The organism is Actinomadura sp. NAK00032 (assembly GCF_013364275.1).
Lineage (GTDB): Bacteria > Actinomycetota > Actinomycetes > Streptosporangiales > Streptosporangiaceae > Spirillospora.
In genome coordinates this window covers 388,387-840,798 of sequence record NZ_CP054932.1, presented here as the reverse complement: position 1 = coordinate 840,798, position 452,412 = coordinate 388,387, and the positions used below count along the sequence as shown (strand labels likewise).

Sequence of the window (452,412 nt, the reverse complement as noted above, 5' to 3'; positions counted from 1 at the left end):
TCGCGACACTGAGGACCGGACGTTAGAACCCGTTCTAGGAGCGAGTCAACGCCGGTCCCGGTCAATGGGAGGTGGTGAACTTCAGGCTCGGGGCGTCGTCCAGGGACACCATGTACTCGTACGTCCGCCGATGCCCGGTCTTCTCCACGAGCCACCGCCCGTCCTCGCGCCGGTAGGTGTCGTAGTAGAAGGCGGCGCCCCGGATGAGCAGCCGGTGCTCCGGGATGATGATCGTGTCGTCCAGCGACCAGATGCCGGTGGCCCGGTCCCCGTCCAGCTCGATCTCCGGGCACCCGGCCGTGTGGGCGCTGATCTTCCCGTCGTCCAGGTTCTCCCGCATGTACTGGACGATCGCGTCCCGCCCCTCCAGCCGGAGCGTCTTGCCGAGCACGGGGGTGTCGTACTCGGCGACGGCGTCCTCCGCGAACACGTCGGCGAACTCGTCCCACAACTTCAGGTCGACGCACCGCAGGTAGCGGTACTTGAGCCGCCGGATCTCTTCCAGAGCAACCAGGTCCATGCGCCCAAGACTGGCCCCTGCCGCCCCGGAAAACAAGAACTGGTTCTACCGCTCGTCGGCCCGCTATGACGCGGCGCTCGGGCAGTCCGCGATCGCCGGTCCGCCCGATTCCTTACAGGCGTCCCGCCGGTCGGCAAGCCGCGAGAGCGCCGCGTCAGCCGCCGCCCGACCGACGAACGCGAACTCCCCAGCCGTCACCTTGGCCGCGTCCGACCTGGGCAACTCGCTGACGCGAATGTCGCTGGCCACGACCATGGTCTGGCGGCAATCAGCCTGCCCGCGCCCCTTCACGATGACGACCTTGCCCACGTCCTCACCCAGGCCGTACTTGCAGACCCGTTTCGCCAGGTCGCGCAGCGCTTCCGGCCCCCGCACCGCGAAGGTCTCCTTCACCTGCCCCTGCACACTCCCGGGAAGGTCGGCGACCACGATCGGCGGATTCAACTGCTCCTTACTGGCCGCCTTGCGTGAGAGGCTGAGGCCCAGCACCGTGTCCTTCGTACCTCGATAGAGGACGACTTTGCCGTCCTCCTCCCCGACGTAGTAGCCGTTTCGCACGTTCTGCACGAATAGGAACCCAGCGACGACGAGCAAGGCCGCAACGGCCGAAAGCGTCGACCACCACAGCGAGGGCTTCCGGCCGAGCGAAGGACGCCGGATCAACAGTCGATCGGGAGCCACCGCAGGCGGCACCGGCTCCGGGTTCGTGTCCGGCGACAAAGTGGCGGGCTGAGTTTCGGGATCGGATTGGGTGACGTTGCGCGCGGGCCCCGGCTCCGGGTACGGGGCAGGCCCCTCGACCGGCGCCTGCACGCTCACGGGCGCCGCGACCAGGCGCATGAGCACCGCATGAGCCGTCGGCCGGCGCGCCGGGTCCTTCTCCAAACACGCCATGACCAGACCACGCATCGGCTCCGGAAGGTCACCGAGATCGGGGTCTTCATGGGCGAGGCGAACCATCACCGCAGCCATCGGCCCGCGCCCGAAGGGCGGCCGTCCCACTGCGGCGTACGTCATGACCCCGCCCCAGGCGAACACATCGGTCGCCGGCCCGACCCGCTCCCCGGCGGCCTGTTCAGGAGACATGTACGTGGGAGTGCCGACGACCTTGCCCGTCAACGTCGTCGTGTTCTCGAAGAGACGCGCGATCCCGAAGTCGATGACCCGCGGCCCGTCCGTCCCGATCAGAACGTTCGCCGGTTTGAAGTCCCGGTGGACGATCCCCGCCTCATGAATGGCGACCAATGCGGTAGCCGTCGCGACCGACAGCCGATGAAGCGCGTTGCCTTTCTGCGGCCCCTCCGACTCCACGACCTCCTCAAGGGACGCGCCATCGACGTACTCGCTCACCACATACGGCCGCTCGGCGTCCAAGTCGGCGGCAATGACCTGAGCCGTGGAGAAGGGCGCGACCCGACGGGCGGCCTCCAGCTCTCTCGCCAGCGCATTCCGGTTCGCACGGCTGGCGACCAGCTGCTCATGCAGCACCTTGACCGCGACGAGCGTCCCGTCCCGCCCGCGCCCCTGATACACCACTCCCTGGCCGCCCACACCAAGCCGACCGAGGATCTGGAACCCGCCGACCTGCCGAGGATCACGCGCTTCCAACGGAACGACACGCTGCATCAAGGCCCCCACCGCGCCCAGCCCACAGGCCAACTGCACCGATGCTAGAACGCCGCTCCCCGACCCGCCCGCACTCGCCACTTCCGGCCACCCTGCACGCGACGCCCGCCCTCGCGCAGCCCACGAGGGCGGACGCCACCAGCCCTCACAATCCGGCGCCACCGGTCACGTCAACGACTCTTCCCGTCATCCAACTGGCGTCATCGGACGCGAGGAAGGAGACGACACCGGCGATGTCCTCGGGCTGCCCGATCCGTCCCAGCGCGGACAGCGACTCGGCATGCGCAAGCGCCTCCGCATTGCCCCTCAGCCATGGAGCGTTCGTGTCGGTGTCCACAATGCCGGGGGCGACCGAGTTCACGGTGATCCCCCGCGGCCCCAACTGCTTGGCGAGGTTGAGCGTCAGGGTGTCGAGCGCTCCCTTGGTCGCCCCGTAGGCCATGATGTCCGGCAACGCGATCGAGGCCGCGCCGCTGGAGATGTTGATGATCCGGCCGCCGTCCCTCAGCCGCCCGAGCCCCTGCTGGACGAGAAAGAAGGGCGCCCGAACGTTCACGGCGAACAGCCGATCGAACTCGTCCTCGCTCATCGACTCCAGATCCCCACTGGTTCCGATGGCCGCGTTGTTCACGATGATGTCGACGCCGGGCCGCTCGACCACCGCGTCAAAGGCGTCCCACATCGCGTGGGCATCACCGTGCCGCCCGAACTCGGCCTGGATCGCGAAGGCTTGCCCGCCGTCCTTGCGAATGCGCTCAACGACCTCCTCGGCCGCCGCCCGCTCCCGCGCGTAGGTGACAACGACCACGGCCCCGTCACTCCCGAGCCGCTCGGCGATCCCCCGCCCGATCCCCCGGCTGCCACCGGTGACCAGCGCGACCTTGCCGTCCAACGTACCCATGCCGTCTCCTTTGTTGAGTGATCGCTCAACAAAAAGGTAGCACGACTTCTTGAGCGAGCGCTCTACAATGAACCCATGGCACGAGGACGCCCCCGCACCTTCGACCGAGACGCGGCCCTGACGGCAGCCATCCGCCTCTTCTGGGAGCGCGGCTACGAGGCGACGTCCGTCAGCGACCTGACGGACGCGATGGGCATCAGGCCGGCGAGCCTCTACGCGGCGTTCGGCGACAAGAAGGCTCTGTTCAAAGAGGCGGTAGAGGCGTACGGCCGCTCCCCAGAGGGCGCGTTCATGTCCAACGCCCTCACCGAAGAACCCACCGCCCGCGAGGCGTTCGCCCGCATCCTCAACGAGGCCGCAGCCATCTACCCGGACCCGTCCCACCCGGCCGGCTGCCTAACGATCAGCGCCGCCACCAACGTCACCCCGCAGGACGCTGAGATGGAGACGTTCCTACGCGACCTGCGCAACACCAACCTGAAGCACTTCGAGACCCGCCTACGGCAAGCCCAGTCAGACGGCGAACTCCCCGCCACGGCCAACCCCAAGGCCCTGGCCCACTACTTCGCCGCAGTAATCCAAGGCATGTCCCAACAAGCCCGAGACGGCGCCACCCACAAGACCCTCACCGACATAGCCACCCAAGCCCTACAAGCCTGGCCACTCCCTGACTAAGCCCAACGTCACCACAATCAGACCCTGGGCAAGGATCAAAGCAACAGTTGCTTGCTTGTAGTGGATAGATGACTCCGTCATCATCCTCGGCGACCAAGATGCTCTTTCGGTTCTGTCGGATCTCCTCACATATCAAGCTGGTCGATGCGCGGCTAGGTAGCCCTGAGGCCCGAACAAGTACCGCCGGTCGAGGAAGCGGTTGAAGTGATTGCAAGTAGGTTCACCGAGGTGCATGCAGGCGTGGCAGGCGCCCCCGTTCCGGCCGCATGCGGGGTCCAGCGCGCAACGGGACTCGGCGGAAACAAGAGTGTTCAGAAATTTATCGAGGTCATTTTCGAAGACAGCTTGAAGCCCCCCCAAAACGAAGTCACCGCGAGTGGCGGCGAAGACAAAAAATGTACAGTGTCGGGGCACGAGGTACTCGCCGAGTCCTTCGCGGTCGACGCCGGCGAAAACGGCGAGTTGCCTGATGGCTCGGTGGGCGTATGAATGAGTGAGATTCAGAAGGTCTTCGCCGAGAGATCGGCGGCCGGGAACGGGCTCAGTGAAGCGATTCGGGATGTCGGCGCTGGCGATGGCCGTTCGGGTGGCTCGCTCCCCATCCGCTGCGGGGAGTCGATGTCCCCTATAGACAAGCCAGTCGTAGACGCGGATCGGGTCGAGTTGAAACATCAGTGCTTCTGCCTTTTGCAGGTCAGCGTAGACCCGGTAACTGTTCCCCTTGCCGTGGAAGCGGCTCAGACGGGCTTCGCCTGGGTTCAGCCCTCCGCGAGTGAACCCGTAGACCGCCTTGAGTACGGGGAAACGGTCGACTAGATCAACGCTGGAGAACCCTGCCCGGTGAACTGACTCTGGGTACTCGCGCTCGAAGAGTCGCCGGGCCTCATGGCTGATATTGCTGGTGATGAGGTCGGGGACTCTGATACGGGACTCGCTGGTCGCGAGGGCGATGTCGACGGCGTCTCTTTCGGCGGCCTCGATCACGGGGCCTGCCGCGTCCGCCAGGTGTCCGAGGTCATCCTCGTCGGCGAGATGTCCAGCCTCCTTGACTGTCGCCGCTAGTTGCTCTGCTAGGTCGCGCGGAAGGCCTTTTGCCAACATCTCCTCGACAAAGGAAGATCCCGTAGTGCGTTGGACGTCTGGCGTCCCCTCGAACCCAGCGAGTGCCCAAGCGAGTGCGCGTCGCTGCCCACCGCCAGCGGTTAGTTTTCGCATCTGCTCCTTACTCGCGGGGTTGATGAGGACGAAAGTCTGGGGTGCGTAGACGCTAGTAGCGCGATGCACGTTGTAGGTGATTAGCTTGGCGCCACGGCGATCGGAGTATTGACGGCCGCACGGACACGCGCGCCTGCCGAGCCCACGCTGCAAGGTGCGCTCACATTGAGGGCAGTCAAAGACGATTCGCGCCGCTTCGATACTTGACTGATGCCGCATCCGCGTCTCCCGATGAACTGGGCAGCGTGGAATGATTGGCGGTTCTAGGCGACCGCACTCATGGTATCCAACGAAATGCAACTGCTGCCAATTATCGTGCCCGCCGCCGCATTTCTTAGGCCGTCCGATTTCCACGCGACGGCAGGCTCTACAGACCCACACTTCAGGGAATCGCTCAACACGAACCCCTTGATGTCGGTTGACGCTTACCACCTCGATAGGCGCCCGCGACCGGAGTGACTTGATAACGCTCGGATCGAGACCACCGGCATCAGTGGCCCAGCCTTCCATCTCCTCGATCAGCCGCCGCCGGATAAGGCTATCCTCAACATCGAGAGTGATCGGATCCTTCCACTCGACCGATTTCCAGACACCACGTCGGAGGTCACCAGTTTGCTCAGGCAGGAACCCATAGAGAATCTGCGTTCCACTACGCTGATCTCTCATTTTAACCTCCGGTGCTAGTCGTCACTAACGGGGACTTGAGCTTCGACATCGCGAAGCGACAGCATAGGCCGGCGGTCGCGATCGAAAAGCTCATTCGGGAATCTGGCTCCGAAACCGGTGTCCTCTAGGCGGGCGAAATAGGCTTCCAGATGCTCCATGACGTCGTTGAAAGCCAGGTGCTTGGCCTCATCAATACCAAGAGCGGCTGCGCAAGCCCGTGCCTCTTCCTCCGCTCCAGCCCCGGTCGTCGCGAAGTACTTGCGGAGCAAGTCCACGGTTGTTAGGCGTCGGCCGGGAGATCTTGGTTCGTGCACGAACAGGCGGCGTGATTCGATTGCCGCTGGTGCGGTCAACTCCAGGACACGACGGCTCGAACGGGTCACGGGTATCGGTTCGACGAATCGGTCACCTTGCCGAACGAACGGCCCGAAGTGGGAAAACACCGTGGCGTCCCGCTCTCGCCCGATCTTATGGATAACGTAAATAAGACCGGGGTGGGCACGACCGACACGCGCTGTGGCCTGGATAAACTCGGCCGTGGTCAAAGGTACACCCAGGACGGTCATGATATTTAGGCGGTTGACGTCGACACCGTGAGACATCATGGATGACGCCGTGACTACATGGATTCGCTTCTCGAACTCGGGCTCGGGGCGCTCAAGCCGCTCGAGCGCCTCCCGGACCTCGTCGAACTGCGTCTGTCCTGTCAGCGACACCACGTTGAGGGGAGCGACCGGAACCTGGGTACCTGTGGAACGCAGCGCGGCCTCAACATCCCGAACGGTGTTCCCGTAGATGACGTTTGTGCCATACAGATCCAACAGGGTTTCGGCGAACGCGGGATCGACTCCAACCTCGCTGCAAACCCTTTCCGGATGCTCGAGCAAGCGCCGGACAGATTGTTGGAGGATTGTGAGTGTACGGTCGTTGACCCATTCAAGCGTTACCCCACGAGGCCATACCGCCACAAACCTTCGCAGCAGCCGGTCGGTTTCGCGGCTCCAGAACGACTCGCCCGCCGACGGCCCGGGCACGGGGAACACACGTCCTTTTCGCTGGTAGAGGACGTCCACCTGCCGGTCGTATCCGGTGAGCGTCGCCGAAGAAGCGATGATCTTAGGACGAGCTCCCGTGAGCTGCTCTTGGAGAGAATCCATGAGTGACTCGTAATGCGAGTCGACGGCGCCCAGAGAGTCTCGAAGAAGGTGAAGTTCGTCTTGGAGTCGAAAGGATGGAGCGAAGCGGGGACGCTCGCTGTCCTTGATCCGCTCGATGTCGGCCTTACAGCCGGGTACCAGGCAGCCATTGGGCCGAGTGCTCCGCGGCGCGTAGGTGTAACCATGCATGGGCCGTGTGCACTTACCGGCGGGGCCCTCGAGAAAACCTCGCATGTTGGCCTGCATGGCAATGAGGGAGGCCTTGTCCAGAGTGCCAATCACTACCGTCGGGAGGAAGCGATATATCTCTTGGTCAACAATGTAAAATGGTAGAGGATTGCCACCGCTCGGACACTCATTGTTTCGACAAAGATGTCGAAGCGTCCAGTTCCCCCGATGGAATTTTGTGTAGATGCCCTTATCGCCACAGAATGGACATGACGTCAAGACGAGGTATCGCGCTGGCATCTCATCATCTTCGACGTCGATTGAGTTAAAGTCCGTCGGAGCGGGTGGGATGTCGTTTGGAGTCGCGTTCGCTCCTACGAAGTAGCCTAGGGAGATAGGCGCTCCGGGGACGTTATGGTCTTTGCGGACGAGTTCGGCCGCTCCTAGAGCGTCGGCGAATCGCTGGGTCTGCTGAAGCGACAGCATCCTCAGTGGGAATCGACTCCAGGCGGTGATGCCTGACTTCTTGCCGCGCAAGCGATCGAAAAAGGCGGCTAGAACGAGAAGCGCCAAATAGGTTTCGGTCTTGCCGCCGCCGGTGGTGAACCAGACGGTCTCGACATAATCCCAGCCGACGTCCGCCTTAGTAAAGCTGGGCAGGACTGAAAGTACGAAGCCGATTTGGAACGGCCGCCACTGATCATATTTTCCCTGCGAGGCTCGGGCCATGGCGAGGTTCATCAACGAAAACGCGCGGCGAAGACGTTCATCCCCGTTGAGGGCAATCAGTCCTCTCTCCAGCCGCTCAAGCTCCTCTTGGTAGTTGCCGGCGGCCTGCAGCGCTTGTTCGAGCATCTCGGGCTGCCATCCTTCGGCACGAGCGCGTTGATCGAGCCGGGCATCAGACCAATGCTCGCATCCCCAATCCCGGTACGCTTTGATTAGGTCGGCGAGACGGACCATGGGTTCGGAGGCAAGCCCGTGGAAGCTGAGATCAAGAACCGTCGGATCGGTACCGTCGAAGTTATACTCTGGTCGCTTTCGATCCACTACCACGGTGTCCGTCGTCACCAGCCCACCGCCAGGATGTGAGTCGACTCCGCAGTTGATCCCGATGGCTGGCATACGCCTGTCGTATCGGAAGCTGTCTGGAAGAGACTCCAGGACGAACGGCACAGTACGCAGTCCAGTGATCGCGAGCTCCACCTCGAAGAGGTGCCGTTCACCCCGCTTGCGCACGCCGTCGGCAGTAACATTGACCAACTCGACGACCAGTTCTGGCGTCCCCCGCCATGACTCATCGGTCACCCTCAACTCAGCCATCACACCGGGTGCTCCTACGGCCTCGAAGGCATCCGCGACAGCCTTACCACCAAAGGCTCGGTACTCATCGCCAGGCCGTACGCGAACAGGGACGCTGATCTGGACTGCGTCGGTCTTCTGCCAGTTGTCATCCCCAATCTGATTCCACGCGACGGCTCTTATCGTCGCGACGAACGACCAAGCGCTGTCCGCCGATGGCCTGACACGCATGCCGATCGCGCACGGATCCATCCGGCGTTCACGCCTAACCGACTTGGCGGCATCGCTCTCTGGGGCGAGGCGCCCGAGCCAAAAGACACCGGCTGGATTGGCATCAAGCGTGGTCCGCTCATCACCGCGGCCCTCGACTGTGACCCGACCGTTCAGCCACGTGACAAACCGCTCGGCCGCCTCATACGCCTTCATTCTAATCCTCCAAGTAGTCCCGGACGAGGGTAACGAGAACAGGATCCTTACGGATGATTTCGAAGATCTTCTTTTCGAGTTGACGCACGCGTTCTCGCGTGATGCCAAACTCCTTGCCCAACCCCTCCAGAGTCACCTGCTCGTGGCCGTGGAGACCGGCGCGCCCTTCGAGGATTCTAAGGAATCTTGGATCATAGTTCCTGGCGATATCTTCGATACGATGCTCGATCGCGCGGAGCACCGCAGTGTCGAGGACCTGGTTCTCGACCGAGGGCCCCGCTTGGTGCAAGACGAGGGTTCCCAAAGTAGAGCCATCGGGATCATCGGAAACCACCGCATCGAGGTGTACGATGTGCGCAGCGAAGTCGATGACTGCTTTGAGAGCCCCAGGGTCCTTTCCCAACGCCGCAGCAACCTCCTCAAAGGAGGGCAGTCGGCCATTTCGAATTTCAAAATCACGCTGATAACGCAAGACCTGCCGCCACTGGTCCCAGACATGAACGGGGAGTCGCACGGAGGTACTCGTGGAATCGATGGCTCGCGAGATGGCCTGTTTGATCCACCAGGTAGCGTAAGTGGAAAACTTGTACCCTCGATTGGGATCGAACTTTTCCGCAGCACGGTTAAGCCCGTGCATACCATCCTGTGTGAGATCTTCGAAGTCCAGATCGCCGCACTGGTGCATGAAGCCTTTGGCTATGTTAAAGACGAGCCTGCAGTTGTTAACAACCATCGCATGTCTCGCCAGGTCTCCATCCTCAGCCAGAGCCCTGAGCTCGGTGGAATCCTCGCCGCGCTTGATGGCCTCCTTGGCCTCCATACCCATCTGGATGCGACGCCCGAGAGCGACCTCTTGTTCTGCGGGCATAATCGGATGCCTGCCGATCTTTTCCGGCATAGACCATCTGACCTCGAAGCGAGATGATCCGCCTGTGCCTAGCGAGCCGTTCTGTTCGGCCGGTGGCGGAGTGCCCGTGCTCTCTGGAGGGGTGGCCGGCTGCGCGGCCCCCTCCAGGATCTCAGCGTCGAGCAACAACGTGATGAGTTGAGCGGTTTCCTCAGCGCTAAGTCCCCGTCGACTGGCTACACCTACGACGTGAGCGCGAGGCAACGGCCCGATACGCTCCGCGTCTTCGCACAACGCCGCATAAGCACGCTCTACCAGGTCGTTAATAACCACTGTGAGTTCCCTCCCGCAACCCACGCCCCCATCAACAGGCACGCCCAAGAAGCGGCCTCCCCTGGAACTGAAATCGCACGCTAACGCGCGCGCGTATAAGAGTCAAGCGGACAGTGTGGTCTTATGAGAGGTATGGCTATTGGACTGCATGAAAGAGCATCAAAAAGCGCCGATACACGATTCGTTGACGGACTAAATCTCGCTTGCTAAGCTCAAGCGCGAGCAGGGGACATGTCCAGATGACTCAACTGCAGTGGACACGAGTCCGCAGTCGCGACGTGGGCTGCTGGTGGGAGCCGCGTCGGTAGGACCCTCGAGTGTGCGGCTACGGGTAGTCGAGTACCTACTTCGCACACCTTCTGTCGCCGTGTATCCCATTGGGGAGTAGCACATGGGTTACCGGATACGGCGCCTATGGCCGTGGGCGCGGCGAAATCCCCTCCGGGAGGTTGGTGATCGGAGGCGCTTGAGCCTCCAGGAAGCACGTCACGCCCTGTCAGGCCCGCGATGCGGAGGACGCCCCTCGTCGCTGCGAGGTTACACGAGGCCGTCCCCGCATCGGTCGGACACGGTCCGATGAGTGGCAGGTGGAGCGCCTGAGGTGCCCTGGCGTAGGACACCCCGTTCCCACGGCTGGCCAGGCCTGTTGGTGCTCAAACCAGCGGGCCGTGAGTCCCCGTCGACGTCCAGCATCGCTGCCGCCACGTCCCGTTCGTCGAGTGCGGGGTTGGCCAGGTGCCCAGGTGATCGGCATACCCGCCAGAGCGCGGATCGGATTTCCGAGCGGCACCGCGAACCGGCGCGAACGCGAGCGGAGGGCAGCCATAGCTCACCTATCCGGCCAGTCGGAGCGCTGGGTGTCGCGTCGGGAGCGGCCGGACTCCACAACGGTGGTGTCAGTGATCCACACATCGTCGAGCCAGAAGTCGGTGTCGGCCACGAGCAGCGGGGTGACTCGTTCGCCCAGCCACGGCGCTGCACCACAGTCGCCTGTCGCAGACAAGGCACTAGCGGAGGTAGGGCAACATGCCGGCCAGGCGGGCAGGGCGGTCCGCGGCCACCGGCCTTAGGACGTGCAGTCCAGTAGGGCCCGGGCCACCGCCAGGCAGACCGGCTCGGAGCCCGACGGCAGCGGCGGCCCGCCCAGCCGTCACCGACTTCCGATCTCGTCTTCGATCTTCAGGTGAGTGTGGTCAAGAGGGTGTCCGGGTCTGTCGTCACTAAGCGATCCCGAACACCCTCACCGCGTCCGCTGGCCCGGACTTCGGCACTACTCTCCTGCTGGTCACGCGATCTCACCATCCCGCCCTTCGCCGGTCGCCGTCCCAGGGGCGAGCGGGAGCGTCGGGTTGGCCGCACGTTGTCGGACGACGTCGGCCACGCGCTGGGCCGCTTCTTGCGGATCCTCGTGTTCCCAAACGCGTACGGCGAGCCACCCGGTGTCGGCGAGAATCTCGTTGGTCTCCCTGTCCCGTCTCCGGTTGCCCTCTATCTTGCTCGTCCAGAACTCACCGTTGCGCTTGGCGGGGCGGTGGTGCTCAGGACATCCGTGCCAGAAGCACCCGTCCAAGAAGACCGCGACCTTGGCCCGGGTGAACACCATGTCCGCGGTACGGCGGACCCCTGGGATCGGACGGGATCCCACTCGATAACGGAGACCCAGCCGGTGCACCGCCGAGCGCAGCGCAAGCTCCGGTCGCGTGTCCTTGCCACGGTTGCCACGCATGACGGATCGGACGGCCGGCGAACTCGCCCAGGAGTCGACCCGCGGGGCATCGGCCTCCCCTGTCCCGACCAACTTCCTTTCGATCGCCGCCTTCCAGGCCTCGGTCAGGTTCTCGGCGCGAGTGCCGTTGTGTACCTCGCACACGTACTTCTCGCATGTCCGGCCCCGATCGGACCAGCGCAGGTACGCGCGAATGCGCCTGGTCTTGGGGAAGAACTTGAGAGCGATAGAAGCCGAAGCGAGCCGACCATCGCCAAGGTCGACGAGGCGACGGGATCGACCTCCGGCCGCGCGATCCTGTTCGGCGCTCAGAGCCGCCTGGCTTCGTCCAGGACGCCCCTTCCACGCCCGAGACGGCAGGGGGCGATCCTTCCACTGGGCCTGGGGGCGTCGCGGGACCGAGGACATCAGTGCCCCGCGTGGTCCAGAGCGTTGGCCACGGCCTTGGCGAAGGCCTCGCCGAGCAGCACGGGGACAGCGTTCCCGAGTTGGCGCATCTTCTCCCCGCGCGGCCCGTCAAGCTGGTGGTCGTCCGGGAAGGTCATGACACGCGCCGTCTCTCGCACGGTCATGTAGCGGTGACTGCCGTCGTCAAGCATCACCACGGACTCACCTCCAGGGACGCCGTGCACGCCCGCCTTCACCGTCTTGGCGGGTCGGTCTAGTTCGTTGGGGGTGTGGCCATCATAGATTCGAGCGTCCGGCCAGCCAATATGGTCCTTGATCCCCTTGATCTCGGTCTTTCGGTCCATGAGCTTCACTGGAACGGGTGGGAGTTCGGTCTGGTCCCCGATTCCCTTCAACGCGTCCCGAAGAGTACGCCAGGGCCGGGGGGCGTCCCCGTCCGGCTCGGGCAGCGTCTTGGGGATTCGCTCCATGACGCGGTCCCGGACGTGTTTAGGCACGTCATTGTGACGCTCCCAGTACCTTCCATCACGCATCGAGCGATAGAGCTCGGTCTCCGAGTACAGGGCGTATTCGGTCTCCACGAGCTTCTTGAACCTCTCCACATCGACCCGCAGGTCGGCCCGGAACGCCACGAGAATCACGCGATGTCTTATCTGTGGAACGCCGTAGTCCGCGGCGTTCACCGGGAACCTCTCGACGAGATACCGACGATGCGCGGCTATCCTCTTACTCCTCCCACGCTCCCTCAACAAGGCATCGTGGTCTCGCCAGGTCGCACCCTTCGCCCGGGTGGTGAAGGGCAACTCGAGTTCACGTTGGATGTAGTCGAAGTAAGGGGCAAACGATGGACGAAGAAGCCCCCTGACGTTCTCGCAGATCACGACCTTGGGGCGTATCTCCCGCACCGCGCGAAACATCTGCGGGAACATGTTCCGGTTGTCCTCATCGCCCTTGGCGACGCCGCCAAGGCTGAACGGCTGACACGGCGGTCCCCCCGCCAGGAGATCCACCCGTCCCTTGAGGTACTTGAAGGAGACGAGTCGTACATCGCCCTCCACGAGTGGAGGGGCCTGACCCTCCTCCGGGATGGGCGGATCCCCCAGGTCCCGATGTGGCTCGGCACCGTTGAGGCGCAGTGTCTCGCACGCCCGCCTGTCGAACTCGTTGAGGAGCAGCGGACGGAACCCCGCCGCCTCGACGCCGCAGGCCAGACCTCCGCCGCCGGCGAACAACTCCACCGACGCCCGCTTCCGCTGGCCTTCCTCGTCCTGTTCAAGCATTGCGAAAGCGTACCGCGGAGTCGATGGACCTGCCAGCTCTCCTCACGGATTCGGTACAGATGTGACGCACGCCCCCGGCACGCGGGGCACGCCCCAGCGACAGGCCCGGCAACGGATGGAAACCGCCAACACGCTCACGCCACCCGGGCGACACGTTCGGACGCAGACGGCTCCGCGCCCGTCGCGCCGCGGCGCCGCCGCCTCGACCGTAGACGACACCGCGCGGAGCCACCCGGCCTTCAAGAGCCGGCCCCCACCGCCGGGGCCTGCCGTAGCCTCTGCGAGTGACCTCCGAGCAAGAACAACCCGAACCCTACAACCCCCTCGACGACGAGAACCTGGCCCGCAACGTCGCCGACGCGCTCGAGGCCGAACCGGCCCGGGCGTTCCCGCACGCCGACACTAGGTGGGCGGAAAACCGCGTCCCCACGAGCGCCGGACTCTACGCCCTCTACTACGTGGGGTCGGCAGCGCCATACGCGCCTCTCGGCGAGTTGACCCGCCGCAGCGCGAGTGTCGAAGACAACGACGTCGGGCCACACGCGATCCCGATCTACGTCGGCCGGGCGCTGGCCGGCGCCACCCGTCGCGGTCACGCGCCCAACGAGGGCGGAATCCGCAGGCGCCTCCAGGAACACAGGAGTTCGATCAGGAAGGCGACCAGCACGCTCGACCTCGCGGACTTCAGGTATCGCTACCTCGTCGTGAAAGACATCTGGGTGCCCTTGGGAGAGTACGGTCTCCTCCGTCGCTACACCCCCCTATGGAACAACGTGCTCGACGGCTTTGGCATCCATGGCCCGGGAGGTGGACGAGGCAAACAGGCGCGCTCTCGATGGGACACCCTGCACCCTGGTCGTACCTTCGGCAACTATCTCCCACCCCACGTCGACTCGGTGGACCAGATCACGGCGCGCATCGCCCAAGCGCTCGACGCGACGCTCCACCACCAGGTCATACCGAGCGAACTCCTGGTCACCGAGCCTCCAGAGACCCCCACACTGCCCGAGGCCTAAGGGCCAATTCCCACGGCGGCGAGATGGCGCAGCCTCGGGTGAATCGCGCCCTCACCCGGACTAGGTCCCCGAACATCTTCGGACCCGAAGCTAACCTGGAGGACGAGCGCCAGAGAGACTCAGTCAGGCACCGTTCTCCTTCCCCTCGGTCCAGTCCAGACAGGAGACCCAATGACAGATCATGAGGTCAACGTCAAGCCTCACGGCCGCATCCTGTCCGTGCTGGGGGATATCGAATTCTCCCTGTGGCAGTGCCTGGCCGAACTGATCGACAACGCCTTCGACGACTTCTTGAGCCAAGGCGGACCGGGCGTCGACCGGCCAACCGTGGCCATCTCCCTCCCCGGGCGCGACAGCGACCTCAGGACCGCCGAGGTGTGGATCAGCGACAACGGCCGGGGGATGGACCTGGAGACACTCTCCAACGCGGTCCGAGCCGGCTGGACAAGCAATAGTCGCTACGGCTCACTCGGCCTGTACGGGATGGGCTTCAACGTCGCCACGGCGCGCCTGGGCAGGAAGACAACCATCAAGACCACGCGCGCGGGTGATCCCTCCTGGACGGTCCTCACCCTTGACTTGGTACAACTTGGTCGAGGCGACAAATATGACGTCCCAGTGCGATACGAACCAAAAGACACTCCAGACGAGCACGGCACGCATGTGATCATCAGTGACCTGAAGCGAGACAAGTGGGACGGCCTCTCGAAACAAGACGTCAAGATCCGTGAGCAGCTCGGCGACGTGTACTCCTACCTGCTGCGCGAGCGGGATTTCCTGATCACGGTCAATGGAAAGAAGGTCAAACCCCGTCTGCCCTGCGTCTGGGACGCCTCGAGGACCGTGACTCGGAGCGGCACGACTATCCCCGCCGTCATCGAGATCAATCGGACCCTGCCGCCAGCGAAGGCGTGCAAGGACTGTGGCCATTGGAACCCCGACTGGGTTCAGGAGTGCGAAGACTGCAAGGGAGACCAACTCCAACTGCGCGAACGTCGGATCTGGGGATGGATCGGCGTCCAGCGCTATCTTCACAAGAGCGACTACGGGATCGACTTCCTTCGCAACGGCCGGAAGATCTTGATCCGCGACAAGCGCTTCTTCCTCTGGGAAGACCCCAGCGAGATCGACGAGCCGGATCCGGAGTACCCCATCGACTCCCGTCGGGGCCGAGGTCGCTTCGTCGGCGAGATCCATTGTGATCATGTTCCCGTCAACTATCAGAAGAACGCCTTCGAGTACGACGGACCCGAATGGAGGACGGTCGTCCGGTACGTGCGAGGCGACAGCCCTCTACGCGAGAAGATCGCCGGGCGGCTCGGACTCCCAAGGAACACGAGCCCGCTCTCCCGGCTCTACGCGGGGTTTAGACGGGAGGATCCCGGGCTCAACTACCTCGTGCCCGGTGACGGCAAGCAGGCCCTGTTCGATCGAGCCATCGAATGGGCCAAGAAGTTTCGGGCCGGCGATCCCGAATACCAAACCGACGAAAAATGGTACGAGGCCGCCTACCAGCACGATCACCCGGTCGTGCCAGAACCGGAGGACGAGCCCGACGACATCTTCGACGAGATGGGGTTGGGTGACGAGACACCGAACGACGATGAGACGGGCTCCGACTCCAGAATCCCACTGGTCCCCCGTCCGGATCCAGATCCGACCGAGACGCTCGACCAGCGCATGGCGCGCTACCGGGCAAAGGCAACACAGGTCATCGACCTCTCCGGTCGCTACGAAGCCCCGGACCTCGGAAGTGTCGAGCTCTCCGTATGGGCGGTACGTGATCGCTCTCTGTTGGATCCTGCGGGCAACGTCGTGCCCCTCTTCACCCAGATGGTCAAGGCTCCACGAGTCGAGCTCTTCGTCGCCGTCAACCATCCTCTCTTCACCGACTTCGGCATCGAGATGAGAGACCTCGCGATGGTGGAACTCGCCGAGTTCATGCGGCTCCGCGCGGCCCCGATGAGCAGAGACCCCAAGCCCCTTTCGAGCGTCCTCGCGGACATCAAGAGCAGAGCGACCGATCAGAAGATCACCGCTGACGTGCTGGCAGGCCGGGCGATTCGGCTGCTCGACCGGATCCGTGAAGCCATGCAGCGTGAAGTGAAGGGCTCACCCTCGGGATACTGGGAGATGCTTCAGGAATCCGACCGAACCCTAACCCAACGTAGGTTCGCCATCGAGGGCGGTGACACCCCCTGGGATACCGTCCTCGAATCCGGCGACTTCGCACTGTTCCTGCCCGCGAGCGCGGTCGTCCGTCTTCTGGAGAAGCGTCCAGAGGCGTTCCTGGACGGCAAGGTCTTCAAACGCTCCTACTTGAGTCTCACCGACGACAGCTCCCGGGCCCTTGTCGTGTCTCGGCTGGTTGGCTTCGTAAGCGACCTCGCGCTCATGGAGGAACACCAGCCCAAGTTCGGCCTGACTGAACTTCACCGCGTCAAGCTGAGTTGTCTGCTGGTCGAATCCGACCTGGCCGACACGGAATAGGTGAGTGAGCTGACCAGTGGTTTCGTCGATCCTGCCTTTCTCCTCGGGATCGGCCCCAACCAGTTCCCCAGGCAGATCGAACGGCTTCTGTGGCATCTTGGCTTCTCCAATGTCGCCAACATCGATGGGTCAGGAGACGAGGGCGGTGACCTTCTTGGGCATCGCAAGGGTCACGACTGGGTGCTCCAATGCAAGTGGAAGAAGCAAGGAGCGGTGAGTCTGGCGGCGATCGATGAAGTAGCCCACGCCCGGGACCACTACCGGGCGACACGTGCGGCTGTGGTGACCAATACCCGGATGAGCGCGGACGCCATTCGCCGGACCGAGCAGCTCACCCTATTGGCACCTCGAATCCATCTCTGGCAAGGCCGAACTCTCAACCAAGTTTTCGAAAATATCCCCGATCGATTCGCCGGGATCGAACTGCGGCCCTACCAGCTAGAAGCCCGCTCATCGATCAACATCTCGCTGGACGACAGCGAGCGGGCGCTACTCATCCTCGCCACAGGACTGGGCAAGACGATCGTCAGTGGCGAGATCATCGCCGACCATCTCCGGCGATACCCCGACGACCAGGTCCTCGTCGTCGCACACACCAAGGACCTCGTCGATCAACTCGAACGAGCCCTATGGCGGCACTTGGATAAGCACACCAAAACGCGCCTACTCACGGGCGAAGAACGGCCAGATGACCTCGACGGCGTCACCTGCGCCACACTGGCGAGCGCTCTGTACGCCGCGCGGCAGGGCTACCAGCCCCGTCTTGTGGTCGTCGACGAAGCCCACCATGTCGGAGAGAACGGGCAGTATGGCGAGCTCCTCAATCTACTCCATAACTCCCGCCAGTTGGGCGTCACCGCGACTCCATGGCGGGGGGACGAGTACGACATCAGCCACCGCTTCGGCCCGGCCTCGTTCACGTTGGGCATCGAGGAAGGGATGAGGCGGGGCTATCTAGCGCAGGTGGACTACCGCCTGTTCGTGGACAACATCGACTGGGACATCGTCAGACACGCCAGCGAACACTCCTACAGTCTGGGCGAGCTGAACTCCAAGCTCTTCCTCCCACAGCGCGACGAGGCCATCCGCGACGAGCTCGCATCAATCTGGGGGCATGTCGCACACCCGCGAGCCATCGTCTTCTGCCGGACGGTGGAACACGCCGAACGCCTGGCGGATCTGCTACGCCGTAACCCGCGTTGGTCCGACGCCCTCGCCGTCCACGCCAGCCTGTCCAAACGCGAGCGCCAGTCTAGGCTCCTCGCCTTCAGGTCCGGGCGAGTGCCGATCCTGACCTCCGTGGACATCCTCAACGAGGGCGTGGACGTCCCCGACGTCAACATTCTCTGTTTCGCACGTGTAACCCACAGCCGACGCATCTTCGTGCAGCAACTCGGCCGCGGACTCCGCCTCCGGGATGGCAAGGACCGGGTGGTGGTGCTGGACTTCGTCAGCGATCTCCGACGTATCGCGGCGGCACTGAACATCAAGCGGGAACTGGAAGCCGGCGAGACCGAGACCCTCACGCGGTTCGCACCATCCAGCATCGAGTTCTCCGACCAGCGAGTCGACTCGCTCATGAACGAGTGGATCAAGGACGCCGCGAGCCTGGAGACCGCATACGATGAGGCACGCCTGCAATTCCCCGATCCCTCCGCGACCTCCGGTTGGTGAGACTTGTCCGAGCTTCCTGAAGAGATCCGCGCCGAAGTCATCAAAGAGCTCTACCGCCAGGCCGAAGAGCTCGATTGGGAACTCCTTTCCAGCACGGAGAAAAAGCTCCAGTACCGTAGGTGGATCGATGATCCGCGCATCGGGGGCGCCCTCCGCCCCTTCTTCGACGATCACCGCATAGGCACCTGGATCAAGGACACCCCGATGAAGGAGTACGCGCGGGCGCAAGAGGGTTTCGGGGCCATGGCCCGGTACGTCCGAAGCCGGTTCCCAAGTCCGGAACAACTGATCGCGCGAACCCTAGGAGAGCGTTGGTCAGTAGTGCCCGATAGCGTCGACGACAAGCCCATGCACTGCTTGGCATCCGACGGGCAGACACAGCGTTACGTCTGTTGGGGTCGACCGAAGACCTTCCGAGACCTCACCTGGGCCGCACTCAACCAGGCGGTCGATACGGGTACCAAACCGCTGATTGTAGTCACTCTTCAGGATGGTCTAGTGGTTTCCGACGCAGAAAAAGAGCGACAGACCTCGATCGCTGAGCATTGTGGCATCGACATCAGGTACGTCCACCGGCATCTGCGTCCCAAAGCCGCCGTCGATGGCCGGTAAGTCTCCGAAGACTGCCACATGACGACTACTGCAGCCCGCTCGCTGCTAGCACCGTGCCGATCCCGATCGCCTCCTGCAGCGCCCAGCCGCCCGCGCGTGCCAACATTGCACCTGGCACCCTCCTGGTCACATCTCGGAGCAGTTTAATTCGTTATCTGTTCAAAACAAATAAGTTATATGCGACAAGTGAGTCAGCCAAGCCTCTCTAGCATTGAGAAGCTGATTCGGAGGGACTGAGCCGAGCGGTATCGCTTCCGATTGCTTGGGAGCTCAGTTGCCGATCACATCCCTGCTCGATTCAGCCCTCAGCGAACCGAACCCCACACCCTGGCTCTCTTTGCCTATGTCCGGCAGTATGTGCGCATGGCGAGGATCAGGGAGTTTTTGGCTACCAATAACTCTGCGAAGCCACATCCTACCGAGGTTGAGTGTGGTTACCAGAAGGTACATACGCCCAGCGGGGCGACTCTCCTTCAGTTGAGCACCTACGGGTCGGACTCTCGGCAGTCCGAGAAGAAGGTTAGCCAGACGTTGCAGTTGGACGAGCAAGGTGCCGCCGACCTCCTGCGCATCATTCGGGAGACGTTTCCTGCACTGTCCTAGCCTGCCCAGGCAGGTGTGACCCACCTATGCGGGCGCCCTGGGGCAGGGTTCCGGCAGTTCCCGGGTGATACGACGTGCGTTCAGGGTCGAAGGCAGGCGGCGGGCACGGGCGGGGGTGACGCCGTGCGGGTCAAGCCTGTGGCGACAGAGGGTTTGCGCTCCGCGCGGTTGGGAGGGGGCCGAGGAGTGGGCAGAGAAGGCCAACAAGATCGCGCCCACCATCGTCGGCAGGTCCAAGAAGCATGGCGGCGCAGACCTGGGACCAACACGGGCCAAGCGCGCCTGGGCGCGACTCGGCGTAGATGCTCTTGGGGTCGCGAATCACGCGCCGGAGCCTGGCGACACGTTCGAGGTTGCCCCCAAGCTGACCTGCGAGATGGTGGCCCGCATCCAGGGATGGAGGGACGAGTGGGGCTGGGAGTTCACAGGGCGCAAGACCTCGCGGTACCGGCAGATTGGGAACGCGTTCCCGCCCCCTGTCGCCCGTGCGGTCGGAGAAGCGATCGCCCGCGCCCTTCAGAAGAAGGGCACTCCTCGCGAGCGTGAGGTCGACCGCCATCATGATCCGCTCTACCCTGCGCTTCGTGATCACGATGACTACATGACCGTCGCTCAACCGTTGCGTGCGTCGGGACTAGATCTTGATGTTCCTGAGCTGGAGCACCGGATGGCTCTGCTCAGCCGAGATTTTGAGATCGCCAAGCGCGTCACCAAGACGACGACTGCCTACAAGCTCGGACAGTTCAAGGCGTTTATGGGCCAAGAGGACCACGACCGCCACGATCGTTTCCTTCAGCACAGAGCCAGAAGGTGCCTTGTCTTCGTGTGCGTCAGCCCCGGCGAAGACAGGCTGTCCGAAGAAAGCGGCGGAAGACCCTGGCCCAGGTATTAGATCACGGTCTTATCGCTCGGTCACCCGTCGAAGGACTTGGCGGAGGGCTGCTGGGGCGACGATGAGGAGGCTACCCTCGGGGTCTTTAGAGTCGCGGATGCCGATGCCTGTGGAGAGTTTGGCCAGTTCAACGCAGGTTGCGTCGTTGGCGCCTCCGCTGTGGGAGCTCTTGCGCCACTGCACGGTCATGGGTATGTCTCCAGGTAGCGTCGGATCAGCGAGCGTGAGTCGTCCTCGGACGCGGCTTTCGCGCCGATACGGTCGAATATAAAGCTCAGCTCCCTGGCCTCGCTCGGACCTTCGATCAACCGGCCGCCCTTCTGCGCCCCCGCGTACCCGATGTCCCTGTTCTCGAGGCCGATGACCTGGAAGTATCCGTCGGCGCCGCGGTGCGCGCCGGCCGTGAAGGGGACGACGCGGACGCTTGCGTGCGCGAGGCCAGTCATCCTGTGGAGGTGCTCCAGCTGCGCCTTCATGACGCTGGGGCCGCCGACCTGGGTGGCGAGTGCAGCCTCTCCTAGGAGGAGCCAGATGAATGCGGGCTCGGGGCGTCCCAGCATGGCCTGCTTGCGGCGGAGGCGTGCGGCAAGTTCCGCCTCCTGGTCCTGGCTGTCACTGACGTGGACATACGCCTCGGTGTAGGCGTCCGTCTGGAAGAACAGCGGGATCAGGTTCCCGTGGTAGATCTTGGTGAACGCCGCCTGCTTCTCGTACTCGGTGTACTGGCGGAACCAGTCGGGGTTGTGGGCCGTCCGGGCGAACCAGAGGAGGAGCTCGAACAGGCGGCCGGTGCCGAAGTGGCGGTCGATGAGCTTGGCGTGGTCCTCGTGGATGCGGTGCCGGCCGGCCTCCATGTTCGAAACAGTGGACCGAGCCGCGCCGATGATCTTCCCTCACTGTGTGAGGGAGAGCCCTTCCTTCTCGCGGAAGAACCGCAGGTAGTACGAGAGTAGATGCCACTGGGAGAGCTTGGGGTCGAGCGGATCGCGGACGTTCGGCATGTCCCCTCCAGTGTTTTGCGTTCTCGGAAGTAAAGCCGAGACTAAGCACAGCGCCTCATTCTTGGGAAGCGGAAACGCCAAGCAAAGCCCCAGGAAGGAGGAGGTTACCTTGATCGCCGCATTTAATTGTCCGCTTATGTCCATGGTTGCGGCATGGGCGGCATGCAGTGTTTCGACGGCTCGTTGCGATCGACGCGGACTTGCGGAGTCGCAAATCCGTCCATTGCGGCTTACGTCTGATTATCGCCGAACGGCGGTAGATGCGACGTGGCACGTCGGTGGTGTCGGCCGCTTTCAGAGGCGCGCATACAGTATCGGGCTCCTCGCCATCGCCTGGGCAGCCATCCCTGCCACGAGCGGAGGCGTGATCATGCCGTCCGACGCGACCGTCCCCATCGACACCGGACCGATTGTCCGCGCCGAGATCCGGGAGCTGGAGTGCCGCTACGGCGTTGTGGCGTGGTTCGGGTTCCACACGCGCCGGTGGTGGGCACTGGTCGAAGGCCGTCTTGTCGAGGCCGCCACCCCGGCCGATCTCGCCAACGCGGTCGTGGCGGTACGGGGCGCCGCGTGCCGTCCTCCCCAGCACGTCCGTCCTTGCGGGGAATCGCGGCGCGCGGGGCAGATGAGGCCGGGCCGTCATCAGCGTTTTCGTCGCCGCATTCGGTCGCCGCGCCGAGGCCGTCACGGTCTCGGATGGCTGGATGCGCCTGGCGCCATATCGGGAACGGAAGGTGTGCGTTGAGCGGCCACATAGAGGACGAGGAGATGATCGTCCAAGTAGGTGACCTGGAGCTGCTCGTCCGGGACGCGGATAAGCAGGCACCCGCGGCGGCACGGCAGTTCGTCGGTGAGTGGTTCCAGGGTCGGGGCATCGAATACGCCTACACGGCGCAGCTCATCGTGTCCGAGTTGGTCACGAACGCGCTTCTGCACGGGCAGCCGCCGATTGTCGTCCGCATGGTGCGGGACGAGTCGGACGGGCGGCCCGTCATCGAGGTCGAGGACAGCGGCGACAAGGTGCCCTGCGTCCAACCGGGGAGTGACACCGCGATCAGCGGGCGCGGGTTGCTCCTGGTCGCCGCGCTCGCGGAGGAGTGGGGCACTGATCCGCTGGCTGAGGGAGGGAAGGTCACATGGGCGAAGTGCGCTCTCTGAGCGTCCGAGCCGAGCGTCAGGTGCTTCGCTTGCGGACGCGTCTGAGCAGGCGAACAACGATTGGCTACCTGGACGCGCTAGCCGTCGCGCTTCAGCCGCAGGGGTGGCGCTTCGTCAAGTTCTACAGGCCCGAGGAGTTCCCGACGCCGCTGCCCATGCTGTGGGTGCACGCCGGTTTCTCGAAGGAGGTCGGGATCGTGGTCTCCGTCCGGGCCACTCCCGGTGGGACGTGGGGCTACTACGAGACGCTGCGCGGGAGGCAGGGGTACTTGTGCCCATGCGGAGACGCGAAGTCGGCGGCCGAGCAGATCGACCTCTTCCTCAAGCACCAGATGTTCCCGAGCACCTGGTAGGGGGCTAGTTGAAGAGGGTTGGGTCTAGGTGGGTTAGGTGGGTTGGGTCGGCGTAGATATCGAGTTCGGCGATTTTGTCGTTGACGACGGTGAAGGCCATGACGGCGATTGGTTCGTCCTCTGTGGCCACTACCAGGCCGGCGGTGCCGTTGATCAGGGCTGGGCGGGCGAACTCGGCGCGGAAGGAGAAGGCGATCGCGCGTTGGGCGATCTTCCTGGCGCCGCGGAGGTGGATGTACTCGCCGTCGGCCTCGGCGTGCAGGACGATGTCTGGGGCGAGGGTCTCGACCAGGGCTTCCAGGTCGCCGGTCTTGGCGGCCGTGAGGAACGCGTCCACTACGGCGCGTTGGCGGGTCATGTCGGGGTCTGGGACGGGGGCCGAGCGGACGCGGCGGCGGGCGCGGCTGGCGAGTTGGCGGGTCGCCGTCGGGGTGCGGTCGAGGATGGCGGCGATCTCGTCGAACGGCATCTGGAACAGGTCGTGCAGAACGAACGCCAGGCGCTCGGCGGGCGTCAGGGTGTCGAGGACGACGAGCATGGCGACGCCCACGGCGTCGGCGAGCAGTGCCTGTTCTTCGGGGTCGGTGCCGTCCTGGGTGATCACCGGTTCGGGGAGGCGCTCGTCGTACGGGTCCTCGCGGCGGGACGTGCGGGTGCGCAGCATGTCGATGCAGATGTGGGCGACGATCGTCGTCAGCCAGCCGTTGAGGTTCTCGATGCGGTCGGCGTTGGCCTTGCTCAGCCGCAGCCACGCTTCCTGGACGGCATCGTTCGCCTCTGTTGGCGAGCCCAGCATCCGGTACGCGAGTGCCGCCAGGCGGGGCCGGTTCGCCTCGAAACGTTCCGCGAGCTGCTCGTCGTCCACCGTCACATCCTTCCCCTGGCCTCCGTCATAGATACGACGAAGTACGAAGGACGGATGTGACTGCTTCGGGAGGAGAGATGGCCGGCTTCGTGAACAGCGTCGAGATCGAACGGCCCGCCGGGCTGGTGTTCGCCTACGTGGTCGATCCTGCGAAGTTCCCCGAGTGGCAGCGGGACGTGACGGACGTGCAGGTCGAAGGTGACCAGGTGGGGTCGCGGTTCACCACTGTCCGGAGGATTGGCGGTGCCGAGCGGTCGATGACTCAGGAGATCACCGAGTGTGTGCCGCCGCGCAGTTGGGCGGCGAAGGGGGTGGACGGGCCGATCCGGCCGAACGCCACGGTCAGCGTCGAGCCGCTCGGGGCTGAAAGGTGCCGGGTGACTTTCGGTCTCGACTTTGGCGGACGCGGGATGGCCGCGGCCGTGGTGCCCATGGTGCGGCGTATGGCGGCGAAGGCCGCGCCTGCGAGCCATCGGCGTTTGAAAGAACTGCTTGAGGGCGACGGATAGGAGGCGCGTCTAACATCGTGCGCGCACGGATGGAGGTGGGGCGCGGTGTTGACGCCTGAGGAGGTGCAGGGGCTTTCCGCCGAGCAGCGCGCCGAATTGCTTCGGGCGCTCATCACGGCGGACGACCTCGATCCGTTGGACGAGCCCCGGAACCGGCGGCATCGTGTGTTCGCGCTGGTGCTGCTGGTCGGCTGTTGTGCCTGGCTCATTCCGTGGACGGTCGTGCTGGGCTTCACGCTCCCGCAGCACTTCACGGCCGAGCGGTGGGCGGTCGCCTGGATCGGCTTCGATGTCGGCTTGACGCTGGCGATCGCGGGCACCGCGTTCGCGATCTGGAAACGGCTGCAGATCGCCATCTTCGGGCAGGTCGTCAGCGGGACGCTGCTCGTCTGCGACGCCTGGTTCGACGTCTGGCTCTCCTGGGGATCGGGTGAGTTCGCGCTGAGTCTCGCCACGGCGTTGTTCGGCGAACTGCCGCTGGCCGCGTTGTTCTTCTTCGGGGCTCGTCAGCTCGTGCTGCTGACCGTCCATGCCCTGTGGGTGCGGGAAGGACGGAAGGGCCCCGAGCCCCGGCTTCGGCAGGTTCGGCTCTTCGCCACTTACCGGCCTTTGGGACGCCGATAGGGCCATCCGCTGGCAGCGGTTCCGTCTTGTTGTGTTCATTTCCTGGTCGAGTCGCGCCGATAGCCATGGGCTGTGCGCCACATGCTGATGAGTTTGGCCCTGGTCTTCGTTCTCGCCGGGTGCGCTACGGCGAGCGCCTCCATTCCCGGCAAGGACGTCATCGTCGTGGGCGTCAAGGCTGACCAGCCGGGACTCGGACGCAAGGAGAACGGCGTCTTCCGCGGTTTCGAGGTGGACGTCGGCTACTACATCGCCCGCCGGCTCGGGGCCTCGCGCGTGACGTTCAAGGAAGTCAGGTCGGACAATCGCGAGGAGAAGCTCAACGAGCATTCGGTCGACCTCGTCCTCGCCTCCTACTCGATCACGCCGGACCGGGCCAAGCTCGTCACGTTCGCCGGGCCCTACTACGTCGCTCATCAGGACGTCATGGTGCGGCGGGGCGAGACGAGGATTCGCGGTGTCCGTGACCTAGCCGGGCGGAAGATGTGCCAGGCGAGTGGTTCTGTGTCTACCGAACGGGTGGTCAGCGGGCTCGGTGTTCGTACGAAGCTGGTTCCGGGGTCGTCCTATAGCGACTGCGTGGCGAAACTGCGCAGCGGTGCCGTGGACGCCGTTTCCACTGGCGATCTGGTGCTGGCGGGGTTCGCGGCTCCGGATTTGAGGATCGTCAACGCACCGTTCACCGATGAGCGTTACGGCATCGGGATGCGGAAAGGCGACGTCGACGCGTGCGAGGCGGTGAACCGGGCCGTGACCACGATGTACCAGGACGGGACGGCCAGCTGGCTGCTGCGCAAGTGGTTCGGGTCCAGCGGGCTGAAGCTCGTCGAGGAAGTGCCGCAGTTCGAGGGCTGCTTGTAGCGAGCCATCGGCAGCGCTGCGGGGCTCAATGTCAGTGCCTCTGCTTACAGTGGACGGGTGGCTGAAGACCGGGTTGCTTGGGACGAGCTCTTGGCCGTGGGCTTCCTGCATGCGGTGCGGGAGGCCCACCGAGATGCGACGGTTGCGCTGTTCAACGCGTTGAGCCGGACGGCGGGGTTCAAGGAGCGGACGTACGGCGTCGGCGCGTTCGAAACGCTGGCGAGTGCCCTCGACAGCGTCTTCGGACGTGGCGAGCTGGGGAAGTACGTCGTCCGGGATGATCTGAACGGCTCGCCGGGGTGGCGGTACGGCCGCTACCGCGTCCTGCTCAAGCGGCACGAGTTCGGCCACGTCCGGGCGATCCGGTGGGACCGGGCCAGCCCCACCAAGCAGGCCGTCGCACGGCAGGGATATGTCGAAGACCCCCAGTTGGCGCTGCCACTCGGGCTCGACGTTCACGACACGCCCGGCGTCGTGACATTGGTACTCGCGCACAGTGCGAGCGAGGAACCCCTCGAAATGGAGCTCTTCCTGGGCCGCCCCAGGTGGAACGCCGACGGCGGCACGGCCTGGCACTGGGTGAAGCAGGTGGACGACACCCTCGGGCCCGATCCACGTCGTAAGCTCGTCGAGCGAACGTTGCCGCTCTGGGACGATCGGGACGATCAGGAAGACGTCCCCATGCGGCTTCGCGGGGAGACGAAGACGGCTTAGCAAAGGGTGGCGCAGGGTGCTGTTCGACTGCGAGCGGCTGACGCTGGCCCGGCGGCTCAGGGGACTGCGCAAGAACCAGCTCGCGGACGCCGTGGGGACGACGCCGAAAGCGATCGGGCGGTACGAGGCGGGAGTCCAGCGGCCGGACGAGATGACGCTGAAACGGCTCGCCATCGCGCTCGGCGTCCCGGTCGCGTTCTTCCATGGCGGGCGCAGTCCCGTCTCTTTGGACGGCGCGCATTTCCGGTCGCTCCGGTCGACCAGCCAGATCGAGCGCGACCAGGCCCTCGCCTACGGGCGCATCGCGACGGACGTCGTCGCCGCTCTCGAAGACCTCGTCGACTTCCCCGAAGTCGACCTGCCCGAATACCCGGTGTCGCCGGACGAGATCGCCGGGCCGGGTCCCGTCGAGGCGGCGCGGCTGACCCGCAAGGCCCTGCTGGAGCAGGCGGGGCCGGTGCCGCACGTCGTCCGGCTCCTGGAGAAGCACGGTGTGATCGTCCTCGTCCTGCCGCGGGCGGCGGAGCGCGTCGACGCGTTCAGTGTGGGCGTGCACCCGAGGCCGATGGTCTTCTTCAACCCGGCCAAGGGCGACTACTGGCGCAACCGGTTCGACGCCGCCCACGAGCTGGGGCACCTGGTGATGCACGCCGACGCCGAACCCGGGGAGAAGGTCGTCGAAGACCAGGCGCACCGGTTCGCCGCCGAGTTCCTCATGCCGGAGCAGGACATCGCGGGCCAACTGCCCGGCACCGCCGACTGGGACCGCCTCGGCCGCCTGAAGGCGACGTGGGGCGTCAGCCTGGCGGCGCTCCTCTACCGGGCCCGCACGCTCGGCATCATGCAGGAGACCGCGTACCGCAACGCGATGAGCGCGATGAGCTCGCGGGGCTGGCGGCGGCACGAGCCCGGGCCGGCGCGGCCGCTCGAACAGCCCACGATGCTGACCCGCGCGATCGAGATCGTCGGGCAGGCCGGCACCGACCGCGACCGGGTCGCCGAGCGGGCGCGGGTGCCGCGCGGCGACCTTGACCTGCTGGTTCCGACGCGATGACGTTGCACCGGAAATGGTCCTGTATGCCCAGGCCATGGGCCCCCTGAGTTACATACCTCTGTCCGCAGGTTTCCTGCACGCCCGTCGGCGCCTGTGAGACCCTCCGAGGGTTGTCAGGACGTACGAGACCTCTGGAGATCTTGTGCTGGACAATCGGCAGGCGGGACCGACCGCCCTGCGCATGCAGATCGGGGCGCGGCTCCGGCGGATGCGGGAGGACAAGGGCATCGGACGGGCCGAGGCGGGGGACGCGATCCGCTCGTCGGCGTCCAAGATGAGCCGGCTCGAACTGGGACGCCACGGCTTCAAGGTCCGGGACGTCCTCGACCTGCTCGACCTGTACGGCGTCCACGACGAGGACGAGCGCGCGGGCTTCGTCCACCTCGTCCGGGAGGCGAAGAAGCCCGGCTGGTGGCAGAGCTACGGCGACGTCCTGCCGAGCTGGTTCGAGCAGTACCTCGGGCTGGAGCAGTCGGCGGCGACGATCCGCAGCTACGAGGTGCAGTACATCCCCGGACTCTTACAGACCCCGGACTACGCGCGCGCCATCATCGGCCTCGAACACCACGACGCCCCGTACGACGGTCTCGAACGGCGGCTCAGCATGCGGATTGCCAGGCAGGAGATCCTGCACCGCCCGCTCAGCGCGACGACGCTGTGGGCGATCCTCGACGAGGCCGCGCTGCGCAGACCCATCGGCGGGCCGGACACCATGCGCGCCCAGATCGAGCACCTGATCACCGTGTCGGAGGCCATGCCCAACGTGCGGCTGCAGGTGCTGCCGTTCTCCGCCGGCGGGCACCTCGCCCTCGGCGGACCCATCACGATCGTCCGGTTCGCCGAATACGACCTGGACGACGTCGTCTACCTGGAGCAGCTGACCGGCGCCCGCTACCCCGAAGGCGGCGAGGCCGCCCAATACCAGAAGATCATGGACCTGCTCGCCATCCGCGCCGCCCGCCCCGCCCGCACCACCACCTTCCTCAAAGACCTCCTCAACGACTTCTGAGCCCTTTCACTCCCCTCTCCCCCTTCCCCTCGGCTCATCCCCGTTCGTCTGCAGGTTGGGTTCGCCAAGGGCGCCTAGGTCAGGGTGTTCAGTTGGCTGCGGCGGCGGGGTCTCTCGCGTGGGGGTCGATCGAGCCGCGGCGGCCAGGTCGGCGCAGGAAGGCGGGGGTCAGCAGGAACGCGGCCGCACCGACCGGCATCGCCGCGCCCACCAGCGCCACCAGGCCCGGGACGGCCGATTGCGCCACCGCCCACGACGAGCCGAAGAACGCGAACCAGCGCGGCCGTTCCGGCTCGGGCGCGATGTCGGCGATCATCGCCTGCCAGCGCCCCTGCAGCACGCTGTCGGTGACCGCCCACGCCAGATACGCCGCCACCGTGAGCAGCACGGACCGCCCGGCGGCCGCGAGCACGACCGCGAGGACGCCGAGCACCGCGCACCCGGCGGCGAGGACGTGCTCATGATCGAAGGCGTCCAAGCGGCGGCGCCCGAGAAAACCGGTCAGCGGTGCGAGCAGGGCGGCTCCGGTCAGCGTCAGCCCGGGCAGCCACGCCGGCGCACCGCGCTGGAGCAGAACGAGCGGCATGAACATCAGCACGGCCAGATAGCCGCACCCGAACGCCGTGCTCGCCGCGGTCAGCCGGAGCAGCCGCCGAGGCGGCCGCCATCGGACGTCCCGCGCCGCCCTCACCACCGGCGGCTCCCGGGCCATGAAGAACGCCGCCACACCGGCCGCGAGCAGGCATGTCATCCCGTCCACGACCGCCAGCCAGCGTGCGCCCAGCGGCAGCAGCACGGCGGCGAGCAGACCGCCGATCGCCCCCGCCGCCACCGCGAACGTGCCGAGCAGGCCGTAGAGGTCGTCGCGCCGTCCGCCGACCCGGGCGAGCGACTCCTGGGTGGCGGGCTCGTAGAGCTCGAACGCGAGCCCGACCAGCGCGACCGCCGCCAGGACCTGAGCGGCGCCCTGCGCGGCGGCGAGGAGCAGCAGGGCCGACCCCGTCGAGGCCAGGCCGAGAACGATGAGCGTACGCGGCGCGAACCTGTCGAGCAGGACGCCGCCGAGCCAGCGCGAGACCAGCGCGGCGACCCCGAAGACCGCCAGCGCCGCCGCCGCGAGACCGGGGCCCGCGAGCACGGCGAGGAACGACATCACGTAGGCGCCGAGTTGGTTGATCACTCGGACCCACACGAGCGCCTTCGCCGACCGCGGTAAGTCTCTCATCACGAGCGAAGGCTACGGTCCGCCACTGACAGAACACGCAATCCAATCATGATCGAACACATGTTTGAGTGAAAAGGGTACAGTGGCGACATGTTCCAAGGCTCGCTGCTGGACTGCACCGACGAGAGCGGCCCGCACCCGCTGGAGTCGGCGCGGCGGACACGGCTGTCGCACGGCGCCTGGGTGGACGTCCTGCCAGGCTGGATTCCCGGAGCGGACGCCCTGTTCGAACGGCTGCTGACGTCCGTCCCGTGGCGCGCGGAGAGGCGGCGCATGTACGAGCGCGTCGTGGACGTCCCGCGCCTGCTGTCCTTCTACGACGAGGGTGCGCCGCTCCCCGACCCCGTCCTGGACGAGGCGAAAGCGGCACTCGACGAGCACTACGCCGACGAGCTGGGTGAGCCGTTCCGCACCGCCGGTCTCTGCTTGTACAGGGACGGCCGCGACAGTGTGGCGTGGCACGGCGACACCATCGGACGTGGCTCCACGCACGACACGATGGTGGCGATCCTGTCAGTCGGCACCCCGCGAAGCCTGCTGCTCCGCCCGCGCGGTGGCGGCGGCCAGACGATCCGCCATGAACTGGGCCACGGCGACCTCATCGTGATGGGCGGGAGCTGCCAGCGGACATGGGAGCACGCCATCCCTAAGAGCGCCCGCGTGACCGGCCCCCGCATCAGCATCCAGTTCCGCCCACGCGGCGTCCGCTAGACACCGGCCGGGTCACACGCCGGACACCGGCCAGGTCACGCGCCGGCGGTGTGCAGGAGGTCCCGGATGACGTTCCGGTGGTCGTCGGCACGCCATGCCAAGGCCAGCTTGGACGGCGACAAGCCCACCACCGGCACCGCCACAATCCCCGGGCGCCGGTAGATGGCGGCGTTGCCGGAGGCCAGCAGCACCACGCCGCTGCCATCCTCGATGGCCGCGAACGTCTCGTCGGCGTTGGAGACGGTCGCGCCCACCTTGACGGGCCTCCCGCCACGGTCCTCCACACCGAGCCAGAAGTCGCGCAAGGGGCCGGCCTCTTCGGGCAGCGCCAGGAACGGTTCGTCTAGGAGTTCGTCGAACGCGATGGTGTCCCGTCCGGCCAATGGGTGGTCGTCCCTGAGTGCCACGTAGCGCGGCTCCTCAGCTACCACGTGAACGTTGAACGCGTCCTGGCTCGGGATGGGCAGCCACACGAACGCGGCGTCCACGTCCCCATCCGCCAGCCCGGCCGTGGGGTCGTCCCAGTTGACCTGCCGGAACCGGATCCTCCACGCGGGACGGCGTTCTGCGAACCGTTCCCGCATGTCCGCGAGGAGGCCGCGTCCGACGCTCGTGGACAGACCCACGGTCAGGACGGACGCCTCGTCCGCCGCCGCGTCGCTCACCGTGCGCTGCGCCTCGTCCCATGCGCACAGCATGTCGCGCGCCGCGGGGAGCAGGGCCCGGCCCGCCGCGGTGAGGGCGACGCTCCGCCGGTCGCGGTCGAACAAGCGCAGCCGCAGATGCTCCTCAAGCTGCTTGATCTGCTTGCTCAGGGCGGGCTGCGACACGAACAGCCGCTCGGCGGCGCGGGTGAACGAGAGCTCCTCGGCGACCGCCACGAAGTACCGCAGATCCCGCAAATGGACGTCCATAGCCACAGGTAATCACGGCAGGTATTGGACGCACCGCCGCTCAGCACCTGATCATTTCCCCGAAGGGGGACACCATGACGACCACACTGGTCACCGGGGGCAACCGGGGCATCGGACGCGAGGTGTGCAGGCAGCTCGCCGAGCGCGGCCACGAGGTGCTGCTGGCCGCCCGGTCATTTGACGCCGCCGAACGCGCCGCCAAGGAGGTGGGCGCCACGCCCGTCCGCCTCGACGTCACCTCGGCCGAGGACATCGCCCGCGCCGCCGCCGGAATCGACCGGCTGGACGTCCTCGTCAACAACGCGGCCATCACCTACGACACCTGGCAGCGGGCATCGGACGCCGATCTGTCCGTCGTCCGCGAGGCGGCCGAGACCAACCTCTACGGGCCGTGGCGCCTGACGCAGGCGCTGCTCCCGGCGCTCCGCCGCAGCCCCCACGGCCGGATCGTCAACGTCTCCAGCGAGGTCGCCTCGCTGACCAACATGGGCGGCGGCACCCCCGCCTACACCGCGTCCAAGGTCGCTCTCAACGCGCTGACCCGGATGCTCTCCGCCGAACTCCGCGCGAACGGCGTCCTCGTCAACGCGGTCTGCCCCGGCTGGGTCGCGACGGACATGGGCGGGCCCGGCGGACGTCCCGTCGCCGACGGCGCGGCGAGCGTAGTGTGGGCCGCGACCTTGCCCGACAACGGCCCGACCGGCGGCTTCTTCCGCGACGGCCGCCCCCTCCCCTGGTGAAAGGGACCCCCGATGAGTACCCGACCGGCCCGGAATCGCTCCTACCGTCAGAGCAGGTCGCCATACTGGGTGAGGTCCTGGAGCGCGAACTGCGCTTCGAGGCCCAGCCCGACGACGAGGCCCGCACCGAGATGAGCGAGCAGATGCCGATCGAGTACGTCGACGCCTTCTTCGACTTCTATGTGGACGGCTCGCTGGACGAATCGGTCGTCCGCCCCACCGTCCAGGACGTCACCGGCGCGCCACCGCGCACGTTCCGGCAGTGGACCGAGGCCCACGCCGCCGCCTTCGCATGATCGCCCTCGCCGAGATCACCGCCGCGACCCGCGACCTCCTGGCGACCGCGGCGCGGCTCGGTGACGCGGACGTCCGCGCGCCGTCCCTGCTTCCCGGCTGGACGCGCGGGCACGTCCTCACCCATGTCGCCCGCAACGCCGACGGCGGCACCCGCCTGCTCACCTGGGCGCGCACCGGCGTGGAGTCGCATGAGTACCCGAGCCTGGACGCCCGCGCCGCCGAGATCGAGGCCGGCGCCGGCCGCCCGGCCGCGACCCTCCTGGCGGACGTCCGGCAGAGCGCCGACCGGTTCGCCGACGCCTTCGCCCGCATGCCGGACGACGCATGGGCCCGGACCGTCCAATGGACGACCGGCGCCCGCCACCCCGCCGCCCGCGCCGCCGACGCACGCCTCACCGAGGTCCTGATCCACCACGTCGACCTGGACGCGGGCTTCACCCCCGACGACTGGCCCGCCGACTTCACCTCCCGCTACCTGACCGACATCACCGCATCCTTCGCCCGCCGCCCCGACGGCCCGGACCTGCGCCTTCACGCCACCGACACCGGCCAGGAGGACGGCACAGGCGAGCACCTGGTCACCGGCCCCGCCGCATCCCTCCTTGCCTGGCTCCTAGGCCGCTCCCCCGGCACCGCCCTGACCGGCGCCAACGGCATCAAGATCCCCTTCCTCTACTGACCCGGCACTGCACTCGGAGCAGGCGCCGCGTTGGCGCGGCCACCCCGGCCGCCTCCCCCTGCGCCGCCCATGGGAGCGATTGAGCGTGCGGGGTCAGGGGCGGCGGCGGGTTCGTTTCCGCCCCGCATCAACCGGGGCGTTGTCAAAGATCGCCAGTAAAGGGGGCGGGGGGACGCAATGGTCAACAATTTTCGCGGGCGCGGGGGAAATGAGTCTCGTGACTCAGTTGCGGTCCGCGGCTCCGTCCCGGAGCGCGTCCATGAACGCATTCCACTGTGCGCGGCCGAGGACGATGACACCGGCGGAGTGGTCGCGCGAATCGCGAACCAGTACCGACGGGCCGAACGTCGCCACCTCCACGCACTGGCTATCGTTCGCACTCGCACTGCTCTTTCGCCAGTTCAGCGCAGCTTCGCGATTCGACCCGTAGACCATCCAGCAACCTCCGTCCGTTGCCGGCGGGTGCCGTCTCGCCAACCGATCGGCCGAGGACACCCACCGGAGAGCACCGAGCAGGGCACGACAAACCACGACCTTGTGGATAATTTCCCGATCACGAGTGTAAACGGTTCTAGTTATCCCGCCTACAAGGGAACACAAGATCACGCTGCGTGTTATGACGGCCACTCGCCTTGTCGGATGTTCGCCGCGGCCTTCACCTCCGGTCGGGTCGAGTTGCGATTCGCTTGTCAGGCCGGCCGCCGCGCGGGCGGCCGGCCGTCGGGGCGGGCTGCGGTCAGGAGGGCATGATGCGGTCAGGACATCGGGCGGTCAGGACATGAGCGCGTCGGCGGCCTGGCGGATCATCGTCACCGACTGGTCGGCCGGGAGCGCCTGCTCCACGAGCAGCTCGAAGGTGTCGCGGTACTCGGTGATCTTGTCGTCCTCGCCGCTGACCATCATGCTGGCGCCCGACCGCCCCTCCAGGTAGAGGACGTCGTCGAGGTCGCCGTCGAACTCCAGAATGGTGAAGGGACCCTCCAGCCCCAGGTGCGCACCGGTGCTGAACGGGATGACGCGCACCCGCAGCAGGTCGTCGCGCTCGGCGGTGTCGGCGATGTGGTTGAGCTGCGCCGGCATGATCGCCGGGTCGGTCCTGATGCCGACATGGCGGCGGATCACGGCCTCGTCGATGATGTAGTCCTGGCGCGGAGGGTTCTCGCGCTTGGCGAACTCCTGCTGCCGCTGGATGCGCAGCTTCGCCGCGAGCACCCGGGCCGTCTCGGACGCCTTTCCGGTGGAGAGCACCTCGGCGTATTCGGGCGTCTGCAGCAGGCCGGGAATGACCGTCCCGTGGAACTGGCGGATGAACGCCGCGCCCGCGGAGTAGCCGACATAGTTGAGGAAGGTGGGGTCGAGGTCGCCGCGGTAGGCGTTCCACCAGGCGGGCTCGCGGGCGCCGCGGGCGAGTGCCTGCAGCCGCTCCTGGCGCGACTCGGAGGTGACGTCGTAGACGCGGAGCAGGGCCTGCAGGTCCGTCCGGGTGATGGCGTTCTTGCCGCCCTCGACCCTGATGAGCTTCGACGGGGACCATTCGAGCTGCCGCGCCACCTGCTCCTGCGTCAGCTTCTTCCCCTTGCGCAGGCGGACGAGTTCCCCCCGAAGCAGCGCACTCTGGACGATCGGCCCCTGGTCACTGGACATCCTGCTCGCTCACTCTAAGTAGTGGGTGCTACCAGCCTGGATGCTACATGGCATTCCGGGACTTGACACCCCGCTTGCCGCCACTCCGCCACCTGTCCGGGCCCTTGCGACCTTCGCTCCGCGCGCAGATGCCGCCATAACGCCCAGAACTCGCATTGGAAGCCGCCAGACTGCTGCATACCGCTCGACTATGTTGTAATGTGCTACATGGCAGACTAGCAGACGCCAACTTGCGACGGGACTCACCGCCACCTTCACGCGGTCGACGATTCTGACGCAGGGTGAGGGATCCGGACGGGTCACGCGTGTCCTCCGGCCGGGAACCTCACGACGGCGGGCACCACACGGGCAGGAACGGGCGGCAACGGGGCAGCACGGCCCGCCAGAAGGGTTGGACGCGCGAACGGGGAGGTCAGCCACCACACGTGACTTCGGCATCGCCGACGAGAAACGACCACGACCGGCCACAAGAACAGAGTCGCCCGCCACTTTCCACTGATCACCGGTTGGCAGCCAGGAGGATCGGCGGAAAGTGGAGAGCGACTCCCTGAGCCGCGCGAAACGCGCCGGCGGGCCTGCGCGGAAACCCTGCGAAAACGCAGAAAGATCCGGGCTGACCTGCCAAAACGTTTTCTGCGGACTCACCCAGTCTAACCGCGATCACGCGGTACGGGCTATAGGTGATGTGACTTCGGCCACGGCGATCGGGGCCGGACGATCCCGGGCACCGCGCACCGGGCCGGAGTCGCGAATCGAGGCATGGGGTCCCTGACATGGCAAGACGGCAGTTCCATCCCCCGACCTTCGACGTCCACCCGACGACCCATCCCACGTCCCCGAACCACCCCACGATCTGCGTCCCCTCGGTCGCGGGCCGGGTGAGCTGATGGACGCACACGCGCGCCGGCATGACCCGGACCAGATCGTCCACCCGGAGGCGCTCGCCGTCGTCCGCCCCCGGCAGGCCGACGGCGAGCGCCCGGCCGCGAGCACCGACCTGGAGACCACCGCCGGGCCACCGGCCGTCCGGCCGGGCGCACCGTCCCGTGGGCCCGGGTTCTGGGCGGCCCTGACGACCATCGAGAGGGCCGCGTTCCTGGCGACCGCGAAGGAGGTCGGCTATCCCGCCGGCGCGGTGCTATGGGAGGAGGACGAGCCCGCCGACCAGACCATCGTGATCAAGACCGGCTCGGTGCGGATCAGCCTGCGGCGGGACGGGGCCGAGCGGATCATCGCCTTCCGCGGCCCCGGCGACATCATCGGCGAGCGCGCCGCCCTGCTGCTGCGGCGCCGCTCGGCGACCGTCGTCGCGATGGAGCCGCTGAGCGCGCTGCTCCTGACCACCCAGCAGTTCGTCAAGTACCTCAGCGACCATCAGCGCGTGGTCGCCGTCCTGGAACGCGAGATGTACGAGCGGCTCACCGAACAGGCCGCGGCGGGGCCCACGCAAGATCCCCGTATGGGACGCCCGTACGGGGAGGGAGCCAGCGCTGGGGGCGTGGGCAGGCCGCCGTCCTATGGGGCTGGGGGCGCCCTGCCCTACAGGGTCGCCGCGCTGGCGTACGAGGCCGCCGCCCAGTACGGCTTGCGCCGCCCCTACGCGACCGCGTTCATCCCGCTACCTCTGCCGGGGCCCACTGGCGCCCCCCACACCGTGATGGACCCGTACGACCCGTACGACCCGTACAGCGAGTTCGACCTGTACCCCGAGGTCTACGCGTCCGGCCCGGCCGACCGGCCGCAGCGTTCCTCCTGGCGGCAGCCCCCGGCCGCGACTGTGCGCGTCCAGGCCCATGGACGGGCGATGCAGCCCGCGCAACTTGCCCCGCCCGAGTCGGCCACGGTTCCATCCTGGACGGGCAGGAACTGCACTGTGGTCTACACCGATATCGCCGGTTTCAGCTCGCGCGCCCGCGACGAGAACGACCGCATAGATGTGCGCCGCGCCATGTACGCCGCCCTGCGGGAGTCCTTCCAGGGGGCCGGCATGCCGTGGGACGCCTGCTACAGCGAGGACCGCGGCGACGGCGTGCTGATCGTCGTCCCGCCGGAGATGCCGACCGCCGCCGTCATCGACCCGATGATCGCCCTGCTCGGGGCGCGGCTGCGGCGGCACAACCACCGGTCGAGCGAGGCGCTGCGCATCCAGCTCCGGGTCGCGGTCGACGTCGGGCCGGTGACGGCCGACCCGTTCGGGCTGGCCGGCTGGACGATCATCAACGCGGCGCGCCTCCTCGACGCCGCGCCGCTGAAGGAGCGGCTCGCCGCGACGCGGGCCGACCTCGGCGTGATCGTGTCGAGGTTCGTCCACGACTCCGCCATCGCCCACGGCCCCCGCCACGGGAACGCCGGCGAGTACGAGCCGGTCAGCTGCCGGGTGAAGGAGACGGACATCGAGGGCTGGATGCATATGCGCGGCCTCGCCGCGCGCTCCGCCGCCTGACCCGCATTCCGCCGCCCGACGCGCCCCGGACCGCCCTCTCAGGAAGGGTGGTCGGGGCGTTCTGGAACGTTCCGAGGAATGCGCAGGACGAACCGGGCCCCCCGCGTGCTGTCCTCGATGGTGAGGCTCCCGCCGTGCAGCCGGGCGATCTCCCGCGCGATGGGCAGGCCGAGACCGGTGCCGGACGGGTCGCGGGCCTTGCTGGCCTGCAGCCGCGCGAACCGCTGGAAGACCAGGTCCCGGTGCTCCTCGGCGACCCCCGCCCCGTCGTCCAGCACCTCCAGGACGGCCTCGCCGTCGGTGCGCCGGACCGTGACGTCCACCCGCGACTCGGCATGCCGTTCGGCGTTGTCCAGCAGGTTCGTGAGGAGCCGGACGAGCCGGAGCCGGTCCCCGCGCACCGTGACCCCCTCCTGGAGGTGCGGGACGACCCGCTTCGTCCGGCTCGACCGCGCCATCTCGATGGTGACCAGCGCGCCGAGGTCGATCGTCTCGACGTCCTTCCAGGCGGCGGCGTCCAGGCGGGCCAGTTGCAGCAGGTCCGTGACGATCGCCTGGAGCCGCTCCAGGCTCTGCAGGACGCCCCGTCCCACCTGCGGCCAGTCGACGTCGTCGGGGAAGAGCAGCGCCTCCTCCAGCTGGGTGCGGGCGGCGGCGATCGGGCTGCGCAGGTCGTGGGACGCGTCGGAGGTGAAGCTGCGCTGCCGCTCCAGGGCGCTGTCGAGGCGGTCGAGCGTCGCGTTCGCGGCCTCCGCGAGCCGCCTGATCTCGTCCCGGTTCTCCGGCACCGTCACCCGGCGACCCGACTGCAGCGCGGTGATCTCCGCCAGCTCGGCGCGGATCGCGTCCACCGGGGCGAGGGTCTGGTCGACCGTCCCCCAGGCGCGCAGGCAGGCCAGCAGGATCACCAGCAGCGAGACGCTGACCAGCAGCATCATGAGGCCCGGATTGACGTACCAGGGGACGCTGGGGGCGGCGGCGTAGACGAGCCAGTCCCCGGCCGGCTGGTAGACGCGGAAGCCGATCACCCACGCGCAGCCGGGCAGTTCCCCGAGCGAGCACACGTCCCGGGTCGAGTACACCTTGGCCTGGGAGGGGAGGAAGTGGGCGATCGGCGGTCCGTCCAGCGACGGGCCCCGGGTGCCCGCGATCACCGTCCGGTTCTCGTCCATGACCTGGATGACCACGCCGTCCGGCGCGTCGAGGTCGCCCCGGACGGGGCCGCGCCGCATCTCGTAGGAGATCCGGAGCGCGGCGGCCGTCGCCTCGCTGCGCTTGGAGTCGGTCTCGGAGCCGCGCACCTCCACCAGCACCAGCGTGGTCACGATGACACAGATCATGGCGGTGACCATTCCGGCAATTACGGTCATCCGCACCCGTATGGACCATGTGCGTCGTCCGTACACCCGACCTCCCGCAGGTGATGTCTTCACCGTCCAGACCGGATTCAGTCCTCTGAACAGCCGCGACGCACCCAAGAAGGCACAAAGAAATGGTTGCCGACCGGCCCCGGCCCCGTCCGCCCCCGCCGTCTCGGCCGTCTCCGCCGTCCCTCCCGCCCGGTCTCGCGGCCCCGCGCCAACGGGGGTTTCGGCAGAAGCCGGGGCGCTGAACGGGTGCGCGGCTAGCATGGCTGCTTATGGAGCTGCGCCAGCTGGAGTACTTCGTCGCGGTGACCGAAGAGGCCAGCTTCACCAGGGCCGCCGCCCGGCTGCACGTCGCCCAGCCGGGCGTCAGCGCCCAGATCCGGCAGTTGGAGCGCGAGCTGGGCCAGCCGCTGCTGGACCGCTCCGGCCGGACGGTCCGGCTGACCGAGGCCGGCGCCGCCGTCCTCCCCTACGCGCGGGCGGCGCTCGCGGCCGTCAGCGGCGCGCGGTTCGCGGTGGACGAGCTGACCGGCCTGCTCCGCGGGCATGTCACGGTCGGCACCATCGACTGGATCAGGTCGCTCGACCTGCCCGGCCTGATCGCCGAGTTCCACCGCGACCATCCGGACGTGGAGATCACGGTCATCCAGGAGGACACCGACACGCTGACCGAGGGGCTCCGCTCCGGACGCGTCGACCTCGCCTTCCTCAGCCTCGGCGCCGAAGCGCCCGCGGGCATCGCCACCCGGGTCGTCATCGAGCAGGACCTCTACGCCGCCGTCGGCCACGACCACCCGCTGGCGCGGCGCTCCACGATCACGCTGCGGGCGCTCGCCGACGAGGCGCTGATCAGCCTGCCTAAGGGCACCGGCGTGCGCGCCGTGCTGGACCGGGCCTTCGCGGACGCCGGGCTCCGCCCGCGGATCGCGTTCGAGGCCGGCGAGCCGCCCGTGGTGGCGCAGATCGCGGCGCACGGGCTCGGCGTCGGCGTCCTCCCCGAGTCCGCCGCCCGGGGCGTGCCGGACGCGCTGCACGCGATGCCGATCGTCCGGCCCCGGCTGAGCGGGCGGATAGCGCTGGCATGGCGCGCGGAGGGCCCGCGCAGTCCGGCGGCGCGCGCGCTCACCGCCCGCGCACGCCGCCTACTCCCCTGATCAGGCCGCAGGCCGCATCGGCTGCCCGGCGGGAGAGGCCCCTCGCGCCGTGCGGGACGCCTGTAGGACATGCCGCAAGACGTCCGGCTTGTTGGTGATGATCCCGTCCACGCCGAGCTCGATGGCCTTCCGCATGTCGCCGCCGTCGTTGATCGTCCAGGTCAGGACGTTCATGCGGGACGCGTGCACCTTCTTCACATACGCCTTGGTCAGCCCATTGAACGTCGGGTTGATCTGGTCCGCGTACTTGGCGAGCTTCGGGAGCTCCGCCGTCTTCGGGCTGCCGATCAGCCCGGTCGGGACCTTGGGCAGGACGGCGTGGAACTTGCGCACGGACCCCCAGTCGAACGACTGCACCACGAGGCGCCGCTCGCTCGGGTCGTAGCGGAGCCAGGACGGCGAGCGGCGCAGCGCCGCGGCGATGCGCTTCTCGATGCCCGGGTAGAGGTCGGGGCTCTTGATCTCCAGCAGCAGGCCGAGCCCCTGGCCGCGCATCGCGGTCAGCACCCGGGGCAGCGTCGGGACGCGCTCGCCCGCGTACCTCTTCGCGAACCAGGACCCCGCGTCCAGCCTCTCGATCTCGGCGAGCGTGAAGTCGGCGACCTTCCACGGCTTGCGGTCCGGGTAGACCTGCTCGGCGTTCGTCGTCCGGGCGAGCGTGGTGTCGTGCATGATCACGAGCTTGTGGTCCTTGGTCTCCTGGACGTCCAGCTCGAACATGTCCGCGTTCTGGGCCTTGGCCAGCGTGAACGCGGCGAGCGTGTTCTCCGGCGCGGCGGCCGACGCGCCCCGGTGCGCGACGTCCAGGATCCGGGCCTGCGCCGCGGTCCGGGCGCGCGGCGCGGCCCCGGCGTCCGGGAGGCCCGGCGCGGGCGGGGCCGGCGGCGCGGGCGGGGCGGCCATGGCGCGCGGGCGCGGGTCCGGTGCGCCCTGCTGCGCCGCCTCCCCCGGCTGCGGAGCGTCCTGGTGCGGGGTGGCGGGGCGGGGCGCGTCGGGACGCGGGGCGCCGGGCCGCGGTGCGTCCGGCGGGAGCACGTCCGGATGCCGGGGACGGGGCTGCGGAGCGGCGGGCACGGGGTCCGCCGGGCCCGGGGCGGCGGAGGCCGCGGCCGGGGCGGCGAGCGCCGCGGTGGCGGTGACGGCGATGAGCGCGAGACGAGTCCGTCGGTACATCTGTCAGCCTCTCGGGAGCCGGAGCTGTCCGCCCCAACCCTCGGACCGTCCGGTGACACCCTCGTTACGGGCAGGTAGCAGACTGTGTACAGTCAGTGACGATACGCAGCCGAGCCCTCCGCGATGCGGACGACACGGCGCTCACCGCGGAACCGCGCCGCCCGCTAGTCGGACTCTTCGGATTTGTCAGGCGGACGAGCGCTCTTGGCCGCCTTCGAAAGGACCATGGCCCCCAGCACCAGCCGCCGGCTCCGCCGCAGCGGGCGCGGGAACCGGACACGCCGCCGAGCCCTCTCCCCGACCTCGGGCGCCGCCGCGGGCGCGAGCGCGGGCAGCCCGGCGCGCGGCCTGCCGAGCCGGGTCGGACGGCTCCGGCCGCGCAGCGTCACCGCTCCCTCGACGTCCCACTCCTGCGACTCGGCCAGATGCGCCAGGTCCAGGACGGCGGCCGAGGCGAGCACCCGCCCGTCCTCCCCCTTCGCCAGGTCGCTGAGCCGCGCCGCCTCGTTCACCGGGTCGCCGATCACCGTGTACTCGAACCGCTCCTCCGCGCCGATGTAGCCGGCGACGACCGGGCCCGCCGACACGCCGATCCCCGCGTCCAGCATCGGGACCTCGGCGCGCAGCCGCGCCGCCAGCTCGCGGGCCGCGCCGAGCACCGCACCCGCCGAGTCCGCCAGCTGCGTCGGCGCCCCGAAGATCGCCAGCGCCGCGTCGCCCTCGAACTTGTTGATCCAGCCGCCGTGCTTCGCCACCACCGTGACCACCACGCCGAAGAACCGGTTGAGCAGCCCGACGACCTCGTCCGGGCCCCGCGTGTCGGCGAGCCTGGTGGAGCCGGTCAGGTCGACGAACAGCACCGCCACCTCGCGCGTCTCCCCGCCGAGCGTGATGTCGCCGCGCTCCAGCGCCAGGTCGGCGACCTCCTCGCCGACATGCCGTCCGAACAGGTCGCGCAGCCGCTCGTTCTCCCGCAGCCCCGCCACCATGTGGTTGAAGCCGGCCTGCAGCTGCCCGACCTCGCTCGCGTCGTACACCGGGACCTGGGCGCCGAGGTCGCCCCGCTCGACCTGCGCCATCCCCTTCCGCAGGGACTTGATCGGGTCCGCGATCGCCTGCGTGGCCATGTAGATCACGCAGACGCCGGCCAGCAGCGCCACGCCGCCGAGCCCGAGGATCGTGATCGCGAGCTGCGTGACGTTGATGTCCGGCGCGGCCAGCGCGGCGATCGCGACGCAGATCAGCCCGAACACCGGGATCGCCGTCCCGAGCGCCCACGCCAGCATCATCCGCGTCGTCACCCCGGGCAGCCGGAACTTCTTCGGCCGCTCCGCGCCCAGCACCAGCGCCGCCGCCGGCCGCAGCAGCCGCTCCGACAGCAGGTACACGATCGTGCACGTCGTCGCCGCGCCGAGCAGGCACGTCAGGCTCGTCTTCACGGCCAGCCGCCCGGTGAACAGGGCCAGGTCGAGCACCGCCCAGCCGAGCGCGCCGACCGCCCACATGGCGCCCATGAGCAGCGTCAGCCGGAGCGGCCCCAGCAGGACGGCCCGCCGCTGCAGCCGGTCGGGGTCTCCCCCGTCCCGGACGAACGTCACGACGGGCCGCCACAGCCACAACCCCAGGAGCAGCGCCACCGGAACGGCAACGAACGGATAGCCGAAGAACGCCAGCGCGTTCACATGGTGGGCGTAGTCGCGGTCCTCAAGCGGGGGATCGGGCACCACGAACGTCGCGAACAGCAGCACGACCAGCGCGCCGACGACGTTCGCGACGCCCACCACCACCAGCAGAACCCAGCGCACGCGGATCTCTAGCATGCTGGTCACGCGCGCCTCCGGAGGGATGGAACCGCCTGGGGGGATCATCCCATGAGGTCAGGCGCTCGTGGTCTCCACCGCGACCTTCATCTCCGCCTCCTGCGAGCTCCGCCGGACGAACGGCCAGCCGATCACGATCAGCGCCACCCAGGCCGCCATCACGTACAGCGCCACCCGCGTATCCGCCTCCCACGCGATCGTCACCGTGACGAACGCGAAGAACGCCAGCACGGCCCAGCTGCTGTAGGGCGCCCACGGCATCCGGTATGTCGACTTCGCCAGCTTCCCGGCCGTCGCGCGCCGCCGGTAGACCATGTGCGCCGCGAGGATGACCGTCCACACCAGCAGGGCACCGCCGGTCGACACCGAGGTGATGTACCCGAACGCCTTCTCCGGCACGATCGCGTTGACGACGACCCCGATGCCCATGACGAGGGCCGAGATGACGACCGTCAGGACGGGCACACCGCGCCCGTTCAGCCGTCCGAGGATCTTCGGGCCGTCACCGTTCACGCCGGCAGTCCGCAGCATCCGGGACGTCGAGTACAGCCCGCCCGCGTTGCAGGACGACAGCGCCGCCGTCAGCACCACGAAGTTGACGATGTCCCCGCCGCCCGGAATGCCGATCTTGTCGAACGCCAGCACGAACGGGCTCGCCCCGCCCTTGAACGCCGTCCACGGCACCACCGCCAGGATGACCAGCAGCGACCCGAGGTAGAACAGCGCGAACCGCAGCGGCAGCGCGTTGATCGCCCGCGGGATGTTCTTCTCCGGGTCCTTGGCCTCGCTCGCCGTGACACCGACCAGCTCGACGCCCAGGTAGGCGAACATGACCATCTGCAACGTCATGATCGTGGCGCTGTAGCCCTCGGGGAACACGCCGCCGTGGTCCCACAGGTTGCCGACCCGCGCGGTCTCCCCCGCGTCGCTGAACCCGAAGACCAGCACCCCGATCCCGACCAGGATCATCATCACGATCGCCGCGACCTTGATCATCGCGAACCAGAACTCCAGCTCGCCGAAGAGCTTCACCGAGATCAGGTTCACCGTGAACAGCACCAGCAGCGCCACCAGGGCCGTCTGCCACTGCTCGACCCCCGGCCACCACTTCTGGATGTACTTGCCGGCGGCGGTGAGCTCCGCCATGCCGGTCGTCACCCAGATGATCCAGTACGTCCAGGTCGTGGCGTATCCCCAGAACGGACCGAGGAACTCCCGGGCATACCCGGCGAACCCGCCCTCCGCCCTCCGGTACGTCAGCAGCTCGCCGAGCGCCCGCATGACGAAGAACAGCGCCAGCCCCGCCACGGCGTACGTCAGGATCAGGCTCGGCCCCGCCTTGGCGATGTTCTCCCCGGCGCCCAGGAACAGCCCGGTTCCGATCGTCCCGCCGATCGCCAGCATCTGGATCTGGCGGGTGCCCAGTCCCCGTTGGTAGCCCTCGGCGCTCTGGTCTGGGAGCTTCGCGACCACGCCGACCTCCTTCGCGTCCACGGCCGTCCCCGTCGGAACGGCGCAACCCTCTGGTCACGCACCGTCGCGCAACCCGGACAGACTAGGACCCCGAGCCTCAAACTCACAGCACCCGCCACCAACCCGCATTCACCCGGTACCTCTCCGTTACCGCTCTATCCCCCGCAGCCTCCCCCGTTAACGAGTTGGCGCTGTACTCGGCCATCGCGTATGCTCTCGGACGTGCCAAACGCCGGGTCACACCGGCCGAGACACCCCTCCCGAGCCGCTAAGCTCGGATCAGCAAGGTCCTGTGGAGCAGTTAGGAGTGCTCGCCACCCTGTCAAGGTGGAGGCCGCGGGTTCAAATCCCGTCAGGACCGCCAGACGCGCCGACGCGCGTCCTGGGCAGGTAGCTCAGTCGGTACGAGCGTCCGCCTGAAAAGCGGAAGGTCGGCGGTTCGACCCCGCCCCTGCCCACCTCAACAACCAACAGAAACGCCCCGGAGCCAACAGGCCCGGGGCATCTTCTTTATAGCAAGCGGCACAGACAGCACGTCGCGCGGTCCCATCAATATGAGTTAGAAGTTATATTGGCTCTGTGGCCTGGGATGTCATCCTCCTCGAACCGGTCGAGAGCTGGTTCCTCAAGCTGTGTGAATCCGAAACGGACACCGCAGCATTGATCGAGCAAGCCATCGACAGGCTGGCCGAGATCGGGCCGACACTAGGACGGCCGCTCGTCGACACCCTGGAACACAGCGAGCTGCGCAACCTCAAGGAGCTGCGGCCCGGCAGCCGAGGACGATCAGAGATCCGCATGCTGTTCGTCTTCGACCCAGACCGTGCCGCGATCTTCCTGGTGGCCGGAGACAAAGCCGGGCAGTGGTCACGCTGGTACGACGAAGCGATCCCACTGGCCGAAGGCCGCTACGCCGAATACCGCGCAGCGAAGGACAAGGAGGCGGGACGATGAGCACCGGACGCCGTTGGCAGGACATCAAGGCCGAAGCACACCGCCTCAACCCTGAACTGGCCGACCCCGAGCGCCAGGCTCGGGCTCGCGCCGAACTGGACGCCTACGTCGCCGGCCACCACCTCAAGGAGCTCCGCAAGGCGGTCGGCAAGACGCAGGCCGAGGTCGCCCAGATCCTGAGGGTCTCCCAGTCCCGCGTCTCCCAGATCGAGAACGGCAACCTTGAAGCCATGGAACTGGAGACACTCCGCGCCTACGCCGCCGCCCTCGGCGGGCACCTGGACATCACCGTCAGCGTCGGCCCCCACTCGATCAAGGTCGCCTGACAACACCGACCAGTGACGGCAGCCCTGACGGCAACGACGGCCACCAACCGGCACCAGAGGCGTACGTCGAGCACCGTCTGACCTCGGTGGACGACACCGCCGCAGGGTGGTTGCCACTTCTGAAAAGCGGAAGGTCGGCGGTTCGACCCCGCCCCTGCCCACACTCGCCGGCAGCACGAACACACCGGAGCCAGGCGGCTCGGGGTCTTTGTCCTGATCGCGGTGGCGGCCGGTCCGGCCGCGGAGCGAGATCGAGGACGGTCTGCACGAATTCTCGCGTGGTGGCGGGGGGCTCAGGTGTATGGGGGGAAGAAGGTGTTGATGGTGTCGGCTTGGCCGCGGGTGAAGACTCCTCGTTGGTTGGAGAACTCGCGGAAGCCTTCGATGCCTCGGTGCCGGCCGTAGCCGCTCATGCCGGTGCCGCCGAAGCCCAGGGACGGGAGGACGCCCTGGACGGCGCAGGTGTTGACGCAGGCTCCCCCGGAGATCGTGCGGTCCAGGACGTGGCGGGCTACGGCGGCGTCGGGGGTGAAGACGTAGAGGCCGAGGGGGCGGTCGCCCGCGTTGACGTAGGCGATGGCCTCGTCGAGGGTGCGGTAGGTCTTGACGGGGAGGATGGGGCCGAAGATCTCCTCGCGCATGATCTGCAGCTCGTCGTCGGGGTCGATGACCAGGGTGAGGGGGATGCGGCGGGTGGCGCGGTCGGTTTCGGCGCCGGGTTCGAGGGTGATGACCCGGTGGCCGTGGTCCCTCGCCTCGTCGAGCATGGCGAGCAGGCGGTCCAGGTGGCGGCCGGTGATGATGCCCGTGCAGTCCGGGGACGCGGTGTAGCCGGCGGCGACGTGGGCGCGGGCCAGGTCGATGAAGTCGGCGGCCTGGGTCGCCGGGACGAGGCAGTAGTCCGGGGCGATGCAGACCTGGCCGCTCTTGACGGCCTTGTTGCCGATGATCTGGGCGACGCTCTCGGCGTCCACGGTGGGGACGATGGCCGGGTTCTTGCCGCCGAGTTCCAGGGTGAGGGGCGTCAGGTTGCGGGCCGCGGCCATGGCGACCTCGCGGCCCACGGCGGAGTTGCCGGTGTAGAGGAGGTGGTCCCAGGGCAGCGTCGCGAACTCCTTGGCCAGGTCGACACCGCCGCAGACGACGGCCACGTGGTCGGGGGCGAAGGTGTCGGCGACCAGTTCCCGCAGGAGCTCGGCGCAGGCGGGGGCGACCTCGGACGGTTTGATGATGACGCGGTTGCCGGCGGCGAGCATGTCGGCCAGGGGGCCGAGGGAGAGCAGGAACGGGAAGTTCCAGGGGGCCATGATGCCGAGGACGCCCTTGGGCTGGTACTCGATGGCCGCGGTGGCGGTGCCGGCGAAGGCCGGGTCGGCGAAGCGCTGCTGCGGGGCCGTCCAGGCGGGGAGTTGCTCGGCGGCGTAGGCGGCCTGGCCGGCGACGCCGAACACCTCGGTCATGGCGGTGAGCTGTGCGGGGTGGACGGTGAAGTCCGCCGCCATGGCCTGCTCGATGCGTGGGCGGGCCCGCACGACCATCGCCGCCAGCCGGCCGAGGTGTTCACGGCGTTCGTCCAGGGTGGGCGTGCGGAACGCGCGGCGCTGGTCGTCGAAGACGGCGCGCAGGTCAGCCATGGTGGTCTCCTTTCGGGAGGAAGCGGGCCGTCATCGCGCGCTCCTGATCATTTCGGCTCCCCGCCACGCGATCATCAGCGTGGCGGCGTTGGTGTTCGCCGACGGGATCTCCGGGATGACCGAGGCGTCGATCACCCGGAGGTTGGCCGTGCCGCGCACGCGCAGGGACGGGTCCACGACCGCCGAGGAGTCCGTGCCCATCCGGCAGGTGCCGACGGGGTGGAACCAGGTGTTGGCCGTCCGTGCCACGTACGACCGCAGGTCGGTGTCCGGGCCGGGGAGGATCTCCGCGCCGGTCCACTCCCGCAGGCCCTCGCCCCGCGCCAGGCCGCGCGAGACCTCGACGGCCCGGACGAGCGCGTCCCGGTCGTCCGGTGACTCCAGGTAGTTCGGATCGATCAGCGGCTCGTCCGCCGGGTCCGCGGACCGGAGCCGGAGGCTGCCCCGGCTGCGCGGCCGGAGCAGGCACGGGTAGAGGCTGTAGGCCGGGTCCGGGGACACCGCGCCGTCGGCGGTGAGCGCCACGCTCAGCACGCCGAACTGCAGGTCGGGCGCGTCGAGCCCCGGGTCGGAGCGGCAGAACAGGCCGGCCTCGCTGTGCTGGTGGCGGCTCAGCGGGACGGGCCGGCGGGACGCCCAGGTCAGCGGGACGCCGGGGTGGTCGTGCAGGTTGCGTCCGACGCCGGGCAGGTCGAGCAGGCAGTCGACGCCCACCGCGGCGAGGTCCGCCGCGGGACCGACGCCGGACAGCAGCAGGAGTTTGGGCGACTCGATCGTCCCGGCAGACACCACGGCCTCGGTGCCGACGCCGGCGGTCAGGACGCGGCCGTCGCGCTCGTACTCGACGGCCGTGACCCGGCCCTGTGCGTCGATGACGAGGCGGCGGGCCCGGGCACGTGTCTCCACCGTCAGGTTGGGCCGCTCCAGCGCCGGGCGCAGGAACGCGTCGCCGCTGCTGCACCGGCGTCCGTTGACGGCCGTGAGCTGGTTCCAGCCCGCCCCCTCCGGCGACGCGCCGTTGAAGTCGTCGTTGTACGGGTGGCCCGCCGCCAGCGCCGACTCCAGGAAGCCCTCGGCGTGCGGGCTGTGCTCGTCGGGGATCCTGACCTTCAGCGGCCCGCCGGTTCCCCGGTAGCGGGGGTCGCCGCCGGGGAAGTCCTCCAGGGCGCGGAAGGCCGGCAGCACGTCCTCGTAGGACCAGCCCGTGCCGCCCTGCCGCGCCCACCCGTCGTAGTCGCTCCGCGCGCCGCGCATGTAGACCATCGAGTTGATCGAGCTCGAACCGCCGAGCACCCGGCCGCGCGGCCAGGCGATCCGCCTGTCTCCGGCGTGGCGCTGCGGCGCCGTGCGGTAGTTCCAGTCCGCGTCGCCGCCGAGGTTCTCGGCCCAGCGGGCGCTCTCCCGGATCTGCGGCCGGTCGTCGGGGCCGCCCGCCTCCAGCAGCAGCACCGTGGCGTCGGCGTCGGCGGACAGCTGGCCGGCCAGCACGCAGCCGGCCGAGCCCGCCCCGACGATCACGTAGTCGTAGGAGTCACTCATGGCCGTTCCGCAGCCTGGCCGTCGCCGCCGCGTCCAGCGTGACATCGTCGCCGGTACCGGTGACGGCGACGCCGTAGTCGGTCTGCGCGCGCGCCGCCGACACGTACCCGGCGCGCACGTCGGCCAGCACCTTCTCGACGGGACGCTGCCGCGGGTCGCCGTGGCCGCCGCCCCCGCCGAGCTCGATGACGTGGGCGTCGCCGGCGGCGAGGTCGAGCGCGCCGACCTTCCCGTTGGGGAAGGCGACCACCTCGCCTCCGGCCCGTTCGACATGGACGTGGTTCCGCGCCGCGGCGTGGCCGCCGTCCAGACCCCAGGGCGCGCAGGAGGTGCGCTCGATCCAGGTGTCCAGCTTGGCGGCGGTGTGCACGCGGATCCGCAGCCGGGTGCCGAGGCCGCCGCGGTGCGCGCCGGCGCCGCCGGAGTCCTGCACCAGGGCGTACTCCTCGACGGTGACCATCGGATACTTGGCCTCCACCACCTCGACGGGCGCGTTGTGGGTGTCGCCGTCGTTGACGCACATCGTCGCGCTCTGCCCGTCGGCCAGGGAGGTGGCGCCCCAGCCGCCGCCCTGCGGCCCGCCGTAGAACTGGAAGAACCGGCCGGTCGCCTCGTCCACGCCGTAGGTGTGCGACATGCCGAGGTCGGCGTGGTGGCCGGCGATGCTGGTGCCGGGCACGACGTCCGCCATCGCCCGGAAGACGCAGTCGACGACCGTCATCGGGTACGTCATCCACAGGCGCATCGCGGCGGGCTTGACCGCGCTGACGACCGTGCCCGGCGGCAGCACCACCCGCAGCGGGCGCAGCGAGCCGTGGTTGATCGGGTACTCGTCCGGCGAGGTGAGGCATTTGAACGCGACCTGGGCGGCCGACCGCCCGGCCGTGGCGCCGGAGTTGAAGTACCCGGCGACCTGCGGGCTCATCTCGCTCAGGTCGACGGTCAGCACGTCGTCCTCGACCACGACGCGGACGCGGACGGGGATCCGCTCGCCGACCTTCACCGCGTCGTCGTCCATGTACGCCTCGGCGCGGTACTCGCCGTCCGGGATCCGCCGGACGGCCTGCCTGCTCAGTTCCTCGCCGCGGCGGAACACGTCGGCGATGCCCGCCCGGACGGCGCCGGCGCCGTAGCGTTCGAGCATCGCGCGCATCCGGGTCTCGCCGGTGCGCACGGCGGCCACCTGCGCTCGGAAGTCGCCCATCGCCAGGTCCTCGAACCGGACGTTCATCGCGATCAGCCGGGTCAGCTCGTCGTCCTGGACGCCCTCCTTGAAGATCTTCACGACCGGGACCTGGAGCCCCTCGGAGTAGATGTCGGTGGTGGTGCCGCCGAGCACGCCGCCGACGTCGATCCAGTGCGCCATCGACGCGGCGAAGGCGATCAGCTCGCCGTCGTGGAAGATCGGCAGCGTGAAGATCATGTGGTTGAGGTGGCTGCCCATGATGTAGGCGTCGTTGGTGAGCAGGATGTCGCCGGGGCTGATGCCGTCGCGCCCGTAGAACTCCAGTTTCGCCTTGACGGCGTCGGACAGGCCGCCGACGAACATCGGCAGGCCGAGCCCGACCGAGATCGTCTCGCCGTCGGCGTCGAAGAGCCCGACCGTGAAGTCCTGGGCCTCGTAGATGATGAGGTTGTACGCCGTGCGCATCAGGTTCGTCTTCATCTCCTCGGTGATCGCGACGAACCCGGCGCGGATGATCTCGGCGGTGATCGGGTCGATGTCGGTCACGGTCGGGCTCCGATCTCCAGCAGCAGGTTCCCGTACCCGTCGACGTCGGCGCGGTCGCCGGGGTGCAGCAGGGTGGTGGCGGTCGGCTCCTCGATGGCGGCGGGGCCGGTGATCCGGTTGCCGGCCAGCAGCGCCGCCCGCGCGAACACCGGCGTCACGACCGCGCCCTCGCCGGGGTCGAAGACGATGCCGCGGGTTCCGGTGCGGGCCCCGGCGGGTGGGTCCGCGGTCCCCTCGTCGATCTTGGTGAGGTCGGGCTTGCGCAGCCGGCCGACCGCCGAGACCCGCAGGCTGACGATCTGCGCGGGCTCGCCGGGTGCGCTGTGGCCGTAGCGCCGGCCGTGCGCCTCGTCGAAGATCCGCTTGAGGTCGTCGACGGTACGGGTCCCGGGCGGCACGTCGACCGTGACGGTGTGCTCCTGGCCGACGTAGCGCATGTCGGCCGCGCGCGGGAACTCCAGCCCGCCGAACCGCAGCGAGCCGGCGTCGAGGGCCCGCTCGCACTCGCCCTCCAGCGTCCGGTACGCCTCCTCGAGGTCCTCGGCGGTCGTGTCGCCCAGCGTCCGCACGCCCGTCTGCACGACGTCGAGGCGCTGGTCGGCCATGAGCATCCCGAGCGCCGAGAACAGGGCCGGGATCGGCGGCACCACCACGCGCCGGACCGCCAGTTCGCGGGCGACCCGCCCGACGTGCAGCGGGCCGTTGCCGCCGTAGGCGACGAGGGTGAAGTCCCGCGGATCGAGCCCCCGCTCGGTGGTCACCGCGCGGACGGAGTTGGCCATCGACGCCGCCCCGATCGCGATGATCCCGGCGGCGGTGGCTTCAAGGTCCATGCCGAGCCGGCCGGCCAGCGCGCCGACCGCGCGGCGGGCCGCGCCGTCGTCCAGGCGCAGCCCGCCGGCCAGTTCGCCGCTCGGCGCCAGGTGCCCGAGGACGACCGACGCGTCGGTGATCGTGGGCTCCGTGCCGCCGCGGCCGTAGCAGGCCGGGCCGGGATCGGCGCCCGCGCTGCGCGGCCCGACGTGGACGCCGCCGGCCTCGTCGAGCCAGGCGACGCTGCCGCCGCCGGTGCCGACCTCCACGATGTCCAGGCAGGGGACGCGGATCGGCAGCCCGGTGTCGTAGCCGCCGAGGAAGTAGTCGCTCGCCATCGGGAACGTCAGGTCGCGGATCACCGCCGACTTCGCCGTGGTGCCGCCCATGTCGAACGCGATCGCCTCGCGCCGGCCGAGCGCCTCGCACAGCGCGATCGTGCCGACCACGCCGCCGGCCGGGCCGGACTCGAGCATCCGCACGCACTGGCGGGAGGCCGCGGCCACGTCGGTCACGCCGCCGTTGGACTGCATGACCGCGAGCGCGGGCCCGGACCCGGCCCCGGAGCCGGACCCGGAGCCGGAGCCGGAGCCACCCGTCCGCAGCCGGTCTGCGAGACGTCCGAGGTAGTCGCTGACCAGCGGCCCCACGAACGCGTTCGCCACCACCGTCGAGGTCCGCTCGAACTCGCGGTACTCGCGGCTGATCTCGTGCGACAGCGTGACGTACGCGCCGGGCAGTTCCTCCCGGAGGATCTCGCCGACCCGGATCTCGTGCGCCGGGGCGCGGTAGGCGTGCAGCAGCACCACGGCCACCGACTCGACGCCGAGCGCGGCCAGCCGGCGGGCGACCGCGCGGGTCCGGTGCTCGTCCAGCGCGCGGGCGATCCCGCCGTCGGCGCGCGTCCGCTCCGGGACCTCGAAGATCATCTCGCGCGGGATCAGGGGCCGGTGCTTGGTGAAGGCGAGGTTGAACGCGTCCGGGCGGTTGATGCGGCCGATCTCGTACACGTCCCGGAATCCCGCCGTGGTGAGCAGCGCGGTCCGCGCGCCCTTGCGCTCGATCAGCGCGTTCACGACGACGGTGCTGCCGTGGACGGCCAGGTCGAGTTCCGGCACCGGGACGTCCGCCGCCCGCAGGCCGCCGAACACGCCGTCGATGAGGTCATGGGGCGTGCTGAGCGTCTTGCCCAGCATGAGCGTCCCCGTGACGTCGTCGTAGCCGACGACGTCGGTGAAGGTCCCGCCGATGTCGATGGCGGCCCTGATCGGCATGTGGTTCCCCTTCGGCGCGATGGGACTCGTCATGGATGGTCATGGATGGTCACGGATGCCTGCGCAGCGCGAGGCGTTCGAGGAGGTCGACGGCGGCGAAGGTGAGGGCCCCCAGCACGGCCAGGGTGATGACGCAGGCGAACAGCAGCGGCACGTTCTGGTTGCCGCTCGCCGAGATCGTCAGGTAGCCGAGGCCGGACCCGCCGACGATGAACTCGCCGACGACCACGCCGATCACCGCGAAGGTGATGGCGACCTTGAGGCCGGCCAGCACGCTCGGCAGCGCGTTCGGCAGCCGGACGAGGCGGAACAGCCGCCAGCGGGACGCGCCCATCGAGCGGCCCAGCCTGACCAGGTCCGGGTCGATCGAGGTGAGGCCCAGCGCGGTGTTGACGATGATCGGGAAGATCGCGACGGACACGGCGATCAGCACGTTGGTCATCAGGCCGAAGCCGAGCCACACGATGAACAGCGGGCCGAGCGCCACCTTCGGCACGGCCTGGCTCATCACCAGCAGCGGGTAGCCCAGCCGCTCGACCGCGCGCGAGAACGCCATCGGGACGGCGATCGCCACGCCGAGCACGGCCGAGATCCCGAAGGCCAGCAGGATCCCGCGCAGGGTGACCCAGCTCTCCCGCAGCAGCGGCTCGCGGTAGGTCGACAGCGCCTCGGCCACCTGGACGGGGGTGGGCAGCAGGTAGTCCGGCGTCCCGCCGAACAGCACGACGGCCTGCCACACCGCCACGACCAGCGCGATCGCCAGCAGGTACCAGAACGCGGTCAGCCCGCCGACCCGCCGGAGGACGCTAGGCATCGGCCCCGACCTCCCCGGTCGCGGCGGGCCGCCCCTCTTGGGCGAGCATGCGGCGGAGGCGGCCGGTGTGCGCGACGAACTCCGGGTCCTCGCGGACGTCGACCGGCCGGGGCCGCGGCAGCCCGATCCGGACCTCGCCGGCGATCCGGCCCGGCCGCGGCGACATCACGACCACCCGGTCGGCGAGGAACGCGGCCTCGTCGATCCCGTGCGTCACGAACAGCACCGAGGTGCCCGCCCGCGCGGCCAGCCCGCCGAGCTCGGCGTTGAGGTTCTCCCTGGTGAGCGCGTCCAGCGCGCCGAACGGCTCGTCCATGAACAGCAGCGGCGGCCGATGCACCAGCGCGCGGCAGAGCGCCACCCGCTGCCGCATGCCGCCGGACAGCTCGCGCGGGAACCGCCGAGCGAAACGCGACATCCCGACCATCTCCAGCAGTTCCCGGGCCCGCTCCCGGTGGGGGGCGGTGGGCAGCCCGCGCATCTGGAACTGGAGCAGGACGTTGTCCTCGCAGGTGCGCCAGTCCAGGAGCAGGTCGCGCTGGAACATCACCCCCGCCTCCAGCAGCGGCCCGGTGACCGGCCGGTCCCCGATCGTGACCTCGCCCCCGGTCGGGGCGTCGAGGCCGGCCATGATCGTCAGCATCGTGCTCTTGCCGCAGCCGCTGGGCCCGAGCACGCTGACGAACTCGCCGGGCGCGATGGCCAGGTCGACTCCGTCCAGCGCGACGATCGTCCCGTCGCCGGAGGGGAACTCCTTCGTCAGGCCCGCGGCCCGCAGGGTCCGGGCCGTCCCGTCCTCGCCGCTCGTCCGGCGGCGCAGGTCAGCACGTGCCGGTGCCAAGGCCGCCTCCGTTCTCGAACAGGCCGTTGTCGAAGTAGCGGCGGGCGTCGGCCGGCCCGCGCAGGCCGGCCGTCCGCTTCAGGGCCGTGACGGTGCTCGTCCAGTCGGCCGGCGCGTTCTCCCCGTACGGGCGGCCGGACTGCGCGGGCGCGCACCTGAAGCGGAGGACGGCCTCCAGCACTCCGCGCGACTGCTTCGGGTCGAGTTCGGGATGCTCGGCGGTGAGCGCCTCGACCGCCGCGCCGGGGTCCTTCGCCGCGGCCTGGAACCCGCGCAGGGTGGCGCGGGCGAAGGCCCGCACGAGCTGCGGCCGGTCCCGGAGGGTCTTCTTGGCGACCACCAGGACGTAGTCGGGCGGGTTGAAGCCGGCGGCCGACTGGAGCAGGACCTCCGACGGCCGCCGGCTCGTCCGCGGCAGGAAGTACTGGACGGTGTACATGGCGTCGGCCTTGCCGCTCACATAGGTCGTGACCAGCGCGTTCGCGTCCGCGACGACCGCCTTGACATCGGACTTCGCCAGGCCCGCGGCCGCCAGCGCGGCGTACATGTTCTGCTCGACCAGCGCGGACACCGCGATGGAGCGGCCGCGCAGGTCCTTGATCGACGTGATGCCCGCGTCCTTCGGGACGAAGAACCCGAAGCTGCTCCGGCCGAGGTAGGTGGCGGCGCCGACGACCGGCTGCCCCCGGCCGATCGACATGATCAGGTTGGTGGCGGCGGCCATGCCGAAGTCCGATCCGCCGTTGGCCACGTCGGTGACGGTCTGCGCGGAGCCCTTGCTGTCGCGGATCTCGACGTCCAGGCCCTCCTCCTCGAAGTAGCCGAGCTCGTCGGCGTAGTACAGCGGCGCGTCACCGCCGCCGGCCACGAACGGACCGCGGTAGGTGACCTTCGTCAGCGACCTCCCGTCGGCCCCGGCGTCACCGCCGCAGCCGGCGCTCGCCGCCAGCAACGCGCCCAGCACGGCCCCGGCCACGGCGCCGCGACCGGTCCTACCGGAGGGGACCACCGCCACCACCACCCTTTCCGTTCAAGATTGGACGCACTTGATGGGTAGTTGTATCCAACTCATAGGTTTGAATGTACAGTTGCTTCGCAACGATGTACAGGACTCGTTCCGAGTCGCTGCGACGAGAGGACTGGGCGTGCGACTGACCACAATCCGGCTGGACGACGGCGCGACGGCGGCGGGGCGGCTCGACGGGGACCGGATCACGCTGCTGCCGTACGAGGACGTGGGGGCGCTGCTCGCCTCCGGGCCGGGCTGGCGAGAACGGGCCCGGCGGGCGGACGGCCGCACCGTCCCGGCGGCCGGGGCCGACCTCGCGCCGCCCACGCCCCGCCCGGAGAAGATCCTCTGCGTCGGCGTCAACTACCGCGACCACATCGCCGAGGTCGGGGCCGAGCCGCCGGAGCACCCGACGATCTTCGCCAAGTACGCCCGCAGCCTCATCGGCCCCTACGACGACATCGTCCTGCCCGCCGGGTCCGACGCCGTGGACTGGGAGGTCGAGCTGGGCGTGGTGATCGGCGAGACCGCCCGGGACGTGAGCGCCGCCGAAGCCTGGGACGCGATCGCCGGCTACACCGTCGTCAACGACATCAGCATGCGCGACTGGCAGTTCCGCACGTCGCAGTTCCTGCAGGGCAAGACGTTCGAGGCCAGCACCCCGGTCGGCCCCCACCTCGTCACGCCCGACGAGGTGGACCACGCGCGGGCGTGCACCCTCACCTGCGCGGTCGACGACGACGTGATGCAGAAGTCGGTCACCAGCGAGCTGGTCTTCTCGGCCGCCGAGATCATCTCCTACATCAGCTCCTTCATCACACTGGTGCCCGGCGACCTGATCGCTACCGGGACGCCCGGCGGTGTGGGCGGGGCGCGCAAGCCCCCCGTCTACCTCGCACCCGGCCAGACGGTCACCTCGCGGATCGACGGCCTCGGCGAGCTGGTCAACCGCTGCGTCGCGCCCGCGCCCGCGTCCGCGTCCGCCGCCGTGCCCGCCCCCGCGGCCCGGTGAGGAGGAGGCGCCGATGCAGGTGATCGAGTTCTTCGACCGGGGCGCCCTGATCAACCCCGGCGGCGTCGCCTTCGTCCGCCCGGACGGCACCGAGCCGCTGACGTACGCCGAGGCCGGCGACATCACCCACCGGGTCGCGGCGGCGCTGCACCGCGACGGCGCCGGGCCCGGCACGCCGGTCGCCGTGCTCAGCGCCAACACGCCCCGGCTGTTCCCGGTCGTCCTCGGGGTACTGCGCGCCGGCTGCGCCTGGGTGGCGCTCAACGCGCGGGCCACGCCGCAGGACATGACCGCGCTGCTGCGGCTCGTCGGAGCGCGGGCGCTGCTGCACTCCGGCGAACTGGCCGGGGTCGCCGGACGGATCCGCGATGAGGTCGACACGCTCGACCTCGCCGTCTCCATCGACCGGCCGGAGCACTGGCTCGCCCCGCCCGGGACGCGGGTACCGCTACCGCCGCTGGACCCCGAGGCGGTCGCCGGCTACTTCGGCACCGGCGGCACCACGGGACGTCCCAAGGCCGTCGAGGTCCCGAACCGGGCCTTCGAGACGATGATCCACGCCTTCAACGCGCACCTGCCCGAAGACGACCCCGTCCACCTCGTCGCCGCCCCCATGACCCACGCCGCCGGGACGCTCGTCTTCCCCGTCCTCGCCGCCGGCGGGCGCAACATCGTGCACGACGGGGTCGCGTCCGGCGAGATCCTCGCATCGATCGAGCGGAACTCGGTGACGCGGCTCTTCCTGCCGCCGACCGCGGTCTACGCCCTGCTGGACCATCCGGACGCGGCGCGCCGCGACCTGTCGAGCCTGCGCTACTTCCTGTACGGGGCGGCTCCCATGTCGGTCGCCAAGCTGGAAGAGGCGATGGACGTCTTCGGGCCGGTGATGGCCCAGTTCTACGGGCAGACCGAACTGCCCATGATGTGCGCGTTCCTCAGCCCCGGCGAGCACGCGGCGGCGCTGGCCGAGCCGCGGCTGCGCGGCCGGCTGGCCAGCTGTGGCAGGCCCACCCTCGTCGCCGATGTCGCCGTCGTGGACGACGGGCACGCGCCCCTGCCGCCGGGCGAGAAGGGCGAGATCGTCGTCCGCAGCTCACTGCGCATGAAGGGCTACCACCGGGCCGCCGACCAGACCGCCGCCGTCCGCCTCCCCGGAGACTGGCTGGCCACCGGCGATGTCGGGCACTTCGACGCCGACGGCTACCTCTACATCGTCGACCGCAAACGCGACCTCATCATCTCCGGCGGCTTCAACGTCTTCCCCAGCGAGGTCGAGCAGGTACTCCTCCGCCACCCGGCCGTGCGGGACTGCGCGGTCATCGGCCTCCCCGACGCCAAGTGGGGCGAACGGGTGACGGCCGTCGTGGAGCTCAAGACCGGCGCGGACGCCGACCCGGCCGAGCTCGTCGCGGTGTGCAGGGACGGCCTCGGCGGCGTCAAGGCGCCCAAGGAGATCATCTTCCGCGAGCTGCCGAGGTCGCCGGTCGGCAAGGTACTGAAGCGCGAGCTGCGCGACGAGTACTGGCACGGCCGAGAGCGCAAGGTGTGACCGCGTTGTCCACACTGCCCGCGACACTGCATACAATGAGCTTCGCTCTCAGCAACCCAGCCAGTGTCGGATCCGAACGAGGTACGAACCCGTGAGCACCAGCTCCGCGGAACCCAGGATCGGCGCGGGGACACGCAATGTGCATGACACCCTGCGGCAACTCATCCTGGAGTGCGAGCTCCCGCCCGGCGCGGAGATCTCCCAGCTCGAACTCAGCCGCAGGCTCTCCGTCAGCCGCACCCCGCTGCGCGAGGCGCTGCGCCTCCTGGAGAGCGAGGGCCTGGTGGAGGACAGCGGCCCGCACCGCTCGGTCAGGATCAGCTCGCTGAGCATGAACGACCTCGACGACCTCTACTCGCTCCGCGTCATGGGCGAGGGGCTGGCCGTCTGGCTCACCGTCCCGATGCTCCGCGGCGCGGACTTCGAGCGGCTGGAATGGGAGCTCGAACACGCCGCCCCCGGCGGCGACACCGACGCGCACCGGCGGTTCCACGCCATTCTGCGCGCCGGCGCCGGGCCGCGGCTGCGCGCCCATCTGGAGCGGCTCTTCGACCACGCCGAGCGCTACCACCGTGCCTACATGGTCCAGGAGCGGGACAGCGACGAGTTCGAGGCCAAGCTGGAGGAGCACCGGAACCTGCTGGAGGCGTGCCGCAGCCGCGACCGGCACCGCGCCCGCGACCTGCTGGTCGACCACATCGCCGGCACCGCCATCGCCCTGATGACCGCCGAGCGGCACGCCCCCTTCTCCCTTCCCATCGCCGTGGCGATGGCCAAGGCCGGCGGAACCTCGGCCGCGCCGTGATCACGGGCTGAGCGGAGCGCCGTCCCATCCGAGCGGTACCGGCACCGGCATCGGAAATAGGGATGCTACATATAGGACATTTTGCGCATCACCGGTGCGAATGAATCGCGGTAGTTATACTTCCGCATTGTGCTCCCGGAGTTGGCGGCGCTTCTCAACAGCGCGATGATATTGGTCATCGGGCTGGCCAGAATGGGGAACGCCGGATTCATCAGCCCGAAGGCCGGTCGAATGATGGTGGCCGCGTTCGGCGCGTTCGTCATCCAGTGGGACCTCACCCATCCCGATGACTCCGTCCATTCGTGGGTCAAGCCGGCCGTGCACACGCTGCTGGTTTTCGGGGGGCTGGCGAATCTCCTGGCGGAGAACCAGCTCTCCCGCAGGCAGCGCCGGTATCCTTCGCTCGACCCCGACCGGGCCGTGGACTCCCATGGTCAAGGGCTCCAACTGCTGCGGCGATTCGACCGGAGCGGCGATGTGGCGGCGCTGTCGCGGGGGATCGACTCGCTGCGGACGGCCCTGGAGGCCAGTCCGGGAGAGACGACGCGAACCCAGTACGCCGCCAATCTCGTCATGGCGCTGCGCGGCAGGTACCAGCGGCTTCGCAACGTCGCCGATTTGGACGAGGCCGTCGACGTCGGGCGGCGGACGGCGCGCGGCGAGCCGGCGGACGATGTGCGCCGCGCGGCGCTGCTCTCCCAACTCGGCAGCGCCCTCCGGGTGCGATACGACCATTTCGGCGACCGTGCGGATCTGGAAGAGGCGCTGGCGACCGCGCGGAAGGCGGTGGAGATCGTCCCCGTTCGATTCGGTGCCGATCGTCTTCTGTGCCTCAGGGAATTGAGCGCCGTCCTGCGGAGCCGGTACGAGCGCACGCGGGGGTCGGCGGATCTCGATGAGGCGATCGAGACGCTGGGCACGGTGCTGCTCATCACCGAGTCGGGAGACCGCCCCTTCGTACGGGTCATGGACCTGACGACCGTGTGCTTCCTGCTGGTGCAGCGGTTCGAGCGGACGAGGCGGCCGTCCGACCTCGATCGTGCGCTCGACCTGGGCCGGCAGGCCGCTGAGCGAGTGCCGCGGAACTCCCGCCTTTACACGACCTGCCAGAACAATTTCGCTCTGGCGCTGCGCACCCGGTACGAGCACACGCAGGACGCCGCGACCCTCGAAGAGGCCATCGATCTGGCCCGGCGGGCGGTCGGCGCAACGGCCGAGGACGATCCCGAACGGGCCGTCCATCTGGTCAATCTCGCGCGTGCACTGCACCATCGGTATCGGCGCACCGGCGACCATGCCGAACTGGCGCAGGCGTGCGCGCTGGCCCGGGAGGCGACGGCCGATCCGGCGACCGACCTTCCCACCCGGGTGGTGGCCGGGCTGGTGTGGAGTGACCTCGCCGCCGCGGCCGAGCGGTACGCGGACGCGGTGCGGGCGTTCGAGGGCGTCATCGAACTGCTTCCCCAGCTGGCGTCGCGGGAGTTGCGCCGTGCCGACCAGGAGTACCGGCTCGGTCAGTGGACCGGGATCGCCGTGACGGCCGCCGCCTGCGCCATTGCCGCGGGGCAGCCCGAGAAGGCGGTGACGCTGCTGGAACGGGGGCGCGGCGTGCTGCTGTCGCGAGCGCTCGGTGTCCGTCCCGACCTTTCGGCTCTGCGCGGCCGGAATCCAGCCCTGGCGGACGAATTCACGGAACTGCGCACCATGCTGGAGGGTTTCCACGAACCTCTGGAACTCGAAACCGACACCCCCGGGATCAGACGGGAGCAGGAGCGCAAGGAACGGCGCGCATTGATCGCGCGCTGGGATTCCCTGCTGGACCGCATCCGCCAGGAAAAGGGGCTTGCGGATTTCGCCCGGGAGCCGACTCTTCGCGAGATGCTCGCCCAGACCCGGGAGGGGCCGCTGGTGTTCCTCAACGTCAGCGAGCAGCGGTCGGACGCCGTCATCCTGGACGCCGAAGGGGTGCGGACACTCGAACTGACCGGCGTCACACCGGGTCTCGTGACCGAGCAGACCGCCGTCATGCTGGACGCGGTGCGTCCGGAGGCGATGCTCGACCAGGGCGAGCAGGAGCGCTTCGCCGGCGTTCTGGCCTGGTTGTGGGACGCGCTGGTCGAGCCGGTCGTGAACGTCCTGGACCTGTCTCGGCGGGGAGACGACTGGCCGCGGGTGTGGTGGGTCCCGACCGGGCCGCTGGCCATGATGCCGATCCACGCCGCCGGGCACCACGGGGCGGGAGATCGGACCGATCCCCCGGCCCTGCTGGATCGCGCGATCTCCTCGTACGCGCCCACCTTGCGCACGCTCGTGGACGCGCGCGCACGGCGCCGTCCGGCCGGAAAGCCGCGCCCTCTGGCCGTGGCCATGTCGACGACGGCCGGCGAGGCGCCGCTGAAGCATGCGCGTGCCGAAGCCGATGAGCTTCGTCGCCTTTTCCCCACCACTCGTGTTCTGGCCGACCATAAGGCCGACTCCACAACCGTGCTCGCCGAGCTTCCTCGCCGGACGTGGGCGCATTTCGCCTGCCACGCGGTAACGGACGTGGAATCGCCGTCCCGTGGGCACTTGCTGCTGCACGACCACCGGCGGCGACCGTTGTCCGTGGCCGACGTGTCCCGGCTGGACCTCCGCAGGGCGGACCTGGCCTATCTGTCGTGCTGCGACACCGCCCGTCCTGACACGCGGCTGAACGACGAGGCGATACATCTCGCGTCGTCGTTCCAGATCGCCGGTTTCGCGCATGTCATCGCCGCGCTGTGGCCCCTGCGCGACCGGGTCGCGCTCGAATTCGCCGTGCAGATCTACCAGGGACTCCACGGGTCAGCCCGGAATGGGCGCCGGACGGACGCGGCGGCCGCCGTTCACCATGCGACACGCAGAGCGCGCGAGATGTATCCGAACTTCCCGGCCCTATGGGCGGGACACATTCACGTCGGGCCCTGAGCCCCTCCCGCCGGGTTCCCTGAACCACCGGAGGCGGTCGGCGCCTGGTTCGGTGGCGACGCGGCGGCGGGGCCTTCCGGCGCCTCGGCCGGCTCGCCGACGCCATCGCGAGGCGCATGCCCGCGCACCAGGTCGGGGTTCGCCAGCAGTTCCTTCTCGTGCGGCGTCAGTTCGGGCATGCCCTCTCCTTCACGATGCCGGTGCGGGCGGGTCGATCAGCTCGAACACATCGACGTCGGCCGCGCGGACGTGAAGGCCCGCGGTGCCGGCGACGCGGTCGGCGAAGCTGCCGTCGGACTTCATTCGCCACGCCGATTCCAAATACACTTCCGCAGGTTCCGGATACGACGTCGCATAGGACTTCGAGCCGTACCATCCGCCCACCCAGGAACCGTCTTTCAAGCGTGCGCGCACAAAGCAGGAACCGCGGTGGCGGAACATGTGGTCCCATGCGGTGGCCCCGGCGTCGTATCGGGCCGGCAGCCGGCGCCGCTGCCACGCCGAGACCGCGAATGCCGCGACCGCCGGAACGACGACGAAGAGCAGCAGCGCCAACAGGCCGATGAGGCGCGGATGCTGGACCAGGCCGTCCCAGCCCTTCCCCTTGCCGCCGCGCGCCAGGCGAATCAGGGCCGGGCCCGCCACGATCGCATAGAGCGCGTCCAGCACGATCGACGCGAGCAGGGCACGAAGTATCCGCTCCCCCATGTTGCGCTCGCCTGCGACGGGACCGCGCATGCGTTCCCGCAGGAACTGGTAAGTGACCCCGGGTACGACGAAAAGCACGAGCAGTACCGCTTGGACCACGGTGGAAGGTGCCTGCCCCATCAGGAGAGGCCCGTCATGTCGTCCGTCTTATAGGCAGGCCGCTTGGCGCGCCGCCAGCCGCGCACGGCCAGCGCGATGAGCACGGCCGTGCCGGCAAGCCCGGCGGACGCCACCTCCGTCCGCTCCTCAGCGACCCACTCGGCGATGTCCTCGTGCTTCCAGAGCCCGATACCGCCGCAGAGGATCCAGAGCAGCGAGACCGTCTGGTTCTCGCTGCCGGTGGCGATCTCGGCCAGTATCAGCAGCCCTCCGATGAGGCACAGCAGCGCGGCCTCCAGTGGCCTGGACACCACGCCCCCCAGCAGCAGCCCTTCGCCGACCGCCACGAACACGACGGCGACCGACATCCGCAGACCGTACTTTCCCGTCCTGGGCAGGAACAACGCGACTGGAATGATCATCCAAATCGCGATGTACGCCACCCTGTCCGCGGACATCGAAACCTCGCCTCCATGAAGCCGCCAACACCGAGCATAGCGAGTTCATGAAGATCATCACGGTGCTTTGTTTGCTCCCTTGCACCTTTGACAAGCACATAAGCCCACCGCACGGGGCAGATGTGGCACGCTTGCGCGCGTGTCCCAGATTGATCGACCAGCGGTGAAGCTGCTCCAAGACATGGCGTCCTCGTTGGACATCGTCGTCGATCTCGATGTCGAAGAACTGGGTCCTGGGTTCTTCGCCGTTGAGGTAAGTGACGCCCGCGGGGAAGGCGCTCCCATCACCATGCACACCTGTGGCGACGGCAGTGTCATGTTGATAGTGGGAGACGGCGGGGGTTCCGGCCCGGAGTATGGATCCGATGGCAAATCCGTGGAGCGGTTTCGGGTAGCGCTTCATGGATTGTTCACGGGCAGGACGCTGGTGGAGAACTACGGACGAGGCAAGAGCGTCCGGGTTTGGGACGATGACGGGCAACAGGTCTTGGCTTACGACGAGCGGCGGGCTTTCGGCAGGCGGGGCCGGTTGCTGCAGCGCGCCGTTTACCCGGGCTATTCGCAGGTCGAGGGATCGTGACCGAGGACAAGGTGGCCGACGCCGAACGCAGAGCCCGGACACACGCCGTGCGGTTCGGCCGGCCGGCCGGGCGCGCCGGCGGGGGCTCGAGCGGAACGAGCGGAACGACATGCCGATCGGTCGGGAGGGCAGAATGGCGGGCATGACGCGGACTGTGAACCTGCCCGGTGGGGCCGCACTGCCGTTGATCGGCTTCGGGACCTGGGAGCTCGACCACAAGACGGCGTACGAGTCGGTACGGGCGGCGCTCGACATCGGCTACCGGCACATCGACACCGCGACGCTCTACCGGAACGAGGCGGACGTCGGCAAGGCCGTGAAGGACGGCGGTGTCGACCGCGAGCAGGTCTTCATCACCACCAAGCTGCGGCCGAAGGACGCGCGGCAGGCCCGCGCCACGCTGGAGTCGAGCCTCCGGCTGCTCGGCACCGACTACGTCGATCTGTGGCTGATCCACTGGCCGACCGGGCCGGACCAGCTCGTCCCGACATGGCGGGAGCTGCTGGCGGCCAGGGACGCGGGGCTCGTCCGCACCGTCGGGGTGAGCAACTACAGCCCGGCGCAGATCGACGAGCTGGCCGAGGCCACCGGGGAGCAGCCGGCGGTCAACCAGATCCCGTGGAGCCCGGGGCAGCACGACCGGGCCCTGCTGGACGAGCACCGGCGCCGGGGCGTCGTCGTCGAGGGCTACAGCGGCCTGAAGAACACCGATCTGCGCGACCCCGTCCTCACCGGGATCGCGGAGCGGTACGGGGTCACCGCCGCCCAGGTCGTCCTGCGGTGGCATCTGGAGCACGAGATCGTGGTCCTTCCCAGGTCGTCGCGCCGGGAGCGCATCGCCGCCAACTTCGACCTGGAGGGCTTCGACCTCACCGCGGAGGACGTCGCCGCGATCGACGCCCTCACCCGGGCCGGCTGACGGGCAGCCGGTGTTCTCGCCCCAAGGCCCGTCTCCGCGCGAGCTGGTCGTCCAGGCCCTGTCCTCGGTGGAGCACGGCTACGACCTGCTCGCCCCGAAGTTCGACCGCACGCCGTTCCGGACGCCCGGCGGCATCCTCGACGCGACCGCCGAGGCGCTGCGTCCGCTCGGGCCGTTCGGCGACGGGCTGGACGTGTGCTGCGGCACGGGCGCGGGCATGCAGGTGCTCCGGCCCCTGTGCCGGGAACGCGTCACCGGTGTCGATTTCAGCTCCGGCATGCTCGCGGAGGCGCGGAAGGCGCACCCGGACGCCGAGTGGGTGCGGGCGGACGCGCGGGCGCTGCCCTTCGCCGGGGGCTTCGACCTCGCGGTGACCTTCGGGGCGCTCGGGCACCTGCTGCCCGCCGAACGGCCCGCCGTCTTCGCCGGGGTGCACCGCGCGCTGCGGCCCGGCGGCCTCTTCGCCTTCCCGATCGGCGCGCCGCCGCCGTTCACGTCGGGCTGGTACTGGGCGCTGCTCGGGTTCGACGCGGCCATGCGGGTGCGGAACGCCGTGTGGCGGCCGCCGTTCGTCATGTACTACCGCACCTGCCCGCTGGGCGCGGTGAGCGCCGACCTGGCGGCGGCCGGGTTCTCCGTCACGACGGCGCCGCTGGCGTCCCTGGGCCGGCGGAAGGACGGCAGCCCGCGCTACCGGCTCGTCCTCGCCCGCAAAACCGACTGAACGGCGGCGCGGCAGCGCCGGTCAGGCGCCGCTTCGGATGGTGCGGCGCCTGATCGGGCGGCTGCGCGGCCAGATCGCGGCGGCGGCGTCTCAGGTGGCGCCGGCGGCCTCGGCGATCATGGCGGCCACGGCGTCCGGCTGGGAGACCGCGAGCGCGTGGGACGCGCCGGTGATCTCCTCGGTGCTGCGCGCGTCCGCGCGGTCGGCCATGAAGTGCATCAGGGCCGCCGGGATGTTGCGGTCGTCGGAGCCGAACACGAACCAGGACGGGATGGTGCGCCAGGCCGGCTGGTCCACCGAGAGGCCCTCGGTCAGCGCGCGCTCCGTCACCGGACGCTGCGTCGCCCCCATCAGGGCGGCCTCGGCCGGGTCGACGTCGGCGCAGAACTGCTGGTGGAACTTCTCGTCGGTGATGCGCAGCTCGTTGCCGCCGCCGGAGAGCGGGTAGGCGGCCAGCGCGTCACCGAGGGTGCTGCCCTCGAACTTGCCGGACAGCAGGAACGCGGTCTCCCCCGGCTCGGGCGCGAAGCCCGCCACGTAGACGAGGGCGCGGACGGCCGGGTTCCCCGCCGCCGCCTCGGTGATGACCATGCCCCCGTAGGAGTGGCCGACGAGGATGACCGGGCGGTCCAGGCTCGCGATCACGTCGCGGACGTAGGCGCCGTCGCTCGGAATGCCGCGCAGCGGGTTGCCGGCGGCGACGGCGTCCAGGCCGCGGTCGCGCAGCCGGCTGATGACGCCGTTCCAGCTGGCCGACTCCGCGAACGCGCCGTGGACAAGGACGACGATGGGACGGTCGGTGCTCATGAGTCCGCCTTTCCGAGAACGGTCTTGAGGACGTCGATCGCCTGGGCCGTGGCGGCCCGGGCGGCGCGGGTGTCGCGCACGGGGTTGAGCATCATGAAGTCGTGCAGCGTGCCGTTGTAGCGGACGCTGGTGGTCGGGACGCCGGCCTCGGTGAGGCGGCGCGCGTACGCCTCGCCCTCGTCCCGCAGCACGTCGTTCTCGTCGACGATCACGAATGCGGGCGGCAGCCCGCGCAGGTCGTCCAGGGTGGCGCGCAGCGGGGACGCGGTGACCTGCGTCCGCTGGACGGGGTCGGGGCAGTAGGCGTCCCAGAACCACGCCATGGCCTTGGCGGTCAGGTGCGGGCCGTCGGCGAACTCGCGGTAGCTGGCGGTGTCCTGCCCGGCGTCCGTCACCGGGTAGTACATCGACTGGTGGACGAACGTCACGTCGCCGCGCCGCTTCGCCATGATCGCCAGCGCGGCGGTCATGTCGCCGCCGACCGAGTCGCCGGCGACGGCCAGCCGGGAGGCGTCCAGCCCCTCGTCGGCGCCGTGCTCGGTGATCCAGCGGGCGGTGGCGTACGCCTGCTCGATCGCGACCGGGTAGCGCGCCTCGGGCGAGCGGTCGTACTCGACGAAGACGATCGCCGCGCCGGTGCCGGCGGCGAGTTCGCGGACGAGCCGGTCGTGCGTGCCCGCGTTGCCCAGCACCCAGCCCCCGCCGTGCACGTAGAGGACGGCGGGCAGCATCCCGGACGCGCCGGCGGGCCTGACGATCCGCACCCGCACGTCGCCGACCTCGGCCGGCACCGTGATCCACTTGTCGTCCACGTCGGGCTTGCGCACCGGCGCGGCCTGGACGTCGTCCAGGACCTTGCGAGCGGCGTCGACGTCCAGTTCGTACACGAACGGCGGCTTGGACACCGCCTCGGCGAACTCCTGAGCCGCCGGTTCCAGTATCGGGTTGCTCATTCTTCCCTCGCTCCCACAGTGTTCGATCCCTTGGTGACCACTGTCTCCGTGAGAGGGGCCCCCGGGACCAGGGTGAGCCACGGGCCCCCACCCTGGGGCTATGCCTTGCCGCTGGTGGGGGTGCGCTGGAGCTGCCTGCGCGAGGTGATGCCGAGCTTGCCGAAGGTTTTACGCAGGTGCCATTCGACGGTGCGGGGGCTGATGAACAGCCGGGCGCCGATCTCGGGGTTGGTCAGCCCCTCCCGGACGAGCCGGACGATCTGCGCCTCCTGCGGCGTCAGCTCCCCGGCGGCCTCGGCGGCGCGCCTGCGGACGTGCTCGCCGGTGGCCTGCAGCTCGCTCGCGGCCCGTCCGGCGAAGCCCGCCATGCCCATCGCGGTGAACGACTCGTGGGCGGTGCGCAGCTGCTCCCGGGCGGCCCGCTGCCGCCGCACGCGGCGCAGCCACTCGCCGTACAGCAGGCGGGCGCGGGCCAGTTCGCCGCGGACGCCGGCGCGGCCGAGCCGGTCGATCGCCTCGCGGTAGCGGTCCTCGGCGGCGGTGTCCTCGCTGAGCAGCGCCAGGGAGCGGGCGTGGACGCCGAGCGCCCAGTCGGTACCGGCCGGCAGGGTCGCCTCGGCGAGCCGGCGGAGGGCGACCGCGGCGTCCGCGAACCGGTCGGCGCGGGCGGCCGCCTCGATGAACTCCGCCAGCGCCCACGGCCCGGCGCCGACGGGGGCCGGGCGGTCCTCGGCGGCTTCGGGGACGGCGGCGAGCGCGTCGTCGTAGCGGCCGAGGCTGTTGCAGAGCAGGGCCTTCGCCCAGGCGCCGACGGTCAGCGCGTTGCCCTCGCCCCGGCGCCGCGCCTCCACCCCGGCCGTCGTCATCAGCTCGGTGAACGCGGCCTCCCGGCCCTGCCAGGCGGTGACCAGCAGGCCCCCGTAGGACGGGACGGGTATCCCGATCGCCTCGGACACGGTGGCGACCTCCTCGTCCAGCGCGGCGGCCGCGGTCAGCTCGCCGGCGAACACGTCCACGGCGATGTGCCCGGTCAGCGCGAGCGGGAGCGCGGCGGTCTGGCCGGACTCCCGGGCGAGGCGGACGTGCCGGGCCGCGAGCACCGCCCACGCCTCGTGGTCCCACAGCGTCGCGGCGGTCACGCCGCCCAGCCAGAGCCAGCGCAGGCCGTCCGCCGCGGCGAGGCCCGGGCCGCGGAAGACCTCCAGCGCGGGCCGCAGCACCGGCACCGCGGCGGCGAGGCCCTCGCCGATCCGCAGCGCCAGGCCGTCCAGCAGCAGGTCGGCCGGGCGGGGGTCGCCGGGCGGCGGCGGGGCGGACCGGGCCGCCGCGGCCGCCTCCGGCTGCCCGATCCCGGCGGCGAGCGGCCCGGCGAACAGCGCCGCGCTGATCGCCTCCAGGTAGGTGTCGCGCGCCATGGCCGCCGTGTACGGGGTGAGCCGCCGGGCGGCGCGCAGCAGCAGGCGGGGCGCGTCGCGGCCCCGGTCGACGGCGAAGGCGATCTCGGCGCGCAGCAGGTCGACCTCGCCGCGCAGCCGCCGGTCCGGGGTACGCGCCTCGGCCACCGACAGCAGCCGCAGCGCGGCGTCGGGCGTGCCCGCGTGATGCGCGGCCCACGCGGCGGCGAGGGCCCGCTCCTGCCGCCGGACGGGGTCGGGCGTCAGCTCCACCGCCCGGGCGAGGAACGCCGCCGCGGCCGCCAGCCCGCCGCGGTCCCGCGCGCGGCCCGCGGAGCTCTCCAGCTCGGCCGCGACGCCCTCCTCGGGGGCGTCCGCGCCCTGCGCCGCGTGCCAGGCGCGGCGGTCGGGGTCGATCTCCGCGTCGGTGACCTCCGCGAGGACGCGGTGCACGCGGCGCCGGTCCTCCGCCGTCGCGGCCCAGTACACGGCGGAGCGGACGAGCGGATGGTGGAACCGGACCCGGTCCGCGATCTCGACCAGCCCGGCCGCGACGGCGGGCGTGGCGGCCTCCAGGCCGGCGCCGAGCCGGTCCGCGGCCCGCCACAGCAGCACCGGCTCGCCGCCGGGCTCGGCAGCCGCGACGAGCAGCAGCAGCCGCGCCGCCGGCGGGAGCCCGGCGACGCGCCGCTCGTAGATCTCCTGGATGCGGCCGGCGAGGCCCGCCGCGCTCGGCACGCCGAACCCGCCCGCCAGCTCGGCCGGGGCGAACTCCTTCGGCAGCTCCAGCAGCGCCAGCGGGTTGCCGCGCGCCTCGGCGACGACCCGGTCCAGCACCTGCTCGTCCCAGGGGCCGGTGACGGCGGAGCGCAGCAGCGCCCGCGCGTCCTCGTCGGGCAGCCCGCCGACCGCCAGCTCCGGCACGCCGGCCAGCTCCGGCATGCCGTCCGGCTCGCGGGCCGCGAAGGCGATCGCGACGGACTCCGCCTGGAGCCGGCGGGCGGCGAACGCCAGCGCCTGCACCGAGGCCCGGTCCAGCCACTGCGCGTCGTCGACCGCGCAGAGCAGCGGCTGCTCGCGGGCGGCGTCGGCGAGCAGGCCGAGGACGGCGAGGCCGACGAGGAACCGGTCGGGCGCCCGCCCGGAGCTCAGCCCGAGCGCGGCGCGCAGCGCGTCGGACTGCGGGTCGGGGAGCCGCTCGAACCGCTCCGCCATCGGCGCGCACAGCTGGTGCAGGCCGGCGAAGGCCAGCTCCATCTCGGACTGGACGCCGGTGATGCGCACGATCCGGAAGCCGGGCGCGCGGTCGACCAGGTAGTCGAGCAGCGCGGTCTTGCCCACGCCGGCCTCGCCCAGCATCGCCAGGGCGCGGCTCTCCCCGCCCCGGACGGACTCCAGGAGCTCGTCGAGCGTCGCGCATTCGGCACGCCGGCCTCGCAACACGTGTCACCACCGCCACCCGATCAGCCGGCCGCCTCCCGCGCGGGGCGGCGTCACCGGATCATGCGCCTGCCGTCAAACTACACTTACCTCGTGCACAAGGAAATAGTGCCATAGTCAATCGCCTGCTAGGCTCTGGACGTGAACCGTTCACCGGCCGAGGGGGACGACGCCGTCCGCCTCAACGAGATGGTGTGCTTCAACCTGCACGCGGCGTCCCGGGCCATGACGGCCGTGTACCGCCCCCTGCTCGAACCACTCGGGCTGACCTATCCCCAATACCTGGTCATGGCGACTTTGTGGGAATACGGTGACCTTCCCGTCCGCGAGCTCGTGGCGCGGCTCCAGCTCGACTACGGCACCATGACGCCGCTGCTGAAGCGGCTGGAGAAGAGGGACCTGCTGCGCCGGACGCGCAACACCGACGACGAGCGCACGGTCACCGTCAGCCTGACACCCGAGGGCGACGCGATGCGCGAGCACGCGCCCCGCATCTACCAGGCGATCTGCGACATCTTCGGCTTCACCCCGAGCCGGGCACGGGCCGCGCTGGATCTCCTCCAGTCCATCGTCGCCCGCGCCGACCGGGCCCCGGGCGCTCCCCCGGCGCCCTAGGCCGTGCCGGACGGTCCGTCCCGCCGGGTCGCCCCAGTTGGGCGCGGGTAGGACGCGACATACCCCGACGGTGCAGGGGCAGTAGTGGTTGGTGACATCGGCGCGAACCCCGCGGCCGTGGAAAAGGGCCGTCAGCGCCCTCGCGGACCGGCTCGGCGGGAGACGGCGGGCCCGCATCGTGGTGCTGCTGGCGTGCGTGCTCGCGCTGAACACGGCCGACACGGGGGTCGTCGGGGCGATCGTCCAGGAACTGCGCCACTCCCTGCACATCGGCAACACGCAGGTCGGGATCCTCACCGCCGCGCCGGCGGCGGTCGGCGCGATCGCGACGCTGCCGGTGGGGCAGCTGACCGACCGGGTGCCGCGGGTGCCGCTGCTCGCGGGCAGCATCGCGCTGTGGAGCCTCGCGATGATCGTCGGCGGGCTGGCGAGCTCGTACGAGTGGCTGCTGGCGTCGCGGGTGGCGCTCGGCGCGGTGACGGCGACGGCGGGGCCCACGGTCGCGTCGCTGATCGGCGACCTGTTCCCGCCCGCGGAGCGGGCCGGGACGTGGGGGCGCATCCTGGCCGGCGAACTGGTCGGCGTCGGGTTCGGGCTGATCGCGGGCGGCAACATCGCCGCGCTGCTGAACTGGCGGGTCGCGTTCTGGTTCGTCGCGGTGCTCGGGTTCGCGCTGGCCGTGCTGCTGTGGCGGATGCTGCCGGAGCCGCCGCGGGGCGCGCAGGCGTCCGCCGCCGGCCGGGGCGACGCGGAGCCCGCCCAGCGGCAGGTGGACCGGTCGGACGTCGAGCCGGACCCGCGCAGCGTCCTGGACGCCGCCCCGGAGACCATGTCGCTGCTCCAGGCGGCACGGCACGTCCTGCGGATCCGGACGAACGTGACCATCATCGTGGCGTCCGCCATCGGCTACTTCTTCTTCGCGGGGCTGCGCACGTTCGCGATGGTGTTCGTCCAGGAGCGGTACTCGCTGAGCCGCGGTGAGCTGTCCGCGTTCATCCCGGTCATCGGACTGGCCGCGCTCGGCGGGGTGCTGTTCGGCGGGCGGCTCGCCGACCGGCTGGTGCGCCGGGGCGTGGTCAGCGCGCGCGTCAACGTCCCCGGGGTGGCCTTCACCGTGTCGGCGCTGCTGTTCCTGCCCGGCCTGCTGACCGGCGAGGCGCTGATCGCGCTGCCGCTGTTCACGCTCGCGGGCGCGGCGCTCGCCGCCGCGAACCCGCCGCTGGACGCGGTGCGGCTGGACGTCGTCCACTTCCGGCTGTGGGGGCGGGCGGAGGCGATCCGGACGATCGTGCGGATGTCGGCGGAGGCGGTGGCGCCCGTGCTGTTCGGCTGGCTGTCGGGCCGGCTGGACGGCGGCCGGGAGTCGGCGACCGGCCTGGACCGCGCGTTCCTGCTGGCGCTGCTCCCACTGCTGGTAAACGGGCTGCTGCTGGTGCGGGCGCGGCGCACCTACCCGCGGGACGTGGCGTCCGCGCTGGAGTCCGAGCGCCGCTTCGCCGACGGCCCGGCGTGATTCTCATCGAGTTCTCAGAAAGCGGAGGTAGACCAGGGCGCATGAGCGTGACACGTCGCGGTTTCCTTGCAACGGCGCTGGTCGGAGGGGCCGCGCTCCTCAGCGGCGCCGGGGCGGGACGCCCGCCGAAGGCGGCGGAGCCCGCGGCGCAGGACCGCTACCTCACCCTCCCCGACGTCCCGCCGCCCGGCCTGAAGGCGCGGCGCCTCGGGCGCACCGCGGCCGGGCTGCTGTTCCTCGCCCCGTTCCGCGGCACCGACACCGCCGACGCGCTCATCGTCGACGACGCGGGCGAACCGGTCTGGATCTACCAGTCCGAGCAGTTGGTCACCGATGTCCGCGTGCAGGAGTACGAGGGCGCGCCCGTCCTCACCTTCTGGGAGGGCGAGCGCCGGACGGGCGGCCACGGCGCCGGCACCGGGGTGGTCCTCGGCGCCGACTACCGGCGGGTCGCCGAGGTCCGGGCGGGCGACGGGGTCTCCGGCGACCTGCACGAGTTCGCGCTCACCGACCGCGGGACGGCGCTGGTCATCGCCTATCCGGAGGTCACCGCCGACCTGCGCCCGATCGGCGGCCCGCGCCGGGGCCGCGTCCTGGACGGGCGGGTCCAGGAGATCGACGTCCGCACGGGCGAGGTGCTGCTCGACTGGAGCGCGCTCGACCACATCGGCATCGCCGAGACCCGGACGCCGCTGACCAGGGACACGAACGGCACCCCGGGCAAGGTGTTCGACCCGATCCACGTCAACTCCGTGCAGGACGACGGCGAGGCCCTGCTGATCTCGGCCCGCAACACCTGCGCGGTCTACTCGATCGACCGGCGCACCGGCGCCGTCCGGTGGCGGCTCGGCGGCCGGCGCGGCGACTTCGCGTTCGGGGCCGGCGCGGCCTTCGCCTGGCAGCACGACGCCCGCCGGCAGCCGGACGGGACGATCACGCTGTTCGACAACCACATCACCGATGTCGGCGACGGCCCGTCGCGCGGCATCGTGCTCCGGGTGGACGAGGCGGGCCGGCGGGCGTCGCTCGTCCGCGAGTACGCCGACGGCACGACCTACGGGCAGTACATGGGCAACCTGCAGACGCTTCCGGACGGGAACGCGCTGGTCGGCTGGGGGTCGACGCCCGCGATGACGGAGTTCGCCGCCGACGGGACGCCCGTCCTGGAGATCACCGGGATCGGCGACGGCTCGTACCGCGCCTACCGCGCCGCCTGGGAGGGCCGGCCCGCGGACCGGCCCGCCGTCGCGGTGGCGCCGCTGCCGGGCGACCGGATGCGGGTCCACGCGAGCTGGAACGGCGCGACCGCCGTGGCCGCGTGGCGCTTCCGCACCGGCTCCGACGCCCGTCCCGTCGTGTCGCGGACGGTCAAGCGCACCGGCTTCGAGACCGCCGTGACGCTCGCGCGCTCCCCCAACGTCACCGCCGAGGCGCTGGACGCCCGCGGCACCGTCCTCGCCCGCTCCGAGCCGCGCGTCGTCTGACCGGACGGCACGCGCGTCAGTCGTCGTCGCGGGGCGGCGGGCTGTTCAGCGTGCGGTAGCGGTCGAGGACGCGCTCCAGCTCGCGCCGGTCGCGCTTGGTCGGACGGCCCGCGCCGCGCTCGCGGCGGCCGACCGGGATGAGCGCCTCGCGCGGCGGCGGAGGCGGGCTCTGGTCGATCAGGCACTCCGCCGCGGCGGGCGCACCGACCCGCTTGCGGACGATCTTCTGCACCACGACGACGCGCTCCCGCCCGTCATGGCGGAGCCGCACCGTGTCGCCGGCCTTCACCGTCGTGGACGGCTTGGCGCGCTCGTCGTTCACGCGGACATGGCCCGCCCTGCACGCCGTCGTCGCCATCGAGCGGGTCTTCAGCAGCCGCACGGACCAGATCCACAGATCGACCCGCACGGACCCCTCTTCGCCCATGCGTCCATGATGTCACCCGGGCGCGGGTGCCCGGTTCTCGCCGATCCAGGCGTCGGCGCGCTCCCACTCCCGGTACAGCCAGTCGACGCGGGCGTCCCGGCCGTCCGGGACGTCCTCGGCGGGGATCCGCCACCAGCGGGCGTGGACGGGGGCGGTGAGCGGGATGCGCCGCCAGATGTCGCCGACCGTGGCCATGTCGTCGAGGCCGGTGTGCGCGACGAACACCACGTCGGCGTCCGGTGCGGCGTCGAGCGCGGCCAGCACGCCGCCGGGCCGGGGCGGCATCAGGTTGGGCATCGCGGCGGCGCGGGCGGCCTCGTCCGTGCGGTGGAGCCGGGCCAGCCGCCGGATCGCGCGGCGCCGCCGCGCCGGGGAGAAGTTGCCGCCCTCCGGGAAGATCAGCAGCGCGTCGCGCGGGCCGAGCCCGGCGGCGAGCCGGCCGATGTCGTCGACGGCGCCGCCGCCGGGGGTGACGAACACGTTCGGCATGCGGTTCGCGGCGATGTCGATGCACGGGTCGAGCTGGAGCTGCGCCTTCATGACCACGCGGGGCCGCCGCCGGTAGTCGGTCAGCAGGTGGTGGACGAGCAGCAGCGCGTCACCGGGCCCGGCGTGCCGGCTGAGCACGATCAGCGGCCGGTCGCCGGGCGGCTCCGCCCCCTCGCCGGTGATCTCCACGCGCAGGCCGAGGTGCCGCTGGGCCGTCCCGTACAGGCCCGCGACGTAGCGGCGGATGACGTCGTAGTGCCGGTCGTCGCGGGTCCGGCGGCGGAGCCACAGCAGGCCGCACGCCAGCACGGCGGCCGACTCGCGGGTGCCCCAGGCGAGCGCGAACCACAGCAGCCGGCGCGCCCGCCACCGGCCCCGTCCGGTCAGCGAGGTCACCGCGAAGGCGACCGGGAACAGGACGACGACCAGCAGGGTCAAGGCGAACAGCAGCGGCGTGAAGAGGAGGCGGCGGAGGGGGACGGGAGGCATGTCACGCTCGTTCTTTGAGGTACTCCAAGGATGCCTGGTAGGCGCGTTCGATGTGAGCCCGTATCCCGGACACGTTCCTGTAGCGCATCTGGGCGAGGTCGACACCGGCCTTCTTCGGTGTCCCGCCCGCCGGCAGCACGTGCACCGCCAGCCCGTCCGGCAGGGTCGCCATCTCCTCGAAGAACCGGTGCCGGCGCGCGATCTCGAACGCGACCAGGCCGACCTCCCACGGGCGGCGCGGCGGCGGCAGGTCCCGCTCGATGCGCCCGACGTGCAGGACGTAGACCGTGGTCGCGCCGAGCATCACGGCCCGGCCGACCGGGATGCTGTGGACGAGCCCGCCGTCGAAGTAGTGCCGGTCCTCGATCCGGACGGGCGGCAGCAGGCCGGGCGCGGCGCAGGAGGCCAGCACGGCGGGCGGCAGCGGCCCGGACGTGAACCAGTGCGCCATCGCCGTCTCGATCCCCGCGGCGACGCACTGGAACGGGATCTCCAGTTCCTCGAACGTCCGGGCGGGGAGCAGTTCGTCCAGCATGCGGCGCAGCGGCTCGTTGGAGTGCAGGTGGGTGCCGGAGCGGGCGAGCGTCCACAGCCGCGACCACACCCGCGAGCCGAACACCTCGCGGACGGAGTCGTCCGACCACAGGGCGGTGAGGCGTTCGACGGCCGTGTCCGGCTCCGCCGCGACGAACACGCCGTTCAGCGCGCCGATGGACGTCCCGACGACGAGGTCCGGCCGGACGCCGCTCTCCGCGAGCGCCCGCAGCATGCCGACCTCGTGCGCGCCGAGGACGCCGCCGCCGCCGAGCACGAACGCCGTCCGCGGCTCCCCGTCCACTCGGGCCTCCCTTCCACGGAGGCAGCCTCTCCCGGCCCGTGCGCGATAAACGGCGCACGGCGAACAAAACGCGGCGAACAAAACGGGACGAACGCAACAGGACGAGCAGGGCCGGCCACCCAAGGGGTGGTGGGCGGCCGGCCCTCGGCGGGGATGCCGGTCAGTGGTGGTGGACGCGGATCAGTGGTGGTGCCCCGTACGGGTGCGGAGGCCGTAGCCGTAGGGGAACAGCGGCCGGTACGCGCGGTCGCCGATGTTGATCGGCTCCTGGGCCTCGCTGCGCGGCCACGTCACCGGCAGGCGGCCGGTGAAGGGACGCTTGCCGAACAGGACGTCCGCGACCCCCGCGCCCTCGCTGCCCGGCAGCCAGGACATGACGAACGCGTCCATCGCGGACAACTGGTCGGTGACGATCTGCGGCCGTCCCGCGACGTCGAGGACGACGCAGGTCCGGATCGCGGCGCACACCTTGTCGATGTTGGCCTTGTCGGCGTCCGACAGGTTCAGCGTGTGCCCGTTGCCGACGTCGCCGACGCCCTCCGCGTACGGGGTCTCGCCCACCACGACGATGCCGACGTCATTGCCGGACATCGGCGCCGACGCGTCCGCGCTGTAGGTGACGTGGGACGAGTTCTGCTTGATGCCCTCCAGGATCGTGGTGCCGGGGATGATGTCACCGGACGACCCCTGCCAGGTGACCGTCCAGCCGCCCGCCTGGTTGCCCATGTCGTCGGCGTTCACGCCCGCCACGTAGATCCGCTCGTTCCCGCGCAGCGGCAGCGCGCGCCGCGAGTTCTTCAGCAGGACCTGCGACTTCGCGACGGCCTCCCGCGCGACCGCCCGGTGCCGCGGCGAGCCGATCGACGGGGCCAGGCCGCGGTCGGTGTAGGGGTGCTCGAACAGCCCCATCTCGAACTTCGCGGTGAGGATGCGCCGGACGGCGTCGTCGATGCGCGCCATCGGCACGCGTCCCGCCTTCACCTCGGCGATCAGCGTCTGGACGAACTGCGGGGCGCTGTAGGGCTCCATGAACATGTCCATGCCGGCGTTGACCGACGTCCGGACCTGCGTCGCGTAGTCGCCCGGGATCTGGTGGATGGCCTCCCAGTCGCTGATCAGGAACCCGTCGAAGCCGATCTTCTTCTTGAGGACGTCGGTGAGCAGCTCCTTGTGCGCGCTCATCTTGACCGGGTTGCCGACGCCGTCCTCCGTCCAGTCGACGCTGGAGAACGACGGCATGATGCTGCCGACGCCGTACCTGTGGACGGCGGTGACGTAAGGCGACAGGTCGATCTTCGCGAACGTCTTCCGGTCGGTGACGGTGACGCCCTGGTCGATCGTGTACGTCCCGCTGGTGGACGAGCCGAACACCGTGTCGCCGTCGCCCGCGAAGTGCTTCGCCGTCGCCAGGACGTGCCGGTTCGTGGCCATGTCGCGCTTATGGCGGCCCTGGAAGCCCTCGATGGCGACCGCCATCTCCTTCACCAGCCGCGGGTCCTCGCCGAAGGACTCGTACGTCCGGCCCCAGCGGAGGTCGCGGCTGACGCAGACGCACGGCGCGAACACCCACTGCGGGCCGGTCGCCTTGGTCTCGACGGCCGTGATCTGCTCCGCCTCCTTGACGAGCCGGGGATCGCGGGTCGCGCCCAGCCCGATGTTGTGCGGGAAGACCGTCGCGCCGACGAGGTTGTTGTGGCCGTGCACCGAGTCGACCCCGTACAGCAGCGGGATCTTCAGCCGGGTGGCGAGCGCCTTCGACTGGTAGGCGTCCACCATGTCCGCCCAGCCGGACGGGGTGTTGTCGGCCGGCACCGACCCGCCGCCCGAGAGCACCGAGCCCAGTGCCAGCGCGGTGATCTGGTCGCGGTCGCCGTCGATGGCGCCGCGCTCGGCCTGGGTCATCTGGCCGACCTTCTCCTCCAGCGTCATCCGGCCGAGCAGGTCGCTCACCCGGGCGGAGGTGGAGAGGCGGGCGTTGAGGTAGGCCGGGGGCCCGTCGGCCTGCGCGGGCTGCGCCGCGATGGCGGACGGGAGGGCGGCGATGGTCGCGAGCGCGACCAGTGATCGCCCGATCCGGGTGGCGATGACGCGGCTGTGGGGGTGTCGCAAGTCGTCCCTCCTGGGTCGCTCCGAGGACGCCGCGCGGCCCGGCGGACCGCGCGCGGCCGGGCGCGGAGGTCGCGGCACGCCCGGATCGGCCACGACCTCCGCGCGCGGCGACGTCGTCTCCCAGGAACCTCCCCCGGCTCCCCGCAGCTGTCAACAAACCTGCCCATTGGTCACCGGAGGCCCGTGAAAACCGGGGAAGGGGGGTTGACGGGCACTGAATCCACACGTTGAACCGCACCGAACGAAGCCGGTCGGACGGGCAGCGGGCATGATCGCCACCGCCACGCCGCCCGGCCGGCGCGAGCGCATCCGCACCACGGTCACCCTGGCCACGTCCGGCCACCCGAGCCGCACGCCGCCGCCTCGCGAGCACGCCGGTCGCCGGACGCGCGAGCGCCCGGGCGGCTGGCGGGTGATCAGCCGGCCCGGACGCTCGCCATCCGGTGTGGCGCGTGCCCTGCTCGGGACCGAGTCGTCGCCGCCGGCGGGGCGCGGCGGCGCGCCGCCGTGCCCGCCGCCGGCGGAGGGCTCACGTGGACGGGCGGCCGCGCTCCCCGCGGCCGGTCCCCCGCTCGCCCTTGCCGCCCTCGGAGCGCATGCCCTCGTCGCGGGTGACCTCGATGCGCTCCTTGCGGAGCTCGCCGCGCACCGTCTGCTCGTCCTGCACCCGCTCGGTGCGGACGTGCACGCGCTCGACCGGGACGGTCTCCTTGGCGATGACCGGGCGCTCCTCGTAGAGGATGATCTCGTGGTCGCCCTCGGCGATGGTGATCTTCGGGTCCGCCTCGCCGCCCACGATCGGCTCGCGGTCGATCCTGACCTCCTCGTGCGAGACCGGGATCGTGCGCTCGACCATCTCCGTGTCCACGTACTTGTGCACGTGGACGCGGCCGGCCTCGTGCCGCTCGGTGGCGATGCGCATCTGCTCCTCCGACCGGGTGATCTCGGTCATCGGGGCCTCGGCGCCCTCGCGCGCCGACTGCGGCGGCATGGTGGTCTGCCCGCGCGCCTCCTTGTCCCGGTCCTTGTCCCGGTCCTTGTCCTTGTCGGGCCGGACGGCCATGCCGGCGGCGCCCGCCGTGCCCGCGGCCCCGGCGGTGCCCGCCGCGGCGGCCGGCCCGCCGGACCCGGTCGTGCCGGACGTGCCGGTCCTGCCCTCGCTGGTCAGCCCGCGCTCACCGGCCGTCCTGGCCGCGTCCTCGCCCTCGCGGCCCTCGCGGCGCCCGCCCGGGGGACGTACGCCGTAGTGGCGGTAGAGGTCCACGATCTGCGCGTGCGACAGGTGCTCGTCCGCGTCGACGTTCGGAGCGCCCTTGATGGTCTCCTTGTCGTACGGGACCTGCAGCATGTCCTGGTTCTTCCGCGCGCCGGACAGCGGGACGAAGCTCTCCCGCATGCCGAACCATCCGGTGTGCACGGTCACCCACTCCGGGGAGCCGGAGTCGTCGTTGAGGTAGACCTGTTTGATCGTGCCGACCTTGGTCCCGTGGGTGTCGGTCACGCTCATGCCCATCAGTTCCCGCACCTGTGTCTGCGTCTGCACGTTGAACACCTCTGCTTCCTGAACGCTGCCGGGCGGACGGGGGACTGCGGGGGGAGCCGGTACGGCACCCGCCTCGCGGCAACGGTGTTCTGTTTGATCCCGAGTTGCCGGATTACTCACGGCTTTTCCGTATGGGGGCGCAATAAACACGTTTACGGGATTATGGGGGATGATTTACCCACAGGTGGCAGACCACTTCGGGGAGCCGCGTCGGCCTTTTCTCCATAAATGTCGATCGGGGCCACCATCGCGGAACACACACAGCCTCATTATGGTGATCATTTTAGAATGCGCCCGTTTCCCTTTCCCGCGCCCAAGAAAGACTGCCAGAGCACGCTCTCGAACATCGGAGAAACTGCCATGCGCGACTTTCCACGGGCGGCCCTGAGGGCGGGGGCCGCAGCGGCCGCCGCCGCGCTCGCCGGCACGGGCTTCACCGGCACGTTGCTCACCGGCACGGCCCTCGCCGAACCGCGGCGGGCGCCCGCGTGGTGCAAGCCCGGCGGGACACTGTCCGCCCGCACGATGCCGCAGCGGGTGAAGATCGCCGACTGCGATCTGCGCGGCCGTGCGGTGCGCGGCGCGAACGGGCTCACCGCGGTCGTCCCGTCCGACGGGACCTCGCTGGTCGCGCACGCGCTGCGCACCGACGGCGGCGCCGAGCTGCGCATCCGGGTGGACGAGCGGGCCGGCCTGGTCACCATCGGGACGCGCGGCGGGCGGGCGCCGCACGGCCGGCCGCGCGCCTTCCGGGCGCCGGCGTCGGCCTGCGCGGACGGCGCCCACCGCGCCGGGCCGAGCAAGTGGCGGAAGGGCACCGCCGTCCAGTGGCACTACTACGCGGGCACGGCCGGGCTGCCCAGGGGGCCCATAGCGACGGGCGTGTCCAACATGGTGAACGCCCATACCGACTGCAACGGCGGCCGCTTCGCGCCCCTGCCGGACGTGGGTGCGCGCTACGCCGGGCAGGGGAACCGGCCGCCGAACGTGACCAGCGCCGCCGCCTGCGCGAAACGGGACCGCGTCAACACCTTCGGCTGGCTGTCCTTGCAGAGCGCGGAGAACGACGTCCTCGCCGCCACCTGCACCTGGCACCTCGGGTCGACGACGGTCGAGACCGACATGGCGCTGCAGGTGCGCGGCAAGAAGTGGTGGACGAGCGGGACGTGCCCGGCGGGCGCCTACTCCGCCGAGGCGGTCGCCACGCACGAGGCGGGCCATGTCTTCGGCCTGACCCACGTCGAGGGCATCGAGCACGAGAACCTCACCATGGCGCCGGCCCTCGCCTCCTGCGACACCAGTCCCACCACCCTCGGCAAGGGCGACTACGACGGCCTGATCGCCCTCTACGGCGGACGGTGAACGACGCGGAGCCGCACCACGTCGTCCACCGTCCGGCCTGGGTACTGCGTTTCGGGGCCCCGGTCAGCGCTTCGACTGGAGCGTGCCCACGACGACGAGCCGGCGGGCGTCCGAGCCCTTGGGCGTGCAGGTGATGAGCGTGAGGTACTGCCCGTTCGGGGCGCTGGCCCGCTTGAACGGCACCGGCTCCAGGACGCGCCGGTCGCGCGGCTTGATGACGCGCTTGGTGCGCACCTTGTACACGTAGGTCACGCGGCCCACGCGCAGGACGATCCGGTCGCCGCGCCGCATCCGGTCGAGCTTGTTGAACGGGTGCCGCCAGGTCGTCCGGTGGCCGAGCAGCACCGTGTTGCCGTCGCGGCCCGGAAGGCCGGTCCCCGGGTAGTGCCCGACGGCGCGGCGCAGGACCGCCTGGCCGACGCCCTCCCGGACCGGCGCCTTCAGCCGCATCCGCTTGATCCGGATCTGCCCGATCAGCGCGCCCCGCTTCGGGCGCGCACGGGCCACCGCCGACGCGGCGCGCGCGGGCGCCGCCTGGGCGGTCGCCTGCGCCTGCACCTGGGCCCGGGCCTGCGCGGGCATCTGGGAGACGCCCAGCACGGACGCGCCGCAGCACACGGCGACGGCCACCGCGCCGAACGATTCTCGGTCGAGCATGGTTTCGCCCCAATCGGTCTGGAGTGCTCTGCCGTGGGGAAGGGACGGCACGTCTGCCGCCCCCTCACCGCGGTTCACCGGCCGCGGATCGTCATCCGCGCCGGTTCCGGCTCAGTGCAGGACCGGCGTGCCGACCCGGACCGGCATCTCGCCGTCGGTCGGCAGCTTCGGCCCGACCTCGCCCGGCGAGACGTCCACTCCCGGCAGCGGGACGAACTTCTTCAGCGTGTTGATGGCCCTCTTCACCGGGCCCAGGCTGTCCCCGCCCTCCGAGCCGGGGATCGGTCCCGCCATGCGGGAGTTGGCCGGACGCAGCGTCGAGGGCAGCTTCTTGTGCTTGGCCGCCGGACGGTGCTTGGACGGCTTGTACGGCTTCTTGTGCTTCTTCTTCACGGGCGGCGTCCGCAGCGTGGGCGGCAGCTCCTCGCCGCCGTCCCCGACGAACGCGCCGCCCTTGCACTGCGCCTGGGAGATCCCGATGACCGCGATGGAGTTCCCGCAGACGCTGATCGGCGCGGTGATCGGCGCGAACACCTGGTTGCCGCCGAGGATGCTGAAGTTGCCCGAGGTCCGCATCTTCGGGGGCTTGCCGCCGCGCTCGACGGACGCGCCGCCCTTGCACTGCGCCTCCGAGATCCCGACGATCGCGACCGAGTTCCCGCACACGCTCACCGGAGCGGTGATCGGCGCGTAGACCTGGTTGCCGCCGAGGATGCTGAAGTTGCCGGAGGTCTCCATGCCCCCGTGGCCGCCTCCGCCGTCCCAGCCGCCGCCGCCCCAGGCGGGCTCGGCCGTCCGGTAGCCGTGGTGCCCGTGGCCCCCGGACGAGACGCTCGCGCCGCCCTTGCACTGCGCCCGGCTCAGCCCGACGATCGCGATCGAGTTGCCGCAGACGTCGATCGGAAGGGTGATCGGCGCGAAGACCTGGTTGCCACCGCCGATCGAGAAGGTGCCCGAGGTCTTCATGTCACCGCCCCCGCCGCCGTACCGGGCCGCGGCGGCGCGCTCGGCCGGGGCCTGCCACGCGCCCGCGGCGGCGGGGCCGCCGTCCGGCGCGGTCGTGTCGGCGATGGCCGCGCCGGAGCCGAAGGCGGCCCCGATCGCGACGGCGCCCGCGGCCACCAGGGCCGCGCGGCTCGTGTTGCGTGCCCACATGCGCATGTGTTGCTCCTGTCTGTTGCATCGGTGGTGATCGCTGCGCGACCCGCTGGGGTGGCGCAGCCCGGCGGCGGCCATGCGCGGCCGTCGCTCATCGAGGAAAGATCATTGGGAACCCGGCTCAGCGGCCGGTGCGGGCCCGGGTGCCGGGCCGGGGAGCGCTCGTCGCGGGAGCGCTCGCCTGGGGACTGCTAGTCCGGGACGACGGACGGGCCGCCGGGCGCGGCCACGTCGGTCAGCGCCGTGCGGTGGAACGTGCTCGCGTCCACGGCCGGCGGTGCCGCGGGACCGCGGCGGTGCGGCAGGTCGGCGACCGGGACGAGCGGGTGCCCGCTCGTCGAGCCGCCGCCCGAGGGGGCGTCGGGCGCGGGCGTCACGGGCGCGTGCGCGGGTGACTCCTGGTCACCGAGGCAGCCCATGCAGTCGTCCGTCACCCGGTGCGCGGGCGCCCCGGAGGCGGCGGCGGTGTGCCCGGCCGCGCTGGGCGCCTTGCGCGCCGCGGCGTGCGGGGAGGCGGCGTGCCCGTCCGGCCGCTCGGCCGGCCGCGGCGGCGCGTCGGCCGCCGGCCGGGGTGCGGGCCGCGGGTCCGTCACCCGGTGCACGAGCCCCTTGACGACGGGCCGCTTCGGCCGCACGTCCGGTATCCGGACGCGCGGTACCCCGGCGTCGTCGGCGAGGCGGCGCACCTGCCGGACGGCCCTGTCCTTGTCGTCGAACAGGTCGTGCCGCCGCGACTGGACGTACCGCATCGGGTGGTCGCCGACCTCGCGCGCGTCCTCGGCCATCGCGTCCCAGCCGGGCCGGGACGTGAAGTGCCGGACCGTCGCGTAACCCGGATCGCCGGCCTGCGCGGGGGCCTGCCGCGCCGGCCGCTCGGCCGCGTCGGCGCTGCCGTACAGCGCGGAGAGCACGATCCAGCCGGCGATCGCGAGGCCGGCGATGGCGGCGAGGCGCAGGAGAGCGGGTACGAGCGCATGCCGCGGCCGATCCTGCGGGCGGATCGCCCCGCGCCGGATCGGTACGGAAAGCACTGCCGGTTCCCCTTTGCCGTCGAATCGAGGTCCGCTCGAACGTAACACCGGAACCGGCGGCCGCACGGAGACGCCGTCCTTTTCCACGGCGTGTCCCGCGATCATTTACCGGCCCATGAATTCGCCTTTTACCGGGCTCGCCTTTCCGGCCGGTCGACGCCCGCTTTGCCGGTTCTTGCCGGGGCTCGCCGGGACGGCGGCACTCCTCCTCCGACAGCCGGGGAGAAGTATGGGACCCGGTATCGAGTGCGCTACAGTCGGTGAACGGTCGGTTACCGGACCGCTCCCCGAGGAGTTCCCATGTTCGACCCCTCGCGCACGACCAGCCGCCTCCGCCCGCCGCGGCGGCGCCGCCCGCCGCGCCGCGAGGCGCACCGCTTCATCACCCGCGCCGACTTCGACCGCATGGTGCTCGCCGCCGTCCCCGCCGCTCAGAGCCCCCGCACCCACCGCGTGCGATCGCTCGCATGGACCCTCTACTGGCGCTGCCAATGGGCCGTCGCGACCGCCCGAGCCGACCGCTCCCGCCGCCGCGCCCGCCCGGCGGGCCACTGACGCCGCCGTCCCGCGGGGCTGGTGCGGAAAGGCACCACCACCGGGGGAAAATCCTTATCCCGGCCCGGCAGGCCGCGGAGAAGCGCCCGCCTCCAGGAGGGTGGTGGCGCTCCTGGAGGCGGACGGGTCGACGGGGGTCAGCGGTGGGACGTGTCCGATTCGAGGACGTCCGGCCGGCGGGACGCGGGCGGGAGCACGCGCGGGGCCCGGCGGACGATGTGCCGCGAGATGCGGCCCGCGGTGAAGGCGGCGCCGTGCACGAAGCGCATGACGGGCCCGAACGTCGGGGCCGCGGCCAGGCCGGCGAAGTACAGGCCCGGGGTGGACGCCTCGAAGTCCCGGCTGAGGACGGGGGCGCCGTAGCGGGTGGCGACGGCGCCGCGCAGCGCCGGGGCGAGCATGCCGAGGCGGCCGACGTCGGGCACGAACCCGGTGGCGGCGAGGACGTGCTCGACCTCGGTGACCTGGCGGCGGCCGCGGCGGTCGACGGTGGTGAGCGCGATGCCGTCCTCCTGCTCCACCGCCTTCGCCAGGCGGCGGCCCGTCGAGACGCGGACCCGGTCGTCCAGCCGGTCGCGCAGCCACCAGGACCCGGCCGGCGGCAGCGTCTCGCGGACGATCCGGCGCCGCGTCCCCTCCGGCAGGTAGCGCACGAGGCCGGGCCGCTCGGCCCACAGCCAGGTGCGGTAGCCGGTGCCGAGGCCGGAGCGGGGGCCGCCGAGCAGCCGGTCGCGCGCCGACCGGTGCTCCTCGGGGACGGTGTTCCAGTCGAGCCGGGGCCGCCGGGCGATGACGTGCGGGTGCGCGCCGGCGTCGGCCAGCAGCACCGCCGTCTCCAGGGCCGACTGCCCGGCGCCGATGACGGCGACCTCCTTGCCGGCGAACAGGGCGAGGTCGCGGTGGGCGCTGCTGTGCGAGACGAGCCAGGACGGCATGCCCGCCAGCTCGTCCGGCAGGTGCGCGAACGGGCCGACGCCGACCGCGAGCACCACGGCCCGCGCCGCGATCGTCTCGCCGGTGGACAGCGTGACGGCGTAGCCGCCCGCGCCGCCCCGCTCGACGTTCACGACCTGCGCGTCCCGGTCGTCGGGGCGCTGCGGGACGGCCGCCGCGGCGAACCAGCGGCCGTACTCGATGAAGGTGTCCAGCGGGATCGGCTGGCCGAGCCGCCAGTCCGGATGGCGGTCGGTGAACCGCAGGCCCGGCTGCGGCGCCCCCAGGTTGGACGCGAACGGCTCCGATTTCAGGAACATGCCCTCGGGCATGCCCGCCTCCCAGAACCGCATCGGCTCGCCGACGATCCGGACGTCGAGCCCGAGGTTCTGCAGGTGCGCGGCGGTCGACAGGCCGTAGGGCCCGGCGCCGGCGATCACGACGTCGCTGACCGAGTCGCTCATGTCTCTCTCCCCCGTGTGTTCGTTGTGTTACCTGGCGCGGAACCGCTCGACCGCCCGCAGCGCGCCGCGCCTGCCCAGCGCGAGGAAGGGCTGCAGGTCGTCGCGGGCGTACCAGGCGAACTCGTCGGCCGCGCGCAGCGGGCGCAGGGTCCCGGCGCGCAGCAGCGCCCGTCCGGCGGACTGCTGGAGGTAGTGGTTCTCCACCAGCAGGGTGCGGCCGAGCGCCGGGCGCGCGTCCGGGACGCTGCGGCCCGACTGGTCGAGGTGCAGGACGCGGGCCAGGTCGAGCCCGTTGCGGTCGGTGAACAGGCGGAACTGCGCCCCGATCCGGGGGTTGAAGTCGAGCAGGTGGTAGCCGCCGCTGCCCGCGTCGAGGCGGAAGTCGAGGTCGACGAGGCCGCGGCAGCCGAGCAGCCGGACGATCCGCACGGCGAGCCGCTCCAGCTCGGCGTTGGCGACCCACTCGCCGGACACGGTGTGCCCGGCCTGCGGCGGGTGCGCGAGGTGCTTGCGGCCGGTGGCGCCGTACAGGCAGTCGAGGTTCGCGTCGAAGTAGCCCTGGAAGAACCAGTCGCCGCCGGCCGGCGGGACGCGGCGCTGCAGGATCAGCGGGCCGGCGTCCCCGTCCGGGTCGCGGTCGCGGGTGGCGGCGAACAGCCGGTGCAGCTCGCCGAGCGTGCCGGCGAGCGTGGTGCTGCGCATCCCCGGGCCGAGCCGCCACGGCCGCGCCCACTTGGCGATCAGCGGCAGGCCGAGCGCGGCGGCGGCGTCCTCCACGTCCGCGGCGGACTCGGGCGTGTGGCTCGGCGGGCAGGTGATGCCGTACTTCTCGCACGCCTCCAGCAGCCGGGCCTTGTCGGCGACGCGGCGGGGGACGTCCGGGTCCTGGCGGGGGAGGACGAAGCGGGGCCGCAGCTCGTCGGCGTGCTCGGCGGCGAAGATCGCGCCGGCGTCGTCCATCGGGACCAGGAGGGTGCCGCGGCCGATCCGGTCGCCGATCGCGCGCAGGTGGTCCACCAGCGCGGCGGGGTGCGCGGCGGGCGGCGCCCACGGCTCCCCGCGGTGCAGGTAGCGGGACCGGGACGCGGGGTTGGCCGGCCCCTCCATGATCGCGTGGACGGGCACCCCGGCGCGGCCGAGGCTGCGGATCGCCGCGAGCGTCCCGTGGTGGAAGAAGTTGCGGTCGGTGCGCAGCAGCAGGACGGGCAGGCCGGGGTCGAGGCGCGTGCGCGGCGGGGTCCGCGTGTCGAAGAACATGCGGTCAGCCGCATTCCCAGGGATTGATGCGCACGACACCCTTCCTAACGTAAATTCTTTGCTCTTTCCGTCCGGACGGCTTTTCCGCGGCGGACCTCCACGGGCATACAATACGCATGCGAGCTGCCGATATCCATTCAGCGGGGCGGCCATTCGAGCCGCGCCGGAAAAGGCCGCTTCCCTTCTGTCCGCTCCCGCCGGTTCTGGCGGTTTTCGCCTTCCTGGCGCTGCTGGCGACCTCCGCCGCGGTGCCGTGGGCGCGTTCGCAGTCGGTCCAGAAGGCGCCGTCCTACGTGCCGCTCGGGGCCTTCCTCGGCTCCGGGCCGGAGGGGGTGGCGCGGGTCGGCCGGTTCCAGCGGTGGCTCGGCTCGACGGTGACGGTCGGGCGCACCTACCTGCCGGGCGACGACTGGCGCGGGATCGAGGGCCCGTGGGGGCTGCTGGCGCCGTGGGCGCACTGGAAGTCCGCCGATCCGCGGCGGAAACTGGTGGTCAACGTGCCGATGATGGCCCCGAACGAGGGGTGGCTCCCGGTGCCGGTGCTGCGCTCGCTGCTGCGCGGCGGCGCGGCCGGCGCGTTCGACGGCCACTACCGGGTGCTGGCCCGGCGGCTGGTGTCGCTCGGCGCCGGCGACACGGTCATCGTGCTCGGCTGGGAGATGAACGGGGAGTCCTACGGCGGCCGGTGCGCGCCCGACCCCGGCGCGTGGAAGGCGTACTGGCGGCGGATCGTCGCGGTCATGCGCGCGGTGCCGGGCCAGCGTTTCCGGTTCGATTTCGCGCCAACGCGCGGCCGGGACGCGATCCCGTGGACGGAGTGCTATCCGGGTGACGACGCGGTCGACATCATCGGGTCCGACAGCTACGACCAGCCGGCCGGGAAGTCGTTCGCCGAATTCGTGGAAGAACCGTACGGGCTGCGGGCGCAGGCCGAATTCGCCGCCGCGCACGGCAAGCCGCTGTCGTTCCCCGAATGGGGCTTGTTCCGCAATTCAGACAACCCCGATTATGTACGGGGAATGCACGACTGGATCATGTCGCACGACGTCGTGTACCAGTCGATCACCGACTACTGCCCGCACGGGGTGTGGTCGTGCGGCGGCAACCCCCGCTCGTCCGCCGCCTACCGGGAGCTGTTCGGCGGGGTGACGGCACCGCCGCCGTCGCCGTCGAACGCGCCGTTCACCCCGCCGGCCGCGCCCGCGGGGCCGACCGGCGCGGCGAAGCCCACGACCTCGGTCCCGGCGAGGCCGGTGCGGCCGAGCGCGCCCGCCACCGCGCGCGTGTCGCCGGAGGCGTCCTCGCGCGCCTCGTCGGGGGCGCCGCCGCGTCCGGCCGCCACCTCGCGGGTGACGGCGGCGAGCGAGGCCAGCGTCCCCGCGAGGTCGTAGCCGGCCGATGCCTCGGCGCCCGCGCGGCCCTCCCGTTCGGCGGCCTCCGGGCACTGGAGCCGGACCGCGAGCTGCGCGGCGAGCGCGCCGGGGTCCTCCGCGGGCACCAGCGCGCCGAGGCCCGGCCGGACGATCTCCGTGATGCCCGGGATGTCCGTCCCGACGACGGGCCGTCCCATGGCGAGGGCCTCCAGCGCGATCAGCGGCAGCCCCTCCCACCGGGACGGCATCGCGACGACGTTCGCCGCGGCCAGCCAGTCGCGCGGGTCCTCCACCGCCGGGACGAACCGGATGCCGGACGACCGGTCCCGGCGCGTCCACACCGGGTCGCCGCCGGCCCCGACGATCGCGAGCAGCGCGGCGGGGCACCGCTCGACGACGGACGGCCACGCCTCGACCAGGACGTCCTGCCCCTTCTGCCGGGTCACCCGGCCGACGCAGACGGCGAGCGGCGCGCCGGTCGGCAGGCCCAGCCGGATCCGCGCGGCCAGCCGCGCCGCCGCGTCCGCCGGGACGAACCGGCGCAAATCGACACCGTTGCGGACGAGCCGGTACGGGCCGCGCACACCGGCGTCCATGCCGTGGCTCAGCTCGCCCGCGCCGACGCAGACGAGCGCATCGCTCCAGCGGGCGGCGAGCCGCTCCCAGCGGCGGCTCGCGGCGGCCTGCCGCCCGGTCGCGGCGAGCCACGACCAGCCGTGCGGCTGGAACATCGTCGGCGTGCCGCCCGGCCGGCGCAGCAGCCGCCCCGCCAGGCCCGCCTTCGAGGAGTGCAGGTGGACGACGTCGGGCGCGAACGTCCGGACGAGCCCGCGCAGGCGCAGCGCCTCCCGCAGCACCCCGGGGCCGGGGCCGCGCCCCGCGTCCCAGTGCAGCCACGGCACGCCGGCCGCCATGCAGCGCTCGGGCAGGTCGCCGCCCGCCGGGCAGGCCACCGCCACGTCCCATCCGCGCCTGCGCTGGTCGCACGCCGCCTGCCCGACATAGACGGCGACGCCGCCGGCGTTGGGCTGGCTGACGTGCAGGACGCGCGGCGGCACCGGCTCAGTCATGGGATCCCCGCCCGCTCCCCGGCAGCCTGCCCGCGTGCCGCCGGTCCGCCAGGCGCGCGCGGGCCCGGACGACCCCGGCGAACGCGGCGGCCGAGGCCGTCCGCGCCAGGATGATCTGCTCGTTCCGCACCGGCGTCGGCCGCCATTTCAGCTTGTACGGTTCGTCGCCGCGCAGCAGGCTGACGCCCTGCCGGTGCCGGTCGCGGGCGAGGGCGAGGTCCTCGCGCAGCATCATCAGCGAGACGTCCACGCGGTCGCGCAGCTCGGGGATCGCGCCGTACAGGTAGGCGCCGACGTGCCGGTGCCCGATGAGGACGAGGTCGCCGGCGACGAGCCGGCCGTCCCACCGGTACCGCAGCACGGCGGCGCGCCCGTCCCGGACCATCCCGCTCGCGGCCTCGGCCAGGTGCCGGCGGAACCGCTCCCGGGTGTGCTCGGGGTTGATCGGGCGGCCCTGCCACTGCAGGGCGTGCAGGTCCAGCAGGGCGTGCACGGCCTCCGCGGCCTGCTCGGCCGGGACGCTCTCGGCCGAGATGCCGCGCACGTCGATCTTGCGGAGCTTCGCGCGCATCTTCCCGGCGGTGCGGCCCGGCAGCCGGGCGAGGACGTCGTCCATGCCGGCGGCCGGGAGCTCCAGGCACACCGAGGACGGCGCCCGCCACGTCCGGCGCGGCCACCGCGCGGCGACCGCGTGCGCCGCCGACCCGGGGCGGACCTCGCGCAGGTCGATCGCGCACCAGCCCCGCTCGTCCAGCAGCGCCCGGGTGAGGTGCCGGACGGCGCCGTCGCCGTACACGGGGTCGAGGAGGAAGTCCGTGAAGTCGCTCTGCTCGGCGGCCAGCGGGACCAGCACCGGGAACCCGTAGCGGGTGCCCGCCATCAGCGGCGCCGCCGCGACGAGCCGGCCCCGGCAGCGGACGAGGACGAGCCGCAGCCGCCCCCGCGTCCCGTACCAGCCCCACCACGACTTCAGCCACTCGTAGGTCTGGAACGGCGTCGCGGCGGGGCTGCGGTCGTACAGGTCGCGCAGTTCGTCCGCGAACGTGACGAGCGCCTGCTCGTTCCGGTGCACCTCCGCCGACCACTCGACGGCCGGGGTGGCGGACCGGACGGCTGCGACGGCGGTCATGACCTCACCTCCATCCGGTCGGCGGCGGGCGGGGCGGGGACGGCGGCGGACGCGGGCGCCGCGCCGCGCCGGGCACCGCGCCGCCCGGCCATCACGGCGGCGACGAGCCCGGCGAGCAGCACCCCGGTCGCGGTCCCGGCGGCGACGCCCAGCGGCAGGTTCGGCGAGGACGGCGCCGCCGGCGGCTCTGCGAGCGTCATCAGCGCGACGCGGACGCCGGTGTCGGAGCGGTGCGACGTCCCGTACCGGACGAGCGCGTCGGCGGCGGCGTTGGCGAACGCGGCCGCGTCGCCGGCCGTGCGGGCGCTGCCGGCGAGCCGGATCAGCGGCGTGTCCGGCGACGTGGACGCCTGGATGTGCTCGCGGGTGCCGCCCGGCGCGTGCCGCGGCAGCGGGAGCGTGGAGTACTCGAGGGTCTCCGGCAGCGGCGCGAGCCGGCCGTACGCCTGCGCGAAGCTGACCGCCGCCGGGCCGGACCCGCCGTCCCCGGCGTCCACGACGAGGACGAACGCCGTCGCGGTGTAGGTGGTCGGCGCGAGCAGCGCGTAGCCGAGCCCGCCGAGGAACCCGGCGAGCACGAGCGCGAGCGACAGGCCGAACCGCCGCAGGCAGGCGGTGAGCGGCCGGCGCAGCCGCCGGGCGGCGGCCCGGAGCGGGCCGCTCCGGACGGTCCGCGTCTCCCTGCGGCCGATGGGCCGTCTCCTGGCGTCACGTGGCGGCATCATGAGCCCTTTCTCGAATCGGAACGACCCCGCGGGCGGGCGGCTCGGGCAGGTACAGCCGGGCGATCTCGGCGGCCTGCTCGGCGATGGCGTAGCGGGCGACGGCGGGCGGCACGCGCGTCCGGTCCGGGTGCGCGTTCAGGTGCGCGTTCAGGGCGCGGCGCAGTTCCGCGCTCCAGGTCCCGGCGCGGGCGACGGCGGGCACGCGGCGCGCGCCGGGGGCCCCGCCGGGCGGGAGGTCGTCGAGGGCGGGGCAGGCGGTGTAGCGGACGGGCAGCCCGGCGGCGAGGGCCTCCAGGACGCCGAGCCCGAAGGTCTCCTGGGCGGACGGCGCGGCGAGCACGTCCATCGCGGCGAGTGCGCCCGCCACGTCCGACGTCCCGCCGGTGAAGACGACGGGGACGCGCAGGTCGCGGGCGCGGCGCTCCAGGGCGGCCCGCTCGGGCCCGGCGCCGACGAGCAGCAGCCGGACGCCGTCCAGCCGGGCGACCGCGTCGATCAGCAGGTCGAACCGCTTGGTCGGGACGAGCCGTCCGACGGCGCCGACGACGGGCTCGGCCGGGAGGATGCCGAGGCGGCGGCGGGTCGCGGCGCGGCGGGCCGCGTCGAACGCGAACGCGGCGGCGTCGATGCCGTTCGGGATCACCACGATGCGGCCGGGCCGCACGCCCCAGCCGCGCAGCCGGCCGGCGACGGTCGGCGACACCGCGACGGTCAGCGACCCGAGCCGCTCGGTCGCCCGGTACAGGGCCCGGACGCCGCGCGTCGTCGCGCGTCCCTCGATGTGGCCGTCGCCGAGCGAGTGCTCGGTGGCGATGACGCGGGGCGTCCCGGCGAGGCGCGCCGCGATCCGGCCGTAGACGCACGCCCGGTACAGGTGCGTGTGGACGACGTCGTACCGGCCGCGCCGGATCAGCCGCGCGAGCCGGGGCAGCGCCGCGAGGTCCCGGTTGCCGCGCATCCCGATCTCGTGGACGGGCACGCCGGTGCGGCGGATCTCCGCGCCGAGCGTCCCGGTCCGGGTGAGGGTCGCGACCTCGCTGGCGACCGGCAGGTGCCGCAGCAGCAGCGCGAGTTGGCGTTCCGCGCCGCCGTGCTCCAGCCCGGTGATGACGTGCAGGACCCGGGTCACACGTGGCTCCGGCGGCGCAGCTCGTGCCGGACGACCTTGGCGCGCAGCCGCAGCGGCCCGTCCCGGTCGCCGATGTAGGTGCGGGGCAGCGCGTGCCGCGACGGCTCCTCGGGCCGGATGTCGCACGCGTGGTCGTACCCGGCGGCGCGCACCGCCTCGACCTCGCGGGCGGTGGCGTGCCCGTAGGGGTAGGCGAAGCCGGTGACCGGCGCCTCGACGATCTCCTCCAGGGCGGCGCGGCTCTCCTCCAGTTCCTCGCGCAGCTCGGTGTCGTCCGTCCCGGGGAGGGAGACGTGGTGGCGGCCGTGCGAGGCGACCTCCATGCCGGCGCCCGCGACGGTGCGGATCTGGTCGGCCGTCATCAGCGGCTTGCGCGGGCCGTCGTCCCACGCGTTGTAGGTGCCGATCCGGCCGGACACGACGTACACCGTCGCGCCGAACCCGTACCGCAGCAGCGCCGGGACGGCCCGCGTCGCGAAGTCGGCGTAGCCGTCGTCGAAGGTCAGCCCGACGAGGCCGCGGGACCGCCCGGCGGCGTGCGCGTCCAGCAGCTCCGCCATCGCGACGCCGCGCAGGCCGCGGGCGCGCAGCCAGGCGAGCTGCCGCTCGAACCGGGCCGGCGACACCGTGACCAGGTGCGGATCCTCATCGAAGTGGTCGACCGAGTGGTACATCAGCACCAGCGGAACCGGCCGGATCACCTCCGGCGGCCGCTCCGGCCCGGTCACTCTCGCCGGTTCGGTCACTCCGGCTGGTTCGGTCGGCTGGCTCACTGGTCTCCCCCGATTCGGTCCGGCCGCGCACACCGCCGCGCGACCGCAAAGCGATCCATGGAGCAACGAGGTCGGGTCCCGCCAGGGCGGTCAGGACCGCGAACGCGGCGGTGACCACGGCACCGCCGGCGACGAGCTGGACGAGCGCCGGCGCCCCGGCGAGGCCGCGGGCGGCGAGCGCCCCCGCCGCGCACGCCCCGGCGGCGGCGAGCATCAGCCGGGACACGTCGGCGGCGATCCGGCGCGGCGCGAGCGGCGCGATGCCGCGCCGCAGCCCGCCGAGCAGCAGGACGGCGGCGAGCGTGATCCCGGTGGCGTTGGCGGCGGCGAGCGCGAGCGTCCCGCCGGACGCCGCGAACCCGCTCCCGACGGCGGCGGTGACGGCGAGGCCCAGCGCGAGGACGCGGGCGGGCCGCCAGGTCGGCCGCCGCTGCGCGAAGAACGCGCGGGCCGCGAGGCCGACCGCCGACTGCCCCCACAGGCCGAGCGCGTACACCCGCATGATCGACGCGGTGCCCGCCGTGTCGTCGGAGGTGAACTCGCCGTGCTCGAACAGCACCCGGATGACCGTGGGCGCGAACGCCACCAGGAACGCGGTCGCCGCCAGCACCATCGCGCTCGCGACCACGAGGTCCTGCCGGATGCGGCGGGCGACGCGCCGGGTGTCGCCGTCCGCGGAGGCCCGCGCCAGCCTCGGGAACGTCACCGTCACGATCAGCAGCGACAGCACCATCGGCACCTGCGCGACCTTCTGCGCGTAGTTCAGCTGGGAGATCGACCCGGCGGATAGCTCCGAGCCGAGGAACCGCTCGACGAACACCTGCGCCTGCCGCGTCACCGTGTAGACGACGACCGGCGCCACCGCCGCGGCCCCGAGCCGCCACTCGACACCGCCCATCGGGGACGCGGGCACGGCGGGGCTGTCGCGGAGGCAGCGGGCGAAGGCCGGTGCCTGGACCGCGACCATCAGCAGGCTGCCGCAGGCGACGCCGACGGCCGCGCTGGTGATCCCGACGAGGCCGGACAGGCCCGCGATCAGCGCGAGGATGCCGATGTTGTAGGCCGCGTAGATCGCGGCGGGCGGACCGAACCGGTGGTGGGCGCGCAGCGTGGCGCTCATGAAGCCCGCCACGCCGAACGTCACGACGGTGACGGCCGTCAGCCGCACGCACATCACGGCGGATCCGTCCTCGGCCAGGCCGGGCGCCAGGACGTCCACCACGACCGGGGCCGCGGCCACGAGCGTCAGCGTGACCAGCGCCAGGCAGAACACCATGCGCGGCAGCGCCGAGCCGACGAGCGGGCGCAGCCCGTCGCCGCGCGCCAGCAGGCGGGTGACGACCGGGACCATCAGCAGCGCCATCGCGTCCTCGATGAGCAGCGGCGACACCGTCTCCGGGATCGTCCACGCGACGAGGAACGCGTCGGTGCTGCCGCTCGCGCCGAACATGTGCGCCATCACCAGGTCGCGCGCGAACCCGAGCGCGGTGCCCGCGGCGATGAGCACGCCCGACAGCGCGGCGGCGCGCCCGACGGAGCCGGCCCCCGCCGTCATGCCCGGACCGTCCCGAAGGAGCGCACCGCGACGGCGCCGATCACGATGGCGGTGAGCGCGCACGTCGGCCCGCCCATGTCCGCGTACAGGAAGTTGATCAGGAGGAACGCCAGCAGCGCGGTGCCCGCGAGCCAGCACGGGTCGCGGACGTCGCGGCGCCTCCACAGCCCGGCGACGAGCACGGCGAGCAGCGCGCCGAACCCGGCGAGGCCCAGCGCGCCCTGTTCGGACAGGAACAGCAGGTACTGGTTGTGCGGCGACAGCAGCGGCTGCCGCACGTAGCCGTTCACGGGGTCGTCGGTCTCGCTGCCGGACGACAGCTCGATGCCGGCGTAGGTGTCGCGGTAGGCCGGGAAGTTCTTCACGCCGACGCCGGTGACCGGGTGGTCCTCCCAGATCCGGACGGCGGCGGCCCACAGGTTGTACCGGTCGTCCACGGACTGGTCGGGCTGGGTGATCGACGCGGCCATCGACTTGGACCGCTCGACGACGGCCTGCCCGCCGCCGCCCGCCAGGGCGAGCACGACCATCAGGGCGCCGCAGCAGGTCAGCACCTTGACCGCCGTCCACCGGTCGAAGACCACCAGGATGAGGACGGCGGCGGCGCCGAGCGCGAGCCACGTGCCGCGGCTCAGCGCGAACGCGAGCGCGGCGGCCAGCACGCCGAGCCCCGCCAGCGCCGCCGGGACGGCGAGGCCGCGCGCCCGCGCGGCGGCGCGGCCGGGCGCGGTCAGCGCGAACGCGGTCAGGATGAGGAACGCGAACCCGGCGACGATCGACATCGCCATCACGTCGAGGGCGCCGAACGTGCCGACGGCCCGGATGTTGCGGCCGTCCATCGACGCGCCGTTGCCGGTGGCCGACTGCCAGATCCCGTACCCGGCCTCCGCCAGCCCCAGCCCGAGCAGCGCGGACAGGACGATCACGAGGTCGCGGCGGTCCCGGACGAGCAGCACCACCGCCAGCGGCACCAGCACGAACACCTGGAGGTCGCGGACGAAGCCGACCACGCTGGTCTCGATGTCCGCCGAGTGGACGGTGCTGATCCCGAGCGCCGCCACCAGCGGCGCGAACGCGGGCAACGCCGCACGCGGCAGCGCCACCTGGCCCGTGACCAGCAGGAACACGGCGACGAGCACCAGCGCGCCGCTCGCCACATCGCCGGCGGTGACCTGGACGCCGGGCCCGAACGCCCGCGCGCCCGGCGGGATCCCGACGCACGCCACCGCCGCCGCGATCAGCCAGCTCGGCCGGCGCGGCGGCCACGTCGCCGGGAACGGCGCGGCGAGGACGGTCATCCGGAGTCCCGGCAGAGCATCGCGTGGGCGGTCAGCAGCAGGATCTTCAGGTCGCCGGCGAACGACCAGTGGTCGATGTAGTGGTTGTCCAGCCGCGCCCGCAGCTCGATGGAGGTGTCGCCGCGGAACCCGTGCACCTGCGCCCAGCCCGTCATCCCCACCGGGACGCGGTGCCGCAGCATGTAGCCGGGGCAGGTGCGGGAGAACTGCTCCACGAAATGGGGGCGCTCCGGGCGCGGCCCGACGAGGCTCATGTCGCCGCGCACCACGTTCCACAGCTGCGGCAGTTCGTCCAGCGACGTGTTGCGCAGGAACCGGCCGACCCGCCCCATCCGCGCGTCGTTCTTGACCGTCCAGCGGGTGTCGGACTCCGTCTCGTCCACCGGCTTCAGCGTCCGGAACTTCAGCAGCACGAACTCCTCGCCGCCGAGCCCGATCCGGCGCTGCCGGAACAGCACCCCGGGACCGCCCTCGACCCGCACCGCGACCGCGCACACCGCGAGCACCGGCGCCGCGACGACCAGCAGCAGCGACCCCAGCACGGCGTCCAGCGCCCGCTTCGCGCGCCGCGCCGCCGGGTCGCGCAGCCGCCAGTCGACCCGCGCGCACGGCAGCCCGGCGAGGTACTCGCACCGCCCCGCCGCCACCGGCACCACGTCCGACGACGGCCGGACGAGCAGGGTCTCGCACGGCAGCCCGAACGAGACGCGCAGCACCGCGCCGAGATGGTCGGGGTGGACGTCCTCGGCGACGACGACCAGCGTCCCGACCCCGTGCTCCTGGACGAGCGCCGGCAGGTCGGCGGTCTCCCCGAGCACCGGCGCCGCCGCGGGCCGTCCCGCCGCGACCTGCCCGACCGCCGCCAGCCCCAGCTCGCCGCGCTCCCGCAGGATGTCGACCAGGTGCGCGGCCGTCGCGCCCGTCCCGACGACGAGCGCCGGCCGCGGCCGCGCCCTGCGGCACCGGTACGTCCGGACGGCGGCGTTCACGAACGCGCGGAACCCGAGCGACATCGTCGCCGCCACCGCCACCGCCCACAGCAGCGCCGCCGCCGGATGCGGCAGCAGCACCGCCACGACGGCGCCGACGGCGAGGATCCGGGCGAGCAGCGGCGGGCCGTCGGCCAGCAGCGACGGGCTGCGGCGCGTCCGGTACAGCCCGCCGGAGGCGTTCGCCCCGACGACGGCCAGCGCGGCGAGCGCCGCCACGACGCCGCCCCGGGTCATGGAGACGCCGACCGCCATCGCCCATCCGTCCACCACGGCGACGCACGCGGGCCCCATTCCGGACAGCGTCCGGCCGCCGCGCCCCGACGGGACGAAGGCGGCGAGGTCCGCCGGCGCGAGATCCGCGGGGCCGGCGCCCGAGTCGATGGACGGACTCAGCCCCTGGGCTCTCATCGCACGTCCCTTCACCAGACAAGAACTCACCGGGAGGTGACTCTGCGGGGGCCGTCACGTGCGGCCACGCTCAGCATCGCAGCTGGTCAGGGCGCGGATCGCCGCCTTTAACCGGCCGCACCACAGTCTTGAGGAGAAGATCGACCGAGCGTCCCGAGCGTCAGCGAACACGAAAGATCCGCCGAATGGTCCCCCGAACGCGAACCTTCGGGGGACCATGGACGTCCTAAGTGATCGGACGCCGCCACCTGGCCGCCGCGCCCTCCGGACGAGGCGGGAATAAGGGCCGTTCCGTAAGCGATCTTGTTGCCGTCCCGCGGCGCGCGGGCGGGCTGGATGAAGGAGCACGGTGCGAGGTAAGGCCTTGGTGTTGGCGCTGGTCCTGGGACTGGCGACCGCGTGCGGCGGTGGAGACGGGCAGACCGGCGCCGCGACCGCGAAGGGCGGCGACGACGGTTCGCCGCAGGTGACGATCAGCCCGGCGAACGGCAGCGGCAAGGCCCGCCCCGACCAGGGCGTCACGGTGAAGGCCGCCGGCGGCACGCTCGGCACGGTCTCGGTCAAGCTGAAGGGCGCCGACGTCCCCGGCAAGCTCTCCCCCGACAAGACGACCTGGCACTCCACCTGGACGCTCCAGCCCGGCGGCCGCTACCAGGTGTCGGCGACGGCGACGTCCACCAAGGGCAAGTCCACCACCGCGACCAGTGCCTTCCGCGCCAGCCGCGCCACCGCCGCCACCCGCGTCAACAACGTCGTGCCCAGCGAGAACGAGACCGTCGGCACCGGCATGCCGGTCTTCGTCCAGTTCAACAAGGCCGTCCCGGAGAAGGCCAAGCCCGCCATCGAGCGCGCCACCGAGATCTCCTCGACCACCCCCACCGAGGGCGCCTGGCGCTGGCTCAGCGCCGGCGAGTCCTTCAACGGCCTCCCCTCGATGGTGTTCCGCCCGAAGCACCCGTGGAAGCCCCACCAGCGCGTCACCGTCAAGGTCCACTACGCCGGCCTGAAGATCGGCGCCGACGTGTTCGGCGACAAGGACGTCACCCGCACCTTCAAGGTCGGCGACTCCCACGTCATCAGCATCAACGCCAAGACGCACCGGCTCAACGTGAAGAAGAACGGCCGCACCGTCCGCACCTGGGGCGTCAGCCTCGGCGCCGGCGGCGACGTCCAGCGCGACGGCGTCGACCACCTGCTCACCACCAGCGGCATCCACCTCACCATGGACCACGTCCGCCTGGAGCGCATGCGCCCGCCGGGCAAGAAGAAGGGCGACCCCGGCTGGTACGACGAGAAGGTCCCGTGGGCGACGCGCATCTCCAACAGCGGCGAGTACATCCACCAGAACATGGACGACCCGACCTGCCTCGGCAAGCGCAACTGCAGCCACGGCTGCGTCCGCTCCCCCGCCGCCGACGCCCAGTGGTTCTTCCACTGGTCCTACCGCGGCGACATCGTCAAGATCACCGGCACCAAGCGCAGCCTCCAGTGGCCGAACGGCTGGGGCTACTGGCAACTCTCCTTCCCCGAGTGGGCCAAAGGCAGCGCCCTCAACAAGCCCATAACCACCACCCAGGCCTGACCCACGCGCCGGTCCTGACCGTCTGCGGGATGGCGAGATAGCGGCCGACCCTGCCTGAACAACGCCACCGACCGTATCGTTCGACTCCCTTACCGATGCTTCAGCAGGGTTGTGGCGATGGCGATCTGGGCGGGTTCCAGGGCTGTCTTGCCGTCCTCGATGTCCCAGAGGGCGTTCTGTAGGACGCGTCCGAGCGTCCAGCCCGTCGCTCGACGGCGGTCGAGATCGAGGACCTCGGTCAGCAGGTCGAAGCGCCGGAGGACCGCCCGGGCCACGTCGCCGGCGGCCTCCACCTCGTCCCACCTGTTGTCCAGGGCGGGCAGCAGCTCGAACCCCGGGTCGCCCGCGAGCGGTTCCGGGTCGATCGCCAGCCACGGCTCCCGCTCTCCGGCGAGGACGTTGTCGTAGTGGAGGTCCCAGTGCAGCAGCCGGTCGCCGGCCTCACCGACCAGTTCGGCGACGGCGCCCGCACATGTGCGCACCAGCCGCCGGTCGTCAGGGTCGCGCAGTAGCGGCACCGCACGCGGCACTTGGTCGAGCATCGCCGAAGCGATGTCGGACAGCTGCCGCAGCCCCTTTGGAGCGGGCACCGAGGTCAGCCGCGCCATCAGCTCGGCGAGGATCTGCACCGCCGCAGCATCGTCGGCCACCTTGGAGAGGGGACGAGCTGCGTCCAGCCGCTCCAGCAACTGCGTGGCGCTGCCGTCGTCATGGGCGAGCAGGCGCACGGCCCCATCGCCGTCCCATGCGCGAAGCCCGGCGGCAGTACCGGCGGTCTCTTCCCGAAGCTGCTGGAGTTTGAGCACAGCCGGAGTCCCATCGGACCCGACCACCGGCAATACCAATGAGGCCATGCCATATGCGGCCGGGCCATCGAGCCGCAGTTCCCAGCGCTCCAGGAACTCGCCGCCCAGACGCGGCAGCTCGCCGACCCACGCGCGCTCCTCGGCGCCGTGCGCGCCATAGGACGCCGCGAACGCGTCCGGAACGTCAATCGACCTGGTCACGGAAATCTCCTTCGTCATTTGAGAGCCAGAGGCGATGAACGAAGGAGACAACGGAGGTGCCCGGACATCGGGCAGGCGTCAACGCATGAACTCACCCTACCCGAGCAAGATCGTCCTTTCCTCTACTGCCGAAGCCGCTTGTCAGGGAGACGTGAGCACCAGGGGCGAATTGATTCGCGTGTTCCCCGTCACCCAGATCCGTCCGCTCGGTGCGACGGAGACGTCATGCGCCCAGGCTTCGATCGGAGTGGTGAACGTCTGCCAGGCACCGTCCGCGTAACGCAGTAGCGGCGCAGGGCCGTACAGGAACGCGCGACTGAGGACGACGAGCGGATTGCCATCTCCGTCCAGCCGCACCTTCTTGCCATAGCCGTCAAAGGCGCTGGCAGGGGCCGCAGCAGTCCACGTCTGGCCGTTCCAGCGGTAGAGGGAGTTCCAGGTGAGCGCCCAGACCGTCCCGTCGGCGGTGGGCGCAACGCTGGTTACGCACTGCTCTGTGGGGAGCGGGGGCAGCGTTGTCCAGGCAGTGCCGTTCCAGCGCAGAGCCACCGATTCCTGACGTTGGACGGCGGCGTCGTAGCGGCAGCCACCGGCCCATGCCTCGGTGGCGCTGCGCGCTTGGAAATCTGCCATTCCCTCCGGCAATGAACTGGCAACGGGGTCGGCCTGCCAGACGTTGCCGACGCGGCGGTACAGCGCGCGCAGGAAACGGTCGTCGCTCGGGCCGCGCACGTCGATCTGAAGCCACACTCCGGCCGGGCCGGCCCACAGACGGGTGTCGTATGCGTAGGTCGCCTTCGCCGGTAGAGCAATGGGTTGGAACGCAGCGCCGTCGAACCGCGCCAGGTAGACCTCTTCCCCGCCCTGGACGCCCCAGACCCAAACCTCCCCGCCGTACGCGACAACCTCTGAAATGCCGCCATTGCCGGACCAGCCGTTGAGCGGATACTCCTTCCATTGCGAGCCCACCCAGCGACGCACCACAGGGTTGCCGACACTGTCCCCGACCTGCCCCTGGCGGCCGGCGACCCATGCCTCGTCGTCAGAGACGGCGGCGACGCTGTACACGCCTGCCCTGGGCCACAGGAACGGCAGCGGGACGTCCTTCAGCTCAGCGGGCAGGGCATCGGCATGGACAACGCTCACAGGAGCCAACGCGACGACCCCAACGGCCAGGGCGGCCAGCCGGACACGAAATGACCTCATGCCCGACATCATCCGGTCTAATTCAAAAAGATGCCAGTGTTCACTGGATAGATCGCCGATCAAGAAGACCAGCGATGCGCGCCCGCCGCCCTCGCCTTGGACGGCACCGCCTCAGCCCTTCCTCACCGCGTCACCGACCTGATCGGGCGAAGTGCGCCAGGGGGCGCCATGGCCCGGGAGCACCCAGGACGCCGAAAGGCCCGCGATCCGGTCGAGTGAGGCGAGCGCTTCGGCCGGGTCGTCGGTGAAGGGCGCGGGCTGCGGTCCGCTGCGTCCGGTCAGAACATGCCGCGTGGTCAGCGCGTCACCCACGAAGACGGCGTCGGCGAGCGGGACGTGCACGGCCACGCTTCCCGGAGAGTGCCCCGGCATGCCCACGATGACCGGGCTGCCCGGCAGGTCCAGAACATCACCGTCGGCGATCTCGGTGACCTCACCGACATAGCGAGGGCGCAGGCCGTTCTTGCGGATGGAATAGCCGAAGAAGCCGAGCGTCGGGCCGAGACGCATCGGGCCGAACGCGACCTTGGGCTTCTCTCCCGTCCGCGCGCGGACCGCGTCGGCGGCGTGCACGAACACCGGCACGCCGTGCTCGCCGCGCAGGCGCTCGGCGAAGCCGATATGGTCGGAGTCGCCGTGGGTCAGCACGAGCCCGCGAATGTCGTCGACGCTCTTGCCGAGAAGGCGGAGTTCGCTCTGCAGGTCCCGCCAGTGGCCGGGCAGCCCCGCGTCGATGAGCGTGATGCCCTCGGGTGCGTCGACGAGGTAGCACGCCACAATGTCGTTACCGAGACGGTGCAGGTGGGGAGCGAGTTTCATCGGACTTCTCCAGAGCGCGGACGAAGGTCGTCATAGCTAATATAAATAGCTATGATGGCTATGGTCAATAGCCTTCGCGGGAGGACGAGCGATGCCGACGCCTGAGAAGACCTCGTTCAACGAGATCGTCGCGGCAGGACGCGACCTGCTGGAAGTGGGCGGCCGGCAGCAGTTGACGATGCAGAGCGTCGCAGCACGGGTGGGCGTGCGCGCCCCGTCGCTGTACAAGCACGTCAGCAACCGCGCGGCCCTGCTGACCGCCGTCGCCGAGGCCACCATCGACGACCTGGGCACCCTGTTGGAGTCGACCGACGGGTCGATCGAGGGGCTGATACGGGGCTACCGGCAGTTCGCCCAGACCTGGCCAGAGGGATTCCGGCTGATGCTCTCCCCGGAAGCACCGCCCGAAGCCCTCGCCCGAGTGGCCGCCCCCGTGCTGCACGCATCACGGGAACTCGTCGGCGATCAGGAGGCCCTCGAAGCAGCGCGCCTGGTGACCGCCTGGGCGACCGGCTTCATCGAGATGGAACTCAACGGCAGCTTCCGCCTCGGAGGCGACGTCAACAACGCCTTCGAATACGGCCTCACCGGCATACACCGCGCCTTGGCGAATAGCCGCTGACCCCGGAAAGAGAACCCGAGACCCGTGACGGCTCCGCGAAATCGCACATCGCGAGAAGCCCGCGTGTCGTCACGCGCCCTCCGGTCTGACAGATCTTCCCGAACGGGCGCCCAGCCGCAGCAGCTCGGCGGCTCCAGCCTCTCGGTACCGCCGCACGAGGGCTTCGATCAGCAGGGTGGTGTCCTGGTCGTCGGGCGTATAGATCCACAGCTTCGTGTCCGGCGCCGCGGCGACCGCGAAGCCGCTCGCGACCAGGTGCAACTCGTCCCCGTCCACACTCCAGAAGGACTTGCGCCGCGCCTCCGACGAGGCGACCTCGTGCCTGCCCCACAGCGCCGCGAACCGCGAACTGGCGGCGGAGAGAGAATCGATGAACCGTGCCCACTCCCGGTCGCCCAGCCGCCGCCCGAACGCGGCCCGCAACTGGGCGACCATGAAGGACACTTCACGCTCCCACTCGACGAGCGGCTGCACGTGTTCCGGAGCCGTGAAGAGGTGGTGCAGTACGTTCCGTTCCTCCGGTGGCAGCAGCACGAGGCCCGGATCGAGCGCGGCGTAGGCGTCGTTGAAGGCGAGCACGTCGTACCGGGCCGTCACGATGGTCGCCGGCAGCGGCGCCAGCGCCTCCAGGATGGTCTGGTACTCCGCCGGCTGCGACCCGTCCACCGTTGCTTTCTCGGGCACGCTGGGGACCGCCGCGAGCCGGTAGAGGTGGTTGCGCTCCGTCTCGTCGAGCAGCAGCGTACGGGCGACCGCGTCGAGCACCTGGACGCTGGGATTGATCCGCCGCCCTTGCTCCAGCCAGGTGTACCAGGCGACGCCGATCCCGGAGAGCTCCGCGACCTCCTCCCGGCGCAGCCCGGGAGTGCGCCGCCGGGGGCCCCGAGCGATGCCCACGGTCTCCGGAGCGATCCGCTCGCGGCGACGTCGCAGGAACTCCCCCAGTTCGGTACGCCGTTGGGCCCCGCCGTCCGGGGAAGCGCCGTCGTGTACAGGATCGCTCCGCGCCATCGTTCCAGTGTGCAGGACGCTCCCGTGCCGTAGGCAGATACCGGCAGTACCGGGATAACTGGGTACCTGGTACCCGGATGCGGACACCTGGACCCTCGTCGTCATGAGCGAGACGACAACCACTCGGGCCGCTTCGGCTCCGTCCCCAGAACGGCACCGCAGCAACCTCATGCTGGCCGTGCTGTTGGGCTCGGTCTTCATGGCGCTGCTCGACTCGACGATCGTCAACGTCGCGACACCCACGATCCGCGTCGACCTCGACACCACAGGCTCGGCGCTGCAGCTGATCGTCTCCGGCTACACCATCGCTTACGCCACACTGCTGGTCACAGGCGCCCGGCTCGGCGCCCGCAACGGCTACCGTGCCGCGTTCCTGTTCGGCCTCGTCACCTTCACCGTGGCCTCGCTCGCCTGCGGACTCTCCCCCACCGCCGGGCTCCTGATCGGCGCACGCGTTGTCCAGGGCATCGGTGCGGCGTTGATGATGCCGCAGGTCTACAGCCTGATCCAGCTGAAGTTCGAGGGTGCCGCACGCGGCCGCGCGCTGAGCCTGTACGCCGCCGTCATCGGCCTCGGAGTCGTCGTCGGCCAGGTGATCGGCGGCGTGCTCGTCAGTGCGGACCTCTTCGGCACCGGCTGGCGACCGGTGTTCCTTCTCAACGTGCCGATCGGCGCGGTACTGCTGATCGCCGGCCTGAGGCTGCTGCCCCAGGGCAGACCCGCACAGCCCAAGTCCCTGGACATCCCCGGCCTGTTCACCCTGACCACGGCCCTTCTGCTTCTGGTCATTCCGCTGGTGATCGGCCACGACCAGGACTGGCCGCTGTGGACGACGATCTCCCTGGCCGCCTCCGTGCCCATGTTCGCCGTCTTCGCACTCACCGAACGCGCGGTCGCGCGCCACGGCGGTGATCCGCTGCTCCCCGGCAAGGTCCTGAAGACTCCCGGACTCGTCCCGGCCGCTTGCGCGAACTTCTTCACGATGGCCGGGTACGCGGGCTTCCTCTTCGCTTTCTCCCAGCACATGCAGACGGCGCTCGGCGAGTCGGCCACGCGCACCGGCCTGACGTTCGCACCGCTCGCCATCGGCGTGGCAGGCGGCAGCCTCACCTGGCAGAAGGTCCCCGCACGGCTGCACCGGCCAATGATCGCCATGGCCTGCCTGGTCGCCGCCGTGGGCTATTTCGGCATCGGCTTCGCCATGCGCTCCGGCGGCCACGGCGGCATCGGCCTCCTGGGACTGCAGTTGGTCGTCGGAGTCGGCATGGGCTACATCACCAGCCCCTTGCTGACCGTGGCCCTGGCCCATGTGAACCCCACCGACGCCGCGGACGCCAGCGGTGTGATGACGACCGGAGCCCAGATCGCCCAGGTCCTCGGCGTCGCCACGTACGGCACCATCTACCTGAGCACCGCCGACACCGCAGCCGCGGACGCCATCTTCACCACCTCATTGATCGTCACCACCGGCGCCCTCCTCAGCTCCCTGACAGCCCTAAAACTCCCCCGCAACCACTGAAACCTCAACGGCGCGCCCAGCGAGTGCACCTTGCCCACCCCACCTCTACTCACCGACACATCGCGTCGATCAGATCCGAAAAGTTCGGGAACTCCGCGCCCGCCGCCGCCACGATCTCCGCCACAGAACGGCGCCCACCCGGCGCGTACCGCTCCGCGATCGCACGAAACGCCTCGTTCGGCTGCGTTTCACGACCTGGATCCGTGATCGCCTCATGCGGCCCAAAGCCGGCCGCGAACAACCAGAGCAGGTCGCCGAGGTCGCGGGCGATCACGCCACGCTCCCCCTCGGAACCGAGGTAGACGACGGGCTGCTCGACGATGGGCGCTCCGGGCCGAGCCAGCCAGAAGCCGACATAGTCGCCGGCCCCAGTGGCGCCGAAGAAGCGGAACTCGCTCCCGTCGACCTCTTCGTTGCCGGTCCACAGGCGAAACCACCACGCGGTCTCCGCCGACGCCTCGAACCGTTCGTACGGCTCGAAATCGCAACCGCGAGCCTCGTCGGCTTCTTCGTCCCACTCCCACTCGAAGCCGACCTCGACCACGTCGACCAGAGCGCTGGGCAGGGCCAGATCTCCCAAGGCCTCCGTCACCCTGAGATGCTAACCATTCCGCGTCTGACCGTGGCCCTCTAAAGACCACGAACCTGTACATGGTCCTGAGCGGACGCAAGCAGCCATGGACCCAGGGGGCGTAGGCCGTTAACACAACAGCCCCTCCCGAGAACGGAAGGGGCCTCTGAGCTGGGAGCCGCCTATCGGAATCGAACCGATGACCTATTCATTACGAGTGAATCGCTCTGCCGACTGAGCTAAGGCGGCGTGCCGTGCGGGCACGGCGGGATGAAGTCTACCGGGTTTCGGGGGGTGGGTGTGCACGGGTTTCAGCCGCAGGTGGTGCCGGACTTGGGAGGGTCGGCGGTGATCAGGTAGTTGTCGGTGGCCTTGGTGATGCAGGGGTTGCCTTGCAGGTAGGCGGTGTGGCCGTCGCCGTTGAAGGTGAGGAGGACGCCGCTGGAGAGCTGGCTTGAGAGGTTCTGGGCCCACTTGTAGGGCGTGGCGGGGTCGCGGACGGTGCCGATGACGACGATGGGGGGCGCGCCCTTGGCGGTGACGGGTTTCGGCTGCTGGTTGGTCTGGGAGGGCCAGTAGACGCAGGGGAGGCCGCCCCAGACGACGAAGGGGCCGAAGCGGGGGGCGACCTTCTTGGCCTCGTCGGCGGACTTCTTGTAGGCGGCGAGGTTGCTGGGGTTGGGCTTGTCGACGCAGTTGACGGCCATGTTGGCGTCGGTCTGGTTGCTGTAGGTGCCGTTGGGCTTGCGCTCGACCATCTCGTCCGCGAGGGCCAGGAGGACGGTGCCGTCGCCGCTCATCGCCTGGACGAGCGCCTGGCGCAGGACGGGCCAGTACTCCTTGACGTAGAGCGCCCTGGCTATGCCCATCACGGCCAGGGACTCGGTGACCTTGCGGGAGTCGCGGGTGGTGCTGAGCGGCTTCTTGTCGGTGGCGGAGAGGAAGGACTCGATCTTCGCGATGACGGCGTCGGGCGTGTTGCCGAGCGGGCAGTTGCCGGACTTGACGCAGTTGTCGGCGAAGGCGCGGAGGGCCGTCTCGAAGCCCTTGGCCTGCTCGATCAGGAGGTCGGTCGAGGAGAGCTGGGGGTCGACGGCGCCGTCCAGGACGAGGGCTCGGACGTTCTTCGGGAACTGCTCGGCGTAGAAGGCGCCCAGGTAGGTGCCGTAGGAGGCGCCGTAGTAGGTGAGCTTCTCGTCGCCCAGGGCGGCGCGGAGGACGTCCATGTCGCGGGCGGCGTTGACGGTGCCGACGTAGGGCAGCTCCGCGGCGTTCTTGGTCTTGCAGCGCTGGGCGAACTGCTCGCTCTGGGCGCCGAGGGCGTTCGTCTCCTGCTGGTCGTCCGGGGACGCGTCGGTGGCGAAGAACTTGTCGAGTTCGGGGCCCGTGTTGCAGCGGACGGGGTCGCTGGCGGCGACGCCTCGGGGGTCGAAGCCGACGATGTCGAAGCGTTGGCGCAGGTCGTCGCCGAAGGTGCGGGCCGCCTGGCGGACGAAGTCGACCCCGGAACCGCCCGGCCCGCCCGGGTTGGTGAGCAGGGAGCCGATCCGTTCAGATTTGTCCTCAGCCGGGAGCCGGATCACGGAGATGCCGACCTTCTCGCCCGTCGGGTCGGAGTAGTTCAGCGGCACCTGGACGGTCGCGCACTCGAAGCCCTTGTCGCAGGCCTTCCAGGACGGTTTCTGCCCGTAGAACGACTGGAGGTTCGCGGGGACGCTCGCCGGCGTCGACGTCTTCTTCTCCCCATCGGCGTCGCTGCTGCTGCATCCGGTGGCCATCGCCAGTGCCAGCACGGTGGCCGCACTGATGAACCTCGCTGCCTGCACCCTGGTCCCCGTCTCGTCATAGCGGCACGTACGCCGCCGCCTACGCTACGTCGGGGCGGCGGCCGAGGGCCACCATTGGGCCGAGACGGGGTCCGCGTGGCGCGAGCCCCGTCCCTGCGTCGTGCCCTGCGGGGTAGGGCACGACGCGTCCAGGCGGCTTGGTCGGGCCGGACGGCCGCCCGGACGTCTCTAGCGTGGGCCGCCGCCGGGTGGGCCGCCCCGGCCCTCGCCGCGTTGCGGGGCCAGGGACGCGCATGCCTGCATGGCCTTCTGCTCCTCGGCCGATCGGCTCGGACGGTTGGAAGGCGCCCCGCTCGGACGGTTGGTCGGTGCGTCGCTCGGGCGGGTGCGCGGCGCGCCGGACGGGCGGCCTCCTTCGGGGAGTTTGACGCCCTGTTTCTCCAGGCAGGCGCGGAACGAGGCCATCGGGTCGGCGGCGCCTGGGTTGTCCGATCCGCCGCCTCCGCAGGCGGCGGTGAGCAGCAGCAGGGCGGCGCCCAGCACGCCCAGCGCGTAGTTCGGTCTCATCGGCCCCCGCCCTGGTTCACGGTGGTGGCGGTGACCGTGCCGTCCGCGGTCTTCGTCCCTCGGACGGTGACGTTCGTGCCCGAGGCTAGGTCCTTCAGGTCGCCCTTCTCGGTGATCCGGATGCTGGTCGTTCCGCTGGTCGCGACCTTGACCGTCTGGCCGGACGTCGTGCGCAGGTAGAGCGTGTCGCCGGTGACCTTCACGACCGTGCCGGTGGTGGTGTCGCCGCCGCCTCCTGCGAAGCCTCCGGAGCCCGGCGGGCCGCCGTAGCCGCCTTGGGGGCGGCCGGTGGGGAAGCCTCCGGCCGGGCGGGTGCCGGACGGGCCGGAGCCGTCCGATGACCACTTCTGCGCCTGGACGCCGCCCAGGAAGCCCGCGACCAGGATGATCCCGGCGGCGAGGTAGAGCGTCGGCCCCGGCTGGGAGCGGCGCTGCGGGCGCGCCGCGAGCGTGGCGTCGAGGTCGTCGGCGAACGGGGAGCTGGACAGCAGTTCCGCGTCGTCCGCCGGTGCGCGCGTGCCGGGCGGTTCGGGGCTCACGGTTCTCCTTCGGTCGTCAGTCATGGCGGAGCGCCTCGATGGGACGGAGCCGGGCGGCGCGGGAGGCGGGGTAGCCGCCGAAGAACAGGCCGATCGCGACGGACACGCCCAGGGCGAGGACGATCGACGACGGCACCAGGACGGGTTCGACGCCGGCGATCGTGAAGCGGCTGCCGGCGACGCCGGCGAGGACGCCGAGCAGGCCGCCGAGCAGGCTGAGGACGGTGGCCTCCGCGACGAACTGGCCGAGGATCGCGCCGCGCGGCGCGCCGATGGCCTTGCGGATGCCGATCTCGCGGGTCCGCTCGGTGACGGTGACCAGCATGATGTTGGTGATGCCGATGCCGCCGACGAGCAGGCTGATCGCGGCGACGGCGCCGAGCAGGACGGTGAACGTGCGGCTCGACTCGCTGACCGCCGACTGGACGCTGGCCTGGCTCGACACGGTGAAGTCGGCGCTGCCGGAGGCCGTGCCGTGCCGCTGGGCGAGCAGCGCCGTGACCTCGGCCTGGGCGATGTCGACGGCGTCACTGCCCGTGGCCTGGACGATGATCTGGTCGAGGCCGCCGTAGCCGGTGAGGGTCTCCTGGACGGCGGGCAGCGGCGCGACGGCGATGCTGTCCGGGTCGGAGAAGGAGGACGAGGACGAGCCCGTCGCCTTGAGGACGCCGGCGACCGTGAACCGGATCCCGCCGACGTCGATCTTCTTGCCGAGCGGGTCCACCCGTCCGAACAGGTCGGACGCGACCGTGCTGCCGAGCACGACGGTCTTGCGCCCGGCGGTCGCGTCGGCGTCGGTGAACAGGGCGCCGGACGCGACGGTCTTGTTCGCGGCGCCGAAGTAGGACGGGGTGGTGCCGACGAACTGGCCGATGGTCACGCTCGTCCCCGCGTAGCCGGCGGTGACCGACTGGCTGGTCACGACCGGGGAGGCGCTCTTCACCGACGACGCCTCGGCGAGGGCCTTCGCGTCGGCCGTGGTCAGGTCGTGGGCCTGGGTGCGGGGGCCGGTGTCCGCAGCCTGGCCGGGACCGCCGCCGAAGCCGCCGCCCCGGCCCGTGGTGGACGGGCTGACGGTCAGCGAGTCGGCGCCGAGCCGCTGGATGCTCTTCTTGATCTGCTCGGACGAGCCGTTGCCGACCGCGACGAGCAGGATCACCGCGGCGACGCCGATCAGGATGCCCAGCGTGGTCAGCGAGCTGCGCAGCTTGTTGGCCGACAGTCCGCGCACGGCGAACCGCAGGATGTCGAGGACGCTCAACGCGCGCCTCCCGCGGCCGTCGTCCACGCGGCGCCGGGCGGCGGGCCGGTGACGGGGGCGCGGCGCGCGTCCTCGACAATCCGGCCGTCCACGAGGCGGACGACGCGTTTGGCGTGCGCGGCGACGTCGTCCTCGTGGGTGATCACGATGATGGTGCGGCCGGCGAGCGCGAGCCGGTCGAAGACGCCGAGGACGTCGGCGGTGGAGCCGCTGTCGAGCGCGCCGGTCGGCTCGTCGGCGAGCAGCAGCGCGGGCGCGGTGACGAGGGCGCGGGCGACGGCGACGCGCTGCTGCTGGCCGCCGGACAGCTCGTTGGGCTCGTGCCGGGTCCGGTCGGCGAGCCCGACCTCGCGCAGCGCGGCGAGGGCCCGGCGCCGCCGGTCGGGACCCTTGACGCCGCCGTAGGCGAGCGGCAGTTCGACGTTGGCCTGCGCGGTCATCCGCGGGATGAGGTTGAAGGACTGGAAGACGAACCCGATGCGGCGGTTGCGCAGGATCGCCAGGCTCCGCTCGTCCAGCCCGGCGACGTCCCGGCCGTCGAGGAGGTAGCGGCCGCCGCTCGGCGCGTCCAGGCAGCCGATGATGTTCATCAGCGTGGACTTGCCGGAGCCGGACGCGCCCATGACCGCCACGTAGTCGCCGCGCTCCACGGTCAGCGAGACGCCTTGCAGGGCGTGGACGGTCGTTTCGCCCGTCCCGTACACCTTCGTCACGTCGCGGAGGTCGAGCACGGGAGCCGCGGGCGTCACCGGCGGCCTCCCCCGGCCGGACCGCCCCCGCCGGGTCCGCCCCCGCCGCCCATGCCGGGTCCGCCGCCGCCCGGGAACCCCTGCCGCCCGGTGGTGCCGGACGTCCCGGAGCCGCTCGTGGACGACGTGACGACGACCTGGTCGCCCTCCTCCAGCCCGGATTCGATCTCGGTGCCCTGGTCGCCCTTGACGCCGGTCTTCACCGTGACGGTGCTCTGCGCGCCGTCGCGGACGACCGTCACCGTGCTCTGCCCGCCGGCCGTCCGGACCGCCGCGCTCGGCACGTAGAGGACGTCCTCCGCCTTCGCGACGGTGATCTCGACGGTCGCGGTCTGCCCGAGCCGGACCCCGGACGGGACGTCCCCGAGCGAGATCGTGGCGGGGAACTTCACGACGTTGTCGGTCGTCGTCGGCGACACCCCGATCGCGGTGATCTTCCCGGTGGCGGTCGTGCCGGTCAGCGCGTCGAACGAGATGGTCGCGGCCTGGCCGACCTTGAGCTTGGTGGTGTCCGCCTCGGTGAAGTTCCCCTCGATCTGCAGGTGCTCGGTGTCGGCCATCTCGATGAAGCCGGACCCGGAGGAGGACGACGAAGACGAGGACGTGGACGAGCTCCCAGGTGAGGATCCGCCCGAACTCGACCCGGTGCCCGTGCTCCCGCCGGAGCCGCCGGAACCGCTTGAGCCGCCGGAACCGCTTGAGCTGCCGCCGACGGTCCCGTTGACGGCGGTGACCGTCCCGGCGAACGGGGCCTTCAAGACAGTGCCCTGATAGGCGCGCAAAGCGGAGTTGTAGGCGTTCTTCGCCTGGACGTAACCGGCGTAGCCCTTCTCCGACGACGTGTCGCCCCCGGCGGCGACGGCCAGGTTCGCCTTGGCGGCGTTGACGTTCTCCAGCGCCTGGGTCTGGTCGAGGCGGGCGAGGACCTCGCCTCCCGAGACCTTCTCGCCCGCCTTGACGTAGATCTTGGCGACCGTGCCGGACGCGCCGAACGACAGGGAGCGGCTCCGGGCGCTCTCCACGGAGCCGGCCGCCGACACCGACGACTCCACGGTCCCCCGGGCCACCCGCGAGACCCGGGTGGACGCGGCGGCGCCGTCGCCTCCGTCGCCGAGCGTGAGGTATGCGGTGCCGGCGCCCGCGACGAGCAGCACGCCGAGCGCGCCGTTGACGAGCAGCGTCCGGCGCTGAAACGGCCGATTCATGGAGGTGATGCTCTGGGGCGCGCATGTGGCTCTCGTGAGCCGTGAGTGAGAAACGGATGAGAGAGGCGCCGGGGTTCGCGGCGTTGGCGGGCGGCGACAACCTCTGCCGCCGTCTTTATCACCTGTCGTTACACCAATGAATGAAACATCCTGCGATGGTGTGATGCCCGTCGCTCTGGCGCTGGACGTCTTGAAAGACGCCTCGTCCCTACGCGACCGTAGGTTACGCGAACGTAAGTTACCGGTCGGCAGGGAGGCAACGTGGTCAAGGCGGCGCGGACGCTCGCGGAGGCGGCCCGGGTCCTCACGACCCCGCTGCTGCCGGAGGACTACCTCGGCCTGGTCAACCCGCTGTGGTCGGCCACCGGCCCGCGCGGACGCGTCGAGGCCGTCCGCCATGAGGCGCCGTCCGCCGCGACGCTCATGATCAGGCCCGGCCGGGCATGGCGGGGGCACCGGCCGGGCCAGTGGGTCAGGATCGGCGCGGACATCGGCGGCGTCCGGCACTGGCGGACGTTCTCGCTGTCGTCCCCGCCCCGGCCGGACGGGCGGATCACCGTCACCGTCAAGGCCGCCCGCGACGGGTTCGTCTCCGCGTACCTCGTCAACGGGATCCGTCCCGGCGCGCTCGTCCACCTGGCCCCGGCGGACGGCGAGTTCACGCTCCCCTCGCCGCTCCCCCGCAAGCTGCTCTTCATCACGGCCGGCAGCGGGATCACCCCGGTCATGGCCATGCTCCGCGCCCTGACCGGAGACGGCGGCGGCAAAGGCGGCGGCGCCGACATCGTCGTCCTGCACTCCGACCGGACGGCCGGGGACGTCATCTTCGGCACCGAACTCCGCGCGATGACCGGCATCACCCTGCACGAACGGCACACGTCCACCGAGGGCAGGCTCAAGGCGTCCGAGCTACCGGACGTCTGCCCCGACTGGGCGGAGCGCGACACCTGGGCCTGCGGGCCCGGCGCGATGCTGGACGACCTCGCCGCGCACTGGCACGCCGCCGGGGTCGCCGGCCGGCTCCGCGCCGAGCGCTTCCGGACCGTCCTGCGGGGCGGCGGCGAAGGCGGGCGCGTCACCTTCACCAGGAGCGGCGTCGAGGCGGACGCCGACGGGAGCACGCCGCTCCTGGTCGCCGGCGAGGAGGCGGGCGCGCTGCTGCCGAGCGGCTGCCGGATGGGCATCTGCCACGGCTGCGTCGGCCCGCTGCGCTCCGGCAGGGTCCGCGACCTGCGCACCGGCCGGGTGCACGGCGAGGAGGGCGAGATCGTCCAGACCTGCGTCTCGGCCGCCGCCGGCCCCGTGGAAATCGACCTCTGAGGCTCTGGGGGACCCATGACCGACCACCTGACGACAGCGGACTACGACACGATCGCCGCCGAGCTGGACGCCCTCCGCGAGGAGATCATGCCGGCGCTGGGCGAGCGCGACGCGGCCTACATCCACCGGGTGATCCGCTGGCAGCGCGGCCTGGAGATCACCGGCCGGGCGCTGCTGCTGGCGTCCGCGCTGCCGCCCGCCTGGGCCGCCGGGACCGCGACGCTCGCCGTCGCGAAGATCCTGGAGAACATGGAGATCGGGCACAACGTCATGCACGGCCAGTGGGACTGGATGCGCGACCCGAAGATCCACTCGACGACCTGGGAGTGGGACAACGTCTCGCCCGCCGAGCAGTGGAAGCACTCGCACAACTTCGTCCACCACACGTTCACGAACGTCCTCGGCAAGGACAACGACGTCGGCTACGGCATCCTGCGCGTCGCGCCCGAGCAGGAGTGGAGCCCCGCCCACCTCCCGCAACCCCTCTACAACCTGCTGCTCGCGATGTTCTTCGAGTACGGGGTGGCGATGCACGACCTGGAGCTCGACAGGATCCGCGCGGGGACGGCCGACCCGGCGGCCACCAAGGAGAAGCTGCGCCAGATCGGCCGCAAGATCGCCCGCCAGTGGGGCAAGGACTACCTGGCGTTCCCCCTGCTCAGCGGCCCGCAGTTCCTCTCCACGCTGGCCGCGAACTTCACCGCGAACGTGGCTCGCAACGTCTGGGCCCACATGATCATCTTCTGCGGCCACTTTCCCGGCGACGTCGACGTCTTCGAGGAGGAGCGCCTCGACGGCGAGACGAAGGGGGAGTGGTACGTCCGGCAGCTGTGCGGCTCGGCCAACATCACCGGCGGGCCCCTGTTCCACCTGATGACGGGGAACCTCAGCCACCAGATCGAGCACCACCTGTTCCCCGACATGCCGAGCAACCGCTACGCCGAGATCGCTCCGCGCGTCCGCGCCCTGTGCGCGAAGTACGACCTGCCGTACCACACGGGACCGCTGTCGAAGCAGGTCACGAGCACCTGGAAGAAGATCTTCCGCTACGCCCTCCCCGGCGGGCGCCCCGCCCCGGCCAAGGTCTGAACACGGGCAAGGTCTGAACACGGGCAAGGTCTGAACACGGCCGGAGGCCCGGCATCAGGGATGCGGGGCCTCCGGGGTCGGGTCAGGAGCGGCCGGGGAGGCGGTCCTCCACCGTGACCCGCAGGATGGTGACCTTCTCCTCGCCCGCCTCGCTGTCGGGCTCACCGGTCGGGTCCATGCCCTGCGGCCGGGGCGTCAGGTCGACATAGTGGCTGCCCAGGTACCGGTAGGTGGAGCGGTCGAAGAGCAGCGCCAGCCGGGCGCCTTCGGACTTCAGGGACAGGGCGACGGCGGGACGGCCGAGGGCGTCGGTCGCGTGCTCGTCCACCTTGACCGCCGGGACGTCGCTGAGGAACTCGAAGACCTGGGCGCGCAGCTTCGGCGGAAGGTAGCCCTCCAGCATTTCGGCCGTTCCGTACCAGCTCCATTCACCGAACGGCCTGCCGGTGGTCGGCGGGGTGGCGGCGGCGCCGGGGGTGTGCGTGGTGCCGGGGGTGTGCGTGGTGCCGGGGGTGAAGGGGCCGGACTGCGTCCTCCAGTGCCGCATCAGCCCGGGCAGTTCGCGCACCATCCACTGGTGGCTACCCGGTCGCGGGACGGCCGCGCTCTCGTCCTCGACGGGGATCGGGGTCGAGCAGATCCTCGCCTGCCGTGGACGGCATGGGGCGCGCAGGAGCCCGGGCTTGGAGCCGTCCACCGACACCCAGGTGTCCCGGGTCTCCTTGCCCGCGGGACGGCCCTTGCCGACCTTGCCCGGCCCCCACGCGACGGCGGACCTGACGTGGAGGTACTGGCCGGGACGCGGGCTCAGCTCGGGTTGGCTGCGAGCGTCGGCGGCGGCCTTCGTGAGCACCTCGCGGGCGCTCACCGTCTGGATCTGCGCGGAACCGCCGCTTGGGCCCTGGACCGCCACCGCCACGGCGACGCCCGCGGCCACCGCGCCGGCCAGCCCGGCCGCCAGCAGGCCGGGGAACGGCGGGCGGCGCCGGCGGCGGCCGCCGTCCCGGGCGAGGGCCGTCAGCCGCGACCGCCCCTCGGCCAGGACGACCGGGCTGGGCGGGGGCACCTCGTCGTACATCCGCTGGAGCTCACCCATCGTGCCGTTCCTCTCTCAGGTCCAAGGGGTCGATCCCGCCCAGCGCCGCGCGCATCTTGGCGCGGGCCCGGCTGAGGCGGGAGTGGACGGTGCCGGTGGCGATGCCGAGGGCCGCGCCGATCTCGGCCGGGGACAGGTCGCCGGACGCGGTCAGCAGCAGGACGTCCCGCTGCCCGCGGTCCAGGCGGCTCAGCGCGTCCGCCAGCCTCGGCCGGACGCCCTCGGCGGCGACCCGGTCCGGCACGCCCTCGTCGGCGGAGTGCGCGGCCGGATCGGCTCCGGTACGGGCGACGGCCCGCCAGAACCGCACCTCGCGGCGCCGGTGCCGGTGGATCAGGTTGGTGGCGATCCCGTACAGCCAGGGCAGCGCGTTCAGCCGTTCGGGGTCGTACCGGTCGCGCTGCCTGAACGCGTGCAGGAACGTCTCGGCCATCAGGTCGTCGGCCAGGTCGCGGCCGAGCCGCCGGGCGAGGTACCGGTGGATCGCCGGAGCGTGCCGGTCGTACAGGGCGGCGAACTCCTCCGGGTCCCGGCGGGACCTCTCGATGATCGCCCGGTCGCTGTGCTGGTGCACCTCCGCGGTCACCGCGGTCTCATCCACGTCATCTCGGACCCTTCGCAGCGTCGGTGTCGGTCATCGGTCTTTGACCGCACCGCCGCTTTCGCTTCCCCGCAGGTCACACGGCCGGGGACGGAGTCCGGGCGTCAGCCCAGCGCTTGGGCGACCGGCAGGTGGAGGCGGGACGGGTCGTTTGCGATCGGGGCGCCGTACTCCATGATCGTGGTGGTGAACGCGGGGCGGAGGCCGTGGGTCTCCGCCCACGCGATCAGCTCGGGATGCCGATGGTCGATGTCGAGCCGTATCGGGCCCCTGGGAGCGACCTCCTCCACCAGCGCGAGCGCGGTGCCGGCGTCCCGCGCGATGACTGGGCCGACGACGGCCTGGTCGTCGTTCCGCCACGCACCGCCGTAGCCCACCACACCGGTCTCGTCCCGGACGACCCGTAGCGTCTCGCAGAACTCCGGCAGGCCCTCGACCAACTGCGACCGGTCGGCACCGAACACCTCGGTGTCGAGCTTGTGCACACCAGGCAGGTCGCCTGCCTCAACTGGCACGGACACACCTCGCCCGGACGGCCCGCCCCACTCGCCCTTGTACGTCGTGCACACGCCCACCGAACGGAATCCAAGACGCTCATAGAGAGGACGCCCATACTCCGTAGCGGTCAGGCACAGGCTCGCCGTGGCTGAGTTGTCCATCGCATGGCGCATCAGCCGCCCGCCCAGGCCGCGCCGCTCGAAGCGCTTGGCGACCAGCACCATGCTGATGGCGGCGACGTCCCTGCCGTAGGGAGTCGACACCACCGTCCCGGCGAGCCCTCCGTCGCCGTCGTCGATCCCGTAGACGTCCCCCACCGAGAACAGGAACCGCCACTTGCGCTCCTCCGGCCCCCACTCGCGATCGGCCGCGAGCCGCTGGCAGGCCCCGAGCTCATCGATCCCTAGCAACCGCACAACCCCGTCCATGGGCGGACGCTAGATCGCCCCCAGCGCCCCCCACAACCGAATTACCGGCGCCACGGGCCTTCAGTACACGGAGACGCCGTAGGCGGAGAGGATCGGGCTGATCGGCTGGAAGAAGGACGTGCCGCCGCTGGCGCAGTCGCCGATGCCGCCGATGCCCAGGCCGACCGCGGTGGTGCCCGAGAAGTACGGTGCGCCCGGGGCGTCGCCCGGTTCGGTGCAGATGGTCGTCCTGGCCAGGCCGGTGATCGTCCCCTCGGGGAACCGGACGGTGATGTTGATCGCCGTCACGGTGCCGCACCGGACGCCGGTGGTGGGGCCGCTGCGGCACACGCTCTGGCCCACGACCGGGCTGCCCGCGGACGTGATGTCCTGGGAGCCGGGGTAGAGGCGCACGCTGCCGGGGCGCTCCACCTGCGGCTCGACGTACCGGACGAGCGCGACGGCGATGTCGCTGACCGCGACGACGGTCCCGAGTTCCGTGGTCAGTGCCGGGTCGGCGTACAGGGTCAGCCCGACCTGCGCGCAGCCGCCCGCCGTGAGGAAGTAGTAGGTGCCGTTCCGGCGGACGTTGAAGCCGAGCGTGCAGCGGACGCCGTTGGCCCCGTACACCGCCTGCCCGCCTTCACCGCTCGGCGCGGCTGCGGGCGTGGCGGGTGCGGCGTGGGCAGCGGGTGCGGCGTGGGCGGCGGCGGGTGCGAAGACGGCCAGAACGGCGGATACCAAGGCCATCGTGAAGATGCGGCGCATCACGTACCTCCTGTGGGAGCCCAGGATGGTGACTCTCCGGAATGGTGCGTAGGACGGGCCGATCCGGCAAGGGGACGAAGGTGCCAAGGTTCGCGGGGGCCGTCTATCAGAATCACGATCAGCCCAGGTGGGAGGGCGGTCTTGGAATGCCCGTGACCCCGCGAGGGTTCTCCAGACCGTTCCATGGGACGGACGGGAACCAGGGCGGGTGAGAATTTCAGGATGACCGAAAGTCGGGACGGGTCCGGGCCGTTCGCCGGACGGACCGCCTGGGCGCGGAGCCTGCGGACCCCGCTGCGGGAGTTCCTGCGCACCGAGACCGGCGGCGCGATGGTGCTGCTCGCCGCGACGCTCGCCGCGCTCGTCTGGGCGAACGCGGACGCCGGCTCCTACGAGCGGCTGTGGGGCACGGAGGCGTCCGTCACCTTCGGCGGCACCGGCATCACCCAGGACCTGCGCGACTGGGTCAACGGCGGCCTGATGACGGTGTTCTTCTTCGTCGTCGGGCTGGAGGCGCGCCGCGAGTTCGACGTGGGCGAGCTGCGCGACCGGCGGCGGCTCGCGCTGCCGCTCGCCGCCGGGCTCGGCGGCATGATGGCACCGGTCGCGATCTACCTGGCGTTCAACGCGGGGCAGCCGACCGCGCACGGCTGGGGCATCGCGATGTCGACCGACACGGCGTTCGCGCTCGGCGTGCTGGCGCTGGTCGGGCGGCGGTTCCCGGCCCGGCTGCGCGCCTACCTGCTGACGGCGACCGTGGTGGACGACGTCGTCGCGCTGGCGGTCATCGGAATCTTCTACAGCGAGGAAGTCCACGCCCTGGAGCTGCTGGCGGCGCTCGGCGTGTTCGCGGTCATCGTCGCGATCCGCGCCGCCGGCGTCCGGCAGTTCGGCCTGTACGTGCTGCTGGGCGTGGCCGCGTGGGCGGCGCTGGAGTCGTCCGGGGTGGAGCCGGTCGTCATCGGGCTGGCCATGGGCCTGCTGACGTACGCGCATCCGGCCGCGCGCAGCGACCTGGAGCGCGCGTCGGAGGTCTTCCGGCTGTTCCGGGAGCAGCCGACGCCGGAGTACGCGCGGTCCGCGCAGACGAACGTCGCGGCGGCGATCTCGCCGAACGACCGGCTGCAACTGCTGATCCACCCGTGGACGAGCTACGTGATCGTCCCGCTGTTCGCGCTCGCCAACGCGGGGATCGCCATCAGCGGCGACTTCCTCGGCCGCGCGTTCACCTCCCCGGTCACGCTGGGCATCCTGGTCGGCTACGTCGCCGGGAAGCCGGTCGGCATCCTCGGCTTCTCCTGGCTGGTGACGCGGCTCAGCCGGGGCCGGCTGCGCCCTCCGGTCGGCTGGGCGGCGGTCGGCGGCGGCGGCACCGTCGCCGGCATCGGGTTCACCGTGGCGCTGCTGATCGCGGCGCTCACCTTCACCGGGCCGCGACTGGAGGAGGCGAAGATCGGCATCCTGTCCGCCGCGCTGGTCGCCACGGTCGTCACCTGGATCGTCGTCCGCGCGACCGGCCTGCTGCCGCCGCCGCGGCGGCTGCGCGCCCTGCTCGGGACGGCGGAGACGATCATCGACCTGGCCGCGCCCGTCGACTCCGAGCGCGACCACATCCGGGGCCCCGCCCGCGCCCCGGTCACCGTCGTCGAGTACGGCGACTTCGAATGCCCGTACTGCGGGCAGGCCGAGGACGTCATCCGGGAGCTGCTCGCCGACTACGGGGACGTCCGGTACGTGTGGCGGCACCTGCCGCTCACCGACGTCCACCCGCAGGCGCAACTGGCGGCGCAGGCGGCGGAGGCCGCGGCCGAGCAGGGCGCGTTCTGGGAGATGCACGACCTGCTCCTGGACCGCCAGGACGCGCTGCAGCCGAAGGACCTCGTCCGCTACGCCGCCGAGCTGGGCCTCGACGTCGACCGGTTCCGCGCCGACCTGCGCGCGAACCTGGGCGCCGACCGCATCGCCGAGGACGTCGACTCCGCCGACCTGAGCGGCGTCTCCGGCACCCCGACGTTCTTCGTCAACGGCCGCCGCCACACCGGCGCCTACGACATCACGGCCCTGTCCGCGGCCGTCAAGACGGCCCGCAAGTCCATCGCCCTACGACGCTCCTGACTCCTCTTCGGAGTTGTACAGGGCGTCGTGCTGCTGGCGCGGCGAGCACACCGAGGCGGACGGGCACGAGCACCGCCGCGACCCCACCTTCACCGTCACCCGGTCGCCGGGAACGTTGTACCCGATGACCTGCCCCTCGCCCTCAGGCGTGCTGACGCGCGACCCCAGCCGCGGCGCCTTCTCCTTGAACTCCATGTAGAGCGGGTGCTCGTACTTGAGGCAGCACATGAGGCGGCCGCAGGCGCCGGCTATGCGGAGCGGGTTGACGGGGAGGTCCTGCTCCTTGGCCATGCGGACGGAGACGGGTTCGAAGTCCTTGAGGAAGGTGGCGCAGCACAGGTCGCGGCCGCAGGGGCCGATGCCGCCCTGGAGGCGCGCCTCGTCGCGGGGGCCGACCTGGCGGAGCTCGACGCGGGCCTTGATGCCGCGGGCCAGGTCGCGGACGAGCGCGCGGAAGTCGACGCGGTGCGGCGCGGTGAAGTAGATCTTGAAGACGTTGTCGTGGTCGAGGTAGTCGACGCCGATGACCTTCATCGGCAGCTCGTGCTTGCGGATCAGGCGCTTGGCGATCGAGCGGCCCTCGGCGCGGCGGCGGCGGTTGGTCTCGTCGCGGGCGAGGTGCTCGTCGGTGGCGGGGCCCGCGCACACGGGCAGGCCGTCGATGTCGTCGGAGACCCACTGCGGCGCCCACACGCACTCGGCGACCTCCGGGCCCGAGTCGGTCGGGACGAGCACCTTGTCGCCGACCTTCGGGGTGTGCGGGCCCGGGTCGAGGTAGTACAGGCGGCCGTAACGGGTGAAGCTGACGGCCATCACCATGCCCACGGTTTCGCTCCGTTCGCCCGGTTCCGTTGCTCCACGTTAGCCGTCCGGGCGCGTGCGTCACCAGATGGCGCCACCGGGTGGCGCCGGCTCACCAGGTGGCGTCGGCCAGGTCCTTGCCCGGGACGGCGGGGCTGCCCAGCGCGTACAGGTCGCCGGCGGTGATCATGATGGTGCCGCCCGGGACGGCCGGGTCGATGTCGGTCAGCGGGCCCGTCACCCGCTGCCGCCACAGGAGCTTCACCGGCTTGCCCGCCAGGGTGAACGACTGGACGGTCAGCTGCGACTTCGCGACCGTCCCGGTGACGATGGTCTTGCCGTGGACGACGGCGTTGGAGCTGCCCTTGGGCAGCGTCATGACGCCCTTGCTGACCTTCAGGTTGCCGCCGGTGCCCTTGGTGTCGAGCATGCGGAGCTGGCTCTTGGCAGAGCCGACCGGGGTCCAGACAAAGGACAGTGTGGCGCCGGACCAGGAGAGGCTGTCGACGCGCCCCGGCGACTTCGTCGTCCAGGTCTTGCGGATGCCCTTGCTCAGGGAGAGCACCGTCACGCGGCTGCGCCTGCCCTTGTAGGTGACGTAGGCGAGGTGGTCGCCGGCGACGGCGATGTCCGACCAGGAGGTGGAGGCGCCGGGGATGGACGCCTTGGGCATGTCCTTCAGGTCGTGCGGGTGCCCGTCGTCGTTCAGGTGCAGGCGCTGGAAGGTGACGGTGCGGTCACCGTAGGACGCGACGATGTACGAGCCGTCCTTCGCGGCGGCGACGCGGTGGAAGACGCGGCCCGGCGGCGGCGCCACCGGCAGGCCCACGTTCGCGCCGGTACGCACGTCGCGGACGATCAGCGCCGTCCCCTTCGCGGTGATGCCGACGACGAAGCGGGGGTCGCTCCGGTCGGCCTTCGCGGCGGCGGCCGGCTTGGCCTCGCGCTCGTCGTCCGGGGCGTCCTGGCGGTTGTGCACCAGGTCGACGCCGCCGCCGATGAACAGCGCCGCGGCCGCGGCCGCGGCGAGCGGAGCCAGGCTCTTCCATGAGCCGAGCCGCATCCCCGAGTCGTCGCGCCTGCCGTCGTCCATGGGTACGCCGTGCACCTGCCTCTCCACGCATGGGTTACCGCGTCGTTTCTATCTCATCTACGGGCCTACAAAAACCCATGAAGCGGGAGTTACCACATCGACGCAGAACGGCGGGCGCCCGGCGGCGCGGGAGCGCGGGGCGTTGCGGCGCGACGGCGCGGGCGCTACAGCGCGACGGCGCAGGCGCGGCGCACCTCCCCGACGGTGGCGGGCGCGTCCATCCGGAACAGCCCGTCCAGGCCCCGCTCCAGCCGGGACGCGCGGACCGCCGCCTTCACCGCGAGGAACACGCTGGTCGCGAGGACGAGCGGCGGCTCCCCGACCTCCTTCGCCGACAGCAGGTCGTGCGGGTTCTCCGGCACGGACGCGGCCCGGTCGCGCGGGAACAGGTAGGTGTTCATCTCGCGCGGGATCGTGCTGACGGCGGGCGGCTTGTACCGCCAGGTGTTGACGGTGTTGAGGCGGCCCGCCTCGGCGCCGTGCGGCTCGTGCACGAGCCGCTCGGTCAGCACGTAGCCGACGCCCTGGACGAACGCGCCCTCGATCTGGCCGACGTCCAGTGCCGGGTTGATGCTCCAGCCGATGTCGTACACCAGGTCGGAGCTGCGGATGTCGGTCTCGCCGGTGAGGACGTCGATCTCCACGACGGAGCACGCGGCCGAGTAGGTGAAGCCGGTGAAGGAGTCGACGCCGCCGCCGGGCGCGGCGTTCGGGTCCACCGTGATGCCGGGCAGGCCGGGCTGGCCGCCCTTCTTGAACGTGAGCGCGGGGATGGGGTCCTCACCGCCGCGGATCGGCGCGGTGAACGCCTCGACGAGGCTGACGCGCTGCTGGTAGGCGAGCTGGACGAGGTTCTGCCAGATCAGGCGCTTGGTGGCCGGGTCCTTCGCGGCCCAGCCGGCCTTGCCGTGGTTCCAGTAGTCGATGCCCTTCCTGCGGCACCACTCCTCGCCGTTGTCGCGCAGCATCCGCTGCCCGAAGTCGGCGAGGCGCGCCCTCATGCGCTCGCAGACCTGCTTGACGGCCTCGCCGTTGTAGGCGGTGCCGGTGGACGCCCCCGAACTCGTCGGGTTCGGGATGACGCTCGTCCGGGGGTGCTCGATGTGGATGAGGTCGAACGGCACGTTCAGGATGTAGGACGCGATCTGCTCGATCTTCGTCATCATCCCCTGGCCCATGTCGACGCCGCCCTGGTGGACGACGATGCTCCCGTCCCCGGAGTGGATCGCCAGGTGCGCGACGGCCTGTTCGAGCTGCGTGAAGTTGTATCCGGCGCCGTACTTCACCGGCACCATGGCGATGCCGCGCTTGCGCCAGGTGTTGGCCGCGTTGAACTTCTCGACCTCCTGGCGCTTCTCCGCGTATTTCGACACCTCCTTCAGGTAGTCCCAGACCTCCCGCATGTAGCAGTAGGTGAGGGCCTGCCCGTACGGGGTGACGTCGCCGCGCTCGTACATGTTCTTCTCGCGGACGTCCTCGGCGGTCATGCCGATCGCGTACGCGGCGTCGTCGATCGCGTTCTCGGTGATGAGCTTGCCCTGGACGTCGCCGAACGCGCGGAACGCCGTGTTCGGCGCGGTGTTGGTGCGGCACACGTCGATCTGGTTCTCGAAGTTGCGCACCCGGTAGGCGTTGTCGGCGCGTAGCTGGATGCAGTTCGACACGATGAACGAGCAGTCGTAGAACGCGCCGCCGTCGCCCCACATGCGGGTCTGGGAGCCCCGGATGATCCCCTTGTCGGCGTCGCGCTTCGCGCCGGTGTCGATCGCGATCTGGTACTGCCCGTAGTACGGGTGCCGCTTGCCGATCATGGCGGTGTCCTCGTCGCGCGGCAGGACGAGCCGGATCGGCCGCCCGGTGGCGTGCGCGGCGACGACCGCCGGGCCGGTGACGAACCGCGCCGACTCGGTCTTGCCGCCGTACCCGCCGCCGAGCTGCCGGACGTCCACCTCGATCCGGTTGTGCTCGACGCCGATCGCCATCGCGGACGTCTGGTGCATCTCCATCGGGCTCTGCGACGCCGGCCGGACGATGTACCGGTCGCCGTCGGCCGGTTCGACGACGCACGCCTGCGTCTCCATGTAGAAGTGGGCCTGGCCGCCGGTGAGCTGGTCGCTCTCGACGATCGCGCAGGGCGCGCCGTTGACCTCGGCCGTCCGTTTGACGATGGACGGGTCGAACGGGCGGCGGTCCCTGGTGGTCCAGCCGAATTCGCTGCCGGGGCGGGTCACCTTCCAGATGTGCGACACGTACGGGGCGGCGGACGGGCAGTCCGGGAAGACGCTGCCGGCGGTCACGGCGTCCTTCAGCGACAGGATGGGGTCGGTCCAGGGCTTTTTGTCCCAGGGCGCCTTGTTCCAGGGCTCCGGCCAGACCACCTTCTTATAGGTGACGCACGTGCGCGTCACGTAGTCGGCGATGTCGACGGCGTCCTGCTCGGTGGAGGCGAGGACGAGCGCGATGGCCTGGCCGACGTACTCGACCCGGCGGTCGGCGAACAGCGGCTGGTCGCCGCCCATGCCCTGGAGGTTGATGCCCGTCTTCGGGACGTCCGCGCAGGTGATGAGCCGCTCGAAGGCGTCGAACCGCTCGCGCAGGTGCGCGCTGAGGGCCTCCACGCCGCTTTCGGCGGCCTTGCCGGGGACGGTGAGGGTGAAGCCGGCGAGGGCGCGGCGGCTCTGCACGAACGCCGCGTTGAGCGTCGTCGGCGGCACCGGGATCTCGTGCGTGTAGTGGACCTGGCCCGCGGCCTGGAACATGGCCATGAGCTTGACGTAGGGCTGGGAGACCGGCTTCTTCCAGTCCTGGATCTTGTAGTGCTGGCGGCCGTCGGTGACGCCCCGGTGCCCCCAGGTGATCGTCCCGGCGCTGCGGTCCTTCGCCGGGACGGTGCCCGGCGACCGCTGCTCCAGCGCCTGCACGACCGCCTTGTAGAGGAACGACTCCACGAGCTGCACCCGGTACTCGGCGGTGATGCCCTCGTCCGGGACGCCCTTCATGCGCTCGCTCCACACCTTGAGCTCGTTCTGCGTCTCCTTGCGGAGGGTCGCGGCGAGGTCCTTGAAGGCGGTGAGCGAGAGGGGGCGGCCGGTCATGGCCTCTTCGGTCTTCTTGGGGCGCCACGGGTAGGGCGCGATGCCGCCGAAGACGAGCACGGCCTTGCTGACGCGGAGGTCGGAACCCAGTGTGAGGCTCGTGGTGGCGTTCACGAGCGAGTGCGCGTTGACCTCCCGGAGGGCGACCTTCTGCGCGAGCACGATCTCGCCGTCGCCGCCGCCGCCGAAGGGCAGCCGGTACGACAGGATCACGATGTCGCGCCGCAGCTTCGGGTCCTTCTTCACCCGGGCGACCAGGTCGTCCGGGGCCACCCACTCGGACCCGCCGGTGGACGCCCGCCACACTCTGATCGTCGCGCCGGTGGCGGCCAGCGCGGTGAACAGGTCGGACGGGAACGGCTCCCCCGCCTGGACGTGGTCGAGCACCAGCATCGTGTTCCCGCCGAGGGACGCCGCGTTCCGGACGATCATCCCGGCCGTGCGGCGCGCCATGAAGTCCAGGGCGCCGAGCCGGGTCGTCTCCCCGGCGCCATGCTGCTCCCGGAGCTGCTTCAGGATCCCGAGGAGGTCGCGGTAGGTCCTGCCCGCGCCCACGTCCACGTGTCCGGCGGCGATGTCGACGGCGTTCAGTTCGGGGATGTGGCGGATGTCGACGAGCGGGTCCGCGGCCTTGACCTCGTCCGGGTAGACGCCGAACGAGGTGTTCCCGTGGACGAGCCGCAGCTTCTCCCTCCCCGCGCCCGTCATGCGCGACCGCAGTTCGGCCAGCGTGGCGGCGGTGACCCACGACCGGTCGTCGCCGGTCGTCGCGACGTCCGCCGGGGACGCGGTGCGGGCCGCGTCCGGGAACGGCACCTCCGGCGCGCCGGCCGGGGGGTCGGCGCGCCCGTCGACCAGGCACGGCATGCGGGCGTCCTCGTCCGCCGCGGTCCAGTCGGCGGCGAACGTCTTCATGCCGGTGAGGATCGGCCGGTAGCCGGTGCAGCGGCACAGGTTGCCGTCGAACGCCTCCTCGACGCGGGCCTTGGTGGGCTTCGGCTCGTCCGCGAGCAGCGCGGTCATGTTCATGACGAAGCCGGGGGTGCAGTAGCCGCACTGGGTCCCGTTGTTGGCCGCCAGCCGGTACGCGACGGGGTTGATCCGCGCGGCCTCCGTCGCGGGGTCGGCGCCCTCGGCGTCCGGCGCCCCGGCCGCGTAGGACTCCACCTGCGCGGTGGCCTCCTCGTACGCCGCCGCGGCGGCCTCGGCGGCGGGGGCGACGGCGGCCGGCTCGTCGAGGTTCGGGCTGACGCCGCGGGAGAACGACGGCTGGTGCGTCAGATGCGGCGGCGCCTTCCGGCCGGCGCCGCCGGTGCCCTCGATCGTGGTGACGGCGAGCCCGTCCAGGGCGCACACGGGGCGCAGGCACGCGTTGATCGCGCGGTGCTCGGGCGTCTGCTTCTCGGCGTCCCAGCGCGACAGGATGACCGTGCACGCGCCGCAGCCGCCCTGGCCGCAGCCCTTCTTGGCGCCGGTCAGCGCGACGTCCGGGGAGCGCAGGTAGTCGATCAGCAGCAGGTCGGGCGGCGGGTTGTCGAGGACGACCCGCTCGCCGTTGAGATAGAACGTCACGCTGCCCGTCACGAACCGCCCCTTTGCCTTCGGATGAGAGCCACCGGGGGTCCGCCTCCCCGGGACGACGCCATCACGAAGCGTAACTTACGGGGAGCATATGGTTACAGAGAGTTCTGTGTTACTCAACCGAGAGACGCGCGTGCGGCATCGACGAGCGACGCCCGGTACGAGCCGCCGAACAGCGCCACATGGACGAGCAGCGGATGCAGCTGGTGCAGCGGGACGCGGCCGCGCCAGCCGTCCGCCAGCGGCGCCGCCTCGTCGTAGGCGGCCAGGACCGTGTCGAGATGCGGCGTCCCGAAGAGCGCCATCATCGCGAGGTCGGTCTCCCGGTGCCCGCCGTGGGCGGCCGGGTCGATGAGCAGCGCCCGGTCGTCCGTCCACTGGACGTTCCCGGACCACAGGTCGCCGTGGATCCGGCTCGGCGGCTCCGGCGGCCCGGCCAGCTCCTCGATCTCCGCCATCACGCGCTCGATCAGGCGCACGTCGTCCTGCGACAGGTGCCGGGCGCCGATGCGGAGGAACGGTTCGAGGCGGCGCTCGGCGTACCAGCGCGGCCAGCCGCCGTCATCAAGGGTGTTGTCGAGCGGGAGGTCGGCGATGAAGCCGTCCCAGGGCGCGCCGTAGGCGTCCGGCCGGTTCCCGGTGTGCAGGGCGGCCAGCTCGCGGCCGAGCCGCTCGGCGGCGTCGCGGGACGGCGCCGCCGACGGCAGCCACGGCAGGAGGAGCAGGCGGTCGTCCGCCCCGAGCACCTCCGGAACGGGCGTCCCCGGCCCCGCCTCGCCCAGCCAGCGCAGCCCCGCCGCCTCCGCCGCGAACACCCCGGCCTGGTCGGCGGCGGCCTTCACGAACACCTCGCGGCCGTCGTCGAGGGACGCCCGGTGCAGCGTCCAGGAGTGGCTGGAGCCGAGGTCGCGCACGTCCGCGACGCCGATACCGAGGAGGCGCTCCAGCCGGGCGCGCACTCAGTCCTCCTTGAGCGCGGCGCGGATCTCCTCCAGCAGGCCGGGCATCGCCGCCTCGACCTGATCGAGCACCAGGTCGAAGTCGGCGCGCCCGCCGTAGTACGGGTCGGGGACGTCCAGGTCGCCGGCCGCGTCCGGGTCGAACTCGCGCAGCAGCCTCACCTTGCCGCGCGCCTCCTCGCCGGGCGCCATCGAGCGCAGCGCCCGCAGATGCCCCTCGTCTAGCGCCAGGATCAGGTCGTACCGGCCGAACCATGACGGTTCGAACTGCCGCGCGATGTGCGCCGACCGGTAGCCGGCCCGCTCCAGCGCCGCGACCGTCCGATCGTCGGCCCCGTCGCCGACGTGCCAGCCGCCGGTGCCGGAGCTGTCGACCTCGACGTCCAGGCCCTCCTCCTCGGCGTGGTGGCGCAGGACCCACTCGGCCATCGGGGAGCGGCAGATGTTGCCCGTGCAGACGAATGTGACGCGGTACGGCATGACCCCATCATGCCCGAGGTCAGCGCCCTTCAACGATGACGGTGTCCACCCCGGGCGACCCCAGCACGGACTTCTGTACGAAGGCCGCTTCCGCGCGGGTGCCCACGACGACCCTGAAGGAATCGGGGACGTCGCCGACCTCCGCCGACCGGCGGAACAGCTCCGAGTCCGGGAAGCGCCGCTTGAAGCGCTCGTACGCCTGCCCGTCGCTCTCGTACTCCACGCCGCTCACCCCGGGCAGCGCCTCCAGCGCCTGCCGGAGCGCCCGCTTCTGCGGCTCGGTCGCCTTCTCGTGGAGGCAGGACGCGTTGGGCGACGCCTTCGTGCAGAGGAACACCGTGACCGAGGTCGTCGGCGCGGTGGACGGCGAGGCCGACATCGACGTCAGCGGGCGCACCTTCCCGCCGGACGAGAAGGCACCGCCGACCACCGCGCCTCCCGCGACCACCGCCGCGCACGCGGCGACGGCGACCACCGCCGGCGCGATGCGCCGCGCTCTCCGGCGCCCCGCGGCGAACCGCGGCTCCGGCATGTCCTCCGGGCCGATCGTGTCGCCGACGGTCTTCAGCGCGTCCCTCAGACGCTCTTCGGTCGCGTTCACTGCTCGCTCCCCAGGATCCGGCCCAGCGCGGCGACCGCCCGGGACGTGGTCGACTTGACGGTGCCGGGGCCGACCCCCATGGCGGCGGCGATCTCTTCCACGGACAGGTCGCAGAAGTAGCGCAGCACCAGCGCCTCCCGCTGCCGGGCGGGGAGCCGGTGCAGGGCCTCCATGACCTCGCGCCGGTCCTCCCCGACCATCGCCTCCGCCTCGGCGGACCACACGGGCGCCTCATGGACGGCCCGGAACGGCCTCCTGCGCCGCCGCAGCGCCGTCCGCGCCCCGTTGATGACGGCGGAGCGCACGTACGTGAGCGCGCGCTCGCGGTCGCGCAACCGCGGCCACCGCCGGTACAGGCCCGCGAACGCGTCCTGGACGACGTCCTCCGCCGTCCCGCGATCGCCGACCATGAGGAGGGCGAGGCGCGTCAGCCCGAGCGCGTGCCCTCGGTACAGGTCGGTGACCGCCGCCGTCGCGTCGTCCGGCACCGCGTCGCCCGGCACCGCGTCGTCCGGTGGGAGCTCCCTTTCGGCGAGCACCTTCTCAGCTGTCATGTCCCAGAGACGCCGCCGCGCGTCCGAGGTTGCTCCGGCGCGCGAGATTTCTCACCGGTGGACGCGTCGCGGCGCCGCTCACGCCTTGCCGAGGGGCTGGATGACGATGGTGTCCACGCCGGGAGTGCCGTCGAACTTCGTCTTCACGGCGTTGGCCGCCCCGATGTCGGCGACGCGCAGGCGGAAGGAATCGGGGATGTCGCCGGCGGAGACGCCGCTGAGCATGTCCTTGCGGTCCGCGAACACCTTCTTGAAGTTCTCGTACGCCTGTTCCTTCGACTCGTACTTGATGCGCAGGACCCCGTTCATCTCCTGGAGGCGCCGCTTGAGCGCGTCCTTCTCGGCCTGCTCGGCGTCCTGGTGGCCGCAGGTCGGGTTGCTGGAGGTCACGACGCAGAAGAACACCGCCACGTCGCGCTCCTGCCCGGCGGGCGCGGCGTCCTTCGCGGGGTCGTCCCGCATCATGAACCACCCGCCGATGCCCGCGCCGACGAGCAGGAGAAGCGCCGCCGCGGCCGCCGCCACGACCAGGCCCGGCCGCGCGGCGGCTCCGCTCGGCCTTGGCGGGACCGGCGGGGAGCCGTGCCCGCCCCCGTCGCCGGGCGGTGCGTCGGGGGGGCGTTCGCCGGGTTCGCTCACCGTTCGTCCTCCAGTCCGGGACGGCGAAGATCGTGGGGGCCGGGTTCCATCTTCGGGCATTAGCGGCGCCTACGCACCGTCCTTGAACGTGCACGTTCCGGACAGAACACGACCCCCGGCCGGGTGGCCGGGGGTCGCGTCCTGGGGTGGGTCGAGCGGCGGCGTCAGCGGCGGACGGCGTTCAGCGCGTCCACGATGCCGTTGCCGAAGAACCCGTTCTGCTCCTTCGAGCCCTCACAGGTCTGCGTCGAGGTCTGCTTGCCCGCCGAGGTGTACCAGACGTACTCGACGGTCCGCGGGCTCGGGCATTCCTTGGCGGTCGCCGTGCCGCGCAGCACGCGCTCGACCGTGTTCGGGCTCAGCGTCAGGCCGCCGTTGCGGTGGTCGCGGTGCCCGTACCGGCTGACGATGAGCGCGGCGACGCCGACGGCGTGCGGCGAGGCCATCGAGGTGCCCTGGATCGACTGGTAGTAGGCGCAGTCGTCGCCCTTGCAGCTGCGGATGAGGTACGGCACCTTCGGCGTGCCGTCCGCGTTCAGCTCGCCGCGCGCCTTGGCGAGGCGCTCGGGGTAGGCCGCCCAGATGCCGCCCTTGTCGTCCGGACGCTGGTCGGCGTTGTCGACCTTGTCGCCGCCGGGCGCCGCCACCGCGACGTACCCGTTGCCGAAGCTGCTGTAGTACGACTTGCGGGTGGACGGGCCGGTCGCCGAGACCGGGATGACGTGCTCGCCCTCGGACGGCATCGACACGCAGCTCGCCGGGACCGTCCGGTCGTGCGGCTCCTCGCCCGGCGTGGACGGGAAGTCGGGGCTGGAGGCGTCCTGGTTCGTCTTCGTGTAGTCGACGAGGTCGTTGCCCGCCGCCGAGATCAGCGTGACGCCGCGGTCGTGCGCGAAGTCCAGGGCGCGCTGCGCGGCCTTGATGATGGTGCGCTGCTCGAGCTGGTCCTCGGGGCTGTCGGCGGGGTTGTTGCCGCAGTTCCACAGCCACGGGTCGATGTAGTACGACATGTTGACGACGTCGATGCCGTGCTTGGCCGCGTAGGTGAGGCCGTCGACGGTCGGCTGCAGGAAGAAGTAGCCGGAGTCCTGGCCGACGCGCAGGTTAACGATCGACACGTTCGGCGCGACGCCCGCCATGCCGAGCCCGTTGCGGGGCGAGGCGATCGTGGACGCGACGTGCGTACCGTGGTCGTTGTCGTCCCAGTCGTTGGGGTCGACGCAGGACTTGAACTCGCAGGGGCCGTCGACCTCGTTGCCGTTGGCGTCCACCGGGATGTCGGTGGTGAAGTTGCGGCTGAGCTTGCGGTTGAAGTTCGGCTTGATGTCCGGGTGGTCGCCGTCCACGCCGGTGTCGAGGACGCCGACCAGCACGCGCTTGTCGCCCGGCTCCTTCTTGTACGAGCCGTCCGCCGTCGCGTGGATCTGCTTCATGTCCCACTGCAGATCCGCGAGCGGCTCGGTGTCCTTGGACGGGGCGCCCTTGAGCGACACCGTGCTCTTGGTGCCGGTCATCTGCTCGACCTTCTCGGCCGCCTTCTTGGCCTTCGGGGCCTGCCCGATGATCCGGTTGTGCGCGACGCCCTCCAGCGCCCGCTGCCGCATCACCGCGCGGATGAACTCGGGGTTGTCGGACCGGACCGTCGCGACGCCCACATCGCGGTTCTCGTGGACGATCTTGCCGCCGGCCGCCCGGACCGCGTGGTGGGCCTGTCCGGGAGACACGCGTTCCTTGTAGAGGACGACGTACTCCGACACCTCACCCTTCGCCTGCGCTGGTCTCGGTTCCGCTGACGCTGGGACCGCGAGAGCCGCCATGGTGGCGACGGCGCACGCGGCGGAAATCAAGGCTCGCCGCAAAGCTGACCTCCTGGCCGTGGGGAGCTAACCCGGGTGTTCGGGGGTAAACCAGGCGAAGGTACGCGTGCGGCTGTTGAGAGTTGCGTACGTTTATGTAACGAAAAGGGAGATCTCTTGTAAGGGAGACTCTGGTGAGCCCGCATCAACCGGTGCGCAGCGCCAGCGTCAGCGCCTCCACGGCCAGCAGCGGGTTGACGTTCGCCTCCAGCCGCTCCCGGCACGCCATGATCGCGTCGAGCCGCTTCAGCGTGTCCTCGGGCCGGCCCCGCCCCGCGGCCGTCCGCAGCTCCGGCCCGAGCTCGGTATTGACCAGCTCGCTGCCCGCACCGAGCTGGAGCGTCAGGACGTCCCGGTAGTAGGACGCGAGGTCGAGCAGCGTCCGGTCGAGGGCGTCGCGCTCCAGCCGGGTCGCGCGCGACTTCTGCCGGGCCTCCAGCTCCTTCAGCGCCCCGGCCGTGCCCCGCGGCATCCGGCCCTTCGCGCTCTCCCCGAGGGCCTGCCGCAGCGCGGACGTCTCCGACTCGTTCAGCTCCTCCGTCCGCGTCTTCGCCTCCGCCTTCGCCGCCGCGACCAGCGACTCCGCCGCCGCCACGGCCGGGCCCACCGACGACAGCCGGCGCGGCACCGCCAGCACCTCGGCCCGCCGCCGCCGCGCCTCCGGGTCGGTCGCCAGGCGCCGCGCCCGGCTGATGTGCCCCTGCGCGGCTCGCGCCACGACGTCCGCGGTCTCCCGGTCGACCCCGTCGCGCAGGGCGAGGACGTCCGCGACGGCGCTGATCGGCGGCGTCCGCAACGTCACCAGCCGGCACCGCGACCTGATCGTCACCAGCAGGTCGTCCGGGGACGGCGTGCACAGCAGCCACACCGTCCGGGCCGGGGGCTCCTCGATCGCCTTCAGCAGCGCGTTCGCCGCCGCCTCCGTCGCCCGGTCGGCGTCCTCGAACAGCACGACCTGCCAGCGCCCCCCGGTCGGGGACGACGACGCCCGCAGCACCAGCGCGCGCGCCTCCTTCACCCCGTACGACAGGCCCTGCGGGCGGACGACCTCCACGTCCGCGTGCGTGCCCTGGAGCACCTGGTGGCAGGACGCGCAGTGCCCGCAGCCGCGCGGCGTCTCCTCGCACTGCAGCGCCGCCGCGAACGCCCGCGCCGCCGCCGACCGCCCCGCCCCGGGAGGCCCGGTGAACAGCCACGCGTGCGCCAGGCCGCTCGCGCCCTCCGCGGCCGACGACAGCTGCGCGACGACGGGTTCCTGCCCGACCAGGTCATCCCACACGCTCATGGGATAGAGGCTAACCGGCCGGACGGATCAGAAGTCGCGGATGGCCGGGAAGGTGCTCGTGGCGTCCTCGGTGCCGGCCGGAACGGGGTCGGGGAGGATCTCCCGGATGCGGTACTGGATCTCCCGGCTCAGCTCGCCCTGCGGGCGGCTCGCGTCCAGGATCAGGTACCGGTCGGGGTCGGCCTCGGCGAGCGCGCGGAACCCGGCGCGGACGCGCTCGTGGAAGTCCTGCGGCTCGGACTCGATGCGGTCGGCGGGGGCGGGCAGCCGGCGCAGGCCCGCCTCCGGCGGGATCTCCAGCAGGACGGTCAGGTCCGGGGCGAGGCCGCCGGTCGCCCACGCGTTGACGCGGACGATGTCCTCGACCGGCTGCTCCCGCCCGAACCCCTGGTAGGCGAGGGACGAGTCGACGTAGCGGTCGGTGACGACGATCGCGCCGCGCTCCATCGCCGGCCTGATCACGTTGGCCACGTGGTCGGCGCGGTCGGCCGCGTACAGCAGCGTCTCGGCGCGGTCGGACAGGCCAGTCGTGTCGCGGTCGAGCAGCATCGCGCGCAGCCGCATGCCGATCTTCGTCGCGCCGGGCTCGTGCGTGGTGACCACGTCGTAGCCGTGGTCGCGGAGCCAGATCGCTGCGAGCCGCGACTGGGTGGTCTTGCCGGCGCCCTCGCCGCCCTCGAACGCGATGAACACGCCGCGCTCGCGGTGCGCGGGCTGCGGCGCGTCCGGGGCCTGCCGCGGGGGCGTGTAGATCTCGCCGCGCAGGGCAGCGCGCAGGTCGGGGACGAGCGGGATGCCGCGCCGGTCGTCCAGCCGCCGGTACGCCGGGAGCGCGGCGACCAGCGCCACGACGGCCGCGATCAGCAGGCCGCCGCCGGAGCCGGTGAAGTCGTACACGCCGCCGCCGAGGTCGATCCGGTGCGCGCCGAGCGCCCCCGCGATCAGCGGGACCGCGACGAACGCGACCAGCGCGGCGACGAGCGCTACCGAGCGCAGGTAGGCGGTGGGGCGAGCGTCGTCCGGGGCGTCGGGGTCGGTCACCGCGGCCGCGGCCGTCGACCACGCGGCCCCGGCGAACACGCCGAGGAACGCCGCCAGGAACACCACGACGACGAGGTTCTGGACGAGCGCGAGCACCACCAGCGTGAGCGCGGCGGCGATCAGCGCGAGGCCGAGGAGCCGGCGGCGGCTGAACGGCACCAGCACGCGCGGCCCGAGGAACGCCCCGAACCCGAGCCCGAACGCCAGCCCGGCGAGGACGGTGCCGTACCCGGCGTCGCCTCCGCCGAGGGTGGCCGTGTGGACGCGGGCGACGGCGACGACCGCGCCCGCCGTGAGGGACGCCCCGGCGACCGCGAGCCCGAGCCCGCGCGCGGCGGCCGTCCCGGGGCCCTGGAACAGCAGCTTCAGCGGTGCCGGGACCGGGTGCATCGCCGTGACCGGGATCTCCCGGATCAGCGCGACGGCGGCGGTCGCGACGACGAACACGCCGGCCGTCACGTAGAGCGCGAGGTCGGCGCGTGAGTCGCGGCCGAGCGTCCCGTCCGCGATGAGGGCGAGGACGGCGAACAGCACGGCGGCGACCGGGGCCGGGCCGTAGTTCACGCGGGTCGCGGCGCGGGCGGCGCGCGGCTGCTCCTCGTCCGGCAGCGCGGCCGACAGCGACGCGCGGGCCGCCGCCGTCCACAGCAGGCTCAGGCACGACACGAGGAAGGCCGCGGCGAGCGTCCAGGCCAGCATGCCGACCAGCGGCACCGTCACGACGACGACCAGCCGCAGCACGTCCGCGATCAGCAGCATGAGGCGGCGGTCGACGCGGGCGGCGAGCATCCCGCCGAGCGGCGCGAGCACCACCACCGGCAGCAGCATCAGCACCAGCGTGCCGCCGACCGCCTGCGCCTGGGCGGACACGTCGTCGTCGCGGGTCAGCAGCGCGGCCATCGCGGTCAGTGCGGGGACACTGAGCCACTGCGCGAGGCTGGACAGCGACAGCGCGGTCCGGAGCCGCCGGAACGGCCCGTACGGCGGAAGCGACGAAACGCCCGGCGGCTGTGACGCGGCGGGGTGCGGCCGGGGTGCGCCCGTTCTGGTCATGTCGGTCAGGGTATCGGCGTAGATGTCCCTAGGAGCCGGACTTCGCGGAGGTTCGGCGGCGGGGCGCGGGCTTCTTCTTGCCGCCGCCCGCCGCGACCTTCTCGCGACGCTCCGCGAGCAGTTCCGCGGCCCGCTGGATCGTGATCGACTCCACCTCGTCCCCCTTGCGGAGGCTCGCGTTGGTCTCGCCGTCGGTCACGTACGGGCCGAACCGCCCCTCCTTCACGACCACCGGCTTCTCACTCGCCGGGTCCTTGCCCAGCTCGCGCAGCGGCGCCGCGGCGGCGGCCCGGCGGCCGCGCTGCTTCGGCTGCGCGAACAGCTCCTTGGCCTTCTCCAGCGTGACGGTGAACAGCTCGTCCTCGGAGCCGAGCGAGCGGCTGTCGGTCCCCCTCTTGATGTAGGGGCCGAACCGGCCGTTCTGCGCGGTCACCGGCTCGCCGTCCAGCTCGCCGAGCGTGCGGGGCAGCGAGAGCAGCTTCAGCGCGTCGTCCAGGGTGATCGTGTCCAGCGACATCGACTTGAACAGCGACCCGGTGCGCGGCTTGGGGGCGTCCGCCTTCTTCGTCCGCTTCTTCTTCTCGCCCTCGGCGGGCGGCGCCGGCTCCGGCAGGATCTCGGTGACGTACGGGCCGAACCGGCCCGACTTCGCGACGATCGTGTGCCCGGTCGCCGGGTCGGTGCCGAGCTCCCGGTCGCCGGACGGCTGCGCGAGCAGCTCCTCCGCCTTCTCGGCGGTCAGCTCGTCCGGCGCGATGTCGTCGGGGATGTTGACCCGCTCGCCGTCCCGGTCCAGGTAGGAGCCGTACCGGCCGACCCGCACCACGATGTCGGTGCCCTTGATCGGGAACGAGCTGATGCCCTTGGCGTCGATGTCGCCGATGTCGCCGACCAGCTCCCGCAGGCCCTCCTCGCCGTTGTCGCCGTAGTAGAACCGGTTCAGCCACGGGACGCGCTCGGCGTCGCCGCGCGCGATCTCGTCGAGGCCGTCCTCCATGTGGGCGGTGAAGTCGTAGTCGACGAGGTTGCCGAAGTGCTGCTCCAGCAGGTTCGTCACGGCGAACGCCAGGAACGACGGGACCAGCGCCGTGCCCTTCTTGAACACGTACTCGCGCGCCAGGATCGTCCCGATGATCGAGGCGTACGTCGACGGCCGCCCGATCTCCCGCTCCTCCAGCTCCTTGACCAGGCTGGCCTCGGTGTAGCGGGCCGGCGGGCGGGTCGAGTGGCCCTCGGCGTCCACCGCGTTCGCGGTCAGCGCGTCGCCCTCGGCCAGGTTCGGCAGCCGCCGCTCCTGGTCGTCCCGGTCGGTGGACGGGTCGTCCGCGCTCTCCACGTACGCCTTCAGGAATCCGTGGAACGTGATCGTCTTGCCGGTCGCGCCGAACTCGGCCCGCTCGTTCCGGGTCGACAGCCCGGTCACCCGGATCGACACCGACTGGCCCGCCGCGTCCTTCATCTGGGACGCGATCGTCCGCTTCCAGATCAGCTCGTACAGCCGGAACTGGTCGCCGCTCAGCCCCGTCTCCGCCGGGGTGCGGAACGTGTCGCCCGCCGGGCGGATCGCCTCGTGCGCCTCCTGCGCGTTCTTGACCTTGGACGCGTAGACGCGCGGCTTGTCCGGGACGTACTCGCCGCCGAACAGCGACGCGGCCTGCCGCCGGGCCGCCGTGATCGCCGTCTCCGACAGGGTGATCGAGTCGGTTCGCATGTAGGTGATGAAGCCGTTCTCGTACAGCTTCTGGGCGACCGACATCGTGTACTTCGCGGAGTAGTTCAGCTTGCGGCTGGCCTCCTGCTGGAGGGTCGTCGTCCGGAACGGGGGGTACGGCTTGCGCGTGTACGGCTTGCGCTCGACCGACTTGACCTCGTACGGACGGCCGCGCAGCCGCTCGGCCAGCGCGCGCGCCGCGGCCTCGTCCAGGTGCAGCGCGTCCCTCGTCTTCAGGGTGCCGTCGGACGCGAAGTCGCGGCCCTGCGCGACGCGCTTGCCGTCCACGCTGACGAGCCCGGCCTTGAAGACCTTCGGCTCCTCGTCCTTACCCGTGTCGAACTGGCCTGCGATGTCCCAGTAGTGGGCGGGGACGAACGCGATCCGCTCCCGCTCCCGCTCGACCACCAGCCGCGTCGCCACCGACTGCACCCGGCCCGCCGACAGCTTCGGCATGACCTTCTTCCACAGGACGGGGCTGACCTCGTACCCGTAGAGCCGGTCCAGGACGCGGCGCGTCTCCTGCGCGTCCACCAGCGGCATGTTCAGCTCGCGCGGGTTCGCGGCGGCGCGCTGGATCGCGTCCTTGGTGATCTCGTTGAAGACCATCCGGTGCACCGGCACCTTCGGCTTCAGGACCTCCTGGAGGTGCCAGGCGATCGCCTCGCCCTCACGGTCCTCGTCCGTCGCGAGGTAGAGCTCGTCGGCCTCGGCCAGCAGCTTCTTCAGCTTCTGGACCTGCTGCCGCTTGTCGGAGTTGACCACGTACAGCGGCTCGAACTCGCGCTCGACGTTCACGCCGAGCTTCGCCCACGGCTCGCCCTTGTACTTGGCCGGCACCTCCGAGGCGCTCCCGGGCAGGTCCCGGATGTGGCCGATACTGGACTCCACGATGTAGCCGCGGCCCAGGTACCCCGCGATCGTCTTCGCCTTCGCGGGCGACTCGACGATCACCAGGCGCGTCCCCGCGCCGTTCCCCCGGCCACTGTTCGCGGTGCCGTTCTTGGCTGGCACAGTCGCTCCAACCTCGCTGTCTTGGTCCTCTAACACAGGCTCTTTCTTACCGGCTTCGTACAACGTCGCAGGACGGCGCGTTCATGCCCGCGCGCTCCCCGACCATCGTGCCGCCCCTGCGGTGCAGTAGCCCCGCGCCTCCGACAGGATGACATGCCGCCGGACGCCGCGCGGACCGGGACGCCCACCGTAGGGTGCCGGACGCACGGTAGACCAAGTAATAATGGTCGCAATGGCGGAGTACACCTACCTCGTCCTCTCACTGCCGCGCGGCACCACGCGGGATACCGCCCGGCAGATCCTGACCGAGCACGCGGAACGCGGCGGCTGGGAAATCGATCGGTTGCGCCTCTACCCGGACGGCCGCCGCCGTATTCAACTTCGCCGCAAGGTCATCCGCGCCGTCCGCACCTTCTGACCCACCGCCCTCGGCGGAGCGTAGCACTCTGTTGACGCACCGTTGCCCGAAAACATGGCTTCGCCCGCCCCGGACCGCGCCTCCGGGACGGGCGAAGATCTGTGCGGGCCGGGTCAGCGGCGCCCGCCCGGCAGCAACCGGCGCGCCAGCGCCAGCACCCCGGCGACGGCGCCCAGCACCGCGCTCGCGCCGAGCGCCCACAGCGACCCGGCGCCGTCCTCGACGATCGGCCCGTCCGCCGCGACGTTCCGCACCGGGCCGAGCTCCTTGACGCCGCCGTCCACGGCGTCCATCAGCGGGTTACCGGTGGTCGGCGGCGGGTTCTCGGTGGTCGGCAGCGGGTTTCCGGTGCCCGGAAGGGCCCGCGTGTCGAGGGCGGACACCGCCACCGGCACCTCCTGCCCCTTCACCAGCCCGCCCGGAAGGGGGAGGGGCTGGGCCGCGGCGTCCCGCTGCTGGACGGCGCCGCTCTGCCCGGCGGGCAGCGTCAGCGGGTCGACGGTCACGATGCCGTTCACCGCGGCCAGCGGGTCCTTGCCGAGGACGAAGCCGAGCAGGCCCGGCCGCGCGACATCCGCGCGCTCGCCCACCGGCTTGACCATCTTGGAGAGACCCGTGCCGGGCAGGCCGCCGCCCGGCATGGGCCGCCCCGGCGTCCCGAGCGAAAGGGCGTCCGCGACGGGCACCCCGGCCTGCCGCGTGCCCGCCGCCGGCCGCAGGTTCAGCAGCTCGTTCAGGCCACCCGAACGCACCACGCCCTCCAAGTCGGGCAGACCGCCCTGCACGGCACCCGTCTTGACGAGGCCGTTCGCCGCCGGGAGACCGTCCGTGCCGGGGATGCCGCCCTTGGCGCGCCGGCCGTCCGCGACCGGACGTCCCGGCACCTGGGGCACCTCGCCGGGCTTGAGCAGGTTGTTGACGCTCGGCACGGTCGGGGAGGGGACGCCGCCGTTCTGGGCGCGGCTGTTGGAAACCGGAACGTTCACCGGCCTCGGCAGGTCGGTCACGGAGGGAAGGCCGCTCGCGACTCCGGGGAGGCCGGTCTGGGGCAGGAGGTCAAGCACCCGCGGCGACGAGGAGTAGTCGTCATAACCGGGGTTGCCGGGGTAGGTGGGGTAGTCGGGGTAGGTGGGGTAGGTGGGGTACCCGTCGCCGTCCTGGCATCGGGCGGAGGCGATGCCGACGAGCGCGGCGGTGTTGCCGCAGACGTCCACCGGGGCCTTGGTCGGGGCGTGCGCCTGGTTTCCGGCGAGGACGCCGCCCACCCCGGACGTGTGCTGGTGGCCGCCGCCGACCTCGGTCACCTGGGCGCCGCCCTCGCAGAACGCCCAGGCGTGGCCGACCACGGCCGCCGCGTTGCCGCACACGTTCACCGGGACGCTGATCGGGGAGTCCGCCTGGTTCCCGGACAGGACGCCGAAGGCGCCGCCGGTGATCTGGTGCCCCGACCCGTAGTGCCCGCCGTCGTGGACGGACGCGCCGCCAGCGCAGGACGCCGCCGCGTTGCCGACCAGGGTGCCGACCGCATTGCCGCAGACGTCCACGGGCGCGCTGATCGGAACGTTGCCCTGGTTTCCGCTGCCGACCCCGAAGACGCCGGACGTCTCCTGCCCGGAGCCCGCGTGCCCGCCGTTCTTGACGTGTGCACCGCCCTCGCACCCGGCCACCGCGTTGCCGACGACCGCGACCGCGTTGCCGCACACGTTGACGGGCGCGGAGATCGGCGCGTTGAGCTGGTTGCCTCCGAGGACGCTGCCCGACCCGTCGGTGTTCTGCCCGCCGCGGCCGCCGCCGATGACCTTGGCGCCGCCCTCGCACCCGGCGTCCGAGACGCCGACGACGGCGACGCTGTTGCCGCAGACGTTCACCGGCGCCGAAATGGGGGCGTTGAGCTGGTTGCCGGACGCGACGCCGTGCGCGCCGGACGTCCGCTGCCCGTCCGCCCGCCGCTGGTGGACCTTGGCGCCGCCGTGGGACGTGGCGTCGCCGATGCCGAGCACGGCGGCGTTGTTGCCGCTGACGTCGACCGGCGCCGAGATCGGCGCGTCGATCTGGTTGCCGCTCAGGACTCCGCCGTCGCCGCTCGTGACGTCGGCGAAGGCGTTGGCCGGGAGGACGGTGACGCCGAGAGCGACAAAGCCCGCGGCGAGCACCGCGGCACGCGATGTGCCTTTTGCCCGCGTTCGCATGATGCTCCGTTCAGGGGGATGTGTGGAGACGCACGTGTGCCGTGGGTCTCGTGGGGGATGACATGCCGCGCCGGGGGGCACGGCGAGTGACCGGACCGGCGCGCCCGAGCCGCACGGGCACGCGTCCGGAGCCTGGGGAAAGGGATCAGTCGGGCGCGAAGGACGGCTCGTCCGCGGCGGTGCGGACGGCCGGGGGAAGCGCGCCGGAGGCACGCGCGAGCGACGCGCGCGGCGGGGGCGGAGCCCAGGTGACGCCGTCGGGCATTCCGGCGGTCACGCCGCCGCCGATGCCGGCCGCGGCCGAGTGATCGCCGTGCCGCTCGGGAGCGGGCGGCGCCGGATGCTGGACGACATGCCCGGCAGCGGGCCGGGTGGTGTGCACATCCTTTTTCGCGACGACCGGCGCACGGTGCCCCCGCAGGTGCACCTCAGGCCGCGAGCGCGTCACCGCTCGGGCCGCCGCCGTGCTCGCCCGCTCCACCGCCGGACGCCGTACATCCGGCCGGACCGGTGCCTGCCGCACCGGAGGCGGGGCGGCCACCGGCGGCGGCACATCCGCCGCCACGGGCGCCACGGCCCGTTTCACCGGTTCGTGCTCATAGACGATCGCGGCCGCCCGCTCCAGCACGGGGGCCTTGGCGACGAGGTGCGCCGCCGGCGGCGGGAGCTCGTCGGCGTGCGCGGACTGCGCCGCGCAGCCGAGCAGCCAGCCCGCGATCAGCAGCCCGCCGAGGACGAGCAGCCGTTGGACGGCCCGTCCGGCGGGGACGCGGCGCAGCCGGACGGAGACCGTCCCGAACCGCGCCGCGTCGCCTGCCACCGAACACCCTCCGTTGCGGCCGAACCACCCTCAACGAAGAGTGACGTTAGCACCACGGAACGCATTGGCGTTGGCAAATTCAGGAGCGATCAAGGAATTTGTCGAGGACCCTGGCGCCGAACCGCAGCCCGTCCACTGGAACGCGCTCGTCGACCCCATGGAACATTCCGGAAAAGTCCAACTCTGGGGGCAATTTCAGCGGCGCGAAACCGAAGCAGCGCATGCCCAGCCGCGCGAACGACTTGGCGTCCGTCCCGCCGCTCAGGCAGTACGGCACCGGCAGGGCGCCCGGGTCCTCCGAGGTCAGGGCCGCCTCCATGGCCGCGACGAGCGCCCCCTCGTAGTCCGTCTCGACGGCCTGGTCATGGTGGACGAAATCGCGCCGCACGTCCGGCCCGAGAAGTTCGTCCACGACCGCGAAGAACTCTGCCTCATGCCCGGGAAGAAAGCGCCCATCGACCTGAGCCGTGGCGCTCTGCGGAATGACATTCGTCTTGTACCCGGCGTCCAGCCGCGTCGGATTGAGCGTGTTCCTGAGCGTGGCGCCGATCATCCGCGCCAGCGGCCCGATCTCATCCAGGCACTTTTCGGGACGTTCCGGATCGAATTCCACCCCGTACGCCATGCACGCCCGCTCCAGGAAGGCCCGCACCGACTTCGTGAGCCGCACCGGGAACTCATGCGACCCCAGCCGCGCGACCGCCGCCGCCACCGCCGTGACCGCGTTGTCCGGATGCACCATCGACCCGTGCCCGGCCGTGCCCCGCGCGGTCAGGTTCATCCACGCGATACCCTTCTCCGCGGTCTCGATCAGGTACATCCGCCTGTCCCCGGGCACGGTCAGGCTGAACCCGCCGACCTCCCCCACGGCCTCGGTGCACCCCTCGAACAACTCCGGATGCTCCCGCACCAGCCACTGCGCACCCCACGTCCCACCGGCCTCCTCGTCGGCCAGGAAGGCGAGCACGACGTCCCGCGGCGGCCGACGCCCCTCCCGCAGCCGCTGCCGCACCACCGCGAGGATCATCGCGTCCATGTCCTTCATGTCGACGGCGCCGCGCCCCCAGACGCACCCGTCGGCGATCTCCCCGCCGAACGGATCGCGCGTCCAGTCCTCCCGGCGCGCCGGCACGACGTCGAGATGCCCGTGCAGCAGCAGCGCGTCCCGCCCGGGATCCTCCCCCTCGATCCGCGCCACCACGCTCGCCCGCCCGGGATGCGACTCGAAGATCCGCGCCTCCAGCCCGACCTCCCCAAGCTGCTCCGCGACGTACTCCGCCGCCACCCGCTCCCCCGGCCCCGAATGATCGCCCGGGTTGCTGGTGTCGATCCGGATCAGCTCCTGGCAGAGCCGGACGACCTCGTCCTCAGCGGTCGGCTGCCGAACCACAGTGATCACCTCGTGTCCTCGCGTACCCGTCCCATGGTGCCCGCCGATCGACTTCGCCGCGACTCGTCTCCTTTGGTACAGTGAAGCCCGCCGCAGCCCCGCTGCGGCCTGCGACCAGGTCCGGGTGGCGGAATAGGCAGACGCGCTAGCTTGAGGTGCTAGTGCCCTTTACGGGGCATGGGGGTTCAAGTCCCCCCTCGGACACGTACCGTTTCCCCAAATTCGGGGCATTGGACGTCACGACACGATCCGGGTCGAGGTCAGCCTCGATCCGGATTTCTTGTTTGTCCGGTCGGTAGACGAGCCGGACGCCGAGCGTCTGATAGACGGCCTGACGGGCCTGCGGAGTCGCGTCCTTGAGCACCCGGACGAGATCGCCCAGGCCGGCGATCAGCGCGTCGATCTCCTGGGCGGTTAAGATTCGGCGGCGCTGGGCACCGGCCGTGCGGAGTTCAGCCTGAGCTGCGACGAGTTGGGCTTCGGTCTCGGCCATCCACTGGGCGATGGTCGCCGGATTAGCCCCGGCCTCGAGCGCGGCACGGTGGCGCGCGAGCTTGGACTCGCAGTCGGCGATCTGGGCCTTGGCGCGAATCGCCGCGCTGTTGGTCGGAGGCTCCTGGGCACGCTGGATGTCGGCGATGGTCTGCTTGATGCGGTGCGGCGCCAGGACCTTGGCGAGCCAGGGGTCTACGGGCGCGGTGACCTGCTGTTCTCGGACGAAGATGTTGCGCGGGTGCGCGACCTTGTTGGCCAGCGCGTACTCCTCGGGGTAGCGGCACCGGAAGTACACGTAGTCCTTGTAGGTGTGGGCCTGCATCTTGCGGTCGCACAGCCCGCAGTAGATGACGCCCCGCAGCGAGTAGGCACGTTTGGTCTGCGCGCGGGCCTTGGTGCCGCCGGTCTGGCAACGCCGAACGGCGAGCTTGCCCTCGATGCGGTCGAAGATGTTCTTGTCGATGATGACCGGGTGGACGATCTTCTGGGAGTAGACCCACTGGTCGCGGTCGTTCCAGCGGAGTTTGGTGATGTGGCCGAGGGAGACGTCGTTGACGTCGATGAGGACCTCGTCCTTGCGCTGCCGGTTCCAGACCTGGTGGCCGGTGTAACGGGGGTTGGTGAGGATGGTCTTCACGGCGCTCTTGGCCCAGGCCAGCCCCTCCCGGTGCCGGTTGCGTGGCCGGTCGTGGGCCGATGGACAGGGGATGCCGTCTCGTGTCAGCCCCTCGGCGATGGCGAACAGTCCCTTCTCGGGTGAGCCGTCGAGGCCGAGGTACTCGCAGTAGATGCGCTGGACGACCGGTGCCGAGTCAGGGTCGATGTCCAGCTTGTACAGACGCTTGCCGTCGGCCGCCTTTCCCGGGTGCGGGTGCGGCCCGCCGTCCACGAGTTTGTAGCCGTAAGGAGGACGGCCGCCGAGGTAGCGGCCTTCGGTGGCGGCGATGGCGGCCATACTGCTGCGGACTCGGGTCCGGACGCGGTTGCGTTCTCCCTTGGACAGGCCCCCGAACATCGACATGATCATGTCGTGGGCTTCGTTGACGGGGTCGATCGCCCCGCCGATCTCCGGAACCCACAGCGAGACGCCGTAGTGGTCGAACAAGGGGAAGGTCAGACCGTACTGCCCTCCGTAGAAGGCGCGATGCGGCTCCCCGATGACAACCGCGTCAAAGCCCCGGTTCGGGTTCTTCAGCGCATCCAGTACCCGACTGGCCTCCGGACGCCGTACCCAGGGGATCGAGCGAGAGCGATCGACGTCGAAGTACTCGACGTCGATGCGGCCGCCGTTGCTCTCGATCAACGTCTCCGCGCGCCGGAGCTGCCATGCCTTGGATGCGGTCGGGTCCTGCTTGTCCTCGGTGGACACCCGCCCGTAGAAGGCGAACCGCAGGGGCATCGGTGCCCCGGAACGTTGCTGGATCATCGGCCGGTCTCCTCGTCGCTGTGATCGGCGGCGCGGCGAGCACTGACTTCGAGCATGAGGCTCAGAAGCGCGGGCTGCGTCCACGGAGGTGGTGTATGAGTTTGACCTGGTCAGAGGGTGTGGCGTCGTGACGTGAGACGGCCATCGCGTGATCCTTCGAATCGACCAAGACCGAAGGAGAACAGAACGCGATGGCCGTGGACAACAGTGTGGACCCTGCGGGCTGGCTGGCCGAGCAGATCGGTGCGTGTGAGCCCGATGTGTTGCGGTCGATGGTCAAGACGATGGCCGAGGCGCTCATGAGCGCGGAGGCCGACGCGGTGTGCGGCGCCGGCTACGGGACCCGCTCGGATGAGCGGGTCAATCGCCGCAATGGCTACCGGGTCCGGGACTGGGACACCCGCGCCGGCACCGTGGAGTTGGCGATCCCCAAGCTGCGGTCGGGGTCCTACTTCCCCGAGTGGCTGCTGGAGCGGCGTCGCCGGGCCGAGCAGGCCCTGGTCAGCGTAGTGGCCACTTCCTATCTGCTGGGCGTCAGCACTCGGCGGGTGGACAAACTGGTGGAGCAGATGGGGATCAAGGGCATCTCCAAGAGCCGGGTCAGCGAGATGTCCAAGGTGCTGGACGCCCAGGTCGCCGCGTTCCGCAACCGGCCTTTGGAGGGCGGTCCGTATGCGTTCGTGTGGGTCGATGCGCTGACCCAGAAGGTCCGTGAGGGCGGCCGGATCGTGAACGTGCATGTGCTGGTGGCCACCGGCGTGAACGCCGACGGGCACCGCGAGATCCTGGGGGTCGAGGTCTCCTCGGCAGAGGACGGCGCCGGGTGGCTGGCGTTCCTGCGCGGGCTGGTCGCCCGCGGCCTGTCGGGGGTGCAGTTGGTGATCTCCGACGCCCGCGCCGGCCTGGTCGAGGCGATCGGCTCCACCTTGCCCGGGGCGTGCTGGCAGCGGTGCCGGACGCACTACCTGCGCAACCTGCTGACCCGGGTGCCCAAGTCGGTGCAGCCGTGGGTGGCCACGCTGGTGCGGACCATCTTCGACCAGCCCGCCGCCGAGGAGGTCCGCGCCCAGCACGCCCGGGTCGTCGCCTCGCTGGAGGCCAAGCATCCCGAGGCGGCCGAGCACCTGGACGCCGCTCGCGAGGACCTGCTGGCCTTCACCGGCTTCCCGCGCCGGCTCTGGCGGCAGATCTGGTCGCATAATCCCCAGGAGCGGCTGAACAAGGAGATTCGCCGGCGCACTGATGTGGTCGGGATCTTTCCCGACCGTGCCGCGATCGTCCGCCTCGTCGGCGCCGTGCTGATGGAGCAGACCGATGAGTGGACCGAGGCCCGCCGCTACATGGGCCTGGAGTTCCTGGCCAAAGCCCGCCTTCGAGTAGTCGAGGGCAACACACCCGACCCCGGCATCGACCAGCGAGAACTCACCGCTTAACCTGCAGAAACAGGATCACGCGAAGATCAACTCATACACCACTCCGCTGGACGTGACCCGTTGATCAGCGCAAGAACTGCAGGCGCGAAGACTCCGTGTTCCGTCTTCTGCCTCGGCCAGGTCAGTGCGAAGCTGCTCGACCTTCCCGCGGGCTACCGCCAACGTCTCTTCGACCGTGCCTCTGAAAAACCGCCCGGTCAGCGCTTCACGGATCGCTTCCTCGACCAATGCTCCGCAGACTTCGAGCGGCACGCACCCGCCAGGCTTCACCGCCATGGCCGGCCCAGCGCCCGCAGGATCTCCTCGGACAGTTGCTCCGGGCCGCCCGCCTCGATCAGCCTGCCGACGCCCGGCACGTACGCCCACCAACGCCGCGTATGCGACCCCCACCAGCACTGCACCCAGGGGAATCGTTCGCGCAGCCCCTCGGCAGCACGCTGCATCGAAACAGCCGAGTGGGCGGGTGATCTGTCGCCGTAACCTGGGAGCGAAAGTCCGCAATGCCCGCCCATCACCCTTACGGCCCGTTCGTCATCTTTCATCGGGAACGGCTCCTAAAGGTGGCGGTCAGCGATCGAAGCGCCGATAACGCAGTGCGTTCGCTCGGCTACCTGATCGTCACGTTCGGCAGATAATCGGGGAAGGCGCTACCACTACCCCGACTAGGAACGAGAGCCCGCCCATTCCAAACAGGACTCTCCGCCGCTCAGAGGCGATGCGTAGCCTAGATTCCATGAACGAGCCGCTCGGTTTCTGGTCGACTCCGGCCGTGAGTCAGGCCCTCGCCACCTGCGACGTGCCGACCTTGATGGACGAGATCCGGAAGGCGAGAGGCTGGAGCCAGACCGACCTCGCTGACGCGGTCGGCTACACACAGAGCTGGGCATCCAAGGTGCTCCGCGGGGAGACCTCGCTCACGCTCGCTCAGGTCCGCATCATCATCCGCCGACTCGGCATCCCCCCAGAACTCCTCCGGTTCGGCGATCACCAGATAGACGAGGAAGATCCCACGAATCGCAGGCAATTCGGCAAGCTCGCCGCCTTGGCCCTCTGCCGTCACCCCGTACCGCGCTCACCACCGGTGAGAACACGGCCGCCGATCTGACGGCCATCACCGGCTCGCAGCGCCGGTTGGACGCGTCCTTCTGCTCCCGCGACCTCATCGACGGCGTCCGCTCGCACCTGGAGCTGGCCGTCCGAGCCCACCGCGCCGCAGGCCCACACGCCCCCGCCGTCGCGGCCGCCGTCAGCGAAGCCGCCGGTTTCGCGGCCTGGCTGTCGATGGACATGCTCGACCTCGGCAGCGCCCGTACCTACTACCGCCAGGCGATCACCGCGGCCGAGCTCGCCAAGAACGACGTCCTCGCCGTCTACATGACCGGAAGCCTTGCCGCCTTCGAGATCGACGCCGCCGGCGACCCGCTGCTCGGCCTCGCCATGATCGACAAAGCCCGTAAAACGTTGCCGCTCTCCGTCGGAAGCACACCCACCGCCTGGCTCGCCTCCCTCGAAGCGCTCGCACACGCCTCCAAACCCCACCCCGACGAGCACGCCGCGACCCAGGCGATCAGTACCGCCGAGCACGCCATCGCCCGCATCGACGGCCCACCGCCTTGGCCCTGGGTCTACCCCTTCGACCTGACCAAGCTCGCACGCATCCGAGCCTCCGTCGCTGTCCGCCTAGGCCAACCCTCCGAAGCGGCCCGCGCATTCGCCGAGTCGCTTCCGACCGCCCAACCGGCACCCAAGCAGGCCGCGCTGACCACCCTGGAAGTAGCGACCGCAGCCTGCCAACGCGGCGAAACCGACGAGGCGTTCACCCTCGCCCTCGACGCCCTCAACACCGGCATCACCTACGGCTCCGAACGCATCATCAGACAAGCCCGCCAGTTCCGCTACAGCAACGCCCCCGCGACCACACTCACCGTCGCCCGCTTCGACGACCGGCTCAGAACAACCCTGCTCTAGGAGAACCCGTTGCGCATCGCCATCTCCGGCCACCGCTCCCTACCACCCGCTACCGAAACCCTGGTCGCCGAAGCGCTCGACGAGACCCTCTCCCCCATCACCGACGACATCACCGGCCTGACCTGCCTCGCCGACGGCGCCGACACCCTGTTCGCCCGCGCCGTCCTTGCCCACGGCGGCCAAATCGAGGTCATCGTCCCCGCAGAGCAATACCTCGCCGGCCTACCCGAAGAGCACCACCCCGAGTACCGCAAACTCCTCGCCCAAGCCGCCCAGGTCCACCGCATGGCCTTCACCGAATCCACCAGCGAAGCCCACATGGCCGCCAGCCAGCACATGCTGACCCTCGCCGACGAACTCTGGGCCGTCTGGGACGGCCAACCCGCGCGCGGCTACGGCGGCACCGCCGACGTAGTCCAAGCCGCCCACGCCCTCAACAAGCCCGTCAAAGTCATCTGGCCGAACGGCGCCAGAAGAGACTGACCCTCCCGCCCCACAGGCGCCATGGCCTCATACCCGTGCCCGGGCAGCAGCCCGGCTCGCGGATCGTCCCCGCGCTGCAAGGGCGGCTTGAACCGCGACGTCGTCGGATCCGACGGCACATGCCCGAACAGCGCCGACTCTGAACACGGATCGTGATGTCGGACAGGCAGTCCCAGTTCATCGCCAAGAACGCGATGACCGTGCCCGGCTCGTGGATCGCCCGCAGCCTGTGCCGCCGAAGGTCATCTAGCTAAGCGGTCGACACAAGCCGTAGCCGCTTCAGTCGTCGAGAATCTTTACCAGCAGAGTAACGACGGCGACACCGACCCCCACGGGGAGAGCGACGGCGGGCTTCAGCGCGACAGCGACTGCGGCCAGGACCGCCGTGAGGATGATCAGTAAGGCCCGCGACGTCAGGAGCGGGCGCGCTTCCGGCGGGGCGGAACGAGACTGCGGTCCGTTCTGATTATCCATGATGACCTCGGCTTCCAGGGGGATGACGGACGGCTCATCGTTCACCGCCGCGCAACGCATCCTCTCGAAAGTACCGTGCACATGCAAGTGCATCGAGATGCATATGCATCTGTCCTGGTCGTCTCGGGATCGTAGGATGACGGTGCTGGCTACGGATGGCGGGGAAGTTGATGAGCGAACCGACGGGCCGGCTCGGACTAGAGCTGGGAGCAAGCAGGCGCGCGCCGGGAGGGTCGACGGTGCAGCGCATCGTCATCGGCGCTCAACTTCGGCGGCTCCGCGAGGCCCACGGGATCAGCGCAGAGGAGGCCGGGTACGCCATCCGAGGCAGCCAATCGAAGATCAGCCGCCTGGAACTTGGCCGAATTGGATTCAAGGAGCGGGATGTCGCGGACCTACTCACCCTCTACGGAGTAACCGACGAGGGCGAACGTGAGGCATTGCTGGAGTTGGCTCGACAGGCCAACGCGCCTGCATGGTGGCACCAGTACTCCGACGTCATGCCCGCGTGGCTCGAGACTTATATCGGACTAGAAGAAGCTTCCAACTTTGTTCGCAGCGTGGAGTCTCGATACATCCCTGACATTCTTCAGACGGGGACTTACGCTCGCTCACTGGCTGTACTCGAGCCAACAGATTTCTCGCTTGATGATGCCCAACGGCAGACAGAATTTACACTCAGGCGCCAACAACTATTGCAAGGTGGCTCACCGCCGCTCATGTGGTTCTTGTTGGATGAGGCTGTTTTGTGTCGGCTAGTGGGTGGGCTCGATGTCATGCGCGATCAGCTCCAGCATTTGACTGAAGCCTGCGCCCTACCTAACATAACGATCCAAATAATTCCTACCAGTACTCCGCGACACGAGAACGGACCGTTCACCCTCCTGCGCTTCTCGGACCAATCATTGTCAGACATCGTTTTCATCGAGCACTCCAACTCTGGACTCTACCTTGACAGGCCTTCAGACGTCGACTGGTACGTCCGGCAATTTAACAGTCTCGCCATTAAAGCCTTGAAACCCACAGCCTCCCTAGAACTGATCGCCGACCGGGCAGAACACCTCGACACTCGGTAACAGCCAACTTCAGGCACAGCATGGAAAGCAACCTGACGACAGGGCCCGAAACTAGCAGGATAGGCACCGAGGCCGTTTTTGAACGAGCGAATTCAAAAGCCTCACAAACCGGCGAAATTCCTAGGACGCTACGAAAGTCGGCAGGGTCGCACGCAGCCGGATCATTTGGGAGGACGGGCTTGATCCGTCCTCGGACACAGGATTACCCCATGGGTGACGTGAAGAGCTCGATCTGGGAGGTCACTCCTGGAGCGGGCTCTTTTTCGTTGCTGCTTACCACGGTGCAGGATGACCCGTGGCAGACGATGGCGAGACCGTTGCGCTTGAGATGTGCGACGAGTTCATGTGGCGAGCGAGCTTCGCCTAGTGTTCTGCGCCTGCAATCCGTTGTGTAAATCTATGCTGGGCCGATGGCGAGGACAGGACGGCCGAAGACGCCGTTTCGGTGACCGCGGCCGAGCGGGCGGAGTTGGAGCGCGGGGCGCGGGCGGCGACCTCGACGCAGGCGTATGCGTTGCGGTGCCGGATCGTGCTGGCATGCGCCCAGCCCGGTGCGTTCCACACGCATGTGGCCGCCGAGCTGGGCGTCTCACCGCCGACGGTGGCCAAGTGGCGTCGCCGGTTCATCGAGCACGGCCTGGCCGGGCTGGCCGATGAGCCCCGCCCCGGGCGTCCGCCCTCGATCCTGCTGGACAAGGTCCAGGAAGTGGTCACGCTCACGCTGGAGCAGACCCCGCCGGGCGCCACGCACTGGTCGAGGGCCTCGATGGCCGAACGCACCGGCCTGAGCAAATCCACGATCGGGCGGATCTGGCGCCGGTTCGACCTCAAACCGCACCGGGCCGACACCTTCAAGATCTCCACCGACCCGCTGTTCGTGGAAAAGGTCGTGGACGTGGTCGGGCTCTACCACCATCCGCCCGAGCGGGCCGTGGTCCTGTGCGTGGACGAGAAATCGCAGATGCAGGCCCTGGACCGGTCACAGCCGGTACTGCCGATGATGCCGGGCATGCCCGAACGGCGCACCCACGACTACGCCCGGCACGGAACCACCAGCCTGTTCGCCGCGTTCAACATCGCCGACGGCACCGTCATCACCGAACTGCACCGCCGGCACCGCGCGACCGAGTTCAAAAAGTTCCTGGTCGCGATCGACAAGGCCGTGCCCGCCGAGTTGGAGGTGCACCTGGTCTGCGACAACCTCGCCACCCACAAGACACCCCTCATCCACGAGTGGCTGGCGCGCCACCCCCGCTTCCACGTTCACTTCACCCCGACCGGGTCGTCCTGGCTCAACCAGGTCGAACGCTGGTTCGCCTACCTCACCACCCAGCTCACCCAACGCGGCGTCCACAAAAGCGTGCAAGCCCTCGAAGCCGACGTCCGCGCCTGGGTCCAGCAATGGAACACCAACCCCAAACCGTTTGTGTGGACCAAGACCGCCGAAGAGATCCTCGACTCTCTCGCCCGATATCTACAACGGATTTCAGGCGCAGAACACTAGTCGTGTTGACAGCTGCCGCATCAACTCGTCGAGCAGGTGGTCTTCTCGGAGGTAGAGGTTCTTCGGCGCGTCGCGAGAGCGCGGCTTGGTGCTGTTGTAGCCGTGGCGGCAGCGATAGCCGCTGCGTCCGTTGACCCAATGGGAGTCCATCCGCCGCCGGCAGAGGCCGCATAGGAGCAGGCCGGCCGGGAGGTATACGCGGACGCTCCCATCGCGGGTGGGTCTGGCGGCGCGGATCGCCTGCGCGGCGACGAAGTCGGCGTCGGAGACCAGTGCCGGATGGGCGGGCTTCTTGGAGATCGCCCATCCCGTGGTCGTGTCGTCGAACCTGGCTTGCCGGTCCCAGACTTGACGGCCGGTGTAGCGGGGGTTCCCCAGGATCGTGGCGACCGTGTTCAGCGTCCAGCCCTGCCCCGACCGGTGGGGATTTCGCTTTCGATCGACACGGGACGGGCAAGGGATGCCGCGTTCATTGAGTTCGCGGGCGATTCCCGCCACGCTCACGCCGGAGAGGCGGCGCGCGAAGATCCATCTCACGTGCGGAGCGGTCAGCGGGTCGGGATCGAGACGCCGCAGGCGACGTCCCCACTGGGCGTGCACCTGGTTCGGGTGCGGAACCGCGTCCACGACGCCGGTACCCGTAAGGGGGCCGACCGCCGAGGTAGCGGCCCTGCTCGCAGACTTGGACGCGCATCGCGGCCAGGACACGATGCCGAGCACGCAGCACCTCGCGCCGCGACTGCGCGCCCAGCATCATCATGAGCGCACGATGCGCCGGCTCGTCCATGTCGACGGGACCGAACGCCTCCGGCAGCCACAGCCGGATGCCGTGGGCGTCCAGGAGGGGAGCGAGCGCGGCGAACTGGTTTCCGGAGAACGCGCGTTCGTACTCCCCGACCACGATGGCATCGAAGATGCGGTCCATCAGGGCTTGGAGCAGTGCCGCCGCCTGTGGACGCCGTGACCACGGCACCTCGCGTGAGCATCCGGCGTCGAAGTAGTCGGCCACGATCGCGCCTTCGCCGGCGATAAGGGAGTCGGCGGCTTCGCGCTGCCACCCGTACGACGTCCGCCGATCCTGGTGACCGGTGGTCGAGGTCCGCCCATAGAAGGCGAAGCGCAGGCCGTTCCCGGCCGGTCGGGCACCGCTGGTGACCTTCCGGCGGCCGGTCCGCCCCTTGTGCTTCGTCCACTCGCCGAACGGGTCATGAGACGACTGTTCTCCGATCGCCATCGCGGAGGCCTCCCGGGGATGAGGTGACACACCGATCTGACGACATGAGCCGTCGGCTGTGACGCCGAAACATCGACGTCGTCCCGGACCGCGGCGCCTTCCGCCTTGCTCGCCTGCTCCGACCCCTGATCGCCTCAACGTTCCGCCCTTGCGCGGCGGCTGCCGTTGTCGTCCTCCCCCACTCCCGCCCGGCGGCTGCGCGAGTCAACGGACGAAGGGCGCAGGCAAGTTCCGGCGTTTACGATCGACGGTCGTGGCGACGAAGCGGATGAACAGGGACGCCTGCTTCTGCTCGAACGCCTGGAAGGCACCGACACCGACCATCTGCTCGACCGGCTCGTCACCCATCCCCAGCTCGCCGGTCCCGAACTCACCTACCTCCAAGCCCGCTGCGCAGTCCAGACCGACGCTCCAGATAGAGCTCGTGCCCTGATGCGCAACTGTCTGAAGGAGTTGCCCAGCCATGAGGGCTTCCTCGCGTTCGCGAAAAGGATCAGCACCCAGTGAAGCTCACCAACGTCGTCGGCGCGCAGCTGAGCAGACCACCCCCAAATGCAACTGAATCAGCGGCAAATGTAACCGCAACTCTGTTACATTTGGCGCGTGAGCATGAATCTGGACGACCTGGTGGAACGTCTGCGCACCGCAGGCGGCGACTCGTCGGACGTGGAGGTCAAGTCGGCCGCCGGCGGGCTGCCGCAGTCGCTGACCTCCACACTCAGCGCCCTGGCGAACCTTCCGGGCGGTGGCACGATCATCTTGGGGCTCGATGAGGCGACAGGCTTCCGACCCGTACCGCTCACCGACCCGCAGAAACTCAAGCAAGGCATCGCCGGAAAGGCGCGCTCGTTCACCCCGCCCGTCCGGATCACCGTGGAGGACGGGGTTGTCGAGGGAATGCCGGTCGTCGTCGCGCACGTCCACGAGTGCGATCCCTCGGCGAAACCGTGCCGCGTGACCGGATCCGGCACGGCCTACCTGCGCGGGTACGACGGGGACTTCGAACTGTCGGCCCTTGAGGAGCAGGCATTCCTCGCCGCACGGCAGCCGCCCCTGTTCGACCGGGCCCCGGTCGACGGCGCCACCCGCGATGACCTCGACCGTGATCTCGTTGAGGGCTTTCTGCGGTCGGTGCGCGAACGGGACCCCTACGGGCTGGGCCGTTTCGACGACAGCGCGGAACTCCTCCGCCGCGCGGGAGTGACGACGCCCGACGGGACGCCTACGGTCGCCGGCCTGCTGTCTCTGGGCGTCCACCCGCAGGAATGGTTCCCGCGGTTCGTCATCCAGGCGTCGGCCGAACCACTGCCGAACGACCCGGCGGGATCACGCGCCCGCAACCAGGCCACCATCACAGGCCCGATCCCCCGCATACTCGACGAGGCACTCGCTTGGGCACGACGCACCTTCGACACTGCGATCGTCTCGGCACCCGACGGCACCGTCCACGACGAACCGGCCTTCCCCCTCCTCGCCTTCCGCGAGATCATCGCCAACGCGCTTGTCCACCGCGACCTCGACCACTGGTCGGCGGGCATGGCCGTCGAGGTACGCCTGCGGCGTGACCGCCTCATCGTCTCCAATCCCGGTGGTCTCTACGGCATCACCGTCGAGAGACTCGGCCGCGAGGCCGTGACCTCGGCCCGCAACGCCCGGCTCGTCGCCATCTGCCAGCATGTCCGCACCCCCGACGGCGGGGCCCGCGTCATCGAAGCCCTCGCCTCCGGCATCCCCATCGTGACCAGCACCCTCGCCGAAGCGGAACTCCCACCCGCGCACTACATCGACGCCGGTATCCGCTTCACCGTCCTCCTCCGGAGGTCCGCCTCCACAACACGCCCCGGCGACGACCTCAACCAGACAGAGCTACGCGTCTACGACGCACTGGCGACCGGCGCGCGCACCGTGGCGGAACTCCAGGGTCAGCTGAACCTGACCGCCCCCAACATCCGCAAGGCCCTCCGCGAGCTACGCCGCCGCGGACTCATCGAACAACACGGAGGAAGAGGCCGAACGACCACCTACCACCGGCCGACGGACTAGCAGCCCAAACCTCCCGACCGCGATCCGGCACGGACCACCGATCGCGCACCTGCGAGGCCATGTGCTCGGACACATATCCCCATAAGACTGGGCGAGTGAGGAGTTGTTCGGGCATATGCGGACCGCATCATGCGGCTCCGGCTTCGCCTGAGCCCAGACCCGGCCACTCGTCCGGGAACGTCCACCCCATGCGCTGGCGCACCTCCTCACGCACTCGCGCCTGTCCCCAACGCAGGATCGGGTTCAGGCAATACTCGCGGACGGCCGGATGCTCACTCGGGTCCTTGCACATCAGGCACGCGAGCACACGCGTCGGCCAGATCAACTCGAACACGTCCTCGGTGGCGGGCAATCCGGCCGCGCGCGGCAGCAACTCGAAGACCAGATCCACCGCCCAGTGCACCATGTGCTGGTAGGGCAGGATGCTCGCCCAGAGCGGCGAGTGCGGCGCGTTCCCCGCAGTGAGGGCGTCGACGACAAACCGCTTGGCCCTCTCGTATAGTCCCCGGTACTCATCCAGCGCCCGGACGGTCTGCGCGAACAACTCGCACCAAAAATGCGCCTCGACTGCCCGGGCTTGGAACTCCGCCACCCGGGACGTACCGAACTCCTTGACCAGCCGCGGAAGAACGTGCGCCTCGACGAACTCGCGTTCCTCCTCCGGCGTGCGGGGGCGACGGCGAGGTCTGCGTCCGCCACCATCGCGGCGTTCATCCTGCGGCTTGCGGTGCAGCGGTTCCCCTATGGCCTCCAGTTGCCCACGCAGATCACCGTCGCGGTGAAGCCATGCGGTGACAGCGGCCAACGCACCTTTGATCGCCGCCCTGCGCGCCTTGCCGGTCGGCTCGCCACCAGCGTCCCGGATACGTGCGAGTTCTTCCCACTGCTTGTCCGCCGCCCGCACGAGCTCGGTCAGTTTCCGGCCGGACGGATCGGAGGCGATCCGGACTGCGCCCGGCCAGCCGTGTTCGGCTCCACCGCAGCCCTTGCACACGCATTTGGGCTGGGTGGCATTCTCGCAGTTAACGGAATGCCGTCCTTCTCCCACCGGCCCTCCATCGCCGCACGTTTCTGGAAAGTCAAGTTTCCAGCGGAGCGCGCATTCAGTAAAGGATGGCGTTAGCCAGGCGGAAGTTCGGGGTGTCCGGAAGGTGATGTGGTGATCGCTCTTGGTTTCACCGAAGTCCTGGGATTGGGTACGGCCCAATCGGCCGATTTGGCGCGCCCTTTGGGCCATAAGTACCGTCCCACTTGCACAGACGGCATGCGCCTCGTCCGACCCGGCTAAACCGGCGCTGACGGGTGGCCTGCTCCGGCCACAGCCCCCCACTCGGTGCATGCTCTCTTCGAGCACCGCGCCTGAGCGTCCGGCCAGGCGCGTACGCTCGCACGACGCCCCGGCACCCTGACCCCGATCCGGGATCCGCAGCCCGCGCTCGACCACCGTCCTGAACGCCTTGGACCCGCACTGATCGCCAACCAGAACAAGCGCAGCGCGACCGGCATGATCGTCACCAATCTCCCGGTCTCACAGTTCAGGCCTGTCACCCCGCAGGCTCGGCCCGGCTCCTCCTTGCCCGCCAAGACCACCAGCGCCTGCCCGCAAATGAGCGCGCTGACCTAGTCCGGCCGACCGGTGGGGCGGAACGACCTGGCGTGACCAACCCGCGCCGTACTCAACTTTCGCAAGGGCCAGGCTCGGGTGCGCAGCAGATTGCGGCAGTACGTGGTCAGGTGTCCCGTTATCGCTGTTCCCGAGACGGGCACCGTAGTCCGCCCGGGCCAGACATACCTCGGTGAGCCCATCCTTTCACCTGCTTGAGGAACCCCGGGTCCCGTGACGTCCGATCTACCTGGTGCCGGTTGGCGCTGGCGTGTTGGTCGAAAGGTAGCGGATTGCCTCGTATTCGACAGGTGGCACGTTGCCGAATAGTTGAGCCCGCACGCAGGCGTCTGAATCTGCACGGCAGGGCTACGCGCCGACCAGAATTCGGTAGGGTGCGCCGAGCGGCGAATGGGCGGGCCATGTGCTGTCAGGGCGTGTCGCCCCTCGGACACGTACCGACCGCACATGTGGGGGCTCTGGAATCACTCGGGCCTCCACTTCGTGTTTCCGGGGGTAGTAGGTCATCGTCAGGCCCAGCTTCCGATAGAGGCCGGCCTTGTCTTCGCGATCGGCGTTGATGGTCAGCCGCGCCAGGTCTCCCGTTCGCTGGAGCAGGTCAGCGATCTCGTCCCGGGAGATGCGTGAGCCGCGCGGAGCGGCCTTCACCTCGCGTTCCAGGCGGGCGCGTTCCTGCTTGACGTCGTTGATCCAGCCGGTGACCTCCGCCGGATCGGCCTCCAACCGCTTGCCGTCAGCGGCCTTGGCCGGGTCGGGGTGCGGGCCGGCGTCCACCAACTGGTAGTTAGGCTGGGGCGCGAGTGCGGTCGCCTGCCCGCAGTAGTCCGCTGGGGAGGGGAACGTCCAGGACCTCCTGTGTTCGGTGTGCTGCTGCGAGCAACTCCTCGAGTTCGAATCCCGTCTCCAGGCCGAGATCGTGCGCCATGTAGACGAGTTCCTCGGTTGCGATGTTCCCGCTCGCACCCGGTGCGAACGGACATCCGCCGAGGCCGCCGATCGACGAGTCGAGCCAGCTGACATCGGCCAGCAGGGCCGCGTAGGCTGACGCGAGGCCCGTGCCGCGGGTGTTGTGCAGGTGGACGCCGATGTCCACGCCAGGTGCGATACGACGCGTCGCCTCCAGCAGCGCCGTCAGCCGGCCCGGTGTCACGGTGCCGATGGTGTCGGCGAGGCAGAGGCGTTCGGCACCGCCGTCGATCGCGCGCGCGACGACGTCGCGTGTGCGGGCCGGCGGCGTCTCGCCGTCGAAGGGACAGTCCCAGGCCGTCGCGACGATCACCTCGAGCACTCCGCCGGCCTGCCGGACCACGTCCGCCACCTGGGGGATGAGCTGCAGCGACTGCTCGGTCGTGCGCCCGACGTTGGCCTTGTTGTGCCCGTCCGCCGCGGAGACGACGTACTCGATCTCGACGATGCCGGCCGCGACGGCCCTCTCCGCTCCCCTCATGCTGGCGACCAGGGCGGACCACTGGACGTCGGGCCACTGCGGCAGGGCCGCGGCCACGTCCGCCGCGTCCGCGAGAGCGGGGACCGCGCGCGGCGAGACGAACGACGTCGCCTCGATACGGCGGGCGCCCGCTCGGACGAGGTGCTCGATGATGTCGAGTTTGGCCTCGGTGGAGATGGGCGGTTCGTTTTGCAGCCCGTCACGCGGGCCCACTTCGCGGATGTCGAGACGAGATCGGGGCGGAGTCGTCATCGGCGGTGCCGCCGGTTCCCGCGGCGGACGCGACCCGTGGTCTCAGATGACGCCTTCATCGGCCAACTCCTCAAGGTCGGTCGCTGTCAGACCGAGTAGTTCGGGATACACGTCGGCGTTGTGCGCCCCCGGTACCGCGGGGCCGGCCCACCGCACCGAACCGGGCGTGGCCGAGAACCGGGGGACCACTCCCGGCCCGAGCACCTCCTCACCGAGCCGCTCGTCGAAATGCGGAGTGAGCATGCCCCGGGCCAGGAACTGGGGGTCGCTGACGACCTGGTCCACCGTGTACACGGGGCCGGCGGCGACACCGCTCCCGGCCAGCACCTCCTGGATATGGAGGGCGTCGTGCCGCCCGGCCCATTCGGCGACGATGCCCTCGATGGCGTCCTGGTTGGCGGCACGGGCCTCGTGATCGCGGTAGCGCGGGTCGGTGGCGAGTTCGCGCCTGTCCATCACCTCGCACAGCCGCTTGAACAGGGTGTCCTGATTCGCGGCGATGACGACCCAGATCCCGTCCTTGGAGCGGAAGAGGTTCGAGGGGGCTATCCCGTCAAGGCGAGTCCCGCCGGGTTCGCGGATCCGGCCCAGGCGATCGAATTCGGGGATGACCGACTCCAGCAGCGCAATGCATGATTCGGTGAGCGCCACGTCGACGACCTGACCCTCGCCCGTGCGGTCGCGGTGCAGGAGCGCGGCGAGGACGCCCTGGACCGCGAACATGCCCGCGAGCGAGTCTCCGAGCGAGATGCCCATGCGCGGCGGGGCCTGCCCCGGGTATCCGTTCAGGGCCCGGAGACCGCTCATGGCCTCGGCCACGGAGGCGTAGCCGGCACGCTGGCTGTAGGGTCCGGTCTGCCCGAAGCCGGAGATCTGGCAGAGGACGATCCCGGGGTTGGCGCGCCGCATGTGCGGATAGTCGATGTTCCAGCGTGCGAGCGTGCCCGGACGGAAGTTCTCCACCACCACGTCCGCGGTGGCGACCATGGCCAGGAGCAGCTGCTGCGCCCGCTCGGTGCGGAGGTCGAGCGTGACGCAGCGCTTGTTCCTGGCGTGCACGGTCCACCAGAGCTTGTGCCCGCGGTACGACTCCTGCCCCCAGTGGCGCAGGGGATCGGGACGTCCCGGGGCCTCAACCTTGATCACGTCGGCGCCGAGGTCCGCGAGCAGGCGACCCGCGAAGGGGCCGGCCACGACGGAACCCAACTCGATGACGCGCACTCCGGCCAGTGGTCCGGACGCGCCTCGCCCGGCGGGCCGGTCTTCATCTCGATCCTCGGGCGGAACTGTGCCGGTCATGACTCTCCTGAATCGTGGAAGCGGCAGGTCAGAACGGAGGCGGTGTCCATAGGCCCGGGTCGGGGTCCCCGACCGCGACCGGGATGAACTCGTCGATGGGACCCGCCGTCCCCCACTGGTCGGCCTCCTCGCCGCCGCCGTCCCACCGGCAGGGCACCCAGGTGCTCTCGTCGACCTGCAGGAGCGCGGTGGTGTACTCGACCACGTTGCCGTCCGGCGAGCGGAAGTAGGAGAAGGTGTTATCGCCGGGCCCGTGCCGCCCGGGACCCCAGAGCACGGGGAACCCGGCCCTGGTCAGCCGTCCGGTCCCCCGCATGTACTCCTCGATGCCGCGCATCTCGAACGAGACATGGTTGAGGGAGGCGTGGGCGGCGGCCGCGAACCCCAGCGTGTGGTGGTCGCGCCCGCAGCGCATGAAGACCATCCGGTCCTCCACCCAGTCGGAGATCCGGAAGCCCAGATGGCGTTCGTAGAAGGCGATCGTCCGCGCCAGGTCCCCGGTGTTGAACACCACATGGCTGAGCTTGCTCGGGATGTCCTCGCGCTCCTCGATCACCCGTGCCTCGCGGGTCGCGACCTCGCAGGAGATCTCGACGAGGCGGCCGTCAGGGTCGAAGAACCGGAACCCGTAACCCCCGCCCGGAGCCGTCAGCGACGCCGGCGTGAGGTCGAGCCGCACTCCGGCCCGCGCGAGGGACTCGGCCAGCCGGTCGACCTCGGCCGGTGTGGAGACGGCGAGCGCCATCAGGTCGAGGCGCCGCTGCTCGGCCGCGCGCACACGGAGCACGAACTGCTCCTCGCTGCCCTCGGCGGCGAAGAAGGTCACCCCGGTGTCGTCCACGACGGGCCGCAGACCCCAGGTCGAGCCGTAGAAGTCGACGGACTTGTGGTAGTCGGGGACGCCGATGGCGAGGTATCTCGTGTGCGTGATCGGCGACACGCGGGGGGTGGACCGCTGTTCGAGCGGCAGCGGAGTGGGCACTAGGACTCCTGGGTGTCATGGTCGTTCGGATGGAAGCCGCCCGCCGGGCCGTTCTCGCTCACCCTGATGAGCGTGCGCCCGATGGTCTTCCGGGCGGCGATCAGGCGGTGCACGTCCGGAAGGTCGTCGAGCGTGAACTCCTCGACGAGCGGGGGCGCCGGCAGCCGTCCCCGCTCGATGTTCCGCCAGACCGCGGTCACGACGTCCCGGCCGGGGATGTTCACCCCGATGATCGACTGGCGGTTGAGGTACAGCCGGCGGATGTCGACGCTGACGACTCCCCCGCCGTGCGCCCCGCAGGTGACGAGGCGGCCGCCGGCCGCCAGCAGCCGCAGCGTGTCCTCGAACAGCGCGGGGTCGGAGATGTTGTCCGCGACGAGGTCGACTCCGGCCCTCCCGGTGATCCGGTGTACGTCTTCGGTCCAGTCCGGCCGCGAGTAGTCGACGACCGAGTCGATGCCGAGGAGTTCCCGGAGCCGATCGGCCTTCCACCGCGCGCCGACCGCCGCGACGACGTGCGCGCCCAGTGAGCGGGCGACTTGGACGCAGGCCAGGCCGAGACCGCCGGCCGCGGCCATGACCAGTACGCGGTCGCCGGGGCGGACCTCTCCGTTGACGCTGATCAGGTTCCAGGCGACCGGGTAGGTGATGGCCATGATGGACGCCTCGGCGAACCCGATGCCGTCCGGAATGGGCACCACGAGGTCTTCGGGCACCGTGACGTACTCGGCCTGGCCGCCGTCGCGCTGTATGCCGAGCACTTCGTGCCGGTCGCAGAACGGACGTCCTTCGCGGCAGGGCTCGCACGAACCGCACGGCTGGAAGCCGCCGACGGTGACGCGGTCGCCGACGCGGAAACGGGTCGCCCCGCCCCCGGTCTCTGCGACCACCCCGGCGGGGTCCTGCCCGAGGATCCTCGGCAGTTCCGTGATCGGCCGCCTGCGCGCCTGCACGTCGAAGGACGCCGTGGTGACGGTGCGGACCGCGACCAGCACTTCGCCGGGGCCCGGCACCGGCCGCGGCCAAGAGCGGACGTACGACCCGTCCGGCTCGCCGTGCCTTTCCAGGACGGCCGCCCGCATCATCTCCCGACCCGTCACGGCCGGCCGTCCGGCACGGCGGTCCCGGTGAGCGCGGCGGACCCGGTGAGCGCGGCGGACGGAGCGCCGTCCTGCCCGACCAGCGTCGTCTCCACCCGCCCCAGCGACTCGACCTCGACGGCGACGTGGTCGCCGGCGGTGAGGTACTCGGGCGGGCGGCGGCCATGACCGACGCCCGCCGGAGTGCCGGTGGCGATGACGTCGCCCGGCTCCAGAGTCAGAATGCGGGACAGGTGCTCGATGATCTGCCAGAAGTCGAACAGCATGTCGCTGGTGGAGCCGTCCTGCTTCAGCCGGCCGTTCACCCACGACCGCACCCACAACTTCTCCGGTGCGGCGATGAAGCGTGCCGGCGTGACGAACGGCGCCATCGGCTTGAACCCGTCGTGCGCCTTGGTCATGACCCAGTCGATACCGACCGCGGGCGCGTTCGGCCCGCTCCAGTCCCGCGCGGACAGGTCGTTGAGCACCGCGAACCCCGCCACGTATCCGGGGGCGTCGGCGGCCGTCACATTGCGGGCGGGGCGTCCGATGACGAGGGCGACCTCGGCCTCCCAGTCGATCCGTTCGGCGATCGCGGGGACGGCGACCTGCTGTCCCGTCCCCACCAGCGTCGTGGTCGGCGGGGCCAGGAAGCTGTAGGGATGGGCGGACAGCGCCTCGAGGCTGAACCCCATCTCCCGGATGTGGTCCTTGTAGTTGGTGCCGATGCAGATCAGCTTCCGCGGGTGCATCACCGGCGCCTGCCAGCGCAGCGAGCCTTCGTCCAGCGGTCTCGCCGCCGTACCGCCGGCCAGGACCTCGGCGATCCCGTCCAGGACGGCGTCCCAGCCGCTTTCGATCAGATCCAGGACGGAACTCGCGGGCGGGGCCGCCGGCACCAGTTCCGCCAGGTCGTACAGCGAGCCCCGCGACTCCACGACCACCGTCCGCCCGCCGCCGTGGATCGCCGTCCCGAGACGGAACGCCGGCCCGTCCGAGGACTGGATGTCCGCACTCATAGAATTCTCCCTTTGCCGTTCAGCATGAGATCGACCCGCACGTCAGCGGACTTTCGTCCCGGTCCGGCCGCCCGCCGGTTCTTCGGAGCCGAACAGATCGGCTATGCGCTCGCGGTGCTCTCCGAACTCGGCGGTCGTGGGGTCCCGGGGATAGGGCATGTCCACGTCGATGTCCGCGAGGATCCCCGTCGGCTTGGGGGAGCAGACGACGACGCGGCTGCCCACGACGAGGGCCTCCTCGATGTCGTGGGTGACCAGCACGATGGTGAGCGAGGTGCGCTGCCAGAGCGACACGATCTCCTGCCGGAGGCGCCGCCGCGTCTGCACGTCGAGCGCGCTGAACGGCTCGTCCATCATCAGCACGCTCGGTTCCACCGACAGCGCCCGGGCGATCGAGACCCGTTGCTGCTCCCCGCCGGAGAGCGCGTGCGCGGGGCGGTCCGCCAGGGCGCCGATGCCCACCGTTTCCAGGAAGCCGCGGGCGCGTTCCCGGATCTCGCGCCTCGAGCCTTCGACTCCTCGCAGCTTCATGCCGAGGACCACGTTGTCCAGCGCGGTTCGCCACGGCGCCAGGCGAGCGGCCTGGAACACGTACGCGAGCCGGTCCCATGACTGCGCCGCCGGACGGCCGTCCACAGTGACACTGCCGCCGTGGTGGCCAGCCAGTCCGCCGAGAATGCGCAGCATCGTCGACTTGCCGCAGCCGCTCGGCCCGAGCAGCGTGACCAGTTCACCGTCGCGGATCCCGAGATCGATGCCGTCGATGACCACCTCGTCACCGAACCGGACCTCCAGGTTCCGGATGTCCATGGAGCTCACCGTGCCACCGCCGTCCCGGTCCGCTTGGCGAACCAATGTGCCAGGGGGTCGAAGAGGAGCCGTTCCACCACGCTGACGATCACGAGGACCACGACGATCGTGGCGAAGACCGTCGGCGAGTCGAAGGACTGCCGTGCCCGGTTCATGACGAGTCCCAGCCCGGTCTGCGAGCCGAAGAACTCGGCGATGAGCGCGACCTTCCACCCCACCGAGAAGGAGAGGCGGGCCGCGGCGAAGATGTAGGGCACCAGCAGCGGCAGTTCGATCGAGAAGAGGATACGGACCCGCGACCGGGTGAAGCTGCGGCCCATCTCCAGCAGTCCGGGATCGAGCGCGCGTTTGCCCTCCCACAGGTTGACCAGGCAGAAGGGGATCGTGATCGCGGTCACCACGAAGACCACCGAGAAGTCCCCGACACCGAACCAGATGACGCCGAGGATCGCCCAGCCGAGGGCCGGGACGCTGTTGAAGAACGGCAGTACACGCTTGCCGATCAGCAGTTCGGTGACCGGTGCGACGCCGGCCAGGAAGACGAGCAGGCTGCCGATGCACGTCGCCAGCAGCACCGCCAGCACGATCCGGCCCATCGAGGTCCAGGTGTGCACCGCGCCCTCGCCGATCAGCAGGTCGATGCTCTCCCGGCCGACATCGACGGGGTTCGGCAGTTCGGCCGCGGAGACGTTCGCCGAATACCAGAACCACGCCGCGAGCAGCAGTAGCGGCACACCGTCGGCCAGCAGGCGGGCGAGGATCCTGCCGCGGCCGTGCCGCGCCGTTCCGACGCCGGGGCCGGGATCGCGGTCCCGCGTTGCGCGTCCGGTGCCGCCCTGCTCGTCCAGGACCATGGCGCCCGTTCCGTGCTCACTCACCGGTGCCGCCCTTGACCACGATCTCGCCGAGATCCGGGTTCTTCGGCAGGTACCCGCCCTCGTGCGCGAGCCGGTAGAACTTGCCCGCCCAGTCGATCCACTCAGGGTCGGTGCCGCCCCCGAACCGATAGGACTTCTGGTCCCACCAGTACTCGATGAACTTGACCTCGACGCCGGTCTGCTTGCTGATCTCCGGCGCCAGTTCGCTCACGTTCTTCTCCGCGTAGGCGACCGACTCGCCGATCATGCGCTGGAACTCGGCGACGCACTTCGCCTTCTTCTTGAGCAGGTCACCGGGCACGACATAGGCGGCGCCCACCAGCCATGCCCCGCTGACCTCGCGGAAGTCGTTGTCGATGTCGGCCACGACGCGGAGGCCGGGGTCGTTGCTCGCCCGCCAGCCCGTCTGGTGGAACATGACGGCGGCGTCGATGTCGCCCTTCTTGAGGGCGCTGTACATCGTCTGCGGATCCAGTTCGACGTACTTGATGTCACCGCCCTCGGCCTTGGCGTCCAGGCCGTACTTCTTCGTGTAGACGATCTGTGTCGACATCATCACGCTCGACCCGAATCCGCTGACGCCGACCGTCTTCCCCTTCAGGTCGCGTCCGCTCCGGATGCCGGATCCGGCGGGGACGAAGGTCTTGGTCCCACCGCCGGTCTGCGCCTGGATGAGGCCGACGATGCGCAGGTCGACGCCGCCCTTCTCGCGCGCGTTGACCACCCCCGGCAGCGAGGTGCCGACCACGTCGTACTGCCCCGAGGCGGTCGCCTGGATGAGCGCCGGGATCTGCAGGTAGTCGATCTTCAGCTTGCCGATCACCTCGGACTGCACGCGGCCCTTCTCGATCGCGTAGTAGGCCGCGCGGTGCGAGTCGTCGTCGAGCGCGCCGAGGGTGAAGGTGCCGCAGCGTCCGTCGGCGTCCGTCGCGCCCTGCCCGATGCCGCACGCCGAGATCGTCAGCAGCATGGCCGCCATCGTGGATGTGGTCTTCAGAGAAACCATGTGAACTGAACCCCTTCCATGGGGTGACTGCCGCTTCGGGAGCCCGTTTGACCGGCCGCAGCGGATCAACCGGCGGCCGGGATGCCCGTCAGGTAGGCGAGCGCTTCGGCGAGGGTGATGACGTCGGCGTACTTCTGGTCCATGTCGAACAGGCTCGCCTCGTGCGGCCCCCGGGCCCGGTCCGCCACGCACTCCCGCGGCACGAGGACCGGGTACCCGAGCTGCACGGCGTCGACGACGGTCGCGCGCACGCACCCGCTCGTGGTCGCCCCGCACACGATCACCGTGTCGGCGCGGTCGCGGGTGAGGCGGCCTGCCAGGTCCGTGCCGTGGAACGCCGACGGCCCCCTCTTGACCACGAGGGCCTCGTCGGCCCGCCGGCCCAGGCGTCCGTCCAGCCGGACGGCCGGGGACCCCGCCGTGAACGCGCGCAGACCGGGCGCCTTGTCCCACCACGCGGTGGCGTCCTGCGGGCCGTCGTAGGCGATCGTGGTGAAGACGCGGGGGAGCCCCCGTTCCCGCGCCGAGGCCATCAGCACGGCGCACGCCTCGACCTCGGCCGACATGTCGGCCCCGGTGGGGAACGACGGATCGGTGAATCCCTCGCTGAAGTCGACGACGACTACGGCCGGGCGGCGGCCGCGGCGCACGGGCCGCCCGAACCCGGCCTCGCTGTAGGTGGCTTCCAGCATGTTCCGCTCTCCTCACTCCGACGGAACGTGGGGCAAGGTGAACACACTTTGCTCAGCCAAGTCAATAGTCGATCCGTCAAACTGGATCCACTTACAGGTCGCCTTGACCTGGCGAAGTGCCCAGCACCATGCGCAGCGCCGTCCGGACGCCGACCGGCTCGTACTCGGGCGCGGTGTGCGCCATGGTCGTCAGGACGGTCCTCGCGAGATGCCTGGCTATCGACTCGACGGCCGCGGACTGGTCGCCGCTCTCCAGCGCCTCCAGCAGCCTCGTGTGCTCGTTGTGCGCGACGTCCAGGGTCTGCGCCTCGAGGACCCGGTTCTGCGTGATGTACCGCTGGCAGTGCTCCGCCAGGCTCGACATGATCTGCCGCACCTGACCGCCGACGCGCGCGCTGTGCACCGCATGGAAGTCATGGTGCGCCTCCCGCCACGACCTCCAGTCGCCGGCCTCGGCCAGCGTCCCCATCCGCTCCAGGTGCGCCCTCATCTCCGAGAGGCGCTCCGCGTCCAGCTCGGGCATGGTGAGCGCGATGCCGAGGGACTCCAGGAGGATCCGCGCGCCGTAGACCTGATCGACGTAGGCGACGTCGATGTCGCTGACGCGCGCGCGCTGGTTGGGCGCGGTCTCGATTAGCCCCTCCTCTTGCAGCATCCGGAAGGCCTCCCGCAGCGGCGTGCGGCTGACTCCGAGCGTCCTCGCCAGTTCGGCCTGGGCCAGGGTCGACCCCGGCGGCAGCGTCCCGTCGAGGATCAGCCGGCGGACGTGGGCGTGGATGTCGACGACCAGCCGGCGGCCGTCGGCCCGCTGCGGCAACCCGATTTCAGCGCTCATCACCATGTCTTCCCGGTCGGTGGACGCACGCCCGTGCAGGGCGAGTCAGGGCGTGTCGCTCCGATCCTCAACTGTATTCACCTCTCGCACGTTCTGGGGTGACACTTGACTTTCCACTTCGAAAGTGGATCCACTTCTCCCATGGCATCGGATGAAGAGCCCGGCCGGTACCGACCGGCGGATCCCGCGGTGACGCGGGAGGGAGCCGCCGTGCGGGAGCCGAGCGGGGACAGCCTGCCGGTGGACGCCGGCGGCCTCCGGCTGCGGGTGCTCCGCTACGGCGGCGGAGGCGCCCCTCCGCTGCTGGTGCTGCCTGGGATCACCACCACGGCGCACGCGGCGGAGTTCATCGCCCTCGCTCTCACCGACCGGTACACGGTCCACGTACCGGACCTGCGCGGCCGCGGCAGATCGGGGCGAGCCCGTGCGGGCCACTACACGCTCGGCCACCACGTGGACGACGTCGCCGCCATCGTCGCATCCCTGGAGCTGGACGCGCCGACGCTCCTCGGCCATTCGTTCGGCGCGCGCATAGCGGCGGCGTACGCGGTACGCCACCCCGGGCGGCACGGCCGGATCGTCCTGGTCGACCCGCCGCTGTCGGGCCCGGGCCGGCGGCCCTACCCGACCACCCGGGAGGACTTCCTCGCACAGCTCGGCGAGGCCCGCCGGGGAACGCGCCCCGCCGAGCTGATCCAGGCGCGCTACCCCCGCTGGCCGCGGCGCGAGGTCGCCATCAGGGCACGGGAACTGCCGACCTGCGACCCCGCGGCCGTCCTGGAAACGCTCGAGGGCTTCCACCGCGACGACTTCCACGATCTCTGGCGCCGACTGCCCCCACCGGCCGTCCTGGTGCGCGGCGAGGCGAGCCCGGTCGTCACCGCGGCCGACGCCGCCGAGCTCGCACGCGCCAACCCCGCACTCCCGGTGATCTCCGTTCCGGACGCGGGCCACATGGTGCCGTGGGACAACCCGGACGGGTTCTGGGCCGCCCTCCGGGACCACCTCTGAGAGGAATGACGATGTACGACCAGAGTCTGATCCACGGACTGTTCCGTGACCAGCTGACACTGTGCGGCGTCCGCGAAGGCGAGCGGGTGACCGTACTGTCGCGGGGGCGTGAACGTCTCGACTACGCCGACGCCTTCATGTACGCGGCCAGGAGCCTCGGCGCCACCGCCTTCCACCTGCGCCTGCCGCACCCCCTCCCGGACACGGGAACCTGGTCGGTGGGAGCCACCGAACTCGCCGCGAGCCCGCAGGCGGTCGAGGCGCTGAAGCAGTCGGACATGCTCGTCGACCTGGCGTTCCTGCTCTTCTCACCCGAGCAGTTCGCCATCCAGGCGGCCGGCACCCGGATCCTCACGGTCGTCGAGCCGATCGAACTGCTCGCGCGCCTGGCCCCCAGCCCGGCACTGCGCGAGCGGGTCGAGGCCGCCGCCGGGCTGCTGGAGAAGGCGTCGACGCTGCGCTTCACCAACGAGCACGGCACCGACGTGACCTACCGGCTCGGCGCGTACCCGACCGTCCCCGAATACGGCTACACCGACACTCCGGGACGGTGGGACCACTGGCCGGCGGGCTTCGTGTTCACCGGGGCCGCGGACGACGGCGTCGACGGCCGGATCGTGCTCGGCCCCGGTGACGTGCTCCTCCCGCAGAACCAGTACGTGACCAGCCGCGTCGAGTTCACGATCGAGAAGGGCTTCATCACCGACATACGCGGAGGGTTCGACGCGGACCTGATCCGCTCCTACATCACCTCGTTCGACGATCCGCGCGGCTACGGCATGTCCCACATCGGGTGGGGGCTCGACGAACGCGCGCACTGGCACGGGCTCGCGCAGCCGTCGTTCCCCGGCGGGATAGGGATGGAGCTGCGCTCCGTCTACGGCAACGTCATGTTCTCGATCGGCCCGAACAGCGAGCTGGGCGGTCCCAACGACACCGCCTGCCACCTCGACATCCCCATGCGCGGGTGCAGCCTGTTCCTCGATGAGGAGCCGGTCGTCGTCGACGGCGACATCGCGGTCCCGGACCTGCGGGCGCCGTCCCGCCGGTGATCCGGGCGTCCGCTTCCCGTCCCGCCCCGGGACTCCCACCGACACCGACGGAGGCCAGGCATGACCGTGGTCGACAGCCAGTGGCACTGGTACCCCACCGCGTTCCTCGACGCGCACATCGGAAGGATGCACGGCCCCCGCGCGGTACGGACCGCCGAGGGGTACGTCTATGAAGTCTCGCCCGACGAGGTCTGGAAGTACGACCGGCGGTTCACCGACCTCGACCACCAGGTCGAGGTGCTGGACGGGGCCGGGATCGACATGGCCGTCGTCAGCGTGGCGGCGGCGGGCGACGTCAACGACCGGGAGCGCGCGGAGGCGCGCGACCTGTGCCAGCTCCTCAATGAGGAACTGTCCCGGGCCCAGGCGGCCCATCCCGGGCGCTTCGCAGGGCTGGCGCACCTCCCGCTCAAGCATCCCGACCTGGCGCTCGACATGCTGGAGGACGCCGTCGGCCGGCTCGGCCTGCGCGGGATCTACCTGCCGGGCAGCATCGACGGGATGTCGGTCGCGGACGAGCGGCTGTGGCCGGTCTACGCGCGGGCGGAGGAACTCGGGCTCCCCCTGTTCCTGCATCCGACCCGCTCCTTCCGGGAACCGAGGGTCACGCCGTACAAGATGGAAGTGACGATCGGCTACATGTTCGACACGAGCTTCGCGTCGATGTCCCTCATCGTCGGCGGCGTACTCGACCGCCATCCACGGCTCAAGATCGTTCATCCGCACCTCGGGGGGGCGCTGCCGTATCTGCACGGCCGGATCGACGTCTACCGGGGCAAGGGATGGTGGCCCGGCCTGGACCGGCCGTTCGCGGACTACCTGCGCCGGATGTGGTTCGACACGGTCTGCAACCAGCCCGAGTCCCTCAGCCTGCTGGCGGATCTGGTGGGGCCTTCACGGCTGCTGTTCTCCAGCGACTACCCGTACTGGTCGACCCGGCACGGAATCGACCTGGTGCGGAAGGTCATACCGGACGACCAGGTAGCGGGGGTCCTCGGTGGCAACGCCATCGACCTGCTGTCTCCGGCGGTGGGGGCGGAGTGCACCCCCGCCTCGCCGCCGGTACCGGACTAGGGCGCCCTCCCGTGCCGCAGCCGGCCGGCCCGTGGAGGTCCGGCCGGCCGTGCCGCCGGGCGCCTGGTCTGGTCCGTTGCTCGCGCGGCGGCCCCGAGCGGTCAGCCGATGTCGGCCTTGAGACACTGCTCGTCCGTCGCCGGGCGCGGGTTGCACTTGGCGGAGCACCCGTGCCGAGTCCGAGAGCGCCAGGACGTTCAGGAGACCCGTTGCGAGCCTTCGGGTGGGACGTCCAGCGCGCGGGCGAGGGCGGCGGCGAGTGGGGCGGCGCGGTCGGGAACGTACCGCTCGGCCCACGAAGCGGCCAGCCGGTGGAAGGCGATCAGGTCGCGTTCAACGCCGGCCAGCAGACGCCGCAGGTCGGCGGTGGGCAACACGATCATCGGACTGTCATCGCGCTCGGCGTCGACGATCATGCGAACCGTGTCGCCGTGAAGTTCAGCGCGTGAATTGGGCTCGTGTCCGAGGAAGCCGCTCGGAGCATGGCCGTCGAGGACGCTCCACCATTCGCGCCAGTCTTCGATCCCGCTGCAGCAACCGGGCAGCAGGGTGGTGCCCGCCGCGGTGTCGACGACTCGCAACCCGCCGGGTGCGAAGAGCGGCTCCATGGTGAGAAGGCCATGCAGGAAGGCCCCGAGCGGATCGGCCGGTCGCCGCGGACGACCGTCCTCGGGATCGATGTCGTTGGCTTCGGCGATCCCCATCACCGCCGTGCCGACCTCGATCGGAAGGAGCGTGCCGCTGAGCGGCAGGTAGCTGAACGGCTCCGTCCGGGCGACCGGCCAGAGCGTGAAGCCCTCTGACCGGTACACCTCCAAGACCGGCTGCATCTCGATCACCCTTGAAGTCTGTCTCACAACCCTCAGGGAGACCTCACGTTTTCCGTGGACGCGATCCCGCGGCTCACCCGCCGAGCGACACGATCAGGCTGCCGCAAAAGCCCATGTGGACCGAGACTCCCCTGGCCCGCCTACCTGAGCGCCGTTCCGTGTAGCTACCGCCCGCACTCAAATGGCAGCCACAGGCCGGGCGTTGGGGTTAGGACGCCCGGTTCAGGACGTATTCGGCGATCTGGGCGTGGGTGGCGTACCAGACGCCCTGCTGGGCGTCGATGTGCTCCAGGAGTTCGCGCAGGACGGTCATGCGGGAGCGGTGGCCGATGACCTGCGGGTGCATGGTGAGCTGGAACAGGCCGCCCTCCTCCAGCGCGGCGTCGAACTCGTCGCGCCAGATCCCGGCCACGTCGCGGGGCGCCGGGCACGGGCGCAGCATGCCGCCGAACTCCAGCAGCAGGTACGGCACGTCGTCGCGGATCCACTCGACCGGGATCTCCACGACGCCGGTCGGCTCGCCGTCGGCCAGGAGTTCGTACGGCTCGTCGTCGGCCATGAGGGAGGAGTCGTAGCGCAGGCCCAGCTCGCGCGTGATGGCCAGGGTGTGGTCGGAGAAGTCCCACGCCGGGGTGCGGATGCCGACGGGGCGGGTGCCCGACAGCTTCTCCAGGGTGTCGGCGGCGCGCAGGGCCAGCTCGCGCTCGTCCGCCGGGTCCAGCATCGCGTTGCTCTCGTGGATCCAGCCGTGCATGCCGATCTCGTGGCCGGCGGCGACGTAGTCGCGGACCTCCTCCGGGTGCAGCAGTCCCGAGACCGCCGGCATGAAGAACGAGGCCGGGACGCCGAAGCGCTCCAGCAGGCCGAGCACCCGGCGGGAGCCGACGCGGGAGCCGTACTCGCCCTGCGCGAGCGGGCCCGGCCCGGTCTGGCCGACGCGCAGGAAGCTCGTCTCGTGGTCGCAGTCGAAGGAGAGCGCGACCGCGACGCGGGCGCCCCCCGGCCAGGAGGCGGGGTGCAGGGAACGGCCGGCGCGGACCCGCGCCACATGGCCGCGCCAGGTCTGCTCGTCCCATTGCCAGGGCTGCTGTTCGGTCATGTGATGTGCTCCGTTCTGGAGGCTCACGCGCGGTCGTGGTCGAGGTCCGGCAGCGCGTCCGCGAGCTGCTGGCGGGAGCTGATGGCGAGCTTGGTGAACACCTTGCTCAGGTGGTACTCGACGGTGCGGGGGCTGAGGAAGAGCCGGGCGCCGATCTCCGGGTTCGACAGGCCCGTCCGGGCGAGGCGGGCGATCTGCCCCTCCTGAGCCGTGAGGGTGCCGCCGGGCGCGGCGGCGGCGGTGCGCTTGCGGACGGTCTCGCCGGTGGCCAGGAGTTCGCGCTGGGCGCGGCTCGCGAAGGCCCCCGCGCTCATTTCCTGGAGCATCTCGTAGGCGGTGCGCAGGTGCTCGCGCGCGTCGATGCGCCGTTTCTCGCGGCGCAGCCACTCGCCGTACACCAGATGGGTGCGGGCGAGGTACACCGCGGCCCGGGTGCGCTGGAGGTGCTCGATGGCCTCGCGGTACAGACGGTCGGCTTCGTCGCCTTCGGACAGCAGCGCCTTGGATCGGGCGTACATGCCGAGGGCCCAGTCGGTGCCGGCGGCGGTGGCGCGTTCCTCGAGTTGGCGCAGCGCGGTCGCGGCGGCTTCGGGGGCCTTGCTGTACGCGGCCGCCTCGACCAGTTCGATGAGGGCGAACCCGGTGACCCCGAGGATCTCGTGCGCGCACGCCTGTTCCGCGTAGTCCAGGGCCTCCTGGTACCGGCCGAGAGCGTTGTGGACCAGAGCGGCCATGTAGATGCTCTGGCTCATCGCTCGGCCCTCCCCCCAGGCGCTCGCCGATTCGGCGGCGGCGACCATCTGCGCCGGTGCCTCGTCCCCGCCGCGCCAGGCGCGGAGCAGGGTGATGGCGAAGCCGAAGTAGGAGTTGCCGGTCACCTTCAGGATCGCGTCGGACTCCTCGACCATCGTGGCGGCCGCATCGAACTGGCCTGCGTAAACGTGGACGGCGGCGCGGTAGGTGAGGGCCTGGGGAAGGAAGTGGAGCGCTCCCATCTCGCGAGCCGCCTGGAGCACGGACTCGGCCAGGTCGTGCAGGGCCTCGTCGTCCCACAGTTCCGCGGCGACCAGGAAGGTCAGCCAGAGCCAGCGCATGTTGTCGTCCAGGTCGCTGCGGGCCTCCTGCCGGAACGCCTGGAGGACGTGCTTCAACTGCGGCGCTCCCTGCGCGAGGCCCTCGGTGAACCGTGTCACCAGCGCGTCGAGCAGCGCGTCGGCGGGCCTCTCCGGCAGTGGTCCCGGCGGCGCGGTGCGGGCGGCCTCCGCCACCGACCGCAGCAGGCCGGGCCGGCCCAGCTTGCCGGCGAAGACCGCCGACCCCATGGCATCGATGTACGCTTCGCGCGCCAGTCCGGCATCGACGCGGGCCAGCCGGCCGGCCGCCTCCAGCAGTGCCTCCAGCGCTTCGCCGCCGCGCTTGCGCGCGAAGATGACCTGGGCCCGCAGCCACGCCACCCGTCCGCTCTGGAGTTCGGTCAGCGGGCCCCTTTCCGCGGAGCGAAGCAGCTCCAGCGCCATGTCGGGGGCGCCGGCGTCGAAGGCGGTCTGCGCCGCGGCCAGCGCCCGCGTCCCGCGCCTGGCCGGATCGGGCGTCAGTTCGGTCGCGCGCCTCAGGAACGCCGCCGCCGCCGCGATGCCGCCGCGCACCTGGGCCCGGTCGGCCAGCCGCTCCAGCTCGCCGGCCACCGACTCATCGAAGCCCAGCGCGGCGTGCGCGCGGTGCCAGGCCCGGCGCTCGGGGTCGGACGCGGGATCGGTCGCCTCGGCCAGCGCGCCGTGCGCCGTGCGCCGCTCCGCCGGCGACGCGGCCGAGTACACCGCCGACCGCACCAGCGGATGCCGGAACCGCAGCCACGTCCCGATCTCCAGCAGCCCGTCGGCCTCCGCCGGCTCCACCGCGGAGCCCGGCACGCCGAGCCGCCCGGCCGCGCGCCGGATCAGCACCGGGTCGCCGGTCGGCTCCGCCGCCGCGACCAGCATGAACGACCGGCACTCGGCCGGCAGCTCCGCCAGCCGCCGCCGAAACCCCTCTTCCACCCGCGCCGGGACGGCCTGGGCCTCCACCAACCCGAACCCGCCCGCCAGCTGCGCGGGACTCAGCCCGCGCGGCAGCTCCATCAGCGCCAGCGGGTTGCCGTTCGTCTCGGCCAGGATCCGGTCCCTGATCCGCTCGTCCAGCGGGAAGCGGACCACCGAGCGAAGCAGCGCCTGCGCATCGCGCTTCTCCAGGCCGCGCACCTCGAGGTCGCCCAGGCCGTGGAACTGCGCGCCCGGCTCGCGGGCCGCGAAGATCAGCCCCACCGGCTCGGCCAGCAGCCGCCGGGCCACGAACGCCAAGACCTGGGCGGACGACTGGTCCAGCCACTGCGCGTCGTCGATCACGCAGAGCAGGGCGCGCTCCTCGGCCGCCTCCGCGAGCAGGGTCAGCACCGCAAGCCCGACCATGAACCGGTCGGGTGCGTCGCCCTTGCGCATCCCGAACGCGACCGCGAGCGCGTCGCGCTGAGGGCCGGGCAGCTTCTCGATCCGGTCCAGCAGCGGTGCGAGCAGCAGATGCAGGCCGGCGAAGGCCAGCTCCATCTCCGACTCGGCCCCTACGGTGCGGACCACCCGCATATCGGCCGCCCGTCCCACCGTGTGCCGGAGCAGGGCCGACTTGCCCACACCCGCCTCACCGCGCAGCACCAGGGCCCGCCCGCGTCCGGAGCGCACGTCCCCCAGCAGACCATCCAGCTCAGCACGCTCGCGATGCCGATCCAGCAGCGGCGTGCGCCCAGATAGCGTCGTCATGCCCGTCCATGCTCCCGCCGTTCAGCGCCAACCCATCGGCGCGGCCGAGTCAGCGGCCATCGGGCTCTCCGGCGGGATGCCGCTTCCATCTGACCTCGATCAATTCCCACCCGTAACGCCCCAACTGTATCGATCCCCTTGTCAACGCGCCTTGATCGGTCGTAAGGTCGCGCCATTCTCCGTAGTGATCACTACAGAGATTCCCGCGAGCGAAGGGGTCGTCATCATGTGCGAGGAGTCACGTCCGCAACTGTCCCGCAGGGGGCTGCTGCGCACCGCCGGCGCGGCGGCCGGTGCGGTGACCGTGTCCGGTGTGCTGGGCGGCACCGCGTCGGCGGCGGGGCCGTCCTCCCCTGCGGCCGCGCAGGGGTACCGGACGCGGCTCGTCATCCTCGGCACCTCCGGAGGACCCATCTGGTGGCAGGGGTCGGACCGCGCCGGCGTGTCGTCCGCACTCGTCGTCGGCGACGCCCTCTACCTGGTCGACTGCGGGAACTCCTCCGTCCACAACCTGCGCGGCGCGGGGCTGCTCGGGCCGCGCGAGGGCATGAACGACCTCGGCCACCTGCGCGCCGTCTTCCTCACCCACCTGCACTCCGACCACATCGCCGACTACCCCGGGCTGCTGCTCTACGGCATCTGCGGCGGCGGGCTCGGGCAGGACGACCGGCCCGTCCAGGTGTTCGGCCCGGGCAGGCGCGGCGCGCTCCCGGCGGTCTTCCCGGCGGGGCGCCCCGTCCCGGACCCGGTCCACCCGGACAACCCGGGGGCCGGGACGGTCGACATGACCGCGTCCCTGGTCTCCGCGTTCGCCACCGACTTCAACGACAGGCTCTTCGACACCGGGTCCCCGGCGGTCACCGCCCGCGTGAACGCCCACGACATCGCGCTACCGGACGGTGCCGCGCCGGGCAAGGGCATCCCGCGCCTGCACCGGCCCATCCGCGTCTACGAGGACGACCGGGTGCGCGTGACGGCCACGCTCGTCGACCACGGGCAGATGTTCCCCGCGTTCGGGTTCCGGTTCGACACCGACGACGGCTCGGTGGTGTTCTCCGGCGACACCACCGTCTCCGACAACCTGGTCGACCTGGCCGGGGACTGCGACGTCCTCGTCCACGAGGTGATCGACCAGGCGTGGGTGGAGCAGAGCATCTCGGCACTGCCCGTCCCGCAGGAGACCAAGGACGGCTACATCAACCACATGATCGGCGCCCACACCACCACCGAGCAGGTCGGCAAGGTGGCGCGGCGGGCGGGGGCGCGCAAGCTCGTCCTGAACCACTTCTCGCCCGGCCATCTGCCGGACGGGCGGTGGCGCCGCGCCGGCCGCGACTTCGATGGGCCGGTCGTCCCGGGGCGCGACCTCATGCAGATCGGCGTCGGGCGCAAGCGGCGCTAGTCCGTAGTGGTCATTCCAGGGCTGGAGGGGTAGCCGCGCAGGGCCGGGAGGTCGCGGAGCCGGCGGCGCTCGCCTTCGCGGCGGCTCGCCTTCGCGGCGCGGCCACTCGCCGAACAGCAGGTGGGCCCTGGCCACGCGGGTGGAGGCCCCCGCCTCCGCCCGCGTGCGCCGTCGCTAGTCTCCGTAGCGCAGGTGCCGGGCGAGGTAGGTCCCGGTGATGGACGCGGGGTCGCGGGCGATCTCACCCGGGGTGCCGGTGGCGACGATCTCGCCGCCCTCCTCGCCGCCGCCGGGGCCGAGGTCGATCACGTAGTCGGCGTTGGCGATCAGGTCGAGGTCGTGTTCGATCACGATGACGGTGGCGCCGCGGTCGGACAGCCGCTGCAGGACGTCCAGGAGGGTGCGCACGTCCAGCGGGTGCAGGCCCACGCTCGGTTCGTCGAGCACGAACACGGCGTCGGTCTGGTCGCGGTGCATCTGGCTGACCAGCTTCAGCCGCTGGGCCTCGCCGCCGGACAGGGCCGGGGTGGCCTCGCCGAGGGTGAGGTATCCGAGGCCCAGCTCGTCCAAGGCGGCCAGGCGCTTGTGGACCCGCCGCAGGTCGGCGGTGGCGTTGAGGGCTTCGCGGATCGTGCACCCGAGCAGGCCGGGCAGCGAGACGCCGTCGCGCCGGTAGGTGTCCGCGCGGGGCGCGAAGCGGCTGCCGCCGCACTCGGGGCAGACGATGTCCACATCGGGCAGGAACTGGACGTCGAGGGAGATCTCTCCGGTGCCCCCACAACGCGGACAGGCCAGCGAGCCGGTGTTGTAGGAGAAGTCGGAGGCCGTCAACCCGTCGCGCCGGGCCTCCGAGGTCGCGGCGTAGGCCTTGCGCAGCTCGTCCATGACGCCCGAATAGGTGGCCACGGTGGAGCGGACGTTGATGCCGATCGGCGTCGCGTCGACGACCTGCACCTTGATGCCGTCTGGCGCCTCCAGGTCGCGCACATGAGCCGGGACGGCCGCCGATCGCGACCGCGCGTCCAGGCCCGGGACCAGGCATTCGAGGACGAGCGTGGTCTTGCCCGACCCGGAGACGCCGGTGACGGCGGTCAGCCGCCCGACGGGGAACTCGACCTCCAGCGGGTGGACGGTGTGGACGGCCTCCGTCTTGAGACGGATCGCCCCCTTCTCGAACACGGCGGCCGGCTCGGCGCAGGCACGGACGATCACCGGCTCGGCACTGCTGAGGAAGCCGGCGAGCCGCGAGCCCGGCGCGGCGGCGAGGGCGTCGGGGCCGCCCTCGGCGATGACGGTGCCGCCGTCGTCCCCCGAGCCGGGGCCGATCTCGATCAGCCAGTCGGCCTCGCGCAGGATCTGCACGTCGTGGTCGACGAAGACGACCGAGTTGCCATCGGCCAGCAGGTCGCGCATCACGCCGAGCAGCCCCTCGACGTTGGCCGGGTGCATCCCGATGGACGGCTCGTCGAGAACGTAGAGGACGCCGGTGGTGCGGTTGCGCACGGCCCGCGCGAGCTGCGCCCGCTGCCGCTCGCCGGTGGACAGCGTCGACCCGGCCCGGTCAAGCGCCAGATATCCGAGGCCCAGCTCGACGAGGCGCCGCCCCATGTCGATCAGGGTGTCGGCCAGCGACCGTCCCATCTCGCGCATGTCGGCGGGGAGCGCGTCCACGACGCCGGGCGCCCACGCCAGCACCTCGTCCAGGGTCATCGCGGTGACCTCGGCCAGGTTCCGCTCACCGATCCGGGGCGCCCGCGCGGCGGGGCTGAGGCGGGTGCCCCGGCAGTCCGGGCAGGTGCCCTCGCACAGGAAGCGGCTGACCCTGGCCAGCCGCTTGTCGGTGTCGGCGCGCTTCAGCTCCTCGGTCACCGTCAGCCGCGCGTTCCGGAAGGTGAAGTCGAGTTCGTGGACGCCCTTCTTGCTGGTGACGGTGATGTGCTTCTTCTCCTCCGGCCCGTCCAGCACGATGTCCCGCTCGCGGTCGGTCAGCTCGCTCCAGGGCACGTCGGTGCGCACGCCGAACTCGCGCGCGATGTCGGGCTGCACGTTGAACCCGAACATCTGCCAGGGGGCGACCGCCCCGCCCTCCAGCGTCTTGGACGGGTCCGGGACGAGCGCCGCGTCGTCCACCGTGCGCACCACGCCGGTGCCCTGGCAGCGGGGGCAGGCGCCGGTGGAGTTGAACGACAGGTCCTCCGCGCCCGGCGGATGCACCTGCTCACCGCAGACGGGACACGTGAACGGCACCTCGGCCGCCACATCGATCGTCGGCGGGACCCGATGGCCGTTGGGGCACAGGTGGGAGGCCAGCCGCGAGAACATCAGCCGCAGGACGTTCAGCAACTCGCTGGACGTGCCGAAGGTGGACCGCACCCCGGGCACACCGGGACGCTGGTGCAGCGCCAGCGCGGCGGGGACGTGCTCCACCGAATCGACCGCCGCCCGCGGCGCCTGCGCCATCCGGCGGCGGGTGTAGGTCGACAGCGCCTCGATGTAGCGGCGGGACCCCTCGGCGTACAGCACCCCGAGCGCCAGTGACGACTTCCCCGACCCGGACACGCCGGCGACCCCGACCAGGGCGCGCAGCGGCACATCGACGTCGACGCTCCGCAGGTTGTGCACGCGGGCACCGCGCACCCTGAGCTGGTCGGGCTGAGTGGACCTCATTCGCCGCACGCTCCCCCCGGACGGTGCCCAGACGAACGACCCGGACCGGACGCCTCATACCCCCCGACCCCGACCGGTATCCCTCCCGGGCGGCGGGCGGGCGGATCGGCCGGGGTTCGATGCGGCGCTTGATCGAACTTCTCGGCACGATTCCGAGTCGTACCTGCAGCCGAGCAAAAACGACTTCATATCGGGACGAGGGACCACATGAATGCAGATGCACTGATCATCGCCGCGATGCTGGGCGGCTCCGCCGTATTCGCCGGGGCCGTGACCTATGCGATCACCGGTCGCGATCTGCGGGGATGGAGCCGAGCGGCGACCGCGCTGGGCGTCGCCCTTCTCGTGGGAGCGGCGGCGGTGTTCGTGCTCTACCTCTCGGTGATCGCCTTCCTGGCCTGCGCGGCGGCCTACCTGGTGATACGCCGCCTCGTCCGGCCGACGCTCGCTCTCGCGGCGTCCGGCCTCGTCCTCTTCGGCGGCCTCTCCGGCGCGGCGATGCTCATGTGGGTCGCGCTGAGTGAAATGTGACCTGCGGCGCGAATGACGATTGGCCTCAATTGATTCAGGGGGCCTGGCCGAGTGCTTTGTCGATACGGTCGCGCAGGGAGCGCAGGGCCTGCCTGAGTTCTGCCGGTCGGATGTCCGCCATATCGGCGTCGAAGGTCAGCAGGAGTCCTGCCACTCCGGCCCATGACCAGGCGCCGAGCGTGAGCCGGCAACTGGAGTCCGTCTCGTGCTCGACCGTCGATCCGCCCGGGGCGAACCTGGCGACGACGGGGGCGGGCAGCGCGACGAGCGCGGAGCCGCGGCACGGCCATTCCGCCGGGGTGTCGCCGCGGTCGTGCGTGCTCATGACGAAGGCGGCCGGATCGCCGTGCGGGACGTCGCGCCGCTCGAAGGGCGTCCCGGTGGGCATGCGCAGGTCGAGGCGGTCGACGCGCATCGCGCGCCACCGGCCGGCGTCCGGTTCGAACGCGACGAGGTACCAGCGGGCCGCCCACACGACGAGGTCGTGCGGTTCCAGCGTGAGCGTCACCGTTCCGTCCTCGCCGGTGCAGTCGGCGCGGACGACGTGCCGCCGGTTGATCGCGCCGCCGATGGCGCGGACGGCCTCCGCGTCGATGGGCGCCGCGGGGAACTCCCAGTAGTTGCGCGCCGCGGAGACGGTGAACGCTTCGGCGTGGACGCGGCTGCGGGCGGGCATCGCCTGGCGCAGCGTGGCGAGGGCGCGGGCGGCGTTCTCCCGGACGCCGGACAGGATCGCCGGGACGGTCTGGAGCGCGACGGCCGCCGCGACGGCCTGGTCCTCGTCGAAGACGACCGGCGGCAGCCGGGTGGCGCGGCCGAGCCGGTAGCCGCCGCCCGCACCGCGCACGGCCTCGATCTCGTACCCGAGTTCCCGGAGCGTGTCGATGTCGCGCCGGACGGTCCGCACCGACGTCCCGAGCCGGGCGGCGAGGTCGGCGGCGGTCAGCGTCGCGCCGGTCCCGAAGACCGACAGCAGCTTGAGCGTCCGGGCGGAGGTGGCGGCCATGGCTCCCGTTCCTCACGACAAAGCGGTCACTCGGCGGCAACTATAGCCGCGATGGTTGCCGCCATGACCGCTTCACAACTCCCTCACGAGGGCACTCGTCCGCCCGGCACTGCGCCGGCGCTCGTCTCGGGCGCGGGCGCGAGCGCGGCGCTCCTGGTGGTGCTCTTCGGCTCCTTCCTGGACCTCCTCGACGGGACGATCGTCACCGTCGCGGCCCCGGCGATCGCCCGGGACCTCGGGGCCGGCGACGCCCAGATCCAGTGGACGATCGCCGCCTACCTCCTCGCCCTGGGCGCGGGCCTGATCACCGGCGGACGGCTCGGCGACCGGTACGGCCGCAAGCGCCTGTTCATGATCGGGCTGACCGGGTTCACGCTCACCTCGGCGCTCTGCGCGCTGGCCGCCGGGCCGGGAATGCTCATCGGCACCCGCGCCGCGCAGGGGCTGACCGCGGGGATCATGGTCCCGCAGGTGTTCGGGATCATCCGGGCGTCGTTCGCCCCGGGCGAGCGCGCCAGGGCGTTCGGCGCCTACGGGGCGGTCCAGGGGCTCGCGTCGGTCGCGGGGCCGCTGCTCGGCGGGCTGCTCGTCGACGCCGACCTGTTCGGCCTGGGCTGGCGGACCATCTTCTGGATCAACGTGCCCGTCTCGGTCCTGGCGCTCGTCATGGGCGCGAAGGTGCTGCCGGAGTCCCGCTCGGCCTCGACCGCGCGGCTCGACCTGCCGGGCGCGCTGCTCGCGGCGGCGGGCGTCCTGCTCCTGCTGCTGCCGATCATCCAGACCGAGTCCCGGGGATGGACCTGGACCAGCTGTGCCCTGCTCACCGCCGGGATCGCCGTGCTGGCGGTCCTCCTCGTCCACGAGCGCCGCCTCGCCGGACGCGGGAGCGAGCCCGTCTTCGACCCGGCCCTGCTCCGGATCCGCGCGTTCGCGATCGGCCTGTGCGCGTCCGTGCTCTTCTTCGGCGGCATCGGGTCGTTCTTCCTCACCCTGTCGGTCTACCTCCAGAACGGCACCGGCCGCACGGCGTGGGAGACCGGCCTGGTGATCCTGCCCTACGCGCTCGGCTCGATCGTCACCTCGGGGCTCGGCGTCGCGCTGGCCGCCAGGGCCGGGAGGGCACTGCTGATCACCGGGTCGCTCACCATCGCGGCATCGCAGCTCCTCCTGTGGACGGTCGTCAGGGACGGCGGCGACCCCGGATACCCGCTGCTCGCCCTCGCCCTCTTCATCGGCGGCCTCGGGCTCGGGCTGTGCGCCCCCATCCTCGTCAACGTCGTCCTCGCGGGAATCCCCGCGCGCGACGCCGGCGCCGGGGGCGGCGTGCTCTCCACCGTCAACCAGATCGGCGGCGCCGTCGGCATCGCCGTTCTCGGCACGCTCTTCTTCACCACCGCCACCGAGTCGGCGACCGGCGCACCGGACCAGGCCGACTACGGAGACGCGCTCAGCATCGTGCTCGTCGTCTCCGCCGTGCTCTACGCCGTGGCGGCCCTTGTGATGTTCGCGCTCCCGAAGAACGCGGCCGAGCACGTCGACCAGTGACGCGTACGCGGGCGAACCGCACCGCTCAACTCGCCTTGGGTTCTCGCGCTGCGCGGGTGTCGGCGTAGTGGTTCGCTCGCATTTCGATGCGCGCCTGGGACGGCCAGTGGACGTCGTAAGCGCAGCCCAGTTTCTCCAGGAGGCGGATCAGGGCGGCGCTGGGGTCGGTCTGGCCCTTGAGGACGCCGTGGCGGGCGCTGGTCGGCTCGATGTGGTGCCAGTTGTGCCAGCCCTCGCCGAAGGTCAACATCGCCACCCAGCGGACGTTCGAGGAATGGTCGCGGGTGGTGAAGGCCTGGTCTCCGTAGCAGTGCGCGATCGAGTTCACCGACCAGGTGACGTGGTGGACGACCGCGTAGCGCACCAGGCCCGCCCAGAAGAGGGCCGTCCAGAAGCCCGTCCACGACCAGGTGATCAGGCCGCCGGCCGCGGCGGGCAGCAGGAAGGACGCGGCGGCGATCGCCGGGTAGGCCGCGTCCACCCGGCGGATGTCGCGGTCGGCGAGCAGGTCGGGCACCCAGTGCGCGCGGTTGGAGCGCCTGCGGGCGCTGTAGAACCAGCCGACCTGGGCGTGCAGCAGGCCGCGCACCAGCGCGAAGCCGCTGTCGCCGTAGGCCCAGGGCGAGTGCGGGTCGCCGGGCTTGTCGGAGTACTTGTGGTGCCTGCGGTGTTCGGCGGCCCACAGCGAGGGCGGCCCCTCAAGGGCCAGCGCACCGGCGAGGGCGAACGCCACCCGGACGGGACGGGGGCACTTGAAGGAGCGGTGGGTCAGCAGGCGGTGGTAGCCGACGCTGATGCCGAAGATGTTGACGGTGTACATGACCAGGGCGAGCGCGATGTCGACGGGCCCGACCATGCGCCCCCAGGCGGCGGCCACCGCCGCGACCACGGCTAACGGCGGAATGACGACCAGGACCATCAAGTAGGCGTGCCGGCGGGTTACGGAGACCGGGAGCGTCTCGCCCATCGCCCGATCCGCCTCCGCCATCCGATCCTCCCGCCATCGGTTCCACCCACAGGTCGGGCCCATTGAACTGCGGAGACGCAGCGGACGGCAGTCGCCTGACAGATAGGCAACCATCACCGACTGAAGTTACTTAACTACTCAAAGTGCCAAATCTCTTGGCGGTGACGGTTTCGACTCTTACTCTCTGGATCCGGCCGGTCACGACTTGGGAGCTGATGCCATGCAGCCAGAGGGGTACCTCGCCGCCTACGACGCCCTCGTCCGGGCCGATCCGGCCGCCGCCCAGGCCCGGCTGGCCGGGTGGCTGCGCACCGACTGGCGGGAGCTGTTCGCCGAGCTGCGCGCGGACCGTCCCGTCCTCGCGGCGCCGGCCTTCACCCTGGTCACCCGGCACGCCGACGTCACCGAGGTGCTGTCGCGGCCGGCCGCGTTCACGGTCAGCGCCTACCGTCCGTCGATGGAGGCCGCGCTCGGCGCCCCGATCATGCTGACCCGCGACGGGACCCCGATGAACTGGCGGGAGAAGGGCCTGATGCGGGTCATGCTCGCGCCCGAGGACGTGCCCGCCGTGCGCGCGCTCGCGGGAGAGCTCGCCGACGAGGCACTGGACGGGGCGCTCGACGGCGCCGGCGGGGGCCTCGACGCGGTCGCGGAGGTGTTCCGGGGCGTCCCGCTGAGGGTCTGCGCCCGCTACTTCGGCTTCCCCGGGCCGGACGAGGCGACGCTGTCGCGCTGGTCGCGGGCCATCATGACCGACGTGACCGCCAACTTCGCCGGTGATCCGGGGGTGCACGCGGCGTCGGTCGCGGCGGGCGCGGAGATGATGGCGTACCTGCGCGGCCTGGTCGCCGAGCGGCGCGCGGCGCCCGACGGCGCCGACGTGCTCGGCCGGCTGGTCCGCACCCGGCTGCCCGCCGAACTCGGCTTCGACGACGAGCGCGTCGCGGTCAACATCGCCGGCACGTTGCTCGGGTTCGTGGAGAACGCCGCCGGGTCCATGACGAACGTGGTGTCGCTGCTGCTCGGCCGGCCCGACCTGCACGCCGCCGCCGCTGCGGCCGCCGGCGACCCCGAGCGCTTCGACGGCCATGTGTGGGAGGCGCTGCGCTTCGACCCCTTCCTCAAGATGATCGCCCGCTACTCCGTGCGCGACCACGTCCTGCCCAGCGGCGAGACCGTCCCGGCCGGACGGCTGGTCCTGGCCGCGGTCGCCTCCGCCATGTTCGACGACGACGCCGTGGACGACCCTGCCGCCTTCCGGGCCGACCGGTCCGAGGACGCCTGGATGCACTTCGGGCACGGCCCGCACGCCTGCCTGGGCGTGCACCCGGGCCGGGTCGTGATCGCCGAGACCGTCCGCCGGGTCATGCTGAGACCGGGGCTGCGCGCGGGCGGGGACGTGCGCCGCGACCGGGACGTCTTCCCCGACGGCTTCCCGCTGCGGTTCGACGCTCCGGCGCGGGAGGGGGCGTGAACGTGCGCAAGCCCCGCCCGAGCGCCCGCGGCTTCGCCTCCGACGGCGTCAGCAACCGGTTGCGGTTCCTCGCGCTCACCCACGGCCGGCCGCTGTGGCGGCTCGCCGAGTCGTCCACCGCGCTGCGCCGCCGCATCAACGCCGCCGTGATCGACCAGGCCTGCCGGGAGATGCCGCCCCGGCCCGAACCGCTGAGCACGATGGCGCCGTACACGTCCTGGTCGTCGCTGACCGACCGGACCTACAGCGGCCGGCACCTGCCGCCCGTCCCCGATCAGGAGACCGGCCGCCCGACGGTCGAGCAGGCCGCCGACCTGTTCGCCCGCGACGGCGAGATGACGCCCTGCCCCCGCTCCACCGTCCTGTTCGCCTACTTCGCCCAGTGGTTCACCGACGGGTTCCTGCGCGGCGAGTCCGAGGAGCCCCGCGACCCGCGGCGCAGCACGTCCAACCACGAGATCGACCTCAACCCGCTGTACGGGCTGACCGCCGAGGCCACCGACGCCGTGCGCGCCCGCGAGGGCGGGCTGCTCAAGAGCCAGCTGATCAACGGTGGCGAGTTCCCGCCCTACCTCTGCGAGAACGGCAAGATCAAGCCGGAGTTCTGGGCGCTGACGGCGGTCCGGATGGACATGCTGACCGACGCGCAGCGCGACACCCTGTTCGCGACCGGCGGCGACCGCGGCAACGTCCAGGTCGGCTTCACGATGATGACGGTGCTGTTCCTGCGCGAGCACAACCGGGTCGCGCGGACGCTCGCGGCGGAGAACCCCGGCTGGGACGACGAGCGGCTCTTCCAGACCGCCCGCAACATCGTCATCGTCGAGGTCATCCGGCTGGTCGTCGAGGAGTACATCAACCACATCACGCCGTACCACTTCCGGTTCCTGCTCGACCCCCGCCTCACCCGGATGCTGCAGCACGCGCCCTGGCACCGGCAGAACTGGGCGTCGGTCGAGTTCAACCTCGTCTACCGCTGGCACAGCCTCATCCCGTCCAGCCTGGTCGTCGGCGACACCGAACTGCCCGCCGCCCGGACGCTGTTCGGCGGCGCCCTGATCCCCGGCCCCGGGCTCGGCAGGCTCTTCGAGGACGCCTCCGAGCAGCGCGCCGGACGCATCGGCCTGTTCAACACCGACCCGATCCTGCGCGAGGTCGAGATCTCCTCGATCGCCGACGCCCGCGCCTTGCAACTGGCGTCCTACAACGACTACCGCGCCCACTGCCGCTTCCCCAGGGCGCGCGGCTTCGCCCAGGTCTCCGGCGACCCGCGCGTGCGGGAGGCCCTCGCCGACCGGTACCGCAGCGTGGACGACCTGGAGCTGTACGTCGGGCTGTTCGCCGAGGAGCCCGGGTCGCCCGCCGCCGTCCTGCCGCCGCTGCTCACCAAGATCATCGCGATCGACGCGTTCTCGCAGGCGCTCACCAACCCGCTGCTGGCCCCCCGGGTGCTGACCGCCGCGACCTTCACCCCCGGCGGCCTGCGGACGATCGCCGAGACCCGCACGCTCGGCGACGTGCTCGCCCGCAACACCCCCGAGGACCCGCGGCCCCGGTTCGTGAGCATGACGTGGCGAGGAGCCGCGCGATGACCGCCCCCGCCGGCCCCGCCGGCGGGAACCCGGGCGCGCTGCTGCCGGCCGCCGCCCGCGAGCTCGCCGAGATCGCGCACACGCTGCGCGAGGCGTCCGTGCACGCCACGGCGGCGCTGTCCGATCCGCAGGTCGCCGGGGCCGCGTGCCGCGCGCCGCGCGAGGGGTGGCGGGCGCAGCGGGCGCTGGCCCGCGCCGTCACCGACCCCGCCGGGCTCGGCTGGGCCCCGGCGGGCGGCGTGCTCGGCGTCCTCGGCGCCAAGCTCGGCGGGTTCGCCGGGACGCCGAGCCTGCCCGTCGCGGTCATGACCACGTCGCTGCGGCTGCGCATCGCCGCGGTCGCCCTCGCCGAGCCCGCGCTCACCGAGGACCCGCTGGTGCGCCGGCTGGTCGAGGCGGCCGGCGAGGGCCGGTCCGGCGTGCTCGCCGCACTGCGCGACCTGATCGCCGATCGCGGCGCGGCGGGCGCGCTGAGCGCGGTGTCCCCCGTCTTCAGCGAGGTCCTCGCGCTGCGGGCGCTGCTCGACCGCAACCCGCTGAACGACCACACCGCCTGGCTCATCGCCACCGGCTCGGGCGCCGCGACCGCCGATCCGCTGACCGGGCTGAGCAACCGCGCGATCGCGCGGCTGGACCGGGGCCGCGGCGCCGCCCTGCGCGCCGAGCCGACCGCTGCGGAGGCCGCGCGGTTCTGCTCGGAGGCGTCCCTGCTCGGCCTGCTCGGCGACCTGCTCGCGGTCGGGCCGACCGGGCGCGCGCTGCTGCTCACCGTGCGCGGCCCCGACGGCGCCGAGCGGTACGTCGTGCTGGCGCCCGGGATGCGGCTCGGCGCACCGGACGGCGCGTCGCCCGCCGACCTGCTCGGCGCGTTCAGCAGCACCGTCCAGGACAGCGGCCCCTACAGCCGCGCCCTCGCCAAGGCCATCGACGACTACCGGATCCCCGCCGGCGCCGACCTCGCCCTGGTCGGCCACAGCGCGGGCGGCGCGGCGGTCATGAGCCTCAGCCAGGACGCCGCGCTCAACGCCCGGTACCGGCTCACCCACGTCATCGCGATCGGCTCGCCGATCGACTTCAAGAGCCCGGCGGACCCGGCGACCTGGGTCGCCAGCGTCACCAACCGGCACGACATCATCCCGAGCCTCGACGGGCAGGGCGCCGGGAACTGCTTCACCGAGGGGCCCGGCCGGTACGTCGTGGACTACACCGACCCGACGCACATGTTCCCCGCCTGCCACCGGCTGGAGCACTACGCCGCCAACATCGAGCACGACCTTCCGGAGGCGCGCGCGCACATCGAACAGCGGCTCGCGCCCTACAACGGCCCTGTCGTCCACCGGCGGCTCTACCAGCTCTACGACGACGCGCGCCGTCCGGAGGGCTTCCCGTTCCTCACGGTCGCCGCCCGCGCCGAGCCCACTCCCGACGGCCCGGTGGAGTTGCCCGCGCGGACGTCGGACGCGGCGGCGCTCACGGCCTGGTTCGCGGTCGACGCCGCTTCGGCCGCCGCCGTCCTGGAGGAGTCCGTTGGAGCCGTCGCGGTGCGGGCCGGTGCGCGGGCGCTGGTCGCGTTGTCCGTCCACGACCATCGGGTGAGCACGCTCGGGCCGCACCAGGAGGTGGCTCTCGGGGTCCTGGTCCACGATCCGTGGTGCCCGCGTCCCGTCGGCGTCTGGCTGGACCTGCTGCGCCGCCCGCACCTGCGCGGCGCCGGCCTGTGGACGCTCGCCACCGCACTGAGCACTCCCGCCGCCGGGGCCGCCCACCGCAACCTGTGGAGCGAGCACGCCTTCACCGCGCCGATCCGCGCCCGGCTGGACGGCCGTACCGCCGCGCTCACCGTCGGCACCCCGGATGACCGCGTTCTGACCTTCGCCGGGCCGCTCGGCCCGAGCAGCCCGGCGCGCTCCGGCGACCTGGTCGTCTACTCGGCGCTCGCGGGCGCGACGCTGCGCACGCTCGTCCACACCCATGGGCAGGCCAGGCTGCACCCCGCGCCCCGGGCCCGACTCCATGTCGGAGCAGGCGACGACCCCCTGGCCGCCCGGCTGCGCGCCCTCGGCCTCGACGGCGCCCGTCCGATCCTCTGCCTCGGCAACCCGCATCGGATGCTCCGGCGCGATGCGGGCACCCTCGTCTTCCCTGCTTAGGAGGCCGTTTTGCCCGTCCGCCGCTCGGTCGCCGACTCCGCCGCCCTGCTGCGCTCCGACGCGGAGGCCGTCGAACACGCCGCGGCCCGCCTCCGCGCCCTGATAGACCGCCTGCGGGACGATCCGGCGACGCCGCCGTGGTTCATCTCCATCGCCGAAGCCCACATCACGGCCGCCTCGACCGCCGCCACCGATCTGGCAACCGCCGCCGCCCACCTGAACACCCTGTCCGGGGCGGAGTCATAGCTGGTCGGTGTCCGTCAGTGGAGGCAGTTCGATGGTCGGGGTGAGGCGGCGGCCTTGGCGGGCGTCGATCGCGTCCGGCCGTGTGTCGTCGGCCGTGGCGGCGAGGTGACGGAGGGCTTGGTCGCGCATGGCCGCCGCGCCGGGGTCTCCCAGGCGGCGAAGGTCGGTGGACAGGTTGACGGCACCGGCCAGGGTGAGCGGGTGCGTCTCGCCGAGACGTGTGCGGAGTGCGGTGAGGGTCGTCCGCCCGAGGGCGGCGGCTGCTTCGAGATCGCCCTGGGCGGCGTGATCGCCGGCCATGTTGACGGCGCAGGTGAGCGTGTAGGGATGGTCGGGGCCGAGGCTCTGCGACAGCCCTTGGTGGGCGGCGTGGTTCATGGACGCAGAGCCCGAGCCGGCGCCTTCCAGCCTGCATGCCGCGGCGAGATTGCTCTGGGCGGCGTAGGTGAAGGGGTGCTGATCGCCGAGCACCTCGGTGATCTTGCGCAGGGTGGTGCCGAGCTGGTCGGTCGCTTCGTCCGGCCGTCCTGCGGCGAGCAGGGTGTTTCCGAGGCTCAGCTGGAAGACGAGATCGTCCACGCCGCTGGGGTCGTGCCGGGTGCCGATATCGGTCAGTATCTCCAGCGCCCGCTCTGGTCCTGAAGTGGGGGCGCCCGGATCGGAGCCCATCAGTCGCAGGATCACGGCTGCGTCCCTGCCCACCATGGCCTTTACCGTGTTGCCGACCGTGGAGGAGAGGGACACCGCCCGTGCCTCCCCCGAGAGAAGCCGTCCGGCGCCGTAATCGCCTGCGAGGGTGGACGCCCTCGCGGCACCGCTGAGCGCCATGGCGGCGAGCGCCCATCGCCGCGCCGACCTCCGGCTTAGCAGGGCCTGGGCCGCCTGTGCGTAGGTTCGGCAGGCGGAGTCGTAGTCGCCCGCGAGCTCATGATCGAGAGCGAGGAGGAGAGCTGCGCCGAGGGCCTCTTCGCCGGTGTCGCCGAAGAGTTCCACGGCGGACGCGGCCGCGCGGCGGTCGAGGTCGCGGGCCCTGGCGAAATCGCCCGTGAGTCTGAGGTCGACGCCGAGGGACCGAGCCGCGGACGACTTCGCTTCGGCCTGCGTTTCGGGGATCGCCTCCCACGCGTTCTGAGCGATCTGCAGGGCCGAGGCGAAGTCGCCGAGTGCGCGGTGGGCGCGGGCGCGCAGCAGTTGGGCCTGCCGCATCAGCGGCTCGGCCGCGTCGAGGTCCTCCTCCCACGCGGACACCGCCCGGTCCATGAGGGTCTGGCAAGACGCGTGGTCGCCGGTGAGGGCGAAGAACCGCGCGCACTTGAGGACGAATGAGCGGACGTCCGGATGCGAGCACTCCAGCGTCGCCGTGAGGTAGATGTGTCCGGCGAGGTCAGAGTACTGGTCCCGCGCCTCGGGGGCGTCGGGGTCGCTCGCGCCGGCGGCGAGCATCAGATGCACATGGTGCAGGAGGCGTTCCCGCTCGGCCGGGGGGACGTCGTCCCGGACGAGGGCGGCGACCAGGCGGGTGACCTGGATCTTTCGGCCCGGCGTGTCGACCGTGACGAGACCGTAGCGGCGCAGGCGGCTCACCGTCTCCAGGAACCTCAGCGGGTCGGCGAGCGACTCCATGCCGGCGACTACGCGATGCGCGGTGTACAGCACGTCGAACGGGATGGGTTCGGGGCCGAAGTGCGCGCAGTGCCTCAGCAGGATCGCGGCGAGCACGTCCTCCTCGAAGACCTGCTTGAGGGCCGACTCCATGGCTGCCATAAGGCTCACCGGGTATTCGGTCGGGCGGCCGTTCCGCAGTCTGGCATCCGCCTGGTTCTCCAGTTCAGCCAGGTAGTCCTCGGCGGATCGTCCGGTCTCGGCGAGCAGCCCGGCGGCGTTCTCCAGTGACGTGGCCAGATCACCGAGGTAGTCCGCCAGCGCGTCGCCGGTGGTCTCGTCCAGTCCGGGGATCCTGTGTCGCAGGAAGGCCAGGCTTTCCCGCCTTCTGAAGACGTCGATGGCCAGCCCCGCCGCCCTGGACGACCATCTGTGGTTTCTGGAGGTCACAAGGACATGGCCGGGACCTGACGGCAGCAGGTGATGCAGCTCGTCCGGCTCGTCGCAGTTGTCGAAGATGAGCAGCCACCGGTCGTAGGGGCTGCCGGTCTGGAGCGCGTGCAGCACCGAGGTGATCGCGGCGTCGGTGCCCACGTCCGCGGCCTGCCGCGCGCCGATGTAGGCGCCGAGTCTCGCCAGGTTCCCCCGGACCAGGGAGGGCTGGTCCGAGGGGATCCACCAGACCAGGTCGTAGTCGTCTCTGAAGCGGTAGGCGTACTCGATCGCGAGCTGGGTCTTGCCGACACCGCCCAACCCGTGGAGCGCCTGCGTCGTGTCGCCGCCGGCAAGGCGGCGCCTCAGCTCCGCCAGTTCATCGTCGCGGCCGGAGAAGTACGGGTTGCGCGGTGGGATCCGTCCCCAGACGTGCGGGTTCCGGCCGGCCTGCCGTTCGGTGCTGCGCATGCCGCTCGTCTCCGACCACAGGGCCAGGGACGGGAACCGGGCGGCGAACTCCTCGCCTCCGGCGGACGACAGCGCGTCCAGCAGCCCGCGCGCCTCCGTGTCGCCGCCGGCGGCCAGCGCCGCCAGGACGGGGACGCGGACGTCGAGGTCCCGGTCCTCACCGCCGGCGACGCGGCGCAGCACCTCCGGCACACCGGCGAGGCCCGCCTGGAGGATGGCCCGTGCGGCGTCCAACCGGGCCTCGGCCGTCAGCGCCGGCAGGACGATGACGTCCTCCAGGCAGCGGACGGTCTCGGCGTGGCCGCCGTCGGCGAGGGCCAGCAGCGCGCGCAGCCGCTGCCCCGGGTCGGCGTCGGCGTCCTCGGTGATCTGCCGGTACCACTGGGCGGCCATGGCGCCGCCGGCGGCCCCGGAGATGGTCGCCGGGGCCAGGGACGCGAGCGTCTCCCGTTCCTGGTCGGTGGCCGCACCGCGCAGGACGAGCCGTTCGAGGAGCCATCGCCGGACCTCGTCCTCGCCGGACTCTCTCAGCGCGGTCCGCAGGATCGCGCTGCCGTCCGGGAGCACCGCACACAGTGCCTCGGCCGTGAACGCCCGCACCCAGGGCGACCCCTCATCCCCCGTCGCCAGGGTGGTGAGCCGACCGGTGACCTGGTCGTCGGAGGTCAGCTTGACCAGGACGTCCAGCGCCTCGGGCGCGCTGCGGTCGTCTCTGATCAGCTGGTCGAACAGCCGGTCGACGACCTCGGCGCGCAGGTAGGCGCCGACCGGGATCCCGTCCGCGACGATCTCGCCCGCGACGCAGGTGTCCGCCCCGCCGCGCTCCATCAGCAGCGTGACCATCGGGTCGGCCGAATGGGCGCTCCGCGCGAGGGTGAACAGGGCCAGGTTGCGGCCGTCCGGGCTGCGCGCGTCCGCCAGCCAGCTGGCGCGGTCGAACTCGCGCCCCCGGGGGCCGGCCGCGAGGTACTCGGCGATGCTCGGATGGGCGAACTGCAGGCCGCCCGTGCGGGGGACGATCAGGCTGGTGCTCGTCAGGAGCCCGCGCACGGACGCCTCCCAGCCCGGCAGGCCGTCGAACAGGTCCGGCGGCGCGTGACCGCGCACCCACGCCGCGGCCGAGGCCGCCACCTGGGTCCCGCCCTGCGACAGGCACAGGTCCGCGGCGCCTTCCAGCAGGTCGCGCAGGTTGTCCGACAGCCAGTCCCACGCCTGCCTGCCCCGCGCGCCCTGCCGGCCGAGGTCGGCGGCCGCGCCCTCGTCCTCGTCTTCCCTGGCGCGGCGCGAGTTCAGCAGGTGCTGGATGAACCGCTCGTACAGGCCGGCGCGGCTGGTGGGCAGGGCGTCGTCCTGGTCGGTCTCCAGGATGAGCGCGGTGATGGTCGCGATGAGCGGAACCCTGGCGATCGCCGATAACCGGGACGACGACACCGCCGCCACGAACCGCTCCAGCGTGATCGGCGGCGCCTCCAGCCCCGGGCTGTGCGTCCGGTCGCGGTGCGCGACCCAGCGCTCGGCGAACGCGTACAGATCCCGCTGCTCGAATCCGCGGAGCGCGAACCGCGTGATGTGCTCGCCGGAGAGGTTGCCCAGTTCCCCGAGCATCAGCGGACGTGTCGTGATCATGAATCGGCGGTGCCCGGCGTTCGCCGTCACCGCGTCGCCCAGCCTGGCCAGGACCCGGGCCCGGCGCCGCGAGCTGAGCACCTGGTCGAGCCCGTCGACGATCACCAGCCAGGACTCCGCGTTCGGCGGCCGGTCGTCGAACAGCTCCGCCCCGACCGACCGCCCGGTCACCCGGCGGCAGTGCGCCGCGAGCGCCTCCGAGACGCTCCGGTCCGCCAGGAGCTCGGCGGGCACCGACACCGGGAGGACGCTGCCGTAGGGGGCGCCGCTCGCGTCGTCGGACCGGGAGGCGTCCAGCCACCAGCGGCACTGATCCCTGAGGACCAGTGCCACGGCGGTCGACTTCCCGACGCCGGGCTCGGCCACGACGACCGTGCTCCGGTGGGCGAGGAGCATCTCCCGGATCGTGAACAGCTGCGACTCGGCCCGTCCCGGCTGCGGGACGGCCTCGGTCTTCTGCTCGACGTAGATCTCCGGAAGCGGAGGCGCCTCCCCGACGAAGTACTCGTACTGGTGCCCGCGGGCGTCCTGCCACTGCTCGGTGAGCAGCAGCCGGACGGCCGCCAGCAGCGGCATGCTCTGCCGGCGGAACGACAGCCAGGCCATGACCGCGGCGGCGCAGGCGAGCACGCTCACCGCCACGGCGATGGCCGACACGGGCCACTCCCAGGAGCCCGACGTCAGGCCCAGCGCGCGCACCGTCAAGACGATCAGAGAGCAGGCCCCGAACACGGCGGCCGTGCGGAGCCAGACGGCCCAGGTCGACGCCGGCCTGCGCGGCCCGTCCTCGGCGTCCTCGCCCCGCCGCCGCTGCGAGGACGCGATCACCAGCCCCAGGATCCCGGCGGTGGCCCCGATGACCGACGCGAACTTGTCCGCGAAGTCCAGCCACACCGGCATCCCCATGCCCACACCCTAATCCGCGCCCTCGCCCCCATTCCGCAAAAGAACGGGACCGGGAAATGGCTCCGCCATCAGTCGAGGTTGATGGTGATGTCCACGGCGTCCGTCTCCCTATCGCGGTGGATCACCAGAACCGCAGACTTTGCCTGGTACCTCTTCTCCAGAGTCCGGCCCCACTTTTCACCGTTGGGCAGCCGGTACGTCTCGACGAGACGCCATCCTCTGTCCCGCAGATGGCCGGTGGCCTGCTCGGGCCGGATCGAGGACTTCAGGTCGGTGATCAGGTAAGGCGGATCGCCCGAATCGCAGACGGCAACGATGTCGAGAGAAGTGTTGTGCAGCGGTTCCAGGTCTGCCGCGACCGCGCCGCGCACGCTGTTCAGCTCTCTCGTCTTGCCCTTGCACCAGTTCTCTTCCAAGGCGGTGAGTCCGATGATCGCTGCGATGGGGACGGCCACGGCGACGGTGACTCCCGAAGCCACACCCACCAACAGGCGATTCATGCGCCTCTCTTCCGGTCGGAACAGGCCCGCGATCGCGGTCGCGGAAATATACCGTGATCAGTTTCGGAGGCGCGCGGACAAGCCGTTCGGTGGCGGGCGCGCCCGAATGGCGGCCGGGGCTACTCGGTCGAGGCGATGGCGCGTAGGACGTCCATCGTCGAGGCGCGGCGGGCGGGCCAGACCGCCGCGACCACCCCGATGAGAGCCGAAGCCAGCACGTACAGCGCCAGTTGCCCGACCGGGACCGACAGGACGTCCATCCCCTCGTCGGCCGCCGCGTTCTGGATGCTCACGGCGATCACGACGCCCACCGCGAGGCCGAGCAGCGCGCCGAAGGTGGAGATGACCACGGCCTCGAACCGGATCATCCGGCGGACCTGCCCGCGCTGCATGCCGATCGCGCGCAGCAGACCGATCTCGCGGGTCCGCTCCACCACCGACAGCGCCAGCGTGTTCACGATGCCGAGCGCGGCGATGAGGATCGACAGCGCGAGCAGCACCAGCACCACGCGCAGCAGCAGGTCGATGCTCGCGGTGTACTGCTCCTTGATCTGCTCCCGGTTCTTCAGGTCGAGGTTCGGCCAGCGGTCCAGGGTGCCGCGCAGCGCGCGCTCGACCGTCGCGGCGTCGGTGCCGGGCGCCTTGATGATGTCGATCCGGTCGATCTGCGCGTCCGAGTAGTGCTCGGCGTAGCTCGCCGCGCCGAGGATGATCGTAGGCGCGGTCTCCAGCACCGACTTGACGTCCGCGTAGATCCCGGCGATCCGGAAGGTCGTCCGGGAGCCGTCCTGGTACTGGCCCGGCACGGCGGAACCGACCTTCCAGCCGTTGTCGTCGGCCGTCTCGCGGTTGACGAGCAGCTGGTCGGGCCCGAGCGAGGGCGAACCCGCCTGGACGCGCAGCCGGTACAGGCGCACGAGCCCAGTGGCGTCGCCGGCGGTGGCGCGGCTGGCCTTGCCGTCCAGTTCGAAGGGGGCGGTGGCGACGCCGATCGCGTCCCGCACGCCGGGCGTCTTCGCGACCGCGTCCCGCACCTCGGTGCTGAGCGGGGTGAGCGAGCTGGGCGCGTCGATCCGGTAGTCCGTGGTCAGGCCCTCGTCCACCTGCCGGTCGGTGGAGGCGGCCATCGACGCGGAGATCACCGACACGCCGCTGACCAGGGTCAGCCCGATCATCAGCGCGGACGCGGTGGCGGCGGTGCGGCGCGGGTTGCGCTGCGCGTTCTCGCGGCTCAGCCGGCCGGTCGTGCCGGCGATCCGGGCGAACGGCCAGCCGAGCAGCCGGGTCGCGGGCCGGGCGACGATCGGGCTGAGCGTGGTGATGCCGATGAACAGCGCGGCGGCGCCGCCGCCCGCGATGGCCAGGGCCGCGTCGCCGGACCCGCCGAACCCGACCGCCATCACGACCGCGCCGGCGGCCGTCTCGGCCGTCCCGGCGATCGCGCGCGGCCGCAGCGACCGGCCGCTCGCGGCCGCCGCGTCGTCGCGCATCGCCGCGACCGGCGGGATGCGCGCCGCCCGCGACGCGGGCAGGTAGGCGCCGACCAGCGTGACCAGCATGCCCACCGCGTACGACAACAGCACCGCCATCGGCGGCAGGGTCAGGTCGCCGGCGGGGACGCCGAAGTCGAGCGCCCCGAACAGCGCGATCAGCCCGAGGCCCAGCCCGCCGCCGGCGAGCAGGCCGGCCGTCGAGCCGAGGAACCCGACGCCGAGCGCCTCGCCCATCACCATCAGCGTGACCTGGCGGCGGGACGCCCCGATCGCGCGCAGCAGCGCCAGCTCCCGGGTCCGCTGCGAGACCAGCATCGAGAACGTGTTGAAGATGATGAACGAGCCGACGAACACGGCCACGAACGCGAAGACCAGCACGAACGTCCGCAGCATCTTCAGCACGTCCTTGACGGACGCGGTCTGCTCGTCGATCGCCTTCTCGCCGGTGACGGCCTCGTAGCCGGGCGGCAGCACGCGCGCGATCGCGTCGCGCAGCTCGGTCTGCGACACCCCCGGCGCGGCGTGCACGGAGATCTGCCGGTAGGTGCCGGGGTGCTCCATCAGCAGCCTCTCGGCGGCCTGCGGCTGGAACGCGGTCACGACCAGGGCGCTGAGCGCGTCCGACGAGCCGTACTGGAAGATCCCGGAGACGGTGAAGGTCCGCACGCCGGACGCCAGCACCACCTTGACCCGGTCGCCGGCCTTGTAGCCGGTCGCGTCCGCGGTGTTCTGGTCGAGGGCGATCTCGTCGGCGGCGCGCGGGCCCGTCCCGGATGTCAGCCGCATCGGCGACAGGTCCGGGTCGGCGTTCCAGTCCCGGCCGGTCTGCGGCGGCGACCCGTGGACCTCGCCCTTCTTGTCGATGACGCCGGCGAAGCCCGTGACCTCGCCGTGCACCTTCGCCACCCCGGGCGCGGACTGGACGGACGCCAGCAGCGAGGCGGGCACGGGCCGGTCGGGCGCGTCGGTGCCGAGTTCGGTGCTGACCGCGCGGTGGGTGCGCACGACCGCGTCGGTGCCCTGGCCGAGGTCGGAGAAGGCGCTGCCGATCGACCTGTCCAGGGTGGCCGAGAGGATCATCGTGCCGGACACGAACCCGACGCTGAGGATGACCGCGAGCGCGGTGAGCGCCAGCCGCAGCCTGTGCGCGAGGAGGCCCCGCAGGGCCAGGCGTGCCATCACGACCGCTCGCCCCCCGGCAGCTCGAAGCCCTTCATGCGCTCCAGGACGCGGTCGGCGGTCGGCGCGGCCATTCGGTCCACGATCGTCCCGTCGGACAGGAACAGCACCTCGTCGGCGTGGCCGGCGGCGGCCGGGTCGTGGGTGACCATCACGATCGTCTGCTCCTTGTCGCGCACCGAGTCGCGCAGGAACGCCGGCAACTCGCGGTTGCGCTGCTGCTCATATCCGTTTCCTTCACCAGGGGTCCGGCCTCGCCTCGATTCCACCCGCCGGGCGCGGGCGCGGACAGCGGGCAAGGTACGGAGCCCGCCGTACGAAGGTGCGGGCCCCGGAGGCAGGACGGCACTTCCGTAGGTCCCGGGCGGGTTCACCCCGGGTGCCGGGGTGCGTACTGTTGTCGGATGTGATCACGCGAACTTCGCGGGTCTTCCGGGCGGCCGGTCCGCGCCGTGCGCGCGGCCGCGGGGGGACGACCCGATTCCCGGATGCGGAGAGCCGGTGGCATGGGCGCTAGCACGATCAGGGTCGTCGTGGTGGACGACGAGCCGATGGTCTGCGCGCACCTGCGCACGATCCTCGGCGCCGCCGACGACATCGAGGTGGTGGACGAGGCCTACGACGGCGCCGCCGCGGTCGAGACCGTCGTCCGGCACCGTCCGGACGTGGTCCTGATGGACCTGCGGATGCCGGGCGTGGACGGGCTGACCGCCATCCGCCGGCTGGCCGAGTTCCGGGAGCCGCCCGTCACGGTCGCGCTGACCACCTTCGACGCCGACGAGTACGTGATCAAGGCGCTGCGGGCCGGCGCCGCGGGCTTCCTGCTGAAGTCGACGCCGCCCGGCGACCTGGTGAACCTGGTGCGGGTCGCCGCCGACGGGCACACCGTCCTGTCGCCGGTGGCCGCGCAGCGGCTGCTGGCGGGCGCCGCCGGCCGCGAGTCCGACCGGGCCCGGCGGACGGCCCTGTTCGAGCAGCTCACCGAGCGCGAACTCCAGGTGCTCGCCTGCCTGGGCGAGGGCATGTCGAACGCCCAGATCGCGCGGCGGCTGCACCTCACCGAGTCCACGGTGAAGGGCTACGTCTCCCGCATGCTGGTCAAGCTGGGCTGCGACAACCGCACCCAGGCCGGGCTGCTGGCCTACGAGGCCGGGCTGGGCACGTCCTGACCGGCGCCGATACGGCGACTGACACAGGTCTCACGCACGCACGACTTTCGTAGGCTGCCGACGCGCTCACCCGTTCCGTACCGTGGTCGTGTGCGAAGCCTCCCGCGACTTCGGTCCGGACACGCCCGCGACGTGACGCTCGATGTCCTGGTGGTGCTGACGGCGGTCGGCGCGTCCCTGAGCGCGGCCCTGGACGGCCAGTCGGTCCTGCGCCCGTTCGGCGGCGCGACCGCCGGCGTGCTGGTGCTGGCCGCCCTGCCCCTGGCCGTCCGGCGGCGGGCGCCCGTCACCGTCGCCTGGATCAGCGTCGCCCTGGCGGGCGTGCTCCTGGCCGTCGAGTACGCCGCGCCGGGCACCCTGCTGCACACCGGCGGCCGCATCGACGCCGGGCGGATCCCCTGGTGGACGCCGACCGCGCCGTTCGCCGCCTATGCGGTGATGGCCTTCCCCACGTCCGGCCGACCGGTGTGGACGCGCTGGCCACCGGTGGTCGCGCTGGTCGTGCTCGTGTCGCTCACCCCGGAGGTGCTGCCGCGCGAGTCGCTGCACGAGATCGCGGGCCAGGACACCGGCACCGGCGGCGTGATGATCTCGCGCAGCCTGTTCGCGCTCGTCGCCGGCACCCTGCTCGGCATGTACGCCCGGCAGCGGCGGCATGTCGTGCAGGGGCTGAAGGAGCGGGCCGAGCGCGCCGAGCACGAGCGGTTCCTGCTCGCCGAGCAGGCCCGCGCCGAGGAGCGGGCCCGGCTGGCCGCCGAGATGCACGACGTGGTCGCGCACCGGGTGACGCTCATGGTGCTCCAGGCGGGGGTGCTGCGCGTGCACGCCCCGGACGAGGCCACCCGCGAGTCCGCCGAGGAGCTGCGCGCCACCGGCTGCCAGGCCCTGGAGGAGCTGCGCGACGTCATCGGGCTGCTGCGCCGCGCCATGGACGGCGACGACGCCGATGACGACGACCACGCGCCGCTGCCGGACCTGTCCGCGCTGATCGGCGAGTCGAACTCGGTGGGGGTCGCGACGGAGCTGGTCGAGGTCGGCGACGCGCCGCTCGCCTCCCCGGTCGTCGGCCGCACCGCCTACCGGATCGTCCAGGAGGCGCTGACCAACGTGCGCAAGCACGCGCCGGGCGCGCAGGCGCGGGTCGAGGTCCGGTACCGGCCCGACGGCGTGCGGCTGTTGGTCCGCAACGGCCCGCCCACGGCCCCGCCCGACGCCGACCTGGTGAACAGCGGCTCCGGCTCCGGGCTGGAGGGCCTGCGGCAGCGCGTCGAGCTGATCGGCGGCGCCTTCGCGTCGGGCGGGGAGCCGGGCGGCGGGTTCGCGGTCGAGGTGTCGCTGCCCGCCTACATCCCCACCACCGACCCGTCGCCCCTGCCCCGCTGAAGCCTGGCTCCCGGCAGGTCTCGCCCGCTTTGGGACGGGCGGTCAGGACCGGTGGGCCCAGGGGACGCCTTCGAGCAGGCGCTCCAGCCGCAGTTCGCCGTCCCGTGTCTGCCCGCCGTGGTCCATCACCACGCGGAGCCGGTCGACGACGTCGTCCGGGGCGGGGTAGACCTTCGCGTGCGCCGCCGCCTCCTCCGCGAGGTTCGGGACGGGGCCGCTCGCCTCGGCCGCGTCCAGCGCCTCCTTCGCCGCTGCGGCGACCCCGGCGGGCAGGGCCGCGACGCGCCGGGCGAGGGCGTCGACGAAGGCGTCCAGGTGCTCGTCCGGCACCGCGCGGTTGATCCAGCCGTAGCGCTCGGCGAGGTCGGTGCCGAACGGCTCCGCGCCGAGCACGATCTCCAGGGCGCGGGCGCGCCCGACCAGCCGGTTGAGGTACTGGGTGCCGCCCCCGCCGGGGAAGATGCCCATCAGCGACTCCGGCTGGGACAGCCAGGTCCGGCCGGCGGCGGCGAACCGCATGTCGGCGGCCATCGCCAGCTCGGCGCCGCCGGCGCGCGCGTGGCCGCGCAGCTTCGCGATCGTCACCTGCGGCAGCGCGCGGAGCCGCTCGTTGAGCTGCTGCAGGGGGTTGAGGGACGGGTCGCCGTCGGGGTCGGCCAGCGCCATCAGGGTGCTCGGGTCGAAGGACCACTCGAAGTCGGCGTGGGCGGAGAAGAACTCCGCGTTGGCCGACTGGAACACGATCACCGCGAGGTCCTCGTCGGCGGCCGCCCGCTCGGCGAACGCCTTGAGGTCGCCGGCCAGCACGGCGTCGAGGGTGTTGACCGGCGGGTTGTCGATCGTCACCCAGGCGATCCGGTCCTCGGTGCGGACGACCAGGGACGTGTAGCCGTTGTAGCTCATCACGGTTCTCCGTTCGGCCGGACGGCGCGCCGCCGCCCCGCATTGTTTAACGGGCGTTACAGATGCACCGTAGCACTTTCTTTAGCGTGCGTTACACTTTGGGTATGGCGGGCAGACGCAGGACGTTCGACCGGGACGCGGTGCTCCGGATGGCGATGCGCGCGTTCTGGGAGCGCGGGTACGACGGGGTGAGCGTCGCGCAGGTGTGCGCGGAGGCGGGGATCGCCGCGCCGAGCCTGTACGCGGCCTTCGGCGACAAGAACGCCCTGTTCGAGGAGGCGTGCGCGCTCTACACCGCGCACCTCGACGAGGACCTGGAGCGCGACCTGGCGGCGCCGACCGCGCGGGAGGCGGTCGAGCGGCTGCTGCGGTCGTCGGCCGAGCACTTCACGGCCCCCGGGCAGCCGCCCGGCTGCCTCGTCATGGGCGAGCCGCGGCTCGCCGAGCGGCGCGAGAAGACCCGCGCGGCAATCCGGGCGCGGCTGCGCCGCGCCGCCGGCGAGGGGGAGTTCGCCTCGGCCGGCGAGGCCGACGCGGTCGCGGCGTTCGTCGACACCGTGCTGACCGGCATGGCGGCTCAGGCCCGCGACGGCGCCGACCGCGCCCGGCTCCTGGACGCCGCCCGGTACGCCGCCCTGGCCTGGCCCGCGGCCGCTGCCTAAGCCGCGCCGGTCATTCGCGGCGTCCGTAGACCGCCACCGAGGGCGGGCAGAAGAGCAGGAAGATCACGGCGCACCAGATCAGCGTGGTGGTGACGGCGCCGTCGGCCGGGGTTCCGTTGAGCAGGGCGCGACAGGCGTCCATGGCGGCGGTCACCGGGTTGACGTCCACCCAGGCCCGCAGCCATCCGGGGAGGGTGTCGGTGCGGGCGGCGAGGCTGGTGCCGAGCTGGAGCGGCAGGAAGGTCAAGAAGCTGAAGGCCATGACCGCCTCCGTGCTCTTCACCAGGACGCCGATGAGCACGGTCACCCAGCTGACGCAGAACCCGAACAGGACGGCGAGACCGACGGCGGCGAGCGCGGACGGCGCACCGCCCTCGATGCGGAAGCCCAGCACCGTCCCGAGGACGAACAACAGGACGACCGCGACCAGGCAGCGGACGATGTCGGCCAGCACAGAGCCGAGCAGGGGCGCCAGGCGGCTGATGGGCAGGCTCCGGAAACGGTCGGTGACGCCGTTCTTGAGGTCGGCGTTGATGCTCGCGCCGGTCGAGATGAGCCCGGTCAGCCCGGCGCCCATGACGATGATGCCCGGGAACAGGTACTGCAAGTAGGCGCCGGTCGATCCGGCCACCTCGCCGCCGAAGAGGTAGAGGAACAGGACCAGGAACAGCGCGGGCGTGACCACGCCGTTGACGATGGTGGCCGGGTTGCGGGACGTCTTGGCCAGGCTGCGGCGCGCGAGGACGAGGCTGTGCCGGAGCCAGCGCGGCGACCAGGCCGCGCGCGGGCCTGCGGTGGGGGCGGTGGTGGTCATCATCAGGGCCTTTGCTGGGTGCGGACGGCTTCGGCGGGGTCGGCGGGGTCGGCGGGGTCGGCGTCCTGCGGGGCGGTCAGGGCGAGGAAGGCCTCGTCCAGGCTGGGCAGGCGCAGTGAGAGCTCGCTGACGTCGACGGCCTCCCCGCGCAACCGGGCGACGATCTCGAAGAAGTCGTCGTCCCCGGCCACCGGGACGGAGAGTTCGTGCCGGTTGGCGCGCAGCGCGGGCCGGTCGGTGACGGCGGCGAGGACGGCGGCGGCGCGCTCCGCGTCGCCGGGATCGGCGACCCGCAGGCTGACGGTGTGGCCGCCGACCCGCTGCTTGAGCTGCTCCGGCGTCCCGGCGGCGATGACCCGCCCGTGGTCGATGACGGCGACCGCGTCGGCGAGGGCGTCCGCCTCCTCCAGGTACTGGGTGGTCAGCAGGATCGTGACCCCGTCCGCGCTGAGGCCGTGGATCATCTGCCACAGCTCGCCGCGCTTGCCGGGGTCGAGGCCGACCGAGGGCTCGTCCAGGAACACCACCTCGGGGCGGCCCACCAGGCTCGCCGCGAGATCGAGGCGGCGGCGCATGCCGCCGGAGTAGGCGGCGACGCGCTGGTCGGACGCCTCGACCAGGCCGAACCGGTCCAGCAGTTCGTCGGCCCGGCGGACGGCGTCGCGGCGCGTCAGGTCGAGGAGCCGGCCGATCATGACGAGGTTCGCCCGGCCGCCGAGCTCCTCGTCGACGCTCGTGTGCTGGCCGGACAGCGCGATGCGCCGGCGCACCTCTCCCGGCTGCCGCGCCACGTCGTGCCCGGCGACGCGGGCGCTGCCGCCGTCCGGCCTGAGCAGGGTGGCGAGGACGCGGATCAGCGTCGTCTTCCCTGCTCCGTTGGGCCCGAGCAGGCCGAGTATCCGCCCTCGGGGGAGGGCGAGGTCGACGCCGTCGAGTGCGGTGGTGCGACCGAAGCGCTTGGTGAGACCGGACGCTTCGAGGCCGTGGTCGGTCACGGCGGTCCCTTCATTTGAGATATGGCGAACATTCAGATGTTCTTATCATCTGGATGCCGAGAGTATGCTGATCGCCGTGAGGAACGCAAAGGAGGCCCGATGGTCCGGCTGACCAGGGCGCAGCAGCAGGCCCGGACGCGCGCCGCCGTGCTGGCGGCGGCGGTGGAGGAGTTCACCGAGCACGGCTTCGCCGCCGCCAAGGTCGACCGCATCGCCGCCCGCGCCGAACTGACGCGCGGCGCCGTGTACTCGAACTTTCCGAGCAAGCGGTCGCTGTATCTGGCGGTGCTGCTCGACTCCGTCCAGCACGAGACGGCGTCCAGCGTCCCGGGCGAGCGCCTCGACCTTCCGGACGGCGCGGAGGCGTTCGCCCGCGCGTGGCTCGAACGGCTGCCCCTGGCGGGCGACACGCCCGACGCGGGCAAGGTGCGGTCGCGGTCGCTGACCGGGGTTTTCGAGGACGAGCCCGGCCGCGCCGCCATGGCCGGCCTCGCCAGGCTGGACGGCCTGCTGCTCGCGCTCGCCCTGGAGTCGTGCCGCACACCGCGCGCGGGCCGGCGGGTGCGCCTGGCGGAGCTGATCCTGACGCTGCTGCACGGAGCGGGTCACCTCGCCGAGACGGCGCCCGGCTTCGGCGACCCGTTCGACGTGGCCCGCGCCTGCCGCCGGCTCGCCGACCACGCGGCGGACGACGCCTGGGACCCGCCGCACCTCCCGTACATCGCCGCACCGCGCCTGTGCCGCGACGCCTGGACGCCGCCCGCCGACCTCACGGACGCGCTCACCGGCCAGACCATGGGCTTCGACGACGGTGTCATCGTGGTCCTCGGCACGGACCGCCTCGGCGCGGCCGAGGAAGCGGTGCGCGCGGCCCGGCCGGGAGAAGCCGTCACCATCGCCCTCGTGACGGACGACCCGGCCGAGATCGGGGCGCTCGTCCGGCTGCGGATCACCGACCTCGCCGGGTGCCTGCGGGGGGCGTTCGGGCCGGACGCCGGTCTGCCGCTGCCCATCGTCCTCGACGACCGGGCCGAGCTCGCGGCCGCCGTCGGCGCCGGAACAGCCGCCGACACCGAGACCGCCGTACGCGTCCAGGACGGGACGATCATCGCGCGCGCCGCCGGGAGGGGCGCCGCGCACGCCGCAGCGACCGCACCCTCCCTGGCCGAACGACACACCGGAACGGAAGAGGCATGACAAGCTCCGACGAATCGGCCGTGCTGCACGTCCTGCGCTGCATCGGATACGCCGAGTTGCCCCGGGTCGCCGACGCCGCCGGCCTCCCCGACCTCGACGCGGAGTCGTACCTGATCGACCTCGCCACGGCGGGGCTGGTGACGCGGACGTCCGGGGCATGGGGGCTCACCGAGTCCGGCCGCGCCGAGGACGCCCGGCGCATCACCCGCGAACTCGGCACCGCCGGCGCCCGAGACGCGCTGACCGCCGCGTACGAGAAGTTCATGGTGCTCAATCCGGAACTGCTGGACCTGTGCTCGGCCTGGCAACTGCGCACCGTGGACGGCATGGCGACGCCGAACGACCACTCCGACCCGTCCTACGACGCCCGCGTCCTGGAAAGGTTCGCCGACCTGGACCGGCGCGCCGAGGCCGTCATCGCCGATCTGGCCGCCGCACTCCCCCGGTTCGGACGGTACCGGGGCCGGCTCACTGCGGCGCTCGACCGCGTCCGGGCCGGCGCGCTGGAGCATCTGACGGACAGCATGACCTCGTACCACACCGTGTGGTTCCAGCTCCACGAGGACCTGCTCGCCACCCTGGGCATCCCCCGCGCGTGGACCGCCGCCCGATGACCTGGATCTACCCGCTCACCCCCGGGACCGGGGAGTCCGCGGACATCCTCGGCGGCAAGGGCCACGGCCTCATCACGCTGCGACGCCTCGGCCTGCCCGTCCCGCCGGGGTTCGTCATCGGCACCCCGGCCTGCCGCGCCTTCCTCCGCGACGGACGCTTCCCGGACGGCCTGGAGACCGAACTCGCCGCCGCCGTCCGCACCCTGGAGAACACCACCGGCCGGCGCTTCGGCTCTGGCGGCGGGCGACGCTTCGGCTCTGGCGGCGGGCGACCCCTGGCAGTGTCGGTCCGCTCGGGCGCCGCCGTATCGATGCCCGGCATGATGGACACGGTGCTCAACCTCGGGCTCACCACCGAGGCGACCGCCACCGTCCCCGATGACGCGATGGGCCGGTTGCACGCGGCCGTGCGCACGGTGTTCACCTCCTGGCACAGCCCACGCGCCACCACGTACCGCGAGCTGAACGGCATCCCGCACGACCTGGGCACGGCGGTCGTCGTCCAGGCGATGGTGTTCGGCGACCGCGACGAGCACAGCGGGACCGGCGTCGCCTTCAGCCGCGACCCGAACACCGGCGACAAGGCCCCCTTCGGTGACGTCCTGTTCGGACGGCAGGGCGACGACGTCGTCTCCGGCCGCTCCACCCCCGACCCACTATCCGAACTGGCCGCCCGCGAGCCCGCGGTATGGGAACAACTCGTCGCCGCCCTCCACCAGCTCGAACGGCATTACCGCGACGCCTGCCACGTCGAGTTCACCTTCGAGACGGGCGCCCTGTGGTTCCTGCAAGTGCGCCCCGGCGGCCTGACCGGCCGCGCCGCCCTCCGCACCGCCGTGGACCTCGCGGACGAGCACCTCATCGACCGTCGCACCGCCGTCCGCCGAGTCTCCGCACGGCACCTGCAAGCCGCCCGTACACCGCGCATCGACACCGGCGACGAGACCGACCTCCTCACCCGCGGCCGGGGCGCGTGCCCCGGCGTCGTGTCCGGCCGCATCGCCGTCACCGCCGATCAAGCCGCCCACATGGCCGCCGACGGACCGGTGATCCTCGTCCGCCCGGACACCTCACCGCTCGACATGCACGGCCTGGCCGCAGCCGCCGGGGTGGCCACAAGCCGCGGCGGCCCCACCAGCCACGCCGCCGTCGTCGCCCGCGCCATGGGCAAGCCCGCCGTGGTGGACGCGGCGGCCCTCACCGTCGACACCGCAGCAGACCACGTACGCATCGGCGAACGCCTCCTCCCCGCAGGCACGCTCATCACCATCGACGGCACCGGCGGAGAGATCGCCCTCGGCAAACCGAGCATCACCACCGAAACCGCCGACACTCACCTAGACCGCCTGCTCACCTGGGCAGACGAACTCTCCGGTGACCACTCCCAACGCCCCGCCGAGGCCCGCCTAAGCGCAGCCCACGCCCGGCTATGAATCGACCGTCCGCGCTCTAGGTGAGACGCAGGGTGTAGGGGAGTCGTCCGCCTGCCCAGACCATGCGGCTGTGCGGAATGCGTGTGAGGGTGTGGATCTGGTTGGCGCCCTGCATTGGGACGTCGGCGACAGTCCACGTTGTGCCGTCGAAGTGGCGCAGCGTTCGGTACATGCCGTCTCCGACCCATGCGCCGCCGTGGCCGTCCGTCGTGAGGGAGCCCAGGAAGCCGATCGCCGACCGGGTACCCACATCGCTGGACGGTCTGGGGAGGCGGTGCGCGGTGAAGCCGGTTCCGTCCCAGCGGACCAGGCGCGCGGTCATGTCGAGTGGATGCGTCAGCACGGTGAGGAACCAGGCTTCACTGGCCGAGACGTGCTCGATCTGGAGCACCCAGTGCGCGTAGCCCGACGGGTCGGGGATCGTCCGTTCCGTCCAGGTCTGCCCGTCGAAGTGGCGGAGACTGCCGTAGCCGCCGACCCACACGTCGGACGACGTCCGCACGGAGATCGCGGTGAACGCCTCTGCGAGCGGTCCGTGGAGCAGGCGCGTCCAGCCGGTCCGGTCCCGCCGGTAGACGGCGGCGCGGGGGCCGAGGTGGTCGTCGACCTCGCCGCCGATCATCCAGGGGCGGCCGGAGCGGTCGAGGTCCAGCGCGACCCACTCCCCGACGGGAGCCTCGGCGGCCGCCCAAGCGCCGCCCTTCCAGCGCAGGACCAGCGGGTCGTCCGTCCAGGCCGAGGACTGGGCGATCGCCCAGGCGCGGGCGGGCGTGCGCGCGGCGACGTCCACCAGGTCGGGCACGACCCCGGCGGGGACGGGCACGCGCCGCCATGCCCCGTCCTCCCAGTGCAGCGCGACGGGGGCGCGCCCGGCGGCCCCGCTCTCGACGCCGACCGCGAAGGCGCTCCGCCGCGTCGGGGCGGCGATCGCGTTGATCATCGTGTCCGGCTGCGCGCCGGGGACCGGCTGCGTCGTCCAGCCACCGGTCCGGGCGCCGGCGCGCGCGGCCCCCGGCAGTGCCGGGACGGCCGCGGCGCCGAGCAGCGCGGCGGCGCCGAACGTGAACGCGCGGCGGGACGGGTGCGGGGGCGGAACGGAACGGCGCACGGTGCCTCCCTGGCCGGACGGAACATCTACGCCAGTATTTGGTGGCAGTGTCGCCGGGATCCACCCCCGTGGCCTGTTACGGCCAGCCCCGCCCGCTAAGGGGTGTTGCGTACGAAGTCCGTCACGAGGCGGTTGAACTCGTCGGCGTGCTCGATCATCGCCCAGTGCCCGCAGCGGTTGATCAGGACGAGGCGGCTGTCCGGGATGTTCGCCAGCAGGTACAGGGAGTTCTCGAACGGCACCACGCGATCGTCCCGGCCGTGGATCAGGAGCGTGGGGACCTTGATGCCGGGCAGCAGTTCGGGCTTGACCCAGACGGGCAGCGGCGCGCCCTTCGGCAAGCCGTCGACGTAGTTGCGCAGGTGCTCGGGACGGGCGAGCGCCGCGTCCGAGCGGGCCTGGCACAGTTCCGGCGTCGCGAACGCGGCCTTGTCGAAGCACATGATCTCGACGAGGCGGCGCATGTTCTCCGGGCTCGGCTCCCGATAGGTCTCGATGAGGACCTTCAGCCCCTCCGACGGGCCGCCGCCGGGCGCGAACAGCGCGGGTACCCGGCCCACCGGCGGGCCCATGGTGACCAGGTGGGTGATCCGGTCCGGGTGCTCGGTGGCGAGCCGGAGCGAGGTCTGCCCGCCCATCGAGTTGCCGACGAACGCGGCCTTCGCGATGCCGAGGGCGTCCAGGAACTGGACGGCCGCCTCGACGTGGTCGAGCCGGTCGACGGTCGCCGCGTCCGAGTCGCCCCAGCCGGGCATGTCCACCGCGTACACGTGGAAGTGCTCGGCCAGCGCCTCGATGTTGGCGGCGAAGTTGCTCCAGCCCGTGGCGCCGGGGCCGCTGCCGTGCAGCAGGACGACCGGGTGCCCGGCGCCCGCCTCGTAGTAGCGCAGCTTCCAGTCCCTGGTCTGGACCGTGCGGGCCGCGTCGGCCTGGGTGAGCGGCATCAGTGCGCGTCCTTTCCGGAGAGCAGGCCGGCGACGACCTCCGGCGGGCGGTGGCCCCAGCTGTGCAGCCGGTCCAGCGTCTCGACCTGCCAGGTCTCGTCGTCGACGAGCAGGCCGCCCCAGCCGTACTCCAGGCTGAAGCCGGACGGCGTCTGGACGTAGAAGCTGAACATGTGGTCGTTCGGGTGCATGCCCAGCGTCATCTCGAACGGCTGCCCGGCGTCCATGCAGCGGTCGTAGGCGGTGCCGACGTCGCGGATGTCGGTGACCTCGACCATGAAGTGGTGCGTCCGCTTCGGGTGCGGCATGTCCCCGAACGCCACGGAGTGGTGGCGCGGGTTGCAGCGCAGGAAGATCAGGTCGGCGACGGCGCCCGGCGCGAGCTCCTCGACGATGGTGTCGGAGATCCGGAAGCCGAGGAGGCCCTCGTAGAAGGCCAGGTAGGTCTCCCGCGCGACGCCCTTGGACAGCAGCACCTGGTGTCCCGCGCCGCCGCTACCGGTGACGAACCCGCCGAGCAGCACGTCCGAGCGGAACGGGGTCTCGGCGTCGGCGAACCCGGTGACGAGCTCAAGGCGGTTGCCCATCGGGTCGGCGGTGACCAGGATGCGCTCGACCTTGCGGGACGCGGCGAGCGCGGCGTCGCCCTCCTCGGCCGCGACGCCCGCCTCCGCCAGCCGGGCGGCGATCTCGTCCAGCGCCGCGTCGCTCTCGACCTCGTAGCCGCTGGCCGCCAGGTCGTCGGCGGGGCCCTGCTGGACGAGCCAGCGGTAGGCCTTCTCGTCGGTCCGGAACGCGATGGCGCCGGCGCTCTTGTCCGCCGGCTGCATGCCCAGCAGCTCGACGGCGAAATGCTCCCAGTCGGCGAGGCTGCTCGCCTCGTAGACGACGTACGCCAGTTCCTTGACTCCCGTCACAGGGATCAGCTCCTTATTGTCGGCGGTCAGGCGGTCAGGCGGTCAGGCGGTCAGGCGGACACGGCCGGGGCCGGCGGGCTCGGCAGGTCCGGGACGGCGAGGCCGGAGACGTCGGCGGCGGCGACGAACCTGTCCGGACGCAGCGCCACGGCACGCACGCCGTACCGGGCCAGCCACGGCAGCAGGACCTCGTCCAGGTCGACCAGCTCGTCCGGCCCCTGCGTGTAGGCCGTCCTGGGACGGATCGCCAGGTAGCGGGCGCCGAGCGCGTCCCATTCCGCCTTCTCCTCGGGCGCGAGCAGCGCAGCCGGGTCGGTGTCCGCGCCGAGCAGGACGAAGCCGTCGCCGAGCAGGTCGTCGAGGCGCGCCATCCGCCCGGTGGTGTCGCCCGCGATGGGCTGCGGGATCATGCGGCCGACGATGCTCGCGTCGCCGACCGGGCCGCGGATCCAGCCCGCGTCCAGGACCGGCGGCGCGATCAGCGGCGGCTCGAACGGGGTGACCGTGTTCACCGGGACCCGGTTCATCTCCTCGATCTCCGCCGGGGACGCCTCCTGCTTGATGACCCGGCCGAGCTGGACGGCGAGCCCGGTGTAGAAGGCGGCGTTCGGGCGGCGCTCGGCCTCGTAGGTGGCCAGCCAGCCCTCGCCCAGCTCGCCCTTGAGGACGCGGGCGAGCTTCCAGCCCAGGTTGTGGACGTCCCGCATGCCGGTCTGCATGCCGGCGCCGGCCCACGGCGGCATGAGGTGGGCGGCGTCGCCGGCGAGGAAGACCCGTCCCGCCCGCCAGGTCTCGGCCATCCGCGTGTGGTGGCGGTAGAAGGCCCACTGGTGGATGGACACGTCCTCGGTGCTGACGCCCATCGCTTTGAGCAGCGGCCAGACGTCGTCCTCGGACGCGAAGTCCGCCTCGGTCTCATGCGGTTTGAGCGGGATCTCCCAGCGGTGGTTGCCGGCGGACAGCGCGATGTCGACGACCGGGCGCTCCTTGTCCGACCAGAAGGTGAGGAAGTCGCGGTCGGGCCACCAGCGTTTGGCCCGGCAGTCGATGACGATCCACTGCGCGTCGAGGGTGTCGCCGAGCAGCCGGCACCCGATCATGTCCCGGGCCGCGCTGCTGCCGCCGTCGGCGGCGATCACGTAGCGGGCGCGCACGGTGCGCGCCTCGCCCGTCGCGGCGTCCGTGCCCGTCACCGTGACGCCGTCCGCGTCCTGCTCCAGCCCGGTCGCCTCGACGCCGTACCGGACGTCGATCAGATCGCCGTACTCCGCCGCGCAGGCGCGGAGCTCGTTCTCCATGAGCGGCTGGTAGATGTTGTAGAAGCGCGGCTCGGCGCCCAGCACCGACGGCGGGTGCTCGACCCGCATGATCTCCGTGCCGTCGTAGGTCACCCAGCGCAGCGCGCGCTGCGGCTCGACCACCCGGGTGATCCGCTCGTCGATGCCGAGGCTCTGGAAGATCCGCATCGTCCAGTCGTTGACGGTGACGGCGCGGGCGCGCGGGTAGATGTCGCGGTCCCGCTCGAACGCGATGACCGACGCTCCGTGTTTCGCCAGGGTGAGCGCAGCGGTCACACCGGTGGGGCCGTATCCGACAATCGCGACATCCACGTCGAAATGCTGGGTCATGCGGGCTCCGAGAGGGCGCAGTTTTGTACCGATCGTTCGGTACAAGCATGACCACTGTCACATGGGGACGCCGACGCGTCCAAACTTTTCCGCAGTGCAGAACCGGACATACCGGGCAGCCGCCGCGCGGCTCTATGCTTCAACCCGTGGCGGACGAGAAGAACAACAACCGTCGTGGCCGCAGGTCACGGGAGGAGATCCTGGACGCCGCCTCCCGGATCATGGCGGAGCGCGGCTACGCCGCCACCTCGCTCTCGGTGCTGAGCCGGGAGACCGGCCTCCCGAAGAGCGCGGTCTACCACCACTTCCAGTCGAAGGCCGGGCTGCTGTCCGCGGTCATGGCGCGCGGCGCCTACGACTTCTACTCGGCGATGCGCGACGCGCAGGCGGGCGGCCCTGAGGGAGACACCGCCCGCGAGCGGCTCACCTGGTACCTCCTGCGCACCGGCGAGGCCTTCGCGGCCCGTCCCGACTTCCTGCGCCTGCACCTGATCCTGATCATGAGCGCGGAGGCCGCCGAGGCCGAGGTGGACGCCATCATCGAGCAGGTGCGGCGCGACGGCCGCGCCCACATGAACATGATGATCGCCGCGTCCTTCGCCGCCGAGGGCCCGGAGATCGCCCAGGCCGTCGCGGACGAACTGGACTACTTCGGCATCGCCGGATTCGACGGCGCCTTCGTCGCCTCACAGGCCGACCCCGCCCGCGACCTCGCCGGCCAGATGGCCCTGCTCGCCGAGGCCATGGCCGCCCTGGGCGAGGCAAGAGCGGCCACCTTGCGGCTCAGGCCCGCATCCCCTGCTCAAGAGCAGACGCCGCACCCTTGAGCGTCGCCACCAGCCGCGGCAGCTCCTCCTTGCCGTAGCGGACGCTGGGCATGGAGACCGAAAGCCCCGCGACGGCCGCCCCGTCTGGACCGCGCACCGGCACACCGACCGCGACGAGCCCGCGTTCCGAACGCCCGTTGTTGAGCGCGAACCCATTACGCCGCACGCGCTCCAGCTCAGCCGGATCCGGCCGGTCGCCGTCCTGCTCGCCGGCGTAGAGGGCCGCCAGCTCGTCCGGCCGCAGCTCGGCGAGCAGCAAGAGGCCGCCGGTGGTGCGATGCGCGGGGAAGACCATGCCCTCGCGCGAACCGACCCGCAGCGCCTGCGACGACTCGACACTCGCGATGAACCGCGCCGTCCGTCCAGTCCGCACAGTCAGGTTGGCGGACTCGTCGAGCACGTCGACCAGCCTCCGCAGATGCGGCAACCCGGCGGCCCGCAGCCGCGACGCGGCCGACTGGGAGTGGGCCGCCAGCTCCAGCACGGGCCCGACCCGGTAGGACCGATCCGCGTCCTGCACGGCGAAGTCCCGGTAGACGAGCATCGCCAGCAACCGATGCGCGGTGGACACCGCGACCCCGAGCCGCCCCGCCACCTCGGTGACGGTCATGGGCCCTTCCAACTGAAGCATCGCCGCGATCCGCAACGCGTTGTCCACACTCGCCACGGCATACGGAGGCGGGGTCTTCAACGGCTTGTCCACGGGCCCCCTCCCGCATCCGGAATCCCGTCAAACTCCCAAGTCAACCGCCATGCTACGACCCCAAACCCCCTGCAATCCCCCACCCCAACCAGGCAGCCCGGAGGCTGACATGGCCCCAACATGCCAAGAGACGGCCGGAGCAAACGACGCCCACCAGAACCTCGCCAACGGCGCAGGGTGGAGTGGGATGCCCACCAGAACCTTGCCTAGGGAGAGAGGGAACTGACGACGTCCACCAAGACCTTGCCTAGGGGTGGGTGGACTGGGGGACGTCTACCAGGATCTTGCCGACGGCGCGGTTTTCCAGCGCTCGGTGGGCTTCGGCAGTGCGGGCGAGGGGGAAACGCAGCAGCGGCAGGCCGTGCTCCTCACCTACCGGCAGGGCGTTGTCGCGGACGGCGGCGGCGACGTCTTCGGCGGCTGCGGCGCGCACATCCTGGCCGGCCGTGTAGAGCACCAGGAATTGGAAGCGCGTGTTCAGCACCATGTTCTGCACCACGTCGACATTCACCGGCTGGCCACCGTCGTTGGCGTACGTCGAGATCGTGCCGCGCGTGCGCAGGACGGCCAAGTCCAGAGCGAGGTTCGCGCCGAGCGCCACCTCGGCGACGATGTCGACGCCATCCGGGGCGATCTCGCGGATCGCGGCGGCCGGATCGCCCTCGCGGTAGTTGACCACGTGGTGCGCACCGGCGGCGGTGGCGAGCCGGGCCTTCTCCGGGCCGCTGACCGTGCTGACCACGGTGGCGCCCGCCCAGCGGGCGAGCTGGATCACCGCGTGCCCGACCGCCCCGGCACCGCCCGCGGCGAGCACCACCCGGCCGTCCAGCGCACCGGGCCGCAGGCGGCGCGGGCCGTCCTCGGCCACGGTGAGCGCGCGGTGCGCCGTGAGCGCGGGGACGCCGAGCGCCGCGCCGGCGTCGAACGCGACCCCGCCGGGCAGGGGGACGGCCTGCTCGGCGGGCACGACAGTGAACTCGGCGGCGGTGCCGGTGGGCCGCCCAGCGGCGGCCATGAACAGCCAGACCCGCTGCCCGACCCGGCTCCCGTCGACTTCGGCGCCGACGGCGTCGATCACACCGGCTCCATCCAGATGGGGTGTGACCTCGGGGAACTTCATGGGGGCACCGGAGCGGGCCTGCCAGTCGGCCGGGTTGACCCCGGACACGGCGACCCGGACACGCACCTCGCCGGGTCCGGGCACGGGCACATCGCGGTCAACGAGGTGGAGGACGTCCGGGCCACCGTTGGCGCGATAGACGATCGCCTTCACGCCTCCTCCATGGCATCGGAGCCGCCGTTGGCGCGGCAGATGATCGCTCCCATGGTCATCCGGCCTGGCCGATCGGGACTTCGCTGGAGCGGGATTCGATGGCGTCGAGAGCGGCGCGGGTGGCCTGGTCGAAGGCGATCTGACCGACCGCCATGTTGGCCTCCAGATGGGCGGGGTCGGCGGTGCCGGGGATGAGCAGCACGTTGGGGGCGTGGTGCAGCAGCCAGGCGAGGCCGACCTGCGACGGCGTGACGCCCAGCGACACGGCCGCGGCGTGGACGGCCGGCTCCTCGGTGACCTTGGGAAGGCCGGGGAAGGCCCCGCCGAGCGGGAAGAACGGCACCCACGCGATGCCCTCGGACGTGCAGAGACTCAGCATGGCCTCGTCGTCACGGGAGACGACGCTGTAGGCGTTCTGCACGCAGACGATGCCCGCCGGCAGGGCGCGGCGCAGGTTGGCGAGGCTGACACTGCTCAGGCCGATCGCGCCGATCTTGCCTTCGTCGCGGAGAGCGGTCATGACCGCGAGCTGGTCGTCGAGGTCGACCACCTGGTCCCCGGTGGGACGCAGCCCGGGGCCGGTGTCGAGGCGCCGGAGGTTGACCACGGGGAGCCGCTCGACGCCGAGGCCGCGCAGGTTCTCCTCCACGCTCGCCCGCAGTTGCTCGGGCCGCTGCGCGAGCCGCAGCGGCAGGCGTCCGTCGGGGTCGGGAGCGGCGCCGACCTTGGTGACGACCAGCACGCCGTCCTCCGGGCGCAGGGCTTCGCGGATCACGGCGTTGGCGAAGCCGAAGCCGTAGAAGTCGGCGGTGTCCACGTGGTCCACGCCCAGCTCGACCGCGCGGCGCAGCAGCGCGACGGCGTCGCCGGGGCTGCTGCGCAGGCGGTCGAGCTGGGCCGCGCCGTAACCGACGCGGGACACGGTGCGTCCCGCGAACGACGCGGTCGCAGTGCTGAGCGCACGTCCATCCGGTGTCTCCATGCCCTGCACCGTACGAACATCAAATGACAGATGTCAATATCTGTCACTCGAACTATCAGTGACAGACTGACAGACTTTGACATCCGTCAGCGCGTTGCCGTACGTTCGCGCCCGTAGAGGCACGGGGAGATCTGATGCGCGGAGGCCCGCTCAACGCGGAGACGATCGTGTCGGCCACCGAAGAGGTGCTGCGCCGCCACGGTCCGGAGAAGACGACCGTGCTCGACGTCGCGCGGCTCCTAGGGGTGAGCCACGGCAGCGTGTACCGGCACTTCCCGTCCAAGGCAGCACTGCGCGAGGCCGTGATACGGCGCTGGCTCGATCGGGTGCGCGACCAGCTCACCGCGACGGTCCGAGCCTCGGGCCTGGCCCCGCCCGACCGGCTGCACCTCTTGCTCACCACCATGTTCGCCATGAAGTGGACGAAGGCACGGGAAGACCCGGAACTCTTCGCCACCTTCCGGGTGCTGGCGGCGGATCACAGCGCCGTCTCCTCCGCCCACGTCGACTTCCTCCTCGCCGAGGTCCGCGCCATCGTCGCCGACGGCATGACCACCGGCACCTTCACACCCGGCGACCCGGAAGCACTCGCGCGAGCCGTCCTCGACGCGACCACCCGCTTCCACGACCCGACCCACGCCGCAGAGTGGAACTCCCCCGAAACCGAAGCGCAGTCCGAGGCCGTCATCTCCCTGATCCTCACCGGCCTTCAATCCCACTAGCCCGCCGCAAGACTCAACTGCCCGGCACCAGAACCCCTGCCGGTCGCAGGTGACCGCGATCAACCGGCCCGCGTAACGGTCGGCCCCGCGCCCCGCCGGCGGCCGCCCCGAGGCCGCCCCCGGAGGCCGCCCCCGGAGGCCGTCCCGGAGACCGAATCGGCGGCCGACCCGCCGAACCGATCCGGCGGCCGATGCGCTCAGGACCAGGCGAACGACGATGACGCGCGCATCAGCCGGTCCCGGGCATGCGGGCTTGATGACCGTTTCTCAGGGCTGTTCTGGTGGTTGGGGGGTTGGTGTTTCTGGTTCGGACGCGGTTCGGGGGTTACATGGTGAAGGCTTCGATCAGGGTCCAGATGGCCAGGGCCGCCATGCACAGGCCGCCGATGCGCTGGACGGTCTTCAGCGGGACTCTGTTGGCGATGAAGCGGCCCGCCAGGAGGGCCAGGGCCGAGACCGACATCAGGGCGGCCGCCGAGCCGATCGCCGTGGGCAGCCATCCGTTGGTGGCGGCCAGGTTGGCGGTGGTGATCTGGGTCAGATCGCCCCATTCGCTGATGAACACGGCCGTGAAGGCGGCGACGTAGGACGGCCAGAACCGCGTGATGGCCTGGCCCGCCTTGTCGTCATCGTCGTCGTCGCCTCCGCCGCGCATCAGCATGATGGCGCCGAAGGCGAACAGGGCGGCCGACACGAGCTTGACGGCCATGCCCGGCAGCAGGCTGAGCAGGCTGCCGGCGCCCACGGCGATCGCGACGTGCACGATGAACGCCGTGGACGTGCCGAACCACACGTAGAGCGGACGCATGCGCGTGCCCATGGCCAGCGAGGCGAACATCGTCTTGTCGGGCAGCTCGGCGAGGAAGATCAAGCCGAAGGCGGTGAGGATCGCGAGCGGGTCCAGGGTCATGGGCGGTGCCTTCTGCCGGGGCCGGGCCGCGGACTTCGGCCGGCACCCTGGGCGGGCGACGGGAGGACCACTCGGCCCGGCACGATCGGACGGCCCGCACGGTCGTACGGGCCACGTCATGCCGTGGCCGAAGGTCTCGTCCACCCCGGTGCGGGGCCCGGTGGCCGGGACGTCCAAGGACGTCCAGCGTGTCGACCAGCGGTGTTACAGGACTACTCCCCTTCGCCGGGCCCAGTGTAGCCAAAACGTCCGGCAGGGCAATCGACCCGGTTCGGACGGCGGCGTCCCCGCCGCCCCGGGGACGCCGGTCCGCGGAGAGCGCGTCAGGCGACGCGGACGCCGCCGGCGAAGGACCGTCCGGCGATCGGGCTGATCTTGACGACGTCGCCGGTCTGCGGGGCGTGGACCATCTTGCCGCCGCCGATGTAGAGCCCCATGTGGTGCAGGTCGCTGTGGAAGAACACCAGGTCGCCGGGCCTGAGCTGGGACTCGGACACGTGCGTGCCCGCGTTGTACTGGGCGCCGGTGTAGTGCGGGAGGTTGATCCCGACCTGGGCGTAGGCGTACAGGGTCAGGCCGGAGCAGTCGAAGCCCTTGATGTTGGCGCCCTGCGCGGTGCCGTAGGACGGGCCGGACGCGGTGCCGCCGCCCCAGGAGTAGGGCACGCCGAGCTGGTTCAGCGCGGCCCGGACGGCGGTCATCGCCTTGGCCGAGGCGCCGGCGGGGTCCACGTCGGGGATGGGACCGCCGTTGCCGCGGATGGGGGTGCCGACACCGAGCTTGGCTTCGACCTTCTTGAGCCTGGTCTGGAGCTCCCGGCGCTTCTTCTTGGCCTCGTCGGTGAGTTCGCGCACCTGCTTCGCGCGCGCTTCGGCCGATTTGCGGGAGCGTTCGGCGGCCTGCATCGTCTGCAGCAGGTGGGCGACGCGGTCGCCGTCCTGGCGGGCGAAGTAGTTGAGCGTCGCCGATCGGTCCAGGACGCTCTGCGGGTCCTTAGCGGAGGCGAAGGCGACGGCAGGGTCGGCCGGGCCGTTCTTGTAGCTGTCCGCTGCGAGCTTGACGATCCTGGTGCGGGCGTCGTCCAGTGCCTTCTTCTGGCGGACGGCGTTGCCCTCGGCCACCTTGGCGGCGCGCTGGGCCTGCTTCAGCCGCTCCCGCAGCCCGTTGTACTGCTCGCTGAGCTTCTCGGCGTCGTCCGCGAGCTTCTTCTGCTGCGCGGTGAGTTCCCGGCGGGACGGCTCGGGCGCGGCGGACGCGGGCGCCGGTGCGAGGAGCGCCGCGGCCACGGCGGCCGATACCGCCCATGCCGTGACGGTTCGGGGGGTGCGGGTGCGGCGTTTCGGCGTGCCGATGACGGCAGCGCGTCGCTGCATGCGGTCGTCCTCCTCTGTGCCGCCTACCGGGTCAGCTGACGGGTTCGGGCCAGAGTCGCCCTACCGCCCCGCAGAGGGAGCGGATTCACCCCGGTGGAGATCGGGTCCCCGGTTCCGCGGCCGGTGGGCCGCAGGATTCGGCGTCGCCATCGCCGCCCCCGGCGGGGGCTCGTCACCATGGCTCCTACGCAGCGTAGGAGATAGCCGCTTCATTCGCCACTCAAGGCGCGGATTACGGCAAACACCCCAGCCGCATCAGCAGAGCACCGCCAGCCGGCCGACCGCAAGGGCGGCGCCAGTGAGCGGGCCCGCGACCGCCGCGCCCACGAACAGCGGCGCCACCACCCGGAACAGTCCACGCGGCTGCGCCGGTTCGCCGGATTCCAACCGCCGCAGGCGCGCCGCCAGTCCGTCCGCCCCCGAGCCCCCTACCGCGCCCAAGCCGCCGCCCCCGCCGAGTCCCACCCCCGAGGTGCCGAGCGGCCCGGGGGCGGGGAGGGGGCCGGTGGCCGATAGGGAGCCGGGGGTTGCGAGTGCGTTCGGGGTGAGTCTGCATAGGGCCTGGACGAGCGTTTGTGGTCCGTGGGTGCGCGCCGCTGTGTCGTCCGCTGCCATTTCCAGGAGCAGCGGTAGTCGTGCTCTGGCGCGGCGGACGGTCGGCAGCCACGGGAGCAGGGCATGTGCCACGTCCAAGACGAGCAGCAGTGCGTGGTGGCGCTGGCGGAGGTGGGCTCGCTCGTGGGCGAGGACGGCTCCGAGTTCGGCGGCGCTCAACACGTCCTGGGCTCTCGTACTGAGCACGATCGCGCGGCGGCGCGCGGACAGCGAGTAGGCCACGGGCGCCGGGTGGTCGAGTACGAGGACGTCCGCGTGGCCGGCGTGCTGCCGGGCGACCAGGTGCAGCATCTCCCAGTGCCGGCGGCGGTGCCGCAGGGCGCGGACCAGGCGCGACGCCCCGCGCGCCAGCCTCGCTCCGCAGGCGGTCAGCAGCACCAGGCTGGCACCGGCCGCCATGATCATCGCCTCGCTCCCGTGGTGGGGCAGGCAGTCGCGCAGCATCGTCAGCAGTCCGTGGGCGGGCCCCGGCGGCGAGATCAGCGCGACCGCGACGACTCCGGAACTGGCGATGACGGTGCCCGCGAGCGCGGCCGTCCAGCAGGCCACCGCCGTCCGGGGGCCGAGGGCGCCGCCCCGGATCCGGTCGAGGACCGGCCCGGCCAGGCACCCCAGCAGGGCCGCCGAGGCGATGAGCGCGCCGACCAGGAAGATCACGGGGTCATGCCTCGTCACCGTCGGACGTCCGGCGCCGCAGGGCGTCCAGCAGGTGGCGGGCGTCCTCGGCGGGGACGCTCTCGGCGAAGCGGGCGAGGATCGCGCCGTGGTCGGGGGCGTCGGTCAGCGCGTCCAGCATCAGCTCGACGGCGTACTCCTCCCGCGCGCGGGTCGGGCCGTAGCGGAAGGCCGTCCCGTCCTGGGTGCGCCGCAGGAGCCCCTTCTGTGCCAGGCGTTCGGCAACGGTCTGCACGGTGTTGTAGGCGAGCCCCTTGTCGGAGTCTTCGTTCAGCTTCGCCAGTAGTTCCCGTACCCGCAGTGGTTCGGGCGCCCTCCACAGGACGTCCATGATGGAGCGTTCGAGCGACCCGCCCAGTCCGGCCACGCGCTCACCTCCGTCCTGCCCACATTGTGCCGGAGCGACCGTGCGCCGGGTCAGTGGTGGTACTGGTGCACGACGGCGTGGCCCTTGCCGCGGCCGATCATCCACCGGTTGACCGGCGTGGTGACAATGAACGCGAGCAAGAAGGCCATGGCGAGCGCGCCCCAGAACAGGGGGTCCGCCAGGCCGGCCTCCATCGCGCCTGGGATCGCCACCATGGCCGCGTTGTCCAGCACCTCCATGACCGCGATCGAGACGGTGTCGGCGGCCAGTGCCACGCCGAACGCCGCGCGCAGCGTCAACCCCGCCTTGAGGACGCCGCGCATGGTCAGCGCGTAGCCGAAGACGAACGCGAGGAAGACCGCCAGGACGATCGTGGCCGCGTTCGACCACCCCAGCGCCGTCCCGATCACCATGCCGAGCACCTCGCCGATGGCGCAGCCGGTCAGGCAGTGCAGCGTCGCCTGAGCCGCCATCCCCCACGACACCGCCCCCGCCGCGCCGCCATGCCCGTCCCCGTGACCGCCTACATGTCCGCCGTGGCCGCCCGCATGGCCGCCTGAGGGACGGCCCTGCTCGTCTGCAGCGTGGTGGGTGTGGCCGGGTGGGTGCTGGTCGCTGTGGTGGGCGGGTCCTTCTCGGTCTTGGGCGGTCATTTCGGGGGTCTCCTTCGAGGGGTTCGGGAATTGGCGCGGGGCGCCGGGGGTTGCGTCGGGAACTATACCCCCCTAGGGTAAGCGCTCGCCGAATAGATACCCCCTAGGGGTAGGAGGAGGAGAGTCATGTCCGGACGTTCCGCACCGCCCGCCGCGCGCCGCTGGTGGGCGCTGGCACTGATCGCGACCGCTCAGTTCATGGTGATCATGGACACTTCGATCATCGGCGTGGCGCTGCCCCGCATCCAGGCTGACCTCGGCTTCTCGCAGGAGAACCTGTCCTGGGTGTTCAACGCCTACGTCGTCGGGTTCGGCGGCCTGCTGCTCCTCGGCGGCCGGCTGTCGGACCTGTTCGGCGCCCGCCGGCTGTTCTCCGCCGGATGGGTCGTCCTGCTCGCGGGGTCCGCCATGGCGGGCGCCGCCGGAAACGTCGGTGTGGAGCTGGCCGGACGGGCCGTCCAGGGCGTCGGCGCCGCGTTCATCGCGCCCGCCGCGCTGACCCTGCTGATGATGCTGTTCGGCTCCGAGCCGCGCGAGCTGACCAGGGCGCTGTCCCTGTACGGTGCGGCGGCACCGGCCGGCGGTACCGCGGGCGTGTTCCTCGGCGGCGTCATCACCGAGTACCTGTCCTGGCCCTGGGTCTTCTACATCAACATCCCCATCGCCCTCATCGCGCTGGCCGCCGCGCCCGCGCTGATGCCCGGCGGCGGGGGCGGCGCCCGCGGCAAGGTGGACGTGCTCGGCGCGCTGACCGTCACCGCGGGGCTGGGCGGCCTGGTCTTCGCCGTCGTCCGCGCGCCCGAGGTCGGCTGGGACGCACTGGAGACCTGGGCCGTCATGGCCGGCGGGCTGGTGCTGCTGGGGGTGTTCCTGGCGCTGCAGGCCTACCGCCGGGCGCCGCTGATGCCGCTGTCGATCTTCCGTGCGCCGAACCTGGCCGCCGCCAACCTCGCGCAGCTGCTGCTCGGCGGCGCGTGGATCCCGATGTGGTTCTTCCTGAACCTGTACCTGCAGCAGGTGCTCGGCTACAGCGCCTTCCCGTCGGGCGCGGCGCTGGTGCCGATGACCGCGCTGATCATGCTCGGGATGATCGTCCTGGCGCCGCGCGTCATGGGCCGGCTCGGCGCCAAGGCCGCCGTCGTCGCCGGGCTGCTGGTGCTGGCCGCCGGGTTGGGCTGGCTGTCGCTGATCCGCCCGGACGGCAACTACTGGGTGGACGTGCTCCCGGCCTCGCTGGTCGCCGCGCTCGGGATGTCGCTGGCGTTCATCCCCTCGCTCGGCACCGCGCTGTCAGCGGCCCGTCCGGAGGAGGGCGGCCTCGCGTCCGGCATCGTCAACACCGGCTACCAGGTCGGCTCGGCGCTCGGCCTGGCGGCCATGACCGCCATCGCCGCCGCTTCTGGAGCGGACCAGCTCGGCGACCTGCCCGCGCTCACCGACGGGTTCTCCGCCGCCTTCACCGGCGCCGCGCTCATCGCGCTCGCCGGCGCGGGACTCGCCGCCGTCACCCTGCGGACTCCCCGCCCCGGATGCGGTGAACGTGCCGTCGTTCTGGCGGTGGACGATCAGCTGTAGAAGTAGCGAGACGAGCGCGTCACGGTCGTCCCCCGCTCGCCCCAGTAGGTCTTGATGTCGGCGCGGTAGTAGGTGTCCTCGTAGGCGGTGGCGAGGCTGCGGCAGGTGCTGCCCGAGTTGCCGTAGTAGTTGTTGTAGTCCTTCCAGGACGGGCTCGGGCCCGACCGGCTGATCGGGACGAGCGTCACCTGCACCCAGCGGGCGCCGTCGGTGTTGTACGCCTGGGCGCAGAACTGGTCGCCACCGTCGTTGTAGGAGACGGTGCCGTCGCCGACCGAGACCGGCCCGAAGGAGTTGGCCAGCGCCGGCTGCGCGACCGCGATGCTCGCCGCCGCGATGCCGAGGCCCACCACGGCCGTCTTCATCAGTGCCTTCATCGTGCCCCTTCCACCGGGCGCGAGATGATCGCGCCGCTCGGTGTTGATCTTCGGTCGGCGGATCCGCCGGCGGAAGGGCCCGCGCCATTGTTCGCCGGGCCGTCACACCAAGTTCGATCTTGGTCGTGGCGGGGAGGCGCGCCGGGCCGATGCGCAAGGAACACCCGGGTAACGCAGTGCCAACAATGGGTCGGGCGCTGGAGGGGTCAAGCGGCCAGGCCGGCCGCGTGGCGCATGGCGGCGCGGGCGCGGGCCGGCGCCGAGGCGTCCTCCAGCAGCTGGATCTCCTGGTTGGCCGCCATGGCCAGGCCGGCGATCACCGTGGCGACCTCCTCGGCGGGGCGGTGCGGGCCGGGCAGTCCGGCCTGGGCGGCGGCGATCTCGGCCGTCAGCGCCCGGCGCTGGGACGCGACGATCTCGCGCAGCCGGTCGCGCAGCGGTCCCGGCCGCCCGTCCAGTTCGGCCGACGCGGCGGTGAGGAAGCAGCCGCCGGGGAACGGGCAGTCGGCCAGGTAGCCGACCCAGCCGTCGATCAGCCGGCCCAGGCGCTCGGGGCCGGGCGGCAGGTCCGCCAGGGGGGCGACGACCGCCGCGCGGAAGACCTCGCCGGCCTGGTCGAGCGCGGCCATCTGCAGGCGGTCGCGGGAGCCGAACGGGCCGACCAGGCCCGCCTTGCTCATGCCGAGCCGCCCCGCGAGCGTGCCGAGGGTCAGCCCCTCCAGCCCCAGCCGAGAGGCGTCCCGCATCGCGGCCCGCACGATCCGGTCGCGGGTCCGGGCCGCTTCGGCCGCCGAGTGACGAGGAGACATGGCCCCACACTAGCGAACGGCCGTACGCTATTTTGGCGTACGACCGTTCGCCAAATGAGGAGCGTCCGACATGACCGATCTGCTCCGGCTCGACGCCATCGCGCTCGCCCTGCTGGGCCACGATGTCGCCCTTGTCCCCGACTCCGCGATGGACGGCCCGACACCCTGCGAGGGGTGGACGGTCGCCGACCTGCTCCGCCACATGAACGAGCGGCACGAGGCCATCGCCCGGACGGCGCTGCCGCCCGTCGAAGCGAGCGCGGACCCTCGCGACGACTTCGCCCGCATCGCCGCCCGCTGCCTCGCCGTGCTGGAGCAGGCCGGTGAGACCGTGAACCTGCCGCAGCGCGGCCCGACACCGACCGAACTGGTGCTCGGCGTCCACACCGTCGACATGCTGGTCCACCGCTGGGATCTGGCGCGCGCGCTGCGGACCACGCCCGTCGTGCCGTCCCGCCTGGCCGAAGCAGCACTGCCGCTGGCCCGCGCCAACACCGCTCCGGGCAGTCCCCTCAACGGGCCCGGCGGCGTCTACAGCCCGCCGCTAGCCGAGGATCCGGACCGTCCCGCGATCGACAACCTCGCCGCCCTCCTGGGCCGCGACCCGGAGTGGACGGCGGCGGGTGGGGTCAGTGGGTGATGGTGGCCGCGCGCAGGTGGCCATCACCGGCGCTGAAGTAGACCACTCCGCCGGACACCAGCGCGGTGGGGTCGCGGTCGTCCGCCAACTGGACCTTCCCCAGGGAGGTGCCGTCACCGGCGTTCAGGAGGTGCAGTTCGCCGGTCTTCGTGGCGACATAGACCGTCCCGGACGAGAGGGTGGGTGAGGAGCTCACCTGGGGAAGCTCACGGCGCCACAACACCGCGCCGGTCTTCGCGTTGAACGCGACCGCCTGCCCCTTGTTTCCCTGGGTATCGGCGTTACCGCTGACGTAGACGACCCCACCGGACACCACGGGGAGCCCCGAATCCGAGAAGTCGCGAAGGCCCGTTGGGGTGTTCCAGAGGGGCGCACCGTTGCCTGGGTCGCGGGCCGAGACGGTGCCGTCCTCACCGATCCCGTACAGGACGCCGCCGATCACGTTCAGCGACTCCGGCCGGCCAGCGAGGTCGTTCGCGAAGGGAGCCTTCCACAGCCGCTTGCCGGTGTCGGCGTTCAGCGCGTGGAGTTGCGGGCCCGGCTCGTCGTAACTGCTCGCGACGTAGTAGACGACGTTCCCGTGGGCGGTCATCTCCCAGACGATCCCGGCTTCGTGGCTCCAGGCCCTCTTGCCGGTGCCGGTGTTCAGCGCGTACACCAGCGACTTCCTGCTATCGGACCGGTGGAAGAGGTACATGTGCCGACCTGACTGCGCTTCGCCGAGCAGCAGCGTGCCGTCGGGGTGCTCCCACAGCCGACGGCCGGAACCGGTGTCCAGGGCGAACACGCGGCTGCTGTCGCTGTCGCGGGAGGAGTCCGCGTAACCGCCGACGTAGACGCGCCTCCCGGCGATGATCATGGAGTTGCCGCCGCCCCAGGCCCGGTCGCGCGTCCAGCGGGCGTCGCCGGTCCGGGCGTCCACGGCGTGGATGACTCCGTCGCCGTCGCCGAAGTACAGCGTCCCGTCCTTGATCTGCGGCGGCCAGGCCGGGTCGCCGGGGTAGGTCCACAGCTGCTTCAGGACGGGCGGGCTGGGCTCGGCGGCGCGGTCGGTGCGGCCTTTCCGGTCGGCGTCCGGCTCTCCGCCGGTGAGGAGCAGCGTGGTGGCGACGGTGACGAGAACGGTCACGGCGGCGAGGCCGGTCAGGGCACGGCCCCGTGTGAGCAACCGCCGGGGAGCAGGCCCTGGAGGCGGGCCCTGGTACGGCGCCGTCACGACGACGGCGGTGGGGGCGGGCGGCGGCGCGGGGACCGTTCGGGTGATCTCGGTCGTCAGCGGTTCGGGCAGCCAGCCGGCTCCGACCGGCGGCCACGCGAGCGATGCCCGGCCCAGTTCCTCGACCAGGGCGGGGACGCTGGGACGACGGCCGGGGTCCTTGTCCAGGCAGCGGGCCACGACGTCCGCCAGGCCGGGCGGGACGCCGGTGAGGTCGGGAGCCCCGTGGACGACCCGGTAGTTCAGCGCGTGGACGGAGCCCCCACCGAACGGTCCGGCCCCGGTCGCCGCGTACGCCAGGACGGCGCCGAGGGCGAAGACGTCGCTCGGCGGGCCGACCGCGCCGCCCCGCAACTGCTCCGGGGACATGAAGCCGGGCGTGCCGACCATCGCCCCGGTCACCGTCAGCCGGGTGCCCTCGGACGCCAGCGCGATCCCGAAGTCGATCAGGCGCGGGCCGTCCGCGCCCAGCAGCACGTTCGACGGCTTGAGGTCGCGGTGCACCACACCGGCGGCGTGCACACTCTCCAGCGCCTCCGCGAGCGCCGCGCCCAGGGACCGGACCGTCCCGTCCGGCAGGGCGCCGTGCGCGTCGATCGCGGCCTTCAGCGACAGGCCGGGCACGTACTCGGTGGCCAGCCAGGGCGGCGTCCCGTCCGGGTCGGCGTCCACCACGGCGGCGGTGAAGGGGCCGCTCACGCGGCGGGCCGCCTCGACCTCCCGGACGAACCGGCGCCGGAACCCGGCGTCCTCCGCCAGCTCGGCCCGCACCACCTTCACCGCGACCGCGCGCCCGCCCGGCGACGACGCCAGGAACACCTGGCCCATCCCGCCGCCGCCGAGCCGCCCGGCGATCCGGTACGGCCCGAGCTGCTCCGGGTCGCCCGCCTCCAGGGGCGCGCACGGCTCCACTCCGCTTTCCTCCCGCATCAGCCAGCGTCCGAGTACACGCGCAGAGCCTCGTCTCCCTCGACGTAGAGCCGGCCCTCGATGAGGCTCAGGCTCCCGCCCACGTGCTCCTTCCACAGGCGGGTGCCGTTGCGGGCGTCGAGTGCGTAGATGTTGCCGGCCCCCTCGTCGCTACCGTCGCTGAACAGCACCGTCCCGTTCTTGACGGACAGCAGATCGGCCTCGTCCACACCCGGCTTGTGCCTCCACAGGGGCTTGCCGGTGGCGGCGTCGAAGGCGCACACGTAGCCGTCGTTCTCGAAGTAGACGACGCCGTCCTCGACGATCGGGGCACCGGCTCCGCCGACGATGGCGGGGTCCCAGGAGGCGCCCTCGAAGCCCTGCTTCCATGCGTACCGGCCCGTCGCGGCGTTCACCGCGTGCAGGGAACCGTCCCGGACGCCGTAGTAGACGGTTCCGTTCACGGCGATGGGGGACGTCTCCATCTGGTCCCCGACCTTCAGGCGCCAGAGGTCCGCGCCGTTCTCCGCGTCGACCGCGCGCAGGGTGCCGTCACTGACCACCGCGAAGACGACTCCTCCGGAGGCGGCCGGCCGTCTCTTCGAGAAGCCGTCATAGGCGTTGCGCCAGATCTCCCGCCCGGTGCGGGCGTCGCGCGCGATCAGCCGGACCTCCGACACATAGGCCCTCTCCCCGACCGTCTCGACCGACGGATGGATGCCGTGGTCCTTCCACTTCCACAGTTCCGCGCCGCTGCCGGCATCTCTGGCATAGGTGTATTCGCCGGCGCCGTAGTACACGATCGATTCGGTGGCGCCGAGGAACAGCGGGCCCGTCGGGACGTCCTCGTCCAGCGGGTGCGCGTACTTCCAGCGCACCCGGCCGTTCTCGGTGTCCAGGGCGTACAGGCCGCCCTTCTGGTCGTCGACGTACGCCGTCCCGCCGATCACCTGCACCAGGTGCATGCCCTCCTCCAAGGGGAAGGTCCACAGCTCCTTGCGCTGCGGTGGCCCGGACGCCTCGGCCTCGCCATCGTCGGACAGCCGGACGGCCAGGACGACCGCCGCGATGACGAGCACGACCGCCGCTGCGGCGGCCGCAGCGGCCAGGATCCGGAGCCGGGCGGGGCCGGGCGCCCGCGTCCGTCCCACCGGAACGGGCGGGACGAAGCCGCCGAGCGGCGCGGACCGGACGCGGAGCACCTCCGCCGCCACCGGAGCGGGCAGCCAGCCCGCCTCCGTGAAGAAGCCGGCGGCCTCCCCGGCCCCCGCCAGGCGGCTCAGCTCGCCGACCAGGTCGGGGACGGTGGGGCGCCGGGCGGGGTCCCTGGCCAGGCAGCGGGCGGCGACGTCCGCCAGCGCGGGCGGCACACCGGTCAGGTCCGGTTCCTCGTGGACGACCCGGTAGTTCAGGGCGTGCGCGTGCCCGGCCCCGAACGGGCCGGTGCCGGTCGCCGCGAACACCAGCACGGCGCCGAGGGCGAAGACGTCGCCGGCGGCGGTGACCTCGTCGGCCACGAGCTGCTCGGGCGCGATGAAGCCGGGCGTGCCGACGACCATGCCCGTCTCGGTGAGCTCGGTGGTCTCGGCGGCCCGCGCGATCCCGAAGTCGATGACGCGCGGGCCGTCCGCCGCCAGCAGCACGTTCGACGGCTTCAGGTCGCGGTGCACCACACCCGCCGCGTGGACGCTCTCCAGCGCCTCCGCCAGCGCGGCGCCCAGCGCGAGCACCGTGCCCTCCGGCCAGGCGCCGTGCGCGGCCACCGCCGCCTCCAGCGAGATCCCGGGCACGTACTCGGTGGCCAGCCACGGCGGCGTCCCCTCGGAGTCGGCGTCGACCACGGCGGCGGTGAAGAAGCCGCTCACCTGGCGGGCCGCCTCGACCTCCCGGACGAACCGGCGCCGGAATCCGGGGTCGTCCGCCAGCTCGACCCGCACGACCTTCACCGCGACCGCGCGCCCGCCCGGCGACAGGGCGAGGAACACCGTGCCCATCCCGCCGCCGCCGAGCCGTCCGGTGACGCGGTACCGGCCGAGCCGCTCCGGGTCGCCCGCCCGTACCGGCGCGACACCGCTCACGCGGCTCCCTCCCCGGCCGCGATGCCGGGATCCGGTACGGCCGTGCCCGGTGTGAGGCGCATGGTCATGGTGGTGAGTCTCCAACGTGGCGGGGCATGGGGCGGTTCGCCTACAAATAGACGCTACTGTTCTACAGAGAGTTCGCCCGTCTTGGGACGCGGTTCGCGGGCCCGCCCCCTTCCGCCGGCCGGCCTTCGGCGCCGCAATGCCGCCCCGGTGCCCGTCAGCGCAGGTCATGCACGCTTCCCGGGCCACCATGTCCGGTCGCCGAGCCAGCTGACCAGAGCGGGCACTTGGAGCGACCGGACGAGGAGGGTGTCGATCAGGACGCCGATCGCGACGGCCAGCCCGACCTCGGCGACCGTCACGTCCGGGATCTGGGTGAGGGCCAGGAACGTGCCCGCCAGGACGAGCCCGGCGGCGGAGATCACGCCGCCGGTCGCGGTCAGGCCCCGGCGCACCGCCTCCGCCGTCGTGGCGCGGCGCCGCTCCTCGCGGACGCGCTCCATCAGGAAGATGTTGTAGTCGACGCCGAGCGCGACGAGGAACACGAAGATGTAGACGAACAGGTCGGCGGCGACGCCCCCGTGGCCCAGCGCGTGCGTGAACAGCAGCGCGGAGACGCCGAGCGCGGCGGCGAACGACAGCACGACGGTCGCGAGCAGCACCAGCGGCGCGACGACCGACCGGAGCAGCAGCCCGAGGATCACGGTGATCGCCAGCAGCACGAGCGGGACGATCCGCGCGGTGTCGCCGAGGGCGGCGTCCCGGTAGTCGGCCTGCACCGCCGGCATCCCGCCGACGAGCGACCCGGGCGCCGCGCCGCCGAGCCGGTCGCGGAGCCGGTCGATGGCGCCGGCGGCACCGTCCCCGTAGGCCGGGACGGCGAGGTCGACGCGCAGCGTGCTCCGGCCGGCGATCGGCGGCGCCTGCTCGGCCTTCGCGACGCCGTCCGTCGCCCCCGCGGCCCGCTCGGCGGCGGCCACCGTCGCGGGCGCGGCTCCGGCGGGCAGCACGACGGTGAGCGGGTCGGACGCGCCGTCCGGGAAATGGTCCGCGAGCACCTGCCGGCCGGTGACCGACTCGCTGTGCGGCGGCACCTTGTCGACGGGGTCGGCGCTGACGTGCAGGCCGGTCAGCCCGAACGCGGCGAAGCCCAGCGCGCCGGTGACGACGACGGCCACGAGCCGGGGGCGGCGCCCGACGAGGCCCGCGACGGCGCCCCACAGCCGGTGCTGCCCCGCGCCATGGTCCCGCCCAGGGGACGGGACGCGCGGCCACAGTACCCACCGTCCGGTGCAGGCGAGCAGCGCGGGCAGCAGGGTCAGCATCGCCGCCAGCGCCACCGCGATCCCGGACGCGGCGACGGGCCCGAGCCCGCGCAGCCCGGCGAGGTCGGCGACCAGCAGGCACAGCATCCCGGCGGTGACGGTCGCGGCGCTCGCGGCGATGGCGGGCGCGGTGCGGCGCAGCGCCTCGGCGAGCGCCTCGTGCCGGTCGGCGTGCCGGGCCAGCTCCTCGCGGTACCGGTCGAGCAGCAGCAGCGCGTAGTCGGTGGCGGCGCCGAACACCAGCACGATGAGGATGGCGGACGACAGGTCGGTGACCGCCAGCCCGGCCCGCGCCAGGCCGTAGGCGCCGCCACGGGCCACCATCACCGCCAGTCCGGCGGCGAACAGCGGGACCAGCCACAAAATGGGGCTGCGGTAGGTCAGCAGCAGGAGGACGGCGACGATCGCCATGCTGGTCAGCAGGAGCGGGCCGTCCACGTCGCCGCCGTCGTTGTCGACGTCGAGCGCGGCCTCTCCGGTCACCAGGGCGCGCAGCCCGGCGGAGTCCGGGTCGGGCATCGCGGTGCGCAGCCGCTCCACGGCCGTGGCGACGGTGTCCTCATCGGCCTGGCGCGGCTGGATGCCGACGCTGAACAGCGCCGCCGCGCCGTCCTGCGACGTCTGCACCGGTCCCGGCGCCCGCACGCCGGGCACACCGAGCGCGGCGGCCTCCTCGCGAGCGTCCGCGATCGCCACGCGGTCGGCGGCGGTCAGCGTCCCGCCGGACGCGCGGTGGAAGACGACGACGGCGGTCTCGGCGCCCGGGTGCGCGGGGTCGGGCTCGCTGAGCCGGGCCACTTCGCTCGACTCGAACCCGGCGGGCAGGTAGGCGGCGGAGTCGTCGCGCTGCACGTCGCCCAGCCGGGACGCGAAGGCCGTCGCCGCGATCGCGAGCGCGATCCAGGCGAGCAGGACGGGCCATTTCGCGGCCTTGATCGTCCGGCCGAGGCGGGTGGCCGGGGGCGGTGCGGGACGGGCGGCGCGGGGCGGGTTCTCCGGTTCGGTCTGCGACATGGCGTCCAGTCCAGCCGCCGCGACCGGGCCGCCGCATCGCCGGAACGAGTGCACCCGGCCGGTGCGGTAGGGCCGGAGAGCCAGCGCCCGGTTCGCTCTTTCGAGTGATGCCGCCGGGGCGAGCCGCTTCCTATGATCAAGGCGATGACCAGCATGGACGCGCCGGGCCTGCGGCAGGCCGGGGCCGAGGCGGCGCTCGCTGCCGCTGCGGTCGCCCCGGCGTTGATCGACCAGGCGACCACCGACACCTCCGCGGCGGCGTGGACGGCGCTGGCCGGCTACGGCACCGTAGCGCTCGGCTGCCTCGCGCTGCGGCGGCACCGGCCGCTGACCGCGTTCGGGGTGCTGCTTGCCGTCCTCGCGGCGGTGCAGGTCGCCACCGCGTCCGCCGAGGTGAAGCTGAGCGGGCTGACCGTCCTGCCGGTGGCGTTCGCGCTGTACGCGGCCGGGGCGTACAGCGCGCCGCGACGGTCGGCGGCGGCGCTGCTGCTCGGCGGCGCGCTCGTCGCCGGGGGCCTGGCCGCCAACCACCTCACCGCGCCCGAGGGCTGGCGCGGCGGCTCCGACGTGCTCGCCTACGTCGCCGCGCTCCCGGTCGCGTGGGCGCTGGGCGTCGCCGCGCGCGGCCACCGGGGCATGCTGCTCGCGGCTGAGCGGCGCGCCGCCGACGCCCGCCGCGAGCAGCACCTCCTTGCCGAACAGGCCGCCGCCGCAGAGCGCGTGCGCATCGCCCGCGACATGCACGATGTCGTCGCGCATTCGCTGACGCTCCTCGTCGTCCACGCCGAGACCGTCCGCGCCCGGTCCGGGGAGCTGCCGCCCTGGGCGCGCGAACGCGTCGACGCGATGGCCGCCGCCGGACGCCAGGCCACCAGCGAGATGCGCGAACTCCTCCAGGTGCTCCGCGACGGGGGCACCGCCGCCGCGCCCCGCGCACCCGCGCCCACCCTCGCCGGGCTGCCCGCTCTCGTGGACGCGGCCCGCACCGCCGGGAACCCGACCAGCCTCACCGTCACCGGCGACATGGCGCAGCTGCCCAGGAACGTCCAGCTCACCGGTTTCCGCGTCGTCCAGGAGGGGCTCACCAATGCCCGCCGCCACGCGCCCGGCGCCGAGGTGGCGGTCCGGGTCGACGCGGGCGGGCACGACATCCGCATCGAGGTCGACAGCGGGGCGCCGGACGGGGAGGTCATACCGGCGCCCGGCGCGGGCATCGGGCTGCCCGGCCTCGAAGAGCGCCTCGCCGCGCTCGGCGGCGCGCTCGACGCGGGCGCCACGCCCGGCGGCGGCTTCCGGGTCGCGGCCACGATCCCGCTGGGAGTCCGCGATGCCGTCCGGTGACCGCCGCATCACGGTCGCGATCGCCGATGACGAGCGCGTCGTCCGCGACGGGCTCCAAGCCATCCTGGAGACCCAGGCGGACATCGCGGTCGTCGGCACCGCCGGGGACGGTGACGCCGCGCTGCGGCTGGCCACCGGCACCGGCCCCGACGTGCTGCTGCTGGACGTGCGGATGCCAGGCCGCGACGGCCTGTGGGTCCTCGACCGGCTCGCCCGGCAGGGCCTGCTCGGCCGCACCCGCGTGCTGATGCTCACCACCTTCGACCTGGACGAGTACATCGACGAGGCGCTCGCGGCCGGCGCCGCCGGGTTCCTGCTCAAGAGCTCCTCCTACGAGGAACTGCTCGCCGCCGTCCGCGCCGCCGCGTCCGGCGACGCCGCGCTCAGCCCCGGCGTCGCGCGCCGCGTCATCGACGGCTACCTCGCCCACCGCCGCGCGGCCCGTCCCGCCCCCGCCGACCTGGCCCGCGTCGAGGCGCTGACGCCGCGCGAGCGGGACGTCCTGGCCCTCATCGGCGACGGCCTCAGCAACGCGGAGATCGCGGAGCGCCTCGTCCTGTCCGAGCACACCGTGAAGTCGCACGTCAGCCGGCTGCTCACCAAGACCGGCTGCCGCAGCCGGGGGCAGGCCGCGGCGCTCGCGCACCGCGTTTGCGTCTCCGGGGACGAAAGGGAGCCGGGCACGTTGTCACCGGAGCCATAGCCGCGCCATCCTCATATAGATACCGTTGTTCATATGAGAGGACAGCGAATCCGGCGCGGCCTCGCCGCGACCGCGGCGGCGGCCTGCGCGGCACTCGCCACGGCGACGCCCGCGACGGCCGGGACCGCCTACCCCGTGGGCGACCTCGGGACGGCGGTCGGCAACTACCTCTTCAGCCCGGGCGCGGTCGCCGGGGCCAACGACTGGTCATGCCGGCCGTCCGGCGAGCACCCCGTCCCGGTGGTGCTGGTGCACGGCACGACGTCCAACCTCGGCTTCTCCGGTGCCCGGCTCGCGCCGATCCTGGCCAACGCCGGGTACTGCGTCTACGCGTTCAACTACGGCGAGACGTCGTCCAGCCTGGGCCGCGTCTACGGGCTCGGCGACATCACCGAGTCGGCGCGCACGATGAGCGCGTTCGTCGACAGAGTGCTCGCCGCCACGGGCACCACCCGTGTCGATGTGATCGGCAACTCCCAGGGCGGGATGATGCCGAACTACTACATCAAGCGCCTGGGCGGCGCGGCCAAGGTGCGCACCATGGTCGGCCTCGCGCCGACCAACCACGGCACCACCATGGGCGGCCTGGTCGACATCGCCCGCTCGCTGAACGTCCTCGGGCTGGTCAACGACGCGTTCCGCTTCATCGGCGCGCCCGCTTACCCGCAGCAGGAAGAGGGGTCGGACTTCCAGACCGCCCTGTTCGCCGACGGTGACACCGTTCCGGGCGTGCGGTACCTGACCATCGCGACGACGCACGACAACACGGTGACCCCGCTGACGAACTCGTTCCTGCACGGCGGCGACTCCACCAACGTGCTGCTCCAGGACCTGTGCCCGGACGATCCGGTCGGCCACTCCGGCCTGTGGTTCGACGGCCCGGTGACGCAGATCGTCCTCAACGCCCTCGGCCCCGACGAGCCCGGCTTCCAGCCCGAGTGCACCGACTACGGCCCCACGATCTAGCCGCGAAGCGAGACTGATAGAGAGTTACGGGAAGCCCCCTCTCCTGGTGAGTTCTCGACCGCTGCTGCTACAAATGTAGTAGCAGCGGCCGGGCCGTCGGCCGCTGCGCGATGACGGCGGAAGAGAGAGGGGCCCATGGTCTTCAAGCGGTTGCTCGGCGCCTTCGGGGTGGGAGGGCCGTCGGTCGAGACCGTTCTCGGCACGGCGCAGGCCCGCCCCGGGGATCACCTGTCCGGCGAGGTCCGGATCCAGGGCGGCGACCACGACGCGCACGTCCACCAGGTGACGGTGAGCCTGGTCACCCAGGCCGAGTACGAGCACGGCGACCACGAGGGCGCCGGAACCCGCGAGTTCTACCGGGGCGCGGTCGCCGGACCGCTCCATGTCGGGGCCGGGCAGTACCAGTCGGTGCCGTTCCGGCTGCCGCTGCCGTGGGAGCTGCCCGTGACCGAGGTCAACGGGCAGCACCTGCACGGCATGGCCATGGGCGTCCGCACCGAGCTGGAGATCGCCGGGGCGGTCGACGCCGGGGACCTGGATCCCATCACGGTGACTCCGCTGCCGTCCCAGCAGCGCGTCCTGTACGCGTTCGGGACGCTCGGCTTCACGTTCAAGAGCGCCGACGTGGAGGAGGGGCACATCGCCGGCCTCCACCATGAGCTGCCGTTCTATCAGGAGATCGAGTTCTACGCGCCGTCCGAGTACGCCGGGCAGATCAACGAGGTGGAGCTGACGTTCGTGGCCGACCCGTACGGGCTGGCGGTGGTCCTGGAGGCCGACCGGCGCGGCACCGCGTTCACCGAGGGCGACGACGTCTTCGGCCGCTACCACGTCTCCCACGAGGACGCCCTGCACATGTCCTGGGAGCACGAGCTGGAGAACTGGCTGCGGGCCGTCGCCGGGCACGGGCACGCCGGCCACGGTTTCCCGCACGCCTCGCACCACCACGGCGAGCAGCACGGTCACGGTCCCGGCTGGGGAGGCGTCGCCGCGGGCGCGGCGGGCGGCCTGGCGGCCGGGCTCGTGGCGGGCGCCGTCGTCAACGAGATGCTGGACGACGACGAGGACGAGCAGGACGAGCCGTCGGTCGGCGACGCCTTCGCCCAGGTGAGCGAGCAGGCCGTGCAGGAGGCGGTGTTCGAGCAGGCCGTCCAGAACGCCTACGAGGACGCGTATGAGGACGCCTACGAGGAGGCTTACGAAGAGGCCTACGAGGACGCCGCCGAAGACTTCGAGGGCGAGGACTGACCCGCGGAACCTGCTACTACACTTGTAGCAGCAGGGTGAGACGAACAGCGAGTGGAGGAGGATCCGATGGCCTTCTGGGACAAGCTGCGGGAGTCGACCCAGACCATGCAGACGCAGCTGCTCAGTAAGAAGAACGAACTGAAGAGCGGAGCGTTCCGGGACGCGAGCATGGCGATGTGCGCGCTCGTCGCGGCGGCCGACGGCAGCGTCGACCCGTCCGAGCGGCAGCGCACCGCGTCCCTGATCGCCTCCAACGAGGTGCTGCAGAACTTCCCGGCGGACGACCTGCAGCGCCGCTTCAACGACTACGTGTCCAAGCTGACGGCCGACTTCGACTTCGGGAAGGTCTCGGTCCTGCAGGACATCGGCAAGACCAAGAAGAAGCCCGCCGAGGCGCGCGCCGTCATCCAGATCGGCATCATCATCGGCGGCGCGGACGGCCACTTCGACGACCAGGAGAAGTCCATCGTCCGCGAGGCGTGCTTCGCCGTCGGCCTGGATCCCGCCGAGTTCGAGCTCTGAGCCGGCCGGGGCCCGCCGTCAGCCGAGCCGGCCGGGCCCCTGAGCCCGCCGGGCCCGCCGTCACCGGAACGCGAGCAGCGACAGCAGCGCGGACGCGATCACGTGGTCGAGCTGGAGGGTCGCGGCGGTCAGCGAGCCGGTGACGACCCCGTTGCCGAGGAGCAGCAGCGGGCCGGTGACCGCGTTCTTGGCCGGGGGCGTGCCCATCAGCGCCTCGACGCGCTGCACGACCCCCGAGTCGGCGAACGCGGTGACCGGTCCGGCGGCGCGGGGCTGGGCGAGCGCGACCTTCGCGAGCGTCCGGGCGACCAGGGCGCGGTCGCCGGCCGCCTCGGCGGCGTCCTCGTCCGCCCACCGCTCCACCGCGAGCCGCAGCGCGCCGTCCAGCACCCGGACCGGCGGCAGCACCGCCGCGGCGAGCGCGCCGGCCGCCAGGTAGCGGTGGTGGCGGTGCCTGAGATGCGACGTCTCGTGCTCCAGGACGACGTGCAGCTCCGCGGCGGTCAGGTCGCGCAGCAGGCCCCGCGACAGCAGCACCCCGCCGTGGCGGCCCGGGACCGCGACGGCGATCGGGGTGTCGGTCTCCAGCGGCGCGCCCGTGTCGCGCCGCGCGTCGCGCAGCTCCCGCGTCCAGCCCGCGACCGTCCGGCCCGCCACCGCGAACCCGGCGGCGGTCAGCACGGCCGCCGGGATCCCGACCGCGTGCGGGACGGGGCTGTCGTCGCCGAACAGCGCCCATTCGGGGACGTGCGCCGCGGCGGCCGGGGCCAGCGTCGCCGCGTAGTTGATCGCCACGAAGACGCCGGTACCGAGCGCCGCCACGACGGTCATCGCCCCGGTCGTCGCCAGCAGCCGCGCCGACCAGGACGGATGCAGCCGTAACGGGGCGGCGAGCCCGAGCGCGAGGCTCAGCGTGACCATGATGGCCAGCGGCAGGAAGGTGAACCAGTTCACCTGCCGCCGTCCGGACCGTCGAGGACCTCGCGCAGCTTCCGCGCCTCCTCGGCGCTGAGCGAGCGCGCGAACCGGCTGAGCACGGTGCCCGGGTCGCTGGCGTGCCGCAGGTGGTCGTGCATGCGCCCGGCGACCAGCTCGGACTCGTCCACCGCGAGCCGGTACCGGTAGTGCCGCCCCGCGCGGGTGCGCGAGACGAGCCGCTTCTCGTGGAGCCGGTGCAGGATCGTGTTCACCGTCGTGTACGCCGGCTCGCCGTCGAGGCGCGCCACCAGCTCGGCGGTGCTGGCCGAGCCGCCGAGCCCGGCCAGCGCGGCGAGCACCTCCGCCTCCAGCTGCCCGAGCGGCCTGCGCGTCATCTCCGTCAGCCCCCCTTCCGCAGCACGTCCGGCTCCAGGTAGATGAGCCGGGCGATGGGCACGGCCGCGCGGATGCGGGCCTCGGCGTCGTTGATGGCGTCGGCGACCTCGCGGGCGTCGTCCTGGAGGTCCACGGCGATCTTGGCGGCGACGAGCAGCTCCTCCGGCCCGAGATGCATGGTGCGCATGTGGATCAGCTGCGGGACGTCGGGGCTCGCCACGATCGCCCGGCGGATCTCCCGGACCTGCTCGGCGGTCGCGGACTCGCCGATGAGCAGGCTCTTCACCTCGGTGCCCAGCACGATCGCGATGGCCGCGAGCAGCACGCCGATCGCCGCGGTGCCGATGCCGTCCCAGACGCCGTCGCCGGTGGCGAGGGTCAGGCTGACGCCCGCGAGCGCGAAGACCAGGCCGGCCAGCGCGCCGGTGTCCTCCAGCAGGATCACCGGCAGCTCCGGCGACTTCGACCGCCGGACGAACTGCACCCAGTTCGCCCGCCCCCGGCTGCGGTTGGACTCCTTGACCGCCGTGCGCAGCGCCGTCCCCTCCAGGACGATCGCGATCAGCAGCACCACGATCGGCACCCACTGCCATTCCTCGATCGGGTGCGGGTCGGAGATCTTGTGCCACGCCTCGTAGAGCGCGAACAGGCCGCCCAGGCTGAACAGCACGATCGCGACCAGGAACGCGTAGATGTAGCGCTCGCGCCCGTACCCGAACGGGTGCTCCTCGGTCGCGCGGCGCTCCGCCCGCTTGCCGCCGATCAGCAGCAGCGCCTGGTTGCTGGAGTCGGCCACCGAGTGGATGCCCTCGGCCAGCATCGAGGACGACCCCGTCAGCGCGAACGCCACGAACTTCGTCACCGCGATCCCCAGGTTCGCGCCCAGCGCGGTGACGACCGCCTTCGTACTTCCCTCGGCGCTCACGTGCTTGCCTCGGCGCTCACGAGCTCCCCTGTTCCCTCCGGCCGGCTTCCCCTGATGGACGTCCGGTCAAGCGTAGGCAGTGATGGCCGGGAGCACGTCCAACAGGGCCCGGTCCCGGCGCGCGTCATAAAACTACATGTGTAGCAGCCCGTGTCGCCCTCACCTTGACCCTGGAGCCCCCAGGCGCCTAGATTGAAACGAAACGATATTCCGATTGGCGGAACAACAGCCGTGATCAGTGAGCTGCGGGCGGCGACGGTCGCCGTCTCCGACCTGGAGCGTTCGCGCGCCTTCTACGCGGAGACGTTCGGGTACGTCGTCCACGGCGAGGAGGCCGTGCTCTGCGGTCCCGAGGCCGAGCGGGCGTGGCAGATGCCGCGCGGGCTGACCGGACGGACGGTCGTGCTCGGCCCCGAGGGCGCCACGACGGGGCTGGTGCGGCTCGTGTCCTTCGACGTGCCCGGCGAGCGCATCTGGGGCGACTACTCCCGCGCCCAGGACCACGGCCACTACGCGCTCAACATCAGGGTGAACGACCTCGGGCAGGCCCTGGAGCGGCTGGCGCGGACGGGCGGGGGCGTCCGCTCGAAGCCCACGCACTGGACGGTCACCCCTGAACTGTCCGCATGGGACTCGCTCTCCTTCGACCCGGACGGCGTCGTCCTCGACGTGTTCCAGCTCGAACCGGCCCCGGGCAGCGCGTTCGCCGAATACGACGGCCGGTCCAGCGAGTTGCAGACGGTCGCCGTGCACGTCGCCGACGCCGCCGCGTCCGCCGCCTTCTACGAGGCGCTGGGCTTCGTGAAGCTGTACGACAAGGTCGTCGAGGGGATGGAGTCGTTCTTCCGGTTCCCCGAGGGCACCGGGCTGCACAACATCAACATGTACGTGCCCGGCGACACGATGAACGGGCGCGTAGAGATCGCGCAGTACGTCGGGCTCGCCGGCCGGACGCAGCGGGAGCGCGCAGTCCCGCCGAACCTCGGGATCCTGTCGGTCTCGCTGGAGACCGACGACCTGGCCGCCACCGCCGCCCTCCTCGCCGCGCAGTCGGCCGAGCCGGTGTGCGCGCCGGTCGAACTCGACCTCCCACCCCACGGGCCCGCGCTGGTGCAGCCGTTCTTCGGCCCGGACGGCGAGGTCCTGGAGTTCTACCAGCGCCGTTGACCCCCGGCCCGCCTCAGCGGTTCGGCTGCCACAGTTCGACGCCGACCCCGTTCGGGCTGTCGACCACGGCCAGCCGAGCGTCCCCGTGCAGGGGCGTGGTGGCGGCGAAGGGGCGGCACTGGACGCGTCCTCCCGCGCTCTCGGCGGCGGCCACGGCGGCGTCGAGGTCGCGGGTGACCGCGGACCAGCCGGTGTGGCCGAGCCCGCGTCCGGGACGCTGCACCGCGCGCCGGTCGACGCCGCCGGGGTTGTCGGGCACCTGAAGCAGCTCGACGCGCGCGGTGCCGCCGCCCGCGCCGGCGACGAAGGCCATCCGCGCCCGCGTGCCGGACGGGAGGTCGGCCATCTTCTCGAATCCCGGCGAGCCGAAGTGGACGTCGTATCCGGCCGCCATGCCGAGCGCCGCCCAGAAGCCGAGTTCGGCCTCGAAGTCGGGGGCATGGCACACGACCGACGAGACCTCCGTGTAGGGCCGCTCCGGGTCGGCGTCCCAGGCTGCGGTGGCGCGCGCGCTGGCCGGCTGGACGAAGACGAGGTCGGTCCCGTCCGGCCCGAAGCAGAAGCCCTCCGTGACCGACACCGTGATGTCGCCCACCGGCACCTCGAACGTGGACGGCGTGCCGCACGGGTACCCGGCCTCGGTCAACTGGGCGTGGGTCGCGTGCAGGTCCTTGGTGTAGATGTCGATGGCGGCCAGGCCGATGTCCAGGGTGTGGGGGTGCTCGGCGGGCGCCACCGGGTCGTCGACCTTCACCAGGTGGATGCGGCCCGTGGACGCCCCGGCGGCGGTCAGCATCATGGCCTCGACGTCGCGGCGGCCCGCCTCGGCACCCCAGAGGCGGGCCGCGTCCGCCGCCTTGACGACGCCTTCGGCCGCCACCTCGAAGCCCAGTTCCCCGCAGAGCAGGTCCAGGTGGGGGCGGAACTCGGTGACGCCGATCAGCGCGGCGGTGATGCCGGTGACGAGGGGGGCGGGGTCGGTGCTCACGTGGCCTCTTCTCTCGTCGGCGGACGTTCGGTGCCTTCCGGGTCGGCGGCCTCCCGGGCCTGCGCGGCGAGGCGCGTGCCCAGCATGCGGCCGAGCGTCAGCGCGGGGCCCACGCTCATGCCGCCGACGTAGTTGTCCCCGGCGAACACGTCGTTGCCGAGCACCTCGCCCACCGCGTACAGGCCGGGGATGGTGCCGCCCTCGCGGTTGCGCACGGCGAGGTCGGTGCCGACCCGGAGGCCGTCCCGGCTGAGGATCGAGGCGCCGACGGACGTCATCCCGTAGAACGGCGGCGTCTGGATGGGCATCGGGAGCGTCGTCCTGCCGTGCTCGGCGTCGTGCCCGGCGGCGACGGCGGAGTTGTAGCGCTCGACGGTGGCGGTGAGGCCGGCGGCGTCCACGCCGAGCCGGGCGGCGAGTTCCGCCAGGGTGGGCGCCGCGACGATCCACCGGCCGCGCCGCAGCTCGGCGGCCATCCGCTCGCGGGTCCAGTCGCCCGCCCCGTTCCTGAGGAGCGGGTCCGCGACGCGGGCGACGGCGTCGTCCCAGACGATGTGCATCGCGAGCCCGGCCTGCCCGGTCAGGGCGCGCTCGCGCAGTTCGGGGCTCGTCACGTCCTCCGCGACGAACCGCTGCCCGGCGCGGTTCACCCAGATCTCGTGGGGCGTCCGGTAGGCGGGCGCCACCTCGACGAACGCCTCGCGGTAGTCGACCGCGAAGCCGGGGCGGGCGGGGTCGGGGATCAGCCCCATGACCGGCAGGAACGTCCCATTGCCGGTGACATCGGCGCCCAGCTCGGCGGCCAGGGCCAGGCCGTCGCCGGTGGCGTGGTCGAGGCAGCCGATCAGCGCGTCCTCGCAGCCGGGCGGCAGGAACCGGTTGCGCAGCTCGCGGTTCGCGTCGTAGCCGCCGGTGGCCAGCACGACCGCGCCGCCGTGCGCGCTGAAGTCGCCCTCGCCCTCGCGGGACGCGGTGACGCCGACCACGCGCCCGTCCTCGACGAGCGCGCCGGTCACCCGGGCGCCGGTGACCAGCCGGACCGCGCCGTCCCGCACCCATCGGCGCAGCTCCCGCTCCAGGACGCGCAGCATCGACCGCCCCTGCTCGACGCCCCAGTAGGTGCGGGGCGCGGCGTAGACCTCGTGGCCGTGCACCAGGGCGGGGGTGTCGGGGTGGAAGTCGAAGCCGAGCCCCTCCAGCCAGTCGACCGTGCCGCCCTGCCTGCTCACGGTCTCCCAGGACAGTTCGGGGTCGGCCTTGCCGTGGGAGAGGCGCATCACGTCCTGCCAGTGCGCGCGCGGGTCGTCCTCGATGCCGCGCGCGGCCTGCCGCCGGGTGCCCGCGCCGCTGATCTCGCCGTTGGCGATGTGCAGCATGCCGCCGAGGACCGGCCGCTTCTCGATCACGAGCACGCTCGCGCCGCCCGCGGCGGCCTCGATGGCCGCGCACAGCCCGGCACCGCCGCCGCCGACCACGACGACGCCGAACCGCCCCAGCCGCTCCACCGCCCCGCCTCCTGTTTCAGTACACGGAATGCCGTTTCAGAAACTAGGAGGACGGTCGAGGCCTTGTCAACGCTCGCAGTTCCTAAGATCAGCCGTTATGGGGACAGGGGACGGCGATCGGAACGAATCGCCCGAGGCGGCGCTGGCGACGGCCCGGCGGTATCTGCGCACGCCCGGAGCGGAGCCGTGGCCGCAGTGGAGGACGGCCGATCTGCCGGTGCCGGTCCAGATCGCCTGGCTGCGGGCCGAGATCGCCCGCGATCCCCGGACCGTGGCCGGCGAACCCGTCGGCGAGCTGCTCTACCAGGCCGTGCACGGCCTGGACGCCGCCGCCGCCCGCGATCCGGAGCGGCTGGCCGGGGAACTGGCCGGGCAGGACGATCCGGTGCTGCGCACGGAGGCACTGCGCTTGACGCGCGAGGCCGTGCGGGCGGGCCTGCTCGCACCGGTCCGCGCCCGCTCGCTCCTGCTCGGACTCCTTGACGGGGAAAGCCGCCGCGCCGGCGCAGGCGGGAACGCGTCCGGTCTCGCGGCGGCCCTGCTGCGCGAACTCGCCGAGCCGTGGGCGGCGCTCGTCCCGGTGCCCGGTGAGCTGTTCGACCGGTTCCTTACCGACCCCTCGGCCGCCGACGCGGCGATCGAGGCCGCCGCGCGGCACGGCCACCGGGACGTGCTGCGCGCGGCGGCCGCCGACCCGGACGGCCCGCCCCGCACCCGGCGCCGGGCGCTGGAGCTGCTCGGCGGGCTCGCGACGCGCGAGGACATCGGCGACCTCGTGCGCCTGGCCGGTACCGATCCGCTGCTGCTCGCCGCACCGTGCGTCCGCTGCCTGAGGGAGATGCACCAGCGCGGGCACTTCCCGGTCGACGAGCACGTGCCCGCGATCGTGGCCCTGGCCCTCGCCGACCACTCGGTCGACGCCGACGATGTCGCCACCGTGCTGTACACGTCCCGGAACGCGCTGCTTCGCGAGGCGGCCGGCGGCGAGGCGGACGAGCCGACCTGGCCACGGCGACTGGAGCTGCTGGTCGCCCTGGCCGCGCAGGGGACGGGGACCCTGCCCATCGGCGAGACCGTCACCCGGCTGCTGTCCTCCGCGCCGGACCCCGTCCCCTTCCTGGAGGCCGTCCGGGCCCTGGAGCACACCGCCGCCGAGGAGGCCGTCCTGGCGGTGCTGCCCAGCGCACCGGCGGCGGCCTTGGACGCCCTGGAGGCCGTGGGCGGCGACCGAACCGCCGATGCGCTGCGCGAGCACCTGACGGGCGACATCCCGTCCCACCTGCTTCCCGTCCGGCGGCGCGCCCTCGAAATCCTGTGGCACCTCACCGCGGATCCCGAGGGGCGGCGCTCGCTGCTGGACAGGCTCGACCCGCGCGACCTGCCCGCGCGGATCGCATCCGACCTGGGCACCCCCGACGCGCGGGAGCTGGCGCTGCTGCGCTCGGGCCTCGATCCGGAACGTCCGGTGGACGCGCTGTGCACGCTGGCCCGCAACGGCGACGCCGCCACGATCCCGGCCATCGCCGACCTGCTCATGAGGGTCGTGTCCGACGTCCAGGACGCCGAGCCGCCGCAGGTCCCGGCGGAGGCCGTCGCGGCCCTCCGGGAGCTGGGCGGGCGGCTGTACCGGCGCGGCAAGATCAGGCCCCGCTGCCTGCTCGGCGCGGTGGACGCGGACGAGGCCGGCGACGCGCTGGCCGCCGTGATCGCGCTGGACCTCCTGGACGGGGCCGACCCGTCGCCGACCGAGCGGGCCGTCCTGCTCCGCATGCTCCTGGAGATCCCGTACCGGGGCACCCGCGCGCGGATCCACCCGCTCCTGCGCGACCGCGACCCCCATGTGCGCAAGCACGCCATCGCCCTGCTCGCCCGCGACACCGACGGACGCGACGCGCGGGCGCTGTCGGCCGGCCTGATCCCCCTGACCACTGCGGCGGACGTGCAGACCGTGCGCCAAGCGCTGCTGGCGCTCGGCCATGCCGGGGCGGACGGCGCGGCGGAGGCGATCGCGGCGTGCCTCGACCACCCGAACATGAACGTCAAGAAGACCGCCGCCGCAGCACTGGCGCACGCGGGCACGCCCGCTACGGCGCCGAAGCCGCTGGACTGGCTCGGCCGGCACGACAACCCCGGCCTGCGCGCGGAGCTGATCGCGGCGCTGCAAGCGGTGCTCGGCGACGGGTACGCCGCCACCGTGATCGCGGCGGCCGACCGCGCCGAGGACGCGCGGACGCGCCGGCTGCTGGTCGACGCCCTCGCCAGTGCGCTCCCCGAACGCGCGGTCCGCGCGCTGGCCGCCCAGGGGTCACCGGCCGGAACGGCCCTGCTCGCCCGCCTCGCCGGCCCCGAGCCGTCCCGCAGCCCGGTGGACGAGCTGGCCGAGCACGGCTGGGCCCCGGACGTCGCGCGCCAGGCCGTGGACCTGCACGAGAAGGATCCGGACGCGCCCGATTTCCGGCGCGCGACCAAGCTGCGTCCGATGCTGGCGCATTGGCTGGACCTGGCCGCCGCGACCCGGCGGGACGCGGTCCTGCGGCTGACGATGCGGCTGTGCCCGCCGCCCTGGAGCCCCGGCGAGCTGGAGACGTTCGCACGCTCCGCCGGGACGCTCGCCGCGGGCATCGCCGGGATCGGGGCGGCCCACCGTCCGCGGCTCCTCGCGGTGATCGGCGAGGCCGCCGCCCACCTGCCCGGCGGCCGGGCGCCCGAGGTCGCCGAGCGGATCCGCGCACTGCCGGTGCTGGGCCCGGCGGAGCTGGCGCTGCTGCGCCGCTGCGGCGGGATACCGGCCCGCCGCGACCTCGAACGGGCCCTGGCGGCGGCGCCGACCGGCGAGGAGGCCGTGCTGCGGGAGGCGTTCGGGCTCGGCCCGCGCCCCGAGGGCGGGCACCGGCTCGACTCGCGCGCACGGCTCGACGAGCTGATCGCCGCGTACCCCACCGCCGCCGCCGAGGCGCGCGGCGGGCTGCTGGACCGGATGCTCGACCTGCAACCCCTCGGCGCCCCGCCGTGGACCCTCGCCGAGCAGGCGCAGCGCACCGAGCGTGACGTCCGCACCCCCCGTTCCGGCGATCTGGACCAGCCGCGTTCGGCCGCGCAGCGCGAGCGCCTGCTGGCGATGCTGGACGATCCCGCACGGTCGGCGGCCGCCGCGCGGACCCTGCTCGGCTGGCCCGAACCCGAGATCCGCCTCGCCGTCCTCCGCGCCCTTCTGGACGGCAAGGCGGACATCCCGGTCACCGACCGGCTCGCCCTGACCTTGCTCTCGCTGGAGGAGGCGGAGCTGGACACCGCGCGCGACGACGTCCGGGAACGCGTCGCACGCGTCGCGGCGCACCTGGACCCCGCGTCCCGAGCGCCCCTCCTGCCGAGGCTCGTGACGTGGTGGCTCGACGGCGCGCCCGCCACCCGCGCCGCAGCCGAGCGTGCCCTTCGCGGCGCCCATCCCGACCGGCTGGCCGAAGCGCTGACCGCCCACCTCGACGCCGGTGCCTGGGGCGTCCTCGACCTGCTCGCGGGCGCCCGGCTGCGGAGCACCCCCGCCCTGGCCAGGGCATGGCGGCGGCTGCACGCCGAGGGACACCGAGACCCGGTCGAGCGGATCACGCTGGTGGACGGCCCCCTCCGCGAACCGCACGCGGCGGCCGACGACGCCGCCGCGCTGGCCGCGCTCCGCGAACGCACGCGCGAACCGTCGGGCCGCCGGGAGCCTTCCGCACGCGGCGACCTCCTCCGCGCCGCCCGCACCGGCACGCCCGGTCAGATCCGCCGCGCCCTCGACCTGCTCGCCGAGGACCACGACCGCACCGGCGGGGCGGAGAGCCGCGAACTGCGGGAACTCCTGATCGAGCTGATCGGCCACCCGTCACCGGCGGTCCGCACCCGCGCCCACCGGCTCTCCCGCCGGGTCCTGGACCGGCCCGCCTACCTGGAGCAGACCGAGCGGCTCCTGGGCGACCGACGGTCCGACGTCGTCGTGTCCGCCGTCAAGACGCTCTCCCACGCGGGCTGGGAACCGGGCATCAAGGCCCTGGTCGGCCTCCTCACCGACGCGCGCCCGACGGTGCGCGGGGCCGCCGCCGACGGCCTCGTGCTGATCGGCGCGCCGGCCGTCCCCCATCTCAGGAACGCCACCGGCCGCGCCCGCCCCGACCGCAGGCCCGCCTACACCGCCGTCCTCGACCGGATCACCGCGCGGTGATCTCACCCGGCGAAGCGGGCGCGCAGGGTCTTGCGGTCGAGCTTGCCGACGGCGGTCTTCGGGATGGCGTCCGCGAAGATGATCTTGCGTGGCTTCTTGTAGGAGGCGACCCGCTCGGTCACGTGCTCGACCAGCCGATCGCTCAGCCCGTCCTCCGGAGCGACCCCCTCGGCGAGGACGACGACGGCCGTGACCGCCTCCACCCACCGCTCGTCAGGCGTCCCCACGACCGCCGCCTCGCGCACCGCCGGGTGCTCCAGCAGGACGTCCTCCACCTCGCGCGGGTAGACGTTGTAACCGCCGCTGATGATCATGTCGGACGTCCGGTCCTTGAGGAACAGGAAGCCGTCGCCGTCGAGGACGCCGACGTCGCGGGTGTGCACCCAGCCGTCGCGGAAGGTCTGCCCGGTCAGCTCCGGAGCGTCGAAGTACCCGGCGGTGGCGGACGGCCCGCGCACCACGATCTCGCCCGGCTCGCCCGGGGCGGCCTCGCGGCCGTCCTCGTCCAGCAGCCGCAGCTCGATGTCGGCGGCGATCTGCCCGCAGGCGGCGAGCCGGTCGCCGGTGTGGTCCTCGGGGCGCAGCACCGCGATGCACAGCGGGATCTCGGTCTGCCCGTAGTACTGCCAGAACCGGTCCCGGCCCCACGCGCGCATGGCGCGCTCGATGACGGGGCGCGGCATCGGCGAGGCGCCGTAGATGACGCGGCGCAGCGTGGCGACGTCCGCCGCCGCGAAGGCCGGGTGCTTGACGAGCATCTGGATCATGGTCGGCACCAGGTTGACCGCCGTGGCCCCGTAGCGTCCGATCGCGTCCAGGAACGGCTCGGGCGCGAAGCCCGGCAGGATGACGGTGCGGCCGCCGCGCAGCCACAGCGGCAGCACGAACACCCCGCTGGCGTGGATGAGGCTCGCCGCGTGCAGCATGACGTCGTCGGCCGTGGCCGGGAACAGGTTGAGCAGCACGTTCCGGCAGATCCCCGCGTAGGACGCCTGGGTGTGCTGCGCCGCCTTCAGCGTGCCGGTCGTCCCGGACGTGAACAGCGTGAGGATGACGTCGCCGGCGTCCACCTCGACCTCGGGCAGGGTCGCGGGGGCGCTCTCGGCGCGCTCCATGAGCGGGGGCTCGCCGTCCAGCGCGGTCTCCAGGCCGAGGAACCGCACGTCCGGCAGCGCGGCGGCCAGGTCGCGGGCGCGGTCGGTCAGGTCGGCGCCGAACACGACCAGCTCGCAGCGGGTCTCGGTGAGCATCGTGACGTGCTCGGCCACCGACAGCCGCGCGTTGAGCGGGACGCGGTTGATCCCGGCCTTCACGCAGGCGAAGTCGAGCGGCACGCTGAGCAGGCCGTTGTTCACCAGGAGGCCGACGCGCCGGCGGTGCCCGGCGCCCTCCCGCGCCAGCGCGTGCGCGAGCCGGTTGCTCAGCTCGTCGACCTGGCCGAACGTCAGCTCCCGGTCGCCGAACACGACGGCGGTCCGGCCGGTGTGCTGCCGCGCGCCGCGGACGATCAGTTCACGGGTGGTGGGGCTCACGGGGTGGTCTCCTCTCCGGCGAAGCGCCCGTGCCGGCCGGCGCCGGCGACGAACCGGGCGGCGCCGTTCATGCCCTCGCGCACCACGACGGGGACGCCGGCGGCGCCCTCGTTGCGCAGTGCCTCGGCGAGGGGCAGGTCGAGGCCGGCGTAGGTCGAGGCGCGGTCGGCCAGCACGCATTCGAACGGGAACGCCGCGATCCGCTGGGCGAGTTCGCGGGCCGCGTCGACCGCCTCCCCCGGTTCGACGACCCGGTTGGCCAGGCCGATCGCGAGGGCCTCGTCCGCCTCGACGGGGCGTCCCGTCATGATCAGGTCGAGCGCGCGGCCGAGGCCGACGACGCGGGGCAGCCGGACGGTGCCGCCGTCGATGAGCGGCACGCCCCAGCGGCGGCAGAAGACACCGAACACCGCGTCGCGCTCGACGATCCGCAGGTCGGCGAGGAGGGCGAGCTCCAGCCCGCCCGCCACCGCGTACCCGCTGACGGCCGCGATGAGCGGCTTGCTCAGCGCCATCCGGGTCGGCCCCATCGGGCCGCTGCCGCCGCCCTCGGGATCGACCTCGTGGTGGCGGGCGGGGTCGCTCAGCGCGGTCAGGTCGGCGCCGGCGCAGAACGTCCCGCCGCTGCCGGCGAGCACCGCGACGCGCTGCCCCGGATCGGCCTCGAACGCCTCGAACGCCTCCCGCAGCTCGGCGGCCATCGGCCCGTCGACGGCGTTGCGCCGCTCGGGCCGGTCCATCCAGATCGTGGTGGTGGTCCCCGCCACCTCGACACGCACGTCCGCCATCGCCACCTCCGGGTCCTACAGTGAAACGACCGCTCCACTTATAACGCACGTTGGCAAATTCAGTCTAGAAGGTGTTTCAAATGCTCGAGCCGACCGCTCGCAAGCTCGTCCTGGACCTGGTGACGGCCAGCCCGCGCACCCGGTTCACGATCGCGGCGCTGTGCCGGGCCGGGGAGATCGTCGGGCTGAGCGCGCCGAGCGTCCGGATGGCGGCGAAGCGGCTGAACGAGGAGGGCGTGCTGGAGCGCGCCGGCCGCGGCGTCTACCTCCCGCGCCCCGAGCGGCTGCGCACCTACCCGCACGTCGAGCACTGGACGGCCCGCGAAGGCATCCGCGTGCCCTGGACGGGACGCTGGGCCGCGGTCGAGAACTCCGCCACCGCCCGCAGCGACCGCGCCGCCCTCCGCCACCACGACCGCGCCCTGCAACTCCTCGGCTTCCACGCCTGGCGCGGCGCGCTGCACGTCCGTCCCGACAACCTTCGCGGCGGCATCCCGGGGTTGCGCGAGACGCTCACCGGCACCGGCATGGCCCCCGGCGCGACCGTCTTCGCGATCGACGACCTCGCCCCCGACGCCGACCGGGAACTGCGCGCCCTCTGGGACACCGGCGCCCTCACCGAGGCCCTGACCCGCACCGCCGACGAGCTGACCCGCAGCCGCGACCGCCTGACCACCCTCAGCCCCGAGGAGTTCGCCCGCGAGTCCCTGCTGCTCGGCAGCCGCGCGATCGCGACGATCCTGCACGACCCGCTGCTCCCCGAGGAACTCTGCGACCCGTCCCCGCACCACCGGCTGGTCGCACTGACCAAGACCTACCAGGACACCGCCCAAGCGGTCTGGGCCCGCCTCCTCGACCTCGACGGCTGACCCCGCTCAGCAGAGGAAGGCCGCCAGGCGCTCCGCTTCCTCATCGACGTCAACCTGGTCGCTCTTGGCCAGGGGATACAGCGGAGAGACGACCACAGCACCCCCCTCGACGTTCCACGTCGCGGCCACCCGCCCGTCCACCAGAACAACGCGCTCACCGGCGACCGACAGGCCCCGGTGAGCGTCGTCGATGATCCGGCTTCGGTCCTGGTAGCCGAGGATGGCGTTGTCGAACGCCGGCAGGAAGCGGACCGGGGCGGGCGTGTCCGGGTCGGGGCGCGGGGCGTGCGGGAGGTCAAGCAGCTTGCGGCCCCGCTCGTCGCGGAAGACGACCAGCTCGTCCCGCAGCGCGGCGACCGCGGCGGGCAGCCCGGCGAGACCGCACCAGGCCCGCAGGTCGGACGACGTCGCGGGGCCGAACGCGGCGAGGTAGCGCCGCACCAGCACCTGCCCGACCGGGTCGGTCTCGTCCGAGGGAAGCGGGTCGATCTCCCGTCCAAGCCAGGACGAGAGAAGCGCGTTGCGGACACCGCCCTTGGCGCGCCACACCCCGCGCGGCGGCGTCTGCACCATCGGCAGAAGCGCCGAGACCAGCATCTCCCCAAGCGCCCGCCGCCCCGGCGCGGGCCAGCGCTCGGCGACCGCGTCGACCAGTTCGGCCATGGTGCGGGGCTGCCCGTCGTCCATCACCGCCCGCCCCGCCGCCGCAAGCTCCTCAAGGTCCACCCCGTCGAGTTCTTGCCGGTAGACGCCGAGCACCCGCTGACGCAGCATGGCGTCGTGCCGCGCCCGCCAGGCCACGGCATCGTCCGCGCTGACGAGATGGATGGTGCGCCGCATCAGCGGCAAGCGCACCACACGGCGCCCGCTCAACAAATCGGACAGCTCCGCCGGATCGAACCCGCGCAATCGCGACCAGAGCCCAACAAACGGCTCCTGCGGCTCCTGAGCCTGCAACCCGCCCAACCGCGCGACGGCATCGAGCACCGGCACGTCCACACGATCGAGCAGCATCTGCCGAGCGAGAGCGGCCCGATTGAGCGCCCGATCATCCAGAGTCTTCACTGCCGCATCACTCCCGCGTGGTGGACGTCCCATCCATCCACACTGGCAGCAATTGCGGCCACTTCCCGACCGCTACTCCACACCGGGGCAGACCGGCGTCAGGCCTGACTATTCGCCGTCGTCGGGCTTTCGGAGGACGTAGACACCCCTGCCCGCGATGCCACGGAGGACGCCGTCCTCGCGAAGCGTCTTGACCGCCTCGGCAACGGTGCGCTCGCTCACGTCGCACTCCTGGGAGAGCTGCCGGGTCGTGGGGATCTTCGAGCCGACGGGATAGGTGCCGTCCGCGATGCGGCGCGAGATCAGGGTCGTGATCTGCTCCCGCAACGGGCGCGGATCGGACAGATCAACCATGCCTGCAACGCTAGCGACGCACGCATGGTGCTTCATGAAGCGCATGTATTGCATAGCAAGCGCAGCTTGCATAGATTGCGTATGGTGATGGACTGAACACAGAAACGCCCCGCCCAGCGTTGCGACCGCCGGACGGGGCTAGGACCGCACGCCGCTAGGAGGCGAACGACCCATGACTCCAGATGCTAGGGCGCGGCTGGGCGCGCTAGGGACCGTTCTTCGCGCGCACGGGCTTCAGGCCTGGATGGCGCCGGACGGGCTCCATGTCGAGAACCCGGACGCGGCCGGGTGCTGCACCGAGCACCCGTGCACCGTCCTGACCGTGGAGGCACGCGGCACCGACGATGGGCGGGCGTGGTTCTGGACGGCGCACCGGGCCCCCATCGCAGACGTGCACCATGTCGCGGATGCCGTGACGGCGGTGAAGACGCTGCTGGCCGGACGTCCGGAGGCCGGGCTTTGATCGCGATCGCCGCCGCGATGCTCATCGTCTGCCTGATGCTGCTCGGGGCGAGCGCGACGGCGTTCGCCGCGTCGCGGCGTCCGGCCTACCGGGGGCGACACCGGGCCACCTGGTGACGTGGCCGTGTGCGGACGGTCGCGGGTGTTCTTCTCCAATTGTTGTGGGCGCGTTCCCCGTGAATCTGGGAGCATCACGACATCCCAAGGACGAAACAACCGAATCGCTCACCATTGCCGGACGGTCTCGTCGCCGGCGATCGGCAGGCCGGTATCGCCCTCCCCCACATGCAAGGAGAACAATGTCCACTTCCGTCAAGCTCCAGGTGAACGGCACGCCCGACCAGGTTCGCGCCGTCGTGGAGCAGGCCCTTCAGGCCGATGGCTTCCGCTTCACCTGGGAGGACCCGGCGCAGGCCATCATCGAGAAGGGCACCCGCACGAAGGCGCTGCTGCTCGGGGCGTTCGCGACGCACTACAAGTACCGCGTGATGCTCGTCCAGCAGCAGGACGGCACCGTGGTCGTCGACCTCGGCCCCGCGACGACCGGCATGTCCGGCGGCGCCATCGGCGTCGCCAAGGTGCGCAAGAAGCTCGACGAGGTCGGCCAGATCCTGGCCGGGGCGTTCCAGCAGGGCGGCACCTTCATCCGGGCGATATGACCCGCGCCCGCGCCGGGACGGCCCCGCTGCGGGGCGTCCCGGCGCGGCCCGGCCGGTTCCGACGCGCCTCCGCGGCGGGCTGACCACCAGGAATATTTGTCCGGAGCATTGACATTAATCTGCGGTGTCGTCCATGCTGCCGGACATGGAACGACGGGCGGACGCGCTGCAGCGGCTGCGGCAGGCCCATGAGGAGGTCGTGCTCGCGGCGCTGCGCAGCGAGGGGCCGATGAGCCGCACGCAGCTCACCGCGCGCACCGGGCTGTCCCGCACCACGCTGTTCGCGATCATCTCCGAGCTGATGGCGCGGGGCGCGGTGATCGAGTCCGGGGCCGAGGACGACGGCCGGCCGCGCGGGCGCGGGCGCCCCGCGACGCGGGTGTCGCTGAACCCGGACGCGGGCCTGCTGATCGGCGTCGACCTCGGGCGCCGCCGCATCCGGGTCGCGATCGCCAACGTCGCCCGGCAGGTCATCGCGACCGCCGTGGACGACTCGGCCTCCGACGCCGACGAGGGCGAGCAGGCCGACCTGGCCGTCGCGCTCATCCACAAGGTGTGCGAGGACCGGCACATCGGGCTGCGCGCCCTGGAGGCCGTCGGCGTCGGGCTGGTCGGCGTGATGGACGCGTCCAACCGGCGGTGGCGGGCGGCGGAGCGGCTGGCGGCGGCGTTCGACACCCGCGTCGAGGCCGACAACAACGCCCGGCTGGCGGCGCTGGCCGAGCAGACCTGGGGGGCCGCGCGCTCGACCGAGGACGTCGTGTACGTCCGGTGGTCGGTCGGCGTCGGCGGCGGCTTCATCTCCGGCGGGCGGCTGCTGCGCGGCGCGCACGGCGCGTCCGGCGAGCTGGGGCACGTGTCGGTCGACCCGGCGGGGCCGCGCTGCCACTGCGGCGGGCGCGGCTGCCTGGAGGAGCTGATCGGCGTGCCGGCGCTGCTGCGGTCGGCGGCCGCGCGCGGCGTGCGGCTGACCGGCACCGACGACCTGATGGAGGCCGCGCAGGCGCGGACGCCCGCGGTGACCGAACTCGTCGTGGAGGCGGCCCGGACGCTCGGCCGCGTGCTCGCCGGGTCGGTCGCCCAGCTCGACCCCGAACGCGTCGTGGTGGGCGGCGACCTCGCCCAGCTCGGCGGCCTCGTCCTCGACCCGATCAGGGCGGCGATCGCCGAGTACGCCCTGCCCGGGACGCAGCGCACGCTCGACATCGTCCCGGCCGACCTCGGGCCCGCCGCCTCCGCGATGGGCGCGATCGCCCTCGTGCTGCGCGACCAGGACCCCCGATCCCCCGACCCCACCACCGCAGACGTGTAGGACCACCAGCACCTCAAGACTGCCACCGGCAAATAGCGCCTATTTCTGTAAACCCTTGGGAATTAATGAACGGAGCGTCGTGTCCTCTCGCAACGTCCTGATCCTCATGACCGACCAGCACCGGGTCGACACGCTGGGCTGCTACGGCAACCCCGTGGTCAGCACCCCGGCGCTGGACGGGGTGGCGGCCGAGGGCACCAGGTTCGACCGGTTCTACACGCCGACCGCGATCTGCACCCCGGCCCGCGCCTCCCTGTTCACCGGCACGCACCCGTTCCGGCACGGCCTGCTCGTCAACCCCGAGCGCAACGGCGGCGCCAAGGACGAGGTGGACGACGACTTCCCCAACTTCGTCCAGCCGCTGCTCAAGGCCGGCTACAGCGTCGGCCATGTCGGCAAGTGGCACATCGGGCGCGAGCGCGGCCCCGAGTACTACGGCATGGACGGCGAGCACCTGCCGGGTGCGCTGAACCCGTTCCACCACCCGTCCTACCAGGCGTGGCTCGCGGAGAACGGGCACCCGCCGTTCAAGGTCCGCGACGCGGTCTTCGGCAAGGCGCCCAACGACTCCGGGCGCGGCCACCTGATCGCCGGGCGGCTGGAGCAGCCGGCCGAGGCGACCATCGAGGCGTTCCTCGCGGACCGGACGATCGAGCTGATCGACCGCTACGCCGCCGAGGACAAGCCGTTCGTCCTGACGTGCAGCTGGTACGGCCCGCACCTGCCCTACCTGCTGCCCGACGCCTACTACGACCTGTACGACCCGGCGGACGTCCCGCTGCCCGCGTCCATGGCCGAGACCTTCGACGGCAAGCCCGACGTCCAGCGCCGCTACGCCGAGTACTGGTCGGCCGACCACTTCGACGCCGATGCCTGGCGCAAGCTCATCGCCGTCTACTGGGGCTACGTCACGATGATCGACGAGCAGGCCGGGCGGATCCTCGACCGGCTCCGCGAGCACGGCCTCTGGGACGACACCGCGATCGTGTTCACCGCCGACCACGGCGAGTTCACCGGCTCGCACCGGCTGAACGACAAGGGCCCGGCGATGTACGAGGACATCTACCGGATCCCCGGGATCATCCGGGTGCCGGGCGCCCCGGTCCGGACGGTCGACGAGTTCGCCACGCTCATCGACCTGCACGCGACGATCCTCGACCTCGCCGGGCTGCCCACCGGGGAGCCGTGCGACGGCCGCAGCGTGCTGCCGCTCATCAACGGCGAGGACGACCCGCGCCCCGAGGTGGTCGCCGAATTCCACGGCCACCACTTCCCGTACTCGCAGCGCATGATCCGGGACCGCCGGTACAAGTTCGTGTTCAACCCCGAGAGCGTCCACGAGCTGTACGACCTGGAGAAGGACCCGCACGAGCTGCAGAACGTCTACACGGCGCCCGCCTACGCGGACGTGCGCCGGGACATGACCGTCCGGCTGTACCGGGAGCTGGTGCGCCGGGGCGACCCCGCCTACACCTGGATGAGCTACATGGCCGACATCGGCGCGGGCCGCGCGCCCGACGTCGACGGCGTCGCGGACGAGGTCGCGTGATGGCCGCCGCCGAGAAGACCGCCGCCGAGAAGGCCGCCGTGGAAAAGACCAAGGCGCCCGCCGCCGTGAAGGCGCCCGAGACCGCCAAGGCGAAGGCCCGCAAGGCGCGGGTGCGCGCCGCCGCGCTGAGCGCCGCGTCCGCCGTGCTCGGCATCGGCGTGTGGATCGGGCTGTCCAAGAGCGGCATCGACGGGTTCCCCGGCCCGGTCTCGGTCGTCAAGCGCGCCGGGGAGCTGATCGAGCAGGGGACGCTGTTCAGCGACCTGTTCGACAGCCTCCGCCGGGTGCTGATCGGGTTCGTGCTGGGCGTCCTGCTCGCGATCCCGGTCGGGTTCGCGATGGGCTGGTACCCGGTGGTGCGCGGCCTGTTCGAGCCGTGGCTGCAGTTCTTCCGGATGATCCCGCCGCTGGCGATCATCCCGCTGGCGGTCGTGCTGATGGGCATCGACGAGACCCCGAAGATCTTCGTGATCTTCCTGGCGTCGTTCCTGTCGTCGGTCGTGTCGACGTACCAGGGCGTCATCTCTGTCGACAAGACGCTGATCAACGCCGCGCGGGTGCTCGGCGCCCGGGACCGGACGCTGTTCACCGACGTCGTGGTGCCGGCCTCGACCCCGTTCATCCTCGTCGGCATGCGGATCGGGCTCGGCGCGTCCTGGGCGACGGTCGTGGCCGCCGAGCTGATCGCCGCGCAGGGCGGGCTCGGCTACCGGATGCAGCAGGCGCAGCTCTACTACGAGCTGCCCACCATCTTCGTCTCGCTGATCGTGATCGGGCTCGTCGGGCTCGTGATGGACCGGCTGCTGCTCCTCGCCGAGCGGCGGCTCACCGGATGGCAGGAGCGCCGATGACCAAGATCGCATTCCGGGACGTCACCCACCGGTTCGAGACGTTCACCGCGCTCGACGACGTCTCGCTCGACATCGCCGACGGCGAGTTCGTGACGGTCGTCGGGCCGTCCGGCTGCGGGAAGAGCACCCTGCTCAACCTGGCCGCCGGCCTGCTCGAACCCGGCGCCGGCACCGTCGAGGTGGACGGCAGGCGGGTCAAGGGCCCCGGCCCCGAACGCGGCGTGATCTTCCAGCAGTACGCGCTGTTCCCCTGGATGAGCACCCGCAAGAACGTCGAGTTCGGGCTGAAGATCGCCGGGGTGGCGAAGAAGGAGCGCCGCGCCACCGCCGAGCACTACCTCGACCTGGTCGGGCTCGCCGACTTCGCCGACGCGCTCCCGAAGACGCTGTCGGGCGGGATGAAGCAGCGCTGCGCGATCGCCCGCGCCTACGCGGTGAACCCGTCGGTGCTGCTGATGGACGAGCCGTTCGGCGCGCTCGACGCGCTCACCCGCGTCCAGCTGCAGGACGGCCTGCTCGACACCTGGACCCGCGAGCGGCGCACCGTCATGTTCATCACCCACGACGTGGACGAGGCCGTCTACCTGGCCGGACGGGTGGTCGTGATGGCCGCCCGCCCCGGCCGCGTGCACCGCGTCATCGACGTCGACCTGCCCTACCCCCGCACCGAGGAGATCCGGCTGTCGCCGGAGTTCGACGAACTCCGCCGCGAGGTCTGGAAGGCCGTCTACCACCAGCCCCCCGCCCCGACCCCCGAAGGGACCATCCGATGAGATCACTGCGACTGCTGGCCGTGTCGCTGCTGCTGGTGCCGCTCGCCGCCGCGTGCGGCGGGGACGACGGCGGCGACGGCGGGACGTCCGTCAAGTTCGGCTACACCGCCGACTTCGCCGGCGCGGCGACGCTCGCCGCCGCCGACAAGCTCGGCCTGTGGAAGAAGGCCGGGCTGAAGCCGGACCTGAAGGTCTTCACCAACGGCCCGCTGCAGATCCAGGCGCTCGGCGCGGGCGACCTCGACTTCGGCTACATCGGCCCCGGCGCGACGTGGCTCCCCGCGTCCGGCAAGGCCAAGATCGTCGCGGTGAACATGCTCGGCCAGGCCGACCGGATCATCACCACCCCGAAGTCGGGCATCAAGGACATCGCCGGGCTGCGCGGCAAGAAGGTCGCGGTGCCCGAGGGCACGTCCGGCGACATGCTGCTCCAGCTCGCGCTGAAGAAGGCGGGCATGGGGCCGAAGGACGTCGAGCGCGTGCCGATGGACCCGAGCACCGTGGTCACCGCGTTCTCGTCCGGCAAGGTGGACGCCGCCGCGATCTGGTACCCGCTGATCGACACGATCAAGAAGCGCACCCCGGACCTGGTCGAGCTGTCGAAGAACGCCGACTTCTTCCCTGCCATGTCGTTCCCCAGCTCGTTCGTCGCCCGCAACGAGATCGTGAAGGACGACTCGGCGACCGCCCGCAAGGTCGTGCAGGTGCTCCAGGAGGCCAACGACTGGGTGAACGGGCACACCACCGAGGCGGAGGAGACCGCCGCGAAGTTCCTCAAGGTGCCGCCCGCGCAGTTCAAGGGCTCGTCCGCCGTCACCAAGACGTTCACCTCCGCCGAGCTGGCCAAGTTCTCCGGCGACGGGACGGTGAACGGCTGGTTCAAGGGCCTGTCGGACATCTTCGTCGCGATGGGCAAGCTGCCGTCCTCCCCCGACCCGAAGACCTACTACACCGCCGACCTCTACACGAACGCCGCCGCCGGGAAGTGACCCGGTCCCCGGTCGGCGCGCGCCGGCCGGACCGCCGATGAGGAGGCACCACCCCCATGCCCCGTCCCCCCATCCGACGCAAGCGCAGCTTGGCGACCGCCGCCGCGGCCGCCCTCACCCTCACCCTCACCTCCCCGCTCGCGGCCTCGGCCGAGACGCCGGCCGCCGACCCCGTCAACCTGGCACTGGCCGGGACGGCGACCGCGTCCAGCGTCGAACTCGACCGGGACTCGTTCGCGGCGTCGCAGGTCAACGACGGCGACACCGGCACCCGGTGGTCGTCGAAGTACGCCGACGACAACTGGGTGCAGGTCGAGCTGGCCGCCGCCGCGAACATCGACCACGTCACCCTCGTCTGGCCGAACGCCTGCGCCCGCGACTTCGCGCTGCAGACGTCGGCGGACGGCGTCACCTGGACGACCGTGACCCGGTCGCGGCGTGACACCTGCCCCCGCACCGACACGATCGACGTCGGGGCGACCGCGAAGTTCGTCCGGATGCAGGGCTTCCAGCGCTGGGCGTCGTACGGCTACTCGATCTCGGAGTTCCAGATCTGGGACCGGCCCGCTCCGAAGTCGCTCGGGCTCGTGCCGAAGCCCGTCTCGGTCGCCGAGGCCGACGGCCCCGGCTACCGGCTCGCCCCGTCCGCGTCCATCGCCGCGATCGGGGACGGCGCGCAGGCGCCCGCCGCCTACCTGGCGAAGGTGCTGCGGCCGTCCACCGGCTACAAGCTGCCGGTCGTGACCGCGCGGAAGGGCCGGGGGCAGATCGTCGTCAGGGTCGGCTCCGGGCTCGGGCCGTCCGGGCGGCCGGAGGGCTACGCGCTCAAGGCGAACCCGGCGAAGGTCACCATCGAGGCGTCCACCGCGAACGGCGCGCTCAACGGCGTCCAGACCCTGCGGCAGCTGTTTCCGCAGTGGGTCGAGTCGCCCGCGAAGGTCCGCGCGGACTGGACGGTGCCGCAGGTCGAGATCAGCGACTACCCGAGGTTCGCGCACCGCGGCATGATGCTCGACGTCGCCCGCAGCTTCTACCCGGTGGACGAGGTCAAGAAGTACATCGACGCCGCCGCCCAGTTCAAGATCAACCGGCTGCACCTGCACCTGAGCGACGACCAGGGCTGGCGGATCGCGCTCGACGATCCGGCGGAGAACCCGTCCGGGATCGACTATCCGAAGCTGACCTCCGTGTCCGGCCGCACCGCGATGACGTACAACGACAGCGGCCAGCAGATGGGCACCGAACTCGGCGTGACGGGCTTCTACACGAAGGCCGACTACCGCGAGATCGTCCGGTACGCGGGGGCGAGCGGCATGACCGTCGTGCCCGAGATCGACATGCCCGGCCACACCAACGCCGCGCTGCACGCGATCCCGCAGCTGAACAGCGCCGGGTCCAAGCCCGCGCTGAAGCCCGGCGAGACGACCGTCCCGGCGAACGGCACCCCGAACGTCGGCTACTCGTCCTTCGACGCCGCGAACCCGGCGACGTACGAGTTCACGAAGCAGGTCCTCACCCAGATCGCCGAGCTGACGCCCGGCCCGTACCTGCACATCGGCGGGGACGAGTCGCACAGCACGAGCCACGCCGACTACACGAAGATGGTGGACGCCTTCACCGGCCAGGTGAACGCGCTCGGCAAGACGGTCGTCGGCTGGAACGAGACCGCCGGGACGTCGCTGCCGCAGGGCAACGCGGTCGTCCAGTTCTGGAACGGCAACCGGAACGCCGTCGCCAACGCGGTCACGTCCCGGGGCGCCAAGGTGATCCTGTCCCCGGCGGGCAACACCTACGTCCCGCAGAAGCAGGACTCGCGGCAGCCGCAGGGCGGCACCTGGGCGTGCGGCGGGCCGTGCGGCCTCGACCGGCACTACGGCTGGGACCCCGGCACCTACATCCCCGGCATCTCCGAGGAGAGCGTGCTCGGCGTCGAGTCGGCGCTGTGGGGCGAGTTCATCCGGCGGCTGCCGCAGGCGCAGTACTACAGCTACCCGCGCCTCGTCGCCACCGCCGAGGTCGGCTGGACGCCGCAGTCCAAGCGGAACTACACCGACTTCACCGGACGGCTCGCGGCGGTCGGCGGGCGGCTGACGCTCCAGGGCGTCAACTTCTTCCCGACCTCCGACGTGCCGTGGCCGGCGGCCGCGCTCGGCACCGACCGGACCGTCCCGGCGGGCACCCCGGCCGGTGCGACCTGGACGGTCACCGCACCCGCCGCCGGCGCGCTCACCGGCACCGTCCGCTGGAGCGACGGTGTCGAGGAGGACGTCACGCTCACCACGTCCCGCGCCGCCAGCATCCCTGACATGCGGGGCAACGCCGCGTTCACCGCAGTCTCCAACCGGACGTTCGACGCGCCCGGGACCTACAAGGCGACCCTCACGATCCGGCCGCCGTCCGGCCAGGCGCCCGTGGAAGCGCCGCTGACCCTGACCGTCTCCTAGACCAGTGCGCGGGGACGGGGGTCCGTCGCCCGGCCCCGTCCCCGCGCACGCTAGACATGGAGCCATGACCTCGCACGACCTCCCGGCCTGCTGCGCCGCCTCCCGCGATGCCTCTCCCGAGGCCGCGCGGGGGGCGGCGGCGCTGCCGCAGCTCGTCGTCCCGCGCCCGTCCGCCCCGGCGCTCACGCAGATGATCGCCCTCCCGGGCGGCACCTTCCGGATGGGCAACGAGGACGCCAACGCCAACCCCTACGACGGGGAGGGACCCGTCCGGGACGTGCACGTCGGCCCCTTCCGGATCGACCCGCACACCGTCACCAACGCCGAGTTCGCCCGGTTCGTCGACGCCACCGGGTACCGGACGGAGGCCGAGCACTTCGGCTGGTCCTACGTCTTCAAGGGCCTGCTGAGCCCCGAGGCGGCGGACGCGGCCCCGTCACCCGCCGGGACGCCCTGGTGGCGCGCCATCGAAGGCGCCACCTGGAACCGTCCCGAAGGGCCCGGCAGCGGCGTAGACGACCGCCCGGCGCACCCGGTCGTCCACGTCTCCTGGAACGACGCGGCCGCGTACGCGGCCTGGGCCGGGAAGCGCCTGCCGACCGAGGCCGAATGGGAGTACGCCGCGCGCGGCGGTCTCGACCAGGCCACCTACCCGTGGGGTAACGAACTCGACCCGGACGGCGAGATCCGGTGCAACATCTGGCGCGGCGCCTTCCCCGACCAGCACGACGGGCGCCCCGGGCCCGTCGCCGCCGACTCCTTCGAGCCGAACGCCTACGGGCTCTACAACACCGTCGGCAACGTGTGGGAATGGTGCGCCGACCCGTTCACCCCGGCCGGTGACGCGCGCGCGATGCGCGGCGGCTCGTACCTGTGCCACGACTCCTACTGCAACCGGTACCGCGTCGCCGCCCGCACCGCCAACACCCCCGACTCCAGCACCGGCAACACCGGCTTCCGCTGCGCCGCCGACGCCTGACACCTCGTCCTAGAGGAACGCGCTGCTCTGGGACTCCCAGTGGGCGAGGCCGAGGCGCCGGTGCACCCGCTGGGCCGCGCGGGCGGCGTCGGGGAGCAGGCCGTCCAGGAGTTCCTCGATGGCGGTGACCACCGCCGAGCGCGCGCCTGCACGAAGTGGAACGTTCCGCAGCAACTCCCCCGTCCTCGACTGACCCGGCGCGACCGGACAAATAACGCCAAACACCGCCGGAGCCGGAACACATGATCGCCGCGCGACGTCGAACCGGTGTGTTGAGGACGAGGCCGCGGCTCCGGCGCGGCGTTCACATCGGCTTCGCGTTCGGTGCCGTGATGATGGGGCTGATCGCGGTGACCTGGGGCGGCGGCGCGGTCGCCGCCGCCCTGGACCAGTGGGGCAAGCACAAGGTGACCGCGCGGGTCGTGTCCGTCCACGCGCACGAGTACCCGAAGTTCCTCGGCCTCCGGTACACCACCCGCGACGGCCGGAAGATCCTGACCGTCATGGACCATCGGCACGCCGAGGACGTGAAGAAGGGCTCGGAGATCGAGGTCCTCTACGACCCCGACGACCCCGAGGAGGCGCAGCGCTACCAGCGGCTCGGTTCCGCACCGGTCGTGGTGGCCGCCTTCGCGGCCGGCGCGGCGGTCCTCGGCACCGCCGCCTACCGGACGCGCGGCAAGGCCCCCGCCGCCCGCTAGCCGATCTTGGTGTCGCGGGACGCCCAGTACGGATCGCGGAGGCGCCGCTTCAACGTCTTCCCGGACGAGCGGACGGTGGACGAGCTGGCCGGACTGGTCATCGGCCACATCCGCGGCTGGTCCCCCGCCATGGGCGGCGCCGATCGGGGCACGTCCATGATGGGGTGACGAAGATCGGGAGGGCGGACGTGGGCGAGTGGTTGTCTCCGGAGACGCTCAACACGGTCACGCGCTACCTCGACCTGGCCGGGGTGCTCACGTGCGGGCTGCTGGGCGGCGTGGTCGCGCGCGCCGAGGGCCTCGACCTGTTCGGCTACCTCGTCGTCGGCACCATCTCCGGGCTCGGCGGCGGCATCATCCGCGACACGCTGCTGCAGCACGGCACACCGGTGGCCCTGACGGACGCCGCCTACCTGCCGACCGCGTTCGCGGGCGCGTTCCTCGCGTTCCTGATCAGCCTCAGCGAGGAGCAGTGGGACCGGCTCTTCACCCCGCTGGACGCCGCCGTCATCAGCTTCTGGGCGGTGGCCGGCGCGCAGAAGACCCTCGCCGCCGGGCTCGGATGGTTGCCCGCCGTGCTGCTGGGCACCATCACCGCCGTCGGCGGCGGCGCGGTCCGCGACCTGCTGCGCGGCCGGGTGCCGAGCGTGCTCGGCGGCAACGCGCTCTACGCGACGGTGGCCGTGGCCGTCGCCGCCGTGTACACCGTCTGCTTTTACCTGAATGCGCCGACGATCGGGATCATCGCCGGGATCCCGCTGGGGCTGGCCTTCCGCATGATCGCCCACCGCCGGGGCTGGCAGCTTCCCGGCGGGCTGGCGCTGGAGCCGTCCACCGCGCTGCGGAGCGTCCGGAGCCGGACGCGGCGCGGCACGCGAAGGGGGAAGAGGCCATGACGACCGCCGACACCGTCCTCGCCGGGCTGGACGACGCCCGCCCGCACCTGGAGGACTTCTACACCGACCTGCACGCGCACCCTGAACTCGGTCTGGCCGAGCACCGCACGGCCGGACGGGTGGCAGAGCGGCTCCGCGCGTGGGGGTACGACGTCACCGACGGCGTGGGCGGCACCGGCGTGGTGGGCGTCCTCGCCAACGGCGACGGCCCGACCGTGCTGCTGCGCGCCGACATGGACGCGCTCCCGGTCAAGGAGGACACCGGCCTCCCCTACGCCTCGACGGCGACCGTCACCGGCGAGGACGGGCGGCCACAGCCCGTGATGCACGCCTGCGGGCACGACGTCCACGTCACCTGCCTGCTCGGCTTCGCCCGCCTCATGGCGGACGCGCGGGACGCCTGGCGGGGCACGATCGTCCCGCTGTTCCAGCCGTCCGAGGAGGACTCGGCCGGTGCGAGCGCCATGGTGCAGGACGGCCTGGCCGACCGGATCCCGCGTCCCGACGTGGCGTTCGCGCAGCACGTCCTGGCCTATCCGGCCGGATACGTCGGCGTGCGGCCCGGCCCGTTCTTCTCCGCCGCCGACAGCCTGCGCGTCACCCTGTACGGGCGCGGCGGCCACGGCTCCATGCCGCAGGCGACCGTCGACCCCGTCGTCATGGCGGCGATGTGCGTGCTGCGGCTGCAGACGATCGTGTCCCGCGAGCTGGCCCCCACCAACCCGGCCGTGGTGACCGTGGGCGCCGTCCAGGCCGGGTCGAGCCCCAACGTCATCCCGGGCACGGCCGAGCTGCTCGTGAACATCCGCACCTACGACGACGCCACCCGGCGGCACGTCCTCGACGCGGTGAAACGCCACGTCAACGCGGAGGCCGCGGCCTCCGGCGCGCCGCGCGGGCCGGACATCGAACGCTTCGGCACCTTCCCGCCGACCGTCAACGACGCCGATGTCGCCGGCCGCCTCGCGCAGGCGTTCGCCGCGCGTTTCGGCGACGACTTCCACAAGATCGAGATGCAGACGGCCAGCGAGGACTTCAGCGAGATCCCCAAGGCGCTGGACGTTCCGTTCGCCTACTGGGGCATCGGCGGCATCGACCCCGCGCTCTACGCCAAGGCCGAGGAGCGGGGCACCGTCCAGCGGGACGTGCCCGTGAACCACTCGCCGCAGTTCGCCCCCGTCGTCCAGCCCACGCTGGACACCGGCGTCACCGCGCTCACGGTCGCCGCCCTCGAATGGCTCGGCACACCCTGACACGCAGGCCGGACGGCCCGCGTCCGGGGGTGCCGGGCGCGGGCCGTCCGTCCGTCCGCGGGCGTCAGCAGGTCAGGTTGCCGCCGGCCGGGACGCCGAGGATCTGCGTGAACCGCTGGTAGGCGTTCACTCGGCTCTGGACCTGCGCCGGGTTCCTGCCGTCGCACTCCAGGGCGCCGTTGATGCTGCGGATCGTCTCGCCGAAGCCGCGTCCGTTGACCATGGCGCTGTGCCCGGTCATGGTCCCGGGACCGTTCTGGGTCATCCAGTACCAGAGCCCGGTCTTCCAGGCCACGGCCGCGTCCCGCTCGACGAGCCACGGGTTGTTCAGCAGGTCGATGCCGAGGGCGTCGCCCGCCGCCTTGTAGTTGAAGTTCCAGCTCAGCTGGATCGGACCGCGGCCGTAGTAGGCCGCCTGACCGGCCGGGCACCCGTACGGCCGGCTCGCGTCGCAGTAGTGCGGGTAGTTGCCGGTGTTCTGCTCGACGATGTGGACGAGACCGCCGGTCTCATGGTTGACGTTGGCCAGGAAGGCCGCCGCCTCCTGCTTCTTCACCGTGTCGCCGCCCGTGTTGGCGAAGGCGGGGAACGACGCCATCGCCGCCGTCAGGCCGCGGTAGGTGTAGAAGGAGTTGCGGCTCGGGAACATCTGGTTGAACTGGGCCTCGCTGACCACGAAGCCGGAGGGATCGGGCGGGTCGGGCGGCTCGGTGGAGCCGCCGCAGGTCCCCTGGTCCGTCCAGACGTAGGCGCTGCCGGGGGTCTCGTTCTGCGTCCACCATCGCGCCGCCCAGTTGTGCCCGTTGTAGGACACGGTCGCCCCGCCGGTGTAGGCGGTCGAGGCGTTCCACGCCGCCGCGCAGTCCGCGGCGGCGGCGGGCGAGGCCGGCAGGACGGCCGGCAGCACCCCGGCCGCGAGCAGCACGGCGGCGAGCGCCGTCAGTAAGCGGTGCACCTGGTCACTCCCCCGTCACTGGACCTGGAGGTCGACGCAGGCGTAGAAGGCGTTGGCGGTGTCGGCGATGTTCCAGACCGCGAGCACCTTCTGCCGCCCGCTGACGCCGCCGAGGTTGACGGTGTGGGAGACGCTGGACGGCGGCTGCTGGTCGTGGCCGTCGACGACCGCGACGCGCCGGCCCCCGACGTAGTACTCGTAGTCGGCGGTCCTGTGCCGGGCGGTGAACGTCCAGGTGAAGGTCACCGTGTTGCCGACGGTCGTGGCGCGCCACGGCAGGCTGTCGTCGTCGAGCTCGCGGAAGCGGGCGTTGCCGCCGCTGCAGCTCTGCAGGCCCTTCGGCCCTTCGACGCTCTGCGGCTCCCACTGGATGGAACCGCACTGGACGATGCGCTGCGCGCACTGGGCCTGCCGGCTCATCGGGGCCGAGACGTAGCCGTGGGCGAGGGCGGCGGTCGCCGGGAGGACGACCGCGACGAGGGGGGCGACTCCGAGGCCCGCCGCGACGGCGGCGAACCTGCGTGCTGACTTCTTCATGGCGGGGGGTCCTTGCGTGAGCGGGGTGGTCATGGACGCGCGGCTGCCACCCGGCGATGGAGGGGAGCGGGGCATGGGAGACTCCATCGGATAGGAAACTTTCCTATCGGTTAGGCGCACGGTAACCCGCCGTCCGCGTCCGTTCAACCCTCCGTCGGGACGGCCGCTCAGGGCGCGGCATGACCAGCCCAGGCGGGGAACTGAACCAGCCCGGCGCCGTCGTGAAGATTGGCGGGATCTGCCGACGGACGGGCCGGGATTCGGCACTTTTCACGCGCGCACGAGGAAGCCGGCCGTCTTTCCGACGGCCGGCTCGGCGAAAGGGGAGGCCTCCTCGTCAGCGCACGTAGATCTGCGGCTGCGCCGGAGCGGACATCCGGTCCCCGAGGAAGAAGCTCGGGTGCGGCGGCTGGTTGTAGGCGGTGTTCTGCCAGGCCAGCCCGGTCCGGTACTGGGTGTCGTGCAGCAGCGTGTAGATCTTGCGGTCGGTGACGTCCCGGGCCGTGTAGATCCGGAGCCGGGTGTTGTCGCCGGACGGCCAGACGACCTCCTCGCGCCAGTCGCCGAGGATGTCGCCGCTCAGCGACGGGACGGCCTTAGTGCCGTTGTTGGAGTGCACGCCCGATGCGGTCAGCAGCCGGGTGTCGCCGGACGGCCCGTACTTGTCGATGTGCGTGCCGTCCAGCAGCTCGCGCACCGGATCCGCGTCCCACCAGGCGAGGAAGTTGGCGGACGACGGCTTGCGCCCCGCGTTGTTGCCGGTGACGCTGCGCAGCTCCGACACCGAGGACGACCAGAACTCGGCGCCGATGCGTCCCGTCCAGATGTCCCCGGCGACGCCCCGGCCGTTGTCGCAGCAGGCGGACGTCCGCCACAGCACCTGGCCGTCGTGCGGGTCGATGTAGAGCGACGACGGCTGGCTCGACGACTCGCTGACCTTGAAGTACTCCAGCCCCGGCCGCGCCGGGTCGAAGTCGCCGAGGTGCTGGGCGTCGCCGTGGCCGGTGCGGGTCGTCCACAGGCCGTAGCCGTTGTCGTCCACCGCCATCGCGCCGTAGACGATCTCGTCGCGGCCGTCCTGGTCGATGTCGCCGACGGACAGGCTGTGCGAGCCCTGGCCGTCGTAGCCGCGCCCGGTGTTGGTGGAGCTGTCGGTGTCGAACGTCCAGCGGCGGGTGAAGTGCCCGTCCCGCCAGTCCCACGCGGCGATCACGCTGCGGGTGTAGTAGCCGCGCGCCATGATCAGGCTGGGCCGGGAGCCGTCCAGGTAGGCGGTGCCGGCGAGGAACCGATCGACGCGGTTGCCGTACGAGTCGCCCCAGGACGAGACGTTGCCGCGCGCGGGCACGTAGTCGACGGTCTGCAGCGCGGCGCCCGTCCGCCCGTCGAACATCGTGAGGAACTCGGGGCCGCTCAGGATGTAGCCGCCGGAGTTCCGGTAGTCGGCGGAGGCGTTCCCGATGACCCTGCCGGTGCCGTCGACCGTGCCGTCCGCCGTCTTCATGGCGATCTCGGCGCGGCCGTCGCCGTCGTAGTCGTACACCTGGAACTGGGTGTAGTGCTGGCCGGCGCGGATGTTGCGGCCGAGGTCGATCCGCCACAGGCGGGTGCCGTCCAGCCGGTACGCGTCGATGTAGACGTCGCTGGTGTAGCCGCTCTGGGAGTTGTCCTTGGAGTTGGACGGGTCCCACTTGAGCACGATCTCCAGGCGTCCGTCGCCGTCGAGGTCGCCCACGCTCGCGTCGTTGGCGCTGTACTCGGAGCCCGGCCGCTGGATCGGCACGTCCAGGTACCCGTCGCCTAAGCGCAGCGACGCCTCCGACGCGGCGCCCTCGTTCCCGTCCACGATCGGCCGGACGGTGTAGGAGGCGTCCGCGGGCGCGCCCTGGTCCCAGTAGTTCGTCGAGCCCGTGACAGTGGCGATCCGGGACGACCCCCGGTACAGGGCGAACGCGGTGCCGGACGGGTCGGTGCCGAGCAGCCGCCATCCGACGTAGTTGCCGCCGCCGGAGCGGGCGCTGATCAGCCCGCGGTCGAGGTCCTCGACCTGGCGGGCGGCGGCGGCGAGCGACGCGGGCGCGGTGGCGACCGCGCCCGGCACGGCGGCGGCGACCGCGCCGGCGAGGACGGCGGGCAGCAGGAGCAGGCGGCCGGTGACTCTCACGGCGACTCCCTCGGGGAGGTGGCGGGGGGCTTTCCAGCAGTTCAGAAAGCGCTTTCTATCGACCGTAGGAACCCCCCTCGCGCCCCGTCAACGCCCCTTCCACAGTCACCACCCCGCCCATGTACTACGGTTTGTAGTACATGGGTCCGGACACCGCGAGCGAGAGGGAGCGCGCCGACGGCGGCATGCGGCTGCTGAGGTCGGCGGCGTTCGCCGGCGTGTGCACGGCCGTGTCGGCGTCCGCGCACGCCGCCGCCTCCGGGACCGGGCTCCCATGGTGGACGCTCGCGGCCGGCTGGGCGGGCACGCTCTGCCTGACGGCTCCGCTGGCGGGACGGGAGCGGTCGCGGCCCGCCATCATCGCGATGCTGCTGTGCGGGCAGATGGTCCTGCACACGCTCTTCTGCGCGGGCCAGCAGCGCGCCATGCCGGACGCCCCGGCGATGCCCGGCCACCACACCACGGGCGTGGAGCTGATGCCCGGCCCGGACATGTTCGCCCTGCACCTGGCCGCCGCGTTCCTGCTCGGCTGGGTCCTGCACCGCGGTGAGCGCGCCGCCTGGCGGATGGTGCGGCTCTCGCGGCGGACGGCCGGCGCCCTCGCCGGCCCGCTGGCCGCGCTCCTGACCGCGCTCTTCGCACGGCTCCCCCTGCTCCGCCCCCTGGACGCGCGCGTCACGGCGCGCCGCCGCACCGAGGACGAGACCGGACGGGGCGAGACCCCGCTGCTGGACCACGCCGTGGTCCGGCGCGGCCCGCCCGTCCCGGCGATGGCCTGAGCCACCCCTGACACGCCGCGCCTGGAGGCGCGGCGTGCTCGCCCATGCGTCGCCGACGCTCCTCACTCGTTCTCCTTTGGAGGCTTCATGCGTGCCCTTCTGCACGCCTCTCCCCGGACGGCCGCGCCCGTCCGGCTGGCCGCCGCGGTCGCGGTGGTCTCGCTCGCCGTGTCCGCGTGCGGCGGTTCCCCGGCCGGGAGCCGGCCGGCCGCCGCGACGACCGCGTCCCCGCCCTCGTCCTCGTCCTCGTCCGGGACGGCGGTCAAGCTCGACCGGCCACTCGCGAAGCCCGCGCTGGCGCTGACCGACGATCGGGGCCGCCCCTTCGACCTGGTGAAGGCGACGGCCGGCAAGCCGGTGCTGCTGTACTTCGGCTACACCCACTGCCCCGACGTCTGCCCGACGACGATGGCCGACATCGCCAACGCGGTGAAGGGCCTGCCGGCGGCCGACCAGCGCAAGCTCCAGGTCGTCTTCGTGACCAGCGACCCGGCCCGCGACACCCCGAAGCGGCTGCACTCCTGGCTCGCCGCGTTCGACGCGCGCTTCATCGGGCTGAGCGGCGACTTCACCGCGATCCAGCGGGCGGCGCGGTCCCTCGGCGTCGCCCTGGAGAAGCCGGTGCCGACCGCCGACGGGAACTACGAGGTCACCCACGGCGCGCAGGTCATCGCGTTCTCTCCGGCCGACGACAGGGCCCATCTCGTCTACACGTCCGGGACGACGACGCGGCAGTACGCCGCCGACCTCCCGAAGATCATCGGGGGGACGGTGTGAGGCGCTCGGCCGCCGCGCTCGCGGCCCTCGCCCTCGCCGCCACCGCGACCGCCTGCTCCTCGGGCGCCGAGGAGGCCCCGGACGGCCCGCGCCTCGCGGTGAGCGGCGCCTACGTGAAGGAGCCGCCGATGAGCGACATGGCGGCGGGCTACTTCACGATCACCAACACCGGACGGGACGACGACACGCTGACCGGCGTCACCAGCGACCTCGCGAAGCACGTCACCGTGCACACCACGAAGCCGAACGGGGCGATGGCCGAGGCCGGTCCGCTGACCGTCCCGGCGGGCGGGCGGCTGGTGCTGAGCACCGGCGGCTACCACGTGATGTTCATCGGGCTGAAGCGCAAGCCGGTGACCGGCGAGACGGTCGCGATGACGCTGCGGTTCGCGACATCGTCCCCCGTCGCCGTGCAGGCACCGGTGCGGCCCGCGTCCTACCGGCCCGCACAATGACCGCGCCGAAGGGGATCACCCGGCGGCGGCTCCTCGGCACGGCGGGCGGCGCCGGGGCCGCCGGGCTCGCCGCCGGCGGTCTCGCCGGGTACCGGCGCCCAGGTGACGCCGAAAAGCCGCTCACCACCGTCGGCGCCACGGCAGTCCCGTTCCACGGGCGCCACCAGGCCGGGATCACCACCCCGCTCCAGGCGTGCGGGCATCTCGCCGCGTTCGACCTGCGGCCCGGCGCGGGCCGGGCCGCCGCGGCGGCGCTGCTGCGCCGCTGGTCGGCGGCGGCGGAGGCGATGGCGGCGGGACGGCCGCCCGCCGGTGACGACCAGGTCGCCCGCGACGCGGGACCGTCCTCGCTGACCGTGACGTTCGGGTTCGGCCGCTCGTTCTTCGGCAAGACCGGCCTGGCCGGCCGCATGCCGGACGCCCTGGTGGAGATGCCGCCCTTCTCCGCCGACGCGCTCGACCCGGCGCGCGGGGGCGGCGACCTGTGGGTGCAGGTCGGCGCGGACGATCCCCTGGTCGCCGTGCACGCGCTGCGCATGCTGGAGAAGGGCGCGGCGGGGACGGCGGAGGTTCGCTGGATGATGAGCGGTTTCGGCCGGGCGCGGGGAGCGACCGGGCGGCCGATGACGATCCGCAACCTGATGGGCCAGCTCGACGGCACCGGCAACCCGGACCCGTCCGACCCCGGCTTCGACCGGGCGGTCTTCGTCGCGGACGCCGAAGGCCCGCACGCGTGGATGAACGGCGGCTCGTACGCGGTCGTCCGGCGCATCCGGATGCTGCTGGACGCGTGGGAGCGGCTGCCCGCCGCCTGGCAGGAGCGGGTCATCGGCCGCCGCAAGTCCGACGGAGCCCCGCTCTCCGGCGGGACGGAGGAGACCCCGGTGGACCTGGCCGCGTTCGGGCCGGACGGGGCGCTCGCCATCGCCGGCGACGCCCACGTCCGGGTGGCCGCCCCGGCGTCCAACGGCGGCGCGACCATGCTGCGGCGCAGCTTCTCCTACCACGACGGCCGCCGCCCGGACGGCGCCCCGGACGCCGGGCTGCTGTTCGTCGCCTGGCAGGCGGACCCGACGGCCGGCTTCATCCAGGTGCAGCGCAAGCTGGACGGCGCGGACGGCCTCACCCGCTTCCTGCGGCACGAGTCCAGCGCGATCTTCGCCGTGCCGGGCGGGGCCCGTCCGGACGGCTATGTCGGGCAGGCGCTGCTGGAGGCTTGACCTTCGAGCCGGGTCGAAGGTCTAGCGTCGAGGCATGGCGACGATGTGGATCTCACAGCTGGCCGAGCGCAGCGGCGTCCCGGCGACGACGCTGCGGTTCTACGAGGACGCGGGCCTGCTGACCGCCGGCCGCAGCCCGGCCGGCTACCGGATGTACGGGGAGGACGCGGTCACCCGCCTGGCGTTCATCGGCTCGGCCAAGCACCTCGGCCTCCCGCTGGCGGAGATCTGGGAGCTGCTCGGGGTGTGGGAGGACGGTGCGTGCGCGGACGTGAAGGCCGACCTGCGTCCGCGCATCGCCGCCCGCCTGGCCGAGGCCGAGCACCGGCTTGCCGAGCTGTCCGCGTTCACCGATTCGCTGCACGGCGTGCTCCGGAACCTCGACACCCTGCCCGACCGGGCGGTCCCGTGCGACGCCGAATGCGGCTTCCCGGACGGCCCCCTGCCGGCCGGCACACCCGTCGACGCGCCCGTCGACACGCCCGTCGACACGCACGCCGACCAGCCGATCGCGTGCTCGCTGACCGGCGAGGGCATGACTGACCGCGTGGCCGCCTGGCGGACGGTCACCGAAGGTGCCGCGCGGACGCCGTTCCCCGGCGGGCTGCGGCTGGCGCTGCCCGCCGGCCGGGCCGCCGCCGTCGCGGAGCTGGCGGCGGCCGAGCAGCGCTGCTGCCCGTTCTTCGATTTCCGGCTCCGCTTCGCGGGCGAGATGATCGAGCTGGAGGTACGGGCCCCGGCGGACGCCGCGCCCCTGCTCACCGACCTGTTCAGCTGAAGCCCGCGCTGAAAGCCGCTCCGGAGGAGGCCCGTGCTCGTCGCCCGCTCGATCGCGCTGTTCGTCCTCGCCGCCGTCCTGGAGATCGGGGGCGCGTGGCTGGTCTGGCAGGGCGTGCGCGAGCACCGCGGCTGGGCCTGGATCGGCGCGGGCGTCATCGCGCTCGGCCTGTACGGCTTCGCCGCCACCTTCCAGCCCGACGCCCACTTCGGCCGCGTCCTCGCCGCGTACGGCGGGATCTTCGTCGCCGGGTCGATCGTGTGGGGCGCGGTCGCGGACGGCTACCGCCCGGACCGCTACGACATCGCCGGCGCCCTCATCTGCCTCGCCGGCATGGCCGTGATCATGTACGCCCCGCGCGGCGACTGACCCGCGCCCGCGCCTCCGCGCGGCGACTAGGAACCGCCCAGGTAGTCGGCCTTCAGCTGGGCCTTGTGGATCTTGCCGACGGGCGTCAGCGGCACCTCGGCGGTGATGGCGAACTGGCGGGGCACCTTGTAGTCGGCGAGGTGCTCGCGGCAGTGGGCGGCGAGTTCGTCGGCGGTGGGCGGCTCGGCGTCCGGGTGCGGGACGACGTAGAACCGGCCGACCTCGCCGAGCACCGCGTCCGGGACGCCGATCCCGGCGGCCATCGCGACCTTCGGGTGCGCGGTGAGGACGTTCTCGATCTCGACCGGGTACACGTTGAAGCCGCCCTGGATGTACATCTCCTTCTTGCGGCCGCGCAGGACGAGGTGGCCGTCCGGCTCCATCTCGACCATGTCGCCGGTGGCGAGCCAGCCGTCCGGCAGGAACACCTCTGCGGTCTCGTCCGGCATGTTCCAGTAGCCGGCGGTCACGCAGCCGCCGCGGACCTGGAGCTCGCCGGCCTCGCCCGCCGGGAGGGCGGTGCCGTCCGGGCCGGTGACGCGGCCCTCGAAGTCGCCGATGATCACGCCGAGGGTGCGGGCGACGGTCTCGGGCTCGTCGTCCGGCCGGGACAGCACGCACGCGCCGGAGGTCTCCGACAGCCCGTACAGGCCGTAGAGGGGCACGCCGGGGAACCCGCGCCGGATCGACTCGGCGAGCGCCGGCTCCACGTTCGACCCGCCCGCCATGCACAGCCGGACGGACGAGACGTCGTGGTCGGCGAAGTCGGGCCGGCCGAGCATCAGCACGTACATGGTCGGGACGGCGCCGAGGAACGTCACCCGGTGGCGCTCGATGGCGCGGAGCGCTCCGTCCGGGGAGAAGGCGGGCAGCAGCGCCACCGACCCGCCGCTGACCAGCGCGGCCATGAGGGTGCAGGTGATGCCGCCGACGTGGTTGAACGGCAGGTGCCCGAGCAGGACGTCGGTGTCGTCCATCGCGAAGTGCTCGGCCTGCGCGCGCGCCGAGGCCAGCATGCTCCCGTGCGTGATCACCGCGCCCTTGGGCCGGCCGGTCGTGCCCGAGGTGTAGAGGATCATCAGCGGGTCGGACGGCTCGACCGCGCCGCGCGCCGCCGCCAGCCCGGCCGGGTCGGCGGGCGTCGCGGCCAGCTCGTCGAACTCCGCGCCGAAGTAGACGTAGTCGGTGACGCCGGGCACCTGCGGCCGGAACTCCTCGAAGAACGCCGCGAAGTCGAAGCCGGGGACGGCGGGCTCGCTGACGACCATGCGCGCGCCGCTCTGGCCGAGCATGTACGACAGCTCCTGGTCGCGGTAGCGCACGTTGAGCGGGGCGACGACGGCGCCGATGCGCGCCGCGCCGAAGAACACCGCCAGCCACTGCGGGGTGTTGAGGCCGAGGAGGCCGATCCGGTCGCCGCGCTGGACGCCGCGGGCCAGCAGCCCGGCCGCCACCCGGTCGGTCAGCTCGTCGAACTCGGCGTAGGTGATGGTCTCGTCGCCGTCGTGCAGGAACGCCTTGCCCCGCGCCGCCGCCTCTTCCAGCGCGGCCCCGACCGTGCTCGCCCGCATGCTGCCGCCTCCCCTTCGGCGCGCCGCCTGCGACGCGTCCGATCCCGTCCCGTCTTCAACGATCACGTACTGGGAGCTTTCAGCCGACACCCGGACACCCCTCAGGCTTTGCGGCCTACCCCCGCATAGAACCAGATCGGGAGGGCCTCTTCCAGGGTGATGGACCGTTCCGGGCGCCACAGCGGCGCCCAGACGATGCCCGGGTCGAGGATCTCGAAGTCGCCGAACAGCCCGGTCACCTGCTCTTTGGTGCGGGCGGTGCCGGGCGCGGACGTCCGCTTGTAGACCTCGACGACCTTGGCGACCACGTCGGGGACGCCGTCGGCGGAGGCGTGGGTCAGCGCCAGGTGGCTGCCGGGGGCGAGCGCGTCGCGCAGTTCGGCCATGATGCCCTGCGGGTCGTCCTCGTCCGGGATGAAGTGCAGGGTCGCGACGAGCAGCAGCGCGATCGGCTTGTCGAAGTCGAGCAGCCGCCGGATCTCGGCGTTCTCCAGGATCGCGCGCGGGTCGCGGGCGTCGGCCTGGATCATCCGCGTGCCGGGGGAGTCGGCGAGGATCGCCCGCCCGTGCGCGACGACCTGCCCGTCGTAGTCGACGTAGGCGACGCGCGCGGCGGGGTTCACCGACTGCGCGATCTGGTGGACGTTCTGCTGCGTCGGCAGTCCGGTGCCGATGTCGAGGAACTGGTCGATGCCCTGCTCGGCCAGGTACCGGACGGCGCGGCCGAGGAAGGCCCGGTTCTCCCGGAGCAGGGTCAGCAGCGTCGGATCGGCGGCGATCGCCTCGTCGGCGGCGGCGCGGTCGGCGCCGTAATGATCCTTGCCGCCGAGGTAATAGTCGTACATCCGCGCGATGTTCGGGACGTTCGGGTCGAAACCGCTCGGCTGCGGGCGCTGACCTGCCACCAGTTCTCCTCACAGCCGCGGACGCGGGCCCGCGGCCCTACCAGGCTACGCGATCTTGACGCCCTCCCCCGCCTGAAGGCGGGGGATTCCAACCCGTCCCCTATACGGAGAGGAGAGCGGGTTGAGGTTCGCGGTTCACCGGCCCACCCAACGGCGTGCCTCCCCGCGCGGCCACCGTGCGCCCCACGGCGGTGTCCTTGATGTTGCGGGCGACGTTGACGTCGGCGTTGGCCAGGTGCCCGCAGGCAACGCACCGGAACACCGCTTGGCTCTCGCGGTTGTCCCGGGCGCGGTGCCCGCAACTGTTGCAGGTCTGCGACGTGTACGCCGGGTCGACCTTGACGACCCGTCCTGGCGCCTTGTGCTCCAACCGGGCCACCAGTTGCCCCCACCCGGCGGCCAGGATGCCCCGATTGAGCCCGGCCTTCTGCCGGACGCCAGGCATGCTGTTCCACGGCCAGGTTCCAGACGTACCGGGCGTGCGAGCAATGCTCCGGCAGCCCCGCCTCCTGGGCAGGGGGCGGGCACAGCCGGTACCGGGACACGCTCCGCAACCTACCGACCACCACCGACAAAACCAGGAGACCACAGCACCGCATCGTGCCGCGTCCCCTCCCCGCCCTGAAAGACGGGGTCTCCACGCTCAGGTATCAGATGAACGCTCTTCACGCCGGATCGGTTCCGCCGGATTCTCGTCAAAGATCAGCCAGGTGCGGGTGGAGCGGACCCCTTCCACGGCGTGGATGCGGGCCAGGACGACGTCGCGCAGCGAGGCGTTGTCAGGTGTGCGGACGAGCATGACCAGGTCGACGTCCCCGCCGACGAACGCGAGGTGCTCGATGTGCGGGACGTCGCGGAGCTGGGCCGAGACCTTCCGCCAGGAGTTCTGCTCGATGTTGACCAGCACGTAGGCCGCCGTGCCGAGCCCCGCGCGGACGGGATCGACCCGTGCGGTGAACCCGGTGATGACGCCGTCGGCAACGAGCCGCTCCACCCGCGTGTAGGCGTTGGAGCGGGAGACGCTGACCCGCTCGGCGAGGGCGCGCATCGACATCCGGCCGTCCGCGCGCAGCTCCCGGATGATCGCCTGGTCGAGGGCGTCGAGCGGGGCCGCCGAATGTCCGGTTTGCCGGTGGCCGGGTACGGGTTCGGGAGACAGTTGGTCCATCAGAGCTCCGCTGGTTGGCCGAATGTCCTGGATTTGGGCCGTCTATTGAGACTTATGGCTGACCTGGTTCATATTCCTAGCACCGATCGAGTGCGGAGGTGGAGGCGGATGACGGGTCGGGTTGAGGCGCTGCTCCCCTCGGCGGAGCCCGTGCGGTTCCTGACCGACGGCGGCGCGGCGGTGCGCGGGAAGCGGCCCTACCCGGTGCCGGACCCGGAGCTGCTGCGCCGGGCGCACCGGGCGATGGTCGTCGGGCGGCGGTTCGACGCGCAGGCGACCGCGCTGACCAAGCAGGGCCGGCTGGCGGTGTACCCGTCCAGCCACGGGCAGGAGGCGTGCCAGGTCGGCTCCGTCCTCGCCCTGGAGGACGGCGACTGGTACTTCCCCACCTACCGCGAGTCGATGGCGCTGGTGACGCGCGGAATCGACCCGGTCGAGGTGCTCTCGCTGCTGCGGGGCGACGCCCACTGCGGCTACGACCCCGTCCGCCACCACACCGCGCCGCAGTGCACGCCGCTCGCGACGCAGACCGTCCACGCGGCGGGCGTCGCGTACGCGGAGCGGCGCAAGGGGACGGGTCGGGTCGCGCTCGCCTGCGTCGGCGACGGCGCCACCAGCGAGGGCGACTTCCACGAGGCGCTGAACTTCGCCGCCGTGTTCAAGGCGCCGGTGGTGTTCCTCGTCCAGAACAACCAGTACGCCATCTCGGTGCCGCTGGAGCGGCAGACCGCCGCGCCCTCCCTCGCCCACAAGGGCATCGGGTACGGGGTGCGGTCCGAGCGGGTGGACGGCAACGACCCGGTCGCGGTGCTCGCCGTGCTGGCGGCGGCCGTCGAGCACGCCCGCGCCGGGCATGGACCGTTCCTGGTCGAGGCGCTCACCTACCGGCTCGAATCGCACACCAACGCCGACGACGCGTCCCGCTACCGGACGGACGCCGAGGCGGACGAATGGCGCGGACGCGACCCGATCGCCCGGCTGGAGCGCTACCTGCGCCGCCGCGGGCACCTCACCGACGCGGACGTGGCCGCGGCGTCGGCGGAGGCCGAGGAGTTCGCCGCGCGGCTCCGGGACCGGATGAACGCCGACCCCGAACTCGTCCCGCTGGGGATGTTCGAGCACGTCTACGGCACCCCGACCCCGCAGCTGGACGAGCAGCGGGCGCAGCTCCGCGCCGAGATCGAGGCCGAGGAGGCGCTGTCATGATCACGATGGCCCAGGCGCTGAACACGGCGCTGGCGGACGCCCTGGACGAGGACGAGCGCGTCCTGGTGTTCGGCGAGGACGTCGGCACGCTCGGCGGCGTCTTCCGCGTCACCGACGGCCTCGCCGCCAAGTTCGGCGACGACCGCTGCTTCGACACCCCGCTCGCCGAGTCCGGCATCGTCGGGTTCGCCGTCGGCATGGCGATGGGCGGGTTCCGGCCCGTCGTGGAGATGCAGTTCGACGCGTTCGCCTACCCCGCGTTCGAGCAGATCGCGTCGCACGTGGCGAAGATGCGCAACCGCACGCGCGGGCGGGTCACGCTGCCGATCGTCATCCGCATCCCCTACGCGGGCGGGATCGGCGGCGTCGAGCACCACTGCGACTCCAGCGAGGCGTACTACGCGCACACGCCCGGCCTGAAGGTCGTCACCCCGGCCACCGTGGAGGACGCGTACTCCCTGCTGCGCGAGGCGATCGACGACCCGGACCCCGTCGTGTTCATGGAGCCGAAGAAGCTGTACTGGTCGAAGGCCGACCTCGGGCGGCTGGACCGGACGGAGCCGTTCGGCCGCGCCGCCGTCCGCCGCTCCGGCCGGGACGCGACGCTCGTCGCGTACGGGCCGAGCGTGCCGGTCGCGCTGGAGGCGGCGGCCGCCGCGAAGGACGAGGGCTGGGACCTGGAGGTCGTCGACCTGCGGACGATCGTCCCGTTCGACGACGCGACCGTGGCCGCGTCCGTGCGGAAGACGGGCCGCTGCGTCGTGGTCGGCGAGGCCGCCGGGTTCGCGGGCGTGGGGGCGGAGATCGCGGCCCGCGTCCAGGAGCGCTGCTTCCACAGCCTGGAGGCGCCGGTGCTGCGGGTGACCGGGTTCGACATCCCGTACCCGCCGCCGATGCTGGAGCACCACCACCTGCCGAGCGTCGACCGCATCCTCGACGCGCTGGACCGCCTCCAGCGCGACGACCGCCCCGACACCCGTTACCTGGGTGGTGTGGCATGAGCGAAGCGAACCGGGGGGCGCGGGGGGTCGTCCCCCCGCAGGGGACACGCGTGAGCACGACGGTCTTCAAGCTCCCGGACCTCGGTGAGGGGCTCACCGAGGCGGAGATCCTGGAGTGGAAGGTGTCGGTCGGCGACACCGTGGCGACCGACCAGATCATCGTCGAGGTCGAGACGGCGAAGGCGGCGGTGGACGTCCCGGTCCCGATCGCCGGCACGGTCGCGGAACTGTTCGCCGAGGCGGGCACGGTCGTGGACGTGGGCTCCCCGCTGATCGCGATCTCGACCGAGGACGGCGCCGCCTCCGACGACGCCGCATCCTCCTCCGACGATGCCGCCGCCGAGCGGTACCGGGAGGAGGAGCGGGCCGGTTCGGGCAACGTCCTGGTCGGCTACGGGACGACCGAGACCCGCCGCTCCCGCCGCCGCGTCGCGCAGCCGCCCCCGGCCCCCGCCCGTCCTGCGGCGGCGAAGGACGAGGCCCCGCGCGTGATCTCCCCGGTGGTGCGCCGCCTCGCCAAGGACAACGGCGTCGACGTCGCCGCCCTTACCCCGACCGGCCCCGGCGGCGTCATCCTCCGCCGCGACGTCGAGCAGGCCATCACGGGCACCGCCCCGCCCGCCGAGGAGCACCGCGAAACGGCCGATGTCGTGCGCGTCCCGCTGAAGGGCGTCCGGCGGACGATGGCGGAGAAGCTGTCCCGCAGCCGCCGCGAGATCCCGGACGCGACGACCTGGGTGGACGTGGACGCGACCCGCCTGGTCAAGTTCAGGAAGAAGCTCGCGATGGCCGACCCGGACGCCGGCGTCGGCATGCTGGCCCTGTTCGCCGCGATCTGCGTCGCGGGGCTCCGCCGCTTCCCCGAGCTGAACGCCTTCGTGGACACCGAGCGCGAGGAGATCGTCCGGCTGCCGCACGTCCACCTCGGGTTCGCGGCGCAGACCGAGCGCGGCCTGGTCGTGCCGGTCGTCCGGGACGCGCACCTGCTCTCGCTCGCCGACCTGGCCGCCGCGCTGCGCGCCCGGACGGAGGAGGCCCGCGACGGCCGCCTCTCCCCGAGCGACCTGACCGGCGGCACGTTCACCCTCAACAACTACGGCGTGTTCGGCGTGGACGGCTCGACGCCGATCATCAACCATCCGGAGGCGGCGATGCTCGGCGTCGGCCGGATCGCCGAGAGGCCCTGGGCGCACAAGGGGGAGGTGCGGCTGCGCCAGGTGACGCAGCTGTCGTTCACGTTCGACCACCGGGTCTGCGACGGCGGCGTCGCGGGCGGCTTCCTGCGGTTCGTCGCCGACTGTGTGGAACGCCCCGAGATGCTGGTCAGTCGCCGGTAGCCGCCGCGCGGCGGCGCAGCCCGTCGAACGCGACCTTGCAGAGCGCGTCGGCGATCTCCCCCCCACTCGCGCCGCCGCGCGGCCTGTACCACTCGATCAGCGAGTTGACGAGGCCGAACAGCAGCCGGGCGGTGATCGCCGGGTCGATGTCGGCGCGGATGTCGCCCTCCGCCTCGGCCTGCGCGACCAGCGCGGCGACCAGGTGGTCGAATTCGCGGCGGCGGGCCAGCGCCCGCTTCTCGACGGCGGTGTTGCCGCGCACCCGCAGCAGCAGGGTGACGAACGGCTGCCGCTCGACGAGGACGGCGACGCTCGCGCGCACGAGGTGCTCCAGCCGGTCGATGGCGCGGCCCTCCACGGCGGCGGTCTCCGCGGCGGCGGCGAACAGCCCGTCGAGCGCCCGGTCGACGGCGAGCTGGAGCAGTTCGTCCTTGCCGGCGACGTGGTGGTAGATCGCGGACTTGCCGATGCCGAGCCGCTTGGCGAGGTCGTCCATGCTGGTGCCGTCGTAGCCGCGCTCGTTGAACACCTTGACGGCGACCAGCAGCAGCGACTCCTTGTCGTAGCCCGGCCGCCCCCGCCGGTTCGCCCGCGCGCCGCCCGTGTTGCTCACGCGGCCATTATCGCAGCACCGAACGCCGTTCAGCTCTTCTCCCGGGGCCCGTTCCGGGGTTAATATCTGACTGAACGGACGGTCAGTAATTCGAGGGAGGCCCGATGGCTCCGCTGCCCAGTTACGTGTCCGGTGCGTGGCACGTACCGCCGGACGAGGGCGCGCCGCTCACCGACGCCGTGACCGGGGCGGAGGTCGCCCGGATCTCCTCGTCCGGCATCGACATGGGGGCCGCGCTGGAGCACGGCCGCCAGGCGGGCGGCCCGGCCCTGCGGGAGCTGACCTTCCACCAGCGCGCCGCCCTGCTGAAGAAGCTCGGCCTGCACCTGCGCGAGCACCGCGACGAGCTGTACGCGCTGTCGGCCCGCACGGGCGCGACCCTCGCCGACTCGCGCATCGACGTGGACGGCGGCATCGGCGTCCTGCTGGCGTACGCGAGCAAGGGCAAGCGCGAGCTGCCGAACGACACGGTCCTGGTCGACGGGGACGTGGAGCCGCTCAGCAAGGGCGGCACCTTCGCCGGACGGCACGTCTGCACGCCGCTGCAGGGCGTCGCCGTGCAGATCAACGCGTTCAACTTCCCCGTCTGGGGCCCGCTGGAGAAGCTCGCGCCCGCCTTCCTCGCGGGGATGCCCAGCCTGGTGAAGCCCGCGCCGCAGACGGCGTACCTGTCCGCGCGGCTGGTCGAGCTGATCATCGAGTCGGGCATCCTGCCGGAGGGCACGCTCCAGCTCGTCTGCGGCGACCCCGGCGACCTGCTCGACCACCTGACCGAGCAGGACGTCCTGGCGTTCACCGGGTCCGCCTCGACCGGGCGGCTGCTGCGCGCGCACCCGGTCGTGACCGGGCGGTCGGTGCGGTTCAACGCGGAGGCCGACTCGCTGAACTGCGCGATCCTCGGCCCGGACGCGCGTCCCGGCACGGCCGAGTTCGACCTGTTCGTCAAGCAGCTCGTCACCGAGATGACGGTGAAGGCCGGCCAGAAGTGCACGGCCATCCGGCGGGCGCTCGTGCCGTCCGACCTGATGGACGACGTGGCGCAGGCGGCGAGCGAGCGGCTCGCGCGGGTGAAGGTCGGCGACCCGTCCGACCCGGACGTGCGGATGGGCGCGCTCGCGACCCTCGAACAGCGCGACGAGGTCCGCCGGCAGCTCAAGAAGCTCCTCGACGCGGGCCGGATCGTGTTCGGCGACCCCGAGAACGTCGAGGTCATCGGCGCCGACGCCGAGCGCGGCGCGTTCATGTCCCCGGTCCTGCTGCGCGTGGACGACACCGACCGCGCCGAGCCGCACGAGGTCGAGGCCTTCGGCCCGGTCAGCACCCTGCTCCCCTACGACGGCGCCGAGCAGGCCGTCGCGCTCGCCGCGCGCGGCCTCGGCAGCCTGGTCGGCTCGGTCGTCACCGCCGACCCCGTGTTCGCGCGCCGCGTCGTCCTCGGCGCCGCGCCGTGGCACGGGCGGCTGCTCGTCCTGAACGAGGAGGACGCGAAGGAGTCCACCGGCCACGGGTCCCCGATGCCGGGCCTCGTGCACGGCGGCCCCGGGCGCGCGGGCGGCGGCGAGGAGATGGGCGGCATCCGCGGCGTCCTGCACCACATGCAGCGCACCGCCGTCCAGGCCGGGCCGTCGATGCTGTCCGCGATCACCGGCCGCTGGACGCCGGGCGCGCCCCGCACCGAGACCGGCGAGCACCCGTTCCGCAGGCACCTCGAAGACCTGAAGGTCGGCGACACCGTCGTGGCCGGGCCCCGCACCGTCACGCTCGCCGACATCGAGCACTTCGCCGAGTTCACCGGCGACACCTTCTACGCCCACATGGACGAGGAGGCCGCGAAGGCCAACCCGTTCTTCGGCGGCCGGGTCGCGCACGGCTACCTCGTCGTGTCGTTCGCGGCGGGCCTGTTCGTCTCGCCCGAGCCCGGCCCGGTCCTCGCGAACTACGGGCTGGAGAACCTGCGGTTCCTCGCCCCGACGTTCCCCGGCGACGAGCTGACGGTCAAGCTCACCGCCAAGCAGATCACCCCGCGCGAGAACGCCGAGTACGGGGAGGTCCGCTGGGACACCGAGGTCACCCGGCAGGACGGCGCCGTCGTCGCGCAGTACGACGTCCTGACCCTGGTCGCCAAGCGCCCGGAGGAGACGGCATGACGCAGGAGCACTTCGAGCGGACGATCGAGCGCGACCAGCGGATCGAGCCGCGCGACTGGATGCCCGACAAGTACCGGGCGACGATGATCCGGCAGATCGCGCAGCACGCCCACTCGGAGATCATCGGCATGCAGCCGGAGGGCCTCTGGATCACCCGCGCGCCGTCGCTGCGCCGCAAGGCGATCCTGCTGGCCAAGGTGCAGGACGAGGCGGGCCACGGCCTCTACCTGTACTCGGCGGCGGAGACGCTCGGCGCCGACCGGTCCGACCTGACCGCCAAGCTGATCTCCGGAAAGCAGAAGTACTCGTCGATCTTCAACTACCCGACGCTGACGTTCGCGGACGTCGGCGTGATCGGCTGGCTGGTGGACGGCGCCGCGATCTGCAACCAGGTGCCGCTGTGCCGCAGTTCCTACGGCCCGTACGCGCGGGCGATGATCCGGATCTGCAAGGAGGAGTCGTTCCACCAGCGGCAGGGCTACGAGCTGCTGATGACGCTCATGCGCGGCACGCGGGCCCAGCGGGAGATGGTGCAGGACGCCGTGGACCGCTGGTGGTGGCCGTCGCTGATGATGTTCGGCCCGCCGGACGCCGACTCCACGCACACCGCGCAGTCGATGGCCTGGCGGATCAAGCGGCACACCAACGACGAGCTGCGGCAGCGGTTCGTCGACATGACCGTCCCGCAGGCGGAGGCGCTCGGCGTCACGCTGCCCGACCCCGACCTGCGCTGGAACGAGGAGCGCGGCCGCCACGACTTCGGCGAGATCGACTGGTCGGAGCTGAAGCGCGTCATCAGCGGCGACGGCCCCTGCAACGCCGAGCGGATCGAGCGGCGCCGCCAGGCCCACGAGGACGGCGCCTGGGTACGCGAGGCCGCCGCCGCGTACGCCGCGAAACACGCTGAGAGGGAGGTGGCGTGATGGAGAAGGACTGGCCGCTCTACGAGGTGTTCGTCCGCGGCAAGCGCGGCCTGAACCACGTCCACGTCGGCTCGCTGCGCGCCCCCGACGCCGAGATGGCCCTGCGCAACGCCCGCGACGTCTACACGCGGCGGAACGAGGGCGTCAGCATCTGGGTAGTGAGGTCGGAGGACGTCACCGCGTCCAGCCCCGACGAGAAGGACCCGTTCTTCGCACCCAGCGGCGACAAGGTCTACCGCCACCCGACGTTCTACGACATCCCCGAGAACGTCCCCCATATGTGAGGCTTCTGATGTCGTCCGACAATCCGTTCGAGGCGCTCTCCGAGCAGAGCGACGACAGCCGCTGGGCGTTCGGCACCGGGTTCGACGACCCGCTCGCCGGCATCGACCCGTCCCTGCCGGACGGGGTCGACCGCGACGCGCTGGCCGCGTACTGCCTGATGCTGGGCGACGACGCGCTCGTCATGTCGCACCGCCTCCAGGAGTGGTGCACGCACGCGCCCGAGCTGGAGGAGGAGGTCGCGCTCGCCAACATCGCGCTCGACCTGCTCGGCCAGGCCCGGCTGCTGCTGGCCCGCGCCGGCGTCGCCGAGGACAAGGGCCGCGGCGAGGACGACCTCGCCTACTTCCGGGACGCGTCCGACTTCCGCAACGTCGGCCTCGCCGAGGCGGAGAACGGCGACTTCGCGTACTCGACCGTCCGGCTGCTGCTGTTCGCGACGTGGCGGCTCGCGCTGCTCGACCGGCTGACCGCGTCCGCGGACCCGGTCCTCGCCGCGATCGCCGCCAAGAGCGTCAAGGAGGTCGCCTACCACCGCGACCACGCCGCGCTGTGGACGGTCAGGCTCGGCGACGGCACCGACCTCTCCCACGACCGCGCGCAGACCGCCCTGGACGACCTGTGGCCGCTGACCGGTGAGCTGTTCGCCACGCACGAGACCGAACGCCTGCTGTCCGGCGCCGGGATCGGCGTCGACCCGGCCGACGTCCGCGACGAGTGCGACGCGGTCATCGGCGAGGTGCTGGCCAGGGCGACCCTGCGGCGCCCCGAGCCCGTCCCGCCCCACCTGGCCGGCCGGGACGGCGCGCACTCCCCCGCCCTGGCCGCCCTGCTCGCCGAGATGCAGGGCCTCGCCCGCGAGCATCCGGAGGCGGAATGGTGAGCGCCCGCGCGGTCGCCGAGACCGTCACCGACCCCGAGCTGCCGATGCTGACGCTCGCGGAACTCGGCGTGCTGCGCGACGTCCGGGAGGAGCCCGGCCGCGTCGAGGTGACGATCACCCCGACCTACACGGGCTGCCCGGCCCTGGACGCGATGCGCGCCGACCTGCGCCGCAGGCTCGCCGACGCCGGGTACGCCGACGTGGACGTCCGGACCGTCCTCGACCCGCCGTGGACGACCGACTGGATCACCGAGCCCGGCCGCCGCAAGCTCCGCGAGGCCGGGATCGCACCGCCCGGCGCGGCGCCCCGCCGCGCGCCCGGCCCGATCCCGCTCACGCTCGGCCCGACCCGGCACGTCCCATGCCCGCGCTGCGGCTCGTCCGACACGGTCGAGCTGTCCCGGTTCGGCGCGACCGCCTGCAAGTCGCTGCGGCGCTGCGAGTCCTGCCGCGAGCCGTTCGAGCACTTCAAGGAGATCTGAGTGACGCTCACCGAGGTCGTACCCCGCCGCACCGGCTTCCACGCGCTGCGCGTCGCCGGCGTGGAGCGGCTGTGCGACGACGCGGTCGCGGTCACCTTCGAGGTGCCGCCGGACCTCGCCGACGCCTACGCCTTCCGCCCCGGCCAGTTCCTCACGCTCCGCCGCACGATCGACGGCCGCGAGGAGCGCCGCTCCTACTCGATCTGCGCGCCCGCCGGGGCCGCGCCGCGCATCGGCGTCCGCGAGATCCCGGACGGCCTGTTCTCCGCGTGGCTGGTGCACGACGTCCGCCCGGGCGACACTGTCGAGGTCCTGCCGCCGTCCGGCACGTTCACGCTCGGCACCGGAGCCGGGCACCATGTGCTGATCGCCGCCGGGTCCGGGATCACGCCGGTGCTGTCGATCGCCGCGTCCGCGCTCGCCGACCCGTCGAGCCGCGTCACCGTCCTGTACGGCAACCGGACCAGCGGCACCGTCATGTTCGCCGACGAACTGGCCGACCTGAAGGACGCGCACCCCGACCGCTTCGAACTGGTGCACGTCCTGTCCCAGGAACCGCGCGAGGCGGAACTGTTCAGCGGCCGCCTGGACGCCGACCGCCTGCGCGCCCTCCTCCCCCTCCTGGTTCCCGTCTCCGACGTGGACCACTGGTGGCTGTGCGGCCCCCTGGGCATGGTCACCGACGCCCGAGACGTCCTCCAGGGCTTCGGCGTGCCGCGCGAACGCGTCCACCAGGAACTCTTCTACGTGGACGAGCCGCCCCCCGAACCGAACCGCAAGCAGAGCGCCCCCACGGGCCCGGCCTGCGAGGTGACGGTCGTTCTGGACGGCCGCTCGACCACCCTCACCCAGCCCCAGGACGCAACCGTCCTCGACTCCGCCCAGCGCGTCCGCCCGGACCTGCCGTTCGCATGCAAGGGCGGCGTGTGCGGCACCTGCCGAGCCAGGGTCGTCGAAGGCGAGGTCGACATGCGCCGCAACTTCGCCCTCGACCCGGCCGAGGTAGAGGCGGGCTACGTCCTGACCTGCCAGTCGATCCCGGCGACCCCGCAGCTCACCGTCGACTACGACGCCTGACACCGGCCGATCGAATCACCTTCATGCCGCTTCGCCGCACAGGGCGGTCTGGACGAGTTCCAGCTCGTCGTTGATCGCTTCCCTGTTGGGCGGGCTCTGGTTGAAGGCGACGGCGACGCGGCGACCGGACGGCGCCGCCACGCCCGAGATCGTCGTGTAGCCCTCGCTGCCGCCCACGTGGCCCCACCAGGCGCCGCCACAGCGCAGCTCCGTCCGGGCCAGGCCGAGGCCGTACCGCGCGTTCTCCCAGAGGCGGTCGGGGTCGGCGGCGACGGTCCGCTTCATCTCCGCGAGCATCGCCGGGGGCAGCAGCCGTCCGCCCATCAGTGCCCCGAAGAACGTGCTGACGTCACGCGGGTTGGAGATGAGCGCCCCGCCCGCCCCCGCGGCCGACACGTTGAACGCGGTGTAGTCGGTGTAGGTGCCGTCAGTCTCGCGGACGTAGCCGCGCGCGTGGGGGCCCCGGATCCAGGTCTCGTCACCGGGCCAGTAGGTGTCGCGCAGCCGCAGCGGCCTGATGATCCGCTTCGAGACCTCGTCCTCCACCGCGTGGCCCGTGACCTTCTCCACGATGAGCCCGGCGATCACGTAGTTGGTGGTGGAGTAGTACCAGTCGGGCTCGGGAGCCGACAGCGTCAGCGCCCGCGCGACCAGCTCCTCCGGCTCGAAATGCCGGAAACGGAAGTCGTCGATGGTCTTGAAGGTGTCCATATGGTCGGGCAGGCCGCTGGTGTGCCGCAGCAGACTCCGGACGGTGATCTTCCGTCCGTCGTAGCCGTTGCCGTCGAGCAGGCCGGGGAGGTAGCGCTCGACGGGCGCGTCCAGCCGGACGCGGCCCTCCGCCGCCAGCGCGAGGACGGTGGTCGCCGTGAACGTCTTGGTGATGCTGCCGATCCGTCCCCGCAGGCCGGCGCTCATCGGGCGGCCCGTCCGCCGGTCGGCGACGCCGCTCGCGTGCGTCCACGTCCCGCAGCGGGGGTCGTCGACCCGCACGGCCGCACCCGTCAGGCCGTGGACGCCCGTCATGCGCTCCAGGGCCGCTCGCAGGTCCTCGTGGTCGCCGCAGCGCGCGCGGTCGGCCCGTGCCGGCGGCGCAGCGGCCGTGGCCGCGATCGCGGCGGCTCCCAGTAGCAGCGCGATGATCCGGTGCGTTCTGGTCATGTCTCAGACGCTAGGCAGGCGCGCTCCCCGGCACACTGGTGTGCTCTCCCTTCCCCGGGGTGGGGCCAGCCCCCGTCCGGTAGTACGCGCGGGGATTCCGGTCATTGGGACAGGGGTTGGCGTCGCATTCCGGTCCTTCTACGATCGGCGCACCCATTAGTCGCCCTCACGGCGGCGCCGACCGGGCCAGGCGCGGGCCCTCGACTGGGGTCGTCCGCGCGTGCGCGGGCGCCGCTGAGAGGAAGACATGGACCAGACCGCTGACTACGTCGTGGTGGGGGCCGGGAGCGCCGGGTGCGTGCTGGCGCGGCGACTGGCCGACTCGGGGGCGAGCGTCGTCCTGGTGGAGGCGGGCGGCCCGGACCGGACGCCGCTGGTCCGCAAGCCGGGGCTGATCGCCGTCTTCCACAACGTCCCGCAGCTGAAGAAGAAGCTGGACTGGGGCTTCTACAGCACCCCGCAGGGGAGCGCGCTCGACCGGAAGATCCCGCAGACGCGCGGGAAGGTCCTCGGCGGCTCCGGGTCGATCAACGGGATGCTGTTCGTGCGGGGGCACCGCAAGAACTACGACGACTGGGCGGCGGACGGCTGCCCCGGCTGGGGTTACGAGGACGTCCTCGCCAGCTACAAGCGCATGGAGAACTGGGAGGACGGCGCCAGCGAGCTGCGCGGCGCCGGCGGCCCGATCCAGGTGACCCGGCAGCGCGACCTGACGCCCGCGTCGGAGGCGTTCATCGAGTCGCTGATCGAGACGGCCGGGGTGAAGCGGAACGACGACTACAACGGCGAGGAGCAGGAAGGCGCCGGCATCTTCCAGCAGAGCGTCGACAAGGGCCTGCGCTACAGCTCGTCCGTCGGCTACCTGGACGACCACGGCCTGTCGAACCTGACCGTCCTGACCGGCGCGACCGTCGGCCGCGTGACGATCGACAAGGGCCGCGCGACGGGCGTCGAGGTCGTCACCAAGAAGGGCAAGGGGACGATCCGGGCGTCCAAGGAGGTCATCCTGGCGGCGGGCGCGTTCGGGTCACCGCACCTGCTGATGCTGTCCGGCGTCGGGCCCGCCGCGCACCTGCGGGAGCACGGCATCGAGGTCCACGCGGACCTGCCCGTCGGCGACAACCTGCACGACCACATGTTCGTGCCGATGACGTTCATCATGGACACGGCCCGGCACAAGGGCACCGCGCCCTACTTCGCCAAGGGCGTCGCCAAGGAGTGGACGAAGGGCGGGACGTGGGTGGCCCGCAGCGTGTTCGAGGCGGTCGGGTTCGTCCGCAGCGGGCAGGCCGGGGACGTCCCCGACATCCAGATCCACGCGCTGCCGTGGTCGTACCCGTTCCCGAACCAGGACGCCCCGGTGCGGCACAAGGTCGACAAGCGGCCCGCGCTCACGATCATGCCGACGCTGATCTACCCGAAGAGCCGCGGCACGGTCCGGCTGGCCTCCGCGGACCCGGCCGCCGCGCCGGTGATCGACCCCGGCTACCTGTCCGACCCCGACGACGCCCGGCTGCTGCTGGACGGCATCGAGCTGGTCCGCGAGGTGATGAACAACAAGATCATCGCCGGGGACGTCAAGGCGGAGCTGTCGCCCGGCCCGTCCTACCCCGACCGCGCCGCGCTGGCGAAGGAGCTGCCGAACCGCGCCACGACCGTCTACCACCCGGTGGGCAGCTGCCGGATGGGCTCTGACGAGCGCGCCGTCGTCGACCCGGCGCTGAAGGTGCGCGGCGTCGAGGGGCTCCGGGTCGCGGACGCGTCGATCATGCCGAGCATCATCGGCGGCAACACCAACGCCCCCAGCATGATGATCGGCGAGCACGCCGCGACCCTGATCCTCGGCGCCTAGCCGCCGGCCGGGAAGCGGCCGACCCAGCGGCGCTGCCAGGGCGTCTCCACGGCGCGCGGGTGATGGTGCTCGCGCGCCCAGGCGACCGCCCCGGACGGCTCCACCCCGGCGAGGACGGCCAGGCAGGCGACGACGGTGCCGGTGCGGCCGATGCCGCCGCCGCAGGCGACCTCCACCGCCTCGCCGGCCCTGGCCCGCTCGTGCAGGGCGCGGATCTGCCGGACGGCCTCGTCCCGGTCGCGCGGCAGCCGGAAGTCGGGCCAGTCGAGCCAGGCGGCCTCCCAGCGCAGCTCCGCCTCGTGCCGCTGCCGCAGCTTCGCGGTGCCCAGGTAGAGGCCGAACGCGGGCTCGGGCCCGCCCGGCGCCGGGTTGCGGAGCCCGCGCCCCCGGACCCAGGCGCCGTCCGGCAGCCGGATCGCGCCGTCGAGCGGGGCGGTCACGTCGTCGCGAGCGGTCATGAGGTCACCGCCTGGCGGCGGGCGCGGTGGTTGGCGACGTTCAGCCGGTTCCCGCACCGTTCGGGCATGCAGTAGCGGCGGCGCCCGGCGCGGCTGGCGTCGGCGAACACGCCCGCGCAGCCGGGGGCCTCGCAGGCCCGGAACCGCTCGTGGCCGAGCGCCCGGACGAGGCCGAGCAGCGCGACGCCCGCGACGGCGGCCACCTCCCCGACGAGCGAGGCGTCCCGGACCGTCGGCACGTACCACTGCCAGCGGCCGGACGGGTCGCGGCGCAGCACCGGCGCGAGCCCGGCGTGCCCGGCGAGCAGCGCCGCGCCCTCCACCGCCCGCTCCTCGGTCTCGGCCTCCAGCACGGCACGCACCTCGCGCCGCAGGAAGCGGACCTTCTCCACATCTCCGGCCTCGGGCGCCCGGAATCCAAGCGACGGCGGAAGGAGCGGGGCCAGCGCGCCCACGTCCGCCAGCACCTCGCTCCCCCGCACCTCGGGCGAGGTCGCCACCAGCGCGTTCGCGACCTCGGCACCCTTCGCGTAATCAGCGATCGGGATGAGCATCAGACGTCCTCCTGTAAGGCTTACAGGAGGACAATAACCCTTACTCGGTCGTCACGTCGAACTGGAGACCGCCGTTCACCGCGGACACCTCCACATGCCGCCCGTGCTCCAGGTCGCCGGACAGCAGCAGGTCGGCGAGCTGGTCGTCCACCTCCCGCTGGATCGTGCGGCGCAGCGGCCGGGCGCCGAACTCGGGCTGGTAGCCGCGCTCGGCGAGCCAGTCGACGGCCTCCCGGGTGAAGTCGACGTCGACGTCCTGCGCGCGCAGGCGGCGGCGCGTCTCGTCCAGCAGCAGGTCGGTGATCTGCCGCAGCTGCCCCGCCTCCAGCCGCCGGAACACGATGATCTCGTCGATCCGGTTGAGGAACTCGGGCCGGAACGACTCGCGCAGCCGCCGCATGATCCGGTCGCTGAGCGCGCTGCCCTCCCCGCTCGCCGTGCCGAACCCGATCTCGGTGGTGCCGGTGATCAGCTCCGACCCCAGGTTGCTCGTCATGATCACCACGGTGTTGCGGAAGTCGACCGTACGGCCCTGCGCGTCCGTCAGCCGCCCGTCGTCGAGAAGCTGCAACAGCACGTTGAACACGTCCTGGTGCGCCTTCTCGATCTCGTCCAGCAGGACCACCGAGTAGGGCTGCCGCCGGACGGCGTCCGTCAGCTGCCCCGCCTCCTCGTACCCGACATATCCGGGCGGGGCGCCCATCAGCCGGCTGACGGTGTGCCGCTCCTGGAACTCGCTCATGTCGAACCGGATCATCCGGTCCCGGCTGCCGAACAGCGCCTCCGCGAGCGCCTTCGCCAGCTCGGTCTTGCCGACGCCGGTCGGCCCGAGGAACAGGAACCCGCCGATCGGACGGTCCGGGTCGCCCATGCCCGCACGCGACCGCCGGACGGCCCGCGCCACCGCCGCCACCGCGTCCTCCTGCCCGACGACGCGCTGGTGCAGATGCTCCTCCAGCCGCGTCAGCCGCTCCCGCTCGACCTCGGTGAGCTGCGTGACCGGCACCCCGGAGATGCGGGACACGACCTCGGCGATGTCCTCCGTCGTCACCTCGGGGACGGTCACGGGGGCGTTGTCGTCGCGCGCCGTCTCCAGGTCCTTCTCCAGCCGGGCGATCTCGTCGCGCAGCTCCGACGCCTTCTCGTAGTCCTCGTCGGAGACGGCCTGGTCCTTCTCCCGGCGCCGCCGGTCGAGCCGCTGCTCCAGCTCCCGCCGGCTGCCGTCCCGCGTCCCCGAGCGCAGCCGCACCCGCGCGCCCGCCTGGTCGATCAGGTCGATCGCCTTGTCCGGCAGGAACCGGTCGGGCAGGTACCGGCTGGACAGGTCCACGGCCGCGACCAGCGCCTCGTCGGTGAACCGCACCGCGTGGTGCGCCTCGTACCGGTCCCGCAGCCCGCGCAAAATCTCGATGCTGTCGTCGACGCTCGGCTCGCTCACCAGGATCGGCTGGAACCGCCGCTCCAGCGCCGCGTCCTTCTCGATGTTGCGGCGGTACTCGTCGATCGTCGTCGCGCCCACCACGTGCAGCTCGCCGCGCGCCAGCGGCGGCTTCAGCATGTTGCCGGCGGACACCGCGCCCTCCGCGCCGCCCGCGCCCACGATCGTGTGGATCTCGTCGATGAACACGACCAGCTCGTCGGCGTGCTCGCGGATCTCGTCCACGACCTTCTTCAGCCGCTCCTCGAAGTCGCCCCGGTACCGGGTGCCCGCGACCACGCCGCTCAGGTCCAGCTGGACGATCCGCTTGCCGCGCAGCGTCTCCGGCACATCGTCGTCGACGATCCGCTGGGCGAGCCCCTCGGCGATCGCGGTCTTCCCGACCCCCGGGTCGCCGATCAGCACCGGGTTGTTCTTGGTGCGCCGCGACAGGACCTCGACGGTCTCCTCGATCTCCTCGTGCCGCCCGATCACCGGGTCGATCCGCCCCTCCCGCGCCAGCGCGGTCAGATCGCGGCCGAACTCGTCCAGCGTCGGCGTCTCGGACGGCTGCCCGCCGCCGCCCCCGCCGGGCGGCTGCCCCGTCCCGCCCCCGGTCGCCGCCTGCTGCAGCGAGTCGGGCGTCACATGCTCATGATCAAGGATCCGCCCAGCACTCGACCCGCGATCGAGCGCCAGCGCGAAGAGCACATGCTCAGGCCCGATATAGGACGACCCGAGCGCCCGCGACACCTGATGCGAATCCAGCAGCGCCCGCTTGGCGGACGGAGTCAGCTCCGGCGGCACGTCCCGCGGCTCGCCCCGCCGCGCGTGCCCCTCGATCTCCTCCTTGATCTTGTCCGGGTCGGCGCCGGCCCGCGCGATCCACTGCCGCGTCCCCTGCTGCCGCGTCGCCGCCCACAGCAGATGGTCGGTATCCAGATCGACGCTGCCCCACTGCGCCGCCTGCGCCGCCGCGTCCCGCACCAACTCCCGCGCCGGCTCGCTCATCAGCCGCGCGATGCTGATCCGCTCCTGCGGCCGCCGGTGCGCCCGCGCCCCGAAGAAGCGGGCGAGCATCTCCTCGAACGGATCCATCCCACTGGGCCCGTACCATCCCGAGGTCATCTCGGAACCCCCCGGTCATCGAATGACACGTCCTGGCAACGGTCAAACACGTGCCCGTGGCACGCTCCCGGAAACCCCTGGTCACCGGCCTTCCCGCCGCTCGACGCCCCGGCGCATCGCCTCCAGGAACACCTTCGCGGCGAGACCGAGGAACACCAGGTCCCCGACCATCTGCACGGTCGTCAGCACCCGCGCCGCCTGCGACACCGGAACGATGTCGCCGAAACCGACCGACGAGAAGACCGTCATGGTGAAGTACAGAGCGTCCACATGCGTGAGCCGCTCGGAGAACTCGGACGATACCCCGTTCCCCATCAGGCAGTAGCTGGTGGAGAACGCGACGAGAAAGAGCGCAGCCGACGTCATGAGCGCCTCGACGGCACGCAATCGCGGCGCCGGATGCCGCACGATCGCCCGCGCCTGCCACCAGACGACCACGGCGAGGACGGCCAGGACCGCCCCCAGCACCACACCGCTGAGCACCGTGAAAGCCCTGTTCAGCGGCGCCACGAAGTAGGCCGCCAGCAGGAACGCCGTGGTCAGCGCCGTGCGCAGGACCGTCCAGAGCGCGAGCCGGCGGCCTTCCCGCCGCGAAGGGTCGTCCACCCCACCGTCATGCCCGCACCCGAGCCCTCCGCACAAGCTCCCGGGCGGCGTCGGACCACTCGCCGTGCTCGAACTCGAACCCGGCACCGACCAGCCGCCCCGGCACGACCCGCCGGCTCTTCAGCAGCAACTCGGTGTCCGACCGCATCACGAGCGCCCCGATCTCCGCCATCCACGCGGTGGCGGGCAACCCGACCGGCACACCCCAGGCCGTCCGCAGCGCCCGCATGAACGCCCGCTGCGGCAACGGCCCCGGCGAGGCGAGGTTCACCGCCCCCGAAAGATCGTCCCGCTCGATCAGGAACTCGACCGCCCGGACAAAGTCCAGGTCATGGATCCAGGACACGAACTGCGCACCCCCGGCGACCGGCCCCCCGAGCCCGAGCCGGGCCATCCACGACAGGACGTCGAACACCCCGCCCCGATCCGGACTCATCACCATGGCCGCCCGCAAAGCGACCTTCCGAGCCTCCGGAGTCTCAGCCGCCTCCTGCGCCCGCTCCCAGTGACGAGCGATCTTGACGCTGTAACCCCAGTACTTCGGCACCCCCGCCTCGCCCCCGCCGATGACCCCGCCGACCTCGTCATTGGCAGCGTCGAACCGGTGCGCGTAGATGGTGGCCGTACTCATCTGCAACCACACCTTGGGCGGACGAGCCGCACCTGCGATCGCCTCCCCCACAACCTGGGCGGAGTGGACGCGCGAGTCCATCATTTCCTGCAGATTGGCGGGCGTGTAGCGACAACTCACACTTCGCCCGGCCAGGTTGATCACCACATCGCTGCCATCGACCACCCGCGCCCAGGAACCGAGCGTCCGCCCGTCCCACCCGACCTGACGAGGCCCCGCAGGCGCCCTGGTCAGAACGACGACCTCATGCCCCGCCGCAGTCAGGGCCCGCTCCAGAACCGTCCCGACCTGCCCGGTCCCCCCGGGAATCACAACCCGCATCCCACTCCCCCTCCACCGACTGCGACGACCCTAACCCGCAGAACTGAACACGTTCAAATATCCCAGCTCACCACGACGTCCGCCCCACCAAGAGGACCGCCAAGACAGCATGACCAGACACGTCCGCCCCGAGTACGGCGGCAAGGCCGCACACTCGCCGACGACGCGAAACCCAAGCACGAACCAGGGCCCAAAACTCACGGCACCGGACGCACCCGTGATGAGGCCGGAGCGCCACTAGCGAGGACTCGCCCGCCCAGCGCGGACGCCACTGCGGACAACACGCTCCAGCAAGGCGGCAGGGACGACCCGGCCCTGATGGTTGTCGCCGTCGCTGGTGCTGGCCAGGTTGACGATGCCGCGGTCCACCCCGACCCAGTCGGCGGGCTCGTGGACGTCCGGTTCGGGGACGTCGCAGGTGGCGAGCAAGAACCATGTGGCGTCCCGGTGGCCCAGGTCCAATTCGCCCTTACGGTGCGCGGTCAATGTCTTGGCCTGGTCGGGGGAGCAGGCGAACTTGAGGCTCTCGGACTGCGCGGCCACCGCCCAGATGCTTACGGTCCCGACGTCCAGCTGCCAAGAAAGGTTGCGGTCGTCGAAGGGGGCGCGGCATCAAGGCGTAAGGCGATGGGTTTGGACTCAGCCTTGCGGCCCGCTTCGATACCGGGCCGCCGAGGCGGCCGTTGCGGATGGTGCCGCGCAGGGTGTTATAGGCGTCCACGACCCGTTTGATCACGTGCTGGGCGGCCTGGACGCCGAGCCGGCGACTTTGAGCTCGCCGTAGCACAGCCTCCGCAAGGGCAGTTCACGGCCGCGAAGCCCGAACTCCTCGAAGGCCACGGCCGCCACGTGGTTGGCGGCGGTGTTGACCCGGCACAGGGATGTCAACCAGTGCCGCCCCCTGCTCGGACGTCGGCAGCAGCTTGACCCGCACCACCAGTTTCACAGTCCGTGGCCATATCATCACATTTCCCGGCGCGTGCGGTTATGCGGCTCGGCTTGTCGGAGGTGGGTGACCCGCCGGTGCGTTGCCCCACGGCGATGGGCCCGGGGCACGGTACGGCCAGCCAGAGGTGGACAGTCCCCACCCACACTGGTTCGGCGGGCCGGGCGCGTGCGGTTATGCGGCTCGGCTTGTCGGAGGTGGGTGACCCGCCGGTGCGTTGCCCCACGGTGGTGGGCCTGGGGCCAGTGGGGCGGGCGACCAGCCGGGGTGGACGGCCAGCCGAGGTGGACGGTCTCCACCCGCACTGGTTGGTCGGCCCGGGACGGGCCGGGGCGTGCGGTTATGCGGTTCGGCTTGTTGGGGGTGGGCAGCTGACGGGGATGGTGGTCCACGGCGGTGGGCCTGGGGCCAGCTGGGCCAGCGGGGCTGGCGGCACACGTGGCGGGCGTGGCGGGCGTGACGGGCGTGGCGGGCGCCGGGTTGGAGGGCCTTCGCCCACAAGGGTTGGTCGGCCCGGGACGGGCCGGGGCGTGCGGTTATGCGGCTTGGCTGGTTGGGGGTGGGTGGCTGGCCGGTGTGTTGCCCCAGGGTGGTGGGCCTGTGGCCCGACCTGCACCGGTGCCGGTGCGGGGTGGGTGGAGGCGGTAGGTGTAGCGGCCGTCGAGTGCTTTAGTGATGTGGAGCCGGTCGGGGTGGGTGTGTTTGTAGCGGTTGTGCCAGCCGCAGGTGAGGGCGAGCTTGTCGATGTCGGTGGGGCTGCGGCCGAGGGCCCAGCCGTGGACGTGGTCGACCTCGCACAGCGTCCCGGGCACCTCGCACCCCGCGACGGCGCAGGTGGCGTACAGGGTTTCCAGGACCTGGCGTTGGGGAGCGGTGGCGAACCGGACCTTGTGGCCGAGGTAGAGGGGCAGGTTTCCGCGTCCCAGGAGGAGGGGTGAGACTCCGGCGTTGAGCGCGATGCGGCGGGCTTGGGCGGCCGGGATGGGGGTGCCGTCGGTGAGACGGGCGGGGGTGGTGGCGCCGGTGAGGGTGTCCAGGTCGCAGATGACGGTGACGCGGGTGGCCCTGTGCCCGCCCGACAGGACTGTGGTGAGTGCGGCGGCGGTGCGTTCGGACAGGTCGCGGTGGTCGTCGGTTCCGGCGGGTTTGGCCAAGGGCGCGAGGGTGCCGTCGAAGATCGCGGCGTCTTCGGCGTTGAGCCAGCCCTTGATGTAGCGGCCGCCGTCCAGGGAGCGGGTCGAGTCGATCCACGACCGCTCATACCCGCGCGTCACGTCTTCGGGGGCCTGCTCGGTGCCGTCGCGTTCGGCGATGACCTCGCGGATCCGCTTGCCGAAGCCGGCGATCTTCCCGGCGGAGAAGCCCTGGTCGACCATGCCCAGCAGGATCGTCTCGGCCCGGCCGCAGTCGTGGTCGTCGAGGCGGGTGACTGCGTCGGCGATGGTGGCGGCGTACCCGGCCGACAGTTCGCCGGTGGCCCACCGCTCGGTCATCTCCGGCAGACGGTGGGCCTGGCGGGCCAGCGTGAGGCGCTCCTTGGCGCGGGCTTCGCGCATACCGAGGCGGGACCGCAGCCAGGACCGGGTGGAGGGGAAACCCCACCGCTGCACTTCGCGAGTCCGGTCGACGGTGCCGATCAATCGCGACAGGGCGGCTTCATGCAGATCGGTGGCGGCGGCGAGGGTTTCGGTGAGGTCAATGCACACCGCCGCCGAGTCGGGTGCGGTACGGGAGGCGAGTTCGGCGGCGATCGCCGATGCCGCGTGCACCAATTCCATGGTGGACGCGGCATCGAGGTCGACCGCGATTGAACTCATACCCCCCATGATATCCGGCCGGGCACCCTTTCACCCTTTCGGGCCGGAATTCTTCCATGATTCTTTTCGAGTCTTGTTGATCAACGGGTATCCCGTTATTCACAAAGGCCCATTTCGGGCATTTCGATTTCGTTGTCCTGCCGGGTGTTGTCGTTGTGTGTTTCTGGTTGGTGGTTCTGGTTGGGGTGGGGGCGGCGCGTCGGGCAGAGGGCAGGCGGAGCCTGCCCGACGAAAGCTGCGCTCAGGGGCCGCAGAGGCTCCGAAGTCAAGGGTGGGACGGAGTCCCATCGCGAAGCGACGCCGAAGGCGCCCTTGACTTTGGAGGGGCGGCCCCGTACGCAGCGCCGCCCCCACCACGATTCCCGGCATGAGAGGGTACCGGGACGCCCAGACTTCGATCGAGCAACCCAATACGGGCTTCCAAGGACGCAATCCGAAATGATCCTGCATCAGCGGGAACGACTTTCGGAGATCAGCCCGGCGGCGGGCACCGTCCAACCATCCACCTACCGTCCAGTCAATGGACGACTAGCACGCTGCTCGGCAGCACCAGTATCAAAGGACGGCGAAATTGCAGCCCACCACCGGCTATCCGACCGGAAGGGTGAGGGTGCCGGGAGTCTTCGGGGTGGTTTGAACGGTGACCGGTAGGACGGCCCGGTTCCCCAGATAATTCAGGTCGCTCGACGCGATCACCACCCGGAGACGGTGGCCAGCCGGGAACCGGTGGACGATGCCAGGGAGCGCGACCTTCAACGGTTTCCGCACATCGGTGACGCGCACCGGCGAGACGAGTCGGCGCGCCAGCGTGGCGGTGCCGTCCGGGGCCACGTCGTAGAGCTTTGCGAACAAGACCAAGCGGCCGTCTGCGCCCCGGCTCTGCGACCAGGCAGCGGCGGGCGACGAGAGCCGGACCGAAAGAGTGGGCGAGCCGACGACGTCCAGGTTTCGGGGCAGGGGCGTCGAAGTCCAGGCGGCGAAGGTGCCCGGTGCGTCGGCCGGCGGGATGTCGTTGAGCGCGTCCTGGAACAACGACAACTCGGAGAAGGACGTCGGCCATGCGCCGAGCGGGTTGCTATAGGACGTCCGACCGCTCCTCACCTTGGATCGGGACGAGACTAGGCGGTCCTTACCGGAGAGGTAGAACCGCTGCGTACGAACGGGCGCGCTCGTGTAGGCAGGAGCCGCATCACCGTCATACGAAACCCATGGACGGAAGTAGGCGAACGCCGGGCCGGTCCCCGTAGGCGAGTCCTTGAGGTAGTGCGCGAACCACGCTAGAGCCCGGCGGCCAACGTAGTTCGCGGTCGGGTTCTCCAGATCCAGGTCGCCGGCGGCGTTCGGTCCGCTGTGGCCGCCGGAGTGCCAGATCATCTTGACCGGCGTGCCCTGCGCCTTGAGGTCCCGGTACGTCGCGGCGGCCTCCTGCAAGTTGAACAGGGTGTCGGTCTGGCCCTGGACGAGCAGCGTCGGCGCCTTGATCCGCGAGACGTACGACGTGACCGAGGCCGCGCGCAGGTAGGCCAGACTGTTCGAGCGCGGCGTGCCGAAGATGAGGCTTTCCGCGACGGCCTGGCAGAGGGCGGTCGGGAAGTTGGGGCAGCCCATGAGACGGGACGGGTCCGTCTTCGCCTCGCTCACGCCCCGATAGGCGCCCAGGGCGAAGAAACCGAGGCCCCACAGCAGTTTCGTCGCGCCGGGCCCGGCGGAAGCCAGCCGCCCTGACGACGACGCCAGCTCATTGTTGGGAGCCAGGGCGTAGCGCAGGTCATGCCAGGTGTCGATGGGGACGAGCGCATCGATCCGGTCGTCCATGCCGGCGGCGGCGAACTGGGCGCCGCCGCCGTACGAGCCGCCGATCATGCCCACTCGGGGATCGCCGGGACCGTCCAACCGGACGGACGTTACGCGCGTTCCGTCCGATGCCGCGATCGCACCGGCGAGGAAGCTCACCAGGTGGCGGGCGGCGACACCGTCGTAGTCGGGATGGTCGAGCGTGATGCGGCACGTGCTCCCGCCCGCTCCCAGGCCGGAGTAGGCGAGCACGACGTATCCCTGCCGAACGAACGCCTTCGCCGTCCCGGCCAGGTCGTCCTTGGAGCCGCCGAAGCCGTTCGTGGTCAGCACCGCCGGGGCCCGGCCGGTGCCGGCGGGTTCGTACAGGTCGGCGACGACCCTGCACGGCTGATCACGGCCAGGCCCGACCTTCACGTCAAGGCTGACGGATCGCATCGAGTATCCGGCCTCCGCCGAAGCGGCAGAGACGGCAGGGACGGCAGGGACGGCAGGGACGGCAGGGACGGCAGGGACGGCAGGGACGGCGACCAAGGTCGTGGCCAGCATCGGAATGGGCAAGGCTGCGGCGAAGCACGAACGCGAACGCAGACGCAGATGCAGACGCAGGCGCAGACTCGGGCTCAGACGCGGACGCGGACGCGGACGCAGGCGTTGACGCATACGGCGGCTCCAGGGGGAGAAGGGAAGCGGCGAAACCTTACCAAGTGGTAAGTTTTGACGCCAGAGCCACAGAGGAGGCAGCGTGCGCACTTTCCCGGACGGATTTCTCTGGGGTGCGGCCACCAGCGCCCACCAGACCGAGGGCAACAACACGGGCAGCGACTTCTGGGCCCTGGAGAACAGGCCCGGCGGGTTCCTCCCCGACCGCAGCGGGGACGCCTGCGATTCCTACCACCGCTGGCCGGAGGACCTCGACATCGTCCGAAGCCTCGGCCTCAACGCCTACCGCTTCAGCATCGAGTGGGCGCGCATCGAGCCCGTGGAAGGCCATATCTCACGAGCCGAACTGGCGCACTACCGCCGAATCATCGAGGGCTGTCTAGAGCGTGGCCTCACACCCGTAGTGACGCTCCACCACTTCACCACTCCCCTCTGGTTCCAAAAGACCGGCGGTTGGACGTCCCCAGAGGCGACCGACCGATTCCGGCGCTACGTGCGAGCCGTCCTGCCGATCCTGGACGGCGTCGAATGGATCTGCACCATCAACGAGCCGAACATGCTCGCGATGATGGCGAACATGGTGAAGGCGGAGAAGCGCGAAGAGAACGTCGCCGGCGCGATGCCCCCGCCCGACCAGGCCGTGGCGGACGCGCTGATCGCCGCGCACCGCGCCGCCCGCGAAGAACTCACCGGCTTCAAGACGGGCTGGACGATCGCCAACCAGAACTTCGAGCCGGTCGACGGCGCCGACGCCGAATGCGACGACTGGGCCTGGTCCCGCGAGGACCAGTTCCTCGACGTCGCGGCGGACGACGCCTTCGTCGGCGTCCAGGCGTACACCCGCGTCCTGATCGGCCGGGACGGCGCGCTGCCCGTCCCGGCCGACGCCCGGCGCACCCTCATCGGCTGGGAGTTCTATCCGGCGGCGCTCGGCAACGCCGTCCGGCACACGGCGGACCGCATCCCCGGCGTACCGATCCTGATCACTGAGAACGGCATCGCCACCACCGACGACGCGGAGCGCGCCGAGTACACCGACGCCGCCCTGACCGGCCTGCACGAGGCGATCGAGGACGGCATCGACGTACGCGGCTACCTGCACTGGTCCCTGCTCGACAACTACGAGTGGGGCACCTACGCGCCGACGTTCGGTCTGGTGGCCGTCGACCGGACGACGTTCGCCCGGACGGTCAAGCCCAGCGCCCGCCACCTGGGCGACATCGCCACCGGCCACACCACCCTCTAATCGGCCACGCGCTCTAACCGGCAAGGCCTCTAACCGGCACCACCCTCTAACCGGCAACGCCCCCGGAGACGGCGGCGACGAGTTCGTCCACGACGTCCGGAGTCAGGCCGATCCCGAAGGTGCTGAACTTCGCCAGCGGAATGCCCCGCACCAGCGTGAACAGCGCCGGCGGCAGATCGGCCGACTCCGACAGCCTCGTCCCGATCCGCTCCCTGAGCACCGGCCCGCCCACCGGGTGATCGAGCCATTCACCGAGCGTCGACATCCGGCCGAGCGCGTCCACATGCCCGTCCCCGGCGGCGGTCACCGCCTCCCGCAGCCGGATGTCGCGGGACGAGGCTCCGACCTCCACCGTGAACGAACCCGCGTCGATCCGCCAGCAGCCGCGCGACACCGACCACCACGCGATGTCGCGGCCGGTCAGCGTGAACGACACCCGCGTCCCGGCGCCGGGCTCCAGCTCGACCTTGGCGAAGCCGCGCAGTTCGTGCCGCGGACGGGTCGGGTGTTCCTCGTCGAAGGCCACGTACAGCTGGACGACCTCGGCGGCGGCCCGCTCACCGACGTTCGTGACGGTGCACTCGACCTCCCACGCATGCGAACCCGTCTCGGTGACGGCCAGGTCGGAGTACGCGAAGCGCGTGTACGTCAGGCCGTGGCCGAAGGGGTAGGCGACGTCCACGTCGAGCGTGTCGTAGTACCGGTAGCCGACGTACCGCCCCTCGCCGTACGCGACGTGGCCGTCCCCGCCCGGGAAGTGCAGGTGGGACGGGACGTCCGCGAGCCGGTGCGGGATCGTCTCGGTCAGCCGCCCGGACGGGCTGCACGCGCCGAGCAGCAGGTCGGCGATCGCCGAGCCGCCCGCCTGGCCCGGCAGCCACGCCTCCAGGATCGCGTCCGCGTCGGACTCCCACTCCGCGACCGCCACGACGCCCCCGTTGGCGAGCACCACCGCGACCCGCGAGCACGCCCGCGCGACGGCCCGCAGCAGCCCGACCTGCACCTCGGGCAGGTCGATGGACGTCCGGTCGAAGCCCTCCGACTCCGCCGCCCCCGGCAGCCCGAGGAACAGCACCGCGACGTCGGCCTCGGCGGCGAGTTCGACGGCCTCCCGCTTCAACGACTCGTCCGGCGCACCGTCCAGCCGGTACCCGGCGGCGAACTCGAAACCAGCCCCGCCCTCCCGCAGGGCGTCCCAGGCCGAGTCGAGGCGGGTCGGGACGACGTGTGAGCTGCCGTAGCCCTGGTAGCGCGGGGTCCGCGCGAGCTCTCCGATCACCGCGACGCGCGCGGACGGCGACAGCGGCAGTACGCCGTGCTCGTTCTTCAGCAGGACGGCCGACCCGCGTGCCGCCTCCCGGGCGAGTTCGTGGTGGGCGTCGGCGTCCCAGTCCTCGAACCGCTCGGCGGCCGCGACGCGCCGCGCCAGCGCATGCACCCGCGCGGCCGACCGGGTGACGGACGCCTCGTCCAGCCGCCCGTCCCGGACGGCGTCCACGATCTCCTGGTCGGTGCGGGTCGGCGGCATCTCCAGGTCGAGCCCGGCGGCGACCGCGCCGGCCCGGTCGTTGACGGCGCCCCAGTCGGACACGACCAGCCCGTCGAAACCCCACTCGTCGCGCAGCACCTCGGTGAGCAGCCAGCGGTTCTCGCTCGCGTACACCCCGTTGATCTTGTTGTAGGACGACATGACCGAGTAGGGCGCGGCCTCCCGCACGATGTGCTCGAACGCGGCGAGGTAGATCTCGCGGAGCGTCCGCTCGTCGACGTCCGCGCTGATCCGCATCCGGTCGGTCTCCTGGTTGTTGACCGCGAAGTGCTTCACGCAGGCGCCGATCCCGCGCGACTGGATCCCGGCGACGAGGGCGGCGCCCATCACGCCCGTGACGTGCGGGTCCTCGGAGAAGTACTCGAAGTTCCGGCCGCACAGCGGGGACCGCTTGATGTTGACCCCGGGCCCGAGCACGACGTCGGCGCCGAGCGCGGACGCCTCCCGCGCCAGCGCCGCGCCCACCCGCCGTGCCAGCGCCGCGTCCCAGGACGAGCCGAGCGCGACCGCCGGCGGGAAGCAGGTGGCGGGGACGCTGTTGGTGAGCCCCAGCGCGTCCCCCGAGCCCCTGACCTGCCGGCGGATGCCGTGCGGACCGTCCGCGAAGGTGACGGCGGGCACCACGTCGCGGACGGCCGTCGACCGCCAGGTGCTGCTCCCGGACGTGAGCGACGCCTTCTCCTCCAGCGTCAGCTCCGCGACGGATACCGGCGCGGATACCGGCGCGGATACCGGCGCGGATACCGGCTCGGACTCCGGCGCGGATACCGGCTCGGGCTGGGTCATGTGACTCCTCGGGTCATGGATCGGCTCGGGTCATGGATCGGCTCGGGTCGGTGAGTCGCCGGACGGGACGGCGTCCTGCGGGGACGGGAAGTCGATGGTGAGGCCGAGCTGCCGCAGGAACGCGACGACGGACGCGTGCATGTCGACGGCCTCCGGTTCGAGGAGCCACTGCGTCTGCAGCCCGTCCATCAGCCCGAGCAGCTGGCTCGCGACCAGCGCGGGGTCATGCGCGAGCGGCGGCTCGGCCTGGGCGAACAGCGCGGTGAGCGCCTGCGTCAGCCGCTCCCGCAGCACCCGGTACCGCTGGACGAAGTAGTCGTGCGCGGGATGCTCGGGATCGGCGGCCTCACCGGAGATCTTCACGTAGAGCCCGACGAGGCCGGGCGTCTGCATGTTGCGCCAGACGATGCCGACGATGATGCCGAGCAGCTTCTCGGGATGATCCCCCACCTCGGGTTCGAACAGCAGCCGGGCGTCCACCCGGTCCCGCCGTCCGAGCACCTTGATGAGCAGGCTCTCCTTGCCGGGGAAGTGGTGCAGCAGCCCGGCATGGGTGAGCCCGGCGTGCGCGGCGATGTCGCGCAGCGACACCGCGTGGAACCCCGACTTGGAGAACAGCTCCGTGGCCGAGTCGAGGATGCTCGCCCGGGTCCGCTCGCCCTTCGTCAGCTTGCGGGGGGTCTGTTCGGTCATCGGCAGGGGCCTCTCTGGATCTCCGGCGTTCTGGGGAAGGGGCACGCCGGATCGGCGGCGCCGCCTCGGCCGTTCGCGGCGTGCGTTCCGGGTGCAGCGCCAACGGTACGGCCTGCCTCTCAGCCTCGACCGCAACGAGACCGACCGCGGGCGGCACGTAACTGACCACGCGGTAGGTTTCGTCACCGCAAAACCTACCACGTGGTTAGTTTTGGTTGTATGCTCGCCGAAATCTCGGTCGAAACCCCGTCGAATCGGCTGTTCTGCCCGGACATCGGAGTGGGTCATGAAGAAGATCATCAAAGGCACCGCCCTGCTCGCGGCGTGCGTCACCGCGACGGCGCTCACCGGTTGCGCCGACGCCGGCGGCGGCGAGTCCGGCGGCTCGGCGAACCTCGACATCGCCACGCTGACGCTCCCGCAGAGCCTCGACCCCGCGGACGCCACCGGCAGCGCGCTGCCGTTCTTCCAGGCCGTCTACGACACGCTCATCAAGCGCGAACCCGACGGCCGGTACAGTCCGATGCTCGCCACCAAGTGGGAGTACAGCGCCGACCGCACCGAGCTGAAGCTCACCCTGCGCGACGACGTGAAGTTCGACGACGGCTCCCCGTTCGACGCGGCGGCTGTGAAGGCGAACATGGAGCGCTTCGCCAAGGGGACGGGCGCCTCCGCCAAGACCCTCGCCGACGTCAAGTCCATCGAGGTCGTCGACAAGACGCACGTGACCCTGCACCTCGCCCAGCCCAACCCGGCGATGCTGTACTACCTCAGCGACGCCGCCGGCCTGATGGCGAACCCCGCCGACTTCACCAAGCCCGGCAACCCCCTCAAGACCAAGCCGGACGGCACGGGCCCCTACGACCTCGACTCCAAGCGGACGGCCATCGGCACCAAGTGGGTCTACACGCGGGCCTCGGACTACTGGGGCGCCAAGCTCCCCTACAACGAGCTCACGTTCCACTACTTCAACAACGAGACCGCGGTCGTGAACGGCCTCAAGACCGGCCAGCTCAACACCGCGCTCCTCCAGGCCGCCGACCAGCAGTCCCGCATCGAGTCGGACCCGAAGGTGAAGACGACCAAGCAGGAGTTCGACTTCCAGGGCCTGCTGCTCTTCGACCGCGACGGGAAGATCGCCCCCGCGCTCGGCGACGCCCGCGTCCGGCAGGCGCTCAACTACGCCATCGACCGCAAGACGATGCTGGACAAACTCCGCCAGGGCCGCGGCCAGATCACCGACCAGATCTTCGGCACGCAGACCGCCGCCTACGACCAGCGCTTCGACTCCTACTACCCGCACGACCCCGCGAAGGCCCGCGAGCTGCTCAAGCAGGCCGGGTACGCGGACGGGTTCAGCCTCAAGCTGCCGCGTATCACCGCGATCGTCCCGGACGCGCTCGCCGCGTCCCTCCAGTCCGACCTCCAGGCCATCGGCGTGAAGGTGACCTGGGACGTCATCGACCCGTCCCAGGTCCAGAAGATCTACACCGACCGCAAGTACCCGGCGATGGTGATGAACATCGGGCAGTCCCCGAACGACTGGGTCGCGATCGGCGGGCTCGTCCTGCCCGGCGTCGGCAACATGTTCGGCACGACCGACGCGACCGTCCAGGGGCTGCTGCCGAAGATCCAGAAGGCGTCGCCCGAGGAGGCGAAGACCGACCTGAAGGCGCTGAACGAGCACCTGGTCAAGGAGGCGTGGTTCGTGCCGTTCTACCGGATGACGTACCTGCACGTGTCGGACGGCTCGGTGAAGGTCACGCCGCAGGCCGGGATGGCGGTGCCGTCCGTCTACAACTACGCGCCGGCGAAGTGACGCGGTTCCTCGCGCGCCGGGGCGCGGCGGGGGCGGTGCTGCTGTTCGTGATCTCCGTCCTGTCCTACCTGCTGCTGTCGATCCCGGACAACGACGTCGGGCGGCAGATCCTCGGCGGGCAGGCGCCGCAGGACCTGGTGGACGCCAAGAACGCCGAACTCGGCCTCGACCGGACCGTCCTCGTCCAGTACGCCGACTGGCTGGCGCACGCCGTCCGGGGCGACTTCGGGACGTCCTGGTTCACCGGCGAGGACGTGGTCCAGGCGATCTCGACCCGCCTGCCGGTCACGCTCAGCCTGATGGCCGGGGTCACGCTGGTCACGGCCGTCCTGTCGCTGCTGCTCGGGGTGTGGGCGGGCGTCCGGCGCGGCGCGGTCGACCGGTTCGTGCAGGTGCTCGGCGTCATCGGGTACGCGCTGCCGGGCTTCCTCGTCACGCTGGTGATCGTCGTGGTGTTCGCGGTGCGGCTGCGCTGGTTCCCCGCGATCGGCTACACGGGGCTGACGGAGTCGCCGTCCGGCTGGCTGGCCACGGTCACGCTGCCGATCGCGTCGCTGTCGGTCGCGGGCGTCGCCGGCGTCTCGCAGCAGGTGCGCGGCGCGGTGATCGACGTGCTGCGGCAGGACTACGTCCGCACGCTGCGGGCGCGCGGGCTGCCGCCGTCCCGGATCCTGTTCCGGCACGTGCTGCGCAACGCGGCGGCGCCCGCGCTGACCGTCCTCGGCCTGCAGTTCGTCGGCCTGCTCGGCGGCGCCGTGCTGGTCGAGCAGATCTTCGGGCTGCCCGGGATCGGCAGCATGACCGTCACCTACACCACCCGCGGCGACATCCCCGTGATCATGGCGCTGGTCATGGTCACCGTGATCGGCGTCATCGCGGTGAACCTGCTGGTGGACGTCATGATCGGCTGGCTGAACCCGAAGGCGAGGGCGTCCTCATGAGCGAAGCGAGCCGGGGGGTGCGGGGGGTCGTCCCCCCGCGAAGAGCACCGCAAGCCGTGCGGAGAGTGCTGCGGAACCCGCTGGGCGCGGTGTCGGCGGCCGTGCTGCTGCTCATCGTCGTCGCGGTGGTCCTCGCGCCGGTGCTCAGCCCGCAGGACCCGAACGCCGCGAACCTGCGCGACTCGTTCGGCGGCCCCGGCGGCGGGCACCCGCTCGGCTTCGACTCCGCCGGACGGGACGTCCTGTCGCGGCTGCTGCACGGCGGCCGCAACACCCTCGGCGGCGCGGTGATCGCGCTGCTGGTCGCGCTCGGGCTCGGCGTCCCGTCCGGGCTGGTGGCGGGCTACCGGGGCGGACGGTTCGACGCCGCGGCGAACTGGCTGGTCAACCTCGTGATGGCGCTGCCCGCGATGGTGGTGCTGCTGGCGTCCCGCGCGATCCTCGGCTCCACGGTGTGGGTGCTGATGATCGTCCTCGGCGTGCTGGTGTCGCCGTCCTTCTTCCGGCTGGTGCGCGGCATCGTCGCGGGCGTCCGGAACGAGCTGTACGTGGACGCGGCGCGGGTCTCCGGGCTGACCGACCCGCGGATCGTCGCGCGGCACGTGCTCATCGTGGTGCGCGCGCCGATCATCATCCAGACCGCGCTGGTCGCCGGGCTCGCGATCGGGCTGCAGGCCGGGCTGGAGTTCCTCGGCATCGGCAGCGGCGACACCCCGACCTGGGGCGCGATGCTGAACGAGGCGTTCCAGAACATGGAGCGCGCGCCCTCGATGATCGTGTGGCCGGGGCTGGCGCTGGGGCTCACCAGCGCGTCCCTGGTGCTGCTGGCGGGGGCACTGCGGGACGCGCTGGAAGACCGCGGCGCACCTCCCCCGGCCCGCCGCCGCGCCCCCGCCGTAGCGCCCCCGCCCGAGACCGGCACCGCCGGTTCCGCGCTGCTGTCGGTGCGCGGCCTCGCCGTCGCCTACGGGCTGGCCGACGGGACGTCCAAGCAGGTCGTGCACGGTGTCGACCTCGACGTCCGGGAGGGCGAGATCGTCGGGCTGGTCGGCGAGTCCGGCTCCGGCAAGACGCAGACGGCGTTCTCGATCCTCGGCATCCTCCCCGAGGGCGGGCACGTCAGCGGCGGCAGCGTGATCGTGGACGGACGGGAGGTCGTCGGCCTCCCCGAGCGCGAGCACCGGGCGCTGCGCGGCGACGTCATCGCGTACGTCCCGCAGGAGCCGATGAGCAACCTGGACCCGTCCTTCACGATCGGCGCGCAGCTCGTCGAGCCGATGCGGTACAAGCTCGGCCTCTCCAAGGCGGACGCGAAGCGCCGCGCGCTCGACCTGCTCCGGACCGTGGAGATCGCCGACCCGGAGCGGACGTTCGGCGCGTACCCGCACGAGATCTCCGGCGGGATGGCGCAGCGCGTCCTCATCGCGGGGGCGATCTCGTGCGACCCGAAACTGCTGATCGCGGACGAGCCGACGACCGCGCTGGACGTCCTGGTGCAGGCGGAGGTGCTGGAGCTGCTGCGCCGCCTCCAGCGGGAGCGCGGCCTCGGCGTGCTGCTGGTCACGCACAACCTCGGCGTCGTAGCGGACATCTGCGACCGCGTCGCCGTGATGCACGACGGCCGCCTCGTAGAGACGGGCCCCGCCGAGCAGGTGCTGACCGACCCGCGCGACGACTACACGCGCCGACTCCTGGCCGCCGTCCTGGACGACACCCCGACCCGCGCACCGTGGCGCCCCGCAGAACTCGCGAAAGGCAAGCAGGCGTGAAGGCCGACACTCGTGGAAGGCGGGCAGGCGTGACCGCTGACGATGAACTGCTGATGGTCGAGGGGCTGCGGGTCTCGTTTCCCGGGAAGGGGCGGCGGGCGCCGCGCAACGAGGTGCTGCGGGGCGTGTCGCTGGACGTCCGGCCGGGTGAGACGGTCGGGCTGGTCGGCGGGTCAGGGTCGGGCAAGACGACGATCGGGCGGGCGATCCTGGGGCTCGTCCCGGCGGAGTCGGGTGCGATCACGTTCGCGGGCGAGCGCATCGAGCGGGCGTCGGCGCGGCGCCGGCGTGCGCTGAGCCGCGACATCCAGGTCGTCTTCCAGGACCCGTACACCTCGCTGAACCCGTCGCTGACCATCGGCGACACGCTGTCGGAGCCACTGCTCGCCCAGGGCCGCACCCGGGCGGAGGCACGGCGACGGGTCGGCGAGCTGCTGGACCGCGTCCGGCTCCCGGCGGACGCCGCAGGACGGCTGCCGCGCGAGTTCTCCGGCGGGCAGCGGCAGCGCGTGGCGATCGCCCGCGCGCTCGCGATCGGCCCGAAGCTGATCGTGTGCGACGAGCCGGTGTCGGCGCTCGACCTCACCACGCAGAAGACCGTCCTCGACCTGTTCCTGGAGTTGCAGGAGCAGACGGGCGTCGCGTACCTGTTCATCTCGCACGACCTGGCGGTGATCCGGGTCGTGAGCCACCGGGTCGCCGTCGTCCACCAGGGCGAGATCGTGGAGACGGGCGCCGCAGCCGAGGTGACGTCCCGGCCGCGGCACTCCTACACGCAAAAGTTGATGCGCGCCGCTTCCTACGGCGCGAACACGTCTTCCTACGGCGCGAACACGTCTTCCTATGGCGCGAACACGTCGGCGGAGCGGTAGTAGCCGGTGAGCCCGAGGCGGTCCCAGCCGGCACCGTGGCCGGCGACGCGCCGCCGGTAGTCGTCCCAGGCGGTGCGGTCGGGCGTCCACGCCCTTTCCGCGATGCCCGCCAGCCGGGGCAGCAGCAGGAACGTGAGGTCGTCGAAGTCCTTGACGGTCTCGCACCAGATGGCCGCCTCGACCCCGGCGAGGCGGGCGCCGTCCGGGATCTCGGTCAGCGTGCCGGGCGTCCAGTCGAACAGCTCGCGGCAGGTGCGGCGCGGGTAGGAGTCGTGGCCGACCTCCGTCCGGCGCCCGGTCTGGGCGGCATCCACCGAATCGTCGGCGTACTGGCGGTCGAGGTACAGGAAGCTGCTGGCGGACGCGAGCACCGGCGTCCCGGCCGCGACCGCCTTCGGGACGTCGCCCGCCGCCTGCGCGAACGTCTCCGCGACGACCTCCAGCAGCGCGTGGTGCTCGGGCGGGGTCTTCGCACGGGCCACGTCGAGGTCGAACTCGTCGCCGGCCCCGATCCACGCCTGCGCGATGTCGCGCGGGGTCAGCGCGCCCGACCGGGCGGTCTCCTGCCAGCCCGCGACCTTCTTGCCCGTCGCCCGCGCGATCTCCAGGGCACGCGCGACGAACTGCTCGTACAGGTCGTCCGGCATGCCGAACGCCTCGTCCCCGCCGAGGTGCAGGTACGGGCCGGGGGTCAGCGCGGCGACCTCGCCCAGCACATCCCGGACGAACCGCAACGCCACCTCGGCGCGCGGATCGAGGTAGGCGAGGTACTTGTGCGGCGGCTTCGCCTCCCCCTGCAACTCCGGATACGCGCGGACGGCCGCCAGCACGTGGCCGGGCATGTCCAGCTCGGGCACGACGGTGACGTACCGGGCCGCCGCGTAGGCGACGATCTCCCGGTAGTCGTCCTGCGTGTAGTGCGGCAGGTCGCCGGTCAGCCGCGGCCACGCCTCGATCTGCAGCCGCCACGCCTGGCTGTCGGACAGGTGCAGATGCAGCACGTTGAACTTGTAGAAGGCGAGCAGGTCGATGACCTGCTTGACCTGCTCCACGGTGAAGAACCGCCGCACCACGTCCAGCGACAGGCCGCGCCAGGCCCACGCCGGGCCGTCCGCTATCCGCGTCCCGGACGCCGCGAAGCCGCCGCCGTCCTGCTCCGGCCGGAGCAGCTGCGCGAACGTAGTAGCGCCCCTGAACAACCCCTCTGCCGAGGACGCGGTCACGGTGGCGCCGCGCTCACGCACGTCCAGTTCGTACAACTCGCGTCCGGTATCGCCCTCGTCCAGCGGATCGATCCCTTGGACGCGCGTGACGTCGGCGACCGGCGGGTCGCGCAGCAGCACGAGATTGAGGTCGCCCTCTCCACCGACCTGGAGGACGGGTTCGGCGCCGTGCAGCGTGCGGAGCACGTCCACGACGACCTCTCCGAGCCCGCGCAGGCTCTCGGACGGCACGACGACCCGGGGTTCGGCGCCCAGCCGGAGCACCGCACCTCCGACCGGCGTCACTCGCTGGGGCAGGGGCACGAGACCGGCGATATCACTCACCCTCATTTTCTACCACGTGGTAAGTAATGGGTTCACGCGTGCTCGGCGGGCTGCACCAGCGGGCGCAGCAGCGTCGCCTGGACGCGCTGGTCCTCGCTGACGCCCGTCATCGGGTACTTCTGCGCCGTCTGGAGATGCCCGCGCAGCAGCCGGGCGACCCCCTCGGCGTCGCCCTCCTCGATGAGCGACAGCGCCTGCGCGTGCTCGTCCAGGGCCTGGCGGCGCAGCGCGGGCTCGGGGAAGAACCCGGCGCGGGTCGCGTGCTCGGACCAGTCGCGCTCCTGCGCCGTCCACAGCGTCTCCAGGGCGCCCGCCACCACGAACAGCGTCTCGTTCCCGCACAGCCGGACGATCGCCTCGTGGAACTCGCGGGACGCGGGCGTCGCGCGCTTCTCGTCCCCCGTCTCGACGGCGTGCACGAGGCTCTCGTGCGCGCGCCGCAGCTCCGGGACGACGGCCGTCCGCCGGTCGGGGCGCTGCGCGCACAGCGCCGCGCAGAACGGCTCGATCTGCTGGAGCGCGTACCCGACGTCCGGCAGCGCCGCCTGCCGCGACTCCAGCACGAGCGCCAGCATGTAGGCGACGCTGTCGCGCTTCGGCGCGTGCACCACCGACCCGCCGGTGTTGCCGCGCCGGACGGTGATCAGCCCCTCGGTCTCCAGGATGCGCAGCGCCTCGCGCGCGGCGAGCTTGCTGACCCCGAACTCCTCCAGCAGGTCCGACTGCTTGGGCAGCAGGCTGCCGTCGGGCAGCTCGCCGCGCAGGATGCGGGCCCGCAGCGTGTCGGCGAGCAGGTCCGCGACCCGCGGCTGGCGCATCTGCGCGCGCGGCTCCGGGGTGCCGGTGCCGGTCTCCTCCACCGTGTCCGTGTCCTCTCGGATGTCGTCATGTCCGCATGGCGCGTTTCGTCATGCGGATGCCGTCGTGCGCGTCTCATCTTCCACCCGGCGGCGACGCCGCGTGCGAGTCCGCGTGAGACGCCCCGCGCGAGTCCGCGCGCGAGTCCGCGGGCGAGCCCGCGCGCGAGTCCGCGTGGAGGACCGCCTCCGCCTCCCCGGCCGTGACGCCCATGGCGCGCTGGTAGGCGGCGTCCAACTCCCGGCCGCCCTCCACGGGCCCCGTCACCTGTCCGCGCAGCAGCACGTAGCCGCGGTCGAGCCGGTCGCGGATCGCGCCGATGGACGGCTCGACGACCACGACCACCGTGCCCTCCTCGGCGAGCCGCCGGGCGGTGTCCATCAGCTCGGCCACGATCAGCGGCGCGAGACCGGTGGACATCTCGTCCAGCAGCAGCGCCTTCGGCGAGCCCATCAGGGCGCGCGACACCGCGAGCATCTGCTGCTCGCCGCCGCTCAGCACCCCGGCGAGCGCGCGGGCGCGCTCCCGCAGCACCGGGAACCGGTCGAGCGCCGTCTCGACCTCGGCGCCCTTCAACCCGAGCGTGTCCGCCATGACCTGGAGGTTCTCCCGGACGGTCAGGCGCGGGAAGATCTGCCGCCCCTGCGGGACGATCGCCAGCCCGCGGCCGGCGCGCCGGGCGGCGCTCAACCCGCTGATGTCGTCCCCGTCCAGCGTGACCCGTCCGGTCGCCGCGACGGACCCGTACGCGGCGAGCAGCAGGCTCGACTTGCCCGCGCCGTTCGGTCCGACGAGGCCGGTGACGGCGCCGCCGGTGAAGGTGAGCGACGCGTCCGACACGGCCACGGACTCGCCGTACCGCACCGAAACACCGTGCAGGGTCAGTTCATGGGGCAACGGTCTCACCACCGGTTCCGAAGTAGACGTCCTGCATCTCGGGGCTCGCCAGGCACTCGGCCGGGTCGCCGTCGAACACCACCGTGCCGGTGCGCAGCAGCATGATCCGGTCGACCAGGGACGCGACGATGTCCACGTTGTGGTCGACGAGGATGATCCCGCAGCCCGCCGCCCGCACCTTCCGGACCGCCGCCGAGATCGCCGCGATGCCGTTGGCGTCGGCGCCCGCGAACGGCTCGTCCAGCAGCAGCACCGACGGGTCCTGCGCGAGCGCCCGCGCGACCTCGACGAGCCGCTGCTCGCCGAGCGTGAGGTCGCCGCAGCGGCGGCTCAGGTCGCCGAGTTCGAGGGACTCGGCGACGTGCCGCAGCGTCCCCTCGAACCGGGACCCGGCCGGCCGGAACGCGCCCGCGGCGAGCCCCGCGATGAGCCCGCCGACCCCGGCGAGCTTGCGCGCGGCGGCGCCGAGCAGGATGTTCTCCCGGACGGTCAGGTCGTGCGCGAGGTGCGGGTGCTGGAACGTCCGGGCGAGCCCGGCGCGGGCCCGCCGCGACGGCGGCCCGCTGAGCTTGCGGCCCCGGATCGTGAGCGTGCCCCGGTCGGCGGGCTGGGCGCCGTCGAGCAGGTCCACCAGCGTCGTCTTCCCGGCGCCGTTCGGCCCGATCAGGCCGAGGACCTCGCCGCCGGACAGCCGCAGGTTCACCCCGTCGACCGCGTGGACGCCGCCGAAGCTCTTCCCGAGCCCGCTGCCTTCGAGGAGAAAGGTGCCGGTCATCGTGTCCCTCCCGTACGCGTGAGCAGGCCGCGCAGCAGCCGGGCGCCCTGCCCGGCATAGCCCAGGATGCCGCGCGGCGCGATCAGCAGGACGGCGAGCACCGCGACCCCGAAGATCAGGGACCCGGAGCGCTCGAAGATCTGCAGGTTGAACGTCAGCTCCACGACCAGGACCGCGCCCAGCACCGCGCCCCACGCCGACCCCTGCCCGCCGAGCAGCGGCATGAAGATCGCCAGCATGACCAGGTGCAGGGTGAAGGTGTCCGGCCCGATCGTCTGGTTGGCGGTGGTGAACAGCCCGCCGCCGACGGACGCGATCGCCGCGCCCGCGCCGAGCACGGTCAGCCGCAGCGCCGGGACGCCGATGCCGGCCGCCTCGACCGCCGCCGGGACGTCCCGCGAGCTCTGCAGCGCGACGCCGAACGGGGACCGGCGGATCCGGTCGACGGCGACCGCCGTGATCCACACGACGAGCAGGGTGAGGGCGATGAACGTCCGCCGGTCCAGTTCCGTCCCGAAGAAGGTGAGGGGGCGGATGGAGCCGATGCCGAGCGCGCCGCCGGTGAGATCCTTGGCGTCCAGCAGGAAACTCTGGAACGCCATGCCGAACAGCAGCGTCACGGCCGCGAGGTAGAAGCCGGAGAGCCGCCGCGTCGCGAACCCGAGCGCGACCGCGAGCACGGCGGACGCGATGGCGCCGAGCAGGTACGCGACGGGCAGCGGCCAGCCGGTCTTCGTGGCGACGAGCCCGACCGCGTACCCGCCGATCGCGACGTAGGCGCTGTAGGCCAGTGACAGCGCGCCCGCCAGATTGAACGGCAGGTACATGCCGAGCGCGAGCAGCGCGTACGTCGCGCCGAGCAGCGCGAGGTCCTGCCGGAACAGGTCGCCGCCCGCCCAGGCGATGACGCCGAGCGTCAGCACCAGCGTGCCGAGGACGCGCGCCGTCTCCGCCGACCGGACCCACCCGAACGACCCGGCGGCCCCCTTCTGCACCGATACCGCACTCATACGCGAACCTTCCGAACGAACAGCCCGTTGGGCCGCAGGGCGAAGAACAGGATGGCCACCGCCAGGACCGCGTAGTCGAGCGAGGCGCTGCCCAGGTAGTAGGGGACGAAGGTCTGGGCGAGCGCCAGCAAGAGCCCGCCGGCCAGCGGCGCCCACACCGAGCCCGTCCCGCCGATGACGAGGGCGAGGAACCCCGACAGCGCCCACCCGAAGCCGGACTGGAAGCTCACCCCGGCCTTCGCGGAGAACAACTGCCCGGCGAGCCCGACGACGAGGCCGGCGAGCGCGAACGCCACCAGCCGGACCCGTCCGACCGGCATCCCGAGGGTGCGCGCCGCCTCCCGGTTGCTGCCGACGGCGCGCAGGATGCGGCCGTACTTGGACTTGCGCGTCCACACCCACACGGCGGTGAACGAGACGAGTGTGCACACCACCAGCGCGATCGTCTGCCCGTCCACGGTGACGAAGCCGAGGTCGAGGGACACGCCCGGCAGCCACGACCGGCCCGGCATGAGCTGCCGCCCGAACAGGGTGCCGGCGAGCTGCTCGACCGCGAACAGGACCGCGACCACCGCGATGAGGGACGGCAGTTCGCCCCCGCTCGACCGGGCGTCGACCGGCCGGACGATCGCGATCTCGGTGACGACCGCGAGCACGGCGGCGATCGCGATGCCGAGCACTGCCGCGACCCCGAGCGGCCACCCCTGCTCAGCCATCAGCCAGGACGCCGTGAGGCCGGAGAACATCGCGAACGGCCCGAGGGCGAAGTTGAAGAAGTCGGCTCCTTCGAGGACGAGGTAGTAGCCGAGGGCCACCAGTCCGAAGAAGCACCCGATCTGGACGACGGAGACCCACAGTTGCGCAGACATCCCGCTCCTTCTGAGCTGCTTCTGTGGGATCTTATGTTTAAAAGAAAGCTAAGACAATGCTAACTTCGAGCCAGCTTGCGGAACCCGGGAGGCACGTGTGACCAGTCCTTTCGCCGAGACGACCGTCGCGGAGTACCGGAGCGCCGGATGGTGGGGCACGGAGACCGTCGCCGACCACGTCCGCCGCCACGCCACCGAGCGCCCCGGCGACACCGCCTACCTGACCCCGGACGAGACCCTCACCTGGGCGGCCTACGACCGGAACTCGACAACCCTCGCCCGCCATCTCGCCGCCCTCGGCCTACCGCCCGGCGACCGCGTCGCCGTCCTCCTGCCCGACGGCCCCGCCTGGCACGTCGCCGCCGTGGCAGCGGAGAAGGCCGGCCTCGTCCTGGTCGGCGTCGGCGCCCGAGCGGGCCTCCGCGAGCTGCGGCACCTCCTCAAACGCACCGGCTCACACGCCCTGATCACGCTCGCCGACCACCGCGGCGAGCCGTCCGCCGCCCTGGTGGACGGCCTGCGCACGGACGGCGTCACCCTCGACCGGCACATCGTCGTCGACCGCCTCGGCCTCCCGGAGGACCCCCGCGACGCCGACATCACCGGCCGCGCCCTGGGCCCGGACGACCTGTCCATCCTCAACTCGACGTCCGGCACGACGGGCCTGCCGAAGTGCGTCTCCCACACGCAGAACCGCTGGTTCTACTTCCACGAACTAGCCCGCCGCGCGGGGGACCTGAACCCGTCCGACGTGTTCATGGGCGCCGTCCCATCCCCGTTCGGCTTCGGCCTCTGGACGGCGCACTTCTCCCCCGCCGCGCTGGGCGTCCCGACCGTCCTCATGGAGAAGTTCGACGCGCACACCGCGCTCGACCTGATCGAGCGGCACCGGGTCACCGTCCTGCACTGCGTGAGCACGCAGTTCATCATGCTGCTGAACGCCCAGGCAGAACGCGAACGCGACCTATCGTCGCTGCGCTGCATGTTCACGGGCGGCGAGGCCGTCCCCTACGACCGCGCGGCCCGGTTCGAGGAGACGACGGGCGCGAAGGTCCTGCAGTTCTACGGCTCGAACGAAACGGGCGCCCTGAGCCACACGAGCCTGACCGACACCCGCGAACACCGCCTCCGCACCGCCGGCCGCATCATCCCCGAGATGCAGGTACGCCTCTTCGACCCGTCCGACGGCACCGACATCACCGGCAGCGGCCGCCCTGGCCAGCCAGCCTGCAAGGGCCCCGCGACCTGCCCCGGCTACTACGACGACCCAGAGGCCAACAAGAAGCTCTACACGCCCGACGGCTGGATGCTCATGGCCGACATAGTCGAAATCGACACCGACGGCTACCTCCGCGTCGTGGGCCGCCTGAGCGACCTCATCATCCGAGGCGGCAAGAACATCAGCGCAGCCGCCGTAGAAGAAGAGGTGGGCACCCACCCCTCAGTAGCCCTGGCCGCCGCAGTAGCGATGCCGGACGAAGTCTTCGGCGAACGAGTCTGCGTCTACGCCGAACTACACCCAGGCACAAAGCTGACCCTGGAAGACCTGACCGCCCACCTCACCGACCGAGGCGTCTCCCGCGAATGGCACCCAGAACACCTGATCGTCCTGGACGCCCTCCCCCGCTCCTCGGGCGGCAAGGTGGCCAAGGGCGCCCTACGAGAAGACATCCACAACCGCCTAACCCCCTGACCAGCGCTCATCCGCACTCGGTCAGCACCAGAACGGCACGCCGAGCAGCATCAGGATCAGCGCCGCCAAGCGCGTCCAACAACCCGTCCAGCTCAGTCGCCGAGATGAGGACACGTCCGGCGGCCCGCCAGACACCGTCCCCATCTCGCCCGATCGTCCACTCCGGGAAGAGGTGCTGAACCAGCAGCAGCATCACGTGCTCGTCCATCGCCTGCTCAGCGAAGCTTGGCCCACGTGACCTTGCCGCCCTCGTCGAGCGGCCGAACGCCCCAGTCGTGGACGAGTTCGGCCACCAGCAGCAGCCCCCGTCCGGAGGAGGCGGCGTAGTTCTCCGGCTGGATCTCCGGCCGCCCGTCCCCGTCGTCCCGCACCTCCACGACGGGACGGCCGTCACGCCCGTCCCGGAACACCCGCACGACGATCTGCCCTTTCCCGTGCAGGTAGCTGTTGGTGACCAACTCGCACACCACGAGCCGGCCCACGTAGTCGTCCGCGATCCCCCACTCGGCGAACCGCTCCCCCAGCCACTTCCGCGCGAGGCCGGGAGCTTCGCTGTCTGGATCGAGGACGAGCGTGGACGGAGCCTCTGGGACGAGCGCTGTTGTTGCCATGGCTGTGACCTAACCTCTCCGGGATTGAAACGGCCACCATTCAGCCACCAGGCAGGCGCGGAGCGTAACAAAGCGCAGGTGGAGCAAGACAAGTCTGCACCCGCGAGTTCACCTGACTTGCTAGCCGGTTGAGTCCCGGTTGAGGGACGATGACGCTATGACACCGCGCCGCTACAGGGCCAAGGTAAGTCCGGCCCTCCTCCCGTTCGGTCGCCGGCTCCGCCGATTCCGCGAGGCAAAGGGCTGGAGTCAGGAGAGCCTCGCCCGCAGGGCTCGAGACGGCGAAGGCGTCACCCCGCAGTACATCGGAGCGATCGAGACCGGTCGGACCCGCTGCACCCGTGAGTTCGCCGAAGCCATGGACAAAGTCTTCGAGGCGGACGGCGAGCTGGTCGCCCTGTGGGATGACTTGGTGAAAGACTCGGCCTTCCCAGTGTGGTTCGACTGGGTGAGCATCGAAGAGGCAGCCGTGGAGCTGGTCTCCTACAGCCTCGGCCTGGTCCATGGCCTGCTTCAGATTCCGGAGTACGCCAACGTCCTGCTGTACGGCGACGAAGAGGCCGTAGAAGCCCGGATGAGGCGGCAAGACATCCTTTCCCGGGTGGAACCGGCCCCGCCCGGTTGCTCGTTCCTCATAGACGAAGCCGTCCTTCAGCGTGAGGTCGGCAACCCGCAGATCATGTACGACCAACTGAACCACCTGGTCGAGATGTCCAGCTCAAACCTGTCCATCCAGGTCGTCCCCATGCCGGGGTGATCACCTCGGTAGCATCGGCTCGTTCACGATCGCGACGCTTGAGGACCTTCGGGAAGTCGCCTATGTCGAATGCTTCGCTCGCGGCTTCACCATGGAGGACAGCGAGGACGTGGGAGCAATGCGCCGGGCGCTTCGAGAGATCCGCTCGTTGGCGCTCCCCACGGGCATGTCGAGAGACCTGATTCGCAGAACGGCGGAAGAACGATGGAAGATCTGAACGCCCAGTGGCGCAAGTCCAGCCACAGCGGAGGCAACGGAGGCGAGTGCATCGAGGTCGCCAACCTCACGGGGACGATCGGCATCCGCGACAGCAAGAACCCCGACGGCCCGAAACTCCTGGTCAACCATGCAGAGTTCGCCGTACTGATCGCGACCCTGAAGCGCTGACACCCCCGGCCATCAGCACTCCCCGAGCCATCGAGAGAACGGCGACCACGGCAACTTCATCAGGAGGCAAGGATGTGGAAACGAACAGTGCGGTCTGGCGGAAGTCCACTCGCTCGACTTCTACCGGGGGCGAGTGCGTAGAACTGGCCGCTCTCCCGGAGGGCATGGGCGTCCGCGACTCAAAGGACCCTGACGGCCCAAAGCTGGTCATGCGGCGTGCCGAGTTCAATACCCTCCTGGCGTCCCTGAAGCGTTAGCCAGATCGCGTAGGAGCCCCGGCCTCTTCGAGAGTCCGGGGCTTCTTTGTGGCCCGAAGGCATGACAGGAGATCCCGTTGAGTGACCTTCCCGCGCCGGATGGACTCGCCGAGGCACTGCACCCGCACACCGGTGCCCTGGTCAGCGTCGAGCCGACCGAGCGCGGCTTCTCCTCGGACCTCACCGCCCTGGTGACCGGAGAGAAAGGCGACTGGTTCGTCAAGGCGGTCCGCAACCGCCCCGGCGGCCGACGCGAGTCGCTGGTCCGGGAAGGTCTCATCAACCAGCACGTCCGCCCGATCTCTCCGGCCGTGCACTGGCAGTCCGAGAACCCGGAATGGCTGGCGCTCGGGTTCGCGGCCGTTGACGCCCGCCACGCCGACTTCGCGCCCGGCTCGTCTGACCTTCCAGCCGTCGTGGACGTCCTCACCCGCATCGGTGCTCTCCCGCTGCCCGACATCGCAACTGCCTGGCACGAGACCCGCTGGGACCGGTACACCGACCGGCCTGGCCTGTTCCGCGGCGACGCCCTGCTTTACACCGATATCCATCCCTCGAACATCCTCATCGCAGACCGGGTATGGGCGGTCGACTGGGCATGGCCTACACGCGGCGCCGCCTTCATCGACCCGGCGCTCCTGGTGCTCCAGCTCGTCGCGTCCGGACACAGTCCAGAGCAGGCCGAGGGGTGGGCGTCGGGCTGCCCTGCATGGAAGGGGGCCGACCCGGCGGCGATCGACGCGTTCGCCGACGCCAACGCGTCCATGTACGCCACGCTCGCCGACCAGCGCCCCACCGCCACCTGGCTCGCCGCAATGACCACGGCCGCCCGCACGTGGTCCGCCCACCGCCGGTAGCCGATCACGCTCGCAGTGGTTGGGCGCGCCGGGTACTCCACCTGAAATGGATTTCCTCCAGCCGTTCGGCGTAGGTGTACTCGATCTCCACCAGCTCGTTGCGGAGCCGGCGCGCGGTGGATCTCCTCGACCACCGCGTCCGGAAGGTCACCGATGACCCCGTTTGTAGACGGCGATGGCGTGGCCTGGTTTGTCTGGCATCGCTCCAGGCTAGGGAGCGGTCACGCGGCGTGCGGGCTGCTCGCCCGCCCCCTCCCGGATCCTCCCCCCGGCCGCCCCCGGCCGCATGGTGGTGCGGCGGTGTCACAACAAGAACAGCACCAAGGCGACCAGCCCCGCGCAGAAGACTGCGGCACCGACCACCGCGGAGATCCAGTCGAGGACATTTCCGACGCTGCCCCGCAGCTTCGGCCGGTGATCAGGATTGGCCGGATCGTAGCGGATCACCAGCTCAGTGCCCAGCCTGAAGCGTCTCTTTGAGCTCGAATACTCCAAGGGGCAGTACTCGTATTCACGGCCGTCAGGGGTGTGCCAAGCCACAACCGGGGAGTACACCGTTGTCCCGCCGTCGGTCACCTGACTGCGGATATTGACGACCTTCCCGACCGCCGAGGCTCCGGTCCGCCGCAGGGCTCTGCTCCGAAGCATGCTTGGTACGCCGAAAGCCATGAAGAACCCACCGATGGCCAGCAGAGTGAGGAAGACGGCCGCGGAGGGCTCACTGGATCCGCTCATCACATAAGAGAAACATCCTTGGTGTAGGGCCGAGATAAGCTTCAAAGAGCTTGCAACATGATCAGGGGCGGGCCCTGAAGGAACGGCCGGTCACGATAGGACGCGCCCACCGAACTCCCTTACGTGACTGGCTGTTCGGTTACCGTTCAAGGCTCCGGGGTCAGCGTTGGACGGGACGCGCGCACCGCGGCGGCACCCCCGACACCTCCCGCCACGTCGGCGCGGTCAGGTCCGCCAGCAGCAGGTCATCGGGCGGGAGGCCCACCACCGGCGATTCGGTGTTCTTCGGTGTCGAGCCAGACGTACTGGTCGGCGGGGGTGACGGTCAGGCCCCAGCGGTCGGCGGTGGGACGGTCGAGGGCGTCCCACCAGTGGTAGGCGTCCTCCACCTCCTGCCACAGGTCGCGGTCGCCGAACTGCCGGACTGGGAACACCGCCGCACCCGGCTCGACGTCCAGGCCGGCCCATGACCCCGACCACGGATCGACCAGCCACACCGTGTACGCGCCGCCGTCGTGGTGGGTGACGATCAGCTTGCAGTGCGGCACCTTCAGCCCGATCGCCAGGGACGCGTCGTACTCCCCCAGGACGGAGTACGGGTGCGTGTGCGTGGACGACCTGCGGGCCTCGGCGGCCTCGTCCACGTCCCGGTCCAGTGAGGCGCGCTTGCCGCGCTGGGCCCGCAAGCGCATGAACGCCACGTTCCCGACGATCTGGCCTCGCATGGTGGCGTCCGGTGACACCACGAAGGACACCAGCGCGCCGTTGTGGAAGTCAGTGGTCCATGGCACCAGGACCCGACCGCCCGGACGTGTCTGTTCCGCCCAAGCGTGCGGCACCCGGTGAGCTGCCGCCGTTGCGATGACCCGGTCGAACGGCCCCGACGCCGGGTGGCCCAGTTCGCCGTCGCCGACCGCGACCGTGAGTTCGTGACCCGTTGCCCGCAGGGCGCGGCGGGCACGGTCGGCCACCGCCGGATCCACCTCCACCGACGTCACCTGGCCGGCTCCGGTCCGTTCGGTCAGGAGCGCGGCGTTCCATCCCGTGCCCGTACCGATCTCCAGCACGTTCATGCCCGGTTCGACCTCCAGGGCCGCGAGCATCCGCGCGACGACGTCGGGACGGCTGGCCGAACTGGTGATCTCCCTGCCGACCCGCCCCGGCAAGGACGGGACGCCGTCGTCAACTTGCGTGATCACTGCCTCGTTGGCGTAGCTCAGCTCCAGCCATGCGGCCTCGTCGTCCGCTCGGTCCACCGGCACCAGAAGGTCGCCGTCCTCGACCCACACCGTGTCAGGGACGAACCGATGCCTGGCGACCGCCTCGAACGGTCCGCGCCACTCCGGCCCCAGGTCGCCGGCCTCGGCGAGTACGCCGATCAGCCGGGCGGACAGCTCCGCCGCGTCGGCCACCTACGTGCCACCTTTCTCGTGCTTGCCTCCGCCTTTCGGATCGCCCTTCTCCGCAGGGGGTATCGGCTTCTCCCACTGGCCGTCTTTGTCTTTCTTGTCCTCGTGCGAGCCCGTTCGAACCTCCCGCTTCTCCACGCGTTGTACATTGACCGCTACGCTAAGTCAGTGGCCTTCATGGGCGGTATGAGTGTGGCAATGTGTGGCACGGCCGTCAGGCCAGCGCGTCGCGCACTCTAGTGATCAACTCGCGGGCGGCCGCGCACGTGACGGCCGACCCGGTGAGCTCCATGAAGGCGGCGTACTCGAACCTCGCGCGTTCACCTCCTGGACGAGACTGAGCCACGGTCTCCACCACGACGCCGGGTCGCCGGGGTCATCCCGGTATCCCGCCTTCCATGCCTTGAACTCCTCGTCCTCCCGGTCCACTGCATAGGCGTCCCGCATCTCAAGGTGGACGGCGCTGACCCGGGCCGAAGCCAGAAGGTCAGCGGGCGTGGGGATCGTGCTCATTCGCCAACTCCCTGAGCAGTGGCGGAAGACGGCCCGGAATCCGGACCACGTCCTCGTGCGGCGGGATGCGGTCCCGGCCGGAGGTCTCCAGTAGTTCGGCGACCACCGCCGGGGCGCCTTTCTTCCATCCCTGTACCACCACGCTGCCGTCATCGTCGTCATACCTAGCGAAGGCGAGTCGCCGTCCTTGCTGTCCGGGTCCTTGCCGAGGAAACGCAGCGCCATAACGCGCACTCCCTGGTCGAGGGTGCCCCAACACGGCACGGGTTCCACGTTCATCCTCGGCAGTGGGCTTGAGCAAGCATCCGGGAATGCCGTCCTGCCTTGCCAGTCACGGAGAGCCACATCACCGTCACGTCATTGCGGGAGGAGGCCACCGCCAAGGTGATTGCCTGCCACAGCCCCGGTCGTGGACGGCGCGCGGGACCAAAAATCAGGTGAGGGCGTTGCCTCTTCGCTGAGACGATCGCGAGACCGCTGGTCATCTCTAGGGGAGTCTTCATGGCCCGTGCCGTCACCTTGATTCGTTCCGCGTCGCTCTCGGACGTCGCCGAGTACGCGTACGCGGCCACCGCGCCCGCCGAGGCGCGGCTCATCTTCCTCGCGGGGTCGTGCCCGCTCAACGCGGACGGCTCCACGGCCGCGATCGGCGACTACGCGGGGCAGGCGGCCACGTGCGTCGATAACCTCCGAACCGCCCTTGCGGACGCCGGTGCCTCACTGGAGGACGTCGTCAGCACGCGGGTCCTCGTCGCGTCCACCCGCCAGGAGGATCTGGTGACGGCCTGGCAGGTCGTGCGCGACGCGTTCGGTGACCACGACGTGCCCAGCACCCTGATGGGCGTGACCGTCCTCGGCTACCACGACCAGTTGGTGGAGATCGAGGCCGTCGCAGCGGTCATCGACTGACGCAGGACGTGCTCAGCGGCGGGCGCTCTTGCCGTGTTCGGCCCTCGGACCTCCTGGACTGGCAGGAAGCCCGAGGGCCGGTGGGCGGTCAGGACGCGGCATCCAGGAAGACGGTGGTCTCCCAGGTACTGCCGTTCGGGAGTCGTGCCGTGAGGGTGGAGGACGCGAAGTCGCTCACCGCAGACGTCGTCCCCTGGACGGTGGCCGAAGACTGGCCCGCCGGGATGGTCACCTCGGCGGGGAGTTGGACCACCGGGTCACTGCTTTCGAGCTGGACGGTGATCGGCACGCTCGTGGCCGTCCCGAGGCGGACGGTGGCCACGAAAGGCTCCCCGCCCGTGATGAGCATCGGTTCGACGTCCAACCCGACGAGACCGGGATGCACCCGCACGGTATGACTCCGGGTCCCCACACCCTCGATATTCGCCGTGATGGTGACGTCGCCGTCGATATCGGGCGGCATCGAGACCTGGACCTGAGATGTTCCGGTGTAACCCTCCGGGTACTGCCGAGGGCTGGGCGGGTACTGGAGTTTCGGGTTGTCGGAACTGAAGGTGACCGTGATTCCGCCATGCGGCACCGGGTTCGGCAGGTTCAGGGTCATGTTGTAGTAGACCCCGCCGTACGTCTCGGCCGGTCCGGTGAAGCTCCAGTCGCCGGGGTCGTAGTTCCACGCGAGCAGCTTGATGGTGGCGCTGAGACTCTGGCCTGGAAGCTTGGCGGTCACGGTGGCGTCCGCGTCCTCTGGAATGCGCGTGCTCTTCACCTGCGGAACGCCGATGCCGAGGGCACCGCGGGGAATCTTGACGCTGGCCGGGAGCTTCAGGGCTGGGTTGTCGCTCTCCAACGAGATGACCATCCCGCCCTCGGGCGCCGTGCCGTTGATGCCGACGGTGAGGAATACGTCGTCGCCGCTGTAGACCGAGGTGCGGTCGCCGAAGTCGACGAACTTCAGTCCGGGTTGCAGGGTGACCGGTTGCGTCAGCGTCCGGCCGCGCAGCTTCGCCGTCAGTGCTACGGGGAGGTCACCGTAGATGTAGTCCGGCTGGTGCGTGCGGATCGGGAAGGCCGCCTCGGTTGCTCCGGCCGGCACCACGACCCTTTCCGGCACGCTCACCCAGGACGTGTCCGCGGACGTCAGCGCCACGACGAGCGGAACCGGTGACGGGCAACTCACCTTCAGGACGCCTTGCGCCTCTCCCCCCGAGTGGATTTTCTCGCTCGGCAGGTCCAGCGCTTTCAGCCACGGACCGCAAGCTGTCGGCGATACTTCGGCGACGGCCGGTGACGCCAGGCCCGAGAATCCGAGCATGACGGCCGCCAGCGCGACCAGTACCGCCCTCCATCTTCCTAAACGATTCACGATCCCGCCCTCTCCGAAACAGTGCATGAAAGAGTTCCGGGCCAAGATCGTAAGCTGTTGAGTACTGCTGCGGCATCACATTTTTGCAGCGATGGATGTGCCGCCGTTTCTTCAGCGGTGGCTGGAGCGGTAGCGGCCTGGAGGTGTGCCGAACTCGCGTTTGAAGGCGTTGGCGAAGGCGTACTCCGAGGCGTATCCGACGCGTTTTGCGATCGCGGCCAGGGGTACGTCTTCGCGGATCAGGATGCGCGCCGCCGTCGTCAGGCGCCACCAGGTGAGGTAGCCGAGTGGCGGGCGTCCGACCAGGGCCGTGAATCGGCGCGCGAACGCCGCCCGGGACAGTCCTGCCGTCCTGCCCAGTTCCTCGACCGTCCAGGCCCTCGCGATGTCGTCGTGCATGGCGCGCAGCGCCGTGCTGACGCCGGGGTCGCCGAGGGCGCCGGCCCATCCGGCGTCCGACTGCTCCTCGTACCAGGCCCGCAGGATGAAGAGCAGCAGCGTGTCGAGTAGGGCCGGGACGGCGGCGTCGGTGCCGGGCCCGGGACACTCCATCTCGGCGGCGAGCAGGTCGATCGCGGCCTGGAGGCGTGGATGCCGGCCGGTCCCGGCGGGGAGATGAATGATCTCGGGCAGGTCGTCGAGGAGTGGGTGTGAGTGTGCCCGGTCTGTTCGGTATGCCCCGCAGAGCGTGACCGCGTCGGCGCTGTCGTCCTCCACAGCGATCACCTCGTTCAGGGCGACCCGCTCGTAGGACTGCAGCGGCCTGGACGGGTCGTCGGTCAGGCCGTGGGGGCTGCCCTGGGGCAGGAACACCACTTCGCCGGGACCGACCGGCACCGGCTCGCCGGTCGGCGGCACCAGCCAGGCCGTCCCGTCCAGCATCACGTGGAACCCGGCGGCGGACGAGGCTTGGAACCAGCCACCCCAGGGCGCCCGCTTGGCGGAGCGGGCCGAATGCGGGAGGCCCGTCCGGACGGAGGCGATCACGTCACTGAGCACGTCCATGATGAGACGATCACGTATCCAAGCGAGACAATTGATTATTCACGATCTCATACCGGGCCTCTAGGTTCGAACCCATGAAGAAGATCGCAATCTACGGCGCCTACGGCTACCAGGGCAGGCTCGTCCTCGACGAGCTGGAGCGGCGCGATGCCGAGGTCGTCCTGGTGGGGCGTAACGCAGAGCGGCTCGCCGGCGTCGGCGCGGGCCGCGAGACCCGTACCGCCGGGATCGACCATGACGAGCTCGTCGCCGCCTTCCGGGGCGTGGACGCGGTCGTCAACTGCGCGGGGCCGTTCACTCCGGCGGGGACGACCGTCGTCCGCGCCGCCATCGCCGCCGGGTGCCACTACGTCGACACCTCGGGCGAGCAGCTCCACATCAAGCGCATATACGACAGTTGCTCGGAGGACGCGCGGCGCGCGGGAGTGATCGTCACGCCCGCGATGACCGACGGCGGTGTTCCCGGAGACCTCCTCGCCCGCCTCCTGGCCGATCATCTGGGCGAGCCGCTGCACGAGGTTCTCACCGGGCACTCGGCGACCGGCGGCGGAGGGATGTCCCGCGGTTCGATGCGGTCGCTCCTCGGGACGGCGGACGTCGTCAAGTCCGGCGGCCTCGTCTATGAAGGCGGCGAGTGGCGCGCCGATGCCCCGCCCCGGCTCGCCGAGCTGGAGTTCCCCGGCCAGGGTGCTGTGGCGATGGCCAGGTTCGCGCTGCCGGAGATCGCCAGCATTCCCAGGCACGTCCAGGTCGAGCATGTCCAGGGGTTCGTCGAGGCCGATCTTGCCGCGCGGTTCTCCGGCGCGACCGTGCCCGAGGATGCCGTCAACGCGTTCCCCGAGGGCCCGGACGCCGTCGCCCGTCAGGGGCAGCGGTGGACGGTCGTCGTGGTGGCCACCACCTCGGACGGCCGCCGCGCCACCGGGATCGCCCAGGGCTTCGACACGTACGGCACGACCGCGGCGATCGCCGCCGAGGGCACGCTCAGGCTCAACGGTCCTGCCGGGGTCCGGGCGCCTGCCGAGGTGCTCCCGGCGGCTTCGTTCCTGGACGCCCTCGCCCCCGGCGGAGTCACCTGGAAGATCAGCTAGTGCGGTGACCACGAACGTTCGCCGGGTTGGGTGACACGCCGGGCCGGGTCCGGGTTGTGGGAGTTGATCGGCTTCGCCCTTGATGGCGACGGGTCGTTGTCGAGAGGGGAGGCCGGGCTGGTGGCAGAACCGGTCAGAGCGCGGCAGTCAACCGAGGACGAGGGGCGCCGGCTGCTGCAGATCATCCGGCGGGGCAGGCACGAATCGGTCTCACCGAGATCATGGCCAAGTACAGCTAGGCGCCGCCGAGTTCGAGCGATGGCGTGTGCTGCATGGCTGGTCGGGCTGGTTGCAACGATCTCGACCCCGGCGTTCTCCCTCGATCCTGGGGGAGAAGCACGACATCGAGTACGGCGCGCGGTGACGCTGTCTGCGGCCTACGTGGTGGTGTTCTTTCGCGTGTGGCGCTCGGCCAAACGGAAGCCGTCGCCGGAGAAGGTCGCGGAGTGGATGGACCCCTCGTTCCGGGACGGTCGGCCGGCAGTGCCGCCGGCGGTGAGGTAATGACGGCCGCGCCGAAATCCTGCGGCTCCGCACTACCAGGTTTCGGCCAACTGGCCCAGGCGGCGGACGATTCCCGGGGCGTTGGGGTCGGTGCGATTTGCTGAGACGGCGCGAATCAGGGCTTCGAGTTCGTGCGGGGGAGGAGGGCGCAGGGGATCATCCGAGGTTCCGAGCGGCAGGCGGATCGCCGCTTGGCCGGGAGGGCGGACGATCAGCAAGCGGGGCTCCGGCCGACCGCTCATGGTCATCGCTGACCTGTGCAACGTGAATCGGGCGGTGCGTAGATCGCATTCCGCGTATCCGCGTACTACCCGTCGCTGGATGAGCACGGGCCCGTCCAGCCAGAACGCCTTCCGACGCTCTGCAAGGCCCCGCACCAGCACGGCCGGACCGACGACAACGGGGAAGGCCAGCAACACGAAAGCCGCGGTGCCCTGCCCGATCAGCACCAAGACGAGCGAGATGACCGGCGGTACGAGAGCAAGAGGTGCCAGCAGTGCCCAGAAGATGGTCCAACTCTTCGACGTCGCCCCTATCGACAACCGCTGCCCGCGCGTCACATCCCCCACCGCCCCTTCTCACCTTTGGGGATGGGACGCGGCAAGGCACCACAAGGTTCATCGACGATGGCAGCGCGAGAACTGAGCCACCCATCACCCGACTGTCACCAAGATCATGACCGAGTACGGCTGGTGCGGTGACCACGAACCTTCACCGGGTCTGGTCAGACACCCCATGTCGTTTGGGTGTCAAGCGGCGTGGGATTGGGTGTGGTGTGACCAGGCGGTTGCTTCGTCGTAGAGGGTGCGGGTCTTGAGGCATCCGTGGAGGATGCCGACGAGGCGGTTGCCGAGCTGGCGCAGGGCGGGGTTGTAGCCGGTCTCGCGGGCCCGTTGCTTGTCGTAGTAACGGCGGGCGCCCGGGGAGGCGCGCAGGGCGGAGAACGCCTGGGTCTGCAGGGCGTCGGCGAGGCGGTTGTTGCGGACGTAGCGGGCCTGGACGGTGTGGCTCTTGCCGGATGCCCGGGTGATCGGGCTGGTGCCGGCGTAGTTCTTGCGCGCTTTGGCGGAGGCGTAGCGGGTGGGGTCGTCTCCGAACTCGGCGAGCACCCGGGCGCCGGTGATCTCCGCGATGCCGGGCATCGAGAGGTAGATCTCAGCGTCCGGGTGCGTTCGAAAATGGGCCTTCACCTGCTCCTCGATCGCGGCTATCTGCGCGTTCAGCGCGATGATCAGATGGGCGTGGGCGGTGGCGGTGGCCGCGTAGGCGGCGGTGACCGGCTCGGGCAGGCCGAGCTGTCGTTGGCGCAGCGCGGTCTGGATCGCGGCCGCTTTGGTGTCCCGGTCGCGTCGGCGGGCGCGGGCCAGGACACCGGTGATCTGGGTGCGGGTCAGCTTGGCCCCGGCTGCCGGTGTGGGTGCCTTGATCAGCAGTTCCAGTGCGTCCGTGCTGGTCAGGGCCAGGCCGGCGTAGGCGTTCAGGGCGGCGGGGAAGTACTCCCGCAGCATGCTGCGCAGCCGCTGGAAGGTGCGGGTGCGTTCCCAGATCAGGGTCTGGTGGGCGCGGGCGACGACCTTGACGGCCTGGGCCTGGGCGCTGTCCCCGGCCACCGGCCGCAGTTGGGCCCGGTCGATGCGGACCATGTCGGCCAGTGCGTGTGCGTCGCCCTTGTCGCTCTTGGCGCCGGAGGAGGCGTACCGCTCCTTGAACCGGGCCACCTGCCGGGGATTGATCGCATAGACGCGGTAGCCGGAGGCGATCAGGGCCTGCACCCACGAGCCGCGGTCGGTCTCGATCCCGACCACGACCTCGGCGGCGTCAAGGTCCCCGCCGCCGTGCTTGGCGACGAGCTCGTGCAGCTTGGCGATCCCCTCCACACCCTCAGGCAGCCTCGCGGCGGCCAGTTTCCGGCCGGCCTCGTCCTGGATCTCGACATCATGGTGGTCTTCGGCCCAGTCATCGCCGATCAGCAGCAACTCGTCCTCCTGGTCAGGTACTTCGCTCCTTGCAGCCTGCGGAAGGCGCGGCACGCGGCCTAATGGATCTAGTGCTCACGCCCCGATCGGCGGGCACGCCACCCCATCAACGGTCTGGCCTCCCGGCCGGCCAGCAGGGGCACGGTCTGACCACAGAAGTCGGACGCTTCCGGCGGCGAGAGTGCTCACCTGCTGGCGGCTACGGCTACCGAGTCTCTACGACCCCGCAGCTCCCATTAGGCGGCCTTGGGGCGGGGTCGTCCCCGGCGTTGCCGGCGTTCGCTGCGGACCCGGGCGCGTTCGCGGCGCTGGGCGGCCAGCACGTCGGGATGGCGGGCGTTGGCGTTGCGCCAGCGCAGGTAGGCCTGTATCTCCCAAGCGAGCACGGTGTGGTTGGGATGGCTGGAGTTGCCGATCACGAAGGTGCGCAGCGGCCCGAATTGGGCCTCGATCGGGTTGCCCGCGAGGCGTAGGTCGGTGTGAGGCACAGTTCGACGTTGTTGCGGGCCGCCCAGGCTCTGATCTGCGGTGTCTTGTTCGCAGACAGGTTGTCCAGGATGACGTAGACCGGGGCGCCGTCCGGGGCGGGCGGCGCGGATGGACTTCAGCGCGGCCAGGGTGTTGGCGCCGCTCTTGCCGCGGCGGGTGATGCCCCGCAGGGTGTCGTCCCCGAGGGAGTAGCAGCCGTGGAAGTAGCGGACACCGTGGGTGCGCCGGTAGGTCGCCGGCAACCGGTCGGGCCGCCCCTGCTCGGCCCAGCCGTTGCCGTGGCAGGGCCTGATCGACAGCGGCCCGAACTGATCGAAGGCGAAGCACCGGTCCACAAACCGGGTCGTGACCTCCTCGATCCGGTCGGGTTCGGTGTCGAAGTCGGGGTCGTTGGAGGTCTTCCAGGTGCGGGTGCGCTGGAAGGTGATGCCGTGCTCGTGCAGTGGTCGGCGAGTTTGCGGACGCTCCAGCGGGTGAACGGGCGGCCCAGCCTGGTCGGGCGCGTTCGGGCCGTCTGGATGATGAACGCGGGGGCATCGCCTGTGATGCGGCGGGGACGGCCTCCCGCCTAGTTAGGGTCCAGGCAGGCCGGTCCTCGCTGGTTGAAGTCGTGGATCACGTCCCGGACGGTGTCCTCATGGGCGGCGACCAGCCGAGCGATCGCCGGGGCCGGCGTCCCGGCCGCCGACGCCTGGACGATCACCGCCCGGCGGACCCGGACCGGAGGAGGCGGCGCATCGGAGGGGGGACGGGAACGGCCTTTTCCGGCATGTGCGGGTCTACGCAGACGAGGGTGAGGGTGGCCGTGCTGGCTCGGGTGCCGTCCTCGCGGATGAAGTCGCCGCGCATCGTGAAGGAGGTGCGGCCCACGCTGGTCGCGTAGAGGCGGCATTCGATCTGGTCGAAGAGGGTGATGGTGCGCTCGTACTCGGCGGACGCGGCGCGGGTGACGACCGCCACGCCCAGGCGGGACGGGAGGTCGTCGAAGCGCAGGCCCTGCAGGAACCACCACTCGGTGTGGGTGCGTTCCATCCAGCGCTGGTAGTTGGCGTAGTAGACGATCCCGGCGGGATCGCAGTCGCCGTACGACAGGCGGAACGTCACCCGGTGCAGCGGTTCGTCCGGCACGGTTGCTCCCTTTGCAGATGCTAAGATTTAGATGTTAAGGGCCGTTCGGCCCATCTCACTCATCACCGGGGGAATGGTGAACGGAACGCGCCCGGCGCGCATCCGGCAGCCCCGGCTCGCCGACATGGTGGCCTCCGTCCTGCGCGAGCGGATCGTCAGCGGCGAGCTGGCCGACGGCGAGGTCATCGGCCCGCAGGACGACCTGCTCGCCGAGTTCGGGGTCAGCAAGCCGTCCATGCGGGAGGCGCTGCGGATCCTGGAGTCCGAGGGCCTCATCACCGTGCTGCGCGGCAACAAGGGCGGCGCGGTCGTGCACGTGCCGCGGACGGAGACGGCCGCGCAGGCCATCGACCTCGTGCTGCGGTCGCGGCAGTCGGCGCCCGACGACATCGCGGTCGCGCTGGTGCGGCTGGAGCCGGTGTGCGCGGGGCTCTGCGCCGAGCGTCCCGACCGGGAGAGCAGTGTGATCCCGACGCTGGAGGCCGCGCAGCGGGACGTCGAGGCCAACCTGGACGACCTGATCGGGTTCGTGCGGGCGGCGCGGGAGTTCCACGCGCAGCTCGTGTTCGGGTGCGGGAACGCCGCGATGGCGGTCGCGGTGGGCGCGCTCGAACGGCTGTGGACGACCGCCGAGCAGGAGTGGGCGGGCGCCGCCGCCGGGCGCGGTGAGTTCCCCGGGCTCGACCAGCGCTCCGACGGGGTGCGGGCGCACCACCGGCTGATCAAGCTGATCGCGGCAGGCGACGCTGCGGGCGCCGAACGCGCCGCGCGGCGGCACCTGACCGCGGCCCAGTGCCACGTCCTGAACTAGTCACACCGACCAGGCGATCGGCAGCGACGACGGGCCCCACATCATGAAGGAGTCGACGCGGGTCGGTTCGCCGTCCAGGCGTAGGCCGGGCAGGCGCTCGCCTAGGAGACGCAGAGAGATGCGTGCTTCCAGGCGGGCTAGTGCAGCACCGGGGCAGAAGTACTGGCCGACGCCGAAGGAGAGGTGCCGGCGGCGTAGGTCGTTCAGGTCACGGTCTAGGCGGAACGTGTCGGGGTCTTCCCACGCGCCAGGGTCCCGGTTGGCGGACGCGTAGAGGCCCTGCACCTTGGAGTTCTCTGGGATCTCCACACCGTGCAGGACGACCGGTCGGGTGTTGGTGCGGTACAGGCCGAGGACGGGCGGGTCGTAGCGGAGGCTCTCCTCTACGGCCGCGTCCAGCAGGTGTGGGTTCGCTCGGACCTCCTCCCATAGGCCGAGGTCCAGGAGGCGCCACACCGCGTTCGCTATGAGGGACGTTGTGGTCTCGTTGCCTCCTACCAGGAGCAGCAGGATGAGCGGCAGCAGTTCTTCGTCGGTGAACGGGCGGCCGTCGTTCTCGGCGGTGAGGAGGGCGGTGAGCAGGTCGTCCGGCAGTGCCTCCGGGCCGCCCGAGCCCAAGGTCTCGCGGCGCTCGGCCAGGATCCCGCCGAAGTAGGCGTCGATCTTGGCGCGGGCCGCGCCCTGGACGGTCGGGTCGGCGGCGTTCTGCCCGGCCATGAACTGGTCCGACCACGCCTTGAAGTCGGCCCGGTCGGCGGACGGCACGCCCAGGATCTTCGCGATCACCAGGACGGGCAGCGGCACCGCGAACGCCTCGCACAGGTCGGCGCGGCCGCCGGCGGCGAAGCCGTCGACCAGGTCGCCGGCGGTCGCGGTGATCCAGTCCTCCAGCGCGGCGGTGCGGCGGGCCGTGAACGCCGACGTCACCAGCTTCCGGTAGACGGTGTGCTCCGGCGGGTCGGACTTCAGCCCGCCCTCCCGCACGTAGATCGGGCCCTGGCCCCACTTCGACGACCAGAGGCCCCAGTCGTCGAAGAACGCGGCGACGTCGGCGTGCCGCGACAGCGTGTAGAAGCCGTTGTCGCCGAAACCCGCGTGGTGGTGCACCGGGCACTTCTCGCGCAGCGTGCGGTGGGCGGCGGCCGGGGCCTCCAGCGCCTCCGGGGAGAACGGGTCGTACTCCCCGGAGGCGCTGGAGCCCGACGGGCGCATGATCGTCATCAGAACGCGTTCGGGTCGGCCTGGACTTCGGCCGGGACGGGGTGCCGGTACAGTTCCGCCGCGTTCTGCCAGGTGAAGCGGCGCACGTCCGCCTCGGGCAGGCCGCCGATCTCCGACTCGATGACCGTCTGGGTGTCCGGCCACGTCGAGTCGCAGTGCGGGTAGTCGCTCTCCAGCAGGATGTTCTCCACGCCGATGCGGTCGCGCAGCACGAACGACGACTGGTCCTCGACGGCGCAGAACCAGAAGTTGCGCTTGAGGACCTCCGCCGGGGTGAGGCCGATGTCCTTCGTCCACGTCCCGTACATGTCGTGGTAGCTGAGCATGTGGTCGAGCCGGTCCATGAGACCGGCGACCCAGCCGATGCCGCCCTCGCTCAGGCAGATCTTCAGGTCCGGGAAGCGGACGGGCAGCAGCGAGTACAGCCAGTCGACGGCGGCGAACATCGCGTACCCGAAGAACAGCACGCCGACCGTGTCCGGCGGGGCGTCGTCGGCCGTCGCCGGGGACGTCCCGGACGACCCGATGTGCAGGTTCACGACCGTGCCCGTCTCCGCGCACGCCCGCATGATCGGGTCCCAGTAGCCGGTGTGCAGGGACGGCAGCCCGAGCTTCTGCGGCGCCTCGGAGAACGTCACCGCCTTGAAGCCGCGCTCGGCGTTGCGGCGGATCTCCGCCGCGCCGAGTTCGGGGTCGAGCAGCCACGGGATCTGGCACGGGATGATCCGGTCCGGGTAGGAGCCGGCCCATTCCTCCAGGTGCCAGTCGTTCCAGGCCCGTACCGAGGCCAGCGCCAGTTCGTTGTCGGACGTGGTGAGCTGGAGCCGCTGCCCCGCGAACCCCGGCAGGAACGACGGGAAGTTCAGCGACGCGTAGATGCCGGCGAGGTCCATGTCCTTGATGCGGTGGTGGATGTCCCACGCGCCGCGCCGCATCTCGTCGAACCGGGACGGCTCGAAGCTGTACTCCGACACGGGACGCCCGACGACCGCGTTGAAGCCGACGTTCGGGAAGTCCTGCCCGTCGTACACCCACACCTCGGCGCCGCCGTCGCGCTCCACGACCTTCGGGGCGCGGTCGGCGAACTTCGCCGGCATGCGTCCCTCGAAGGTGTTCGGCGGCTCCACGATGTGGTCGTCCACGGAGATGACGGTGTACTTGCGGTCGCGGCGCTCGGGCTCCGGCAGCCAGGTGGGCCCCTCGGCGCCCTTGCCGCCGGTCGTGAAGCTCGTGTTGGCGGCGAGGTCGTCGATGTTGATGCTCATCAGTCCACCACCTCCGGGTGGTCGCGGAGCAGTGCGCGCACCGCCCCGTTCCAGAAGAAGTCGGTTCCGCGTTCGAGGAGCGACGCCTTCATGCTGCGTCGCAGGCTAGGCGCCACGAGCGTGTGATCGCGACCCGAGACCAGCACGTCGTACATCAGCCGGCACTGCCGGTCGAGGGTCGCGGACCGGTACGTCGCCTCCTCCACGGAGGGGCCGGTCACGATGACGCCGTGGTTGGCGAGCAGCACCACCGACTTGTCGCCGATCCGGTCGGCGAGGTCGGCGCCGAGGTCGGCGGTGGCGACCTCGCCGGTGTACTCGTCCACGAAGGCCAGGTCGCCGTCGAACATCGACCCGGTCTGGTGCAGGAACTCCGGCAGGACGCCGAGGGCGGCGAGCACCGTCGCGTAGTACGGGTGGTTGTGCACCACGGCGCGCACGTCGGGGCGGCGGCGGTGCAGCTCGGTGTGGATGTGGATGGCGGGGGTGACGTCCCACTTGCCGTCCAGGACCTCCGCGTCCGGCGACACCCGGCAGATGTCGGACGCGGAGATCTCCTCCCACCACAGGCCCCACGGGTTGATCAGCAGGTCCTCGGTGCCGTCCACCCGGACGGTGATGTGGCCCGCGATGTTCTCGCTGAACCCCGACCGCCCGAGGATGCGGAACGCGCACGCCAGCTTCTGCCGGTCGTCGAGGTCCCTGCCGATCGGCGGCATCACCCGGGGCGTCCACTCGGCGGCGCCTCCGGCGACCGGTCGCGGCGCGGGGCGAGGCCCGACGTCCAATGTCACGGTTCCTCCCATCTGTCAGCCGCAGGCCGGTTGGTACACCGGCCACTGCCGACCCGGCTGGCTGTTCTCGAACTGCATGAGGATGAGGCCGCAGAGCCCGTCGGTGCCGCTGTGCTTGCCCGGCTTGAACGACAGGGTGTAGCCCTTCTGCCCGAAGGACGACGGGTACCCGGACACCTTCTCCAGGCCCTTGTTGATGGCCTCGCCGTCCGGCTTGGACCCGGCCTGCTCGATCGCCTTGGCGAGCATCCCGATCGCGTCGTACGCCTGCGCGTCGTAGGCCGTCACGCCGGCCTCGCCGCCGCGCTTGCCGGACAGGAACTTCGCCAGCGCCGCCGTCTTCTCGTTCTCCTGCGTGATCGACCCGACGAAGACGAGCTTGTCGAGCGCGCCCGGCTTGGCCTGCTTCCACAGGTCGGGCTGGTTGCCGATGGACGCGAGCGAGAACCGGTCGGCGTCCGGGATGAGCTGGTGCGTCGTGTTGTGGACGAGCACCTCCATCTGCCCGCCGAGCGCCGCGACGAGGATCGCGTCCGGCTTCGCCTGCTTGATCCGGGTGACCTGCGCGGTGACGTCGCTGGTGTCGACCGGCGCCGTCTCCGTCGCGACGACCTGGATCCCCGCCTCCTTGATCGGGGTCATCAGCGCCTTCTCCATCCCGGCGATGGACGCGCTGTCGTCCTTGAACAGGGCGAGCCGCTTGTACCCGGCCTTCGTGAACGCCTCGGCGTAGACCTTCCCGAAGTCCTCGGTCGGGTTCGCGAGCGAGTACGTGTAGGCCGAGTTCGGGCCGTCCCCGATGCCGGGCGTGATGTTCACCGGCGCGATGGCGGGCACCTTCTGCTGCTTGAGCAGGGCCTGGACCTGCAGCACCGACTGCCCGCCGGAGTTCATGATGATCGCCTGCGCGCCCTGGCTGAGCAGCTGCCGGACGACGGTCGGCGCCTTCGTCGCGTCGTTGTCGTCGCTCTTGACGATCAGCTTGAGCTTCTTGCCGCCGATGCCGCCCTTGTCGTTGACCTCGGCGACCGCGTCCTTGATCGTCTTGCCGACGATCCCGGCGTAGGCGGCGGCGCCGCCGGAGGTGTCCTGGTCCATGCCGATGACGATCGTGCCGTCGTCGGCCTGCACGGAGCCGGAGCCGGACGCGCACGCGGCGGCCGCGAGCGCGGGCAGCAGCGCCGTCGCCAGCACGGCGGCCCTGCCCGCTCTACCGCGCGGCCTCGGGAAGTTTCCTGCCATGGGGTCCCTCCTAGGGGTGGGGTGGAGGCGGGGGGACGGGATCGGGTGTGATCACGACGCTGACCGCGCCGTTCGGGCCGCCGCCCGGGGCGGCGAGGGTCTCGATGGCCTGCGCCGCGTCCGGGAGGGCGAAGGTGTGCGTGACGAGCCGGTGCAGCGGGCGGTCGCCCGCCGCGATCAGCGCGACCGCCCGGCGGAACGAGGCGTGCCCCGCCGCCCGGACGCCCTGCACGCGCAGCCCCTTCAGGACCACGTCGTCGCTGGTGAAGCCCGGCACGGGCCGCCCGTTCTTGAGCCCGGCGAGGACCACCGTCCCGCCGGGCCGGACGATCGCCATCGCGTCCAGCACGGTCGTGGGGTCGCCGGACGCGACGTCGACCACCACGTCCACCGGCACGCCGCCGGTCAGCGCCCGGATCCGCTCCGGGACGCCGCCGCCGTCGGCCACCACGGCGGCGGTCGCGCCCAGCTCCAGCGCCAGGTCCAGCTTGTGCCGGTCGGCCGCCAGCCCGGTGACGATCACCGGGTCGGCGCCCGCGGCCCGCGCCGCCAGCACGCAGGCCAGCCCGCGCTGCCCGGCGCCGAGCACGACCACGCAGTCGCCGGCGCGGGTGCCGGGCACCTCGACCGCCCACTCGACGCCGGCGGCGAGCGCGTTGAACGTGGCGGCGACCGCCGGGTCCACCGCGTCCGGCAGCCGGTGCAGGACGCTGTTCGGATGCAGGTACATGCGGTCGGCGAACCCGCCCCACAGCGCGGGCGGGATCTTGGCGGGGACGAACCCGTAGCTCATCGGGAAGTGCTCCCAGCCGGCGCACAGCACGTACCGGCCCGTCCGGCAGTCCCGGCACGCCCCGCACGGCAGCGCCGGCTCGACCGCGACCCGGTCGCCCTCCGCGAGCCCCCAGCGCACCGCCGCCCGCGCCCCGATCGCCGCGATCCGCCCGACCGGCTCGTGGCCGGGGACGAACGGCGAGGTCGGGCCGATGGTGTCGAGCAGCGCGCCGCTGTACTCCTCGACGTCCGTCCCGCAGATCCCGCACGCCTCCACGGCGAGCAGCGCGTCGTCGGGGCCGACGTCGGGAAGCGGCAGCTCCACGAGGTCGAGGGTGCGCGGAGCCCGCTGGAGCACGGCGCGGGCCGCCCCCGCTCTGGTCATCTGGTGACACTCCGGGTCATTTGGTGATGGTCCGGGTCATTTGGTGATGGTCCGGGTTCCGCCGAACACGCGGCGGACGCGGGGCGCGAAGTGCTCCAGCGTCGGCGTGTCGAAGCCGGGGTCGAACGCGACCTGGTCCCACTCGTCGGCGAACCTGATCGCGTCGGCGTACCAGGGCTCGTCCTGGAACATCTCGCGCTCGGCCGGGTCCCAGCCGAAGTGCTCGCCGTAGTGCGCGGCCTCGAACGTCTGGTGCGCGTGGATGATCCGGTAGACCTCCTCGCACACGTACGGCCGCAGGATCCGCCGCGACCGCCGCGTGGTTCGCCGTGGAGATCACCTTGCCCATGTCGTGGCACAGCGCCGCGACGACCAGCTCGTCGTCCGCGCCCGCCGCCTCCGCGTGCGCCGCCGTCTGCAGCGAGTGCTGGAGCTGGTCGACCGCGTACCCGTCGGTGAACGCCGCGAGCGCGGCCAGCATCGGCAGCACCCGCTCTGGCGCCTGCTCCTGCGTCTTCAGCGTCTCCCCGCGGATGTGCAGCCACTGCTCGCGGGTGCCCTGGTCCATTCGAGTGAACATGTGCCTCCTTACCGGTAGCGCGGCCGGAAGTCCGGATCCGCGGGATCGAGCCCGTTCTCGTGCTCGGCGAACCACCGGGTCCGCACCGCCCGGGTCAACCGGGCGTCGACGAGCACCGGGCCGGACGGGTCGGCGATCAGTCCCTTCAGGTCGTCCAGCTCACCGGGCGTCCGGACGGTCGCGGCCCGCGCCCCGAACGCCCGCGCCACCGCGGCGAAGTCGGGCCGCGGGATCAGCGACAGGCCGGTGTCCATGCCGCGGTGCAGCATGTTGTGGTACTCGTAGCCGAACGCGGCGTCGTTCATGACGACGACCACGAGCCGCAGGCCGCGGCGCACCGCCGTGTCCAGCTCGGCGAGGTTCATCATCAGCGCGCCGTCCCCGGTGACGGCCAGCGTCACCCGTTCGGGCCGCGCCGTCGCGGCGCCGATCGCGGACGCGAGGCCCAGCCCGATCGAGCCGAAGTTCACCGGGAACACGAAGCCCCGCGGGTCGGGCACCGACAGCCCGCGCGACGGCTCGGACAGCGCCGCGTGCCCGCCCTCGACCACCACCGTCCGCTCGCGCGGGACCATCCGCTCCAGCGCGGCGACCACGGTGTGCAGGTCGAGGCCGGTCTCGTCGCCGCCGTCGGGGTACTCGCCGCCGTAGACGTAGTCGGCCAGCCGCTTCGCGGTGCCGTCCGTCCGCCAGCCGGTCCCGGGCTCGGCCGTGTCGGCGAGCATCGCGGCCAGCGCCCCGGCGTCGCCCAGGACGCGCAGGTCGGCGGGCGTCTCGAACGCCTCGGGACGGACGTCGTTGTGGACGATCACCGGGTTCCCGGCGAGCATCCGGCCGCCGTCCAGGGTGAACGAGTTCAGGGACGCGCCGACCGCCAGCAGCAGGTCCGACTTGCGGATCAGCTCCCGTCCGAGCGTCGTGGCGAAGCCGCCGCATACGCCGATATCGAACGGCTCACCTGCGAAGAAGCCCTTGGCCTTCAGCGTGGTGGCCAGAAGGGCGCCCGTCCGCGCGCCCAGTGCGACGAGTTCCTCCCGCGCGTGCAGGGCGCCCCGGCCCGCCACGATCACGGGACGCTCCGCCTTCCCGAGCAGCTCCGCGACCCGCGCGACCTCCTCGGCCCTCGGCAGCGGTGCGGGGGTCTCCTCCTCGCGGAACGTTCCAGGGCCGTTTCCGGCCTCGCGCTCCAGCAGCGGCGTGGGGACGTTCAGCACGATCGGCCGCCGCTCGGTGAACGCCCGCCGCACCGCCCGCACGGCGTCCGCCACGGCCGACTCCGCCGAGTGCGCCCACTGCACGCCCGCGCCGGTCGGCCGGACCACGTCCTCCTGGTCGATGGCCTGCGGGTTGCGCAGGTCCCCGGGCGGGGTGTCGGCGGCGACGAGCAGCAGCGGCGTCCGGGCCCGCGCGGCCTCCGTCAGCGCGGTCACCGCGTTGGTCAGCGCCGGCCCGTGCGTGACGGTCGCGACCCCGAGCCGTCCGCCGGCCCGCGCGTACCCGTCGGCCATGAGCACGGCCCCGTCCTCGCGCGCCGCCGCGACGTAGTCGGCCCCGTGCGCGCGGACGAGCACGTCCACGATCGGCAGGTTCCCGTCGCCGAGCACTCCGAACAGGCACGAGACCCCGTGCGCCGCGAGCACCCCCGCCACCGCCTCGGCCACCCGCATCCGCGCCTCCCAGAGCACTCTCGGCACTGGTAGGGACTATCTTATAAAAGAAAGCATTCAGTCAAGGGTCCGATGAGGCTCATTTGGCCAGTGGAAGGCCCCGGCCTGTGCCGGTGCGAAGGCATGCCGCATGTGCGCGGCGGGCGTGGGGAGCCGGGGCGAGAGGCGTCGCGAAGGACGTTGCGGAAGCGCCGCGCTGCGTCGGGACGTCGTCAACCGAGGGCTGAGCGCGTGATCGCAGAGGGGGAAAGTGGGCGGAGTGCCCGGAAGGGGGCCGCGGGGGGAGCGGCCGTCGGGGGCGGGGCCCTCGCCGTTGAAGGCGCCCGTCCCTGGGTGGGGCCGGTTAGATGAGGCCCTGGGCGAGCATGGCCTCGGAGACGCGCTCGAAGCCGGCGATGTTGGCGCCGACGACGTAGTCGCCGGGGGCGCCGTAGCGTTCGGCGGTCTCGTAGCAGGTGTCGTGGATGTTCGTCATGATCGTCGACAGCTCCTCCTCCACGCGGGAGAAGGACCAGGAGGCGCGGCTGGCGTTCTGCTGCATCTCCAGGGCGCTGACGGCGACGCCGCCGGCGTTGGCGGCCTTGCCCGGGCCGAACGCGACGCCCGCGTCCTGGAAGATGTGCACGGCCTCCGGCGTGGTCGGCATGTTGGCGCCCTCGGACACCGCCTTGACGCCGTTGCGGACGAGGATGCGCGCGGCCTCCGCGTCCAGCTCGTTCTGGGTCGCGGACGGGAGCGCGATGTCGGCCGGGACGTCCCATACCCGGCCGCCGGGGACGAACCGGGCGGATGCGCCGCGCGCCTCGGCGTAGTCGGAGACGCGGCCCCGGTCGACCTCCTTGACGTGCTTGAGCAGGTCGAGGTCGATGCCCTTCTCGTCCACGACGTAGCCGCTGGAGTCGGACACGGTGACGACGTTGGCACCGAGCTGCTGGGCCTTCTCGATCGTGTAGATCGCGACGTTGCCGGACCCGGACACGACGATCTGCTGGCCGTCCAGGTCCTCGTTGCGGCGGCGGAGCATCTCGGCGGTGAACATGACGTTGCCGTAGCCGGTCGCCTCCGTCCGGCCGGCGGAGCCGCCCCACAGCGCGCCCTTGCCGGTCAGCATCCCCGCCTCCCAGCGGTTCGTGACGCGGCGGTACTGGCCGAACAGGTAGCCGATCTCGCGGCCGCCGACGCCGATGTCCCCGGCGGGGACGTCGGTGTGCTCGCCGACGTGGCGGTACAGCTCGGTCATGAACGACTGGCAGAACCGCATGACCTCCTCGTCGGAGCGGCCGTGCGGGTCGAAGTCGCTGCCGCCCTTGCCGCCGCCGATGCCGAGGCCCGTGAGCGCGTTCTTGAAGATCTGCTCGAAGCCGAGGAACTTCACGATGCCGAGGTTCACGGTCGGGTGGAAGCGGAGCCCGCCCTTGAACGGCCCGAGCGCGCCGTTGAACTCGACGCGGAAGCCGCGGTTGACGTGGATCACGCCGTTGTCGTCCTGCCAGGGCACCCGGAACATGATCTGGCGCTCCGGCTCGATCATCCGCTCGACCATCTTGGCGGCGGCCAGCCCCGGCCGGGCCGCCAGCACCGGGCCGAGGGATTCGAGCACCTCGTGGACGGCCTGGTGGAACTCCGGCTCGCCCGGATCCCGGTGGAGGACCCTGTCATAGGACTCCTCCAGGATGGCGAGGGTCTCGGGTGGCGCCGGCAGACGGGGGGCCAGTGGCATGGTGTGGTTCCTTCCTTCGGTCCCCTCCACTCTAAAACCTGTGTTTCACCGCCTGAGACCGCCTGTCCGCAGGTCGGAACCCGTCCCTCGCTGACAAGGCGCCGGGCCGCGTCCTCCCTGGGCGGGGACGCGGCCCGGCGTGTCGCGGGGACGATCCGGTCAGGCGGGGCACCGCTTCCACGCGAAGTGGTAGGTGGTCTTGACGCCGCCGTCGGTCGAGTCGAAGGCCATGAAGCTGGTCTGCGCCGCGTCCGAGCTGCCCTGGTAGACCCGCAGCTCGGTGTTGATGTTGAAGTTGCGGTCCTCGCCGCACGGCTTGAAGACCAGCTCGGTGACGGGCGTCCGGTCGGAGAACTGCCAGTTGTCCGAGTACGCGCCCTTGATCGTGTGGCTGACCGGCGTCGTCTGGGCCATGCCCTGGTGGTAGTAGTTCGCCTTCTCCATGCCGGACGCGCCGTCCGCGAGGTAGGCGAAGCCGCGGTAGTCGGCGCCGGCGATCGCGTAGGTGAAGCCCTGCGGGACGTGCACCCGCAGGTTGATCTGGCAGTTCTTGCGGAAGTCGGTGGGGTCGGAGTTCCCGCCGGCCTGCGCCAGGTAGTCGCTGTAGGTCACGGTGAACGCGGTGTTGTCGCTCGCCGTCGCCACCGCGGCGGTGCCGGACTGGCAGCCCGACCCGTTCACGGTGAGGACGTCGATGACGATCCGGTCGGACGGCGGCGGGTCGGCGGCGTCCGCGGCCGCGGCGGGGGCCGCCGACAGCGGCAGCGCGAGGGCGGCCAGGCAGGCCGCCGGCACGGACAGTCCTTTGCGCATCGGTCGTTCTCCTTCTTACTCGGGGCTCCTCGACCGCGGGGTGATCACCACGGGCTCGTCACCGCGGGGCTGGTCACCACGGGCTGGTCACCACGGGCTCGTCACCACGGGGGGCACTGCTTCCAGGCGAAGTGGTAGGTGGTCTTGATGGTTCCGTCGGTCGAGTCCATGGAGATGAAGCTCGTCTTCGACGGGTCGGAGGTGCCCCTGAGCACCCGCAGCTCGGTGTTGATGTTGAAGTTGCGCTCCTCGCCGCACGGCTTGTAGACGAGCTGCGCCACGTCGTTGGTGTCGGTGAACTGCCAGTTGTCGGCGTACTCGCCGCTCAGGGTGTGCGAGAGGGCGGAGGTCTGCGGCATCCCCTGGAAGTAGTAGCTCGCCTTCTCGATCGCGCTCGCGCCGGGCTCCAGCCACGCGAAGCCGCGGTAGTCGGCGGACGCGATCGCATAGGTGAAGCCCTGCGGGACGTGCACCTTCATGTTGATCTGGCAGTTCTTGCGGAAGTCGGTCGGCGCCGAGGAACCGCCCGCCTGCGCCATGTACTCGCTGTAGGTGACGGTGAACGCCTCCTTGTCGTCGGAGACGGCGACGGCGGCGGTCCCCGCCGGGCACCCCGACCCGTTGACGGTCGCGATCTCGATCGTCACGCCGTCCGGGCCGTGCCGGAGCGGTGCGGCGGACGCCGGCACGGCGGTCGCGACCGCCACCGACATCCCGGCAATTGCGGCGGCGGCGGAAACGGCAATCCCTTTACGCATGCGATTCCTCCTCGCTGGAGCCTGCGCAAAGGGAGCGTAAACTTGCCAGCTCAGAGGGTCAATCCGCACTTTTCAACAGGCTGCCGACTTAATGGAGCGGGCCAATGGAAGGCGCTCTCTGCGGCCCAGCAGCGACAATGGAACGTCCATGAAACTTTCCTTTAAAAGGGATCGTTCCATCAAGTCGCGTCGCAAATTCAACGCGCCGTTCAGAGCGCCCGCGCGGCGGGCCGGCGGGCGGCGAGTCGGCGGGCGGGCGAGTCGGCGGGCGGCGAGCGGCGGGCGGCGAGCGGTGGTCAGCCGGAGGCGCGCAGGCGGCCGGCGAGGACGGCGGCCTGGCTGTGGTCGATGTCCTTCGTCGCGGTGAGCAGGGTGATCGTGCCGTGCGCGGCGAGGTCGCGGAGCCGGTCGAGGGCGGCCGCGCGGTCGGGGTCGCGCAGCTCGGCGTCGTAGCGGTCGGTGAACTCCTCGAACTTGTCCACGTCGTGGCCGTACCACTTGCGCAGCTCGGTCGAGGGGGCGACGTCCTTCTCCCACTCGTCCAGGCGGGCCTTGTCCTTGGACAGCCCGCGCGGCCATACGCGGTCGACCAGGATCCGCTTGCCGTCCTCGGACGACGCCGCGTCGTACACCCTGCGCAGCCTGACCTGCGTGCTCCCTGCCATCAGGACCTCCTCACGTCCGTCCTATACCCGGCCCGCCGCCGTGATGCGCGGATTCTGTCGGTGGCGGGCCGTAGTGTCGCCGCGTGGCGGAGGCGAGGGACGCGACGCGGACGCCGTTATGGCGGCTCACTCCAGTACAGCGGCTGCTCGAAGGCGGCGCGCTGCTGAACTCGCTCGCGTTCTTCGCGGCGATGCCGTTCGCGCCGCTGTACCTGAGCGAGCACACGGGCTTCGGCAAGCCCGCCGTGGGCGCGGTCGTGGGGGCGGTCGCGCTCGTCGCCGCGTTCGGCGGCCTGCTCGGCGGGATGGTCGTCGACCGGCTCGGGGCGGTACCGCTGATGCGGGCCGGGCTGGTCTGCTACGTCGCCGTGTACGCGCTGCTCGCCACGGTCCGCGCGGCGGCGCCGATCGTGGTGCTGTTCCTGATGCTGGGCGTGGCGCGGCTGATGGTGGAGCCGGGCGCGAAGAAGCTGCTGTCGCACGCGGCCGACGACGAGGGCCGCATGTTCCGGGTGCGGTACATGACGCTGTGCGCGGGGGCCATCGGCGGGCCCGCGATCGGCGGCGCGCTGTACCACGTGGGCCCGGTGGCGTTCTTCGCCGTGCCCGCGTTCTTCTACGCGTCGTACCTGGTCCTGGTGCTGGTGCGCAACCGCGATCTGCGCGCGTTGCAGCCGCGCGGCCGGACGGGGCACGGGTCCGGAGCCTCGGCGCGGGAGTCCCTGGCGGCGACCCTCCGGGACCGGCGGCTCCTGGCGGTCGTCGCCGGCGGCATCGTGGTGTTCTTCGTCTTCTCGCAGCTCGAGTCGATGATCCCGCTGTACATGAAGGCGCAGTACGGCGACCGGACGGAGGGGTACTTCGCCGTCCTGTTCATCACCAACGCCGTGCTGGCACTGGCCTTCCAGTTGCCGATCGACCGGGTGTCGGGCCGGGTCGGCCGCACCGCCATGACCGTGCTGGGGGCGGCGAACTTCACGCTCGCGTTCGCCTGCTTCTGGGCGAGCCCGTCCGGCCTGGCCTGGCTGTACGCCGGGATCGTCTTCTGGACGGTCGGCGAGGGCATCCTGCTGCCGATGCCCGACATGGCCGTCCACGAGATGGCGTCCGACGAGCACAAGGGCGCCTACTTCGGCCTGTCGGAGGTACGTCAGCTCGGCTTCTTCCTCGGCCCGTTCGCGGGCGGGTTCCTGTTGGACGCCGGGACGGCGCCGTACTTCCTCGTCATGGGCGCGGCCGTGTTCCTCTGCGTCCCGCTGCTGGCGCGGCGGGGCGGCGGCAGCGCCCGGGAGACCGCCGGCGAGGGCACGGTGGAGCCGGCGTCCGCCGGCTGAGAGCCCGTCACGGGACGGGGTCGCGCGGCGGTTCCGGGGCGTCCGGCCGGGCCGCGGAGGCGCGGCGCGCGAACTCGGCGGCGGCGGTGCGCCGGGCGAACTCGCCGGCGAGGGCGCGGCCGAGGACGTCGTCGTCGGGACGGTGCCGCTCCAGGTACTCCAGGGCCTCGGCGAGTTCGCCGACGGTCAGCCGGGACACCGGCTTCCCGGCCCAGCGCGGCGGTCTCCGGTCGGCGGCGCCCGGCGCCGCGCGCGGTGCTGAGTTCATGTTCCTGACCTTTCAATTCCGGTGTCGGTAATGGCGCGGCGCGGCGGCGGGTGCCGCATTCGCCGTGTCGAATAGGATCGCCGCGTGCATTGGTGGAGCCAGCAGGCGTGCGACGCGGCCGCGGAGGCGCAGGCCGCCGATCCCTCCCCGGGGAATCTCATGGCGGCCGCCCAGGTGCAGGCGCTCGTCTCGCTGGCGGAGGCACTGCACCGTATCGCGGCGACCCTGGAGGAGCGGGACGAAGCTGATTCCGTCCCGGGGCCCCTCCGGTCGAAATAGCCCGTCCCGCCGGAATGGTGCGCCCGACGAAAAGGGGGAAAGGTGCGCCTTTCCGCGAAAAATACCGGTGCGAAAAATACCGGTGCGCCCGCTGGCGGGACGCACCGGTATCTCCCGGGATGTCAGATGTCGCTGAACGACTTGCGCTCCGTCCGGCCGCCCGTGCTCGCGGCGAGCCGGGAGGTCTTGGCGATGGGCGACCGCGGCGGCGGCACGGTCTCCACCAGGTGGTCGGTGTCGGGCGCCGGGGCGGGCTCGGCCGGCTCGGCGGGGCGGGGCTCGTCCCGGGGGCGGTCGCGCAGCCGCCGCGCGGCCTGCCGGAGGGCGCGCTCGCCGACCAGCCGGGTCAGCTCCAGGCCCCAGCAGTCCAGCTTGTCGGCGTCGGTGAGGTCGTCGCGGCTGCTCAGCTCGGCGGCGAGGCCGCCGAGCCGCTGCGCCTCGGCCAGGTCGAACTCGCGCATCAGGTGGCAGCACAGCTCGGCGAGGGCCGCGTGGTCGCGTTCGAACGACAGCCCGGACAGGTCGTTGTGCGACAGCCTGCTGAGCGCGCGCTTGCGCTCCAGCTCGCCGTCGGTGAGCCGGAGGATGCCGTTGAGGAGGGAGACGGGACCGGTGCCGGCGGCCTGGCTCTGCGCGGGGGCGAACGACATCCGCAGCACGGCCGCGGACCCGAGCCCGGCGGCGATCACCCGGACGACCATGATGCTCGCCAGGGGCGTGGTGTCCGGCAGCCCGAACGTCCAGCCGGCGGCGGTGATCGCGATCAGCGCGACGATGGACGCGCTGGCGTTGACGAAGACGAACAGCAGGCCGCCGGGAGACAGGGCGGCGGAGACGGGCTTGTCGCGGTAGCGCGCGACCAGTTCGGCGAGGCCGATCGCGCCGCCGATCAGGGCGGCGAGGAGCATCTCGAGGGTCATGGCCGTCCCCTACGCGCTGCGGGCGGTCAGGCGGCCGAAGGGGGACTCCTCGTGCCGGTCGCGGCGGGGCAGCACGGCGGCGGCGGGACGCCGCCGGGCCGCCAGCTCGGTGCGCTCGACCTCCAGGAAGACCAGCAGCCATTCCGCCGGTCCGGCGGCGAGTCCGGTGTGGGTGCGCAGCGACTGCTCGCGGGCGCCGAGAAAGGCCAGCAGCCAGCCGGCGGGTCCGGACGAACCGGCGGCGGCACGAATTCGTGAATGCATGGGGAAGACCCTCCCGCAGCCGGCCCCGGAAGTCGACTTCCGCCGGGTCAAGTCTTCGCGGCCCGGCACGAATGACCGGCCATTGTCGGTACGTCGGGAACGTCCGGTCGGTGATACCGATCTCCGCCTTGTTGGGAGGTAATCCTTCGCGGTTTGGCCGGTCCCGGGAATAGCTTTGCGAAGAATTCCGGTTCGGCGCCCGGAGGTCCGCTGCGGGAAGATTCTTTCGCCCGTCGCGGGCCGCCGGGAGGGGCCGGGCCCGCGGCCCGCGCGACACGCCGCCCGGCGTGTCCGCGACTGTCAGCCGGGTGACAACCGGGGGCCGCCGAAACTTTCCGTGCCTGCCTATCGCCGGACCGTCGCCGCGCCCGACCCTGGTGGCCATGAGCCGGAAGAGGAGGCCCACCGCCGCGGACTTCCCGCTCGCCGCGGTCCCCGCGGAGGTCGCCGTCCCGATGCTGCCGCATCTGGAGGCGGCGGCGGTGGAGATGGTGGCGGAGATCCAGGGCCTCGTCCCGGAGTACGCGCGCCCGCCGGAGAGCCGCTACGGGCGGCGGATGCGGTGGGCCGTGGAGGAGACCGTCCGGCAGTTCGTCGACGCCATCGGCCGGCCCGGCATGGAATGGGAGAAGGTCACCGGCATCTTCGAGGAGATCGGCGCGTACGAGGCGCGCCAGGGCCGCAGCCTTGACGGGCTGCAGACCGCGATCCGGGTGAGCGGGCAGGTCGCGTGCCGCCGGTTCATCAAGGACGCGCGCCGGCTCGACTGGTCGCTGGACACCCTCGGCCAGATCACCGAGTCGCTGTTCGTGTTCCTGGAGCGCATCGCGGCCGGGGCCGGGCAGGGCTACGCGCGGGCGCAGGGCGAGCTCGCGGGCGAGCGGGAGCGGTTCCGGCGGCGGCTCCGCGACCTGCTGGTGATGGACCCGCCGGCCAGCGCGGAGGCGATCGAGGAGGTGGCGCGGTCGGCCGGCTGGCCGGTGCCGCGCACGCTCGCCGCGGTCGCGGTCGCCGTCCGCCCGGACGCGGACGAGCCCGTCCCGGTGCTGCCGCCCATGTTCCTCGCCGACTGGGACGCGGCCGAGCCGTACCTGATCTGCCCGGACCCGGACGGCCCCGGCCGCGACCGGATGCGCACCGCGCTCAAGGGGACGCGGTCGGCGGCGATCGGGCCGGCCGTCCCGCCGGCCAGGGCGGCGATGTCGCTGCGCTGGGCGCGGCGGGGGCTCGCGCTCGTCGAGCGGGGCGTCCTGCCGGGCAAGGAGCCGCTGCGCTGCCTGGACCACCTGCCGAGCCTGGTGGCGGCGCAGAGCGAGGAACTGCTCGACCTGGCGCTCGACGGACGGCTCGCGCCGCTGATGAAGCTGCCGCCGCACCGCCGGGACGCGCTGTCGCGGACGCTGCTGACCTACATGGAGTGCCGCGACAACGCGGTGGCGGCGGCGGAGCGGCTGCTGGTGCACGAGCAGACCGTCCGGTACCGGATCCGGCGGCTGGAGGAGACGCTCGGCGGGGTGATGCTCGACTCGGACCGGCGCATCGAGCTGCTGCTGCTCCTGCACCACCTCGTCCGCCTCGCCCCGGGCGACCGGCGGCTGTCCCCCGGTGGCGCGTGAGACACGCGAGGACCTGCGGGAGGACGGTGGCGGCGGCCGGGGCGTCGGCCGCCGCCACCGTCCGGACCGGCGGGAGTCAGCCGGTCGGGCAGGTGCCCTCGTAGGCGGCGATGCTCGTGCCCGGCTCCGGTTCCGGGCAGAGGAACCGCTCGTAGCGGGTGTCGTTGTCGACGAACCGCTTCATCCACGCGATCGCGTATTTCGCGATGGTGGTATTGGGCGAGTTGAAGGTCATGTGCCCGGCGTTCCGCAGTTCCAGGTACGCCTTTTCTGGGACGCCGGTGAGGCCGGCGTAGTAGGAGTGCGCCATCGAGTCGGCGGGGGCGATGAAGTCGTTGTCCGCGCCCATGATCATGGTCGGGGTCCGGACGCTCTTCCAGTCGTAGTTGGTGTCCCAGGGCGCGAGCGGAACGGCGGCCTTGAGCGAGGTCCGCTTCTTGATCGCCTCCAGCGTCCCGCCGCCGCCCATGGAGTGGCCCATGACGGCGAGGCGGGAGGCGTCGATGCGTTCCTTGGCCGCGCTCTTGCCGGTCAGGTAGTCGAGCGCGGCGAGGAGCTGGGCCCCGCGGGCGGCGGGCACGTCGAAGAGGCTGTTGGTCTCCAGCGTCATCACGACGAAGCCCTGGGAGGCGAGGCGCGGCCCGTACCAGTCGATCAGGGCCTGCGGGGAGACGAATCCGGGCGAGACGGCGATGGCGCCGAACGTGCCCTGGCCGCGGTCGGTCGGCGCGTAGATCGTGCCCTTGTTGAAGCCGGTGCCGCTGCCCGCCGGGACGCCGATCTTCTCGATGGCGAACGGGCCCTTCTCGGCGGTGATGCTCGCCTCGGTCGGCGCGGGCCCGCGCTCGTAGGGGTTCGCGGCGAGCTGGACGGCGCCGGCGGGAAGGGCGGCGGGACGGGCGGGAGCGGTGGGAGCGGCGACGGCGGCGGGCGCCAGGGCGGCGCCCGCGGCCAGTACGGCGGCCGCGGGGAGCACTCTGAACGCATGCGTCAGATGCCTGTTCATCGGGCGTACCCTTCACTAGCCGGACCGCGAACGGGGGAATTTCGCGGGTGCCAGAATTGTGGGACGCCCGGTGCGCCTTTACTGCTGGTGCGGCGACGCGTTCTCGGCGGCGCTCTTGTCGCGAACTTACAAACTTGTCGCGAACTCACAAGGGGGGACGGAGGGGCCACTCCCCCCGAAGTGACCCCTCTCCCCCCGTTCCGCCGTGCCGGCCCCGGGTGCTCTCACAGGACCGGCCGCTCCCCCCGAAGCGGCTCGCAGCGGCCGGCGGCGGATGGGAAGAACGTAGCGAGGCGGCTCCGCCCGGATCGAGGTTTCGGCGTGCCGCATCGACAAGCGGGCGACTGTGTGCGACGAACGGACCACGCTCCGCGTTCGGGCGGTTCGCGGCGGCCCGGACGCGGCGGCCGGAGACGCGGCGTGTTCGACGGGTGTACGCACGGTGTGATCGCGTCTGCGTAGGCTTGTCCTCCGGAGACCGGCTGGGGAGGCGTGAGGACGATGGCGGGACGCGTGCGGCCGATCACGCTGGTGGGGACGCCCGTCCTGCATCAGGCGTGCCGGCCGGTCGAGGAGTTCGACGAGGCGCTGCGGGAGCTGGCCGACGACATGTTCGCCAGCATGTACGAGGCGGAGGGTGTCGGCCTGGCCGCGAACCAGATCGGCGTGGGCCTGCGCGTCTTCGTCTACGACTGCCCTGACGCGGATGGTGAGCGCCGCAAGGGCGCTGTTGTGAACCCTGTTCTGGAGCTGCCCGCTCTGGGCGACCGGCGGTTGGACGACGACGAGGAAGGGTGCCTCTCCGTACCGGGCCCTCATGCGCGTCTGGCCCGTCCTGACCACGCGACCGTGCACGGGTTCGACATCAGGGGCGCGGCCATCACGGTAGAGGGAACGGGGCTGCTCGCACGCTGCCTCCAGCACGAGACAGACCACCTTGAGGGCAAGCTCTACATCGACCGCCTCTCGGCCAGGTCCCGCAAGAAGGTGCTCAAGGAGTTCGAGGCGCTTCGTACGGAGAGCGCCACAGACTGACCGTGCGCTGTGTGCGCTAGCCGCGCCATACGGGGAGATGGATCGCGGACGGATGGTCCTCGTCGCGCAGGATCTCGAAGCGGGTGCGGCGGGACGCGACGGCCCGGCCGGCGGGCTCGCCGGTGCCGTGGTTGCGGGCGAAGCGGGGGAACGCGCCGCCCGCGAGCATGACGCGCAGCCGGTGGCCGCGCAGGAACCGGTACGCGGTCGGGTGCATCTCGATCTCGGCCCGGACCACGCCCTCGTCCCTGATGCGGAGGATGCCGTCGGTGACGTTGCGGGAGACGCCGTCGCGGTCGACGTCGCAGAGCCGGATGAACAGGTCGCCTTGGCCGGTGCTCGTCCGGACGTGGATCGTCGCCGCGACCGGGCCGATCAGGTCGAGGTCGCCGTCCAGGGGCGCACTTGTCAGGACGGCCACGTCATCGCGCTGCTCGATGCGCGTGTTGTCGCGCTGCCCGCCCTTGCCGGGTGACAGGAGCGGCCCGCCGACGCTCGGAGTGGGGTCGAGAGGGTCGTAGGTGAACGTGGCGGGCTCAGTGTTGGGCGAGACGTCTGCGGCGTCCCAGACGAGGCTCCGAGACAGGTAGAGCGGCGTGGGCTTGGTCTCGGGCGGGGGCCACTGGTCGAAGTCCAGCCACTGGTCTGCCTTCTGCAGGTGGAGCCTTACCGGCGCCCTGCGGAGCTGGGCCTTGTCGCCGTTCAAGTGAGCGTTCAGCCAGGACACCTGGTCGGCGACCATCGCGCGGAGGGCTTTGGTGTCATGTCCCCATGGGCCGATGGTGATGCGCACCTGCCGTCCGGCTTCTTGGAGGGCGGTGAAGTCGCGTAGCTGGCCGCGCAGGAAGAGGTCCCACCAGCCCGTCACCATCGTGGTCGGCGTGGCGGTGCCGGGGACGGCGGCGCTGTGGTCGGTCTCCTGCCAGAACGCGTCGCCCGGCTCCGCATGGGCGGTGACCTCGCGCAGGAACGTTTCGGGACGTCCGATGGCGGCGGTGTCGGCTTCCCCTACGGGGAGGTAGCGCATCGCCTGCCGGACGCGCCTGTCGTGGGCCGGTTTCTGGAACGGGGTCCGCTTCTCGTCCTGCGTGCCCATCAACGACGACCAGACGAGCGTGTTGTGGAGGGCGAGCGCACCACCCGGATAGAAGGAGCTGACGAATTCGGACGCGGTGATGCCGAGCCCAATCGCCTCCAGCGGAGGGTCTGCGTAGGGCGCGACGGCCCATTCGGTGAAGCCGAGATAGCTAGCGCCCACCATGGCCACCTTGCCGTCGCACCAGGGTTGGTCACGGAGCCACTTGAGGGTCGCCAGGCCGTCCTCCTTCTCGGTGTGGAAGGCGTGGAACTCGCCGCCCGATCCGAGGACGCCGCGCACGTTCTGGATGACGACCTGGAAGCCGCGCCTCGCGAGGACCCCGGCGTACAGCCGCATCACCGGCTGCCGCTTGCCGTAGGGAGTGCGGATCAGGACGGCGGGCATCGGCCCCGCCCCGCGCGGACGGTACAGGTCGGCGATGAGCTCGACCCCGTCCGGCATGGGGACGCGCACGTCACGGGCCATCCGTACGTCCGGTGAAGGCACGTCTGGAAGCCCGAAGAGGCGGTCTACGAGTCGTCCCATCACAGCCATGCGCGCGCCCTCCCCGGTTTCCTGCTCCAGCAGAATGATCGCAGCGCTAGGGAGTCAAGTGGCGTTCGTACTCGTACAGGACACCGGCGAACTCGCCCGTCGGCATCTCGCAGGCATGCCCCGGCAGCCACAGGTGCTCCAACCGGACGGTCTGGACGTCGACCCGCAAATGGCACGCGTTCCCCGTGTGCTCCCAGCCCGGACGCGCCGCGCGCACGACCTCCAGATGGTGCCGGTGGCTCTGCACGTCGTGGAGCAGGAACGCGGCCAGGACGTGGCGCGGCCCGTGCACGGTCTGCGCGAACGTGCTCGCGGTGGACGCGGCCGCCTCCAGGTCGACCCCGGAATCGGCCAGTTCGGGGAAGAACACCCGCACGTGCCGGACGACGCCCTCGATTTCGATCGGCTGGCAAGGGAGCCGTAGGACGGCGTCCGGGTCGACGTAGCCGTGCACCGGAACACCCGCGATGACGCCCGCCCACGCCCCTGGGACGGCGTTGACGAAACGGGCCTGGGTCAGGGTGTTGCCCAACTCCGCCATAAGGCGCTCCGGGTCGATGCCGCGCGGCATGAAGGTCTTGGTGCCGCCGCGCAGCCGTGTGCCCGCCTCGTCAAGGACGGCCAGGTCGGCCCAGCACGGGCCTGAGCCCGTCTCCAGGACGCCGTGCGGGAGGCAGGCGTCCGGATGCGGGGTCAGCCCGGCCATGTCCTCCAGCATGGCGCGGGGCGACTGGATGAGCCCCCAGCCCTGCGTCCGGTGGGACACCGACCCGAGCGCCAGGGAACTCGCCACCGGTTCGCCGTTGCGCGGCTCGCCGAGGACCCGTTCGAGGCTCCGCCGGCTCCGCAGCGAGCCGATCTGCTCGAGGTACTCGTCCAGGCACCGCCGCAGGACGGCCGGATCGAGGTCGCAGGACGCCCATCCGCCGACGTCCCGGACATGGACCATCGCGCCGTCGAAGTCGAGGCGGTGGTAGCGGTACTGCTCCTGCCAGGGCGCGGACGAACCGCCGCCCAGCCGGCCCTGGGCGCGGGCGATCGCGGAGACGTCCTCGCCCAGGTCGTTGATCAGAAAGTCGCGGAGCGGGGCGTGCAGTGGATCGGTCTCCACCGCCACCCGCCCGCCCTCGCTGCGGAACCGCACCGGAAGCGACATCGCCATTTGCGTGATTATGCCGATAAGCGAAGATCATCACTGGTGTGGCTGAATGTTCCTTCCGATCGGTCGGCCGGCCAGACGGGTTCGCGGGGTCGATCAGACGGGTTCATGGGGTCGATCAGACGGGTTCGTCGGCCAGGTACGGCGGCGCGGGCTCGTACTGGAGGTAGCGGCGCACCGTCCGCGCGTGGTCGCGGCCGTGGATGCGGCCGATCAGCCACAGCGCCATGTCGATGCCCGCGGAGACGCCCTGGCTGGTGATGAGGTCGCCGTCCACCACGTAGCGAGCGTCGCGTACGACCGTCACGTCACCGAGCCCGTCCAGCTCGTCCTCATAGGCCCAGTGGGTGGCGACCCTTCGTCCCTTGGCCGGGCCTGCCGCATGCAGCAGGAACGCGCCGGTGCAGACGCTCGCGACCCAGTCGGCCTGTTCGGCGGTCCGCGCTATCCAGCCCGTCACGGACGGGTTGTGCGGCTGGGTCACCCTTGCGCCACGTCCACCGGGGACTAGGAGGACGTCCAGCTTCGGGTGGTCGTCCAGAGCGCGGTCCGGCACGACCCTCATTCCCTTGGCACAGCGCACCGGTTCCGTCCGCTCGGCGACGAAGAACGCCTCATCGCCTTGGTCGCGCACCATCGCCGACGCCGTGAACACCTCCCACGGCCCCGCGAAGTCGAGTTCCTCCGCGTCCTCGAACAACAGCAGCCCGTACGTGGTCATGCGTACTCCCTCGTCCCTCTGAATCGGTCCCTGTAGTCGGACGGCGCGACGCCGACATGCCGGTGGAACGCCCTGCGCAGCGTCTCGCCCGTTCCGAAGCCGAGCCGCCGGGCCAGCGTCTCCACGGGCTCGTCGCCCTCCACCAGCGCCCGCTGCGCCGCCTCGATCCGGATCCGCTCGACGTACGCGGCGGGCGGCACGCCCACCTCGGCGGTGAACCTGCGCTGCAGGTGCCGCGCGCTGAGCCCGGAGCGCTCGGCCAGGTCGGCGATCGTGTGCCGGGCGCCCGGATCGGCCTGGACGGACGACACCGCCGCCCGGATCGGGTCCGTCGCGGGCTGCGCCGACCACAGCGGGACGCTGAACTGCGACTGGCTGCCCGGCCGCCGCAGGAACATCACCAGCTCCCGCGCCACCGCGTGCGCCGCGTCCCGGCCGTGGTCGTCCTCCACCATGGCGAGGGCCAGGTCCATCCCGGCCGTGACGCCGGCGGACGTCCAGACGTTCCCGTCCCGGATGAAGATCGGGTCGCAGTCGACGTCGAGCCGCGGGTACTCCGTCCCGAGCTGCCGCGCGCGGCTCCAGTGCGTGGTGACGCGGCGCCCGTCCAGCACGCCGGCCTCGGCGAGCAGCAGCGCGCCGCTGCACACGGACGCGACCCGCCGCGCGGTCGCCGCGGCCTGCGCGACCCAGCGCACGAGCGCCGTGTCCTCCCGTGCCCGGTCGACCCCGGTACCGCCGGCCACGACGAGCGTGTCGACGCTCCCCGGCGCCAGGTCGCCGATGCCGAGGCCCGCGTGCACCGGCAGCCCGCCGGACGACCGCACCGGGCCCGGCCGCGGCGCGGCGACCAGGCAGTCGTACCGCCCGGCGTGCTGGAACACCTCGTGCGGCCCCGCCAGGTCCAGGACCTGGAACCCGTCATAGATCACGAACGCGACGCGCATGCCTCCAGGGTGGGTTCGCGCCGCTCATGGCGTCAACGACGGGCACCCCACAGATCACGCCACCTTCTCGCACACGGTGTCGCTGGCCCGGCTCTCCCCGCGCTGGACGGGAATGCCGCCGGACGTCCGGATCTGGGTGAAACCGGTTCCGATGACGAGGTCGACGGCACCGGCCGGCGTCTTCGTTCGCGGTGCGACCTTGGCGCCCGGCAGAAGCGCGGCGAGCGCGCGCGCCTGCGGCTCCGCGCCCGTCCCATACCGGACGTAGGTCGCCCGCGTCCCGGTCGACAGGTTGCCGACCCCGGTCACCTGCCAGCCCTCGTCCCGGAGCTGCGCCGCGACCTGCGCGGCCCGCCCCTCCACGCCGGACGCGTTGAGCACCCGCACCTTCCCCGGCCGCGCGCTCGGCTTCGGTGCCTTCGACTCGTTCTGCGGGGGCACGACCTTGTCGTTGCGGATCGACGCGAAGAACTCGTCGGACGCCGGGTGGGCCAGCGCCACGCGGTTCTTGTCCAGCGGGTAGGCGCCCGACGGCACGGTCACGAAGCGGAGCTTGCCGGCGCTCAGCTCGCGCATGCCCTGCGCGATCTTCAGCATCTCCGAGGCGGTCAGCTTCTTGTCCGTCGTCAGCGACTCCGCCGTGGCCTTGAGCAGCTCGTTCAGCCGCCCCGGGTCGGTGAGGACGCCCGCGCTCATCGCCTCCTTGGCCAGCGCACCGAAGAAGTGCTGCTGCCGCTTGATGCGCGCGGTGTCGCTCTTGTCGCCGAACCCCTTGCGGCTGCGCACGTACGCGAGGGCCTCCTCGCCCTTCAGCCTGTGCTCGCCCTTGGTGAGGTTGAGCCCGGAGTCCTTGTCGTGGACGTCGCCCAAGACGCACACGGGGACGCCGCCGACCGCGGTGGCGATCCGCTTGAACCCGACGAAGTCGACCTGCACGAAGTGGTCGATGTGGATTTTCGTGAGCTGCTCGATGGTCTTCACCGTGCAGGTGGGCCCCGCGTGGGCCATCGCCTCGTTCAGCATGGCGACGCTCTTGCCCGGCGCCTTCGTCCCGTCCTTGCGGGTGCACGTCGGTATGGGGACCATCAGGTCGCGCGGGAAGCTGACGGCCAGCGCCTGCCCGCCGCCCGGCGACAGGTGCAGCAGCAGCATCGTGTCGGACGCCGGCGGCTTGTTCCGCAGGCCCCGCCCGTACTTGGCGTTGTCGCCCGCGCGCGTATCGGACCCCATCACCATGATGTTGCGCGCGCTGTTCAGCTTCTTCGGGCGGTCGCCGCCGAGCAGCTTGTCCACGTCCTCGTGCTGGACCGCGTTCTGCAGCTTCCAGTAGTACCCGTACGCGGACAGGCTGCCCGTCACCATCACCACCGCCACCGCGACGGCGAGCCAAGCCAGCAACTTCATGACGCCTCCCGGCGGTGTATCTCCCTTCGCCGCCATCCGGGTTCACGGACCGCGCGAGAATTCATGATTGACACCGCCCGGAATCTGCGCTTAGCTATTCCGCATGGAGCTTTGATACCTCTTCGGTCGAGCCGCCCCGGCATCGCGAACCGGCACCGTGTGCGCCACTGCGCACCGACACTGCCCGCCGCTGTAGTCCCGGGCCCGCTCCCACTCCTTCCGTAGCGCACCTCTTCGCATCCGCATGTCTTCTGACCTGCGGTGCCGCCGTGCGCTTCCCTTTTCCCATCGTCGGCCCTTTCGCGGCCGAATTCACGACCGCCCGGAGGTGTTGTCTCTATGCGCGCCAATAACAACCCCGAAACCGCCCCCTTCGCCAAGTTCCAGAAGAAGGGCAAGCGGAAGAACTCCGATTTCAGGGCGGCCAATCTCGCGAACAACCGCCGCAACGCCCGGCAGCTGCCCACCAGGCAGCTCAACCGGGGCCGCTGACCGGCGCCGTCCGCCGCCCTCATCCCCCGCCCCCGTCCCGGCCCCGCGCGGCCGGGACGGGGGCGGAAAACTCCGCCCACACCACCGTCCGCGGCCCGTCCGCGCGGAACCCCCACCGCGCCGACAGCGCCGCCACGATCCGCATCCCCCGGCCCGTCTCGGCCCCGGTCTCGTCCCGCACGTGCGGCCGGCCGCCCGCCGCGCCGTCGTCGGCGACCTCCAGCCGGACCAGCCCGTCCCCCGCCGCGAGGACGACCGTCACCCGTCCTCCCGCCAGCCCCGACGCCGTGTGCGTGACCGCGTTCGCGACCAGCTCGCTCACCACCAGCACCAGGTCGTCCACCGCGGGAAGGGCGCCCGCCGCGTCCCGGACGAAGCCCCGCGCGACCCCGACCGACCGCCGCACCCCCGGCAGCGTGACCGCGCCCATCACCCGCGCCCCGCCCTCGGCTCCGCCTCCGGCAACGGCTCCGCTTCCGGCAACGGCTCCACCCCCGGCAACGGCTCCGCCGCGCCGGGCGGGACCGGTTCCAAGGCCCGGCCCGCCGACCAGAGCGGCATGCGACACGTCGTCGACGCCCACCGCGGCAACTCCCTTCGCGTCCGGAAAGTCGCCCGTCACCCCGGCAGTACGGTCCCGCCCCCGCCCCGCGTTCAGCCTGCTCAGCCGCGCACACCCGCATGGTTACGCTGAGCAGTGGAAGGTGACCGCGAGTACCGCCCGGGGGATCGGCTGTGACGACGGAGAGGCGGGAACGCGCCCGCCGGTGGCGAGCGCGCCTGCTCTTCTCGGTGCGCGGGCGCGCGACCGTCCTCACCGTGGTGGTGGCCGCGTTCGTCCTGGCCGTGGTGTTCGTCCTGCTGATGCTCCTCGCCCGCGACTGGGCGCGGAACCGGGTCTCGGACAACGCGCAGCGCACCGCCGAGCGGATCGCGTTCGACATCGCCACGGGCGCGAACCGCGGCGACCTCACCGTCCGTCCCGGCGAGGCGCCGCTGGTGCAGGTCGTGACCCCGGACGGGCGCGTGGCGGCGGCGAGCGCGGCCGTCCGGGGGCGGCCGGCGCTGGTGCGGGCCGAGCTGCGGCGGCACGTCCTGCTCCTCGACGAGCGCGCCTGCCCGCGGTTCCGCGACGGCTGCGTGTGGGCGTTCGGCATGCGCCTGCGGGAGTCGCCGTGGGGGCGGGGCGCGATGGTCGTCGCGGCGGCGCCGATGCCGACCCTGCTGAACGTGTGGCTGCTGCCGCTCGGCATCGCCCTCGTCCTCACCGTGCTCCTCGCCCTGATCGCCTGGTGGACGTGGCACACGGTGGGCCGGACGCTGGTCCCGATCGACCGGCTGCGCACCGAGCTCACCGCCGTCGGCGCCCACGGCCTGGACCGGCGGGTCCCCGTCCCGGGGACGTTCGGCGAGATCCAGGCGCTCGCCGAGACGGTCAACGCCACGCTCGCGCGGCTGGAGGAGGCGTCCGACCGGGAGCGCCGGTTCGTCTCGGACGCCTCGCACGACCTGCGCAACCCGATCACCGGGCTCCAGACGCGGCTGGAGGTCGCGCTGGACGAACCGGACGACTACCCGTGGAAGCCGCTGGTGCGGTCGGCCCTCGGCGACGTGCGGCGGCTGAACGACATCGTCGTCGACCTGCTGGAGCTGTCCCGCCTGGACGCCCGCACCCCGCGCCCCCTCGAACGCGTCGACCTCGCCGAACTGGTCCGCCGCGAGGTGGCCCGGCGCGACGACCGCGTCCCGGTCGAGACCCGGCTGGCGCCGGGCGCCGTCGTCACGGCGAACACGGTGCGGCTCGGCCGGGTGCTCGGCAACCTGCTGAACAACGCCGAACGGCACGCCGAGTCGCGCATCCGCGTCACCGTGGACCGCGACGCCGGCGACGCCGTTCTGGAGGTGCTGGACGACGGCGCCGGCATCCCGCCGGAGTCGCGCGAACGGGTCTTCGAGCGGTTCGCGCGGCTCGCGGAGTCGCGCGCCCGCGACCCGCAGGGCACCGGGCTCGGCCTGCCCATCGCCCGCGAGATCGCCGAGATCTACGGCGGCACGCTGCGCGTCGCCGACAGCCCCCGCGGCGCCCGCTTCGTCCTGCGGCTCCCGCTCGTCACGGACGGCGCCGGATCGCGGTGACGACCGAGGCGAGGCCGTCGGCACCGTGGCCGCCGTCCACGGCGCGCCAGAACAGGTCCCGGAGCGCGAGGGGCCAGGCGGTGTCGATCCCGGCCTCCCGCGCCGCCTCGACGACGTGGTCGGCGCCGACCGCCTGCATCCGGAGGCTGTTCGCCTCGCCCGGGTAGGCGCCGGCCTCGATCTCCTCGGCGAGGATCTTCAGGAAGCCCATGGGGCCGTCCGCGGCCAGCTCGCGCAGGGTCGTGGCGGCGAACGGCAGGAACTGCCGGGCCGAGACGCCCGCGGTCTCCAGCAGGGCGATGGCGTGCATGTAGGCGGTCAGCGTCGACCAGAACAGGAACAGCTGGGACTGGTAGTACAGCATCGCCAGACCGGGATCGGTGCCCACGAACGTGACGTCGCCCAGCTCGCCAAGGGTTTCCCTGTGGCGGTCCAGTTCTTCCTCTGGGCCGCTGTAGAAGACGTACGAACCCGGCTGACCGATGCCCGGCGGAGGCACCATGATGCCGCCGGTCACCAGGGCGCCGCCGTTCGAGGACGCCCATTCGCTCGCGCGGCGCAGTTCGTCAGGGCTGCCAGAGCTGAGGTTGACGACGACGCGCCCCTTGAGGTCGACGCCGTCCAGGGAGTCGTACATCGCCGGGTAGTCGGTCTGGCTGACGACGACCAGCTCGGACGCCGCGACCGCTTCGGCCGCAGTCGGGGCCAGGGTCGCGCCTGCCTCGACCAAGGGGGCCGCCTTGGACGCGGTCCGGTTCCAGAGCGTGGTCGGGTGGCCGTTCTTGAGGAACGTCCTGGCCATCGTCGCGCCCATGGGCCCGAGGCCGATGACCGTCACTGGAGCGTTCACGGATTCCTCCTGATAGTGCGTTCTGCAGTGCGTTGCCTTCACCCTCGTCTTGGCGGCTACGGAACGGCTGCGGGTCCGTCCGTAGCGGTGGCTACGCTGGCGGCGTGCGTTTCGGGGTGCTGGGGCCGCTCGCGGTGTGGACGGACGACGGGACGCCCGTCCACGTCCCGGAAGCGAAGGTCCGCACGCTGCTCGCCGTCCTGCTCACCGATCCGGGGCGGCCCGTCTCCGCCGACCGGCTCATCGACGCGCTGTGGGGCGACGCACCGCCCCGCAACCCGTCCGGGACGCTCCAGGCCCGGATCTCCCAACTGAGGAAGGTGCTGGACGGCGCCGAGCCGGGCGCGCGGAGGCTGATCGCACTCCGTCCGCCCGGATACGCGCTCGACGTCGCCCCGGACGCGGTGGACGCCAGCCGATTCGCCGCACTGCACGCCCATCCGGCCACCGACACCCTCGCCCGCAAGCGGCGTCTCGGTGACGCGCTGGCGCTGTGGCGCGGCCCCGCCTACGCCGACTTCGCCGACGCGGAGTTCGCCCGGACGTCCATCACCGCGCTGGAGGAAGCGCGCCTCGCCGCGCTGGAGGCATATGCGGAAACGCGGCTCGAACTTGGCGAGCACGCCGCGGTCGCGGCCGAACTCGCCGAAGCCGTGGCCCGGCATCCACTCCGCGAACAGCTGCGCGCCGTGCACCTGAACGCGCTCCACCGGGCAGGACGGCAGGCCGAGGCACTCGCAGGCTACCACGATCTGCGCGCGCGCCTGGCCGACGAGCTGGGCGTCGATCCGAGCCCCGAACTGGCCGCGCTCTACCAGTCGATGCTCGAAACCGAGGCCGCCCCGCCCCGGCGCACGGCCCCCGCACCTCCCGCCCCGATCGGCGAACTCATCGGACGCGAGGACGACGTCCGCCACGCCCGCGCACTCCTGGCCGAGCACCGCCTGGTGACTCTGACCGGGCCCGGCGGCGTCGGCAAGACCAGACTGGCTCTGGAGACGGCCGCGCGGTCGCTCGCCGACCACCCCGACGGCGTGTGGACGGTCGAGCTGGCCACGGCAGGCGACGTGGCCGGACAGGTCGCCCGCGTGCTGGGCCTGCGCGACGAGTCGGCGGAGCGGCCGCTCGCCGACGCGCTGCGCGGGCGGCGGGCGCTGCTCGTCCTGGACAACTGCGAGCACGTGCTCGACCCGGTCGCGGGGCTGGCCGGGCGGCTGCTCGCGGACGCGCCGGGCCTGCGGATCCTCGCGACGTCCAGGGAGCCGCTGGGCGTGCCCGGGGAGCGGTTGCAGATCGTCCCGCCGCTCGGGCTGCCCGGCCCGGCGACCGCCCCGGAAGCACTGCTGGAGTCGGCCGCCGTGCGGCTGTTCGTCGCGCGCGCCGCGGCCGCGTCGCCCGGGTTCGCGCTCGACGCCGGCACCGCGCCCTGGGTCGCCTCGATCTGCCGGCGCCTGGACGGCCTGCCGCTCGCGCTGGAACTGGCGGCGACCCGCGTCCGCGGGCTCGGCGCGCGGGACCTGGCGGCGCGGCTGGACGACCGGTTCCGGCTGCTGGCGGGCGGGCGGCACGGCGGCCCGGCCCGCCAGCGGACGCTCCGCGCGATGATCGACTGGAGCTGGGAGCCGCTGCCCGAGCCCGAGCGGCGGGCGCTGCGGCGCCTCGCCGTGCACGCGGGCGGCTGCACGCTGGACGCCGCCGAGGCCGTGGGGGACGCCGACGCCGGCGTGCTCGCCCGGCTCGTCGACCGGTCCCTCGCCGTCCGGACGGACGACGGCCGCTACCGGCTGCTGGAGTCGGTCGCCGCCTACAGCCTGGAACGCCTGCGTGAGGCGGGCGAGGAGGACGAGTACCGCCGCCGCCACGTCGCCCACTACACCGCCCTGGCCGAGCATGCGGCGGAACTGCTGCGCGGCCCGGAGCAGGCCCACTGGCTGGAGCGGCTCGACGAAGAAGCAGCGAACCTGAACGCGGCCCTGCACGGCGCCACCGGTTTCCGCTTGGTGAACGCCCTCGCCTGGTACTGGTACCTGCGCGGACGGTTCGGAGACGCACGGCGTGCACTCGCTCAGGCCCTCTCGACCGCCGCACAGGCGTCACCGGCCAGAACCGAGGCCGAGACCTGGCTGACCGCTTTCACCATGCTGGTCGGCGAGGGCACCGATTCCGAAGAGCTGCGCAGAGCGGCCCTGAAGCACGAGCGGGATCCGCTGGCCAGAGCCAAGGCGGAGTGGCTTCTGAGCCACGTCCACTGGGCATACGGCGATCTGTCCGCGAACGAGGAGCGCGTTGAGCGCGCCCTGGCCGTGTTCCGCGCGCGCGCCGACCAGTGGTTCACGGCCGCCGCGCTCGCGACCCGGGCCAAGTTCGCTCTGGGGCGCGGTGACCTGCCCGCCCTGGCACGGGACGCCGCCGAGAGCATGGCGATCTTCGATGGCCTCGGCGACCCGTGGGGCCGGCTGGAGGCCGCCGACGCGCTCGGCCGCCTCGCCGAGACCGCCGGCGACTACGACGCGGCGTTCCGGCACCTGCGCGACGGCCTGCGGCTGGCCGAGGAGCTGCGGATGTGGCCCGAGGTCTCCTTCCGGCTCGCCGGCCTCGGCCGCGTCGCGCTGCTCACCGGCGCCCTCGGCGAGGCCCGCGACCTGCACGAGCGGGCGCTCGACCTCGCGCGGCGGCACGCCGCGCGGTCCGCCGAGGAGTTCGCCGAGGTCGGGCTCGGCCTCGTCGCCCGGGCGAGCGGCGACCTCGACGCCGCCGAGGCCCACCTGCGGGCGCGGCTCGGCTGGCTGCGCGGCATCGGCGGGACGGCCGGCATCGCGTTCGTGCACGTCCAGCTCGGTTTCGTCGCCGAGGAGCGCGGCGACGCGCGGGCGGCCCGCGACCTGCACACCGAGGGCCTCGCCGCCGCCCGCGCCGTCGGCGACCCGCGCGCGATCGCCCTCGCGCTGGAAGGGCTCGCCGGGGCCCGCTCCCTGGCCGGCGAGCACGGGGCCGCGGCGCGGCTGCTCGCCGACGCGGCGGCGCTGCGCGCGGAGTCCGGCGCGCCGCTGCCCGCCGGCGAGCGCCGCGACGTCGACCGGATCGCCCGCCGGATCCGGGACGCGGGAAAGATCCACGCCCCGTCCGGCGTTACCCCTGAGACCGGCGAGGGGGAGTCATGAGCGAGGATCTCGGTTACGGCTGGCAGAGCGAGCTGCTGGACCTGCCCGCCTACCTGAAGCGCGTCGGGTACGGCGGCGATCTGACACCGACCGCGGCGACGCTGCGGGCCCTGCACCGGGCGCACGTCACCTCCATCCCGTTCGAGAACCTGGAGATCATGCTCGGGCGGCCCGTCGAGATGTCGCTGGAGGCCGTCCAGGCGAAGCTGGTCGGGCTGCCGCGCGGCGGCTACTGCTTCGAGCACAACCGGCTGTTCGCGGCGGTGCTGGAGCGGCTCGGGTTCGAGGTCGCGGCGCTCGCCGGGCGGGTCATGCTCGGCGCGGAGCGCCTCCGGCCGCCGACGCACGCGCTGCTGCACGTCCGCCATCCCGGGCAGCCGCGCGACGAGCCCGCCCGGCTGTGCGACGTCGGGTTCGGCGCCGGGCCGCTGGAGCCGCTGCCGTTCACCGACGGCGCCGAGGCCGTCCAGGACGGTTGGGGCTTCCGCCTCCAGCGGGGCCGCACCGCCACGGCACTCGGCCCCGACACGGCGCCCGGCTCCGCCCCGACCGACTGGGAAATGCACCAGCGCGGGGCGGACGGCTGGCTCCGGCGGCACATGTTCGCCATGAACGAGGTGTTCCGCGTCGACTTCGACGTGCTGAACTACTACGTCTACGCCAACCCCCGGTCGCCGTTCGCGGCCCGCCCCTTCGTCCAGCGGTTCTCGCCCGAGGCCCTGCACGTCCTGGACGGGACGACGCTGTCCGTCACCCGCCCGGACGGCGCGTCCGAGTCCCGCGAACTCGCCCCGGAGGACCTGCCCGAGACCCTCGCCCGCGACTTCGGAATCGTCCTGGAAGAAGACGACGTCCCCCGCCTCATCGATTTCGTGGGCCGCCCCGCGCGCGCTTGAACCAGGAGTCAGCTTCTCGGCCCTGAAGGGGCCGAGCTTGCAGCTCCTCGCCGCCACTGGTTGTGGTGGGTCAGGCCGCGTCGTCGGCAGCGTGACTCACTGCCCAGCCCGCTGTGCCGCGTGCGGCGATGTTGCGGGCTGCGTTGACGTCGGCATGCTCAGCGAAGCCGCACGACGTGCACTGGAAGGTGGCCTGGTCGGGCCGGTTCTGCTTGTGGATGTGGCCGCATGCCGAGCACTGCTGCGAGGTGTGCCGCGGGTCCACGAACTCCACGGGGACACCGGCGCGTTGGGCTTTGTAGGCGATGAACGCGCCGAGCTGGGCGAAACTCCAGGAATGCAGGGTGACCCGCTGGGCTTGCGTAGCCGGACCCGCGCCCGGATACCGCCCAGATCCTCTAGGGCGATGCCGTGCGTGGTGCGTTGAGCCTCGGTCACGATCTGCTTGGAGATGCGGTGGTTGGTGTCGGCCGCGAACCTGGCCTCGCGCCCGGACAGATGGCGCAGCAGCCGCTTGGCCGACTTGGTGCCCTTGCTCTGGAGGCGTGTGCGGAGTCGGCGGTTGCGGTGCCGGACCCGGTTCACCTGGTTGCCGCAGTGGACGGTGCCCTCGGATGTGGTGGCGATGTTGACGATGCCCAGGTCCACCCCCGTGAACCCGTCCGGAACGTACTCGGGGGCCGGTGGGACCTCGCAGGTGGCGTACAGGTAGAAGCACCCGCCGCGCCACACCAGGTCCGACTCCCCACGCCGGTGAGCGGCCAGCATCTTCGTCTGCGCCGGCGAGCACGCGAACGGGATGCTCTTGAGTCTGCCGTGCACGGTCCAGATGCTCACGGTGCGGGCGTCGATCTGCCAGGACAGGCACCGGTCGTCGAACGGCTGCGCGGCGTCCTTGCGGAACCGGACCGGCGCAACCTCCACCCGGGTACGGCGCCGCGAACCGGCCGGCCCGTAGTTGCCGGCCTTCAGGTTCTGGGCGAGGGTGGCGTACGCCCCGGCGGCCTTGCGGATGCAGTGGATCGCCGGCTGCGCCGACAACCCCATCGCCTTCACCTCGCCGTAGACGAGGCGCTGCAGCGCGGTCTTGCCCTTGATACCGGTGGCGTGCGCACGGGCGGCGGCGTGGCAGGCGGCCCGGTTGCACAGCTTCAGCGTCTCCCGCAACGCCTGCTCGGTGGCAGCGTCGGGAAGCAGCTTGACCTGCACCACCAACTTCACCCCCGCACCATAACATTTTGCGATCGTCTCATCACGGTGGGTTTAGGTTCGGCGTGCCGGGCAGCGACAGAGGCACTGCGCTGCCGCGCTTCAATCCTGCTGGTCGGATTGAACTCCGCCCTCCGGGTATCGCCTCCCTTCGGACCCCGATGAGGAGGATGACATGGCCGAGAAGGCCGAGAACGTCGTCGACCTGCTGCTCGCGCAGCACGATGAGATCCGCCGGCTGGCGTCGACCGTGGAGAGCAGCCGCGGCGACGCCCGCAAGCACGCCTTCGACGAACTGCGCCGGCTTCTCGCGGTGCACGAGACCGCCGAGGAGGAGATCGTCCACCCGTTCGCGCGCCGCGCCATCGGGGACGGCTCCCCCGTCGTCGACGACCGGCTGCAGGAGGAGAACGAGGCCAAGGGCGCCCTGGCCGAGCTGGAGAAGATGAACGTCGACTCCCCGGACTTCGAGCAGAAGTTCGCCGCGTTCCACAAGGACGTGGAGGCGCACGCCTCGCACGAGGAGCGGGAGGAGTTCCCGCGCATCCGGCAGGACGCGACGCCCGAGCAGCTGCGCGGCATGGCGAAGGCCGTGCGCGCCGCCGAGGCGGTCGCGCCGACGCACCCGCACCAGGGCACCGAGTCGGCCGCCAAGAACCTCGCGGTGGGCCCGGTGGCCGCCGTCGCCGACCGCGTCCGCGACGCCATCGGCAAGGTCCGCAGCTGACGATCACCGGGGCGGCCCCCGCGCCGGGGCCGCCCCGCCCGGCCCGCGAGGAGGGGCGATGACCGAGAAGAAGAGGGACGAGGACAAACCGCTCGCCGACCGGCGCGCCGAGGCCGACGCGCCGCAGGAGGAGGACGCGGACTTCGCGGACGAGCACGCGCCCGGCCCGACCGACCCGCCGATCGCCGAGGCCGAGACCCCCGGCGGCGAGGACGACGGCTACAGCCCGCAGACGCGCGTCCCCTAGCGGCTCACTCCCGGTCGTCGTCGCGGTCGGAGCCGACCGTGACGCCGACGACGTCCTCCAGCTCGCTGAGGTGCGCGGTGAGGTCCGGGATCGAGCCGGTGCCCTCCAGCACGATCGACACCACGGCGTTGCCGAGCCGCCGCCGCTCGGCCGGGTCGCGGCGGTCGCGGCGCTCGTCCCGGCCGCGGTCGGAGTCGTCCGGCAGGTACTCGCGGTCGATGCTGACCTCCAGGATCACGAAGCCGCGCCGCGTGCACTCCATCAGGACCCGCCGCAGCGCGCCGCGCCCGTCCCGGTAGACGAGCCGCATCCGGGCCAGCCCCGCCGGGCGGAACCGCTCCAGCGGCAGCCGCCGCGTCAGCCCGCTCAGCCCGTACACGACGAGGAAGTGGATACCCGTCACCGCGACGGCGAGGATCGGCAGCCCGCCGCCCGCCGCCATGCCTACCGCCGCCGTCACCCACACGACCGCCGCCGTGGTCAGCCCGCGCACCGCGTCCCGCCGGACGAAGATCAGCCCGCCGCCGATGAACCCGATGCCGGACACGATCTGCGCCGCCACCCGGGACGGGTCGAGCGACACGTTGCCCGGCACGTCCTCGAACCCGTACTTGCTGACCAGCATGAACAGCGCCGCGCCGACACCGACGAGGGTGTGCGTGCGCAGGCCCGCGCTCTTGTTGCGCAGCCCGCGCTCCAGGCCGATCGCGGCCGACAGCACCATCGCCAGCAGCAGCTCGCCGATCTGGACGAGCCCCTGGCCCGGCGATAGCTCGATCACCTTTTGTCCCTACCCTCCCGCCGTGTCCCACAAGCCGCGCACGCGCGCGCGGGCCGCCCCGGCCTGCTGCCGGGGCGGCCCGCGCCGCCGCTCAGTCGGGGTGCGGCGGCCGCTGGCCCGGCGGGGTCCCGCCGCCCTTGCCGCCGCCCTTCTTCCCCTTGTCGGTGCCGTGCGCGTGGCCCTTGCGCCGCGTCATCTTCGGGTCGGTGACCTCCGGCGGCGGTTCCTCGGTCACGGCGGTCCGCTCCGACCGCCGCATCTCGGGCTGCTGCGGATTCGGCATGATCACGCCTCCTATGCGGTGGACGGCTCGGGCCGGAGCGGGTCGTGCCCCACGCTCATCAGCTCGTGCCGCCACCCGTCGTCCCGTTCCGCGTTGGGCGGACGGTTGTCGAGATGGTCCTCGACGAAGTCCACGACCTCCGCCATCAGCTCGGCGTCGCTCTCGGTGAGGTCGACCTTCCGCTTGCGCAGCACGTCGACCACGCGGGCGCCGAGCTCGTTCACCCCCGGGCCGGGGCCGGGCTCGGGGAACGCCTCCTCGCCCGAGGCGTCCGTGAGCAGCCACGTCCGCAGCTCGTCGGAGGTCATGTTGACGACCCGGTGGAAGTCCTCCCAGGCCAGCTCGACCTCAGCCGGTATGCGATCGTTCATCGGTCACTCCCTCTCGGCCGTTCACGCCCCGCCCTACCCGCTGACCGGCGTCGCATTCGCCCTCTTTGTCCGCGCGTTACCCCCCGGACCTCCCGGGAAGCACCCCGCCATGGACCATTCACACGCCCCCGTCCTCGACGCCCTCGCCGCCTACCACCGCGAGGACCAGCTCCCCTTCACCCCGCCCGGCCACAAGCAGGGCCGCGGCGCCGACCCGCGCGTGCGGGACGTGCTGGGCGACGCGGTCTTCCGCTCGGACCTGCTGGCGATCTCCGGCCTGGACGACCGCATGTCGGGCAACAAGGTCCTGGAGCGGGCGCAGGAGCTGATGGCGGACGCCGTCCACGCCGAGCAGACGTTCTTCTCCACCTGCGGCAGCTCGCTGTCGGTCAAGAGCGCCATGCTGTCCGTCGCGGGCCCCGGCGAGAAGCTCGTCGTCGGGCGGGACGCCCACAAGTCGGTCGTGTCGGGCCTGATCCTGTCCGGCGTCCGCCCGATCTGGGTGGAGCCGCAGTGGGACGCGGCCCGGCACCTGGCGCACACGCCGACCGCCGAGGCGTTCGCCGCCCGCCTCGACGAGCACCCCGACGCGCGCGGCGCCCTCGTCACCAGCCCCACCCCCTACGGGACGTGCGCCGACCTCGCCGCGATCGCCGTGGCCTGCCACGACCGCGGCAAGCCGCTCATCGTGGACGAGGCGTGGGGCGCGCACCTGCCGTTCCACCCCGAACTGCCGACCTGGGCCATGGACTCCGGCGCCGACGTGTGCGTCACGAGCGTCCACAAGATGAGCGCTGGCCTCGAACAGGGCTCGGTCTTCCACCAGCAGGGGAGCCTGGTCGACCCGTCCGTGCTGAAGGCCCGCGAGGACCTGCTGGGCACCACCAGCCCGTCCGTCCTGCTCTACGCGGGGCTGGACGGGTGGCGGCGGCAGATGGTCGAGCACGGCCACGCGCTGCTCCAGGACGCGCTCCACCTGGCCTCCCGCGTCCGCGCGGAGATCTCCGCGATCCCCGGGTTCGACGTCCAGGGACGGGACGAGTTCACCGGCCCCGGCCTCGCGCACGACCTCGACACGCTGCCCGTCGTCATCGACATCGCCGGCCTCGGCGTCACCGGCTACCGCGCCGCCGACTGGCTGCGCGAGCACCACCGCGTCAACCTGCACCTGTCCGACCATCGGCGGATCAGCGCGCAGCTCACCTTCGCCGACGACGAGGACACCGCCGCGCGCCTCCTCACCGCCCTGCGCGACCTCCACGCGCACATCGACGACCTCAAGGGCGCGCCGACCGTCGAGGTGCCGTCGCCGGCGGAGCTTCGGCTGGAGCTGGTCGTGCTGCCGCGCGACGCGTTCTTCGGCCCGGCCGAGCAGGTGCCGGCGTCCGAGGCCGCGGGCCGCGTCTGCGCCGAGATGCTGACCCCGTACCCGCCGGGCATCCCGGCCGTCCTGCCGGGCGAGCGGATCACCTCACCGGTGCTGGACTACCTGCGCTCCGGCGTGTCCGCCGGGATGGTCGTGCCGGACGCGGCGGACTCGTCCCTCGACAGTGTCCGGGTGTTCATCGAGGAGTGACGGGCGTGACGTAGTCCTCCAGGCGTGCGACGGCGAAGCCCTGCCGCCGGATGCGCTTCAGCATGTTGGCGAACATCTCCGTCATCGTCGCGCCCTTGAGCTGCTCCGGGCCCCGGAAGTGGGCCAGCAGGATGTCACCTGGGTGCAGCTTCTTGTTGACGTCGTCGTACTGCATGTCGTGGATCTGCATGGACGCCCGCCACATGACGATCCCGTCGATGCCGCACTCGCGGGCCGCCTGCTGCGTGGCCCAGTTCCATCGTCCGAAGGGCGGCCTGAGCAGAGTGGGTCTCGTGCCGTACTGCTTGGACAGAACCTTCTGATTCCCGCAGATCTCGTGCTTCTGGCCGTCCAGCCCGAGGGTCGGCAGGACGGGATGGGTCAGCGTGTGGTTCTGGACGTGGTTCCCCAGCGCCTGCAAGGGCTTGAAGTAGCCGTAGTCGTCCTGGACGACGTTGTCGGTGAGGAACATGGTGACGGGCACCCGCAGGTCGGTCAGCATCTGGACGAACCGGAGATCCTTCTCCTGACCGTCATCGATCGTGATGAAGACGACACGCTGGTCGGTCGGGACCTTGTCGAAGACCTTCACGGGCCCTTCGCCGCCGAGCTTGAGCGGCTTCTCCCGCGGCGGGGCGGGCGCGGGCGGCAGCGGCTTGAGGCCCCACTTCGCCCACTCGGCGGCCTCGTCCCGGACGACCGGCGTCGCGGCCGGCGCCGACTCCCGCTCCGCGGGCGGGGCGGCCGCGCCGCCGTCCCGTCCGGACGCCTCGCAGCCCTTGGCGCCCAGCAACGCCACCAGCACCGCGGCCCCGACGACCGCACGCAAAGCACCCAAAGCCCGCAAAGCCTGCAAAGCCCGCACCCCGGAGCCTCCCCCACCCGACTGATCAGAACCTATCGGCCCTCGTGGGGGCGCCGGAGGCCGCTGTGCCAGACTCCTACCGGGCAGGGGACCGCTAGCTGAGGAGCGACATGGAGCTGATCCACTCGGGGAAGGTCAGGGACGTCTACGCGGACGGCGACGAGCTGATCCTGGTGGCGTCCGACCGGGTGAGCGTCTACGACGTCGTGCTGCCCACGGAGATCCCCGACAAGGGCAAGATCCTCACGCAGCTGTCGCTGTGGTGGTTCGAGCAACTCGCCGACGTCATCCCGAACCACGTGGTGTCGGCGACCGACGTCCCGGACGAGTGGGAGGGCCGCGCCATCCGCTGCCGCCGCCTCACCATGCTCCCCGTCGAGTGGATCGCCCGCGGCCACCTCACCGGCCTCGGCCTCAAGGAGTACGAGAAGAACGGCACCGTCTCCGGGATCGCGCTGCCGGACGGCCTGGTCGACGCCTCCCGGCTGCCCGAGCCGATCTTCACCCCGACCACCAAGGCCACCGAGGGCCACGACGAGTTCATCACCTACGACGACGTCGTGCGCGAGATCGGCGCGGACACCGCCGCCCGCCTCAAGGACGTCACGCTGGAGATCTACAGGCGCGGCGCGGCGCTGGCCGCCGAGCGCGGCATCATCATCGCCGACACCAAGCTGGAGTTCGGCCGCGCCGCCGATGGCACGCTCGTCCTCGGCGACGAGGTCCTCACGCCGGACTCGTCCCGGTTCTGGCCGGCCGATGAATGGGAGCCGGGCCGCCCGCAGCACTCGCTCGACAAGCAGTTCGTCCGCGACTGGAGCAGCACCCTCGACTGGGACCGCACCCCGCCCGGCCCCGCCATCCCGCAGGACGTCGTGGACGCCACCCGCGCCCGCTACACCGAGGTCTACGAGCGCCTGACCGGCACCCCCTGGACGTCCTGACCAAGGGCCGGGGGGGCGGAGGCCGGAGGCCGGGCGCCGGCGGTCAGAAGGCCGCCGACCCCTGGGCGTCGCGGGACGAGACGATCTCGTGGCCGAGCGGCAGCAGCGAGATCGGGATCAGCTTGAAGTTGGCGATCCCGAACGGGATGCCGATGATCGTGATGCACAGCAGCAGGCCGGTGAACAGGTGCCCGAGCGCCAGCCACCACCCGGCCACGATGATCCAGATGATGTTGCCGAGCATCGAGCCGGCGCCCGCGCCGCGCTTGGGGACCGTCGTCCGGCCGAACGGCCACAGCGCGAACGCCGCGATGCGGAACGAGGCGATCCCGAACGGGATCGTGATGATCAGGATGCAGCAGATGATCCCGGCGATCGCGTAGCTCACCGCCATCCAGAAGCCCGCCAGCACCAACCAGATCAGGTTCAACAGCGTGCGCACGGCGCCCTCCCGACAGCAGTGATCACCACGAGCATAGGGGGCGCCGCGCGCGGACGTGATCAGTACGCGGGGTCAGAAGTGGCCGTCGAGCGCGGCCAGCAGCTGCCGCTTGGGCTTCGCGCCGACGATCTGCCGGACGACCTCGCCGTCCCGGTAGAGGTTGAGCGTGGGGAAGCCCATGACGCCGTACCGGGACACGATGTCCGGGTGCTCGTCACCGTTGATCTTCGCCACGGTCAGCCGCGCGCCGTGCTCGGCCTCGATCTCCGCCAGGATCGGCGCGATCATCCGGCACGGCGGGCACCAGTCCGCCCAGAATTCGACCAGTACCGGCTTGTCGCCGCCGAGCACGTGGTCGTCGAAGTTCGCGCTGGTCAGTGTGATCATTCGTCGCCTCCGGTGCGAGCGCGCACCCCGGGCAGGCGCGCGTCAACTGGTCGGCCACGTCCGCGCGGAGCCGGATCAGCGCGCGGATCTCGGTGTCGATCTCCGCGAGCTTGCGCCGGTACACCGCGACGGACTCGGGGCAGGCGGCGCCGTCGGCATGCCCGGCGCGCAGGCAGTCGACGAACGGCCGGGTGTCGTCCAGGGTGAACCCGGCCGCCAGCAGCGACCGGATCTCGACGACGAGCCGGATGTCGGACTCCTCGTACTGCCGGTACCCGTTGGACGCCCGCCGCGCCCGCAGCAGCCCCTGCTGCTCGTAGTAGCGCAGCGTGCGGGTGCTCACGCCCGCGCGCTCGGCGAGTTCCCCGATCCGCATCCGCCCTCCTCCGTGGCCGATCGCGACGCTATGCCCTGACACCGGCGTCAAGGTCAAGCCCGGTTCCGGGGGCGGGCCCGGCATCGCGCCGCCGGGCCCGCCCCCGGACCGTCACCCGGCCGTCACCGGCCCTGCAGGCCGCGGACGTTGTCGCCGAACGTCCAGCTCCGCGAGCCGTCCCAGTTGATGGACCAGGTCATCAGTCCCTTCAACTGCCCGTTGAAATGGTTCCATGCCTGGCCGACGAGACCGGTCGACATGTAGCCGCCGCCGGCGCCCGGCTGCGCGGGCAGCCCCGGGACCTGCTTGTCGTACGGCACCCGGATCGTGGTGCCCTGGATGACGAGCCCGTTGTTCAGGCACTCGGTCTGCTTCACGAAGCCCTCGACCGTCCCGGCCGAGTAGGAGTCGCCGGAGCAGCCGTACATGCTGCCGTTGTAGTACTGCATGTTCAGCCACCACAGCCGGCCGTTGTCCGCGTACTTCTTGATGATCGGCAGGTAGGCGCCCCAGATGGAGCCGTAGGTGACGCTGCCGCCGGTCACGTACGCGGTCTCGGGCGCCATCGTGAGCCCGAAGTTGGACGGCATCCGCGCGAGCACGCCGTCGATGATGCGGATCAGGTTCGACTGCGACGCCGACAGCTGCCCGATGCTGCCGCTGCCGGTCAGCCCCGTCTCGATGTCGATGTCGATGCCGTCGAAGTTGTACCGCTTCAGGATGGGCACCACGGTCTCGACGAACCGGTCCGCGACGCTGCTGGAGCTGAGGTCGATGCCGGCGGCGGCGCCGCCGATCGACATCAGGATCGTCGCGCCGGCGGCCTTAGCCGCGCACATCTCGGCGGGTGTGGCGACCTTGACCGTGGAGTCCATGCCGTCCTCCCACAGGACGGTGCCGTCGGACCGGATGACGGGGAACGCCGCGTTGATGACGTTGTAGCCGTGCTGCTTGATGACGGGGTTGTCGATGGGCGTCCAGCCGAACGGCGGGTGCACGCCGTTGGACGCGCCGTCCCAGTTCTCCCAGTACCCCTGGAGCACTTTGCCCGCGGGGCGCGACTTGACCGCGCAGGTCTCGTCCCCAGGCGGCGTCGTAGGCGGTGTTGTGGGCGGGGTGGTCGGGGGTGTGGTGGGCGGTGTGGTCGGCGGTGTGGTTCCGTCGCACGCCCCCAGGTCACGCCACAGCGTGGGCGTGGACGCGGGGTTCCAGTTGGCGCCGGGGTAGGCGGTGTGGGCGACGATCGCCTCGTAGCCGTGGGCGCTGTAGGTGACCTTGTCACCCGTCTTGTAGCTGTTGCCCTCGGCCCAGGCCGGATACGTGCAGGCGACCAGGACGGTGGGCTGCGCGGACGACGGCGCGGAGAGCACCACCACCGCGCCGAGCGACAGGGCCAGCGCCGCCAGCGCCGACGCCAGGGCGGCAACGGCCGCGGACCATCGCTTGTGCGTGAATCTCACGGGAACGACTCCTCCAGAACGGGGACAAGAGGAGCCGGTGCAGAGCCAAACAAGTCCCGCGGACGGGACTCTCCCAGGCGCAAGGCGCATACGACCGGCGTGGACGCCACAAGCAGACTAACCGCCCCGTCCCGCGCCGTGAAGCCCGATGATCCGGGCGCCTGGTCAGGACGCGTCGGCGCTGAGCGTCCGGGCGATGGACCGGCGGGCCGCGACGCGGGCGGGGACGGCGGTGAGCACCGCCGTGACGGGGAGCGTCGCGAGTGCGGCGGCGAACAGCACCCAGGTGGGAGGCATGGGCGTCTCACCGGCGCTGAAGAGCCAGCACACGAAGATGCCGAAGGGGACGCCGGCGAGCGCGCCCGGCAGGGTCGGGAGGAGCTGCGCGGTGGAGAGCCCGGCCGTGATCTGCCCCGGCGTGGCGCCGAGCGTCCGCGCGACGGCCATGGTCGGACGGGCTTCGAGCGCGGTCGTCCAGGTGACGGTGACGGTGTTGACGGCGGCGAGCGCGATCAGCCCGATGGTGACGGCCAGGAGCATGTGGCGGCCCTGCTCGACCCGCACGTTGCCGAGGTGGGTCGAGCCCAGCCCGTAGTCGAAGTCGGGCTGCGCGTGGAGGACCAGCAGGGCGGTGGTCCCCATCACGGTGACCGCGATGCTGGACGCGTGCAGCACCGCGCGCCCCGGACGCCGGGCGATCAGCCGCAGCCCGAGCAGCAGCGGAGTCGGCAGCAGCGCCGACACGCGGGTCAGCCGGGACCGGTGCGCGGGCCGCTGCGCGGCGTCCGACAGCGCGGCGACGGTCGGGGTGCGCAGCGCCCGCAGCGTCGGGCCGAGGGTGGTAAAGGCGGCCATGGCGAGCGCGACGACCGTCGTGAGGAAGACGACGTCGCCGGACGGGCCCGCGGACGTGCTGAGCAGGCTCGCGGTGGGGTTGGCAGCCACCGGCACGACCAGCCGCGCGATCCCCAGCCCGAGCGCGTCGGCGGCCAGCGCGACGGCCAGGTACTCGCCGAACAGGACGGCGGCGATGAGGCCGGGCGACGCGCCGACGGCTTTGAGCAGCCCGACGCGGCGGGTCTGCTTGGCGGCGCGTCCCGCGGCGAGCGTGGCCACCCCGGCGACGGCCAGGAAACTGAGCAGCCAGCTGCCGATGACCAGGATGGGCTGGCTGTCCCTGAGGACTCTCGCGTCATGCCCGGCCAGGAACTGCCAGCTGAAGGGACGTACTGCGGGGTCTCTGTGGGCGGCCATGAAGTCGCTGGTGGCGTCGGGGGCGCGCAGCTTCAGGTAGATGAGCGAGGTCACCTCCAGATGCTCGGCGGCCGCCAGCGCGCGGGCCTCGGCGTCGCCCATCCAGAGCAGGCCGCTGTAGTCGACCGGGCCGTCGCCCGGCCCGATCATCTGTGCCCCCGGGTAGACGGCGCTCGCCGCGGTCACCGCCGTCCCGACGACGGGCAGCGAGCGGCCGGCGACGGTGACGCGGTCACCGGTCTCGACGCCCAGGGCGGCGGCGAAGCCCCGCTCGACCACGACGCCGCCCGGGCGCACCCAGGAGCCTGAGGTCACCAGCGGGCGGCCGACCGGGCCGGGCGACGCGGGGGCACCTTGCACCACGGCGCGCGACGTGAGTCCGTGCGCGGCCAGCGTCGTGTAGTACTGGCGCTGCGGGCCGCTGTGGGCGACGACCTGCGGATCGTCCAGCAGAGCGGTCAACGGGGTCTGGTCGGTGCCGGGGGTGAGCGCCACCATGTCCGGCCCGGCCGTGGCCTCGCGCGTCTGCCGGTAGAGCGAGTCCGTCGCGCCGTGCAGCGACAGGCCCAGCGCCAGCGTGGCGGTGGCCGCGGTGATCGCGGCGAGGAGCATCGCGGCCGGGCCGGGATGCCTGCGCAGGTCGGCCAGGACGAGGCGGAGCACCAGCAGCGCGCTGCCCATGGCGGTCAGCCGTCCAGCCCGATGAGGCCGCCGAGCCCCCGGGTGCCCGCGAGGCGGGTGTCGTCGACGAACATGCCGTCCCGCATCGAGACCAGCCGGTCCGCGGTGGCCGCGACGCGCTCGTCGTGCGTGACCATCACGAGGGTCTGCCCGGCGGCGCGCAGGCCGGCGAAGAGCCTCAGCACGTCGCGGGTGGCCGCGCTGTCGAGGTTGCCGGTCGGCTCGTCGGCCAGCAGGACGAGCGGCTCGTTCGCCAGCGCGCGGGCGATCGCGACCCGCTGCCGCTGCCCGCCGGACAGCTCCCAGGGCAGGTGCCGGGCGCGGTCGGTGAGCCCGACCCGCTCCAGCAGCAGGGCGGCGCGGCGGCGCGCCGCGCGGGGCGAGCGGCCGGCGAGCAGCGCGGGCAGCTCCACGTTCTCCGCCGCCGACAGCTCCTCCACCAGGTGGAACGCCTGGAAGACGAAGCCGACCGCCCGGCGCCGCATCCGGGCCAGGCCCCGCTCGCTCAGGGAGTCGATGCGCCGGCCGTCCAGCCAGACCTCCCCGCCGGTGGGCCGCTCCAGGCCGCCGAGCAGGTGCAGCAGCGTCGACTTCCCGCAGCCGCTGGGGCCCGTCACCGCCAGTACCTGCCCCTCCGGGACGTCCAGGTCGACGTCGTCGACCGCCCGGACCAGGCCGTGCCCCTGGCCGTGCTCCTTGCGCAGGCCCCGGACCTGCAGCGCGAACTCGCTCATGCGTCCTCGGATCCGTTCCCGGCCCGCGACCACAGCCGCTCGCAGGCCTCCAGCCAGCGCAGGTCGGCCTGGAGCCGCAGCGCGACCCCTTCCATCAGCAGGCCGGCGGTCGAGCCGTCCGGCTCGGCCAGCGCCGCCCGCTGCACCTCGGCCAGCCGCCGCAGCAGCTCGCGGCGCTGCGCGTCCACCAGTTCCACGGGGTCGGCGAGCCGGGCCGCCGCGGCGGCGGCGAGCTTGAGGTGGAACTCCGCCAGGTTCGGCTTCGGCCAGTTCACCTCGGACAGCCAGGCCGCCACCCGCTGCTGCCCGGCCGGGGTCAGGGCGTAGACCTTGCGATCCGGGCGGTCGGGCAGCCCTTCGGCGACCTCGCAGACGACCAGCCCCGCCTTCTCCAGCCGGGCCAGGGTCACGTACACCTGGCCCGCGTTCATCGACTCCCCGAGCGGCCCGAGAGCACTCCGCAGGCGCGCGCGCAGGCCGTACCCGTGCGACGGCTCCTTCGCCAGCAGCGCCAGCACCGCGTCCTGCATGCACCACCCCTAACGGCTAGCTAATAGATAGCGGTTAGCCATAAGGCGGGTCAACACCGGCTTCGGAGAGACCCGCGCAGGGGCATGCCGGCCAGTTTCGACACGGTGATGCGACGACGTGGTTCGGCCAGGCGGCGAGGCTAGCTTGCGGGGGAAGAGGCCACGCATGCGGCGAGGGCCTCACGCAGTCGGAGCTGCTGCTCCCGCGACAAGGGTGAGAACAGCTGCTTCTCGACCGCGCGGACGGCCACGCTGGCCTCGTGCAGTATCGCCTGGCCGTCCCGAGAGAGTTCGGTCGGCAGCGCCCGCCCATGGGGTGCCTGCTCAGGCCGGGTGAGCAGGCCGCGCTCTTGCAGCCGGCGCAGGACGAGGTTCATCGACTGGCGGGTGACGAAGGCGCGGCGGGCGAGCTCGGAGTTGGACAGCCCGGGGGTCTGGCCGAGCAGCTCAAGGCACGCGTATTGGGGAACAGACAGGTCCAGTGGCCGCAGGGCTTCGTCCATCGCGGCGCGCATCGCGGCGTGCACCTGTTTGAGGACGTAACCCACAGACAGCTCTAGATCGCCGACTACGTCTTGCTCCATGTCAGCATTCTGACATACGGTGGATGTCAGCACACTGACATAGGGAGCCATGATGAGTGGAAACGTCACGTACTTCGAGGTGCCGAGCGGCGACATCGCAGCGACCCGGCGGTTCTGGGGCTCGCTGTTCGGCTGGACGTTCTACGAGGGCAACTTCCCGGGCTACTCGATGATCAAGGGGCCCGAGCCGATGGGCGGCGCACCGCACGACGACGCGTCGCGGCACCCGCGGATCTTCTTCGCCGTCGATGACATCGAAGCCGCCGTCGCTCGGGTGCGCGAACTCGGCGGCACGGCAGAGGATCCCGTGACGATCCCGTCCGGCGCGTACGCCCATTGCACCGATGACCAGGGAGTGGAGTTCAGCCTGTCCCAAGAGGCAGGAGAGCACGCTTGAACCGCGTCGACGCCGGCGAGCCGGGGGCACCGGGGTCCCGGCACCTCGTGAGCCCGCTGCTTCCGCTGGCGTTGGCCACCTTCGCGGTCGGTACCGACGCCTTCGTGATGGCGGGGCTCTTGCCGGCCATCGCCGCCGACCTCGACGTGAGCATCCCTGCGGCCGGGCAGTTGGTGACGGTGTTCGCGTTGACGCTTGCCGTCGCGGCGCCGGTGCTCAGCTGGCTGCTGAGCCCGCTGGATCGCCGCAAGGCTCTGCATCTGGCGCTGATCGTGTTCGTCCTCGGCAACGTCGCGACCGCGCTCAGCCCGAACTATCCGATCATGCTGGCAGCGCGGATTCTCACCGCCCTCGGCGCCGCCACGATCACGGCCTCCGCCTCGAGCGCAGCTGTCGCGATCACGTCCGAAGAACGCCGGGGCCGTGCGATGGCGCTGGTCATCGGTGGATTGACCCTGTCCACCGCGCTGGGCATGCCACTGGGCAACTTGATCGGCAGCGTCGATTGGCGCCTCACCCTGTGGGCCGTCGCCGCCCTGGGCGTCGTTGCCGCCATCGGTATCTCGGTGTCGTTGCCCAAGGTGGCGCTGCCGGCGACGAGCCTGACCGCACGCCTGGCTCCGCTGCGCCAGACCAAGGTGCTCACCATCTTGACGGCAACGCTGCTGGTGATGGCCGGCCACTACGCCGTCTACACCTACATCGGCGCGATGACCACCGAAGCCACAGCAGGATCGTTCCCGCAGGCGCTCACCATGATCCTTTTCGCCTGGGGTGTCGGAGTCCTGGCCGGCAACTTCCTCGCCGGCCACCTGGCGGACAAGCTTCCAGCGCTTGGAGTCTCGCTCGCCGCGCTCGCCGGCGGCACCGTGCTGCTCGCGATCAGCCCGCTCACGGTCAGCCACCTGATCATCGCCACCGTCTGGGCCGCCATCTGGGGAGCCACCGACGGCATGGCCTCGGTGGTGCAGCAACACCGACTGGTGACGATCGCGCCCGCCTCGGCACCCTTGCTCTTCGGCCTCAACTCCTCCGCGATCTACGTCGGCGTCGCGCTAGGAGGCGTCCTCGGCGGTCTGTCCCAAGACCGGCTCTCGATCACCCTGCTCGGCGTTCCCGCCGCCGTCCTGGCGCTGCTCGCCACCGCGGTCACCTTCACCGAGGGGCGAGCCAAGAACCAGGCGAAAGTCTCGGCCGTCGAACCCGAGTACTCCCGGTAGGGGTACCGGGAGCACGGTGGTGTGTGCGCGGGGACCGGATGCGGCACATCGACGGCACCGCCCAGCGGGGGCGGTGCCGTCCGGCGGCCGGTTGTGATCAGCGCTTCACTGGGCGGCGCGGGCGATGGGCATGAAGGTGGGGGCCGCGTCCGTGGTCAGGAAGTCGCGGACGACGGCTCGCACCGTTTCCGGATGCTCCATCAGGAGCAGGTGGCTGGCGTTCGGGAGGATGGCCAGTTCGGCGTTCGGCAGGGCCCGGTAGAACGCCACCGTGTGGTCGAGGGTGACCAGGTCGTCGTCACCGGCGAGGACGAGCGTCCGGGCGGTCACCGCGCGCAGTTCGGACGGGTCCAGCGGCGGCTCGGTCTCGGCGGCGTCCACGATCTTGCGGAGGACGACCGGGAAGTGGTCGCGGCCGTCGGGCGACACCTCGGCGTAGGCGTCCACGACCGGGGCGGGCGGTTCCCCGTCCGCGGACGGCTTGTAGATCATCCCGTCGAGGTCGTAGGCGGCGCTGATCAGGACGAGCCGCTCGACCAGGTCGGGGCGGCGCATCGCGACCAGCAGCGCGACCGTCCCGCCGGCGCTGTAGCCGACGAGCCGGGACGGTCCGCCGACGACCCGCTCCAGGAAGTCGACCGTGTCCCGCGCCATCAGCTCCATCGTGATCGGGCCGGGCGCGTCGGGCGTGCGGCCGTGGCCGCGCCGGTCGGGAAGGTAGAGGGTGAACGTGCCGGCGAGGCCGTCGAGGTTGCCGGTGAAGCAGCGGCCGTCGGTCAGCCCGCCGTGCAGGAGCACCACCGGGTCGCCCGCGCCGCGCTCGTCATGCCACATGTGAACGGTGTCGGTCATGCTCTATATACGGGACGGGGGCTGCGGAGTCATCGGCAGCCCGAACATCGGGAACAGGGACGGGTCCAGGTAGGTGGTCATGGTGGCGAGCAGCCCGTCCCGCGCGTCGAGGACGACCAGGCTGAACGCCTTCCCGTCGCGGTACTGCGCGAAGGCCGGGGAACCGTTCGCGGCCGTCCGGACGAGCCGGTCGTCGGCGCAGTCGCCGCCCGCGCCGACCAGCGCGGCCCGGATCGCGTCCCGGCCGCTGAGCCACCAGGCGAACGGCGGCATCGACATGGTGGCGTCCTCGTGGAGCAGCGCGACCAGGCCGTCGACGTCGTAGGAGGTGAACGCCTCGACGTAGCGTTCGAGCAGCCCTTCGTCGACGTCCCCGCCCGGCGCGGGGCGCTCGGACATGGTGGCGCGCGCCCGCTGCAGCGCGCTGTTGACCGCGGCCGGTGTGCTGCCGAGCAGCCCGGCGACCTCGTCCGCCGACCAGCACAGCACCTCGCGCAGGATGAGCACCGCCCGCTGGCGCGGCGGCAGGGCCTGCAGCGCGGCCACGAACGCCAGCCGGATCGTCTCCCGCGCGGCGGCCAGCTCGGCGGGGTCGCCCTCCTCGGGCAGGACGAGCCGGTCGGGAACGGGCTGCACGAACGCGCCCGGCCCGAGCGGCGCGCCGAGGAACCCGCCGGCCGGTGCGGACGGCCCGAGGTCCATCGCCAGCGCGCGCCGCTGGACGCTGCGGGTCATGTCGAGGCAGACGTTGGTGGCGATGCGGTACAGCCAGGTGCGCAGGCCGGCCTTGCGCCCGTCGAAGCGGTCGGCGTTCTTCCAGGCGCGCAGGAAGGTCTCCTGGACGGCGTCCTCGGCCTCGGCGGCACTGGCGAGCATGCGGTAGCAGTACCCGGTCAGCTCGACCCGGTGCGCTTCCAACCGCTGCTCAAAGGCCACGCGGCCACAGTAGATCAGCCCTCTGACACCCCTTCGACGGGCGCCGCCGGGCGGATGGGGCGGAACGACGGGCCGGGCGCGATACTGGCGCGATGGAATTCTTCGTCTACCACCGGGACCGGCCGGGTTCCCTGCCGCTGCGCATGGAGCTGCTGGAAGAGCACTGGTCCTACATGGACGGGTACGGGACGGAGATGATCGCCCGCGGCCCGACGTTCGCGGACGACGGTGAGACGCCCACCGGCAGCGTGCACATCGTCGACCTGCCCGATCCCGCCGCCGCCCGCGCGTTCGCGTTCGACGAGCCCGGCTGGCAGGCCGGCGCGTACCAGGACGTGCTGGTGCGCCGGTGGCGCGACCTGCTGGGCCGCACGATGTGGGACTTCCCCGGCGGACGCGAGGGCGGGGCCCGCTTCCTGGTGCTCGGCCTCGGGTCGGGGCCGGGCGCCGACCTCGCCGTCCCGCCCGGTCGGGACGGTGACCTGGTCGCCTACGGGCCGCTGCTGTCCGACGACGGCACCGCCTGGCTGGGCACGGCGGCACTCGTCCGCGCCGAGGACGAGGACGCGGCCCGCGCCGTCCTGACCCCGGAGGCGTACGCCGCCATCGACGTACGCCCCTGGGAGTTCGGCGGCCGCCGCTAGCGGCGGAGACCGGCGCCGCGCGTCAGAAGGCGGAGGTGTGGGCGGGCTGCCGGCGGCGGCCCCGGCCCACCCGGGTGAAGTGCTCGTCGGCCGGACCGCCGGAGACGCCCACCGGAGGCATGCGGACCTCGACGCGGCCGTTCTCGATCCGCGTCTCGTAGCAGGGCTGCGGCGTGCTGGCCGGGCCGCGCACGATGCCGCCGTCCGAGAACCGGAAGGTGCTGCCGTGCCAGGGGCAGGTGACGCAGCCGTGCTCGAACGTGCCCTCGTTGAGCGGGCCGCCCATGTGGCCGCACGTGGCGTCGAGGGCGTACACCTTCCCCTCCATGCGGTGGAGGAGGATCTGCACGCCGCTCGCCTCGGCGATGCGGTGCTCGCCTTCGGCCAGGTCGTGCTCGCCGAGCACCGGCGTCCACTCCTCCGGGCCGTCCTGCCAGGCGTTGCGGTTGACGTTGACGCCCTGGACGAACGACATGTGGCCGCCGAGGTAGGCGCCGACCGACATCATCCCCAGCCCGGCGAAACCCAGCGCCTTGCCCTTCCGGCGGTCGCCCTTGAGGCGCGCGATGAGGGACGCGACGTACAGCGACAGCGCCGCGGTGTTGCCCAGTGCGTGGACGATCCCCACCCGCCGCTCCGCGCCGAGCGTGTCGCTCCAGTCGTTCAGCCCGGTCATGGCGGTGGGCACCGCCGCGGCGATGCCGGTCCCCACGAGCAGGTCGGCGGACGGCTCGGCGTCGCAGCCGCCCACGGCGTCCAGCAGCGCGGCCATGGTCCACGCGCCGATCGGCACGTCGGTCAGGGTGGGATGCAGCGGATGCCCCAGGTTCGTCCCGCTGAGCGTGTTGCGGACGAAACGCGGCCGCACCGCCTTCTGGACCGCCTTGGCCACCGGTTTCGCGGCCTTGTCGAGCGATTTCGCCCGCTCCAGCCGGCGCACCATCTTCTGCGGCATCCTCATCACGATCATCCCGGCCTCCCCAAGGCACGACTGGCAGTGCTCCGCTAGTCGCCTCTCTATCCCAGGGAACCCCCGCAAAACGTCCGGTCGCGGGCGGGTTGGAGCAGGTAGGTCACCTTCGCGGTGTCCGGTTCGTCATGAGGGTGATGGCGTCTATGAGAGGTTCTCGATCGTGAATGCCCCTGACTTCCTCGCCGACCGGTTCGAGGAGCACCGCCCCCATCTGAAGGCGGTCGCGTACCGCATGCTCGGTTCGCTGGCGGAGGCGGACGACGCGATCCAGGAGACGTGGCTGCGGCTGACCCGCTCCGACGACGCCGAGATCGGCAACCTCGGCGGCTGGCTGACCACCGTGGTCGGACGGGTGTGCCTGGACATGCTCCGCACCCGCAAGCGGCGCGGCGAGGAGCCGCTGGAGGCGCGGCTGCCCGACCCGGTGGTCAGCCGGACGGACGGCACCGACCCCGAGCAGCAGGCGATGCTGGCCGACTCGGTCGGGCTGGCGCTGCTGGTGGTGCTGGAGTCGCTCACCCCGGCGGAGCGGCTCGCGTTCGTCCTGCACGACATGTTCGGGCTGCCGTTCGAGGAGATCGCGCCGATCGTCGACCGCACACCGGCGACGGCCAAGAAGCTGGCCAGCCGGGCGCGGCAGCGGGTCCGGGGCGCGACCCCGCCGCCCGACCCGGACCCGGTCGGCCAGCGCCGCGTGGTGGACGCCTTCCTGACCGCCGCGCGCGGCGGCGACTTCGACGCGCTGCTGGCCCTGCTCGACCCGGACGTGGTGCTGCGCGCGGACGGCGGCATGCTCACCGGCGGGCTGCGCGTCATCCGCGGCGCCGCCGCCGTGGCCGGGCAGGCGCCCACGTTCCGGCGGATGGCCACCGCCGCGACCACGCACGCCGCGCTGGTCAACGGGCTCGCCGGGCTGGTCAACACCATCGACGGCAAGCCGTTCTCGGTGATGAGCTTCACCGTCGCGGACGGCAGGATCGCCGCGATCGACATCCTGTCCGACCCCGACCGCCTGGCGCGCCTCGACCTCGCCGCCGCCGACGGCTGATCGGCCCGTATCCACGTCCTGCGGCCCCCTCGCGACGGCTTCACGCCATCGCGAGGGGGCCTTCTCGTGGATTGCCGAAAAAAACTCTGCTCGATCGGTCACCTTCGCCGGATCCAGGTCGTCAGTGCAGTGAACGAGACGATGAAGCGGGCACGAAAAGGCCCGCACTACTTGGAAAAGGAAACATCCATGACCGCGAAAGAATTCGACGCCACGGCCACCACTTCCCGCTTTTCCGACCCGCAGCAGCTGGTCCCCGAACTCGCCGACGCCGGCGCCGCGCTGTTCAAGATCGCCGGAAACGGGGCGGTGCCGCGCGGCACCATCGCCCTCGTCCACCTGCGGGCCGGCCAGCTCGTCGGGAACACCTACCTGACGATGCTGCACACCGGCAACCTGCGCCGCGCGGACGTGCCGGAGGAGAAGATCACCGCGGTGGCGTCCTGGAAGGACGCGCCCTACTTCACCGCCGCCGAGCGGGTGGCGTTGGAGCTGGTCGAGGCCGTTCTCACCCCCAACCCGGGCGGCGAGCGGGTCCCGGACGCGCTGTACGCGCGGGCGGCCGAGCACTACGACCCCACGGCCCTCGCCACGCTCGCCATGGTGATCGGCCAGGTCAACTTCTTCATCCCGCTCGCGCTGATCGGCAGGCCGCTGCCCGGCGTCTCGCCGGCCGAGCAGTGGCGCCCGGCCGCGGCCGAGTGATCCCCCGGCCCGGGGCGGCCGCCGCCCCGGGCCCGCAATTCCTCCCGCATTTCCCTCCCTGTCGCCGCCCCGCCCGGGATCGACGCGCGTGACCGCACCGCGCCCCGCACGATCCCGGTTCTGGCGGGCCCCGGCCCCCTTTTCGGCCAATCGGCCGCTCAGCGAAAGAAATGGTCATGACTCATGCCCTCATCAGGCGGGGGCCCGCGCTCGCGCTGCTCGCCGCCACGCAATTCGTGCTGGTGCTGGACGCCTCGATCGTCGGGGTGGCGATGCCGTCGATCGGCGGCGACCTCGGGTTCGCCCCGGACGAGCTGTCCTGGGTCGCCAACGCCTACACCCTGACCTTCGGCGGGCTGCTGCTGCTCGGCGGCCGCGCCGCCGACCTCGCCGGCCGCCGCCGCATGTTCATGATCGGCATGGCGCTGTTCGCCGCCGCCTCCCTGGCCGGGGGCCTCGCGGTCACCGGCGGCATGCTGGTGGCCGCCCGCGCCGCCCAGGGCGTCGGCGCCGCGCTGGTGTCCCCCGCCGCGCTGTCCCTGGTCATGACGGTCTTCCCGGCCGGGCCCGACCGCAACAAGGCGATGGGCGTGTTCGGCGCGGTCGCCGGCGCGGGCGGCGCCGCCGGGTCGATCCTCGGCGGGATGCTGACCCAGTGGCTGGGCTGGGAGGCCACGCTGTACGTGAACGTCCCGCTCGGGCTGGCGGCGATCGCGCTGGCGCCGCGGCTGCTGCCCGAGGCGTCCGACCGCACGGTGCGCGGGTTCGACCTGCCCGGCGCGCTGACCGCCACCGGCGGGCTGGCGCTGCTGGTCTACACGCTGGTCGAGGGCGACGACGCCGGCTGGACCTCGCCGCGCACCCTCGGCCTGGGCGCGGTCGCGGTGGCCCTGCTCGCGGTGTTCCTGCTCATCGAGGCGCGCACGGCCCACCCGCTGCTGCCCCTGAAGATCTTCCGGCAGCCGGTGCTGCGCGGCTCCAACCTCGCCGCGGTGCTCACGCTGATGGCGATGGCCCCGCTGTTCTTCTACCTGACCTTCTACATGCAGCAGGTCGTCGGCTTCGGCCCGGTCCGCGCCGGGCTGGCGCAACTGCCGCTGGCGCTGGCGATCGCCGCCACCGCCGGCGCGGCGGGCGCGCTCATCGCCCGGCTCGGGCTGGGCACCGCGATGGCGGCCGGGCTCGTGATCACCGGCGCCGGCCTCGCCTGGTTCTCCCGCATGTCGCCGGACGGCGGCTTCGTCACCGACGTGCTCGGCCCGACGCTCGTCATCGGCGTCGGCGCGGGGCTGGCGTTCGTCACCACCACGGTCGGCGCGACGTCCGGCACCCGTCCCGAGCAGGCCGGGCTGGCGTCCGGGCTGTTCAACACCGCGCAGCAGGTCGGCGGGTCGCTCGGCCTGGCCGCCGTGGTCGCGATCTCCACGTCCCGCACCGCCGACGCCGTGGCCGGCGGCGAGCGCGACCCGGCCGCGGCCCTCACCGAGGGGTACGGCGCCGGCATGCTCACCGCCGCCGGCATCGCCCTCGCCGCGGGGCTGCTCGCCGCCGTCCTCGTCCCGCGCCGCCCGGCGCCGGCACCCGACCTCGAAGCCGCCGCCCCGACTCCACAGCCCGCCGAGCCCGCCGCTTCCTGACCGCACACCCCGTCGACCACTGGAAAAGAGCGTCCGATCATGATTTCTCCCAAGAGCACCGAGCAGCCGTCCATCGCCACTCTGACGACCGCCGACGCCGGCACCCGCACCATCTGGCACGGTGCCTGGACGGCCGCGGTCATGCGCCCGTCCGCCGCACCCTGGTTCCCCACCTGGGCGGAGGACGGCTTCGCCGACCAGTCGGTCCGGCAGATCGTGCGCGTCAACGCGGGCGGCACCAAGGTCCGGATCCGGCTGTCCAACGCCTACGGAGCCGCGCCTCTGCAGGTGACCGGCGCGAGCATCGGCCTCACCGCCGAAGGCGCGGCCGTGCGGCCGGACACGATCCGTCAACTGCGCTTCGCGGGCTCGCCGTCGGCCCTCGTCCCCACGCGCGGCCGGATCGTCAGCGACCCGGTCGACCTGCCCACCCGGCCTCGGGAGCAGCTCACGATCACGCTGTACTTCAAGGACGCCACCGGCCCGACCACCCACCACCAGCTGTCGATGACCACGTCCTACCGCGCCGCCGGCGACCACCACCGCGACCCGTCCGCCGCCGCCTACACCGACAGCATCGAGCCCGGTTTCGGCTCCTGGTACTTCCTGGAGGGCGTCGAGACCTCTGGCGGGGGCCCGCGGCTTCCGGCGGTCGTCGCCTTCGGCGACTCCATCACCGACGGGTTCGGCGCGAACGTCGACGGCGACGACCGCTACCCCGACGCCCTCGCCGAGCGCCTCGCCGCCGCCGGCCGTCCCCACCCGGTGCTGAACGCGGGCATCGGCTCCAACAAGCTGCTCACCGACTCGGCCTGCGGCGGCGACTCCGGGGTCTCCCGGTTCGCCCGCGACGTCCTCGACCAGCCCGGCGCCGGCACCGCGATCGTCCTGATCGGCATCAACGACATCCAGCTGAACGACGACCGGATGTGCGGCGTCGACCTCGACGACCCACCGGTCACCGCACAGCGCCTCATCGACGGCCACCAGGCGCTGATCCGCGCCGCCACTGCTCGCGGCGTCACGGTCGTCGGCGGCACGCTCACCCCCTTCCAAGGCTCGGCCGGGTGGACGGCCGAGGGCGACGAGATCCGCCGCCAGGTCAACCGGTGGATCCGCACCTCCGGTGCCTACGACGCCGTCGCCGACTTCGACCGGGCCCTCGACCCGGACGGCACCGGCAGCGTCCCGGACGCCCTGCACATGGGCGACCACATCCACCCCAGCCCCGCCGGTTACCGGGCCATGGCCGGCGCCGTCGACCTCGCGGACCTGGCGGAACGTCAATGAAATAGGCGGGCCCGGCCGCAGCCTGCGGCCGGGCTCGTCTCGTCGGCTGTGATGGCCGCGAAGAAGGCGGCGTCCCGCGCGCCGGGCCGTCGTAGGCTGAACCCGCAGGTGACGGACGGGAGGCTGCGGTGACCGAGACGACCGTGGACGCGGTGATGGCCGAACTCGCCGAGCTCGACGACCCGAAGATCCGCGCGGTGAACGAGAAGCACGGCGACGACCACGGCGTGAACCTCGGCAAGCTGCGCGCGATCGCGAAGCGGCTGAAGACGCAGCAGGACCTCGCGGACCGGCTGTGGGAGACGGGCGACTCGGCGGCGCGGCTGCTGGCGCTGCTGGTCTGCCGTCCGAAGGCGTTCGAGCGCGACCGGCTGGACGCCATGCTGCGCGAGGCCCGCACCCCCAAGGTGCACGACTGGCTCGTGAACTACGTGGTGAAGAAGAGCCCGCACGCCGAGGAGCTGCGCCTGGCCTGGTTCGCCGACCCGGACCCCGTGGTCGCGAGCGCCGGCTGGGCGCTGACCACCGAGCGCGTGTCGAGGAAGCCCGACGGCCTCGACTTCCCCGGGTTGCTCGACATCATCGAGGCGCGGATGAAGGACGCTCCCGAGCGGCTCCAGTGGGCGATGAACCACTGCCTGGCGCAGATCGGGATCGACCACGCCGAGCACCGCGCCCGCGCGATCGGCATCGGGGAGCGGCTGGAGGTCCTCAAGGACTACCCGACGCCCCCGAACTGCACGTCCCCGTTCGCCCCCATCTGGATCAACGAGATCGTCCGCCGCCGGCAGGACGCGTAGGCGGCGTCGCAGGCGTCACGCGTTCGCTCGTTGCGGCGCGCCCGTCCTGTCGAAGGGGTGCCTGGTGGACGTGGTGACCGGGCCGCGGCGGGCCATGGCGACGGCCAGGTAGAGCGTGCCGGCGGTGAACGCGGCCATCAGGCCCACATGCCACGGCACCGTCCAGTGGGCGTTGGTAAGGCCCAGATGGACGAGCAGGACGAGGGCGATGCCGCGTCCGACGATGGCGATCCCGGCGATGAGGTGTTCGTCGCGGCGAGCGCCCCGTTCGGTGGAGAGGGCGCGCAGAAGCAGCAGCGCGGCGGCCAGGAGCACGGCGTTGGCGGCGATCAGCGGGGCGGTGGGATGGCGGACGGCCGCGACCAGCAGGAGCGTCCCGGCGGTCCAGCAGAAGGCGCTGAACAGGCAGGTCCAGCCTCGGCCGTGCCGGACCAGGAAGGTGCGCTTGCCGAACATCTCGTCGCCGCGGACGTCACGGAAATCCTTCAGCAGAATCCGGCCGATGAACCCGACATAGAGCCCTGCGAGCAGGAGCAGATCGCCTTTCCGCACGGTGTCGCGCACCGCGAATACCCCGGTCAGGTAAGGGACGGCGACGTAGCAGGCGGGCAGTACAAGAGGCGCCACCACACCACGGGCGGCCAGTCGTACGGGACGCAGCGAATAGTTGGCGCTGATGGCAAGCCCGACCACGGTCACCACAATGGCCGGCCAATGCAATGTGAGACTCGCCGCGAGGGCCAGGACGGCGGCGGTGACACCGGCCACGACCATCTCGCGGCGGTGCGCGGTGCCGGTCACCAGAGGACGCCCCGGGTCGCCGGGCAGGTTCACCCGGTCGATGAGCACGTCGGCGATGTCGTTGCAGGCCACCGAGAACACCAGGAAGCCGAAGACCACGACGAAAGCCCGTGCCAGCAGGACGCGGTCTTCGCCGTGGCCAGCCTGGGCCAGTCCGGTGGCAGTGAACAGTGCCAGCAGCACGATGACGGGCGGGCGTGCCATCCGGATCAGCAGGAGAAGCCGCCGGGTCATTTGTTGCTCCCGAAATTGGCCATGCCGAAGACGAGGAGAACGAGCACACCGACCACGGTCAGGCCGCCAATGATCAAACAGACCGCCAGCACGGTCGTCAGCACCACCACCAGCAGGCGGTCGGCCTTGCTCTCGGGTCGTCGGCCCATGGGCCGATCCTGTGCCCGCCCGGCGGGCGGCACATGGGATGAAGTACTCAGAACGCCTGAGTACTCCTACTCGGATTCCGGGCGCCGCGATGGGCCGTGCGGGCCGTCCGAGCCGCTCGGACGGTCCGCACGACCCCGGGTCCTACTTGAACGCGGGCATCAGGTGCTCGTGGATGAGGCGGAGCTGCCCGTCCACGTCGGGGACGCCGGTGAGGTCGCGGCCGGTGAAGGTCTTCACCAGGCCGGGGTCGGTGATGGCGCAGATCATGTGGTTGACGCCGGTCGGCGCGATGTCGCTCTCGATCTTGGCGCGGACCTCCTCCGGGGTGCCGGCGAGCGACAGCCTCTCGGTGATCTCGGGGGTGGTCAGCTCGATGGCCTTGGCGAGGTCGCCCGCGCCGATGGCCTCGATGACCGGGGCCATGTCGGCCGGGTCGACGCCGTTGCGCTCCAACTGCTCGGGCGGCATCGCCGACGCGTACAGGCCGACCATGCTGCGGGCGGCCTCCTTGGCCGCGGCCGAGTCGGGGCCGACGGAGAACACGACCCAGGCGCCGATGTCGAGCGTCCGCCAGTCCTTGCCCGCGCGCTCGGCGCCGGCCTTGACGTGCTCGACGGCGTACTCGTAGGCCTCGCGGGAGTAGCTGAGCGCGTGGTGGACGCCGTCGGACAGCTCACCGGCCGCCTCGAACGACTTCGGCCCGCGCATCGCGCCGATCTTGACCGGCAGCCGCTCCTGGACGGGGCGGGCGAAGGTGAACAGGCCGTCGTAGGAGTAGAACTCGCCGTCGCGGGTGATGGTGCCCTCGTCCAGCAGGGTCCGGACGACGGCGACGGCCTCCTTGACCCGGGTGAGCGGCTTGGTCCGCGCCCAGTCGATCTTGTACTGGGCGAGGACGCCGAAGTTGCCGCTGCCGAGGACGACCTCGGCGCGGCCGCCGGTCAGCTCGTCCAGGGTGGCGGCGGCCTGCGCGATCAGGGACGGCTCGCGCAGCGTCACCGCCGACACCGACGGGCCGAGGCGGATCTGCGAGGTGCTCGCCGCGGCGGCGGCGAACACCAGCCACAGGTCCTTGTGCCACGGCTCGTCGGCCGCGTACACGGCGTGGAACCCGAGCTCGTCGGCGAGCCGGATCGAGGCCAGCGACTCCGTGATGGGGTAGTCGGGGAGCATGGCGTAGCTGAACTTCACAGGGGACGTCTCCTTGCCGTGCGCACCCTCGCGCACGATTGGGGGGATAGCGGAATCGTAGGTAGTGGATCGTGGCGATGGGGTCACTATCCGCTACTTTCTTCCGATTTGTTCGACGTCCCGAGGCGTCCGGATCCCCTTCCTGGACGTCGTTCCAGGTCGTCCGCCCATGTGCGCCCGCGCCGGCAGCAGGAGCGGGGTGGCGAGCAGCAGGACTCCGGCGACCGCGATCGCGGCGAGCGGCCCGATGAGCGACGCGACCGCGCCCCAGACGAGCATGAAGGTCGCCTGCGAGAGCTTGCTGCTGATGCTCCACGCGCTGAGCACCTGCGCGACCCGCCCGGCGGGAGCGCGCTGCAGCCGCTCGGTCGCGGCGATGGGGTTGAAGACGGCCATGCTGACGATCACCAGGGCCTCGACGGCGAGCACCGTGACGACTCCGGGGACGCCGGGGCCGGTCAGCGCCAGGCCGAGCGGGAAGAGCGAGCGCAGCCAGCCGGAGACGAGCATGACGCGGTAGCGGCCGTGGCGGGCGGCGAGGCGCCCGGAGAGGCGGGCGCCGGCGAAGCCGCCGAGCGCCGGGACGCCGAACGCGAGACCGTACTGCCAGGCGGGGACGCCGTACTCGCCGAGCAGGAGGACCGCCAGGATCGGCCCGGTCGCCATGACCAGGCCGTTGACCGCCATCGCGTTGAGGAACAGGCGCCGCAGGACGGGTTCGCCGAAGATGGACCGCCAGCCGTTCAGCAGATCGGCGGCGCGGGGCCGCCGGGCGTCCGCCTCGCGCGGCGCCGCCGCGTCCCCGCCCCGGATCCGCAGGACGCCGAGCGCCGACAGCAGGTAGCTGAAGGCGTCGGCGGTGACGGTGACGACCGGGCCGAGCACGCCGATGAGGGCACCGCCGAGCGGCGGGCCGACCGCCGTCGACACCCAGTTCGTGCCCTCGAACCGCGCGTTCGCGACCAGGAGCAGCCGCGGTTCGACGAGGTGCTTCAGATACGCGCCGGACGCGGCGGTGAACGCGATGCCCGCCGTCCCGCAGACCACCGACACGACCAGCAACTGGGCGTACGAGAGCAGGTCGAGCACGTACGCGATCGGGATGCTGGCCATCGCGAGGAAGCGGGCCAGGTCCATCATCACCATCACGGGACGTTTCGTCCGGTGCTCGATCCACGGCCCGAGCGGCACGGCCACGACCGCCGCGACGGCGAGGCCGGCGCCCTCCAGGAGCGAGACGGCGAACGCGGACGCGTCCAGTACCTGGACCGCGATGAGCGGGAAGGCGCCGAACGCGATCCACGTCCCGTACGTGCTGACGGCGTAGGCCGACCACAGCCACCCGAAGCCGGGCCCCAATCTCGCGCGCACAGGACTCCCAGCGACGACCGAACGTTCGGACGCCCGAAGCACACCAGCGACGCCGTTCCGCGATCAAACAACCAGCTTTCCCCGAGCCACAACGAACGGTTGTGCGCCCCTAGGGTGACCTCGTGGACACCGAGGCATTGCGGTCTTTCGTCCGGGCGGCCGAGCTCGGGCAACTGCAGCACGCGGCCGACGAGCTGGGCGTGACGCAGCAGGGGATCTCCAAGCGGATCGCCGCCCTGGAGCGCGCGCTGGAGGTGCGGCTGTTCACCCGCACCCCGCGAGGAGTCGAGCTGACGCTCGACGGGCAGGCGTTCCTCCCCCACGCGCGGAGCGTCGTCGTGGGCGTCGAGCGCGCCGTCGCCGCCGTCCGGCCGGGCTCACGCGCCCTCCGCGTCGACGTCCTCGGCCTGCGGAGCGCGCAGGCGGCCGTCCTGCACGACTACTGGCGCGCGCATCCCGGAACCGAGCTCGACGTGGTCGTCCTCCGGGTCAACGACCCGCGCGTGGCGGTCGCCGCCGTTCAGGCGGGCGATGTCGACGCCTCGTTCCGCACCGTCACCGACCCGGCCGCGCTGCCGCCCGACGTGCGCATGATCCGCGCGTTCGACTTCCCGCTGGACCTCCTCGTCGGCCCCCGGCACCCGCTCGCCGGCGCGCGCCGGCTCACACCGCCGCAACTGCGCGGGCACCGGATATGGGTACCGGGCATCGCGCCCCGGAGCGAATGGTCGGAGTTCTACGACCAGCTCGCCGCCGCGTTCGACCTGCGCATCGACGCGGCGGGCCCGCACTTCGGGGACGAGGTCCTCCAGGACACCCTCGCCGACTCGGCGGACGTGGCCACCCTGGTCGGGGCGCGCGACCGGTACGTCTGGCCGGCGCACCACGACCTGCGCCGCATCCCCGTCGTGGAGCCGGCGCTCGTGTATCCGCTCTCGCTCCTGCTCCCCGACACGAACCCGCATCCGGGACTGGACGCGATCATCGCCCACCTCGGAAACCAGCCGAGGCCCCCCGAACCGTGCTGGCTCCCGTCCTGGGCGACCACCGCACGGGACGGGTCCGGGAGGTGACCGCGCTCACCTCCCGGTTGCGGGCCGACCGGCGGGTCCGCCGCTACCCGCGTGCCCGGGAGGGCGGGGCGGTGAGGGCGTAGATGAGCAGGATGCACATCGCGATGGTCAGCACGGACCAGAGCGGGAACGCCCGCAGGAACGCCAGGTGCCCGATCGCGGCCAGGACGGCGAACACCACGCCGGTCGCCCGCGCCCACGTCCGTCCGGCGAGGATCCCGGCGCCGACGGCCAGCTGCACGGCGCCGAGGACGAGCCAGAACCAGCCCCAGGCGTTGTAGTCGAACACCATGATCTGGTTGGCGCCGACCAGGTAGTAGTTGTCGTTGAACAGGCCGACCAGGCCGTCGATGACGTTGAACGCGCCGATCACCATGGCCAGGGTGCCCGCGAACGTCAGCCACCCGGACCTGAGCTGCGGGCGCCGTACCGTGGCCGGACCGGCGTCGTGGGCCGTTCTGGTCGTCATGTGACCTCCTCACCTACCCGGCCGATGTCCGGGTTGTCTGTGGATGCACCGGAAAGTCCCCGTTGCACGGTCAACCGCAACCAGAGGCTTTGTGCTTTTGGCGGGCAGCGGAGGAAATCATGCCCCGCGGTTGGCGAAGCGCTGCGGACACGCCGGTCGGCGAGGTCGCCGCCCCGGCGCGGCCCGTCCAGCCGGGGAGTTCATGACCTCTTGACGCTTTTGTGGCACTGAGCCGAGCCGGCTCGGGGAAGTGCCCGATGACCGCCCTTTCCCGAGGAGGCAATGTGGACGCTCGGCCGTCGCCGGAGGACCGGACCGACTTCGAGAACGCCGACAGGGGATTCGTCGGGACGGCGTCCCAACCGAAGATCACGGACGCGTCCGGCCGGGTCGTCTGGGACCTGGACGCCTACGCCTTCCTCGACGCCGACTGCCCCGGCACCGCGAATCCGAGCCTGTGGCGCCAGTCGCAGCTCACCGCCCGGCACGGCCTGTTCCAGGTCGCCGACGGCATCTACCAGGTCCGCGGCTTCGACCTGTCGAACGTCTCCTTCATCGAGGCCGACACGGGCGTCATCGTGGTCGACCCGCTGCTGTCGGTGGAGTGCGCGGCGGCCGCGCTCGCGCTCTACCGCGAGCACCGGGGGAACCGTCCGGTGACCGGGGTCGTCTACAGCCACTCGCACGCCGACCATTTCGGCGGTGTCCGGGGCGTGGTGCCGGACGGCGCCCGCATCCCGATCATCGCCCCGGCCGGCTTCCTGGAGCACGCCGTCGCCGAGAACGTCTACGCCGGCACCGCCATGAACCGGCGCTCGATCTTCATGTACGGGGCGGAACTGCCGAGGGACGCCACCGGCCAGATCGGCGCCGGGCTCGGCCCGACGACGTCCACCGGGACGATCTCGCTGATCGAGCCGACCCTGTCCATCACCGAGACCGGCCAGGAAGAGGTGGTCGACGGCGTCCGGATCGTCTTCCAGCTGACCCCCGGCACCGAGGCCCCGGCGGAGATGAACTTCCACTTCCCCGACCGGCGCGCGCTGTGCATGGCCGAGAACGCCACCCACAACCTGCACAACGTGCTGACGCTGCGCGGCGCGGTCGTCCGCGACCCGCGCGTGTGGGCCCGCTACCTCACCGAGGCGGCCGAACTGTTCGCCGCCCGCTCCGACGTGCTGTTCGCCTCCCACCACTGGCCGACCTGGGGCACCCGCGAACTCACCGCGTTCCTGTCCGAGCAGCGGGACCTGTACGCCTATATCCACGACCAGACCCTGCGCCTGCTGAACCAGGGCTACACCGGCACCGAGATCGCCGAGATGATCGAGATGCCGCCGGCCCTGGAGCGGGCCTGGCACACCCACGGGTACTACGGCTCGGTCTCCCACAACGTCAAGGCCGTCTACCAGCGGTACATGGGATGGTTCGACGGCAACCCCGCGCACCTGTGGGAGCTGCCGCCGGAGGAATCGGCGAAGAAGCACGTCGAATTCATGGGCGGCGCCCAGGCCATCTTGCCCAAGGCCAAGGACGCCTTGGACGCCGGTGAGACGCGCTGGGCCGCGCAGGTCCTCAACTACGTCGTGTTCGCCGACCCGGACAACCGCCAAGCCCGCGAACTCCTCGCCCAGGTCTACGACAGGCTCGGCCACGGCAGCGAGAACGGCACGTGGCGCAACTTCTACCTCCAGGGCGCCGCCGAGCTGCGCGGCGACAAGCCGGTCAACACCCTCGACAGCTCCTCACCGGACGTCCTCATGGCGCTGAGCGTCGAGCAGGTCTTCGACTCCCTCGCCATCCGCGTCAACGGCCCGCGCGCCTGGGACACCCGCCTGACCATCGACTGCAACTTCACCGACCTGAAGGAGGAGGTCCGGCTCACCCTCGCCAACGGCGTCCTCACCCAGTCCCGCGCCCACGACGGCACCCCCGCCGACCTCACCCTGACGCTCACCAAACCGCAGCTGCTCCGCATGGTCGCCGACCAGGACCTCGGCGACGTCCAGACCAGCGGCGACCGCGGCGCGTTCACCACACTGATCGGGCTCCTCGACGACACCGACCGCGACTTCGACATCGTCACGCCCTGACGTCCCGGCGGCCGGGTTACCGTTGCTCGGGATGACGCATATCGAGATCGAGATCACCCCCGAACTCGTGCGGGACCTGCTGCGCGACCAGCACCCCGACCTGGCCGGCCACCCGGTGCGGCTCGGCGCGCGCGGCTGGGACAACCAGCTGTGGCGGCTCGGCGACGACCTCGCCGTCCGGCTGCCCTGGGCGACGGACTCCGCGGACGCGCTGCTCCGCAAGGAGCACGCCTGGCTGCCCGTCCTCGCCCCGCACCTCCCGCTGCCGGTCCCCGTCCCGCAGCGCCTCGGCGAGCCGTCCCCGCTCTTCCCCCGGCCCTGGATCGTCACCACGTGGGTGCCGGGCTCACCCGCCGATCGCGCCCCGGCCACACGCGCCGCGGAGTCCGCCGACACGTTGGCCGCCTTCCTGTCGGCCCTGCACCGTCCTGCCCCCGCCCAGGCGCCCGCCGGCCGCTTCGGCCGCGGAGGACCGGTGACCCACCACGCCGCGGGCTTCGCCGAGTCGCTGGCGTCGGCCATCGAACTCGGGCTCGTCCCCGATCCGGAGGCCGTCCACGCGATCTGGGACGACGCCGCCACCGCCCCCGACTGGGACGGCCCGGCGCTGTGGCTGCACGGCGACCTGCATCCCGCCAACGTCCTCACCACGGACGGCGCCCTCAGCGGCGTGGTCGACTTCGGCGACCTGTGCACCGGCGACCCGGCCGTCGACCTCGCCGCCGCCTGGATCCTGCTGCCGGACGGCGCCATCGACCGCTTCCACGCCGCCTACCAGCACCCCCTGGACACCGCGATGCTGCGCCGCGCCCGAGGATGGGCGGTGCTGCGCGCCCTGACCGGCATCCTCATCGGAGACGCCGGCGACCACGGCCGCCCCGGCGGCAAGCCCACCTGGGGTCCGCCCGCGCACACCTCCCTGCAACGCCTGATCGCCACGCCGGCCCCGAGGCCATAAGCGCCCGCGCCGGCTCGGCGTCCCGCACCGCCTCAGGGCTTCGGCCGCGCGGGTGCCGAGGCGGGCCGGGAGCCGAACGGCGCCATCCCGGCGAGCTTGCCGCCGTCGATCGGCAGCGTCGCGCCGGTGATGAACGACGCCGCGTCCGAGCACAACCAGACGGCGGCGGCCGCGACCTCCTCGGGACGTCCGATCCGCCGCATGGGCATCGCCCGTCCGGCCATCTCCCGCGCCTGCTCCCCGGCGCGCTCCAGCTGCTCGGTGTGGATCGGGCCGGGGGCCAGCGCGTTGACCCGCACCCCGGCCTCGGCGTAGTCCAGCGCCGCCGTCCGGGTCAGCCCGACCAGGCCGAACTTGCTCGACACGTAGCCCGCCAGGCCGCCGACCGCCTGCAGGCCCGCCGTGGAGGACATGTTCACGATCGCGCCCCCGCCGGTGTCGAGCATGGCGGGAATCTGATGCTTCATGCACAGGAAGACGCCGCGCAGGGTGACCGCCAGCGCGCTGTCGAAGTCGGCGACGGCGACCTCGGCCAGCGGGGTGGGCGGGTGGCCGCCGCCAGCCGCGTTGTTGACCGCCGCGTCCAGCCGTCCGAACTCCCCGACCGCGCGCTGGACGAGCCGCTCGACCGCCTCGGGGTCGGTCACGTCGGTCGGCACCGCCAGCGCCCGGCCGCCGGCGGCGTCGATCTCGGCCGCGAGCTCCGCCAGCGCGGCACCGTCCCGGGCGGCCAGGACGACGGCGGCCCCGGCCTCGTGCAGCGCGCGGGCGGTGGCCCTGCCGATGCCGCGGCTCGCGCCGGTGACGATGGCGACCCGTCCGTCCAGGAGACGTTCACTGCTCATGACCTGCTCCTTCTCAAGAGACACGGGCACTGCTAGAATTCTTTGGACAGACTGTAAATCCAATCTGTGGAGCGGTCAAGGACATGAGCCCTCGCGAGTACCGGTCCGACAAGCGCCGCGCCGCCGCCGAGGAGACGCGGCGGCGCATCCTGGACGCCGCCCGCGCCCTGCTGGCGGGCGACGAGACGCCCCGGCTGTCGGTGGACGCGGTCGCCAAGGCGGCCGACGTGTCCCGCCAGAGCGTCTACAACGCCTTCGGGTCCAAGTCGGGGCTTCTGGAGGCACTGTTCGACACGCTCGCCGACCGTGCGGGCATGGGCCTGGCGGACGCCTTCACCGCGCCCAACCCGTCCTCGGCCCTAGCCGAATTCGCCGGGACGTTCTGCCGATTCTGGGCGAGCGACCGGACCGTCCTGCGCAGGCTCCGCGGCCTGGCCCTCCTCGACGGCGACCTGGAACGCCTCCTGCGCCGCCGCGACGAGATGCGCCGCACCGCCCTCACCGAACTGCTCCGCCGCTTCCCCGACCCGCCGTCCGACGCGACGATCGACGTGATCTGGCAACTGACCTCGTTCGAGACCTACGACGCACTCGCCACCCGCGACCAGACCCGCACCACCGACGACCTCGCCCACATCATCGGAACCGCCGCCACGTCCGTCCACCGGCCGGGCGCGGCAACCTGAACCGCCGCGCCAAGCGGTCAATCGAAGTCCAAATTCTCCCTGTAGAACCATGCCCACCCAGCGGTCAGCGCGGCGACGGAAATGATGACGATGGGAAAGTAAGGGAAATCGAGGAAGCTGAGAACGCCCGGCGGCACAGGAGAGACCTCTCGCACGCGTTCCTGCGCGGGCCAGAACGCCAGCCCGTATACGGCCGCCGGTACGAGCACAGCCGCCAAGACCATCGGAAGCTGGAACCGGCGCGACCGGACCGCCCCCGCCAGGCACACGACGGCGCCGGCGTACAGGGCGACGCCGGCCGTGCCGAGCACCTCGGCGCCAAAGATCCATGCCTTCGCGACGGCGGTGTCCTCCTTGGTCTCCTTAGCCTCCTCGTAGGAGACACCGCCGCCTATGGCAGGCCCTCCGTAGGAGGTCACGCACTCAGTTTCCGGGGTCTGGACTTCCCCTCCGCACCGCGGTTCGCCAGTGTCCACCGCCTCATCGGCCGAGTAGGCGTTGTGCAAGCTGAACACGGCGGCGACCAGGCCCAGCAGGAGTAGACAGGTCCCCACGCTCGTCGAGATGGGTCGCATCGGTCTCCCCGGGAGTCGGCAGACGAAATGGGCCGGCAAGGCGTGACCGAGCACGCCGCCCCGGACACGCGTTCCCTTCATCATCCGACCGCCACAGCCACCACCTCAAGCCCGAGCCTGGTTCTTCCCGGCTCCGAACACCACCACAGCTGAATAATCGGGTGCCATGTTGGTCATCCAGCGGGTCCAGATCATCTGGACAGGACGCGGCAGAAACGCCCCTGCCGCAACCACCCGCAGCCAACTCCCCAGAGCATTCCCCCTACCGGACGGCGGAGGCGCGATCCGAATCGAACACCAGCCGGCCTGGGCGTCCTTCCCCGTCACCAGGCGAATGGTCCACCTGGGGACCCTTGCACCGGGCCAGAGCGCGAGGTACCGGGCCAACTTCCGGGTCTCCGACCATCCAATGACCTGGGTGTACCACGACTGGTCGGTGAACATGGCCCACGAAGCACCTCACGGCATCGTTTTCCTCGGCCGCCGATACAACGTCGACCGCGACGACCGGGTCTCCCTCTACGGCAAACCCGCCCGGCAATAACGCTCGCCAGGACGAGAAGCGGGAGTTGTCGGCCGAGGCCGCGCGGGGAGTCTTGAGCATCGTCGTCCCGGTCCTGCGTCGGGCTCGGCGTTTGGGCCGGTCCGCCGGCGGATCAGTCGGGGGGCGGGCGGCGGGCCCCTTCGGAGAGCCGGCCGGCGAGGTCGAGGACGAGGGAGCGGAGTTCGTCCGGGCGCTCGATGGCGAAGGGCCGGTCGAGCGAGGCAAGGAGCGCCGGCAGCCAGTCGAGCCGTTCGGCCCGCAGCTCGACGCGGCGCCAGCGCTCGGCCGCCGGGTCGTCCGCGTCGGCGGGTCCGTCCAGCATCGCGATGGACGCGGGGAAGCGCGCGCGGATCTGCTCGACCGTCCCATGGATGCGCAAGGTCACCTCGTGCCGGTAGGACGCCGTGGCGAACCCGGACAGGACGCGTTCCGCCGGGTCCGGTCCGGCGGGCCTCTCGAAGGAGCCGGGCAGGGTGCGGGCGTCGGTGATGCGGTCGAGGCGGAAGGTGCGGTTCTCGCCGGCCCCGGTGTCCTCGCCGGTCACATACCAGCGGCCCGAATGGCTCACGATCCCGTACGGGTGCAGGGTCCGGTCGGCGCGGCGGCCCTCCCGGTCGCGGTACCGGAACGAGACGGGACGGCGGTGGCGCACGGCGTCGGCGAGCGCGAGCAGGGTTCCGGTGTCCGGCGCGGCGGTCTCGCCGGTCGGCCGGGTGAACGCGAGCGATTCCTGGACGGCGTCGAGCCGGCCGGCGAGGGCCTGGGGAAGCACCCGCCGGATCTTCGCCGCCGCCGTCTCGCTCGCGGTCCCGGCCGCGGGGCCGAGGCCGGCGCACCGTCCCGCGACCAGGCCGAGCAGCACCGCGAGCGCCTCGTCGTCATTGAGCATCAGCGGCGGCAGCCGGTGCCCGCGGGCGAGGCGGTAACCGCCGTAGCGGCCGCGCACCGCCTCGACGGGCACGCCGAGGTCGAGCAGCTGGTCGACATACCGCCGGACGGTCCGGCCCTCGACGCCGAGCCGGTCGGCGAGCTCGGCGATCGTCCGGGTGCCGCCGGACTGGAGCAGTTCGAGGAGGGTGAGCACGCGGCCGGTGGGACGGGACATGTTTCCGAGCTTATGGCGAATAGTGGACCGATTCTGTCCACTATCCCTCCTAACGTGCGAAGCACCACGGCACCCGCGTACCCAGGAGGAACCGCCATGGACTTCGTTTCGATCCGCGTCATCACCGAGGACGTCGCCCGCCTCGTCGGGTTCTACGAGAAGGTCACCGGCGTGCGGGCGGACTGGTCCACCGAGGACTTCGCCGAGATCGGCACCCGCCACGCGACGCTGGCGATCGCGAGCACCCGCACCGTCCCGCTGTTCGCGCCGGGCTCCTCCCGTCCCGCCGACAACCACAGCGTGATCATCGAGTTCCTCGTCGAGGACGTGGACCGGGTGCACGCGAACCTGGCCGGGTACGTCGGCGAGTTCGTCACCGAGCCGACCACGATGCCGTGGGGCAACCGGGCCCTGCTGTTCCGCGACCCCGACGGCAACCTCGTCAACTTCTTCACCCCCGTCACCCCGGAGGCGATCGCCAAGTTCGGCCGCTGACCCCCGGCGTGCTTCAGATCGAGGTGATGGGCTTCGCCCGGCTCAGGTTGAGCGCCAGTTCTTCGCGGTTCTGCCACGCGTGACGGATCCACGCGGGCTGGCCGGGCGCGGTGCGCCAGGATTCGCTCAGCGGGCTGTTGTCCACGGTGTCGAACCCGAACTGGTCGTACAGCCGCGTGACGATCTCCACGGCTTCGGGATGGTCGCTCGACACCGACAGCGCCAGCCGCTTCGGGTCGCCCGCCGGACGGGCGGCGCTGAGCAGGCTCGGGGCCTGGATGTGGGTGAAGGCCTTGGCGACCTTCGAGGCCGGGAGCTGCTCCTGGCGGAGTTCGTGCACCGTCTTCTCGCCGGAGTCGACCATCGGGAAGTGGCCGTCGCGCCAGCTCATGTAGTTGTTCGTGTCCAGCACGACCTTGCCCGCGAGTTCCTCGACGGGCATGTCGTTGACGAGCTTGAGGGGAACGGCGATGACCACGAAATCACCCGCGGCCGCGGCCTCCGCGGCAAATCCGGCACGTGCCGCCGGGCCGAGTTCGTCGATGAGCTCCTTCAGGGTCTCGGGGCCCCGCGAATTGGCGATGACGACCTCGTACCCGTTCGCCGTCGCCGCGCGTGCGATCTGGCTTCCGACCTCGCCCGCGCCGATGATGCCGATGGTCGTCACAGGTCCCCCGACCCCAGAGCGTTGATCTTCTCCGGTGTCCGGACGGGCAGGTCCGCCGAGGCCAGGAGGGCCAGCTTGTCCGCGTCGCCGGAACCGGGATCCGGATGGTAGATGACGAGTTTCAGGTTCTCGGCCCCGCCCACGCTCAGCCGCTCCCGGTTGAGGGTGAGTTCTCCGATCTGCGGATGGTCGAGCCGGATCGTCCCCCCGCTCTGCCCGCGTACCTCGTGCCGGGCCCAGAGCCGGCGGAATCGGGGGCTCGCCAGGGAGAGCTCTCCGACGAGTTCGGCGAAGCGGGGATCGTCGGTGTCGTTGCCCACGGACTGCCGCAGGTTGGCGATGAGGCACTCCGTGGCGTTCTCCCACTCGGGGTACAGCCGCTGCTGGCCCGCGTCCAGGAACATGTCCCGCAGCTGGTTGCCGCCCACGGCGAGGCGGGGGTCGAGGGCCCTGGCGAGCGTGTTCGAGGCCAGGATGTCGAAGTACCGGCCTTCGATGAAGGCGGGCTGGACGAGGGAGTCCATGAGCTGGCGCACGCCGGGCGGCACGCTCTCCCTGCGCGGCCGGCGCCGGCGCCGGCGGGGCGCGTCGGAGACCAGGGTCAGCAGGTGGGCGAAGTGGTCGTCGTCGAGTCGCAGCACGCGCGCGATCGACTCGAGCACCTGGACGGACGGGTTGCGATCGCGGCCCCGCTCCAACCGCAGGTAGTAGTCGGCGCTGATCCCCGCGAGCATGGCGACCTCCTCCCGCCGCAGGCCGGGCACACGCCGTCCACCGATGTCGGGGATGCCCGCCTGCTCGGGCGTCACCAGCTCGCGGCGGGCCCGCAGGTACGCACCGAGAGCGTTCGTCTTCTCGCTCATGCGACCAGCCTAAGTCGCCTTTCGGCCGGTAAGGGGGGCCCTGTCACACCCCAGGCTCGGCAGGGCTCTGGGGACCGGGCGCGGCCCCGCCTAGCGTTCCTGGCGGCCGCTCGGGCGGCCACCTACGCGGAAAGGCGACGCATGACCGTCACATTGATCACCGGGGCCAACAAGGGCATCGGTTTCGAGACAGCCAGACAGCTCGTGGAATTGGGCCACACCGTCTACGTCGGCGCGCGCGACGCCGAGCGGGGAGAGAAGGCGGCGGCGGCGATCGGCGCCCGGTTCGTCCAGCTCGACGTGACCGACGACGCGTCGGTGAGCAGCGCGCTGGCGACGATCGGGGCGGCCGAGGGCAGGCTCGACGTCCTGGTGAACAACGCGGGCATCCTGGCGGCCGGAGACCTGGACGGCCCCTCGGCACTGCGGGCATTCGACACCAACGCGGTGGGGATCGTGCGGGTCACGGAAGCGGCGCTCCCCCTGCTGCGCACGTCCTCGAACCCCACCGTCGTCACCGTTTCGAGCAGCGCCGGTTCGTTCTGGGCGGTGACCAACCCCGACCGGCCGGAGTTCCATGTGTCGGTCGCCCTGTACTCCGCGTCCAAGGCCGCGGCCACCATGCTGACGGTCCAGTACGCCAAGTCCCATCCGGACATCAAGTTCAACGCGCTGGAGCCCGGCACCACCGCCACGGACATGACCGCGGCCTTCGGGATCGGACGGCCCCCGGAGGAGAGCGCCAAGGCCGTGGTGCGCCTGGCGACCCTCGACGCGGACGGACCGACGGGGACCTTCCGGGACGAGAACGGGATCCTGCCCTGGTAGCCGCCGCGAAAGGCATGCCGCCCGCCGGTGGGGTACTTTCTGGCCATATGCGTGGCCAGCCGTTCGGCTGCCTCATGTCGCGGGAGGAGTGGCACAGCGGATGCGAGGCGGGCGGAACAGGTGATGGACGTGGGCTCCGGTCCGGCCGGTCCGGTCGGTCCGGCCGGTCCGGTCGGTCCGGTCGGTCCGGTCGGTCCGGTCGGTCCGGTCGGTCCGGTCGGTCCGGTCGGGCTGGTCGGCCGGGACCGCGAGCTCGCCGAGCTGGCGATGTTCCTGGACAAGGCCGCGACGGACGGAGCCACCGTCCTGCTCACCGGCGAGCCGGGCGTGGGCAAGACCGCGCTCCTCGACGCGACCGCTGAGCTGGCGGTCGCGCAGGGGGCACGGGTCGTCCGCGGGAGCGGCGTCGAGTACGAGACGGACATCGGCTTCGCAGGGCTTCACCAGCTCGTCGCCGCACTGCCGCACGAGCTGGATCGCCTGCCGCCTGCCATGAGGGAGGCGCTCGAGGTCGCGCTCGGTCTCGGCGCCGGTCCCGCGCCGAAGCCGATCGCCGTCATGAACGCGGCACTGTCGCTGTTCGAGGAGGCCGCGAAGGACGCGCCGCTGCTCCTCGTGGTCGACGACCTCCATGTCGTCGACCATGCGAGCCGGGCCGCGGTGGGATTCGTCGCCAGAAGGCTGAGCGGTCGCCGCATCGGGCTGCTCGGGGCCCGGCGGCCGGAGTCCGGCGCACCCTTCCCGACCACCGGCCTGACCGAGGTTGAGGTCGGGCCGCTCAACGACGCGGACGCGCGCAGCCTGCTGTCGCGGCGCTTCGCCCATCTGCCCCGCCGCGTCCTGTCCGACGTGGCGCGGGAGGCGCAGGGCAATCCCCTCGCCCTACTGGAGTTCGCGGGGTCCACCAGCGTGTCCGGCGACCGGAACGGCGACGGGGCGGGGCGGGTGAGCGGCCCGGGACGAGACGTCCGCGCGCTGTACGGCGCCCGCGTCGAACGGCTGCCGCAGCGCACGCGCGACCTGCTGCTGCTCGCGGCTCTCGAAGGCTCCGGCGACATCGGCGTCCTTGAGGCGGCCGGCGGGCCGGGCGGGCTGGAGGGGCTCGCCCCGGCGGAGCGCGACCACCTGGTCATGGTCGCGGCGAACGGCCGCGCCGTGCGGTTCCGGCATCCGCTGGTCCGGTCGGCGGTGGTCGACGGCTCCACCGGCGAGCAGCGGCGCAGCGCCCACGGCCGGCTGGCCGACGCGCTGGTGGACCACCCCGAGCGGCGCGGCGACCACCTGGCGCGGGCGACGACGGCACCCGACGAGGCGGTCGCCGCGGTGATCGAGTCGGCGGCCGAGCGGAGCCTGCGGCGCGGCGACGCCGAGGGCGCGGTCACCAGGCTGCGGCGCGCCGCCGAGTTGAGTCCGGGCCGGGCGGACCGCGGGCGCCGCAAGTCGCGGGCCGCCTACATCGCCGCCTGGGTCGCGGGCCACCTGGACGTCTCGTACGAGATCATGCGCGAGGTGCGGGGCGAACCGGCGGCCCGGTCGCTCTCGGCGGCCGCGGCCACCGGCTTCCTGGTGCTCGTCACGGAGGGGGACGCCGACACGGCCCACACGCTGCTGATCGAGGCGATCGAGCAGGCCCCGGTCCCGTCCGGCCCACCGCACGGCGAACTGGAGACCGCGCTCTTCACCGTCACGCTCGCCGCCACGTTCTCGGGCCGGGAGGAGCACTGGAGACCCCTCGTCGACCTGCTCGCCCGGTATCCCGAGACGTCGCCCTCCGCCGCCGCGTCACTGGGGCGCATCCACCACGACATCGGCTCCGTCACCGACGACATGCTCCGCCGCCTGGACGAGGAGATCTCGCGGCTGAAGGACCAGACCGACGCCGACGTGGTCATCCGCACCGCCCTGGTGGCCGAGTACTTCGACCGGCTCCCGGACTGCCGCGAGGCCGTGTTGCGGGTCATCCGCGACGGCGGGGCGATGGGGGCGAGCATGCCGGGCCTGATCTTCGTCGCCGTCGACCACATGTACGCCAGCCGGTGGCGGGAGTCGGCCGACGCCGCGGCCGAGCTCATCGCACTGTGCGAGGGGACGGGCTACCACCTGTTCGCCCAGGTGGGGCACTACTTCGCCGCGATGGCCGCGGCCCAGCGCGGCGACCTCGACCTGTGCGACGAGCACTGCCGGAAGATCTGGGACTGGTCGGGGCCGAGGCGCCTGCGGCGGCTGGTGAACCACGCCCACCAGGCGGCGGCCCGGGCGGCCGTCGGCACCGCCGACTTCGAGACGGCCTACCGGCACGCCGCGGTGGTCTCCGCCCCCGGTGAGCTGCCGCCCTTCAACCCCGACGCGGTGCTGTCCGCCCCCGACCTCGTCGAAGCCGCCCTGCGGTCCGGACGGCACGCGGAAGCGCGGCGGCACGCGGAAGCGATACGCGACGCCGGCATCGGCCACCTGTCGTCGCGGTTCGCGCTGACGGTGGCCACGGTCACGGCGATGACGGCGGCCCCCGAGGACATGGTCCGGTGCTTCGAGGACGCCCTCGGGCTGCCGGACGCCGACCAATGGCCGTTCGAGTTCGGCCGCGTTCAGCTGGCCTACGGCGAGGCGCTGCGCCGCCGAGGACTCAACCGCGAGGCCCGGACGCAGTTGACCGCCGCCCGCGCGCGCTTCGAGGAGCTCGGCGCCCGCCCGTGGGAGGCCCGCGCGGCGGCGGAACTCCGGGCCACCGGACTGACGCGGACTACGCGGGGCAAGGCGGGCGAGGCCCTCACCCCGCAGGAACTGGAGGTCGCCAGACTGGCGGCGACGGGCCTGTCGAACCCGCAGATCGCGTCGCGTCTGTTCCTGTCGCCGCGGACGGTGTCGTCCCATCTCTACCGCGTGTTCCCCAAGCTCGGCATCACCTCGCGCGGCGAACTCCGCGACGCACTGCCCCCGGAGCCGCCGCCAGCCGAGGCGTGACGGCCGCAGTAGCGCCCGGCCGCCGGCGTAAGCGACCGGTCGGCCCCATGTCAGTCAGCTGACGGAGCCGGCCGGACCTCAGTCACCCGGCGGACGCCCCGATGTCAGTCAGTTCGCGGAGGCTGCCGGCGGGGCGTCCGAGCCAACCTTGTGGAGACAGCGAAGCCGCCCGGCACCCGGGCGGGACCACAAGGAGCAGACCATGCCGTTCGTCACCGCCGGCGACGGAACCGAGATCTTCTACAAGGACTGGGGCTCGGGCCGGCCCGTCATGTTCCACCACGGCTGGCCGCTGAGCTCGGACGACTGGGACGCCCAACTGCTGTTCCTCGTCCAGCGGGGCTACCGCGTCATCGCCCACGACCGCCGGGGGCACGGACGCTCCGCCCAGGTCGGCCACGGGCACGACATGGACCACTACGCGGCCGACGCCGCCGCCGTGGTATCGCACCTCGGCCTGCGCGACGTCGTCCACGTCGGCCACTCCACCGGTGGCGGAGAGGTCGCCCGGTACGTCGCCGAGCACGGCGCCGGACGGGTCGCCAAGGCCGTCCTCATCGGAGCGGTCCCGCCGCTCCTCGTCCAGACCGCGTCGAATCCGCAAGGGGTGCCGACCGAGGTCTTCGACGGCTTCCGCGAGGCCGTGGCCACCGACCGCTCCCAGTTCTACCTCGACATCGCCTCCGGCCCGTTCTACGGGTTCAACCGCCCGGGCGCGGCCGCGTCCCAGGGCGTCATCTGGAACTGGTGGCGGCAGGGGATGGCCGGTGGCGCGCAGGCGCACTACGAGGGGATCAAGGCGTTCTCCGAGACGGACTTCACCGACGACCTCCGGGCCCTCGACGTGCCCACGCTCTTCATGCACGGCTCCGACGACCAGATCGTTCCGATCGCCCGCTCCGCCGAGGTGGCGGTGACCCTGGTCGGGGACGCCGACCTGAAGGTCTACCCGGGGCTGTCGCATGGCATGTGCACGCTGAACGCCGGGACCATCAACGCCGACCTCCTCGATTTCATCGAACGCTGACACCCGCCCCCGCCTTCTCTGCCTTCACAGACGGCAGGCAACCGTCCCATCACACCCCTTTGAGGAGTCTTGTCATGTCCGATCACACGCCGGCCCCCGTCCTGGAAGCCGCCGCCGCCGAGTTCGCCGCAGCCACCGCCAATCCGCCCTACCTGTCCGACCTGGGCCCCGCCGAGGGCCGCAAGACGGTCGACGAGGTGCAGTCCGGTGAGATCGCCAAGCCGCGGATCGACGAGGAGTGGATCACCGTCCCCGGCGGCCCGACCGGTAGCGTCCGGGTTCGCGTCGTCCGCCCGGCGGGCGCCGCCGGCCCGCTGCCCGTCATCCTCTACATCCACGGCGCCGGCTGGGTGTTCGGCAACGCCCACACCCACGACCGCCTGGTCCGCGAACTCGCCACCGGCGTGAACGCCGCCGTCGTCTTCCCCGAGTACGACCTCTCCCCCGAGGCCCGCTACCCCGTCGCCATCGAGCAGAACTACACCGTCGCCCAGTGGATCGTCCGCGAAGGACCGAACAACGACCTGGACGCCTCGCGCATCGCGGTCGCGGGCGACTCCGTGGGCGGCAACATGAGCGCCGCCCTGACCCTGATGGCCAAGGAACGCGGCGACGTCCCGCTGGTGCAGCAGGTGCTGTTCTACCCGGTCACCGACGCGAGCTTCGACACCGGCTCCTACCGCCGGTTCGCCGAGGGCTACTTCCTGCGCCGCGACGGCATGCAGTGGTTCTGGGACCAGTACACCACCGACCCCGCCCAGCGCGCCGAGATCACCGCGTCCCCGCTGCGCGCCACCACCGACCAGCTCGCCGGCCTGCCCCCGGCTCTGATCATCACCGCCGAGGCCGACGTCCTGCGCGACGAGGGCGAGGCCTACGCGGCCAAGCTCCGCGCCGCCGGCGTCCCCGTCACCGCGACCCGCTACCAGGGCATCATCCACGACTTCGTGATGCTCAACGCCCTCCGCGGCACCCAGGCCGCCGAAGCCGCCATCACCCAGGCCACCACCACGCTCCGCGCGGCCCTGCACACCGCCTGACCCACGACGCCGCGCGGCAAGAGGCCGCCCGGCCCTCTCCCAGAAAGGGAAAGATCATGTCCGACACCGACCTGCGCGCCTTCTACCAGAGCTACGTCGACGCCCTGAACAAGCGCGAGTTCGACCGCATGGACGAGTTCGTCCACGAGTCCATCGTCATGCACAGTGAGCCGAGTACCCGCGACGCTCTCATCGCACAGCTGAACAGCATCGTCGACGCCGTCCCCGACTTCCACTGGGAGATCCAGGAGCTCGCGATCAACGGCGACAGCATCGCCGTCCGCGCGACCAATACCGGCACCCCCACCAAGGAGTGGCTCGGCGTCGCACCCAACGGCGAGCCGATCGAGATCGTCGAGTACGCCATCTACCGGGTCCGAGACGGGAAGTTCCTGCACATGTCCGCCGTCCACGACGCCGAGACCCTGCGCAAACAACTGACAGCCTGACCCGTCGCGCGACCAGGACGACGAAGATGACGGCGGGGCGGCCGGGACGCTGGTGGCGGTGGCCTAATGGCCCGCCAGTGCCCCGCCGGTGATGGCGGCAAAGGATGACCAAGGCCCCAGGATCGGGGAGCATGTCCCTGATCCTGGGCCTTCGCCGTGGAGCGGGTGACGGGAATCGAACTCGGATTCCGCCTCGAACACGTCCAACCCGCGCCCTTTGAGCCGTCAGTCCGTTGTTGATGACGACCCTCAGTGCTGAATCAGGCCGCCTACCGGGACTGGAGGAACGTGGCCGGTTGCCGGAAGGGTCTGTGCCATGGCGAGCCCGATGTCGACCAGCGATGACCGACGCAGGCAGGCGACGTCGGGGATCGGAGTCCAAACCGACTCAGCGGTCTCACCGTTCGGCTCAGGCCGTGACTGGCCGCCGATGACCCGGACTCGGTAGAAGCTGCCGACATTCTGGTGCTCGACTCCCAAACGTGCGGCGGCCGCAGGGATCACCCTGGAGTCCACGCCCAGCAGGCGCTCGACCGCCGCATCGTAGCCGGTCTCTTCGGCGACCTCCCGGATCACCGCATCGAACGGATCCTCCGCCTGCTCGACCTTGCCGCCCGGAAGGGTCCAGTTACTCTCGCCCTTCGGTGATACATAACGGGCAAGCAGCACCCGGCCGTCCTCTATGCACACGGCGTACGCGCCAGCCGGAAGCTCATCCCGACCCCCTACCGGCCATTGTCCCAATGTCCAAGATCCGCGCATCGTAACGCTTGGCCCTGAACGGACCCCGGCGGCGAGGAAGGCGATAGGCGGCTCAGCGTGAGGCTTTCACGACCTGAGCAGCCGTCACGGGTTGACCGAAGTGGTCACAGCATGCCCGGCTCGGCATCGGCATCGGCACGCTGCTCGGCGCCGAGTTCTCGCTGCTACCGGCGGCGACATCTCCGTCTTCGCCTCCGCCGATTACCTGGCTGGGATCGGACGGGCGAGTGGCCGCCGGCGCGCAGAGTTACCCAGCTCGACGAGTGCGACCGGCCGACCGTGGCGTGGTCGAAGGGGCGGTCAGGACTGTCCTGGGCGTAGGTGGCGGGACGCGGACAAGCATGACGACAGCCATGTGGCCTCCGCGCGGTGGATGATCAGATCTTCAACAGTGATCACCCCTTCCAAGGGACCGTCGACCCTGATCGAGTGGTCTCCGACGCGGATCACCTGCCAGCCCGCATCGCTGTGCCAGAGCCGAGCGGTCTTCTCGCCCCCGCGCTGAGCAAAGACGAGTTCCTCCCCGTACTCGTTCAGAAAGTAGCCGACGTAGTCCTTGGCGGTGATCTCGCCACCACACAGACGGGACAGGAGTTCTCTGATCGGAGGAGTATCGTTCACGCCTCGGGCTCTTCCTCTGGTGCGGAATCCTGCCAGCTTGAGGAGAGGGCCAGCATCCGCGTAGCCGACTCCAGCAGCGTCTCGTAGGTGATCACTTCTATCCGTGCCGTATGCGTGTTGTATGTGCGAAGCGTTTCCGCGACTTCCTGGGACGTGATGTTCCGGATCACATACCGCGGGTGTCCGATCACGACCGTTGCCGAGGCTCTGCGGGCATCAACACCGTGATGCGCGAGGATGGCCTGGCGGTTCTCGTCCATGCTCCGGAGGTAGTTCTGGGCCTGGGAGACCGCGTGATGCGGTGGAGCGCCCAGCATGAGATGCCCGCTGCGCCGAATGACCAGATCCTTGATGTTGGCGCGTTTGAGTTCCACCACGTGCAGGGATCCGTCGCCGCGCAGCAGCGGAATGTCGAGGATGGTGTCCGACGTGTACTGTCGACGGGCCAGTTCGGTCACATAGGCCCCACCGAAGATCCATTCCTGGTTCTTCAGGCAGGCGTGAAGGGTGTTTTCCGAGCTGTCCGGATCATCCACCGCGGCGCGCAGAGCGGCGAGGCCGGCTTGCCGGGCCCTTAGCTCCAGAAGCTGGGCCAGCAGCCCCGTGTCCACGTCCGCTAGGACGTCGCTCATCAGTTGCGCGGCCTCGGCGGAGGTCGGCCCGGGCAGGCCCCGGAGGACCAATTCCATATGCCCGTACTGCTGGAGCCGCCTCGTCTGCCGACTGGAGAGCCGGATTCCGCCCTCACCTGCTCCGATGCCAAGGTGGTCGGCAGATCGAGCGATGCCACGGAACAAGTCGCGGGCGTCGACGGCGGTGGCATCGCGCTTGTCCCGGCACAAGACGTCAAGGGCCGCGACCGCTCGCTCGGCCCCTAATGCAGCCATCCGCCGCAGGCCCTCCTCGCTACGCTGCCGCGCTTCCTCGTCGTAATAGTTCTCCAGAATCTCGAGGAACAATTCGCCCCGGGCGTAGGCAGCGAAACGCTGGAAGCGCTGAGCAAGTACCAAGTCCTCATGGAGGATAGCCTCTTGGGCCACATCCTCCAGGGCATTCACCAACGGCTTGCCCTTGCCGTATGTGCCGCCGAGGCTCCCCATAATGCGCAATACCGCCTCGATGCGATTCCGCACGGCCGCGTTCTCAGTAAGCTCCCGTGCTGCTTCGACCATGCACAGAAGGGTGAAACTGGACCGGAACGTCGCCATGCGGGCCACCCTAGAGCCCGGCTCCGACAACCGTGTCAGGTGAGGGACAGCACAACGGAGGTCGCAAAGCGGACCATCGCGTTAAGCAATGCCCCGAAAGCCCGTTCAGCCGAGGCTTACCTCCAAGCCCCGGAACGCCCGTGCCCCGGGTCAGGGATCCAACACCCCAATCTACTCATCCATGCCGTCCAGAGCCGCCGTTAGTCACTCGCGTCAGCAAGCGGAGCACTCCGCGTCGGCCGGCCCGGGGTGCTCGACGGCGCGCAAGGTGTGACAGACCCTCTCGTGCGAACGAGTGCCCCGGCCCCCCGGGGGCTGGGTGACCACGGGTTCCCCGGTCAGGCACGCTCGAGCGTTGCGTCAACGCAGGTTGACACTCGCTACGTCGTCAACCTACGTTGACATCATGATAATCCGATCACGGGCGTCATTGTTGTGCGGAGCAATCGCAGGCCCCCTCTTCACACTCGCCTACACCGCCGAAGGCGCCACTCGCGCGGGTTACGACCCGCTGCGCCATCCCGTCAGCTCACTTGCCCTCGAGAGTTACGGCTGGATGCAGACCCTCAACTTCTTTGTCGCCGCCACGCTCACAATCGTGTTCGCCGCCGGCGTGCGCCACGTGTCCACGCGCTCGACCTGGAAACCGCTTCTGATCGGCCTCTGGGGAGCCGCACTGCTCGGCGCGGGCATCTTCGTGACCGATCCGGTCGGGGGCTACCCGGCCGGTACCCCCGACCGGATCCCAAGCGCCACCACGCATGGCGCCCTTCACGATTACGTCTCGCTGACCGGATTCGCCATGCTCACCGCGGCATGCTTCGCATTCGCCTGCCAGGGTTCAACTCGATGGCGGCTCTACTGCGTCCTCAGCGGCGTCGGCTTCGCCGCCACCATGCTCGTCTCCAGCGCTGCCTTCGGCCAGACGGGAAAGCTAGGCGACGTGGCCGGATTGTTCCAACGCATTGCCCTAACAACGGCATGGTCCTGGCAGACCATACTGGCTCTGCGTCTTCTCTCTCGCTCACAACGCGGCGAAACAGGACTGGACGAGTAACACCGCACCCGCAGCCGTGTTGCCTGCCATCCCCGCTGCTGGGCGCTGCGGGCGCACACGGCGGCACAGGCCAGAACAGGCGGCGCATAGTGAAGGCACTCGACGTCGAGAAGCTGCCCTTCCATGACCTTCGGCACACCGGTAACCAGCTCGCGGCCGACATCGGCGTCTCGACCAAGAACCTGATGGCACGGATGGCGCACGACAACGAGCGGGCAGCGCTGCGCTACCAACACAGGTCGGCCAAGAGTGACCGCATCATCGCCGATGGCCTTGATGCCCTCGTCCGGGGGGAGCACGACCAGGACGACGAAGATGACGGCAGGGCGACCGGGACACTAGTGCCGGTGGCCTAATGGCCCGCTAACGGCCCGCCGCTGATGGCGCCGAAAATCGATCAAGGCCCAGGATCGGGGAGCATGCCCCTGGCCTGGGCCTTCGTCGTGGAGCGGGTGACGGGAATCGAACCCGCGCTGTCAGCTTGGGAATCAAACCGATCCGGGCCGTCATAGCGGCTGACCTGGCCTCCGCTCGTACCGCAAGTGACCGTGACTGCCCCTTGATCACCCTGCCTAATTGCACGCTAATTGCACGCCGCTCACCTCGCTGACCCCCTCTGTGTCAGGCTCAGATGGGACACGAGGGGATGAAGTTCCCTAGCTGATGTAGACAGGGCGAGAACGGGTACTGAGCAGAGTGACGATGACCAGCCACGATCTTCCTTCCGGTGACGGGCCGCGGACCGGCCGGCCCAAGCGGCGGACCTTCAGTGCCGCCTACAAGTTGCGGATGGTCGAGGAGTACGACGCGGCCGAGCATGGCGACAAGGGCGCACTGCTGCGCCGTGAGGGACTTTATGAGTCCAGCGTTCAACTGTGGCGCCGGCAGCGCGACGCCGGTGAACTGACCGCTGCGGGAACGAGCCGCCCGGCCGCCAAGAAGGAGAAGACGCCGGAGCAGGCCGAGTTGGAGCAGTTGCGCAAGGAGAAGGCGCGGCTGGAGCGGCAGAACGCCGCCATGGCCAGAAAACTCAAGCAGACCGAGGCCGCCCTGGACATCATGGGAAAAGGTATCGCGCTCTTGGAAACAATGTCCGAGAGCGCGGACACCGAGAATTCGTGACCCGCTGCCGCCACGAAACCCTTTCCCTGCTGGTCGAGCATCTGCCGATTCGCTTCGCGTGCGCATTGTCGGGTGTGCCGCGCAGCAGTTTCTACCGACGGCGGAACCCGGCGCCGGGAAACAGTGAGCCGGCGGAGCGGCCGGCGCCGCCGAACGCGCTGAGCGAGAGCGAACGGGCCGAACTGGTCGAGATGCTCAACAGCGACCGGTTCGCCGACAAGGCACCCCGACAGGTGTGGGCTGCGCTGCTGGACGAGGGGGTGTACCTGGCGTCGGTGTCGACGATGTACCGGGAACTACGCAGGCGTGACCAGGTCCGGGAGCGGCGCGCCCACGCCCGGCACCAGGCGCGCACCAAACCGTATCTGGCCGCGCACGCCCCCAACCAGATATGGAGTTGGGATATCACGAAACTGCCAGGTCCGGGGCCACGCCAGTTCTATGACCTGTATGTGATGCTCGACATCTTCTCCCGCTACGTCGTGCACTGGGAGATCCACCTGCGCGAGTCAGGTGAGCTGGCCGAGCAGTTCATGCAGAACTCGTTCGCCGCCAACGGCGGGATCGTGCCCGGCACCATCCATTCCGACAACGGGACCTCGATGACCTCCAAGCCGGTGACGGCACTACTGGCAGACCTGGACATCATCAAGTCCCACTCCCACCCGAAGGTGAGCAACGACAACCCCTACAGCGAGGCGCAGTTCAAAACCTTGAAGTACTGCCCGGTGTTCCCTGCCAGGTTCACCTCGCTCGACGAGGCCGAGACGTTCTGCCACCATTTCTTCGACTACTACAATCACCGGCATTACCACGCCGGGATCGGGCTCCACACGCCGTTCACCATGCATATCGGCACCGCACAGGCGATCCAGCACAACCGAGCCGCCACGATCGCAGCGTTCCGCGCGGCCAACCCGCGACGGTTCACCCAGCCGCCCACGCTGCCCAAGATCCCCACAGTCGCGCAGATCAACCGACCCGACGAAGACCCCACCGACCCGAGCAGCTCTGACCAGGAGAAACAGGCCGCCTAACGATCACTGGCCCCTGTCCCGTTTGACTTGACACCTACCGACCTGCACCGAACCGGCGGTCTCCACCTGCTCGGCTGCACGGGCCTCGCGCCGCTGCCACGCGGGCGAGTCACGACGAGTTGACCCATGTGGCACCGACCCGATGATCTTGGGCGGTGACGTACCGCTATGACCCGCCTCCCCGCCAACCTCCCGCCGTGACTCCTTCATCGCCGCATTGCTCGATGTGAAGTTCGAACGGCGCGTGACTCCGATCCTGGTCCGGTGGCTCTACGTCCTGGCCCTCGTCGTCATCACCTTCGGGACGCTGTTCGGCCTGCTCTGGGTTTGGTCGTTCGCCTCGTGGATGGGCTGGGCGATGTGGCTGGCCACGCCGATCATCGTCGGCCTCGGCCTGGCCGTGCTCCTCGTCGTCTCATCGTCTGCGAACACATCATCGCCAAAACCCAACCTGTCCTCCCGCCGGCACCCTTGACCTACGCGCCACCTATGCCGCCTACGGGAGTTCATCACCCCTGACCCGGCGCCCTCCCGCACAGACGCACGACGCTCCGGGGTGCTCGTTCGCGCGAACGGCGTGCAATGTGTGACAGACCGTTTCGCGCGAACGAGTGCACCGGCCCGCGGGGGGCTGGGGGCTGCGAAGCCCCCGCTTCGGGCACGCTCAGATTCAGAGTCCGTCTTCTCATCCCAGTTTTGGGGTGACCGGTCGCCTTCTATGGCTTCCCTCAGAGGTCGTTCACTGGATCCGGCGGCCAGCGGCAAAGGTTGCGGCGGGGTGGCCGAGGATGTCGGGGTCGTTGCGGGGGTCGTGGTGGTAGGTGACCAGATTCGCGGGTTCGCCAGTGTTGAAGTCGCCGTTGGTGTCGTTGGGTAGCAGGTATCGGCGGGCCTTGCTGCTAGCGGCGGCTAGTGCGTCTTGTGGGGTGAGGCCCAGTTCGGTCAGCAGGCGAACCTCGTTGGGCAGGTTACCGACGACATCGGTTCCGGCCAGGACAGTGACCTGATGGCGAGCGGCCTCGGCGAGCAGGTGCGTAAGGCGTTCGCGACGTTGAGCTAGACGGCGTCGGCGGCCGGGGTCGTCGGCAGGGGCCGGGGCCAGGGACGCGCAAAGAGTCGGGGTCCAGGCGCCGCCGCGTGCGGCCAGTGCTTCCAGGTCGTCGCCGGTGAGGGCATCCCCGTGCTCGATGGAGTCCACCCCGGCTGCGACCAGGTCGCTAGCCCAGGTGGTGGTGGTATGTGCGGCAACGCGGGCTCCTTCGGCGTGCACTGCCCGCACCAGTCGCCGGACCGCTTCGATCGGGTAGTTCGGCGTGGCCTGGTCGGGGCGGGTGACGCCGTGGTCAATGTCGGGGAAGTCCCCGATCAGCTTCACCCACTGTGTTCCCGCGGCGACCTGGACACGGGCAGCCTGGACGAGGTCCTCGGCGGTCACCGGCTCGAACAATCCGGCCAGATAACCACCGGGCGGGGCCAGGAAACGTCCGGCCGCCAGCAGCCCCGCACCGTCACGCGCGTTGGACAGTTGCAGTGTGACGGCGCCGGAGTTGACCATAGGGCTGCCCATATCGCGCACCAGCGTGATCCCGGCCTGCTGGGCGGCCTGCAGGTTCCGCCGGGTCCGGGACAGGCTGAGAGGGCGCGATCCGGTGGGGGCTGCGTCGTCGGCCGCGATACTCAGGTGGCAGTGCGCGTCGACCAGCCCGGCAAGTGCGTAACGTCCGGGCAGCCATTCGGCACCGGTGGGCGGTGCATCAGTCCAGCATCCGTTCTGGTCGATCCCACCCTCAATCAGTCGGCCGTCAGGCAGCCCGACTGCTGTCACCCGCCATGGCTCCATGAACGATCAAAATAGCCCGTGCCGCCGCGTTCTCGGCTTCAACATGTTCGATGGTTCAGGTTCCCTGGGCTAGGCATCAGCTCATACATGGCGATCACCAGCACGCCGTATGCATCGTGGCCGTTGTGATCTCTCTCGTGAAGTAGGGCTCGCTTCGGTGGGCGGACGGGCGACGCGGCGCGGCGGGACCGGACGGGACAGGCCGCACGCCTGGCGCGCCGGGGCGGGCGGCCGCCGGCGGCCGCGTAGCGGGCGCCCTTGAAGACGTAAAGAAAGTTCTCATCCGGCGGATGGGCTGCCCGGCTGCCCCTAGGTCTTAGGTGCCTTGGCCGCCGATGGTGGGGCCTGCTGGCCAGAGGGTCTCTAGGTCGTTAGGGGTGAGCGGGTCTCGGTAGGCGGCCTGTAGGACGGTGGTCCTGTTGGGCTTGTCGGCGTCGGCGAGGTTGGCGAACCAGTCAATGCCTGCGGGGTAGGCCCACAGGTAGGAGCGTAGTTGCGGGTTGGCTCCTCGGTCGGTGAGGAGGTCGGCTATGGCAGCGTCCTTGATCCAGGGCATGCGGAAGCAGGCGTGGTCGGCCAGTTCGGTGACGCTCGCGCCCTGGTTGAGCGCAATGTGCAGCTCGGCGCGCACTAGTTGGTTGTAGTGGTCGAACCTGGTGCGGGTGACGAGTAGCTCGTCGTCCGGGGTGATGAAGAGCGGTAGGGCCTGGGCGAGTCCTTCGAGGAGGACTTGTTGCGGGGCGTGTACCGACATCAGGCGTACCCAGGGGACGTCTTCGGCTGCTGCTCGGGCTGACCAGCTCGCGCCCTGGAGGCCGTGGCCGAGTACCTCGTGTAGGGCGAACTGACGGGCGGCGACCTTGGTGAAGCTGGCGCGGCGGAGGTTGAGGCGTAGGCGGACCTTGTCGCCGACACCGTCGAGCCAGTACGCCCAGTAGGCGTCTACCTCGGTGGTCTCGATGGTGAGGTTGAACGGGGCGGTGCTGCCGGTGGCCTGGCGGACGGCTTGCTCGTAGTCGGCGGCGGCCTGGCGGATCGCGTCGGGGGCCTCGTCGGTCTCGATGGGGCCTTCTACGGCGCGCAGGTCGCGTGCGGTGTCGGGGCCCCACTGGATGCCTAGGGCGGTCAGGGCTTGGCGGGCCTGGTCGCCTCGGTGCGTGATGTAGCCGTCCTGCCATCCGGCGGCCGGACACCCCTGGGTTGCCTGGACGTAGTCATTGAGCGGTGGGTGTTCGCCGAGGAGAGCGCCGAGGTATGCCAGGTCGGCAGTGAGGCGGGCGGCGAGGCGGGCGGCTCCGGTCTCGGTGGCGCGGGCGTGGAGATCGGTGAGGCGCTGGTGGACGGCCAGGCGGCTGCTGGCCGGTTCGGGGGCTGTGGTGGTGGGGGCGCAATCGAAGTCGATGACGGCGGTTGATCCGCGGCCGGTCTCGTAGGCGTGCCAGCCTCGTAGGGTCGACTCGATCTCGTCACGCAGGTTCACGAATCGGCTCCCAGCGCAGCGTCACATACTGGTTCGGACGCAGGTAGTCACGGGTTAACGACATGACGGCATCCTGGCCCTCAATGTCCCAGACGAGACTATCCGTGGCGGAATTCTCCGAACCGTCCGGGTGCTCCTCGGTCGCGGTGCACCCGCCGAGGTCGACGCAGCGTTGCCGGACGCTGATCTCGTAGCGGCGGCAGTAGCGGGGCATCGCCTCGCGCCAGTAGTGGTTCCGGTCGAACTTGCCGCCCTCGCAGACATAGCCGACGCGGGCCCACTCCCCCGGCCGTAGTGGCGGGGAGATCTGAAAGGCGAACTTGGCAAGGTTGGTCGTGTCGTGGATGCGCTGGATGGCGATACGCCGGTCAATGTCGGGAACCGGCTTGATGGACAGCGGACCTGTGGTGTGCTCGAACCACACTTCACGCGACATGCGCGCCTGGGGCGTATCACTGAGGTTCAGCAGGTCGAAGCGATATTCCAATCGCGCGGCGCCGTCCTCGGCAATCTCTAGATCAATGGTCTTCGCCAGCTCGACGACGTGACCGGTAAGGCCGACGAGTTCGGTGATGTCGGCGTCGTTCAGGCGGCGGTCGCGCTGGAGCTGGAGGAGTCTGCGGCCGAGGTCCTGGGCGTGGTCGCTGGTGGCTGCTCTGGTGCCTGCGAGCCGGGCCTTAGCGGCGGGAATCGTTCGGGTGGTGGTGCCCCAACTGATCTCGCCGGTCTGGGGCGTGTCGATGTGGTGTTCAAGGGTGGTGAGCAGCTCGGCGACGTCGGGGGCCATGGGCTCGTCCGGGTCGCTCTGCGGCTGGTTGGACTCCTTCGGCGGGCACGGCTCGAAGAGTTGTTCCGCCGTCCAGCCGGGGAGCATCTTCTCCAGCACGCGGCAGTGATGCGGGTACGGGAGCCCCTTGAGTTCGCCGCTGAGCCAGCGGTGGAACTGCGCTCGGCTGGGCCAACTGCCGACAAGGCCGGGGTCAATGCCTTTTGCCGCTTTGTCGTATTCGCCGCAAAACGTCTGGTGCGTCTGCCAGTGCTTCTCTCGAAGTAGCACTTTCAACCGTACGGGGGGGGATTCGCCATCACCAACCTTCCGACTGCAGGAACGTAACGCAGACGAGCATCAGACGAGACAAGACGAGAACGATCCGCCCTGGATGCGATACAGACGGTAATGCGACGTGACGTGTCTCCCAGCCATCTTAGAAGCGTGAACACCGACACGACTTCTGAGATCGAGTTGTTGGCGGGGCAGCGGGCCGAATTGACCGAATACGAGGTTCGATCCGAGGTCCGTGACGACGTCGCCGGCCTGGCCGTCTTCACCGACGGGGGCGGCGCCATCGTCTGGGTCTTCGTCGGCTACTCCGGGCGGTACTTCTCCTGGGACCAGGACGGGCGCCAGCACCCGGTCAACGACATGCCGGGAGCGGCTCGGCGGATCGCCGAGCAGGTCCGTCCGGGCGGCGCCGAGGTGGTGACGTCGTGAACGGCCTCGCCGGTAGCGGAACGTCGGCGCTGATCAAGCGGCTACTGGACGGCTTGCAAGCCGACTTCCCCGGCTGGTTGATCACGCGCGAGTGCTCGGGCCGGTGGGTCGCCAAGCAACAGGGGTGGGGCGCCTTGTACGGGCAGAGCGCGGCAGAGCTGCGCAACCGACTCGACCGGTTCACCGGATCGGAGGACGCGCGATGAGTGGCAACCGGCGGGCCGCCGTCGTCCACATTCCCTCTGCACGGCACTCGACGACCAGGAAGAAGGCGGTCGGACTGACCGAGGAAGAGCGTCAGCTCCTGCTCGCGGAACTCGCCGAGATCACTGCGGAACTCGATGAACTCCAAGCACGGACGCGGCAGATCACGGCTCGGGTTCACGGGGCTGAATCGACCTGTCCGGCCCGTGAGAGCGGGGCGGCCTGAGATGGAGGACTCAGAGTGAGGAACCCCGCGATGGAAACGCGTGCGCAGACTGAGGACCCGGCGCTGCGGCAGCTCCGGGAAGAGTTCACCGGTCACCGGATCTGGCGAGCGCGGCGCTGGGACGGGCGTCTGGGCGATTGGGTCGCCACTCTGCGCGACCCGGCCGCCAGCGTCGACCCGACCGTGATCCGCTCCGACTCGGCGTCCCTGCGGGAGGCGCTGAAGCAGGAGCGGCAGTGCGCGGGCCGTCCGGTGATGAAAAGGGCCTGGTGATGGTGGCTTGGACCCCGCCATCGCCGAAAGGGGCCGCCCCCATGCTGGGTGGGGCGGTCCAGAGGGAGGCTGAGGCGGCGCGGCGGGTGCCCATCCCCCCGGATGCACTCATCGCGCTGCCTCGGCCGTTCACCGCACGGAGGCACCTCAACCGGCTCGCGCGGACACTGCGGCGACGGGCCTGGACGGTCGACCGCCGATACGTCGAGACCCGGCCCATGCTGCGGGTCTTCTTCCCCGATGCGCCCTGCCTGGGCGACAGCATCACCGTTGCGGCCGGGGACGGCGGATGGTGGTACCGGTCCAGCACCGGCGAACTGCTCGCGCCGTGCGCGGATATGGACCTGGCCGTGTCGCGTGTGACGACAGCGCTGGACCGTTGGATCTCGGCCGCGGGCTCGTTCTGGGAGGCGGACGGGTCCTGATGGACGCCGGGGCGGCCCTGGAGGGGATCGCCGAAGACTTCGGTGTCCCGTGCTGGCTGGGGCCGTACACCCGGACACACGAAGAAGGGGACGATGCCCTCGTCTTCAGGGGCGTCAAGAGCGGACCGCTGCGGTGGAGCGGGTTCAACAAGCCGACCCGGTGGACGCCGGTCGTGGAGGCGTTCGGCGTCCCCGAGCTGCACTTCCATGACCTTCGGCACGGGGAACACCCTGGCCGCCGACATGGGCGTCTCGCCGCGCAGCCTGATGGCGCACATGGGCACGACGACGAGCGGGCGGCACTGAGGTATCAGCATCGGTCGTGAAGTGCAGCATCGGTCGTGAAGTGCTGACCATGCCATCGCGGACAGGCTCAAACGCGCTTGTCCAGGCCGAGCAGAAGCGGGACGGCGACGGGCGGCTGGTGCCCGTGCGCTAATCGCACGGCGGGCTCGCAGAGGCCCTAACAAGATCAAGGCCCGGGCCAGGGTTGACACCCTTGGCCTGGGCCTTCGTCGTTGGAGCGGGTGACGGGAATCGAACCCGCGCTGTCAGCTTGGGAAGCTGAAGTTCTACCATTGAACTACACCCGCGTGGGGCCCTTGGGGGCGTCCATGCTGTGGTTACTGTACCGGATCGTCGGTGTGGGTGTGGGGTGGGATAGCTTTTCAGGCGTGCTGCTCTCCGATCGCGACATCAGGGCCGAGCTCGAGTCTGGGCGGGTGAAGATCGACCCGTACGAGCCCGGCATGGTCCAGCCGTCCAGTGTGGACGTGCGGCTGGACAGGTACTTCCGGGTGTTCGAGAACCACAAGTACCCGCACATCGATCCCGCTGTGGAGCAGCCGGATCTGACGCGGCTGGTGGACGTCGAGCCCGATGAGGCGTTCGTGCTGCATCCCGGGGAGTTCGTGCTCGCCTCGACGTACGAGGTGTTCGGGCTGCCGGACGACCTGGCGGCGCGGCTGGAGGGGAAGTCGAGCCTCGGGCGGCTCGGGCTGCTGACGCACTCGACGGCAGGGTGGATCGATCCCGGGTTCGGCGGGCACGTGACGCTGGAGCTGTCGAACGTGGCGACGCTGCCGATCAAGTTGTGGCCGGGGATGAAGATCGGGCAGATGTGCCTGTTCCGGACGAGCTCGCCTGCGGAGTACCCCTACGGGTCGGCGAAGTACGGGTCGCGGTACCAGGACCAGCGGGGACCGACGCCGTCGCGGTCGTATCTGAACTTCCACCGGACTAAGGTGTAGCCCATTTGTGACCTGAACGTGACGGAACTCACCAAAAGATGAAACATGTTCTCTGGGCGGGTAGTTTCAGGCGACGCACACCTTTGGCGTCTGGTTGACAGTCTCTTTGCCTGAGGCTCGTCGCGTCCGGGCGTCTGGACGGATTGAGCGAGCCGTTTCCGCGTACGCACGTGGGAACCCGGAAGGAGATCGTGTCAGTACTCCGCGCGGAAAGCGTCACCAAGCTCTTTGGTCGCAAGACAGCTGAGGCACAGCGGAAACTCAAGGCGGGCGCCGATCTCAAGGCGGTTCGCGACCTCGGGGTCACCCCGGCGGTGGTGGACGCCTCCTTCGAGGTCCGGCAGGGCGAGATCTTCGTGGTCATGGGTCTGTCGGGGTCGGGGAAGTCGACCCTCATCCGGATGTTGAACGGGTTGCTCGGGGTCACCTCCGGAAGCGTCGAGATCGACGGCCAGGACATCGCGAAGATGTCGCCGAAGGCGCTGCGGGCGCTCCGGCAGAACAAGATCAGCATGGTCTTCCAGCACTTCGCGCTGTTCCCCCATAGGACGGTTCTGGCTAACGCGGCGTACGGGCTCGAGGTACGCGGTGTCCCGAAGGAAGAACGCGAGAAGAAGGCCCGGGAGTTCCTGGGACTGGTGGGTCTTGAAGGCTGGGAGGACAAGCTTCCCAACCAGTTGTCGGGCGGTATGCAGCAGCGCGTGGGGCTCGCGAGGGCGCTCACGGCGGGCACCGACATCATCTTGATGGACGAGGCGTTCAGCGCCCTGGACCCGCTCATCCGGCGGGAGGTCCAGGACCTGCTCCTGGACTTGCAGGGCCGGTTCGGCAAGACCATCGTCTTCATCACGCATGACTTGAACGAGGCCATGCGCATCGGCGACCGCATCGCGGTGATGCGCGAGGGCCGGATCGTGCAGATCGGCACGGCCGAGGAGATCCTGACCGATCCCGCTAACGACTATGTCGCCCAGTTCGTCGCCGACGTGGATCGTGCCAGGGTGCTGACGGCGTCGTCGGTCATGGAGAAGCCGCTGGTCACGGTGCTCGCGTCGACCGGGCCGCGGACGGCCCTGCGGACGATGCGCGAGCACCAGACGTCGGCGGCCTTCGTGGTCGGGCGCGACCGCCGGCTGGTCGGGCGGGTGCGCGCCGCGCGGATCGCCGACGCGGTGCAGGAGAACGTCCAGACGCTGGACGGCCTGATCGACCCCGAGGACCTGGAGCCGGTGCCGCCGGACACCCCGGTCGCCGAGTTGTTCACGCGGTGCGCGGAGAGCGACCTGCCGGTGCCGGTCGCGGACGCGGAGGGGACGCTGCTCGGCGTGATCCCGCGGGTGACGCTGCTGGCGGCGCTCGGCGCGATCAACTCGCACGAGATCGTCGAGGCGGAACCGGAACTCGCGCTGGCGAAGGAGGGCGGCGACGGTGAGTGACCTGATCGAGCTGCCCCGGACCCCGGTCGGCGAGTGGTTCGACAACCTGGTGAACTGGTGCACCGACCACCTGTCGTGGCTGTTCGACGGGATCGGCACCGCCATCGAGACGTCGGTGGACGCCCTCACCGACGTCCTGACGGTGCTGCCGCCGCTCGGCCTGACGCTGGTGCTGGCCGTCATCGCGCTGGTCATCAGCGGCTGGCGGCTCGCCCTGTTCACGATCCTCGGCTTCGCGCTGGTCGACAGCATGGAGCTGTGGGAGGCGTCGATGGACTCGCTGGCCCTGGTGCTGGTGTCGGCGGTGGTGGCCACGGTGCTGTCGATCCCGATCGGCATCGCGGCGGCGCGCAGCGACGTGGCGAGCCGGATCGTCCGGCCGGTCCTCGACTTCATGCAGACGATGCCGGCGTTCGTCTACCTGATCCCGGCGATCTTCTTCTTCAGCATCGGCTCCGTGCCCGGCGTGGTCGCGACGGTGATCTTCGCGATGCCGCCGGGGGTGCGGCTGACCGAGCTCGGCATCCGCGGCGTCGACCCGGAGATGGTGGAGGCGGGCGAGGCGTTCGGCACGCCGCCGAACCGGATCCTGACCCGGATCCAGATCCCGCTGGCCATGCCGTCCATCATGGCGGGCGTCAACCAGCTGATCATGCTGTCGCTGTCGATGGTCGTCATCGCGGGCATGGTCGGCGCGGGCGGCCTCGGCGGCGAGGTGCTGGAGGGCATCAACCGGGTGGACGTCGCGAAGGGCTTCGAGGGCGGCATCGCGGTCGTCATCCTCGCCATCTACCTGGACCGCCTCACCGGTGCCCTCGGCGAGGGGCCGAGCATGATGCGCGGCCTGATGCGCCGCGGCATGGGCAACCCGGTCTGACCCACGGCCTGCGCCTCCGGCCGGACCGGCCCGTCCGGCCGCGGGGCGCCGTTCCCCCCACCTCCCATGCAAGGCAACGAAAGGATGGGCATGCGTTTCAAGTTGAAGGGTCTGACGGTCGCGGCGTTGACGCTGACGCTGGGGCTGACCTCTGCCGCGTGCGGCGACTCGGATTCGGGTGGGGGTGACAACGACAAGAACATCACCATCGGCGTGGTCTCGGGTTGGGCCGAGGGAGAGGCCGCGACCGCGCTGTGGAAGCGCCTGCTCACCGACAAGGGCTACAAGGTCGACGTGAAGACCCTCGACACCGGCCCGCTGTACGCGGGCATGTCGAAGGGGGACGTGGACCTCTTCCTGGACTCCTGGCTCCCCGGCACGCACGAGGACTACTGGAAGCAGTACGGCGACAAGCTGGAGAAGGTCGGCAGCTGGTACGACTCGGCGCCGCTGACGATCGCGGTGCCGAACTACTCGCCGCTGCAGTCGCTGGAGGACCTGAAGGGCAAGGGCGGCCAGTACGACGGAAAGATCGTCGGCATCGAGAAGAGCTCCGGCCTGTACCGGGTGTCGCAGGAGGAGATGCTTCCCGCGTACGGCCTGCAGGACGAGTTCAAGGTGACGACGTCCTCGACGGCGGCGATGCTGACCGAGCTGGACAAGGCCATCAGCGCCAAGAAGGACATCGTCGTCACGCTGTGGCGCCCCCACTGGGCGTACGCGAAGTACCCCATCCGGGACCTGAAGGACCCGAAGGGCGCGATGGGCAAGCCGGACACCATCTACACCGTCGGCCGCAAGGACTTCGGCAAGGACCAGCCGGAGGTCGCGGGCTGGCTGAAGAAGTTCAAGATGGACGACAAGCAGCTGGGGTCCCTTGAGGACCTCATGGAGAACAAGTACAAGGGCAAGCCCGAGCAGGCCGTCGACGAGTGGCTCAAGACGAACCAGAGCTACGCGACGTCGCTGACGAGCTGACCCCCCGCGGGTGTCGACCCCGCAGCGAGTGGAGGGGCCGTCCGGCTTGGCCGGGCGGCCCTTCGCCGTTCGCGGCCCGCCTCACCCGGCGAGACCCGCGATGAACAGCACGGCCACCAGCCCGGCGCCGGTGGCGCAGAGGGTCATGACGCGCGGGTGGACGCTGTGCGCCTCCGGCAGGATCTCGGCGGCGGCCAGATACAGCAGGACGCCGGCGAACGTCCCGAGGTAGGGGCCGAGGACCGCGTCGGGGACGGTCGCCAGCGTGCCGAGCGCGGCGCCCGCGATGGGCGCGGCGGCGTCCAGGAGCAGCAGCAGGACGGCGGGGCGGCGGTCGGCGCGGTGCAGCGAGGCGGCGGTGAAGGTGTTGAAGCCGTCCGCGAAGTCGTGCGTGATCACGGCGATCGCCACGAAGATCCCGACGTCGGTGCCGGACTGGAAGCCGAGGCCGATGCTGAGGCCGTCCACCAGGCTGTGCAGGACGAGCGCGGACGCGGCGAGCAGCCCGCCCGCGCCGCCGGTGGCGCCCGCGCCCGCGCCTGCACCGGCGCCCGTGCCGTGGGCGTGCACGTGCGGCGCGTACTCGTCCTCGTGGGCACGGTGGATCGCCACGGCCTGCTCGACGACGTGCAGCAGGACGAACCCGGCCGCGAAGCCGATCATCGGCGCGGGGACGCCGAGCGGGCGCTGCCGCGTCATCTCCAGCGACTCGGGGATCAGGTCGAAGGCGACGACGCCGAGCATCAGCCCGCCGGCCAGGCCGAGGACGAGGTGCCGCCGGTCGCGCACCCGCATCGCGGCGAAGCCCCCGGCGAGCGTCATCACGAACGCGAGGACGGACACGAGCACGGCCATTCCCGTGTCTTACCAAGCCGCCCGCGTTCAGAACCTCGCGGACGCGCGGGCCGGGCGGCTCGCCGGACGCGGGGCGCGGTCCGCACGCGCGGGTCGGCGGGGCGCCATACGCGAGGAGCCGTCCGCCCGGCGGGTGCCCGCGGCCCCGGGCGCCGCCGAGCGGACGGCCGTTCAGTGGCCGCCGGTCAGTCGAAGGCGCTCTCGTCGACGACGCTCCCGGCGGGCGGGCGCCGGACGTCCACGGGCTTCCCGTAGTCGATGTACTCGATACGGTTCTGCGGGCCGCCCGTCAGCGCCAGCACGTACGGCTCGCCTCGCGTCGCCACCTGGATCTCGTCGCCGGTCGCGCCGGTGGTCAGGGTCACCGCGGGGGTTCCGCCGACCGTCGCGGCCTTGCCCTTCCGCCAGGTGCCCGCGGACTTCACGGCCTCGTTGAGCAGGGCCGTGCGGTAGGTGAAGACCGCCAGGTCCTTGAAGTCGGGGGAGGTGCCGGTCGTCTTGAGGTACTTGCCGGAGAACAGCTGCAGCGCGCCCTTCCCGCCGACCGACGTCCAGAACGCGTCGTTGCCCTTGAGGTAGACCTCCTTGCCGATCCTCGTGATCTCGACGCGCTCGCGCCCCTGCTGGAACCATCCGGTCGACTTCGACTTGCCGGCGTAGCGGAAGTCGAGCGTGAACTTGTCGCCGCCGTCCACCACGTGCCCGCGGATGCGCAATGAGTGCGCGCCGTTCGTCGCCTTGCGGGCGCGGTGGAGGATCTCGGCGGCCCGCAGCTTCTCCACCCCGTTGGCCGGCGCGGCCGCGGTGGACGTCTTCGCCGCCGCCCCCGGCTTCTCCGTCGTGCCGGTCTTCTCCGCGGGCCCGCAGGCCGCCGTTCCGGACGCGACCGCCAGGACGAGCACGGCCGACACCCGGCCTGCCCGCAGTCGGTGATGAGGCACCCAGGCCTCCTCTCTCTCACACACACTTCGTGGGACACCGCCCCCGATGTCCACAAAGAGCCTGTTCCGGGCGCATGCCGGATCACTGTCGTTATGCTGCGGTCAACTGCGTCCGGGCTGCCGAACGGCTGCCGCGGCGCCCCGGGGCGGGTGAGTGGAGGTGGTCGCGCTGCCGGACGAGGGGCCGCCACTGCGCTTCGAGATCCTGGGCCGGACGGCCGCGTGGCGGGACGGGCAGGAGCTCGATCTGGGGCCGGGCAAGCAGCGCGCGGTCCTCGCCGTCCTGCTGCTGGCGCCCGGCCGGCCGGTGCCGACGGCGTCGATCGTGCGGGCGGTGTGGGGGGACGAGCCTCCCGACAACGGGGCGAACGTCGTGCAGAAGTACGTCGCCGGGCTGCGCCGCGTGCTGGAGCCCGACCGTTCGCCCCGCGCTCCGGGACGGCTGCTGGCGCTGACGGGCGCCGGATACGCGCTGCACGTCCCGCCGGGCGGCCTGGACGCCGAGGTCTTCCAGGACCGGGTGAAGGCGGCCCGGTCCCTGCGCGACGGACGCGACGGACGCGACGCGGGCGGCAGGGGCGACGCGGCGCGGGCCGAGGCGATGCTGCGCGAGGCGCTCGCCATGTGGCGGGGCCCTGCGCTGGCGGGCCTGAACGGTCCCTACTTCGAGGCGGCGCGCGACCGCCTGGAAGAGACGCGCGCGGCGGCGCTTGAGGCGTGCGCCGAGGCCGGGCTGGAGGCGGACGGGCACGCGCGGCTCGTCCCCGAACTGCTCCGGCTGGTCGCCGAGTTCCCGCTGCGGGAGGGGTTCCGGTACCTGCTGATGCTGGCGCTCTACCGGTGCGGACGGCAGGCCGAGGCCCTCGCCGCCTACCGGGACGCGCGCGACTTCTTCGCGGCCGAGTTCGGTGTCGAGCCCGGCGAGCGCCTGCAGAACCTGCACCTCGGCATCCTGCGCTCAGACCACTCCCTGGCGCGCCCGTCCCCGGCCGCCGAGCAGTCGGCGCGCCCTGAGCCGGTCGCGCCGGTCGCACCGGTCGCACCGGTCGCTTCGCCCTTCGCGCCGCCCGATCCTCCGCTCGCCCCGCTGCCGCCCGACCCGCGTCCGGCACCCACAGTGGGAGTGATCCCGTTAGGACCGGTGGCGGCCGCTCCCCTGCACACGCCTGCCGCTTATCCCTTCCCGGCGCAGCACGCGGTCTGGGCACCACCGCCGCCCGTGCGGCGCGTCCCGTGGCCGATGCGCGCCGTCCTCGCGGCCCTGCCGGTGCTGAGCTTCGGGCTGCTGACCCCCGCCCTCGTCGTCTATTACGCGGCACGGCGCCGGAGCCGCCCGCTCGCGCTGATGGCGGCGAGCTACCTGCTGCTGTCGGCCTTCTTCTTCATCGGCATGATGAGCACCACGTCGGTGGAGCCCTCCCCGTGGGACGGCCCGGTCTTCCTCTCGCTGCTCATCACGATGCTCGGCGGCGCCGTCCACATGGCGATCCTCACGGCCGACCCGTATCCGGGCGCGGCCCCGCCCGCACTGGACGTCCGGCTGATCGAGCGGCGCGTCCGCAGGGAGCAGGCCCGGTCGCTGGCGGCGCACCACCCGTCGATCGCCCGCCGGCTCGGCATCGGCCGCCCCGACCTGCCCCGGACGTTCGACGACGGCGGGCTGGTCGACGTCAACTCGGCGCCCGAGCACCTGCTCGCCGCGCTGCCCGGCGTGGAGCCGCACCACGCGAAGCTGATCGTGCTGGCCCGCGCGGCACACGGCCCGCTGGCCTCGGTGGACGACCTCGCGACCCGGAGCATCCTGCCCTACCAGGCGGTGCACGCCCTGCGCGACACGCTCATCGCCGTCCCGCCCGCACCGGCGCCGGACGCGGCAGACGCCGAACCCGGGCCGACGCCTCCGCCCGTGGAATCGGCCCCCGGCCCCTGAGACGAGAAGAACCCCTGAAACGGGAAGGACCCCGAGCCGTGCCCGGCTCGGGGTCCTTCGTCGCGCTTCGTCCACGCCGCTACTCGGCGGCGACGGGCTCCTTCTCCTCGGTGGTCTTGCCACCACCGTCGCCCTTGATGGAGCGGATGAGGAGCTGGGAGACGTCGACGACTTCCAGGGTCTCCTTGGCGGCGCCCTCGTTCTTCTTCTCGTTGATGGCGTCGCCGAGCATCACCAGGCAGAACGGGCAGGCGGTGGAGACGGTGTCGGGGTTGGTCTCCAGTGCCTCGTCCACGCGCTCGGTGTTGATGCGCTTGCCGATGCGCTCTTCCATCCACATCCGCGCGCCGCCGGCGCCGCAGCAGAACCCGCGGTCCTTGTGGCGGTGCATCTCCTGGGTCTTGACGCCCGGGACGGTGGCCATGATGTCGCGCGGCTGCTTGTAGACCTTGTTGTGGCGGCCCAGGAAGCAGGGGTCGTGGTAGGTGATGTTCTCCTCGATCGGGGTGACTGGGGTGAGCTTGCCCGACTCGACCAGGTGCGCCAGCAGCTGGGTGTGGTGGACGACCTCGTAGTTCCCGCCGATCTGCGGGTACTCGTTGGCCAGGGTGTTGAAGCAGTGCGGGCAGGTCGCCACGATCTTCTTCACCCCCGCGTCGTTGAGGGTCTCCACGTTCTGCTGCCCCAGCATCTGGAACACGAACTCCATGCCCAGGCGGCGGGCCGGGTCACCGGTGCAGGCCTCCATCGGGCCCAGCACCGCGAACTTCACGCCCGCGATGTGCAGCAGCTCGGCGACGGCCTTGGTGGTCTTCTTGGCCCGGTCCTCCAGGGCGCCCGCGCAGCCGACCCAGAACAGGTACTCGGTGTCCTCGGAGACCTTGTCGTCGACGACCTCGACCTCGAAGTCCAGCTCCTCGATCCACTCGAGGCGCTTCATCTCCGACATGCCCCAGGGGTTGCCCTTGTTCTCCAGGTTCTTCAGCATCACGCCGGCCTCGGACGGGAACGAGGACTCGATCATGACCTGGAAGCGGCGCATGTCCAGGATGTGGTCGATGTGCTCGATGTCGACCGGGCACTGCTCGACGCACGCGCCGCAGTTGGTGCACGACCACAGCACGTCGGGGTGGATGACGCCGTCGTCGCCGACGAGGTCCTTGTCCACCTGCATCGCGAGCTTCTGCTCGTCGGTGAACTTCTCCCGCGCCTCCTCCGAGGCGGTGAAGTAGGGGGCCTTGGCCAGGGCGTGGTCGCGCAGCTCCAGGATGAGCATCTTCGGCGACAGCGGCTTGCCGGTGTTCCAGGCCGGGCACTGGGACTGGCAGCGACCGCACTCGGTGCAGGTCGCCATGTCCAGGAAGCCCTTCCAGGTGAAGTCCTCGATCTTGCCGCGGCCGAAGACGTCCTCGTCGGGGTCGGCCTCCTCGAAGTCGAGCGGCTTGCCGCCCGACATCATCGGCTGCGCGGCGCCCAGGCCGTCCGGCTGGCGCTTGAACATGACGTTCAGCGGGGCCAGGAAGATGTGCAGGTGCTTGGAGTGCACCACGAAGACCAGGAACACCAGCGCGACGCCGATGTGCAGCAGCAGGCCGACCGACTCCAGCACCTCCAGGGTGCCGTCGCTCATGCCGTCGCCGAACAGCTGCCCGACCAGGTAGGAGAAGTACCCGGCCTTGCCGTAGCCGAAGTTGTCGCGCGCGACCTCGACGCCCCGGAAGAAGAACATCGTCCAGATGACGTTGAAGATCATGAACAGCGTGATCCACGCGCCGGACAGGTGCGAGCCCTTGAACCGCGACTTGCGGCCCAGCCGCTTCGGCGAGTTCTTCACCCGGATCACGGTGAACACGGCCAGGCCGAGCGCGCACGCCAGCGCGATCGTGTCCTGGACGAACCCGATCGGCCCCCAGGTCTGCAGGCCCGGGATGTGCGCCTCCAGCCCGAACAGCAGCTGGACGGCCGCCTCCAGGTACACCGTCGCGAGCAGGAAGAACGCCCACATCACCGCGAAGTGCGCGGCGCCGGCCACGGTCCACTTCAGCAGCTTGCGCTGCCCCAGGACCTCCACCGCCTGGCCCTCGACGGCCTTCTTCGGCTCGCGCTTGAGCTGCAGCGTCCGCTCAGGGTCGGGCTGACCGCTCTTGGCGATGGTGTACAGGAACAGCACCCGCCGCGCGGCGAGCGCCAAAGCGACCGCCGTACCGGCGAGCCCGATGACCAACGTGATCCAGAACACTGTTCCGTCCTCCTGGGGTACGGGTGCTGGCAGTCAGCGTAGGGCTCGCGACAGACTGCTCTTCACCCGGGGCCCGAATACTACTCGGTAGTAGCTTATGCGTCACCTGCGCTGGTCAGGACGCTCCCGGCCTCGTTCCCGCACCCCGGAAGCGCCGCGACCCGCGGCCGTGCCGCCCGTCCACTTTAGAGATCTCGTGCACCGATGAGTATCAGCGGGTTACCGAGTCCATACCAGAAAGGGCCGCCCGTCCAGGGCGGTTCCCGACCACCGGTACGCCGAACGGAGTCCTCATGACCTCGACGCCAGACCTCACTCCCGCCGCCCGGCGGATGGCCGAGCTGCTCGCCGGCGTCCGCGACGTCCAGCTCACCGCGCCGACGCCGTGCGAGGACACCTCCCTCGTCGGCCTGATCGGCCACGTGGACGGGCTGGTGATCGCCTTCACGCAGGCCGCCACGAAGGACATCCCCGAGGGCGGCTCGCAGCCCCCGTCCGACGTCCCGTCCGAGCTCTCCCCGGACTGGCGCACCCGCATCCCCGAGCAGCTCGACGCGCTCGCCGCCGCCTGGCTCTCTCCCGACGCCTGGCACGGCATGACCGAGGCCGGCGGCATCACGATGTCCGGCGCGGAGGCCGGGAACGTCGCGATGAACGAACTGGTCGTCCACGGCTGGGACATCGCCCGCGCCAGCGGGCAGCCCTACGCGGCCGGGGCGGACGAGATCGAGTCGTGCCTCGCCTTCGTCTACCCGGCCGTCGAGCAGAGCGACGGCAAGGGCGTCCCCGGCCTGTTCGGCCCGGCCGTGCCGACCTCCGGCGACGCCGCCCCCCTCGACCGCCTCATCGCCCTGACCGGCCGCGACCCGTCCTGGACCCCCGACCGAACCTGACCCGCCCCCGGGAGGTCCAGGTTTTACCTCGCCTGGCTGGCCCCTGGTCAGGTGTTTTGTGACGATTGTGGGGAGAGGTGCGTCCGGTCCCGATCCATGGGGGGATCATGACCGAGACCACCGGCATCCCGCGCTGGCACCTCACCGGCGACTGGTTCGATGTCTGCAAATGCACCATCCCGTGCCCGTGCACGTACGCGCAGCCCCCCACGTACGGCGACTGCGACGGCGTGCTGGCATGGCGCATCCGTGAAGGACGGTACGGAGAGGTCGCGCTCGACGGCCTCAACGTCGTGATGCTCGGCTCATTCGTCGGGAACGTGTGGGGCGAGCACTCCGACGCCTACGCGGCCGTCTTCCTGGACGAGCGCGCCGACGACGCCCAGCGCGCGGCGCTCGGGAAGATCTTCGGCGGGGAGGCCGGCGGCTGGCCGGCGCAGCTGGTGGGGATGCTCGCCCCCGAGGTGCGCGGGGTGGAGTTCTCCCCCGTGGCGATCTCGGTCGACGACGACCTCGCCGCCTGGGGCGCGGAGGTGCCGGGCCGGGTCGTGGCGCGGGCCGAGGCGCTGACCGGGCCCACGACGCCCGAGGGCGCGCGGGTGCAGACCCTCAACCCTCCCGGTGCGGAGACCGGTCCGGGCCAGGTCGCCACGTGGGGCCGCGCCCTCACCGACCGGGCCGACGCCTACGGATTCAGCTGGGAGTGGGACGGCCGCTCCAGCAAGCACATCCCGTTCGACTGGACCGGTCCCGACTAGGAGCCCGGCGATGCTGACGCATGAGCGCCACCTCGGCCACGGCCCGGCGCGGCAACGCGCACCGGCCGCCGAGCACGCGCGCGACGCCCCGGCCGGTGCGCGTGGGCGGATGCGCGAGGGCCTGTTCGTCCTGGTGCTTCTCGTGCTCTCCGCGCTCGCCTGGCTGGCGGTCCACCGGCTGGCCATGCCGGACATGCGCGCCGGAATCCTGACCGGCGGCGCCGAGCGCTCCGGGGACGGGATGGCGGCGATGCCGATGGAGCGGTCCATCGGGGCGGGCCTGTTCCTCGGCACCTGGCTGGTGATGATGGCCGCGATGATGCTGCCCGCGGTGACGCCGGTGATCGTCCGGATCGACCGGCTGATGCGGCGGCGCGGCGCGCGGAGGACGACCGCCTACCTCCTCGCGGCGGGCTACCTGGCCGTCTGGGCGGCGGCCGGGGTGGCGGCGTACGGCCTGTTCCTGCTGTTCCAGCCGGTGGCGGCGGCGGGCGACACGGCGGTCGCCGTGCGGGCGGGCGCCGTGGTGCTGCTGTTCGCGGGCGCCTACCAGCTCAGCCCCCTGAAACGGGCGTGCCTGCGGCTGTGCCGCTCGCCCCTCGCCATCGTCGTGCGGCACGGCGAGCGGATCACCGCGGGTCCCGGCGGCGCGCTTCTCGCCGGCGTCCACCACGGGGCCTTCTGCCTCGGCTGCTGCTGGGCGCTGATGGCCGTGCTGCTCGCCGCCGGGATGATGAGCCTGGTCTGGATGGGGGTCATCGCGGCGGTGATCCTCGCGGAGCGGGTCTGGCGGCACGGGGAACTGCTGAGCCGGCCGCTCGGCGCCGCGATGATCGTCTTCGGGCTGGTGCTGCTCGCCGCTCCCGGGGCCGCACCGTCGCTGACCTAGCCGGCGCCGGGCAGCGCCGGGCAGCGCCGGGCTAGACGCGTTCGAAGACGGCGGCGAGGCCCTGGCCGCCGCCGATGCACATGGTCTCCAGGCCGTAGCGGGCGCCGCGGCGGTGCATCTCGCGGGCGAGCGTGGCGAGGATGCGGGCGCCGGTCGCGCCGACGGGGTGGCCGAGGGAGATGCCGGAGCCGTGCACGTTGACGCGGTCCCAGTCGGCGTCCTTCAGGCCCCATTCGCGGGTGACGGCGAGGACCTGCGCGGCGAACGCCTCGTTCAGCTCGATGAGGTCGATGTCGGCGAGGGTGAGGCCGGCGGCGGCGAGCGCCTTCGCCGTGGCGGGGACGGGGCCGATGCCCATCGTCTCCGGCGGCACTCCGGCGCGGCCCCATGAGACGAGCCGGACGAGCGGCCGCAGCCCGAGTTCGGCGGCGCGCTCGGGGGTGGTGACGACGCAGGCGGCGGCCGCGTCGTTCTGGCCGCTGGCGTTGCCCGCCGTCACGGTGGCCTCGGCGTCCTTCTTCCCGAGGACGGGACGCAGCTTCGCCAGGCTCTCCATCGTCGTGTCCGGGCGCGGGTGCTCGTCGGTGTCGACGACCGTGTCGCCCTTCCGGGACGCGACGGTCACCGGGACGATCTCCTCAGCGAACACGCCCGACTGCTGGGCGGCGACGGCACGCCGATGGGAGCGGACGGTCAGCTCGTCCTGCTCCTCGCGCCCGATGCCGTACTCGCGGCGCAGGTTCTCGGCGGTCTCCAGCATGCCGCCGGGCACCGGATGGTTGACGCCTCCGGCGGTGACGCGGCCCTGCGCGAGCGCGTCGTGCAGTTCGAGGGACGGCCCGCGCACGCCCCAGCGCGCCTGCGTCGTATAGAAGGGTGCGCTGCTCATGCTCTCCGCGCCGCCCGCGATGACCACGTCGCTGACGCCGGTCTGGATCTGCATGGCCGCGTCCAGCACCGCCTGGAGCCCGGACCCGCACCGCCGGTCGACCTGCGAGCCGCCGACGGAGATCGGCAGACCCGCGTCGAGCGCGGCGACGCGTCCGATGGCGGGAGCGTCGGCCGTGGGGTAGCAGTTGCCGAGGACGACCTCGTCGATCGCATCGCCGGGCAGGCCGGTGCGTTCCACCAGGGCGCGGATGACGGTGGCGGCGAGCTGGACGGGCGGGACGGACTTCAGCGCCCCGCCGAACCGGCCTATCGGGGTCCGTAGCGGCTCGCAGATCACCGCGTCGCGCATGGTGGCTCCTCCAGGCTGTGCTACCGGGTACTCCGCAGGCTACGGCTTCGGTTCGGCAGGGCGGCCTCCGGGCTTCCGGCGGGCGGACGGTTGAATGCGGCGGAGGGTGGAATGCGGTGGAGGCGGACGAGCGAGGAGGCGACGGTGGAGGACTGGGCGCGGCGGGTCACGACGATCCGCGTGATCGGCACCGGGGCGATGGGGCGCGGGATCGCGCAGCTCGCCGCGGCGGGCGGGCTGACCGTGGAGCTGGCGGACATCCGCATGGAGGCCGTGGTCAGCGCGGCGGAGTACATCGGCGGCATGTTCGACATGCTCGCGAGCAAGGGGCGGATGACGGCCGAGGAGGCCGCGGCGGCCATGGGACGGCTCCGGCCGGTCGGGGAGCCGCTCACCCCGTTCCAGGACTGCGATCTCGTGGTGGAGGCCGTCCGGGAGGACATCGACACCAAGCGGGAACTGTTCACCTCCCTGGAGAAGGTCTGCCCGAAGCACACGGTCCTGGTGACCAACACCAGTTCGCTGCCCGTCACGGCGATCGCGGCGGCTCTGGAGGATCCGTCCAGGGTGGCGGGGCTGCACTTCTTCAATCCGGTGCCGCTGATGCGTCTCGTCGAGGTGATCCCGGGGGCGCGTACGGCGGAGTGGATTCCGGGCGCGCTCGCCGACCTCGTCCGGCGCCTCGGCCACGAACCCGTGCTCGCGCCGGACGCGCCTGGCTTCCTCGTCAACCACGCTGGGCGCGGCCTGGTGACGGAGGCTCTCCAGATCCTCTCCGAAGGGGTCGCGGAGCCCGTCGACGTCGACCGCGTCGCGCGGGACGTCCTGGGCCTGAAGATGGGGCCGTGCGAGCTGCTCGACCTCACGGGGATGGACGTGTCGCACCCGGTGATGGAGTCCATCTGGACGGGGTTCTACACAGAGCCCCGGTTCCGTCCGTCCAGGCTTGGACGGGCACGCCTAGAGGCCGGTCTGCACGGACGTAAGACGGGCGAGGGCTTCTACAAGTACCTGGACGGCGCCAAGCAAGAGCCGCCGGAGGTCACCGTCCCGGCGGTGGAGCCGCGCCCAGTGTGGGTGCACGGGGACGTCCGTGACGCGCTCGGCGCACTGCTCTCCACGTCCGGCGTAGAGGTCGAGTCGGGTGACGAGCCGTCCGACCGGGCCGTCGTTCTGGTCGCGCCCTTGGGGCAGAGCACGGTCAGCGCCGCTGAGGGGCTGCCCGTAGAGCGCACCTTGGGCGTGGACCCGCTCGGTGGGTTCTTCACCCGCCTGACCGTGATGGTGCACCCGGGCCTGGACAAGGACGCGGGCCGCGCGGCCCTCGCCGCCCTCGCGGCCACGGGACGTTCCGTGACCGTCGTCCGCGACGCCCCGGCCCCGGTCGCCCAGCGGCTCCTCGCCTCGATCGTGAACGTGGGCTGCGGGATCGCCGAGCAGCGCCTCGCCCGCCCGCAGGACGTCGACACCGCCGTCCGCCTCGGCCTCGGCTACCCGCGCGGCCCGCTGGAGTGGGGCGAGCACGAGGGCGCCGACCGCGTCCTGCAGATCCTGCGGGGCCTCCACGAGACCACCGGCGACCCCCGCTACCGTCCGAGCACCTGGCTGACCGAACGCGCGGCCCTCGCCCTCCCCCTCACCGCCGCCGGCACCGCCCCGTCCGACCTCACCGGCTGACGGGACGAGCGGGCGCCCTCAGGTCTTGACGGGCTCGGGGGCGCCGGCCGGGGCCGGGCGGCCGGGGCGGAGCACGACGAAGGCGAAGAGGGCGGCGGCCGCCATCGCCCCCGCCGCCGCGAAGGAGGCGACCGAGACCGCGTGGGCGAAGGCGTCCCGCGCGGCGGTGGCGAGGGCGGGGTCGCCGAGCGCCAGGGCCTCGCCGAGGGAGTGGCGGGCGGCGCGGGAGGCGGTGTCCGGGAGGGCGGCGGCGTAGGCGGCGGAGACGACGCTGCCGAGGACGGCGACGCCGAGCGCGCTGCCGAGTTCCTGCCCGGCGTCGTTCACCGCCGAGCCGACCCCGGCCTCCTCGGGCGGGACGGCGGCCATGAGCGTGCTGTAGGCGGGCGGGGTGCCGAGCCCCGCGCCGAAGCCGAGGACGGTGAGCCCGGCGGCGAGCGCGGGGTAGCCGCCGTCCGCTCCGGTGAGGCCGAGTGCGCCGAACCCGGCCGCCACGGCGGCGAACCCGGCGACGAGGGCGGGACGGGCACCCAGCCGCGACTCCAGGGACGCGCCCAGACCGTTGCCGAGGCCCGCGGCGACGGCGACGGGAAGCAGTGCCAGCCCCGCCTTGAGCGGCCCGTACCCGAGGACGAGCTGGAGAAGCTGGGTCAGCCCGAACAGCATCCCGGCGAGCGCGAAGCCGAACAGCGCGATCATGGTCGCGGCGCCCGCGAAGTTCCGGTCGCGGAGCAGGCGCAGGTCCAGCATCGGCTCGGGGTTGCGGTGCTGCCACAGGACGAACAGGGCGAGCGCGGCGATCCCGGCGGCGAGGCCGCCGACCGTGCGGGCGCCCGTCCAGCCGTGCGCGGGCCCGGAGATGATCGCCCACACCAGCGCCGCCATGCCGGCGGTGGACAGCACGGCGCCGGGCACGTCGGGGCGGCGGCGCGGCCCGCGCGACTCGGGGACGAGCAGCAGCAGCCCGGCCACGGCGACCACCGTGACGGGCACGTTCACCAGGAAGACCGAGCCCCACCAGAAGTGCTCCAGCAGGAGCCCGCCGAGCGTCGGCCCGGCGGCGAGCCCGACCATGGACGTGGCGCCCCAGATGGCGAACGCCTTGGCGCGCTCGTCCGGCCCGAACACCTGCGCCATGATCGACAGCGTCCCGGGCATCAGCAGCGCGCCGCCGGCGCCCATGAGGCCGCGGGTCGCGACGAGCTGGGCGGGGTTCGCGGCGAAGGCGGCGACCAGCGAGCCGGCGCCGAAGAGCGCGAAGCCGATCAGCATCGCGCGGCGGCGGCCGTGCCGGTCGCCCAGGCTGCCCGCGGTGATCAGCAGGCCGGCGAACACCAGCGAGTACGCGTCGATCACCCACTGGACGTCGGCGGTGGTGGCGTCCAGCTCCCGGAGCAGGGACGGGATCGCCACGTTCAGGATCGTGTTGTCGACCACGACGACGAAGAGGCTGAGGCACAGGACGCCGAGGATCTGCCAGCGGCGCGGATGGGGTGCCATGCGTCGCCCTCCCTTTCTCGTACACCGTTCGATTAGACTCGCACACTGTACGACGGGATCGTACGGCGTTCAATACTCGTACTCTGTACGAGAGCGGAGAGGAGACCCGGTGTCCGACAAGAAGGTGGCGTCCGTCTGGGTGCGCCCGGAACGGGCCCGGCGCGGCCGGCCCGCGCTCAGCCGGGCGCAGATCGTGGACGCCGCGCTCGGCCTGCTCGACGCCGAGGGGCTGGACGGGCTCAGCATGCGCCGCCTCGGCACCCGGCTGAACTCCGGTGCGACCTCGGTCTACTGGCACGTCGCGAACAAGGACGAACTGCTGGAGCTCGCCCTCGACCAGGTCATGGCCGAGGTGGAGGTTCCGGCCGCGGGCGGCGACTGGCGGGCGTCCGCGACCGCGTACGCGCGGAGCCTCCGCGCGATGATCCACCGGCATCCGTGGACGGTCACGCTGTTCGGCGGCCGCCCGATGATCGGCCCCAACGCGACCCGCGTCATGGACGAGGTGCTCGGCGCGTTCGGCGCCGCCGGATTCACCGGCTTCGGCCTGGAGTACGCCCTGTCCGCCGTGGTCGACTACGTGATCGGCGCGGCCGGGAGCGAGGCGAGCTGGCAGCGCGGGCAGGCCGGGACGTCCTCCGCCGACTGGGTCCGCGGGCTCGGCCCGTACCTCGCGGAGCTGGACGCCGAGCGGCCCGCCCTCGCGTCCCACATCCGCGAGATCTGGCTGAAGGAGACCGGCGACGTCCTGGAGGGCCGGTTCGCGTTCGGGCTCGCCTGCGTCCTCGACGGCCTCGAAGCCCGCCGCCCCTAGAGCGGTTCATGCACGATGCCCTCCGCCCGGACGGTGGGCGGAGGGCATCGGCGGGGGAGGCGGTTCTCGCCATGGGACAACGGCAGCGCTCACCCCCGGTCCAGAGGCATCAGAAGGGCAGTTGCGCGGGCGGCTTCGGCTTGGTGTCGGTCCAGCCGGACGAGCGGACGGCCATGTAGTTGATGATGAAGCCGGGCTTCATCTCCGCGTACGGCCCGCCGGGCTTGGTCAGCGTGTCCTGGACGGACAGGACGCCGCCGGTCTTCTCGTCGAAGACGATCACCAGGCGGTGGCCGTAGGTGCCCTGCTCGGCCTTCGGACCGCCGTACTCGCCGGTGATCTTCGCGGTGCGCTCGGGCGCGGCCAGCGCGACGCCGTCGCGGCCCAGCGGGTCGGCGACGCGGCCGATCGCCGTGATGCCCGGCCGGGAGGCCAGCGCCCGCATCAGCCCCGCCCGCACCTTCGGCGGGACGGGGGTACCGCCGAGGATCGAGGACGTCCGCCAGATCCCGGCGGAGGCCGTCTGCGCCTCGGTCGGCTTCCGGCCGCCGTTCGCCCGGGGGACCATTCCCCCGCGCGCCTCGTTGCCGCTCAGGAACTTCTCGGCGAGCGCGGCCGGGTCGGTCGGCAGGTCCTGCCACTCCTCGACCGGCTCGCCCAGGAACTCGCCGCCGCCCTCCGGATCGATCCCGACCTCGGGGCCGTCCGACCGCCACTTCGTGGCCTTCGCCGCGTAGGTGTAGTAGTGATCGTTCGACCAGACCCGGAACTTCGACGGCGACCCGGCCTTCTTCCAGAGCGCCTCGTCCTTCGCCGTGAGCGGCCGGGCCGGGAGGTCGCGCCCGTAGTACGCCTCGCCGGTGCCCTTCTTCACGCCGGTCCAGCTGAACGACTCGCTCGCGGCGCCGACGATCGCGTACGTGCCGGTCTTGGCCCGGACGATGTACGACTGCCCGTCGATGCAGTCGGTGTACCAGTACTTGCCGGTCGGGGTCAGCTCGACCTTGGCCGCCGCCGCGAGCACCGCCTGCTTGTTGAGGTCGACGCCGGGCGGCGCGTCCGGCGATCCCGGCGAACCGGGCGTCCCCTGGCCGGTGAGCGCCACCGCGACGGCCGCCGCGGCACCGGCCGCGACCAGCCCGATCCCCAGCCCGGCCGACCACCCGAACCCGAACCGCCGCGGCCGCCGCGCCCGGACGCGCCGGCCCGCCATCTCGTCCTCCAGCAGGTCCAGCGCCTGCGCCGTGCTCTTCGCCGACGGGGGCGGGGGCTCGCGCAGCAGGTCCCGGACCCGGTCCATCTCGTTCATGCTCATGCGGGCGTCTCCTCAACGATCAGCGCGGGGTTGGTTCCGCCGAGCGACTCCCGCAGGCGGCGCCGGGCACGGTGCAGGCGGGACGCGACGGTGCCCGTCTTCAGGCCGAGCGCCTGCCCGACCTCCTCGTAGGACAGGTCGGCCAGCGCCACCAGCAGCAGGACGTCGCGGTCCCCGCGCGGCAGCCGGGCCAGCGCGTCGGCCAGGGCCGCGCCCGCGCCGCCGGCGGTGACCCGCGCCGCGACGAGGTCCTCGTGGCCGTCGTGGGCGTACTCGGCGGGGGTGCGCGCGAGCGCCCGGTAGCGGCGGCCCTCCGCCCGCCGGTGCGACCCGATCAGCCGCGTCGCGATGCCGTACAGCCAGGGGCGGACGGTCCCGCGCTCCGGGTCGAACCGGTCCCGCTTGCGGAACGCGGCGAGGAACGTCTCGGCGGCGACGTCGTCCGCCGCGTCCGCGCCGAGCCGCCGCGCCGCGTAGCCGTGGATCGCGGCGAAGTGGCGGTGGAAGATCTCCGCGAACGCGGCCGGGTCGCGCCGCGACCGCACGATCGCCGCCGCGTCGGGGTCGTCCCCACCGGGGTCCGGTGGGCGTTGCTGGGCCATGAAGTGATCCTCGCTGTGGGGGCTCGGGTGCTCGGTCACCCCGTTCTCAGCCGATCCCCCGATCCGCCTTCACGGCCGCGCGCCCTCCGTCCGGACGGCCAGCCGTGCGGGCGTCCGGGCGGAGGGCGCGTCCCCCGGTCAGAAGGGCGGCTTCGCGGGCGGCTCGGGCTTGCTGTCCGTCCAGCCCGACGCGCGGACGGCCCAGTAGTTGATCACGAACCCGGGCTCGCGGTTCCGGTAGGCGCCGCCCGGCTCGGTCAGCACGCGCTGCTCGGCGAGCAGCTCACCGGTCGCCTTGTCGAACAGGAGCTCCGAGCGCGACCGGAACGTGCCGCGCTCCTCCGGCGGCGCGCCGAACTCGCCGTCGACCGTCGCCGGGGCGTCGTCGGCGACCAGCGCGACGGCGGGCCGGCCGAGCGGGTCGGTGGCCGCGCCGACCGCCGTGATGCCGGGCTGGGCGGCCAGCGCCCGCATCAGCCCGGCGCGCACTCCGGGCGGCAGGGGCGTGCCCTCCAGCAGCCGCGCCGCGATGCCGAGCTTGGCGCGTGGGGTCGCGAGCCGGCTGAGCGGGCCGGCGCGCTCCTTGTCCTTCAGCACGGACGGCTTGAAGAACATCTCGGCGAGGGCGGCGGGGTCCTCGGGAAGCCGCTGGACCTCGGCCAGGGTCAGTGGTTCGCGGCCCGTCCCGGGGATGACGAACCTGCCGCCGCCCCGCGCGTCGGCCTCGCTGTCCCACTCCGTCGTCGACCGGTCGTAGGTGTAGTAGTGGTCGTTCGACCAGACCCGGAACTTCGACGGCGCCCCAGCCTTCTCCCAGAGCGCCGCGTCCTGCTTCGTCAGCGGCCGGGACGGGATCTCGCGCCCGTACAGCGCCGTGCCCATGCCCGGTTTCGCCCCGGTCCAGCTGAAGGACTCGCTGTGCGCGCCGACGATCGCGTAGTCGCCGGTCGCGGCCCGGACGATGTACGACTGGCCCGAGACCTGGTCGGTGAACCAGTACTTGCCGACGGGCTGCGCCGCGCCCTTCTCCTCGGCCTTCGCCGCGGCGGCCAGCACGGCCTCCCGGCCGAGGTCGACCTGCCCAGCCGGACGGGACGGCGGCGCCGGCGCACCGGTCCCGGTGACCGTGACGGCGACGGCGACGGCCGCGCCGGCGGCGACCGCGCCGAGCCCGATCCGCAACCCCCGGCCGAGGCGGGCGCGGCGGCGCGGCCGCCCGTCCGACAGCAGGGCGCGGGCCTCGGTCGTCTCCCGCGGGGTCGGCGGCTCCGGCTCCCCGTACGCCTCGCGGATCATCTGCAGCTCATCCATGGTCATCGTCCCCTCCACGCATCGGATTCGTCCCGCCGAGTGCCTCGCGCACCTTCTTCCTGGCCCGGCTCAGCCGCGAGCCGACCGTCCCGTACGGGACGTCCAGCGCCGCCGCGACCTCCTCGTGGGTGAGGTCGGCGAGGGCGACGAGCAGCAGGACGTCGCGCTCGCCGTCCGAGAGCCGGGCGATGGCGCCGGCCAGCCGTCCGCGCAGGCCCTCGGCGCTGACGCGGGCGTCCACCCGGTCGGCGTGCCCGTCCTCCGCCGGGGCGGGGCCGAGCCGGGCGCGGGCCCGCAGGCCGCGCACCTCGCTGCGCCGGTGCTTGCCGATGAGGTTGGTCGCGATGCCGTACAGCCAGGACCGCACGTTCGCCCGCGCCGGGTCGTAGCGGTCCCGGTGGCGGAACGCCTCCAGGAACGTCTGCGCGGCGATGTCGGACGCGGCGTCGGGACCGAGCCGCTTCGCGGCGTACCCGTGGATCTCGGCGAAGTGGGCGTCGAAGACCTCACCGAACCCGTCGGGGTCGTGCAGGGAGGGCCGCGGCACGGCCAGGCCGGCGCCGAGCCGGTCCAGCCGCTCCGCGGCGAGGGGGTTCCCCGTCATGTGGTGCCTTTCCGTCACGGATGGCGGTCACAGACGTATCACCCGAACCCCCTCGCCACTTTCGTTTCCCAGCGGCCTAGAGCATCCGGCTACCGGATCCGGTAGGCGCGGACGATGCTCTGGTCGATGCCGCTGCCGCCCGCGTCCTTCGCGCTGACCCGCAGCGACACGGCCTGGCCCTTCACGGGCGCGGGCAGCGGAGCGCTGTACCGTCCGCCGCCGAGCTCGGTCACCTCGGCGTCCTGCCAGGTCTTGCCGTCGTCCGCGGACGTCCAGAACCGCAGCCCGGTGACCTTCGCCTCGCCCGAGCCCGCCTGCCGCGCGACGGTGAACACGGCGGGCTCACCGGCGGGCCGGTTGCGCATGTCGAGGTTCAGGTCGTAGTCGACGAGCAGGAGCGGGAGGTTCGCGCTCTTGCCGCCGCGCGGTGTGCGCGAACGGAACGTCCAGGACGTCGAGGTGCGGATCGACACCGGGAGGACGGCCGAGGCGTCGTTCTCGTAGGACAGCCGGTACTTGACCGGACCGGACGGGACGCTGAAGTCGCCGAACGGGCCGTCCTGCGCACCGATCTTCTGATCGCCGGCGAACAGCTCCAGGTGCCCCTTCACCTCGTGCATGGAGCAGTCGAAGCCGTCCGGGCGGGCCTGGAGGTCGACCAGCGAGATCCGCATGTTCTGCCCGGTGCGGGCCGTGGGGTAGCGGGCGCAGAAGCTGGGCGAGACGCCGGTGCCGGAGTAGGGGCCGGGCCGCAGCGGCTGGCGGCCCCAGCGGTGCGCGACCCGCTCGCCGGGCTTCAGTTCCCTGAAGGCCCCCTGGTCGACCCAGTCCTCCTCGCCGAACCTGACGAAGCCCAGGTCGCCCCAGAGCATGCCGGAACCGGCCGAGACGTAGTCGGTCCGGGACGTGCCCGGCTCGACGGCGCCGCTCGCCTCGAAGTTGAGGAGGCCCTCCGCGCTGATGCCGTACCGCTTCTGGCTCATGGGCGCGCCCGTGTCGCCGTCGAACGCCGCGAACTTCTGGTCGACGCGGGCCATCCGCGTGAGTTCGGCGGCGGTCACGGTGTGCGTCGGATCGGCGGGGATCCCGTTGCCCAGTGGGTGGACGATGTCGTACACGGCGCCGGGCGCGGTCAGCCGGTACTGGGTGGCCGCCTTGAACGTCCCCTTCGTCACGCCTTCCATCGGCTGGACGTAGACGGGCGCGTTCGCGGGGTCGAAGGCGAACACGGAGTAGGACCAGAGGCCGTCGCCGGCGTCCTGCACCATGTCCGCGGCGGCCATCGCCGTCGCGGTCTCGACGCCCTCGACGCCCGCTCCGATCCTGACGGCGGCGGCGCCGTCGAGCGTCACGGTCACGTCCCGGTCGACGACCACCTCGGGGTCGCCGGCGAGGGCCGAGCGCCAGTCGCTGAAGTCGTCCACGTTGCCGAGGACGGCGTAGCGGCCCGCCGGAACGCGGAGCTTCGTCTCACCCCCGAGCCCGACGTCGGCCCACTCGGAGTACAGCGAGTGGTCGTCGAGGTTGACCACGGTGGCGGAGGCGGAGAAGTTCGCGGGATCGGTGTCCGGCAGCGGCGTGGCCTTGAGGGTGAGGGTGTGCGTCGGGGGCTCGACGAAGAACGTCACGGGCGTCTCCAGGACGGCGCCGCCGCCCTTCGCCGTGACCACGGCCGTGTAGAGGCCGGGACGGTCGGCGGCGCGGGAGGCGTCCACGGTCAGCGGCACCTTCCCGGTACCGCCGGCCGGCACGGTGACGCCGGCCGGGACGGTCGCGACGCCGGACGCGGCGCGGCCTTCGCGGTCGGTCACCTCGACGCTCAGCCGCAGGTCGACGGGACGGCCGGTGGCCGACGTCCAGCCGAGTTCCGTGGCCAGGCGGGGATGCCCGGGGAACTTCGAGGTCCCGAGACCGGCGATCCCCTGGGCGGTGAGGACGGGGCTGCGGACGGTCTCGCCGATGTCGAGCCGTCCGGCCCCGAGCCGGTAGGCGTCGCCGCCGGTGGCGGGGTCGGCGGTGCCGACGAGGGCGGCCTTGATCCGGGCGGGCGTCCAGTCGGGGTGCTTCGCGGCGAGCAGCGCGGCGGCGCCCGCGACGTGCGGCGTCGCCATCGACGTGCCCGACATCTTCGTGTAGTGCGTCCCGGTCGGGGTGCCCTCGGCGGTTCCGGCGGCGCGGGCGGCCTCGATGTCGACGCCCGGCGCGACGATCTCCGGCTTGGCGGAGATGCCGACCGGGCCCCGGCTGGAGAAGTCCGCCAGCCGGTCGCGGCCGTCGACCGCGCCGACCGTGAGCGCGGCCTCGGCGGTGCCGGGCGAGCCGATCGACGCGAACGTGCCGTCGTTGCCCGCGGCGACGACGAACAGGGCGCCGTGCTCGGCGGTGAGGTTCGTCAGCGCCAGCGAGACGGGGTCACTGCCGTCGCTGGGAGCGCCGCCGAGGCTCATGTTGACGATGTCGGCGCGCGGCGCGGCCCACTGCATCCCGGCGATCACGCTGGAGTCGGTGCCGTACCCGTCGTCGTCGAGGACCTTGCCGATGAGCAGGTCCGCGTCCGGCGCGACGCCCTTGTGCTCTCCTTCGGCGGCGGCGCCGGTTCCGGCGATGGTCGAGGCGACGTGCGTGCCGTGCCCGAACCGGTCGACGGTGTCGGGCGACTCGGAGAAGTTCTCCGAGTCGGCGATGCGTTCCTTGAGGTCGGGGTGCCCGGCGTCGGCGCCGGTGTCGAGGACGGCGACCTTCGCGCCCTTCCCGGTGTATCCGGCCCGCCATGCCGCCGGGGCGCCGATCTGCCGCAGGTTCCGGTCGATCCGGTGGGCCGCGGGCGCGGCCGAGGGTGTGGTCGAGGGTGCGGCCGGGGCGAAGCTCGCCTTGACCTTGCCGTCCAGCCAGATGTGCCGGATGCCGCCCGTCGCCTTCAGGGACGGGCCGCGCATCCCGGCCAGGCTCTTGCCGAGGCCGGACGCGCCGTCCTTGGGCTGCCGCACGGCCACGGCGCCGATGCTCGGCAGCTCCCTGGCGTCGCCGAGCGTCCCGCCGAGCGCCGACAGGGGCCGGGCGCCCTTCTCCCGCTGGACGATCAGCGGCAGGTCCTTGCTGCGCGCGTCGTCGTAGCCCTGCGCGATCAGCGCGGTGACGTCGAACAGCTCCGGATCGAGGACGCGGCCGACGAGCCCGGCGACGTCGACCGGAGTGACGACGACGTGCCCGTCCGGCCGGATCTGCTTGCGGAACGAGCGCTTCTCCCGGCCCGGCGCGGGGGTCACCGAGACGAGCGGGGGCCTGCCCTTGACCGTCCGGACGGAGACGGCGTCCCCGGTCAGCAGGGTGACCTTCCAGGCCTTGCCCGGGTCCAGGCCGCCCGACGGGGACGGCGCGGCCTGCGCGGACGGCGGTACCGCCGCCAGCGCCCCGGCCGCGAGCAGGAGGCCGAGCAGTGCCCGGCTCCGGCGTCTGTGCGTCATCGAGTCTCCTCTGCGATCGCCGTCCCGCACCGGGACGGTCGATCTTGATCACCCGCAGCGGACGATCGTGTTCGCCGCCGGCGTCATGCCGCGGTCGGAGAACGGGTTTCGACCGTGGACTGATGACCGGGAGACGCCGGCGGCCGAAGCTGGGCGCCATGACTGCACAGACGAAGGCCGCCCCGGCCATACAGGTGGAGGGGCTGACGAAGCGATACGGGCGCCGGACGGTGGTCGACGATCTGACGTTCAGCGTCCGGCCGGGCGCGGTGACGGGCTTCTTCGGCCCGAACGGCGCCGGCAAGACGACGGCGATGAAGGCGCTCGTGGGGCTGGCGCGGCCGTCGGCGGGCACGGTGTCGGTGCTGGGCGCGCCGGTGGCCTCGCCGGCGCCGGACGCCCGCCGGATCGGCGTCCACATCGAGCCGTGCGGCGCGCACCCCGCCCGGACGGCCCGCGCGCACCTGCGGTCGCTGGCGATGGCGGCGGGGCTGCCGCGCCGCCGCGTCGAGGAGGTCCTGGAGACCGCCGAGCTGACGGCGGCGGCGGGCCGCCGGGTCGGCGGCTACTCGCTGGGCATGCGGCAGCGGCTCGGGCTCGCCGCCGCGCTGCTCGGCGACCCGGAGATCCTGGTGCTGGACGAGCCCGCCAACGGCCTCGACCCGCAGGGCATCCGCTGGCTCCGGACGATGCTGCGCGAGAGGGCCGCGAAGGGCCGGACGGTGCTGCTGTCCAGCCACCTGCTCGCGGAGGCCTCGCAGACGGTGGACGACGTGGTCGTCATCGACCGTGGCAGGCTGGTGCACCAGGGACCGATCAGCGAGGTGGAGTCGCTGGAGGATGTGTTCCTGCAGCTCACCGGAGGGATGGAGCGATGATCGGCCTGCTGCGCGGGGAGCTGCTCAAGTCGGTGACGACGCGCGCCGTGTGGGGGTTCGCGATCGGCGGGACGGCCTTCGCCGCCCTGAACGCGGTGCTCATCGCCAAGGCGTCCGGAACGCTCGACGAGATCCCGGAGAAGAAGGAGGCGCTGGCCGGGCTGCCCGTCCTGCTGCTGCTGTGGGGGCTGGTCGGCGCGGCGGGCGAGTACCGCCACCGGACCGCCGCGCCCACGGCGCTGGTGGCCCGGCGCGGCCGCGGCACCGTCCTGACGGTGCGGATCGCGGCGTACGCGCTGACCGGGCTCGGGCTGGCGCTGCTGATCAACGCCGTCGCGGTCGGGGTGGCGCTGCCGCTGCTGGCGGGCCAGCCCGGCCCGGACCTGACGTCCGGCCAGGTGGCCGAGGTCGTGGCGGGCAACGTCCTGGCGTTCGTGCTGGCGACGCTGCTGGGCGCGGCGTTCGGCGCGCTGATCCGCAGCCCGGTCGTCGGCGCGGTGGTGCTGCTGATCCTGGCCCTGGTGGTGCAGCCGCTGGTGGGCGGCGCCTACGAGCGGGAGGCGAACCTCTCGCCGTTCGGCGCGGCGGGCATCATGACGGGCGGCACCCACAACACGACCCTCACGATCTGGGAGGCGGGCGCGGTGTTCGCGGCCTGGACGCTGCTCGCGGTGCTGGTCGCGGTCGTGTGCGAACGACGGCGCGACCTGGCGTGAACGTCGTGGAGCTGATCCGGGCGGTGCGGGGCCTGCGGGCCGCGCACCGCCCGGTGCTGTTCGACGCCGCGCTCGCCGCGGCGGCGACCTTCGTGGAAGTGGGGCTGCTGTTCAACGACGGCACCGAGGCCGTGCCCCTGCCGATCGCGGTGACCGTCCTCACCGGCGCGATGCTCCTGGCCCGGCGCCGGTTCGGGATCGCGGTGGTCGCGGTGACGGTCGCGTCGGCCGCCGCGCTGACCGCGGCCGGGTACTACCCCGGCGGCGCGCTGCCCGTCGTCGCGCTGTGGTCGCTCGCCGAGACGCGCGACCGGCGCGTCTCGCTCGCGGTCCTGGCACCGGTGGCCGTGCTGCTGGAGGTCTACAGCGTCTGCAGCCCGCCGGTGTCGATCGGGGCGTGGATCCTCGGCGCCTACATGCAGACGCGGCGCCGCTACGTCCGGGCGGTGGAGGAGCGGGCCGCCACTCTCGAACGCGAACGGGAGCAGCTCGACCTGATCGCGGCGCAGCGGGAGCGCGGCGCGATCGCCCGCGAGCTGCACGACGTCGTCGCCCACTCGGTGACGGTGATGCTGATCGGCGTCCGCGGCGCCCGCGACGTCCTGGAGACCGAGCCGCGGGTGGCCGCCGAGACGCTGGAGCGGGTGGAGACCAGCGCCGAGCAGAGCCTGGCGGAGCTGCGCCGGATCCTCGTCCTGCTGCGCGGGCAGGACCCGGCGGAGACACGGCCGCAGCCGTCGCTCGCGGACCTGGACGACCTGGTCGCCGGCTACCGCGCGGCAGGGCTGCCCGTCCGGCTGGAGATCACCGGGGAGCGGCTGGAGCTGCCGATTGGTGTCGAGCTGTCCGCGTACCGGATCATCGAGGAGGCGTTGACCAACGCCCTGAAGCACGCCGAGGCGACCGCGGTCACGGTGGAGCTGGGCTACGGCGGAGCGGACCTGGAGGTGCGGGTGCACGACGACGGGACGGGGACCGGCGAACCGCCCGGCCCCGGCGGGCACGGCCTGGTCGGGATGCGGGAGCGGGTCGCGGTGCTCGGCGGCGAGCTGGAGGCGGGCCGGGCCCCCGGCGGCGGTTTCCGGGTCGCGGCGCGGCTGCCGATCGGGGAGCGCGCGTGACGATCCGGGTGCTGATCGTCGACGACCAGGAACTGATCCGCATCGGTTTCCGGCTGTTCCTGCAGACCCGTCCCGAACTGGAGGTCGTCGGCGAGGCCGCGGACGGCCGCGAGGCCATCGACCGGGCGGCGGAGCTGCGGCCCGACGTCGTGCTGATGGACGTCCGCATGCCGCGCATGGACGGCGTCGAGGCCACCGCCCACCTCACCGCGGCCTCCCGTCCTCCACACGTATTGATTCTCACCACCTACGATCTCGACGAGTACGTGTTCGGCGCGCTGCGCGCCGGGGCGTCGGGATTCCTGCTGAAGGACGCGCCCCGCGAGCGGCTGCTGGAGGCGATCCGCGTCGTCCACCAGGGCGAGGCGCTGCTGTCCCCGTCGATCACCCGCCGCCTGATCGAGGACTACGCCGGCCGCGCCGATCCCGTCCGGCCGGCCCCGGACCTGCTGGCCGCGCTGACGCCGCGCGAGCGCGAGATGCTGCTGCTCGTGGCGCAGGGCCTGTCGAACCAGGAGATCGCCGCGCGGCTCGTCGTCACCGAGGCGACCGTGAAGAGCCACGTCGGCAGCGTGTTCGCCAAGCTCCACCTCCGCGACCGCGTCCAGGCCGTCGTGCTGGCCTACGAGCACGGCATCATCGTCCCGGGCCACCGCCCCGACTCCCCGTGACGGACGGTCGGCCGGCGGCGATCAGCTCCGGCTGCCCCCCGATGGGGACGGCGCCGCCACCGCCCACCGTGAACGCGGTGCCGTCGAGGCGGCGGACGCGGGCGCCCCGGGCATCGGCGCGCAGGACGGCGGTGCCGGAGTCGGTCCAGCCGATCCGCGCGCCCTCGCGAGCGCCGCGCACCCCCGTGAAGCGGCACTGCCAGGCGTTCGGCGGCAGCCCGGCGGCGGTGCCGTGGCCGCAGCCGCCGATGCGGGCCCCGTCCAGCCAGCCCTCCAGCCGCTCGACCCCGCGCGCCGCCGGGCTCGGCGCCCGCCCCTCCGCCTGCAAGACGATGGGGACGCTCAGGCCGCCCCAGTCGTAGAAGTAGAACCGGTCCACGTGCAGGTGCCGCTCGTACAGGGCCGTCAGGTAGAAGCGGGCCGCGTAGTCGCGGGCGGGGGCGCCGCGCAGGGGCGGCTGGGTGCTGACGTCGTAGTCCGGCCCGGTGATCCACAGCGGTTCACCGACCCCCGCCTCGTGCAGCGCCCGGTAGGCGTTCGCGACGTCGGCCGACATGGTCTCGGGAGCCTCCCGTGCCGGGTTCTGGCGCGGTTTCAGTGCCGCGGCGTCGCAGTGGCGGTAGCCGCCGAACCGGGCGAACGCGCGCAGGAACGCCGGGCCGCCGGGCGTGCGCAGCCGTCCCATCGACGGGCACACCACCGTGGCCCGGGCGTCCACCGAGCGGACGATCCGGGCGGCGCGGCGCACCATCTCGGCGAGCGTGCGTGGGGAGCCGGAGTAGAAGTGCCGGTCGGTGGCGGTGTCCCACAGCTCGTAGGCCTCCAGGCGGCCCCGGTAGCGGGTCGCCAGGGCGCGGACGAAGCGGTCCCAGTCGGCGAGATCGTCCGGGGGCGCGGCACTGGAGCCGTCGGCGTAGAGCGTCTTCGGGCCGTCCGGCGCGGCCCAGGCCGGTGTGCCGCCCAGCGTCAGCAGCGCGGGGACACCGGCGCGGCGGGCACCGGCGACGAGCCGGTCGAGCGGCGCCCACGCGAACTCTCCCCGGCGCGGCTCCAGGTCGGCCCAGCGGGTGCCGCTGTCCCAGAACCGCACGCTCCCGACCCGGAAGGACGGCATCGTCCCGGTGTTGCTGTTCATGGTCACGCCGAAGGCGGCCGAACCGACGGGCCAGGGGAACCACGTCCAGGTGTCCCCTCCGCCGCTGAGCACCCGGGCCGGACGCGGCGCTTCCCCGCGGCTCAGCCCGCCCGTGGTGAGGACGGACAGCAGCCCCGCCACCAGCACCAGGGCCGCCAGCGCGACCGTCACCGGCCTGCGCCGAGGCCGGGGCGGGGCGACTCGCGGGGGCACCGGTTCCTCGACGGGCTCAGCGGGCTCGACGGGTTCGGCGGGTTCGGCGGGTTCAGCGGGTTCAGCGGGCTGGGTCGGCTCGGCGGCCGGTGCGGTCGCGGCGGCCCAGTGCAGCGCGAGCGCCCGCATCTCCTCGGCGGTGGCGCCGCACTCCCGCGCGACGGCCGCGACCAGCGCGTAGTCGCGGGGCACCGACCCTCCGGTGCAGTACCGGTGCAGCGACGAGCTGGTGGTGAACGTCCGGCGGGCGAGCTCGGCGTAGCTCAGCCCGCTGCGCTCCTTGAGGCACTGGAGTAAGGCGGCCAGAGGGCCCGGGTCCCCCGACTGGTCCATGACGCCCCCGCGTGTCGGAACCGTGTCCGGCCAGGATCCCATGCCGTCCCGGACGGCGGGCGGGGGTGCCGGTCAGGGGCCGTCCCGCGTCCCGTTCGCGGAGTGGGACGCCCGCGGGCTTCCGCCGCCCGCCGCCGCGTCGCCCGTTCCGTACGGGCACGTCCCGTGGGGGCACATCTCCAACCACACCGGCCGGACGCTGGTCGGCGTGTCCATCGTGAGCTGGAACGAGTACAAGAAGAGCAGGCATCCGAAGGGCTGGGACGGCCGGCGCCCGTGCACGATCTGGAACTGGGGCGAGTACACGACGAAGCAGGTCAAGGGCAAGCACTGCTTCTTCGACTACATCAAGCCCCACACCACGACGGCGACCTTCAAGGACTTCGACGCCGTGACGGTCCGCTCCAGCGGCTACTACTGGGTCCGCTTCCAGGAGATCCACACGAGGAGCGGCTACGTCCACACGACGAAGTACCACAAGGTGAAGGCGGGCTGGTACACGAGGTTCGACGGCACGCGGACGGCGCACTGCTACAGCGGCGCCCACGTCAAGTGCACCGTCGTGGCCTACGTGTAAGCCGGCCGCCCGTCCCGCCGACCAGAGGAGCAACGGCCACCGCTCGCCGCGTACGCGGCGGGCGGTGGCTTCGTTCTCGCGGAGGACGGGGACCGCACGGCCCTCCTCCGTCCGGGCGAACTTCACCCCGGCGAGCCGCCGCCCGGGAACCGGAATAGGTCGCTCACTCGTCCTGTTGTAGAGGTCGTCAGCAAAGTTGAGCCGGGTCGACTCAAGTCATTTGACAGGAAGCGCCGGTCCGGGCAATCTTGCGGACAGAGAAGACGAACCGGCCGCGCCCTGGGGGCGCCCGGGGCTGCGACAACACCGGAACCGTGACAGACACCGGCAACGGGGTTAACCGGAAACGACGGAGGACGAGAACATGGCACGTGCGGTCGGCATCGACCTCGGGACGACCAACTCGGTCGTCGCGATTCTGGAGGGCGGCGAGCCCACCGTCATCGCGAACGCGGAGGGGTCGCGGACCACGCCGTCCGTCGTCGCCTTCGCCAAGAACGGAGAGGTGCTGGTCGGCGAGGTCGCCAAGCGCCAGGCGGTCACCAACGTGGACCGCACGATCCGGTCGGTCAAGCGCGAGATGGGCACCGACTGGAAGACCAAGATCGACGACAAGGACTTCAACCCGCAGCAGATCAGCGCGTTCGTGCTGCAGAAGCTGAAGCGGGACGCCGAGGCCTACCTGGGCGAGACCGTCACCGACGCGGTCATCACGGTGCCCGCGTACTTCTCCGACCACCAGCGGCAGGCCACCAAGGAGGCCGGCCAGATCGCGGGCCTGAACGTCCTGCGCATCATCAACGAGCCGACCTCGGCGGCGCTGGCCTACCACCTGGAGAAGGAGAAGGAGGCCACCATCCTGGTCTTCGACCTCGGCGGCGGCACCTTCGACGTGTCCCTGCTGGAGGTCGGCGACGGGGTGGTCGAGGTCAAGGCCACCAGCGGCGACAACCACCTGGGCGGCGACGACTGGGACAACAAGGTCGTCGACTGGCTGGTCGAGAAGTTCAAGAACGCCAACGGCGTCGACCTCGCCAAGGACAAGATGGCGCTGCAGCGGCTGCGCGAGGCCGCGGAGAAGGCGAAGATCGAGCTGTCCGGTTCGTCCGAGACGCAGATCAACCTGCCCTACATCACCGCGTCCGCCGAGGGCCCGCTGCACCTGGACGAGAAGCTCACCCGGGCCGAGTTCCAGCGGATGACCTCCGACCTGCTCGACCGGACCAAGGCGCCGTTCCAGTCGGTGCTGAAGGACGCCAACATCACCGTCGACAAGATCGACCAGGTCGTCATGGTCGGCGGCTCGACCCGGATGCCCGCGGTGTCCGAGCTGGTCAAGGAGCTGACCGGCGGCAAGGAGCCGAACAAGGGCGTCAACCCGGACGAGGTCGTCGCGATCGGCGCCAGCCTCCAGGCCGGCGTGCTGAAGGGCGAGGTCAAGGACGTCCTGCTGCTGGACGTGACCCCGCTGAGCCTCGGCATCGAGACCAAGGGCGGCATCTTCACCAAGATCATCGAGCGGAACACCACGATCCCGACCAAGCGGTCGGAGACGTTCACCACCGCCGACGACAACCAGCCGTCCGTGGAGATCCAGGTCTACCAGGGCGAGCGCGAGATCGCCGCGCGCAACAAGAAGCTCGGCACCTTCCAGCTCACCGGTCTGCCGCCGGCGCCGCGCGGCGTCCCGCAGATCGAGGTCACCTTCGACATCGACGCCAACGGCATCGTGAACGTCAGCGCGAAGGACCAGGGCACCGGCCGCGAGCAGTCGATGGTCATCACCGGCGGCAGCGCGCTGCCGAAGGACGACATCGAGCAGATGGTCCGGGACGCCGAGCAGTACGCCGAGGAGGACCGCCTGCGCAAGGAGGAGGCCGAGGTCCGCAACCAGGCCGACACCCTCGCGTACTCGACCGAGAAGTTCCTGCGGGAGAACGACGACAAGGTCCCCGCGGACCTGAAGACCGAGGTCGGCGACGCGGTCGCCGAGGTCAAGAAGGCCCTGGAGGGCACCGACGTCGAGGCCATCAAGGGCAGCGCCGAGAAGCTCGCGCAGGTCTCCCAGAAGATGGGCGCGGCGATGTACGCGCAGAACCCCGAGGGTGCCCAGGCCGGCGCCGAGGACCACGGCCCCACGGCCGACGCCCAGGGCCCGCAGGACGACGAGGTCGTTGACGCGGAAATCGTGGACGAGGACAAGCCGAAGGGTGATGCATCGTGACGTCCTCCCCTGGTGAGGGCGAGGAGAAGGAGGGCCCGGTGATCCGCGACAAGCGGCGCATCGATCCCGAGACGGGGGAGGTCCGGGGACAGGCGGCGGGTTCGCCGTCCGCCCCGGAGACCCCGGCGGACGGGGGCGCCGCGCAGGCCGCGGGCGAGGAGGTGTCCGCGCTGAAGACCCAGTTGTCGGAGCGCCTCGCCGACCTCCAGCGCCTGAAGGCCGAGTACGACAACTATCGCAAGCGGGTCGAGCGCGACCGGGTCGCGGTCCGCGAGCAGGCCCTCGGGCAGGTGCTGTCCGAGCTGCTCCCGGTGCTGGACGACATCGGCCGCGCCCGCGACCACGACGAGCTCACCGGCGGGTTCAAGTCCGTCGCGGAGAGCCTGGAGGCGGTCACGGGCAAGCTCGGCCTGGAGCGGTACGGCGAGAAGGGCGAGCCCTTCGACCCGACCGTGCACGAGGCGCTGATGCACTCGCTCTCGGCGGACGTGACCGAGACGAGCGTCGTCGACGTCCTCCAGCCCGGGTACCGGATCGGCGAGCGGATACTGCGCGCGGCGCGCGTCGCGGTGGCCGACCCCGACCCGGACGCCGGCCCGGGCGAGCCCGGCGACCGGCCGGGCGACGACGGCGAATGAGCCCGCGCGGGCCCGCTCCCATCCGGGGGCGGGCCCGGCCCGGGCGTGAGGACATGTGGCAAGTGGCGAGAGCAGAAGGCGGGGCGCCGTGAGCACCAAGGACTACCTGGAGAAGGACTACTACAAGGTCCTCGGTGTGGCGAAGACGGCCTCGCAGGAGGAGATCAAGAAGTCCTACCGGAAGCTGGCGCGCAAGTACCACCCGGACACCAACAAGGGTGACGCGGAGGCCGAGGAGCGTTTCAAGGAGGTCTCCGAGGCCTACGACGTGCTGTCGGACGAGAAGCGCCGCAAGGAGTACGACGCCGTCCGGTCGATGCCGGGCGGGTTCCGCGGCGGCCAGCAGGGCGGCGGCTTCGGGTTCGACCTCGGCGACCTGTTCGGCCAGGGCGGCGGCACCGGGACGCAGACCGGCGGCGCCGGCGAGCGCATCGGCGACCTGTTCGGCGGCCTGTTCGGCCGGGGCGGCGGCACCACCCGCACCACGGGGACGACGCGGCGCGCCCGGCGCGGCGCGGACGTGGAGACCGAGGTGACGCTGTCGTTCGGCCGCGCGATGAACGGCGTGACCGTCCCGATCAAGCTGACCAGCGAGGCGGCCTGCGACGCGTGCCGGGGCACCGGCGCGAAGGCCGGCACCGTGCCGCGGGTCTGCCCGAACTGCGAGGGCACCGGGCACGAGACCCGCAACCTCGGCAACTTCGGCTTCCAGGAGCCGTGCCACGAGTGCCGCGGCCGCGGCCTCGTCGTCGACGACCCGTGCCCGATCTGCCACGGCAGCGGCCGCGCGACCGGCACCCGCACCATCCAGGCCCGCATCCCGGCGGGCGTCGCCGACGGCCAGAAGATCCGGCTGAAGGGCAAGGGCGCCCCGGGCGAGAACGGCGGCCCGGCCGGCGACCTGTACGTGAACATCAAGGTGCGCCCGCACCCGGTGTTCGGCCGCAGCGGCGACAACCTCACCCTGACGATCCCGGTGACGTTCCCCGAGGCCGCGCTCGGCGGGGAGATCCGCGTCCCGACGTTCCAGGGCCAGCCCGTCACGCTGAAGCTGCCGGAGGGCACGCCCAACGGCCGCAAGTTCCGCGTGAAGGGCCGCGGCGCGACCCGGCGCGACGGCACGAAGGGCGACCTGCTCGTCACCGTCGACGTGCACGTCCCGCAGAAGCTGGACGAGCAGTCCCGCGAGGCCCTCGCCAAGCTCCGCGAGTCGGGCGACGGCGACGACCTCCGCGCCGACATCCTGCAGCAGGCCAGGCAGGAGTGAAGGCATGGATCCCTTCGGTGACGACACGCCGGTCTATGTGATCTCGGTGGCGGCGCAGCTGTCGGGGCTGCATCCGCAGACGCTGCGCACCTACGACCGGATGGGGCTGGTGTCCCCCGGCCGCACGGCCGGCCGGGGGCGGCGGTACTCGATGCGCGACATCGTGCTGCTGCGCGAGATCCAGCGGCTCTCCCAGGAGGAGGGCATCAACCTGTCCGGCATCAAGCACATCCTGGAGCTGCAGCGCGACAACGTGCGGCTCCGCGAGGAGCTCGGGAAGGCGCACGCCGCGCTGGAGGAGCTCGCCAACGAACTCGAATCGACCCGGTCCGTCGCGGCGCGGCTGGCGCAGCAGCGGCGGCACGGGGAACAGGGCGCGCCCGGGTCCGACCTGGTGCCGATCAGGCACACGAGCGTCGTGGTCTGGCGGGAGCGCAACTCCGAATAGGCACTTTTCACGGGGACTGGGGACATGGACTACAAGCTGACGCAGAAGAGCCAGGAGGCGGTGTCGGTCGCGGTCCGCAGGGCGGCGGCCGAGGGGCATCCCGAGGTCGAGCCGCAGCATCTGCTGGTGGCGCTGATCGCGCTGCCGGACGGGACGGCGGTGCCGCTGCTGGAGGCGGTCGGCGCCGACTGGCAGGCGATCCGGCGGCGGGCGGAGGAGCAGCTCGCCGCGCTGCCGAAGGCGCAGGGGTCGACGGTGTCGTCCCCGCGGCTGTCGGGCCTGCTGCAGCGGTCGATCAACACGGCGGCGAACCGGGCGCAGCAGCTGGAGGACGAGTACGTCTCGACCGAGCACCTGCTGGTCGGCCTCGCCGCGGACGGCGGCCCGGCGGCGGGCCTGCTGAAGGAGTTCGGGGCGACGCCGCAGGCGCTGCTGGACGCGTTCGAGAAGGTGCGCGGGCACGCCCGCGTCACCAGCGAGAACCCCGAGGGCACGTACCAGTCGCTGGAGAAGTACGGCGTCGACCTGACGGCGGCGGCCCGCGACGGGCGGCTCGA

General features: G+C 71.6%; 416 protein-coding genes, 5 tRNA genes, 5 pseudogenes and 1 riboswitch (1 of these 427 only partly in view). Of the genes and pseudogenes, 184 read left to right on the top strand and 242 right to left on the bottom strand.

Annotated features, from left to right (window positions below):
* Positions 1-61 precede the first annotated feature (61 nt).
* The 3 genes from HUT06_RS04035 to HUT06_RS04025 all read right to left on the bottom strand — a co-directional run bounded on the left by HUT06_RS04035 (position 62) and on the right by HUT06_RS04025 (position 3,047).
* The gene (locus HUT06_RS04035; protein ID WP_176194463.1) at positions 62-520 is read right to left on the bottom strand and encodes a nuclear transport factor 2 family protein; all 459 of its coding nucleotides are present in this window, start codon (positions 518-520) and stop codon (positions 62-64) included.
* A gap of 63 nt (positions 521-583) precedes the next feature.
* Positions 584-2,146, bottom strand: a complete 1,563-nt coding sequence (locus HUT06_RS04030; protein WP_176194462.1) for a serine/threonine-protein kinase — start codon at positions 2,144-2,146, stop codon at positions 584-586.
* A 145-nt stretch (positions 2,147-2,291) separates the two neighbouring features.
* On the bottom strand, positions 2,292-3,047 hold the full coding sequence (locus HUT06_RS04025; RefSeq protein ID WP_138639382.1) for a glucose 1-dehydrogenase: 756 nt from the start codon (positions 3,045-3,047) through the stop codon (positions 2,292-2,294).
* A gap of 75 nt (positions 3,048-3,122) precedes the next feature.
* On the opposite strand from HUT06_RS04025, the gene HUT06_RS04020 reads away from it, so the two are divergent.
* Positions 3,123-3,722 carry a TetR/AcrR family transcriptional regulator gene (locus HUT06_RS04020; protein WP_176194461.1) on the top strand — a complete coding sequence of 200 codons (600 nt, stop codon included), beginning with the start codon at positions 3,123-3,125 and terminating at the stop codon, positions 3,720-3,722.
* Positions 3,723-3,854: 132 nt separating this feature from the next.
* Here the strand turns inward: HUT06_RS04020 and HUT06_RS04015 are convergent, their stop codons facing one another.
* The 5 genes from HUT06_RS04015 to HUT06_RS03995 form a co-directional block, all read right to left on the bottom strand.
* A complete protein-coding gene (locus tag HUT06_RS04015) occupies positions 3,855-4,937 on the bottom strand; it encodes a hypothetical protein (protein WP_176194460.1) in 1,083 nt (360 codons plus the stop codon).
* A gap of 680 nt (positions 4,938-5,617) precedes the next feature.
* Positions 5,618-8,656, bottom strand: coding sequence for a helicase-related protein (locus HUT06_RS04010; protein WP_176194459.1), 3,039 nt, complete (start codon positions 8,654-8,656; stop codon positions 5,618-5,620).
* 1 nt (position 8,657) lies between these two features.
* Complete coding sequence (locus HUT06_RS04005; protein ID WP_254715724.1) at positions 8,658-9,878, bottom strand: RNA polymerase sigma factor RpoD/SigA; 1,221 nt, start codon at positions 9,876-9,878, stop codon at positions 8,658-8,660.
* A 1,243-nt stretch (positions 9,879-11,121) separates the two neighbouring features.
* Positions 11,122-11,706 carry a very short patch repair endonuclease gene (locus HUT06_RS44320; protein ID WP_368406948.1) on the bottom strand — a complete coding sequence of 195 codons (585 nt, stop codon included), beginning with the start codon at positions 11,704-11,706 and terminating at the stop codon, positions 11,122-11,124.
* Between the two features lie 263 nt (positions 11,707-11,969).
* Positions 11,970-13,250: a DNA cytosine methyltransferase gene (locus HUT06_RS03995; protein ID WP_176194456.1), complete on the bottom strand. Its 1,281-nt coding sequence runs from the start codon at positions 13,248-13,250 to the stop codon at positions 11,970-11,972.
* A gap of 284 nt (positions 13,251-13,534) precedes the next feature.
* Between HUT06_RS03995 and HUT06_RS03990 the strand changes: the two genes are divergently transcribed.
* The 5 genes from HUT06_RS03990 to HUT06_RS44315 all read left to right on the top strand — a co-directional run bounded on the left by HUT06_RS03990 (position 13,535) and on the right by HUT06_RS44315 (position 20,537).
* A complete protein-coding gene (locus HUT06_RS03990) occupies positions 13,535-14,266 on the top strand; it encodes an Eco29kI family restriction endonuclease (RefSeq protein ID WP_176194455.1) in 732 nt (243 codons plus the stop codon).
* Between the two features lie 171 nt (positions 14,267-14,437).
* Complete coding sequence (locus tag HUT06_RS03985) at positions 14,438-16,756, top strand: ATP-binding protein (RefSeq protein ID WP_176194454.1); 2,319 nt, start codon at positions 14,438-14,440, stop codon at positions 16,754-16,756.
* Positions 16,757-18,430: a DEAD/DEAH box helicase gene (locus tag HUT06_RS03980; protein ID WP_217711184.1), complete on the top strand. Its 1,674-nt coding sequence runs from the start codon at positions 16,757-16,759 to the stop codon at positions 18,428-18,430.
* 3 nt (positions 18,431-18,433) lie between these two features.
* Positions 18,434-19,042 carry a hypothetical protein gene (locus tag HUT06_RS03975; protein ID WP_176194453.1) on the top strand — a complete coding sequence of 203 codons (609 nt, stop codon included), beginning with the start codon at positions 18,434-18,436 and terminating at the stop codon, positions 19,040-19,042.
* A 667-nt stretch (positions 19,043-19,709) separates the two neighbouring features.
* Complete coding sequence (locus HUT06_RS44315; protein ID WP_368406947.1) at positions 19,710-20,537, top strand: DNA cytosine methyltransferase; 828 nt, start codon at positions 19,710-19,712, stop codon at positions 20,535-20,537.
* A gap of 9 nt (positions 20,538-20,546) precedes the next feature.
* On the opposite strand, the gene HUT06_RS03965 is transcribed toward HUT06_RS44315, so the two are convergent.
* On the bottom strand, positions 20,547-20,726 hold the full coding sequence (locus HUT06_RS03965; RefSeq protein ID WP_176194452.1) for a DUF397 domain-containing protein: 180 nt from the start codon (positions 20,724-20,726) through the stop codon (positions 20,547-20,549).
* On the bottom strand, positions 20,723-21,391 hold the full coding sequence (locus HUT06_RS03960; protein ID WP_176194451.1) for a DUF5753 domain-containing protein: 669 nt from the start codon (positions 21,389-21,391) through the stop codon (positions 20,723-20,725). The genes HUT06_RS03965 and HUT06_RS03960 overlap by 4 nt, the downstream gene beginning before the upstream one ends.
* Before the next feature lie 888 nt (positions 21,392-22,279).
* On the opposite strand from HUT06_RS03960, the gene HUT06_RS03955 reads away from it, so the two are divergent.
* Both HUT06_RS03955 and HUT06_RS03950 read left to right on the top strand, forming a co-directional pair.
* Positions 22,280-22,696, top strand: coding sequence for an ATP-binding protein (locus HUT06_RS03955; RefSeq protein ID WP_176194450.1), 417 nt, complete (start codon positions 22,280-22,282; stop codon positions 22,694-22,696).
* 29 nt (positions 22,697-22,725) lie between these two features.
* Positions 22,726-23,049 (top strand): hypothetical protein, encoded by a 324-nt coding sequence (locus tag HUT06_RS03950; RefSeq protein WP_176194449.1) that lies wholly within the window; start codon positions 22,726-22,728, stop codon positions 23,047-23,049.
* Between the two features lie 4 nt (positions 23,050-23,053).
* On the opposite strand, the gene HUT06_RS03945 is transcribed toward HUT06_RS03950, so the two are convergent.
* Positions 23,054-23,914, bottom strand: a complete 861-nt coding sequence (locus HUT06_RS03945; RefSeq protein ID WP_176194448.1) for a sigma-70 family RNA polymerase sigma factor — start codon at positions 23,912-23,914, stop codon at positions 23,054-23,056.
* Between the two features lie 77 nt (positions 23,915-23,991).
* Between HUT06_RS03945 and HUT06_RS03940 the strand changes: the two genes are divergently transcribed.
* The 6 genes from HUT06_RS03940 to HUT06_RS03915 all read left to right on the top strand — a co-directional run bounded on the left by HUT06_RS03940 (position 23,992) and on the right by HUT06_RS03915 (position 28,685).
* A complete protein-coding gene (locus tag HUT06_RS03940) occupies positions 23,992-24,423 on the top strand; it encodes an SRPBCC family protein (RefSeq protein WP_176194447.1) in 432 nt (143 codons plus the stop codon).
* Positions 24,424-24,468: 45 nt separating this feature from the next.
* Positions 24,469-25,047: a hypothetical protein gene (locus HUT06_RS03935; RefSeq protein WP_176194446.1), complete on the top strand. Its 579-nt coding sequence runs from the start codon at positions 24,469-24,471 to the stop codon at positions 25,045-25,047.
* 81 nt (positions 25,048-25,128) lie between these two features.
* A complete protein-coding gene (locus tag HUT06_RS03930; protein ID WP_176201128.1) occupies positions 25,129-25,908 on the top strand; it encodes a glutamate ABC transporter substrate-binding protein in 780 nt (259 codons plus the stop codon).
* A 57-nt stretch (positions 25,909-25,965) separates the two neighbouring features.
* Positions 25,966-26,622: a hypothetical protein gene (locus tag HUT06_RS03925; protein WP_176194445.1), complete on the top strand. Its 657-nt coding sequence runs from the start codon at positions 25,966-25,968 to the stop codon at positions 26,620-26,622.
* Between the two features lie 16 nt (positions 26,623-26,638).
* The gene (locus HUT06_RS03920) at positions 26,639-27,676 is read left to right on the top strand and encodes an ImmA/IrrE family metallo-endopeptidase (protein ID WP_176194444.1); all 1,038 of its coding nucleotides are present in this window, start codon (positions 26,639-26,641) and stop codon (positions 27,674-27,676) included.
* Positions 27,677-27,818: 142 nt separating this feature from the next.
* The gene (locus HUT06_RS03915; RefSeq protein WP_254714968.1) at positions 27,819-28,685 is read left to right on the top strand and encodes a helix-turn-helix transcriptional regulator; all 867 of its coding nucleotides are present in this window, start codon (positions 27,819-27,821) and stop codon (positions 28,683-28,685) included.
* An 88-nt stretch (positions 28,686-28,773) separates the two neighbouring features.
* Here the strand turns inward: HUT06_RS03915 and HUT06_RS03910 are convergent, their stop codons facing one another.
* A complete protein-coding gene (locus HUT06_RS03910; RefSeq protein WP_176194443.1) occupies positions 28,774-29,910 on the bottom strand; it encodes an MFS transporter in 1,137 nt (378 codons plus the stop codon).
* A gap of 90 nt (positions 29,911-30,000) precedes the next feature.
* On the opposite strand from HUT06_RS03910, the gene HUT06_RS03905 reads away from it, so the two are divergent.
* Positions 30,001-30,621 (top strand): alpha-ketoglutarate-dependent dioxygenase AlkB, encoded by a 621-nt coding sequence (locus tag HUT06_RS03905; RefSeq protein ID WP_176194442.1) that lies wholly within the window; start codon positions 30,001-30,003, stop codon positions 30,619-30,621.
* A 35-nt stretch (positions 30,622-30,656) separates the two neighbouring features.
* Here HUT06_RS03905 and HUT06_RS03900 read toward each other — a convergent pair whose 3' ends face one another.
* Entirely contained in the window at positions 30,657-31,535 is an 879-nt protein-coding gene (locus HUT06_RS03900) for a LysR family transcriptional regulator (protein WP_176194441.1), read from the bottom strand.
* 74 nt (positions 31,536-31,609) lie between these two features.
* On the opposite strand from HUT06_RS03900, the gene HUT06_RS03895 reads away from it, so the two are divergent.
* From HUT06_RS03895 to HUT06_RS03885, 3 genes are read left to right on the top strand one after another with little or no spacing between them, the layout of a single operon-like run.
* Positions 31,610-32,275 (top strand): SDR family NAD(P)-dependent oxidoreductase, encoded by a 666-nt coding sequence (locus HUT06_RS03895; protein WP_176194440.1) that lies wholly within the window; start codon positions 31,610-31,612, stop codon positions 32,273-32,275.
* Positions 32,272-32,571, top strand: coding sequence for a hypothetical protein (locus HUT06_RS03890; RefSeq protein WP_176194439.1), 300 nt, complete (start codon positions 32,272-32,274; stop codon positions 32,569-32,571). Before HUT06_RS03895 ends, HUT06_RS03890 begins: the two co-directional genes overlap by 4 nt.
* Positions 32,538-33,251: a maleylpyruvate isomerase family mycothiol-dependent enzyme gene (locus tag HUT06_RS03885; RefSeq protein ID WP_217711183.1), complete on the top strand. Its 714-nt coding sequence runs from the start codon at positions 32,538-32,540 to the stop codon at positions 33,249-33,251. Before HUT06_RS03890 ends, HUT06_RS03885 begins: the two co-directional genes overlap by 34 nt.
* Positions 33,252-33,473: 222 nt before the next feature.
* Here the strand turns inward: HUT06_RS03885 and HUT06_RS03880 are convergent, their stop codons facing one another.
* Together HUT06_RS03880 and HUT06_RS03875 are read right to left on the bottom strand one after the other, a co-directional pair.
* Entirely contained in the window at positions 33,474-33,686 is a 213-nt protein-coding gene (locus HUT06_RS03880; protein WP_176194438.1) for a DUF397 domain-containing protein, read from the bottom strand.
* Positions 33,687-34,022: 336 nt separating this feature from the next.
* Entirely contained in the window at positions 34,023-34,895 is an 873-nt protein-coding gene (locus HUT06_RS03875) for a helix-turn-helix transcriptional regulator (protein WP_176194437.1), read from the bottom strand.
* Between the two features lie 886 nt (positions 34,896-35,781).
* Between HUT06_RS03875 and HUT06_RS03870 the strand changes: the two genes are divergently transcribed.
* Positions 35,782-37,338, top strand: coding sequence for a cyclic nucleotide-binding domain-containing protein (locus HUT06_RS03870; protein WP_176194436.1), 1,557 nt, complete (start codon positions 35,782-35,784; stop codon positions 37,336-37,338).
* Positions 37,339-37,376: 38 nt separating this feature from the next.
* Here the strand turns inward: HUT06_RS03870 and HUT06_RS03865 are convergent, their stop codons facing one another.
* A complete protein-coding gene (locus tag HUT06_RS03865) occupies positions 37,377-38,678 on the bottom strand; it encodes a HAMP domain-containing sensor histidine kinase (RefSeq protein ID WP_254714967.1) in 1,302 nt (433 codons plus the stop codon).
* A 299-nt stretch (positions 38,679-38,977) separates the two neighbouring features.
* Here HUT06_RS03865 and HUT06_RS03860 point away from each other — a divergent pair, with 299 nt between their 5' ends.
* Positions 38,978-39,859 carry a LysR family transcriptional regulator gene (locus HUT06_RS03860; RefSeq protein ID WP_176194434.1) on the top strand — a complete coding sequence of 294 codons (882 nt, stop codon included), beginning with the start codon at positions 38,978-38,980 and terminating at the stop codon, positions 39,857-39,859.
* Here the strand turns inward: HUT06_RS03860 and HUT06_RS03855 are convergent, their stop codons facing one another.
* The 3 genes from HUT06_RS03855 to HUT06_RS03845 form a co-directional block, all read right to left on the bottom strand.
* Positions 39,860-41,032: a glycerophosphodiester phosphodiesterase family protein gene (locus HUT06_RS03855; RefSeq protein ID WP_254714966.1), complete on the bottom strand. Its 1,173-nt coding sequence runs from the start codon at positions 41,030-41,032 to the stop codon at positions 39,860-39,862.
* Between the two features lie 164 nt (positions 41,033-41,196).
* Entirely contained in the window at positions 41,197-42,852 is a 1,656-nt protein-coding gene (locus HUT06_RS03850) for an adenylate/guanylate cyclase domain-containing protein (protein WP_254715722.1), read from the bottom strand.
* A gap of 57 nt (positions 42,853-42,909) precedes the next feature.
* Positions 42,910-44,346, bottom strand: a complete 1,437-nt coding sequence (locus HUT06_RS03845; RefSeq protein WP_217711182.1) for an amino acid permease — start codon at positions 44,344-44,346, stop codon at positions 42,910-42,912.
* 265 nt (positions 44,347-44,611) lie between these two features.
* Between HUT06_RS03845 and HUT06_RS03840 the strand changes: the two genes are divergently transcribed.
* From HUT06_RS03840 to HUT06_RS03825, 4 genes are all read left to right on the top strand, one after another.
* A tRNA-Asp gene (locus HUT06_RS03840) sits at positions 44,612-44,689 on the top strand.
* Between the two features lie 20 nt (positions 44,690-44,709).
* Positions 44,710-44,783 (top strand) — tRNA-Phe (locus tag HUT06_RS03835).
* Between the two features lie 121 nt (positions 44,784-44,904).
* On the top strand, positions 44,905-45,279 hold the full coding sequence (locus HUT06_RS03830) for a type II toxin-antitoxin system RelE/ParE family toxin (RefSeq protein WP_176194432.1): 375 nt from the start codon (positions 44,905-44,907) through the stop codon (positions 45,277-45,279).
* Positions 45,276-45,605 (top strand): helix-turn-helix domain-containing protein, encoded by a 330-nt coding sequence (locus HUT06_RS03825; protein WP_176194431.1) that lies wholly within the window; start codon positions 45,276-45,278, stop codon positions 45,603-45,605. The genes HUT06_RS03830 and HUT06_RS03825 overlap by 4 nt, the downstream gene beginning before the upstream one ends.
* A gap of 293 nt (positions 45,606-45,898) precedes the next feature.
* Here HUT06_RS03825 and HUT06_RS03820 read toward each other — a convergent pair whose 3' ends face one another.
* The 7 genes from HUT06_RS03820 to HUT06_RS03790 are packed head-to-tail and all read right to left on the bottom strand — an operon-like array spanning position 45,899 to position 55,267.
* Positions 45,899-47,239, bottom strand: coding sequence for an aldehyde dehydrogenase family protein (locus HUT06_RS03820; RefSeq protein ID WP_176194430.1), 1,341 nt, complete (start codon positions 47,237-47,239; stop codon positions 45,899-45,901).
* Between the two features lie 30 nt (positions 47,240-47,269).
* Positions 47,270-48,778 carry a GMC family oxidoreductase gene (locus HUT06_RS03815; RefSeq protein WP_176194429.1) on the bottom strand — a complete coding sequence of 503 codons (1,509 nt, stop codon included), beginning with the start codon at positions 48,776-48,778 and terminating at the stop codon, positions 47,270-47,272.
* Complete coding sequence (locus HUT06_RS03810; RefSeq protein WP_176194428.1) at positions 48,771-50,510, bottom strand: hydantoinase B/oxoprolinase family protein; 1,740 nt, start codon at positions 50,508-50,510, stop codon at positions 48,771-48,773. The genes HUT06_RS03815 and HUT06_RS03810 overlap by 8 nt, the downstream gene beginning before the upstream one ends.
* The gene (locus tag HUT06_RS03805) at positions 50,507-52,630 is read right to left on the bottom strand and encodes a hydantoinase/oxoprolinase family protein (RefSeq protein WP_217711181.1); all 2,124 of its coding nucleotides are present in this window, start codon (positions 52,628-52,630) and stop codon (positions 50,507-50,509) included. Before HUT06_RS03805 ends, HUT06_RS03810 begins: the two co-directional genes overlap by 4 nt.
* 16 nt (positions 52,631-52,646) lie before the next feature.
* Positions 52,647-53,411, bottom strand: coding sequence for an ABC transporter permease (locus HUT06_RS03800; protein ID WP_176194427.1), 765 nt, complete (start codon positions 53,409-53,411; stop codon positions 52,647-52,649).
* Complete coding sequence (locus HUT06_RS03795; RefSeq protein WP_254714965.1) at positions 53,404-54,252, bottom strand: ABC transporter ATP-binding protein; 849 nt, start codon at positions 54,250-54,252, stop codon at positions 53,404-53,406. The genes HUT06_RS03800 and HUT06_RS03795 overlap by 8 nt, the downstream gene beginning before the upstream one ends.
* Positions 54,233-55,267, bottom strand: a complete 1,035-nt coding sequence (locus HUT06_RS03790) for an ABC transporter substrate-binding protein (protein WP_217711180.1) — start codon at positions 55,265-55,267, stop codon at positions 54,233-54,235. The genes HUT06_RS03795 and HUT06_RS03790 overlap by 20 nt, the downstream gene beginning before the upstream one ends.
* A 130-nt stretch (positions 55,268-55,397) precedes the next feature.
* Here HUT06_RS03790 and HUT06_RS03785 point away from each other — a divergent pair, with 130 nt between their 5' ends.
* From HUT06_RS03785 to HUT06_RS03770, 4 genes are all read left to right on the top strand, one after another.
* On the top strand, positions 55,398-56,273 hold the full coding sequence (locus HUT06_RS03785; RefSeq protein WP_176194425.1) for a fumarylacetoacetate hydrolase family protein: 876 nt from the start codon (positions 55,398-55,400) through the stop codon (positions 56,271-56,273).
* Between the two features lie 13 nt (positions 56,274-56,286).
* Positions 56,287-57,822, top strand: coding sequence for an AMP-binding protein (locus HUT06_RS03780; protein WP_176194424.1), 1,536 nt, complete (start codon positions 56,287-56,289; stop codon positions 57,820-57,822).
* A gap of 139 nt (positions 57,823-57,961) precedes the next feature.
* Complete coding sequence (locus tag HUT06_RS03775; protein ID WP_176194423.1) at positions 57,962-58,627, top strand: GntR family transcriptional regulator; 666 nt, start codon at positions 57,962-57,964, stop codon at positions 58,625-58,627.
* Positions 58,628-58,756: 129 nt separating this feature from the next.
* Complete coding sequence (locus HUT06_RS03770) at positions 58,757-61,573, top strand: CHAT domain-containing protein (protein ID WP_176194422.1); 2,817 nt, start codon at positions 58,757-58,759, stop codon at positions 61,571-61,573.
* Here the strand turns inward: HUT06_RS03770 and HUT06_RS03765 are convergent.
* Genes HUT06_RS03765 through HUT06_RS03755 form a run of 3 tightly spaced genes read right to left on the bottom strand, consistent with a single transcriptional unit; the run spans position 61,558 to position 62,748 of the window.
* Positions 61,558-61,752 (bottom strand): hypothetical protein, encoded by a 195-nt coding sequence (locus HUT06_RS03765; RefSeq protein WP_176194421.1) that lies wholly within the window; start codon positions 61,750-61,752, stop codon positions 61,558-61,560. The two genes, HUT06_RS03770 and HUT06_RS03765, sit on opposite strands and share 16 nt — an antisense overlap.
* Before the next feature lie 10 nt (positions 61,753-61,762).
* The gene (locus HUT06_RS03760) at positions 61,763-62,401 is read right to left on the bottom strand and encodes a DUF6338 family protein (RefSeq protein WP_176194420.1); all 639 of its coding nucleotides are present in this window, start codon (positions 62,399-62,401) and stop codon (positions 61,763-61,765) included.
* Positions 62,401-62,748, bottom strand: coding sequence for a hypothetical protein (locus HUT06_RS03755; protein ID WP_176194419.1), 348 nt, complete (start codon positions 62,746-62,748; stop codon positions 62,401-62,403). The genes HUT06_RS03760 and HUT06_RS03755 overlap by 1 nt, the downstream gene beginning before the upstream one ends.
* 229 nt (positions 62,749-62,977) lie before the next feature.
* Here HUT06_RS03755 and HUT06_RS03750 point away from each other — a divergent pair, with 229 nt between their 5' ends.
* The 3 genes from HUT06_RS03750 (at position 62,978) to HUT06_RS03740 (ending at position 65,061) form a co-directional block, all read left to right on the top strand.
* Entirely contained in the window at positions 62,978-63,418 is a 441-nt protein-coding gene (locus tag HUT06_RS03750; protein ID WP_176194418.1) for a hypothetical protein, read from the top strand.
* Positions 63,419-63,560: 142 nt separating this feature from the next.
* Positions 63,561-64,337, top strand: a complete 777-nt coding sequence (locus HUT06_RS03745; protein ID WP_217711178.1) for an aldo/keto reductase — start codon at positions 63,561-63,563, stop codon at positions 64,335-64,337.
* 10 nt (positions 64,338-64,347) lie between these two features.
* Positions 64,348-65,061 carry a class I SAM-dependent methyltransferase gene (locus tag HUT06_RS03740; RefSeq protein WP_176194416.1) on the top strand — a complete coding sequence of 238 codons (714 nt, stop codon included), beginning with the start codon at positions 64,348-64,350 and terminating at the stop codon, positions 65,059-65,061.
* A 90-nt stretch (positions 65,062-65,151) separates the two neighbouring features.
* On the opposite strand, the gene HUT06_RS03735 is transcribed toward HUT06_RS03740, so the two are convergent.
* The 3 genes from HUT06_RS03735 to HUT06_RS03725 all read right to left on the bottom strand — a co-directional run bounded on the left by HUT06_RS03735 (position 65,152) and on the right by HUT06_RS03725 (position 69,655).
* The gene (locus HUT06_RS03735) at positions 65,152-65,868 is read right to left on the bottom strand and encodes an alpha/beta fold hydrolase (RefSeq protein WP_176194415.1); all 717 of its coding nucleotides are present in this window, start codon (positions 65,866-65,868) and stop codon (positions 65,152-65,154) included.
* On the bottom strand, positions 65,865-66,821 hold the full coding sequence (locus HUT06_RS03730; RefSeq protein ID WP_176194414.1) for an alpha/beta hydrolase: 957 nt from the start codon (positions 66,819-66,821) through the stop codon (positions 65,865-65,867). The genes HUT06_RS03735 and HUT06_RS03730 overlap by 4 nt, the downstream gene beginning before the upstream one ends.
* A 98-nt stretch (positions 66,822-66,919) precedes the next feature.
* Positions 66,920-69,655 (bottom strand): AAA family ATPase, encoded by a 2,736-nt coding sequence (locus HUT06_RS03725; protein WP_217711177.1) that lies wholly within the window; start codon positions 69,653-69,655, stop codon positions 66,920-66,922.
* Between the two features lie 189 nt (positions 69,656-69,844).
* On the opposite strand from HUT06_RS03725, the gene HUT06_RS03720 reads away from it, so the two are divergent.
* The 3 genes from HUT06_RS03720 to HUT06_RS03710 all read left to right on the top strand — a co-directional run bounded on the left by HUT06_RS03720 (position 69,845) and on the right by HUT06_RS03710 (position 73,267).
* The gene (locus HUT06_RS03720) at positions 69,845-70,270 is read left to right on the top strand and encodes a MarR family winged helix-turn-helix transcriptional regulator (RefSeq protein ID WP_176201121.1); all 426 of its coding nucleotides are present in this window, start codon (positions 69,845-69,847) and stop codon (positions 70,268-70,270) included.
* A 91-nt stretch (positions 70,271-70,361) separates the two neighbouring features.
* A complete protein-coding gene (locus HUT06_RS03715; RefSeq protein WP_176194413.1) occupies positions 70,362-71,783 on the top strand; it encodes an MFS transporter in 1,422 nt (473 codons plus the stop codon).
* Between the two features lie 41 nt (positions 71,784-71,824).
* The gene (locus HUT06_RS03710) at positions 71,825-73,267 is read left to right on the top strand and encodes an arylsulfotransferase family protein (protein ID WP_176194412.1); all 1,443 of its coding nucleotides are present in this window, start codon (positions 71,825-71,827) and stop codon (positions 73,265-73,267) included.
* Between the two features lie 16 nt (positions 73,268-73,283).
* Here the strand turns inward: HUT06_RS03710 and HUT06_RS03705 are convergent, their stop codons facing one another.
* The 5 genes from HUT06_RS03705 to HUT06_RS03685 form a co-directional block, all read right to left on the bottom strand.
* The gene (locus HUT06_RS03705) at positions 73,284-73,694 is read right to left on the bottom strand and encodes an RNA-binding S4 domain-containing protein (RefSeq protein WP_176194411.1); all 411 of its coding nucleotides are present in this window, start codon (positions 73,692-73,694) and stop codon (positions 73,284-73,286) included.
* 12 nt (positions 73,695-73,706) lie between these two features.
* Positions 73,707-74,672, bottom strand: a complete 966-nt coding sequence (locus HUT06_RS03700; protein ID WP_176194410.1) for a 1-acyl-sn-glycerol-3-phosphate acyltransferase — start codon at positions 74,670-74,672, stop codon at positions 73,707-73,709.
* A gap of 1 nt (position 74,673) precedes the next feature.
* The gene (locus HUT06_RS03695) at positions 74,674-75,510 is read right to left on the bottom strand and encodes a patatin-like phospholipase family protein (protein ID WP_176194409.1); all 837 of its coding nucleotides are present in this window, start codon (positions 75,508-75,510) and stop codon (positions 74,674-74,676) included.
* A 180-nt stretch (positions 75,511-75,690) separates the two neighbouring features.
* Entirely contained in the window at positions 75,691-77,619 is a 1,929-nt protein-coding gene (locus HUT06_RS03690) for a glycoside hydrolase family 3 N-terminal domain-containing protein (protein WP_254714964.1), read from the bottom strand.
* Between the two features lie 529 nt (positions 77,620-78,148).
* Positions 78,149-79,162 (bottom strand): DUF2382 domain-containing protein, encoded by a 1,014-nt coding sequence (locus HUT06_RS03685; RefSeq protein WP_176194408.1) that lies wholly within the window; start codon positions 79,160-79,162, stop codon positions 78,149-78,151.
* Positions 79,163-79,522: 360 nt separating this feature from the next.
* Between HUT06_RS03685 and HUT06_RS03680 the strand changes: the two genes are divergently transcribed.
* Positions 79,523-80,524 (top strand): matrixin family metalloprotease, encoded by a 1,002-nt coding sequence (locus HUT06_RS03680; RefSeq protein WP_176194407.1) that lies wholly within the window; start codon positions 79,523-79,525, stop codon positions 80,522-80,524.
* A gap of 63 nt (positions 80,525-80,587) precedes the next feature.
* On the opposite strand, the gene HUT06_RS03675 is transcribed toward HUT06_RS03680, so the two are convergent.
* From HUT06_RS03675 to HUT06_RS03665, 3 genes are all read right to left on the bottom strand, one after another.
* Positions 80,588-81,181: a class E sortase gene (locus HUT06_RS03675; protein ID WP_176194406.1), complete on the bottom strand. Its 594-nt coding sequence runs from the start codon at positions 81,179-81,181 to the stop codon at positions 80,588-80,590.
* A gap of 111 nt (positions 81,182-81,292) precedes the next feature.
* Positions 81,293-82,342, bottom strand: a complete 1,050-nt coding sequence (locus tag HUT06_RS03670) for a chaplin family protein (protein ID WP_176194405.1) — start codon at positions 82,340-82,342, stop codon at positions 81,293-81,295.
* Between the two features lie 188 nt (positions 82,343-82,530).
* On the bottom strand, positions 82,531-83,370 hold the full coding sequence (locus tag HUT06_RS03665) for a hypothetical protein (protein WP_176194404.1): 840 nt from the start codon (positions 83,368-83,370) through the stop codon (positions 82,531-82,533).
* 300 nt (positions 83,371-83,670) lie between these two features.
* Between HUT06_RS03665 and HUT06_RS03660 the strand changes: the two genes are divergently transcribed.
* On the top strand, positions 83,671-83,925 hold the full coding sequence (locus HUT06_RS03660) for a hypothetical protein (protein ID WP_176194403.1): 255 nt from the start codon (positions 83,671-83,673) through the stop codon (positions 83,923-83,925).
* Between the two features lie 137 nt (positions 83,926-84,062).
* On the opposite strand, the gene HUT06_RS03655 is transcribed toward HUT06_RS03660, so the two are convergent.
* Positions 84,063-85,322, bottom strand: a complete 1,260-nt coding sequence (locus tag HUT06_RS03655; RefSeq protein WP_176194402.1) for an FAD-dependent oxidoreductase — start codon at positions 85,320-85,322, stop codon at positions 84,063-84,065.
* A 27-nt stretch (positions 85,323-85,349) separates the two neighbouring features.
* Positions 85,350-86,579 carry an ATP-grasp domain-containing protein gene (locus tag HUT06_RS03650; RefSeq protein ID WP_176194401.1) on the bottom strand — a complete coding sequence of 410 codons (1,230 nt, stop codon included), beginning with the start codon at positions 86,577-86,579 and terminating at the stop codon, positions 85,350-85,352.
* Positions 86,580-86,695: 116 nt separating this feature from the next.
* On the opposite strand from HUT06_RS03650, the gene HUT06_RS44310 reads away from it, so the two are divergent.
* On the top strand, positions 86,696-87,970 hold the full coding sequence (locus HUT06_RS44310; protein ID WP_254714963.1) for a glycoside hydrolase family 26 protein: 1,275 nt from the start codon (positions 86,696-86,698) through the stop codon (positions 87,968-87,970).
* 29 nt (positions 87,971-87,999) lie between these two features.
* On the opposite strand, the pseudogene HUT06_RS03645 reads toward HUT06_RS44310, so the two are convergent.
* The 8 genes and pseudogenes from HUT06_RS03645 to HUT06_RS03610 form a co-directional block, all read right to left on the bottom strand.
* Positions 88,000-89,022: pseudogene (locus HUT06_RS03645) on the bottom strand (glycosyltransferase family 4 protein); the annotation flags it as partial.
* On the bottom strand, positions 89,015-90,151 hold the full coding sequence (locus tag HUT06_RS03640; RefSeq protein ID WP_176194399.1) for a GNAT family N-acetyltransferase: 1,137 nt from the start codon (positions 90,149-90,151) through the stop codon (positions 89,015-89,017). The gene HUT06_RS03640 and the pseudogene HUT06_RS03645, both read right to left, overlap by 8 nt.
* Positions 90,148-90,876, bottom strand: coding sequence for a hypothetical protein (locus HUT06_RS03635; protein WP_176194398.1), 729 nt, complete (start codon positions 90,874-90,876; stop codon positions 90,148-90,150). The genes HUT06_RS03640 and HUT06_RS03635 overlap by 4 nt, the downstream gene beginning before the upstream one ends.
* The gene (locus HUT06_RS03630) at positions 90,860-92,005 is read right to left on the bottom strand and encodes a glycosyltransferase (RefSeq protein ID WP_176194397.1); all 1,146 of its coding nucleotides are present in this window, start codon (positions 92,003-92,005) and stop codon (positions 90,860-90,862) included. Before HUT06_RS03630 ends, HUT06_RS03635 begins: the two co-directional genes overlap by 17 nt.
* Positions 92,002-92,679 (bottom strand): polysaccharide deacetylase family protein, encoded by a 678-nt coding sequence (locus tag HUT06_RS03625; protein ID WP_176194396.1) that lies wholly within the window; start codon positions 92,677-92,679, stop codon positions 92,002-92,004. The genes HUT06_RS03630 and HUT06_RS03625 overlap by 4 nt, the downstream gene beginning before the upstream one ends.
* On the bottom strand, positions 92,651-94,333 hold the full coding sequence (locus HUT06_RS03620; protein ID WP_254714962.1) for a lipid II flippase MurJ: 1,683 nt from the start codon (positions 94,331-94,333) through the stop codon (positions 92,651-92,653). Before HUT06_RS03620 ends, HUT06_RS03625 begins: the two co-directional genes overlap by 29 nt.
* Positions 94,330-95,631, bottom strand: a complete 1,302-nt coding sequence (locus HUT06_RS03615) for an O-antigen ligase (RefSeq protein WP_176194395.1) — start codon at positions 95,629-95,631, stop codon at positions 94,330-94,332. The genes HUT06_RS03620 and HUT06_RS03615 overlap by 4 nt, the downstream gene beginning before the upstream one ends.
* Positions 95,628-97,031 carry a sugar transferase gene (locus tag HUT06_RS03610; protein WP_254714961.1) on the bottom strand — a complete coding sequence of 468 codons (1,404 nt, stop codon included), beginning with the start codon at positions 97,029-97,031 and terminating at the stop codon, positions 95,628-95,630. The genes HUT06_RS03615 and HUT06_RS03610 overlap by 4 nt, the downstream gene beginning before the upstream one ends.
* A 349-nt stretch (positions 97,032-97,380) precedes the next feature.
* Here HUT06_RS03610 and HUT06_RS03605 point away from each other — a divergent pair, with 349 nt between their 5' ends.
* Positions 97,381-98,613, top strand: coding sequence for an Ig-like domain-containing protein (locus HUT06_RS03605; protein WP_254714960.1), 1,233 nt, complete (start codon positions 97,381-97,383; stop codon positions 98,611-98,613).
* Between the two features lie 89 nt (positions 98,614-98,702).
* Here HUT06_RS03605 and HUT06_RS03600 read toward each other — a convergent pair whose 3' ends face one another.
* From HUT06_RS03600 to HUT06_RS03590, 3 genes are all read right to left on the bottom strand, one after another.
* Positions 98,703-99,620 (bottom strand): aminoglycoside phosphotransferase family protein, encoded by a 918-nt coding sequence (locus HUT06_RS03600; protein ID WP_254714959.1) that lies wholly within the window; start codon positions 99,618-99,620, stop codon positions 98,703-98,705.
* A 141-nt stretch (positions 99,621-99,761) separates the two neighbouring features.
* Complete coding sequence (locus HUT06_RS03595) at positions 99,762-100,889, bottom strand: hypothetical protein (protein ID WP_176194394.1); 1,128 nt, start codon at positions 100,887-100,889, stop codon at positions 99,762-99,764.
* A 48-nt stretch (positions 100,890-100,937) separates the two neighbouring features.
* On the bottom strand, positions 100,938-101,645 hold the full coding sequence (locus HUT06_RS03590) for an MBL fold metallo-hydrolase (protein ID WP_176194393.1): 708 nt from the start codon (positions 101,643-101,645) through the stop codon (positions 100,938-100,940).
* Positions 101,646-101,736: 91 nt separating this feature from the next.
* On the opposite strand from HUT06_RS03590, the gene HUT06_RS03585 reads away from it, so the two are divergent.
* A complete protein-coding gene (locus HUT06_RS03585) occupies positions 101,737-102,267 on the top strand; it encodes a TetR/AcrR family transcriptional regulator (RefSeq protein ID WP_176194392.1) in 531 nt (176 codons plus the stop codon).
* Positions 102,268-102,336: 69 nt separating this feature from the next.
* Here HUT06_RS03585 and HUT06_RS03580 read toward each other — a convergent pair whose 3' ends face one another.
* Positions 102,337-103,278, bottom strand: coding sequence for a helix-turn-helix transcriptional regulator (locus HUT06_RS03580; protein ID WP_176194391.1), 942 nt, complete (start codon positions 103,276-103,278; stop codon positions 102,337-102,339).
* 103 nt (positions 103,279-103,381) lie between these two features.
* On the opposite strand from HUT06_RS03580, the gene HUT06_RS03575 reads away from it, so the two are divergent.
* On the top strand, positions 103,382-104,797 hold the full coding sequence (locus HUT06_RS03575) for an MFS transporter (RefSeq protein WP_176194390.1): 1,416 nt from the start codon (positions 103,382-103,384) through the stop codon (positions 104,795-104,797).
* A 49-nt stretch (positions 104,798-104,846) separates the two neighbouring features.
* Here the strand turns inward: HUT06_RS03575 and HUT06_RS03570 are convergent, their stop codons facing one another.
* The 8 genes from HUT06_RS03570 to HUT06_RS03535 all read right to left on the bottom strand — a co-directional run bounded on the left by HUT06_RS03570 (position 104,847) and on the right by HUT06_RS03535 (position 111,476).
* Positions 104,847-105,389 (bottom strand): SMI1/KNR4 family protein, encoded by a 543-nt coding sequence (locus HUT06_RS03570; protein WP_254714957.1) that lies wholly within the window; start codon positions 105,387-105,389, stop codon positions 104,847-104,849.
* Between the two features lie 155 nt (positions 105,390-105,544).
* Positions 105,545-105,617: transfer RNA gene (locus HUT06_RS03565), tRNA-Thr, on the bottom strand.
* 62 nt (positions 105,618-105,679) lie between these two features.
* Positions 105,680-107,194, bottom strand: coding sequence for an alpha/beta hydrolase (locus HUT06_RS03560; protein WP_254714956.1), 1,515 nt, complete (start codon positions 107,192-107,194; stop codon positions 105,680-105,682).
* 189 nt (positions 107,195-107,383) lie between these two features.
* Complete coding sequence (locus HUT06_RS03555) at positions 107,384-107,722, bottom strand: hypothetical protein (protein WP_176194389.1); 339 nt, start codon at positions 107,720-107,722, stop codon at positions 107,384-107,386.
* Positions 107,719-108,261 (bottom strand): DUF5666 domain-containing protein, encoded by a 543-nt coding sequence (locus HUT06_RS03550; protein ID WP_176194388.1) that lies wholly within the window; start codon positions 108,259-108,261, stop codon positions 107,719-107,721. The genes HUT06_RS03555 and HUT06_RS03550 overlap by 4 nt, the downstream gene beginning before the upstream one ends.
* Before the next feature lie 16 nt (positions 108,262-108,277).
* Complete coding sequence (locus HUT06_RS03545) at positions 108,278-109,522, bottom strand: ABC transporter permease (RefSeq protein WP_176194387.1); 1,245 nt, start codon at positions 109,520-109,522, stop codon at positions 108,278-108,280.
* Complete coding sequence (locus tag HUT06_RS03540) at positions 109,519-110,271, bottom strand: ABC transporter ATP-binding protein (RefSeq protein WP_302931775.1); 753 nt, start codon at positions 110,269-110,271, stop codon at positions 109,519-109,521. Before HUT06_RS03540 ends, HUT06_RS03545 begins: the two co-directional genes overlap by 4 nt.
* Positions 110,268-111,476: an efflux RND transporter periplasmic adaptor subunit gene (locus HUT06_RS03535; RefSeq protein WP_176194386.1), complete on the bottom strand. Its 1,209-nt coding sequence runs from the start codon at positions 111,474-111,476 to the stop codon at positions 110,268-110,270. The genes HUT06_RS03540 and HUT06_RS03535 overlap by 4 nt, the downstream gene beginning before the upstream one ends.
* A 261-nt stretch (positions 111,477-111,737) precedes the next feature.
* Here HUT06_RS03535 and HUT06_RS03530 point away from each other — a divergent pair, with 261 nt between their 5' ends.
* The gene (locus tag HUT06_RS03530; protein ID WP_176194385.1) at positions 111,738-112,796 is read left to right on the top strand and encodes a ferredoxin reductase; all 1,059 of its coding nucleotides are present in this window, start codon (positions 111,738-111,740) and stop codon (positions 112,794-112,796) included.
* A gap of 15 nt (positions 112,797-112,811) precedes the next feature.
* Positions 112,812-113,885 (top strand): acyl-CoA desaturase, encoded by a 1,074-nt coding sequence (locus HUT06_RS03525; protein ID WP_176194384.1) that lies wholly within the window; start codon positions 112,812-112,814, stop codon positions 113,883-113,885.
* Positions 113,886-113,967: 82 nt separating this feature from the next.
* Here the strand turns inward: HUT06_RS03525 and HUT06_RS03520 are convergent, their stop codons facing one another.
* From HUT06_RS03520 to HUT06_RS03505, 4 genes are all read right to left on the bottom strand, one after another.
* Positions 113,968-114,981, bottom strand: coding sequence for a CU044_5270 family protein (locus tag HUT06_RS03520; protein ID WP_176194383.1), 1,014 nt, complete (start codon positions 114,979-114,981; stop codon positions 113,968-113,970).
* On the bottom strand, positions 114,974-115,567 hold the full coding sequence (locus HUT06_RS03515; RefSeq protein WP_176194382.1) for an RNA polymerase sigma factor: 594 nt from the start codon (positions 115,565-115,567) through the stop codon (positions 114,974-114,976). The genes HUT06_RS03520 and HUT06_RS03515 overlap by 8 nt, the downstream gene beginning before the upstream one ends.
* Positions 115,568-115,686: 119 nt before the next feature.
* A complete protein-coding gene (locus tag HUT06_RS03510; protein ID WP_176194381.1) occupies positions 115,687-116,508 on the bottom strand; it encodes a GNAT family N-acetyltransferase in 822 nt (273 codons plus the stop codon).
* A gap of 60 nt (positions 116,509-116,568) precedes the next feature.
* Positions 116,569-117,255, bottom strand: coding sequence for a S1 family peptidase (locus tag HUT06_RS03505; protein WP_176194380.1), 687 nt, complete (start codon positions 117,253-117,255; stop codon positions 116,569-116,571).
* Positions 117,256-117,477: 222 nt separating this feature from the next.
* Between HUT06_RS03505 and nhaA the strand changes: the two genes are divergently transcribed.
* Complete coding sequence (nhaA, locus tag HUT06_RS03500) at positions 117,478-119,370, top strand: Na+/H+ antiporter NhaA (protein ID WP_217711176.1); 1,893 nt, start codon at positions 117,478-117,480, stop codon at positions 119,368-119,370.
* On the opposite strand, the gene HUT06_RS03495 is transcribed toward nhaA, so the two are convergent.
* The 12 genes from HUT06_RS03495 to topA all read right to left on the bottom strand — a co-directional run bounded on the left by HUT06_RS03495 (position 119,356) and on the right by topA (position 137,133).
* Positions 119,356-120,189: a regulatory iron-sulfur-containing complex subunit RicT gene (locus tag HUT06_RS03495; protein WP_176201113.1), complete on the bottom strand. Its 834-nt coding sequence runs from the start codon at positions 120,187-120,189 to the stop codon at positions 119,356-119,358. The genes nhaA and HUT06_RS03495 overlap by 15 nt on opposite strands.
* A 94-nt stretch (positions 120,190-120,283) precedes the next feature.
* Positions 120,284-121,279 carry a hypothetical protein gene (locus HUT06_RS03490; protein WP_176194378.1) on the bottom strand — a complete coding sequence of 332 codons (996 nt, stop codon included), beginning with the start codon at positions 121,277-121,279 and terminating at the stop codon, positions 120,284-120,286.
* A 149-nt stretch (positions 121,280-121,428) separates the two neighbouring features.
* Entirely contained in the window at positions 121,429-125,943 is a 4,515-nt protein-coding gene (locus HUT06_RS03485) for a molybdopterin cofactor-binding domain-containing protein (RefSeq protein ID WP_176194377.1), read from the bottom strand.
* A gap of 113 nt (positions 125,944-126,056) precedes the next feature.
* Positions 126,057-126,899: a fructosamine kinase family protein gene (locus tag HUT06_RS03480; RefSeq protein ID WP_176194376.1), complete on the bottom strand. Its 843-nt coding sequence runs from the start codon at positions 126,897-126,899 to the stop codon at positions 126,057-126,059.
* Positions 126,900-127,379: a low molecular weight protein-tyrosine-phosphatase gene (locus tag HUT06_RS03475; protein ID WP_176194375.1), complete on the bottom strand. Its 480-nt coding sequence runs from the start codon at positions 127,377-127,379 to the stop codon at positions 126,900-126,902.
* Between the two features lie 19 nt (positions 127,380-127,398).
* A complete protein-coding gene (locus tag HUT06_RS03470) occupies positions 127,399-127,980 on the bottom strand; it encodes a permease-like cell division protein FtsX (RefSeq protein WP_176194374.1) in 582 nt (193 codons plus the stop codon).
* Entirely contained in the window at positions 127,977-128,534 is a 558-nt protein-coding gene (locus HUT06_RS03465) for a SigE family RNA polymerase sigma factor (protein ID WP_176194373.1), read from the bottom strand. Before HUT06_RS03465 ends, HUT06_RS03470 begins: the two co-directional genes overlap by 4 nt.
* A gap of 78 nt (positions 128,535-128,612) precedes the next feature.
* A complete protein-coding gene (locus HUT06_RS03460) occupies positions 128,613-129,173 on the bottom strand; it encodes a permease-like cell division protein FtsX (RefSeq protein ID WP_176194372.1) in 561 nt (186 codons plus the stop codon).
* A gap of 164 nt (positions 129,174-129,337) precedes the next feature.
* Positions 129,338-130,930 (bottom strand): S8 family serine peptidase, encoded by a 1,593-nt coding sequence (locus HUT06_RS03455; protein ID WP_254714955.1) that lies wholly within the window; start codon positions 130,928-130,930, stop codon positions 129,338-129,340.
* 244 nt (positions 130,931-131,174) lie between these two features.
* Positions 131,175-132,314: a DNA polymerase III subunit delta' gene (locus tag HUT06_RS03450; protein WP_176194370.1), complete on the bottom strand. Its 1,140-nt coding sequence runs from the start codon at positions 132,312-132,314 to the stop codon at positions 131,175-131,177.
* Between the two features lie 27 nt (positions 132,315-132,341).
* Entirely contained in the window at positions 132,342-134,408 is a 2,067-nt protein-coding gene (gene tmk, locus HUT06_RS03445; RefSeq protein ID WP_176194369.1) for a dTMP kinase, read from the bottom strand.
* Positions 134,409-134,436: 28 nt separating this feature from the next.
* The gene (gene topA / locus HUT06_RS03440; RefSeq protein WP_176194368.1) at positions 134,437-137,133 is read right to left on the bottom strand and encodes a type I DNA topoisomerase; all 2,697 of its coding nucleotides are present in this window, start codon (positions 137,131-137,133) and stop codon (positions 134,437-134,439) included.
* Positions 137,134-137,365: 232 nt separating this feature from the next.
* Here topA and HUT06_RS03435 point away from each other — a divergent pair, with 232 nt between their 5' ends.
* Positions 137,366-137,551 (top strand): DUF5703 family protein, encoded by a 186-nt coding sequence (locus tag HUT06_RS03435; protein WP_021596264.1) that lies wholly within the window; start codon positions 137,366-137,368, stop codon positions 137,549-137,551.
* A 113-nt stretch (positions 137,552-137,664) separates the two neighbouring features.
* On the opposite strand, the gene HUT06_RS03430 is transcribed toward HUT06_RS03435, so the two are convergent.
* From HUT06_RS03430 to HUT06_RS03420, 3 genes are all read right to left on the bottom strand, one after another.
* Positions 137,665-139,740 carry a chaplin gene (locus HUT06_RS03430; RefSeq protein WP_176194367.1) on the bottom strand — a complete coding sequence of 692 codons (2,076 nt, stop codon included), beginning with the start codon at positions 139,738-139,740 and terminating at the stop codon, positions 137,665-137,667.
* Between the two features lie 145 nt (positions 139,741-139,885).
* Entirely contained in the window at positions 139,886-140,560 is a 675-nt protein-coding gene (locus HUT06_RS03425; RefSeq protein WP_176194366.1) for a hypothetical protein, read from the bottom strand.
* Positions 140,561-140,639: 79 nt separating this feature from the next.
* Positions 140,640-141,959 carry a M20/M25/M40 family metallo-hydrolase gene (locus HUT06_RS03420; RefSeq protein ID WP_176194365.1) on the bottom strand — a complete coding sequence of 440 codons (1,320 nt, stop codon included), beginning with the start codon at positions 141,957-141,959 and terminating at the stop codon, positions 140,640-140,642.
* A gap of 109 nt (positions 141,960-142,068) precedes the next feature.
* On the opposite strand from HUT06_RS03420, the gene HUT06_RS03415 reads away from it, so the two are divergent.
* Positions 142,069-142,154 (top strand) — tRNA-Leu (locus HUT06_RS03415).
* A 598-nt stretch (positions 142,155-142,752) separates the two neighbouring features.
* On the opposite strand, the pseudogene HUT06_RS45525 reads toward HUT06_RS03415, so the two are convergent.
* A pseudogene (locus tag HUT06_RS45525) lies at positions 142,753-143,844 on the bottom strand (recombinase family protein); the annotation flags it as partial.
* A 218-nt stretch (positions 143,845-144,062) separates the two neighbouring features.
* Here HUT06_RS45525 and HUT06_RS03405 point away from each other — a divergent pair.
* Entirely contained in the window at positions 144,063-145,304 is a 1,242-nt protein-coding gene (locus HUT06_RS03405) for an IS256 family transposase (protein ID WP_176194364.1), read from the top strand.
* Between the two features lie 266 nt (positions 145,305-145,570).
* On the opposite strand, the gene HUT06_RS03400 is transcribed toward HUT06_RS03405, so the two are convergent.
* Entirely contained in the window at positions 145,571-145,747 is a 177-nt protein-coding gene (locus HUT06_RS03400) for a hypothetical protein (protein ID WP_176194363.1), read from the bottom strand.
* 290 nt (positions 145,748-146,037) lie between these two features.
* Here HUT06_RS03400 and HUT06_RS03395 point away from each other — a divergent pair, with 290 nt between their 5' ends.
* From HUT06_RS03395 to HUT06_RS03385, 3 genes are read left to right on the top strand one after another with little or no spacing between them, the layout of a single operon-like run.
* Positions 146,038-146,409: a helix-turn-helix domain-containing protein gene (locus HUT06_RS03395; RefSeq protein WP_176194362.1), complete on the top strand. Its 372-nt coding sequence runs from the start codon at positions 146,038-146,040 to the stop codon at positions 146,407-146,409.
* A 26-nt stretch (positions 146,410-146,435) separates the two neighbouring features.
* Positions 146,436-147,272, top strand: coding sequence for a hypothetical protein (locus HUT06_RS03390; RefSeq protein WP_176194361.1), 837 nt, complete (start codon positions 146,436-146,438; stop codon positions 147,270-147,272).
* 9 nt (positions 147,273-147,281) lie between these two features.
* Complete coding sequence (locus HUT06_RS03385; RefSeq protein ID WP_254714954.1) at positions 147,282-147,755, top strand: hypothetical protein; 474 nt, start codon at positions 147,282-147,284, stop codon at positions 147,753-147,755.
* A 279-nt stretch (positions 147,756-148,034) separates the two neighbouring features.
* On the opposite strand, the gene HUT06_RS03380 is transcribed toward HUT06_RS03385, so the two are convergent.
* Positions 148,035-148,274 (bottom strand): hypothetical protein, encoded by a 240-nt coding sequence (locus tag HUT06_RS03380; protein ID WP_176194360.1) that lies wholly within the window; start codon positions 148,272-148,274, stop codon positions 148,035-148,037.
* 194 nt (positions 148,275-148,468) lie between these two features.
* On the opposite strand from HUT06_RS03380, the gene HUT06_RS03375 reads away from it, so the two are divergent.
* Positions 148,469-149,305 carry a helix-turn-helix transcriptional regulator gene (locus HUT06_RS03375; RefSeq protein WP_254714953.1) on the top strand — a complete coding sequence of 279 codons (837 nt, stop codon included), beginning with the start codon at positions 148,469-148,471 and terminating at the stop codon, positions 149,303-149,305.
* Positions 149,306-149,687: 382 nt separating this feature from the next.
* Positions 149,688-150,809 carry an IS630 family transposase gene (locus HUT06_RS03370; RefSeq protein WP_176201111.1) on the top strand — a complete coding sequence of 374 codons (1,122 nt, stop codon included), beginning with the start codon at positions 149,688-149,690 and terminating at the stop codon, positions 150,807-150,809.
* Here HUT06_RS03370 and HUT06_RS43680 read toward each other — a convergent pair.
* The 3 genes from HUT06_RS43680 to HUT06_RS03360 all read right to left on the bottom strand — a co-directional run bounded on the left by HUT06_RS43680 (position 150,792) and on the right by HUT06_RS03360 (position 152,508).
* Positions 150,792-151,313 (bottom strand): recombinase family protein, encoded by a 522-nt coding sequence (locus tag HUT06_RS43680; RefSeq protein WP_254714952.1) that lies wholly within the window; start codon positions 151,311-151,313, stop codon positions 150,792-150,794. The genes HUT06_RS03370 and HUT06_RS43680 overlap by 18 nt on opposite strands.
* On the bottom strand, positions 151,279-152,043 hold the full coding sequence (locus HUT06_RS43675) for a recombinase family protein (protein ID WP_217711173.1): 765 nt from the start codon (positions 152,041-152,043) through the stop codon (positions 151,279-151,281). Before HUT06_RS43675 ends, HUT06_RS43680 begins: the two co-directional genes overlap by 35 nt.
* 204 nt (positions 152,044-152,247) lie before the next feature.
* Positions 152,248-152,508, bottom strand: coding sequence for a hypothetical protein (locus HUT06_RS03360; protein WP_176194358.1), 261 nt, complete (start codon positions 152,506-152,508; stop codon positions 152,248-152,250).
* A gap of 144 nt (positions 152,509-152,652) precedes the next feature.
* On the opposite strand from HUT06_RS03360, the gene HUT06_RS03355 reads away from it, so the two are divergent.
* The gene (locus HUT06_RS03355; protein WP_176201110.1) at positions 152,653-154,086 is read left to right on the top strand and encodes an ATP-binding protein; all 1,434 of its coding nucleotides are present in this window, start codon (positions 152,653-152,655) and stop codon (positions 154,084-154,086) included.
* A gap of 127 nt (positions 154,087-154,213) precedes the next feature.
* Here HUT06_RS03355 and HUT06_RS03350 read toward each other — a convergent pair whose 3' ends face one another.
* The 12 genes from HUT06_RS03350 to HUT06_RS03295 form a co-directional block, all read right to left on the bottom strand.
* A complete protein-coding gene (locus tag HUT06_RS03350; RefSeq protein WP_176194357.1) occupies positions 154,214-155,134 on the bottom strand; it encodes a hypothetical protein in 921 nt (306 codons plus the stop codon).
* 924 nt (positions 155,135-156,058) lie between these two features.
* Complete coding sequence (locus HUT06_RS03345) at positions 156,059-156,484, bottom strand: hypothetical protein (RefSeq protein WP_176194356.1); 426 nt, start codon at positions 156,482-156,484, stop codon at positions 156,059-156,061.
* 10 nt (positions 156,485-156,494) lie between these two features.
* Positions 156,495-157,409, bottom strand: coding sequence for a hydroxymethylglutaryl-CoA lyase (locus HUT06_RS03340; RefSeq protein WP_176194355.1), 915 nt, complete (start codon positions 157,407-157,409; stop codon positions 156,495-156,497).
* Between the two features lie 42 nt (positions 157,410-157,451).
* Positions 157,452-158,708, bottom strand: a complete 1,257-nt coding sequence (locus HUT06_RS03335; RefSeq protein ID WP_176194354.1) for a CaiB/BaiF CoA-transferase family protein — start codon at positions 158,706-158,708, stop codon at positions 157,452-157,454.
* A 28-nt stretch (positions 158,709-158,736) separates the two neighbouring features.
* A complete protein-coding gene (locus tag HUT06_RS03330) occupies positions 158,737-159,690 on the bottom strand; it encodes a VOC family protein (protein ID WP_254714951.1) in 954 nt (317 codons plus the stop codon).
* Positions 159,690-160,790, bottom strand: coding sequence for a zinc-binding dehydrogenase (locus tag HUT06_RS03325; protein WP_176194353.1), 1,101 nt, complete (start codon positions 160,788-160,790; stop codon positions 159,690-159,692). The genes HUT06_RS03330 and HUT06_RS03325 overlap by 1 nt, the downstream gene beginning before the upstream one ends.
* Entirely contained in the window at positions 160,787-161,791 is a 1,005-nt protein-coding gene (locus HUT06_RS03320) for a fumarylacetoacetate hydrolase family protein (protein WP_176194352.1), read from the bottom strand. The genes HUT06_RS03325 and HUT06_RS03320 overlap by 4 nt, the downstream gene beginning before the upstream one ends.
* Positions 161,792-161,833: 42 nt before the next feature.
* The gene (locus HUT06_RS03315) at positions 161,834-162,601 is read right to left on the bottom strand and encodes an ABC transporter ATP-binding protein (RefSeq protein ID WP_176194351.1); all 768 of its coding nucleotides are present in this window, start codon (positions 162,599-162,601) and stop codon (positions 161,834-161,836) included.
* 5 nt (positions 162,602-162,606) lie between these two features.
* A complete protein-coding gene (locus tag HUT06_RS03310; RefSeq protein ID WP_176194350.1) occupies positions 162,607-163,479 on the bottom strand; it encodes an ABC transporter permease in 873 nt (290 codons plus the stop codon).
* Complete coding sequence (locus tag HUT06_RS03305; protein ID WP_176194349.1) at positions 163,472-164,449, bottom strand: ABC transporter substrate-binding protein; 978 nt, start codon at positions 164,447-164,449, stop codon at positions 163,472-163,474. The genes HUT06_RS03310 and HUT06_RS03305 overlap by 8 nt, the downstream gene beginning before the upstream one ends.
* A 101-nt stretch (positions 164,450-164,550) precedes the next feature.
* Positions 164,551-165,177 carry an isochorismatase family protein gene (locus HUT06_RS03300; RefSeq protein WP_176194348.1) on the bottom strand — a complete coding sequence of 209 codons (627 nt, stop codon included), beginning with the start codon at positions 165,175-165,177 and terminating at the stop codon, positions 164,551-164,553.
* 91 nt (positions 165,178-165,268) lie between these two features.
* Positions 165,269-166,012 (bottom strand): GntR family transcriptional regulator, encoded by a 744-nt coding sequence (locus HUT06_RS03295; RefSeq protein ID WP_176194347.1) that lies wholly within the window; start codon positions 166,010-166,012, stop codon positions 165,269-165,271.
* A 141-nt stretch (positions 166,013-166,153) separates the two neighbouring features.
* Here HUT06_RS03295 and HUT06_RS03290 point away from each other — a divergent pair, with 141 nt between their 5' ends.
* Genes HUT06_RS03290 through HUT06_RS03280 form a run of 3 tightly spaced genes read left to right on the top strand, consistent with a single transcriptional unit; the run spans position 166,154 to position 169,149 of the window.
* Complete coding sequence (locus HUT06_RS03290) at positions 166,154-167,023, top strand: alpha/beta fold hydrolase (RefSeq protein ID WP_176194346.1); 870 nt, start codon at positions 166,154-166,156, stop codon at positions 167,021-167,023.
* Positions 167,024-167,034: 11 nt separating this feature from the next.
* A complete protein-coding gene (locus HUT06_RS03285) occupies positions 167,035-168,075 on the top strand; it encodes a leucyl aminopeptidase (protein WP_176194345.1) in 1,041 nt (346 codons plus the stop codon).
* A gap of 60 nt (positions 168,076-168,135) precedes the next feature.
* Entirely contained in the window at positions 168,136-169,149 is a 1,014-nt protein-coding gene (locus HUT06_RS03280; protein ID WP_176194344.1) for an amidohydrolase family protein, read from the top strand.
* Positions 169,150-169,346: 197 nt separating this feature from the next.
* Here HUT06_RS03280 and HUT06_RS03275 read toward each other — a convergent pair whose 3' ends face one another.
* The 3 genes from HUT06_RS03275 to HUT06_RS03265 form a co-directional block, all read right to left on the bottom strand.
* On the bottom strand, positions 169,347-169,979 hold the full coding sequence (locus tag HUT06_RS03275) for a hypothetical protein (RefSeq protein ID WP_254715721.1): 633 nt from the start codon (positions 169,977-169,979) through the stop codon (positions 169,347-169,349).
* Between the two features lie 208 nt (positions 169,980-170,187).
* Positions 170,188-171,078, bottom strand: a complete 891-nt coding sequence (locus HUT06_RS03270; protein ID WP_176194342.1) for a polysaccharide deacetylase — start codon at positions 171,076-171,078, stop codon at positions 170,188-170,190.
* Between the two features lie 23 nt (positions 171,079-171,101).
* Positions 171,102-173,867: a LuxR family transcriptional regulator gene (locus HUT06_RS03265; protein WP_176194341.1), complete on the bottom strand. Its 2,766-nt coding sequence runs from the start codon at positions 173,865-173,867 to the stop codon at positions 171,102-171,104.
* Between the two features lie 226 nt (positions 173,868-174,093).
* Between HUT06_RS03265 and HUT06_RS03260 the strand changes: the two genes are divergently transcribed.
* A complete protein-coding gene (locus HUT06_RS03260; RefSeq protein WP_176194340.1) occupies positions 174,094-175,269 on the top strand; it encodes an MBL fold metallo-hydrolase in 1,176 nt (391 codons plus the stop codon).
* Between the two features lie 174 nt (positions 175,270-175,443).
* On the opposite strand, the gene HUT06_RS03255 is transcribed toward HUT06_RS03260, so the two are convergent.
* The gene (locus HUT06_RS03255; RefSeq protein WP_176194339.1) at positions 175,444-177,936 is read right to left on the bottom strand and encodes an AAA family ATPase; all 2,493 of its coding nucleotides are present in this window, start codon (positions 177,934-177,936) and stop codon (positions 175,444-175,446) included.
* Positions 177,937-178,143: 207 nt separating this feature from the next.
* Between HUT06_RS03255 and HUT06_RS03250 the strand changes: the two genes are divergently transcribed.
* Positions 178,144-178,467 carry a hypothetical protein gene (locus HUT06_RS03250; RefSeq protein ID WP_176194338.1) on the top strand — a complete coding sequence of 108 codons (324 nt, stop codon included), beginning with the start codon at positions 178,144-178,146 and terminating at the stop codon, positions 178,465-178,467.
* Positions 178,468-178,501: 34 nt separating this feature from the next.
* Here HUT06_RS03250 and HUT06_RS03245 read toward each other — a convergent pair whose 3' ends face one another.
* Complete coding sequence (locus HUT06_RS03245; RefSeq protein ID WP_176194337.1) at positions 178,502-179,473, bottom strand: YafY family protein; 972 nt, start codon at positions 179,471-179,473, stop codon at positions 178,502-178,504.
* 63 nt (positions 179,474-179,536) lie between these two features.
* Here HUT06_RS03245 and HUT06_RS03240 point away from each other — a divergent pair, with 63 nt between their 5' ends.
* A complete protein-coding gene (locus HUT06_RS03240; RefSeq protein WP_176194336.1) occupies positions 179,537-181,018 on the top strand; it encodes an MFS transporter in 1,482 nt (493 codons plus the stop codon).
* Between the two features lie 25 nt (positions 181,019-181,043).
* Here HUT06_RS03240 and HUT06_RS03235 read toward each other — a convergent pair whose 3' ends face one another.
* Positions 181,044-182,006, bottom strand: a complete 963-nt coding sequence (locus HUT06_RS03235; RefSeq protein ID WP_254714950.1) for an acyl-CoA desaturase — start codon at positions 182,004-182,006, stop codon at positions 181,044-181,046.
* 199 nt (positions 182,007-182,205) lie between these two features.
* Here HUT06_RS03235 and HUT06_RS03230 point away from each other — a divergent pair, with 199 nt between their 5' ends.
* The 4 genes from HUT06_RS03230 to HUT06_RS03215 are packed head-to-tail and all read left to right on the top strand — an operon-like array spanning position 182,206 to position 187,447.
* On the top strand, positions 182,206-183,459 hold the full coding sequence (locus HUT06_RS03230) for a cytochrome P450 (RefSeq protein ID WP_176194335.1): 1,254 nt from the start codon (positions 182,206-182,208) through the stop codon (positions 183,457-183,459).
* On the top strand, positions 183,456-185,051 hold the full coding sequence (locus tag HUT06_RS03225; RefSeq protein WP_254714949.1) for a peroxidase family protein: 1,596 nt from the start codon (positions 183,456-183,458) through the stop codon (positions 185,049-185,051). The genes HUT06_RS03230 and HUT06_RS03225 overlap by 4 nt, the downstream gene beginning before the upstream one ends.
* Positions 185,048-187,201 (top strand): hypothetical protein, encoded by a 2,154-nt coding sequence (locus HUT06_RS03220; protein WP_176194334.1) that lies wholly within the window; start codon positions 185,048-185,050, stop codon positions 187,199-187,201. The genes HUT06_RS03225 and HUT06_RS03220 overlap by 4 nt, the downstream gene beginning before the upstream one ends.
* Before the next feature lie 9 nt (positions 187,202-187,210).
* The gene (locus HUT06_RS03215; RefSeq protein WP_176194333.1) at positions 187,211-187,447 is read left to right on the top strand and encodes a hypothetical protein; all 237 of its coding nucleotides are present in this window, start codon (positions 187,211-187,213) and stop codon (positions 187,445-187,447) included.
* Here HUT06_RS03215 and fxsT read toward each other — a convergent pair.
* The 4 genes from fxsT to HUT06_RS03195 all read right to left on the bottom strand — a co-directional run bounded on the left by fxsT (position 187,442) and on the right by HUT06_RS03195 (position 195,955).
* A complete protein-coding gene (gene fxsT / locus HUT06_RS03210; RefSeq protein WP_176194332.1) occupies positions 187,442-192,484 on the bottom strand; it encodes an FxSxx-COOH system tetratricopeptide repeat protein in 5,043 nt (1,680 codons plus the stop codon). The genes HUT06_RS03215 and fxsT overlap by 6 nt on opposite strands.
* Positions 192,485-192,552: 68 nt before the next feature.
* Positions 192,553-192,984, bottom strand: coding sequence for a hypothetical protein (locus HUT06_RS03205; RefSeq protein ID WP_176194331.1), 432 nt, complete (start codon positions 192,982-192,984; stop codon positions 192,553-192,555).
* Between the two features lie 119 nt (positions 192,985-193,103).
* Positions 193,104-195,656: an ABC transporter permease gene (locus HUT06_RS03200; protein WP_176194330.1), complete on the bottom strand. Its 2,553-nt coding sequence runs from the start codon at positions 195,654-195,656 to the stop codon at positions 193,104-193,106.
* Positions 195,656-195,955: a hypothetical protein gene (locus HUT06_RS03195; protein WP_368406943.1), complete on the bottom strand. Its 300-nt coding sequence runs from the start codon at positions 195,953-195,955 to the stop codon at positions 195,656-195,658. The genes HUT06_RS03200 and HUT06_RS03195 overlap by 1 nt, the downstream gene beginning before the upstream one ends.
* Before the next feature lie 207 nt (positions 195,956-196,162).
* Here HUT06_RS03195 and HUT06_RS03190 point away from each other — a divergent pair, with 207 nt between their 5' ends.
* Together HUT06_RS03190 and HUT06_RS03185 are read left to right on the top strand one after the other, a co-directional pair.
* A complete protein-coding gene (locus HUT06_RS03190) occupies positions 196,163-196,825 on the top strand; it encodes a response regulator transcription factor (protein WP_176194329.1) in 663 nt (220 codons plus the stop codon).
* Positions 196,826-196,957: 132 nt separating this feature from the next.
* Positions 196,958-198,208 (top strand): sensor histidine kinase, encoded by a 1,251-nt coding sequence (locus tag HUT06_RS03185; RefSeq protein ID WP_217711171.1) that lies wholly within the window; start codon positions 196,958-196,960, stop codon positions 198,206-198,208.
* 42 nt (positions 198,209-198,250) lie between these two features.
* On the opposite strand, the gene HUT06_RS03180 is transcribed toward HUT06_RS03185, so the two are convergent.
* Positions 198,251-199,111, bottom strand: coding sequence for an enoyl-CoA hydratase/isomerase family protein (locus tag HUT06_RS03180; protein ID WP_176194328.1), 861 nt, complete (start codon positions 199,109-199,111; stop codon positions 198,251-198,253).
* A gap of 104 nt (positions 199,112-199,215) precedes the next feature.
* On the opposite strand from HUT06_RS03180, the gene HUT06_RS03175 reads away from it, so the two are divergent.
* On the top strand, positions 199,216-199,773 hold the full coding sequence (locus HUT06_RS03175) for a TetR/AcrR family transcriptional regulator (protein WP_254714948.1): 558 nt from the start codon (positions 199,216-199,218) through the stop codon (positions 199,771-199,773).
* Between the two features lie 10 nt (positions 199,774-199,783).
* Here HUT06_RS03175 and HUT06_RS03170 read toward each other — a convergent pair whose 3' ends face one another.
* Together HUT06_RS03170 and HUT06_RS03165 are read right to left on the bottom strand one after the other, a co-directional pair.
* Positions 199,784-200,590 (bottom strand): ABC transporter permease, encoded by an 807-nt coding sequence (locus HUT06_RS03170; RefSeq protein WP_254714947.1) that lies wholly within the window; start codon positions 200,588-200,590, stop codon positions 199,784-199,786.
* Positions 200,590-201,582 carry an ATP-binding cassette domain-containing protein gene (locus HUT06_RS03165; protein WP_176194326.1) on the bottom strand — a complete coding sequence of 331 codons (993 nt, stop codon included), beginning with the start codon at positions 201,580-201,582 and terminating at the stop codon, positions 200,590-200,592. The genes HUT06_RS03170 and HUT06_RS03165 overlap by 1 nt, the downstream gene beginning before the upstream one ends.
* A 99-nt stretch (positions 201,583-201,681) precedes the next feature.
* Between HUT06_RS03165 and HUT06_RS03160 the strand changes: the two genes are divergently transcribed.
* The 3 genes from HUT06_RS03160 to HUT06_RS03150 are packed head-to-tail and all read left to right on the top strand — an operon-like array spanning position 201,682 to position 204,826.
* The gene (locus HUT06_RS03160; RefSeq protein ID WP_176194325.1) at positions 201,682-202,779 is read left to right on the top strand and encodes a TetR/AcrR family transcriptional regulator; all 1,098 of its coding nucleotides are present in this window, start codon (positions 201,682-201,684) and stop codon (positions 202,777-202,779) included.
* The gene (locus HUT06_RS03155) at positions 202,776-203,393 is read left to right on the top strand and encodes a transcriptional regulator (RefSeq protein WP_176194324.1); all 618 of its coding nucleotides are present in this window, start codon (positions 202,776-202,778) and stop codon (positions 203,391-203,393) included. Before HUT06_RS03160 ends, HUT06_RS03155 begins: the two co-directional genes overlap by 4 nt.
* Entirely contained in the window at positions 203,390-204,826 is a 1,437-nt protein-coding gene (locus tag HUT06_RS03150; RefSeq protein ID WP_176194323.1) for a PEP/pyruvate-binding domain-containing protein, read from the top strand. The genes HUT06_RS03155 and HUT06_RS03150 overlap by 4 nt, the downstream gene beginning before the upstream one ends.
* Positions 204,827-204,842: 16 nt before the next feature.
* Here the strand turns inward: HUT06_RS03150 and HUT06_RS03145 are convergent, their stop codons facing one another.
* The 4 genes from HUT06_RS03145 to HUT06_RS03130 all read right to left on the bottom strand — a co-directional run bounded on the left by HUT06_RS03145 (position 204,843) and on the right by HUT06_RS03130 (position 209,423).
* Entirely contained in the window at positions 204,843-205,934 is a 1,092-nt protein-coding gene (locus tag HUT06_RS03145) for a hypothetical protein (protein ID WP_176194322.1), read from the bottom strand.
* A gap of 95 nt (positions 205,935-206,029) precedes the next feature.
* Positions 206,030-206,878: an alpha/beta fold hydrolase gene (locus tag HUT06_RS03140; RefSeq protein ID WP_176194321.1), complete on the bottom strand. Its 849-nt coding sequence runs from the start codon at positions 206,876-206,878 to the stop codon at positions 206,030-206,032.
* Complete coding sequence (locus tag HUT06_RS03135; RefSeq protein WP_176194320.1) at positions 206,878-207,795, bottom strand: VOC family protein; 918 nt, start codon at positions 207,793-207,795, stop codon at positions 206,878-206,880. The genes HUT06_RS03140 and HUT06_RS03135 overlap by 1 nt, the downstream gene beginning before the upstream one ends.
* A 50-nt stretch (positions 207,796-207,845) precedes the next feature.
* Positions 207,846-209,423, bottom strand: a complete 1,578-nt coding sequence (locus tag HUT06_RS03130) for a bifunctional 3-(3-hydroxy-phenyl)propionate/3-hydroxycinnamic acid hydroxylase (protein WP_176194319.1) — start codon at positions 209,421-209,423, stop codon at positions 207,846-207,848.
* A gap of 146 nt (positions 209,424-209,569) precedes the next feature.
* Here HUT06_RS03130 and HUT06_RS03125 point away from each other — a divergent pair, with 146 nt between their 5' ends.
* Complete coding sequence (locus HUT06_RS03125; RefSeq protein ID WP_217711169.1) at positions 209,570-210,250, top strand: TetR/AcrR family transcriptional regulator; 681 nt, start codon at positions 209,570-209,572, stop codon at positions 210,248-210,250.
* Here HUT06_RS03125 and HUT06_RS03120 read toward each other — a convergent pair.
* From HUT06_RS03120 to HUT06_RS03110, 3 genes are all read right to left on the bottom strand, one after another.
* Positions 210,207-210,908, bottom strand: a complete 702-nt coding sequence (locus tag HUT06_RS03120) for an IclR family transcriptional regulator (RefSeq protein WP_302931878.1) — start codon at positions 210,906-210,908, stop codon at positions 210,207-210,209. The two genes, HUT06_RS03125 and HUT06_RS03120, sit on opposite strands and share 44 nt — an antisense overlap.
* A 292-nt stretch (positions 210,909-211,200) precedes the next feature.
* Positions 211,201-212,226: an NADPH:quinone reductase gene (locus tag HUT06_RS03115; protein WP_176194316.1), complete on the bottom strand. Its 1,026-nt coding sequence runs from the start codon at positions 212,224-212,226 to the stop codon at positions 211,201-211,203.
* 55 nt (positions 212,227-212,281) lie between these two features.
* Entirely contained in the window at positions 212,282-213,208 is a 927-nt protein-coding gene (locus tag HUT06_RS03110) for an aldo/keto reductase (RefSeq protein WP_176194315.1), read from the bottom strand.
* 134 nt (positions 213,209-213,342) lie between these two features.
* On the opposite strand from HUT06_RS03110, the gene HUT06_RS03105 reads away from it, so the two are divergent.
* Complete coding sequence (locus HUT06_RS03105) at positions 213,343-213,930, top strand: TetR family transcriptional regulator (RefSeq protein ID WP_176194314.1); 588 nt, start codon at positions 213,343-213,345, stop codon at positions 213,928-213,930.
* Positions 213,931-214,255: 325 nt separating this feature from the next.
* Here HUT06_RS03105 and HUT06_RS03100 read toward each other — a convergent pair whose 3' ends face one another.
* The 5 genes from HUT06_RS03100 to HUT06_RS03080 form a co-directional block, all read right to left on the bottom strand.
* Complete coding sequence (locus tag HUT06_RS03100; protein ID WP_176194313.1) at positions 214,256-214,840, bottom strand: TMEM165/GDT1 family protein; 585 nt, start codon at positions 214,838-214,840, stop codon at positions 214,256-214,258.
* Positions 214,841-215,163: 323 nt separating this feature from the next.
* Positions 215,164-216,213, bottom strand: a complete 1,050-nt coding sequence (locus HUT06_RS03095; protein ID WP_176194312.1) for an NlpC/P60 family protein — start codon at positions 216,211-216,213, stop codon at positions 215,164-215,166.
* 5 nt (positions 216,214-216,218) lie between these two features.
* Positions 216,219-216,366: riboswitch (cyclic di-AMP (ydaO/yuaA leader) on the bottom strand.
* A gap of 102 nt (positions 216,367-216,468) precedes the next feature.
* On the bottom strand, positions 216,469-217,503 hold the full coding sequence (locus tag HUT06_RS03090; RefSeq protein WP_176194311.1) for a M56 family metallopeptidase: 1,035 nt from the start codon (positions 217,501-217,503) through the stop codon (positions 216,469-216,471).
* Positions 217,490-217,870, bottom strand: a complete 381-nt coding sequence (locus tag HUT06_RS03085; protein ID WP_217711168.1) for a BlaI/MecI/CopY family transcriptional regulator — start codon at positions 217,868-217,870, stop codon at positions 217,490-217,492. Before HUT06_RS03085 ends, HUT06_RS03090 begins: the two co-directional genes overlap by 14 nt.
* 50 nt (positions 217,871-217,920) lie before the next feature.
* Positions 217,921-218,523 (bottom strand): DUF4396 domain-containing protein, encoded by a 603-nt coding sequence (locus HUT06_RS03080; RefSeq protein ID WP_176194310.1) that lies wholly within the window; start codon positions 218,521-218,523, stop codon positions 217,921-217,923.
* Between the two features lie 126 nt (positions 218,524-218,649).
* Between HUT06_RS03080 and HUT06_RS03075 the strand changes: the two genes are divergently transcribed.
* Complete coding sequence (locus HUT06_RS03075; protein ID WP_176194309.1) at positions 218,650-220,098, top strand: MFS transporter; 1,449 nt, start codon at positions 218,650-218,652, stop codon at positions 220,096-220,098.
* Here the strand turns inward: HUT06_RS03075 and HUT06_RS03070 are convergent.
* Both HUT06_RS03070 and HUT06_RS03065 read right to left on the bottom strand, forming a co-directional pair.
* On the bottom strand, positions 220,089-220,475 hold the full coding sequence (locus tag HUT06_RS03070) for a hypothetical protein (RefSeq protein ID WP_176194308.1): 387 nt from the start codon (positions 220,473-220,475) through the stop codon (positions 220,089-220,091). The genes HUT06_RS03075 and HUT06_RS03070 overlap by 10 nt on opposite strands.
* 206 nt (positions 220,476-220,681) lie before the next feature.
* Positions 220,682-221,284 carry a TetR/AcrR family transcriptional regulator gene (locus tag HUT06_RS03065; RefSeq protein WP_176194307.1) on the bottom strand — a complete coding sequence of 201 codons (603 nt, stop codon included), beginning with the start codon at positions 221,282-221,284 and terminating at the stop codon, positions 220,682-220,684.
* Positions 221,285-221,354: 70 nt separating this feature from the next.
* Between HUT06_RS03065 and HUT06_RS03060 the strand changes: the two genes are divergently transcribed.
* Entirely contained in the window at positions 221,355-221,924 is a 570-nt protein-coding gene (locus HUT06_RS03060; RefSeq protein ID WP_176194306.1) for a TIGR03086 family metal-binding protein, read from the top strand.
* Here the strand turns inward: HUT06_RS03060 and HUT06_RS03055 are convergent.
* The 3 genes from HUT06_RS03055 to HUT06_RS03045 form a co-directional block, all read right to left on the bottom strand.
* The gene (locus HUT06_RS03055) at positions 221,914-224,052 is read right to left on the bottom strand and encodes a PQQ-binding-like beta-propeller repeat protein (RefSeq protein WP_217711167.1); all 2,139 of its coding nucleotides are present in this window, start codon (positions 224,050-224,052) and stop codon (positions 221,914-221,916) included. The genes HUT06_RS03060 and HUT06_RS03055 overlap by 11 nt on opposite strands.
* 17 nt (positions 224,053-224,069) lie before the next feature.
* Entirely contained in the window at positions 224,070-226,127 is a 2,058-nt protein-coding gene (locus tag HUT06_RS03050) for a PQQ-binding-like beta-propeller repeat protein (RefSeq protein WP_217711166.1), read from the bottom strand.
* Between the two features lie 233 nt (positions 226,128-226,360).
* Complete coding sequence (locus HUT06_RS03045; protein ID WP_176194303.1) at positions 226,361-228,472, bottom strand: MMPL family transporter; 2,112 nt, start codon at positions 228,470-228,472, stop codon at positions 226,361-226,363.
* A 144-nt stretch (positions 228,473-228,616) separates the two neighbouring features.
* Here HUT06_RS03045 and HUT06_RS03040 point away from each other — a divergent pair, with 144 nt between their 5' ends.
* From HUT06_RS03040 to HUT06_RS03020, 5 genes are all read left to right on the top strand, one after another.
* Positions 228,617-229,813, top strand: coding sequence for a sensor histidine kinase (locus HUT06_RS03040; protein WP_217711165.1), 1,197 nt, complete (start codon positions 228,617-228,619; stop codon positions 229,811-229,813).
* Positions 229,800-230,516: a response regulator transcription factor gene (locus tag HUT06_RS03035; RefSeq protein ID WP_176194302.1), complete on the top strand. Its 717-nt coding sequence runs from the start codon at positions 229,800-229,802 to the stop codon at positions 230,514-230,516. The genes HUT06_RS03040 and HUT06_RS03035 overlap by 14 nt, the downstream gene beginning before the upstream one ends.
* Positions 230,517-230,549: 33 nt before the next feature.
* Positions 230,550-231,482, top strand: a complete 933-nt coding sequence (locus HUT06_RS03030) for a triacylglycerol lipase (RefSeq protein ID WP_176194301.1) — start codon at positions 230,550-230,552, stop codon at positions 231,480-231,482.
* Between the two features lie 135 nt (positions 231,483-231,617).
* A complete protein-coding gene (locus tag HUT06_RS03025) occupies positions 231,618-232,730 on the top strand; it encodes a sporulation protein (protein ID WP_176194300.1) in 1,113 nt (370 codons plus the stop codon).
* A gap of 66 nt (positions 232,731-232,796) precedes the next feature.
* Positions 232,797-233,252: a tellurite resistance TerB family protein gene (locus HUT06_RS03020; RefSeq protein WP_176194299.1), complete on the top strand. Its 456-nt coding sequence runs from the start codon at positions 232,797-232,799 to the stop codon at positions 233,250-233,252.
* A gap of 60 nt (positions 233,253-233,312) precedes the next feature.
* On the opposite strand, the gene HUT06_RS03015 is transcribed toward HUT06_RS03020, so the two are convergent.
* Genes HUT06_RS03015 through HUT06_RS03005 form a run of 3 tightly spaced genes read right to left on the bottom strand, consistent with a single transcriptional unit; the run spans position 233,313 to position 235,491 of the window.
* Complete coding sequence (locus tag HUT06_RS03015) at positions 233,313-234,206, bottom strand: M48 family metalloprotease (protein ID WP_176194298.1); 894 nt, start codon at positions 234,204-234,206, stop codon at positions 233,313-233,315.
* Positions 234,203-234,565: a BlaI/MecI/CopY family transcriptional regulator gene (locus tag HUT06_RS03010; protein ID WP_176194297.1), complete on the bottom strand. Its 363-nt coding sequence runs from the start codon at positions 234,563-234,565 to the stop codon at positions 234,203-234,205. Before HUT06_RS03010 ends, HUT06_RS03015 begins: the two co-directional genes overlap by 4 nt.
* 5 nt (positions 234,566-234,570) lie before the next feature.
* Positions 234,571-235,491, bottom strand: a complete 921-nt coding sequence (locus HUT06_RS03005; protein WP_176194296.1) for a cation diffusion facilitator family transporter — start codon at positions 235,489-235,491, stop codon at positions 234,571-234,573.
* A gap of 231 nt (positions 235,492-235,722) precedes the next feature.
* Between HUT06_RS03005 and HUT06_RS03000 the strand changes: the two genes are divergently transcribed.
* The gene (locus tag HUT06_RS03000) at positions 235,723-236,658 is read left to right on the top strand and encodes a VOC family protein (RefSeq protein WP_176194295.1); all 936 of its coding nucleotides are present in this window, start codon (positions 235,723-235,725) and stop codon (positions 236,656-236,658) included.
* Between the two features lie 13 nt (positions 236,659-236,671).
* On the opposite strand, the gene HUT06_RS02995 is transcribed toward HUT06_RS03000, so the two are convergent.
* A complete protein-coding gene (locus tag HUT06_RS02995; protein ID WP_176194294.1) occupies positions 236,672-237,646 on the bottom strand; it encodes a VOC family protein in 975 nt (324 codons plus the stop codon).
* Positions 237,643-239,151: an FAD-binding protein gene (locus HUT06_RS02990; RefSeq protein ID WP_176194293.1), complete on the bottom strand. Its 1,509-nt coding sequence runs from the start codon at positions 239,149-239,151 to the stop codon at positions 237,643-237,645. Before HUT06_RS02990 ends, HUT06_RS02995 begins: the two co-directional genes overlap by 4 nt.
* Positions 239,152-239,248: 97 nt before the next feature.
* Here HUT06_RS02990 and HUT06_RS02985 point away from each other — a divergent pair, with 97 nt between their 5' ends.
* On the top strand, positions 239,249-243,352 hold the full coding sequence (locus tag HUT06_RS02985; RefSeq protein WP_176194292.1) for a HEAT repeat domain-containing protein: 4,104 nt from the start codon (positions 239,249-239,251) through the stop codon (positions 243,350-243,352).
* 2 nt (positions 243,353-243,354) lie between these two features.
* On the opposite strand, the gene HUT06_RS02980 is transcribed toward HUT06_RS02985, so the two are convergent.
* The gene (locus tag HUT06_RS02980) at positions 243,355-244,884 is read right to left on the bottom strand and encodes a class I adenylate-forming enzyme family protein (RefSeq protein WP_176194291.1); all 1,530 of its coding nucleotides are present in this window, start codon (positions 244,882-244,884) and stop codon (positions 243,355-243,357) included.
* A complete protein-coding gene (locus tag HUT06_RS02975) occupies positions 244,881-245,672 on the bottom strand; it encodes a crotonase/enoyl-CoA hydratase family protein (RefSeq protein WP_176194290.1) in 792 nt (263 codons plus the stop codon). Before HUT06_RS02975 ends, HUT06_RS02980 begins: the two co-directional genes overlap by 4 nt.
* Before the next feature lie 80 nt (positions 245,673-245,752).
* Between HUT06_RS02975 and HUT06_RS02970 the strand changes: the two genes are divergently transcribed.
* Positions 245,753-246,541, top strand: coding sequence for a hypothetical protein (locus tag HUT06_RS02970; RefSeq protein ID WP_176194289.1), 789 nt, complete (start codon positions 245,753-245,755; stop codon positions 246,539-246,541).
* A gap of 6 nt (positions 246,542-246,547) precedes the next feature.
* Here HUT06_RS02970 and HUT06_RS02965 read toward each other — a convergent pair whose 3' ends face one another.
* The gene (locus HUT06_RS02965) at positions 246,548-247,555 is read right to left on the bottom strand and encodes a winged helix DNA-binding domain-containing protein (protein ID WP_254715720.1); all 1,008 of its coding nucleotides are present in this window, start codon (positions 247,553-247,555) and stop codon (positions 246,548-246,550) included.
* A 159-nt stretch (positions 247,556-247,714) separates the two neighbouring features.
* Positions 247,715-247,960, bottom strand: coding sequence for a GntR family transcriptional regulator (locus tag HUT06_RS02960; RefSeq protein WP_176194287.1), 246 nt, complete (start codon positions 247,958-247,960; stop codon positions 247,715-247,717).
* 172 nt (positions 247,961-248,132) lie between these two features.
* On the opposite strand from HUT06_RS02960, the gene HUT06_RS02955 reads away from it, so the two are divergent.
* From HUT06_RS02955 to HUT06_RS02915, 9 genes are all read left to right on the top strand, one after another.
* Positions 248,133-248,423: a hypothetical protein gene (locus HUT06_RS02955; protein ID WP_176194286.1), complete on the top strand. Its 291-nt coding sequence runs from the start codon at positions 248,133-248,135 to the stop codon at positions 248,421-248,423.
* Positions 248,424-248,721: 298 nt separating this feature from the next.
* A complete protein-coding gene (locus HUT06_RS02950) occupies positions 248,722-249,081 on the top strand; it encodes a hypothetical protein (RefSeq protein WP_176194285.1) in 360 nt (119 codons plus the stop codon).
* 145 nt (positions 249,082-249,226) lie between these two features.
* Positions 249,227-250,393 (top strand): ROK family transcriptional regulator, encoded by a 1,167-nt coding sequence (locus HUT06_RS02945; RefSeq protein WP_176194284.1) that lies wholly within the window; start codon positions 249,227-249,229, stop codon positions 250,391-250,393.
* Positions 250,394-250,472: 79 nt separating this feature from the next.
* Positions 250,473-251,942 carry a sulfatase-like hydrolase/transferase gene (locus tag HUT06_RS02940; protein WP_176194283.1) on the top strand — a complete coding sequence of 490 codons (1,470 nt, stop codon included), beginning with the start codon at positions 250,473-250,475 and terminating at the stop codon, positions 251,940-251,942.
* A complete protein-coding gene (locus tag HUT06_RS02935) occupies positions 251,942-252,793 on the top strand; it encodes an ABC transporter permease (RefSeq protein WP_176194282.1) in 852 nt (283 codons plus the stop codon). The genes HUT06_RS02940 and HUT06_RS02935 overlap by 1 nt, the downstream gene beginning before the upstream one ends.
* On the top strand, positions 252,790-253,566 hold the full coding sequence (locus HUT06_RS02930; RefSeq protein ID WP_176194281.1) for an ABC transporter ATP-binding protein: 777 nt from the start codon (positions 252,790-252,792) through the stop codon (positions 253,564-253,566). The genes HUT06_RS02935 and HUT06_RS02930 overlap by 4 nt, the downstream gene beginning before the upstream one ends.
* Positions 253,563-254,555: an aliphatic sulfonate ABC transporter substrate-binding protein gene (locus HUT06_RS02925; RefSeq protein WP_176194280.1), complete on the top strand. Its 993-nt coding sequence runs from the start codon at positions 253,563-253,565 to the stop codon at positions 254,553-254,555. The genes HUT06_RS02930 and HUT06_RS02925 overlap by 4 nt, the downstream gene beginning before the upstream one ends.
* 56 nt (positions 254,556-254,611) lie before the next feature.
* Entirely contained in the window at positions 254,612-256,999 is a 2,388-nt protein-coding gene (locus HUT06_RS02920) for a family 20 glycosylhydrolase (protein WP_176194279.1), read from the top strand.
* A 64-nt stretch (positions 257,000-257,063) separates the two neighbouring features.
* Entirely contained in the window at positions 257,064-257,978 is a 915-nt protein-coding gene (locus tag HUT06_RS02915) for a formylglycine-generating enzyme family protein (protein ID WP_176194278.1), read from the top strand.
* Positions 257,979-257,987: 9 nt separating this feature from the next.
* Here the strand turns inward: HUT06_RS02915 and HUT06_RS02910 are convergent, their stop codons facing one another.
* The gene (locus tag HUT06_RS02910) at positions 257,988-258,152 is read right to left on the bottom strand and encodes a hypothetical protein (protein WP_176194277.1); all 165 of its coding nucleotides are present in this window, start codon (positions 258,150-258,152) and stop codon (positions 257,988-257,990) included.
* Positions 258,153-258,310: 158 nt separating this feature from the next.
* On the opposite strand from HUT06_RS02910, the gene HUT06_RS02905 reads away from it, so the two are divergent.
* From HUT06_RS02905 to HUT06_RS02890, 4 genes are read left to right on the top strand one after another with little or no spacing between them, the layout of a single operon-like run.
* Positions 258,311-258,679 carry a DUF3592 domain-containing protein gene (locus HUT06_RS02905; RefSeq protein ID WP_176194276.1) on the top strand — a complete coding sequence of 123 codons (369 nt, stop codon included), beginning with the start codon at positions 258,311-258,313 and terminating at the stop codon, positions 258,677-258,679.
* A gap of 9 nt (positions 258,680-258,688) precedes the next feature.
* A complete protein-coding gene (locus HUT06_RS02900) occupies positions 258,689-258,847 on the top strand; it encodes a hypothetical protein (RefSeq protein ID WP_176194275.1) in 159 nt (52 codons plus the stop codon).
* 20 nt (positions 258,848-258,867) lie between these two features.
* Positions 258,868-259,575 carry a trimeric intracellular cation channel family protein gene (locus HUT06_RS02895; RefSeq protein WP_176194274.1) on the top strand — a complete coding sequence of 236 codons (708 nt, stop codon included), beginning with the start codon at positions 258,868-258,870 and terminating at the stop codon, positions 259,573-259,575.
* Positions 259,572-260,828, top strand: coding sequence for an amidohydrolase (locus tag HUT06_RS02890; protein ID WP_176194273.1), 1,257 nt, complete (start codon positions 259,572-259,574; stop codon positions 260,826-260,828). The genes HUT06_RS02895 and HUT06_RS02890 overlap by 4 nt, the downstream gene beginning before the upstream one ends.
* A 64-nt stretch (positions 260,829-260,892) precedes the next feature.
* Here the strand turns inward: HUT06_RS02890 and HUT06_RS02885 are convergent, their stop codons facing one another.
* The 3 genes from HUT06_RS02885 to HUT06_RS02875 all read right to left on the bottom strand — a co-directional run bounded on the left by HUT06_RS02885 (position 260,893) and on the right by HUT06_RS02875 (position 264,484).
* Positions 260,893-261,783 (bottom strand): glycoside hydrolase family 19 protein, encoded by an 891-nt coding sequence (locus HUT06_RS02885; protein ID WP_176194272.1) that lies wholly within the window; start codon positions 261,781-261,783, stop codon positions 260,893-260,895.
* A gap of 15 nt (positions 261,784-261,798) precedes the next feature.
* A complete protein-coding gene (locus HUT06_RS02880; protein ID WP_176194271.1) occupies positions 261,799-262,320 on the bottom strand; it encodes a lytic polysaccharide monooxygenase auxiliary activity family 9 protein in 522 nt (173 codons plus the stop codon).
* 337 nt (positions 262,321-262,657) lie between these two features.
* On the bottom strand, positions 262,658-264,484 hold the full coding sequence (locus HUT06_RS02875) for a rhamnogalacturonan lyase (RefSeq protein WP_176194270.1): 1,827 nt from the start codon (positions 264,482-264,484) through the stop codon (positions 262,658-262,660).
* Positions 264,485-264,624: 140 nt separating this feature from the next.
* Here HUT06_RS02875 and HUT06_RS02870 point away from each other — a divergent pair, with 140 nt between their 5' ends.
* The 6 genes from HUT06_RS02870 (at position 264,625) to HUT06_RS02850 (ending at position 268,862) form a co-directional block, all read left to right on the top strand.
* Positions 264,625-265,263 carry a hypothetical protein gene (locus HUT06_RS02870; protein WP_176194269.1) on the top strand — a complete coding sequence of 213 codons (639 nt, stop codon included), beginning with the start codon at positions 264,625-264,627 and terminating at the stop codon, positions 265,261-265,263.
* An 87-nt stretch (positions 265,264-265,350) separates the two neighbouring features.
* Positions 265,351-266,040, top strand: coding sequence for an SCO family protein (locus HUT06_RS43670; RefSeq protein ID WP_217711163.1), 690 nt, complete (start codon positions 265,351-265,353; stop codon positions 266,038-266,040).
* On the top strand, positions 266,037-266,495 hold the full coding sequence (locus HUT06_RS43665) for a copper chaperone PCu(A)C (RefSeq protein ID WP_217711162.1): 459 nt from the start codon (positions 266,037-266,039) through the stop codon (positions 266,493-266,495). The genes HUT06_RS43670 and HUT06_RS43665 overlap by 4 nt, the downstream gene beginning before the upstream one ends.
* On the top strand, positions 266,492-267,715 hold the full coding sequence (efeB, locus tag HUT06_RS02860) for an iron uptake transporter deferrochelatase/peroxidase subunit (RefSeq protein WP_176194268.1): 1,224 nt from the start codon (positions 266,492-266,494) through the stop codon (positions 267,713-267,715). The genes HUT06_RS43665 and efeB overlap by 4 nt, the downstream gene beginning before the upstream one ends.
* 34 nt (positions 267,716-267,749) lie before the next feature.
* A complete protein-coding gene (locus HUT06_RS02855) occupies positions 267,750-268,493 on the top strand; it encodes a MerR family transcriptional regulator (protein ID WP_176194267.1) in 744 nt (247 codons plus the stop codon).
* A gap of 33 nt (positions 268,494-268,526) precedes the next feature.
* Positions 268,527-268,862, top strand: a complete 336-nt coding sequence (locus HUT06_RS02850; protein ID WP_176194266.1) for a YnfA family protein — start codon at positions 268,527-268,529, stop codon at positions 268,860-268,862.
* A 26-nt stretch (positions 268,863-268,888) separates the two neighbouring features.
* Here HUT06_RS02850 and HUT06_RS02845 read toward each other — a convergent pair whose 3' ends face one another.
* From HUT06_RS02845 to HUT06_RS02825, 5 genes and pseudogenes are all read right to left on the bottom strand, one after another.
* The gene (locus tag HUT06_RS02845; protein WP_176194265.1) at positions 268,889-270,433 is read right to left on the bottom strand and encodes a class I adenylate-forming enzyme family protein; all 1,545 of its coding nucleotides are present in this window, start codon (positions 270,431-270,433) and stop codon (positions 268,889-268,891) included.
* 101 nt (positions 270,434-270,534) lie between these two features.
* Positions 270,535-271,338, bottom strand: a complete 804-nt coding sequence (locus HUT06_RS02840; RefSeq protein ID WP_254714945.1) for an SAM-dependent methyltransferase — start codon at positions 271,336-271,338, stop codon at positions 270,535-270,537.
* Positions 271,339-271,438: 100 nt separating this feature from the next.
* Complete coding sequence (locus tag HUT06_RS02835; protein ID WP_368406942.1) at positions 271,439-271,783, bottom strand: RNA-guided endonuclease InsQ/TnpB family protein; 345 nt, start codon at positions 271,781-271,783, stop codon at positions 271,439-271,441.
* A gap of 37 nt (positions 271,784-271,820) precedes the next feature.
* Positions 271,821-271,937 (bottom strand): annotated as a pseudogene (locus tag HUT06_RS45520) (hypothetical protein); the annotation flags it as partial.
* 44 nt (positions 271,938-271,981) lie between these two features.
* Positions 271,982-272,506: an Lrp/AsnC family transcriptional regulator gene (locus HUT06_RS02825; protein ID WP_176194264.1), complete on the bottom strand. Its 525-nt coding sequence runs from the start codon at positions 272,504-272,506 to the stop codon at positions 271,982-271,984.
* Between the two features lie 108 nt (positions 272,507-272,614).
* On the opposite strand from HUT06_RS02825, the gene pdhA reads away from it, so the two are divergent.
* From pdhA to HUT06_RS02810, 3 genes are read left to right on the top strand one after another with little or no spacing between them, the layout of a single operon-like run.
* The gene (gene pdhA / locus HUT06_RS02820) at positions 272,615-273,712 is read left to right on the top strand and encodes a pyruvate dehydrogenase (acetyl-transferring) E1 component subunit alpha (RefSeq protein ID WP_217711161.1); all 1,098 of its coding nucleotides are present in this window, start codon (positions 272,615-272,617) and stop codon (positions 273,710-273,712) included.
* The gene (locus HUT06_RS02815) at positions 273,709-274,713 is read left to right on the top strand and encodes an alpha-ketoacid dehydrogenase subunit beta (protein ID WP_176194262.1); all 1,005 of its coding nucleotides are present in this window, start codon (positions 273,709-273,711) and stop codon (positions 274,711-274,713) included. The genes pdhA and HUT06_RS02815 overlap by 4 nt, the downstream gene beginning before the upstream one ends.
* Before the next feature lie 50 nt (positions 274,714-274,763).
* Positions 274,764-276,050 (top strand): dihydrolipoamide acetyltransferase family protein, encoded by a 1,287-nt coding sequence (locus tag HUT06_RS02810; RefSeq protein WP_254714944.1) that lies wholly within the window; start codon positions 274,764-274,766, stop codon positions 276,048-276,050.
* On the opposite strand, the gene HUT06_RS02805 is transcribed toward HUT06_RS02810, so the two are convergent.
* Positions 276,037-276,663: a TetR/AcrR family transcriptional regulator gene (locus tag HUT06_RS02805; protein WP_176194260.1), complete on the bottom strand. Its 627-nt coding sequence runs from the start codon at positions 276,661-276,663 to the stop codon at positions 276,037-276,039. The two genes, HUT06_RS02810 and HUT06_RS02805, sit on opposite strands and share 14 nt — an antisense overlap.
* A 104-nt stretch (positions 276,664-276,767) precedes the next feature.
* Between HUT06_RS02805 and paaZ the strand changes: the two genes are divergently transcribed.
* The 6 genes from paaZ to paaE are packed head-to-tail and all read left to right on the top strand — an operon-like array spanning position 276,768 to position 282,457.
* Positions 276,768-278,810 (top strand): phenylacetic acid degradation bifunctional protein PaaZ, encoded by a 2,043-nt coding sequence (gene paaZ / locus HUT06_RS02800; RefSeq protein WP_176194259.1) that lies wholly within the window; start codon positions 276,768-276,770, stop codon positions 278,808-278,810.
* A complete protein-coding gene (gene paaA, locus HUT06_RS02795; protein WP_176194258.1) occupies positions 278,807-279,733 on the top strand; it encodes a 1,2-phenylacetyl-CoA epoxidase subunit PaaA in 927 nt (308 codons plus the stop codon). Before paaZ ends, paaA begins: the two co-directional genes overlap by 4 nt.
* Entirely contained in the window at positions 279,733-280,017 is a 285-nt protein-coding gene (paaB, locus tag HUT06_RS02790; protein WP_176194257.1) for a 1,2-phenylacetyl-CoA epoxidase subunit PaaB, read from the top strand. The genes paaA and paaB overlap by 1 nt, the downstream gene beginning before the upstream one ends.
* A gap of 8 nt (positions 280,018-280,025) precedes the next feature.
* Entirely contained in the window at positions 280,026-280,898 is an 873-nt protein-coding gene (gene paaC, locus HUT06_RS02785; protein ID WP_176194256.1) for a 1,2-phenylacetyl-CoA epoxidase subunit PaaC, read from the top strand.
* Positions 280,892-281,380 (top strand): 1,2-phenylacetyl-CoA epoxidase subunit PaaD, encoded by a 489-nt coding sequence (gene paaD / locus HUT06_RS02780; RefSeq protein ID WP_176194255.1) that lies wholly within the window; start codon positions 280,892-280,894, stop codon positions 281,378-281,380. The genes paaC and paaD overlap by 7 nt, the downstream gene beginning before the upstream one ends.
* Entirely contained in the window at positions 281,381-282,457 is a 1,077-nt protein-coding gene (gene paaE / locus HUT06_RS02775; protein ID WP_176194254.1) for a 1,2-phenylacetyl-CoA epoxidase subunit PaaE, read from the top strand.
* A 21-nt stretch (positions 282,458-282,478) separates the two neighbouring features.
* Here the strand turns inward: paaE and HUT06_RS02770 are convergent, their stop codons facing one another.
* The gene (locus HUT06_RS02770; protein WP_217711160.1) at positions 282,479-283,618 is read right to left on the bottom strand and encodes a serine hydrolase; all 1,140 of its coding nucleotides are present in this window, start codon (positions 283,616-283,618) and stop codon (positions 282,479-282,481) included.
* Between the two features lie 247 nt (positions 283,619-283,865).
* On the opposite strand from HUT06_RS02770, the gene HUT06_RS02765 reads away from it, so the two are divergent.
* Entirely contained in the window at positions 283,866-285,470 is a 1,605-nt protein-coding gene (locus tag HUT06_RS02765) for a GMC family oxidoreductase (protein WP_176194253.1), read from the top strand.
* Here the strand turns inward: HUT06_RS02765 and HUT06_RS02760 are convergent.
* The 8 genes from HUT06_RS02760 to HUT06_RS02725 all read right to left on the bottom strand — a co-directional run bounded on the left by HUT06_RS02760 (position 285,467) and on the right by HUT06_RS02725 (position 295,580).
* Positions 285,467-285,928, bottom strand: a complete 462-nt coding sequence (locus tag HUT06_RS02760; RefSeq protein WP_176194252.1) for a protein-tyrosine phosphatase family protein — start codon at positions 285,926-285,928, stop codon at positions 285,467-285,469. The two genes, HUT06_RS02765 and HUT06_RS02760, sit on opposite strands and share 4 nt — an antisense overlap.
* The gene (locus HUT06_RS02755) at positions 285,925-286,482 is read right to left on the bottom strand and encodes a CGNR zinc finger domain-containing protein (RefSeq protein ID WP_176194251.1); all 558 of its coding nucleotides are present in this window, start codon (positions 286,480-286,482) and stop codon (positions 285,925-285,927) included. Before HUT06_RS02755 ends, HUT06_RS02760 begins: the two co-directional genes overlap by 4 nt.
* A 40-nt stretch (positions 286,483-286,522) precedes the next feature.
* Positions 286,523-289,027, bottom strand: coding sequence for an ATP-dependent Clp protease ATP-binding subunit (locus tag HUT06_RS02750; protein WP_176194250.1), 2,505 nt, complete (start codon positions 289,025-289,027; stop codon positions 286,523-286,525).
* Between the two features lie 81 nt (positions 289,028-289,108).
* Positions 289,109-289,633 carry a potassium channel family protein gene (locus HUT06_RS02745; protein WP_176194249.1) on the bottom strand — a complete coding sequence of 175 codons (525 nt, stop codon included), beginning with the start codon at positions 289,631-289,633 and terminating at the stop codon, positions 289,109-289,111.
* 7 nt (positions 289,634-289,640) lie between these two features.
* Complete coding sequence (locus tag HUT06_RS02740) at positions 289,641-290,585, bottom strand: epimerase (RefSeq protein ID WP_176194248.1); 945 nt, start codon at positions 290,583-290,585, stop codon at positions 289,641-289,643.
* A 237-nt stretch (positions 290,586-290,822) separates the two neighbouring features.
* The gene (locus HUT06_RS02735) at positions 290,823-291,128 is read right to left on the bottom strand and encodes a transposase (RefSeq protein WP_176194247.1); all 306 of its coding nucleotides are present in this window, start codon (positions 291,126-291,128) and stop codon (positions 290,823-290,825) included.
* Between the two features lie 939 nt (positions 291,129-292,067).
* Complete coding sequence (locus HUT06_RS02730; protein ID WP_176194246.1) at positions 292,068-293,348, bottom strand: HNH endonuclease signature motif containing protein; 1,281 nt, start codon at positions 293,346-293,348, stop codon at positions 292,068-292,070.
* Between the two features lie 588 nt (positions 293,349-293,936).
* Positions 293,937-295,580 (bottom strand): CocE/NonD family hydrolase, encoded by a 1,644-nt coding sequence (locus HUT06_RS02725; protein ID WP_217711159.1) that lies wholly within the window; start codon positions 295,578-295,580, stop codon positions 293,937-293,939.
* 307 nt (positions 295,581-295,887) lie between these two features.
* On the opposite strand from HUT06_RS02725, the gene HUT06_RS02720 reads away from it, so the two are divergent.
* On the top strand, positions 295,888-297,051 hold the full coding sequence (locus tag HUT06_RS02720; RefSeq protein WP_176194244.1) for a glycoside hydrolase family 1 protein: 1,164 nt from the start codon (positions 295,888-295,890) through the stop codon (positions 297,049-297,051).
* 46 nt (positions 297,052-297,097) lie between these two features.
* Here the strand turns inward: HUT06_RS02720 and HUT06_RS02715 are convergent, their stop codons facing one another.
* The gene (locus HUT06_RS02715; protein ID WP_176194243.1) at positions 297,098-299,386 is read right to left on the bottom strand and encodes a glycoside hydrolase family 3 C-terminal domain-containing protein; all 2,289 of its coding nucleotides are present in this window, start codon (positions 299,384-299,386) and stop codon (positions 297,098-297,100) included.
* A gap of 30 nt (positions 299,387-299,416) precedes the next feature.
* Positions 299,417-300,079 (bottom strand): TetR/AcrR family transcriptional regulator, encoded by a 663-nt coding sequence (locus tag HUT06_RS02710; RefSeq protein ID WP_176194242.1) that lies wholly within the window; start codon positions 300,077-300,079, stop codon positions 299,417-299,419.
* A 286-nt stretch (positions 300,080-300,365) separates the two neighbouring features.
* Here HUT06_RS02710 and HUT06_RS02705 point away from each other — a divergent pair, with 286 nt between their 5' ends.
* From HUT06_RS02705 to HUT06_RS02690, 4 genes are read left to right on the top strand one after another with little or no spacing between them, the layout of a single operon-like run.
* Entirely contained in the window at positions 300,366-301,898 is a 1,533-nt protein-coding gene (locus HUT06_RS02705; protein WP_176194241.1) for an ABC transporter substrate-binding protein, read from the top strand.
* Positions 301,895-302,839: an ABC transporter permease gene (locus HUT06_RS02700; protein WP_176194240.1), complete on the top strand. Its 945-nt coding sequence runs from the start codon at positions 301,895-301,897 to the stop codon at positions 302,837-302,839. Before HUT06_RS02705 ends, HUT06_RS02700 begins: the two co-directional genes overlap by 4 nt.
* A 56-nt stretch (positions 302,840-302,895) precedes the next feature.
* On the top strand, positions 302,896-304,608 hold the full coding sequence (locus tag HUT06_RS02695; RefSeq protein ID WP_254714943.1) for a dipeptide/oligopeptide/nickel ABC transporter permease/ATP-binding protein: 1,713 nt from the start codon (positions 302,896-302,898) through the stop codon (positions 304,606-304,608).
* Positions 304,609-304,637: 29 nt separating this feature from the next.
* Complete coding sequence (locus HUT06_RS02690) at positions 304,638-305,480, top strand: ABC transporter ATP-binding protein (RefSeq protein WP_254714942.1); 843 nt, start codon at positions 304,638-304,640, stop codon at positions 305,478-305,480.
* Here the strand turns inward: HUT06_RS02690 and HUT06_RS02685 are convergent.
* The 6 genes from HUT06_RS02685 to HUT06_RS02660 form a co-directional block, all read right to left on the bottom strand.
* Positions 305,450-307,033 carry a family 20 glycosylhydrolase gene (locus HUT06_RS02685; RefSeq protein WP_302931774.1) on the bottom strand — a complete coding sequence of 528 codons (1,584 nt, stop codon included), beginning with the start codon at positions 307,031-307,033 and terminating at the stop codon, positions 305,450-305,452. The two genes, HUT06_RS02690 and HUT06_RS02685, sit on opposite strands and share 31 nt — an antisense overlap.
* 26 nt (positions 307,034-307,059) lie before the next feature.
* Positions 307,060-307,887, bottom strand: coding sequence for a FadR/GntR family transcriptional regulator (locus HUT06_RS02680; RefSeq protein WP_217711158.1), 828 nt, complete (start codon positions 307,885-307,887; stop codon positions 307,060-307,062).
* A 73-nt stretch (positions 307,888-307,960) separates the two neighbouring features.
* Entirely contained in the window at positions 307,961-308,782 is an 822-nt protein-coding gene (locus tag HUT06_RS02675; RefSeq protein ID WP_217711157.1) for an ABC transporter ATP-binding protein, read from the bottom strand.
* Positions 308,772-309,557 (bottom strand): ABC transporter ATP-binding protein, encoded by a 786-nt coding sequence (locus tag HUT06_RS02670; protein WP_176194237.1) that lies wholly within the window; start codon positions 309,555-309,557, stop codon positions 308,772-308,774. The genes HUT06_RS02675 and HUT06_RS02670 overlap by 11 nt, the downstream gene beginning before the upstream one ends.
* Entirely contained in the window at positions 309,554-310,567 is a 1,014-nt protein-coding gene (locus tag HUT06_RS02665) for a branched-chain amino acid ABC transporter permease (RefSeq protein ID WP_176194236.1), read from the bottom strand. Before HUT06_RS02665 ends, HUT06_RS02670 begins: the two co-directional genes overlap by 4 nt.
* Positions 310,564-311,436, bottom strand: a complete 873-nt coding sequence (locus HUT06_RS02660; RefSeq protein ID WP_176194235.1) for a branched-chain amino acid ABC transporter permease — start codon at positions 311,434-311,436, stop codon at positions 310,564-310,566. The genes HUT06_RS02665 and HUT06_RS02660 overlap by 4 nt, the downstream gene beginning before the upstream one ends.
* A 97-nt stretch (positions 311,437-311,533) precedes the next feature.
* On the opposite strand from HUT06_RS02660, the gene HUT06_RS02655 reads away from it, so the two are divergent.
* On the top strand, positions 311,534-313,129 hold the full coding sequence (locus HUT06_RS02655) for a class I adenylate-forming enzyme family protein (RefSeq protein ID WP_176194234.1): 1,596 nt from the start codon (positions 311,534-311,536) through the stop codon (positions 313,127-313,129).
* Positions 313,130-313,136: 7 nt separating this feature from the next.
* Here HUT06_RS02655 and HUT06_RS02650 read toward each other — a convergent pair whose 3' ends face one another.
* Both HUT06_RS02650 and HUT06_RS02645 read right to left on the bottom strand, forming a co-directional pair.
* Entirely contained in the window at positions 313,137-313,337 is a 201-nt protein-coding gene (locus HUT06_RS02650) for a hypothetical protein (protein ID WP_176194233.1), read from the bottom strand.
* A 7-nt stretch (positions 313,338-313,344) separates the two neighbouring features.
* Positions 313,345-313,740, bottom strand: coding sequence for an ATP-binding protein (locus HUT06_RS02645; RefSeq protein ID WP_176194232.1), 396 nt, complete (start codon positions 313,738-313,740; stop codon positions 313,345-313,347).
* Between the two features lie 157 nt (positions 313,741-313,897).
* Here HUT06_RS02645 and HUT06_RS02640 point away from each other — a divergent pair, with 157 nt between their 5' ends.
* The 5 genes from HUT06_RS02640 (at position 313,898) to HUT06_RS02625 (ending at position 315,998) form a co-directional block, all read left to right on the top strand.
* Positions 313,898-314,497 carry a helix-turn-helix transcriptional regulator gene (locus HUT06_RS02640; protein ID WP_254714940.1) on the top strand — a complete coding sequence of 200 codons (600 nt, stop codon included), beginning with the start codon at positions 313,898-313,900 and terminating at the stop codon, positions 314,495-314,497.
* Positions 314,498-314,510: 13 nt separating this feature from the next.
* Positions 314,511-314,714 carry a Scr1 family TA system antitoxin-like transcriptional regulator gene (locus HUT06_RS44300; RefSeq protein ID WP_368407022.1) on the top strand — a complete coding sequence of 68 codons (204 nt, stop codon included), beginning with the start codon at positions 314,511-314,513 and terminating at the stop codon, positions 314,712-314,714.
* Positions 314,702-314,884, top strand: coding sequence for a DUF397 domain-containing protein (locus tag HUT06_RS02635; protein ID WP_176194231.1), 183 nt, complete (start codon positions 314,702-314,704; stop codon positions 314,882-314,884). Before HUT06_RS44300 ends, HUT06_RS02635 begins: the two co-directional genes overlap by 13 nt.
* A gap of 74 nt (positions 314,885-314,958) precedes the next feature.
* Entirely contained in the window at positions 314,959-315,141 is a 183-nt protein-coding gene (locus HUT06_RS02630; RefSeq protein ID WP_176194230.1) for a DUF397 domain-containing protein, read from the top strand.
* A 77-nt stretch (positions 315,142-315,218) separates the two neighbouring features.
* Complete coding sequence (locus HUT06_RS02625) at positions 315,219-315,998, top strand: protein kinase (RefSeq protein ID WP_217711156.1); 780 nt, start codon at positions 315,219-315,221, stop codon at positions 315,996-315,998.
* Between the two features lie 303 nt (positions 315,999-316,301).
* Here the strand turns inward: HUT06_RS02625 and HUT06_RS02620 are convergent, their stop codons facing one another.
* The 3 genes from HUT06_RS02620 to HUT06_RS45515 all read right to left on the bottom strand — a co-directional run bounded on the left by HUT06_RS02620 (position 316,302) and on the right by HUT06_RS45515 (position 318,655).
* Positions 316,302-316,733 (bottom strand): DUF3592 domain-containing protein, encoded by a 432-nt coding sequence (locus HUT06_RS02620; RefSeq protein ID WP_176194229.1) that lies wholly within the window; start codon positions 316,731-316,733, stop codon positions 316,302-316,304.
* 245 nt (positions 316,734-316,978) lie between these two features.
* Positions 316,979-318,145: a methyltransferase domain-containing protein gene (locus HUT06_RS02615; protein WP_176194228.1), complete on the bottom strand. Its 1,167-nt coding sequence runs from the start codon at positions 318,143-318,145 to the stop codon at positions 316,979-316,981.
* Between the two features lie 240 nt (positions 318,146-318,385).
* Positions 318,386-318,655 carry a DUF6879 family protein gene (locus tag HUT06_RS45515; RefSeq protein ID WP_368406941.1) on the bottom strand — a complete coding sequence of 90 codons (270 nt, stop codon included), beginning with the start codon at positions 318,653-318,655 and terminating at the stop codon, positions 318,386-318,388.
* A gap of 501 nt (positions 318,656-319,156) precedes the next feature.
* Here HUT06_RS45515 and HUT06_RS02610 point away from each other — a divergent pair.
* A complete protein-coding gene (locus HUT06_RS02610; RefSeq protein WP_176194227.1) occupies positions 319,157-319,564 on the top strand; it encodes a RidA family protein in 408 nt (135 codons plus the stop codon).
* A gap of 88 nt (positions 319,565-319,652) precedes the next feature.
* Here HUT06_RS02610 and HUT06_RS02605 read toward each other — a convergent pair whose 3' ends face one another.
* Together HUT06_RS02605 and HUT06_RS02600 are read right to left on the bottom strand one after the other, a co-directional pair.
* Positions 319,653-320,876: a hypothetical protein gene (locus HUT06_RS02605; RefSeq protein ID WP_176194226.1), complete on the bottom strand. Its 1,224-nt coding sequence runs from the start codon at positions 320,874-320,876 to the stop codon at positions 319,653-319,655.
* 162 nt (positions 320,877-321,038) lie between these two features.
* Positions 321,039-321,932 (bottom strand): AraC family transcriptional regulator, encoded by an 894-nt coding sequence (locus HUT06_RS02600; protein ID WP_176194225.1) that lies wholly within the window; start codon positions 321,930-321,932, stop codon positions 321,039-321,041.
* A gap of 74 nt (positions 321,933-322,006) precedes the next feature.
* Between HUT06_RS02600 and HUT06_RS02595 the strand changes: the two genes are divergently transcribed.
* Positions 322,007-323,023 carry a saccharopine dehydrogenase NADP-binding domain-containing protein gene (locus HUT06_RS02595; RefSeq protein WP_176194224.1) on the top strand — a complete coding sequence of 339 codons (1,017 nt, stop codon included), beginning with the start codon at positions 322,007-322,009 and terminating at the stop codon, positions 323,021-323,023.
* Between the two features lie 536 nt (positions 323,024-323,559).
* Here HUT06_RS02595 and HUT06_RS02590 read toward each other — a convergent pair.
* The 4 genes and pseudogenes from HUT06_RS02590 to HUT06_RS02575 all read right to left on the bottom strand — a co-directional run bounded on the left by HUT06_RS02590 (position 323,560) and on the right by HUT06_RS02575 (position 327,096).
* Positions 323,560-324,096 (bottom strand): hypothetical protein, encoded by a 537-nt coding sequence (locus HUT06_RS02590; protein WP_176194223.1) that lies wholly within the window; start codon positions 324,094-324,096, stop codon positions 323,560-323,562.
* A gap of 180 nt (positions 324,097-324,276) precedes the next feature.
* Positions 324,277-325,503 carry an IS110 family transposase gene (locus tag HUT06_RS02585; protein ID WP_176201096.1) on the bottom strand — a complete coding sequence of 409 codons (1,227 nt, stop codon included), beginning with the start codon at positions 325,501-325,503 and terminating at the stop codon, positions 324,277-324,279.
* Positions 325,504-325,739: 236 nt separating this feature from the next.
* Positions 325,740-326,713, bottom strand: a pseudogene (locus HUT06_RS45510) (IS630 family transposase); the annotation flags it as partial.
* Positions 326,692-327,096 (bottom strand): acyl-CoA thioesterase, encoded by a 405-nt coding sequence (locus tag HUT06_RS02575; RefSeq protein ID WP_368407021.1) that lies wholly within the window; start codon positions 327,094-327,096, stop codon positions 326,692-326,694. The pseudogene HUT06_RS45510 and the gene HUT06_RS02575, both read right to left, overlap by 22 nt.
* 97 nt (positions 327,097-327,193) lie before the next feature.
* Here HUT06_RS02575 and HUT06_RS02570 point away from each other — a divergent pair, with 97 nt between their 5' ends.
* The gene (locus tag HUT06_RS02570; RefSeq protein WP_176194221.1) at positions 327,194-327,931 is read left to right on the top strand and encodes a FadR/GntR family transcriptional regulator; all 738 of its coding nucleotides are present in this window, start codon (positions 327,194-327,196) and stop codon (positions 327,929-327,931) included.
* Here HUT06_RS02570 and HUT06_RS02565 read toward each other — a convergent pair whose 3' ends face one another.
* The 11 genes from HUT06_RS02565 to HUT06_RS02515 all read right to left on the bottom strand — a co-directional run bounded on the left by HUT06_RS02565 (position 327,932) and on the right by HUT06_RS02515 (position 339,815).
* Positions 327,932-329,152 (bottom strand): cytochrome P450, encoded by a 1,221-nt coding sequence (locus tag HUT06_RS02565; RefSeq protein WP_176194220.1) that lies wholly within the window; start codon positions 329,150-329,152, stop codon positions 327,932-327,934.
* Positions 329,152-330,417, bottom strand: a complete 1,266-nt coding sequence (locus HUT06_RS02560; protein ID WP_176194219.1) for an amidohydrolase family protein — start codon at positions 330,415-330,417, stop codon at positions 329,152-329,154. The genes HUT06_RS02565 and HUT06_RS02560 overlap by 1 nt, the downstream gene beginning before the upstream one ends.
* Positions 330,417-331,211 carry a class II aldolase/adducin family protein gene (locus HUT06_RS02555; protein WP_205719173.1) on the bottom strand — a complete coding sequence of 265 codons (795 nt, stop codon included), beginning with the start codon at positions 331,209-331,211 and terminating at the stop codon, positions 330,417-330,419. Before HUT06_RS02555 ends, HUT06_RS02560 begins: the two co-directional genes overlap by 1 nt.
* A 15-nt stretch (positions 331,212-331,226) precedes the next feature.
* Entirely contained in the window at positions 331,227-332,453 is a 1,227-nt protein-coding gene (locus tag HUT06_RS02550; protein WP_176194218.1) for an ABC transporter substrate-binding protein, read from the bottom strand.
* Positions 332,454-332,463: 10 nt separating this feature from the next.
* Positions 332,464-333,612, bottom strand: coding sequence for a zinc-binding dehydrogenase (locus tag HUT06_RS02545; protein WP_176194217.1), 1,149 nt, complete (start codon positions 333,610-333,612; stop codon positions 332,464-332,466).
* Positions 333,613-333,648: 36 nt separating this feature from the next.
* The gene (locus HUT06_RS02540; protein ID WP_176194216.1) at positions 333,649-333,900 is read right to left on the bottom strand and encodes a hypothetical protein; all 252 of its coding nucleotides are present in this window, start codon (positions 333,898-333,900) and stop codon (positions 333,649-333,651) included.
* A gap of 300 nt (positions 333,901-334,200) precedes the next feature.
* Positions 334,201-335,886 (bottom strand): thiamine pyrophosphate-binding protein, encoded by a 1,686-nt coding sequence (locus tag HUT06_RS02535; RefSeq protein WP_176194215.1) that lies wholly within the window; start codon positions 335,884-335,886, stop codon positions 334,201-334,203.
* A gap of 316 nt (positions 335,887-336,202) precedes the next feature.
* Positions 336,203-337,579, bottom strand: a complete 1,377-nt coding sequence (gene gdhA, locus HUT06_RS02530) for an NADP-specific glutamate dehydrogenase (protein WP_176194214.1) — start codon at positions 337,577-337,579, stop codon at positions 336,203-336,205.
* 159 nt (positions 337,580-337,738) lie between these two features.
* Entirely contained in the window at positions 337,739-338,392 is a 654-nt protein-coding gene (locus HUT06_RS02525) for a DUF4360 domain-containing protein (protein ID WP_176194213.1), read from the bottom strand.
* A gap of 101 nt (positions 338,393-338,493) precedes the next feature.
* Complete coding sequence (locus HUT06_RS02520) at positions 338,494-339,150, bottom strand: DUF4360 domain-containing protein (protein ID WP_176194212.1); 657 nt, start codon at positions 339,148-339,150, stop codon at positions 338,494-338,496.
* Positions 339,151-339,446: 296 nt separating this feature from the next.
* Positions 339,447-339,815, bottom strand: a complete 369-nt coding sequence (locus tag HUT06_RS02515) for a DUF488 domain-containing protein (RefSeq protein WP_176194211.1) — start codon at positions 339,813-339,815, stop codon at positions 339,447-339,449.
* A gap of 83 nt (positions 339,816-339,898) precedes the next feature.
* On the opposite strand from HUT06_RS02515, the gene HUT06_RS02510 reads away from it, so the two are divergent.
* On the top strand, positions 339,899-341,149 hold the full coding sequence (locus HUT06_RS02510) for an MFS transporter (RefSeq protein WP_254714937.1): 1,251 nt from the start codon (positions 339,899-339,901) through the stop codon (positions 341,147-341,149).
* 7 nt (positions 341,150-341,156) lie between these two features.
* On the opposite strand, the gene HUT06_RS02505 is transcribed toward HUT06_RS02510, so the two are convergent.
* On the bottom strand, positions 341,157-341,417 hold the full coding sequence (locus HUT06_RS02505) for a hypothetical protein (protein WP_176194210.1): 261 nt from the start codon (positions 341,415-341,417) through the stop codon (positions 341,157-341,159).
* 84 nt (positions 341,418-341,501) lie between these two features.
* Between HUT06_RS02505 and HUT06_RS02500 the strand changes: the two genes are divergently transcribed.
* The gene (locus HUT06_RS02500; protein ID WP_176194209.1) at positions 341,502-341,696 is read left to right on the top strand and encodes a hypothetical protein; all 195 of its coding nucleotides are present in this window, start codon (positions 341,502-341,504) and stop codon (positions 341,694-341,696) included.
* A 122-nt stretch (positions 341,697-341,818) separates the two neighbouring features.
* Here HUT06_RS02500 and HUT06_RS02495 read toward each other — a convergent pair whose 3' ends face one another.
* Positions 341,819-342,616 carry a hypothetical protein gene (locus tag HUT06_RS02495; protein WP_176194208.1) on the bottom strand — a complete coding sequence of 266 codons (798 nt, stop codon included), beginning with the start codon at positions 342,614-342,616 and terminating at the stop codon, positions 341,819-341,821.
* Between the two features lie 9 nt (positions 342,617-342,625).
* Positions 342,626-342,880, bottom strand: coding sequence for a hypothetical protein (locus HUT06_RS02490; protein ID WP_176194207.1), 255 nt, complete (start codon positions 342,878-342,880; stop codon positions 342,626-342,628).
* A 383-nt stretch (positions 342,881-343,263) separates the two neighbouring features.
* On the opposite strand from HUT06_RS02490, the gene HUT06_RS02485 reads away from it, so the two are divergent.
* Positions 343,264-344,496, top strand: coding sequence for a helix-turn-helix domain-containing protein (locus HUT06_RS02485; RefSeq protein ID WP_176194206.1), 1,233 nt, complete (start codon positions 343,264-343,266; stop codon positions 344,494-344,496).
* Positions 344,497-344,572: 76 nt separating this feature from the next.
* On the opposite strand, the gene HUT06_RS02480 is transcribed toward HUT06_RS02485, so the two are convergent.
* Positions 344,573-345,502 carry an alpha/beta hydrolase gene (locus HUT06_RS02480; RefSeq protein ID WP_176194205.1) on the bottom strand — a complete coding sequence of 310 codons (930 nt, stop codon included), beginning with the start codon at positions 345,500-345,502 and terminating at the stop codon, positions 344,573-344,575.
* A gap of 501 nt (positions 345,503-346,003) precedes the next feature.
* Here HUT06_RS02480 and def point away from each other — a divergent pair.
* Positions 346,004-346,537: a peptide deformylase gene (gene def / locus HUT06_RS02475; RefSeq protein WP_176201094.1), complete on the top strand. Its 534-nt coding sequence runs from the start codon at positions 346,004-346,006 to the stop codon at positions 346,535-346,537.
* 16 nt (positions 346,538-346,553) lie between these two features.
* Here the strand turns inward: def and HUT06_RS02470 are convergent, their stop codons facing one another.
* The 5 genes from HUT06_RS02470 to HUT06_RS02450 form a co-directional block, all read right to left on the bottom strand.
* A complete protein-coding gene (locus HUT06_RS02470; RefSeq protein WP_217711155.1) occupies positions 346,554-348,101 on the bottom strand; it encodes a CocE/NonD family hydrolase in 1,548 nt (515 codons plus the stop codon).
* 115 nt (positions 348,102-348,216) lie between these two features.
* Entirely contained in the window at positions 348,217-349,332 is a 1,116-nt protein-coding gene (locus HUT06_RS02465) for a hypothetical protein (protein WP_176194204.1), read from the bottom strand.
* 115 nt (positions 349,333-349,447) lie between these two features.
* The gene (locus HUT06_RS02460) at positions 349,448-350,050 is read right to left on the bottom strand and encodes a DJ-1/PfpI family protein (protein ID WP_176194203.1); all 603 of its coding nucleotides are present in this window, start codon (positions 350,048-350,050) and stop codon (positions 349,448-349,450) included.
* Positions 350,047-350,997, bottom strand: a complete 951-nt coding sequence (locus HUT06_RS02455; RefSeq protein ID WP_176194202.1) for a GlxA family transcriptional regulator — start codon at positions 350,995-350,997, stop codon at positions 350,047-350,049. Before HUT06_RS02455 ends, HUT06_RS02460 begins: the two co-directional genes overlap by 4 nt.
* Positions 350,998-351,051: 54 nt before the next feature.
* Positions 351,052-352,401, bottom strand: coding sequence for an LCP family protein (locus HUT06_RS02450; RefSeq protein ID WP_254714936.1), 1,350 nt, complete (start codon positions 352,399-352,401; stop codon positions 351,052-351,054).
* 339 nt (positions 352,402-352,740) lie between these two features.
* Between HUT06_RS02450 and HUT06_RS02445 the strand changes: the two genes are divergently transcribed.
* A complete protein-coding gene (locus HUT06_RS02445) occupies positions 352,741-352,893 on the top strand; it encodes a hypothetical protein (protein WP_176194200.1) in 153 nt (50 codons plus the stop codon).
* Positions 352,894-352,912: 19 nt separating this feature from the next.
* Here the strand turns inward: HUT06_RS02445 and HUT06_RS02440 are convergent, their stop codons facing one another.
* Positions 352,913-353,323, bottom strand: a complete 411-nt coding sequence (locus HUT06_RS02440; protein ID WP_176194199.1) for an ATP-binding protein — start codon at positions 353,321-353,323, stop codon at positions 352,913-352,915.
* 305 nt (positions 353,324-353,628) lie between these two features.
* Between HUT06_RS02440 and HUT06_RS02435 the strand changes: the two genes are divergently transcribed.
* Positions 353,629-355,029: a cell wall metabolism sensor histidine kinase WalK gene (locus HUT06_RS02435; RefSeq protein WP_254714935.1), complete on the top strand. Its 1,401-nt coding sequence runs from the start codon at positions 353,629-353,631 to the stop codon at positions 355,027-355,029.
* Here HUT06_RS02435 and HUT06_RS02430 read toward each other — a convergent pair.
* Positions 355,004-355,879, bottom strand: coding sequence for an NAD(P)-dependent oxidoreductase (locus HUT06_RS02430; RefSeq protein ID WP_217711154.1), 876 nt, complete (start codon positions 355,877-355,879; stop codon positions 355,004-355,006). The two genes, HUT06_RS02435 and HUT06_RS02430, sit on opposite strands and share 26 nt — an antisense overlap.
* 104 nt (positions 355,880-355,983) lie before the next feature.
* Between HUT06_RS02430 and HUT06_RS02425 the strand changes: the two genes are divergently transcribed.
* Both HUT06_RS02425 and HUT06_RS02420 read left to right on the top strand, forming a co-directional pair.
* The gene (locus tag HUT06_RS02425) at positions 355,984-359,040 is read left to right on the top strand and encodes a BTAD domain-containing putative transcriptional regulator (RefSeq protein WP_176194198.1); all 3,057 of its coding nucleotides are present in this window, start codon (positions 355,984-355,986) and stop codon (positions 359,038-359,040) included.
* A complete protein-coding gene (locus HUT06_RS02420) occupies positions 359,037-359,936 on the top strand; it encodes an arylamine N-acetyltransferase (RefSeq protein ID WP_176194197.1) in 900 nt (299 codons plus the stop codon). Before HUT06_RS02425 ends, HUT06_RS02420 begins: the two co-directional genes overlap by 4 nt.
* Positions 359,937-360,006: 70 nt before the next feature.
* Here HUT06_RS02420 and HUT06_RS02415 read toward each other — a convergent pair.
* Positions 360,007-361,157 (bottom strand): annotated as a pseudogene (locus HUT06_RS02415) (RNA-guided endonuclease InsQ/TnpB family protein).
* A 163-nt stretch (positions 361,158-361,320) separates the two neighbouring features.
* Here HUT06_RS02415 and HUT06_RS02410 point away from each other — a divergent pair.
* A complete protein-coding gene (locus tag HUT06_RS02410; protein ID WP_176194196.1) occupies positions 361,321-361,872 on the top strand; it encodes a hemerythrin domain-containing protein in 552 nt (183 codons plus the stop codon).
* Positions 361,873-361,930: 58 nt separating this feature from the next.
* Positions 361,931-362,119, top strand: a complete 189-nt coding sequence (locus HUT06_RS02405) for a hypothetical protein (RefSeq protein WP_176194195.1) — start codon at positions 361,931-361,933, stop codon at positions 362,117-362,119.
* 4 nt (positions 362,120-362,123) lie between these two features.
* On the opposite strand, the gene HUT06_RS02400 is transcribed toward HUT06_RS02405, so the two are convergent.
* The 3 genes from HUT06_RS02400 to HUT06_RS02390 form a co-directional block, all read right to left on the bottom strand.
* Positions 362,124-362,900 (bottom strand): MgtC/SapB family protein, encoded by a 777-nt coding sequence (locus HUT06_RS02400; protein ID WP_254714934.1) that lies wholly within the window; start codon positions 362,898-362,900, stop codon positions 362,124-362,126.
* 91 nt (positions 362,901-362,991) lie between these two features.
* Positions 362,992-363,183: a hypothetical protein gene (locus tag HUT06_RS02395; RefSeq protein WP_176194194.1), complete on the bottom strand. Its 192-nt coding sequence runs from the start codon at positions 363,181-363,183 to the stop codon at positions 362,992-362,994.
* An 11-nt stretch (positions 363,184-363,194) separates the two neighbouring features.
* Positions 363,195-363,554 (bottom strand): DUF3140 domain-containing protein, encoded by a 360-nt coding sequence (locus HUT06_RS02390; protein ID WP_176194193.1) that lies wholly within the window; start codon positions 363,552-363,554, stop codon positions 363,195-363,197.
* A gap of 109 nt (positions 363,555-363,663) precedes the next feature.
* On the opposite strand from HUT06_RS02390, the gene HUT06_RS45110 reads away from it, so the two are divergent.
* Positions 363,664-365,130 (top strand): aminotransferase class I/II-fold pyridoxal phosphate-dependent enzyme, encoded by a 1,467-nt coding sequence (locus HUT06_RS45110; RefSeq protein ID WP_176194192.1) that lies wholly within the window; start codon positions 363,664-363,666, stop codon positions 365,128-365,130.
* Here the strand turns inward: HUT06_RS45110 and HUT06_RS02380 are convergent.
* Entirely contained in the window at positions 365,117-365,968 is an 852-nt protein-coding gene (locus HUT06_RS02380) for a polysaccharide deacetylase family protein (RefSeq protein ID WP_254714933.1), read from the bottom strand. The two genes, HUT06_RS45110 and HUT06_RS02380, sit on opposite strands and share 14 nt — an antisense overlap.
* A gap of 137 nt (positions 365,969-366,105) precedes the next feature.
* On the opposite strand from HUT06_RS02380, the gene HUT06_RS02375 reads away from it, so the two are divergent.
* A complete protein-coding gene (locus tag HUT06_RS02375; RefSeq protein ID WP_176194191.1) occupies positions 366,106-366,939 on the top strand; it encodes a phosphoribosylaminoimidazolesuccinocarboxamide synthase in 834 nt (277 codons plus the stop codon).
* Positions 366,940-366,982: 43 nt separating this feature from the next.
* Here the strand turns inward: HUT06_RS02375 and HUT06_RS02370 are convergent, their stop codons facing one another.
* The 8 genes from HUT06_RS02370 to HUT06_RS02335 all read right to left on the bottom strand — a co-directional run bounded on the left by HUT06_RS02370 (position 366,983) and on the right by HUT06_RS02335 (position 373,387).
* Entirely contained in the window at positions 366,983-367,381 is a 399-nt protein-coding gene (locus HUT06_RS02370) for a YccF domain-containing protein (RefSeq protein WP_176194190.1), read from the bottom strand.
* Positions 367,382-367,453: 72 nt separating this feature from the next.
* Positions 367,454-367,708 (bottom strand): thioredoxin family protein, encoded by a 255-nt coding sequence (locus HUT06_RS02365; protein WP_368407020.1) that lies wholly within the window; start codon positions 367,706-367,708, stop codon positions 367,454-367,456.
* On the bottom strand, positions 367,596-368,144 hold the full coding sequence (locus HUT06_RS45505) for a MerR family transcriptional regulator (RefSeq protein ID WP_368406940.1): 549 nt from the start codon (positions 368,142-368,144) through the stop codon (positions 367,596-367,598). Before HUT06_RS45505 ends, HUT06_RS02365 begins: the two co-directional genes overlap by 113 nt.
* Before the next feature lie 122 nt (positions 368,145-368,266).
* Positions 368,267-369,604, bottom strand: a complete 1,338-nt coding sequence (locus tag HUT06_RS02355) for a glycosyl hydrolase family 18 protein (protein WP_254714932.1) — start codon at positions 369,602-369,604, stop codon at positions 368,267-368,269.
* Between the two features lie 165 nt (positions 369,605-369,769).
* Positions 369,770-371,539 carry an FtsX-like permease family protein gene (locus HUT06_RS02350; RefSeq protein WP_176194188.1) on the bottom strand — a complete coding sequence of 590 codons (1,770 nt, stop codon included), beginning with the start codon at positions 371,537-371,539 and terminating at the stop codon, positions 369,770-369,772.
* 5 nt (positions 371,540-371,544) lie between these two features.
* Entirely contained in the window at positions 371,545-372,273 is a 729-nt protein-coding gene (locus tag HUT06_RS02345) for an ABC transporter ATP-binding protein (RefSeq protein WP_176194187.1), read from the bottom strand.
* Positions 372,270-372,803, bottom strand: a complete 534-nt coding sequence (locus HUT06_RS02340; protein ID WP_176194186.1) for a PadR family transcriptional regulator — start codon at positions 372,801-372,803, stop codon at positions 372,270-372,272. The genes HUT06_RS02345 and HUT06_RS02340 overlap by 4 nt, the downstream gene beginning before the upstream one ends.
* 140 nt (positions 372,804-372,943) lie before the next feature.
* Positions 372,944-373,387: a MarR family winged helix-turn-helix transcriptional regulator gene (locus HUT06_RS02335; RefSeq protein WP_176194185.1), complete on the bottom strand. Its 444-nt coding sequence runs from the start codon at positions 373,385-373,387 to the stop codon at positions 372,944-372,946.
* 49 nt (positions 373,388-373,436) lie between these two features.
* On the opposite strand from HUT06_RS02335, the gene HUT06_RS02330 reads away from it, so the two are divergent.
* Both HUT06_RS02330 and HUT06_RS02325 read left to right on the top strand, forming a co-directional pair.
* On the top strand, positions 373,437-373,784 hold the full coding sequence (locus HUT06_RS02330; protein WP_217711153.1) for a VOC family protein: 348 nt from the start codon (positions 373,437-373,439) through the stop codon (positions 373,782-373,784).
* Complete coding sequence (locus HUT06_RS02325; RefSeq protein ID WP_176194183.1) at positions 373,781-375,004, top strand: MFS transporter; 1,224 nt, start codon at positions 373,781-373,783, stop codon at positions 375,002-375,004. Before HUT06_RS02330 ends, HUT06_RS02325 begins: the two co-directional genes overlap by 4 nt.
* Before the next feature lie 105 nt (positions 375,005-375,109).
* Here HUT06_RS02325 and HUT06_RS02320 read toward each other — a convergent pair whose 3' ends face one another.
* Positions 375,110-375,856 (bottom strand): alpha/beta fold hydrolase, encoded by a 747-nt coding sequence (locus tag HUT06_RS02320; RefSeq protein ID WP_176194182.1) that lies wholly within the window; start codon positions 375,854-375,856, stop codon positions 375,110-375,112.
* Positions 375,857-375,859: 3 nt separating this feature from the next.
* Positions 375,860-376,792, bottom strand: a complete 933-nt coding sequence (locus tag HUT06_RS02315) for a sigma-70 family RNA polymerase sigma factor (RefSeq protein WP_217711152.1) — start codon at positions 376,790-376,792, stop codon at positions 375,860-375,862.
* Positions 376,793-376,884: 92 nt separating this feature from the next.
* Here HUT06_RS02315 and HUT06_RS02310 point away from each other — a divergent pair, with 92 nt between their 5' ends.
* Entirely contained in the window at positions 376,885-377,436 is a 552-nt protein-coding gene (locus HUT06_RS02310; protein ID WP_176194181.1) for a YciI family protein, read from the top strand.
* A gap of 22 nt (positions 377,437-377,458) precedes the next feature.
* Here HUT06_RS02310 and HUT06_RS02305 read toward each other — a convergent pair whose 3' ends face one another.
* Positions 377,459-378,406, bottom strand: a complete 948-nt coding sequence (locus tag HUT06_RS02305) for a Rieske 2Fe-2S domain-containing protein (protein ID WP_217711151.1) — start codon at positions 378,404-378,406, stop codon at positions 377,459-377,461.
* 163 nt (positions 378,407-378,569) lie between these two features.
* Between HUT06_RS02305 and sigJ the strand changes: the two genes are divergently transcribed.
* The 5 genes from sigJ to HUT06_RS02280 all read left to right on the top strand — a co-directional run bounded on the left by sigJ (position 378,570) and on the right by HUT06_RS02280 (position 383,889).
* Positions 378,570-379,457 (top strand): RNA polymerase sigma factor SigJ, encoded by an 888-nt coding sequence (gene sigJ / locus HUT06_RS02300; protein WP_176194180.1) that lies wholly within the window; start codon positions 378,570-378,572, stop codon positions 379,455-379,457.
* A gap of 189 nt (positions 379,458-379,646) precedes the next feature.
* Complete coding sequence (locus HUT06_RS02295; RefSeq protein ID WP_176194179.1) at positions 379,647-380,162, top strand: carboxymuconolactone decarboxylase family protein; 516 nt, start codon at positions 379,647-379,649, stop codon at positions 380,160-380,162.
* A 176-nt stretch (positions 380,163-380,338) separates the two neighbouring features.
* On the top strand, positions 380,339-381,799 hold the full coding sequence (locus tag HUT06_RS02290) for an MFS transporter (protein WP_176194178.1): 1,461 nt from the start codon (positions 380,339-380,341) through the stop codon (positions 381,797-381,799).
* Between the two features lie 39 nt (positions 381,800-381,838).
* Positions 381,839-383,089, top strand: a complete 1,251-nt coding sequence (locus HUT06_RS02285; RefSeq protein ID WP_176194177.1) for an SGNH/GDSL hydrolase family protein — start codon at positions 381,839-381,841, stop codon at positions 383,087-383,089.
* A 155-nt stretch (positions 383,090-383,244) separates the two neighbouring features.
* Positions 383,245-383,889: a DNA alkylation repair protein gene (locus HUT06_RS02280; RefSeq protein ID WP_176201085.1), complete on the top strand. Its 645-nt coding sequence runs from the start codon at positions 383,245-383,247 to the stop codon at positions 383,887-383,889.
* 15 nt (positions 383,890-383,904) lie between these two features.
* Here HUT06_RS02280 and HUT06_RS02275 read toward each other — a convergent pair whose 3' ends face one another.
* The 4 genes from HUT06_RS02275 to HUT06_RS02260 form a co-directional block, all read right to left on the bottom strand.
* The gene (locus HUT06_RS02275) at positions 383,905-384,924 is read right to left on the bottom strand and encodes a UbiA family prenyltransferase (protein ID WP_176194176.1); all 1,020 of its coding nucleotides are present in this window, start codon (positions 384,922-384,924) and stop codon (positions 383,905-383,907) included.
* On the bottom strand, positions 384,921-385,073 hold the full coding sequence (locus HUT06_RS02270; RefSeq protein WP_176194175.1) for a hypothetical protein: 153 nt from the start codon (positions 385,071-385,073) through the stop codon (positions 384,921-384,923). The genes HUT06_RS02275 and HUT06_RS02270 overlap by 4 nt, the downstream gene beginning before the upstream one ends.
* Before the next feature lie 142 nt (positions 385,074-385,215).
* A complete protein-coding gene (locus HUT06_RS02265) occupies positions 385,216-386,301 on the bottom strand; it encodes an LLM class flavin-dependent oxidoreductase (RefSeq protein ID WP_254714931.1) in 1,086 nt (361 codons plus the stop codon).
* 57 nt (positions 386,302-386,358) lie between these two features.
* The gene (locus HUT06_RS02260) at positions 386,359-387,636 is read right to left on the bottom strand and encodes an MFS transporter (protein WP_176194174.1); all 1,278 of its coding nucleotides are present in this window, start codon (positions 387,634-387,636) and stop codon (positions 386,359-386,361) included.
* Between the two features lie 122 nt (positions 387,637-387,758).
* Here HUT06_RS02260 and HUT06_RS02255 point away from each other — a divergent pair, with 122 nt between their 5' ends.
* Positions 387,759-388,709 carry a LysR family transcriptional regulator gene (locus HUT06_RS02255; protein WP_176194173.1) on the top strand — a complete coding sequence of 317 codons (951 nt, stop codon included), beginning with the start codon at positions 387,759-387,761 and terminating at the stop codon, positions 388,707-388,709.
* A gap of 43 nt (positions 388,710-388,752) precedes the next feature.
* Here HUT06_RS02255 and HUT06_RS02250 read toward each other — a convergent pair whose 3' ends face one another.
* A complete protein-coding gene (locus HUT06_RS02250; RefSeq protein WP_176194172.1) occupies positions 388,753-389,178 on the bottom strand; it encodes a hypothetical protein in 426 nt (141 codons plus the stop codon).
* Positions 389,179-389,462: 284 nt separating this feature from the next.
* On the opposite strand from HUT06_RS02250, the gene HUT06_RS02245 reads away from it, so the two are divergent.
* Positions 389,463-391,271 (top strand): alkyl/aryl-sulfatase, encoded by a 1,809-nt coding sequence (locus HUT06_RS02245; protein WP_254714930.1) that lies wholly within the window; start codon positions 389,463-389,465, stop codon positions 391,269-391,271.
* A gap of 31 nt (positions 391,272-391,302) precedes the next feature.
* On the top strand, positions 391,303-392,229 hold the full coding sequence (locus tag HUT06_RS02240) for an aminoglycoside phosphotransferase family protein (RefSeq protein ID WP_176194170.1): 927 nt from the start codon (positions 391,303-391,305) through the stop codon (positions 392,227-392,229).
* A 32-nt stretch (positions 392,230-392,261) separates the two neighbouring features.
* Here the strand turns inward: HUT06_RS02240 and HUT06_RS02235 are convergent, their stop codons facing one another.
* Positions 392,262-393,074, bottom strand: coding sequence for an SDR family NAD(P)-dependent oxidoreductase (locus tag HUT06_RS02235; RefSeq protein ID WP_176194169.1), 813 nt, complete (start codon positions 393,072-393,074; stop codon positions 392,262-392,264).
* Between the two features lie 83 nt (positions 393,075-393,157).
* On the opposite strand from HUT06_RS02235, the gene HUT06_RS02230 reads away from it, so the two are divergent.
* Entirely contained in the window at positions 393,158-393,760 is a 603-nt protein-coding gene (locus tag HUT06_RS02230) for a TetR/AcrR family transcriptional regulator (protein WP_176194168.1), read from the top strand.
* A 17-nt stretch (positions 393,761-393,777) separates the two neighbouring features.
* Here the strand turns inward: HUT06_RS02230 and HUT06_RS02225 are convergent, their stop codons facing one another.
* The gene (locus HUT06_RS02225) at positions 393,778-394,335 is read right to left on the bottom strand and encodes a hypothetical protein (protein ID WP_176194167.1); all 558 of its coding nucleotides are present in this window, start codon (positions 394,333-394,335) and stop codon (positions 393,778-393,780) included.
* 418 nt (positions 394,336-394,753) lie between these two features.
* Between HUT06_RS02225 and HUT06_RS45105 the strand changes: the two genes are divergently transcribed.
* A complete protein-coding gene (locus HUT06_RS45105) occupies positions 394,754-394,879 on the top strand; it encodes a hypothetical protein (protein ID WP_302931772.1) in 126 nt (41 codons plus the stop codon).
* Between the two features lie 112 nt (positions 394,880-394,991).
* On the opposite strand, the gene HUT06_RS02220 is transcribed toward HUT06_RS45105, so the two are convergent.
* Entirely contained in the window at positions 394,992-395,984 is a 993-nt protein-coding gene (locus HUT06_RS02220; RefSeq protein ID WP_176194166.1) for a YafY family protein, read from the bottom strand.
* Between the two features lie 96 nt (positions 395,985-396,080).
* Here HUT06_RS02220 and HUT06_RS02215 point away from each other — a divergent pair, with 96 nt between their 5' ends.
* Positions 396,081-396,479: a VOC family protein gene (locus HUT06_RS02215; protein WP_176194165.1), complete on the top strand. Its 399-nt coding sequence runs from the start codon at positions 396,081-396,083 to the stop codon at positions 396,477-396,479.
* A 13-nt stretch (positions 396,480-396,492) separates the two neighbouring features.
* Here HUT06_RS02215 and HUT06_RS02210 read toward each other — a convergent pair whose 3' ends face one another.
* Positions 396,493-397,146: an NADPH-dependent F420 reductase gene (locus HUT06_RS02210; protein WP_176194164.1), complete on the bottom strand. Its 654-nt coding sequence runs from the start codon at positions 397,144-397,146 to the stop codon at positions 396,493-396,495.
* Complete coding sequence (locus tag HUT06_RS02205; protein WP_176194163.1) at positions 397,143-398,009, bottom strand: helix-turn-helix domain-containing protein; 867 nt, start codon at positions 398,007-398,009, stop codon at positions 397,143-397,145. The genes HUT06_RS02210 and HUT06_RS02205 overlap by 4 nt, the downstream gene beginning before the upstream one ends.
* A 141-nt stretch (positions 398,010-398,150) precedes the next feature.
* On the opposite strand from HUT06_RS02205, the gene HUT06_RS02200 reads away from it, so the two are divergent.
* From HUT06_RS02200 to HUT06_RS02180, 5 genes are all read left to right on the top strand, one after another.
* Positions 398,151-398,837 (top strand): SDR family NAD(P)-dependent oxidoreductase, encoded by a 687-nt coding sequence (locus HUT06_RS02200; protein WP_176194162.1) that lies wholly within the window; start codon positions 398,151-398,153, stop codon positions 398,835-398,837.
* 129 nt (positions 398,838-398,966) lie between these two features.
* Positions 398,967-401,798, top strand: coding sequence for an AAA family ATPase (locus HUT06_RS02195; RefSeq protein ID WP_217711150.1), 2,832 nt, complete (start codon positions 398,967-398,969; stop codon positions 401,796-401,798).
* A 202-nt stretch (positions 401,799-402,000) separates the two neighbouring features.
* Positions 402,001-402,825, top strand: a complete 825-nt coding sequence (locus HUT06_RS02190) for an alpha/beta fold hydrolase (RefSeq protein ID WP_176194160.1) — start codon at positions 402,001-402,003, stop codon at positions 402,823-402,825.
* Positions 402,826-402,899: 74 nt separating this feature from the next.
* The gene (locus HUT06_RS02185) at positions 402,900-403,865 is read left to right on the top strand and encodes an alpha/beta hydrolase (RefSeq protein WP_176194159.1); all 966 of its coding nucleotides are present in this window, start codon (positions 402,900-402,902) and stop codon (positions 403,863-403,865) included.
* A gap of 56 nt (positions 403,866-403,921) precedes the next feature.
* On the top strand, positions 403,922-404,314 hold the full coding sequence (locus tag HUT06_RS02180; protein WP_176194158.1) for an ester cyclase: 393 nt from the start codon (positions 403,922-403,924) through the stop codon (positions 404,312-404,314).
* Positions 404,315-404,563: 249 nt separating this feature from the next.
* Here the strand turns inward: HUT06_RS02180 and HUT06_RS02175 are convergent, their stop codons facing one another.
* The 3 genes from HUT06_RS02175 to HUT06_RS02165 form a co-directional block, all read right to left on the bottom strand.
* Positions 404,564-405,004, bottom strand: a complete 441-nt coding sequence (locus tag HUT06_RS02175; protein ID WP_302931771.1) for an NUDIX hydrolase — start codon at positions 405,002-405,004, stop codon at positions 404,564-404,566.
* Between the two features lie 372 nt (positions 405,005-405,376).
* Entirely contained in the window at positions 405,377-405,697 is a 321-nt protein-coding gene (locus HUT06_RS02170; protein ID WP_176194156.1) for a hypothetical protein, read from the bottom strand.
* Complete coding sequence (locus HUT06_RS02165) at positions 405,694-406,905, bottom strand: Shedu anti-phage system protein SduA domain-containing protein (RefSeq protein ID WP_176194155.1); 1,212 nt, start codon at positions 406,903-406,905, stop codon at positions 405,694-405,696. The genes HUT06_RS02170 and HUT06_RS02165 overlap by 4 nt, the downstream gene beginning before the upstream one ends.
* Positions 406,906-407,311: 406 nt before the next feature.
* Between HUT06_RS02165 and HUT06_RS02160 the strand changes: the two genes are divergently transcribed.
* From HUT06_RS02160 to HUT06_RS02140, 5 genes are all read left to right on the top strand, one after another.
* A complete protein-coding gene (locus HUT06_RS02160) occupies positions 407,312-407,962 on the top strand; it encodes a DUF998 domain-containing protein (protein WP_176194154.1) in 651 nt (216 codons plus the stop codon).
* Positions 407,963-408,051: 89 nt separating this feature from the next.
* Positions 408,052-408,318: a hypothetical protein gene (locus HUT06_RS02155; protein WP_176194153.1), complete on the top strand. Its 267-nt coding sequence runs from the start codon at positions 408,052-408,054 to the stop codon at positions 408,316-408,318.
* A gap of 346 nt (positions 408,319-408,664) precedes the next feature.
* Entirely contained in the window at positions 408,665-409,084 is a 420-nt protein-coding gene (locus tag HUT06_RS43655; protein WP_217711149.1) for a transposase, read from the top strand.
* The gene (locus HUT06_RS02145) at positions 409,081-410,121 is read left to right on the top strand and encodes an IS3 family transposase (RefSeq protein ID WP_176194152.1); all 1,041 of its coding nucleotides are present in this window, start codon (positions 409,081-409,083) and stop codon (positions 410,119-410,121) included. Before HUT06_RS43655 ends, HUT06_RS02145 begins: the two co-directional genes overlap by 4 nt.
* A gap of 217 nt (positions 410,122-410,338) precedes the next feature.
* Positions 410,339-410,596 (top strand): hypothetical protein, encoded by a 258-nt coding sequence (locus HUT06_RS02140; protein ID WP_176194151.1) that lies wholly within the window; start codon positions 410,339-410,341, stop codon positions 410,594-410,596.
* Between the two features lie 264 nt (positions 410,597-410,860).
* Here the strand turns inward: HUT06_RS02140 and HUT06_RS02135 are convergent, their stop codons facing one another.
* From HUT06_RS02135 to HUT06_RS02125, 3 genes are all read right to left on the bottom strand, one after another.
* Positions 410,861-411,946: an amidohydrolase family protein gene (locus HUT06_RS02135; RefSeq protein WP_176194150.1), complete on the bottom strand. Its 1,086-nt coding sequence runs from the start codon at positions 411,944-411,946 to the stop codon at positions 410,861-410,863.
* A gap of 331 nt (positions 411,947-412,277) precedes the next feature.
* Positions 412,278-413,441: a hypothetical protein gene (locus tag HUT06_RS02130; protein ID WP_176194149.1), complete on the bottom strand. Its 1,164-nt coding sequence runs from the start codon at positions 413,439-413,441 to the stop codon at positions 412,278-412,280.
* Entirely contained in the window at positions 413,428-414,327 is a 900-nt protein-coding gene (locus HUT06_RS02125) for a hypothetical protein (RefSeq protein WP_176194148.1), read from the bottom strand. Before HUT06_RS02125 ends, HUT06_RS02130 begins: the two co-directional genes overlap by 14 nt.
* Before the next feature lie 327 nt (positions 414,328-414,654).
* Here HUT06_RS02125 and HUT06_RS02120 point away from each other — a divergent pair, with 327 nt between their 5' ends.
* From HUT06_RS02120 to HUT06_RS02100, 5 genes are all read left to right on the top strand, one after another.
* Positions 414,655-414,933 carry a hypothetical protein gene (locus tag HUT06_RS02120; protein WP_176194147.1) on the top strand — a complete coding sequence of 93 codons (279 nt, stop codon included), beginning with the start codon at positions 414,655-414,657 and terminating at the stop codon, positions 414,931-414,933.
* Positions 414,930-415,139: a hypothetical protein gene (locus HUT06_RS02115; protein ID WP_176194146.1), complete on the top strand. Its 210-nt coding sequence runs from the start codon at positions 414,930-414,932 to the stop codon at positions 415,137-415,139. Before HUT06_RS02120 ends, HUT06_RS02115 begins: the two co-directional genes overlap by 4 nt.
* A complete protein-coding gene (locus HUT06_RS02110) occupies positions 415,136-415,363 on the top strand; it encodes a hypothetical protein (protein WP_176194145.1) in 228 nt (75 codons plus the stop codon). Before HUT06_RS02115 ends, HUT06_RS02110 begins: the two co-directional genes overlap by 4 nt.
* Positions 415,364-415,393: 30 nt before the next feature.
* Entirely contained in the window at positions 415,394-415,636 is a 243-nt protein-coding gene (locus HUT06_RS02105) for a hypothetical protein (protein WP_176194144.1), read from the top strand.
* Positions 415,637-415,854: 218 nt separating this feature from the next.
* Entirely contained in the window at positions 415,855-416,061 is a 207-nt protein-coding gene (locus HUT06_RS02100) for a hypothetical protein (RefSeq protein WP_176194143.1), read from the top strand.
* Positions 416,062-416,580: 519 nt separating this feature from the next.
* Here the strand turns inward: HUT06_RS02100 and HUT06_RS02095 are convergent.
* Positions 416,581-416,654 (bottom strand) — tRNA-Gly (locus HUT06_RS02095).
* A gap of 81 nt (positions 416,655-416,735) precedes the next feature.
* On the opposite strand from HUT06_RS02095, the gene dcd reads away from it, so the two are divergent.
* The 4 genes from dcd to HUT06_RS02075 all read left to right on the top strand — a co-directional run bounded on the left by dcd (position 416,736) and on the right by HUT06_RS02075 (position 420,602).
* A complete protein-coding gene (gene dcd, locus HUT06_RS02090) occupies positions 416,736-417,311 on the top strand; it encodes a dCTP deaminase (RefSeq protein ID WP_176194142.1) in 576 nt (191 codons plus the stop codon).
* A gap of 191 nt (positions 417,312-417,502) precedes the next feature.
* Entirely contained in the window at positions 417,503-418,747 is a 1,245-nt protein-coding gene (locus HUT06_RS02085; protein WP_176194141.1) for a glycine betaine/L-proline ABC transporter ATP-binding protein, read from the top strand.
* Positions 418,740-419,624, top strand: coding sequence for a proline/glycine betaine ABC transporter permease (locus HUT06_RS02080; protein WP_176194140.1), 885 nt, complete (start codon positions 418,740-418,742; stop codon positions 419,622-419,624). The genes HUT06_RS02085 and HUT06_RS02080 overlap by 8 nt, the downstream gene beginning before the upstream one ends.
* A 90-nt stretch (positions 419,625-419,714) precedes the next feature.
* On the top strand, positions 419,715-420,602 hold the full coding sequence (locus HUT06_RS02075; protein ID WP_176194139.1) for a glycine betaine ABC transporter substrate-binding protein: 888 nt from the start codon (positions 419,715-419,717) through the stop codon (positions 420,600-420,602).
* Between the two features lie 81 nt (positions 420,603-420,683).
* Here HUT06_RS02075 and HUT06_RS02070 read toward each other — a convergent pair whose 3' ends face one another.
* Together HUT06_RS02070 and HUT06_RS02065 are read right to left on the bottom strand one after the other, a co-directional pair.
* The gene (locus HUT06_RS02070) at positions 420,684-421,457 is read right to left on the bottom strand and encodes a ZIP family metal transporter (protein ID WP_176194138.1); all 774 of its coding nucleotides are present in this window, start codon (positions 421,455-421,457) and stop codon (positions 420,684-420,686) included.
* A 185-nt stretch (positions 421,458-421,642) separates the two neighbouring features.
* Entirely contained in the window at positions 421,643-422,398 is a 756-nt protein-coding gene (locus tag HUT06_RS02065; RefSeq protein WP_176194137.1) for a hypothetical protein, read from the bottom strand.
* 154 nt (positions 422,399-422,552) lie between these two features.
* Here HUT06_RS02065 and HUT06_RS02060 point away from each other — a divergent pair, with 154 nt between their 5' ends.
* Positions 422,553-424,328: a BTAD domain-containing putative transcriptional regulator gene (locus tag HUT06_RS02060; RefSeq protein WP_176194136.1), complete on the top strand. Its 1,776-nt coding sequence runs from the start codon at positions 422,553-422,555 to the stop codon at positions 424,326-424,328.
* Between the two features lie 79 nt (positions 424,329-424,407).
* On the opposite strand, the gene HUT06_RS02055 is transcribed toward HUT06_RS02060, so the two are convergent.
* Positions 424,408-426,567 (bottom strand): (Fe-S)-binding protein, encoded by a 2,160-nt coding sequence (locus HUT06_RS02055; protein WP_176194135.1) that lies wholly within the window; start codon positions 426,565-426,567, stop codon positions 424,408-424,410.
* A 293-nt stretch (positions 426,568-426,860) separates the two neighbouring features.
* Here HUT06_RS02055 and HUT06_RS02050 point away from each other — a divergent pair, with 293 nt between their 5' ends.
* The 3 genes from HUT06_RS02050 (at position 426,861) to HUT06_RS02040 (ending at position 429,107) form a co-directional block, all read left to right on the top strand.
* A complete protein-coding gene (locus tag HUT06_RS02050; RefSeq protein ID WP_176194134.1) occupies positions 426,861-427,460 on the top strand; it encodes a TIGR03086 family metal-binding protein in 600 nt (199 codons plus the stop codon).
* A gap of 107 nt (positions 427,461-427,567) precedes the next feature.
* On the top strand, positions 427,568-428,218 hold the full coding sequence (locus HUT06_RS02045; protein ID WP_176194133.1) for a DUF1326 domain-containing protein: 651 nt from the start codon (positions 427,568-427,570) through the stop codon (positions 428,216-428,218).
* A 10-nt stretch (positions 428,219-428,228) separates the two neighbouring features.
* Positions 428,229-429,107 (top strand): DUF2182 domain-containing protein, encoded by an 879-nt coding sequence (locus HUT06_RS02040; protein ID WP_176194132.1) that lies wholly within the window; start codon positions 428,229-428,231, stop codon positions 429,105-429,107.
* Positions 429,108-429,138: 31 nt separating this feature from the next.
* Here the strand turns inward: HUT06_RS02040 and HUT06_RS02035 are convergent, their stop codons facing one another.
* Positions 429,139-430,347: an acetyl-CoA C-acetyltransferase gene (locus HUT06_RS02035; RefSeq protein ID WP_176194131.1), complete on the bottom strand. Its 1,209-nt coding sequence runs from the start codon at positions 430,345-430,347 to the stop codon at positions 429,139-429,141.
* A 111-nt stretch (positions 430,348-430,458) separates the two neighbouring features.
* Between HUT06_RS02035 and HUT06_RS02030 the strand changes: the two genes are divergently transcribed.
* The gene (locus HUT06_RS02030) at positions 430,459-432,024 is read left to right on the top strand and encodes a 3-hydroxyacyl-CoA dehydrogenase (protein WP_254714928.1); all 1,566 of its coding nucleotides are present in this window, start codon (positions 430,459-430,461) and stop codon (positions 432,022-432,024) included.
* Positions 432,025-432,042: 18 nt separating this feature from the next.
* Here the strand turns inward: HUT06_RS02030 and HUT06_RS02025 are convergent, their stop codons facing one another.
* Positions 432,043-433,524, bottom strand: a complete 1,482-nt coding sequence (locus HUT06_RS02025; protein WP_176194130.1) for an MFS transporter — start codon at positions 433,522-433,524, stop codon at positions 432,043-432,045.
* 109 nt (positions 433,525-433,633) lie between these two features.
* Here HUT06_RS02025 and HUT06_RS02020 point away from each other — a divergent pair, with 109 nt between their 5' ends.
* On the top strand, positions 433,634-434,338 hold the full coding sequence (locus HUT06_RS02020; protein ID WP_254714927.1) for a TetR/AcrR family transcriptional regulator: 705 nt from the start codon (positions 433,634-433,636) through the stop codon (positions 434,336-434,338).
* Positions 434,339-434,447: 109 nt separating this feature from the next.
* Here the strand turns inward: HUT06_RS02020 and HUT06_RS02015 are convergent, their stop codons facing one another.
* The 5 genes from HUT06_RS02015 to HUT06_RS01995 all read right to left on the bottom strand — a co-directional run bounded on the left by HUT06_RS02015 (position 434,448) and on the right by HUT06_RS01995 (position 441,634).
* Complete coding sequence (locus HUT06_RS02015; protein ID WP_176194128.1) at positions 434,448-435,653, bottom strand: CU044_5270 family protein; 1,206 nt, start codon at positions 435,651-435,653, stop codon at positions 434,448-434,450.
* On the bottom strand, positions 435,650-436,255 hold the full coding sequence (locus tag HUT06_RS02010; RefSeq protein ID WP_176194127.1) for an RNA polymerase sigma factor: 606 nt from the start codon (positions 436,253-436,255) through the stop codon (positions 435,650-435,652). Before HUT06_RS02010 ends, HUT06_RS02015 begins: the two co-directional genes overlap by 4 nt.
* Positions 436,256-436,393: 138 nt before the next feature.
* Positions 436,394-437,572: a CU044_5270 family protein gene (locus tag HUT06_RS02005; RefSeq protein ID WP_176194126.1), complete on the bottom strand. Its 1,179-nt coding sequence runs from the start codon at positions 437,570-437,572 to the stop codon at positions 436,394-436,396.
* A complete protein-coding gene (locus HUT06_RS02000; RefSeq protein WP_176194125.1) occupies positions 437,559-438,170 on the bottom strand; it encodes an RNA polymerase sigma factor in 612 nt (203 codons plus the stop codon). Before HUT06_RS02000 ends, HUT06_RS02005 begins: the two co-directional genes overlap by 14 nt.
* 89 nt (positions 438,171-438,259) lie before the next feature.
* On the bottom strand, positions 438,260-441,634 hold the full coding sequence (locus HUT06_RS01995; protein WP_176194124.1) for a S8 family serine peptidase: 3,375 nt from the start codon (positions 441,632-441,634) through the stop codon (positions 438,260-438,262).
* Between the two features lie 158 nt (positions 441,635-441,792).
* On the opposite strand from HUT06_RS01995, the gene HUT06_RS01990 reads away from it, so the two are divergent.
* The 4 genes from HUT06_RS01990 to HUT06_RS01980 are packed head-to-tail and all read left to right on the top strand — an operon-like array spanning position 441,793 to position 445,020.
* A complete protein-coding gene (locus HUT06_RS01990) occupies positions 441,793-442,512 on the top strand; it encodes an ABC transporter ATP-binding protein (RefSeq protein ID WP_176194123.1) in 720 nt (239 codons plus the stop codon).
* Positions 442,509-443,228, top strand: a complete 720-nt coding sequence (locus tag HUT06_RS43650) for a hypothetical protein (RefSeq protein ID WP_217711148.1) — start codon at positions 442,509-442,511, stop codon at positions 443,226-443,228. Before HUT06_RS01990 ends, HUT06_RS43650 begins: the two co-directional genes overlap by 4 nt.
* A complete protein-coding gene (locus tag HUT06_RS43645; RefSeq protein ID WP_217711147.1) occupies positions 443,225-444,349 on the top strand; it encodes a sensor histidine kinase in 1,125 nt (374 codons plus the stop codon). Before HUT06_RS43650 ends, HUT06_RS43645 begins: the two co-directional genes overlap by 4 nt.
* Entirely contained in the window at positions 444,346-445,020 is a 675-nt protein-coding gene (locus HUT06_RS01980; protein WP_176194121.1) for a response regulator transcription factor, read from the top strand. Before HUT06_RS43645 ends, HUT06_RS01980 begins: the two co-directional genes overlap by 4 nt.
* On the opposite strand, the gene HUT06_RS01975 is transcribed toward HUT06_RS01980, so the two are convergent.
* Positions 444,986-446,701: a helix-turn-helix transcriptional regulator gene (locus tag HUT06_RS01975; RefSeq protein ID WP_176194120.1), complete on the bottom strand. Its 1,716-nt coding sequence runs from the start codon at positions 446,699-446,701 to the stop codon at positions 444,986-444,988. The genes HUT06_RS01980 and HUT06_RS01975 overlap by 35 nt on opposite strands.
* Positions 446,702-446,741: 40 nt before the next feature.
* On the opposite strand from HUT06_RS01975, the gene HUT06_RS01970 reads away from it, so the two are divergent.
* The 6 genes from HUT06_RS01970 to clpB form a co-directional block, all read left to right on the top strand.
* Entirely contained in the window at positions 446,742-447,278 is a 537-nt protein-coding gene (locus tag HUT06_RS01970; RefSeq protein WP_176194119.1) for a hypothetical protein, read from the top strand.
* A 364-nt stretch (positions 447,279-447,642) separates the two neighbouring features.
* The gene (gene dnaK, locus HUT06_RS01965) at positions 447,643-449,502 is read left to right on the top strand and encodes a molecular chaperone DnaK (RefSeq protein ID WP_176194118.1); all 1,860 of its coding nucleotides are present in this window, start codon (positions 447,643-447,645) and stop codon (positions 449,500-449,502) included.
* Positions 449,496-450,140: a nucleotide exchange factor GrpE gene (gene grpE, locus HUT06_RS01960; RefSeq protein ID WP_176201082.1), complete on the top strand. Its 645-nt coding sequence runs from the start codon at positions 449,496-449,498 to the stop codon at positions 450,138-450,140. Before dnaK ends, grpE begins: the two co-directional genes overlap by 7 nt.
* A gap of 88 nt (positions 450,141-450,228) precedes the next feature.
* Positions 450,229-451,407, top strand: a complete 1,179-nt coding sequence (gene dnaJ, locus HUT06_RS01955; RefSeq protein ID WP_176194117.1) for a molecular chaperone DnaJ — start codon at positions 450,229-450,231, stop codon at positions 451,405-451,407.
* Positions 451,408-451,411: 4 nt separating this feature from the next.
* Positions 451,412-451,855, top strand: a complete 444-nt coding sequence (locus HUT06_RS01950) for a heat shock protein transcriptional repressor HspR (RefSeq protein WP_176194116.1) — start codon at positions 451,412-451,414, stop codon at positions 451,853-451,855.
* A gap of 24 nt (positions 451,856-451,879) precedes the next feature.
* On the top strand, positions 451,880-452,412 hold the 5' portion of the coding sequence (gene clpB, locus HUT06_RS01945) for an ATP-dependent chaperone ClpB (RefSeq protein WP_176194115.1). Its footprint extends 2,065 nt past the window's final position; the window shows 533 of its 2,598 coding nt (coding positions 1-533); the start codon lies at positions 451,880-451,882; the stop codon falls past the right edge of the window.

What these genes read in the sequence shown, in the direction of transcription:
- HUT06_RS02180 (WP_176194158.1), top strand. Translation starts at nt 403,922, where the DNA reads ATGTCCGACACCGACCTGCGCGCCTTCTACCAGAGCTACGTCGACGCC.
- HUT06_RS04010 (WP_176194459.1), bottom strand. Translation starts at nt 8,656, where the DNA reads ATGAAGGCGTATGAGGCGGCCGAGCGGTTTGTCACGTGGCTGAACGGT.
- HUT06_RS03680 (WP_176194407.1), top strand. Translation starts at nt 79,523, where the DNA reads ATGCGCGACTTTCCACGGGCGGCCCTGAGGGCGGGGGCCGCAGCGGCC.
- HUT06_RS03520 (WP_176194383.1), bottom strand. Translation starts at nt 114,981, where the DNA reads ATGGGTGAGCTCCAGCGGATGTACGACGAGGTGCCCCCGCCCAGCCCG.
- HUT06_RS02525 (WP_176194213.1), bottom strand. Translation starts at nt 338,392, where the DNA reads ATGCGCAAAGGACTGTCCGTGCCGGCGGCCTGCCTGGCCGCCCTCGCG.
- HUT06_RS02550 (WP_176194218.1), bottom strand. Translation starts at nt 332,453, where the DNA reads ATGGCAGGAAACTTCCCGAGGCCGCGCGGTAGAGCGGGCAGGGCCGCC.
- HUT06_RS02985 (WP_176194292.1), top strand. Translation starts at nt 239,249, where the DNA reads ATGGGGACAGGGGACGGCGATCGGAACGAATCGCCCGAGGCGGCGCTG.
- HUT06_RS03855 (WP_254714966.1), bottom strand. Translation starts at nt 41,032, where the DNA reads ATGTACCGACGGACTCGTCTCGCGCTCATCGCCGTCACCGCCACCGCG.
- HUT06_RS03450 (WP_176194370.1), bottom strand. Translation starts at nt 132,314, where the DNA reads ATGAGCGTGTGGGATGACCTGGTCGGGCAGGAACCCGTCGTCGCGCAG.
- HUT06_RS03295 (WP_176194347.1), bottom strand. Translation starts at nt 166,012, where the DNA reads ATGAGCGCTGAAATCGGGTTGCCGCAGCGGGCCGACGGCCGCCGGCTG.
- HUT06_RS03620 (WP_254714962.1), bottom strand. Translation starts at nt 94,333, where the DNA reads ATGACGGCGGGGGCCGGCTCCGTCGGGCGCGCCGCCGCGCTGTCGGGC.
- HUT06_RS03255 (WP_176194339.1), bottom strand. Translation starts at nt 177,936, where the DNA reads ATGAGGTCCACTCAGCCCGACCAGCTCAGGGTGCGCGGTGCCCGCGTG.
- HUT06_RS03400 (WP_176194363.1), bottom strand. Translation starts at nt 145,747, where the DNA reads ATGCAGCGTGCTGCCGAGGGGCTGCGCGAACGATTCCCCTGGGTGCAG.
- HUT06_RS03555 (WP_176194389.1), bottom strand. Translation starts at nt 107,722, where the DNA reads ATGAGACCGAACTACGCGCTGGGCGTGCTGGGCGCCGCCCTGCTGCTG.
- HUT06_RS02925 (WP_176194280.1), top strand. Translation starts at nt 253,563, where the DNA reads ATGAGATCACTGCGACTGCTGGCCGTGTCGCTGCTGCTGGTGCCGCTC.
- HUT06_RS02110 (WP_176194145.1), top strand. Translation starts at nt 415,136, where the DNA reads ATGAGTGGCAACCGGCGGGCCGCCGTCGTCCACATTCCCTCTGCACGG.
- HUT06_RS02485 (WP_176194206.1), top strand. Translation starts at nt 343,264, where the DNA reads ATGAGCCGGAAGAGGAGGCCCACCGCCGCGGACTTCCCGCTCGCCGCG.
- HUT06_RS02270 (WP_176194175.1), bottom strand. Translation starts at nt 385,073, where the DNA reads ATGGGCCGACGACCCGAGAGCAAGGCCGACCGCCTGCTGGTGGTGGTG.
- HUT06_RS03650 (WP_176194401.1), bottom strand. Translation starts at nt 86,579, where the DNA reads ATGTTCTTCGACACGCGGACCCCGCCGCGCACGCGCCTCGACCCCGGC.
- HUT06_RS03575 (WP_176194390.1), top strand. Translation starts at nt 103,382, where the DNA reads ATGAGCGAGACGACAACCACTCGGGCCGCTTCGGCTCCGTCCCCAGAA.
- HUT06_RS02845 (WP_176194265.1), bottom strand. Translation starts at nt 270,433, where the DNA reads ATGCGGGCGAGCACGGTCGGGGCCGCGCTGGAAGAGGCGGCGGCGCGG.
- HUT06_RS02495 (WP_176194208.1), bottom strand. Translation starts at nt 342,616, where the DNA reads ATGACCCTCGAGATGCTCCTCGCCGCCCTGATCGGCGGCGCGATCGGC.
- HUT06_RS02490 (WP_176194207.1), bottom strand. Translation starts at nt 342,880, where the DNA reads ATGCATTCACGAATTCGTGCCGCCGCCGGTTCGTCCGGACCCGCCGGC.
- HUT06_RS03290 (WP_176194346.1), top strand. Translation starts at nt 166,154, where the DNA reads ATGGCATCGGATGAAGAGCCCGGCCGGTACCGACCGGCGGATCCCGCG.
- HUT06_RS02825 (WP_176194264.1), bottom strand. Translation starts at nt 272,506, where the DNA reads ATGGACCAACTGTCTCCCGAACCCGTACCCGGCCACCGGCAAACCGGA.
- HUT06_RS02730 (WP_176194246.1), bottom strand. Translation starts at nt 293,348, where the DNA reads ATGAGTTCAATCGCGGTCGACCTCGATGCCGCGTCCACCATGGAATTG.
- HUT06_RS02880 (WP_176194271.1), bottom strand. Translation starts at nt 262,320, where the DNA reads ATGAAGAAGTCAGCACGCAGGTTCGCCGCCGTCGCGGCGGGCCTCGGA.
- HUT06_RS03585 (WP_176194392.1), top strand. Translation starts at nt 101,737, where the DNA reads ATGCCGACGCCTGAGAAGACCTCGTTCAACGAGATCGTCGCGGCAGGA.
- HUT06_RS03335 (WP_176194354.1), bottom strand. Translation starts at nt 158,708, where the DNA reads ATGACCGGCACAGTTCCGCCCGAGGATCGAGATGAAGACCGGCCCGCC.
- HUT06_RS03960 (WP_176194451.1), bottom strand. Translation starts at nt 21,391, where the DNA reads ATGGAGGCCGGCCGGCACCGCATCCACGAGGACCACGCCAAGCTCATC.
- HUT06_RS03430 (WP_176194367.1), bottom strand. Translation starts at nt 139,740, where the DNA reads ATGCGAACGCGGGCAAAAGGCACATCGCGTGCCGCGGTGCTCGCCGCG.
- HUT06_RS02335 (WP_176194185.1), bottom strand. Translation starts at nt 373,387, where the DNA reads ATGGAGCAAGACGTAGTCGGCGATCTAGAGCTGTCTGTGGGTTACGTC.
- HUT06_RS02200 (WP_176194162.1), top strand. Translation starts at nt 398,151, where the DNA reads ATGACCGTCACATTGATCACCGGGGCCAACAAGGGCATCGGTTTCGAG.
- nhaA (WP_217711176.1), top strand. Translation starts at nt 117,478, where the DNA reads ATGACCGAAAGTCGGGACGGGTCCGGGCCGTTCGCCGGACGGACCGCC.
- HUT06_RS03800 (WP_176194427.1), bottom strand. Translation starts at nt 53,411, where the DNA reads ATGCCTAGCGTCCTCCGGCGGGTCGGCGGGCTGACCGCGTTCTGGTAC.
- HUT06_RS03270 (WP_176194342.1), bottom strand. Translation starts at nt 171,078, where the DNA reads ATGACCGAACAGCAGCCCTGGCAATGGGACGAGCAGACCTGGCGCGGC.
- HUT06_RS02545 (WP_176194217.1), bottom strand. Translation starts at nt 333,612, where the DNA reads ATGACCAGAGCGGGGGCGGCCCGCGCCGTGCTCCAGCGGGCTCCGCGC.
- HUT06_RS03060 (WP_176194306.1), top strand. Translation starts at nt 221,355, where the DNA reads ATGACCGATCTGCTCCGGCTCGACGCCATCGCGCTCGCCCTGCTGGGC.
- HUT06_RS02165 (WP_176194155.1), bottom strand. Translation starts at nt 406,905, where the DNA reads ATGGCGACGTTCCGGTCCAGTTTCACCCTTCTGTGCATGGTCGAAGCA.
- HUT06_RS03300 (WP_176194348.1), bottom strand. Translation starts at nt 165,177, where the DNA reads ATGCTGGAAGCCACCTACAGCGAGGCCGGGTTCGGGCGGCCCGTGCGC.
- HUT06_RS02560 (WP_176194219.1), bottom strand. Translation starts at nt 330,417, where the DNA reads ATGAGCATCAACATCGACGACCTCGCCGCCAACACGAGCTTCACGACC.
- HUT06_RS02410 (WP_176194196.1), top strand. Translation starts at nt 361,321, where the DNA reads ATGGCCGAGAAGGCCGAGAACGTCGTCGACCTGCTGCTCGCGCAGCAC.
- HUT06_RS02445 (WP_176194200.1), top strand. Translation starts at nt 352,741, where the DNA reads ATGCGCGCCAATAACAACCCCGAAACCGCCCCCTTCGCCAAGTTCCAG.
- HUT06_RS03395 (WP_176194362.1), top strand. Translation starts at nt 146,038, where the DNA reads ATGAACGAGCCGCTCGGTTTCTGGTCGACTCCGGCCGTGAGTCAGGCC.
- HUT06_RS03705 (WP_176194411.1), bottom strand. Translation starts at nt 73,694, where the DNA reads ATGGGCGAAGAGGGGTCCGTGCGGGTCGATCTGTGGATCTGGTCCGTG.
- HUT06_RS02855 (WP_176194267.1), top strand. Translation starts at nt 267,750, where the DNA reads ATGGCGACGATGTGGATCTCACAGCTGGCCGAGCGCAGCGGCGTCCCG.
- HUT06_RS03985 (WP_176194454.1), top strand. Translation starts at nt 14,438, where the DNA reads ATGACAGATCATGAGGTCAACGTCAAGCCTCACGGCCGCATCCTGTCC.
- HUT06_RS02275 (WP_176194176.1), bottom strand. Translation starts at nt 384,924, where the DNA reads ATGACCCGGCGGCTTCTCCTGCTGATCCGGATGGCACGCCCGCCCGTC.
- HUT06_RS02975 (WP_176194290.1), bottom strand. Translation starts at nt 245,672, where the DNA reads ATGGCGGACGTGCGTGTCGAGGTGGCGGGGACCACCACCACGATCTGG.
- HUT06_RS03285 (WP_176194345.1), top strand. Translation starts at nt 167,035, where the DNA reads ATGTACGACCAGAGTCTGATCCACGGACTGTTCCGTGACCAGCTGACA.
- HUT06_RS03880 (WP_176194438.1), bottom strand. Translation starts at nt 33,686, where the DNA reads ATGGTCTACGGGTCGAATCGCGAAGCTGCGCTGAACTGGCGAAAGAGC.
- HUT06_RS02045 (WP_176194133.1), top strand. Translation starts at nt 427,568, where the DNA reads ATGACCGAGACCACCGGCATCCCGCGCTGGCACCTCACCGGCGACTGG.
- HUT06_RS03710 (WP_176194412.1), top strand. Translation starts at nt 71,825, where the DNA reads ATGAGCGTGACACGTCGCGGTTTCCTTGCAACGGCGCTGGTCGGAGGG.
- HUT06_RS03780 (WP_176194424.1), top strand. Translation starts at nt 56,287, where the DNA reads ATGCAGGTGATCGAGTTCTTCGACCGGGGCGCCCTGATCAACCCCGGC.
- HUT06_RS03900 (WP_176194441.1), bottom strand. Translation starts at nt 31,535, where the DNA reads ATGGACGTCCATTTGCGGGATCTGCGGTACTTCGTGGCGGTCGCCGAG.
- HUT06_RS03220 (WP_176194334.1), top strand. Translation starts at nt 185,048, where the DNA reads ATGACCGCCCCCGCCGGCCCCGCCGGCGGGAACCCGGGCGCGCTGCTG.
- HUT06_RS03805 (WP_217711181.1), bottom strand. Translation starts at nt 52,630, where the DNA reads ATGACGAGTCCCATCGCGCCGAAGGGGAACCACATGCCGATCAGGGCC.
- HUT06_RS02240 (WP_176194170.1), top strand. Translation starts at nt 391,303, where the DNA reads ATGACGCATATCGAGATCGAGATCACCCCCGAACTCGTGCGGGACCTG.
- HUT06_RS02600 (WP_176194225.1), bottom strand. Translation starts at nt 321,932, where the DNA reads ATGGACGTGCTCAGTGACGTGATCGCCTCCGTCCGGACGGGCCTCCCG.
- HUT06_RS03745 (WP_217711178.1), top strand. Translation starts at nt 63,561, where the DNA reads ATGACGCGGACTGTGAACCTGCCCGGTGGGGCCGCACTGCCGTTGATC.
- HUT06_RS02420 (WP_176194197.1), top strand. Translation starts at nt 359,037, where the DNA reads ATGAGCGAGGATCTCGGTTACGGCTGGCAGAGCGAGCTGCTGGACCTG.
- HUT06_RS03635 (WP_176194398.1), bottom strand. Translation starts at nt 90,876, where the DNA reads ATGATGCCGCCACGTGACGCCAGGAGACGGCCCATCGGCCGCAGGGAG.
- HUT06_RS02570 (WP_176194221.1), top strand. Translation starts at nt 327,194, where the DNA reads ATGGTGAACGGAACGCGCCCGGCGCGCATCCGGCAGCCCCGGCTCGCC.
- HUT06_RS02220 (WP_176194166.1), bottom strand. Translation starts at nt 395,984, where the DNA reads ATGTCCCGTCCCACCGGCCGCGTGCTCACCCTCCTCGAACTGCTCCAG.
- HUT06_RS03240 (WP_176194336.1), top strand. Translation starts at nt 179,537, where the DNA reads ATGACCGCTTCACAACTCCCTCACGAGGGCACTCGTCCGCCCGGCACT.
- HUT06_RS03405 (WP_176194364.1), top strand. Translation starts at nt 144,063, where the DNA reads ATGGCCGTGGACAACAGTGTGGACCCTGCGGGCTGGCTGGCCGAGCAG.
- HUT06_RS03020 (WP_176194299.1), top strand. Translation starts at nt 232,797, where the DNA reads ATGGCCTTCTGGGACAAGCTGCGGGAGTCGACCCAGACCATGCAGACG.
- paaZ (WP_176194259.1), top strand. Translation starts at nt 276,768, where the DNA reads ATGGCTCCGCTGCCCAGTTACGTGTCCGGTGCGTGGCACGTACCGCCG.
- HUT06_RS02075 (WP_176194139.1), top strand. Translation starts at nt 419,715, where the DNA reads ATGCGTTTCAAGTTGAAGGGTCTGACGGTCGCGGCGTTGACGCTGACG.
- HUT06_RS02100 (WP_176194143.1), top strand. Translation starts at nt 415,855, where the DNA reads ATGCTGCGGGTCTTCTTCCCCGATGCGCCCTGCCTGGGCGACAGCATC.
- HUT06_RS04020 (WP_176194461.1), top strand. Translation starts at nt 3,123, where the DNA reads ATGGCACGAGGACGCCCCCGCACCTTCGACCGAGACGCGGCCCTGACG.
- HUT06_RS02390 (WP_176194193.1), bottom strand. Translation starts at nt 363,554, where the DNA reads ATGAACGATCGCATACCGGCTGAGGTCGAGCTGGCCTGGGAGGACTTC.
- HUT06_RS03320 (WP_176194352.1), bottom strand. Translation starts at nt 161,791, where the DNA reads ATGAGTGCGGACATCCAGTCCTCGGACGGGCCGGCGTTCCGTCTCGGG.
- HUT06_RS03265 (WP_176194341.1), bottom strand. Translation starts at nt 173,867, where the DNA reads ATGACGACGCTATCTGGGCGCACGCCGCTGCTGGATCGGCATCGCGAG.
- def (WP_176201094.1), top strand. Translation starts at nt 346,004, where the DNA reads ATGGCGGGACGCGTGCGGCCGATCACGCTGGTGGGGACGCCCGTCCTG.
- HUT06_RS02205 (WP_176194163.1), bottom strand. Translation starts at nt 398,009, where the DNA reads ATGAGCGAGAAGACGAACGCTCTCGGTGCGTACCTGCGGGCCCGCCGC.
- HUT06_RS02710 (WP_176194242.1), bottom strand. Translation starts at nt 300,079, where the DNA reads ATGACCGAACAGACCCCCCGCAAGCTGACGAAGGGCGAGCGGACCCGG.
- HUT06_RS03525 (WP_176194384.1), top strand. Translation starts at nt 112,812, where the DNA reads ATGACCGACCACCTGACGACAGCGGACTACGACACGATCGCCGCCGAG.
- HUT06_RS02930 (WP_176194281.1), top strand. Translation starts at nt 252,790, where the DNA reads ATGACCAAGATCGCATTCCGGGACGTCACCCACCGGTTCGAGACGTTC.
- HUT06_RS45515 (WP_368406941.1), bottom strand. Translation starts at nt 318,655, where the DNA reads ATGAGCACGATCCCCACGCCCGCTGACCTTCTGGCTTCGGCCCGGGTC.
- HUT06_RS03065 (WP_176194307.1), bottom strand. Translation starts at nt 221,284, where the DNA reads ATGTCTCCTCGTCACTCGGCGGCCGAAGCGGCCCGGACCCGCGACCGG.
- fxsT (WP_176194332.1), bottom strand. Translation starts at nt 192,484, where the DNA reads ATGGGGATGCCGGTGTGGCTGGACTTCGCGGACAAGTTCGCGTCGGTC.
- HUT06_RS03675 (WP_176194406.1), bottom strand. Translation starts at nt 81,181, where the DNA reads ATGCTCGACCGAGAATCGTTCGGCGCGGTGGCCGTCGCCGTGTGCTGC.
- HUT06_RS03190 (WP_176194329.1), top strand. Translation starts at nt 196,163, where the DNA reads ATGGGCGCTAGCACGATCAGGGTCGTCGTGGTGGACGACGAGCCGATG.
- HUT06_RS03275 (WP_254715721.1), bottom strand. Translation starts at nt 169,979, where the DNA reads ATGCAGCCGGTCTTGGAGGTGTACCGGTCAGAGGGCTTCACGCTCTGG.
- pdhA (WP_217711161.1), top strand. Translation starts at nt 272,615, where the DNA reads ATGACGGGTCGGGTTGAGGCGCTGCTCCCCTCGGCGGAGCCCGTGCGG.
- HUT06_RS02970 (WP_176194289.1), top strand. Translation starts at nt 245,753, where the DNA reads ATGCTCGAGCCGACCGCTCGCAAGCTCGTCCTGGACCTGGTGACGGCC.
- HUT06_RS43670 (WP_217711163.1), top strand. Translation starts at nt 265,351, where the DNA reads ATGCGTGCCCTTCTGCACGCCTCTCCCCGGACGGCCGCGCCCGTCCGG.
- HUT06_RS02050 (WP_176194134.1), top strand. Translation starts at nt 426,861, where the DNA reads ATGACCTCGACGCCAGACCTCACTCCCGCCGCCCGGCGGATGGCCGAG.
- HUT06_RS03175 (WP_254714948.1), top strand. Translation starts at nt 199,216, where the DNA reads ATGGCGGGCAGACGCAGGACGTTCGACCGGGACGCGGTGCTCCGGATG.
- HUT06_RS03825 (WP_176194431.1), top strand. Translation starts at nt 45,276, where the DNA reads ATGAGCACCGGACGCCGTTGGCAGGACATCAAGGCCGAAGCACACCGC.
- HUT06_RS02015 (WP_176194128.1), bottom strand. Translation starts at nt 435,653, where the DNA reads ATGAGCATGAACGAGATGGACCGGGTCCGGGACCTGCTGCGCGAGCCC.
- HUT06_RS03700 (WP_176194410.1), bottom strand. Translation starts at nt 74,672, where the DNA reads ATGCCTCCCGTCCCCCTCCGCCGCCTCCTCTTCACGCCGCTGCTGTTC.
- HUT06_RS02960 (WP_176194287.1), bottom strand. Translation starts at nt 247,960, where the DNA reads ATGGTTGATCTGTCCGATCCGCGCCCGTTGCGGGAGCAGATCACGACC.
- efeB (WP_176194268.1), top strand. Translation starts at nt 266,492, where the DNA reads ATGACCGCGCCGAAGGGGATCACCCGGCGGCGGCTCCTCGGCACGGCG.
- HUT06_RS03155 (WP_176194324.1), top strand. Translation starts at nt 202,776, where the DNA reads ATGACAAGCTCCGACGAATCGGCCGTGCTGCACGTCCTGCGCTGCATC.
- HUT06_RS03640 (WP_176194399.1), bottom strand. Translation starts at nt 90,151, where the DNA reads ATGACCGCCGTCGCAGCCGTCCGGTCCGCCACCCCGGCCGTCGAGTGG.
- HUT06_RS03850 (WP_254715722.1), bottom strand. Translation starts at nt 42,852, where the DNA reads ATGCTAGAGATCCGCGTGCGCTGGGTTCTGCTGGTGGTGGTGGGCGTC.
- HUT06_RS02705 (WP_176194241.1), top strand. Translation starts at nt 300,366, where the DNA reads ATGAAGAAGATCATCAAAGGCACCGCCCTGCTCGCGGCGTGCGTCACC.
- HUT06_RS03280 (WP_176194344.1), top strand. Translation starts at nt 168,136, where the DNA reads ATGACCGTGGTCGACAGCCAGTGGCACTGGTACCCCACCGCGTTCCTC.
- HUT06_RS02460 (WP_176194203.1), bottom strand. Translation starts at nt 350,050, where the DNA reads ATGACCACGTACGGGCTGCTGTTGTTCGAGGACGCGGAGGAACTCGAC.
- HUT06_RS02595 (WP_176194224.1), top strand. Translation starts at nt 322,007, where the DNA reads ATGAAGAAGATCGCAATCTACGGCGCCTACGGCTACCAGGGCAGGCTC.
- HUT06_RS02715 (WP_176194243.1), bottom strand. Translation starts at nt 299,386, where the DNA reads ATGACCCAGCCCGAGCCGGTATCCGCGCCGGAGTCCGAGCCGGTATCC.
- HUT06_RS03535 (WP_176194386.1), bottom strand. Translation starts at nt 111,476, where the DNA reads ATGAATCGGCCGTTTCAGCGCCGGACGCTGCTCGTCAACGGCGCGCTC.
- HUT06_RS02350 (WP_176194188.1), bottom strand. Translation starts at nt 371,539, where the DNA reads ATGGGCAGCGCGCTGCTGGTGCTCCGCCTCGTCCTGGCCGACCTGCGC.
- HUT06_RS02480 (WP_176194205.1), bottom strand. Translation starts at nt 345,502, where the DNA reads ATGAACAGGCATCTGACGCATGCGTTCAGAGTGCTCCCCGCGGCCGCC.
- HUT06_RS02215 (WP_176194165.1), top strand. Translation starts at nt 396,081, where the DNA reads ATGGACTTCGTTTCGATCCGCGTCATCACCGAGGACGTCGCCCGCCTC.
- HUT06_RS02440 (WP_176194199.1), bottom strand. Translation starts at nt 353,323, where the DNA reads ATGGGCGCGGTCACGCTGCCGGGGGTGCGGCGGTCGGTCGGGGTCGCG.
- HUT06_RS02375 (WP_176194191.1), top strand. Translation starts at nt 366,106, where the DNA reads ATGGAGCTGATCCACTCGGGGAAGGTCAGGGACGTCTACGCGGACGGC.
- HUT06_RS03105 (WP_176194314.1), top strand. Translation starts at nt 213,343, where the DNA reads ATGCGCGGAGGCCCGCTCAACGCGGAGACGATCGTGTCGGCCACCGAA.
- HUT06_RS01995 (WP_176194124.1), bottom strand. Translation starts at nt 441,634, where the DNA reads ATGACGCACAGACGCCGGAGCCGGGCACTGCTCGGCCTCCTGCTCGCG.
- HUT06_RS02505 (WP_176194210.1), bottom strand. Translation starts at nt 341,417, where the DNA reads ATGAACTCAGCACCGCGCGCGGCGCCGGGCGCCGCCGACCGGAGACCG.
- tmk (WP_176194369.1), bottom strand. Translation starts at nt 134,408, where the DNA reads ATGACCAGAACGGGCGCACCCCGGCCGCACCCCGCCGCGTCACAGCCG.
- HUT06_RS03590 (WP_176194393.1), bottom strand. Translation starts at nt 101,645, where the DNA reads ATGAAACTCGCTCCCCACCTGCACCGTCTCGGTAACGACATTGTGGCG.
- HUT06_RS01990 (WP_176194123.1), top strand. Translation starts at nt 441,793, where the DNA reads ATGACTGCACAGACGAAGGCCGCCCCGGCCATACAGGTGGAGGGGCTG.
- HUT06_RS02740 (WP_176194248.1), bottom strand. Translation starts at nt 290,585, where the DNA reads ATGCGGGTTGTGATTCCCGGGGGGACCGGGCAGGTCGGGACGGTTCTG.
- HUT06_RS02760 (WP_176194252.1), bottom strand. Translation starts at nt 285,928, where the DNA reads ATGACCGCTCGCGACGACGTGACCGCCCCGCTCGACGGCGCGATCCGG.
- HUT06_RS03080 (WP_176194310.1), bottom strand. Translation starts at nt 218,523, where the DNA reads ATGACCGCCCAAGACCGAGAAGGACCCGCCCACCACAGCGACCAGCAC.
- HUT06_RS03130 (WP_176194319.1), bottom strand. Translation starts at nt 209,423, where the DNA reads ATGACCCAGCATTTCGACGTGGATGTCGCGATTGTCGGATACGGCCCC.
- HUT06_RS02450 (WP_254714936.1), bottom strand. Translation starts at nt 352,401, where the DNA reads ATGAAGTTGCTGGCTTGGCTCGCCGTCGCGGTGGCGGTGGTGATGGTG.
- HUT06_RS03250 (WP_176194338.1), top strand. Translation starts at nt 178,144, where the DNA reads ATGAATGCAGATGCACTGATCATCGCCGCGATGCTGGGCGGCTCCGCC.
- HUT06_RS02010 (WP_176194127.1), bottom strand. Translation starts at nt 436,255, where the DNA reads ATGGCCCAGCAACGCCCACCGGACCCCGGTGGGGACGACCCCGACGCG.
- HUT06_RS03655 (WP_176194402.1), bottom strand. Translation starts at nt 85,322, where the DNA reads ATGAGCGACTCGGTCAGCGACGTCGTGATCGCCGGCGCCGGGCCCTAC.
- HUT06_RS03505 (WP_176194380.1), bottom strand. Translation starts at nt 117,255, where the DNA reads ATGCGCCGCATCTTCACGATGGCCTTGGTATCCGCCGTTCTGGCCGTC.
- HUT06_RS03355 (WP_176201110.1), top strand. Translation starts at nt 152,653, where the DNA reads ATGAATCTGGACGACCTGGTGGAACGTCTGCGCACCGCAGGCGGCGAC.
- HUT06_RS03895 (WP_176194440.1), top strand. Translation starts at nt 31,610, where the DNA reads ATGACGACCACACTGGTCACCGGGGGCAACCGGGGCATCGGACGCGAG.
- HUT06_RS02645 (WP_176194232.1), bottom strand. Translation starts at nt 313,740, where the DNA reads ATGGCAACAACAGCGCTCGTCCCAGAGGCTCCGTCCACGCTCGTCCTC.
- HUT06_RS02935 (WP_176194282.1), top strand. Translation starts at nt 251,942, where the DNA reads ATGGCCGCCGCCGAGAAGACCGCCGCCGAGAAGGCCGCCGTGGAAAAG.
- HUT06_RS02890 (WP_176194273.1), top strand. Translation starts at nt 259,572, where the DNA reads ATGACGACCGCCGACACCGTCCTCGCCGGGCTGGACGACGCCCGCCCG.
- HUT06_RS02030 (WP_254714928.1), top strand. Translation starts at nt 430,459, where the DNA reads ATGCGGTGGAGGCGGACGAGCGAGGAGGCGACGGTGGAGGACTGGGCG.
- HUT06_RS03660 (WP_176194403.1), top strand. Translation starts at nt 83,671, where the DNA reads ATGTTCGACCCCTCGCGCACGACCAGCCGCCTCCGCCCGCCGCGGCGG.
- HUT06_RS02005 (WP_176194126.1), bottom strand. Translation starts at nt 437,572, where the DNA reads ATGACCATGGATGAGCTGCAGATGATCCGCGAGGCGTACGGGGAGCCG.
- HUT06_RS43650 (WP_217711148.1), top strand. Translation starts at nt 442,509, where the DNA reads ATGATCGGCCTGCTGCGCGGGGAGCTGCTCAAGTCGGTGACGACGCGC.
- HUT06_RS02905 (WP_176194276.1), top strand. Translation starts at nt 258,311, where the DNA reads ATGATGGGGCTGATCGCGGTGACCTGGGGCGGCGGCGCGGTCGCCGCC.
- HUT06_RS03755 (WP_176194419.1), bottom strand. Translation starts at nt 62,748, where the DNA reads ATGTCGGTCGCCGTCGTGTTCGTGGCGGTCGGCGAAGGGCTGCTGCTG.
- HUT06_RS03170 (WP_254714947.1), bottom strand. Translation starts at nt 200,590, where the DNA reads ATGATGACCACCACCGCCCCCACCGCAGGCCCGCGCGCGGCCTGGTCG.
- HUT06_RS01950 (WP_176194116.1), top strand. Translation starts at nt 451,412, where the DNA reads ATGGATCCCTTCGGTGACGACACGCCGGTCTATGTGATCTCGGTGGCG.
- HUT06_RS02040 (WP_176194132.1), top strand. Translation starts at nt 428,229, where the DNA reads ATGCTGACGCATGAGCGCCACCTCGGCCACGGCCCGGCGCGGCAACGC.
- HUT06_RS01975 (WP_176194120.1), bottom strand. Translation starts at nt 446,701, where the DNA reads ATGGACCAGTCGGGGGACCCGGGCCCTCTGGCCGCCTTACTCCAGTGC.
- HUT06_RS03615 (WP_176194395.1), bottom strand. Translation starts at nt 95,631, where the DNA reads ATGACCGTCCTCGCCGCGCCGTTCCCGGCGACGTGGCCGCCGCGCCGG.
- HUT06_RS03610 (WP_254714961.1), bottom strand. Translation starts at nt 97,031, where the DNA reads ATGAGAGCCCAGGGGCTGAGTCCGTCCATCGACTCGGGCGCCGGCCCC.
- HUT06_RS03305 (WP_176194349.1), bottom strand. Translation starts at nt 164,449, where the DNA reads ATGCTGCTGACGATCTCGGCGTGCGGCATCGGGCAGGGCGCGACGGAC.
- HUT06_RS02965 (WP_254715720.1), bottom strand. Translation starts at nt 247,555, where the DNA reads ATGCTGCTCGATCGTGTGGACGTGCCGGTGCTCGATGCCGTCGCGCGG.
- HUT06_RS03200 (WP_176194330.1), bottom strand. Translation starts at nt 195,656, where the DNA reads ATGGCACGCCTGGCCCTGCGGGGCCTCCTCGCGCACAGGCTGCGGCTG.
- HUT06_RS02465 (WP_176194204.1), bottom strand. Translation starts at nt 349,332, where the DNA reads ATGGCGATGTCGCTTCCGGTGCGGTTCCGCAGCGAGGGCGGGCGGGTG.
- HUT06_RS02950 (WP_176194285.1), top strand. Translation starts at nt 248,722, where the DNA reads ATGTCCACTTCCGTCAAGCTCCAGGTGAACGGCACGCCCGACCAGGTT.
- paaA (WP_176194258.1), top strand. Translation starts at nt 278,807, where the DNA reads ATGACGCAGGAGCACTTCGAGCGGACGATCGAGCGCGACCAGCGGATC.
- HUT06_RS02765 (WP_176194253.1), top strand. Translation starts at nt 283,866, where the DNA reads ATGGACCAGACCGCTGACTACGTCGTGGTGGGGGCCGGGAGCGCCGGG.
- HUT06_RS02455 (WP_176194202.1), bottom strand. Translation starts at nt 350,997, where the DNA reads ATGCGCGTCGCGTTCGTGATCTATGACGGGTTCCAGGTCCTGGACCTG.
- gdhA (WP_176194214.1), bottom strand. Translation starts at nt 337,579, where the DNA reads ATGCCACTGGCCCCCCGTCTGCCGGCGCCACCCGAGACCCTCGCCATC.
- HUT06_RS03720 (WP_176201121.1), top strand. Translation starts at nt 69,845, where the DNA reads ATGGTGTGCTTCAACCTGCACGCGGCGTCCCGGGCCATGACGGCCGTG.
- HUT06_RS02330 (WP_217711153.1), top strand. Translation starts at nt 373,437, where the DNA reads ATGATGAGTGGAAACGTCACGTACTTCGAGGTGCCGAGCGGCGACATC.
- HUT06_RS02610 (WP_176194227.1), top strand. Translation starts at nt 319,157, where the DNA reads ATGGCCCGTGCCGTCACCTTGATTCGTTCCGCGTCGCTCTCGGACGTC.
- HUT06_RS02405 (WP_176194195.1), top strand. Translation starts at nt 361,931, where the DNA reads ATGACCGAGAAGAAGAGGGACGAGGACAAACCGCTCGCCGACCGGCGC.
- HUT06_RS03150 (WP_176194323.1), top strand. Translation starts at nt 203,390, where the DNA reads ATGACCTGGATCTACCCGCTCACCCCCGGGACCGGGGAGTCCGCGGAC.
- HUT06_RS02070 (WP_176194138.1), bottom strand. Translation starts at nt 421,457, where the DNA reads ATGGCCGTGCTCGTGTCCGTCCTCGCGTTCGTGATGACGCTCGCCGGG.
- HUT06_RS02295 (WP_176194179.1), top strand. Translation starts at nt 379,647, where the DNA reads ATGACCGCGAAAGAATTCGACGCCACGGCCACCACTTCCCGCTTTTCC.
- HUT06_RS02235 (WP_176194169.1), bottom strand. Translation starts at nt 393,074, where the DNA reads ATGAGCAGTGAACGTCTCCTGGACGGACGGGTCGCCATCGTCACCGGC.
- HUT06_RS02515 (WP_176194211.1), bottom strand. Translation starts at nt 339,815, where the DNA reads ATGGCAGGGAGCACGCAGGTCAGGCTGCGCAGGGTGTACGACGCGGCG.
- HUT06_RS45505 (WP_368406940.1), bottom strand. Translation starts at nt 368,144, where the DNA reads ATGCGGATCGGGGAACTCGCCGAGCGCGCGGGCGTGAGCACCCGCACG.
- HUT06_RS03010 (WP_176194297.1), bottom strand. Translation starts at nt 234,565, where the DNA reads ATGACGCGCAGGCCGCTCGGGCAGCTGGAGGCGGAGGTGCTCGCCGCG.
- HUT06_RS02280 (WP_176201085.1), top strand. Translation starts at nt 383,245, where the DNA reads ATGGCCGAACTCGCCGAGCTCGACGACCCGAAGATCCGCGCGGTGAAC.
- HUT06_RS02650 (WP_176194233.1), bottom strand. Translation starts at nt 313,337, where the DNA reads ATGGACGAGCACGTGATGCTGCTGCTGGTTCAGCACCTCTTCCCGGAG.
- HUT06_RS03315 (WP_176194351.1), bottom strand. Translation starts at nt 162,601, where the DNA reads ATGGACATCCGGAACCTGGAGGTCCGGTTCGGTGACGAGGTGGTCATC.
- HUT06_RS03475 (WP_176194375.1), bottom strand. Translation starts at nt 127,379, where the DNA reads ATGCCGTACCGCGTCACATTCGTCTGCACGGGCAACATCTGCCGCTCC.
- HUT06_RS02250 (WP_176194172.1), bottom strand. Translation starts at nt 389,178, where the DNA reads ATGACGACCAGAACGGCCCACGACGCCGGTCCGGCCACGGTACGGCGC.
- HUT06_RS03580 (WP_176194391.1), bottom strand. Translation starts at nt 103,278, where the DNA reads ATGGCGCGGAGCGATCCTGTACACGACGGCGCTTCCCCGGACGGCGGG.
- HUT06_RS04030 (WP_176194462.1), bottom strand. Translation starts at nt 2,146, where the DNA reads ATGCAGCGTGTCGTTCCGTTGGAAGCGCGTGATCCTCGGCAGGTCGGC.
- HUT06_RS02225 (WP_176194167.1), bottom strand. Translation starts at nt 394,335, where the DNA reads ATGCGACCCATCTCGACGAGCGTGGGGACCTGTCTACTCCTGCTGGGC.
- HUT06_RS04035 (WP_176194463.1), bottom strand. Translation starts at nt 520, where the DNA reads ATGGACCTGGTTGCTCTGGAAGAGATCCGGCGGCTCAAGTACCGCTAC.
- HUT06_RS03045 (WP_176194303.1), bottom strand. Translation starts at nt 228,472, where the DNA reads ATGTCGCAGACCGAACCGGAGAACCCGCCCCGCGCCGCCCGTCCCGCA.
- paaC (WP_176194256.1), top strand. Translation starts at nt 280,026, where the DNA reads ATGTCGTCCGACAATCCGTTCGAGGCGCTCTCCGAGCAGAGCGACGAC.
- HUT06_RS03905 (WP_176194442.1), top strand. Translation starts at nt 30,001, where the DNA reads ATGTTCCAAGGCTCGCTGCTGGACTGCACCGACGAGAGCGGCCCGCAC.
- HUT06_RS43655 (WP_217711149.1), top strand. Translation starts at nt 408,665, where the DNA reads ATGACCAGCCACGATCTTCCTTCCGGTGACGGGCCGCGGACCGGCCGG.
- HUT06_RS02835 (WP_368406942.1), bottom strand. Translation starts at nt 271,783, where the DNA reads ATGCCTGGCGTCCGGCAGAAGGCCGGGCTCAATCGGGGCATCCTGGCC.
- HUT06_RS03035 (WP_176194302.1), top strand. Translation starts at nt 229,800, where the DNA reads ATGCCGTCCGGTGACCGCCGCATCACGGTCGCGATCGCCGATGACGAG.
- HUT06_RS03765 (WP_176194421.1), bottom strand. Translation starts at nt 61,752, where the DNA reads ATGCCCGAACTGACGCCGCACGAGAAGGAACTGCTGGCGAACCCCGAC.
- dnaK (WP_176194118.1), top strand. Translation starts at nt 447,643, where the DNA reads ATGGCACGTGCGGTCGGCATCGACCTCGGGACGACCAACTCGGTCGTC.
- HUT06_RS02685 (WP_302931774.1), bottom strand. Translation starts at nt 307,033, where the DNA reads ATGAGGGTGAGTGATATCGCCGGTCTCGTGCCCCTGCCCCAGCGAGTG.
- HUT06_RS02000 (WP_176194125.1), bottom strand. Translation starts at nt 438,170, where the DNA reads ATGACGGGGAACCCCCTCGCCGCGGAGCGGCTGGACCGGCTCGGCGCC.
- HUT06_RS02815 (WP_176194262.1), top strand. Translation starts at nt 273,709, where the DNA reads ATGATCACGATGGCCCAGGCGCTGAACACGGCGCTGGCGGACGCCCTG.
- HUT06_RS03070 (WP_176194308.1), bottom strand. Translation starts at nt 220,475, where the DNA reads ATGAAGGCACTGATGAAGACGGCCGTGGTGGGCCTCGGCATCGCGGCG.
- HUT06_RS03940 (WP_176194447.1), top strand. Translation starts at nt 23,992, where the DNA reads ATGGCCGGCTTCGTGAACAGCGTCGAGATCGAACGGCCCGCCGGGCTG.
- HUT06_RS02640 (WP_254714940.1), top strand. Translation starts at nt 313,898, where the DNA reads ATGACACCGCGCCGCTACAGGGCCAAGGTAAGTCCGGCCCTCCTCCCG.
- HUT06_RS03625 (WP_176194396.1), bottom strand. Translation starts at nt 92,679, where the DNA reads ATGTACCACTCGGTCGACCACTTCGATGAGGATCCGCACCTGGTCACG.
- HUT06_RS03040 (WP_217711165.1), top strand. Translation starts at nt 228,617, where the DNA reads ATGACCAGCATGGACGCGCCGGGCCTGCGGCAGGCCGGGGCCGAGGCG.
- HUT06_RS03230 (WP_176194335.1), top strand. Translation starts at nt 182,206, where the DNA reads ATGCAGCCAGAGGGGTACCTCGCCGCCTACGACGCCCTCGTCCGGGCC.
- HUT06_RS44310 (WP_254714963.1), top strand. Translation starts at nt 86,696, where the DNA reads ATGCGAGCTGCCGATATCCATTCAGCGGGGCGGCCATTCGAGCCGCGC.
- HUT06_RS02285 (WP_176194177.1), top strand. Translation starts at nt 381,839, where the DNA reads ATGATTTCTCCCAAGAGCACCGAGCAGCCGTCCATCGCCACTCTGACG.
- HUT06_RS02190 (WP_176194160.1), top strand. Translation starts at nt 402,001, where the DNA reads ATGCCGTTCGTCACCGCCGGCGACGGAACCGAGATCTTCTACAAGGAC.
- HUT06_RS03870 (WP_176194436.1), top strand. Translation starts at nt 35,782, where the DNA reads ATGGACGCACACGCGCGCCGGCATGACCCGGACCAGATCGTCCACCCG.
- HUT06_RS03030 (WP_176194301.1), top strand. Translation starts at nt 230,550, where the DNA reads ATGAGAGGACAGCGAATCCGGCGCGGCCTCGCCGCGACCGCGGCGGCG.
- HUT06_RS02750 (WP_176194250.1), bottom strand. Translation starts at nt 289,027, where the DNA reads ATGACCTCGGGATGGTACGGGCCCAGTGGGATGGATCCGTTCGAGGAG.
- HUT06_RS02725 (WP_217711159.1), bottom strand. Translation starts at nt 295,580, where the DNA reads ATGCGATCCGTCAGCCTTGACGTGAAGGTCGGGCCTGGCCGTGATCAG.
- HUT06_RS03095 (WP_176194312.1), bottom strand. Translation starts at nt 216,213, where the DNA reads ATGCAGCGACGCGCTGCCGTCATCGGCACGCCGAAACGCCGCACCCGC.
- HUT06_RS02945 (WP_176194284.1), top strand. Translation starts at nt 249,227, where the DNA reads ATGGAACGACGGGCGGACGCGCTGCAGCGGCTGCGGCAGGCCCATGAG.
- HUT06_RS03670 (WP_176194405.1), bottom strand. Translation starts at nt 82,342, where the DNA reads ATGCGCATGTGGGCACGCAACACGAGCCGCGCGGCCCTGGTGGCCGCG.
- HUT06_RS03760 (WP_176194420.1), bottom strand. Translation starts at nt 62,401, where the DNA reads ATGGGGCAGGCACCTTCCACCGTGGTCCAAGCGGTACTGCTCGTGCTT.
- HUT06_RS02635 (WP_176194231.1), top strand. Translation starts at nt 314,702, where the DNA reads ATGGAAGATCTGAACGCCCAGTGGCGCAAGTCCAGCCACAGCGGAGGC.
- HUT06_RS02320 (WP_176194182.1), bottom strand. Translation starts at nt 375,856, where the DNA reads ATGACCGACACCGTTCACATGTGGCATGACGAGCGCGGCGCGGGCGAC.
- HUT06_RS02185 (WP_176194159.1), top strand. Translation starts at nt 402,900, where the DNA reads ATGTCCGATCACACGCCGGCCCCCGTCCTGGAAGCCGCCGCCGCCGAG.
- HUT06_RS01970 (WP_176194119.1), top strand. Translation starts at nt 446,742, where the DNA reads ATGCCGTCCCGGACGGCGGGCGGGGGTGCCGGTCAGGGGCCGTCCCGC.
- HUT06_RS45110 (WP_176194192.1), top strand. Translation starts at nt 363,664, where the DNA reads ATGGACCATTCACACGCCCCCGTCCTCGACGCCCTCGCCGCCTACCAC.
- HUT06_RS03860 (WP_176194434.1), top strand. Translation starts at nt 38,978, where the DNA reads ATGGAGCTGCGCCAGCTGGAGTACTTCGTCGCGGTGACCGAAGAGGCC.
- HUT06_RS02520 (WP_176194212.1), bottom strand. Translation starts at nt 339,150, where the DNA reads ATGCGTAAAGGGATTGCCGTTTCCGCCGCCGCCGCAATTGCCGGGATG.
- HUT06_RS03930 (WP_176201128.1), top strand. Translation starts at nt 25,129, where the DNA reads ATGCTGATGAGTTTGGCCCTGGTCTTCGTTCTCGCCGGGTGCGCTACG.
- HUT06_RS03180 (WP_176194328.1), bottom strand. Translation starts at nt 199,111, where the DNA reads ATGAGCTACAACGGCTACACGTCCCTGGTCGTCCGCACCGAGGACCGG.
- HUT06_RS03100 (WP_176194313.1), bottom strand. Translation starts at nt 214,840, where the DNA reads ATGACCCTGGACCCGCTCGCGATCCTCACCGCCTTCGGCTTGATCTTC.
- HUT06_RS02915 (WP_176194278.1), top strand. Translation starts at nt 257,064, where the DNA reads ATGACCTCGCACGACCTCCCGGCCTGCTGCGCCGCCTCCCGCGATGCC.
- HUT06_RS03820 (WP_176194430.1), bottom strand. Translation starts at nt 47,239, where the DNA reads ATGGCTGACCTGCGCGCCGTCTTCGACGACCAGCGCCGCGCGTTCCGC.
- HUT06_RS03245 (WP_176194337.1), bottom strand. Translation starts at nt 179,473, where the DNA reads ATGGCCGCCACCTCCGCCCGGACGCTCAAGCTGCTGTCGGTCTTCGGG.
- HUT06_RS43675 (WP_217711173.1), bottom strand. Translation starts at nt 152,043, where the DNA reads ATGGCGATCGGAGAACAGTCGTCTCATGACCCGTTCGGCGAGTGGACG.
- HUT06_RS03260 (WP_176194340.1), top strand. Translation starts at nt 174,094, where the DNA reads ATGTGCGAGGAGTCACGTCCGCAACTGTCCCGCAGGGGGCTGCTGCGC.
- HUT06_RS02105 (WP_176194144.1), top strand. Translation starts at nt 415,394, where the DNA reads ATGGAAACGCGTGCGCAGACTGAGGACCCGGCGCTGCGGCAGCTCCGG.
- HUT06_RS02665 (WP_176194236.1), bottom strand. Translation starts at nt 310,567, where the DNA reads ATGAGTGCGGTATCGGTGCAGAAGGGGGCCGCCGGGTCGTTCGGGTGG.
- HUT06_RS02470 (WP_217711155.1), bottom strand. Translation starts at nt 348,101, where the DNA reads ATGGCCCGTGACGTGCGCGTCCCCATGCCGGACGGGGTCGAGCTCATC.
- HUT06_RS03815 (WP_176194429.1), bottom strand. Translation starts at nt 48,778, where the DNA reads ATGAGTGACTCCTACGACTACGTGATCGTCGGGGCGGGCTCGGCCGGC.
- HUT06_RS03235 (WP_254714950.1), bottom strand. Translation starts at nt 182,006, where the DNA reads ATGGCGGAGGCGGATCGGGCGATGGGCGAGACGCTCCCGGTCTCCGTA.
- HUT06_RS03995 (WP_176194456.1), bottom strand. Translation starts at nt 13,250, where the DNA reads ATGCTTGAACAGGACGAGGAAGGCCAGCGGAAGCGGGCGTCGGTGGAG.
- HUT06_RS02955 (WP_176194286.1), top strand. Translation starts at nt 248,133, where the DNA reads ATGACTCCAGATGCTAGGGCGCGGCTGGGCGCGCTAGGGACCGTTCTT.
- HUT06_RS02620 (WP_176194229.1), bottom strand. Translation starts at nt 316,733, where the DNA reads ATGAGCGGATCCAGTGAGCCCTCCGCGGCCGTCTTCCTCACTCTGCTG.
- HUT06_RS03465 (WP_176194373.1), bottom strand. Translation starts at nt 128,534, where the DNA reads ATGACAGCTGAGAAGGTGCTCGCCGAAAGGGAGCTCCCACCGGACGAC.
- HUT06_RS02870 (WP_176194269.1), top strand. Translation starts at nt 264,625, where the DNA reads ATGGGTCCGGACACCGCGAGCGAGAGGGAGCGCGCCGACGGCGGCATG.
- HUT06_RS03110 (WP_176194315.1), bottom strand. Translation starts at nt 213,208, where the DNA reads ATGGAGACACCGGATGGACGTGCGCTCAGCACTGCGACCGCGTCGTTC.
- HUT06_RS03965 (WP_176194452.1), bottom strand. Translation starts at nt 20,726, where the DNA reads ATGACCGTGCAGTGGCGCAAGAGCTCCCACAGCGGAGGCGCCAACGAC.
- HUT06_RS03140 (WP_176194321.1), bottom strand. Translation starts at nt 206,878, where the DNA reads ATGCCGCTCACCCAGGCCGACGCGGCCCGCACGGTCCAGACCAGGGAC.
- HUT06_RS02310 (WP_176194181.1), top strand. Translation starts at nt 376,885, where the DNA reads ATGGAATTCTTCGTCTACCACCGGGACCGGCCGGGTTCCCTGCCGCTG.
- HUT06_RS03025 (WP_176194300.1), top strand. Translation starts at nt 231,618, where the DNA reads ATGGTCTTCAAGCGGTTGCTCGGCGCCTTCGGGGTGGGAGGGCCGTCG.
- HUT06_RS03730 (WP_176194414.1), bottom strand. Translation starts at nt 66,821, where the DNA reads ATGAGCAACCCGATACTGGAACCGGCGGCTCAGGAGTTCGCCGAGGCG.
- HUT06_RS03735 (WP_176194415.1), bottom strand. Translation starts at nt 65,868, where the DNA reads ATGAGCACCGACCGTCCCATCGTCGTCCTTGTCCACGGCGCGTTCGCG.
- HUT06_RS04015 (WP_176194460.1), bottom strand. Translation starts at nt 4,937, where the DNA reads ATGCGAAAACTAACCGCTGGCGGTGGGCAGCGACGCGCACTCGCTTGG.
- paaD (WP_176194255.1), top strand. Translation starts at nt 280,892, where the DNA reads ATGGTGAGCGCCCGCGCGGTCGCCGAGACCGTCACCGACCCCGAGCTG.
- HUT06_RS02345 (WP_176194187.1), bottom strand. Translation starts at nt 372,273, where the DNA reads ATGAGCGAGTTCGCGCTGCAGGTCCGGGGCCTGCGCAAGGAGCACGGC.
- HUT06_RS03435 (WP_021596264.1), top strand. Translation starts at nt 137,366, where the DNA reads ATGGCGGAGTACACCTACCTCGTCCTCTCACTGCCGCGCGGCACCACG.
- HUT06_RS03160 (WP_176194325.1), top strand. Translation starts at nt 201,682, where the DNA reads ATGGTCCGGCTGACCAGGGCGCAGCAGCAGGCCCGGACGCGCGCCGCC.
- HUT06_RS02290 (WP_176194178.1), top strand. Translation starts at nt 380,339, where the DNA reads ATGACTCATGCCCTCATCAGGCGGGGGCCCGCGCTCGCGCTGCTCGCC.
- HUT06_RS03865 (WP_254714967.1), bottom strand. Translation starts at nt 38,678, where the DNA reads ATGATCTGTGTCATCGTGACCACGCTGGTGCTGGTGGAGGTGCGCGGC.
- HUT06_RS03875 (WP_176194437.1), bottom strand. Translation starts at nt 34,895, where the DNA reads ATGTCCAGTGACCAGGGGCCGATCGTCCAGAGTGCGCTGCTTCGGGGG.
- HUT06_RS03495 (WP_176201113.1), bottom strand. Translation starts at nt 120,189, where the DNA reads ATGGTGATGGCCGTCAGCTTCACCCGTTACGGCCGCCTGTACTACCTC.
- HUT06_RS03910 (WP_176194443.1), bottom strand. Translation starts at nt 29,910, where the DNA reads ATGAGAGACTTACCGCGGTCGGCGAAGGCGCTCGTGTGGGTCCGAGTG.
- HUT06_RS02340 (WP_176194186.1), bottom strand. Translation starts at nt 372,803, where the DNA reads ATGCAGGACGCGGTGCTGGCGCTGCTGGCGAAGGAGCCGTCGCACGGG.
- HUT06_RS02755 (WP_176194251.1), bottom strand. Translation starts at nt 286,482, where the DNA reads ATGCTCATCCCGATCGCTGATTACGCGAAGGGTGCCGAGGTCGCGAAC.
- HUT06_RS02035 (WP_176194131.1), bottom strand. Translation starts at nt 430,347, where the DNA reads ATGCGCGACGCGGTGATCTGCGAGCCGCTACGGACCCCGATAGGCCGG.
- HUT06_RS04025 (WP_138639382.1), bottom strand. Translation starts at nt 3,047, where the DNA reads ATGGGTACGTTGGACGGCAAGGTCGCGCTGGTCACCGGTGGCAGCCGG.
- paaB (WP_176194257.1), top strand. Translation starts at nt 279,733, where the DNA reads ATGGAGAAGGACTGGCCGCTCTACGAGGTGTTCGTCCGCGGCAAGCGC.
- HUT06_RS02160 (WP_176194154.1), top strand. Translation starts at nt 407,312, where the DNA reads ATGATAATCCGATCACGGGCGTCATTGTTGTGCGGAGCAATCGCAGGC.
- HUT06_RS02565 (WP_176194220.1), bottom strand. Translation starts at nt 329,152, where the DNA reads ATGACGATCATGCGCCCGTCGGGCTCCAGCGCCTCCGGGGAGTACGAC.
- HUT06_RS03510 (WP_176194381.1), bottom strand. Translation starts at nt 116,508, where the DNA reads ATGGACGGGGTTGTGCGGTTGCTAGGGATCGATGAGCTCGGGGCCTGC.
- HUT06_RS02770 (WP_217711160.1), bottom strand. Translation starts at nt 283,618, where the DNA reads ATGACCAGAACGCACCGGATCATCGCGCTGCTACTGGGAGCCGCCGCG.
- HUT06_RS02305 (WP_217711151.1), bottom strand. Translation starts at nt 378,406, where the DNA reads ATGATCGTGATGAGGATGCCGCAGAAGATGGTGCGCCGGCTGGAGCGG.
- HUT06_RS02660 (WP_176194235.1), bottom strand. Translation starts at nt 311,436, where the DNA reads ATGTCTGCGCAACTGTGGGTCTCCGTCGTCCAGATCGGGTGCTTCTTC.
- HUT06_RS02605 (WP_176194226.1), bottom strand. Translation starts at nt 320,876, where the DNA reads ATGCTCGGATTCTCGGGCCTGGCGTCACCGGCCGTCGCCGAAGTATCG.
- HUT06_RS02395 (WP_176194194.1), bottom strand. Translation starts at nt 363,183, where the DNA reads ATGCCGAATCCGCAGCAGCCCGAGATGCGGCGGTCGGAGCGGACCGCC.
- HUT06_RS03360 (WP_176194358.1), bottom strand. Translation starts at nt 152,508, where the DNA reads ATGGCTGGGCAACTCCTTCAGACAGTTGCGCATCAGGGCACGAGCTCT.
- HUT06_RS02670 (WP_176194237.1), bottom strand. Translation starts at nt 309,557, where the DNA reads ATGACCGGCACCTTTCTCCTCGAAGGCAGCGGGCTCGGGAAGAGCTTC.
- HUT06_RS02920 (WP_176194279.1), top strand. Translation starts at nt 254,612, where the DNA reads ATGCCCCGTCCCCCCATCCGACGCAAGCGCAGCTTGGCGACCGCCGCC.
- HUT06_RS03205 (WP_176194331.1), bottom strand. Translation starts at nt 192,984, where the DNA reads ATGAATCGCCTGTTGGTGGGTGTGGCTTCGGGAGTCACCGTCGCCGTG.
- HUT06_RS03075 (WP_176194309.1), top strand. Translation starts at nt 218,650, where the DNA reads ATGTCCGGACGTTCCGCACCGCCCGCCGCGCGCCGCTGGTGGGCGCTG.
- HUT06_RS02230 (WP_176194168.1), top strand. Translation starts at nt 393,158, where the DNA reads ATGAGCCCTCGCGAGTACCGGTCCGACAAGCGCCGCGCCGCCGCCGAG.
- HUT06_RS02025 (WP_176194130.1), bottom strand. Translation starts at nt 433,524, where the DNA reads ATGGCACCCCATCCGCGCCGCTGGCAGATCCTCGGCGTCCTGTGCCTC.
- HUT06_RS03340 (WP_176194355.1), bottom strand. Translation starts at nt 157,409, where the DNA reads ATGACGACTCCGCCCCGATCTCGTCTCGACATCCGCGAAGTGGGCCCG.